Source organism: Rhizobium sp. BT03, assembly GCF_030053155.1.
GTDB lineage: Bacteria > Pseudomonadota > Alphaproteobacteria > Rhizobiales > Rhizobiaceae > Rhizobium.
In genome coordinates, this window is record NZ_CP125640.1 from 1127097 (window position 1) to 1576355 (window position 449259).

Consider the following 449259-nt stretch of genomic DNA (forward strand, 5'->3'; position numbering starts at 1 on the left):
GAACCGACGAACCATCTCGACATCGACAGCCGCCGGGCGCTGATCGAGGCGCTGAACGATTACGAAGGCGCCGTCATCCTGATCTCGCACGATCGTCACCTCATCGAAGCGACGGTCGACCGGCTGTGGCTGGTCAATGGCGGCACGGTGACGACCTTCGAAGGCGATATGGACGAATACCGCGACCTGATCGTTACCTCAGGTAAAAAAAAAGAAGAAAAGCCGCAGCTGAGTGAGGATGCAACCTCGAAGGCCGACCAGCGCAAACTCAATGCCGAACGTCGCGCCTCGCTGACGCCCCTCAAGAAAAAGATCAACGAAATCGAATCCTTGACGGCGAAGCTGGAGAAACAGATTCAGGCGCTTGACGCGGAACTTGCAAATCCCGCCCTTTACGAAAAGACGCCCGCCAAGGCGGCCGAGAAGGCCAAGCAGCGCGGCGAGGCCGCGGCCAAGCTGGCTGCCGCCGAGGAAGACTGGCTGATGCTTTCGGCCGAATACGAAGAAGCCATGGCGGGATAGCCACATCCTTAGAGCATGATGTCGCCCGAAAACCGCTGACACTTTTCGGCATCATGCTCCGTGGATAGCGTGGCGAAGTGCCGCGCATCGGCACAATTCCAGGCGCCATCAACCAATCGTTAACTATAATTCGAAAGGTTGTCTCAACATTCGTTACCGATTTGTTGAGCCCTTTCGATGTATCGCTTTTTCATTCTGTCCTGCATGGCCCTCACGGCCACGCTGTCTGCCTGCAGCACCACCAAACAGGCCCCTGATACATCGATCAAGACCTCCTCGGTGATTGCGCCCGAGGCGCGGAAACTTGGCTATGGCGGCGACGATGCGGCGCCGCGCATGACCGGCTGGCACCATCTGGCCGGACGGACGCTTGAGGTCTCCTCGCTCGCCGATCTCAAGCTGCAGGACAAGGAAGTGATCCTGAGCTTCGACGACGGCCCGATCCCCGGCCGGACCGACAAGGTGCTGGCAATCCTCGACCAGTTCGGCGTCAAGGGCGCCTTCATGATGGTCGGCGAAATGGCCGAGATGCATCCGGCGCTGGCCCGCAAGGTCGCCGAGGACGGCAACACGATCGGCAGCCACACCTATGACCACGCCGACCTGAGTTCGCTTGATTTCGACGCGGCGATGGCCGAGGTGGTCAAGGGCGAATTGGCGGTGACCAAGGCGACGGGAACCGACGTCTCCTTCTTCCGCTTCCCCTATCTCGCCGAGAGCCGCAGACTGCGCACCGCGATCGCCATGCGCGATATGGTGGTCATGGATGTCGACATCGACAGCAAGGACTATTTCGCCATTACGCCGGCCTCCGTGACGCGCCGGACGATGGACCTGCTGCACAAGCGCGGCCGCGGCATCATCCTGATGCACGACATCCACAAGCGCACGGCAACGATGCTGCCGACCCTGCTCTCGGAACTCGAAGCCGAAGGCTACAAGGTGGTGGCGCTGAAGTTCAAGAAGACGCAGGCGCCGAGCAACCTCGTCGCCTCGGCCGATTTGGTGACGACCCGGTAAGCCGGGTTGCCAAGTCCGGGCGTGCTGCCTAGATCTGTTCGACGTCAACGAACCGGCAGGTCAGCTATGAACCTTCATCTCGAAACGGACGATGATCCGCGCACCCGCCAGTTCATCGACGGATATAACCGGGTTTCCGACGCGGCACTCAGAACGCCTGAATTCGCCAGGGATCGCGATGCGATCAGGGCGCTGATCGAGCGGCAGGACCGACTGATCGTGCCGATGCGCCGCGGTGCGTGGCTTTTCGATTTCCGGCAGAGCAAGGACAATCCTCTCGGCGTCTGGCTCCGTCTGCCCAATAACCAGGAGCCGCGGCCGGACGCCGATTGGGAGCCGGTCTTCGATCTCGATGCCTTCTGCGTCAGTGAAGGCAAGCGCTGGAACTGGCGCGGCGCCGTCACCTGCCCGTGGGAGCCGACGCGGGTGCTGCTCACGCTTTCGGACGGCGGCTCCGATCTTCTCCGGCTGCTCGAATTCGACGCCGAGAGCAAGCAGATCGTGACGGGCGGCTTCGATACGCCGGCCGCTCGATCGCATGCCAGCTGGCTGAGCCGCGACGAGATCTGCTATTTCGGCTCCATCGACCGATTTTCGGCGACCCGTTCCGGGTGGCCGCGCGTCGGCCGGCGATTGAAGCGCGGCCAGCGGCCGGAAGAGGCCGCGATCATGTTCGAAGCCGCCGACGAGGACGTCTATGCCTCCAAACTCGTCATCGACCCCGCCCAGTCGGGCGCTTCGGCGTATGCGGGCTTGATCGACATTTTTGTCGCCGCCCATGAGATCGGCGTGGCCAGCGCTTTCCTGGTCGCCGACGACGGCACGCAGCGGCGCATCGATCTGCCCGAGGAGGCCGACTTTCAGTTCAATCGCGATCATTGCCTCTGGCGGGCAAAGACCGACGAGCGTGTTCCCACCGGCAGTCTGGTGCTGCAGCGCTTCGATCCCGGCTCGGAGACAGCTCCGCTCGGGCCGGAGCGGATCCTGTTTCAGCCTGGCGAGGGCCAGTCGATCTCGCAGCTGATGCTGATGCGCGAGTGGTGCGTCTTCATCATTTCCGATCGGCTGCGTCCGCGTCTCATGGTGCTTGATCTGACGAAGCCCGATGCCGAACAGCGCGAGATCGCGCTGCCGGCGGACATGCAGACGGCTCATTTCAGACCGCTCTATGCGGATCTGCATCTTGGCGACGATACGATCTGCATCATCGGCCAGGGCTTCCTGCAGCCTCCGGCCTGTTACCGGCTCGACCTGTCGGATCGCAGCAAGGAGGCCGAGCCGATTTTCGTCGCCGCAGCGCCCAGCTATTTCGATGCGACCGATATGTCATCCGAACTGCTGGAGGCGGTTTCCGAGGACGGAACCAGGGTTGCCTACCGGCTGGTCCTGCCGAAGCAATGGACCAAGGGCGCGCTGCCGGTGCTGCTTTACGGCTATGGCGGCTTCGATGTTTCGCTGTCGCCGAACTATTCCGGCGTGACGGGCCGCTGGCTGGAACAAGGTGGGGCCTATGTGCAGGCCTATATCCGCGGCGGCGGCGAATTCGGGCCCGACTGGTATCGCAGCGCCAAGCGGCAGGGGCGAGACAAGGCCTTTGCCGATTTCGTCGCCATCGCCCGCGATCTCGTCGCCCGCGGCTACACCGTGCCGTCGCGGATCGCCTGCCAGGGCGGCAGCAATGGCGGCCTGCTGACCGGCGTGATGCTGACACGCTATGCGGACGATTTCGGCGCCGTCTGGTGCCAGGTGCCGGTGCTCGACATGACACGCTTCCACCTGTTCAGCGCCGGGCAGGCCTGGATGGACGAATATGGCGATCCGGAGATATCAGCGGACCGGGATTTCATGCTCGGCTACTCGCCGCTTCACAATGTCAGGCCGGCGACCGAGATCAGCTATCCGCCGATCTATATCGAAAGCTCGGCCAATGACGACCGCGTGCATCCCTCGCATGCGCGCCGCTTCGCCGCGCGGCTGGAGGAAGCGGGACATCGGCCGCTCTTCCATGAGTTCGGCTCGGGCGGGCATGGCGGCGACGGTAATTCCGAAGAGCGCGCCGCCCGCGCGGCCATGGGATACAGCTTCCTTCGCCAAACTATCATGAGGTAAGACGGTCATCATGCGGTAGGATAGAAGAGAATGAAGGGGAGAGCTTGTCGGCGCTCTCCTTTCTGCTAAAAGAAGCGCAATAAATCATACTTTTCACAGGCTCGAGCGAAACCATGTCTCCTATCAACCTCGCCATCGTCGGCGTCGGCAAGATCGTCCGCGACCAGCACCTTCCTTCCATCGCCAAGAACGCCGATTTCAAGCTCGTCGCCACGGCAAGCCGCCATGGCACGGTCGAAGGCATCAACAGCTATACGACGATCGAGGCGATGCTCGACGCCGAGCCGTCGATCGATGCGGTGTCTCTCTGCATGCCGCCGCAGTATCGCTACGAGGCGGCCTATAAGGCGCTGGTCGCCGGCAAGCACGTCTTCCTGGAAAAGCCGCCGGGTGCCACGCTCAGCGAAGTCGCCGATCTCGAGGCGCTTGCGAGCAAGCAGGGCGCGTCGCTGTTTGCCAGCTGGCATTCGCGCTATGCACCGGCCGTCGAGGCCGCCAAAGCGTTTCTGGCTTCGACGACCATCAAAAGTGTGCATGTGATCTGGAAGGAGGATGTCCGCCACTGGCATCCGAACCAGGACTGGATCTGGCAGGCCGGCGGCCTCGGTGTTTTCGATCCCGGCGTCAACGCGCTGTCGATCGTCACCCATATCCTGCCGCGGCCGATCTTCATCACCGAGGCCGTGCTCGAATTTCCCGAGAACCGCGATGCGCCGATCGCGTCCGACATTCGCTTCCGCGATGCCGACGGACTGCCGGTTCATGCCGAATTCGACTGGCGCCAGACCGGCAAGCAGAGCTGGGATATCGTCGCGGAGACGGCAGCCGGCCAGATGGTTCTCGCCGAAGGCGGCGCCAAGCTTTCGATCGACGGCACGCTGACCTTCGCCGAGCCGGAGCAGGAATATCCCTCGCTCTACCGCCGCTTCGCCGAAATCATCAAAGCCGGCACGTCGGATGTGGATCTCGCGCCGCTGCGCCACGTCGCCGACGCCTTCATGCTCGGCAAGCGCAAGTTCGTCGAGGCGTTCCATGACTGAGCGGCCTTACTGAAACGCTAAGCGCGTCGCATCGAAACTTGATCGATGCGACGCGCTTTGGCTTGTCGTTTTTATGCATGCAGTTATCGGCGTGGCGTGGGAAGCGACGTCAGGCCTTCTTCTCCCACCGCCCTTCCGGCGTCTGCTGCCAATAGGTGAGGTTATGCCCCTCGCCTTTCAGCTTCTTCCATTGCGCCCGTGCGGCTTCCAGTTGCGGCTGGTCGTGACCGTCGAACATGAAGACGACGCGCTCATAGGCATCGACCGGTGGCGGCTCGGCGCCGTCGATGATGAAGCGCACGGTCGCCGCATTGGCATTGCCTGAGGTCACCGTCAAAAGCACCGGCTGGCTTTCGGCGAAATCGCCCTCGTCGGTGCCGTGCGGCAGAAAACTCTCCTCGCGAAACGTCCAGAGATGCGCGTCGAGAGCATCGCGCCGCGCCGGCTCACGCGTCTGGACGGCGACGCGCCAGCCGCGCTCGACGCTTTTGTCGATCAGCGGCGGAAGCGCGTCCTCCAGCCTGGTTTCGGTCAGATGATAAAAGAGAACGTCCGTCATCAGGCTTCATAATGGGCGCGAACGAGTTCGTCGAGCAGCCGCACGCCGAAACCGGAACCCCAGGACTGGTTGATCTCGTCCTGCGGCGAGCCCATCGCCGTGCCGGCGATGTCGAGATGCGCCCAGGGCGTGTCCTGTACGAAGCGCTTGATGAAATGCGCCGCGGTGATCGAGCCGGCCTGCCGGCCGCCGGTGTTCTTCATGTCGGCGAACTTGCTGTCGATCAGCTTGTCGTAATCCTTGCCGAGCGGCATGCGCCAGAGCTTCTCGTTTGTGGAAAGGCCGGCTGCCGTCAGCTGGGCGGACAGCTGGTCGTCATTGGAGAACAGGCCGGCATGTCCACTGCCGAGCGCCACGACGATGGCGCCGGTCAGCGTGGCGAGATTGATCATGAACTGCGGCTTGAAACGATCGTTGCAGTACCAGAGAGCATCGCAGAGCACGAGGCGGCCTTCGGCATCGGTATTGATCACCTCGATCGTCTGGCCGGACATCGAGGTGACGATATCTCCGGGACGCTGGGCGTTGCCATCAGGCATGTTCTCGACCAGGCCGATGACGCCGACGGCGTTGACGGCGGCCTTGCGGGCGGCGAGCACATGCATGAGGCCGGTGACGGCTGCCGCCCCCCCCATATCGCCCTTCATGTCCTCCATGCCGGCGGCCGGCTTGATCGAAATGCCGCCGGTATCGAAGACGACGCCCTTGCCGATGAAGGCGATAGGACGATCCTTGGCTTTGCCGCCTTTCCACTGCATGATCGCGAGACGCGGCGGGCGCACGGAGCCCTGGGCAACGCCGAGAAGGGCGCCCATGCCGAGACGGCGCATCTCCTTCTCGGTCAGGATTTCCACTTCGACGCCGAGCTTTTCCAGCTCTTTCGCCTTGGCTGCGAACTCGACCGGGCCAAGCACGTTCGGCGGCTCGTTGACGAGGTCGCGGGCAAGATTGACGCCGCCGGCAATCGCTTCGGAATCGGAAAACGCCTTCTTGGCGCCTGTCGGATCGGCAGTGACGATCGTCACCTTGACGGATTTCCCCGCCTTTTCCTCGTCGTCGCTCTTCTTCGTCTTGTAGCTATCGAAGCTGTAGGCGCGCAGCAGCATGCCGAGCGCGAAATCGGCGGCTGCCCGCGCGCTCGTCTGAAGGCCAGGCACGTCGATGAAGACGGCGGACTTGTCGGTATTCTTGATTCTCGCCGCCGCAGTCCCGCCGGCCTTCAGCCAATCATGGGCGGTGAGGTCGGCGGCCTTGCCAAGCCCGATGACGACGATGCGGTCGACGGGTGCGCCTTCCGGGGCGACGATATCGAGCGCGCTCATGGATTTCGCGGAGAATCGGGCGATCCTGGCAGCCTTGGCGATCACGCCTGCCGGATCGACTGTTTCGGCGCCGGCAGCGCTGTCGGCTTCCCCGGTCTTCAACAGGATCGCCAGGCCGCCTGTGAGCTTTGCCGACTTTGAAAATGAGATTTCGAACTTTGCTGACATGTCTTCTCCGCAGGGATTCTTTGAAATCCGTTCGTGGCGGATAATTTCGCGTTTGGCGGGTCTGTCAATGGCTGGCGACAATTGTTATGGTCGCCCGCGGCCATCACGGCCCTCATGTTTTCGTCAGTTTCGTAGATATTCGCGTTGACAGTTTTCTCGAAAAATCGCCCGCGGGGTCCGGTAATCCGCCTGCCCAAAACGACTTTCGGTGCATTCCTGCTGCTGTTCTGGATGTGGTGGGCATTGCTGATCGTCTTTCGCGCCTTCCCCGGGATAGACATCTATTTTTCCCAGCTTTTTTTCCTGAAGGCGGATTGCGACGCGGCCGCCGCCGCCGGGAGCATCTGCGGCGGTTTCCCCTATCGCGACTCGGGAAACTTCGACCTGCTGCGCACCATCTTCTTCCGCCTGCCCTATGTCGTCGCTATCGTGATGGTGTGGAAATTCATCGAATGCTACCAGCAGCATGGCGCAACCTTCAACGCCGAACGGGCGCGCAAGCTGAAAGTGGCGCTCGGAACGCTGCTGATCGGGCCGGTGCTGCTCGTCAATGTCGTGCTGAAGGAACATTGGGGCCGGCCGCGGCCGATACAGACGGACATTTTCGGCGGCGCGCTGCATTTCGTCGAGGCCGGTTCGATGGCCGGAAAATGCGTTTCGAACTGCTCGTTCATCTCCGGCGAGGCGGCGAGCGCCGGCTGGCTTTTCTGCCTGCTGCTTTTCGTGCCGAAATCCCTGCGTTATGCAGTGGCGGCACCCCTGGCGGCGATCTCGATCCTGACGCCTGCGATGCGGTTATCCTTCGGCGCGCACTACCTTTCCGACGTCGTTCTCGGATGGCTTTCGTCGCTTGTCGTCTTCGCCGCGTTGCTGGCGTTACCTGAGTCGCAACAGCAGCAAAAAAATTCTGAAAATTGAATGAATTTTTGACACCAGCTTGTCGCAATACGGCGACAAAGAGCGTAGAGGGTTTCTCCTGCAAAGCCATTTGGGCGTGCAGGTGCTTTCAAGGGCAGGCATGAAACTACTCGAGACATACATATTGCGGCGCGTCGGCCAGATGTTTCTCGTGGCGCTCCTGCCCGTTCTGGCGATCATTTGGACGACTCAGGTTCTGCAGCGCATCAACCTGGTTACCGACAGCGGCCAGTCGATCGGCTCGTTCGCCAAGCTCGCGACGATGATCCTGCCGTCGATCATTCCTGTTGTCCTGCCCTTCGCCCTCGTCATCGCGATCACCCAGACGCTGACGACGATGAACAACGATTCCGAGCTGACCGTCATCGACGCGGCCGGCGCGCGGCGCAGCGTGCTGATCCGCCCGATCCTGCTGCTTGCCGCCGTCGTCAGCGTCTTTTCCTTCTTCGTCGACAACGTCGTCGAGCCGCGCGCAAAGACCGTCGTGCGCCAGATGATCGCCGAGACCTATGCCGACCTGCTGTCTTCGGTGATCGAAGAAAAGACCTTCCGCAAGCTCGATGAAGGTCTTTACGTGCAGATCTCGAAGCGAATGGCCGGCCGCATGCTGAAGGGTCTTTTCGTGGCCGACGAGCGCGATCCGGCCTACGAGCTGATCTATTATGCGAAGGAAGGCGCCGTCGACGATACGGGCACGACGCTGATCATGCATCAGGGCGAGGTGCACCGCAAAACGCCCGACGGCAATGTCTCGGTCATCAATTTCGATTCCTATTCCTTCGACCTCTCCGATATGACCGAGAATCGCGGTCAGGCGACGCTGCGCGCCAGCGACCGCGACCTGTGGTTCCTGCTCAATCCGGATCCGGCCGACAAGGATTATACGATCCGGCCGCAGAGCTATCGCGCCGAACTCCATCGGCGGCTGACGGACTGGGTCCTGCCGGTCGTCTTCGCGCTGTTTTCGCTGGCGATCGCCGGCGATGCACGCTCGCACCGCGAAGCGCGGCTGCATCCGATGGTGAGCGCGCTCGCCTATGCCTTCGCGCTCAGATGGGCGGCGTTTTACGCGGCCAATCAGATCGATACCGATCCTGAATATATCGTCGTTCTTTATGCCATACCGATCGTCAGCAGCATCGTCTCGATCGTCTTCCTCGGCCTGCACAAACGACTGGCCGTACCGTCGTTCATCCGCGACCGGATGTCGTCTTTCTGGAGAAGGACGCAGGAAAGGCTGCTTGCCGCGACCGGCAGGACCGGCGGAGATGCCGCCCAATGATATTCGGGACATTGTCGCGTTATTTCTTTCGCCGCTACCTGGTGACGATGGGCTGGTTCCTGATCGGCGTCTCGGCGATTTCCTTCCTTCTCGATTTCAGCGAGACGGCGGGCCGCATGTCCGGCCTGCCCGGCTACACGATCGGCGGCGGCATTCTGATGACCGCCGTGCGCCTGCCGCTCATCCTGCAGCAGACGGTGCCGTTCATCGCGCTGTTCGTCGGCATGACGGTGCTGATCGGGCTCAACCGCAAATATGAGCTCGTCGTCACGCGCGCCGCCGGCATTTCGGTCTGGCAGTTCATGTTCCCCTTCATCGCCGGCTCGCTGATACTTGGCCTGCTGACGATGACGGCGCTCAACCCGCTTGCCGCCTGGGGGCAGCGCCAGGCGCTGCTCGTCGAATCCGATTGGCGCGGCGAGAACGCGGTTCTGCGCAAGGCGCCGCAGATTCCGTGGCTGCGTCAGATCAGCGGCCGGGACGATGTCATCATCGGCGCCCAGACGGTTCAGGAGAACGGAACCAAGCTGATCGACGCCGTGCTGATCCATTTCGATTCAAGCGGTCAGGTCATTCTGAGACAGGACGCCGCGACGGCAAAATTGGAAGATGGTTACTGGCAACTTAACAATGTTGTCGAGCGCAAGCCTGGCGAAATCCCGATGCGTAAAGCTTCGGTTCAACTTCGCACCAATCTGAAACAGGACTTCGTCCAGGAGCGGCTGACAGCGCCGGAAACAATTGGTTTCTTTGACCTTTCCAACCGCATTGCCGCGGCCAAATCCTTCGGCATCTCGACCAAGGCGCTGGAGACGCAATTCAACTCCCTGTTGTCCCAGCCGCTGCTGCTGGTGGCCATGACTTTCATTGCTGCAACAGTGTCCCTAAAATTTAGCCGGTTCAACCAATCCCGCTCGGTGATTCTGGGTGGCATCCTTTCGGGCTTCATGCTTTATGTCATCACCGTGCTTGTAAAGGCATTCGGAAGCAGTGGAGTCGTGCCTCCCTTCGTGGCGACGTGGATACCGGTGATCGTCGCGCTGGCCTTGGGCGCGACTATTCTGCTTCATCAGGAGGACGGCTAGTGGCGGCAGGCGACCGCAAGTATTTTAGTAAACAGTTGGTTGCCCTGCTCGTCGGCGCGACTCTATGTTCCTATTTCGGCAGTGTCCCGGTCTCCTACGGCCAGGACAATACGTCCGCTCAAGATATCGGGAAGAAGATTCCGGAAGGGGCCAAGCTTCTGCTCTCGGCCAATGAACTCGTCTACAACCGTGACGCCGATCTGGTGTCGGCGGTCGGCGGCGTGCAGATCAATTATGGCGGCTACAAGATGGTCGCGCAGAAGGTCGAGTACAATCAGAAGACCGGCCGGATGATGGCGCTCGGCAATGTCGAGCTGGTCAGCCCGGACGGCAACCGCATCTATGCCGACAACCTTGACGTGACCGACAATTTCGCCGACGGGTTCCTGAACTCGCTGCGCATCGAAACCTCCGACAATACGCGTATCGTCGCCGAAAGCGGCCAGCGTGTCGGCGGCACGATGATGATTCTCAACAAGGGTGTGTACACCGCCTGCCTTCCCTGCGCCGAAGATCCGAAGCGCGCGCCTTTCTGGCAGGTCAAGGCCAAGCGCGTGATCCAGAACGGCGTGACCCACACGATCCGTCTGGAAAGTGCGCGCTTCGAGCTGCTCGGCTATCCGATCGCCTTCCTGCCGTTCATCGAGGTCCCCGACAATACGGTGAAGCGCAAGTCGGGCTTTCTCTTCCCGACGATGAGCCTGTCGCAGAATCTCGGCTTCGGTCTTTCGATTCCTTATTATTACGTGATCTCGCCGAGCATGGACGCGACGGTCACCACCACCGGCTACACCGCCCAGGGCTTCCTCGTCGAAGGCGAATTCCGCCAGCGCTTCGAAAACGGCACGCATATTCTGCGCGTCGCCGGCATAGACCAGGCAAAGCCGGACAATTTCAGCTCCGGCACCAGCGATGCCGAAGCCAGCCGGCGTGGCATGGTCGCCTCGAAGGCAGAATTCCGCATCAATCCGCGCTGGACGTTCGGCTGGGACGTCATGGTCCAGAGCGACAACAATTTCTCGAAAACCTATAAGCTGAAGGACTTCACCGGCACGGATCGCACGAACCAAATCTACCTGACGGGACTTGGGAAACGCAATTATTTCGACATGCGGGCATTCTATTTCGACGTCCAGGATGCCGATCGGACGAACACGGCCGAAAAGCAGCAGGCGATCGTCTATCCGTCGCTCGACTACCATTATGTGGCGCCGCAGCCGCTTGCCGGCGGCGAATTGTCGGCGGATGTCAACCTGACGAATATTTCGCGCACTCATGACGACTTCTATACCGTCGACGGCTTCGACCGCTTCCGCGGCCTGAAGGGACAGACCTCGCGCCTGACGGCCGAACTGCAGTGGAAGCGCACCTATGTCACGCCGACCGGCCTGGTGATCACGCCGCTTCTGGCCGCGCGCGGCGACGCCTTCGCGCTCAACATGGACGACCCCACAGGGTACTCCGGCAACTATCTCGACGACAATTCCGCCACCCGCTCGATGTTCACCGCCGGGCTGGAGCTGCGCTATCCGATCCTGATGACGACGGAGAACAGCACCCATATTCTCGAACCGATCGCGCAGATCTATGCCCGCCCGGACGAGCAGCTCGCCGGCCGGCTGCCGAACGAGGATGCCCAGAGCTTCGTCTTCGACGCCACCTCGCTGTTCGATCGCGATAAATTCTCAGGCTACGACCGCGTCGAAGGCGGCACCCGCGCCAATGTGGGCGTCCAGTATACCGGAACCTTCGACAGCGGCTACAAACTGCACGGCATCTTCGGCCAATCCTATCAGATTGCCGGCCAGAACTCCTTTGCCACCGATGATCTCGTCAATGTCGGCGCGGATTCGGGCCTGGAGACCGACCGTTCCGATTATGTCGGCCTCGGCGGCGTCGAAACACCGTACGGCGTTTCCGTCGCGGCCTCCTACCGCCTCGACGAGAAGGATTTCGAGTTCCGCCGCGGCGACCTGACGACGGCCTACCAGAACGACACCTTCCAGACGCAGGTGACCTACACCCATCTCAGCGCCCAGCCGGCCTATGGCTTTGCCGAGGACAATGACGAGATCCAGACCAGCAGCAAAGTCAAGTTCAAGGATTACTGGTCGATCTTCGGCGGCATCGCCTGGGATCTGAACAATGATGTGCTCAGCCGCCGGACGCTCGGTCTCTCCTATGAGGACGAATGCACGATCTTCACGATCGCCTATACCGATACCCGGGACTCCGACGACGAGTCGGCCAGCGACTGGACGATCGGCGCAAGGCTGACCTTCCGGACACTCGGCGACATCAAGATCGGTACAAACACCCTTGAATGACGGGCGGCCGGCGCAAACATGGCCTGAAGCCATTCTTTCGCCGTATGCCTGTGCAGGACATTGCCGCCAGTCGATATCTGAGGCATAGGGGTTTCGCCGCGTGTCTCGCACTGTGGTAAAAAACGCCGCGAACAACGTCTCGCGGCGCTATCGGGAGGTCAGCAGATGATTGACGCGAAAAAAGCCATAACCAAGTTCCTCGCCGGGGCGGCGCTTGCCTTGCTGACGGGTGTTGCCGCTCCAGCGCTGGCCGCAAGCGAAGTCAAGGCCGTGGTGAACGGCACCGCCATCACCAGCGGCGACGTCGCCAAGCGCCAGGCTTTCCTGCGCCTGCAGCATACCAAGGCCGATGCCAAGGCTGCCGAGGAGCAATTGATCGACGAGGCGCTCAAGCGGCAGGAAGTCTCCCGTGTCCATATGTCGGTCTCGCAGCAGGACGTCGATGCGTCTTTCGCGCGCTTTTCGGCCGGCAACAAGCTTACCGTCGCGCAGATGTCGCAGATTCTCGATCGCGCCGGCGTCGGCGTCGACCATTTCAAGGGTTTCATCGCCGTGCAGATGAGCTGGCCGCGTGTCGTCAACGCGCGCTACGGTTCGACCTCGCGGCTGTCGAACTATGACCTCGTCTCGCGCATGATGCAGAACAACAAGCAGAAGCCGGTGACGACCGAATATATGCTGCAGCAGATCATCTTCGTCATTCCGCAAGCCAAGCGCAACGCGATCACCGGCAAGCGTAAGGGCGAGGCCGAGGCGTCGCGCTCGAAATTTCCGGGCTGCGACCAGGCAAAAGTCTTTGCCGCGACGATGCGCGACGTTTCCGTGCGCGATCTCGGCCGCATGCTCGCCCCGGAAATCCCGCCGGATTGGAAGCCGCTGGTCGAGCAGGCCAAAGGCAATACGACGGGGACCCGCGTCACCGACAAGGGCGTCGAATATCTGGCGATCTGCAGCCAGCGCCAGGTTTCCGACGACCAGGCGGCCGAGATGGTCTTCCGCCAGGAAGATCTCGGCAAGGCCAAGGCCGACAAGGATGCCAGCCCGGAAAACGCAAACAGCAAAAAGTATCTGGATGAACTGCGCAAGAAGGCGCAGATCGCCTATCGTTGACCTGCGATGACGATACCGTTTTCGCGACCGCTTGCGCTGAGCCAGGGCGACCCCGCCGGCATCGGGCCGGATATTACGCTGATGGCCTGGCTGCGGCGGCGTGAACTCGGGCTGCCGCCTTTCTTCCTGATCGGCGATCCCGATGTCTTGGCGTTGCGGGCCCGCCAGCTCAACCTTTCCGTTTCGATCCGCGAGATTGATAATGCCAGCGAGGCTGCCGGTATGTTTGCCGATGCGCTGCCGGTCATGACGGTGCCGGCCGGTATCGAAGTGGTGGCCGGCGAGCCGCATGCGGCAACGGCGAAGGGCACGATCGCGGCGATCGAGAGGGCTGTGTCGCTTGTCATCAGCGGCGAGGCGCTCGCGGTCGTTACCAACCCGATCGCCAAATCCGTGCTCTACGAGGCCGGTTTCCGGTTTCCCGGCCATACCGAATTTCTCGCCGATCTCGCCGCCAGGGCGTCCGGCAGGCCGGTGACGCCTGTCATGATGCTGTCGGGGCCGAAGCTCCGTGCCATTCCCGTCACCATCCACATTCCGGTCCGCGAGGTGCCGCAGGCGCTGACCGGCGACCTGATCGTGGAAACCTGCCGGATCGCCCATGAAGACTTGAGGCGGCGCTTCGGCATCGAGGCGCCGCGGCTCGCCGTTGCCGGCCTCAACCCGCATGCGGGCGAAGACGGGACGATCGGCAGAGAAGACGAGGATGTCATCCGCCCGGCGATCGAGCACCTGCGCGACGAGGGCATCGATGCGATCGGGCCCCTGCCCGCCGACACGATGTTCCATGACGAGGCGCGGGCGCGATACGATGTCGCCGTCTGCATGTATCACGATCAGGCACTGATCCCGGCCAAGGCGCTCGGTTTCGACGACAGCGTCAACGTCACGCTCGGGCTTCCTTTCGTGCGCACCTCGCCCGATCACGGCACCGCTTTCGGCATCGCCGGCAAGGGACTGGCGCGCGAGCAGAGCCTGATTGCGGCGCTGAAGCTCGCCGCCCAGCTCGGCCGCACAGCGGAAAGCCGTCGCTGATGGCAGCACTCGATGGCCTGCCGCCGCTTCGCGACGTCATCCAGCGTCACGGCCTCGATGCGCGCAAGGCGCTCGGGCAGAACTTCCTGCTCGACCTCAACCTGACGCAGAAAATCGCCCGCACGGCGGGCGCGCTCGAAGAGGCGACCGTCTTCGAGGTCGGCCCCGGCCCGGGCGGATTGACGCGGGCAATCCTGGCGCTCGGCGCCAAAAAGGTTATCGCCGTCGAGCGGGATACACGCTGCCTGCCGGCGCTCGCCGAGATCGCCGATCATTATCCCGGCCGGCTGGAGGTGATCGAAGGCGATGCGCTGAAGACCGATTTCGAGGCCTTGGCGCCTGATGGACCGGTCAAGATCATTGCCAACCTGCCCTACAATGTCGGCACGCAGCTTCTGGTCAACTGGCTGCTGCCGAAGGCCTGGCCGCCATTCTGGCAGTCGCTGACGCTGATGTTTCAGAAGGAAGTCGGCGAGCGTATCGTCGCCGGCGAAGACGACGACCATTACGGCCGCCTCGGCGTGCTCTGCGGCTGGCGGACGCAGGCGCGCATGGCCTTCGACGTGCCGCCGCAAGCCTTCACGCCGCCGCCGAAGGTAACCTCGACGGTCGTGCATCTGACGCCGCGCGAAAACCCCATCCCCTGCGCCGTCGGCAATCTGGAAAAAGTAACGCAGGCGGCCTTCGGCCAGCGCCGCAAGATGCTACGTCAAAGCCTCAAACCGCTCGGCGGCGAGCGCCTGCTCGTCAAGGCCGGGATCGATCCGGCACGGCGGGCAGAAACCTTGTCGGTCGAGGAATTCTGCCTGCTTGCGAATTCGCTCTAAAGCGCATCGCGATCAGCTTCGCTCCTTGCGCTTTAGGTCTTCTCGCATGTCGTTGCGGCAAAAGCGCGTCGCGCTTTGCCTGGCAAAAGCGCTGCACACTATTGCGCGACATGCTCTAAAGCGACGGCGTCTCTTCCAGCAGCTCGCGGACGAAATCGAACATGCCATGGCGGCGGTCGCGGCGCAGGCGTTCGGCCTTGACGATCGACTGGACGGCGTCGAAGGCGGCGTTGAGGTCGTCGTTGACGATGACGTAGTCATATTCGCGCCAGTGGGCGATCTCGGCACGGCTGTTGGCGAGGCGCGTCTGGATGACCTCCTCGGAATCCTCGGCGCGGCGGTGCAGCCGCGACTGCAGCTCGGTCATGGTCGGCGGCAGCACGAAGATCGAGACGACGTCGGCCGACATCTTCTCCTGCAATTGCTGGGCGCCCTGCCAGTCGATGTCGAAGAGCATGTCGCGGCCCTCGGCCATGGCCTGCTCGACCGGCTCGCGCGGCGTGCCGTAGAAATTGCCATGCACCTCGGCCCATTCGAGCAGCGCGTCGCTGTCGCGCATCCGCTCGAACTCGCGCACACTCTTGAAGTGGTAATGCACATCCTCGATTTCGCTCGGGCGGCGCTGGCGCGTGGTGACGCTGACGGAGAGCCCGATTTGCCTGTCCTTCTCCAGCAGCGTGCGCGCGATGGTGGATTTGCCGGCGCCCGACGGCGACGAGATAACAAGCATCAGACCGCGGCGGGCGATCTGGACGGGCGAGGATTTCGCCGGATTCATATCCTACTCCAAATTCTGGACCTGCTCGCGGAACTGGTCGATCACGACTTTCAGCTCGATGCCGGCGGCGGTAACTGCCGAGGCATTCGACTTCGAACAGATGGTATTCGATTCGCGGTTAAATTCCTGTGCAAGGAAGTCCAGCCGGCGCCCGGCAGGGCCATCTTTCACCAGGAGATCGCGGGCTGCGGCGATATGCGCCTTCAGGCGATCGATTTCCTCGCGCAGATCCGCCTTGGTCGCCAGCAGTGCGGCTTCGGCATGCAGCCTGTCGCGGTCAAGCGCGGCCAGGCCGTCCATCAGCAAGGCGACCTGCGCGGCAAGCCGCGCGGCGATCTCCTGCGGCGAGCGTGAGGGATCGGCCGCGATCGTCCGCGCCAGGCCTTCGATCGTCGAGACATGGTCGAGAAGAATGCGGGTCAGGGCCGCCCCTTCCTGTTCGCGCATGGCTCGGAGATCGGCAAGTGCTGCCAACAGGCCGGCGGTGATATCGGCGTCACGGGCGGCAAGCGCCTCCTCGCCGTCCTCGCTTTCGCGGAATTCCACGATGCCGCGCACCAGAAGCAGCGTATCGAGCTTCAGCGGCGACGGATCGATGATACCGTCCAATTGCTCGCGCATGGCAAGCACGGCGGCAAGTGCTTGCCTGTTCAGCACTGCCTCGAAGCGGTTCTCGTCGGCGGTGACGGAGAGCGATGCCTGCAGGTTGCCGCGGCTGAAGCTTTCGCCGGCGAGGCGACGGACGTCCGCCTCCATGCGTTCGAGGCCGGGCGGCAGGCGCAGGCGCAGGTCGAGGCCCTTGCCGTTGACCGAGCGCAGTTCCCATGCCCAGCGCCAGCGGCCGCTCGTTCCCTCGCGCCGCGCAAAACCGGTCATGGACTGCAAAGCCATACGAGCCTCCAGAAGCTATCAGTTGATCTTCTTTTTCTTCGGCGGCGTGACGGCAGCGCCGTCATCGGCCGGCTGCTCCTCAGGCTGGCCGTCGACTGCGATATTCGGGTCCGAGCCCTTGTCGGCTTCGAGCTTGCGCCAGCGCTTGACGTTGGCATTGTGCTCCTCGAGCGTCGCCGCGAAAACATGGCCACCGGTGCCGTCGGCGACGAAGTAGAGGTCCTGGGTCTTCCAGGGATTGGCGACGGCCTCAAGCGCATCCTTACCCGGATTGGCGATCGGCGTCGGCGGCAGCCCCTTGATGACATAGGTGTTGTATGGCGTGTCGCGCTTCAGGTCCGACTGGTAGATCGGCCGGTCGGCCGGTTTGCCGTCGCCGCCGAAGAGGCCGTAGATGATCGTCGGATCGGACTGCAGGCGCATGCCTTTGCCCAGCCGGTTCAGGAAAACCGAGGCGACATGGGCGCGTTCGTCGGCAACGCCGGTTTCCTTTTCGACGATCGAGGCGAGCGTGACGAACTCTTCCTTGGATCGCAGCGGCAGCGAGGAGTCGCGCTTGTCCCAAATCTGATCGACGATTTTCTGCTGTGCCGCCGCCATCTGCTGGATGATTTCCGAGCGCTTGGTGCCGCGCGAGAACTTGTAGGTATCCGGGCGCAGGCTGCCCTCTTCAGGCAGCGCGGCCGGCAGGTCGCCTTCCAGTACCTGATCCTCCAGCATGCGGTTGAACATCTGGCGGACCGTCAGGCCCTCGGGGAAGGAAACGGAATAGAGAATGGATTTGCCCGATTTCAGAAGCTCCATGATATCGCTCATCGAGGCCCTGGCCTTGATCTCATACTCACCGGCCTTCAGGCTCTCGCCGGCAGACAGATGCGTCGCCGTGAGATAGCGGAAGATCCGGGCATCGCTGATGATCGCATTGCGCTCGAGGTTCGTGGCGATTTCGGCGAGACCCGCGCCATTGCGGATGATGAAATTGGTGTTGGTCTGCAGCGGACCGGGATTCCGATAGGTCGAGGTGGCGTAGTAGAAGCCGATGACGGCGACGACACAGACCAGCACCGCCATCGTCATGATGAAATTCAGGAAAAGAACGACCTGGCCGCGGGCTTTCTTGGACCGTTTCGGCGGCTCCGGAACGCGCTCCGGACGCAGGGCTTCGCTCGGCGACTTCGGGATGATCGGTCCCTTCTGCGCTTGCCGGCCGTTCTCGCCCTGCGGGGTATCGTTGCTCTGGTTCGTCGTATCGCTCACCGGCAATCCTCTAAAACTTGACCCTCACTTCGCTATTTCGCGAAGCAATGCGGCAAAAGCAGGTTCTGCCGCCGTTCAACGGCGCCGCTGCCGGTCGTTATGCGCCCGCAGGCGCTGCTGCGCAATGCAGAGGAGCGGCCGTCGCGGCGCAAGGGACACTTATTGCGCCGCGCTGGCTGTTATTGCGCGTAGCGGCGCAGGACGAGCGACGCATTCGTGCCGCCGAATCCGAACGAGTTGGACAGCGCCACATTGATTTCCCGCTCGCGCGCCTTGTGCGGGACAAGATCGATCGCCGTCTCGCGTTCGGGATTGTCGAGATTGAGCGTCGGCGGCGCGATATTGTCGCGGATGGCAAGCGTGGTGAAGATCGCCTCGATCGCGCCGGCGGCACCGAGAAGGTGCCCCGTCGCCGACTTGGTCGAGGACATCGAGATCTTCGACGCCGCATTGCCGACCAGCCGCTCGACGGCGCCGAGTTCGATCGTGTCGGCCATGGTCGAAGTGCCGTGGGCGTTGATGTAATCGATATCGGCCGGCGTCAGGCCGGCTCGCTTCAGCGCCATCGCCATGCAGCGGCCGGCGCCCTCACCGTCTTCGGACGGCGCGGTGATGTGATAGGCATCGCCCGACAGGCCGTAGCCGACGATTTCGGCATAGATCCTGGCGCCGCGCGCCTTGGCGTGTTCCAGTTCCTCGAGCACGACGATGCCGGCACCCTCGCCCATGACGAAGCCGTCACGGTCGCGGTCATAGGGGCGCGAGGCCTTCTGCGGGTCGTCGTTGTGCTGGGTCGACAGTGCCTTGCAGGCAGCAAAGCCGGCGAGCGAAATGCGGCTGACGGGAGATTCCGTGCCGCCGGCGACCATGACGTCGGCGTCACCCAGCGCGATCAGCCGTGCGGCATCGCCGATCGCATGCGCGCCCGTCGAGCAGGCGGTGACGACCGAATGATTGGGTCCGCGCAGCTTGTGGCGGATCGAGACCTGGCCGGAGACGAGGTTGATCAGGCGGCCGGGAATGAAGAAGGGGGAGATGCGGCGCGGGCCTTTGTCGCGCAGGGTGTAGCCCGCCTCGACGATGCCTTCGATGCCGCCGATGCCGGAGCCGATCAGCACGCCGGTGGCGATCTGGTCCTCATCGGTCTCGGGATGCCAGCCGGCATCGGCAAGCGCCATCTCGGCGGCGGCCATGCCGTAGATGATGAAGGGATCGACCTTGCGCTGCTCTTTCGGCTCCATCCACTGATCGACATTGAAGGTGCCGTCGGTGCCGTCGCCGATGGGAATACGGCAGGCGATCTTGGCGGGAAGGTCGTCGACCTCGAATTCGGTGACGAGGCGGGCGCCGTTCTGACCGGCCAGCAGCCGCGACCACGTCACCTCTGTTCCGCATCCCAAGGGTGATACCATGCCGGTACCTGTTATGACGACACGTCTCATCGCGTGCTTCCCCCCGTCTTATGTTCTATGGAGAAATATGCCGAAAAGAAAAGGGCGGACTCCAGGCCCGCCCTTTCTCAAACTTACAGGATCAGGCCTGGGCCTTCTCGATAAACTTCACGGCATCGCCGACCGTCAGGATCGAGTCGGCAGCGTCGTCGGGAATTTCAACGCCGAATTCTTCTTCGAAAGCCATGACAAGTTCGACCGTGTCGAGCGAGTCGGCGCCCAGATCGTCGATAAAGCTGGCGCTCTCGACGACCTTGTCGGCATCGACGCCAAGATGATCAATAACAATTTTCTTTACGCGTTCTGCGATATCGCTCATGTCGGTTTCCTCGACTTTATGTCCTGATCGGAATGCCGTTGCGGCACCCTACCCTGTTTCAGCCTGCGATGTTTTCAGACATCCTCGGCAAACTCGTTTACCCGGCTTCAGAGATGTCCCAGGCTTGCAAAAAGCGCGCCGGTCCGTCTGCTTTCTCGGGACGACTGTTGACAGTCATGGCCCGCTTAACATGCTTTAGGTCTGCCGCAAAGCGAGAAAATCAACGGTTCGTGATTGCTCAACATGCTATTGGCGGAAATACTCGCATGCCGGCGGTTTGTCGTTTCAGATCATCGCCATGCCGCCGTTTACGTGCAGCGTCTGACCCGTCATATAGGCGGCCTCGGAGGATGCAAGATAAGCGACCGCCGAAGCGACCTCCCCGCCCGTGCCCATGCGCTTCATCGGGATCGCCCCCATGATCGCTTCCTTCTGCTTGTCGTTCAGCTTGCCGGTCATGGCGCTTTCGATGAAGCCGGGCGCGACGCAGTTGACCGTCACGTTGCGGGTGGCGATTTCCTGCGCCAGCGACTTGGTGAAGCCGATCATGCCGGCCTTGGAGGCGCAGTAGTTGGCCTGGCCCGGATTGCCGGTGACGCCGACGACGGAGGTGATGTTGATGATGCGGCCATAACGGCGGCGCATCATCGGATGCGTCAATTCGCGCGTCAGGCGGAAAGTCGACGTCAGGTTCACTTCGAGAACGGCGTCCCAATCTTCGTCGCTCATGCGCACGAAGAGGCCATCCTTGGTGATGCCGGCATTGTTGACGAGGATATCGACGCCTTCGAGTTCGGCTTCGGCCTTCTGGCCGAGCGCCTTGACTTCATCGCGGTCGGAGAGGTTTGCCGGAAAGATCTTGACGCGCTCGCCGAGGTCGGCCGCCAGCGCTTCCAGCTTCTCGACGCGGGTGCCATGCAGGCCGACGATGGCGCCCTGCTTATGCAGAAGGCGGGCGATTTCCTCGCCGATACCGCCCGATGCGCCGGTGACGAGAGCCTTGCGGCCGGAAAGATCGAACATGGAAACGTTCCTTATATCTCTGGAAATACCAATCAGGCCATGAGGGCGGCAACAGTCGCGTCGATATCCGCCGGACCGTTGACGGAGATGCCGCTGACTGTCTTGTCGATGCGCCGCGCAAGGCCGGTCAGCACCTTGCCGGAACCGAGTTCATAAAGCGTCGTGACGCCGTTGCCGGCGAACCATTCCACCGTCTCGCGCCAGCGGACCTGACCTGTCACCTGCTCGACGAGCAAGCTGGCGATCTCATCGGCACCCGTCACCGGGGCGGCGCGGACATTGGCGATGAGAGGCACGACCGGATCGGACTTGGCGACCGTCGCCAGCGCCGCGCGCATGGCCTCGGCGGCGGGAGCCATCAGCTTGGAATGGAAGGGAGCGGAGACCGGCAGCAGGATGGCGCGCTTGGCGCCCTTGTCGGTCGCAAGGCCGGCAGCCTTTTCGACGGCCGCCTTCTCGCCCGAGATGACGATCTGGCCGCCGCCATTGTCGTTGGCGATCTGGCAGGCGCCGGTCGCCGCAGCCTCTTCGCAGACGGCGACGACGTCGGCATGTTCGAGCCCGATGATCGCCGCCATGGCGCCGACGCCGACGGGGACGGCCGCCTGCATGGCATTGCCGCGGATGCGTAACAGCCGAGCCGTGTCAGCGAGCGAAAAGGTGCCCGCCGCGCAAAGGGCCGAATATTCGCCGAGCGAGTGACCGGCGACATAGGCAACCTTGGACTTCAGATCCAGCCCCTTGGCCTCAAGAATGCGGATGACGGCGATCGAGACGGCCATCAGCGCCGGCTGGGCGTTCGCCGTCAGGGTCAACGTATCCTCGGGACCGTTGAACATGACGTCCGAAAGCTTTTCACCGAGCGCCTCATCGACCTCGTCGAAAACGGCGCGGGCTTCGGCGAAATTCTCGGCCAAGTCCTTGCCCATGCCGACGGCCTGACTGCCCTGACCGGGAAAAGTGAAAGCAATGGTCATTCTCGTGTCCCTGGCTCATGCCCCTGATTGCGCGCGCCCCGCGAGGCGTTTTGCCTCCAATTGACATTCTTTCCGGCAGAGTCAAGTGGCGGCTCTTTCTCCGCAAAGCCTTTCGCACCGGCGCAAAAGCCAGGTCTTTGCTCTTGCGCTCGGCCAAATCCGGCCTAGATTTGCCCGGTCCTCCCCAAGGCTTCAGCTCTCTCCCAAGGTTTTCTCATGAAGTATAATTCACTCGGCCGCACCGACATTTCCGTTTCAGAAATCTGCCTTGGCACCATGACCTGGGGTTCGCAGAACAGCGAAACCGACGCCCATGCACAGATGGATTACGCCGTCGAAAAGGGCGTCAATTTCTTCGATACCGCCGAACTCTACCCGACCACCCCGGTTTCGCCTGAAACACAGGGCTGGACCGAAGACTATATCGGCAGCTGGTTCGAAAAATCAGGCAAACGCGGGGATATCGTGCTCGCCACCAAGGTCGCCGGCCGCGGCCGCGACTATATACGCGGCGGCGAAGGCGCCGACGCAAAGAATATCCGGCTGGCGCTCGAGGCCAGCCTGGCGCGGCTGAAGACGGACTATGTCGACCTCTACCAGATCCACTGGCCGAACCGCGGCCATTTCCATTTCCGTCAGAACTGGAGCTACGATCCCTTTACCCAGGATCGCGACAAGGCCGTCGCCAATATGCTCGACATCCTGGAAACGCTCGGGGCACTGGTGAAGGAAGGCAAGATCCGGGCGATCGGCCTTTCCAACGAAACCACCTGGGGCATCCAGAAATACCTGACGCTGTCAGAACAGAAGAGCCTGCCGCGGGTCGCCAGCGTCCAGAACGAATACAACCTGCTCTACCGCCATTTCGATCTCGATCTCGCCGAGCTTTCCCATCATGAGGATGTCGGGCTGCTCGCCTATTCGCCGCTCGCCGGCGGCATCCTGACCGGCAAATATGTCGGTGGCGCCAGGCCGAAGGGCTCGCGCGGCTCGATCAACCACGATATCGGCGGCCGCCTGCAGCCGCTGCAGGAACCGGCGACCAAGGCCTATCTGGAGATCGCCGCCAGATACGGTCTCGACCCGGCGGCCATGGCGCTCGCCTTCTGCCTGTCGAGACCCTTCATGGCCTCGGCCATCATCGGCGCAACCTCGATGGAGCAGTTGAAAGTCGACATCGGCGCGGCCGACCTGACGCTTTCGGCCGAGGCACTGGCGGAGATCGCCAAGGTGCATCGGCAGTATCCACTGCCGCTGTAAAAATCACTCCACTCTCCTTGACCGTGCAATGCCGGATGTTACGCTTCGGCTCGGCAAGAGGGGATGGAATGTCGATTATTGGTAAGGGGATAGGAGCCGTCGTTCTAGCGATAGCCGGCTCCGCTTTAGCGGTGGATCCGACGGGAACTACGTCCGGCGTTGCGACCAAAGCATTGGGAATCGCTGCCGGGCTTGCCGGTGATATCGCCGGCAACGAAGCTCACGCTGCCTACACCGCTTTTGGTGACCGTTACGCGGCCGCACTCTTCAGGCGCCATCCAGAGATTGACCGCAATCACCATATTATAATGGCGCTGCGACTTTCGCACCTCGACGCGACCGAAACGATCCTTGCACGTTTCGACGAAGCAGGCCGCAACGATTTCAACGATATGCGGCAGGTCGAAGCTGAGCGCGTCTCAGCGTTGCTATGGTCCTATCTGAAGGAAGCGCGGAAGTTCAACAGCGACGGTGCGGCATCCGCGGAAGAAAAAAACATTCTCAGCATCCTGCCCACAGCCTATGAAACCGCTCTCGCCGCTCGAAGCGGTGCTGCGCCTGATGCGGCCACTGTCCGCAAAGAACTGGAAGATAACGTGCTCAGGGAATTGTCCGTCGAGATCGGCGACACCTTACCCGCCCTATTAATGGCCGCTTTCCACGGTGGTACGAACGGAAATGACGGCTGGCACGATCTTTTCGTCCGGGCGGCCTCGGGAAGATTAAAGGACAACGAGGCATTCAAGGCGATATGGAATGCGGAGCAACTGGCGCGGATCGGCGCCATTCTGGATTCTGTCGATAAGAAGATAGGCCGGGTCCTCGACGGACAAACTACAGCAGAAAGAGAGGCCGAACGACGCCACAATGAGCAGATGGAGATGCAGGCGCGGATTCTCGATTTCGTGTCAGAGGAAAAGGGCATCCCTGTAAAAGAATTGGAACCTGTTCTCGCGCGGTTGATTGGTCATTCCGATGTACCCCGGGACAAGATCGCCCGGGTGCTCGCCGATGCAGTGGATGACCTTCTTGCCCGCTCCCGGACACTGGCGATCATTCACAATGATCATCCCGAAATCGATCGCGCCATTAACGCCGCACGCAAGAAGCTGGAAACCCTGGATATCGAAGGTGCACTCGCAACCGTGCGCGAAGCGCAGAGGAAGCAAGCCTTGCAACGGCGCGATCAGGACAAGGAAGATGCGAGACTTTTCCTCGAAGAAGCAGATATACTTATGCCTCTTTACGATCACGGCGGCGTAGTTGCAGCTTTACAACAAGCGCTGATGCTCGATCCCGACCTAATATGGCGATGGGATCAACTTGGCGACGAACTGCGAAAAACGGGCCAGCGTTTGAACGCGGTTGCTGCATTTGAAGCGGCCTTGGAGGCTGCGTTTAAGGTAGGAGACGAACGTGCAATTGGTGTTTTGTACGAGAGGATCGGCGACATGTGCCGGGCGGAAGGCGATGCCAAAGGGGCTCTTCAAGCCTACCGAAACGGTCTCAATATCGCAAAGGCACTTGCCGAGCGCGATCCCAGCAACGCAGAATGGCAGCGAGATCTCTCCATTTGTTATGACAATATTGGCAACATCCGCCGGGCCGAGGGCGACGCCAAGGGCGCTCTTCAAGCCTATCGGAACGCTCTCGATATCGCAAAGGCACTTGCCGAACGCGACCCCGGCAATGCCCAATGGCAGCGAGATCTTTCTGTCAGCTATGACAAGATCGGCGACATCCGTCGGACCGAAGCCGACGCCAAGGGCGCTCTGCAAGCCTATCAGGACAGCCTCAACATTCGAAAAACACTTGCCGAACGCGATCCCGGCAATGCCCAATGGCAGCGGGATCTTTCCTTCAGCTACAACAAGATCGGCAACATCCGTCAGGCCGACGGTAACGCCCAGGGCGCTCTGCAAGCCTATCAGGACAGCCTCGACATTCGAAAAACACTTGCCGAACACGATCCCGGCAACGCCGAATGGCAGCGCGATCTTTCCATCAGCTATGACAATATCGGCGGCATGCGTCGGGCCGAAGGCGACGCAAAGGGCACTCTTCAGGCCTATCAGGACAGCATCGATATCGCAAAGGCGCTTGCCGAACGCGATCCCGGTAATGCCGAATGGCAGCACGATCTTTCCATCAGCTATGACAGGATCGGCGACATGCGTCGGGCCGAAGGCGACGCCAAGGGCGCTCTTCAGGCCTATCAGGACAGCATCGACATTCGAAAAACGCTTATCGAGCGCGATCCCGACAATGTCGAATGGCAGCGCGGTATGATCACGAGCTTGGTGAAGTTAGCTGAATGCGAACCGGAGAATGCATCGACGCACTATGCAATGGCATTGAAAATAGCGCTGACTCTGAGCATCTCGGGCAAGCTTGCACCGACCGAGGCCTGGATTCCGGATGATTTGGCTCAACGATTAGAGGCAACCCACACAAGCAGCTAGGCATCTCTTGCGAATTTCCCTTCCAACTCTTGCCTTTCCCCGAAAAATCCGTATAAGCCGCGCTGTTCGTTAACCCGGTCTTCTGGCTGGTGGCTGAACGGAGGGCCGGTTTCCTCGGAAATCGTTCGGAACGGAAGCGTTCCAGCCTCCCGTGTCTCCGCTCTCGACCGTCTCGAAAAACGCTTTCTTGCCTGGGTCCGCCCAATCAGGAGCAGTCGTTGAGGCTTAGCCGCCGAATATCGGGTTGAACCAAACGCAAGAAAGGCAAAGCTGTCATGGCTCTTTATGAACATGTATTCCTTGCCCGGCAGGATATTTCCGCTCAGCAGGTCGATGCCCTCGTAGAACAGTACAAGGGTGTGATCGAAGCTAACGGCGGTAAAGTCGGGCGTATCGAGAACTGGGGCCTCAAGTCCCTCACCTACCGCATCAAGAAGAACCGCAAGGCGCACTACGCCCTGATGGACATCGATGCACCGGCTGCTGCCGTCCAGGAAATGGAACGTCAGATGCGCATCAGCGAAGACGTTCTTCGCTACATGACGATCGCCGTCGAGAAGCATGAAGAAGGTCCGTCTGCCATGATGCAGAAGCGCGACCGCGACGACCGTCCGCGTGAAGGCGGCCGTGGCCCGCGTGAAGGCGGCTTCGGCGATCGTGACCGTGGCCCCCGTCCGCCGCGTGAAGGTGGCTTCGGCGACCGCGAAGACCGTCCGCGCCGTCCGCGCGAAGACCGTGCATAAGGGAGATCCAAGATATGTCTGAAACTTCCTCCGCTCCGGTCCGCCGCCCGTTCCATCGCCGCCGCAAGACCTGCCCGTTCTCCGGCGCCAACGCGCCGCGGATCGACTACAAGGACGTACGTCTGCTGCAGCGCTACATTTCCGAGCGCGGCAAGATCGTTCCGTCGCGCATCACGGCCGTTTCCCAGAAGAAGCAGCGCGAACTCGCCCAGGCGATCAAGCGCGCCCGTTTCCTCGGCCTGCTGCCCTACGTCGTAGCCTGATAGAATATGCGACCCCCGGATTGCAGATCCGGGGGTTGCCTCCCTTCCGCGATGGGCGTGGATCGGAACTCTAAAAACCCATGTTGAGACGTTTCTGAATTCGATTCAGCAACATCCTCTAACTGCTTGATGAAGCAGGACAGCGACCTTGAACCGACCTGACCTTAAAACGCTGCTGATCGGCGCACTCGCCGGATTGACCGCCTTCCTGCTGATGCTGGGCGCGAGCATGCAGCCGTCGTTTTTCAGCGCGCTGCTCTATACGGCCTCGGCGCTTCCGATTCTGATCGTCGGGCTCGGATGGGGCAATGCCGCGGCAATCGCCGCCGTCGTCACGGCAGCAGCGCTCGGCGCGGCCATCATATCCCCCTCTTTCGCGCTGATCATGACGCTGGTGACGCTCTTGCCGGCCGGCTGGCTCAGCCATCTCGCCAATCTCGCGCGGCCCGCTTCCGAACTCGGCGGCCCGGACCATCTGCTTGCCTGGTATCCGCTCTCCGATATCCTGCTGCATCTCTGCGGCCTGGTGACGCTCGCCGTCATCGTCATCGGCGTGATGATCGGCTATGGGCCTGCGATCACCGATCAGATCGTCGACCTGCTGATCGCCTCGGTCAAGGAACAGCAGCCGGAATTCATGCCCGATCCGGCGGCGACCGCGCAGACCAAATCGCTGATCGTGCTGATGCTGCCGGCCGTGCAGGGCGGTATGTGGGTCTCCATGCTGTTTGCCGCCTATTATATCGCCGTGCGCATCGTCGCAGCGTCCGGCCGCGGCCTTCGCCCGCGCGAGGACATCCCCTCGTCGCTGCGCATGAACCGCAACTCGATCTTCATCTTCCTCGCCGGGCTTGCCGCCTGCTTCTTCGGCGGCGTGCCGGCGCTGATCGGCGCGACGGTGATCGGCACCTTCGGCGCCGGCTTCATGCTGTCCGGTTTCGCCTCGCTGCATTTCCGCACGCGCGGCAAGGACTGGCGCCTGCCGGCCCTCATCCTCAGCTACCTGGCCTCGATGCTCATGCTGCTGCCAGCTTTCCTCATCCTCGTCCTCGGTCTCAGCGATACCCGCAAGGCGATCGCGCTGACCCCGACGAAAGATGCTGATGCCCCCAAACAATCCGACACGAAAATCTGAGACACAGAAAGGTAAAAAAATGGAAGTCATCCTTCTCGAACGCATCTCCAAGCTCGGCCAGATGGGCGAAACCGTAAAGGTTCGCGACGGCTTTGCCCGTAACTACCTGCTGCCGCTCGGCAAGGCGCTGCGCGCCAACGCCGCCAACAAGACCCGCTTCGAAGCCGAGCGTGCGACGCTCGAAGCCCGCAACCTCGAGCGCAAGTCGGAAGCCCAGAAGGTCGCCGACGTTCTCGACGGCAAGTCGTTCATCGTCGTGCGCTCCGCCGGCGAAACCGGCCAGCTCTACGGCTCGGTCGCTGCCCGTGACGTCGTCGAAATTCTCGCCGCCGAAGGCTTCAACATCGGCCGCAACCAGGTTCACCTCAACACGCCGATCAAGGCGATCGGCCTGCACAAGGTCGAGCTGCAGCTGCATGCCGAAGTCGAAATCCACGTCGAGCTGAACGTTGCCCGTTCCGCCGAAGAGGCAGAGCGCCAGGCCAAGGGTGAAGAACTCACCTCGGTCGACGCCATCTACGGTGTCGACGAAGACGCCCTGCGTCCTGAGGATTTCTTCGATCCGGAAGCCGACGGCGTCGACGAAGACGAAGCATAATATCGCCGGAGCGATCCGCGTGAGGGAAGCCCGGCCATCGCGCCGGGCTTTTTCGTTGGGGATGGTCGGGATGTTTTTGCTGCGTGCCCTATGGCATCGCGCTAAAATAGCATTCTCCGAAACGGATGGGCTGAGTCGGCGCCATGCCGTGTCGTCCGGGTGACACTGCCAGTATTTCTCCTGTGTGTCGCCCGGGACTGTGGAGAAGTCGAACAACGTGCACAGCGTTCAGGATTTCAGCGAAGCGGGCGCCTGCTCCTTTCGCAGCCTCTTGATTTTCGCGTCCGGAATTGCAAATCCGGAGCTGGAAAAAGACAGAACGGATGATGATGAACGACGCCGCTCGAAAGATTGCAGCTGTTGCTCCCTCTGAGCAGCATTATCGCGAAGCACCCAACAATATCGAAGCCGAGCAGGCGCTTCTGGGTGCCATCCTGATGAACAACGACGCCTATTACCGGGTGTCGGACTTCCTGAAGCCGATCCATCTCTATGAACCGCTGCACCGGAAGATCTTCGAGGTTGCCGGCGACATCATCCGCATGGGCAAGATCGCCAATCCGGTGACGATCAAGACCTTCCTGAAGGCCGACGAGAAGGTCGGCGACATGACGGTTTCGCAATATCTGGCGAGCCTCGTCAGCAATGCCGTCACCGTCATCAATGCCGAGGACTACGGCCGGGCGATCTACGACCTGGCGCTGCGCCGGGCGCTGATCACCATCGGCGAGGATGTCGTCAACATCGCCTATGACGCGCCGCTCGACATGCCGCCGCAGTCGCAGATCGAGGATACCGAACGCCGCCTCTTCGAACTGGCGGAAAACGGCCGCTACGACGGCGGCTTCCAGGCCTTCAACGATGCGGTTGCGCTGGCAATCGACATGGCGGCCGTCGCCAAGGAACGCGATGGCGGTCTTTCCGGCATTTCCACCGGCATCCATTCGCTGGATTCCAAGATGGGCGGCCTGCAGCGTTCGGACTTGATCGTCCTTGCCGGACGCCCCGGCATGGGCAAGACCTCGCTCGCGACCAATATCGCCTACAATATCGCCGCCGCCTACGAAGGCGAAGTCCAGCCGGACGGCAGCATGAAGGCGAAGAATGGCGGCGTCGTCGGCTTCTATTCGCTCGAAATGTCGTCGGAACAGCTTGCCACCCGTATCATCTCCGAGCAGACGGAAGTCTCCTCCTCGAAGATCCGCCGCGGCGACATCAACGATGCCGATTTCGAAAAGCTCGTCGCCTGCTCGATGATGATGCAGAAGGTGCCGCTCTATATCGACCAGACCGGCGGCATCTCGATCGCCCAGCTTTCGGCGCGCGCGCGCCGTCTCAAGCGTCAGCGCGGCCTCGACGTGCTGGTGGTCGACTACATCCAGCTGATGACCGGCTCGGGAAAATCAAGCGACAACCGCGTGCAGGAAATCACCCAGATCACCACCGGCCTGAAGGCACTGGGCAAGGAGCTCAACGTTCCGATCATCGCCCTGTCGCAGCTCTCGCGTCAGGTCGAAAGCCGCGACGACAAGCGGCCGCAGCTTTCCGACCTTCGCGAATCTGGCTCGATCGAGCAGGACGCCGACGTCGTACTCTTCGTGTTCCGCGAGGAATATTACGTCAAGAACCAGGAGCCGCGGGATATCAACGATCCGAAATATCCGGAATGGGAAGCGTTGTTCGACAAGGTGAAGGGCACGGCCGATGTCATCATCGCCAAGCAGCGTCACGGGCCGACAGGCACGGTGAAGCTCGCCTTCCAGTCGGAATTCACCCGTTTTGCCGATCTCGCCGATCCTTCCTTCATACATTACGAGGAACATTGACGCGGTTTCCCGCGTCAATGTTCGTTTAAAGCCCGGTGGCCCGCAACAGGGCAACCGTTGCGACGCCGATCACGACGCTCACGAGCATCGGCAGACGGCGCGCGGCGATTGCCGTTACCGCGCAGGCGAGCGTCTCCGCCCAACCCGCCGCAAAGGCGGTCGGGGCGATGACCGCCATCAGCACGGCCGGCGGAATGGCCTCGATCGCCGTTCTCCGCCGCTCATTCATCTCGACATGACGGAGCAACAGGAGGCCGCTGACGCGGGTGAACACCGTTGCGACGGCCATGGCGAGGATGGCGATCATGATGTTGAGATCGAGCGTCATGCCGCCTGCTCCCGCGCCCTGCCCTGCCAGAGGGCAGTTGCCAGCCCGGCCAGAGCGCCGGCGGCGATATACCAGACCCCCGGCACGAAGTGGTGGACCGCAACGGATGCGGCGGCACTTGCCGCAAGGACGGCGCCGGTTTCCGGCCCCTTCCAGAAACCCATGACGAGCACGATGAAGACCGCCGGAAAAGCGAAGTCGAGGCCGATGACCGCTGGATTGCCGAGGAAGGCGCCGAGCAGTGCGCCCGCCAGCGAAGAGCCGACCCAGGTAAGGTAAAAGGGCGTGACGATGCCGGCATACCAGGCCGGTGTCAGCCGCGTGGCTCCAGCCCGGAATTCCGCCATGGCCCACAGCTCGTCTGCGAGGAAGAGCATGGCGATATACCGTTTGACGCCGGAGAAGGACTGCATCTTCGTGCCGATCGACGCGCTCATCAGCACGTGGCGGATATTGACCAGCAGGGCTGCAAAGCCGACGCCGATCCAGCTTGCCGGATGGGTCCAGATGTCCATGGCCACGAATTGCGAACCGCCCGCAAAGACAAGCGCGCTCATCAGCGTCGTTTCCAATGGGGAAAGCCCCTTGGTGGCCGCGACCGCGCCGAACACCAGGCCGATCGGCAACACGGCGACAACGAGCGGAAAAATGGCGCGCATTCCGTCAAGAAATTCGCCGGATGGCCGGCTGTGCTGCAACATGGCAACCTCCCGATTAAGATCGCGGAGGATTAGCCCAGCCCGTCATGGCCGTATTGAACGAAAGTGATCAGCCCGTGCGGAACTGGCCGGGCGTTACGCCCGTGCGTGCCTTGAAGTGCCGGGTGAAATGCGCCTGATCGGCAAAACCGCATTCGAGCGCAATATCGGCCGGCATGCCCCCCTGCCGCAGCAGCCGACGGGCCACCTGCACACGCCGATCCGTCAGAAAAGCGTGCGGGGTGATGTGATATTCCTTGCGGAAGGCGCGGATGAGATGAGCGCGGCTCAAGCCCGCCACTCCGGCCAGTTCATCGAGGCCGACATCGCTGTCGAAGTTCTCGATGAGGTATTCGCGGGCACGCGCCACCGCGCTTCGTTCCTGCGTATCGACAGGAACGATGATTGCGCTGCCGTGACGCGCAAAGATCGCTGCCAGCACCGAAAACATTCCCTCATCGGATTCCAGCGCACCTGCCCCGCTCTCAAGCGTTCGATGGGCGGCGTGAAAGGCATTGGCGAGCTGTGGATCGCGTGGAAGCCCACCGGAGAACGAGGGCGTCGCATGGAAGGCTTTGCCGGTGACATCCTCCAGAATATCGACGAACAGTTTCATGTCGGGATAGATCATCCGGTAGCGGTAGCCCTCGCCGCCCGGGGCGCCGTCATGGATGACACCGGGATCGATGAGATAAAGGTCGCCCGGGCCGGTTTCCTCCCGCCTGCCGCTGAGAGTGGCGATCTGGCTGCCGCTTTCTATCGCGCCGATGCTGAACGTGTCATGGGCATGCGGCGCATATTCGTGCGTCAGGAAGGTGGCGGTCAAACACTCCATGCCGCGGAAGCGGCTATCCCGCCAGAAGCGGGCCGATTCCACGTTCGCAAGCGGCATGGCCTCCGCCGCCTCTTTTTGCGATACGTTCTGCATCCACCAAGATTATCGTGGAAGCCTGCACGCGTCTTGAACAAAAGTGATCATACGACAGGCAAAGGGTGGTATTTGACCGCCTGTGCTTTCCCTTGGCCATAATGCTCTCTAGACTGGCCCAGGCGATTTTCTCCCATTAGTTCACGGCGATTCATGACAGATTTTCCCATCCCCTTTGAAGATGACGATCTTTTCGCTTCCGCCGGCCTGCGGCTGACCGTCGATCTGACTGCGCTGACGGAGAACTGGCGGGATATGGCGCGCCGCTCCGGTGGCGCGCGCGCCGCAGCCGTCGTCAAGGCGGATGCCTATGGCATGGGCATCGAGGATGCCGGCGAAGCGCTCTATATGGCAGGCGCCCGGGATTTCTTCGTTGCCACAGTCGATGAGGGCGTCACGCTTCGCCTTTATGCGCCCGAGGCGCGCATCTTTGTGCTCTCAGGCATATGGCCGGGCACCGAGCGGCGCTTCTTCGAAAACGATCTGGTGCCGGTGATTTCCTCCGACGAGCAGCTCGCCTTCTGGATGGCGGTGCTTGCCGATTACGGCGATTACCCCTGCGCGCTGCATGTCGATACCGGCTTCAACCGGCTCGGACTGCACATGGACGATGCGATTGCGCTGGCCGACGACGTTTCGCGGCCGGCGAGCTTTGCACCGGTGCTTGTGATGAGCCATCTCGCCTGCGGCGACGAGCCCAGTCATGCGATGAACCGGCAGCAGCTCGAATCATTCCACAGGGTTAGCGCCGCTTATGAAGGCATCGATTCAAGCCTTGCCGCCTCGGCCGGCATTTTCCTCGGCGAGGATTATCACTTCGACCTGACCCGTCCCGGCATCGCGCTTTATGGCGGCGAAGCGGTCTGCGGCCTGGCCAATCCGATGCGGCCTGTGGCAACCGCGGAAGCGCGCATCATCCAGGTGCGCAGCGTCGAGGCCGGCGAGACCGTCAGCTATGGGCGGGCGCTGCAGCTTCGCCGCAAAAGCCGGCTGGCGATCGCTTCGGCCGGCTATGCCGACGGTTACATGCGCGGCCTGTCGAGCGGCGGCGTGCCGCTGCGCCAGGCCGTGCCGCAGGGCGGGCAAGGCTTTATTGCCGGGCACAAGGTGCCGGTCGCCGGCCGGATCACCATGGATCTGACGATCTTCGATATCACCGACCTTCCCGACAACGCCGTGCGCGCCGGCGATTATGTCGAGCTGTTCGGAAAGAACATGCCCCTGGACGAGGTGGCGCGGGCGGCGGGCACGATCGGATACGAGATCCTGACCAGCATGGGGCTGCGCCACGAACGGCGCTATGTCGCCGACGAGGAGTAGCTTCCCCGTCAGCGGCTGCTGAGCGCAAGGCGGAAGCCGAGCGCCAGGAAAAGCGCGCCGAGGCCACGATCAAGCCATAGCCCGATTTTTTGATTATGCCTGAGCGCATCGGCAAGGCGCCCTCCGAGAAGGACGAGCGGCGGCTCGATGAAGGCGGCAACGACGATGATGAGCCCGCCATGGAGCATGAGCTGGGCCCATGCCGGCCCCGCTCCATCGACGACGAATTGCGGCAGGAAGGCCAGGAAGAAAATCGCCACCTTCGGATTGAGCAGCGACACCAGAATTCCCTGCCGGTAGATTTTCGACGCCGGCAACCTTTCACCGGCAGCCTTTATCAAGCCATTGCCGCCGCCGGCGCGCAGAGCTTGGATTCCCAGCCAGACAAGATAGGCGGCGCCGATCCATTTGACCGCGGAGAAGGCGACTGAGGAAGCGGCGAGCACGGCGGAAAGACCGAGCGCCGCCATCAGGACATGCAGGCAGGCGCCGGACCAGACGCCGAACAGCGCGGAAAAACCGGCACGCTTTCCGCCTCTCATCGTGTGACCGAGGATGAAGGCGATATCGGGCCCGGGCGAGAGGTTGAGCAGAACCGCCGCCGAGAGAAATGCAAACCAGTGCGCAAGCGAATAATCGAACATCTTCCACCGTTCATGATGAACAGAGGCGAAGGATAGGCACGAGAGGCGCTGATGGGAAAATCATTAGTTTTGATCCGTCGCGATAGCCATTATCTCAGGCACGACAATGATTCGATGAAGCACGCGTCTGCTTCACTCGGGACCCGGACTGAAAGAGTATTCGATGGCGAAGGCCAGGACACAATTCATCTGCCAGAACTGCGGCACGGTTCATAACCGCTGGGCCGGTAAATGCGAGAACTGCGGCGAGTGGAACACCATCGTCGAAGAAGACCCGATGGGCGGGATCGGCTCCGGTCCCGGCAAGACGCCGAAGAAGGGCCGGCCGGTGGCGCTGACGGCGCTGTCTGGTGAGATCGAGGAGGCGCCGCGCATCCATACCGCCATGTCGGAGCTCGACCGGGCGCTCGGCGGCGGCTTCGTGCGCGGCTCGGCGGTGCTGATCGGCGGCGATCCCGGTATCGGCAAATCGACGCTGCTGATGCAGGCGGCCGCCGCCCTCGCGCGGCGCGGCCACAAGATCATCTATGTCTCCGGCGAAGAGGCCGTCGCCCAGGTCCGGCTGCGGGCGCAGCGGCTTGCGGCCGCCGATACCGATGTGATGCTGGCGGCGGAAACCAATGTCGAGGATATTCTGGCGACACTGGCCGAGGGCAAGCGGCCGGACCTCGTCATCATCGATTCCATCCAGACGCTGTGGAGCGAACTTGCCGAATCCGCGCCGGGAACGGTGACCCAGGTGCGCACCGGCGTTCAGGCGATGATCCGTTTCGCCAAGCAGACGGGGGCCGCCATGGTGCTGGTCGGCCACGTGACCAAGGACGGGCAGATCGCCGGCCCGCGCGTCGTCGAGCATATGGTCGACGCCGTGCTCTATTTCGAGGGCGATCGCGGCCATCACTACCGCATCCTGCGCACGGTCAAGAACCGCTTCGGCCCGACAGATGAGATCGGCGTCTTCGAAATGTCGGACAGAGGACTGCGCGAGGTCGCCAACCCCTCCGAACTCTTCCTCGGCGAGCGCAACGAGAAATCGCCGGGCGCCGCGGTCTTTGCCGGCATGGAAGGCACGCGCCCCGTGCTCGTCGAAGTCCAGGCGCTGGTGGCGCCGACCTCGCTCGGCACGCCCAGGCGCGCCGTGGTCGGCTGGGATTCGGCCCGGCTGTCGATGATCCTGGCGGTGCTCGAAGCCCATTGCGGCGTCAGGCTCGGCCAGCACGACGTCTATCTCAACGTCGCCGGCGGTTACCGCATCAGCGAACCGGCAGCCGATCTCGCCGTCGCCTCGGCGCTCGTTTCCTCGCTTGCCGGTATTGCCCTTCCCGCCGATTGCGTCTATTTCGGCGAAGTCAGCCTGTCGGGCGCCATCCGGCCGGTTGCGCACACCGCCCAGCGCCTCAAGGAAGCCGAGAAGCTGGGCTTTTCCGCAGCATTGCTTCCCTCCGCCTCCGCCGAACTGCCGAAGGGTTCCGGCGGACGCTGGAGCGAGGTCGAAAGCCTGCCGGATCTGGTCGCGCGCATCGCCGGGTCGAAGGGGGCGCTGCGTGTGGAAGACGAGGTTTGATCCTTTCATTGCCAAGATTGGTAATGATATAGGAGGCACACGATAAGGCACGACACGGCCGCCAAGCGGCAGTCCTGGAGTTGAATTTACATGCCCATTACGATTTTCGACGGTATTGTCATCGGCGTCGTGCTCTTCTCCGCCGTGCTGGCGATGGTCCGCGGCTTCTCGCGCGAGATTCTCTCGATCGCAAGCTGGGGCGGATCAGCGGCGGCTGCCTATTACCTCTATCCGTACCTGATGCCCTATGCGAAGAAATACACAGATGACGACCGCATCGCGATCGCCGGCTCGGCAGCGGTCGTCTTCCTGATCGCGCTCATCATCATCTCCTTCATCACCATGAAGATCGCAGATTTCATCATCGACAGCCGCGTCGGCGCGCTCGACCGCACGCTCGGTTTCCTATTCGGGGCGGCGCGCGGCATGCTGCTCATGGTCGTCGCCGTCGCCTTTTGGAACTGGCTGGTCGATGTCGACCACCGCCCGGCCTGGGTCAACGAAGCGAAATCGAAACCCTTTTTGGATTCAATGGTCGTGAAGATGAGGTCGGTTCTGCCGGAGCAATTTGCCCAGATGATACAGGCAAGCTTCCGTGATAAGATGCAGTCGCCGGCACAGGGCGGCGAAGGCGCCACGCCGCCGAGCACCGATCAGGCTCCGGCGGAAGACGCGCCTGCAGGCGGCACACAGCAGCCGGCGAATTGACACAGTGTTCAAGAGCTTGACCCGCCTTTCGGCAATTGCCATTTGAGCGGGATGTGAAATGAGGGGTCCGGCCGGGCATTCCAGCTCCGTCGGGCTTCAATTATTTCTGGAAATGCCGATCCATTCTTGTGAGAGCAGAGGCCCGCAGAAATGAACCAGTCCCATTCCTTGCCCACCGACGATCCGCTCGACGGAGATACGCTGCATGAAGAATGCGGGGTTTTCGGAATTCTGGGACATCCCGATGCCGCCACCCTGACGGCTCTCGGCCTGCATGCCCTGCAGCATCGCGGGCAGGAAGCGGCCGGCATCGTCTCCTTCGACGGCAAACGCTTCTATCAGGAGCGCCATATGGGCCTCGTCGGCGACCACTATACCAACCCGATGACGCTCGCCCGCCTGCCCGGCAGCATGTCGATCGGCCATACGCGCTACTCGACGACCGGCGAAGTGGCGATGCGCAACGTGCAGCCGCTCTTTGCCGAACTCGAGGAAGGCGGCATCGCCATTGCTCATAACGGCAACTTCACCAACGGCCTGACGTTGCGCCGCCAGATCATCGCGACCGGCGCCATCTGTCAGTCGACCTCCGATACCGAGGTGGTCCTCCACCTCATCGCCCGCTCCCGCCATGCCTCCACATCCGACCGCTTCATCGATGCGATCCGCCAGATGGAGGGCGGCTATTCGATGCTCGCGATGACGCGCACCAAGCTGATTGCCGCGCGCGACCCGACCGGCATCCGCCCGCTCGTGATGGGCGAACTCGACGGCAAGCCGATCTTCTGCTCGGAAACCTGCGCGCTCGACATCATCGGCGCCAAGTTCATCCGCGATGTCGAAAACGGCGAAGTCGTCATCTGCGAAATCCAGCCCGACGGCTCGATCAGCATCGATGCCCGCAAGCCCGGCAAGCCGCAGCCGGAGCGCCTCTGCCTGTTCGAATATGTCTATTTCGCCCGGCCGGACTCGGTCGTCGGCGGCCGCAACGTCTACACGACGCGCAAGAACATGGGCATGAACCTCGCCAAGGAATCGCCCGTCGAGGCCGACGTGGTCGTGCCGGTACCGGATGGCGGCACGCCGGCGGCGCTCGGCTACGCGCAGGAAAGCGGCATTCCGTTCGAATACGGCATCATCCGCAACCACTATGTCGGCCGCACCTTCATCGAGCCGACCCAGCAGATCCGAGCCTTCGGCGTCAAGCTGAAGCATTCGGCCAACCGGGCGATGATCGAAGGCAAGCGTGTGGTGCTGGTCGATGATTCCATCGTGCGCGGCACGACCTCTCTCAAGATCGTGCAGATGATCCGTGAGGCCGGCGCGCGCGAAGTCCATCTGCGCGTCGCCAGCCCGATGATCTTCTTCCCCGACTTCTACGGCATCGACACGCCCGATGCCGAAAAGCTCTTGGCCAACCAGTATGCCGATGTCGAAGCCATGGCCAAATATATTGGCGCGGATTCGCTTGCCTTCCTGTCGATCAACGGGCTTTACCGCGCCGTTGGCGGCGAGGACCGCAATCCGGCCCGCCCGCAATTCACCGACCATTACTTCACCGGTGACTATCCGACCCGCCTGCTCGACAAGAACGGCGAGTCGATGGGCAACAAGCTTTCGATGCTTGCCAGCAACGGCTGAGCCGCCGCGGCTTCCACCTTCCTTCCGAGGGGCTGTTGCGCCCCTCGCCTTCGCAAGCAAATCCGGAACCGGGGCAGATGAACATCAATCTTGAGGGCAAGATCGCGCTCGTTACCGGCGCATCGCGCGGCATCGGCTATTTCACGGCGCTGGAACTCGCCAAAGCCGGCGCCCATGTCATCGCCTGCGCCCGCACGGTCGGCGGGCTCGAGGATCTGGACGACGCGATCACGGCCGTCGGCGGCACGGCGACGCTGGTGCCCTTCGACCTTGCCGACATGAACGCGATCGACGCGCTCGGCGGCTCGATCTTCGAACGCTGGGGGAAACTCGACATCCTCGTCGCCAATGCCGGCGTGCTCGGCGTCATTTCGCCGATCGGCCACATCGAGGCGAAGGTCTTCGAAAAGGTGATGACCATCAACGTCACCGCGACATGGCGGCTGATCCGCTCGGTCGACCCGCTGCTCGCCCGCTCGGATGCCGGCCGCGCCGTCATCCTGTCATCGGGCGCGGCCCACAAATGCCGGCCCTTCTGGGGCGCCTATTCCGCGTCCAAGGCTGCTGTCGAGGCGCTGGCCCGGACCTGGGCCGGCGAGAGCCAATCGACACCGCTGCGCATCACCAGCGTCGATCCGGGCGCGACCCGCACCGCAATGCGGGCGCAGGCCGTGCCGGGCGAAGATCCGCAGACGCTGCCGCATCCTTCCGAGGTCGCCAAGGCGATCCTGCCGCTCGTCGGTCCCGGCGTGACCGAGACGGGCAAGCTGTTCATCGTGCGGGACAATAAGCTCGTCGATTACCGGCTGCCGGAGTAAGCCAGAAGATCACTTGGCTGCAACGGCGGGGAACAGATGTGCGAAGCCTGTCTCCGACGGGCAAAACGCATTGAGGTCCACCGCCCCCTGAATGCCGTCGACAGCGCCGTTGTCGGCAAATTGCCAGATCGACCAGCGACCGCAGCCTTCCTGCGCCGGCTCCTGGAATACGCTCCGCAGCCAGAGGTAATGGTCGGGGAAGCGGGCTTCATTGCCTTTCAGATATTGATCGTAGAATTCCCGGGTGACGTAAAAGATCGGCTTTTCCGGAAAGGCGCCCTTGAGCTCGGTGAAGAAGGCGTTCACCTCGGTCGCCATTTCCTCGACCGTCGGGACCTTGCTGCAATTGCCGAAGAACTCCAGATCGACAGTGATGGGCAGAGTTCCCGGCTGCTGGGGCACGGTCGCCAGGACATTCTGCGCCTGATCCCTGCCCGGGCGGCAGAAGGTGAAGAAATGATAAGCGCCCCTGACCACTCCGGCATCGCCGGCGCGCTGCCAGTTGTCGGCGAACCTGGAATCCTTATGGTCACCGCCTTCGGTTGCCTTGATGATCGCGAAGCGGACGTTCGGCTGCGAAGCCACCGTCTTCCAATCGATATCACCCTGGTGATGGCTGACATCGATGCCCTGGATCGGATAGCGGCTTAAGGATGGATTGTTGAAGCGAAACATGCCGAAATCGTACGCCAGATATGCAGCCAATGCGACTGCCAGAATTGCAGTCGCCGCAATCGTCCCCCGAACCAAGCTTCTCACGCATTTCCCCCTGTTTTCAATCGCTTCCCAACTCCCTATAAACGATTTGTGCCGCGAAAATGGCGGACGAGCCGTGCCGCCGGATCGTTCGTCGCCCCTCTTGACCAAACGTCATTCCCACGCCATAAAACGCGGCATGAAAACGGTTATCTGCATTATCTGCGGAAAGATTATTCGCTAGCGCAAGCGCTGGCCCGGCCGTTTTCGTCTCCCAAATAGTCAAGATGCGAAACGCCCCGGCCCGCCGGTTGCGATATTTTTTCTGATTGTGCTTATGGGAGAGTGGAATGGGCGGCATGCCGGAACTGAAGCTTTACAACACGCTGACGCGGGAGAAATCGGTCTTTGCGCCGATCGATCCCAACAATGTCCGCATGTATGTCTGCGGCCCGACCGTCTATGACTTCGCTCATATCGGCAATGCCCGGCCGGTCATCGTCTTCGACGTGCTGTTCCGGCTGTTGCGTCATGTCTATGGCGAAGATCACGTCACTTATGCCCGCAACATCACCGACGTCGACGACAAGATCAATGCGCGGGCGCTGAGAGATCATCCGGGCCTGCCGCTCAACGACGCGATCCGCGCCGTCACCGAAAAGACCGAGACGCAGTTTCACGCCGATGTCGCCGAGCTCGGCTGCCTGGAGCCGACCGTCGAGCCGCGGGCGACCGACAATATCGTTGAGATGACCGAGATCATCGAGAAGCTGATCGGCAACGGCCATGCCTATGTCGCAGCCGGCGAAGTGCTGTTCGACACCAAATCCATGGCGGATTACGGCCAGCTTTCGAAGCGGCCGCTCGATGAGCAGCAGGCCGGCGCCCGCGTCGCCGTCGATGCACACAAGAAGAACCCCGGCGATTTCGTGCTGTGGAAACTGTCGAGCCACAACGAACCCGGCTGGGAGAGCCCCTGGGGCCGCGGCCGGCCGGGCTGGCATATCGAATGCTCGGCGATGAGCCGGCGTTATCTCGGCGATATCTTCGACATTCATGGCGGCGGGCTGGACCTGATCTTCCCGCATCATGAAAACGAGATCGCCCAGTCGCGCTGCGCCCACGGCACCGAGGTGATGGCGAATGTCTGGATGCATAACGGCTTCGTGCAGGTCGAAGGCCGCAAGATGTCGAAATCCGAAGGCAATTTCGTCACCATCCACGAGTTGCTGCACACGGAAATCTTCGGCGGCCGCAAATGGCCGGGCCAGGTGCTGCGCCTTGCCATGCTGATGACGCATTACCGCGAGCCGATCGATTTCTCAATCAAGCGACTGGAAGAGGCCGAACGTCTGCTCGCCAAATGGCCGGCGGCCGAAGCCGGCGATTCGGCGCCCGATGAAACCGTGCTGAACGCGCTTTCCGACGACCTCAATACGGTCGCGGCGGTGCAGGCATTGCATGCGCTGGCGCAGGCTGCCCATGCGGATCCCACAGCCCGTGCTGTCTTTGCCGCAACGGCCGACCTTCTGGGCCTGTTGCCGAAAAAGATGGAGATCGACGAAGCCGTCGCATCGGCGGTCGATGCGCTGGTCGCAATGCGTCTCGAGATGCTGAAGGCAAAGAACTTCACTGAGGCCGACAAGATCCGCGACGAGCTGACGGCGAAGGGCATCCAGTTGAAGGACGGCAAGGATCCGGTGACGGGGGATCGCGTGACGACGTGGGAGGCCAAGAGATGACGACCTATACCGGCGGCTGCCAGTGCGGAGCGATCCGTTTCCGCGTCAGCGGCGATCTCAAGGATTCGTCGATCTGTCATTGCCGCATGTGCCAGAAGGCGTTCGGGGCCTATTATGCGCCGCTGGTCTCGGTGCGCGGCGCCGATTTCACGTGGACGCGCGGAGAGCGGAAAAAGTTCCGCTCTTCCAATTTCGTCGAGCGCGGCTTCTGCGGCGATTGCGGCACGCCGCTCTCCTACGAGGCGCCTGACGGGGTTGCGATTGCCGCAGGCGCCTTCGACGATCCCGCGGCGCTTCCGCCGGTGGTGCAATTCGGCATCGAGGGCAAGATCGGCTTCGTCGATCACCTGCACGAATTGCCGGGGCACCGGACGGAGGAGGATGCGCAATCCGCCCCCTTCGTGCTCGAACTCGTCTCCTACCAGCATCCCGATCATGAGACACAGGCATGGCCAGCCAAGGAGCCGAGATGACAGCGCAGACGAACACAAGCGGCGGGTGCCAGTGCGGGGCGGTGCATTATCGCGCCGAAGGCGAACTCGGTTATCCCCATCTTTGCCATTGCCGCATGTGCCAGAAGGCGGCCGGCAATTATTTCATGCCGCTTGGCGGCGCGATGCACAGCAATTTCACCCTGACGCGCGGCGCGCCGAAATGGTTCCAGTCCTCGGATCTGGTGCGACGCGGTTTCTGCGGCGATTGCGGCACGCCACTGTTCTATGACATTCCGGGGACGGATTTCATCAACATCACGCTCGGCTCGCTTGACGATCCCGACGCGGTCAAGCCGGTGATGCAATCGAACACCGGCCGCAGGATGTCCTGGTTTCACGCGCTCCCCAGCCTGCCGGTGGAACCGGAGCCGGAAACGCCCGACCGCGAGGACGCGATTGCGGCAAGCAACCATCAGCATCCCGACCACGACACGAAAAACTGGCCCCCTGGAGAAAGCTCATGACGGACAGGATAAGAACAGGTGGCTGCCAGTGCGGCGCCGTGCGCTTCCGCATCTCGGGCAAGTTGGGGCGACCCTCGATCTGCCATTGCCGCATGTGCCAGAAGCAGTTCGGCGGCTTCTTCTCCGCGCTGGTCACCGCACCTGAAGACGGGATGGAATGGACGCGCGGCGCGCCGAGCTACTTCCAGTCCTCGGTCAATATCGACCGCGGCTTCTGCAGCAATTGCGGCACGCCGATGACCTATCGCCATCCTGGTGGGCTGGAGCTTGCAATCGGCGCTTTCGACGACCGCAGCGATCTCGCACCGCTGATCCAGGTGAATTACGAGGCCCGCCTGCCCTGGGTCGAGGAGATCTTCGAGGCGCCGGTGCTGAAGGATCAGGATTTCTATGCACGACAGGAAGCGATCATCTCCTTCCAGCATCCCGACCACGATACGTCAGTCTGGCCAGCGAAAGGCGTGAAAATATGACCGAATTCCTGCGCACGCTCTATCCCGAAATCGAAGCCTATGCCTCCGGCCATCTCGATGTCGGCGACGGCCATGTGATCTACTGGGAACGGTCGGGAACGCCTGGCGCCAAGCCCGCCGTCTTTCTGCATGGCGGCCCCGGCGGCGGCTTCTCGCCCGCTCATCGCCGGCTTTTCGATCCGGCCCTCTACGACGTCATGCTGTTCGACCAGCGCGGCTGCGGCAGGTCGACGCCGCATGCGGAACTCAATGCCAATACGACCTGGCACCTCGTCGCCGATATCGAGCGTCTGCGCGAGATGGCCGGTGTCGAGAGCTGGCAGGTGTTCGGCGGCTCCTGGGGCTCGACGCTGGCGCTCGCCTATGCCGAGGCGCATCCGGAGCGCGTCTCCGAACTCATCCTGCGCGGCATCTATACGCTGACCAAGGCCGAGCTCGACTGGTACTACCAGTTCGGCGTCTCGGAAATGTTCCCGGACAAATGGGAGCGTTTCATCGCTCCCATTCCGCCGGAGGAGCGGCACGAGATGATGCATGCCTATCATCGCCGCCTGACGCATGAGGATCGGTCCGTACGCCTTGCAGCCGCACAGGCCTGGAGCATCTGGGAAGGCGAAACGATCACGCTGATGCCCGAACCTTCGACGAGCGGCAAGTTCGAGGAACCGGAATTCGCCTATGCATTCGCGCGCATCGAGAACCATTTCTTCGTCAATGCCGGCTGGATGGACGAGGGACAGCTGATCCGCGATGCCGGCAGGCTGAAGGATATTCCCGGCGTTATCGTGCATGGCCGCTACGACATGCCCTGCCCGGCCAAATATGCCTGGCTGCTGCACAAGGCCTGGCCGAAGGCGGAATTCCACCTGATCGAGGGTGCCGGCCATGCCTATTCGGAGCCCGGCATTCTCGACCAGCTGATCCGGGCGACGGACAAATTTGCCGGGAAACCCGACTGACTGTCCTGGCTAAGGCCGCCCCTCACCCTAGCCCTCTCCCCGCGCGCGGGGAGAGGGAACGTGCTCTGCGATACGGCGCGGCATCTCCCTTCTCCCCGTCAGAACGGCGAGAAAGTGGCGGCAGCCGGATGAGGGGCAGCATCCGCATTCCAACAACACCCGCCTGCCGGGAGGAAACGACATGAAAGAACGCATCTACCTCTTCGACACGACGCTCCGGGACGGGCAGCAGACGCCCGGCATCGATTTCTCGGTCGAGGATAAGATTGCGATCGCCGCGCTGCTGGACGAGTTCGGCATCGATTACGTCGAGGGCGGATATCCCGGCGCCAATCCGACCGATACGGCCTTTTTCAGCGAGAAGCGAACCAGCCAGGCCCGCTTCGTCGCCTTCGGCATGACGAAGCGGGCGGGCGTTTCGGTTTCCAACGATCCCGGCATTGCCGGGCTGCTGCAGGCGAAATCCGACGCCATCTGTTTCGTCGCCAAGAGCTGGGATTATCATGTCGCCGTAGCACTCGGCTGCACCAACGAGGAAAACCTCGAAAGCATCGCCGAAAGCGTCAAGGCGGCGGTCGGCGTCGGCAAGGAGGCGATCGTCGATTGCGAGCATTTCTTCGATGGCTTCAAGGCCAATCCGGCCTATGCGCTTGCCTGCGCCAAGACCGCCTATGAAAGCGGCGCCCGCTGGGTCGCGCTCTGCGACACCAATGGCGGCACGCAGCCGCCGGAGGTCCGCGCCATCGTCGAGGCGGTGATCGCCTCAGGCGTTCCTGGCCGCTGTCTCGGCATCCATGCCCATAACGACACCGGCCAGGCGGTCGCCAATTCGCTGGCTGCCGTCGAAGCCGGCGTTCGGCAGATCCAGGGCACGCTGAACGGCATCGGCGAGCGCTGCGGCAATGCCAATCTGGTGACGCTGATCCCGACCTTGGCGCTGAAGAGCGCCTATAACACACGGTTCGAAACGGCGATCGACGAGGAGCGGCTGCTCAACCTCACCCGGCTCTCGCATGCCTTCGACGAGCTGCTCAACCGTTCGCCCGATCACCAGATGCCCTATGTCGGCGCTTCCGCCTTCGCCACCAAGGCCGGCATCCATGCATCGGCGCTGCTCAAGGATCCGCGGACCTATGAACATGTGCCGCCTGAGAGCGTCGGCAATTTCCGCAAGGTCATGGTCTCGGACCAGGGCGGCAAGGCGAATTTCATCAATGCGCTGAAGCGCCGCGGCATTACCGTCGCCAAGGACGATCCGAAGCTCGATCTGCTGATCTCGATCGTCAAGGAGCGTGAATCCATCGGTTATGCCTATGAGGGCGCGGATGCGAGCTTCGAGCTGCTCGCGCATCGCACGCTCGGCACGATCCCTGAGTTCTTCACCATCGAAGGCTTCCGGGTGATGATCGAGCGCCGCTTCGACAGTCTTGGCCGCGTGAAGATCGTCTCGGAAGCGGTGGTCAAGATCACCATCGACGGCCAGACGCTGATGTCGGTTGCCGATGCCGAGGGCCCGGTCAACGCGCTCGATCTGGCGCTGCGCAAGGATTTCGGCAAATACCAGCACGAGATCGACGATCTGGTGCTCGCCGATTTCAAGGTGCGTATCCTCAATGGCGGCACGGCGGCGATCACCCGGGTGCTGATCGAATCCACCGACAGCGACGGCGTGCGCTGGTGGACGGTCGGCGTTTCGGAGAACATCATCGACGCCTCGTTCCAGGCGCTGATGGATTCCGTCATCTACAAGCTGATGAAGAACCGGCAACTGGCCGGCAAGATCGCGGCGGAATAATCTGTTCCGCCGGTTCGGCTAACCGCGGGCAAACGCCGCCAGCGTCTCGCCCGTCATCCGATAGCGGATCCATTCCTTCTTCGGCTCCGCGCCAATCGCCTCGTAGACACGGATCGAGGGTTCGTTCCAGTCGAGCACGCTCCATTCGAAGCGGCCGCAACCCTTCTCCAGCGCGATCTGCGCCAGGCGCCGCAAAAGCGCCTTGCCGGCGCCCGAACCGCGCGCGTCCGGTGTTACGTAGAGATCTTCCAGATAAAGGCCGTTCTTCGCTTGCCAGGTCGAATAGCTGAAGAAATAAACCGCCATGCCGATGGCTTGACCCTCGCGTTCGCAGATCAGCGCATGCGTGACTGAACCGTCGCCGAAGATCGCCGCACGCGTGCTCTCCTCGGTCGCTTCGACCTCGTGGATCGCCTTTTCATAATCGGCCAATTCGCGGACAAATCGCAGGATCGTTGCCGCGTCTGAAGGCGTTGCCGGGCGTACGGTAAGGGTCATGTGAGAGGCTCCTGATCTGGCGCTTGGCGTTCCAGATGAAAGAACCTGCCGGACCTGTCAACTGAATGCGCAGATCATCAGCGGGTTTGCGAGCTTGTTCCCTCGATTGGTCCGCCTGTCGCCTGCCCGCGGCAGTCTGGAACAGGATACGGATTTTTGGAGGCCGATACCAGCCTTTGCCGCTATCATGCGTTCATTCTTCCCCATCCGCTTCAAATCCTCTCAGCGTTCATTCAACGAAATGAATTGGCCTATTCACGGCGCTTAAGCTAGGCCGGATCAGAAGAAGAACAAAGATGGAAACACCCCGATGTCGACCGATGCATCCGTTCCGCTGGCCAAGAACGAAGACAGTCCGCGCGGCTTCGCCTTCGCGCTGACAGCCTATCTGCTCTGGGGCTTCCTGCCGATCTATATGAAGGCGGTGGCGCATATCTCGCCGGCCGAGGTGATCGCCCACCGCATCGTCTGGTCGCTGCCGCTGGCCGGCATGGTGCTGATCGTGCTCGGACGTACAGCGGATATCGCGACGGCGTTGCGCTCGCCGCGCATGCTGGCGATGGGGGCGCTGACGGCGTCGCTGATCACCGTCAACTGGGGCACCTATGTCTGGGCGATCGGCGCCGGCCATTCGCTCGACGCTGCACTCGGCTATTTCATCAATCCGCTGTTCAGCATCTTCCTCGGCGCGGTGCTCCTCAAGGAGAAGCTGCAGCCGCTGCAGATCGCGGCGATCGCGCTGGCCGCACTTGCCGTCGCCATTCTCGCCTTCGACAGCGGCGGCATTCCGTGGGTGGCGCTGACGCTGGCAATCAGCTGGGGTTTTTATGCCTTGCTCCGCAAGACGCTGCCGCTCGGGCCGAATCAGGGCTTCTTCCTCGAAGTGCTGATCCTCAGCGGGCCTGCCCTCCTCTATATCCTCTACCTCGAATTCGGCAGCGGCCTGGGCCACTTCTACCGCACCGGCCTTGCCGACACGACCCTGCTGCTCGGCTGCGGCGTCATCACCGCCGTGCCGCTGATGATCTATGCCAATGGCGCCAAGCTCCTGAAGCTCTCGACGATCGGCATCATGCAGTATATCGCGCCGACGATGATCTTCCTGATCGCGGTCTTTATCTTTCACGAGCCGCTCGGCACGGCACGCATGATCGCCTTCCCGCTGATCTGGGCGGGGCTGTTCCTCTATAGCTGGTCGATGCTGAAGGGAAGCCGCGGGCGCTGAACGGCGGGCGCCGGAGACGCCCGCTGCTCGCCTACATTTTCGAGATCACTTCATCCTCGCCGTTACGATCGGCGGCGAGCTGAGCTGCCTGGGCCATGATTGCCGGAATGATGCCGGAGATCTCGTCGACGACGAGCGGCTGCACCCGGTGGGCGGTGTGCAGGAAGCCCTCTTCGGTCATGTGGCGCATCAGTTCCATCATCGGATCCCAGAAACCGTTGACGTTGGCAAAGACCATCGGCTTTTCGTGGCGGCCGAGCTGCGCCCAGGTCATGATCTCGACGATCTCCTCCAGCGTGCCGATGCCGCCGGGCAGCGCGACGAAAGCATCGGAACGCTCGAACATCGTATGTTTGCGCGCATGCATGTCAGGGGTTACAATAAGCTCGTTGAGCTGACCGAGCGAGTGGCGAGTCGCTTCCATATCGATCAGGAATTCGGGGATGATGCCCGTGACCTGACCGCCGCCTGAAAGCGTGCCGCTTGCAACCGCGCCCATGATGCCTTTGGTACCCCCGCCATAGACGAGGCGCAGGCCGTATTCGGCGATCTCTCGTCCGAGAGCACGCCCGGCCGCCATGTGGGAGGGATCGCGTCCCGGCCTTGAGCCGCAGTAAACGCAGATGGATCGAATCGATACGGATTGGTCGGTCATAGGGGCAAACAACTATTCCATTTCAATGCAGTCAAGAAAATTGACTGAAAAGCAGCGTCGCGAGCTTGCCGAATTGCTTTGAATGCTTGTGAAAAGCAACGGGAATCGCTAGCAATTTCGGTTACTACGGCAAATTGCCGCCTGGGGAGACATAATGATGAAGAACCGTGCCGGCTTGCTGGCCCTTGCAGTGCTCGTAATCGCAATCCTACTGATGGTGTTTGTCGTCATGCCGCGCATCGGCGGCGATGCAGCCAAGGTCGGCGACGCTATCAACCAGGCGAGCACGGAGCTCAAGGACACGGTTAACGAGTCGGCAAAGACATCGCGCCCCGCTGTGGCGGACGCGGCTTCCGTCGCCGACAAGGTGGGCCGCCTTTCGGCCGAGGCAGGCGTGTCGCTTACCGAACTTAAGGCGCTGTTTGCTGACGGCAAGGGCCCTGCCGACGATGTTTTCACCGCCGCCAAGACCAAGGCCGTCAATGCGCTGACCGCGCTTGCCGGTTTCGCCATTCCCGAGGGCCTCGATCCGGCGACCCAGGCACTTGCCACGAAAGCCAAGGACGGCGGCACGAAGGCGCTCGCCATCGTCCAGTCGCTGCCGGAGAACATTACCGATGCGCTTGCCGCGATCGCCAAGGCCGAGGCTGCGCTGACCGGTGCGCCTGAGACTGGGGCGACCACGGCGGCGGCGAATGCCGGCCCGAAGCTTCCCGCCTTCGACGTCCTGCGCGTCGAGCCCGACGGCTCGACGGTGATTGCCGGCTCCGCCGAACCGAACGGCAAGCTCGAAGTGCTTGACGGCGAAAAGGTCGTGACGACAGCCAATGTCGATGCCAGCGGCGATTTCGCCGCCGTTCTCGACGATCCGCTTGCCGCCGGCGACCACCAGCTCGTGCTGAAGTTCACCGGCAAGGACGGCAAGAGCACGCTTTCCGAAGAAGTCGCAACGATCTCCGTGCCGAAGGACGGCAACGGCGCCGATCTGCTCGCCATGGTCTCCAAACCCGGCGCGGCGAGCCGCATCATCACCGCGCCGAAGGACGGCACCGAAGTCGCCGATGCCTCCAACCCGATGGTGTCGCCTGGCGACAAGCCGGGCGAAGGTTCGGCTGCGCCTGCCGCTAGAACCACGCCAACCGGCGAACTGGCGCTGCAGACGCCTAATGTCACCGACCCCGCCTCCGGCGCGGCGACTGCGCCGGCCATTCCGGGCACCGCCGCACCCGACAAGTCGAATGCGCCCGATGTGATGGTCAACGCCGTCGAGATCGAGGGCAACAAGATTTTCATTGCCGGCACGGCGCGCCCCAACGCCAAGGTCCTCGGCTATGCCGACGACAGCCTTGTCGGCCAGGACACGGCCGGCTCCGACGGCCATTTCGTCATCGACGGCGTGGCGGCGCTCTCGGTCGGCGACCATAAGATCCGCGTCGATGTCGTCGATCCCGCCGGCAAGGTGATCGTGCGCGCGGCGGTGAATTTCAATCGCCCGGCCGGCGACCAGGTCAGGGTCGCCGCGCAATCCGTCCCCGCCGACGCCAACGGCGCCTCCTCGATGGTGCCGCTCGACGAAGGCGAGCTCGGCAAGCGCAAGGCCGAGGCCGGCAAGGCCTTCGGCCTGCTGAAGGGGCTGTTTGCCGACGGCAAGCTGCCCGGCGCCGAACAGCTTGCGGCGGCGCGCTCGGCAACCGAATTCGCCTTGCGCTCGGTTGCAGAATTCCGTCCGGGAGCCGAAGCGCCCGAAACCTTCAAGCAAGCCTCCGGCGCCGCCTCGCAGACTGCGACCAGCGCGTTGAAGGTTCTGCAGGGCCTGCCGAAGGATGCAAAATCCGTCGGCGCAGGCCTCGACGGACTGGGGGCGATCATCGCCGAACTTTCCGCATCCCCCGCGCCGGCTGCACCTGGTGCAAACGACGCGGCTGGCAACCAGCCGAAGACGATCGAACAGGCGCCGCTGACGGCAAACAACGCAGCCGTCATCATCCGCCGCGGCGACACGCTGTGGCAGATTTCGCGCCGCACCTATGGTCTCGGCGTTCGGTACACGACGATCTACATCGCCAACGAGGACAAGATCATCGATCCGGATCGCATCCGCCCCGGCCAGATCTTCGGCCTGCCGAAGGATGCGCTGCCGAATGCCGAGGAACTGCACCGCAAACGCCTGTCCAACCGGCACCTCTAAGCGCCAAACAACATGATAAGGCCGGGCGGGCTAACCGCCCGGCCTGTCTTTTCACGAACCCGGTATTTGTTGTATTCGTCCGCCCGGCATCCTATCTGGCGGTGGCGGGGGAGAGCGCTTTCGGCACATCCCGGGTTCGCGCTCTTGCCGGCATCGAAGCGCGGCAATCGCCGCAAGCCCATTCGGGCTGGAGACAAGCATGGCAAACGGCAAGACAGTCTCGGAATCCAACCTGCTGCGCACGCTTTTCAACCTCTGGCCCTATATGTGGCCGGCCGGACGGCCCGACCTCAAGATGCGCGTCGTCTGGGCCTCGGTCTTCCTGCTGATTTCCAAATTCGTGCTGCTGCTCGTCCCCTATTTCTTCAAGTGGTCGACCGATGCGCTGAACGGCAGGATGGATCTGGCCGGCTCGGTGCCGCCGCTGCTTGCCGGCGCCATCGCCCTTGTCATCGCCTACAACATCACCCGCCTGATCCAGCTTGGCCTCAACCAGTTGCGCGACGCGCTGTTTGCCAGCGTCGGGCAGCATGCGGTGCGCCAGCTCGCCTACAGGACCTTCGTGCATATGCATGAACTGTCGCTGCGCTTCCATCTGGAGCGCAAGACCGGCGGCCTGTCGCGCATCATCGAGCGCGGCACCAAGGGCATCGAGACGATCGTGCGCTTCACGATCCTCAATTCGGTCCCGACCGTCATCGAATTCCTGCTGACGGCGGCGATCTTCTGGTGGGGCTACGGCTTCTCCTATCTCGCCGTCACCGCCTTTACGGTCTGGGCCTATATCTGGTTCACCATCCGCGCCTCCGACTGGCGCATCGCCATCCGCCGGTCGATGAACGACAGCGACACCGACGCCAACACCAAGGCGATCGATTCCCTCCTCAATTTCGAGACCGTCAAATATTTCGGCAACGAAGAGATGGAGGCGAAGCGCTTCGACAAATCAATGGAGCGCTACGAGAAGGCGGCGACCGATGTCTGGACCTCGCTCGGCTGGCTGAACTTCGGCCAGGGCGTCATCTTCGGCATCGGCACGACGATCATGCTGGTGTTGTCAGCGCTGGCGGTGCAGCGCGGCGAGCAGACGGTCGGCGATTTCGTTTTCGTCAATTCGATGCTGCTGCAGCTTTCCGCGCCGCTCAACTTCATCGGCTTCGTCTACCGCGAAATCCGCCAGGGCCTGACCGACATCGAGCAGATGTTCGACCTGCTGGAGGTCCAGGCCGAGGTCAAGGACGCGCCCGATGCGGCCGAGCTTCGGATCGGCCAGGGCGCGATCGCCTTCAGGGACGTGCACTTTTCCTACGACCCCGCCCGTCCGATCCTGAAGGGCATTTCCTTCGAGGTGCCGGCCGGCAAGACGGTTGCCGTCGTCGGTCCTTCGGGAGCCGGCAAGTCGACGCTGTCGCGGCTGCTCTATCGTTTCTACGATATCCAGAGCGGCGCGATCACCGTCGACGGCCAGGACATCCGCACGGTGACGCAGAAGAGCCTGCGCTCGGTGATAGGCATGGTGCCGCAGGATACCGTGCTCTTCAACGACACGGTCGCCTATAACATCCGTTACGGCCGCACGTCGGCCAGCGACGGCGACGTCTTTGCAGCGGCCGAGGTGGCGCAGATCGCGCATTTCATCGAGGCGCTGCCCGAGGGGTTCGAGACCAAGGTCGGCGAACGCGGGCTGAAGCTTTCCGGCGGCGAGAAGCAGCGGGTGGCGATCGCCCGCACCATCCTCAAGGCGCCGCCGATCCTGATCCTCGACGAGGCGACGTCGGCGCTCGACACGACGACGGAGCGGGAAATCCAGACGGCGCTCGACGTGGTGTCGAAGAACCGGACGACGCTGGTCATCGCCCACCGGCTGTCGACTGTCATCGGCGCCGACGAAATCATCGTGTTGAAAAGCGGCGAGATCGCCGAGCGCGGGACGCATGCCGCCCTGCTCGAGCGGAACGGTCTTTACGCCTCGATGTGGAACCGCCAGCGCGAGGCGACACAGGCGGAAGAACATCTGAAGCAGGTGCGCGAAAGCGACGACCTGGGCGTGATCACGCGGCTTGCCCCGGCAAGCTGAGCCGGGAGCGGTACCGGCCAAGCTTTTGTTGTTCAGAACCCCGGCGTCGGAACCAGGGCCGGGGCCGCAGCATTGCCCCGGAGACGGTTTTTCGCTAACCAGCAAAAAACGACAACGCAAGGAGACCGGCAGCATGAGCCTGTTCAACACGGTTCGCAACACGATCGTCCCCGTGCATAAGGAGGGTTATCCCTTCGTTGCCGCCTTCTTCGTCGCGTCGCTGATCCTGGGCTGGATCTTCAAGCCGCTCTTCTGGATCGGCATGATCTTCACGCTGTGGTGCGCGTATTTCTTCCGCGATCCCGAGCGCGTGACCCCGCAGGACGACGATCTGGTGATCTCTCCGGCCGACGGCAAGGTCTCGGCGATCCAGATGGTGACCCCGCCGGCCGAGCTCGACCTCGGCTCCGAGCCGATGCTGCGCATCTCGGTGTTCATGAACGTCTTCAATTGCCATGTGAACCGGGCGCCGATGCGCGGGCGCATCGTCAGCATCAATTACCGCTCCGGCAGCTTCGTCAATGCCGAGCTCGACAAGGCGAGCGAGGACAATGAACGCAACGGGCTGGTGATCGAAACCCGGCACGGCCAGATCGGCGTCGTGCAGATCGCCGGCCTCGTGGCGCGGCGCATCCTCTGCTGGGCGAACCCCAACGAGCCGGTGGATGCCGGCGAGCGCTTCGGGCTGATCCGTTTCGGCTCGCGGCTCGACGTGTTCCTGCCGGCCGGTGCTGCGCCACGCGTCTCGCTCGGCCAGGTGGCGATTGCCGGGGAAACTGTGATCGCCGAATTCGCCTCCGCCAAGGGTCCCGTCATCAGCCGCCGCAGCTAAAAATAGGAACGCGATATGGAAACGCCCTTTCCGCCTTTCGAGCCCAACGGTCCGGATGATTCCGCCCGCGGCCCCCGTCTGCGCGAGATCCCGCTCCGTCTCGTCTTTCCGAACCTCATCACCATTCTGGCGATCTGCGCCGGGCTGACCGGCATCCGGCTGGCTTTCGAGAACCGTTACGAACTCGCCGTCTCCATGGTGCTGGTCGCTGCCTTCCTCGACGGCATCGACGGGCGCGTGGCCCGGCTGATGAAGGCAACCTCGAAGTTCGGCGCGCAAATGGATTCGCTTGCCGATATCGTCAATTTCGGCGTCGCCCCTGCCCTCGTCGTCTATGTCTTCGCGCTCGACCAGGCGCGCTCGCTCGGCTGGATCGCCGCGCTGATCTATGCGATCGCCGCCGGGCTGCGGCTTGCCCGCTTCAACGTCATGGCCGAACGCGAGAACAAGGCGAGCTGGCAATCGGAATATTTCGTCGGCGTGCCGGCGCCCGCCGGCGCCATGCTGGTGCTACTGCCGGTCTATCTCGGCTTCCTCGGCCTGGCGACGGACCGCACCTTCGCCTATCTCTCGTCGATCTATACCGTCGTCATCGCCTTCCTGCTGATCAGCCGGCTGCCGGTCTGGTCGGGCAAATCGGAAGGCAACCGGCTGCGGCGTGATCTCGTGCTGCCGATGATGCTCGGCGTCGTGCTCTATGTGGCTCTGCTGATGAGCTACACCTGGGAGGTGATGGTCTTTACCGTTGCCGCCTATCTGATATCGCTTCCCTTCGGCGCGCGGAAATGGCGGCGGAAATACGGGACGCTGACGATCGAGGAACCCGGCATCGGCGACGACGATATCGGCCGCCACATCTGACGCGAGCGCATTTCCTGATCTATTCGCGTGATCGGCATGCGTCTCTCTTCAGCTCCCGCATTCCCGGGAAAACTGCCGCGTGTTTTTTCCCCGGAAAAACGGCTGCGCACTTTTATTGGAACTGCTCCCTTCAGTAAGTATTAACCAACGTAGGCTTCAGTTAAGCCTCGCGAATTATGGTGCGCGTTTACAAATCCTGATAAGCTGCGTCCCCGTTTTGTCGCTATTTGTGACCAAACATCAAAACTACAAAATACCCTGGGAAGAACCACGTAGGAGAGTATCGTGACTTCGAAGAAGAGCAACAGCGGCGAACAACAGACGGCCAAGCCCGACCTCGCCGCCAACTATCGCCCCGTCGGCCTCAAGGCTGTTGCCGCGGCATCGCTGATGGCGAAACACAAGCCGACCAGCGTCAAGAAATCCGCTTGAGCGCCCGCTCGACTAACGAAAAGCGGCAGATAGTGTTCAGAAGAAACTAAGCTGACCGTCGTCAGGCCTCTGCTTCTCGGGGGCCTTAAGCGGCTTTTCGACGACGACCGGGTGCTGCAGGTCGGGCCCCATGTTGACGACCTTGTTGACTTTGTCCGAGACCGGGACGGCCTCGAAAAAATCGTCCTGAACTGGCCGCATCAGGTCGACCACCTCGCGCGGTTCTTGGGTCTTGCAATCCAGCCAGCGCGAAAAATCTTCAGGCTTGATAATCACGGGCATGCGATCGTGGATCGCCGACATGCCCGAATTGGCCGGTGTCGTCAGGATCGCGCCGGTATCGACCTCGGAACCATCCGCCGAGGACCATGTCTCCATCAGCCCGGCAAAAGCGACGACCCCACCCTGACGTGGCCTGATCCAATAGGCCTGCGGCCGCTCTCCGCTTTCTTTCGACGTGCGATGCCACTCATAAAAGCCGGAGGCCGGGATGAGTATGCGGCGATGACGCATGGCCGCTCGGAAGGAGGCCTTGCCGATCGCGGTCTCGGAGCGGGCATTGATCAACAGCGGGAAGTCCCTCGGATCCTTGACCCAGGCCGGCGTGAGACCCCAGCGCACGAGCACGGCGCGGCGGTCGGCCAGGTTGCTGCCCTGCTCCCGGCCCTCGCCTGCGATCACAACGAGGATCGGCTGCGTCGGCGCAATGTTATAGCGCGCCGGAAACTCATCGAGATTGAGACCGGAGAAAAATTCGCGCAGGTCGGCGCTGGAGCTTGTCAGGGCGAAACGTCCACACATCGGCTTGTCTTTGCACCCGGCTTGAGTCCGGTCAAGGCGCGTCAGCCTCTCGGCCCAAAGAGGATAATGCTCGTTCCGGCAAGGCAGACCAGCGCCCCGCCAATATCATAGCGATCAGGCACGCGGCTTTCCACCAGCCACAGCCAGAGCAGTGAAGCCAGAATGTAGATGCCGCCATAGGCCGCGAAAGTGCGGCCGGCGGCCTCGCTCGGCACCAGTGTCAGAAGCCAGGCAAAAAGTGCCAGCGAGACCATTCCCGGCGCCAGCCACCAGACGCTCTTTTCAAGCTTTAGCCACGCCCAAAAGGCGAAGCAGCCGGCGATCTCGAAGACGGCGGCAAAGGTGTAGATGATGTAGGTCACGCAAGCTCCTTTCGCGCCTTCGCATTTCTTCTGCAGCATTCATCGGGTAGGATGGGCCATCGCAGCAAGAGCCATCTCATGATCTCCACCGCCAAAGCCGCCTCCTCCGCCATTCTCGAACGGGATGGACGATTCCTTCTGGTGTTGCGGCGCAATCCGCCTTCCGCCGACATGTATGCCTTTCCAGGCGGCCGGGCGGAGCCTGATGAAACGCCGGAGCAAACGGCGCTGCGGGAATTCCGCGAGGAAACTGGCATTTCGGTGCGTAATCCACAGCTGTTTTCGACCTATGATCTGAAGACCCATGCGGCCGATGGCAGCCTCAGCAGCCACTTCTTCTTGTCGGTCTTCCGCGTCGAGGCGGATCGGGAGCTGGTGGCTGAGGCCGCCGACGATGCGGCGGCGCTCGGCTGGTATACGGTTGAGGAAATCCGGCGGCTGCCGGTGCCGCAGAGTGTGCTCGAATGCGCAGAACGGCTAGAACAGGATGATTTCAGGCCGACCGGCCTGTAATCTGAATCTTATTCTGAATTAAAATTAGAGCATGACGTCAAAAGAAACCGCTGACACTTTCGGCAGCATGCTCTGGCTTGCGGCGAATAGGAGTGGAAACTCTCAAGGTCCGCCTTGTTGCCGTCATGCTCAACGTATCAACTGGGAGCATGATTCCCGTTCGACGCGTTTTCCTGTCCCTGCTCGTGCTCGCCGGCCCCACCATGGCGCAGGGTAAGAACGCGCCGCCTCCACGGGAGGAGGAGATTACGCCGCCGCCTGCGGTGACGGTGCCCTATGACGACAAACTGGCACGGCTCGCCGAGGTGTTGGGTTCGGTGCATTATTTGAGAACGCTCTGCAAGGCGGCTGATGGTGACGGGTGGCGAAACGGCATGCAGCAGCTGCTCGATTCGGAGACCGGCAACGAGCCGCAGCGTAGGGAAAAACTGACCGCAGCCTTCAATCGCGGCTACCGCGCCTTCGCCTCCGTCTATACGGATTGCACCGCAGCGGCCATCGTGGCAGAAGAGCGCTACCGTAACGAAGGTGCAACACTCGCCACAGAAATTACCTCGCGTTTTGGAAATTGACGTTTAATTAACCTGTTTTCGCATGTTGACGTGTCGTTTTGGGAAAAGGCTGTTAGTGTTGTTAACGGTGCAGTAAGACATGAGAAGTTCTGAGGAAAAGACAATGGAAGCAAGCCTCAACGAGATCGACGACATGATCGTCCACGAAAAGATGCAGGCGGCTCTGGAGTACCAGAACGAGGCTTGGGCCGACGGCATGGCCGACGGAATCGAGCCTGAGATCATCGCTGATGCCGCCATTGCGCACGCACTGAGAGAGACGATCAGACTGCATGGGGAAAGCAGCGCCGAAGCCCTGCTGGATTCGCTGCGCGAACGCATGCTTGCCGGCGAATTCTCCGCGAACCGCACCCTGCAATAATTATTATCAGAGAGTTTGATGCGCGCCGGTAAAGAGAAAGTTTCGCGGATTCCGCTCGCGCCGGTGCTGTTTGCGTTCAGCCTCGCCGCCGGCAATATCTTCCTCGCGCCGGCAGCCTACGCGCTTTCCGAATTGCACAAGATCCCCGGCCAGGCGGCCAACGACGCGCCGGCCGCGCCCGGAAGCGCTCAGGGACAGAGCCAGCCGCAGGGCGGGACCGCTCCCAGCGTTCCGATGGCCGATCCGCTGGTCAACAGCCAGAACAATCAGGGTGTCGACAAGACGCCGGGCGCTCAGGATGCTTCCAAGCCCGCCGAAGTGATCTACGACATCAGCAAGGTGCCCGAGCCGGTTCGCAAGATGCGCGAGCAGATCGTCGAGGCGGCCGCCTCCGGCGATCTCGAACGGCTGCGGCCGCTGATGGGGACCGGCACCGAGCAGACGCAGGTGACTGTCGGCGAGCCCACGGAAGATCCGATCGGTACGCTGAAGGATCTTTCGGGCGATCCCGATGGAGACGAGATCCTCGCCATCATGCTCGACATCGTCTCGACCGGCTTCGTGCATGTCGGCCAGGGTACGGCAGACGAGATGTATGTCTGGCCCTATTTCGCCGAAAAGGACCTGAAGTCGCTGACGCCGCCGGAGCGCGTCGAGCTGCTGCGCATCGTCACGGCCGGCGATCTTTCCGACATGCAGGAATTCGGCGGATATAACTTCTACCGCCTCGGCATTACGCCTCAGGGCAAATGGAAATTCTTCACGGCGGGCGACTGACGCCCATCTCGCTTTCGCGTCTCGCCTTTCGCATGGGGCGCGCTTGCGATCCACCTCGTGAAGACATACCTCTGAGCGATGACCAACGCGACAGGTTCCGCCATGCCAGCCGTATTCCTGAAAGACCGCGCACTGCTCTCGATCAGCGGCGCGGAAGCCCAATCCTTCCTGCAGAACCTGATCACCACCGATATCATCTCGCTTGCGCCAGACGAGGCGCGGCCCGGGGCCCTGCTGACGCCGCAGGGCAAGATCCTGTTCGACTTCATGATCTGGCAGGACGGCGACGGCTATACGATCGAAACCGATGCCGGCCAGCGCGATGGCCTGCTGAAGCGGTTGACGATGTACAAGCTGCGCGCCGCCGTGACGCTCGCGGCCCGCGCCGAAGAGGGTGTCACCGTTTGCTGGGGCGAAGGTGCGGAGGATGTTTTGGACAGCCAAAGCGTCCGGGACAGCCCAAGCGTCCGGGACAGCCAAGGCGTCCGGGACAGCCGCTTCGCTAAGGCCGGCATTACGTTGACCCGCAGGGCCGGACGGCACGGCGATGGCGCTGAGGCGCTCTACGACGCGTTGCGTATCAGCCACGGCGTCGTCACGTCAGGCTCGGACTTCGCCCTGCAGGATGCCTTTCCGCATGACGTGCTGATGGATTTCAACGGCGGCCTCTCCTTCAGGAAAGGCTGCTATGTCGGCCAGGAGGTCGTTTCGCGCATGCAGCACCGCGGCACGGCGCGCCGGCGCGTCGTCACGGTGTCCGCGGCAACGGCTCTGCCGGAAACCGGAACGGAGATCACCGTCGCCGGCAAGCCTGTCGGGACACTCGGTTCGGTCGAAGGCGACCACGGACTGGCGATCGTGCGCATCGACCGCGCCGGCGCCGCAATGGCCGCTGGCACGCCGCTGCTCGCCGGCGAAACACCCGTTTCCCTCGTCCTGCCGGAATGGTCCGGCCTCGTCTTTCCCACGAGCACCGACGAGGCCAGCGCGTGACGACGAAAGCGCCGCGTGCCTGGCAACGCATGCTGTCCGGCCGCCGGCTCGACCTGCTCGACCCCTCGCCGCTCGATGTCGAACTGATCGACATCGCCCATGGGCTGGCGCGTGTCGCCCGCTGGAACGGCCAGACATCGGGCGATCATGCTTTTTCGGTGGCGCAGCACAGCCTCGTCGTCGAAGACATTTTCCGCCGCTTCAACGATGCCTCCCCGCGGGACTGCATGATGGCGCTGCTGCATGATGCGCCCGAATATGTCATCGGCGATATGATCTCGCCGTTCAAATCGGTGGTCGGCGGCGGCTACAAGACGGTGGAAAAACGGCTGGAGGCCGCCGTGCACCTGCGCTTCGGCCTGCCGCCGCATCCCTCGCGCGACCTCAAGGACCGAATCAAGAAGGCCGATACGATCGCCGCCTATTTCGAGGCGACGGTGCTGGCCGGCTTCACACCCGCCGAGGCGCAGAAATTCTTCGGCCAGCCGCGCGGCATCAGCAGGGAGATGCTGATGATCGAGCCGCTGCCGGCGATCGAAGCGCAGCGGCTGTTCTGCGAGCGCTTCGCGGCGATCGAGGCCGAGCTGGAGATGGTGTCGTGAGCTTCATCGTCGTCTCGCCGCTGTCGCGCATCGGGGAGATGGCCGTGCGCCACAAGGCGCGCGACATGATCAGCCTGATCGCCAAGGAGCAGGCCTTCCACCGGCCGGGCGTGATCGCGGCCGACCGTCATCTGACGCTTGCGATGAACGACATCACCTTCAAGGGCACCGGCGGCCTGGTGGCGCCCGACGAAACGCATGTGCAGCGGATTATCGACTTTGCCGCATCGTGGCGGCAGGAGACGCCGCTGCTCATCCATTGCTGGATGGGCGTGTCGCGATCGCCGGCGGCGGCCCTGATCGCCGCACTGTTGCTTGCACCGGATCAGAGCGACGAACAGCTTGCCGGCCGGCTGCGGGCGGCCTCACCTTTCGCGACGCCGAACGCCCGGCTGATCGAGATCGGCGACGCGCTGCTTAACCGCGGCGGGCGGCTGGTTGCGGCAGTGCGGACGATCGGACGTGGTGCCGATGCCGACGGCAACGCGCCCTTCGTGCTTGCGATCGGCAAGCCCGCCTGCGGTTGACGCTGCTGCCATCTGCTCCATCTAGCCCCCGACCACCTACAATCGACAGGGCCAGATCATGCAGCAACAGGCAGCCGACGTCCTTCTCGCCACGCAAACGGCGCTCAGCCAGGCGAGCGCGCTGGCGGTGCAGTATTCCTTCTCCGTCCTCGGGGCCGTGATCCTGCTCGTTCTCGGCTGGGCGCTCGCCGGCTTTACCAGCCGCTGGGCCTATGAAGGCCTGTCGCGCGTCCATGGCATCGACGAGACGCTGGCGCGATTCTTCACCAATGTGCTGCGCTACGCGCTGCTCATTCTGGTGTTCATCACCGTGCTCGGCCAGTTCGGCGTCCAGACCGCCTCGATCATCGCGGCCCTCGGCGCAGCCGGCCTGGCGATCGGGCTGGCGCTGCAGGGAACGCTGCAGAATATCGCCGCCGGCATCATGCTGCTGATCCTCAGGCCGTTCCGGGTCGGGGAATACATCGAAACCAGCAGCGTGACCGGCACGGTGCGCGAAATCGGATTGTTTGCGACCGAACTGAGGACCGCCGACGGGCTCTACCGGCTGGCGCCGAATTCGACGCTCTGGAACACGCCAATTACCAATTTCAGCCGCGAGGCGACGCGGCGCAACGAGTTGAAGATCAAGGTGGAGGATGACATCGATCAGGCGATGGAGACATTGATGGGCCTTGCCAAAACCGATTCCCGGGTGCTGAAGTCACCGGAACCAAGCGTCTTCATCGACAGCCTCGGCGACGGCCCGATCTTCGTGACGCTGCGCTATTGGGCAAAGACGGGTGACTGGTGGACCGTCAGCCGCGACATGGCAAAACGCGTCAAGCTCGCCTTCGACGAGAACAATCCGACCGAGGCGCCGGCATCGAACGCCGTGCCGGCAAAGGCGTCCAACGGCAGGGCGGCGGCCGAAAAGCCGGCACTGAGGCGGCAATGAGACATTGATCCGGGAACTTATGCGGCAGACTATTGAATGACGCCGCAGGACAGTCTTTCCCCGGCATCACCCGAGGGCTGGCTGCGATAATCATCCGAATTGGCGTGCACCATCAATGCGCGGCCGCGAATGCCGTCGGTCTTGCCATCAAGCGTGACCATGCTGTCGAAGACCTGGGCTCTCAGCACACCGTCCTGCCCGACATATTGATTGGGCATATCGCCGGCGTGCGGACCCTTGGCGGCAAGGAGGCCGTGCTCGGCCTTCTCGGGGTTGAAGTGGCCGCCGGCCGACTCGTGATGGGTCGCGGCGTCGCATCGGCCGGTCTCGTGAACATGGAAGGCCACCCATTTGTTCGCCGGCAATCCCGATATCTCGACCTCGATCAGGACACCGCCGCTGGCGGCCGCCGTCAGCTGCGCGCGGCCGTCCTCCTTTCCGTCCTTGCCGACGAAATTGGCGACCGCTGTCTGCTTGTCCTGAGCGCCCGCCGGCAATGCAACGGCAAGCAGGCTCAGGGCGGCGATGGTGCACATGGCTTTCATGGAGATCTCCTTCCGTCCGGTTGTCCTTCTGAACGTATCAACCCGGAAGGTGTTCCTGATTTAGAGCGCCGCGCGTCCGACAGGACGGGCCAAGGACTCTCCATCACTTGGCAGTGGGCACACAGGACGGAAAAAGCCGGCCAACGGCCGGCTTGCGGATGTCCCGATTCGGGAGCGGCTCAGGCGGCGGTGTTGAAGTCGAACTGGCCGTAAGTGTTGCGGTAGAGATCGTCCGGCTGATCGCCTGAGGTCGGCGCCGTCTGCTGCAACGGATAAGGGACGGCGATACTGGCTGCCATGCCGCTGTCGCGCGAGTCCATCATCAGCGCAATCAGGCTGCCGGAAAATTTCGGCTGCGTCTCGCTGGTATTGTCCTCTTCCAGGAGCTCCTTGATGATGCCGGGCTTCTCATCCGCGGCGCGTTCGCCGCGGCTGAGTACACCATCGCCATTGGCATCAAGCCGCGAAAGTGTCGCCAGATATGCATATGACGTGTCGGAAACGGATGTGGTGCTGGTCATACAAACCTCCATTCACCGCCTATTGCCGGTGGTGTTTGTACGCAATACGAACGTGGAAAATCACTGATTGACTCGCTGGTTAAACTGATTTGCGCAGTGCGTCAATAAGTTGTTAACTTCTCATTAACGATGATTGACAAGAGTTAACGGAACGTCCCGAGGCTGAGCATCCGCCTGCGCCAGAAGAAGGGGCCTCACCGTATTTCAGCGATTTTTCACATATAAAACAAACGTCTAACGACGCGACTCCGCTGCTGCACTGCAACCGAATATTAATCCCGCCCGTCCAGAATGAGCGTCACGAGATACCACCTGGGCGTTTAGTTTATGAAAAATCAATTTTATTGTCCCCTCCGGAAGAATTTTCGATGCGATGAGGTACGTCCATCAACTGGCGGCGACCGTGGCCGCCGCAGCCGCCCCGCAAGAGCTCCTACATGAAGGCTGAAGCGCTTTTCTGGCAGCAATGCAGCCAGGCCGTTACGGCCGATGGATCGGTCGATGCGCAGCGTCTGATGGAGCTTGTGATCGCGACCTATCGCGTCCATGAAAGCGACTATGACGAGATCGAGAGAAGTGCCGAAACGCTGCTGCGGGAAAACCATGCGCTGAGAGGCAATATGTCCGCCCTCAGTCAGGCATTCGACGGACAGCAGAGGCTCTTCGAAATCATCCTCAACAACCTGCCGCTCGGTCTCAGCGTCTTCGACGCAGATCAGCGGCTGACGCTTTCCAACCTTCGCTTCCGTCAGCTTTTCGGCCTGACGCAGGACGATGTCATTCCCGGCGCGACAATCGACGACCTCATCGACAAAATGCGCGGTGCGGAGGGTGCCAGGGCCAGCCGGCGGGCCGGGCGACAATCCTCAGAAGCGGCAAACAGCAGCAGTATCCGCCGGCGCGAATGGCTGATGGATGACGGCCGCATCATCCAGAGCATGGTGACCATCCTTGCCGACGGCAGCAACATCGCCATTCATGCCGACATTACCGAGGATCGAGAGGCGGCCGAGCGCATCACCTATCTCGCCCACCACGACCCGTTGACCGGTCTTCCGAACCGCATCCATTTCCGCGAGCAGGTCGATGCGGCGCTCGCAGAGCGCAAGCCGGACGAGCAGATCGCTCTCGTTCACCTCAACCTCGACCGGTTCAAATCGATCAACAACATGATGGGCGTATCCGCCGGCGACAAGATGCTGCAGCAGGTCGCCGAGCGCATCCGGGCCTCGGCCGGTTCGGAAAACACCCTGGCGCGCCTGGGTTCGGATGAATTCGCCATACTGCAGACCGGCAAGCAGCAGCCGTGGAATGTGACGGCACTGGCCGAGCAGATCCGCCGTGAGCTTTCCGATCTCTTCCTGCACGGCGAAAAACAGGTGGAACTCAGCGTCTCGATGGGGATCGCAGTCGCCCCGGGAGATGGCGAAGAAACCGACATCCTGCTGAAACATGCCGGCGTGGCGCTGTCCCACGCCAAGGCGGACGGGCGCAGCCGCGAACGTTTCTTCGCCGGCGAGATGGAAGCGCAGATGCAGCTCCGCCACGCGCTGGAGGCAGACCTCAGAGCAGCCGTCGAGAAGGAAGAATTCGAGCTGCATTACCAGCCGCTCTATGACCTCTCGCAGCGGCGCATCTGCGGCTTCGAGGCGCTGATCCGCTGGAACCATCCGATCCGCGGCCGTGTTGCGCCGATGGATTTCATCCCGCTCGCCGAAGAGGTCGGCCTCATCGTCGATATCGGCCGCTGGGTCTTGCGCCGGGCCTGCAACGATGCAGCAGAATGGCCTGAAGACATCAAGGTCGCCGTCAACGTTTCGGCGATGCAGTTCAGCAGCAGCGACCTGACAAGGGATGTCGGCGAGGCTCTGGTCGCCGCCTCATTATCGCCGTCGCGGCTCGAGCTCGAAATCACCGAGAGCGTGCTGATGGAAAATCTCGGCGAAGTGCTGCCGATCCTGCATGCGCTGAAGGAGTGCGGTATCCGCATTTCGATGGACGATTTCGGCACCGGCTATTCCTCGCTGAGCTATCTCTCGAGCTTCCCCTTCGACAAGATCAAGATCGACAAATCCTTTGTCAACGACATCGCCGACAACAAGGAGGCGCATGCGATCATGCACGCGATCATCCTGCTCGGCGATGCACTCGGCATGCGCGTCACCGTCGAAGGCGTCGAGACGGCCGAGCAGCTGGCGCTGCTCGAATGCGAGGAATGCGACGAGATCCAGGGCTATCACATCAGCCGGCCGAGACCCGCGCTTGACGTGCCCCATCTTCTTTCCCTGCCGAGAAACGGCCGCGCGACGCCTCTGCCGAGCCACTGAGCCAGCTTCAATTGCGACTCGCACGGCAAGCGGCTACATAATCGGCAACGGTCCCCGAGCCTTCGTTGTCGCGTGCTTCGACCGAGATCCCGAATCCGCTTCCGCTCCGATGCTCTATCGACGGAAGACAATCCTCCTCATAAACAGGTGGCGCAATGGTCGAGGCCGAAGCCTTCTCTCCTCATGAAACGCTCGCGGCGGCGCTGATCGCACACGCGGCCGATGGCGACGACGGCTCGCACGACCTTTCCCATATCCTGCGCGTCTTCCGGAACGCCATGCGCATCCATGCCGGAGAAGGCGGTGACGGGCGGGTTCTTGCCGCTTCGGTGCTGCTGCACGACTGCGTTGCCGTCGAGAAGAATTCGCCGCTGCGGGCACAGGCATCGGCTTTGGCGGCGCAGAAGGCTTCGGCGATCTTGACAGAACTCGGCTGGAATCAGGCGGATATCGACGCTGCGGCTCACGCCATCACCGCGCATAGTTTCTCGGCCGGGGTGGCGCCGCAGACACTGGAGGCAAAGATCCTGCAGGATGCCGATCGGCTGGATGCGATCGGCATGGTCGGCGCCGCACGCTGCTTCTATATTGCCGGGCGGCTGGGATCCGGGCTCTACGATCCGTTCGACCCGGCGGCGGCGGAGCGCCCGCTCGACGACAAGCGTTATGCGATAGACCATTTCCGGACGAAGCTGTTCAAACTGGCGGACGGGTTCCAGACCGAGACCGGCCGCAGGCTGGCGGCCGATCGCGACAAAAGCCTGCGCGACTTCCTCCAGGCATTCATGGACGAGATCTAGAGCGGCTCGCATCTTTCAGATTCGCTCCTCGCGCTTTAGCTTCTTGTTTTTGCGCATGTCGTTGCGGCAAAAGCGCTTCGCGCTTTGCCTGGGAAAACCGCTGCACACTTTTGCGCGGCATGCTTTAGGAGAACCGTATGCATATCAGCGACCTCTTCATCTACCCTCTCAAGAGCGCCCGCGGCATCGCACTGCCTTCGGCCGACATCGACGCCTATGGGCTTCCCGGCGACCGGCGGGCGATGATCACCGACGAGCACGGGCACTTCATCACCCAGCGCGAATTGCCGGACCTCGCACGCATCGAAGTCCAGCCGGAACCCGGCGCTTTTCGGCTGCTGATGCAGGGAAAGCAGGACATATCGGTGCCGCCGCCTCGGCCTGAAAGCCGCATGGATGTGAGCGTGTGGAAATCGACCGTCAGTGCCGCCGTCGCCGATCCCGACAGCAACCGGTTGCTTTCCGAGTGGCTCGGCCGCGAGGTGCGGCTGGTCTTCTTCGACGGCCAGGCAAGGCGGACGGCGAATGCCGAATGGGCCGGTGAAGGTACGCCGGTCACCTTTACCGACGGCTATCAGATCCTGGTGACGACAACCGGCTCGCTGAAAGCGTTGAACGCCGACCTCGCCGCCCATGGCGAAGGCAGCGTTGGCATGGAACGTTTCCGTCCGAACATCGTCATCGATATCGACGAGGCCTGGCCGGAGGACCGCTGGGCGGCGATCGAGATTGCCGGCATCCGCTTCGATCTCGTCAAACCCTGCTCGCGCTGCATCATGACGACGCAGGACCAGTTGACCGGTTCGCGCGAGGGGCCGAACCCGATGCCATCAATGGGCCGCATCCGCATGTCGGCCGACCGGCGTGTGCCCGGCCCGCTCTTCGGCTGGAACGTCACCCCGCGCGGCAGCGGCAGGATCACGATCGGTGACACCGTGCGCGTCGTCGAGGAAAGGCCTGAGGGCTGGGCGTTGAAGGTTCGTGCACGGCGGTAGGTCGAATTGCGGAAGGCTTTCTTCCGCACGCGCTGAACGTTCTCCCCATTCCTGTGCTCGTCACAGGAATGGGGAAGCGTGGGGGATTGTCACCGCCTCTCACTGATGCCCGAGTGCGGCGTCGATCCCCGCCATGATATCCGCCGGCAGCGGTCCCTTTTCCAGCGCCCCGACATTTTCCTCCACCTGGGCGAACGTGCGGAAGCCTGGAATAGGCAGTGTGCGCGGCGATTTTGCCCAGAGCCAGGCGAGCGCCCCTTGCGTCAGCGTGCGGCCACCCGAGGTCAGGAGATCGCGGACGGCGTCGAGCCTTGCGGCGAATTCCGGGGCCATGCGCCCGTCCTTGAAGTAGACCATCCAGTCGAGGGCCGCGCCGCGTACATCCTTGGCGCCCACTGCCTTGTCGGCGGTAAACTTGCCGGTCAGGAGCCCCATGGCCAACGGACCACGATTAATTGAGATCAGCCCCTGCCTTTCGATCACCGCGATCATCTCCGGCACCGGCTCAAAGACGTTCATCGTATGCTGCACCGAGACATAGCCCTGGCGGCCGGCATGGCGGGCGGCGCGATCGGGAGAATCGGTGCTCCAGCCGAATGCGTCGATCTTGCCTTCGGCGCGCAGCGCCTCCAGCACGTCGAAGACGGCATCGGATTGTTCCAACGGAAAATCATTGATGTGGAATTGCAGGAGATCGAGGCGGTCGCGCCTGAGGCTGCGCAGCGAGGTCTCGACCGAACGGCGGATGAAGGCCTCATCGGCGAAGGCGCCAGTTGCCTGCTTGGTTTGCGGGTCGGTGGCGAAGCCGAACTTGGTGGCGACGACAATATCGTCGCGATTGCCGATCGCCCGGCCGAGCACTTCTTCGGAATGGCCGGCGCCGTAATTCGAGGCTGTATCGAAGAAGCAGATGCCGAGTTCGATGGCGCGGCGGATCGCTTCGACGGATTCATCGTCGTCGACCTCGCCCCAGCCGAGCGGCGTGTCACCGGCAAAGAAGGGGCCGCCGATCGCCCAGCATCCCATGCCGAGACGCGGAATTTCGCGGCCGTTCCAGAGCGTGATCGTCGTCGGTGTTGCGGTCTTGGTCAGCATGGGATCCTCCTTGGCTGGCAGTCCTCCAGACATAGGAAGGGCTCCCATGCGGGTAAACCGCCAAATCCGGAGGATGTTTTGCACCGGTAAAAAACCGAAGTCAGGCGGAAATATCATTCGGACCGGAAAGCGTCCGCAAGGCTGGATTGAGCGCCTTGAGCGCCGCCTGAACGAAGCCGTCGCGGGCTGCTGCGGCTTCGATGCCGCGTGGTTCATAGACGTGGCGATGCAAAAAGAACCCGGTCAGACGGAACGCGGCCGTGAGACTATCGAAGTCGGCCGCACGATTGCCTTCGATACCGAGAAACGGTGGCAGGAGCAGCATCTTGTCCGCCCAGGGCGCACCGGCGCTGCGGCTGACGGCGCGGCCGGATTTGGGCGAGACATAGACGAGATCGGAACGGGCGCCGGTCGCGGCGCATTCGGCGAGATCGAGGCCGAAGCCGAGATCGTTCAGCACCGCCAGTTCGAAACGCACGAAGAGCTCGCCGGCATCGGCCGGGTTGTGCAGGTGATCGAGGATGACCTCCAGCGCTTCGAAGAGATGCGGATGCGGATCACGCTCCGGCAGCAGCCGCAGCAGCGCGCCCATCGCCTGAACGCCGTAGACGGCGGTCGCCGTTTCCATCAGGCGGGCGGCGCGCAACGTCACCGGTTCGACGCGGAATTCGCCGAGATGTTCGTCCAACCTGGCGCGCCAGATAACCTCCACGGCATTGCCGGCCTGCAGCACCGGCTGCATGGCGCGCGACCGGCCGGAGCGCACCAGGCCAAGATGGCGGCCGCGATCGCGCGTCATCACCTCGGCGATGACACTCGTCTCGCCGTGGCGCTTGACGCCCAGGATGATCGCCTGATCCTGCCACTGCATCGAAAGAAGTCCTTGCGGCTGACGAATCCATCCTAGAGCCTTTCCCGGTTAGATTGAAGCATTCTGTTGGCTCAAACGGAGTCGGATGGTCGACCGGCCGGCGCGTCGTAGCCCGGCTTTACGGCCAAGCCGGCCGGTCGATCAGCCGGCCCGTTTCAGCCAACCCGAAGGGCCGGGCATCTTTCCGCCAGGATCAGAGGCGATCGGCTCGGCCGTACCAAGAGGTATGCCCGTCGCCAATCGCCTCTGCCCTGACGAAAACCTGCTCCGGCAGAATGCTTCAATCTAACCAGGAAAGGCTCTAGAACATGATGCCGAAAATGGAAAAGGCCTAGCTGCTGTCCTGGACCGCGTCAGGCGACGGCGGGGAATAACCTCAGCAGGAATTGACGCATCGCCGTTTCGTCGAAAGGCTTCACCAGAAGCGGAATGTGCTGCAAGTCCGGCGGGAAATCGCCGGTATCGGAATAACCGCTGACAAAGCCGAAGGGAATGCCGAGATCGAGAAGATGACGAGCAAATCCGAAGCTCATGCCCTCGCCGAGATTGACGTCGAGAAGCGCGAAATCATAGGTCTCCGCAGTGATGGCAGCCCTCGCCTGCTCCACACTGCCGACGATATCGATATTCTCGACGCCGGCCAGGCGCAAAATGTCCTCCGCCTCCATCGCGATAATCAGGCTGTCTTCAAGAACCAGAACACGGATTGCGCTCATGATTGCCCGCCCTCCGTCGGGCGGCAGTCGCAGCGCCCCGGCTGTTTCGCCAACATCAATGCCCTCCGGTGCCCCGCATGGCACGCTGTCGGTGAATTCCGCCACCATTTCTGAATGAACCATTTTTCTGCCCGGTCGATAAGAATCAAATCGGAGGAAAGACGACGACCGAGCTTATTTTCCCTGATGCTAATGCGCATTTAAAAAAGACATAAGGCCGGGACTAGATGAAGGGACGTTTGCTTTCTCCGAGCCCTTCCCAGCCAGCAATCGCCATCAGTTCCTCGCCGTTCAGAACCTCGCAGCCGCGCTCCTGCCAGCGGATCAACCCACGTTCACCGAGCTTTTTCAAGGTCTTGTTGGTGTGGACGATGGAAAGGCCGAGCGTATCGGCAATGTGTTGCTGGGTGATGGGGATGAATTGGCGGCCATTGAAGAGATTAAGCTTCCGGCCGCGCTCAAACAGGAAAGCGATCAGATAGGCTGCTCTTTCCAACGCCGTGCGACGGCCGATGCTGAGCAGGTGTTCATCCAAGATTCGCTCCTCGCGCGCCGCGATCCAGGTGATGTCGAAGGCAAGCGAGGGGTGTTTGTTATAGAGCGTCATCAGCCTGTCGCGCTCGAAGACGCAGAGAGAAACCGGTGAAAGCGCTTCGACGGAATGCTGCATCTCGCCGGCGATCGTTCCCTGCAGGCCGACCAGATCGCCCGGCATGATATAATTCAGTATCTGGCGGCGCCCATCCTCCAGCATCTTGTAGCGAAAGCCCCAACCGGCAAGCACGGTGAAAAGATGGGCGCTGTGCGCACCCTCGACGAGGATGGTGGAGCCGGCATCGACGGCAAGTTCACCTCTCTTGAAATTGGAAACGAATTCCAGTTCGTCGCGGCTGAATTCCCGGAAATGCGGCAGGGGCCGCAAAGGACATTGCTGGCAAGGAGTCTTGAAGGAATTGATCGATCTCGACGTCACCATGCCCGCCCCTGCCGTCGCAAAACAGGCACGCCGTCTTTGGCGCGCCGTTCATGAAGGAATGCACAAGTTACCGAATTGTTCCGTGAGCGATGCGGTTTTTTTATTTGAAAACAAGGGGCTGGTAGCCGAATAAGCAAATTCTTGCCACCCCTTATTTCGGGAAATCGAGACCCATTTCGCGGAACCGTTCGGGATCATCACCCCAATTCTCGCGAACCTTGACGAACAGGAAGAGATGGACCGGCTGCTCGAGGATCTCCGACAACTCCTTGCGGGAAGCCGTCGAGATCGCCTTAATAGTTTCACCACCCTTGCCGAGCGCGATCTTCTTCTGGCTGTCGCGCTCAAGATAGATCACCTGCTCGATACGCACCGAGCCATCCTTGCGCTCTTCCCACTTCTCCGTTTCGACATGCGAGGCGTAGGGAAGCTCCTGGTGCAGCCGCAGGAACAGCTTCTCGCGGGTGATCTCGGCGGCGAGCTGGCGCATCGGCAGATCTGAAATCTGGTCTTCGGGATAATACCACGGCCCCTCCGGCAGCGTTGCAGCCAGATAATCCATAACATCGTCGCAGCCGGAGCCGTTTTCGGCCGATATCATGAAGGTGCGATCGAAGGCGATCTTTTCATTGGCAGCGGCCGCGAGGGCCAGCAGATCCTCGCGGTTGACGCGGTCGATCTTGTTGAGCAGCAGGATCTTCGGCTGCCGGACTTCCTTGAGGCCTTCGAGGATGGCTTCGGCATCGCCGCGCAGGCCGCGCTCGCTGTCGATCAGCAGCACGATCAGATCGGCATCCCTCGCGCCACCCCAGGCCGAGGTCACCATGGCGCGGTCGAGCCGGCGGCGTGGCTTGAAGATACCGGGTGTATCCATGAAGACGATCTGAGCGTTGTCGTGGATCGCGATGCCGCGGACGATGGCGCGCGTCGTCTGCACCTTATGGCTGACGATCGAGACCTTGGCGCCGACGAGGCGGTTCACCAGCGTCGACTTGCCGGCATTGGTCGGCCCGATCAGCGCGACGAAGCCCGAATGCGTCGGACCATTGGTTTCTTGAGCAGCTTCGGCCGCGATATCTTCTTCTTGTGTCATTGTCCCGTCAGTTTCCGGCAGACGATTGCTGCCAAATGCCTTCGCGCTCAAGCATCTTGGTCGCCGCAACCTGTTCGGCGGCGCGCTTCGACCGCTCTACGCCGGTTTCCGGCTTTATGCCAGCAACTTCCACCGTCACCTTGAAGCGCGGATCATGATCCGGTCCGCTGCGTTCATCAACCCGGTAGTTGGGCGTGACGCCGAATTTCGCGTGCGACCATTCCTGCAGCTCGGTCTTGGCGTCGCGCTTGGCCCCATCGGCCCGGACTGCCCTGCCCTGCCAGTAGCGCAGGATGAAGCGGCGAGCCACTTCGAGGCCGCCGTCGAGATAGATCGCGGCGATCAGGCTTTCGACCACGTCGGCGCGCACGTTCATCATCCGCTTGCCGGTCAGTTTCTTCACGTCGGCGCCGGTGCGGATATAGAGGTGAAGATTGAGTTCGTCGGCGACCGCAGCACAGGTTTCGGCGCTGACCAGCTGGTTGAGGCGAACCGAGAGTTCGCCCTCCCCCGCCGTGCCGAAGGTGCGGAACAGAAGCTCGGCGATACAGAGCCCGAGCACCCTGTCGCCGAGGAATTCCAGCCGTTCGTAATTGCCGCCCTTCTCAGTGCGGGCGCTAGCATGGGTCAGCGCCCGATCCAGGCGTTCCTTTTCGGCGAAATCGTGACCGATCAGGCCTTCAAGCTTTGCGCGGTCGGCCGCAGAAAGCGTCGGCGCCTTGCTCATTCAACAACCTTGAAGAGGCGGTCCCAGCGCATGTTCGTCGGCCACTTCCAGATTTCGCGGAAAGAGGTGTCGTTGCCGAGCGAGAAGAAGATGACGCTGGCGCGGCCGACAAGATTTTCGGCCGGCACGAAGCCGACGTCGAAGCGACTGTCGAGCGAGTTGTCGCGGTTGTCGCCCATCATGAAATAATGGCCTTCCGGCACGATGAATTCACGGGTGTTATCGCCGCGCGACACCGGAGACTGGTCGAGCGTGTCGTAGGTCTTGCCGTTGTCGAGCGTTTCGCGGAACACAGGAACATCCGCGCCCGGATCGAGCTTGTAATCCGAGGTGAAGGTACCGTCCGCCACCTTCGGAACCGGCTTGCCGTTGACGTAGAGCACGCCGTCGGTGACCTGGATACGGTCGCCCGGCAGGCCGATGCAGCGCTTGATGTAATCAATGTCGGGGTTCGGCGGGAAGCGGAAGACGACGATATCGCCGCGCTTCGGATCGGCGCCGAACAGGCGGCCGCTGAAGATATCGGGCGAGAAGGGCAGCGAATATTTCGAATAGCCGTAGGCGAACTTATTGACGAAGATGTAATCGCCGACAAGCAGCGTCGGCATCATCGAACCGGAGGGAATGGTAAAGGGCTGGAACAGCACCGTTCGGATCACCATCGCCAAAATCAGCGCCTGGATGATGACTTTGATATTTTCCCAGAGGGCGTTCGGCTTGGCTTGGACTTTTTCGGACACGCAGTCTCATTCCTTCAAGACGCCGCGACGGCGCAATTCTTTCTGTCGTTCTCTCTAGCGGCTTCGGTCGATTGCGGCAATGGCGACAACGTCAAAAGCGACGAGAGGTCGCGATCGACAGCCCCCGAGGCCGCGATCAGAGGCTCTCGGGCAAAGCCTCGATAATCACGAAGGCCTGCGCCAAGGGATAATCATCGGTTATTGTCAAATGAATGGCGGGCCTGTGGCCGGCGGGCAGCATCGATTCGAGGATCAGGGCGGCAGCACCCGACAAAACCATGGTCGGCTTGCCGCTCGGCAGGTTGACGACGCCCATGTCCTTCCAGAAGACACCCTGGGCTATGCCGGTGCCGAGCGCCTTGGAACAGGCCTCCTTGGCGGCGAAACGCTTGGCATAGGAGGCGCCGCGATTTGCCCGGCGGTCGGAACGGGCGCGCTCGATTTCGGTGAAGCAGCGATGGGTAAAGCGCTCGCCGAAGCGCTCGATGGATTTCTCGACGCGGCGAATGTCGATCAGATCGCTGCCAATGCCGATGATCATGCCGGAACCTTCCGTCGCTTAGGATTTCTTGACCGGGTTCATACGCTCGGCATGTCGCCAGCCGGGCCGGCCAGACGCAAACGCGCCCGCTCCAGCAGCCGTGTGTGGCGGCGCGTCTGAAAACCCTTCACGGTGTAGAATGTCAGGGCGTAGAGCGCAACGGAGGTGACGATCGCCGGCGGAATGGCGCCGACGAGCATCGGCTCCAGCACAGGTTTCCACAGTTCCGTGAAGTTCAGCTTGTGAAAGAGGGCGGCGAGATCAACCGTCTGACCGGCCAGATGATCCTCACGGCTCAACAAGAGATGCCCGATCTCCCAGGTGATGCCCCAGATGAAGGGATAGGTCAGCGGATTGCCGAATGCCGCGCAACCGAGTGCGGCGGCCACCATACTGCCGGAGAGGAAATAGGTGATGACGAAGGCCATGACGAAATGCACGCCGATGAAGGGCGTCCACGAGACGAAGACACCCGCAGCGACGCCGGCCGCAACCGCGTGCGGCGAAGCGCTCAGGCGCAGGATGCGCATTGTCAGGTAACGGAGCGGGCGAAGGAAACCTTTGCGGGGCCATAGAAGCTCTCGCATCTTTTCCTTGAATCCCGCAGGCTTGCGACGGCGAAACAACATGGCCGGTATTTAGTGCAGCGCACATGACCATGACAAGAGCGGCAAATGATACCGCCGAAAAAACAGCTCACCCCTCAGCAGAGAGGAACTTCTTCATGCCGAGGGGCGTCCGTTATGCATAACGTCCCTCACTCGTCTCAAGTATAAATTCAGTATCAGCGCGTGCGAAACAGACCGCGGTCGACCTGGCGCTGACGAAACTCGAGATCGATACGATCGAACGAGCCGTTGAGATATGCCATTTCACGTTCCTGCGTGGTCGGAGCGCGGAGGGCGCGAGCGATTTTCCTGATAGGATCAAACATTGTTTTGTCTCATCTTCTGTTTGCGTTTCGATGACCAGAAGATAGGCCCGGCACCGGCTAATTACTACAGCCGCAACATGGAGACAGCCATGCGACTGACGCATAGCATGCCTTTCTGACGAACTATTTCGATCATGAGACGATCATAAAATGTGCAATTTTGCGCTGAACCGTCTGAGGGCTTAACAAAATCTTACTCGTAGAGCCGCCGGACCGTGGCGATGCAATCCAGTTCCTTCATCTGGGCGAGCAGTTGATTGAGCTGACGCAGGTCCCAGACCTCGACCTCGAGCATCATTTCGGTGAAATCCGCCGCGACCCGCACCGTGTTCAGCAAACGGATATTGACGTCGAGGCCTGCGACGGTCTGGGCGACCTTGGCAAGCGTGCCGGGTTCATTCAACCCGTTTACCAGGATGCGCGCCATGAAACGCGACTTGTTGGCTTCGTCGAGATCCCAGCGGACGTCGATCCAGCGGTCGGGCTGATCGTCGAAGCGCTGCAGGCTCGGCGACTGGATCGGGTAGATGGTGATGCCCTTGCCCTGGTCCATGATGCCGACGATGCGATCGCCGGGCACCGCACCGGTTGACGCGAACTTGACGTCGACATTGCCGGACAGGCCGCGGATCGGCCCGATATCGGCGTCGGTGTCGACTTCCGAAGGACCGCCATCGACCCCGGCCTTGGTCTTGCCGGGGATTTTGAAGATCATGCCGGCCGCACTGCGGACGTTGAACCAGCCGTCGTCGCCGGAGGGCCTGACGGTGACGCGCTCATCCTGGTGGTCGGGATAGACGGCGCGCAGGACGTCGAGCGAAGACATCTCGCCGCGGCCGACGGCAGCGATCGCGTCCTCGACTTCCTTCTGGCCGAGGCGGTGCAGCGCCGGCTTCATCGCCTCGCGGGAGAAAATCTTGCCGGCTCTGTCGAAGGTGCGCTCGAGAATGCGGTGGCCGAGACCGGCATATTGCTTGCGGATCGCCATGCGGGTGGCGCGACGGATGGCGGCGCGCGCCTTGCCGGTGACGACGATCTCCTCCCAGGCGGCGGGCGGGACCTGCACGCCCGAGCGGATGATCTCGACCTCGTCGCCATTGGCAAGACGCGTCACCAGCGGCATGATGCGGCCGTTGATCTTGGCGCCCACGGTGGTGTCGCCGATATTGGTGTGCACCGCATAGGCGAAATCGATCGGGGTGGCGCCGCGGGGCAGAGCAATCAGCTTGCCCTTCGGCGTGAAACAGAAGACCTGGTCCTGGAATAGCTCGAGCTTGGTGTGCTCGAGGAATTCCTCCGGGCTGTCGCCTTCGGCCAGCGCTTCGATCGTATGGCGCAGCCAGGAATAGGCATTGGATTCGCGCGAGAGGATGTCGCCGTCGGCATTGGTGGCGCCGTCCTTGTAGAGCGTGTGGGCGGCAATGCCGAATTCGGCGATTTCGTGCATGCGCTTGGTGCGGATCTGCAGCTCGATGCGCTGACTGGAGGGGCCGACGATCGTGGTGTGCAGCGAGCGGTAGTCGTTCTGCTTCGGCGTCGAGATATAATCCTTGAAGCGGCCGGGCACGACGCGCCAGCGAGTGTGGACGATGCCGAGTGCCCGGTAGCAGGACGGAATGTCCTCGACGATCAAACGGAAGCCATAGACATCGGAAAGCTGCTCGAAGGAAAGCGACTTCGACTGCATCTTGCGGAAGACCGAATAGGGCTTCTTCTGCCGGCCCTTGACATAGGCGCTGGTCAGGCCGCTTGCGACCAGCAGGTCACGCAGTTCGGCCTCGATCTTCTTGACGATGCCCTCATTGCGCTTGGAAAGCTCTTCCAGCCTTTTGGTGACGGTGTCATAGGCTTCCGGGTTCATATGCATGAAGGAGAGCTCTTCGAGCTCCTCGCGCATATCCTGCATGCCCATGCGGCCGGCGAGCGGCGCATAGATTTCCATCGTCTCCTCGGAGATGCGGGCCCGTTTGTCGGCCGACATATGATCGAGGGTGCGCATATTGTGCAGGCGATCGGCAAGCTTGACCAGCAGCACGCGCACATCGTCGGAAATGGCGAGCAGCAGCTTGCGCAGGTTTTCCGCCTGCTTGGCCTTCTTGGTGACGAGATCAAGCTTCTTGATCTTGGTCAGGCCCTCGACCAGGCGGCCGATATCCTCGCCGAAGAGTTCGTCGATCTCGGCGCGCGTCGCCGTCGTATCCTCGATCGTATCGTGCAGAAGTGCCACCGCGATCGTCGATTCATCGAGATGCATGTCGGTGAGGATGGCGGCGACTTCGAGCGGATGGGAAATATAGGGATCGCCGCTCGCGCGCTTTTGCTGGCCATGCTTCTGCATGGCATAGACATAGGCTTTGTTCAGCAGTGCTTCATTGGCATCGGGCTTGTATTGCTGAACCCGCTCCACGAGCTCGTACTGCCGCATCATTCCAAAGCCACTCCGGTAAAAATAAAAGCGCGCCAATCAACGATTGGCGCACACATGGGCAATAATATGCCTAAGCAATAAAGGCGCAAGATTGACGATTGGTAATCATCGCTCTTTCGCATCGCATGAAACTTTTTCCGGCTCACGGCGACCGCGGGATCGCCTGCAACCGGGATCAGTCCGCGTGCTTAGTAGTCGTCGCTCTTTTCCGGCGGCACCAGGCCTTCGATGCCGGCAAGCAGCTCTTCTTCCGACATCTGGTCGAAAGTGATCGTCTCAGGCAGATCGTCCTGCTCTTCGCTGTCGGCTGCGGCGACACCGCCGGCGGCGATCATGCTGGCCGGATCGGGCTCGGGCTCGTCGACTTCGACATGCTTCTGCAGAGAATGGATCAGATCTTCCTTGAGGTCATCGGGCGAAAGCGTCTCGTCGGCGATTTCGCGCAGGGCGACGACCGGGTTCTTGTCGTTGTCGCGATCGATGGTGATCGAGGCGCCCTGGGAAATCAGCCGGGCGCGGTGGCTGGCGAGCAGAACCAGCTCGAAGCGGTTCTCCACCTTGTCGATGCAATCTTCAACTGTGACACGGGCCATTGCCTGTCCTTTACGGTCGTCATTTCGGGATTAGCACGCCCGATACAATTAAAACCGGGCAAATACAAGTTTTTCATTCCGGCTGCCCTCGTCTTTATAAGCGGCTGAACTAAATTTCCATGGAGAATGTCACAATTCCACCTATGGTTGCTTGGAATATGCCGAATCGTGCCCTAAATCTTTCATATATGAATAATTGTTAAAGTATGGATCAGAGCAAAATCAAAGCACAAATTATTGATTTTATTGGATTTTGGTCCTGCGGATTTCGATTGCTCTCATTGGATTGGTAAGCGATGTTTGACCCACGCGAAAAAATTGCACTCTTCATTGACGGCGCCAACCTCTACGCTGCATCCAAGAGCCTCGGTTTCGACATAGATTACCGCAAGCTCTTGAAAGCATTCCAGAAACGTGGCTACCTCCTGCGCGCCTACTATTACACCGCGCTGATCGAGGATCAGGAATATTCGTCGATCCGGCCACTGATCGACTGGCTCGACTATAATGGCTACAAGGTCGTCACCAAGCCCGCCAAGGAATTCACCGATTCCATGGGACGCCGAAAGATCAAGGGCAACATGGACATCGAGCTTGCGATCGACGCCATGGAACAGTCCGAAACGGTCGATCATCTCGTCATTTTCTCGGGCGACGGCGACTTCACCAATCTGGTCGAGGCGCTGCAGCGCAGAGGCCGCAAGGTCTCGGTGATCTCGACGATGGCGACGCAGCCGCCGATGATCGCCGACGACCTGCGCCGCCAGGCCGACCACTTCATCGATCTCTTGTCCTTGAAGGCCGAAATCGGCCGCGACCCTGCGGAGCGGGCGCCGCGCCAAGTCGAAGTCGTCGCCCCGGCCAGCGATTTCCAAGAATGATCCGGAAACGGCAATCACCGCCCAAGCGGCGTGGTCAGCCGTTATCCTTCAGTAGGCGGCTCCTCTGCCGGTTCCAATCGCGTTCCTTCTCGGACTCGCGCTTGTCATGCAGTTTCTTGCCCTTGGCGAGCGCCAGCTCCATCTTCGCCCGACCGCGGTCGTTGAAATAGATCTTCAGCGGGATCAGCGTCATGCCCTCGCGGTTGACGGCAGAGCGCAGGCGATGGATTTCACGGCCCGACAAAAGCAGCTTGCGGCGCCGGCGCGGTTCGTGATTGAAGCGGTTCGCCTGCAGATATTCCGGCAGATAGGAGTTGATCAGCCAGATCTCGCCGTCCTCGTCCGATGCGTAGGACTCGGCGATATTGGCCTTTCCCTCACGCAGCGACTTGACCTCCGTGCCCATCAGCACGAGGCCGGCCTCGTAGGTATCGATGATTTCGTAGTTGAAGCGGGCCTTGCGGTTTTCGGCCACGACCTTGTTCACCACGCGCTGGCTGCCTTTGGGGGCCATGACGATATTCCCTTCGAGGCGCGCGAAAAGCCGCGCCCTCATTGCTTGCCCTCTATGTAAGGGAGCGACCCGGCCTTGTGAAGACGGCCGGTCTCCTCAGTTCAGCAGCCCGGCATGGCGCAGGGCGGCGTCGATCGCCGCTTCCGTTGCCGGCTCCAGCGTCGACAGCAGCGGCGAGCGGACGTTGCGGCTCATGCGGCCAAGCTTGAAGAGCCCGTATTTGGCGCCGCAAAGCCCGGGCTCCATAAAGATCGCCTTGTGCAGCGGCATCAGCCGATCCTGATATTCCAGCGCGCTGGCATAGTCACCTTTCAGGGTCGCCGCCTGGAAATCGGCGCAGAGGCGCGGAGCGACATTGGCCGTGACAGAAATACAGCCGACGCCGCCATGAGCATTGAAGCCGAGCGCCGTCGCGTCCTCGCCGGACAATTGGCGAAAATCCTTGCCGCAGGTGATGCGCTGTTCGGAGACGCGCTCGATCTTGCCCGTCGCATCCTTGACGCCGACGATATTGCCGTGCGCCTTGGCAAGCGCACCCATCGTTTCCGGCGTCATGTCGACCACCGAGCGGCCCGGGATATTGTAGATATAGATCGGCAGATCGACGGCCTCGGCAATCGCCGAAAAATGCGCGATCAAGCCCTTTTGCGTCGGCTTGTTGTAATAAGGCGTGACGACCAGAACGGCATCGGCGCCGACCTTTTCGGCATGCTGAGCAAGCTCGATCGCCTCACCTGTATTGTTCGAGCCGGCGCCGGCCATGACGGGAACGCGTTTTGCGGCGACCTCGATGCACAGTTCCACGACCCGTTTGTGCTCGGCATGCGACAGCGTTGGGGATTCGCCCGTCGTGCCGACGGGAACGAGACCGCTGCTGCCCTCCTTGATCTGCCAGTCGACATGCGCGGCGAAGCTGTCTTCGTCGATCAGTCCGGCGTCGGTGAAGGGGGTGACGAGGGCGGGAATGGACCCATTGAACATGCAAAGCTCCTCACGACCAAATCTTGCTTCGGCCGCATTCCATGAATATTTTGCGCACCATAGAGCGCCGAAATCATCGCGACAAGCGCGTAGAGTTCGGTTTAGGGCAAATTCCGATAGCAGATGTGAATGAATTTTACCTGGTACGGTAAGGTTTCGTTAAGATGCCTCTAGCCAAATGGCAGGGCGTGTTTTCGTTGCGAGATCCCGGATGAAGAAAGCTGTCCTGATTCTGTCCGCCTTCGGCTTTATTGCCGCTGCGTGGAGCAGCGTAGCGTCGCCGCTTCCCGGCGAGAGCACGGCTATGCCCGCTGTGAAGCCGCTCGGCTTCATTCCCGAGACAGCCATGCCGGAATCGATCACGACAGGGGCCATTCCGCGCAATCCGGCAATCGCGCCCGTCAACGGCGACCTGAAGGCCGGCCTTGACGCGCTTTCCGACAAGGACCCACGGCTGGCGCTGTCGATCCGCGACAATATGGGCGACGGCACGCTCGACCGCCATATCCTCACCTGGGCGATCGCCGTTTCCGGATTGAAGGGGGTTCCCTCCTATGAAATCGCCAGTGCTTCGCAGGAGCTCAAGAGCTGGCCGGGCCTGTCGCGGCTGCGCGCCTATTCCGAACGCGCGCTCTATGACGAAAACCCCGCCCCGTCAGCCGTGCTTGCCGCCTTCGGCGATACCGCGCCTGAGACGATGCAGGGCGCCGTCATCCTCGGCCGTGCATTGGTTGCAACGGGCAAGCAGGCACAGGCGGCGAAATATATCCGCAAGGTCTGGCGTGGGGAAGCTCTCGACAAGGCGACCGAGGACAAGATCCTCATCGAATTCTCAGCCCTGCTGACGCCGGCCGACCATAAGGCACGGATGGACTATCTGATGTATCGCGGCCGGGTGGCGCAGGCCAAGCGCTTCGGCGACATGGGCCAGGCGCAGTCGCTCTACAAGGCCTGGGCCGCCGTCGACGCCAAAGCCGGCAATGCCGGCGCCCTGCTCGACGCCGTCGATTCGAGATGGCGCGGCGATGCCGGCCTGCTGTTTGCGCGGATCGAATATCTGCGCAAACAGGACAAATATGCCGAGGCGGCGGCGCTCTTGGAGCAGATGCCGCCCGAGCGCAGCGAACTCGTCAATTCCGGCGAGTGGTGGAACGAGCAACGCATCGTCAGCCGCGGTCTCGTCGACCAGGGACAGTTCAAGCCTGCCTATCGCATCGTCGCAAACTACGCCGCAACCAGCCCGACCGATATCGTCGAGGCTGAATTCCATGCCGGATGGTATGCGCTGCGCGGCCTGCAGGATCCGGCAACAGCGGAAAAACACTTCCGCAAGATCCTCCAGACATCAAACGGACCAATCTCGGTTTCACGCGCCTGGTATTGGCTGGGACGAGCAGCGGAGGCCGGTGGTCCTGGCAAATCCAGCGAATTCTATGCGAAGGCTGCGACTTTTCCCGGCACCTTCTACGGCCAGCTCGCAGCGGAACGGCTGGGACGAAAGACGCTGAACGTTACCTATCCCTCGCCGAGCACGGTCGACCGGCAACGCTTCCAGGCGCGCGAAGCGGTGCAGGCGATCGCCCGGCTGGAGGCCGCCGGCCATGGATGGCGAGCCGACAGTCTCTATCTCGCGCTCGCCGATCAACTTCAGAGCCCCGGCGAACTGGCTGTGCTTGCGGCACAGGCCGAGCAATCCGGCGATCATCATCTGTCGCTGCAGATCGGCAAGATCGCCTATGGACGCGGCATCGATGTCGCAGCGCTCGCCTTTCCGGTCGGCGTCATCCCGGCGAACGCCAATATTTCAGGCTCCGGCAAGGCGCTTGCCTATGCCATCGCCCGGCAGGAAAGCGCCTTCAACCCGGCCGCCGTTTCGGCGGCGAACGCACGCGGTCTGCTGCAGCTTCTGCCGGGGACGGCCCAAGCGGTGGCCAAGCGCCACAACATCACCTATTCGAAGGATAAGCTGACGGCCGACGCCGGCTATAACGCGACGCTCGGCGCGCATTATCTCGGCGAGCAGATCGACGCCTTCGGCGGCTCCTACATCCTCACCTTCATCGCCTATAACGCCGGGCCAAAGCGGGTGCCGGAATGGATCGGCCGCTACGGCGATCCGCGCGGCAGATCGATCGACGAGATCGTCGACTGGATCGAGCGTATCCCCTTCCCCGAAACCCGCAACTACGTGCAGCGGGTGATGGAAAATTACGAGGTCTACAAGGCCCGCCTCGGCCAGCCGACCGATATCGAGCGCGACCTGATCGGCGGACGCAGCGCCTCCTGAAGCCGTTTGGCGCGGCCCGAAAACCAGGCTACATCTTCGGGATCAACAACTCTCGAGGGATGCGATGGCGGATACTTACGCAAGCGGTTTCCAGGAGCGATTTTACACGTCTTCCGACGGGCTGAAGCTTTATGCCCGCGACTATCGGCCGAACGACACGGCAAGCGCAGCACGGCTGCCGGTCATCTGCCTGCCCGGCCTGACCCGCAATACGCGGGATTTTCATCCGCTTGCGCTACTTCTCTCCCGGGACACGACAGCACCGCGGCGGGTCATCGCACTCGATACGCGCGGGCGGGGAAACTCGGCATGGGATGAAAACAAGGCAAACTACAATCTGGCCGTCGAGGCCGGTGACGTCGTCACCGCTTGCGCGGCCCTCGGCGTCGAGCGGGCAATCTTCATCGGTACGTCCCGAGGCGGGCTGATCCTGCATCTGATCGCGGCGACACGGCCGGATCTTCTCGAGGCCGTCATCCTCAATGATATCGGGCCTGTGGTCGAGGCCGAGGGGCTGGCGCGGATCCGCGATTATCTCAACGGCGGCAGAAGGCCTGAGGACTGGAACGCGGCGGCCGATATCGTGAAGGAAAATCATGGCGCGTCGTTTACCGCGCTGGACGAGGAAGACTGGCGCGAGATGGCGCTTGCCCTTTATCGCGATGTCGGCGGAAGACCGGTCGCCGATTTCGATCCGGCGATCGCGGAGGCGCTGAAATCGGTCGATCTCAGCCGGCCGCTGCCCGATCTCTGGGAGCAGTTCGAAAGCCTGAGACCATTTCCGCTGATGCTGATTCGCGGTGAAAATACGTCTCTGCTCTCAATGGAGACGGCCGACGAAATGGCCCGCCGGCATCCAAGCTTGATCCTGCAGACTGCCGAAGGACAAGGGCACGCGCCCCTTCTGCATCACGGCGATATCCCCACAGCCGTTCGAGCTTTTCTCGCCTCCTGCCGATAAAACGCGCCGCGTTAAAATTGATTCATACGACGCGCTTTCGCGTGTTGCTTTTATGCATGGCGTTATCTCGGGGCTGCGGCACACTTCCGGGCAACATGCATTTGCCTCATCGGAAGCCGGACAGCCGGCAAAGGTGCGATCCGCCCGATGCAAAAAGCCCGGCTCAGAGAGCCGGGCTTTCCCGATTGACCGAAGTCAGATCAGATTAGAACGAACGCTGCAGGCGGAAGTAGCCCGAGGTCGAGTCGTCGCCATCTTCCGGATCGAGGTACTGAACCGAAGCCTTGGCGTAGAAGTTGTCGACGATCTGGTAATCAACCGTCAGGCCAACCTTCCAAGCATTGCCGTCGTTGAAGTCGCCAGCGGTGACACCGTAGTTGTCGTAGTACTGGACACCAGGGGTGATCTTGAGCTTGTCGGTTGCCTTGATAGCGTATTCGGCAGCGATAGCCCATTCAGCCGCGTTGTAGTAGGCGTTCGGGTCGGTCGCGTAGACAGCTGCGAGGCCGAGCGTGCCGGGGCCGATGTCGACCGTACCCATTGCACGGATTGCACCTTCTTCATTGTCGACGTCATAGCCAGCAGTGATCTGGTAGCTGAAGGCACCAGCCTTGCCGCCAAGACCGACGGCAACGCCGACGTTGTTGGGGGTTTCGCCATTGTAGAAGGGGCCGTCTTCCAGCTCATCGACGCTGATGCCAGCGTAGAAGGCGTCGGTTTCGTACTGATAACGGATGGAGTTATGCAGCGTGACCGGGGAGCCGATATCGTCGGTTTCGCCGGAGAGGCCGTCGTCCCACCAGCTGTAGAACAGACCAGCGCGGAAGCCGGCGATGTCGAGGTAAGCGGAGTCGAGCTTGGCTTGCTGATCGGTGGCGTTGTCAGCATTGAACTGCATGACGATGACGCCGGTCAGCGGACCATACTCGGTGTCGCTCTTGGCGGTGAACTGAACCTGACCGCGCGTGACGGCATCCCAGTCGGAGTCGTTAGCACGAGTCAGCGAATTGCCAACCCGATCGCCAACGTTAACCTGGAAACGGATGTAGCCGTTGATCTTGAGGCAGGTTTCGGTGCCCGGGATGTAGAAGTAGCCGGTGCCGTAAGCGTCGCAGACGCGGACGTATTCAACCGGTTCCGGCTCGGCAGCAACGATAGCGTCAGCAGCCTGAGCACCGGAAACTACTGCGAGAGCAGCAGCGGAGCCGAGAAGAAGGCTCTTGATGTTCATAAATGACCTCCAATTCAAAGTTTCGATCGGGTTTGGGATCTTTCGCTGAGCAGCGTTCCCTGCCCCATTCCCGTGTTGCAAGAAGTGGACGATCAGTCGCCCTGGCTTCCGACGCTGAAAATACAAGACGGAAGCCGTCACGCAATCACCAACTTACTCGGATGGGGGATTTGAGGGGCCCTTCCCGACTTCCTGTTGCTCAAAGGACACAAGTCGGGCAGCCGGCCTCGATTTCCTTTATGCTTTGTTAAGAAAACCCTGATTTTGCGGCAGCTTAGGTCAGCCCCACAAAGTGTTGGACATGCGTTTTCCAACACATTTGAGACACTTTTCTGACAAAATCCGGCTCTTGCGGGCGTGGTGTGATTGCTGGAAGCGTAACCGGACGTTCACCGATCGGCTTTTCGCCGCTCTGACGGGGCGTGGAAGCGAGAGATGATTCCCACAACCGATTCTCTCGCCGCGCGGCCGTAAGACATAGCCGACTAAGCGCAACTGATTCCCCGTCAGGAAAGATCGATAGACGTTCAGGAAATCGGGATGGCGGAGAAGATGGGATTCGAACCCACGATACGCTTTTGACGTATACTCCCTTAGCAGGGGAGCGCCTTCGACCACTCGGCCACCTCTCCGGTGCGGCCTAACTATGGTGACCGGTCTGTGAATGCAAGGGTTTTTTCAGGTTTCACCAGAAGAAATGCGGTGGGCGGCATTTCGGCCGGTTGCGCAAACAGACCGCATTTCCCGGCGTGATCGGTGAAATTTGATCGCGCTTCGTTCTCTTCGACGACGAAGCAGAGCTTTGCCGCCCGGCGTCCGAGAGGATTGGCGAGCCTGGCACGGCGTTCCCTTAGGTGATTCCCTGCGCGGGCTCCCCCGGCTCAGCCGAGGAGGCGCTTGAGATCGGCTGAGGGGTCGGCGAGAATCGATCTGTCGGGGTTGATCCCGGATTCCAGCAGCTTTTTGCCGGTTACATAGGCTTTGGCGTCGTTGATGGCATCGACGGCAATCAGCAGGCCTTCCCTGAAATACCAGACAGAATGGGCGCCTTCGCGGGCGCCGGGGCGCAGCAGCGTTTCGTCATAACCGAGATTGAAGCCGGCGATCTGCAGCTTGACATCATACTGGTCGGACCAGAACCACGGCTTCGGATCATAGGGCTCGCTGCCGCCGGCGATGACGGCTGCCGCCGCTTCGGCCTGGTCGACGGCGTTCTGCACCGATTCGAGCCTGATGCGGCCACCCTGCCAGGGAAGGGCCGCGCAATCGCCTGCGGCAAAGATCGCCGGATCGGAGGTTCGGGCGAATTCGTCGACGACAATGCCGTTGGCGACTTCGAGGCCGGCTTCCTTGGCGAGCTGGTCATTCGGAACGACGCCAATGCCGACGACGGCAAAGTCGATGTCGATGACCGATCCGTCGGAAAGCGCGGCGCCGGTGACGCGGCCATCCTTGCCGACCAGATGCTTGAGCCCGGTTTTCTCGCGGATCACCACGTCGTGGGACTCATGGATCCCGCGCATGATGTCGGCGGTCTCCTTCGCCGCGACGCGCTGCAGGATGCGGTCGGCCATCTCGATGACGGTGACCTCAAGGCCGCGGTAACGGGCGACGGCTGCCGCCTCGAGGCCGATATAACCGCCGCCGATGATGAGGACGCGGCGACCAGGGCGCATTTCGTCAGCGAGCAGATCGGCATCGCGCTTGTCGCGGGCGACATAAACGCCGTCGAGATCGCCGCCGATTGCGGCCGGCAGCCGGCGCGGCGTCGAGCCGGTGGCGAGCGCCAACGTGCCATAGTCGAGAACGGAGCCGTCCTGCAGCAGAACCTGCTTGCTGTCCGGATTGATCTCCTCGGCCCAAGTGGAAAGGCGAAGGTCGACATCATTGTCGCCATACCAGTGCTGGTCGCGAAACAGCAGGCGGTCGAAGCTCATTTCGCCGAGCAGGTATTTCTTCGAAAGCGGCGGGCGCTGATAAGGGGCCACGTCTTCGGCGCCGATAAGGGTGATCGGGCGCGTATCCTTCAACGCCCGCAGCTTGGCCGCCAATGCGAAACCAGCCTGCCCCGCGCCGATGATCACCAGTCTATCCGTCACGATCTCACTCCTGAAACGAGGCCCGACACTCATGCCAAGGCCTATCCCCTGCCCTATGCGCCGTCAACGGAAAGCAGCTTTTACCTTCAGCCGATCTCGATCCAGCGACGCTCGTGGAAGGACTGTGCCATGGCATGCACCGACTTCTCTATCCTGAGACCGTCTTTAAATGTCACGATCGACGACGGCTCGCCCGATATTGCCCGGATCAGCTCGCGGCATTCGATGATCTTCAGATCGTTGAAGCCGAGACCATGGCCAGGCGCCGGGATGAAGCGATCATAAGGCCGATGGGCGGGTGCCGCCAGTATCTTGCGGAAACCTTGTTCGGAGCCGCGACCCTCGGCCTGATAAAGTTCGAATTCGTTCATCCGCTCCTGGTCGTAAACGATCGAGCCGTTCGAACCGTAAATCTGCAGGGCGATGCGGCCCTTGCGGCCCCAGGCGGCGCGATTGGCCATCAACACGGCGGAGATACCACCGCCAAGCCGCATCAGCACGTTGGCGGCATCGTGATTTTCGACGGCACGACGGCCACCTTGGCCCAGCGGGCGGTCGGCATAGGGTTTCACCATATCCGTTATGACGGCCTCGGCATGGCCGAAGAGATACCAGAGCAGCGACAGCGGGTGCACGGCGAAATCGTCGAGCGCGCCGTAGCCGGCGGAAAGCTCGCTCTTCCAATAGAAGAAGACATCGGGATCGGCCATGAAATCCTCGTCCATCTCGACGCGAATATGGTTGACCGTGCCGATGGCGCCTTCGCCGACAAGCGTCTTGATATGCCGTATGACGGGATTCTGGATATAGTTATAGCCAAGGGCGGCAACCTTGCCTGATCGTTCCGCCGTTTCCAGCATGCGCTCGGCATCGGCATAGGCCGGCGCCATCGGCTTTTCGCACCAGACGTGTTTGCCGGCTTCAAGCGCTGCAACCGCCATCTCGGCATGGAACTGGTTGGGTGTGGTGACTGAGACGACGTCGACCTCGGGATCGGCGATCAGCGCCCGCCAGTCGGCCGTCGCCTTCTCGAAGCCGAATTCGCCGGCCCGCGCCTCGGCCAGCCCGGCATTGGCTTCGGCAAGATGGACGAGACGCGGACGCTCGACGTCGCCGAATACCGTCTTCACCGCATTCCAGGCCAGCGCATGGCACTTGCCCATATAGCCGGTGCCGATCAAACCGATGCCGAGTGGCTTCATTTCCGTCTCCTCCAGAGCTGCGCGCGGATTTTTGGAATATTTGGATCATTTTGACAAGAGACCCACCCAGGGTCATCGGCATCATTTTTTGCAAGGATTGTCTAAATCCCTTGAATTACAGGCGATTAAAAACAATTAGGCGCGCAGTTTGAAATCGTCTATGCTGCGCAATATGGAATATTTGTTTCATCTCGTGAGCCGCAAGCATGGATAACGACCCCCAGAGGCAGGCGCGTGTGCCGCGCGATTTCGAAAGCCTGCGCAGCACCATCATCGAGCGCAAGGCGAGCATGCCGAAGCGGCTGGCGCAGGTCGCCGCCTTCGCGCTCGGCAATCCCGACGAGATCGCCTTCGGCACGACGGCGAGCATCGCGGCCGCCTCCGAGGTCCAGCCTTCGACGCTGGTGCGCCTGGCACATCATCTGGGCTACGAAGGTTTTTCCGACCTGCAGAGCATCTTCCGCGAAAGATTGCGCGACCGGACGCTGAGCTATGAAGAGCGGCTCGTCACGCTGGAGCAGGCGAGCGGCGACGACGAGGACGCCAATCTGCTCTCGGGCTTCATCGCCGCGGCAAGTCAGTCGGTCAACCGGCTGGCGGCGACGGTGCAGAGCGATACGTTCACCAAAGCCGTGGATATCCTTGCCGCCGCCGAGACGATCTATCTGATCGCCAAGCGGCGCTCCTACCCGCTGACGGCGCATATGACCTATGCTTTTTCCAAGCTCAACATCCGCCACCAGATCGTCGCCTCGCCGAACGGCGTCGACCCTGAAATGGTGCAGTTCGCAACACCGAAGGATGCGGCGATCGCCGCTAGCTTCTCGCCCTATGCGGCCGACAGCCTCAACCAGAGCCAGGAGCTCGCCGATCGCGGCGTCCCCGTCATCGCCATCACCGATTCGGCCTTCTCGCCGCTTGCCGCCTGCGCCACGCACTGGTTCGAAGTGGCCGAGGCCGATTTCGCCGGCTTCCGCTCGCTGTCGGCCTCGATGGCGCTCACCATGGCGCTGCCGGTCGCCATCGCCGAGCGGCGGCGCAAGCGTCAGCATTCAAAAGCTGGGAAAGCAAAAATGGAATAAACATTCCGAATTGACAAAATATCGGAACCGATGTTTCATTATTCACAAATTCGCAGGCACTGGAAGCCGCGCAAAAATCTAGCGGGAGGACATCATGGTACAATCGAATCCGGGTTCACGGCCGGAGCCGGCGCTTGATGTAATCACCATCGGCCGCTCCTCGGTCGATCTTTACGGCCAGCAGATCGGTTCGCGGCTGGAGGATATCGGCTCCTTCGCCAAATCCGTCGGCGGCTGCCCGGCCAATATCGCCATCGGCACGGCGCGGCTCGGCCTCAAATCCGGTCTCATCACCCGCGTCGGCGACGAGCAGATGGGGCGTTTCATCCGCGAGCAGTCGGCGCGCGAAGGGGTGGCGACGGATGGCATCGTCACCGACAAGGAGCGTCTGACGGCGCTGGTACTGCTCGCGGTCGAAGCCGAGGGCGTGTCGCCGATGATCTTCTATCGCTCCGACTGCGCCGACATGGCGCTCGACGAAGGCGATATCGACGAGAATTTCATCAGATCGTCGCGCGCCGTCCTGGTGTCCGGCACGCATTTCTCCCGGCCGAACACCGAGGCCGCGCAGCGCAAGGCGATCCGGATCGCCAAGGCGAACGGCCGCAAGGTGATCTTCGACATCGACTACCGGCCGAACCTCTGGGGCCTTGCCGGCCACGCGGAAGGTTTCGAGCGCTACGTGAAATCCGACCGGGTCTCCTCGAAGATGAAGGAGACGCTGCCGGATTGCGATCTCATCGTCGGCACCGAAGAGGAAATCCTGATCGCTTCCGGCGCCGACGACGTGCTCGGCGCGCTGAAGGAGATTCGCCGCCTGTCGCCGGCGACGATCGTGCTCAAGCGCGGCGCCATGGGCTGCATCGTCTATGACGGCCCGATCGCCGACGACCTCGAAGCCGGCATCGTCGGCGAAGGTTTCCCGATCGAAGTCTTCAACGTGCTCGGCGCCGGCGATGCCTTCATGTCCGGTTTCCTGCGCGGCTTCCTGCGGGAAGAGCCGCTGAAGACCTGCGCCACCTGGGCCAATGCCTGCGGCGCCTTCGCCGTTTCCCGTCTGCTCTGCTCGCCGGAATATCCGACCTGGGCGGAACTCGATTTCTTCCTGAAGACAGGCAGCCAGCATCGGGCGCTGCGCAAGGACGAGGCGATCAACCATATCCACTGGGCATCGACCCGGCGCGGCGAAATTCCGCTGTTGATGGCGCTGGCGATCGACCATCGCTCGCAGCTCGTCAGCGTCGCCGACGAGCTCGGCGTCGGCCATGACAAGATCGTCGCCTTCAAGCGGCTGGCGGTCTCGGCGGCGGCGCGGGTTTCGGAAGGCCGCGACGGTTACGGCATGCTGATCGACGAACGTTTCGGCCGCGACGCCTTCTTCGATGCGGCGACGAAGAATTTTTCCTGGATCGGCCGGCCGGTGGAACTGCCGGGCTCGAAGCCGCTGCGCTTCGAATTCAGCCAGGATATCGGCTCCCAGCTTGTGGAATGGCCGCTCAGCCATTGCATCAAGTGCCTGTGCTTCTATCATCCCGATGATCCGGCCGAATTGAAGAGCGAGCAGCAGGAGAAACTGCGCACGCTGTTCGAGGCGGCCCGCAAGGTCGGGCGAGAGCTGCTGGTGGAGATCATCGCCGGCAAGAACGGGCCGCTTACCGACGATACGATCGCGATTGCGCTGGAAGAGCTCTATGCGCTCGGCATCAAGCCGGACTGGTGGAAGCTGGAGCCGCAGGCATCGAGCGAAGCCTGGAAGAAGATCGATGCGGTGATCGCCAAAAATGATCCCCTGTGCCGTGGCATCGTGCTGCTCGGGCTCGAGGCGCCCGCCGACGAGCTGATTTCCTGCTTCGAAGCGACGCTGGCCGCCCCTTCCGTGAAGGGCTTTGCCGTTGGCCGGACGATCTTTGCTGATGCAGCGCGCGCCTGGCTTTCGGGCAGCATGAACGACGAGGAAGCGATCGCCGACATGGCCGGCCGCTTCCGGCAGCTGACAGAGGCGTGGCTGAAGACGCGTGGGCAGCATTAAGAACAAGACCCCTCCCCAACCCCTCCCCACAAGGGGGAGGGACTTAACTTGAGGCATTACCTCACCCCGTTAGCAAGCGTCCTGCGGATGAAACCTCGCGGTGTGAATGGAAAGAGCCGAACGGGTTAGCCCCTCCCCCTTGTGGGGAGGGGTTGGGGAGGGGAAAACAGACAGAGAGCTAAAGGTTCGGGAGGCCCCGATGGGCAAGACGATACGGTTGACGATGGCGCAGGCCGTCGCGCATTTCCTCAAGAAGCAGATGACGATCGTTGACGGCAGGAAGGTGCCGATCTTCGGCGGCGTCTGGGCGATCTTCGGCCACGGCAACGTCGCCGGCATCGGCGAGGCGCTTTATCAGGTACGTGGCGAACTGACGACCTATCGCGCCCACAACGAACAGGGCATGGCGCATGCCGCCATCGCCTATGCCAAGGCGAATTTTCGCACGCGTTTCATGGCCTGCACCACCTCGATCGGTCCCGGCGCGCTGAACATGGTGACCGCCGCCGGCGTCGCGCATGTCAACCGGATTCCCGTTCTCTTCCTGCCCGGCGACGTCTTTGCCAACCGCGCGCCCGATCCGGTGCTGCAGCAGATCGAGGATTTCGGCGACGGCACGGTTTCGGCCAATGACGCCTTCCGCCCGGTTTCGCGCTATTTCGACCGCATCACCCGGCCCGAACAGATCATTTCGGCGCTGAAGCGCGCCATGCAGGTACTGACCGATCCGCTCGATTGCGGCCCGGTGACCTTGTCGCTCTGCCAGGACGTTCAGGCTGAGGCCTATGACTATCCGGAAAGCCTGTTCGAGGAAAAGGTCTGGGCGACCCGCCGGCCGCAGCCGGATGCGGATGAACTCGCCAATGCCATCGCGCTGATCAAGGCATCTAAAAAGCCGGTGATCGTTGCCGGCGGCGGTGTGCTCTATTCGCAGGCGACGAAGGAACTGACCGCATTTGCCGAGGCCCACGGCCTTCCGGTCGTCGTCACCCAGGCCGGCAAGTCGTCGATCAACGAGACCCATCCGCTGGCGCTCGGCTCGGTTGGCGTCACCGGCACATCGGCAGCGAACGCGATCGCTGAAGAGACGGATCTCGTCATCGCCGTCGGCACGCGCTGCCAGGATTTCACCACCGGCTCCTGGGCGCTGTTCAAGAACGACAGCCTCAAAATGATCGGGCTCAACATCGCCGCCTATGACGCGGTGAAGCATGACAGCCATCCTGTTGTGGCCGATGCCCGCGAAGGGCTGAGGGCGCTTACGGCAGGCCTTTCCGGCTGGAAGGCACCGGCAGCACTGGCCGAGAAGGCCGCAGCCGAGAAGAAGGTCTGGATGGAAGCCGCCGCCAAGGCTATGGCGACGACCAATGCCGCCCTGCCCTCCGATGCCCAGGTGATCGGCGCGGTGGCGCGCACCATCGGTGGCGAGAATACGACGGTGCTTTGCGCCGCCGGCGGCCTGCCCGGCGAATTGCACAAGCTCTGGCCAGCGACGGCGCCGGGCAGCTATCACATGGAATATGGTTTTTCCTGCATGGGCTACGAGATCGCCGGCGGGCTCGGCGCCAAGATGGCGCATCCCCAACGCGAGGTCGTCGTCATGGTCGGCGACGGCTCCTACATGATGATGAATTCCGAGATCGCCACCTCGGTCATGCTCGGCCTCAAGCTCAACATCGTCGTGCTCGACAATCGCGGCTATGGCTGCATCAACCGATTGCAGATGGGAACCGGTGGTGCCAACTTCAACAATCTGCTCAAGGACTCCTATCACGAGGTGATGCCGGAAATCGATTTCCGCGCGCATGCCGAAAGCATGGGGGCCATCGCAGTCAAGGTCTCGTCCATTGCTGAGCTGGAGCAGGCAATCGCCGATTCGAAGAAGAACGACCGCACCTCGGTCTTCCTCATCGACACCGACCCGCTTATTACCACCGAGGCCGGCGGCCACTGGTGGGATGTCGCGGTGCCCGAAGTCAGCCCGCGCGAAGAAGTCAACAAGGCGCGCAAGGGCTATATCGAAGCGCGCGCCGCCCAGCGCATCGGCTGATTCGATTGCTGTCATTTTTCGGAGGAGCGGAACTGCTCCTCCGCACTGTTTTTAAGGAGAATGTTGATGAAGGCCAAACTCGGCATGTCGCCCATCGCGTGGTGGAACGACGACCTTCCCGAACTCAGCGACGACGTATCCCTGGAGGAATGCCTGCGGCAATCGCGCGGCGCCGGCTTCACCGGCATGGAGCAAGGCCGCCGCTTCCCCAGCAACCCGGAAGAAATGCTGCCCATTCTGCGTGCTGCCGACGTGACGCTGTGCGGCGGCTGGTTCTCCGGCACGCTCGTCAATGAGGAGCTCGCCGCCAACAAGGACCGCATCGCCCCGATGATCGAGCTGTTCAAGGCTGTCAATGCGCCCTGCATCGTCTACGGCGAGGTCGGCCGTTCCATCCAGGGCGACCGCTCCAAGCCGCTCGCGACCAAGCCGCGCCTTGCCGATGACGAGATGAAGGCCTATGGGCGGCGCGTCACTGAGTTCGGCGAATGGTGCGCCGAACAGGGCATGCCGCTCTCCTATCACCATCACATGGCTGCCGTGGTCGAAACCGAGCCGGAACTCGACGCCTTCATGCGTAATTCGGGCGCAGGCATTCCGCTGCTGCTCGATGCCGGCCATCTCGCCTTTGCCGGCGGCGACGTGCTGCGCGCCATCGACAATCATCATACCCGCATCAACCATGTCCACGTCAAGGACATCCGCAAGCCTGTCGTCGATGGGCTCGACCGCAGCCGGCAGTCCTTCCTCGATGCGGTGGCGCTTGGCGCCTTCACGGTGCCGGGCGACGGCTCGCTCGATTTCGCCGCCATCGTCCAGCGGCTCGCCGATCATGGCTATGAAGGTTGGTTCGTCGTCGAGGCCGAGCAGGATCCACGCACGGCGCCGCCGCAGAAGATGGCCGAGATCGGCCATGCGGAATTGATGCGGGTGATGACGGCTGCGGGTTATACGGTGGAAACCGAAGGTTTCCCGAAGGGATAACGAGGCGAAAGTCATCTCTCCGCCAGAGGGCTAAATAGTAGCATCGGGGCAAGAAGCCCCCTCATCCGCCCTTCGGGCACCCGTACCGGGGTCGAGCCACGTGTCTCGACCCGTCCTTCGGACCCCCTCGGGGAGAAGGTGGCGGCAGCCGGATGAGGGGGCTACGCCCACCAACGCATGAGGAGAAACACCAATGCCAAACCTCAAGGTCAAACCATCCGGCACGCATGGCCGCGTCACGCATGTCACGCCTGATAGCGCCGGCTGGACCTATGTCGGCTTCGATCTGCATCGGCTGAAGCCGGGTGAGACCGTGTCGGGGGAAACCGGCGATCGGGAGGTCTGCCTCGTCTGGGTCACCGGCAAGGGCAAGGCCTCGGCCGGGACGAAGGATTTCGGCACGCTCGGCGGCCGCATGACCCCGTTCGAAGGTGCGCCGCATGCGCTCTATATTCCGATGGAATCGACCTGGTCGGTCACGGCGGAGACCGATCTGGAACTCGCCGTCTGCTCGGCCCCCGGCGGCGGCACTTATCAGGCGAAGGAGATTCCGCCCGGCACGCATCCGCAAGTGACGCGCGGCAAGGGCACGAATGTGCGCTACGTCAACAACATCATGCCTGAGGACGACAGCTCGGCGCATTCGCTGCTGGTCGTCGAGGTGATCACGCCGGGCGGCCATACCTCTTCCTATCCGCCGCACAAGCACGACCAGGACGACCTGCCGAACGAGAGCTTCCTGGAAGAGACCTACTACCATCGCCTCAATCCGCCGCAGGGTTTTGGTTTCCAGCGCGTCTATACCGACGATCGCTCGCTCGACGAAGCGATGGCGATCGAGGACGGCGACGTGACGCTGGTACCGAAGGGCTACCATCCTTGCGCGGCAACGCACGGCTACGATCTCTACTACCTCAACGTCATGGCCGGGCCGAAGCGTATCTGGAAATTCCACAATGCCGTCGAGCACGAATGGCTGCTGAAAGCATAAGCGCGACTGCGAATCGCTAAATAATCTGACAGCGCCAAGCCACTGCTGATGGTTCACTGCCTCCATCCAACAAGGATGGAGGATCATCATGCATCGCTCGAATATCACCATAGCAGGCAGCAACCGCCGTTCTTCGCATCATAGGCCCGGCCTGTTGCCTGCCGCGATCACCGCAGTCCGCTGGCTGGCACGCAAGATCGGCGAACGGCGCAACCGCAATGCGCTGATGGAGCTTTCCGACGATCAGCTGAAGGATATCGGCCTCTCCCGGGGGCAGACGGACAGCGATGTTCACGTCTATAGTCGCTACTGAACACAGGCAGCAGTTGTGATAGGGTGCCGCGGACCGCCTCGTCCGCGGCCTGTCCACCGGGAAATTGAAATGTCGCAGGTTTCAACGGCATTGCTCCTGAAAACGAAGACCATCGCCATTCGCGACATCATCTGCGATGGCGAGTGCCGCCACCGAAGCGATGAGGAATGCACTCACAAGACGAGCCTCGTCTATCCCTATCGCGGCGTCTTCATGCGGCATGTCGGCCGCAACGATACGGTGGCCGAAGCCAATCAGATGCTGTTCTTCAATGCCGGTCAGGGCTATCGGATCAGCCATCCGATCGAGGGTGGCGACGCCTGCATCGATCTGGCGATCGACGAATCCCTGCTCGAAGAGCTCGCGCCGAAGGACCAGCTGCAGCAAGGCCCGGCCTTTTCATTCCGCCGCCAGCGCCGGCGGGTCGATCCGCGCGCGCAGGCGCTGGTCGCTCTTCTGCGTCACGGTCTCAAGCGCAACGTCGCCGAGACGCTGGAGGCGGAAACCTTGGCGCTGACGCTGGTGCGCCGTTCGCTCGGCGAGCGCACATCGCATGCGGCCGGCGCCAGCGCCGGCCGGCAGAAACTCGTCGATCGGGCAAAGCTGGTGCTTTCCTCCGATCTCGCACGGCGCTGGACACTTTCGGAAATCGCCTCCGAAGTGGGCGTCTCGCCTGTTTATCTCACCCAGGTCTTCCAGCAGGTCGAGGCGACGCCGCTTTACCGCTATCATCTGCGGCTGAGGCTTGCCCGCGCGCTCGATCTGCTCGGCCAATACGAAGATCTGACCGCGCTCGGCCTCGATCTCGGTTTTTCCAGCCACAGCCATTTCAGCGCCTCCTTCAAGCAATCCTTCGGGCAAAGCCCGGCCGAATTCCAACGCGCGGCGCAATTGCGGCGCAGGTGAATCCAGCCATCGATCGCTAAAGATTTCGACAGCGGCGATGCGGCCTTCGATGATCTTATCAGCCTGTCCCGATCCGGGGACGATCAACCGGAGGATCATCCTATGAAGAAGACGACATGCGCTGCCTGCGACTGCGAACTCGGCGCGGAGACCATCACCGTCAAGCTCGGCGGCAAGACCGTCGAAGTCTGCTGCCAGGAATGCGCCGAAGCGCTGAACGAGGCGGAAGCCGCGACATCGGCAGCTTCAACGGGCAAAGAATAGACGTAATCTGGCAAAAGCCGCGCTCCGCCAAAGGCTGATACCCAACGTTCGGGGATCAGTTCAAGGAAGCGCGGCCTTTCCATCTCAAGCGGGCAGAAGCCCGTAACGCCAGCCTCGGCGCTTTGCGTTTTGCGACAACACCAGGAAGGCCAGGATGCACATGCCTGCTTCGGCAAAGACCGGCACCATCCAAATCCCCCGCTCTCCAAAGACGAAAGGCAGCAAGAAGGTCAGCGGCAGGGTGAAGAGATAAGGCCGCGACAGGCCGAAGATCGCCGCGCGCGGCGCGTCGCCGATCGACTGGAAATAGGACGACAGGATCAGCATCTGCCCGAAGAGGAAATAGGCGGCGATCGTCCAGGGCAGAATTCGCCAGACCTCGGCGACAATGGCGGGATCAGCGACGAAGACGGCGCCAAGGCGGCCGGCCGAAAGTTCGACGGTGATTTCCACCAGGGTGCAGTAGACGAGCGCCGCAAGCATGGCGATCCGCAGGCTGCGGCCGACGCGAAGACCGAGGCCGGCGCCGTGATTGTTGCCGGCGATCGTCTGCAGGGCGATGCTGAGGCCAAGCAGCGGCAGATAGGCGAAGGTCATGATCCGGGTGATAATGCCGTAGGCGGCGACCGTCGCGACACGATCACGGGTGCTCCAGAGCGAGATGTTGACGAGAATGGCCGCCGATGCCAGCGATATGCCGATGAAGCCGAGGCTCATCGGCGCGCCGAAGGCGACGATGCCGCGCCATTCGGCAGGTGCGAATCCTCGATAAGGCCTGAGTGCAGCCGGCCGGCGGAAGCGATAGGTCAGCACGGCGGTCAGACAGACGAATTGCGAGGCGATGGAGCCAGCCGCCGACCCGAGCACGCCCCAATGCATCACCGCCATGAACAGCCAGTTGGCGAGGATGTTGAGCAGCGAGGCCGACAGCGTCACCAGCGTCATGAACCCGATCCTGCCTTCGCAGCGCAGGCCATCGAGATGCAGCGACAGGAAGAAGCTCACCGGCGCAAAGGCGATCATCGCGCCCATGAACAGCATGGCGCCATCGGCGACTGCAGTTGTGCCGGCACCGGCGTTGATGATCTGACGGCCGAGGGTCCAGAAGACGATGTTGAGGATGAGAGTGACGGCCAGCGCCAGTGTATGGGCACCTGTGAATACCCTGGTCGCGCCCTGGCGATCGCCGGCCCCGAGCCGGCGGGCAAGGATGCTCGCCATGCCGTTCGTGACCAGCGCTTGCAAAGCGATCAGCAGCATCAACCCCGGGAAAATCAGGCTGACGGCAGAGAGCGCGTCGGGGCCGACATAGGCGCCGAGGAAATAGGCGTCGACGACGGTGAACAGGCCGTTGACGGTGGTGATCGCGGCGATCGGCGCCGCCGTTTTGATGAAGACGGCCGGCAGCCAGCCGGTTAGGAAGGCATTGCCTTCGGAAAGATCGGTCATGGGGAAATCCGTGTGATAGCGGGCAACCCAATCCGCTTGAAATCATGCGGATCCGAGCAGCCTGAAAAAGGATGAGAGCAATCTAGAGATCGAGCACCAGATGCGGGACGCCGTTCGAGGTCTTCCTCGGCGAGACGCCATCGGCATCGATCTGCGCATTCACGCGCCGGCGAAAGGCTGAAAAGCTCTCGAAGGTGACGACATCCACCGGCTCGTCGAAATGGATGGTGATCCTGTGGAGATCGCCGCCCGGCAGGGCCGACAGCGCCAGAATCTTGCCGGTGAACGGCTGGTTGAGATAGCGGCCGCGAATATGCGCGCCGACGAAGAGCGGTGTTTTCGGGCTGGCATTGGGCTTTGCCGCTAGTGCCGCGAGCGTGTTCCAATCGCGTGCGCCGTGCTGGCGGGCAATCATTTCGAGCGCCGCACCGTGGGTCAGCGTAGTGCCGTGTTCATTCATCGCCTGGCGCAAGCGCTTGGCCTGGGCCTTCAATTCATCAATGGCGGGATAGGTGGTCGTCATGGAGTGAGCCTTCGCAAGGCATGCTCTTCGACTGTCGATGGGAGCTCGCATTGCCGCCAGTCAGCATGCACAAGGGCCGTGACCATGATCGCGAGGACTTCACCATGGATTTTCATCCGCGAGCGGCCGGTGCCTCGAACCGGCCTTTGTATGCGCGAAGACCGCCAGCATGTCAAGAATGGCGCAGATACCCTTAGGAATGAGCAAATATGGGGCAAATCTGCATGAAATCGGTGCGATTTTCCCGCAAATATTCAATCTTAGCGATGTTCTTCAGCAACCGTCAGCATTCTTCAGCTAATATCCTGTGGTAGAACAAGCGGAGGCTAAAAGGGCCTTTCAGATGCACCTCGACACAGAACACCCCAAGCCGGAACGTGCTTACAGGGAATTTAACCTCGACAGGCCCGGCAACATCATCTTCGTCGGCCATCATCTTAGCACCGGAACGCAGGTGCGTTGCCTGATCCGCACGATCACGCTCGCCGGCGCACTGCTCGAAGTCAGCCCGAACCTGGAAATGCCGAGCCATTTCTTCCTCGAAATCCTCGGCATCCATGACGAGATCGGCGCGACCATGGTCAAGCGCGAAGGCGAATGGGTGACGGTCAGCTTCAACATGCTGCTCAATCCGGAATTCCTGCACCATGTGCTGCGGCTGAGCTTCGAAAGCTGAGGGCTTTTGCGATCCGCGCATCATCGCGGCGCGGTCTCCTCGTCTCGCCTCTTCTCGAGGCCAGATACGCCATGATCGGAATGATCCAGAGAAGTCCGCGCCATTCCGGGCCATCGAGCGGATCGGCCATGGGATCGCGGCGCAGGCGGCGATTGCGGGATTCGACTTCCTCAAAGAGAACAACCCAGTTGAGAAGCATTGCTTCATCCTCCATCTATTGGCTGGAGCACATGAGCTAAGCCTTCACACCGCTCCGATGTAGAGGCGCTGGGGAAAGGGGGTTTTCATCCATGAAAGATGCGAGCTGGGACGACCTGCAGCTTTTCTTCCATGTCGCGACCGGCGGCGGGCTCTCGGCTGCGGCCGCGCGCACCGGGCTCAGCGCGCCGACGATCGGCCGGCGCATGCTGGCGCTTGAACGGGTGACGGGCCGATCGTTGTTCAGCCGCGGCCCCACCGGTTATCTGCTTGCCAGAGATGGCCAGGAATTGCTCGACCGCGTGCGGCTGATGCAGGATGCGGCGCTGGCAATCTCCGACTGGCGCGGCGAGGTGCTGACGCTGCCGATCGTCTCGACGGCCGCCGACAGCTGGACCTTGCGCTTCATCGCCGATCATCTCGCCAGCGTCTGGAGGCCGAAGGACAGCTTCCGCATGTGCTACAAGACCTGCGATAGCGGCGTCGATTTCACCTATCGCGAGGCGCATATCGCCGTCGGCCACAGCCGGCCGGACAGCGGCAACGTCGCGATCCGCCGCGCGGTCAAGGTGGCGCATGCGGCTTACCAGGCAGCGGATTACGACGAGGCCAACTGCAACTGGATCTCGCTCGGCACCGATACCGCCGTCACGCCGGCGGACAAATGGACATTCGAACAGCCGGATTACTGGATCACCAGCTGGACGAACACGCCGCATATGCTCTTTCATCTGATCCGCGGGGGCGCCGGTCGCGGGGTGCTCCCCTGTTTCATCGGCGATCAGGACCGCAAGCTCGTCCGCGCCGGGCCTCTCATCGACGAGCTGACCTACGACATGTGGATCGTTGCGCATGACGACGAGCGGCAACGGCCTGAGGTGAGGCTCGTCATCGACCGCCTGGCGGCGCTGTTTGCCGATCATGAAGAGCTGTTTGCCGGGAGGAGGCCGTCGATGTGACGCGAAAACGCGGGCCGTAATATCCGCGTTTTTTCTGCTATCAATTTGTTTTTACCTATCTTTTAGATCGGCGAGACCTGCCCATCATCCGCCTGCCGGCACCTTGTCCCCGCGCGCGGGGCGAAGGGGATAGCCGCGACCTCTCCGTCCCTCGCTAAGCTCTCGCAGGGCACGTCCCCTCTCCCCGTTTTACGGGGAGAGGGTTAGGGTGAGGGGCAGCCATTGGTACACCGTGGGAACCGCCCATTTGCCATGACCGCCTCAGGCGGCGAGATGCCGCTCGATCTCTTCGACCGGCATATTGGTATAGTCCTTCGCCACCTCAGCGGTGATCGCGGCCTGCGTATCGGCGCGGAGCGCCGGCCGCAATGTGCCGAGCGCTTTCGGCGGTGCAACGACGACAATGCGGCGGGCACTCTTTTCCTGCACCAGCGCGTCGAGCTTTTCCGCCACCTGTTTGAGAAATTCGGCTTCGGCCTGATCCTGCCAGCTGGTTTCCTCGACAGCGCAGCGGCTGACGCCGTCTGCAGCATGGGTCCGGCCGGGTTTATCGGCGCCAATCTCGCGATCCGGCGCGTTCGGCTGCGTCAGGGTTTCCAGCACCTTCAGGTTCATCAACTGGGCATCGCCTGCATTCTGCATGATCAGAGCCTTGGCTCCATCGCAGACCACGACCCATGATTCCCAAGGGATTTTGACGTTGGTCATTTTCAACTCCTCGCGTCGTCGTTCGAAGCGCGCCGGCTTCATCGATCAAGGCAGAACGCCCGGCAATTGAAAGAGTTCGGGAAAAATCGCGCCGAAATCGGACGGCGGCGATTGGGCGGCTCTTCCGCGTCGAAGAGGCGGGTTTACGGGATTGAAGATGAAAACAGGGCCGATCGCCTATGCCGGCCGCGTCCCGATAAGGAACATCGAGGCGTCCCGCTTGGGAACAAAGTTTGAACTCGTTAAAATTGTAATTTTATATTTGACGAATGCGCAAAACATTCATGTGACCTTGGTTGGGATCAAGCCACGCTTGCTCAAGATCAAGATCAGGTTGCTCGAGATCAACCCCAAATGCGTCCTGACTGACGGAGAATGTGAATGTCTATGCTCCGCGCCACCCACCTTGCCACGGTCAAGTCCGCCGTCTATGACCTGCGCTGGGAAGAATTCAGCGTCAAGCGGCCAGCCCGCATCGTCGCCGTCCGGCCCTGCCTTACCGGCGTCTCGATGCGAAGCGCCGAGATCATCGATATTTCCCAGGGTGGCGCGACGTTCATCGTGTCGACCACGGCCGGCCTGCCGAAACATTATTATCTCAACATTCTGGGCCTCGCCTACCGGATCGGCTGTGCCGAGGTCTACCGGCACAAGGAACGCATCGGGGTGCGGTTCATCAATATCATGGATCCCGAGGTTCTGCGCCGCGTCGTGCGCACCGATTTCCTTGTCGGCAACATGGAAGCAATCGCCGCCCGGCGGGCGCCGATCTTCCGTGCGTGAATAGCCCGACAACCAATTGGTTGCAGAAATAATCTTGCTTGCGTCGGTGGTGCCCGGGCCTATTGTTGCGCCGATCGTCAACATATCCGGGAAACCGCCTTCGCATGTCCGCCTTTTCGCGCTTCACGCCTCTTGCCGGCGCTCTGCCCTCCACAGTTCCTTTCGTCGGTCCCGAAGCGATCGAGCGTCAGCGCGGGTTTGCTGTTTCGGCGCGCATCGGCGCCAATGAGAACGGCTTCGGCCCCGCCCCTTCGGTATTTGCAGCGATGCGCGAGGAGGCCGGCAATATCTGGAAATACAATGACCCGGAGAATTTCGCGCTCCGGCAAGCGCTTGCCGCCCATCTCGGCACGTCCCCCGCCAATATCGCCATCGGCAGCGGCATCGACGAATTGCTCGGCCAGATCGTCCGGCTGGTGATCGAGCCCGGCGCGCCCGTCGTTACTTCGCTCGGCGCCTATCCGACCTTCAATTTCCATGTCGCCGGCTTCGGCGGACGGCTGGTGACCGTTCCCTATGCCAATGACCGCGAGGATCTCGACGGATTGCTCGATGCCGTAAAGCGCGAGAATGCGCCGCTCGTCTATTTCGCCAATCCCGACAATCCGATGGGAAGCTGGTGGGATGCCGACAGGATCGTCGCTTTCGCCCGGGCGCTGCCGGAGACGACGATGATGGTGCTCGACGAGGCCTATAGCGAGACCGGGCCGGCAGGGGCGCTGCCGTCGATCGCCTCGCTGATCGAGCTGCCGAACATCGTTCGCACCCGCACCTTCTCCAAGGCCTACGGACTGGCCGGCTCGCGCACCGGTTACGTGATTTCGACGGCCGGGACGGCTGAAGCTTTCGACAAGATCCGCAATCATTTCGGCATGAACCGGCTGGCGACCGCGGCAGCGCTCGCCGCCCTCAAGGACCAGACCTATCTCGCCGAGGTGGTCGGGAAAATCCAGGCGGCGCGGGAGCGGATCGGCGGCATCGCCCGGGCCAACGGGTTTGAGCCCCTGCCCTCGGCGACGAATTTCGTCGCGATCGATACCGGCCGCGACGGCATCTATGCGCGGGCGATCGTCGACGGGCTGATGGAACGCGGCGTCTTCATCCGCATGCCGGGCGTGGCCCCACTCAATCGCTGCATTCGCGTCAGCGTCGGGCCGGAGGCGGATATGGCGCTTCTCGAAGAGGCGCTGCCGCAGGTGCTGAAACAGATCGGCTGACGGAGCATGATGCCGAAAACTGTCGGCGGTTTCTCATGACATCATGCTCTCATTGTTTCGTGTAAAACAGCAAGAACCGCGCCCGGTGGAGGTATCCGGCCGCGGTTCCCTTCTCCTGGCGTCGGGCCTGTCTCAAGCGCCCGCCAGTCCCTCTTTCCGAGGTTGTTATTGCTGCTTTTGTCGATCGATCGGAGACGGTCTCAGTGGACCGTCATCCACTCGCGGGCGGCGCGCAGCGCTGCCACGATCTGCATCTTGTCCATGGCGGCGGCCACATCCGCACGAAGCTCGGCGGCGCGGTCGTTGCCCTTGATTGCGGCGATGTTCAGCCATTTGTGGGCCGCGACGAGATCGACTTCGCAGCCGCGGCCGGTCGCATACATCAGACCCATTTCACAGAAGACATCGGCGCTGTTGTCGCCACCCATGGTGGCCGTTTCAGCATTGTGCATTTCAAAGCGTGCCATCGGTTTTATCCCTGTTAGCCTGTTTATGACTTACCCTGTTTTACCTCCGGGCCTTGCCGTCTATCGCGGCTTGCGGCCCTTGCGGTCCGGCGGGTTTGCCCCGCTCGTTTGATGGCTTCACTATGCCGGACGGCCTTCAAAAAACGCCTAAAATGCATGATTAATTCTAGACAAACAAAGTGCAAATGCTTGGTAAATTTGGGTTTTTGTTAAACATCAGATGCCTTGCGACTTAAGGATTTTCGCTCGAATTTTACGAAAGATTCAGATCTGAAAATAAAGGGATCGTTCATCATGAAATCAGCAGCCGATATTTTGAAAGGCCGCCGCAGGAGTATTTCTCAGCATGTTTTCCGCCGCTAAAGCTTGTTGTTTTTATGCATGTCGTCATCCCGGAACCGCTGCACACTTCCGGGCGGCATGCATTGGCATGGAAAATGACCACGCATATTTACCTTTACGTTCGCGTCAGTTAATTTCGCGCCCGATCAGGGACATCATGGAGGAAAAGATGATCCGCAGCTTCGTTCTCGCCAGCGCCATCGCAATGATCGCAGGCATCGCCCATGCCGAGGAGCCGATCGTCGGCAGCTGGAAGACGGCCGCCGGCGAGACGGCGGTGATCGCGTCGTGCGGCGGCAGCTATTGCGTGACGCTGAAGACCGGCAAATATGCCGGCCGGAAGATCGGCACGCTTGCGGGAACCGGCGGCAGCTATGCCGGCGAGATCACCGACCCGGCCGCCGACAAGACCTATAGCGGCTCGGGCAAGATCTCCGGCAATTCTCTGAGAATGCAGGGCTGCGTGATGAAGATCCTCTGCAAGTCACAGACCTGGACGCGGCTCTGAAAAACGGCGGAGAGATCAGCGCATCTTTCCAAATGTAGCGTGAATACATATCTGCATCTTCGGAAGAGAATGGCGATCACGGCGATATGTGTTAGATTGTACACAGCTCAACACAGGAGTTTTCGAAATGGCCGTCAGCACGACCATGACGATTCGGGTTCGCCCTGATGTAAAAGAAAAGCTCGACCGGATCGCGGCCGACACACAACGAAGCAAGTCATTCCTCGCCGGCGAGGCCGTAGCAGCCTATGTGGAGCGCGAGCTTGAAATCATCGAAGGTATCAAGCTTGGCAGAACCGATGCAGAAGCCGGGCGTGTCGTACCGCATGAACAGGCCGTCGCCGAAATGCGTGAGGTTATCGAGGATGCCAAGCGCAGGAAGGCTGCGCGCGGATGAGGCCAGTTTTCTGGTCGGAAGCAGCACACCGAGATAACCTGGAAATTCTGCGTTACGTCGCGGCAGACAACCCTCACGCTGCCGAAAGGATCGTAAACGCCATAGAGGATGCCGGCAAGAAACTGGGCGAGTTTGCAACCGGCCGGCAAGGGCGAGTAACCGGCACTTATGAAAAGCCCCTCGCCCGGCTTCCTTACATAATTTCCTATGAGCTGCAGTCGATCGCTGGACGTGAAAGTGTCGTCATCTTGCGTGTGATCCATGCTGCGCGGGATTGGCCAACCGGAGAACCAGCTTAGAAGCAGGATGCACCAAACACGTCGATACCGGCATGCTCCGATATCCTCGGCCGCCGCCCCAAGCCTCCCTGGCAAGCTGAACGCTGGATGAACCGGTATCTCAGCACTCGTTCAGCCGCGCCATGGCAAAACTCTTGTCACGATAGAGTTGCGTATCGGGGGAACGGCGATGGACATGTATATTCTGGCAAAAAGGTTCAGCATCATCACGCTGTTTGCGGCGATCTTCGCGATCACCTTTTCGGCGGTGGTGGTGCACAATGGCGGCGGTGGCACACAGTCGCATTTCGGAGCAAGCTATACCTGCCTGGAGCGAAACGGTACTTTCTGCGCGCCATCGGTGCAGTGACGGTATCCGACACCGAAGAGGATAAAATAATCGGATTCCGCCGGCGCGCGTCGTTTGCTTGTCAAAAACAACTCTCTATAATGCGTCATGAACAAACGAATCTCCCCCTTGTCGCCGTTCGACATCTCCTCGCCACCCCCTTTTCAGCCCCAGAGCTTTGATGATCCCGCCGCGGCGGTGGAAGCGCTGACCGCGCTTTACGAGCGCAATACGGCGTTCCTGATCAAGAGCTTCACCGAGCTTGCGCAGGGCGCTCCGATCTCCTCGCGCTACCGTGCTTTCTATCCGCAGGTCAGCATCGAGACGACAAGCTTCGGCCACGTCGACTCGCGCCTTTCCTACGGCCACGTCACGGCACCGGGCATCTACACGACGACGGTCACGCGGCCGAAGCTCTTCAAGCATTACTTGAAGGAGCAGCTGGCGCTGCTGGTGAAGAGCCACAATGTTCCGGTCATCGTCTCGGAATCGACGACGCCGATCCCCTTGCACTTCGCCTTCGGCGAGGGTGCGCATGTGGAAGCATCGACCAACGCCTTCATCGACATTCCGATGCGCGATATTTTCGACACGCCCGATCTCAACACCACCGACGACGAGATCGCCAATGGCGAATATATCCCGCCGCCGGGAGAGCCCTCGCCGCTTGCGCCGTTCACCGCGCAGCGCATCGACTATTCGCTCGCGCGGCTGTCGCATTATACGGCGACGCATGCCGAGCATTTCCAGAATTTCGTGCTGTTTACGAACTACCAGTTCTATATCGACGAATTCTGCGGCTGGGCGCGCAAGCTGATGGCGGAGGGCGGCGACGGCTATACCGCCTTCGTCGAGCCCGGCAATATCGTCACCCTGCCCGGTTCGAGCGTGCCGGAAACGGATGCGGCACTGACCCGCCTGCCGCAGATGCCGGCCTACCATCTGAAGAAGAAGGGCCATGCCGGGATCACCATGATCAATATCGGCGTCGGCCCCTCCAACGCCAAGACGATCACCGACCACGTCGCGGTGCTGCGCCCGCATGCCTGGCTGATGCTCGGCCACTGCGCCGGCCTTCGCAACAGCCAGCGGCTCGGCGATTATGTGCTCGCCCATGCCTATATGCGCGAGGACCATGTTCTCGACGACGACCTGCCGGTCTGGGTGCCTATCCCGGCGCTGGCCGAAGTGCAGGTAGCGCTTGAGGCGGCCGTTGCCGAAATCACCGGCTACGAGGGTTTCGAGCTGAAGCGCATCATGCGCACCGGCACCGTCGGCACGATCGATAACCGCAACTGGGAACTGCGTGACCAGCGCGGGCCGGTGAAGCGGCTGTCGCAGGCGCGCGCCATCGCGCTCGACATGGAATCGGCAACGATCGCCGCCAACGGCTTCCGCTTCCGCGTGCCTTACGGCACGCTGCTCTGCGTCTCCGACAAGCCGCTGCACGGCGAATTGAAGCTGCCGGGCATGGCGACGGCCTTCTATCGCACGCAGGTCAACCAGCATCTGCAGATCGGCATCCGCGCCGTGCAGAAGCTTGCCGCCATGCCGAAGGAAGCGCTGCATTCGCGCAAACTGCGCAGCTTCTTCGAAACGGCCTTCCAGTAGGCCGTTTCCTCATCGGCCTGCGACGACGGGCGCCGCGTGCTGGTCAACCACCTGAGGCCTGCCGGCGGCAGCGTTCAGCCCTGCTATCAACAGGGTGAAGCCGACGATGGCGAAAGCGGTGCGTGAGAGAATCTTCAGCCCATCGCTTTCGTCGAACGCCGGACGGCGCTTCTCATGGCGGCGAGCCCAGATCTGGCTTGCGAGCGCGATTTCAAGAATAGTCATTGCCGTTCTCCTCGACAGGTTTCGATGAAGCCTTGTCGAGTGCTGCCTTGCGATTTCGACACCGGACCGGCACAAATTATTTTTCCGGCCGCTGTCGAAATGCGCGGCGATCGTTCGTCCAGGCATATGGAACACGGCAAAGGAGGCTGCCTGCGATGAAATATCTCTGCCAGGTCTGGTTCGATAGCGGCGTGCTGGACGCCATGACGCAAGAGGAGAAGGCCGAGCTCGACATGAATTCCCTGAACTACGACAGGGATCTCGCCGAAAGCGGGCATATGATCGTCGCTCAGGCGCTGCAGCCGCCGAGATCGGCGGTGACCGTCCGGGTGCGAGGCGGCGAGATGTCGGTGACGGACGGCCCCTTCGCCGAGACCAAGGAGGCGCTTGGCGGCTTCATCCTGATCGAGGCCAAGGATCTCAACGACGCGATCCGGGTTGCGGCTGGAATTCCGCTGGCGAAACTCGGCGCGATCGAAGTTCGCCCCATCCATGAATTCGGCTGAGGAGGTCACGCAATGAAGTTTCTGGGTCAGGTCTGGTTCGATACCGAAAAGAGCAGCAAAGTCACGCAGGAGGAATGGGACGCGGTCACGCAGGAGTGCATCGTCAGCGACGACCACTGGCGCGACAGCGGTCATATGCTGAGCGCGCTGGCGCTTTATGAACCGGAGCGAGCCGTAACGCTCCGCGTTCGCAACGGCGCTGTCGCCGCGACAGAGGGGCCCTTCGCCGAAATCAAGGAGCATCTCGGCGGGTTCGTGGTGATCGAGGCCAAGGACATGGAAGAAGCGAAAGCGATCATTTCCACCTTCCCGATCCTCAAATATGCGTCGATCGAAATCAGGCCCGCCTATTCGATCAAGGATGGGAGATAGCCATGCGCTTCGTCTGCCTCATCTATAATCCCGCCGATATGGATGGCACGCTCAGTCAGGCCGAGGGCGACGAGCTCGTGAGGGCGCATTTCCAGTATGACGAGGAGCTTCAGCGCAAAGGCATCATGATCCATTCCGATGCATTGGAAGGTCCCGACAGCGCCTCGGTCCTGAGAGTGCGCCATGGCATTCTGTCTTCGACCGACGGCCCTTACGTCGAGACCAAGGAACATCTGGCTGGCATCTACATCATCGAGGCAGCCGATCTCGAAGAGGCGCGCAAGGTCGTCGCGGGCATTCCAAGCGTCCGCGTCGGATCGGTCGAACTGCGTCCGGTGAGGCTCCTCACCCTGCCAGAGTGAGGATCGCCCGTTGGAAAGCGTGATCGAGGAAATCTACCGATCGCAATCGCGCCGGGTTCTGGCGACGCTGATCCGTCTGCTCGGCGATTTCGACCGGGCCGAGGAAGCGCTGCAGGACGCCTTTGCCGCGGCGGCGCGGACCTGGCCGGCTGACGGCATTCCCGGCAACCCTTTCGCTTGGCTCGTTTCGACGGGACGCTTCAAGGCAATCGATACAATCCGCCGCCGGGCGCGCTTCGATGCCTCGCAGCAGCACATCGAGGACAGTCTCTACACGGTCGACGAAACGGAGATCGGCGACATGGAAGCGATCGAGGACGATATGCTGCGGCTGGTCTTCACCTGTTGCCATCCCGTTATTCCCGCCGATGCACAGATGGCGTTGGCGCTTCGGGAAATCTGCGGACTGACCACCGAAGAGATCGCCCATGCCTTCCTCGTGCCGGCACCGACGGTCGCCCAGCGGATCGTGCGTGCCAAAGGCCGGATCCGGGCGGAAAAAATCCCCTACGAGGTGCCCGACCGCGAGGCGCTGCCGCAGCGGCTCGACCGGGTGCTGCATGTCATCTATCTCGTCTTCAACGAAGGCTATTCCGCCTCTTCGGGAGACGCGGTCGTTCGCGCCGATTTGACCGCGGAGGCGATCCGGCTGGCACGGCTGCTTCTGGCGCTGCTGCCGCATCCCGATGTTTCAGGCCTGCTGGCACTGATGCTGCTGCAGGATTCCCGCCGCGGCGCCCGCAGCGGTCAGGCGGGAGCGCTGGTGCTGCTTGCCGATCAGGACCGCGCACTCTGGGACCGCGCCAAGATCTCGGAAGGCCTGGCACTGCTTGCCGAGGCGATGCGGACGGGAGAAATCGGCACCTATACGGTGCAGGCGGCGATCGCCGCCGAACATGCGAAGGTGTCGACCGCCGAGCAAACCGACTGGAAGCGGATTGCCTTCTATTACGACCTGCTTCTGGCGGCCCAACCCTCGCCGATCGTCGAGCTCAACCGCGCCGTGGCGATCGCGATGGCGGAAGGGCCGGCGAAGGGGCTGGAACTGATCGATACCATTCTCGGACGCGGAGAGCTCACGGCCTATCACCTCGCCCATTCGGCCCGCGCCGATTTGCTGCGCCGTCTCGGCCGGAGGCAGGAGGCGATCGCGGACTATGAGACGGCGCTGCCGCTCTGCCGGCAGGAGCCGGAGCGGGCATTCTTAAGAAAACGGATTTCAGAGCTTGCTGCGACGCCCGAGCGGCAGTGAGATCGCCGTGCCCGTCAGCGCCGAGACGATGATCAGCAGATGGGCATTGACGCTCGCCTGGGCGAGCGCGGCCAGCGCCATCCGCTCGCTCGAAGCCCCGAGAGCAATGGCGCCGGCGGTGATGCCGGCCGGATAGGTGCCGACGCCGCCCGGCGCATGGACCGGCAGCACGGAGGAGAGTTCGCCGCCGAGCGCACCGCCGAAGCTCGCCGCCATCGGCAGCACGCCCATCAGGCCGAGCGCCCAGGCCAGCACCATCACCTTCACCAGCCAGTTGACGATGGTCATCGCCCAGGCGCGGGCAAAGGCGATGGCATGGAGCGGCAAGCCGTTTTCGATCTCGGCGACGAATTTCTGCGCCTTTTCCGGCAGCAGTCTGGCGGCGAGGCGCAGCAACGGCTTGCGGGCGGCGAAAGCTGCGACCGGCAACAGCAAAAAGCCTGTCCAGAGCAACCAGGCAACAATCGGATTGGCGGCGGCGACGGCAAAACCGATGCCGGCGGCGGCAACAAGCGCGTGCAGGTCGAGCAGCCGCATGACCAGGAGTGCCGAGGTTCCACGGGTCAGCGGAATGCCGAACTCGGTGCGCATCAGCAGCGGAAAGCTCGTTTCGCCGGCGCGGAAGGGCAGCATGATGTTCAACAGGTTGTGGATCTGCGTGACACGGAAGAGGACAGCGAACCGGCCGGCCGTCTCCTTCGGAAAATAATCATAGATGCGCCAGGTGCGCAGGAAATAAGTGCTCGTCAACAGCACCAGCGCGCCGATCACCGGGCCGGCGCCGACATCGGCCCACTGCCGGATAATGACAGGCCAACCCCAGAACCACTGTATGAAGAGCGCATAGGCTGCGACAATTACGACCGTCAGCGCCGTCATGCGGTTGCGCATAAACCAGGACTGCTGGCTTTCAACGATCGAACTCTTCATGTAGTAGGCATTCCTTACTTGGCGTCGGCACAGGCCTCGTTTCCGTCGCCAGGCGTTTTAGGAGAAATGAGGGTTGCGCACAACGGCGGAGTTGACGGCGATGGCGGCGAGATCGCTTTAAGGCCATCGAACCGCGCGGCGGACCGATAGATCACGGCGCCTCGCCGGCCTGACTTGGAGATCGATGTTGGAGCGCATTACCAGAAGCATTTCGAGCGCGAGCCTTTTTCTGGCAGTCTATTTCCTACTGAACATCGTGCTCCGGATCGCGCTGCCGCATACGCTCGATCTCGATGAGGCGGAGCAATCCTTCTATTCGCAATACCTGCTTGCCGGCTACGGCCCGCAGCCGCCCTTCTACAACTGGATCCAATACGCCATCGTCTCGGTGACCGGGATCACGATGTGGGCGCTCTCGGTTCCGAAGAACATCATTCTCTTCGGCTGCTATCTGTTCTACGGGCTGGCTGCCCGCGAGGTATTGAAGAGCCGTCTGCTCGCCCCCATCGCGATGCTGAGCCTGATTACCTTGCCGCAGGTGGGGCTGATGGCGCAGCGCGAGCTGACCCATACCGTTGCCCTGCTGTTTGCAACCTCGCTCTTCCTCTTCGGCTTTTTCCGCACACTTCGCCAGCCGACAGTCGGGAGCTATCTCGTCATCGGCATCGCCACCGGCATCGGCCTGATCTCCAAATATAATTTCGCCATCCTGCCATTTGCCGCCTTCATCGCCGTCCTGCCCGACTGGAAGTGGCGCAGCCGCCTGTTCGACTGGCGTCTGCTGCCGGCGATCGCGATCGCCATTCTGATCGTTTTGCCGCACGCGCTCTGGCTGCCCGACAATCTCGCCAGCGCTTCGGGCCCGACGCTGGAGCGGATGACTGCCGAGCACGAGGCCGCCGCCGGCCTCCCCCGTATCGGACAGGGACTGTTGTCTCTCGCCATCGCCGTACTCGGCTTCGTCGCATTGCCGATCGTTATTATCGCGGCAGCCTTCCGACGGGATTTCTTCCGTGCACTTGCCTCGACCAGCCCGATGATCCGGGTAATCGAGCGGATGATGATCGTCAGCCTGATCGCCTTCGCCGGTGTCGTCGTCTTCGCCGGCGCGAGCGATATCCACGAACGCTGGCTCGATCCCTGCCTGCTCGTCCTGCTGATCTATCTGTTCCTGAAGCTGGAGGCCGCAGGCTTCGATCTTTCCGCCGGCCTTGCGCGCTTCCGGCTCGCGGTGCCGGTCTTCATGGTCGTCATCCTGGCGATCCTTCTGCTGCGGATCGTTGCCATTCAGTATATCGGCACCTATACGCGAACGAACGTTCCCTTCTCCGGCTACGCGGCCGAACTGACCGCGACCCGCAAGCCGGTTCTCATCGTGGCGGGAACCAAGTTCGTGGCCGGCAACATGAAGCTGGAATTCCCCGACGTTCCCGTCGTGATCCCATTCTTCCCCGGTTCCGGGGTTCCCGAATATGCGACTGCCAAGGGGCCGGTGCTCGTTATCTGGCGTGGCGAAACCGCCGACGACCCGACAATTTCCCCGAGCTTCGCGAATGATCTCGTGAGATCTGGCATCCACCTTCAAGAGTTGAACACGCTGACGTTGCCCTATCTCTTCAGCAACGGCAAAAAGAGCTTCTCCATCGGTTATTCCTGGGTGGAGGGAGGCGCAAAATAGCGTTCACGCAGCTCAACCGATTGCGGGGAAACCGGCATTGCCCGCTGGCAACCGGTGGACAGTTCATATACTAGCCTTCCGCAAACGCGGCGGCAGCAGTAAAGATTGCCAGGCCGTCCGGCCTTTTGGAGATGAAAGTTGCAGACAACCGTAGAGCCCATGCGCGGTGCGAATGATCCGGTACAATCGCTCGAGCTGTCGCTGGTCGTGCCGATTTTCAACGAAGAGGAAAGCGTCGGCCCGCTCGTCGAGCGTGTCGTGGCTGCGATGGCCGCCTATCCCCATCGCTGGGAGCTGATCCTCGTCGACGACGGCAGCACGGATGCGACGCTCGTCAACGCCCGCAAGTTCATCGGACGCGAGGGGCTGACGCTCAGGATCGTCGAGCTGCAGCGCAACTTCGGCCAGACCGCCGCCATGCAGGCCGGTATCGACACCGCCCAGGGCCGGCTGATCGCGACGATGGACGGCGACCTGCAGAACGATCCGAAAGACATTCCTTCGATGGTCGCCGAACTGGAACGGCGCGAACTCGACCTCCTGGTCGGCTGGCGCAAGAACCGCAAGGACGGTCTGTTCCTGCGCAAGATCCCTTCCTGGTGCGCCAACTACCTGATCGGCCGCATCACCGGCGTCAAGCTGCACGATTACGGCTGCAGCCTGAAGATCTACCGTGCCTCGATCATCAAGCAGGTGAAGCTGATGGGCGAGATGCACCGCTTCATCCCGGCCTGGGTGGCCGGTGTCGTCCCGAGCTCGCGCATCGGCGAGATGGCCGTCACCCACCATGCCCGCGAGCACGGCGTTTCGAAATACGGTATCTCGCGCACCTTCCGCGTCATCCTCGACCTGCTGTCGGTGATGTTCTTCATGCGCTACAAGGCACGGCCCGGGCATTTCTTCGGCTCGCTGGGTCTCGGCCTCGGCGCGGTCGCCATGCTGATCCTTCTCTATCTCGGCTTCGACAAGTTCATCATGGGCAACGATATCGGCACCCGCCCGATGCTGATGGTCGGCGTCGTGCTGCTGCTGTCGTCGGTGCAGATGATCACCACCGGCATCCTGGCGGAGATGATCGCGCGCACCTATTACCGCGACGACGCCTCGCCGAATTATATCGTGCGGCAGATCTTCGACGATCGAAGCCAAGCCTAAGCCGGCAGCACGATGCTGGAGCGCGCGACGAGGACGATCAAAACCGCGGGCCTGCTGCTTGCGGCCTATTTCGTGCTCAACATCGTGCTGCGCATCGCGCTTCCGCATTCGCTGGAGCTCGACGAGGCGGAGCAATCTTTCTTCTCGCAATATCTGCTGGCGGGCTACGGCCCGCAGCCGCCCTTCTACAACTGGATGCAATATGCCGTCGTTTCAGTGACCGGCATATCGATCGGCGCGCTGATCGTTCCCAAGAACATTCTGCTGTTCCTCTCCTATCTCTTTTATGGCCTTGCCGGGCGGCGCGTCCTGAAGGACGAAGCACTTGCCGCCGTCGCCATGCTGTCGCTGATCACCCTGCCCCAGGTCTCCTATATGGCCCAGCAGGATCTGACCCACACAACGGCACTGCTCTTTGCCAGTTCGCTGTTTCTCTACGGCTTTTTCCGCACGCTCGATCGACCGGATATCGGCAGCTATCTGCTGCTCGGGCTGGCAACCGGCATCGGGCTGATCTCGAAATATAATTTCGCGCTGATGCCGGCCGCTGCCTTGATCGCCATCCTGCCGGATGCCGAATGGCGGCGCAGGGCGTTCGACTGGCGCATGCTGGCGGCGATCACCGTCGCGCTCGTCATCATCCTGCCGCACGCAATCTGGCTGCGGGACAATCTCGCATTCGCCTCCTCCGATACTCTGGTGAAGATGGCGGCCGGCAACGAACCGGCCGGCATCGCGCGGGCCGGCAAAGGCCTCATCGCCTTTGTCGTCGCCATCATCGCCTTTGCGGCGCTGCCGGTCGCCATCTTTGCCGCCACCTTCCGCCGGGATTTTGTCCTGATGCTTTCGGCCGGCAACCGCTGGACCGCGATGATGGAGCGGATGATGCTCGCAAGCCTTGCCGGCATCGTTCTCATCGTGCTCTTCACCGGCTCCACCACCGTGCGGGAGCGCTGGCTCGACCCGTTCCTGCTGGTGCTGCCGATCTATTTCCTGGCGAAGATGCAGGCTGCCGGCAGCGACCTTTCCGCCGGGCTGCGTCGCCTCCGCCCGGTGCTGCCGGTGCTGATGGCCTGCGTGCTGATCGCACTCGGCCTGCGTGTCGTCGGCGCCGGGACGATCGGCGTCTACGCCAGGCCGAACGTGCCGATGGCGGGGCTTTCCCGCGAGATGACGCGACAAGGGAAGCCGGCGCTGGTGATCGCCTCCGATACCTATGTCGGCGGAAACATGCGGCTGCAATTTCCCGATGTTCCCGTGGTGATCCCGGATTTTCCGGCACCGGGCATTCCGGCCTTTACCGAAGCGAAGGGACCGGTGCTGGTCGTCTGGCGCGGCAAGAAGACGGCGACGGCCGCGGATGCGGTCATGCCGGAGCGGTTTTCGTCGGCACTGGCAACGGCGGGCATTGCGCCGCAGGAGATCGGCTCGCTGTCGCTTCCCTATTATTTCGGCCGCCAGGGTGACAATTTCGCGCTCGGCTACGCCTGGGTTCGGCCGGGGACCAGATAGATGACCGAAACCGACAGCCGCGACATTCGCTGGATTTTCGTCCTGCTGGCTGCCTATTTCGTGCTTCAGATCGGCGTGCGGCTGGCGACCTCGCATTCGCTCGACCTCGATGAGGCAGAACAGGCCTTCCGCTCGCAATGGCTTGCCGCCGGCTACGGCCCGCAGCCGCCCTTCTACAACTGGCTGCAATATACCGTCTTCCAATTTACCGGCGTCTCGCTTGCCGCGCTTTCTCTCGTGAAGAACCTTCTGCTGTTCATGTCCTACCTGCTCTACGGCCTGACCGCGCGTCTTCTCCTGCGCGACAAGGCGCTGGTGGCGATATCAACACTCGGGCTGCTGACGATCCCGCAGATGGCTTTCGAGATGCAGCGCGACCTCACCCATACGGTCGCCGTGTTCTTCTCGGCCAGCATCTTCTTCTACGGCTTCATCCGCAGCCTGAAGCAGCCGAGCCCTGCCTCCTATCTGGTCGCCGGCATCGGCATCGGTTTCGGCCTGCTTGCCAAATATAATTTCGCGATCCTGCCGGCGGCAGCGCTGATTGCCGCGCTGGCGGATGCGCGCCTGCGGGAGCGGATCTTCGACCGGCGGCTGCTGCTGACGGCTGTCGTGGCGCTCGTCATCGTCCTGCCGCATCTTTTCTGGCTGAAAGACAATCTCGATTTCGCCACCGCCCGCACGCTGGAGAAGATGACCGCGAGCGGCGATGCCAGCTATCCCATGCAGGTGGCCATGGGTGTCGGCTCGCTTGCTCTCGCCACCATCAGCTTTGCCGGATTGACGGTGGCGGTCTTCGCCATCGTCTTCGGCAAGGGCCTTCGTCCGGCGCTCACCTCAGGCTCGCAATGGACGCGGCTCATCGAGCGGATGATGCTCGTCTTCCTCGCCGGCATTCTGTTTCTGATCGTCTTCGGCGGCGCGGCCGGCATCAAGGACCGCTGGCTGGTGCCGATGCTCTTCATCCTGCCGCTCTATTTCTGCCTGAAGATCGAGGCCGCCGATGTCGCGACAGGCAAAGCGTTCCGGCGTTTCATGGTCGCCGTCGCCATCATCATGATCGGCGTGCCGGCCGCCCTCTATGGCAGTGTCGCCGCCGCACGCTTCACCGGCCATTACGAACGATTGAACAGGCCCTATGCCACGATGCTGGAAAGCTTGCGCAAACAGGCCGAGCCGGCGGCAATCCTTGCCGGAGACAGCCTGCTTGCCGGCAATCTCAGGCAGGATATTCCCGGCGTGCCTGTCCTCTCCGTCGATTATCCCGGCTTCCACCCCAATATCGCCGACCGGCGACCGCTTCTCCTCGCGTGGCTGATCCCGCCGAAGGGCGGAAGCGAAGCGTTGCCGCCCGATATGGCTGAATGGCTGCAGGCCAATCTCGGCGCATCCGCACCTGAGGCATTGGTGATCGACGTGCCCTATTTCTATCAGCGCGGCGACGACCGCTACCGATTCGGCTATGCCTGGGTCAATCGGCCGAATTGAGCAAAATCAGGATTTCAGCTCCTTCCAAGCCAAATCCAGCGCCAGCCTGGTGATCCTTGCCATCTCGTCCACCTCCGCATGGCTGATGACGAGCGGTGGCGAGGCGAGCATCCGGTCGCCGGTGGCGCGCAGGACGAGGCCGTTCGCCAGCGCATGGTTGCGCACCAGCGCCCCGACCTGGTCGGGCTTCTCATAACGGCTGCGCGTGCTCTTGTCTGCGGCAAGCTGCAGGGCGCCCATCAAGCCGATGCTGACGGCCTCGCCGACCAGATCGTGGTCAGCAAGGGCCGCCCAGGCCTTGCCGAAATAGGGGCCGATATCGTCGCGCACGCGTTCAACCAGTTTCTCCTCCTCGATGATGCGCAGATTTTCGAGGGCGGCGGCGGCGCAGACCGGGTGGCCGGAATAGGTGAAGCCGTGATTGAACTCGCCGACCTCGTTGATCAGCACGTCGGCGATGCGGTCGCTGACGAGGACGCCGCCGATCGGCAGGTAGCCGGAGGACAGCCCCTTGGCGATCGGCGCCAGATCGGGCTCGACGCCGAAATGCTGATGGCCGAACCAGGCGCCCAGCCGGCCGAAACCGCAGATCACCTCATCGGTCACCAGCAGGATATTGCGCGCCTTGCAGATGCGATCGATTTCCGGCCAGTAGCTCTCCGGCGGAATGATGACGCCGGCAGCGCCCTGCACCGGCTCGGCGACGAAGGCGGCGACATTCTCCTCGCCCAACTCGTCGATCTTCGCTTCGAGCTCGCGGGCGACCTTGAGGCCGAATTCATCGGGTGAGAGATCTCCGCCCTCCCCGTACCAGTAGGGCTGGCCGATATGGACGATTCCAGGGATCGGCAGGTCGCCCTGCTCATGCATGTATTTCATGCCGCCGAGGCTGGCGCCGGCGACGGTCGAGCCGTGATAACCGTTCTTTCGCGCGATCACGATCTTCTTCGACGGTTTGCCGACGGCGCTCCAGTAAACGCGGGCCATGCGGAACCAGGTGTCGTTCGCTTCCGAGCCGGAGCCGGTGAAGAAGATATGATTGAACCGCTCGCCGGCATGGGCGGTGACCTTCTGGGCCAGCAGCGTCGCCGGCGCCGAACTCGTGCCGAAGAAGGTGTTGTAATAGGGCAGCTCGTTCATCTGCCTTGCGACGGCCTCGGTGATCTCCCGGCGGCCATAACCGATATTGACGCACCAGAGGCCGGCGAAGCCGTCGAGATATTTCCTACCGTGATTGTCGAAGATATGGACGCCCGCGCCGCGTTGGATGATGCGCGTGCCATCGGCATTCAGCTTCTTCATGTCGGCAAAGGGATGCAGGTGATGCGCGGCGTCGATCGCGGCAAGGTTCGAGGGTGGGGAAGTATCGGGCATAAGGTGAGGACCCTCGCGGATTGAAAGGCTGCTATCGATGGGATAGGAGCTTGGCCTTGTCCCGGAGGATTTTCAAGGTCATGGCGAGCGACAGGATGGACGGCAAGGCCGAGGGCGGCGACCCGCGTTTCGAAATCCTGATCGTCGGCATGAACGGCGAGCTGCGCGGCAAGCAGCTTCCTTCCGGCGCCGAAGGCAAGATCTGGGCCGGCGACATTCGCCTGCCGACATCGACGCAGTCGCTCGACATCTGGGGCGACGACAATGACGACATTACCGGCCTGTCGCTGACGATCGGCGATCCGGACGGCAAGGTCGTCCCCGACCGGCGCAGCCTGGCGCCGATGCCCTGGGCGCCCGAGGGCTCGATGCAGGTGCTTGCCACCATGCATGAATTCGACGGTAGCCCGAGCTTCATGGATCCGCGCGCCATCCTCGCTTCGGTGGTCGAGCGCTATGCGGCGCGCGGCCTGACGCCTGTGGTCGCCACCGAGCTGGAATTCTACGTGATGTCGGGGGACTGGCGCGAGACCGGGCGGCCTTCCCCGCCCGAAAGCCTTACCTATCGCGGCGAACCGAACGGTTTTCAGCTCTATGACATGAGCGCCGTCGATGCGCTCGACGGCTATCTCGGGACGCTGAGGGCCTATGCGAAGGCGCAGGGACTGCCGGCGGATGCGACGACGGCGGAGTTCGGCCCGGGCCAGTTCGAGGTCAATCTGCTGCACCGCCCCGATGCGCTGGCTGCCGCCGACGATTGCCTCTACCTCAAGCGCATCGCCGAGCAGGCGGCGCGCCGCCACGGGCTGAAATCGACGTGCATGGCCAAGCCCTATTCCGATCATGCCGGCTCCGGCCTGCATGTGCATGCGAGCATCATCGACGGCGAAGGCCGCAACATTCTCGATGCCAAGGGCGGTGAGCCGAAACTGCTGAAATCGGTCGCGGCCGGCCTGCTTGCGACGATGCGCGAGGCGCAGCTTGTCTTTGCCCCCTTCGCCAATTCCTACCGCCGCTTCCAGCCGGGCTCGTTCGCACCGGTCGATCTGACCTGGGGCAGCGGCCATCGCGGCACGGCGATCCGCATACCCGACAAGGACGGGCCGGCCGCCCGCATCGAGCACCGCGTCGCCGGCGCCGATGCCAACCCCTATCTGCTGCTTGCGGCGATCCTCGGCGGCATGCTCCGCGGTCTCGACGGCGAACTCGACCCCGGCGAAGAAACGACGCCCTCATTTACGCCTGCGAATACGGTGCGGCTGACGCATGATTTCCTGAGTGCGGTCGAGACCTTCCGCACCTCGCCCTTCATCGCCGATATCTTCGGCCCACGCTATCAGGCGCTTTATGGCGATACCAAGCGCAAGGAAGCGCTTGCGCATCTGCGCGCGGTTTCGGATTTCGACTATCGCACTTATCTGCCGCGGCTCTGAAGCTTACGCCGCAGCCGACTCACACAGCCGGCTCGCGGCGTTCGGCCGCATCGACCTGGGCGGCAAGGCCCTGCTTGACGAGAACCTTCAATTCGCCCGGATGCAGCCGGATCGAGACGTCGCGCTGGAGCGGCAGCAGCTCGCCGTCCATCACGCAATTGGCCTTGGAGCGCAGTTTCGGGAAATGCAGGTGCACTTCGGCCGGATGCATCACCATGACGTCGGCATTTTCGCGGACCTTGCCGCGCAGCATGTCGATGGCGAGGCGGGCGACGCCGATGGGTTTCAGCGGATTTGCCGTATAGAAGCCGAGTTCGCCGCTTCTCAGATTGTCGGCGTAAAGCAGCGCGTTCTCGCCGAAGGGATTGTTGGAGACGGAGATCGCCGAAACCCGGCGGCGCTCGCGCATGCCGGCCGCCTCGAATTCGACCTCGAATTCCGGCGGGTTGAAGATGACGCCCAAGGCTGCCTTTGTGCTCGCCCGGATCTTGCCGAGCCGCGATCGATAGCTGTAGGCGTTGCGGTAGCGCACCATGCGGGCATGCAAGCCGGCGGAAAACTGGTGGATGAACGGCCGGCCGTTGGCGCTGGCGATATCGACATTGTCGATCTCGCCTGATGCAAGCACATCGAGCGCCTGCCAGATATCGAGCGGCACGCGCAACGAGCGGGCAAAGAGGTTCATTGTGCCGGCGGGTACGACGCCAAGGGCAATCCCGTTTTTCCAGGCGATCGACGCCGCCGCCGAAATCGTGCCGTCGCCGCCGCCGGCGACGATACCGTCGATATCGTCGCGCTTGGCCGCCCGCTCCATGGCGGGAATGATCTCTTTTCCGGAGAAGACGATAGCGTCGAAATCGTGCCCCGCGTCGCGGAACGCCTCCTCCGCCCTCTTTTCGTAGGCCAGCATGTCGGTGGTCCTGAAGGTGCCGCCGTCGCGATTGAAAAAGCCTACAAGCTTCATGAGGGCTCCCGTCCCTGGCGCGGAAATGGTCCTGCCTTTGCCCTGAGATGGTTGCGGCATTGGCGATTTCAAGCGCATTCGCCTTTTCGCAAGGATATCGGAAATGCAAATATTGCAACGGACATATGCACATAGCAGGACGCTGCACTGCGAAAAATGCACTCGACGCCTGCGGGTATATCACGGATAGATCAGATATCGGAGAGATCGTCTCCACCTCCCGCCATAGACCACGATCGCCTCGCGGCCGCGCTTGCGCCAGAGGCCGTTGCCAAGCAAAAACCGTCCCGAGGAGCTCTCATGAGTGAGATCGCCATCAATGATTCCATCGATAGCCGGGATGAAGGGCTGCCGTCGGCAACGACAGTGGCGCTGGTCCAGCTGGCGCTCGCCTGCGGTGGCTTCGGCATCGGCACCGGTGAATTTGCGATCATGGGGCTCTTGCCGAATGTCGCCGACACCTTCTCGGTGACGACGCCGCAGGCCGGCTATGTCATCAGCGCCTATGCGCTCGGCGTCGTCGTCGGGGCGCCCGTCATTGCCGTGCTCGCCGCCAAGATGGCGCGCCGCACGCTGCTCCTGACGCTGATGCTGGTCTTTGCCGTCGGCAATATATCAAGCGCCATGGCGCCGACTTTCGAATCCTTCACATTCCTGCGCTTCGTGACCGGACTGCCGCACGGCGCCTATTTCGGTGTCGCCGCCCTGGTCGCCGCCTCGATGGTGCCGATACATCGCCGCGCCCGTGCCGTCGGCCGCGTCATGCTCGGCCTCACCGTCGCGACTCTTCTCGGCACGCCGCTGACGACGTTTTTTGGCCAATCGCTCGACTGGCAGGTGGCGTTCTGGTCGGTCGGCATCGTCGGCCTGCTGACGGTGGCGCTGATCTGGTTCTACGTTCCCAAGGACAGGGTTTCCGAAGAGGCCAGCTTCCTGCGCGAACTCGGCGCCTTCCGCCGGCCGCAGGTGTGGCTGACGCTCGGCATCGCCGCCGTCGGCTACGGCGGCATGTTCGCGATGTTCAGCTATATCGCCTCGACGACCACGCAGGTGGCGATGCTGCCGGAAACGGCCGTTCCGATCATGCTGGTGCTGTTCGGCGTCGGCATGAATGCCGGCAACTTCATCGGTTCCTGGCTCGCCGACAAATCGCTGCTCGGCACGATCGGCGGCTCGCTCGTCTATAATATCGCCGTGCTGACCACCTTCTCGCTGACCGCCGCCAATCCCTATATGCTCGGCCTCTCGGTCTTCCTGGTCGGCTGCGGTTTCGCCGCCGGCCCAGCGCTGCAGACCCGGCTGATGGATGTCGCCGCCGATGCGCAGACGCTTGCGGCCGCTTCCAACCATTCCGCCTTCAACATCGCCAATGCGATCGGCGCCTGGCTCGGCGGTCTCGTCATCGCCTGGGGCTACGGTTTTGCGGCGACCGGTTATGTCGGCGCGGCGCTGTCTTTCCTCGGCCTCTTCGTCTTCGCAGCCTCCGTGCGGCTTGAGCGCCGCAGCCGGAGCACGCAGGCCGCGTAAAGCATCCCCGCCCGCAATGCGCGGGGGTGCGACATTCTGGCGTTAAGCATTGACCCCGCTTGACTTTTTTTTCGTTCGGGACCACCTAGCACTCACGTGGACGGCACTCGTCTTCCACGGATTTCAACGGAGCCATCTTAACGATGCCAAGCGACAGTAGCAGTCGATTGCCTTTGCCGTACGCGGCCCTCGTGCGCTGACCGACTCCTGTCGGCTCGCCCGTTCGGGACGCTACGGCGGATCGACGGAAAGGCGAGCCTCACATGAATATCAATCGCTTCCCTCTTCGGGCAGGCCATGCCGCCCGTGCCTTCATCAACAACAGCCGCGGCGCAACGATCGCCGAACGCGTCGATGCGTTGAACGCGCTCACCGTCCAGGATGCCGGCCGCGTGCTATCAGGCATGCCGCTCGACTACGCCGTCAACATCCTCGACCGGCCGGAGCTTCGCAACGCCGCGCAGATCCTGGCGCTGATCAGTGCCGAGGATGCCGCACGGCTGCTGCATGGCATGTCCAACGACCGTGTCGCCGACGTGCTGCTCGAACTCGACGGGGAGACCCGCGGCCGGCTGTTCGCCAGCCTCGACGAGCCGGTGCGCATCGCGATCCAGCACCTGATGGGCTATCCGCCGCGCACGGCCGGCGGCATCATGACGACGGAATTCGTCAGCGTGCCCGACAGCTGGACCGTCGCCCAGACGCTCGACCATGTGCGCCAGGTCGAACGCTCGCGCGAGACCGTCTACGCCATCTATGTGCTCGACGAGGTGAGCCATGCGCTGATGCATGTGGTGACGCTGCGCCGCCTCATCACCGGCGAGCCGGATGCTTCCATCCTCTCGGTGGCGCAGAAGGGCACGCCGGTTTCGGCGGATCCGCTGATGAAGCAGGAGGATGTCGCCCGGCTGATCCGCAAGCACGACCTGCTCGCTTTGCCGGTCACCGACGACCATGGGCAGGTGCTCGGCATCGTCACCGTCGACGACGTGATCGACACGATGATCTCAGACACGACGGAAGCCGCCCAGAGGTTCGGCGGCATGGAGGCGCTCGGCCAGCCCTATATGAAGATCGGCTTTGCCGGCATGATCCGCAAGCGCGCCGGCTGGCTCGCCGCACTCTTCCTCGGCGAAATGCTGACGGCAAGCGCCATGCAGCATTTCGAAGGCGAGCTTGAGAAGGCCGTGGTGCTGACGCTGTTCATCCCGCTGATCATGAGCTCGGGCGGCAATTCCGGTTCGCAGGCAACTTCGCTGATCATCCGGGCCCTGGCGCTCGGCGAGCTGAAGCTTTCGGACTGGTGGAAGGTGCTCCTGCGCGAACTGCCGACCGGCATCGTGCTCGGCGCGATCCTCGGGCTCGTCGGCTTCATCCGCATCGTCTTCTGGCAGTCGGCCGGCCTCTACGACTACGGCCCGCACTGGCAGATGGTCGCCGTCACGGTGTTTGCCGCCCTGATCGGGATCGTCACCTTCGGCTCGATCTGCGGCTCGATGCTGCCCTTCCTGCTGCAGAAGCTCCGGCTCGACCCGGCCAGCGCCTCAGCCCCCTTCGTCGCCACGCTGGTCGACGTCACCGGGCTCGTCATCTACTTCTCGGTGGCGCTGCTCATCCTCAGCGGGACGCTGCTGTAGGGCAAAAAGCTGCCCCTCAGCCTAACCCTCTCCCCGTAAGAACGGGGAGAGGGAACGTGCCTTGCCAGAGGGATGCGAGGGACGGAGAGGTCGCGGCATATCCCCTTGTTCCCGTTTTACGGGGAGAAGGTGCCGGCAGGCGGATGAGGGGCGGGCTCCGGGCACCGGACCGAGAAATCATCTTCCCTCGGGCAGCTTCAGCGGCCCATGCGTCTTGATGCTGCGGATGGCGAAATTCGAGCGGATGTCGCTGACATTCGGCAGGGTCAACAGCGTCTCCGTCAGAAGCCGCTCATAGGCGGCGAGGTCCTCCACCACCACTTCGGCGAGGAAGTCGGCGGTGCCCGAAATCAGGAAGCAGGAAACGATCTCCGGGATGGCGAGCAGCGCCTTCTGCTGCGCCTCGGAATTCTCGCGGCTGTGATGGACGACCTTGAATTCGACGAAGACGGTCAGGCCGAGACCGACTTCCTTGCGGTCGATATCGGCCGTATAGCCGCGGATGACGCCGGAGCGTTCGAGATTGCGGATGCGGCGCAGGCAGGGCGACGGCGAGAGGTTCACCTTCTCGGCGATTTCGACATTGGTGGCCCGCGCATCCTCCTGCAGGCACTTCAGGATGGCAATATCGAATTTATCGAGATTTGGCATTTTCGCGATTCCCGTCGGCACCAATTGGCAGAAGATTGCGCATATCATGTTTTTTGAGCCAGAGATAGCAAGGACATGCCCTGCCCTCCTGATCTAATCTTTTCCTCGACCGGAAGGCTCCGGATGAAGGAAGGGACAGGACGATGAGCACCATTGCATTTACGAACGACAAGTCGCCATCGCAGGCACTGGGTTATGCCGGCGGCACTGTGACCGTGCTGATCTGGGCGACATGGTTTCTCGTCACCCGCCATAGTGCGGCAACGCCGCTCGGCTCGATCGATATCGGGCTGATCCGCTTCGGCATTCCGGCGCTGGTGCTTGCGCCGGTCTGGCTGAAGACCGGATTGCTGCCGAAGGCCGTGCCGCTGCATCTGCTGGCGATCATGGTGTCCGGCTCGGGCGCCGTCTTCTTCCTGCTGACCACGCTGGCAATCCATTCGACGCCGGCCGCCTCCTCAGGCATTCTGCTCGGCGGCTCGATGCCGCTCGCTGCGGCGCTGATCGGCATTGCGCTGTTTGGCGAAAGACCTGATACCACCCGCATCGCCGGGCTCGTCGCGATCGTCGCCGGCGTGCTGATCCTGCTCACCCACAGCCTTGCGGACGCCTCGCTGCCATGGACGAGCTTCCTGCTGCTGCCGGCCGGCGCCGTTCTGTGGGCGAGCTATACGCATGCCTTCCGCCGCTCGGGCCTGACGGCCGTGCAGGCGAGCGCGCTGATCGCCGTCTGGTCCTTCCTGATCATGGGCGCGCTTGCCCTCATCTTCGGCATCTCGCTGCCGCAGGCGCCTCTGCCGGAAATCGGCCTGCAGGTGCTGAGCCAGGGCGTTCTTTCCGGTCTCGTCGCCATGCTCGCCTACGGCACCGCCGTCAGAACGCTCGGCGGAACACAGGCAGCCGCCTTCACGGCACTGACACCGGTGCTGGCAACGCTCGGCGGCGGCTTGCTGCTTGGCGAGGCGGTCGGCCTGACGGAAATCAGCGCCGCCGTGATCACCGGCATCGGCGTGGCACTTTCCACGGGGATCGCCGCCCGGCGCCGCTGACCGCCAGCCCAGGCCGACAAAAGTCGAAAGCCGCCGTAGCCATCGCTGCGGCGGCTTTTTCAATGAACGTGATTTTACCGGCTCAAGCCTGGATGACGACGACCCTGGCGCCGACTTCGACGCGGCTATAGAGATCGATCACGTCGTGGTTCATCATGCGGATGCAGCCGCTCGACATGGCAAGTCCGATCGATTGCGGCTGGTTGGTGCCATGAATGCGGAAATGCGTGTCGCCGCCGCCGCGATAGAGATACATCGCCCGTGCGCCAAGCGGGTTGTTCGGGCCGCCCGGCATACCGCCGGCGAGCTTGCGATAACGCTCTTCGCGGCGCTGCATGTTTTCGGTGGGCGTCCAGCTCGGCCACTCGGCCTTGCGGCCGATATAGGCGTTGCCGGCAAAGGCCAGCCCCTCGCGGCCGACGCCGACGCCGTAGCGCACTGCCCTGCCGTCACCGAGGACATAGTAGGCGCGCCGTGCCGGGGTATCGACGACGATCGTGCCCGCTGCATGGGTGGTTTCATAGGCCACTTCCTGACGGCGAAGCTCCGGCTTGATCTTGTCGATCGGCACCTGCTTCAAGGGGAATTTTTCATCCGGAAGTGCGGCATAATTCGTCTGGCTGTTCAGGCCGGTCGAAGAGCAGCCGGCGACAAACAGCGGCAGAGCGATCAGGAAGCTCCGTCGGGAGATCGTCATGAATGTGTCCTTAGTGCGTCAACATGATGTCGCAAGCTAAGGAATTTATGGTTAACGAACGGCTAACGGCGGCCCGCTGCAAGCGATCACGAAGGCGTCAGCACGCAAAAATTGTCGGCGGCGGAGATAATCCGATCTCACATGTTCGGATAGACCGGCCCCTCACCGCCCTGCGGCGGCACCCAGTTGATGTTCTGGTTCGGGTCCTTGATGTCGCAGGTCTTGCAGTGCACGCAGTTCTGGGCGTTGATGACGAAGGTGTCCTGACCGTCCTTCTCCACCCATTCGTAGACCCCGGCCGGACAGTAGCGCGTCGACGGGCCGGCATAGATGTCGTGCTCCGAACGCTTCTGCAGGCCCATGTCCTTGACCTGCAGATGCACCGGCTGGTCCTCCTCGTGATTGGTGTTCGACAGGAACACCGAGGACAGGCGGTCGAAGGTCAAAACGCCATCCGGCTTCGGATAAGCGATCGGCTTGTGCTGCGAGGCCGGCTCCAGCGACTGCGCATCGGTCTTGCCGTGACCCAGCGTGCCGAAGAAGGAGAAGCCGAACAGGGTGTTGGTCCACATGTCGAGACCGCCGAGCGCCACGCCGAGCGCCGTGCCGAACTTCGACCAGAGCGGCTTGACGTTCCTGACCCGCTTGAGATCCTTGCCGATGTCGCCATGGCGCCATTCATTCTCGATCTCGACCACCTCGTCATGGCTGCGGCCGGCCTCGATGGCGGCGGCGATCTTCTCGGCCGCCAGCATGCCCGACAGCACCGCATTGTGGCTGCCCTTGATACGGGGAACGTTGACGAGACCGGCCGAACAGCCGATCAGCGCCCCGCCGGGGAAGGAAAGCTTCGGCACCGACTGGTAGCCGCCCTCGGTGATGGCCCGGGCGCCATAGGACAGCCGCTTGCCGCCCTCGAAGGTGCCTCGAATGGCAGGATGCGTCTTGAAGCGCTGGAACTCCTCGAAGGGATAGAGATAGGGGTTCTTGTAATTCAGGTGGACGACGAAGCCGACCGCCACCAGATTGTCTTCGAGATGATAGAGGAAGGAACCGCCGCCGGTCTTCATCCCCAGCGGCCAGCCGAAGGAGTGCTGCACCAGGCCCGGCTTGTGGTTCTCCGGCTTGACCTGCCAGAGCTCCTTGATGCCGATGCCGAACTTTTGGGGTTCGCGGTCCTTCTGCAGATCGAACTTGGCGATCAGCTGCTTGGCGAGCGAGCCGCGCACGCCTTCGCCGATCAGCACATATTTGCCGAGCAGTTCCATGCCGCGGGTATAGTTCGGGCCGGGCTCGCCATTCCTCTCGATGCCCATGTCGCCGGTGGCGACGCCGATGACCGCACCCGCATCATCATAGAGCACTTCGGTTGCGGCAAAGCCTGGATAGATCTCGACGCCGAGCTCTTCGGCCTTGCCGGCCAGCCAGCGACAGACAAGCCCAAGCGATACGATGTAGTTGCCGTGATTGTTCATCAGCGGCGGCATCAAAAAATTCGGCAGGCGGATGGAGCCGGCCGGGCCGAGCACCAGGAAGTGATCTGCCGTCACCTCGGTCTTGAAGGGATGATCGCCATCCTCGCGCCAACCGGGCAGCAGCCGGTCGATGCCGATCGGATCGACGACGGCGCCGGAGAGAATATGGGCGCCGACCTCAGCCCCCTTCTCCAGCACGACGACCGACAGTTCCGGATTGACCTGCTTCAGCCGGATCGCCGCTGAAAGACCCGCCGGACCACCGCCGACGATCACAACGTCGAATTCCATGCTCTCGCGTTCAGGCAACTCAGTCGTCTCGGTCATTCACTCGTCTCCGCTTGGCGGCGCGCAGCCGTCATCCCTCTCAGGCACTTTCTTGTCAAAACGAGAAAGCATTGTCGAGCCGGGATACGACAGCCAATCTTCAATTCGCACAATGATATGCCGTGTACGCCAGAATTATATAACGCTTACGTCAACGTCAATCAGCAAACGCCGCCGAAACGGTCCCGCTCTCTTTCCTTTTCCGCTGCGTACGCCTTATACATCGCTCGAAGATATCGAGCATGATGCCGAAAAGTGTGCGCGGTTTTCGGCATCATGCTCTAACTCTATAATGTAGAACAGGATTCAGATTTTAGGCCGACTCGGCCTAAAATCCTCCTGTTCAGGAGGACAATCATGGATCTCGGCATCGAAGGCAAACGGGCGCTCGTCCTCGCCTCCTCACGTGGCCTCGGCCTCGGCATCGCCACGGCGCTGGCGCGCGAAGGCGCCAACGTGCTGCTTTGCGGGCGCAGCGGCGAGCAGCTGGAGGCCAATTGCAAGGTGATCAACAGCGAGGGCAAAGGCCGGGCCGACTGGATCTGGGCAGACCTCGGAGATGAACGCTTCGTCGAGACGGTGACGACGGCGGTGAAGGAGAAGTTCGGCGGGCTCGATATCCTCGTCAACAATACCGGCGGGCCGACGCCCGGCACGACCGAGGAGATGACGGGTGAAAAGCTCGAGACCTATTTCCTCTCCATGGTCGCCCGCGTCATCACGCTGACCAATGCCCTGCTGCCCGGCATGAAGGCGCAGGGCTGGGGCCGCATTCTGACGGTCGCCTCCTCAGGCGTGATCGAACCGATCGCCAATCTGGCGCTGTCGAATACGCTGCGCCCGGCACTGGCCGGCTGGAGCAAGACGCTTGCCTCCGAAGTGGCGGGCTTCGGCGTCACCACCAATCTGCTCCTGCCGGGCAGCATCCTGACGGCGCGGCTCGACGATCTCGACGGGGCGGCGGCAAAGCGGACGGGCAAGAGCCTCGAAGAGATCCGCACGGATAAGGAAGCGCGCATCCCGGTCGGCCGCTACGGCCGAGTGGAGGAATTTGCCGCGACGGCCGCCTTCCTGTGCAGCCAGCCGGCCAGCTACATCACCGGCTCGCTGATCCGCTGCGATGGCGGCGCGGCGCGATCCGTCTGACCTCTGTTTCAGCCGGCATGGGCCGCAACAGCGGCCCAACTTGCCGCGCTTTGGACCATCGATCCGACATGGGCCGGATCGTCGGCAAGCTCAGCCAGCTCGGACAAACGATGGAAGCCGGTCAGGATCGCGATGCGCCGCCGATCGAGCCTGCGTCCGGTCAGCATTTCATAGGCCGATATGATGCGGGCGGTCAGATCGGGCGAGATGAAGTTCGAATAGATGAACTCCTGATGCAACGGCCCGAAGCCCGAATCGGCGAAATCGTAAATGCCGTTGAGCCTGCCTTGCGCATGATTAAAGGCCATGTTCCAGCCATGACCGTCGAAGAAGCCGTAGATATTGCCGTGGGGATCGGGCGGCAAGGTTTCGAAATCTGAAATAACAGCCTCGGCAAAGCGCCTGATCTCGGGCGGCAGCAGCGGCAAAGCCTTTGCCCGCACCATCTCCGGCGATTGCCAGGGCTGGATCGGCCCAGCGCCGGCCGCGCGCATCCGATCGGCATCGAGCACATGCAGCTCCGCGTAAAAGCGCGCCAGATCGTCGGCAAGGTGCTGACGATCGCCTTCGCCAAGCGCACCGTAATCTTCGGCAATGAGATGTTCGCCGTCGATCTTGGCATGGCTGGAGAAGATCGGCGGTCCGTCGTGAATGCGCATGTCGGGAACCGCCATCGACAGCGCCGGCCTGATGATGTCGAGCAAGGCGGCTTCCTTCACAAGCGCTCTTTCCGCGCCTGAATGGCGGGGAAATTTGAAGATCAGCGTGTCATCGACGTCGACGGCAAGCGAATCCCAGCCCTTCGCCGCCAGCTTGAAGACAGAGGCCGTGAGTTCAGGAAACACGCTTATGATGAGAGAGCGAAATTCGCTGGCGTTCAACTCGGTCATGACGACCTGCTTTCTCGGGTTTTTCCCGTGTTTTTCGCCGGGGCAACGAACTACACGCAGACCGACATCGTCCGCCGTCAAAGGGCACCAGGCTACACTGGGCCTATATTAGTACAGTTTGAATATTACGGAATATTCATTACAAAAATTTAAGCCGTTATAACCACTTAGTGATGGCGACCGGGAAATTATGTCTTTTTTGCGCCGCAATAGAAGCGGCTCAATCAGAGCATAAAATCGCAAACCCCTTCAACACTCCGGTCTCGCCCATGAAGAAATTTTGGATCACTGTCAGCGTTATCGCAGTTGCCGCCGTCGGCGTCTGGCAATTCGGGAATCTGATCCCTTATGCCTCCCGCATTCCCTACCTCTCGCAGTTCATCAAACAGCCGGTTGGCGGCAATGGCGGACAGCCGGCAGAGGGCGATCAGGCGCAGGCCGATCAAGCGCAGAACGGTGGCCAACATCAGAGCGGCGGGCGCAGGCGCGGCGGCGGCCCGACCGTCGTCAAAACAGTCGCGGCGGTGAAAACGACGCTGCCGACGGATGTGACGGCGACCGGCTGGGCCGATGCCGATGACAACACGACCATTGCCGCACAGGAACAGGGCCTGATCGTCAGCATCCATGCGCAGGATGGGGCGACCGTCAAAGCCGGCGACCTGATCGCCAAGCTGGACGACCGGACGGCCAAGGCGGCGGTCGACAAAGACAATGCGATGATCGTGCGCGACACGGCCACCCTTTCGGAATCCGAAACCGCATTGACGCGCGCCCAGGATCTTTTCGATCAGAAGGCCGGCACCCAGCAGAGCCTCGACCAGGCGGTCGCTGCCCGCGATACCGCCGCCGCCACGGTTGACGCCGACAAGGCGACGCTCGCCTCCGATCAGATCATCCTCGAAAACACCGATATCCGCGCCCCCTTCGACGGCCGGCTCGGCGATATCGCCATCAGCAAGGGCGCTTTCCTCAGCGCCGGCGCGGCCATCGTCACCATCGCCAAATACGATCCGATCTATGTAAAATTCCATCTGCAGGAGCGCTACCTGCGCACCCTGAAGAGCGCGCTCGCAGCCGGCCCGGTCGAGGTCAGCACGGTTCCCGCTTCCACCAAGGGGCAGGTCCGCAAGGGCGAGATCAGCTTCTACGACAACACGGTCGACACCGCCTCGGGCACGATCCTCGCCAAGGCGAAATTCGAGAATGCCTCCGGGGCGCTCTGGCCCGGCCAGTCGGTCAACATCGTCGTGCATTTCAACAATAGCGAACAGCAGGTGGTGGTGCCGACGGTTGCCGTCAGCCCCGGTCCGGACGGTTTCTTCGCCTTCGTCGCCAAGGACGGCAAATCGCGTCTGACGCCGGTCACCGTTGCCCGCGCCAATGGCGGCTTCACCGCCATCGAATCGGGTCTGTCGGAAGGCGACCATGTCGTCGTCGAGGGTCAGGGCCAGCTCAGCGACCAGCAGGCGATCAACGAGCAGTTCGATGAAAAGGCGCTTGACGTCGCCTCCGCCGAAGAGCCTCGGCAACAGCAGCAGTCCGAGACGATCGCGGTGGGAGCTCAGCAATGATCCCCAATTTCTGTATCCAGCGCCCCGTCGCCACGACGCTGCTTGCCATCGGCGTCATTCTGGCCGGTCTTGCCGGTTACCGGCTCGTGCCGGTCGCGGCACTGCCGCAGGTCGATTTTCCGACAATCAACGTTTCGGCGCAGCTGAGTGGCGCCTCGCCGCAGACGATGGCGACCTCGGTCGCCACACCGCTGATCAAGCAGTTCGAGACCATTCCCGGCATCAGCGAAATCAGCGCCTCGAGTTCGCTCGGCAGCAGCAGCATCGTGCTGCAGTTCGACCTCAACCGCGATATCGACGCCGCTGCGGCCGACGTGCAGGCGGCGATCTCGCATGCGACAAGGCAGCTGCCCGACAATCTGACGACGCCGCCGAGCTACCGCAAGACCAACCCGGCCGATGCGCCGGTCATGCTGCTCTCGGTACAGAGCAACACCATGCCGCGCAGCAAGCTCGACGAGATCGCCGAAGATATCATCTCGCCGTCGCTGTCCACGCTGCCCGGCGTTGCCCAGGTGAGCGTCTATGGCGCGCAGACCTATGCCGTGCGCGTCGAGGTCGATCCCAACAAGCTTTTGACCCGCGGCATCGGCATCGATACCGTCAACAAGGCGCTGGCTGCGGCCAACAGCCAGCAGCCGGTGGGAACGCTGCAGAACAATTCGCAGAGCATGACCATCACGGCGAACACGCAGCGCACCAATGCCGAACAGTTCCGCTCGCTTGTGATCGCCAATCCCAACGGCGCGCCGATCCATCTCGGCGATATCGCCGATGTGCAGGACAGTGTCGAGAACCAGTATACCGGCAGCTGGTATGACGGCCAGCGCGGCATCATCCTCGCCATCCAGCGTCAGCCGGATGCCAACACGGTCGATGTCGTCGATGCGATCAACGCCAAGCTGCCGCAGCTTCACGCCGAAATCCCGCCCTCGGTCAACACCGTCGTCATGAACGACGCGGCAAAACCGATCCGCGCCGCCATCGCCGACGTGAAGTTCACGCTGTTCCTGACGATCGGCCTCGTCGTTCTCGTCATCTACCTCTTTACCGGCCATGCCACGGCAACGATCATTCCGGGACTTGCCGTTCCGCTGTCGCTGATTTCGACCTTCGGCATGATGTATGTGCTCGGCTACAGCATCGACAACATCTCGCTATTGGGGCTGACGCTCGCGGTGGGGCTGGTGGTCGACGACGCGATCGTCATGCTCGAAAATATCCTGCGCCATGTCGAAGAAGGCATGCCGGTGCGGGAGGCGGCGATCAAGGGTGCCGGCGAAGTCAGCTACACCATCATTTCCATGTCGGTTTCGCTGATCGCGGTCTTCATCCCGATCCTGCTGATGGGCGGCGTCGTCGGCCGCGTATTCAACGAATTCGGCATGGTGGTCGCCATCGCCATCATCTCGTCGGCGATCGTCTCGCTGACCGTGACGCCGATGCTCGGCTCGCGTCTCTCCAATAACCACAGCCGGCCGCCGCTTCTCATCCGCATCTTCGATGCGGGTTTCGAGCGGACGCTCAACGGTTATGACAGGGCGGTCGGCTGGTGCCTTCGCCATCGCCTGACGATCCTCGGGGTTTTCCTCGGCTCGGTGGCGCTGACGATCTATTTCTTCATGACGCTGCCGACGAGTTTCTTCCCGCAGGAGGATATCGGCCGCCTGACGATCAGCACGCAGGCGCGCCAGGATATTTCCTATACCGCCATGGAAGCGCTGCAGCAGCAGGCGGCAGCCGCCGTCAAGGCAAACCCGGCAGTCAACCACGTGATGTCGACGATCGGCGGCAACCCGAACAAACCGCAGAATAACGGCTCGATGTTCGTCGAGCTCAAGGACAAGAAGGAGCGTCCGCCGCTCGACCAGACGCTGCGCGAGCTGCGCACGGCGATCAACAAGATCCCCGGATTGCAGGCCTTCGTGACGCCGAACCAGAGCCTGCGCTTCGGCGGCCGCCAGACCGCTAGCCAGTACCAGCTGGTGGTGCAGGCGCTCAGCGCCGACCAGACCAACCTCTGGGCCGGCAAGATCCAGGCGGCGATGCGTGGCGACCGCGGCCTGTTCACGGATGTGACCTCGGACGCCCAGAACAACGCCCTGCAGGCCAATATCGTCATCGACACCGAGCGGGCGGCCGCCTACGGCATCGACAACGACACGCTGCGCACGACGCTGCAGGAATCCTTCAGCGGCTATGCGGCCGCCGAAATCCAGTCGACCGGCGACAGCTATGACGTCATCGTCGAATATGACACCAGCAAACCCTGGGACGACCAGAAACTGTCGGAAATCCGGGTCGCCTCCGCCAATGGCAGCCTGGTGCCGCTGTCGAACTTCGCGCATGTGCAACGCACCACCGGCCCGGTGACCATCAACCAGACGGGCCAGCTCGTCTCGACCACGGTTTCCTTCAACCTGCCGGAAGGCGTCTCGCTCAGCGACGCGACAGCGGCGGTCGAGCAGATCAAGAAGGATATCAGCGTGCCGGCCGACGTCTTCACCTCCTATGGCGGCACGGCTGAAATCTTCCAGCAGTCGCAGGGCAATACGCCCTATCTGATCCTGGCGGCGGTGCTGACCATCTATGTCGTGCTCGGCGTGCTCTACGAGAGCTTCATCCATCCGCTCACCATCCTCTCCGGCCTGCCGGCCGCGGCCTTCGGCGCGCTGCTGGCGTTGAAGATCATGGGCTTCGATCTGTCGATCATCGCCCTGATCGGCCTGCTGATGCTGATCGGCATCGTCAAGAAGAACGCGATCATGATGATCGACGTGGCGGTGGAGACCATGCGCACAACAGGCGAAAAGGCCACAGTGGCAATCCACGAGGCCTGCGTGCGGCGCTTCCGGCCGATCATGATGACGACCTTCTGCGCCCTGCTCGGCGCCCTGCCGATCGCGCTCGGCACCGGCGCAAGCTCGGAGCTGCGCCAGCCGCTCGGCATCGCCGTCGTCGGCGGCCTGATCGTCTCGCAGATGCTGACACTGTTCATCACCCCGGTCATCTTCGTCGAGATGGACCGCTTCGGAAACTTCCTCGGCCGCCTGATGGGCGGAAAGAAGGTGGAGGAGCCGGTGGTGCACGAGGCAAGGGCAATGGCAGCCGAATGATGATGGCCCTCTGAGTTCGACATCGCCAATCCTTGCGGCGCACTTCTTCATTCCAACCGGAAGAAGAAGTGCGCCTGCAGTCATATCAACCTTCAATTCCCTTGAATGTGTCACGCCCCTGTGGCATCACCCGCCCTCCTGAATCCGGGGCGTGCTTACGCCCCTTCGCGGAGCCATGCTCCGCCTCCAATAACAATCGGCATGAAAGAGGTGCGGGCATGGCTCAGGCGCTGGGTTTGGACTTCGGCACGACCAATACGGTTCTCGCCATGGCCGATGGCGGGGCGACGCGCTCGATGGCGTTTACGAACACGGCAGGCACGGCCGACAGCATGCGCACGGCGCTTTCCTTCATGAAGGACGCGCAGCTCGGCGCTTCGGCGCTGAAGGTGGAGGCGGGCCATGCGGCGATCCGGCAGTTCATCGACAATCCCGGCGACTGCCGTTTCCTGCAATCGATCAAGACCTTTGCCGCAAGCGCGCTTTTCCAGGGCACGATCATCTTCGGCAAGCGGCAGAGCTTCGAAGACCTGATGGAAATCTTCATCCGGCGCCTTCGCCATTACGCGGGCGAGAGCTGGCCCGATGATACCAGCCGCATCATCACCGGCCGCCCGGTGCATTTCGCCGGCGCCAGTCCAGACCCGGTGCTGGCGGTGCAGCGCTACAACGAGGCGCTGACGCGCTTCGGTTTTCCGGAAATTCACTATGTCTACGAGCCGGTTGCCGCCGCCTTCTACTTCGCGCAGAATCTGAAGTCCGATGCGACCGTGCTCGTCGCCGACTTCGGCGGCGGTACGACGGACTATTCGCTGATCCGCTTCGAGACCAGGGCCGGCAAACTGACGGCAACGCCGATCGGCCATTCGGGCGTCGGTGTGGCCGGCGACCATTTCGATGCGCGCATGATCGACAACATCGTCGCGCCGCAGATCGGCAAGGGCAGCCATTTCAAGAGCTTCGACAAGATCCTCGAGGTGCCGTCCAACTACTATGCGAGCTTCAGCCGCTGGAATCAGCTATCGATCTTCAAGACCTCACGGGAATTCGAGGATCTGAAGAAGCTAGTGCGCACGGCGCTGGAACCGGAAAAGCTGGAAATCTTCGTCGACCTGATCGACCATGACGAGGGCTATCCGCTCTACCAGGCGGTCTCGGCAACGAAGATGGCGCTTTCCTCCGCCGAGGAGGCTCCGTTCGATTTCGCCCCGCTCGGCCGCGCCGGCCATCGCACGATCAAGCGCAGCGATTTCGAAAGCTGGATCGTCGATGACCTCGCCCGTATCGAAGGCGCGCTCGACGACGTGCTGGAAAAGACCAACACCGATGCATCCGGCATCGACAAGGTGTTCCTGACCGGCGGCACCTCCTTCGTGCCGGCGGTGCGGCGCATTTTCACCGAACGCTTCGACAGCGACAAGATCGAGAGCGGCGGCGAATTGTTGTCGATCGCCCACGGCTTGGCGCTGATCGGCGAGCGCGACGACATCGCGCAATGGACTGTGCGATAGCACTGGCAAAGGTGAGCAATCCGTCGCCTGCCCTTTCCATGCCACAGTCTCTCCGCTAAACCTGTCCGTATGATCTCCGCCAGCGACCTTTCCCCCGCCGAGCTTGCAGCACTTCTGCATTTCCATGCGGATGCCGGCGTGGAATGGCTGCTGGAGGAAGAGGCGATCGACCGCTTCGCCGAGTTCGAAGCGATGAAGGCGGCCCGGCGCCCGTCAACGCAGGCGCAGCCGCAACCTGCCGCCGGGGAACGTGCGGGGTCCGGCGAAGGCCGGGCATCGCCGCGCCCGAATACAGCGGCACGCCCTGCCCCGGCCGAACGCGCCGCTTCCGGCCCGCAACCGGCGATCCCGGACGGCGAGGCGGTGCAGCAGGCGCGTTTCGTCGCCGAATCCGCGCGGTCGCTGGCAGAGCTCAAGACCGCGATCGAGGCCTTCAACGGCTGCAATCTCAAGCACAGCGCCCGCTCGACCATCTTTGCCAGCGGCGATGCCGAAAGCGGTATCATGGTGATCGGCTCGGCGCCGGGCGCCGAAGACGATCGCGAAGGCGTGCCCTTCTCGGGAAAATCCGGCCAGCTGTTCGACAAGATGCTGGCGGCGATCGGGCTGACGCGCTCGAGCGTTCTGCTGACGCAGGTCATCCCTTGGCGGCCGCCCGGCAATCGTGCGCCCTCGGCCGCCGAAATGGACATTTGCCGGCCCTTCATCGAAAGGCAGATCGCGTTGGCCGAACCCAAGGCGATCCTGCTGCTCGGCAATTTTTCGGCCCGCTTCTTCTTCGGCGAAAACGACACGATTCACGGCCTGCGCGGCCGCTGGAAGGAGATTGCCGCTGCGGACTGTGTCATTCCTGCCATAGCCAGCCTGCATCCGCAGGATCTTTTGACCGCGCCCGTCAACAAACGGCTGGCCTGGAACGACCTGCTCGCCTTCCAGGCGAAACTTAAGTCCCTCTCTTTGCTTAGAAATTAGCCAAAGTTGAATAATTTATGAATCAGCCTATGCGCCCTGCGCATAGCTGCATCCCGCCGTGACGCATTGCGGAATCGATGCTGCACCGCAATATGAGATGGTGTCTTGGGAGGAACCACAGGAACCAAGGCCATGAACAAGCATTTTCGTCCTATCCATAGCGGGTTTGAAACCCTTCGCCTCGCCGGCGACCAAGTTCGTTCCACCCACGGCTACAGCCGTTTCGGCTTTGCCGCCAACGAACAGATGACCGCCCGCGGCACCGGCATCAACGGCCGTACGGCGCGCCCCGACGCGATTTTCTCGGACTTCCAGCAATATTGAGCGGCAGGCGTTTCGCCTGCCTTTAAGAGTGACAAGATGACGATCCTGATATCGCTTCTGCGCAACATCGAGACCTTCGAGCATATCCGCGTCGCGGTCTCAGCCGCGCGGGAATATGAGCGCGAGCTTTCGGTAAAGCCGGCCGATCCCGGCAATGGCGGCTCAAGCGCTGCCGCAATCGTTCTCTGATCAGATGGCCATTTCCTCGAACTGGGCTTTCGCACATTCGAAGGCTTCGTCGACATAGGCGAACTTGACCGCCTGCCAGGCGCAATATTGCTCGACGAAATCCCGCGATATCCAAAGATGCGCCTTACGTGGTTCGTCGTACCAGCCAACGCTGCCGCGTTGCGCCGCCTTTGCCAAGAGCCGCTGCAGATGGGTGCGCGACATCATGAAATCGGCCGCGAGCGCACGGGTTTCGACCCGGCCGACGGAAAACCTCTCCGGTTCGCTGCTTTCTATATCCATGCGGGCGATGAAGTTGTCGACGACGAGGCCGCCGGCTTCCGTCCAGAGAAACATCGCCACCTGTTCCGGCGGTTCGCGCCAGGCGGCATCTTCAAGGCAATGGCGGGCAATGCGCGGCTGAACGAGCCGCATCATGGATGGGTTTGCCTGAAAAAACGCCGCCCTTTGACCGCCGTCCAGCAGATCAAGCGCGCCGAGATTGGAATGAATCCAGGCAAACATCGCCTGATGGCTGACGTCGGCCGGCTCGAAATGACGCGGCCGCCGCCGCTCGTCGCCGGGTGTATGAACGATGAAACGGTAGGTATAGAGCTCTTCGATGAAGGCGAGCACGGTGTTGCGGCTCGCCACCTTATGCGCGGTGATGCGCCCGGTCAGCCGGACGGCGGTGAAACCCGAGGTCGGGTCGCGCGGATCATATTCCAGATTGAGGGCATAGGCAGTCTGGGTCAGAAGCCAGCGCTGATGCGAGGCAAGCAATCGCGCCAGGCGCGGACCAGCATCGAACACGCCGCGCATCTGCCCAGCTAAAAAGCGGATGCTCAGCAGAAAGGAGCAGTTCGCCGCCAATTGCTCCGCCGTGAATGCCATTACGCTTTTCTCCACCTCCCTCGCCGGCCGGCGATCGGAGCAACGACACCGAGCGCTCTTCCGGCATCAGCGGCCATTCAGACATGCACAGCTTCGAATAAATGATACTCTCTCATCTTCAACAAACATATTCCTTGAGATAGCGGTATCCCAAGAATTCACCATTCTTTTCGCTCTTTGCGAGCAATTTTCCAGCCGCGGCAATCCTCGCATTAAAGCCTTTCATATCAGCAGCTTGCCGGGATCAGGCCGGCGGCGTCGTGGCTTTGCGCGCCTCCCGCTGCTCGATGCCCAGCTGATGCTCGCGATAGATGATGAAGATGCCGGCGCCGACGACGATGACGGTGCCGATCAGCATGGTCACGCTCGGCACGTCGCCGAAGACGAAATAGGCGACGATGCCGCCGAGCAGGATCGAGGTATATTCGAACGGCGCGATGGTGGAGACATCGGCATGGCGGTAGCTTTCCGTCAGCAGGATCTGCGCGACGCCGCCGCAAAAGCCGGCGGCGATCAGATAGAGCGCTGCCGGCCATGCGAGGACGAGCCAGCCGAACGGCAGGGAGGCCAGCGAGAAGACCGAAGCGGTGAGCGAGAAATAGAGCACGATCGTCGCCGTCTTCTCCTCTTCGACGAGGCGGCGCACCTGGATCATCGCCATGCCGCCGAGAACGGCCGAGAACAGCACTGTGAGCGCGCCGACGGCCTGCTCGGCCTCCATGCCGCCATTGCGGAACAGCGTAAGTTTCGGCCAGGAGACGATGGCGACGCCGACCATGCCGACCAGGACGGCGCTCCAGCGATAGATGCGCACGGTCTCGCCGAGAAAAACCGCGGCGAAGATAACGGCGACGAGCGGCAGCGCATAGCCGAGCGCAATCGCCTCCGGCAGCGGCAGATGCAGCAGGCCGTAGAAACCGAACGCCATCGACAGAATGCCGATCGTGCCGCGCTTCAGGTGGCCGACCGGATTGGCGGTGTAGAAGGCGGCGCGCAGCTGCCCGATATAGGCGAGATAGGCCATGATCGGAAAGAGCGCGAAGAAGGACCTGCAGAAAGTGACCTGACCCGGCGGGATGTCCGAACCGGCCAGCTTGATGAAGGTCTGCATGGCCAGGAAGACCACGACCGACGAGACCTTCAGCGCAATGCCTCTCATCGGGTTTTTGAGAACCGCGTGCATGATCCTGGCTCTTGATACCGACTTAACGGGACGGGAAGACGCGTTCGACTCGGGAACGCAGAGGATGACGTCTTCCATCGTAGCGAAGAAAATCCGGATTGGCGAAAAATTCGCAGGCAGCACGGCAGAATCGCAAAATCACCGTCGACCGCTGGCCGGACGGAGCGGCATGCACGCCCACGCATCGAATTTTTCCGCTCTTCAGCCATTTCGCCCCAAAATGTTCACCTCTGACCGGCCGGTGTTAACCAATTGAAAACCATAGGCACGCATCGTTTTTGCTGATCTCGAAATTTTTCGCCCTGCAAACGATTGCCCGCCCCTTCCAGGATCATTTGATGAAGCCGCTTAGCGCCGAAACCATTGCCCAGTCGCAGAATGCGACACCGCGCTCGATGCGCGTCGTCACCGACGGCATCAGCACCGACCTCGAGCGCTTCAGCGCCGACAACACCAATATCGTCAAGCAGATCAAGCTGCTCGCCATCAATGCGCTAATCGAAGCGGCAAGAGCCGGCGAGACCGGAAAGGGCTTTGCCGTCGTTGCCAACGAGGTGCAGCGGCTGGCGCAGATCGCAACCGACATCACCGGCAGGTTCGAGAGCAACGTGCTCGGCCGCATCGGCCTCAGCCGCGCCATGGCGGATTGCCTGGTCGAGGAGATGGAGGGCGTTCGCCTCACCGACCTGGCGCAGACGCTGGTGCAGCTCATCGTCCGCAATCTTTTCGAGCGCACCGCCGATGTGCGCTGGTGGGCGACGGATCCGGCACTCTGGCAGGCGCTTGAGAATCCGGATCGGGAAATCGTCGCCTTTGCGGCGGAGCGTCTCGGCGCCATCAACCGCTTCTACACCGTCTATCTCGATCTCGTCATGACCGATCTTTCCGGCAAGGTGATCGCATCCGCCAATCCCAAGTTCCAGCGCAAGCTCACCGGGTCAAGCCTTGCCGGCGATCCGTGGTTCCGCGCGGCGTCGGCCTGCTCCTCCGGCGACGCCTATATCGTCGACGAGGTCAAGGCGAGCCCGCTCCACGACAACAGGCATGCGCTCGTCTATGCCACAGGCATTCGCGAAGGCGGCAAGCTCGACGGACGGCTCATCGGCACGCTCGGCGTCTATTTCGACTGGCAGAACCAGGGCCAGGCGATCGTCGAAAAAGAGGCGAATCTGCCGCCGCAGCTGGCGGAAAAAACCACGGTCATGCTGCTCGACGGCAAGAGCCGGGTGATCGCCACCACCAATCCCGCCCTGCTGTTTTCGCATTTCGCCCTCGCCAACCCCTCCGGCCGGGCCAAGGGCAGCTACTACGACAATAACGGCTCGATCGTCGCCTTCGCACGCACCCTCGGCTACGAGGATTACGACGGGCTCGGCTGGTACGGCGTCGTCGTCCAGCGGACGGAAAATGACGCGACGATCAAGGCAGCGCTCAATTTGAAATAGCGCCATCCCGCCAGCAGCGGCGTTCATCCGCTCCAACCAGGATATTTTGCCCGCGAACTTGGTGTTCGCGGGCAATTTGCTTTAACTTTAGTTCAGACTTTAATGTAATCATGCCCGGCAAATTTATGGCAGAGTGCGCCCGCCTCTGTATTCCGCGGTTGTCAAATAACGGTCTTCAGGAAACACCATGCGAACAGATACCGGCCAGATCATTCATCTGGCAGATTACCGTCCCACCGACTTCGTGCTGGAACGCGTGGACCTGACGTTCGAACTCGATCCGACGGAGACAAAGGTCGAGGCACGCCTGATCTTTCATCGCCGCCCGGGCGCCGATCCGGCGGCGCCGATCGTGCTTGACGGCGACGAGTTGACGCTGTCGGGGCTGCTCTTCGACCAGGTGGAGCTCGACCCTTCGCGGTATGACGCTACAGCGGAAAGCCTGACGGTGCGCGACCTGCCGGAAAGCGCTCCCTTCGAGCTGACGATCACCACGCTCATCAATCCCGAGGCCAACACCCAGCTGATGGGCCTTTACCGCACCGGCGGCATCTACTGCACGCAATGCGAGGCGGAAGGTTTCCGCCGCATCACCTATTTCCCCGATCGTCCGGACGTGCTTGCACCGTTCACGGTCAATATCATCGCGGACAAGGACGCCAACCCGCTGCTCCTGTCGAACGGCAACTTCCTCGGCGGCGCCGGCTACGGCCCCGGCAAGCATTTCGCCGCCTGGTTCGACCCGCATCCGAAGCCGAGCTATCTCTTCGCGCTCGTTGCCGGCGATCTCGGCGTCGTCGAAGACACGTTCACCACCATGTCCGGCCGCGAGGTGGTGCTGAAGATCTATGTTGAGCACGGCAAGGAGCCGCGCGCAGCCTATGCCATGGATGCGCTGAAGCGCTCGATGGCATGGGACGAGGAGCGGTTCGGGCGCGAATACGATCTCGATATCTTCATGATCGTCGCCGTCTCCGACTTCAACATGGGCGCGATGGAGAACAAGGGCCTCAACGTCTTCAACGACAGATACGTCCTTGCCGATCCTGAGCTCGCCACCGACGCCGACTACGCCAATATCGAGGCGGTCATCGCGCATGAATATTTCCACAATTGGACCGGCAACCGCATCACCTGCCGCGACTGGTTCCAGCTCTGCCTCAAGGAAGGCCTGACGGTCTATCGCGATCAGGAATTCTCCTCCGATCAGCGCTCGCGCCCGGTCAAGCGCATCGCCGATGTGCGCCACCTGAAATCCGAGCAGTTTCCTGAGGATGGCGGCCCTCTCGCCCATCCGGTGCGGCCGACGACCTATCGCGAGATCAATAATTTCTACACGAGGACCGTCTACGAGAAAGGCAGCGAAGTGACGCGGATGATCGCGACGCTGCTCGGCAAGGACGACTTCAAGAAGGGCATGGACCTCTATTTCGAGCGCCATGACGGCCAGGCCGTGACGATCGAGGATTTCGTCAAATGCTTCGAGGATGCGAGCGGCCGCGACCTCACGCAATTCTCGCTTTGGTACCATCAGGCCGGCACGCCGCTCGTCACCGCGTCGGGCAGCTATGATGCGGCGGCGGCCACCTTCACCCTGTCGCTCGAACAGATGACGCCTGCTACACCCGGCCAGTCGAGCAAGGAACCGATGCATATCCCGCTCAGCCTGGCGCTCTTCGGCGAAAACGGCGGCAAGATCGCGCCGAGCTCGGTCGAGGGCGCCGAATATGCCGGCGAGGTGCTGCACCTGACCGGCCGCACGCAGACGGCGGTGTTTCATGGCGTCGGCTCGCGCCCGGTCGTTTCGATCAACCGCAGTTTCTCGGCGCCGATCAACCTGCATTTCGATCAGAGCCCGGCCGATCTCGCCCACCTCGCCCGCCATGAGACCGATCACTTCGCCCGCTGGCAGGCACTGACCGATCTGGCGCTGCCGAACCTGCTGAAAGCAGCGCGCGACGCCCGCGAGGGCAAGCCTGTTGTCTGCGAGGCGACCTTCGTCGAGACGCTGATTGCGGCAGCAGCCGACGACAGCCTCGAGCCCGCCTTCCGCGCCCAGGCGCTGGCGCTGCCGAGCGAATCCGACATCGCCCGCGAACTCGGCGGCAACAACGATCCCGATGCCATCCATGCCGGCCGGCAGGCGATCCTGAAGCAGATCGCCGATGCCGGAAAGGATGTTTTTGCCGGCCTCTACGCCGCAGCGACGACATCGGGCGATTTCAGCCCGGACGCGAAAAGCGCCGGCCTCAGGGCGCTGCGCAATACGGCGCTGACCTATCTCTCATATGCCGAACAGACGCCGGCCCGCGCCAGGGCGGCCTTCGATGCGGCCAACAACATGACCGATCTCAGCCATGCGCTGACGATCCTCGCCCATCGTTTCCCCGACAGCGCGGAGACGGCCGAGGCGCTCGCCGCCTTCCGCGAGCGCTTTGCGGAGAATGCGCTCGTCATCGACAAATGGTTTGCGATCCAGGCCGGGATTCCCGGCGCGAAAACCCTGGATCGGGTCCGCGCCCTGATGAACGATCCGCTGTTCAAGCGGACCAATCCGAACCGGATGCGGTCGCTGGTCGGCACCTTCGCCTTTGCCAATCCGACCGGCTTCGGCCGCGCCGACGGCGAAGGCTATCGTTTCCTCGCCGGTCAGATTCTCGATATCGACGAGCGCAACCCGCAGCTTGCCGCCCGCATTCTGACGTCGATGCGCTCCTGGCGCTCGCTGGAACCGGGGCGGGCCGATCACGCCCGCGCGGCGCTGAACGAGATCGAGCAGGCCGCCGCTCTTTCGACCGACGTGCGCGATATCGTCGAGCGCACGCTTAAAGGGTAATTTGCTTCGACCGGCCGCCGTGAAAAATTCGGCGGCCGGTTGCCGAGCAGATCGAATCGCCCGAAAAGCGCGAGATTATAAATAGTTAACGGATTTTTACCTTTGCCTCTGGACAAGGCGAATCACCCATGATTCTCTAGGTCAGGTTCGAGCGAGCGGCGCGCGAATCACACGAGGGACAAGGCGAAGAGATGATGGACGTGCGGTGGGCAACCGTGGCCGGAGGACGGCTGCGTGTCGATTTTGACGGGTTGAAAGCCTGGCGAGACAGCCTTTCCGGTCATGCGACATCGGAACCGCTTCTGCGTCATCTGCCGAAAGCCGAGCTGCTCTTGAAGCGCGCCATTCCAGCGCTGATCGTCGCCTTCCTCTTCGTCGTCGCCGCCTCCCATTTCTTCGGCATGGTCAGCGAATACTCCCGCCTGGAAGCCTCCGCCCGCCATGCCACCGCGCTTTCGGCCGCGACCGCCTCCGCGGTGTTTGCCGATGCCTCCGACATTTTCGACAGCGGCGATATCGCAGAAGCGCAGGCCCGGCTCGCCAGGTTCCTGCCGCAGGACCGGCTCGACAGCGGCGCCTTCGTGCTGCTCGTCCAGGCGAGCGGCAAGGTCTTTGCCGCGACGACCGCCGGGCTTTCGCATGTCGGCAGCAATGTCGGCGATTTCTTTCCCGAGGTCTCGGCGATCCGGCGTTTCGGCGATCGCGCCGGCGTCATCGAAACGACGATCGGCGGCGTGCCGCACTACGCCGAGATCACGCTGATGGGCAATGCCGGCGGCTATATCGTCGCCGCCACCTCGCTCGAAGAGATCAGCCGGCTGTGGCGCGAGCAGCTCGCCCTCAATGTTACGCTGTTTGCCGGCATCTCCTCCATCCTGCTCGTCATCCTCTATGCCTATTACACGCAGGTGAAGCGCGCCCGCGATGCCGACGACATCTTCCTGGAATCGAACCTGCGCGTCGAGACGGCGCTGTCGCGCGGCCGCTGCGGCCTCTGGGACTTCGATTTCGAGAACCGCGAATTCTTCTGGTCGCGCTCGATGTACGACATGCTCGGCCTGCCGGGTTCCGACAAGACGATGGGCTTCGGCGAAGCCGCGCGGCTGATGCATCCCGATGACGGCGGGCTCTACGAGATCGCCCGCGCCATCGCCAAGGGCCATTCCGGCCAGGTCGATCAGATCTTCCGTATGCGCCATGCCGGCGGCCACTATGTCTGGATGCGCGCCCGTGCCCAGGTGATCCGCAGCAATTCCGGCCGTGTGCACCTGATCGGCATCGCCATGGACGTGACCGAACAGCATCGGCTCGCCCAGCGTTACGCCGAAGCCGACCAGCGCCTTGCCGACGCCATCGAATGCACCTCCGAGGCCTTCGTGCTCTGGGACAAGAACGATCGGCTGGTCATGTGCAACACCCATTTCCAGCAGGCTTACGGCCTGCCGGACAGCGTGCTGGTGCCCGGCACCGAGCGCTCGATCGTCAATGCCGCCGCTGCCCGCCCCGTCATCGAGCGGCGGATCGCCGATGCCGACGGCCCCGGCTATTCGCGCACGACCGAGGTGCAGCTTGCCGACGAGCGCTGGCTGCAGATCAACGAGCGGCGCACCCGCGACGGCGGCAGGGTCTCGGTCGGAACCGACATCACGCTGATGAAACGCCATCAGGAGCGGTTGCGCGAATCCGAACGCCGGCTGATGGCGACGATCGGCGATCTCTCCGCCTCGCGCCAGACGCTGGAGATTCAGAAATCCGAACTTTCGACGGCGAACGCCAATTACCAGGCGGAAAAGGAACGCGCCGAGGCCGCCAACAAGGCGAAATCGGAATTCCTCGCCAACATGTCGCATGAGCTGCGCACGCCGCTCAACGCCATCCTCGGCTTCTCCGAAATCCTGCAGAACCAGATGTTCGGGCCGCTCGGCTCGCTGAAATACGACGAATATGCCCGCGATATCCATGACAGCGGCAAACATCTGCTCAACGTCATCAACGACATTCTCGACATGTCGAAGATCGAGGCCGGCCATCTCCGGCTGCATTGCGAGCGTATCGATCTGGTGCCGCTGATCGAGGAAAGCCTGCGCTTCACCGCCATTCCGGCGGCCGAGAAGAATATCGTCATCGATCAGCGCATCTCATCCGGCCTGACGCTGACGGCCGACCGCCGGGCGATGAAACAGGTGCTGCTCAACCTGCTCTCCAATGCGGTGAAGTTCACCGACAATGGCGGCCGCATCGCGGTGCGCACACGCCGCATCGACGGCGCCGTCCTCGTCACCATCGCCGACACTGGCATCGGCATTCCCCGCTCGGCGCTGTCGAAGATCGGCCAGCCCTTCGAGCAGGTGCAGAGCCAGTATGCCAAGAGCAAGGGCGGCTCCGGCCTCGGGCTCGCCATCTCCCGATCGCTGACCGCGCTGCATGGCGGCCGCATGAAGATCCGCTCCCGCGAAGCTGTCGGCACGGTGATCTCGCTGCGCATTCCGGATGATGTTTAAAATACGTCGCCGTTCATCCTGCCTCAGGCCGTTACGACCTTCAGGAAGATCTTCCTGACCGCCTTCGAAAGCCGCTTCAGCTCGCCTTCCAGCGTCCTGATGTCGGGGCAGTCGCCGGCGCGGCAGACAAGTTCGACGAGACCGGCCGGCGCGTCCTCAGGATCGAACAGGCCGTCGATCGAGAGGCGGATCAGCTGCGACAGGCCGGTATAAAGGGCGAAAGCCTCAAGGCATATGTCGAGATCGGCCGGCGCCATCAGCCGGTCGCCCAGCGCCTTCAGGGCCTCGCCGGTGCTCATGCCGTTCACGGCAATGCCGACGCCCCTGGTCGGTGCGATCAGCGCCAGGTACTGGGCGATGAACTCGAGATCGATGACACCGCCGGGGATCAGCTTCAGGTCCCATGGGCCGGAGGGCGGCTTTTCCGTGTCGATCAGTTCGCGCATCTCGGCGACGTCATGCGCCACCTTGGCAATGTCGCGATCCGACGTCAGCACCTCGCGGATGATATGTTCCGCCTCGGCGATCAGGCTGTCATCGCCCGAGATCAGCCGGGCGCGGCTGAGCGCCATATGCTCCCAGGTCCATGCCTCCTCGCGCTGATATTTGCCGAAGGCATTGATGCGGGTGGCGACCGGTCCCTTGTTGCCGGAGGGACGCAGCCGCATGTCGACCTCATAAAGCACACCTTCGGCGGTCGGCGCCGAAAAGGCGGCGATCAGCCTCTGGGTGATCCGGGTGAAATAACGCGTCGCGTCGAGCGGTTTTGCCCCGTCGGATTCGGAGGCTGAATCGTCATAATCATAGAGCAGGATCAGGTCGATGTCGGACCCGGCCGTCAGCTCGAAGCTGCCGAGCTTGCCCATGCCTGCGATTGCGATACGGCCGCCGGGATAGTCGCCATGGGCTGCCCGCATCTCGCTCACCACGGCATCGAGTGCGGCTGATATGATCAGGTCGGCGAGATGAGTGAAGGCGCGGGCGGCCATCTGGCCGTTGATCGCGCCGGTGAGCAGGCGGATGCCGATCAGGAAACGCTGCTCGGCGGCAAAGATGCGCAACCGGTCGAGCACTTCCTCATAGTGGCGCGCCTGGACAAGCGAGCCCTTCAGCCGCTCGCCGAGATAATCGCGGGTCGGCAGTTCGGCCATCAGGCCGGGATCGAGCATGCCGTCGAAGACATGCGGCTTGGCGGCGATCACTTCGGCAAGGCGGGGTGCCGAGGACATGATGTTGACGATCAGCGACAGGAGCGCCGGGTTGCTGCCGAGCAGCGAGAACAGCTGGATGCCGGAGGGAAGGCCGGAGATGAAGCTGTCGAAGCGCAGCAGCGCCTCGTCGGCGCGCTTGCTTTCTCCGAAAACCCGCAAAAGCTCCGGCGCCAGCTCCGTCAGCCTTTCGCGCGCTTCCACCGATTGCGTGGCGCGATAGCGGCCATAGTGCCAGGTGCGGATGATGCGGGAAATGTCGGACGGCCTGGTGAAGCCGAGCCTCTTCAGCGTCTCCAGCGTATCGGGATCGTCGCCCTGGCCGGTGAAGACGAGGTTGCCGGTGTCGGTGGAAAGCTTGCTTTCCTGCTCGAACAGATGGGCATAACGCCGCTCGACCGTCTTCAGCACACCGACCAGCCGCTCGGCGAAGCTCGGCGTATCGGTAAAGCCCATCATGAAGGCGATGCGCTTCAGGTCGCCATCGGTCTCCGGCAGCAGGTGGGTCTGCTCGTCGCGCACCATCTGGATGCGATGCTCGACATTGCGCAGGAACCAGTAGGCCTCCGTCAGTTCGTCCCGCGTCTCGGCATCGATCCATTTCGCCTTGGTGAGTTCACCGAGCGTTTCCTCCGTCGCCCGGCCGCGCAAGGCCGGCATGCGGCCGCCGGCGATCAGTTGCTGGGTCTGGACGAAGAATTCGATCTCGCGGATGCCACCGCGGCCAAGCTTGACGTTGTGGCCTTTGACGGCGATGGCGCCGTGGCCCTTATGCGCGTGGATCTGCCGCTTGATCGAATGGATATCGGCGATCGCCGCATAATCGAGATATTTGCGGAAGACGAAAGGGGAAAGCCCGCGCAGGAACTCGCTTCCCGCCGCAAGGTCGCCGGCGACGGCGCGCGCCTTGATGAAGGCTGCCCGCTCCCAGTTCTGGCCCCTGCCCTCATAATAGATCATCGCCGCCTCGACCGGTATCGCCAGTGGCGTCGAGCCGGGATCGGGGCGCAATCTCAAATCGGTGCGGAAGACGTAGCCGTCGGCCGTGCGCTCCTGCAGGATGCGCACCAGCCGCCGCATCATCCGAGGGAACACCTCGATTGCGTCATCGGGGTCAGGCACGATGCCGGCCTCCTCACCGAAGAAGACGACCAGATCGATATCGGAGGAGTAGTTGAGCTCGCGGGCGCCGAGTTTGCCCATGCCGAGTACGATCAGTCCGGAGCCGTCGCTCGGGGCGGCCGGATCGCGCAGCCTGAGCTTTCCGCCCTCATGGGCCGCCAGCAGCAGATGGTCGATCGCGGCGGCGACCGACGCCTCGGCAAGCTCGCTCAGCCAGGCCGTCGTCGCCCGCCCGTCGAAGATGCGCGAGAGATCGGCGAGCGCGACCAGGAAGGCGACCTTGCGCTTGATGATGCGCAGCCGGGTCATCACAGCCGATTCCGCCGGTGCGGCTCCCTCGCCCTCCGGCCGCCAGCAGACGCGCGCTTCGGCGACTAGCGCCTCGATCTGCGGCTCCAGCGGCTGCGTGATGGCGCCGGCGAGGATGGCGGAATCGAGATTGGCGATTTCGCGGAGATAGGGCGACAGCGTCAGCGCAGCGGCAATGAAATCGCGCAGCGGGCCTTCCGTCTTGACCATAGCAGCCACCGACGGCTCGCTTTTGCCGGCCTCCTGAAGATCTGCCATTGCCAGCTTCAGCTCCGTCTGGCTCAGCGGACGCAGCAGCCCTTCGGCCACATCCTTCAGGCCATGCGTCGATTTCGTCAGCATGCGCTCTCCCTGGCTAAGCGGAAGAAAACGGCCACAGGGAATCGCGAACCGTCTGCTTCGATCGGCATTAAACTAGGGTCTTGGCGGCAAACCGCCAATACGCGATTCAGCCGATGGTCAATCGGGAGAAGAGTTCACGCCGGCTTGGCCGGGAAGATCATGCTGACGGTCAGGCCTCGCTGTCCGGGTTTGTCCGGATCGGTATCGGAGAGCTCCAGCCGGCCGTTGTGCAATTCCATGACGGCTTCCACCAGCGAAAGACCGAGCCCCGTCCCGGGCTTCGAACGGCTTTCATCGAGGCGGACGAAACGCTTCACCACGTCGTCGCGCCGCTCGGCCGGAACGCCCGGCCCATGGTCGGCCACCGAAAGGCAGATGCCGTCCGGGTGGCGGGCAAGTTTCAGCGACACCGTGCCTGCCCCTTCGGTATCGGAGGAATATTTGATGGCATTGTCGAGCAGATTGAAGATCGCCTGACCGATCAGCTCTCGATTGCCCTGCACCTCGACATCGGGCTCGATGCTGGAGCTGAGGCCAAGCCCGGCCTCCTCCGCCGCCGGCTCGTAAAGCTCGGCGCTGTCGGAGACGATCGCCGAAAGCTCCACAGGCGACATTTCGGCGGCGACCGATCCGGCCTCGACGCGGGAGATCATCAGCAGCGCGTTGAAGGTGCGGATCAGCTGATCCGATTCGGAAATGATGCCTTCGAGCGCGGCGCGCCGCGTCTCGCCATCGTTCATATCGAGCGCATCGGCCGCCTTGTTGCGCAGCCGCGTCAGCGGCGTCTTGAGATCATGGGCGATATTGTCGGAGACCTGCCGCAGGCCCTCGTTTAGCTTCTCGATGCGCTCCAGCATAGTGTTCAAAGACATCGACAGCCGGTCGAACTCATCGCCGGATCCGCCGACCGGCAGCCGCTGCGACAGGTCGCCGGCCATGATCTTCTTGCTGGCATCCGACATGCGGTCGATGCGTTTCAGCGCATTGCGGCCAATCGCGAACCAGATGATGATGGCGCCGAGCCCCATGATCGCCAAGGCCACCATCAGCGCCTGGCGCACCAGCAGGCGGAAACGTTCGGGGTCGCCGAGGTCGCGGCCGATCAGGATCCTCAGGCCGTTGTCGAGCACGAAGATATTGGCGATCGCCTTGTGGCGACGCTCGACGCCGCTATCGGTATAACGCTGATAGATGAAGGGGGCGGAGGTCCAGCCGATCTCCTCGAAGACACCCGGCTGCACCGAGGCGACGTTGCCGGCGAGGATATCGCCCGAAGGACCGGCGATGACATAAAGGTTGGCGCCCGGCTGGCGGGCGCGCCGCTCCATCGTGCGCAAGAGAAGGTTCATGCCGCCGGTGTCATAGGCGCGCTGCACCTGCTCCACCTCCTGCCTGACGGCATCGCGGATCTGGCCGGTCAGCAGCCGTTCCGACATCGCCGTCACATAGAAGACGAGCGTTGCGGCGCAGATGGCGAAAAGCAGGATGTAGAGTGCCGAAAGGCGGACTGCGGTGGACTTGAAGAGAACCCTGAAGCGGCTCATCCCTCGTCCTTGATCATATACCCCGCGCCCCGGATGGTTTTCAGGAGCGGCTGGCTGAAGTCCTTCTCGATCTTCGAGCGCAGGCGCGAGACATGGACGTCGATGACGTTTGTCTGCGGGTCGAAGTGGTAGTCCCAGACGTTTTCGAGCAGCATGGTGCGGGTCACCACCTGGCCGGCATTCTTCATCAGATATTCGAGCAGGCGGAATTCGCGCGGCTGCAGCGGGATTTCCTTGCCGCCGCGGCGCACCTCGTGAGAGAGCCGGTCGAGTTCGAGGTCGCCGACGCGGTAGACGACATCCTGCTCCGGCGTGCCCTTGCGGCGGCCGAGCACCTCGACGCGCGCCAGCAATTCGCTGAAGGCATAGGGCTTCGGCAGGTAATCGTCGCCGCCGGCACGAAGACCGGTCACCCGGTCATCGACCTGGCCGAGCGCCGAGAGAATGAGGACCGGCGTGTGGATCGCCTTGCGGCGCAGCTCGCTGATGACGGAGAGCCCGTCGCGGCGTGGCAGCATGCGGTCGATGACGATGACGTCGTAAGTATTTTCCGAGCCCATGAACAGGCCGGCCTCGCCGTCGCTGGCGTGATCGGCGACGATGCCCGCCTCGCGAAAGGCTTTCGTGAGGTAGACGGCGGCTTCGAGATCATCTTCGATGATGAGAATCTTCATGCGGCCGACATTACCCACCGGCTGCGTTTCGGCAAGGCTCAAAGCATCTTCCTGCTGGACGGCACCCATCGCGATCATCCTTCAAAGGTCAGAAGAATCAAGCCGCGCGGACTGTCGTCCGCACGGCTCCGGTTTTCCTGAAATCAGCCCTGGCCGTTGATCGGAAGTGCGACGAAGCGGCTTCCTTCACCGGACTGAATCTGGAACAGCGCGCGGGTGCGGCCGTCCTTCTTCGCCTGGTTCAGCACCTTGACGACATCGGCGGGGCTGGAGACCTCCTGGTTGTTGACCGAGGTGATCTTCTCGCCTTCCTTGATGCCCTTGTCGGCGGCATCGGAGTCCGGGTCGATGCCGGTGATCGCCAGGCCCTTACCGTCATCGGAAGGACCGACCGTCAGGCCGAGATCGGCAAGAGCCTTCTCGGACGCCGGTGCCTCCGGCTGCTGCGGCTGGTTGTTGTCATCGGCGGACGCATCCTTCTGGTCGGCCGGCAGCGTGCCTAGCTCGACAGTCAGGGGCTGTGCCTTGCCGGCGCGCCAGACCGAAAGCTCGACCTTGCTGCCCGGCTGCATCGCACCGATGCGGCGGCTGAGGTCACGCGCATCCTTGATTGTTTCGCCGTTCAGCGCGGTGACGACGTCGCCGGCCTTCATGCCGGCCTTGTCGCCGGGAGAGCCTGCCTGCGGGGCGACGACGAGGGCGCCGCTCGGCTCGGAAAGGCCGATCGATTCGGCGATGTCCTTGGTCACCGGCTGGATCTGGACACCCAGCCAGCCGCGCGAAACCTGGCCGTCCTTCATCAGATCGGCGACGACATCCCTGGCGGTCGAGGCGGGAATGGCGAAGGCGATGCCGACGCTGCCGCCCGACGGCGAGAAGATCGCGGTATTGATGCCGACGACTTCGCCGCTGAGGTTGAAGGTCGGGCCGCCGGAGTTGCCGCGGTTCACGGCGGCATCCACCTGCAGGTAATCATCATAGGGGCCGGAGCCGATATCGCGGCCGCGGGCCGAGACGATGCCGGCTGTGACCGTGCCGCCGAGACCGAAGGGATTGCCGACGGCGACGACCCAGTCGCCGACGCGGACATTGTTGTCGTCGGCCCAGTTGACGTAGGTGAACTTCTTGCCCTTGCCGTCGACCTTCAGCACGGCGAGGTCGGTGCGCGGATCCCTGCCGATCAGCTTGGCATCGAGCTCGGTGCCGTCATTCATGACGGCGACGAAGGCCTGGCCATCGGAAACGACGTGATTGTTGGTGACGATGTAGCCATCCTCGGAGATGAAGAAGCCGGAGCCTTGAGCGACCGGACGCAGACGGCCCTTGCCGGGGCCATTCGGGCCACCCGGTCCGTTCTGGCCGAAGCGCCGCTGATGGCCCTGCTGGCCGCCCGGATCCTGCTCGCCGAACTGCTTGAAGAAGCGCTTCAGCGGATGATCGTCGGGAAGGTCGTCAAAGCCGCGGCCGTTGAAATCGAAGGAGAAGCCGTCATTGTTGTCGGAGACGGGATTGACCCGGTTTTCGACCCGGACGGAAACGACGGCCGGCGAAACGGCATCGACGACATTGGCGAAGCTCGGGACGGCAGGTGCCTGAACCTTGACGGCTTCGGCGTAAGACCGGGTGATTTCGAGCGGAACGCCGGTTGCAAGCACAGCGGCTGCAATACCGGCGACGGTAGAAGCCTTGAGCACAGTGGCGAGGGACGGACGTCCGTTGAAATTCTTGAGCATTGGAGCACCTTCTCTTGTTCTTAAATCTTCAGACCGGCGGCGCCGGATCAGTCGATGAATGCAGATATAGGACGCCGCACCTTACTGCGAACTGTCCGGCCAATGAAAAGTTCGTAATGTTTGAGTTGTTCTGCTTGCCCGTGTTCGGGCCAACGCGACGAACGATTGCCGTATTGTGTGTTACTTATCCAGAAGCTCGCTGAGCTTCGCCTGTTCGTCCGCCGTCAATTTGCTTCCCGTCGGCCTGCCAACCCTCTTGCGCGCAAAGACCAGCAGCGACAGCCCGCCGGCCAGCACCAGCAGCACCGGAGCGCCCCAGAGCAGCACCGTCTTCATACCGACACGCGGCTTCAGCAGCACGAACTCGCCGTAGCGCGAGACGATATAGTTCAGCACTTCATCGTCGCTGTCGCCGTCTTTGATGCGCTCGCGCACAAGCAGGCGCAGATCCTTGGCGAGGTCGGCGTTGGAATCGTCGATCGACTGGTTCTGGCAGACCATGCAGCGCAGTTCCGCCGAAAGGGCGCGAGCGCGGGTCTCCAGCGCCGGGTCGGAGAGAACCTCGTCGGGATTGACGGCGAAGGCGGAGAAGGGCGTGAAGAGGATGAACAGGATGATGAGGAAACGGGAGAGAAAATACGACATCTGCGAGATGCGCCGAACCTCTCCTCCCCTCATTCCTGTCCTCGGGCTTGACCCGAGGATCGTCACAGGAATCCAGCCACGGCGCGTCTGCGCCGTGAATGAATCTATACCGCCACTCAAAGAGTCTTCCGCGCCCAAGGACTTGGGCGCGCTGGATTCCTGCGACGATCCTCGGGTCAAGCCCGAGGACAGGAATGAGGGAGGCCGTGGGGGCATCATTCCGCCGGCTCCATCGTGGGCGCTGCCGGCTTTGCCACCTTCGCCTTCCTCCGCGGCGCGCCGACGCGCAGGCGGCGGTCGCTGAGCGAAACCAGACCACCGAAGGCCATGACCAGCGCGCCGCCCCAGATGCAGAGGATGAACGGCTTCCACCAGATGCGCACGACGATGCCGCCGTCCTTGGTGGCGTCGCCGAGCGAGACGTAAAGCTGGCTGAGCCCGAAGGTCAGGATGCCTGCTTCCGTCGTCGGCATCTGGCGGGCGGTGTAGAGGCGCTTGGCCGACCAGGTATCGGCAACCGCGACACCGGCGCGGCGGATGGTGAAGTGGCCGCGCTCCTCGGTATAGTTCGGCCCGGTCGCCGGCTGCATGCCGTCGAAATGCAGGCTGTAGCCGCCGGCATCGGCGGTCTCGCCGGGCTTCATCTCGATGACATGCTCGGTCTGGAACGTCGTCACAGCGACGATGCCGAGCACGCTGATGCCGAGTCCGGCATGGGCAAGGGCGGTGCCGAAGGCCGAACGCGGCAGGCCGGTCAGACGGCGCCAGGCGACAGCGCCCGCCACCTTGCCGATGCCGGCGCGATACCAGAGATCGGCGATGGCCCCGAGCACCAGGAACAGCCCGGCCGCCAGCCCGAGCACTGATAGCACCGGCCCGCCATGCTGGAGATAGAAGAAGATCACCGCGGCAGCGAAGGCGAGGCCGGCCACCACATAGAGCCGCTGCAAAACGCCGAGCAGATCGCCGCGCTTCCAGGCCAGCAGTGGCCCGAACGGCACGATGACGATCAGCGGCGCCATCAAGAGGCCGAAGGTCAGGTTGAAGAAGGGCGGCCCGACGGAAATCTTGTCGCTGGTGATCGTTTCCAGCAGCAGCGGGTAGAGCGTGCCGGTCAAGACCGTGCCGCAGGCGACCGTCAGGATCAGATTGTTGAGAACGAGCGCGCCCTCGCGCGAAATCGGCGCAAACAGCCCGCCGGCCGAAAGCTTCGGCGCGCGGAAGGCAAAGAGCGACAGCGCGCCGCCGATGAAGATCAGCAGGATGCAGAGAATGAAGACGCCGCGGGAGGGATCGCTGGCAAAGGCATGCACCGAGGTCAGCACGCCGGAGCGTACCAGGAAAGTGCCCATCAGCGACAGCGAGAAGGTCAGGATGGCCAGCAGCACCGTCCAGATCTTCAGCGCCTCGCGCTTTTCCATGACGAGGGCGGAATGCAGCAATGCGGTGCCGGCAAGCCAGGGCATGAAGGAGGCGTTTTCCACCGGATCCCAGAACCACCAGCCGCCCCAACCAAGCTCGTAATAGGCCCAGTAGGAGCCCATGGCGATGCCGAGCGTCAGGAAGGTCCAGGCGGCGAGCGTCCAGGGCCGCACCCAGCGGGCCCAGGCGGCGTCGATGCGGCCTTCCAGGAGTGCCGCGACCGCAAAGGAGAAGCAGACGGAAAAGCCGACATAACCGAGATAGAGCAGCGGCGGGTGGATCGCCAGACCGATATCCTGCAGGACCGGATTGAGATCGCGGCCCTCGGCCGGCGCCGGGTCCAGCCGCAGGAAGGGATTGGAGGTGAGCAGGATGAACAGGGTGAAGGCGACCGAGATCCAGGCCTGGACGGCCAGCACATTGGCCTTCAGCGTCTCCGGCAGATTGCGCCCGAAGACGGCGACCAGGGCACTGAACAGCACCAGGATCAGCAGCCAGAGCATCATCGATCCCTCGTGATTGCCCCAGACGCCGGAATATTTGTAGATCAGCGGCACCAGCGAATGCGAATTCTCCCAGACGTTCTCGACGGAGAAATCCGAGACGACATGGGCATAGGTCAAGACACCGAAGGAGAAGGCGACCAGCGCGAACATCGCCAGCGAACCTGATGTCGCCACATCCATCATCGCCCGGTCATGGCGGCGGGCGCCGATGACGGGCACGATCGAAAGAATGAGCGCCGTTGCCAGCGCCAGCACCAGCGCGTAGTGGCCGATCTCGATGATCATGGCGTCGCCTTCGCCTCCTGGCCCTGACTTTCCTGGCCTTGTCCGTCTTTCCACAGCCCCTGCTGCTTCAGCCTGTCGGCCACGTCCTTCGGCATATAGGTCTCGTCATGCTTGGCGAGCACGGTATCGGCGGTAAAGATGTTGGTCCCCGGCGCAAACATGCCTTCGGTGACGACCCCCTGCCCTTCGCGGAAGAGATCGGGGAGGATGCCGGTATATTTAACCTTCACCGCATTGGCGCTGCCGTCGGTGACGGAAAATTCCACTGTCGAGCCGGCGCCGCGCACGACGCTGCCTTCGCCGACCAGGCCGCCGAGCCGGATTCGGGTTTCCGGCGCCACCGGCGTCTTTGCCAGATCGGCCGGCATATAGAAATAGGCGACCGACTGGCTGAAGGCGAACATCACCAGCAGCACGGCGGCGGCAATGAAGCCCATGCCGCCCGCGATCACCGTAAGGCGCTTCTGCTTGCGCGTCATTGCGTCGCTTCCTCCGTTGATATGCCGAGTTCCCTGGCCAGCGCCAGCAATTGCCTGCCCTGTTCGCCGGGTGGCGGGAAGGCCGCAAGCCCACGCTTCAGGGCGCCTGCGGCACGATCCTTGTCGTTCAATACGGCGTAAGAGCGGACGAGCCGCACCCAGCCTTCGAAATTGTTCGGATCGGCGCTGAGCTTGGCGTCGAGGCTCTCGACCATGCCGCGGATCATCTGCTGCCGGTCGCCGGCGCTCATGTTTTCGGCCGCCGCCACATCTTCCGATGTCGGTCCGCCAGGCGCGGCCGGCTGGGCAGCCTCGCCGCCATTTCTGGCGATATGCTCATTGACCAGCGGCAGCCAGGGCGCATCGGCCGGCGATTGTTTTGCCAGCGCCTCGAAGGCCTGGCGGGCCTCGTCGGGCCGCCCCGCCTGCTCCATGCTCAGCGCGATATAAAAGCGAGCGCGCGGATTGTCGGGTTCCAGCGTCAGCGACTGTTCCAGCACCTGCCGCGTCTCCTCCGTCACCACGCCGTCGGAGACCGCCATCAGCGTTTCGGCAAGGCCGTCGAGCCGAGCCGGGCTTGGGCCGAGCAGCCGGATGGCATTGCGGTAGGCCAGTTGCGCGTCGTTCACCCGCATGGTGCGCAGATAGATCGGCGCCAGCACGTCCCAGCCCTTGCCGTCATCGGGCTTCTCAACCAAGTGCCGTTCCGCCTTGGCGATCAGCACCGCCATGTCGTTGCCGGGATTTTCCAGCCGCGCTTCCAGCGGCTGCGAGGGCAGGTCCGGCCTGCCCGTCGTCAAATAAAGACAGAGTCCGAGAAGCGGCAACGCCAGGAGCACAAAGGCTTCGGTGAAACGGTGATGCCGTGCAAGTTTCGGCGGCTCTTCCGGCCCGCCGGCGGAAACGGCGATCAGCCGACGGCCGATTTCGGCCCTGGCATAATCGGCTTCCTCAGGCGTGATCAGCCCGCCGTTGAGATCGCGGTCGAGTTCGCGCAACTGGTCGCGATAGACCGCCGCCTCACCCGCACGGATATTCTCCGCCGCCTTCGCACCGCGCAGAAGGGGGTAGAGCAGGACGGCAGCGACGACTGCCGTCAGAACGGCAACGAGAATCCAGAACAGCATATCGGCCCAAATACGTGAAGCGGGCCGCCATTCCAACTGCCAAAGCCGGAATGACGAAGATTTGAGGCTATAAGCCGCAATTCACCTGATTTAGCCGAGCGGCGACCAGCTGCCATCCTCGTTGCGGCAGGCGGCACCCCGCACCACGGTGTCCTTGCCGTCAACGGTCAGTGTATGGGTATATTGCCGGCAGTTTTGCGAACCGACCTGATAGGGTGCGGCGGCGACCACCTTGCCGGTGACGTCCTTGCCGGTCCACAGCATCGGCTGGCCGACGGCAGCACCCTCCAGCGCCCGATATTCGGCCTCGAGTGCCCGCTGCCTGTCGCTATCACCAAGCGTCACGCCGCTGCGGCCGACAAGGCCGCCCTGCAGCGCGGTGAGGAAGGCGGCCGAGGCCGAGGGCTTGCTCGAAAAAATGCCGCGTGAAGCGGCACCCTTCGTCGTCGTGCAGCCGGTGAGCGCGACGGCGACGAGGAGAGCGGAAGCGATCATGCCTTGCGAGCGTAAAATCATTGCGTCGAACCACGATCAGGGGTCAATTTCAGCCGATCGAAGTGCAGCGTCCCCGTGTCAGCATTAAGGCAAAGCATGCTATACATTTGCCAGTATCTTTGTGACATCAAGCAGTTGCTCATGCAACATCCTTTGTGATGCCGGGCAGGATAAGCTTCGCTTTGAGCCCGCCCCATTCGCCGCGGGAAAGCTCCAGCCGCCCTTGATACTCACTCGATATCTCGGTGACGATCGACAGGCCAAGCCCGGTTCCGGGCTTGCTCTCGTCGAGCCTGCGGCCGCGCTTCAGCGCCTCGCGGATCTGATCGGGCTCCAGGCCCGGCCCGTCATCCTCGACGGCGAGCTCCACCCAGTGGCGGCGCGCGCTCGCCTCCGCTCCCCTGACGTCGTCGCCGGCCTCGACGGCGGAAAGCCGGACCTTGCTCTTGGCAAAACGGGCCGCATTCTCCAGGAGGTTGCCGACGGTCTCCTCAAGATCCTGCTGCTCCATGGCGACGGCCAGATGCGGTGGCGAGATGACGAGATCGAATTCGGTATCGACGTTCAGCCGGCGCATGACGCGCACCAGCCGCTCCAGCGCCGGCTCGGCATCGGTGCGGGCGAGCACGGATTCGCGCTGCGCGGCGATGCGGGCCCGGTTGAGATAGGACTGCACCTGGCCCTGCATCGATTCCGCCTGGCTGCGCACCAGTTCGCCATGGGATTTTTCGAGCACGCGCGCCTCATTGAGGAGAACGGCGATCGGCGTCTTCAGCGAATGGGCGAGATTGCCGACCTGCATGCGAGCCCGCTCGACGATGCGGCGGTTGCTGTCGATCAGCGCGTTGACCTCATTGGCAAGCGGCAGAATCTCGCGCGGGAAGTCGCCCTTCAGCTGCTCGCTCTCGCCGGCGCGGATGCGCTCCAAGGCGGCACGCGCCTTGTCGAGTGGCTTCAGGCCATAGAGAATCGCCAGCGCATTGACGATCAGGCTGCCGACGCCGAAGCCGGCAAGCGCCAGATAGAGGCTGTGGGAAAAGGTGCGCACGTCGTCCTCGACGACATCGACATTGCCGGTGACGCGGACGCGCGCCGCGCGCCCGTCCGTGTCGAGCACAACTTCGGTTTCGGCCACCTGCACGCGGTTCCCGGAGGCATCCGTCACCTGGTAGTAGCGTTCGTAATTCTTGTCGAAGGGCGCCTCGACGACCGAGGGCACCGGAATGAGCGCCGAGCCGAGCGAGGGCGACACCAGCGGCGCTGTCGTATAGGTGCCGAGTGGCTCCACCACCCAATACCAACCGGTCTTCGGCTGGGCAAAACGCAGGTCGCCGAGCTGCGGGCTGCCGCTGAGCGCGCCCTGATCGCCTATCGTCACCGAGTTGATGACGTTATAGAGCTGCGCCCGCAAGAGATCCTGGAAACCGCGCTCGGCGCTCTTGCGGTAAAGCGTGGAGATCAACAGGCCGATCACGACAAGCGCCACCGTCGACCAGACCGTGGTCAGCAGCAAGACACGTGCGGTGAGCGACTTAATTCGCATGTTTCGGCGCTTGAATGCGGTAACCGAGACCGCGCACCGTTTCGATCAGATCGACGCCCATCTTCTTGCGCAAACGGCCGACAAAGACCTCGATCGTGTTGGAATCGCGGTCGAAATCCTGGTCGTACATGTGCTCGACCAGTTCGGTGCGCGAGACGACCTCGCCCATGTGGTGCATGAGATAGGCAAGCAGGCGGTATTCGTGCGAGGTTAGCTTCAGCGTCGTACCGTTGACCGTCGCCTTCGAGGATTTTGTATCGAGCCGCACCGGGCCGCAGATGATCTCGGAAGAGGAATGCCCGGCCGCACGCCGGATCAGCGCCCGAATGCGCGCCAGCACTTCCTCGACATGGAAGGGTTTGGTGACGTAGTCGTCGGCGCCTGCGTCGATGCCGGCGACCTTGTCGCTCCAGCGGTCGCGCGCCGTCAGAATCAGCACCGGCACGCCGCGGCCGGCGCCGCGCCATTTTTCAAGAACGGAGACCCCGTCCAGCTCCGGCAGGCCGATATCGAGAATGATGGCATCATAGGGTTCGGTATCGCCGAGGAAATGGCCTTCCTCGCCGTCGAACGCCTGGTCGACGACATAACCCGCCTCCTTCAGCGTGTCGGCCAGCTGCCGGTTCAGATTGACGTCGTCTTCGACTACCAGAATACGCATCGGTCCGCCTTCGTCCGCTTCAAATCGATCTGTCCTGAATAGACCGATTCCGCCTACATCGGAACCTTTACCGTCACCTTGCGTGGACGCTGTCCGTTGCCCGATACCAGAACGGTGATGATGCAGGTATCGCCCACCGGCTGCACGGAGAGAAGCTGGCCGCCCGTCTGCTCGACGACCTGGGCTGCCGCGGCGCTGCAATCGCCTGCTACTCTATGAACGAGGGTGCCCGCGCCATCCGGTGAAGGCGCCGATACCACCAATCCGGCGGCCAATGCTGCGACGCTCAGAGGAAAGGCCATGTGCTATGCTTTCAAGGTAATGCCAACGTGGCCCGAATATGTACTCACGCGACCTGAATGGCAAATGAATGCGCTGTAATGCAGGGCATTTAGAACCATTCTCGACTGCTGGCGGCAGCGGCTGAAACCCGCCGCCGCGCCCGGCTTCGGCAGCCTACTTCGCGTGGGAAAAGTCTGCAGCGCTAGGCACGCACGGAGTGCCGAGCGTGGACGAATAGCTGGGTGCCGCGGACCGCCGGGATTGCGATCGCAGCTTTTGCCGACCGGTCGAAGCTGTTATGTCCTTGCCGTTTCCGCATTCAGGTCATTTCAGCACCAATGCCAAATTCTTTCCGCTTCCGCTCGGCGCAGACGGTCACCGTGCTTGCCATCACCCAGGTGATCGGCTGGGGCACGACGTTCGATATGCTCGGGGTGATGGGCCGCATCGTGGCGCCCGCTCTCGGTCTGCCGAACGAGGTGGTGTTTGCCGGCCTGACGATCATGATGATGATCAGCGCTTTCGTTGGTCCCGCGACCGGACGCTGGCTCGCCCGCTATGGCGCCGCCCGGGTGCTTTCGGCCTCATCGCTCATCTTTGCGCTCGGCTTGCTTCTGCTTTCAGCCGCAAACGGCATCATGCTTTATGCCGCCGCCTGGGTCGTCATCGGCATCGGCGGCGCCTGCGGCCTTTCGGCACCGGCCTATACGGCCGTCGTCGAGCGCGAAGGGGCGAACGGCAAACGCGTCATTGCCATCCTCATGCTGTTCACCGGGCTGTCGAGCACCGTCTTCTGGCCGATCCTCAGCCTGCTGAACGAAACCGTGGGATGGCGCATCACCTTCCTCCTCTGTGCCGGCCTGCAATTCTTCGTCTGCCTGCCGCTGCATCTTTTCGCCCTGCCGAAACCGATCGTAACGCATATCGAAAGCGGCGCGGCAGACATTGGCCCGGTTGCGCTGTCGAAGGCGGGACGGCGCAAAGCCTTCCTGCTGATTGCGGCGGCGACGACGATCTCGACCTTCATTACCTTCGGCATCTCGCCATCGCTGCTCGAAATCTTCCGCCAGTCCGGCGCTTCGCCGGCCTTCGCGCTGCAGCTCGGCGCGGCACGCGGCGTGCTCGGCATCTCGGCGCGTTTCCTCGACATGCTGCTCGGCCGGCGCGGCAACCCCATGCTGAGCGCGGTCATGGGCATCGGCTTGATGATGGTCAGTTTCCCGATCATGCTGGTCGCCGGTTCGTCGACACCGCTGCTCGTCACCTTCGTTCTGCTCTACGGCTTCGGCGCCGGCGTCATGACCGTCGCCCGCGCGCTTCTGCCGCTTGCCTTGTTTTCACCTGCCGAATACGGCCTGCAATCGGCCCGGCTGTCGCTGCCGCAAAACCTCGCCAACGCCATCGCTCCAGTCATCTTCACCGCCATCCTCGACCGCGCCGGCGCCGGGCCGGCCCTCATCGCCTGCGCCGTTCTCGCGGCCTTGTCGCTGACCTTCGTGCTGATATTGATGGCGATGGTGCGCGGCGCCCACGCATCGCAACCGCGGCCGGCCATCTCGTGACCAACTCAGCCATTCTTAATATGTTTTGATTATCATCGGCATCAGGACGAGAGCAGCTTTCCGTCCGCGCACCGCGACTGCTGCGGCCACCTGACCATGGGCGCGCATCCGCTTTTGACGAATCTTTTGAATCGCTTGCAACGGCCTTTTCGAAAGTTGAGTCCGGCGGCTCAGAAGTTGAGCAAGCTTTGAAGCGATTTCACTTCGGAAAACCCGTCATCAATTTGAAATTTCAATGGAATGCGGCGGCAGCCGAATGTTTGCGGAATTCAGAGCGGCCGCGTCACCGCCGTGCGGCTGTCGTAATCGGCGGCGATGCGCTTTTCCCGGAGCGGCCGCACGCGATCGATCGAGAGCTGATAATCCGGATGGGCCTTGTAGGCGGCAAGGGCCGCCTCGTCGTCGAATTCGCCATAGACCACGAGATCGATCTCGGTGCCTAGCTGATCGGTCTTCACATTGGTGCCGATCTCCAGCAGCCGCGCATGCGGGATGGCAGTCAGGATAGAAAGCCCTGCCCTCACTTCCTCCAGATGTTCCTCCTGCACGGTGAAGAAGACGATATGGCGGATCACGCGGAAGCTCCTGTCAGACTTTAGAGGTTGGCCGGGCGATAACACGCGAGCCCCAGGCCTTCAACCGCGCGATCATCCCATGCGCAGCATTGGGACGCATCGCCGCATGGAAGGTCACGGCATAAGCCGCAAGCTTTTCCGCCCGGTCGGTGCCGTTGACGATACGCCGCGCGTTCACCCAGTCCTCGGTCGCCTCGTTCAGGTGATCGGCAAGCTTGTGGCCGGTAAAGCTGCCTTGCAGCATGCCGTCGATCAGGATCGTCACCGCCGCATCCATCTCCATCGCCCGGTCGGGATCGGCAACGAGGTCGATGCCGGTCAGCGTACTCATCGCCTCGTAGTTCCGCTTATGGGTGAGCTGCACCAGGCCGCGCCCGAGCCAGCAGCGGCCATCTTCATCCGGCCGCCAGTAGGGCGTCTTCACCCAGGAAAGCCGGCCGGCGGCAAAGGCCGTTTCCAGGATCTCGACGGCGCGGGCATCGCTTTGCGCCAGGGTCTCGCGAACCGGCTGCATCGTATAGGCGGTCTCGTGATAGGCGGTTGCGAGGATATAGGCGAGCCACCGCCGGTCGGCATGGGAAAACCGCTCTTCCCAGGCGTCGAGAATCGCCGTGATGCCCACCACCTGAGGATGTGTCATCTCTCCCTTGAAGAGTTCGCTCCGCACCGCATCGAAAAAGAAACTTCGGTCCATGTGGACAACCATTCCGCGCTTCCCAGAAATATGATGGTTAAAACCGCCTTAATCGATTAAAATCCATTTAATCGTTTAAAGTCTTTAAGCCACTGATTTACACACCTTTTATCTTGTGCAATGCATCTTCTTGCCCTGAAGCCTTGCCGCGAAAAGAGGAGACTTCCGATGCAGACGCCCGCCACTCCGCAAACCACCATTCCCCAGCACCTCGTAGACCAGATGGAAAACGAATGGCGCCAGATTCGCCTTGAACGGGAAAATCCGCGCCCGGCCCAGCAGCCTCAACAGCAACGCTGAGAGATACAGGCAAAGCGGCGCGGATGTAAGGCCAGCCCTCATCGCGTCGCAGCCTCAAACCGCTTCGCCAGCGTTTCCAGCGAGCGGATAAAGATCATTTCGTCTCCCAGCGCCCGCGCCAACACCAGCGCGCCTTGAATGCCGGCGACGCCCTCCTCCGCGAGCGCTTGCGCCTCTTCGTCAGAATAGCCTGCCCGGCTCAACGCCGAACGCAAGGCGCCGATCCAGCGGATGAAATAGTCGCCGATCGCCGCCGAAAACCGTTCCCTCGTGTCGGCAAGGGCGAAGGCGCCGACGAGGCAGATGCGGCGGCCGGATCTGAAATAATCATTCACATTGACCCACATCGCCGCGATCGCCTGACGGGCGTCATCCTGTCTCAGCGGCCGATAGATCGCCTGCTCGAACCAGGCGTCGATTTCGGCAAGCACGGCGTTAGCCATCTCCTCCTTGCCGCCGGGAAAGAAGTGGTAAAGGCTCCCCTTGCCGAGGCCGGTGCGTTCGGTGATGCGGCTGAGAGACGTCCCCTCATAGCCGAGTTCGCGGAAGATTTCCGCCAGCAGCGGCACGATGTCGGCGCGTTCGTAGACGGTCTTCACCGGCGGAGTTTCCTTGGCCTCGCTTGCGTCAAAGGCCAAGCTCGGTCAGGCCGGGATGATCGTCCGGCCGCCGGCCGAGTGGCCAGTGGTACTTGCGCTCCGATTCTCGGATCGGCAGGTCGTTGATGCAGGCGAAGCGGCGCTGCATCAGGCCGGCGGCATCGAATTCCCAGTTCTCGTTGCCATAGGAGCGGAACCAGTTGCCGCTGTCATCGTGCCATTCATAGGCGAAGCGCACGGCGATGCGATCATCGGTGAAGGCCCAGATCTCCTTGATCAGCCGGTAATCCAGCTCCCTGGCCCATTTGCGGGTGAGGAAGGCGACGATCTCGGCACGGCCGTTGACGAACTCAGCGCGGTTCCGCCAGCGGCTGTCCGGCGTATAGACGTGCGAGACGCGCTCGGGATCGCGGCTGTTCCAGCCGTCCTCGGCAAGACGGACTTTCCGGGTGGCGGTCTCAAGGGTGAAGGGTGGGATGAGGCTGGACATTGGCGCTCCTGTACTGAACGGCAATCATTGTACCGATCGGTACAATGATTGCAAGATGGCCGAGGCGGCGTTCTGCCTTGGAAGTCGAGAGGCAGCCAAGCGGCCCCCTCAGCCGCGGGAACGGCGCAGCAGATCGGTGTTCTCCTTGCTCCATCGCAGCGGCAGGGCATCCGGGCGAAGCACGATCTCTGCGGGCGTGAAACGCCACAGCCTCTCCGCGTTTTGAAAGGCGGTGATGTCGGGCGAATCCAGCAATACCTCGACCGTTCCTGCCATCTGCAGCATGTCGCCGGTTTCGAAATCGATGAAGACCAGCCCGGCCTTCGGGTTGACCAGGAAATTGCCGAGAGTGTTGAAGAACCGATTGCCGGAAAAATCGGGAATGGTGAGGACGCCGTCGGCACCGAGATGCACGAAGCCGGCATATCCGCCGCGGTGCGACACGTCCACCTGCCGCTCGCCATGGTCGCGGTCGACATAGGAGGCGACGAAGAAGGTATCGGCGTCCTCGATCATCCCACGCATGCGATCGTCGAGTTGAGCGGAATGCAGCGGCGCCGCCGTTGTCGGTCTGTCGGGATCGCGGACAAAGACGGAAGAGCGCGGCTGGATATATTGCGGGCAATTGCCGAAGCTCTGGCCGACGCGCAGGCGGAAAGCTTCGGCATCCGTTCTGCGGATGACGCCGTTCAGCCGGTTGCGCCGCCGGGTCTCGAGCTGGATGCCGAGCATGGCGATCGCGTCGCCATCCTCCATGCCGGCATCGGCGGGATCCGCCGGGTCGCGCGGCAAATCGACATCGAGGACCTCCGGATCGGGCGAGGACATGAAGCCCGGTCGCCCAGCCCGCACCGTCGCCCAGACATCGCCGTTGGCATCGACGGCGCCGAGCACGAGGAAAGGCAGCATCGGAAAGAAAGCGCGGTGCTGCTCCGGCATTGCCTTGCGGACGAAATTGCGCCCGGGCCCATCCATGCGTTCGACAACGCCGACGCTGCGCTGCATGACGAGTTCACCCCGATGCCAGGGTGACGTCGCGTCCTGTCTTATCTGCTCCGGCATGACGGCCTCCTTATGAGTACCATTTGGAAGACCGGGACGGTGATCCGTCCCGGCGCAGTCTCAGGCGGCAAGGCCGATCTTCGTCTTGCGAAAGCCGACGAAACCCGGCAGCGCCTCGATGCGCGCAAGCCAGGCGCGGACGTTTGGATAGGCCGAGATGTCGACATTGCCCTCCGGCGCATTGGCGATGTAGCTGTAGAGCGCAACGTCGGCGATCACCGGATCGTCGCCGAGCAGGAAGCTGCGGCCGGAAAGCTCCGCCTCGATCAGCGCGAGAACGCGGTGCGCCCGGGCGATCACTTCGTCGGCGCGGAAATCGGCGCCGAAAACCGTGACCAGGCGGGCAGCGCACGGCCCATACGCAATCTCGCCCGCAGCGACCGACAGCCATTTCTGCACCCGCGCTGCGGCCAAGGCCCCTTCCGGCAGCCAATCGGTACGGCCATATTTGCGCGCGAGATAGACGAGGATGGCAGCGGAATCGGCAATGACCGTGCCGTCGTCGTCGAGCACGGGCACCTGGCCGAAGGGATTGAGCTTCAGAAACTCCGGCGCCTTGTGGGCGCCCGCCGCCAAGTCGACCTCGACCAGTTCATAGGGCACGCCGAGCAGCGATAGAAACAGGTGAGCCCGGTGGGCATGGCCGGAAAGCGGGTGATGGTAGAGTTTCATGATGGTTTCCTTTGGTCTTCCCGAACGACGGGCTTGATGATGGCCTCTTGACCATCTGCGGGTAATTTATTGCCTTCCATCTGATTGCAGTAGAATGCTAATATGGAAGGTATATTCCCAATTTTCGGAAGGATAGAATGGACCGCCTCGATGCCATGACCGTGCTTCTTGCCGTTGTCGAACAGGGCAGCCTGTCGGCCGCCTCCCGGCATTTGCGCTCGCCGCTGGCAACCGTCAGCCGCAGGGTTTCCGAACTGGAAGCCCATCTGAACGCCCGGTTGCTGCAGAGAAGCAACCGGAAGATCACGCTGACCGAGGCCGGCCGCTCCTATGTGGAGGCGGCCCGGGAAATTCTCGATCGGGTGGAAGAAGCGGAACGGGCGGCGGCCGGCGAATACAGTGTGCCGAAGGGCGAGTTGACGATGACCGCGCCGATCGTCTTCGGGCGGCTGCATGTGCTGCCCGTCGTGGTGGATTTCCTCAAAGCCTATCCCGATATCAATCTGCGGCTGATGCTTGGCGACCGGCTGTCGAACCTCGTCGAGGATCATATCGATGTGGCGCTCCGGATCGGCAATCTGCCGGACAGCAACCTGATCGCCGTCAGGCTCGGCGCGATCCGCCGGACCGCCTATGCCAGCCCGGATTATCTGACGCGGCATGTCACGCCTCGGCATCCGGGCGATCTTTCAGCGCATGCCTGCATCACCTTCGAGAGCATGGCCTCGACGCTGAGCTGGACATTCACTGAGGGAAAACGCGATCTCACCGTGCCGATCCGTTCACGGCTTGCCGTCAACACCGCCGAGGCGGCGGTCGATGCCGCGGTCGCCGGCCTCGGCATCACCCGGGTCCTGTCCTACCAGGCCGCCCGCGCCGAGATGGCCGGGCTGCTCACGCCGCTGCTTGTCGATTTCGAACCGCCGCCGGTACCGGTGCATCTCGTCTATCCCGCGCAGGGATTGGTGCCCCTGAAATTGCGGGCGTTCATCGATTTCGCGACGCCACGCCTGCGCGCGACGCTCAACAGATCTCAGGCCAGTCTGCCCTCTTCCGCCTTGTAGAAATACTGGCTGGCGACCAGCCAGCCCTTCAGCGGCCTGAGCGGCGGAATGCAGGTGGCGAGCATGAAGGGGCCGGTGACCAGAAGCTGCACCCAGATCGGCGCGGTAAACGCCACCTCCAGCCAGACGCCGAGCAGCACGCTCGGTATGCAGGCAAAGCAGATGACGAAAAAAGCCGGACCGTCGGCCGGATCAGCAAAGGAATAATCGAGGCCGCAGGCCTCGCATTCCGGCTGCAAGGTCAGGAAACCCTTGAACATATGGCCCTGGCCGCAGCGCGGGCAGCGCCCCCTGATGCCGGTCTGCAGCGGAGGAAGCGGGGGATATTCGGTCTCCATGATGATCACACCTTATTCTGCGCGGGCATCAAACCAATCAATGCCCAACATTGAATGCATTCAATATAAATACATTGCCGGGACATTGCCAGTCAACTCGTCAGAATGCCGCAGATGTCGGCAGGGCGGCCGACCGCAGATCGTGCAGGACATTATTTGAAGGAGACGCAAGGACCGACAGCTTGGCTGAAAGGCTCAGCTGCGGCGTTACCGGGTCAGAAGAACGAGGCGGCCATTTCCGGCGGCCCCTCAAGCGCATGGGCCATGAATTCCAGCGCGCCCTGCAGTTTCTCCCGGGTGATTGGTCCGCCGAGGCAGACCCGCACGGCCTCGGGTGCGGCACCCTCGACCGTGAAGGCATCACTTGCCACGACGCCGATGCCGGCGGAGCGCATGTGGCTGCCGAAGGTAGAGCGGGTCCAGCCGTTGGCGAGCGGCAGCCAGAGGTTGAAACTGATCGGATCGGCGCGGCAGCTGCCTTCAGGCAGGATGGCGGCGACCATCTGCTGGCGGGCGGCGGCCTCGGTGCGGATGAAGCGCAGGATCGCATCGGCCGTGCCGTCCTCGATCCAACGGGTGGCAAGCGCCAGGGTCAGCGGCGAGGCCATGACATTGTTGGCGCGCATGGCGCTGACGAAGGGCCAGACGGCCTTGCTATCCGGCGCCACGACATAGGCAAGGCGCAAACCGGCGCCGATGCATTTCGCCAGGCCGCCGATATGCCAGGTGAGATCGGGGGCTATTGCCGCGAGCGGCGCCGGCCCCTGCTGCGGAATGAAGCCGTAGGCATCGTCTTCGACGATCGGCACGTGGTATTTGCGGGCAACGGCTGCGATTTCCTCGCGGCGCCTGGCCGGGATGGTCAGCGTCGTCGGGTTCTGCAATGTCGGATTAAGATAGAGCGCCTTCGGCTTCAGCCGTTCGCAGGCTTTAGCAAAGGCGTCCGGCAGGACGCCGTCCTCATCCATCGCCAGGCCGGTCAGATTGAGCCGCAGCTGGGCAGCGATCGAGCGCATGCCGGGATAGGTGATGATTTCCGAAAGCACGGTTTCGCCCGGTTTCGCCAGCAGGCCGAAGATCGCCAGCAGGCCCGGATGGGCGCCCGGCGTGACGAAGATCCGCTCCTGCGAGGGCTTGAGCCCGCGGCGGCTGAGCCAGGCGGCGGCGGCCTCCTTATCGATATCGGAACCGCCGAAGCCCTGATAGCGCAGAAGCGGAATGAGGTTTGCGGCCACTGCCGCCATGCCCTCGCGCATGCGGGCAATCAGATCAGGATCATCCGGTTCCGGCGGCATGTTCATCGAGAAATCGACGACGGATGCGCGGCGCGGATCGGGCGCGGCGCCGGGCGCGCAGCCCTGGCGCTCCCTGTCAGCGCCACCGGTGACGAAGGTGCCGCGGCCGACATGCGAATCGACAAGCCCGCGTTTCTGCGCCTCGACATAACCTCTCGCCACCGTGGTGAAATCGACATTCAGCCGCTTGGCGAGTTCGCGCTGCGGCGGCAGCCGGTCGCCGGCCACCAGATGGCCGCTGCGCAGATCCATTTCGATCACATCGGCGATCGCCATATAACGGGGGCTGCTGCTGCGCCCGAGATCGGGATGCCAGTCTTTCATGTCGCAAATCCGTGCAGCCTGAGTCTTGATGGGATTGACTGTATATTGTTGCACGATGACGCTGTCACGAAAAATGTCGTGTGCACGACTTTGGTGCGGGCAGTAAATGGCGTGGTGCAGCTCTTTCCAAGCGATTTCATTGCGCATCGAATGCATTGCGCATCGGGTTCCAGCGGTTTGGAAATTCCATCGGCCATAGCCTTGCCGCCGCCCACCCATCTTCTTACCTATTCAAGACAGGGTGCGCCGGATTTTCCGCCTCTCGCGCCGGCGCCTATCGGGATGAAAGCATGAATATCGATCCGATTTTGCGGTCAGTCGTGGCCGTTCGTTCTTCCATTCCGGAAGATGCCTTCACGGCGGAGACGCTGGGCACTGTCCGGGAGGGCAGCGGCGTGGTCATTCGCGACAATGGGCTGGTGCTGACCATCGGTTATCTCATCACCGAGGCCGAAGAGGTCTGGCTGACCACCCATGACGGCCGCGTCGTTCCGGCGCATGCGCTTGCCTATGATCAGGAAACCGGTTTCGGCCTGGTGCAGGCGCTCGGGGTTCTCAATGCGCCGGCCGTGGCTCTCGGCGACGCGGCAAGCGCCAAGCCCGGCGATGCCGTCGTGCTTGCCGACGGCATCGGCGAATTCGTCGAGGCGAACATCGTCGCCCGGCAGGAATTTGCCGGCTATTGGGAATATCTGCTTGATGAAGCGATCTTCACGGCGCCGGCCCATCCCTCATGGGGCGGTGCGGCGCTGATCGGTTCGGACGGCAAGCTTCTCGGCATCGGTTCGCTTCGCCTGCAAATGAGCCAGGGCGACGAGGTCGCCGATATCAATATGGTCGTGCCGATCGACCTTTTACCACCGATCCTCGACGATCTGCTGAACCGCGGAAGCGTCAACAAGCCGCCGCGGCCCTGGCTCGGCGCTTTCTCCGCCGAGAGCAATGGCGGCGTGGTGGTGATGAGCGTTGCCGAAGGCGGCCCGGCCGCGAAGGCGGGCCTGCGGCAGGGCGATATCATCTCGGAGATCCGCGACGAAGAGGTCGATGGCCTGGCCGATTTCTACCGCAAGGTCTGGAGCAGCGGCCCGGCCGGCGCCGAGATTCCGATGCGGATCCTGAGAAACGGCCGGGAGGCCTGGCTGCGCATCAAATCCGCCGACCGCAACAGCTTTCTCAAGAAGCCGCAATTGCAGTAAGTCGCGCCGCTTGCACGATTCTACCGTCGGAGATCTCCGGCGATCCAGCCGATCGCGGCCTTCACCCGTCGCGGCACGAATTGCCGCGACGGGTGCACGGCATGGATCGGCAGGCTGTACTTTTCCCAATCGATCAGCACCTCGGTCAGCCGCCCGGCGGCGATGTCTTCCTCTACCAGGACCAGCGGCGCATAGACGATGCCGGCGTCCTCAACCGCGGCAACGCGCATGGCTTCGCCATTGTCGATACCGATATTGCTGTCAATCTTTGCCGCCAGCACCCGTCCATCCTGATCTTCGAAGTGCCATTGATCGCGCGGGACGAGGTTGAGGCTGAGGATGCAGCGGTGCTGTTGCAACTGCTCGGGATGGGTCGGCACGCCGTTCTTGCCGAGATAACCGGGAGAGGCGCAGCAGACGAAGCGATAGGTGCCGATCCTTCTTGCGATCAAGGACGATGGCCGCAGATGCGCCACCCGAACGGCAAGGTCATAGCCCTCAGCGATCAGATCGACGTTCCGGTCCGTCAGATTGAGCTCCAGACTGACCGCGGGATGCTGATTGGCAAAGCGGGCAATGGACGATGCCAGCCGCTTGACGCCGAGCGTCGTCGGGCCACTGATACGGAGGTGGCCGGATATTTCGTGGTTGGCGGGGCCGGCAATATCGTTCAACTGCTCCAGTTCATCGATGACCCTGCTGGCTCTCTCCAGAAATTTGAGGCCGATCTCGGTGAGCCTCTGGGTTCGCGTGGTACGCTCGATCAGCTTGACACCATAGTCTGTTTCCAAAGCCTGAATGCGCCGACCGACCATGGCGGGCGACAGGTTGAGCCTGGCGGCAGCTTTGGCGAAACTACCTGATGTCGCGACGGCGACAAAAGTCTTCAAATTGGTGAGATCGGTCATTCGATACTTTTATGCAATTATATACCGCCATTCAATGCCATTCATGATGGGATCGCGGTCGGCTATATCGAACTCATTCAACTCGATGAAGGAACCGACCACATGAAAACCGCTATTATCGGAACTGGAAACATGGGCGCCGGCTTGGCGCGTCGCCTGGCAGGCAAGCGCGATCTCATCCTCGCGTCGCGGAATGAGGCCGCGGCAAAGTCGCTTGCAGAGGAGATCGGCGCTGCCAGCGCACCGATCGCCGCCGCCGTGGCAAACGCCGATATTCTGGTGCTGGCGCTGCCTTATGCATCGGCGCTCGAATTTGCCGAAACGGCGGCATTGCACGGCAAAATCGTCGTCGACATCACCAATCCGCTGAAGCCCGATTTCTCCGGCCTGCTGTTTGGTCACGACACGTCGGCAGCCGAGGAAATCCAGCACAGAGCCAAAGGCGCCAAGGTCGTGAAGGCCTTCAATACCATCTTTGCCGAGCTGTTTGCGGCTTCCCCAAAGCACAGCTCCACCATACCGGTCTTCCTGGCCGGGGACGACGATGCTGTCGAAACCGCCGCAGCGCTGGTGACGGACGCCGGCTTTGCTGTCGAGAAAACCGGCTCGCTCGATGCCGCTCGCCTGCTCGAACCCTTGGGGATGCTGAATATCCGCCTTGGTTACGGCCTGGGTCGCGGTACCGGGATCGCCCCGAAATGGGTCGCCATCGACGGCTGAGATCACGGCTGGTCTCCGCCCATGCGGGGCCAGTCATTCCTGCTTCCTGATTGAACGGCTGACCGAGTCGCTGAAAGCGATCGCCTAAATCAATGAACTGCCAAACCATATCGGCTAGACCTGTTCCTGACTTGAGACGGCGGTTGAAAGATCGTGGCGTCGTTCGAAGCCTGGGCAAACCTCTGTCGTCTGATTGGCTTCGCCATCGACAAACAGCGCGGCCTCGCCGCGGAAGATCGCGCCCTCTCCAGGCTGCGCCGGCGGCCTCTTTAGATCGTCAATGCACTGAGATAAGCGGATCGCCATCTGCCGCCTCCCGCGACGCGCGAGGACGCGTGCTGTCGTTGGCGACCTTCCTGTGCCCGTCGGCTGCGGCCTCGCGGATTTTCTGGAAGCGGTTGTCGCCAGCGTCTTCTGCGGCTGGCTGCGGGTCGCTCTTTTTTTCGAAACGGATCATCGATCATTCCTGCGTCAACAGAGGGAGCGCCCCGCACAGGTGGCGGAGCGCTCTCGAAAACAGTGTCAGGCGGCAAGCGTGGTGGCGCAGGCTTGAACACTCCGGCTGTCGGGTGAGGTCTGCCCAGGCATGGTGGCCCAGCCGCCGGCCTCAACGAACTGACGCTGCTTGTAGCCGTCGGCAATCGCCTTGAACTCGGTAAGCTTGGCGGCCGCATCCGGCGCTGCTTTGAACCGCTCGACGCAAATGGCCGACGCTAGATCTCCGCGTGCAACGTCGCCGGCGGCGGCTGCCGCTTTGCTTGACGTGCCGCCTGTTACCCAACCGCCCCAGCTGAAGCCGATAATCATCGTGGCGATCGCCGTGACGACGCAGGCCCAGACGAGAAGCGTCTTGGATGGCTGGTAACTGTCGAAACGCTGGGTGATCGATGTTTTACTGCTGCTCTGCACGGACATTGGAATTCTCCCTGTCTGTTGTTCAAGTTGCGCCGTCCGGCGACGCCGGACCGGTTCAGGCTGTTCTCAGTATCCCATATCGCCCATGCCGCCATTTCCGGCTGCAGGGGCGGAGTCTCTTGCGGGAATGTCGGCGATCATCACCTCGGCGGTGATCAGCAGCGCCGCAATCGAACCGGCGTCCTGCAGAGCAGTGCGCACGACCTTGGCAGGATCGACGATGCCGGCCTCGATCATATCGACATAGGTCTCCGTTTGGGCGTCGAAGCCCTGATTGTCATTATTACTGCCCGCGAGTTTGCCGACGACGATTGAGCCCTCGAACCCGGCATTGTCGGCGATCTGTCGGATCGGGGCTTCGAGCGCCCTGAGCACGATCGAGATGCCCGCCGTCACGTCGGCGTTCTCCCCGGTCAGGCCCGTGAGGGCCGACTTGGCGCGCAACAATGCCACGCCACCGCCGGGCACGATGCCCTCTTCGACCGCCGCACGGGTGGCGTTCAGCGCATCGTCGATGCGGTCCTTCTTTTCCTTGACCTCCGTCTCGGTCGCGCCGCCGACGCGGATGACCGCGACGCCGCCGGCGAGTTTCGCCAAGCGCTCCTGCAGCTTTTCCCTGTCATAATCGGAAGTGGTCTCCTCGATCTGCGCCTTGATCTGCTGGATACGCGCCTGGATGGCCGCTTTCTCGCCGGAGCCGTCGATGATCGTTGTGCTGTCTTTCTCGATCAGCACGCGCTTGGCGTGGCCGAGCATATCGAGCGTGACGTTGTCGAGCTTGATGCCGAGATCCTCGGAAATCATCTGGCCCGCCGTGAGCACGGCAATGTCTTCCAGCATTGCCTTACGGCGATCACCGAAACCCGGCGCCTTGACGGCTGCGACCTTCAGGCCGCCGCGCAGCTTGTTGACGACAAGCGTCGCCAGCGCTTCACCCTCGACGTCCTCCGAGATGAGGAGCAGCGGTTTGCCGGTCTGTACAACCGCTTCCAGGATCGGCAACATCGCCTGCAGGCTGCCGAGTTTCTTCTCGTGAATGAGGATATAGGGATCCTCCAGTTCCACGCGCATCTTCTCGGCATTGGTGACGAAATATGGCGAGAGATAGCCGCGGTCGAACTGCATACCCTCGACGACATCGAGTTCGGTCTCGGCGGTTCGTGCCTCTTCGACCGTTATGACGCCCTCATTGCCGACCTTGTCCATCGCCTTGGCGATCATCTCGCCGATGGCGGCGTCGCCATTGGCGGCAATGGTGCCGACCTGGGCGATCTCGCCTGACGACTTGACCTTCATCGCCCGCGCCTTGATTTCCTTGACGACGGCGATAACGCCGAGATCGATGCCGCGCCTCAGATCCATCGGGTTCATCCCGGCAGCGACGAGCTTTGCGCCTTCGCGGAAAATGGAGGCGGCGAGAACAGTTGCCGTCGTCGTGCCGTCGCCGGCAAGATCATTGGTCTTCGAAGCCACCTCGCGCACCATTTGCGCGCCCATGTTCTCGAACTTGTCGGCGAGCTCGATCTCCTTGGCGACGCTAACGCCGTCTTTGGTGATGCGCGGTGCGCCATAGGCCTTGTCGATGACGACGTTGCGGCCCTTCGGGCCAAGCGTCACCTTGACGGCGTTGTTGAGCAATTCGACGCCGCGCAGCAGGCGGTCGCGCGCGTCGGTGGAGAACCTGATTTCCTTGGCAGACATGATATTTCTTCCCAGTTCGGTCTTGAGATGCTGGTCACAAATTCGACGCTCAGGCGGCTTTGTCGGCAGCCGCTTGGGTCTTTTCGACGATGCCCATGATGTCGGTCTCCTTCATGATCAGAAGGGTTTCGCCATCGATCGTGACCTCTGTCCCCGACCATTTTCCAAACAGGATGAGATCACCGACCTTGACATCAAGCGGGACCAGATTGCCGCTTTTGTCGCGGAGACCCGGGCCGACTGCGACCACTTCGCCTTGCTGGGGCTTCTCCTTGGCGGTGTCTGGAATGATGATCCCGCCCTTGGATTTGACATCGCCTTCCGCACGTCGAATGACGACGCGGTCGTGAAGTGAACGGAATTTCATAGAGGTCTTTCTGCTGCCGGCGCGTAGGGCGGCTGCAACTCATAAATACCACTCGTGGCACTCGATTGATAGGAGTGCCAAGAAATATTATTCACGCAGGAATTTTTTTGAGATATCCAGGAAATCAATCCGACCGAATATTTTGTAATAATCGGGAAGTGAATAGAATTTTTTGCGCCATCGCGTCCGATTTTATTTGAATGAACAAAGAGTTAATTTGGCGTTTTTCATAGATAAATCAGATTTCATCTTGATTTAAACGCAATCGAGGCGCAATGATAGGTCTCGTCGATTTAGCCGACCTGGCTTCGCGGTGTCAGAGACCTACGACCCGCCATCACCACTGAATTCTCGACAGCGATCCATAACGTCGTTCCGGCGTTGAGTTCGCCTGTTCCGATCCGGAATGAGCTTGGCGCTGACCGCGGATGTACCGGCAGCCTCGAGTTCGTCGGGTTCGGATCTCAATGATACAGGAAACATATCGGTGTATCCTGCGGAGGCCTGAGCCGTGACAAGTCGCACCACACAAACCGTCGTCCGCTTTTCATCCCCATTCCGCCTGCCCGGTTTCGACAGAGCGCAGCCAGCCGGAGAATACCGCGTCGATTATGACGAGGAATTGATCGATGGCGTCTCCAGGCTTGCCTGGCGACGGGTCGGCGCCTTCATCCACCTGCCGGCGATAGCCGCCCAGAGTTCGACGCAGCAAATGATGCCTATCCACTTGTCAGATCTCGAAACCGTGCTCGAAAAGGACCAAAAACCGTCATGACCGCTACGCGCATCCCGCAACGCAATGGACGCTCCATCCGGCGCAAGGCAGCAACACATATCTTCACGGTGGGGCAGACCGTCCGGGTGAAGGACGGGTTCTTCGTCGTTCCCTCCAAGCTCCCCGAAACATACCGTGTTACCGCCACGCTGCCTCTCAGAGGAAATGTGCTGCAATACCGCATCCGCAGTGACGATGAACGTCATGAGCGGGTCGTGACGGAAGATAGCCTGGAATCGGTAAACCTATCGCCCGCCGGCAGCGGCGCAACACTGATCGAGAGGACGTTTGGCCAAGGCCGCGGCCCGAATGACGAAAGGTTGACATCGTGAACAGCCATGGAGACGAAGCCGAACGAAGACGGAATGCCTTTGCCGTCCACACATGGGAAGCGCCCGGCCGCTACTCCATGGAGACCAAACACGACGGCCGGATCGAATCCGCCCGTTCGTGGACCGTCTATCGTGTTTCTGCAAGCGTTCCCGTGCACGCCGGCCATACGGAAGCCGGGGAAGACATGATGTCCTTCAATTTCCTCAACATAGGATATCGGAAGGAATGGCTCAGGCTGTCGGGCACCGCTCGGAGTGCTCGGAAGAGCCCGCCGGTCCAACCATGGCGCTAGCTTTTCTGAACCTAAGCCGTAGCTTCGATCCGGCGAGAAATGCTGTGCGCTTCGTGGGCCATGACGGCATGTTCCAGGTGTTGTTCTTCATCGAGGTTGGCGCGCTGGCGAAATCCGACGCCGCATTGCAAGGAACCGAGCCTTCGGTAACGAGGTGGCTATCCTCCTTCGACGCCCTGCGCAACTCCATTCAGGAGGTGGCGCACAAAGCCTACTCCTACCGCCGCCGCGCCTTTTATACTCTAACTGCGGCGGATTTCCGCTAGACGGATCCGGACGCGCGAGAACGCTCCATGTTGATCCGTTACGGCTATGAAATGACGCTGACCTGCCCGCAGCCGACCGCATTGGTATGTCTGTTGTCGGTGCATGAGGATCGTGCGGCCGACATCAGAGTTCCGGAAACGGTATTCACCACGCCCAATGTTCCCACTTCGACCTATCGCGACCTCTTCGGCAACCGCTGCCTTCGGCTGGTTGCCCCGACGGGCGACCTGACCATATGGGGCGATGCGACGATCGAAGACGACGGCAAACCGGACAGGTCGCTGCCAGGCGCCAGGGAACTCCCAGTTTCGGAGTTGCCAGACGATTGCCTCGTCTACCTGATGGGCAGCCGCTATTGCGAAACGGATCGTCTCAGTCAGATTGCGTGGGATATGTTCGGCACCGTCGCACCCGGCTGGAGCCGCGTTCAGGCGATCTGCGACTTCGTTCACGGCCATATCCAATTCGACTACATGCAGGCGCGATCGACGCGGACAGCCTTCGAGGCGTTCCACGAACGCGTCGGCGTCTGTCGCGACTTTGCGCATCTGGCGGTGGCGTTGTGCCGTTGCCTCAACATTCCTGCCCGATATATCAATGGTCATCTCGGCGACATCGGCATTCCCGTCGTTGATCCAATGGACTTCAGCGCCTGGATCGAGGTCTTCCTTGACGGTGCATGGCATGCATTCGATCCGCGCAACAACACACCGCGGATCGGTCGCATCGTCGTCGCCCGCGGGCGCGACGCTGCCGACATACCGCTCATCAATTCCTTCGGACCGCATGTGCTGAAGGCGTTTCGAGTCTGGACCTATGAGATGACGGACCTGCAGCAGATGCAAAGCGTCTCCGAGGGCGCTGTTTAGAACGGATGCGGCAGCAGCCTCACCGCCCCCGAGCCGGACTCTGCCCTCCCCAAAACCACGTGACAGCGGCTGGGCAGAATCACCGGCCATGAATGAGCAGGTAAGCTGCGATGACGATGCAAGCCCATTCGTTGACTCGGGACGGCGGTTGAAAGATGTTGGCATCGTGCCATCTTGGGGATGAGCAATCCTTCGGGGATTGGCGAAAAAGGGAGGGAGTTTTGCGGCCCATGTTCGATCATGTCTCCATCGGCGTCAAAGACCTCGAAAGAGCCCGCCATTTCTATGATGCGGCGCTGGCGCCGCTCGGATATGAGCGCCTGTCCAATTCCGACACCATGATCGGCTATGGCCCGGAACGGGTCGGGCTCTGGGTGATGCAGGTCGAGCAGCCGGTTCTTGCCGATCTGCGATCCGGGCTGCATTTCTGCTTCGTCGCGCCTGATGAAGCCGCCGTCGATGCCTTTCACGCGGCAGCCGTCGCCTCCGGCGGCACTGATAATGGCGAACCCGGCATTCGGCCGGATTACGGGCAGTTCTATTATGCAGCCTTCATCATCGACCCGGACGGCTATCGCCTCGAAGCCTATTTCCACAAAGGCGAGCTGTAACAGGCTCTAACTTTTTTACGCCGCAGCTCTCGATATCGAGACGCGGCAGCCGGAGGCTGCGAGCGCCTCGCCGGCGACGTCGAGGAACAGGCGGCGGAACCAGCGCGCCCGGCCGTCGGCCTGGTCGACCCGGCGATAGAGCATGGTCACCGGATCGGCCGGCAGCGGAAGCGGCGGCGCCGAGATCGTCAGCCCGTGCAACTGCGCCATGCAGCGGCCGATCGATTCCGGCACGACTGAGATGGCGGGCATCGCCCGCAGCGCCGTCGGCAGCGCGGAAAAGCGCGGCACCGTCGCCACCACACGCCTGATATGGCCGGTGCGGCTCAGCGCGGTGTCGATGCCGGTCGAGGCATTACCTTCGAACGAGACGGTGAGATGGGCGACAGCGGCGAAATCCTCGAGGCTCAGCGGCGCCTTCAGCTTGAGTTGAACCTCGTCGTAAATGCAGATCGAGGCCTGGTTGAACAGCGGCGCGCGGATGTGCCAGGAGGCCGGTTCGTCATGCACGGAAACACTGAAGTCGAAGACGCCCTCGTCCAGCCGGCGGGCGGCATCGCGCTTTTCCGAAGCGATGCCGATCAGCCGGGCGCCGGGCGAAAACTGGAGCAGGCGGGCGGCAAGCGGGCCGAAGAAGGCGGATTCGAGATTATCGCACATGCCGATGCGGAACTCGCCCTGCCAGCTCGCCGGATCGAATTCCGCCTGCGGGCGGATGGCGCGCTCGATGCCCGACAGCGCATCCTCGATCGCCGGGGCAATCGAAAGGGCGCGCGGCGTCGGCTGCAGGCCGCGGCCGACGCGCACGAACAATTCGTCATCCAGCGCCTCGCGCAGGCGTCGCAAAGCGGCCGACAGGCCCGGCTGGCCGAGCAGCAGCCGTTCGGCGGCGCGGCTGACATTGCGCTCCTGCATCAGCACCGAGAAGGCCAGCAGCAGGTTCAGGTCGATTTTGCGAAGCGTGGCATCATTCATCATCGTGAGTAATACCTGGCATGGCTACTATCAATTTGCAATAGGACAGGAAGCTGTACATTTTCTCGTTCCCTGCCGTCCGCGCACCCTCCCTCGACGAGGCGGCAGCAAAGAAGGAACGATTTCGATGACACTTTCCAAATCGAAAAGCGGAGCGGGGCTGGCGTTGCTGCTGCTCTGTGCCGCCAACTTTCTCGACGCCATGGACGTCTCGACCATCGGGGTCGCGCTTCCCGCCATCCAGGCCGAACTCGGCATGGAGGCGACATCGCTGCAATGGGCCGTCAGCGCCTATGTGCTCGGCTATGGCGGCTTTCTGCTGCTCGGCGGCCGGGTCGCCGACGTCTTCGGCCACCGGCGCGTCTTCCTCTGGTCGCTGGCGATCTTTGCCGCCGCCAGCATCGCCGGCGGCTTCGTCGATAGCGGCCCGACGCTGATCGCCGCCCGCCTGATCAAGGGCATTGCCGCCGCCTTCACGGCGCCTGCCGCCCTTGCGCTGCTGCTCTCGGTCTTCGGCGAGGGAAGCGCGCGGGCGAAAGCACTCGGCGTCTTCGCCTCCACCGGCGCCACCGGCTTCGTGCTCGGCATGGTGCTCGGCGGTGCCGCGACGATCTTCAGCTGGCGGGCGACGCTGGTGATGGGCGCCCCCGTCGCCATCCTGACGCTCCTTCTTGCGCCGCTGGCGCTGCCGGCCGATCCCAAAAGGGCCGGGCCGCGCCCAAGCTTCGATTGGGCCGGCGCCCTGACGATCACCCCCGGGCTGCTGCTCTTCGTCTTCGGCATCACCAATGCCGCGGCGGCCGGCTGGCAGGCTTTTGCGACCTGGGGCTCGCTCTCGGCGTCGCTGGCGCTGATCCTGCTCTTTCTTCTGGTCGAGGCACGCCATGCCGATCCGATGGTGCCGCTCGGCATGTTCCGCCGGGCGAAACTCCGGCACGCCAATGCGATCGCCGCCCTCTTCCAGGGCGCCTATGTCGGCTTCCAGTTCCTGGCGACGCTCTATTATCAGAACGTCATCGGCTGGTCGGCCTTCACCACCGGCTTCTGCTTTGCGCTTGGCGGCGTCTTCGTGATGTTCCTGGCGCCGCGTTTTGCCAGCCTCGCACAGAATCGCGGCGCCACCGGCCTGATGGCGGCGGGCGTCGGCCTGCAGGCCTTCAGCTATATCTTCTGGGTGACCGCGCTCGGGCACGTCCACCCGATCCTGCTCGTGCTGTTCTCGCAGATCCCGCTCGGCCTCGGTTACGCCATGACCTACCCTTCGGTGCAGGTCGCAGCCCTTTCCGATGTGGAGGATGACAAGTCGGGGCTTGCCTCCGGACTGTTGTTCGCCGCCTTTCAGATCGGCGGCGGCATCGTGCTTGCGGCCACCTCCGCGGTGTTCGGCGCCGCACCGCATTTCGGCTGGGACCCCTATGTCGCCGGCATCGCCTTCGTGGCGCTGCTTGCGATCGCGATTACCCTGCTTGCAGCCGCCGGCCCGCGGACATCGGCCGCCCGCACGTCAGCCTATCAGGCGGCGGAATGACGCTTGCGGCCCGCGCCCGAACCGGCGCGGGCCTTTTATAAGATAAAACGAATATTAGCGACAGAATCCCATTGCCTTGCCCCGGCGAAAGGAGCATGGTCTCGCCTTCGGCAGCCATTGTACGGGCGCTGCCGACTGATGGTTTTCATACCCTCGCCCCGACGAAAGGAGGATCTATGTCTTCCACCTCCGAAAAGCCGCATCTGACATCGGCCGATCTCGACATGCTCCAGGGCGTGCTCGACGACGCCGGCTACGACGCCAGAATCCTGATCGATGACCAACGCGTGTTCAACGTCGCGGCCGTGTTGCTGATCAGGCTGTTCCAGGAGGGCGTCACCTCGCCGGCCATGCTCTCAAAGGCTCTCGAATACCATTTCGGCAAGCCGAAGGAACCGCCAAAACCGATCACCCCCATCTTCAACCGATATGCGATACAGGGATTGCCGCGCGAAAGACGGGCCGCTGGCTGATGCGCTGCGCATCTTTCAGATTCGCCAAAGGAGCCAATCACTTTGAAGCTGCGGAAAACCCTGTGTCTCTGTATCGGCGTCGCAGTGGCGGGTTATCTTGGATGGGTGCAGTTCGGCGCTTATCAGCAACGGCAGCATGCCAAGGATCTTGCTGCGATTGACAGGGAGCGCCGGGTGGCGCTCCTCGAAGCGGACGGCTGCCAGGCAAGGGTGGACCTGCTTCTCACGATGACCGACCGTCTGCTCAAGGCCGGAGGGATGCGGGTCCCGTTCGACATCGGGCGGGATATAGATCTTTGCCTGGCGCGCGGCATCATGTCGGCATCCGGGCGAGCGGAAATGGAAAGAACCAAACTGATCCGCCTGTTTCCCATCAATGATTAAGCCCCTCTGAAAATATGGCTTTGTTGCGGCAACGGCCTTAATGGCACCGCAATTTCATTGTAAGAGAAGGGCTCGCTGATTTGGCCGATGCGGCATCTGCGGTGACCGGAATCCGGCCCGCCATTTTCCCGATCGCGAACACATGGTGACGTCCCGCCTCAACGTCGGGTTTGGCTTTTGGTGACCTCTGAGGTCATCCGCCTCCAGACTTCGATGCGGTTTCAGCAGGCATCATTTCATTCAATTCCTGCGGCCCGGCGTTGTCGGGTCGTCCTCACGACGATCCCGCGATCTCCGGTCGCGGTCGACAAGCGGGCGAACACCGCGCAGGCTACGGCTTTTCAGTTTTCGATCAAACGGGAGATTTATTCATGGCAAAAGGACAGGTTAGAAGCAATCGTGAGGTCCGGAAGCCGAAGAAGGACAAGCAGGCGGCGAAGGTGGAAAGCACGTTCGCCAACCAGATGAAGACGGCGACCACGACCGCCCCGCATGGCAGTGCTCCAAAGAAATAAAAGATCTTATCGAGCCCCCGCCTCTTCGCAGAGATAGCGCAATTCACGATCGATTTGCGCATAAGAATCATGTGTCAACTGAAGTGATTGCGCGTCCGGTCGGCCGCGCTACGCTCCTGCGTGACATTATCACCCATTGACATGTTTCCACAAAAACAGGAAGTGCTGCAGCCATGGTCTCTCTTCACACAATGTACCGTTTCGACTATCCGCTCTTTCTCATTCGCTCGGCTGTAGTGATCGCACTCGGCCTTTCGAGTATCGCGGCCTTTCATGGCGCTATTCTGTGATCGAATCCGCGCGCCGCAACGAGATTAAGGAAATCCAAGTGGTCCCTTTGGGCGAACCCGCCGCAAACTCGGAGTCTTCCGGGGGGCACAACGCGCTTTTCGCTGAGAAGCGCTGGTTGAAGATTCTTGCCGGATACCGTCAGCCGAGAGCCGGCCGAAGCGCTTTTGAGCTTGCCGTCACGGTCGTCCCGTTCGCTCTGTTCTGGGCTGCCGCATGGGCCGCGGTTCATTACAGCTTCTGGCCTGGCCTCATCCTCGTCGTTCCCGCCGCCGCTTTCCTGTTACGGCTGTTCATGATCCAACACGATTGCGGCCATGGCTCGTTTTTCGCACGCCGCGGCGTCGACGACTGGGTTGGGCGAACGATCGGCATCCTGACGCTGACGCCATACGACTATTGGCGCCGGGCACACGCGGAGCACCACGCCTCGGCAGGGAACCTGGACGAACGCGGCGTCGGCGACATCGAGACGCTGACGATCGCCGAATATAATGCGCTGTCGCGCTGGGGCCGGCTCGGCTACCGGCTCTACCGGCACCCGGCCGTGATGTTCGGGATCGGGCCGGCATGGCTGTTCATCATCAAGCAGCGCCTGCCTTTCGGCATGATGCGCTCCGGCGCCCTGCCCTGGATCTCCACCATGGCGACCAACCTTGCCATTGCGCTGGCCGCCGCTCTGCTAATCTGGGCGGTCGGGATCATCCCCTTCCTGCTGGTGCATCTGCCGATCGTGCTGCTTGCGGGTGCCGCCGGCGTCTGGCTGTTCTACGTCCAGCACCAGTTCGAGGAGACACATTGGTCGAAGGAGCCGGACTGGCAGTTCCAGCATGCAGCCCTTCACGGCGCTTCGCATTACGACCTGCCGCCGGTGCTGCGCTGGATCACCGGCAATATCGGCATCCACCACGTGCATCACCTGTCGAGCCGGGTGCCCTATTACCGGCTGCCGGAGGTGCTGCGGGACCATCCCGAGCTTGCCGATATCGGCCGCATCACACTCATGGACAGCCTGCGCTGCGTCAAACTGGTGCTGTGGGACGAGCAGACAAAGCGGCTGGTGTCGTTTCGCGAGGCGGCGGCCCGGTAACAGGCAGCCTCAGCGGTAGCCCGTCACATCTGCCGGTTTGCCGGGCTCCTGCACCTCCACCATGTAGCGCCAGCAATCCGGCCGCGAGCCGTCGATGTCGTCGAAGCCATAGAGCCTAGCCAGTCCGCCGCTCGACAGCGACTGACCGTTCCAGCGGGCGCGGTCGGGATCGGCGGCAATCGCCGCCACGGCGCGGCCGACGAAGCGCGGCGTTTCGGAAATGGCGAAATGCGGCTGCACCTTGGTCGCCTCGCGCCAGTTCTTCTCACTGACACCATAAGCATCCAGCATCATTTCGGAGCGCAGCCAGCCGGGCGTGATCGAAACGGCAGTGGCGCCGTGTTTTGCCAGATCCTGCGCATGCGCCCAGGCCATGCGGGTGACACCCGTCTTGACGAGGTCGTAGAAGGGCGACAGCCGGTAATGCGTGGCATTGTAGTTGGCCGTACCATCGGTCACCTCGATCAGCAGCCCACCCGGCCGCTCGATCATCAGCGGCAGCGCGTAATGGGCGGTGATCAGATGCGTGTCGATGCCGAGCCGCAGCAGGCGCAGGCCTTTATTCAGCGAATGCTCCCAGACAGCCTTGTCCCATTCGAACAGTTTTTCGCCGCCCCAGATGTCGTTGACGAGAATATCGAGCCGGCCCGCCTCCGCCCGGATGCGGGCGACCAGCGCCTCGACCTCAGCCTCGACGAGATGATCTACCCGCACGGCGATCCCCTTCCCGCCCGCAGCCGTTACCAGCTCGGCCGTCTCCTCGATCGTCTCCGGCCTGGCATATTCGGATTGCTGTGTGCGCGTCGTGCGCCCGGTCACATAGACGGTGGCGCCGGCAGCGCCGAGTTCCACCGCAATGCCGCGGCCGGCGCCGCGCGTGGCGCCCGCCACCAAAGCCACCTTCTCCCGCAAGTCCGCTGTCATCTCTCCATCCTCCACGCTAAAACTGGAAAACACCCTTGTATATAAACGAACGTTCGTTCATAAATAAGGCAGATGCAAGAGGAATTACATGCCGCGCCGCCGCACGCTTTCCGATGAACAGCTTCTCGCCATGGTGCTTGCGCTGATCCATGCCGAAGGGCCGGATGCGGCGACCTTTGCGGCGGTGGCCAAAGCCAGCGGTCTTTCCGGCTCGACGCTGGTGCAGCGCTTTACCACGAAGGCAGCGATGCTGCGCGCAGCCCTGCTTTATGCCTGGGACAGGCTGGACGCGGAAACGGCAAGGCTTGCCGGCAGCGTTGAAAAAACGCCGGACGGCGCCGTGGCGCTGCTCGTCGGCCTGTCGCAGGATTACGGCGACAATGCCGCCGCCTATGGCGAGGGACTGCTGGTGCTGCGCGAAGACTTCCGCGATCCGGTGCTGCGCGCCCGCGGGGCAGCCTGGGGCGAAGCGCTGACGGCGGCAATCGCGCGCTGTTTCGGATCGGCGCGCGCGCCGGAGACCATCGCCCGGCTGATGCTGTCGCAATGGCAGGGCTCGCTCACCTGGTGGGGCTTTGGCGCAGAAGGGCCGGTGGCGGCCTACGTGGAAGCGGAGTTGCGGCGTTTCCTCGCCGCGGTCCCCGTCCATTCGGCTTAAGAAGCCGTGAAGATCATCGCCTTGATAAAATAGAGCAAGGCGGCGGTCGCGACGATCGTCGCCGATGTCAGCAGCAGCCCGATCAAGGTGACGAGACCATCCCGCTCCATCAGGGCGACGGCGAGCACGACCAGCGAGAACACCGGCAGAATATTGCCGAAGGGGATCGGCAGCGCGATCACCACGGCGAGCAGGAAGACAGGAATGCCAAGAAGCGCCTGCACTGTCGGGCCGGTGAGGGCCTGCATCCGGCCCACGCGCACGAGCTTTTCCACCCGGGCGATCATCGGGACCGCGTGACCGACGATAAGATCAAGCGCCGCGGGCGAAACCCGGCGATCCTTGACGATGGCGGGCAACCAGACCTTCCGGCCACCCGCGACGATCTGGAGGGCGACCAGCGCGAGTGCGGTGCCGAAAACCATTCCGAACGGCCCGGGGATTGGGGTCAGCGCCGGGATTGCCAGGAACAGAATGGTGAAGGCGATGCTGGTCTGGCCCATCGCCTCCAGAGCCTCGCCGATGGAGAGGCCGCCTTTCACCCGGGCGATTTCCAGCATCTCCCGAAGCCGCGCAGTGGCCACACCGCGCGGCGCTCGTCTATTTCCGTCTTGATCGGTCACACGGTCCATTCTCAGCTGGCTGCCGTCACGCACCCTCGCCGTCTCCCTTCAGGGCACTGGCGAGGGCTGCGCATTGCGGGTCGCTGCCGTCGAGAAGTTCTGCCGGCGCAGTATGGCCGATCGCTATGCTGACGACTGTGGCCGTCGCCCAGCCGTAATCGCCGGTGGCGCGCTCGATGAGCCGCGGTCCCTGGGATGTCAGGCAGGCCTGGGACTGGCGGACGATCTCCACGGGAAGCCGGGCGCGCTCAGCCTGTTCCTGTATCTCCGCCTGCAGCGGACCGACGACGAGGATGGCAAAAATCCAGCCGATGAAATCCGAAATCATATCTGTTTCCTTCCTTTGTTAACGTATTCCCTCGCAGAGCCCGCTCAGGCGGGCTGCTGGGGATCGCGCGTTTTGAGGAGGCTCCAGACCACGCCGGCGGCGATGATCGCGAAAGTGATGCTCAGCGAGAGCGCGGCCGGGAATTTTTCCAAGCCCAGCAGATCGGCGAGGAAGATCTTCGAGCCGATGAAGATCAGCACGATGGCAAGCGCGGGCTTCAGATAGCGGAAGCGATGAATCATCGCCGCCAGCGCGAAATAGAGGGCACGAAGGCCGAGGATCGCGAAGATGTTCGAGGTATAGACGAGGAACGGATCGGTGGTGATCGCGAAGATCGCGGGGACCGAATCCACGGCGAAGATGACGTCGGCCACTTCGACCATCACGAGCGCCATGAAGAGCGGCGTGATGAACCAGGTCATCGCTCCCGTCCTGGGGTTTGCCTTTCTGACGAAGAACCGTTCGCCGTGATGTTCCTCGGTGACGTTGAAACGGCTGCGCATGAAGCGGACGAGGACGTTCTTCGAGACATCGGGCTCGGCCTCCTTGACGAACAGCATCTTGATGCCGGTGACGATCAGGAACGCGGCGAAGATATAAAGAAGCCAGGCGAATTCGGCGACCAGCGTGGCGCCGACGCCGATCATGATGGCGCGCAGCAGGATGACGCCGAGAATGCCCCAGAAGAGCACCCGGTGCTGGTAGATGCGCGGCACGGCGAAGAAGGAGAAGATCAGGGCGATGACGAAGACGTTGTCGAGGGCCAGCGTCTTTTCGACGACGAAGCCCGTCAGATAGGCAAGGCCGGCCTCGGAGCCGAGATACCACCATACCCAACCGCCGAAGGCGAGACCGAGCGCGATATAGAGGGCGGAAAGTCTGACGCTTTCGCTGACGCCGATTTCCTTGTTCTGCTTATGAAGAATACCGAGGTCGAACGACAGAATGGCGATGACGAGGGCGAAAAAGCTCGACCACATCCAGAGCGGCGTTCCCAGCCACTCGACGAACAAAAAAGAGCGATTCAAGGATAGTCCCCTGTCGGCACTGGTTGTCGGAGAAGAGGTCCGACATCGCAAGAGTGCCGAAGCTCTCGCCAGAGGGGCCCGGACCAGCGGGTTGAGCCGCAAGTGGGGTCTCACTTCTCAACAATCAAGCAGCGGCCGGCGCCAATTTTATATTTTGCGCCGAAGATAAGGCGGCCGTGCAAATGGGGGCGCCCGCCGCCTCAGGCTTCTTCCTCGTCCTTTTCTTCGCCGACGGTCAGCGGCCAGTCGACGACGTAATCCTCGAGATCGTCGATATCGATTTCGTTTTCGTTGATCGTGCGGCCGCGCGCGGAAATGCCGGCGGCATGAACGGTCTCGGGATCATCGGAGACGAGCGGGTGCCACCAGTAGAGATCGCGGCCCTCATTGACCAGCCGGTAGCCGCAGGTGGGCGGCAGCCAGGCGATATCGGGCACGTTCTCCTTGGTCAGCTGCACGCAATCCGGCACGAAATCCCAGCGGTTCTCGTAGCTGGAGCAGCGACAGCTTTCGCCGTCGAGCAGTTTGCAGCGGACCGAGGTGAAATAGATATCGCCGCTATCCCATTCCTCGATCTTGTTGAGGCAACAGAGACCGCAGCCGTCGCAGAGGCTTTCCCACTCGGCGACGGACATTTCGGCCAGCGTCTTGCTCTTCCAGAAGGGCAGATCGTTCATCGTTCGTTTCTTGCAACAGCGGCCCGCAAATTCGCGTGACCCTCATGCATCTCTCTTGTTATCAGCCGCAAAATCAATCAATTCTTCAGTATGCTCCTGGTACCGGAGAACTGTCTCCCGGTATCGGCGAGCTTTGCGGCCATATGCGGGCCTCGCGCTTTCGTCGCCTTCCGGCGGCAGGATATGACCGAAGTGCGATCAAGCGGGAATACAGGACGTGCAGGACCCGGACAACCCAGAAAGCGGCTCGGCAAACGAGCCGGGAAAAGCGGCGAATGGCACGGCGGGCAAACGTCCGGCGAAGAGCCGTCATATTCTGCTGCGCATCGATTCGTGGATCGATTCGACCGTCTGGAACGCCGGCTTCCGCGCCGCTGAAATCTGGGAAGACATCACCATCTTCTTCCGCCGCTTCCGCGTGCGCGGCTGGAAGCGCATGGTCTTCGAATTGGCCGGCGAAGGGCTGACGCTCGGAGCGGCCGGCTCGGTGCTGATGCTGGTGCTTGCCCAGCCGGCCTTCGAGGCGACCAAGGAGGACTGGCGCAACCGCGGCGATTTCGCCGTCACCTTCACCGACCGCTACGGCAACGTCATCGGCCATCGCGGCGTCATCCACCAGAACTCCGTGCCGATCGACGAGCTGCCGGATTCGCTGATCAAATCGGTGCTCGCCACCGAAGACCGGCGCTTCTTCGACCATTTCGGCATCGACGTGATCGGCCTGTTCCGCGCCATGGTCACCAACGCCCAGGCCGGCGAAGTCGTGCAGGGCGGCTCGACGCTGACCCAGCAGCTCGCCAAGAACCTGTTCCTGTCCAACGAGCGCTCCATCGACCGCAAGGTCACCGAGGCGTTTCTGGCGCTATGGCTCGAGGCCAACCTTTCCAAGAAGGAAATCCTCTCCACCTATCTCGACCGCGCCTATATGGGCGGCGGCACGTTTGGCGCAGCCGCGGCGGCGCAGTTCTATTTCGGCAAGAACATCACCGACGTGAACCTGGCAGAATCCGCCATGCTCGCCGGCCTGTTCAAGGCGCCGGCGAAATATGCGCCACATGTCAACCTGCCGGCGGCGCGTGCGCGCGCCAACGAGGTGCTGACCAATCTCGTGCAGAGCGGGCTGATGACCGAGGGACAAGTGATCGCCGCCCGGCGCAATCCGGCAACCGTCGTCGATCGCAACGAGGTGGAATCGCCCGACTTCTTCCTCGATTGGGCTTTCGACGAGGTGCAGCGGCTGTCGCCGCGTTTCCACCAGCATTCGCTTATCGTGCGCACGACGATCGACATGGGCATCCAGCAGGCGGCCGAGGAATCGGTCGAAACATCTCTGCGCGAATATGGCGAGGCCTATCACGCCAAGCAGGGCGCCATGGTGATGATCGAGAACGGCGGCGCTGTGCGCGCCATGGTCGGCGGCCGCGATTACGGCGAGAGCCAGTTCAACCGCGCCACCAGGGCGCTGCGCCAGCCGGGCTCTTCCTTCAAGGTCTATACCTATGCCTTGGCGATGGAGAGCGGGATGACGCCGCAGACGACGATCGTCGACGCGCCGATCTCCTGGGGCAACTGGAGCCCGCACAATTACGCCAACCGTTATGTCGGCCGCATCACGCTCGAGACCGCCATCGCCCAGTCGATCAACACCGTGCCGGTGCGACTTGCCAAGGAGAAGCTCGGCATCCAGCCGATCCGGGCGATGGCGAAAAACCTCGGTGTCGAAACGCCGATCCGCGACGACGTCACCATCCCGATCGGCACCTCCGAGGTGACCGTGCTCGACCAGGCGACGGCCTATGCCACCTTCCCGGCCGGCGGCTACCAATCGCGCCGTCACGGCATCACCCAGATCCTCGATTACGAAGGCGATGTGCTCTACGATTTCGACCGCGACGAGCCGGCGCCAAAACGTGTGCTGTCCGAACAGGCCGACGCCTATATGAACCAAATGCTGTCGCGCGTGCCCTATGTCGGCACGGCGCGCAAGGCGGCACTCGACAACGGCGTCGTGACAGCGGGCAAGACCGGCACGACCCAGGCCTATCGCGACGCCTGGTTCGTCGGTTTCACCGGCAACTACACCTGCGCCGTCTGGTTCGGCAATGACGACTATACCTCGACCAACGAGATGACCGGCGGCTCGCTGCCGGCGATGACCTTCAAGCGTGCCATGGACTACGCCCATCAGGGTGTGACGCTGCGCGCCATCCCCGGCATCGAAAATCCCCTGCCCTCGGAAAAGGATCTCGCCAAGACCGTCGCCGCCAAGCCGCAGGACGGATTGCCGCAGCTCATCCGGCCGCGCATGCTCTCGGTGCAATCGACGAATATCCTCAAAGCCCTCGGCGCAAAGCTGAAAAATGCTGCCCCGCTGGCGCCGGCGAAGGTGGCGAGTGCGGAATAGATCCTGAGCGAATGCGTCGAACGATGCCGGGAGATCGGCGAGAGTGAGTGGCCCCTCATCCGGCTTGCCCCCTTCTCCCCGCACGCGGGGAGAAGGGGGCAAGCCGTGACCTCTCGGTCTCTCGCTAACGTCTCGTGGGGCACGTCCCCTCTCCCGTCAGAACGGGGAGAGGGTTAGGGTGAGGGGCAGACATCGGCGTTAACCGGACAGATCAACGTCCATGTCGTCGCACGGCATTCCACCCCGCCAGAATCAGTGGTAACCCTTCATCTGATATGGTTTCCAAGGTCTTGACGTGTTTCGATTCCCCCTCTTCATCCTGATCACGCTGATCGTCGCCTTCGGCGGCGGGATCATGATTTCGCTGTATGCGCTGGATGCGACGCAGGGTTTCGGGGCGATCAAGCTCGGCGCCTGGGAGGCCTTTCCGGCGCTGCAGACGGTCGATGCCGATCCTTACGCCAAGTCGCACCGGGCGCGCGCCGGCAAGCTGCTTTACGGCAGCGCCGAGGGGCTGACCTTCACGGCAAGCGTCGACGATGACGGCACGCGGCTGAATGCCGGCTGCCGCTACCGCATCAGCGGGCAAACGCCGCCTGCCCGGCTCTGGACCCTCTTTACCGCGGATAATGGCGGCAACCCGGCGGCGGTAAAGGCTGGGCATCCCGCAGCGCTCAATTCCTGGACGGTGCTGCGCCAACCGGACAGCAGCTTCTCGATTGAAATCTCGGCCGCGGCGCAGCCGGGCAACTGGCTGGCCTTGCCGGAGGCCGGCACCTTCCGGCTGGTGCTGACGCTGTTCGACACGCCAACTGCCGGCAGCTCCGGAGTGATCGACCTCGCCATGCCGAAGCTCACCAAGACCGGATGCGGCAATGCTTAGGATCTTCTTCGCCATCCTGACCGGGCTTTTCGGCGCAGCGCTGCTGCACCTCGTCATCATCCTGTCGCTGCCACATTTCACCGGCAAGGATGCGGCGACCCGCGTCGAGGCGGAGGGCGACCTCAACAATTTCACCCTGCTCGGCGGCGAGTATGACGAGGCGGGCCTTGCCAATGGCGACCCCTTCGTGCGCACCGCCGTCTGCTCCTTCGACGTCGAGGATGCGCCGGTGCATTTCACCGCCAGGGGCAATGTGCCCTTCTGGTCGATCGCGATCTATGACAGCGCCTCCAACGAGGTCTTCAGCATGAACGACAGAACCTCGGTCGGCGGCGCGCTCGACGTCGTGGCGGGCGGGCCGATCCAGCTGACCGACCTGCGCAAGAACCTGCCGCAGGAATTGCAGCAGGCGATCCTGGTGGAGATGGCGCGGCCGGACGGCTATGCCGTGCTGCGGACGCTGGCGCCGCAGGCAAGTTTCGATGACGCGGCGCGAAACTTCCTGACGGAATCCGGCTGCGAGCAATTCAGCGCCCGCTGAAGTTGAACGGACGTTACTTCTTGTTGACGCGCGGCGCAGGCGCCGGGCCATGTCTAGGGCTCTCTGCCAGCCGCTCGTAGCGGACGCCGGTGAACCACAGGATCTTGGCTTCGCGGGGCTCTTTGTCCGGACGGCGCGGCGCCCGCGGCTGCCGATCCGCCAATGCGACTACTATTGCCATTCTCGTCTCCATGCACTGCCCGAGACGGATGAACTTACGATGGATTTCACCCTGCCCGCCAATGTGCGAGCCGGCGCGTCCTGCGGTGGCGGAGTGACCGGACCGAGGGCATTCGCGCCTTTCCCACGGCACCTGATTGAAATACCGTGACCAGGAGTTTCAACGATCCAAACACTCAAATCGCGTCGTTCCCATCCGAATTGAGACAGATGACAGTTAACAGTTTACTAATATTCGGCAAAAGCCAAACACAGTTCACGTCACTTCCTCTGTAACGCGCAAAGAGTTGATTTGGTTTCACGCCGCCCGCGCAAAGCCACGACTGAACATCGATGTATAAATTTAGAAACAATTCATAGGGTTGGCATGAATGCTGCAAGCCTACTCACGGGCAAAGCGGCGATGTTGCAAAAATGCTTCATGAAAATATTTAATTGCGACCACCTCGGATGCGCGTATGGTTGCTCCAGTCGATCACAGATTTCCGGCCCCGGTCGATCGCGGATCTTCACGCTTTTGCCGGAATGCGGAGGCTAGCGATGTCTTTGCTGGTGAATTCATCTTTCTCGCCTGACGATCTCGACGTGCTGCGCGGTGCGCTCGATGCCTGGTGCGCGGAACGGCGCGTCGACATCAAAAGCGTCGAGGCGCAGTATGCGGCATCCGCAGCACTCGACCTCTATCAGGCCGGTCACGACAGTCGCGAAAAGCTGCTGGACGCGCTGCGCGATCGCAAGGCTGCCTGACCCTTTCCCCATCGCGCCAGCAATGTGCAATCGTTGCAGGGGTCTCTTCAAACCAGACTTTTCATCTTGCCGGCCAATCACATGGCGACACGCTCAACGTGTATATTTCTGTTACATTTTAATAAAATCTTCAGCATGCGTTAACCCTGTCGGTGTAGGATTTGTTCATAACCCATGTGGCCCGGCATGCGTTCCGCCAGCGCATATCGGCCCGTGGTTCCCCTTGGTTCGGCGTTTTCGGGGTGTTCTTGTGCGTGACCGGTTTCGAGACCTAGAGGGCCCATTGGCCGTCAGGAAAAAGGACGTGGTATTGATGGCGACCGTCAGCAGTTTCGAGAACCTGTCTCATCCGACACGGTCCGAGCTGCGCCAATTTGCCGAGCTTTTCATGCCGCTTTTCCAGGCTTCCTCCGACGAGGCCAAGCGCCAGGCGGTCGCGGCACTCTCCCAATGCGAAAACATGCCGGCGGCCGTGGCGCTGTTCATCGGCAACCAGCCGATCGAGATCGCCGCGCCTTTTCTTGCCGCCTCCAAGGCAATCGCCGACGATACGCTGATCACCATCGCGCGCATGCAGGGTGCAGCGCATGTCAAGGCGATCGTCAGCCGGAATTCTCTCTCCCCGAAGGTCATCGATGCGCTGGTGGCGCTGCGCCAGAGCCAGCCGCGCTCGACAGCCGCATCGGCGCCGATCACGGAATCACCGACGGTACCGCTTTCGCCGGCGCCGGCGCCTGCAGAAACCAACGAGGCGGATGCGCTGCAGGAACAGCGCGTTGCCAATGAAGAGGCGCTGCGCGAGCGTATTCTCAGTCTTGCCGGTCATCTCGGCCGGGCCGACGAGGACAGGCTCGGCCTGCGCACGCTCACCGACATTCAGGAGGCGCTGCTGGTGCGCTTCGCCCGCTCGCGCGAGGCGATGCATTTCGCAACCGCGCTTGCCGATGCGCTGTCGGCCAGCCGCTGGCTTGCCGAGCGCATCATGCTCGATCTTTCCGGCCAGCAGCTGGCGACGACGCTGACGAGCCTCGGCATGGGCTTTCTCGACGCCGTCTTCGTGCTGGAAAGGCTCTACCCGCATCTTGCCGAACAGCAGCACAATGTCACGCGCGGCTGGATGGTGCTCGATGCGCTCGACCCGGAAGAATGCCACGAACGGGTAGAAGCCTGGCGCCGCGCCGATCGCTACACCTACAAGCCCGAGGCGGCCAATGCGCCCGCGCTACAGGAAACACCGAACCACCGCTTCGTCAATCAGGCGCCGGCGCAGCGCGACATGCGCATCCTGGGGCGCCGGTCCCGCTGAGATCAGGAGCGCCGTCGGCCCTCAGCCATCCCGCGCAAGCGGGATCATGTCTCCCAGTTCCTCCGCCTCGAGCTCGACGATCCAGAGATCGGGGTCGAAGCGGCGTTCACGCTCCAGCATGGCGCGCACCGTCTCCGGCTCGCTGCGCAACAGGCGGATTTCGAACAGACGGCCGCCCGCCTCACCCTCGCCGAAGGCGGTCTGCGGCGCTGGCGCATAAAGGGTTTCCAGGCCGTCGCGAAAATGCTGGCGGATGAAGATCGCGCCCGCCTCCTCCGCCCCCTTCTTCTCGACGGCGGCAAAGTCGCCGCTGGCAAAAACGCGGCGCAGCAGGGAGGAAACGAAGATGTCGGCGCGTAATCTCATCGGCGCGGTATAGACCGGCGCGCCGGCATCGGCAATCCGCAGTTAAATGATGACGATGCGTCAGACCTTGACCGCCAGCCGCAATCCGCCCCAATGGCGGCCCATCACGGTGATCGGCGCGGAAATATCCTTCATCATCACGAAATTGCCGCCGCCCATGTCGCGCCGATAGGTCTGGACGAGGAAAGGCGCGGTGCTGCGGCCGGCGGCAAGGCCGACACGATCGGCGAAGATGCGGCGATTGCGACAATTGGCAGTGTTCCAGACAGCGTCGCCCGGCCGCTGCGGCTGCGAGAATTTCCGGTTATGGGTTGGCAAGTAGCCGTTTTCGTCAACCGCCGCGCAGAAGGCGACGCGCTCGTCGAGGGCAACGACGGGTTCCAGGATCGAAGGCAGCAGCCGGTCGGTGAGCTCGGTGAAGGCGGCCATCATCTGCGCCGGGTCGGTACCCGGTATCGGCCGGTAGCGTCGGTCGAAGAGGGCGTCGAGGCCGATCTGACCCTCGGCGATGGCCCGTTCGAATGCGCCAGAAATCTGCCTTGCCACCGACTGCGCCTCCTCGATCCAGCGGCTGTCGGCGGTCTTCACACCGGCGCTCGCCGTCAGCTGGACCAGGGTTTCGGAAAGACCGACGACGCTGTCGACCCGTTTTGCCGCCTGCTGCAGCCTGATATTCGAACCGGCGACCTCGCCCGACATCTCGCTGAGCTTTTCGACGAAACCAGCGCATTGCTGGTCGACGGCCTCGGTGGTGTTGGCCATGACGGTTGAACTGTCGAGGATGCGGGTGATGACATGTTCCATGCTTTCGAAGGCGCCGCGCATCGCCTCCGACTTGTCGCGGACACCGGCGGCACTCTCACGCGCATCGCCGCCGACCACCGACAGCCGGTCGATCTTCACCCGCAATTCGTCCAGCGTGTCCTGGATCGAGCCGGTCGCCTTCGAGGTCTGCAGCGAAAGCGCCCGGACCTCGGCGGCGACGACGGCAAAACCCTTGCCCGCATCGCCGGCGCGCGCTGCCTCGATTGCGGCATTCAGCGCCAGAAGGTTGGTCTGGCGGGCAATGGTGCTGATCTCGTCGGCGATCTTGTCGACGTCGGCCAGCGACTTCGAAAAGCCGGCGATTTCGGCACCGATGACGTTGGAAGACTGAACCATGTGGCCGATCTCGGCGACGGAGCCGGACAGGCGGTCGGCCGATTCCTTCAGCATCTGGCGCGCTTCAGCCGCGGTGCGGTCGGTCTCCCGCAGCGACAGGGCGACCGAACGGTTGGTTTCGGCAATCGAAAGCGCGGTGCCGGTGACATGATCGAAGGCGGAGGCATGGCGGGCCGACATCGCCGCCATGTCCTGAATGGCGCCGGCAATATCGACGAGATCGATGCCGAGTGTCGAAGCCTCCTCGGCAAGGCGCTGCAGGATGTGGCGCAAGGCGGTGCGATCCGGGCCTTCCGCTTCGACAGCCGGTTCTCCGGCCAGATCGTCTATCGCCTTCAGCGCATGCATGACCGACGTTCCCCCGCCTCAATCGGCAAAGCTTCGATCAACATGGTTAATAAGTTGCAAACGGCGCCACCGCCTTAGACTTAGGTTGTAGTCAAAGAGGCTTGGGCTGCATGCTGCGCGATATGTCTCAGATCGCGCCGATTTCCTTGAGCTTTTTCAGCACCGCCTGGGTCGGCTCGCCGTTTTCGGGCAGGTTGTAGTGCTTCTGGAAATGGCGGATGGCCGCGCGGGTCTGCTCGCCGGCGACGCCGTCGACGCCGACATTGGCATAGGCCATGTTGGAAAGGCCCTTCTGAATCTTCAGCACCAGGTCGACATTGGTGATTTCGCTCGAGGGAACCTGCTTTGCGGCCGAAGGGGCGGTTTTGACCGACTTTTCGGCGCTGCGGATCGCCTCGGCCACCGGGTCTTCCGCCGCCGCCTTCGAGCTCACATCCTCGGGCGGCTTTTCCATGGGCACGGTCGAAGGGCCCGATGCATCCGTCTGCAGCGCCGCCAGCACCTCCGGCGTCGGATCGCCGGTCTGGGCCATGCCGACCGTTTCCTCGAAGAAGAGGATGGCCGCACTGGTGCGTGGGCCGATGATGCCGTCAGGTATGCCGTTATAAAGGCCGCGGCGCACCAATTGCTGCTGGATGTCCATGACGAGCTGGCTCGGCTGCTGACCGGGCGCGGCAGGCGCCGGCGTCGCGTTGGTGGTGGTCGCGGCATCCTCCGGCCGCTCGATGCGGAAGGTGGTGACGTCGCCCTGCTGCTCCTCGGCCGGGCGGCGGGCGCCGAGCACATTGGGAGACTGCGGATCGCGGGTGCGAAAAATCGGGTGCGGATGCAGGCCGGGCTGATACCAGAGCGCGTTGGCGGCGACGAAGGAGAAGATGACGACGAAGGTGATGGTGCCGCCGGCAACCGACGGATTGCGGCCGATGACGCCGCCGAGCACCGATGCGCCCTGCAAACTCAGGCCGCCGAGCGCCGCTGCACCCGACATCAGGAGGCCCGGCTGCTGCCGTCCCCTTTTTCCCTTAGGCGATTTTCGCTTGCGCGCGGCCATCGAAACGCCCCTCCCCCAATTCTGCACCTGCATTGACCGCGCCCTTCAGCCGCGGCGGGAACTCGACAGTCGCACCATGACCGGCGTCTTCGGCGCACACGGCGCCCGAGCCGTCCACCGCGATCTCGATGGTGATGATCGTGCCTTCGCCGGGCTGGCTGGCGATGGCGAAATGCCCGCCATGCAGCGCCACCAGCCCCTTGACCAGGGAAAGACCAAGGCCGGTGCCTTCGAAGCGGCGGGTATAATCGTTCTGGATCTGGACGAAGGGCTGGCCGAGCAGGGCCAGCTTGTCGGCCGCAATACCGATGCCGGTATCGCTGACCGTCAGCTTGAGGATGCCGTCGCGCGCCGCCGCATCGACCGAGACGACACCGCCGGCTTCGGTGAACTTGATGGCATTGCCGACGAGATTGATGAGGATCTGCTGGATGGCGCGCTGATCGGCGACGATCTCGCCGAGGCCGCGCTGGATCCGACTCGTCAGCGTCAGGCCCTTGGTCTTGGCCTGCAATGCCAGCATCGATTCGCAGGACTTGACCGAGCTTGATATATCGAAGGCTTCGAGGATCAGCTCGTAACGGCCGGCTTCGATCTTGCTCATGTCGAGCATGGTGTTGACGACGGACAAGAGATGCGCGCCGGTTTCGCGCACGAGGCCGACATATTCGCGCTGGCGGTCGTTTTCGAACTTGCCGAAATATTCACCGATCAGGATATCGGAAAAACCGAGAATGGCGTTCAGCGGCGTGCGCAGCTCGTGGCTGACGGCGGCGAGGAAGCGCGACTTGGCGTCGTTTGCCGATTCGGCATCGGCGACGCGGTTCTGGGCTTCGGCCCGCAGCTGCTGTTCGACGGAGACATCGCGCAGCTGGGCAATGACGGCGGCAAGCTCGCCGTCGGCGTCGCGCCGGGCCGTCATGTCCATTCTGAGATAAGCGAACTGGCGCTGATCGCGCGCGACCGAGGGGCGGTCGATGCGCAGATCGACACATTCGGTATCCTCGCCCCGGCGCAGGCTATCGAGCGCCTGCAGGAAAAGGATGCGGTCGGAGACATGCACCTGCTCCAGGAAACCCCTGCCCTTGGGATCGCGCATCCAGGCGAGAAAATCGCGACGGTCGCGGCCGCCGATCGTGGCCACACTGCCATGCGGGTCGAGGAAGAAGACCAGGCCGGGGGTGGCGGCAAGGAAGAAGTCCTCGGCCGACTGCGTGGCGATCCCGGCCGACGACCCCTGACGGGCAAGCGCAATGCTGCCGACGGCGGAAAAGAGGAAGGCGGCGCAGACCATGGCGACCCCCGCCGGCAAGGCGACGGCCGGGCCGGTGACCGCCGAAAGGCCGATGGGCGCAGCAATAAGAGCAGCCGACGAGAACAGCACGAGGCGGCGCAGGATCGCGAGCTCACGCTGGCGCACGGCTTCGCCGCCGCCCGTCCGGGAGAGCCAGCTTGTCGCCGCCCGGTCTACGAGAGCCGTCACCCAGCCGCCAATGTTACTCAATACTCGCACGCAATACCCGCCCAAAAAGGCTGTCTGTCGATCCGGACAATAGGCCCCGGCGGCTTAAAGAAAGGATAAGGCAAAAGCGCTGTTCACCGCCGGAAAGGGCCGAAAATCCCGTTTTGAAGCATCCGGAAGGCTCTTTGCCTTTTGTGGTTAATAGCGGGTAAGCGACGGATATTCCTCATATTTCAGCATTGCGTTAACTCATGTGGCAAGGCGAGCCGGCAAAAGCCCTGCAATTGCAAGCAGGTGCTGCCCTGATGCTTAACGGCGATCGCTCGCATTCGACTAAAATGCCCGTCAAATACCGGTCGCTAAAATTTGAACTAAATTTGCCGCAAATGCGCGTGAGTTTCGAAAAGCGGCATTCGCAACTTGGCGGTAGGGTGAAAACACACCGGACAACCGGCCTGATTCGGCGACAAGAACCGGACGGGAAAACAGGATGGGCAACGACAATGTGGTTTCTGATCAAAGGATCCTTCTGGTTTGGCCTTGTGCTCGTGCTTCTTTCCGTCTTCAGCACGGAGAGTTCCGACAAGCTCGCCGGCGGCCCGCAATTGCAGCTTTCCGACGCGTTTACGGCGGTAAGCGGCGCCTATGACTATCTCACCGGCATGTGCTCGGAAAAACCCGAGGTCTGCGCCAAGGGCGCCGAAACCGTCACCGCACTCGGCTACCGGGCCCGCGAAGGCGCCCGCGTCGCCTATGAACTGCTCGACAGCCAGTTCAAGGACGAGGCTCCGGTGACTGCAAGGCATGCCGAACCGCAGACGCCGGTGGCTCTCGCCATGCCTTCGCTGGCAGCGCCCGCCATCCAGGAAAAGATGCGCGAAGCAAAGGCCGCGCTGAACCAGCCGATGCCTTACCGCCCGCCGGTCGAGGATGACGCCTCCGCTGAGGCTGTTGTCACCGGCGCAATCCCGCTGCCGACGCCGAAGCCGGCAATCTGAATTTTCGACCTTGCATCGGTGCTCCGCATGACGCGGAAATGCCCCATGCCTGACGTGCCTGCCCTGTTTAATTCAGCATGTTGCTGCGCCGTGAGGATGCCCATCCCTCACGGCGTTTCTTTTCATATATGCCATCAGCAAGCGTGCCGCGGTTTAGAGATCACGACACGCATGAAAACAAAGAATTGAAGCGAGTCGCATGAATCCTGTTCGACGCGGCGCGCTTTAACGGTTCAAATCCGCCGGTCTTTCACCTATATGCAGTTTAGAGCTTTTCCTCGCGCATTCCGGACGCAAAACCGCTGTGCACTTTTGCTGGAAGTGCTTTAATAGTGAAAGGCTTTCTCATGGCATCCCTCGACCAGATCATCGACGACTTCGCTTTCCTGGACGATTGGGAAGACCGCTACCGCTATGTCATCGAACTCGGCAAGGCGCTGCCTGAACTCGCCGAGGAGAAGCGCACCACCGAAAACAAGGTGATGGGCTGCGCCAGCCAGGTCTGGCTGGTGACGCATACCACAGGCGATCCCGACAATCCGGTGATGAGCTTCGAGGGTGATTCCGACGCCCATATCGTGCGCGGCCTCGTCGCCATCGTGCTTGCCACCTATTCCGGCAAGGTGGCGTCCGAGATTGCCGGGCTCGATGCCTTCGAGATCTTCTCGAAGATCGGCCTGGTGGAGAACCTCTCATCGCAGCGTTCGAACGGACTGCGATCGATGGTCAACAGGATTCGCGAAGAAGCAAAGCTTCGCGCCGCGGCCTGAACGCACAGTTCCGGGCGACATGTCTTGGTGTTTGAGGGGCTTTGAGAGATCCGGAGCGCAGCGATTCGGCAAGCGCTTCCGTCATCGAATCAGTATATTAACACTTGCTCATAGTATAGGAATACATTCTACGCCTGCCGGTAAAGCATAGAGCAGAGGCCCTACCGCAAGCGCAGACAGAAAAGCCGGGCACGAGACCCGGCTTTTGTCGTTGGTGGCTTTCGAAAAAGCTCAGCCGCGGCCGCGCTTGCGGCGCTGACCCAGGCCCATTTCCTTTGCCAGGCGCGAACGCGCTTCGGCATAGGCGGGCGCTACCATCGGGTAGTCGGTCGGAAGGTCCCACTTCTCGCGGTATTCTTCCGGCGAGAGGCTGTGATGCGTCATCAGGTGACGCTTGAGGGACTTGAAGTTGCCGCCGCATTCCAGACACGTGATCTGCTCGTCCTGTACGGACTTGCGGACAGAGACTGCAGGCTTCTGTTTTTCGACGATGGCCGCAGCAGGCTGCGGTACGGACGTGTTGCTGAGTGCCGAATGCACGTCGGAAATCAGATTTGCCAGGTCGCTGACCGGGACAACATGGTTGCTGACATAAGCCGCGACGATGTCGGCTGTCAGTTCCACAAGCAGCTCCGGCGCATTGCCGGTCGCCATTTCCGTCATATTTTTTCTCCTGTTAGCATGCTCAAACGGCCTTTGACTGTTACGCCAAAGACCCGCCTCGTAGAAGCGAACAGCAAAAGCACGGGAAGCGACCTTCTGTTTCGAAAAACGCGAAATCCACCCCTAGATTCCGAAGAGCGAGACCTGTTCTTATACTGCCTGACTGCAAACCACTACGTCATGCCCCAGGCGATGGCCTCAGTTTAGACATGAAAAATCAAAACTGAGGGACTTGGAAGCAGTACGATTGTAATTCACAATCAGAACTCTACTTGCATTTTCAAATACCATCGTTTGGTCGAAAGGCCAATTATTATTTGTCGTTTTTCTTGAGAAAAAATGACAGATGAAGAATTAAGGCGCTTACGGGCAAGCTTTACTCACAGCTTCCTGTGCATAAGTTTTGCATAAATCTGGTAAAGCGGCGAAACAGCACGGGGCTCAGCGCTCGCGCATATCGTCGCGGACCGAGACGGCACCGAGCGCATATCCCGAAAGGTGGGCGGCTCTGGCCAGCAGATGGGCAGAGACCGGCGCCGTCAGCAACAGGAAGACAAAGCCGGCAATGGCGCGGGCGAGAATCGCCAGGTCCTGCGAATAGAGGCCGGCGGCAAGAAGCAGCAGGCCGGAACCGACCGTCCCCACCTTCGAGGCCGCGTGCATGCGCGTATAGAGATCGGGCAGCCTCAGCAGGCCGATCGCCGCCGAAAGAGCAAAGAGCGCACCTGATATCAGCAGCAGGGCGGCGACGGCAGCCAGGATATAATCCATCATCGCTTGGCCCCTCCCGCATGACGTCTTTTGGCGCCGGCCTTCGGCGGAGATGCGGAGGCCGGCGATTTGCTGTTGCCGCGCGACAGCACGAATCGGGCGAAGGCGACAGTCGCCAGGAAGCCGACGAGGCCGAGCGAGATGGCGATATCGATATAGAGCGAAAAGCCGGTCTTGACGGCGATAACGGCGATTAAGCCGATGGCGATGCCGGTCAGCATATCGAGGGCGAGGATACGATCCGGCAGTGTCGGGCCGGAAACGACGCGCCAGACCGTGAGAATCAGCGCCAGGGCGAGAATGACGAGAGCGGCCGAGGATGCGGCCGCGACGATGGCGGCAGGGGTAATCACCGGAAAGCCTCCATGATCTTGCGTTCGAAACCATTGGCGATATCGCGCTTGGCTGTCTCGGGATCGGAGCAATCGAGCGCGTGGACATAAAGCGTGCGGCGATCCGTGGAGACATCGACCGAAAGCGTGCCGGGTGTCAGGGTGATGAGGTTTGCGAGCAAAGTGATCTCGAAATCGCTCGTCACCGTCAGCGGGAAGGCGAAGATGCCGGGCTTCAGCTTCATATCGGGCGAGAGGACGGTGAGCGTGACCTTCCAGGCCGACAGCGACAGTTCCTTCAGGAACAAAGTGGCGAGCGACAGCACCAGGCCGGCGCGGCGCAGATAGCCCTTGCCGCCGAAGGGTTCGCGGATGACGGTGAGCGAAAGGGCGCCAAGCAGAAAACCGAAGACGAGATTGTGCAGCGAGGCGCTGCCGGTGACCGCGACCCAGGCGATGGCGAGCAGCAGATTGAAGAGGAAGGCGATCACCTGATGCCTCCGGGGAAGACCGAATGGAGATAGGCCTGCGGATCGGCAAGGCCGGCGGCGGCCGATTGCGACAGCGCCAGCAGCCATTCCGGCAGGATGCCGAAGCCGACGACCAGCGCCGTCAGCGCGGCAAGCGGCAGGCCGGTGCGCCAGAGGGCCGCCGACGGCATCGCGGCTGTCGGCGCCGGCCGCCAATAGGCGAGCAGAAAGAGCCGGCCGAAGGCGATCGTCGTCAGAAAACCGCCGACGAGGATGACCGCCGCCAGCCACCAGGCGCCGCTATCGAGCGAGGCCTTGACCAGAATGACTTTCGGCCAGAAGCCGGAAAAAGGCGGCAGGCCGCAGGCGGCAAGGAAGAGCATGAGGGAGAGCGCAGTGAAGGCGCCGCTTTGCCGATAGAGGCCGCCGAGGCCCGACAATAAGAAGCCGCCGCCGCGCCGGGCGATCTCGCCGGCGGCGAGATATAGCGCCGTCATCAGCACCATGGAATGAACGGCATAGAAGACTGCGCCGCTGATGCCGCCGCCGGGGCCGCCGATTGCAACGCCGGCCAGCATATTGCCGATGCCCGATATGACGACATAGCCGAACAGCCTGCGGATATCGTTTTCGGCAAGTGCGCCGAGCGCGCCGACGAGGATGGTCGCGCCGGCGGCAAGCGCGATCAGCAGGCTCAATTCCTGGCGCTCCACCGGCAGCAGCATGACCACCACCCGGATCAGCGCGTAAATGCCGACCTTGGTGAGCAGGCCGGCAAACAGCGCCGAGACCACGATGCGCGGCGTATGGTAGGCGGCGGGCAGCCAGAAATTGACCGGGAAGGCTGCCGCCTTCATGGCGAAGGCGAGCAGGAAGAGGCTTGCCAAGGTCATCAGCGGCGCCGTGGCCCGCAGATCCCTCGCCCTTGCCGCGATGTCGGCCATGTTGAGCGTGCCGAAGGCGGCATAGAGGATGCCGACGCCGATCAGGAACAGCGTCGTGGCGATGAGATTCAGCACCGCATATTTGAGTGCGCCGTCGATCTGCTGACGTTCGGAGCCGAGGATGATCAGCCCGAAGGAGGAGATCAGCAGCACCTCGAACCAGACATAGAGATTGAAGACATCGCCTGTGAGAAAGGCGCCCGTCGCGCCGGCCATCAGCAGCATGAGCAGCGGAAAGAAACCGTATCGCCGGCCACTTTCGCCGATATCGGCCAGCGCATAAATGCCGGCGGCGAGCGCAACAAGGGCTGAAGTGAAGGCCATCAGCGCCCCGAAGAGGTCGACGGTGAAGGCGATGCCGAAGGGCGGCAGCCAGCGACCCATGACCATGGTGAGCGGCCCTTCGGCGGCGACCTTGGCAAGCAGCGCCGCATCGATCAGCGCCAGCATCACAAGGCCTGCGATGGCGAACCAGGCCTGCAGGCGGAGATGAGCGCGCAGCATCAACAGGACGGCGCCGAGCATGATGCAGTGAGCGACCGGCAGGATGGCCAGCCAATGGCCGATCGGCACCGGGGCGGTGATCAGGGCGGCGGAGAGATCGATGGTAGTTGGGGCGGCCATCAGGTGCGGCCTTCGGGAACGCGGGCGGCGTGCCGTGGGATACCCCCCTCTGCCCTGCCGGGCATCTCCCCCACAAGGGGGGAGATCGGCAAGACGCGCCGGCTTTCCGACATATCAATTGCTCCCCAAGCCGCTTCACCCGTCTCAGCCATCTGACCAGGGCGAGACTTCGCCTTCAGCCGATCTCCCCCCTTGTGGGGGAGATGCCCGGCAGGGCAGAGGGGGGTAGCCACCAGCGCCGGCATCAGCATCAATACCCCAATGGCGGCAGCGGCCGGTCGTCGGGTTCGGCGGCACGCATTTTGCTGGTGTCGTCGGTGCCGAGGTCCTGATAGGCGCGGTAGGTCAGCACCAGCAGGAAGGCGAGGAAAGAGAAGGAGATGACGATCGCCGTCAGGATGAGGGCCTGCGGCAGCGGGTTGGCGGTGCCGGCGGGCAAAGCGTCGAGACCGGCCGGGATGATCGGCGGCACCTCGCGCGTCAGCCGGCCTGATGTAAAGAGCAGCAGGTTGACGGCATTGCCGAGGATGGCGATGCCGAGCATGATGCGAATGGTGAATTTCGACAGCATCAGATAGATGGCGGCGGCGAAGAACAGGCCGACGAGGATCGCCAGAAGCGGCTCCATCACTCCACCTCCTTTTCTTCCAATGCCACTTCCTTTTCTTCCAACGTCAGGGCGATCGAGGCAATGGCGCCGAGCACGACGAGATAGACGCCGAGATCGAAGAGCATGACGCTCGACAGCGGCACTTCGAGACCGAAGAGGTTCGGATAGACCCAGAGGCCGGTCATGAAGGGAACGGCAAAGAGGATGGAGAGAAGACCTGATAGCGTCGACAGCAGCAGGCCGAAGCCGGCGATCGACAGCGGATGGAAAAACAGCGCGCGGCGAACGGCGGCAACGCCGAGGGCGATGCCGTAGATTGCCAGTCCCGAGGCGGCGATCAGCCCGCCGATGAAGCCGCCGCCCGGCTCGTTATGGCCGCGCAGCAGCACGAAAACGGAAAAAAGCAGCATCAGCGCGGTGAGGAGCGGGGCGACGGTGCGGAAGATCAGGGTATTCATCAGCCCTCTGTCTCCACTGCGGGATCATTGGCCGCAAGCCGGCGCTCGCTGCCGGCGCGGATGCGGATCAGGGCCAGGATGGCAAGGCCGGTGACCGCGACGACGGCAATTTCGCCGAGCGTGTCGGTGCCGCGAAAATCGACGATGATGACGTTGACGACGTTGGCGCCGTGGGCAATCGACTTGGAATAGGCGTTGAAGAACACCGTCAGCGCATCATTGAACGGCGCTTGCGTCGCCCGGATCAGCAGAAGCGTGAAGCCGAGGCCGCAGGCAAGCGCAAGCGCGCCGTCGAACAGCCTGCGGCCGAGCGGGCGCCCATCGGCGGGCGAAAGCCGGAGCCGGGTCATCACAAGGGCGAGGATAACCACTGACAGGGTTTCGACCATGAACTGGGTGAAGGCGAGATCCGGGGCGCCGAACAGCAGGAAGATGATGGCGACGGCAAAACCCTGGATGCCGAGCGAGACGATCGCCGTCAGCCGGTCGCGGGCGACGAGCACGGCGGCAAGGCCGACGGCGGCGATCGACAGGACCGCCCATTCATGGAGCCTGACATCGGACGGCCAGGCGGGAAGATGCGGCAGCTCGCCATAGACGATCGCGGGAATGATGAGGATGGCGGCGACCGAGAGGAAGGTGCAGGAGATATAGATCTGCAGCCGCCCCGGCTGGAGGACACGCATGAGGTGGCCGGCGAAACGCACAAGGCCCGAGATGGCAAGGTCGAAACCGTGATCCGGCCCGCGCCCGGCCGCGCGCAGGAAGACCGCCATCGCCGCGCGGACGCGGGCGAACTGCCAATAGACGCCGATGCCGAGCAGCACCGTCAAGGCGGAAAGCGCCAAGGGCACGCCTGGATGCAGCGCCAGCGAAATGTCGATTTCAGCAGGGGTCTGGCGGATGGCGGCTGAGATCGGCGACGACAGGACCGTGTGGGTGAAGGTCGAAAAGATTGCGGCAAGCAGGCCGAGGGCGGCGAGGACGGCCGGGCCGAGCCAGAGCAGCACAGGGGCTTCATGCGGATGTTTCTCCGTCTCCACCGGCCGGCCGAGAAAGGGCTTCAGCGCCACCGCGAAAGCGACGGCGAACATCAGCGCATTGCCGAAGACGGTAATGGCGGTGAAGGTAAGCGCACGAATATCGCCGCCGGTGAGCGCCGTATAGATCTCCTCCTTGGCGAGGAAGCCGAAGAAGGGCGGCAGGCCGGCCATAGAGAAAGCCGCCGCAAGGGCGACGACCCATGTCAGCGGCATCACCCGCCCCAGGCCGCCGAGGCGGGTGATGTCGCGCGTGCTGGTTTCGTGATCGATGATGCCTGCGACCATGAAGAGCGCACCCTTGAAGAGGCAATGCGCCACCAGATAGAGGGAGGCCGCCGCCACCGCATGTTCCGAGCCGAAGCCGATCAGCATGACGAACAGGCCGAGCGAGGAGACGGTGGTATAGGCGAGCTTGAGCTTCAGGTCGGTCTGGCGAATGGCAAGAGCGGCGCCGACCACCAGCGTCAGCCCGCCGAAGAAGGGCAGCAGGATTTCCCAGGCGGATGTTGCCCCCATGACCGGATTGAGCCGCATCAGCAGATAGACGCCGGCCTTCACCATGGTGGCCGAATGCAGGTAGGCCGACACCGGCGTCGGCGCCTCCATGGCGTTCGGCAGCCAGAAATGAAAGGGGAACTGCGCCGACTTGGTGAAGGCGCCGGCAAGAACCAGAATAAGGGCAGCGAGATAGAACGGGCTTTCGCGCACGACATCGCCAAATCCCATAAGCTGCGACAGCTGCGTGACGCCCGAGACGCTCCAGAGGATGAGCAGGCCGGCCAGCAGGCAGAGCCCTCCCCCGCCGGTCACGACAAGCGCCTGCAGGGCGGCGCGGCGAGCCGCCTCACGCTCATGGTCGAAGCCGATCAGCAGGAAGGAGGTGATCGACGTCAGTTCCCAGAAGACGAAGAGCATCAGGAAACTGTCGGAAACGACGACGCCGAGCATGGCGCCCATGAAGAGGAAGATGAAGGAGAAGAAGCGGCCCTGATCCTTGTGTCCCTTGAGATAGCCGCCGGCAAAAAGCACGATCAGCGTGCCGATGCCGGTGATCAGCAGCGCGAAAGCCAGCGACAGGCCGTCGAGGAACCAGGAGAAGGAGAGATTGTAGCTCGGGACCCAGGCATAACCGCCGGTGACGACCTTGCCGCCGGCGACAACAGGCACGAAGCGCAGGAAATGCAGGAAGGCGAGCAAGGGGGCGATCGCCAGGAGCCAGGCACCGTTGGCGCCGAAGATGCGGATCATGAAGGGAGCGGCGAGAGCGCCGGCAAGCGGCAGACACAGGGCCAGAAATGTCAGAGCCGTGACATCGGCCATGTCTCCTCCCCAACCACAACAAACGAAGCGCCAGCGAAAACCGGCCTGTCTTCTGACTTAGGCGAAACGGGAGGGCGTCTCAAGCGATTTCGGCGGCAAGAGATGTTCGGCGCGATCAGGCGGCCGATCGGGAAAGACGCGTGAGCAGCCGGACGACGCCGCCGTGCAGGATAAAGACCAGAAGCGTCAGCGGCCACAGCAGGCAGGCGAAAAGCCCGGCCACACGATGGAACGTCAAGCCGTCATGATTGGCCCAGCCTTCCAACAGCGTGACCGCCATGGCGGCTGCGGCTACGAGGCCGTAGAGCAGGACGATTGCTGCTTCAAACACCAGTGATTCCCCAATACACGTAACATTAACCCTAACAGAAAACCCCTCACGGATGTAAGAGCAAGCGTCCTCCCCAAAAAGCGGTACATGGCGAATGGGGCAGGACGGTGCCCAAGTCTTGATGAAGTGTCGACGGCGCACCACATTTTCTGGCAAAATGGAACCGCCCCTCGGCGAAAGGAGCATGGCATGTCCGAAACTGCAACCACCGCCAAGATCCACAAGACCGATGCGGAATGGAAAGAGCAGCTCACCCCCGAGCAATACCGCATCACCCGCCAGCACGGCACCGAGCGCGCCTTCACCGGCCCCTATTGGGATTCCTTCGAGACAGGGCTTTACCGCTGCGTCGGCTGCAACGCCCCGCTCTTCCGCTCCGACACGAAGTTCGATGCCGGCTGCGGCTGGCCGAGCTATTTCGAAGCCGTCTCGCCGGATGCGGTGACCGAGCATCGCGACACGGCCTTCGGCATGGTGCGCACCGAAATCCGCTGCGGCAGCTGCGAAGCCCATCTCGGCCACGTCTTCCCCGACGGCCCGCCGCCAACCGGCCTGCGCTACTGCATCAACGGCCATTCCATGGTGTTCGAGGCGGGGGAATAGGCGTTCGGCGTAGGAGGCGGCTCATCCCGATGCGTTGGCCGCTGATGGACGGGCAATGGGCAGGAGAAGGCCGATGGCGCGAGATATTCTCAGTACCGACCGGCTGACGCTGCGGGAGATCACGACTGCCGATCTACCGCTTCTCCACCGCATTTTCGGCGATGCAGAATGCATGCGTTATTATCCGGGCATCAAGAGCGTCGACGAAACCGCAAGCTGGTTTCAGCGCCTCGCCTTCGACAGTTATGCCAATCATGGTTTCGGCCTCTGGGCGGTGACGGACCGGCAGAGCGGGACGCTGCTCGGCGATTGCGGAATCACGCTGCAGGAAACATCCGCGGGGCTGGAACCCGAAATCGGCTACCATTTGCTGCGCGATCAATGGGGCAAGGGATATGCCGGCGAGGCTGCCGCTGCCTGCCGGGACCACGCGCTCGATTCTCTTGGCCTGTCGCGAATCGTCTCCATCGTCAGGCCCGACAATACGCGCTCTCAACGCGTCGCGGAGCGAGTGCATCGGCGGCGGGAAACATTCTTCAAAGCCGCTGGCTCAGATGGAGGCAAGGTGGAGTTCCGCCTTTATATAACGGACAAAGCATAGGGCAATTCAAACGAGGAGGTCGGCGAGACCAGCCCCTCATCCGGCTGCCGCCACCTTCTCCCCGCACGCGGGGCGAAGGGGATATGCCGTGACCCTCTCCGTCCCCCCGCAGCTCTCGCGGGGCACGTCCCCTCGCCCCGTTTTTACGGGAGAGGGTTAGGGTGAGGGGCAGCTTTCGGCGCTAAACCGCGTCTGCAGCGCGACGATCCGGCTGGCGAACCCCGCCCGACTACTCATGCTCGGCAGGGCATGGCCAGGTCGTCGGCGCCGACAGGCCGGCGGGGAGCTTGGTCGAGGTGTCGCCGCAAGCGAGGTCGATCTGGGCCTGCTCGAGGCCGGCGGCTGCCGACAGGTCGAGGCCTTCGATGCGGGTCAGGAACATGAAGGCGCGCTCGAACATCACCGGGCCTTCGAAAACAGCGTTGGAGAGATCGGCGCGGGAGAGATTGGCGAAAGAGAATTTCGCCCCCGTCAACACCGCCTTGTCGAAATCGGCGCGGCCGAGTTCGGCCTTTTCGAAGCTGGCGCCGGCGAGCCGGGCGCTGGCGAAATTGGCGCGCTGCAGCTCGGCGCCGGCAAAGGACGCCCCTTCGGCGGCAATGCTGGCGAAGCTGGCGCGATAGGCCTCGATCTTGGCGAAGTTGGCGCCTTCGGCGTGGGCGCCCTCGAGCGAGGCGCGCACCAAAGTCGCCTTTTCGAGATTGGCGGATTTGACGTTGGCGCCGGCGAGATCGGTCAGGGAAAAATCGGTGCCGAAGAGGTTGGCGCCTTCGAGATCACTGCCCTGCAGCATCAGGTTCTTCTTGGTGCATTCCTGCCAGTCGAGCTTCGGCGAGGCCAGGCTGCCGCAATCGGCGGCCCGGGCGGCGGCCGGCGGAAATGCCAGAAGGACGAGGGCAAGGAGACCGAGCGACGATCCGTGCATTGCCATTGAACTGTTCACCTCCATACCATTCTGAAGCCAGCCGCGAAGCAGGCTGCCTCCACTTTCTTACACAGCCCAGACTACAATAAAAAGATGGCGAGCGCCGTTCACAATGGCTTGCCGAGGGGGCTTGGGGTGCCGGATCAGGCCGGAGGCAGGCGAAGCTCCATGCAGGTGAGGTCCAGCCAGCGGCCGAACTTGGTGCCGACCTCGGAAAATCTGCCGGCGATGCGGAAACCGAGCTTTTCATGCAGCCGGATCGAGGCCGCGTTCTCCGCCTCGATGCCGGCGATCATCACATGGATATTGCCGGCCGCCGCACGGAGGATCAACTCCCGCATCAGCCGCTCGCCGATGCCGGCGCCGCGGCAATCCTTGTCGACATAGACGGAATGCTCGACCGTGTGACGATAGCCGTCGAATGCCCGCCAGTCGCCATAGGAGGCGTAGCCTGCGACCTTGCCCGACAGCTCGGCGACGACGACGGGAAAGCCGCGCGACTTGCGCGCCTTCATCCATTCCCGCCGGTTTTCGAGATCGACCAGCGTGTCGTTCCAGATCGCCGTCGTGTGCTCGACGGCGTGATTGTAGATATCGCGGATGGCGGAAAGATCGGCTTCGGTAGCGTCGCGGAGGAGGACGGCGTCTGTCATGATGGCCCGGTTCGGATTGATTGCCGGGATGGCATACGCCCCGCACCCGAAGATGTAAACGGCGGATGCGGCAGGCCGGCGGTTTCGGGAACAGCCCTCGTCAGACGCCCGGCGCCGACAGACTGAAGCAGGTGAAGACCGCCGAATAATGCACGGCCGCGGCGGTGACGACGAAAGCGTGCCAGATGGCGTTCTGGAAACGCAGCTTCTCCCAGACATGGAAGATGACGCCGAGCGAATAGATGACCCCGCCGATGACGATCAGCAGCATCGAGGCGGTGGGAATGCGCGCGGCCACAGGTCCGGCCACCAATATGCCGCTCCAACCCATGGCGAGATAGAGCAGGATGGCAAGACGGTCGTAACGGCCCGGAAAGACGCATTTCAGCACGATGCCGGCGGCGGCGAACAGCCAGATCGCCACCAGCATGAACAGGAGCAGCGGATCGTCGGCGCCGCGTTCGAGGAAGGGCGTATAGGTGGCGGCGATCAACAGGAAGATCGCCGAATGATCGAAGCGGCGCAGGTACCATTTGGTGCGCGAGACCGGCCAGGCATTGTAGGAAAAGGAAATGCCAAGCGTTAGCACCAGCCCGACGCCATAGATCCAGGCGGCGGCGAGCGCGCCATTGGAACTCCAGAGCGTGGCATAGAAGATCAGCACGGTGGCCCCGATCAGCGCCAGCACGAGACCGACGCCATGGACGATACCGTCGGCGATCAGTTCGTATTTGTCGTAAGCCCAGCGAATGCCGTTGAACTCGGCCATGCACGCCAATCCGTTTCAGACCCCGATAGCAATCGTCGCATCGAACGAACGGGCGCGCAACCGCGGCAAAGCGCACGCGCGGTAAATCTTCGTGACAGGCTGTTTGGCGGCGAGACGGCTCGCACAAATCAAACCTTTTGCCGGTCGACCAGCACCGAGCATTTGGCGTGGCGCACGACCCGGTCGGCGGTGGCGCCGATGAAGTAGTTGGAAAAATCCGGAACATGCGAAGCGACGATGATGAGGTCGGCACCGTGACTTTCTGCGGTCGAGATGATTGCTTTGGCCGGCGGGCCGTTGCGGATCTCGACGGTTGCCGCAATACCGGTTGAGGCAATCAGCGCGTTCAGCTTGTCGCGGCTGTCCTGCATGGCGTCCTCGACCATATTGGCCGGCAGTTCGATCGCAACATAGGTCGGCACATCCTCGATGACGTTGAGCGCGACGATTTCGCCGCCGTCGTCGAGCAAGGACGCGGCCTTGCGAAGGATCTTCTCTCCCTTTTCGATGCCGCCGAGCGCGACCGCGACGATGATCTTCCTGTACATGGCTCCCTCCATGGCTGAGATGTATAAGTATCCCCTAAAGAAGATATGGGCACTTTGACCGCGATCAAGTGGGCGCAAGTCATCGTCAACGCCTGCTCAACAGTTCTTCCTCAAAAACGGGACTTCTGTGAACAATCGCAATCGGCCATATAGGCATCAAGTACGGCAGGCCAGAGGAGACAGTGGCGAATGAACCGGCGAAACTTCCTCGGCCTTGCTGCGGGCGGCACATTTGCCGCCACCGCCGGCGCACCCTCCATTCTACAGGCCAGATCAGGGACAGGAGAACAATCCATGACGACCGAAACTTCCTATGCGCTGACGCGGCCGGCCTATATCGACCAATCGCATCTCGTCGTGAAAGACCTCGATCTCGTTTCCGGCTTCTATCAATCGATGCTCGGCCTGAAGGTCATCGAGAAGACGGCGAGCGGGCAAGTGCTGGGTGTCGGCGGTCTGCCGCTGCTGACGCTGACGACCGCCAGAGATGCCGCCATCGCGCCGCGCAATGCCGCCGGCCTTTTCCACACCGCCTTCCTGATGCCGGACCGGGGCGAACTCGCACGCTGGCTGCGCCACGCGGCGCACAACAATGTCGTGCTCGACGGCGCCTCGGACCATCTCGTCAGCGAGGCGATCTATCTGTCCGACCCGGAGGGCAACGGCATCGAAATCTATGCCGACCGGCCACATGAACAATGGAAGTTCCAGCAGGACGGCATGGTGGAGATGGCGACGCTGCGCCTCGACCTGCAGGCGCTCTATGACAGCGCACCCGACGAGCGCTGGGGCGGCATGGCTGATGGAACGGCGATCGGCCACCTGCATCTGCAGGTCGGTGATATTCCACAAGCTGACGCCTTTTACCGCGACGTGCTCGGCCTCAAGCTGATGGCGAGCCGTCCCGGCGCAAGTTTCTTTGCGACCGGCGGCTACCATCATCATATCGCCGCCAATATCTGGAACAGCCGGGGGGCCACTGCACGCGCCGACAATATGACCGGGCTTTCGGACTACAAGCTCCGGTTCAACGACAAGGCGACGCTGGATGCGGCGATCTCCAAGCTCGATACGCTGGAGATCAGGAGCGAGACGCGCGATGGCGGCACCTTCCTCAGGGACCCCTGGGGGATCGGCCTGACGCTTTCGGCGTAATTTCCGTGCCATGACAGTCGTTCACGCGGGATAATGCCATCCGCGTGAAGACACGCGGCAAGCGCCCTGGCGGCCCCCACGGAACCGGAACCGCGTCGGCGCGTTTCCGTGACGAAGCAATGGGGCTTCGGGGAACCTCACCGCATGGGCATCGCCAATGGCATCCGCAAACAGGCCAAGAAGATCGCGATTGGCGAACGCCGTACCAGCGCCTGGGCGCAGACGCTGAGGGAGGCAGCCGAAGAGCTGCCGCCGGCACCGCTGCACCGGCTGGAGAAGGACGGGCTGGATATCAGCATGGCCTGGGCGATCATCGGCATCTTCGCCATTCTGGGGCTTGCCGCCGTCTACCTGATGTCGCTGATCCTGATCCCGATCACACTTGCCGTCGTCGTCGGCATGATCCTCGGCATGGCGGCGGAAAAACTCAGCCGGATGGGCGTGCCGCGGCTTGCCAACGCCGTCATGCTGTCGAGCAGCGTGGCTCTGGTGATCTTCCTGCTGATCAACTCACTCGCCGGCCCGCTGATGACGCTTGCCAATGAGGGGCCGGCTTTTGCCGAGCGAACCATCAACCGCGTCATGCCCTATCTCGAGCGCATCGAATGGCTGCATATCACGCCTGCGACCTTCGAAAGCGGGCCGATGTCGATCGGTGCGCTGCTCGAAAACACCGGCAACGTGCTGCATGTGGTGACGACAAGCCTGACGCCGGCGCTGGTGCAGGGGCTGATCTTCTTTGCGGCGCTGCTGCTCTTCCTCGCCAGCCGGGTCAACCTGCGCAAGACGATCATCATGACCTTCCGCACCCGCACGCAGCGCCTGGCGGCCATCCGCGTCATCAATGCCGTCGAGCAGGTGCTCGGCTTTTATTTCGCCACAGCCTCGCTGATCTATGTCGGCCTCGGTGTCGTCATGACCGTCATCGCCTATGCCGGCGGGCTGGCGGCGCCCGTGCTGTGGGGTTTCTTCGCCTTCCTGTCGAGCTTCATTCCCTATCTCGGCATCACGCTGATGACGCTTGGCGTCGCGGTCGCCGGCATTCTCACGCATGATGACCTCGTCATCGGCCTGATGCCGGCCGCGGCCTTCTTCACCGTGCATCTGGTCATGGAAAACCTGATCTTCCCGGCGGTGATGGGACGGCGGCTGGAAATCAATCCCTTTATCGTCTTCCTCGCCATCCTGTTCTGGACCTGGATGTGGGGCGCCGTCGGCGCCATGCTGGCCCTGCCGCTGTCGCTGATCGTCATCACGATCATCGAGGAATTGCTGATCGAGGAAAAGCCGCAGCCGCAATTGCCGAAATGATCAACCGGGGAGACGTTCGTGGCATCCGATCTCGATCTTAACGAATCCGATCACGACCAGATGGTCAGCGGCCGCTCTCTCTGGGGGGAAAGCGGCGTTCGGCCGAAATGGCAGCCGATCGAGCGGAGTTTTTCCGCCGACGTCGCTGTGATCGGCGGCGGCATCACCGGTGCACTGGTCGGCGAACATCTGACGGCGCGCGGTTTTTCCGTCGTTATCATCGACCGGGAGCAACCCGGTTTCGGCAGTACCGCGGCGAGCACGGCGATGCTGCAATGGGAAATCGACAGCACGCTCACCGAGCTTGAAGACTATTACGGCTTCGAGCGCGCCGCCGGCATCTACCGCCGCAGCGGCGCGGCGGTCGCCGGCCTTTCCAAGCTGATCGCCGCACACGGGATTGCCTGCGGCTTCCGGCCGCGCAACACGCTCTATCTCGCCGCCAACCAGGAAGGCGCGCGCGATCTGCTGGAGGAGCGCCAGCTGCGCCGCCGGGCCGGTCTGCCTGGCGTCTACCTCGAACATCCCGACCTCTTCACCCAATTCGAGTTGGATCGGGACGGCGCGATCTATTCGCCGGGTTCGGCGGAGGCCGATCCGCTGCTTCTGACCTGGGCATTGCTCGAAATCTCCGTCCGCCGCGGCGCGCGGCTGGTCAACGCTTCCGTCACGGCTCTGCACAGCGAAGGCGATCACGTCACGGCGGAGACGGATGCAGGCCATGTCATCGAGGCGCGGCATGCCGTGCTTGCGACCGGCTATTCCATGCCGGGCATCGACATGCCGAAGCTGCATCGCACCAGTTCGAGCTGGGCGCTCGCCACCGTACCCCAGGACCCGGCAAATTTCTGGCGTGAGAGGGCGCTGATCTGGGAGGACAGCCACCCCTACCTCTACATGCGCACGACCGAGGACAACCGCATCGTCGCCGGCGGCGAGGATGACGGCACGGCCGATCCCGGGGCCCGCGACCGCAAGCTGCCGGCAAAGATCATGGCAATTCGCGAGAAGATGAAGCGGCTATGGCCGAAAGCCGACACGCGGGTGGAACACGCCTGGTGCGGAACCTTCGGCGAAACCGCCGACGGCCTGCCGCTGATCGGCCCCGTGCCCGGCATGCCGCATGTGCTGGCCGCCTACGGCTACGGCGGCAACGGCATCACCTTCTCCTATCTCGCCGCCCAGATGATCGGCGCGATGCTGGCCGGCATGCATCGCGACTGGTTCGAGGATTTCGCGCTGGATCGGGATGGGCCGGGGCTGAGGCGTTTTGGGGAGGATAGGTTGGGGAGTGGGGATGAGTTGCGATAGAGGCCTTGTATTGGCTGTTGTGCCGTGGCAACCCTTACAGAATTTACTCCGTCGTCCGATCGTCGCCCATATCCTCGACGTCCTCCAGACGAACGAATTCCGTGCCCTTCGCTTTCAAATCGACCAGCGCCTTGGCCACCCCCTCGCCCGCCGCATGGGTCGGCTGGTTGATGTGGGAGATGACGACATCGCCGTCCTTGGCCGAGGCGATGCGCTTTTCGGTGATCACGGCGCCGAGCAGCGAGCCGCCGTCGCCGTTCACCGAATAACCGGCAATGCGATAGCCCATGGCGCGGATCTCGCCGATGGCGGAAAGATCGTATTTGGCGGTCGAGCCGCGGAACCAGTGGGGTGCCGGAATGCCGGCCGCGGTCATTGCCGCGGCACCACCTTCGACTTCCTGCTTCACCGCCTGCGGCGAGCCAGCCGAGGCGATACCATAGATCAGCGTCGGCGTGTCGACGGCCGGGATATGGTTCTCCCCGTGATTTTCCAGTTCGAACAGATCGGGGTTCTGCAGGAAGACGGCAAGGGCGGCGGGGTTATGCTTCAGCCAGCGGGCGGTGACGAAGATCGTCGCCGGGATGCGTTCGCGCACCAGGGTCGACAGGATGCGCTCGTCCGCCTGGCCCATGCAGGCATCGAAGGTGAGCGCAATGCGGGCATGGCCTGGCATGTTGGAGCGGGCGATATGCAGATGCGGCTCGACGAGCTTCACCGCCGGGCTCTTCATGACCGGAGCGGCGACGGCCGGCAGCGGCGGCGTTTCGGCCGCGCATAGCGTGGACAGGCCCGCCAGAAGAAACGCCGAAGCAAGCAAGATGCGGTTCATGAATGGACTTCTACGATTTCGATCGGTCAAGTTTAGCGACTGCATTCGTCCAAAACCATGTGGCCGGTCAGCGCAGTCAATGGGACAGCCGATCAATCGTAGAGATAATATTTGTCCCACTTCTCGCGCGGCACCTTGTCGCCGATCTGGTAATTGAGCTCGCGCACGTTGATATGCTGCGGGCCGGTGATGCAATTGTAGGAGAGATGGTACCAGTCGCCCTTGCTGCGGAAGACCGCGCCCGGCGCCTGCAGCGAATTGTCGCCGGGGATCGGGTCCTTGAAGGTATAGGCGATTACCTTGTCCGGCTTGAAGCCGGTGCTGTCCTGGTTAATGCGGCTCATCGCCTCGGTGTCGCAGCTCTGCTCCAGACGGGTCGAGGGATCGAGTTTTTCCAGCTGCTTCTTGATGGCCGGATCGACGGCAAAGGCGGGGGCGGCAAGGCCGATGAGGGATACGAACAGGAGCAGACGTTTCGGCATTGCTGAGAAAATCCCTTGCTGTTGTCCATTCTTCACCCTGCCCCGGGCAGCTTGCCGGGGGCTTGGCACGTGTAATTTTCGCTCTGCGATAGCGGACATTCTTAAATATTGTGGTGACATCAAGGCAGGGCGAGCCGAGCCGCCTCCTTGCCTGTGGAAGGTCGCCCGCACTCTTGGCGCAGCCTTGCCGCTTGATCCGGCGGCGGCGCGCCTCTATCTCTTGCCAACCCGATATCCCGATCCGGAGCCATTCCTTGTCCGTTTTCAAGAGCCTGCCGACACCGCCCGCCGCCCCGAAGAAGCCCGTCTCCGATACGCGCCACGGCATTACCCGCACGGACGATTATGCCTGGCTGCGCGCCGACAACTGGCAGGCGATGTTCAAGGATCCCTCGATCCTCGATCCCGAGATCCGCCGGCATCTCGAAGCCGAAAACGCCTATATGAACGCGGCGATGGAAGACACCAAGCCGCTGCAGAAGGTGCTGTTTTCCGAAATGCGCGGCCGCATCAAGGAAGACGACAGCTCGGTGCCGATGAAGGACGGCGCCTATGCCTACGGCACCTTTTACGTCACCGGCGGCGAACAGCCGCGCTATTTCCGCATCGCCCGCGACGGCGACGTCGCCGACGAGACGATTCGCACGGTGCTGCTCGACGGCGACAAGGAAGCATCGGGCAAGGCCTATTTCCGTCTCGCCGGCCTCGACCATACGAGCGACCACAGCCGCGGCATCTGGGGCTATGACGACAAGGGCTCGGAGTTCTTCACGCTGAAGGTGCGAGACCTCTCGAGCGGGCAGGATCTCGACGACGTGATCGAGAATACCGGCGGCGGCGGCGTCTGGGCGCCCGACGGCAAGAGCTTCTTCTATTCGGCGCTCGACGAGAACCACCGGCCTTCGAAGGTGTTCCACCATATCCTCGGCCAGCCGCAATCGGCAGACCGGCTGGTCTATGAGGAAGCCGATGCCGGTTTCTTCATGGGCGTCGGCGGCTCGCTGCTCGACGATGTCATCTATATCGACATTCACGACCATGAAACCAGCGAATATCGGCTGCTGTCGACCAAGGACCTCACCGCCGAGCCGAAGCTGGTGGCGGCGCGCGAGGAAGGCATCGAATATTCGCTGACCGAGGGCGGCAACATCTTCTACATTCTCACCAATGACGGCGGCGCCAAGGATTTCAAGATCATGGAAGCGCCGGTGGACAATCCGGGCAAGGAAAACTGGCGCGAAGTCGTTGCCCATAAGCCCGGCACATTGATCATCAGCCACATGGCCTATGCCCGCCATCTCCTGTGGCTGGAGCGCAAGGACGGGTTGCCGCAGATCATGATCCGCGATCGGGCGAGCGGCGAGGAACATGCGATCGCCTTCGCCGAGGAAGCCTATTCGCTGGGGCTTTCGGGTGCCGCCGAATACGACACGGATGTCATCCGCTTCTCCTACTCCTCGATGACGACACCGTCGCAGCTCTACGACTACAACATGGTGACGCGCGAGCGCACGCTCTTGAAGACGCAGGAGGTGCCGTCGGGCCATAATCCCGACGACTATGTCACCCGCCGCGTCTTCGCCCCGGCATGGGACGGCGAAAAGGTGCCGGTCACCCTGCTCTATCGCAAGGACACGCCGCTCGACGGCACCGCCCCCTGTCTGCTCTACGGCTACGGCGCCTACGGCATCACCATTCCGGCCGGCTTCAACACCAATTGCCTGTCGCTCGCCGACCGCGGCTTCGTCTATGCCATCGCCCATATCCGCGGCGGCAAGGACAAGGGCTTTGCCTGGTACGAAGACGGCAAGATGGAGAAGAAGACGAATACGTTCAAGGACTTCGTCGCCGCGGCCGACTATCTGAATCAACAGAAGTTCACCTCCTACGCGAAGATCATCGCCGAGGGCGGCTCGGCCGGCGGCATGCTGATGGGCGCGGTCGCCAATATGGCGCCGGAGAAATTTTCCGGCATCATCGCCGCCGTTCCCTTCGTCGACGTGCTCAACACCATGCTCGACGACACGCTGCCGCTCACCCCGCCGGAATGGCCGGAATGGGGCAACCCGATCGACAGCCGCGAAGAATACGAGCAGATCGCCGCCTATTCGCCCTACGACAATGTCGGCGCCAAATCCTACCCGCCGATCCTGGCGCTCGGCGGCCTGACCGACCCGCGCGTCACCTATTGGGAGCCAGCCAAGTGGGTGGCAAAGCTGCGTGAGGAGACGACCGGTGAAGCGCCGATCCTGCTCAAGACGAATATGGACGCCGGCCACGGCGGCGCATCGGGCCGCTTCCAGCGGCTGGAAGAGATTGCCTTCGAGTATGCGTTTGCGATCAAGGTGGCTGGGAAGATGTGAAGGGTTAATAGAGGGGAATAGCGTAAGGCGTGCCGTGGTCGCCCCCTCTGCCCTGCCGGGCCCGGGGCGAGCCACGGGCCCGGCAGGGCAGAGGGGGGCCGGCACGGCACGGCAGTTGAGGGAGAAGGAAATGCCAATTTACATCGCCCTGCTCCGCGCCGTGAACGTCGGCGGCACCGGGTCGCTCCCGATGGCCGAGCTCAAGACGATCTGCGAAGATCTCGGCTTCACGGATGTGAAAACCTACATCCAGAGCGGCAATGTGCTGTTCCGCTCGGATGCATCCGAAACGGCGGTGGAGGAAAAGCTCGACGCGGCGCTCGGCAAGACGATGAGCAAGCGCCCGGGCGTTATGGTGCGCAGCCGCAAGGAACTCGACGCCATTGCTGCCGACGCGCCCTTCCCCGATGCCAAGCCGAACTTCCTGCTCGTCTATTTCCTGCCGGAAAAGCCGCCCGGCGATGCGCTTGATACAATGGTGGCGCCCGATGGCGAGGGGGCGAAGCTCGCGGGCCGCGAAATCTATGTGCATTATCCCAAGGGGTCCGGCCGCTCGAAGCTGAAGCTGCCGGCGCTGAAGCCGGGGACCTCTCGCAATCTCAACACCGTGCGCAAACTCGCGGAGATGGCGGCGGCGATGGAGGACGACAACTAAGACATGGCGCGGCGGGAATAGGCGACATGCGCCAACCAAAGACCAAAAGCGCGGCACACGAATCCGAAAGATTCGCGTGCCGCGCTTTTAGGCCCTCGGTATTTCCGCAACCGGCAGAAAGAGCATCTTCACGAAGGTGCGGAGCATCAGCACCTGTTCGGCCAGCGTGTTCGGCTCCTTCAGCGTCTTCGACAGGACGATGCCGCCTTCCAGGACGGAAGACACCATGTCGGCGAGCTGGTCGACATCGACGGGTTCGCGCGGCGGATAGACGGCCATAATGTCGCGCAGCATGCGGCCGAAACGGCGCCGCCAGGCAAGCACCGCATTGCGGTTGGTTTCCTGTATCTCCCGGTCAAACAGCCGCTCGTAATAGCAGACGGTCGCGACGAGGCAGCCGGGATGGCCATTCGGCAGGTCGGAAAGCAGTTCGGACAGCAGCTTCAGGCCGAGCAGGAAGGATTGCAGCGGATCGTCTACGAGCTCACGCGCGCGGCTGAAGATTTCGTCGTAGATGCGCTCGTCATTTTCGATGTATCGGTTGAGCAGCGCCTTGGCGAGCTCGTTCTTGTCCCTGAAATGATAGAAGAAGCCGCTCTTGGTGATGCCGGTCTCGGCAATCAGTTCCTCGATGGAAGTGCCGCCGAAACCTTTTTGCAGGACGGCCGCCTCGGCTACGTCGAGGATGCGGGTCCTGGTTTCCTCACCCTTTCGCATATTCCCTCCTGTACCGGCGGTACAGTTTTCAGCGCCCTACGCTCAGGTCCGCCTCCGCCTCCGGAAGCACGGGTTGAAGCAAGCGATTGATATCAATCGGCAAAAACCAAAACCACCGGCAGTATACCGCAAGTCTCCTAGTTTGGCAGCCGATTACGCGCCAGAACATTACTCATGGACGGCAGCCATTTCGGGTGCTGCGAGGGAGAGGCTTCAACAATGGCAAAGTACAGAAATGGCTTGCCGCAGCTCAATGGCGGCACCTTCATTACCGATGGCGGCATGGAAACGACGATGATCTTCCAGGAAGGTATCGAGCTTCCGCATTTCGCCGCCTTCATATTGCTGGCTTCCGAAGACGGGCGCCAGCGCTTGCGGAATTACTATCGCCGTTATCTCGATATCGCACGGCGGCACGGCACCGGCTTCGTGCTCGACACCGCGACATGGCGGGCCAATCCGGACTGGAGGCAGAAGCTCGGCTATACCAGCGAAGCCCTGAAGGCGGCAAACGAGGAAGCCGTCGACCTGCTCGTGGGCTTGCGTAGCGCCTATGAGCGGCCCGAGCAGCCGATCGTCATCAGCGGCGCGATCGGGCCGCGCGGCGACGGCTACAAGGCGGGCATCATGGATGCCGCCGAAGCGGAAGATTACCACGCCTTCCAAATCGGGACTTTCGCCGGCACGGAGGCGGACATCGTGACCGCCTTCACTCTCACCAATATCGATGAGGCGATCGGCGTGGCGCGGGCGGCAAAATCGCTCGGCATACCCTCGGCCATCTCCTTCACTCTGGAGACGGACGGCAGGCTGGTGACGGGCAGAAGCATTCAGGACGCCATCGAGACGACGGATGCGGCGACCGGCGGGGCACCGGCCTATTACATGATCAACTGCGCCCACCCGACGCATTTCGAAGCCGCGCTCGATCTTCGAAGCACCTGGTTGAAGCGCATTTCCGGGATCCGCGCCAATGCTTCGACCATGAGCCACGAGCAGCTGGACAATAGCGAAACGCTGGATGCCGGCGATCCCGCGGATCTCGGCCGCCGCTACCGCAAGCTCATCGACCGCATGCCCGGGCTGTGCGTGCTTGGCGGTTGCTGCGGCACCGACCACCGCCATGTCGCAGCGATCTGCGAGGCATGCCTGCCGCAGACGGCGTGACACGGGAAGGAAGGACAGGACGATGACGATCCAGGGACGGCGGGAGCCGGTCGGCTTCTGAGGAGAGGAAGGTGGCGTCAGCTTCCGGCGGCCCCTGTCGTCCGTTTCGCCTTGTAGCCGCTGATCTCCTCGCCGGCGGTCTTGGAGAAGCGCAGGTTCCAGATGGTGGCGGTGATCGAGATGAGCGTGACGACGATGAAGGCTATGGAGAAATCGCCAAGCGACGGCGTTTCGACATTGTTGAAAGCCATCGAGCCGTGCAGCGCCAAGGCGCCGATGCAGATGCCGAGCGACAGCATGAGCTGCTGGAAGGTGGTGTAGAAGCTGGTGGCCGAGCTCATCCGTTCTTTGTCGATCTCGTCATAGGCGATGGTGTTATAGGCGGTGAACTGGAAGGACAGGAAGAAGGCGCTGAGCACCAGGACGATGAAGATCAGCGGCATCGGCCAGTCCGGCCGGAAGGCGGCGCAGAGACCATAACCGACGGTGCCGAAGATGCCGTTGAGGACGAGGCTGCGGCGGAAGCCCAGCCGGCTGAAGACGAACTTCGCCATCGGCTTCATGGCGAGCGCGCCAAGTGCCGTGGCGATGACGATCTGGCCGGCCGCAGCCGCCGACAGGCCGAAGCCGATCTGGAAAAGCAGCGGCAGCAGGAAGGGCTGCGCGCCCTGGGTGATACGCGTCAGCGAACCTGCTATGACCGAGGTGCCGAAGCTCGGCACCTTCATTAGCGAGAAATCCATGATCGGCGACGGATGCCGACGGGCATGCCTGAGATAGCCGATGCCGAAGATGAGGCCGAGGGCGATCAGGAAGATCGAGAAGGCGCCCTCGCCTTCGTGGCTCGACATTTCGAAGCCGAAAAGCAGCGAGCCGAGCGAAATGCCGGAGAGGACGAAACCGATCGTATCGAACGGACCGCTCGCCTTGCCCTTGACCTCATCGATATAGATCGAGACGAAGATCATGCCGATGATGCCGATCGGCACGTTGATGTAGAAGATCCAGCGCCAGTCGAGATAGGTGACGAAGAAGCCGCCGAGCGGCGGGCCGACGATCGGGCCGATCAGCGCCGGCACCAGCAGCCAGGACATGGCGCTGACCATATCCTTGCGGGCGACGCTGCGCATCAGCACCAGGCGGCCGACCGGCATCATCATCGCGCCGCCCAGGCCCTGCAGCAGCCGCGCCAGCACCAGGAAGGACAGGGTCGGCGCCAACGCACAGAGAATGGAGCCGATCACGAAGACGGCGATCGCCGCGCGGAAGACGGTGCGGGAACCGAAACTGTCGGCCATCCGGCCGCTCGCCGGAATGAAGATCGCCAGGCTGAGGAGATAGGAGGTGAGCGCAATCGACATGGCCGGCGCGCTGACGGCGAAATCGCGCGCCATGGTCGGCAGCGCGGTCGCGAGCACCGTCGCGTCGATGTTTTCCATCAGCATCGCGCTTGCGACGATCATCGCGATCACCCGGAAATTGGGCGCGGCGCGCCGAACGATCGGCGCCTGGTAAATCTGATCCGACATCGTCCGGGATCACTCACGGTGGCGCGGCGGAGCACACGAGGCTGCAGGGCCGCGGGGGATGACATGGCGTAATGCCAAGGGGAGATGATTTGGTATACGCCTGCGATCATGGCGGCGCTATGTCCTTTATGGCAAAGCAGCTTTGACGAGAGGGAAAAGCCAATCACGATTGCTTGCATCGGCCTCATGCTTCGTGAAGAGCTTGCGCCGCAGGCCGCCCGGCCCTACCTATCAATCATGACCTCCGCTCTTGAGAAAAACCGGCCCAGCGCGGCCTTTGCCTTCGACAACAGCTATGCCGGCCTGCCGCAGCGCTTCTTCGCGGCGCAGATGCCGACTGAAGTGGCGGAGCCCTGGCTGATCAAGCTCAACGAGCCGCTGGCCGCCGAACTCGGGCTCGATGTCGAGGCGCTGCGGCGCGACGGCGCGGCGATCTTTTCCGGCAACCTCGTGCCCGAAGGCGCGCAACCGCTGGCGATGGCCTATGCCGGCCATCAGTTCGGCGGCTTCTCGCCGCAGCTCGGCGACGGGCGGGCAATCCTGCTCGGCGAGGTGATCGACCGCAGCGGCAGGCGCTTCGATATCCAGCTGAAGGGCGCCGGGCCGACCCCGTTTTCCCGCCGCGGCGACGGGCGGGCGGCAATCGGGCCGGTGCTGCGCGAATATATCGTCAGCGAGGCGATGTTTGCCCTCGGCATTCCCGCCACGCGGGCGCTGGCGGCGGTGACGACGGGCGAGCCGGTCTATCGCGAAGAAGTGCTGCCGGGTGCAGTCTTCACCCGGGTCGCGGCAAGCCATATCCGGGTCGGCACCTTCCAGTATTTTGCGGCGCGGGGCGATACCGAAGGCGTGCGGGCGCTCGCCGATTATGTGATCGACCGGCACTATCCAGCGCTGAAAGACGCTGACAATCCCTACCTTTCGCTGTTCGAGGCAGTCTCCGAGCGCCAGGCGGCGCTGATTGCCCGCTGGCTGCATGTCGGCTTCATCCATGGGGTGATGAACACCGACAATATGACCGTTTCCGGCGAGACGATCGATTTCGGCCCCTGCGCCTTCATGGATGCCTATGATCCGGCGACCGTCTTCTCCTCGATCGACCAGCATGGCCGTTATGCCTATGCCAACCAGCCCGGCATCGGCCAATGGAACCTCGCAAGGCTCGGCGAAACGCTGCTGCCGCTGATCGACGAAGAGCCGGACGGCGCGGTCGACAAGGCGAATGGCGTGATCCGCGCCTATGGCGAACGCTTCCAGGCGCGTTGGCTGGCCGGCATGCTGGGAAAGATCGGCCTTGCCGGCAAAGAAGACGGCGATCTCGAACTGGTGCAGGCGCTGCTGACGCTGATGCAGGCGCAGGGCGCCGATTTCACCCTGACCTTCCGTCGGTTGTCGGATCTTGCAGGCGATGCTGCCGCAGAACCCGCCTTTGCGGCAAGCTTCCGGGAACCGGAAGCCTGCGAGCCCTGGCTTGCGCAATGGCGCGAGAGACTGTCGCGCGATCCGCAGACGGCGACTGAGCGCGCCGCCGCCATGCGCCGCGTCAATCCGGCCTTCATTCCGCGCAATCACCGCATCGAACAGGCGATCGAGGCGGCGGTCGAGAACGGCGATTTCTCGCTGTTCGAAGCGCTGCTGACCGTGCTTGCAAAACCCTATGAGGACCAGCCCGGCTTTGCCGCCTATAGGGAGCCGCCGAAGCCGAGCGAACGGGTGCTCGCGACCTTCTGCGGCACGTGAGCGAGCTGAATACAACCGTACCGTGACACAGCCTGCGGCAAATGCGGCCGTTGAAAGGCATCTCCCTCGCGCTATCTGGCTGAGCGGCGGCGATTTTCCGCCGTCCCTTCACCCGGCTAAATCAAGCGGGAGACAGCCTTATGGCGATCGTCGTCACCTCCATCCTCTTCATCATCATCGGGCTTACGCTCGGCGGCGGCGGGCTCTGGCTCGTCACGCTCGGCGGCAGCGTCTTTTATCTGTTCGCCGGGCTGATGTTCCTGATCACCGCCGGATTGCTTCTGATGCGCAAGGCGGTGGCGCTCTGGGTCTATGCGGTGCTCGTCGTCGCGGCACTCGCCTGGGCGGTGTGGGAGGTCGGCTTCGACTGGTGGCAGCTTGGGCCCCGCGGCGGCATGATTATCCTGCTCGGGCTCTGGCTGCTGACGCCCTGGATCCGCCGGCCGCTCGGCTTTCGCAGCCCGACCGGCATCACCTACGGCGCCAATCCCTGGCCGCTCGCCGTGCCGGTTCTTCTCGCCATCCTCGTCGCCCTCTATTCGATGACCACGGATCCGCACGATCTTGCCGGCGATCTGCCGAAGGATGCCGTTGCCGCCAACCCCGCTTTCGGCGGCAATGTGCCGGATGGCGAATGGCATCAATATGGCCGCACGCCCTTCGGCCAGCGTTATTCGCCGCTCGACCAGATCACCGCTCAGAATGTCTCCACCCTCAAGGAAGCCTGGCGATACCAGACCGGCGACGTCAAGCGGCCGGAGGATATCAGCGAGACCACCTATCAGGTGACGCCGCTCAAGGTGAAGGACACGCTCTATCTCTGCACCCCGCACAATTGGGCGATCGCCCTCGACGCCAAGACCGGCAAGGAGAAATGGAAATACGACGCCAACTCCGGCATGAACCCGGACCGGCAGCACCAGACCTGCCGCGGCGTCACCTATTATGCCGATCCCGATATCGCCGCCGGCCAGCCCTGCGCCGAGCGCGTCTACCTGCCGACCTCGGATGCCCGGCTGATCGCGCTCGATGCGGCGGACGGCAAGGTCTGCACCGGCTTTGCCGATCAGGGCGTGCTGCATCTGGAAGCCGGCATGCGCTACAATCCGGCCGGTTATTATTATTCCACCTCGCCGCCGGTCGCGGTGGCGGGCAAGATCATCGTCGGCGGGGCGGTGAACGACAATTATTCCACCGAGGAGCAATCCGGCGTCATCCGCGCCTTCGACATCAGGACCGGCGCGCTGATCTGGAACTGGGATTCCGGCGATCCCGATGTGACGACGCCGCTTGCCGCCGGCCAGACCTATACGACCAATTCGCCGAACAGCTGGTCGGTCTTCAGCGTCGATGAGGGCCTCGGCATGGTCTACATCCCGCTCGGCAACCAGGTGCCCGACCAGCTCGGCATCGGCCGCAGCGACAATGTCGAGAAATTCTCCTCCTCGATCGTCGCCCTCGACATCGCCACCGGCCAGCTGCGCTGGGTGCGCCAGACCGTGCATCACGATCTCTGGGACATGGACGTGCCGGCCCAGCCGGCGCTGATCGACCTGACGAAGCCGGATGGCACGGTGGTTCCCGCCCTCGTCGGTCCGACCAAACAGGGCGACCTCTATGTGCTCGACCGGCGCAGCGGCGAGCCGATCATCCCGGTCAAGGAGATCCCGGCACCCGGCGGCGCGATTTCGGGCGATCATACCTCGCCGACGCAGCCGATCTCCGACCTCACCTTCTCGCCCGAGCCGCTCAAGGAAAAGGACATGTGGGGCGTGTCGCTGTTCGACCAGCTCGCCTGCCGCATCGATTTCCACCGCTACCGCTATGAGGGCCGCTATACGCCGCCATCGCTTGAAGGCACGATCGTCTATCCCGGCAATTTCGGCACCTTCAACTGGGGCAGCGTCGCGGTCGATCCCGAGCGGCAGATCATGTTCGGCATGCCGACCTATCTCGCCTTCACCTCGCGCCTGGTGCCGGCCGCCGACATTCCGCCGCGCGGCCAGGACGAGAAGGGCAGCGAACAGGGGCTGAACCGCAATGACGGCGCGCCCTATGGCGTCTTCATGGGGCCGTTCCTCGGGCTCTTGAAAATTCCCTGCCAGGCGCCGCCATGGGGCTATGTCGCCGGCGTCGATCTGCGCACCGGCAAGATCGCCTATATGCACAAGAACGGCACCGTGCACGACATGACGCCGCTGCCCCTGCCCTTCAAGGTCGGCGTGCCCGGCATCGGCGGACCGATGCTGACCAAGGGCGGCGTCGCCTTCCTCGGCGCCGCGGTCGACAACTATCTGCGCGCCTACGACGTGACGAACGGGCAAGAACTCTGGCAGGCCCGACTTCCCGCCGGCGGCCAGGCGACGCCGATGACCTACACGACAAGCGACAACAAACAATATGTCGTCATGGTCGCCGGCGGCCACGGCTCCGTGGGGACGAAACCGGGCGACTATGTGATTGCTTATACGCTGCCGTGATGGGGAGGCGGTCGCCTTTGTCAGTGCGAACGCCAACGCAGTGCTTGCGGCCTGGGTCCTCGGGTCAAGCCCGAGGACGACGAAGGGGTGGGGAGCCTATGTGGCATGGACCGTAAGTACTTGGTGTCTTGTAGGAATCGCGGCTATTATTTTACGCTATCCCACGCAAAACCGCCCGCGCATTTTACTGGAATTCCTCCAGACATCTCGCCTCTTGCCGGCCGCTCCCCCCATTCTCCGTCATACTCGGGCTTGACCCGAGTATCCATGCCGCACGCGCCTCGCTCGATTTGTTTGGCAGCGGTCGCGTTTAGTGCGAACGCCAACGAGTGCTTGCGGCCGTGGGTCCTCGGGTCAAGCCCGAGGACGACGGAGGGTGGGGGAACCTATGTGGCAAGAGGCGGGACCGCCTGGGGCAATTGCTGATCCGCACGCACCGGACAGCCGTCGTACCCCCCAACTCAAACCATCTCGACAATCATCCGCCCAACCTCGGCAAAGACCGGGTTGAGCTCCTTCACCGGCGCGGTCGCCTCGGCGATGTAGACGGCGGCGACGATCGGGCTGCGGTCGGGGGGCCAGATGACGGCGATGTCGCCGAGGGAGCCGTTCTGGCCGGTGCCGGTCTTGTCGCCGACTTTCCACTCCGCCGGCAGGCCGGCCCGCAGCCGCTCGCCGCCGGTCGTGCTTGCCACCAGCCAGGCGATCAGCCGGTCCGAGGAGGCTTCCGTGAGGATCGAGCCGAGCGTCAGGTTGCCGAGCGTGTCGAGCATCGCATCCGGTGTGGTCGTGTCGCGCGGGTCGTCCTTCCGGCCTTCGTTCAGCGTCGGCTCGGTGCGATCGAGACGGGTCGTGCCGTCGCCGATCGAGCGCAGCCAGTCGGTCAGCCCCGCCGGACCGCCAAAACTTTCGAGCAGCAGGTTGCCGGCGGTATTGTCGCTGACGGTCACTGCCGCCTCGCAGAGTTCTGTGATGGTCATGCCGTCGGCGCCGGCGTGTTTTTCGCTGAGCGGCGAATAGTCGACGAGCTTGTCCCTGCCGTAGGTCACCCGCCGGTCGAGGCTCTCCTCACCCTTGTCGGCGCGGGCAAGCGCGAAGCCGGCAGCCAGCGCCTTGAAGGTGCTGCACATCGGAAAGGCCTCGCTGCCGCGATAGCCGAAGGAGATGCTCGTCTGGGTATCGAGCACCGAGACGCCGAGGCGACCGCCGGTGCGTTTTTCCAGCGCCACAAGGCGCTTCTCGATATCGTCGTCGCCCTCCCCGGCCTTCTCCTCGGCACGGACGGGAAGCGTGAGCGCAGGCAGGCCCAAGGTAGACAGACAAAGCGCCGAGCCTATCAGCATGCGGCGGGTAAGATTGAGATGCATGATTCCTCCGGAGGTGAGGAGGATAGGGCTAAAGAGCGATTACGGCGGCATCTCGTCCCCGCGGCAACTCTGTTGTCCGCCGAGCGGCCTGTCGCGCCGCGGCGATTACGCGGCGCGCGTGACCTCGACCGTCACATGCGACAATTCCGTCAGCGCCGACAGCCGGCCCTTGTAGAAGGCCGGTTCGCGTGGGCTCGGGGTGACGACGGCGACGATGGCGGCGTGGTGGCCGGGGCCGACCTGCCAGACATGCAGATCGGTGATCCGGTCGTCGTCGGTCTCGATCGCCTCGCGGATCTCGGCGGGCAGCGTCTCGCCCTGGGGCACGACGTCGAGTAGCACGCCGCCCGAGGATTTCATCAGGCTCCAGGACCAGTTGGCGATAACCAGGCCGCCGACGATGCCCATGATCGGATCGAGCCAGAGCCAGCCATAGAGGCTGCCGAGCGTCAGCGCCGCGATGGCGAGAACGGAGGTCATGGCATCGGCGATGACATGCAGATAGGCGGCGCGGATATTGTTGTCGCCGGGCTTTGCATGATGGTCTTGGGGGTGATGGTCTTGGGAGTGATGATCATGGGCGTGGGCACCATGACCGTGATGGGCATGGTCGCCGTGATGGTGCGCGTGGTGACCATGCGCGTGGTGGCCGTGGTGATGTGCGTGGCCGCCGCCAAGCAGCCAGGCGCTGGCGAGATTGACGGCAAGGCCGATCACCGCGACGGCGATCGCCTGGGCAAAGCCGATCGGCACCGGATTTGACAGGCGCAGCCAGCTTTCCCAGGCCATCAGCAAGGCGATCAGGGCAAGAATGATGGCGCTGGCGAAACCGGCGAGATCGCCGAGCTTGCCGGTGCCGAAGGTGAAACGCGGGTTGCGCGCCTGCCTCCGGGCGAAGAGATAGGCAAGCGCCGAAATCAACAGCGCGCTGGCATGGGTCGACATGTGCCAGCCATCGGCGACCAGCGCCATCGAGCCGTAGGCGGTCCCGGCGGCGATTTCCGCCACCATCATCACCGCCGTGAGAGCGATCACCAGCCAGATGCGCCGCTCGTTCACCGCATGATCGGCGCCGAGGAAGATATGATCATGCTCCAGGGCGTTCGTTCCAGCCTTCTCGATCCCGGTACTCATTACAGGCTCCTTCGTCACGGCACTCAGCGGATATAGGTTCTCAGCACTTCCGATATTTCCTCGACCGCCTCTGCTCTCGCGGCATCGTCATCGGCATTCAGCACATGTTCGCGCAGATGATCGTCCAGCACCTCGCCGGTCAGCCCGGTCAGGGCGCCGCGGACGGAGGCGAGCAGCTGCAGGATTTCGCCGCACGGGCGCTCGGCATCGAGCGCCCTTTCGACGGCTTCCATCTGGCCCTTCAACCGGCTGACGCGGGCGATGAGTTTCTTTTTCTGCAGGGTGGTGTGGGACATGGGCTCCTATGTAGCATAGGGGGGTATACTATCAAGGGGGAAAATCGGCCATTGACAAAGACCGCGTTTCCGACGATTGATGCGGCATGATCAAAAACGCGCACCAGAGCCGCTCGTATTTTTGGCTGTACCTGTAAAGGGCGGCTGGACAGATCATATTGTCAACAAGCCGCCGTCAGGCGGCTTTGTTGTATCGGCAGCGTCCTGACGGCAGACTATCAAAGGACGCGAAGACCATGACCGAAATCGAAGACAGCGAAATTTCATTGATGCGCCCGTCGGTGGTGACGATCCGTACCGCCAAGCCGCGCGACCTGCCCGAACTCAACGAGATGATCGCCCTGCTGGCCGCCCATCACGGCGATTCGGCCGGGACGACGCCCGAACAATTGGAGCGCGATCTGTTCGGCCCCCTGCCCTGGATCCATGCGCTGGTCGCCGAAACCGGCGAAGGGCTGATCGGCTACGCCATTCTCGTGCCGCTCTACAGGGCACAGGAGGGCAAGCGCGGCATGGACCTGCACCATCTCTTCGTGCGCGACGGCCATCGCGGCCACGGCACCGGCCAGCTGCTCGTCGACCGCGCCCGCGAAACCGCGCGCAATGCCGGCTGCGGCTACCTCTCCGTCAGCGCCGCCACCGGAAACGTGCTGGCGCATCGCTTCTACGAACAGCTGGATTTCACCCCGCGGCCGGTCACCGGCATGCGGTATATGCAGTCGATCGCGTGAGGCAGATCTGTCCTACCGTCCCGGTACCGCCTTCAAATAGGCGGCGATCGCCTCGCGATCGGCGGCCGGCAGATGGGCGATGTTCTGCTGCACATCGACCATCGAGCCGCCGACGCTGTCGAAATCGGGGGTGAAGCCGGTTTCGAGGTAGCTGGCGATATCGGTCTCGCTCCAGCCGCCGATGCTTTTCGACGCCGGGGTGATATCGGGTATGCTGCCCTTGCCTTCCGGATTGGGCGCGCCGGCGAGCCACTGACCGGCCTCAAAGCCGCCGAGCGCATCGCGCGGCGTGTGACATTCGCCGCAATGACCGGGGCCTTCGACGAGATACTGCCCGCGCTTGATCTTGTCGTCACTCTTGGAAAGAGCGACGCGCGGCTGGTCGTTGAAATAGAGGAATTTCCAGCCGCCGAGCGCCAGCCGGATGTTATAGGGGAACGGCAGCTCGTGCGGGGGCGCGACGTTGGCGCTCTTCGGCAGGGTCTTCAGGAATGCGAAGAGATCGTTGACGTCCTTGTCGCTCATGCGGGAATAGGAACTATAGGGAAAAGACGGGTAGAGATGCTGTCCATCAGGCCCGACGCCGCGCTTCATCGCGTTACCGAACTCGGCGAGCGTCCAGGCGCCGATGCCGGCCTTTTCATCGGGCGAGATGTTCGGCACGTGGAAGGTGCCGAAAGGGCTCTTCAGCGCTAGGCCGCCCGACAGCGTCAGCTTGGCATCGCCTTCGGAACCGGGGGCGGAATGACAGCTGACACAGCCGCCGGCCCAGAACACCATCTGGCCGTTTGCCGGATCCGGCGCGCCGAGACCGGCCCAATGGCTTTCCGGCAGCGGATCGGGTGCGGTGACGAGATAGAAGGCACCACCGCCCAGCATGGCGACGCCGATCAGACAGAGCAGTAACCGGATGAACCTGCGGATCATACTCCGCCTCCCCTTTGCCGAGATTTCCTCGGGCGGATAATAAGTCGACCCGCGCCAGCGGCAAGGCCGGCGCGGATCGCGTATCAAGATCCGGATGAAGATGGCCTATCGCTCACTCCTTGATGCGATAGGCCTTGTGACAGCCGCCGCAGCTGGCGCCGAGCGTGTTGACCGTGGCGCCGACAGCCGCGGCATCGGCCGGAAGCTGGGCGAGCGCGGTTTCGGCATCGCCGGAGAGCTTGGCGGCGCGCGCCTTGAAGTCGTCCATGTTTTCCCAGATCTTCGGGCTCGCTTCCGCATCGCCCGTTTCCGTGCCCGGCTTGAACTGATCGGGGAACACCTTGGCCGTTGCGGCAATCGTCGTCAGCGCCGTCTTCACCGCTTCGGCATCATAGGGCTTGGTGCCCTTGGCGATGGCTCCCAAGGCGCCGGCCGCGCCGCCGATCTGCTTCATCAGGGCAATGCGCGAATCATGCGTACCATCGGCGGCGGTCACCGAACCGAAGGCTATGCCGGCCATCGCTGCGGCGGCAGCTACTGCTTTCCAATTCATATTTCCTCTCCAATTTTCTGAAGGCCAAGGCGGCCGACGGCCAATCTGCACCGGGAGCATGACAAAATCCATGCCCTCCGGGCAGTCACGTTTTGCCGGATCATCATAAAAACAATGTGATAGACCTTGGCAATTCAGGCGCTTTTCCACCCCTGCCAGAGGCTGAAGGCGGAAACCGCAACCAGCAGCAGCCCGGCGCAGCGACCGACGAAGGCCGTGGCATCGGGATTGGCGACGAGAAGATCGCGGCTGCGGCCGGCGGTCATCGCCAGCGTGCCGTAAATGGCGAACTGGGTGGCCACCGTCATGGCGCCCATGATCAGGCCCTGCCTCCAGACCGGGCCAAATTCCGGCCTCAGGAACTGCGGATAGACGGCGAACATGAAGATATAGGCCTTCGGATTGACGAGGCAGGTGACCGCACCCTGGCGGAAGGCGCGCCAACCGGAGCGCGCCGTTCCGGGCCCGACCGCCTCGACGGTGATCGAACTGCGCATCAGCGAAATGCCGATCCAGATCATATAGGCGACGCCGGCAAAGAGCAGCACGTTGAAAAGCTGCGGCAGCATGGTGACGAGCAGACCGACACCGGCCGCCCCATAGGCCGAATGCACGGCGCCGCCCGCCATGATGCCGCCTGTCGCCGCCAGCCCACGCCTGACGCCGCCGGTCAGCGCATTGGCGAGCACGAAGAGCATATCCATGCCCGGCACGATGATGATGCCGAAAAGAAGGGTGAAGAAAAGCCAGAGGTTTTCGTGGTAGTTCATGTCAGTTACCGCCTTGTCGGTCCATGGGCCGTTTTGAAAGACCCTGATTGATTTCAATCCGATAGGCGGCTCTATACGCAAACCCAACTGACAGTGTATTGTCAGGAGCGTGAGGGATGGGAGAGGCAAAATGCGCAAGGCCTCACGGCTGTTCGAGATCATTCAGATCCTGCGGCTGGCCAGAAAACCGATGACGGCGGCTGCGATGGCCGAGACGCTCGAAGTGACGGTGCGCTCGATCTATCGCGATATCGCCGCGCTACAGGCGATGCGGGTGCCGATCGAGGGCGGGCGCGGCATCGGCTATATCATGCGGCCGGGTTTCGACCTGCCGCCGCTGATGTTCTCGATCGAGGAGATGGAGGCGATCGTGCTGTCGCTGGCGCTGCTCGAACGCACCGCCGACGAAGAGCTGAAGCAGGCGGCGCGCCGGGTCAACCGGAAGATATCAGGCGCCGTGCCGGCGCCGCTGCGCCAGGCGATGGACAGCAAGGCACTCTATGCCTGGGGCTCGATCGCACAGCCGGCAGGCCTCGACCTTGCGATCGTGCGCCGGGCGATCCGCGACGAATGCAAGCTGATGCTCGGCTACCGCGACGAACTCGGCCGCGCGAGCGAGCGAACGATCCAGCCGATCGCGCTGATCTACTATTCGCAGACCGCCAATATCGTCGCCTGGTGCGAACTGCGCCAGGCGATCCGTAATTTCCGCAGCGATCGTGTGGAGCATTGCGCGGCGCGTGACGAGTTCTTCAAGGGTGATGGCGACAGGCTGCGGGAATTGTGGACGAGCGGGTGGACGGAGAAGGCTGTGCCGGGGTGACAGGTGGGCGTTTATGCGAACAGGTTGGCAGCGTTTGAGGCACGAGCGGGAGATCAGCGCCATGCGGCCCCCGGGGAAGCGCTTCGTACCTGGCACATCTTCGACGTCGCCAAAGGACCGCCGACATCTGCCCCCTCCTCCGTCATCCTCGGGCTTGACCTGGCTTGACCCGAGTATCCACGCCGACCTCCATCAGCAGCGGGCATGGATCCTCGGCTCAAGGCTGCTCAAGGCCGAGGATGACGGAGGGTGGGGTTGCGTTCCGCCAAACTCACCGTCGGCGGGTTGGGCGCTTCTTCGGGGAGGCCCCCGCAATCTCAGTCAATTTCTGTCATAGAGTCGGCAAAGGCCGAGCATGACATAAGCAGCATCTGGCTGACCTTTATCGACAGTCCATCCCAGCCTAATAAACCAGCGTCCGGCTCTCCTCGCGGCCGAAGCCGCGGATTTCGATTCGGTCGGGATGGACCTCGACGATGGCGAAGGCGTTTTCAGCCTCGGTGTCGACCACGCCCTTGAAATTGACGAAGTGGCAGGCGCCGACCTTGCCGTAATTTCCGGCGTGGTTATGGCCGTTCAAATAGGCGACGACGTTGTCGTGCGCGGCGAGCAGCGCGACAATGTGGTCGCAGTCCCACATATCGTGCTCGCCGGCGGGATAGACCGGATAGTGGTTCATGACGATCACCTTCTCGCCGGCCGCAGCAGCGCTTGCGATCTCATCGCCGAGCCAGGCGAACTGCTCGTCGCTCAGCGCGCCGTTCCAGCGATGGGCATTCCGGGCACCCCTCGCCTGCAGTTCCGCCAGCATCTGTGCCGCCAGGGCGCGGTGCGGATGTCCTTCGGGCGGCGCGAAGGTGCTGACCTCGTTGCCGTCGAGCACGATGAAGCGCCAGCCGTGGCGGCGGAAGCTGTAATAGGGCGACGGCATGCCGAGGCGCGCGGCGACTTCGGAGAGATGCCCCGCGGAGACCGAGAAATCGTGATTGCCGAGCAGGAAGAGCGCCTCGTGCCGGAGCTTCCCATAGACCGGCAGGATATCGTCGAAGCTCTTGAAGCTGCGGTCGATGACATCGCCGAGCGTCATGACGAAGCTCAATTCCTCGCCGTTGAAGACCTCAATCGCCTCGGCGAGTTTGGCGAGGCTGTTAGCGTAGTAGCGGTCCATGGCCGCATGCGGCGGGATTGCCGCATATTGCGGGTCGGCGATGATGCCGAAGCGGAAGCGGGAAGAAGGGGCTGAAGACATGGGGCCTGATTAGGAGTGACCGGTGACAGGAATGTGACGGTGTCCTAAACCATGATCGAACGGCGTCAACTGCCGAGATCCCCGAGCTTTGATTGCAGATCCGACCTGTTCATTTTACCTGGAGCGCATTGATCAAAACGGCAAGAACGTCGTGTAGATCTGGCGCGACATAGGCGCATAGGTTTTGGGTATCCGGCGTTGGCTGAACGAGGTCGGGCACCATTATGGTCATCAGACCGGCACGAGATGCCGAAAGCACACCGTTGCGAGAATCCTCGAGTGCAACAGAACGGCTGGGGTTCACCCCTAACCGGCTTGCGGCTTTCAGGTATGGCTCCGGATGAGGTTTGCCCGCGCTATAGTCTCCGCGGGCGATGATGTGCGCAAAGCGATCCTTCAGATTCACCGCCAGCAGATGGCTAAGCACCGTGTCATGGTCCGAGGAGGTGACGATGGCCCACGGAAGTTGAATTTCTTCCAGCCAGTCCAATATTTCAATGACCCCTGGCTTGAGGCGCAGCTCTGTTGCAACCATCGTCCGGAACCGATCCGAGGCTTGATTCCACACGTCCTCGATGGGAAACTCTCCGCCAAGATGCAGGCCCAAAAGCGCTCTGGCCGACATGCCGGGTAATCCAATCGTTTCCAGATAGACGGACACCGGGATATCAAACCCGTTTTCCTCAGCGGCCTTGATAACGGCGTCCCGATACAAAGCCTCGGTATCGAAAATTAAGCCGTCCATGTCGAACAGGACCGCTTCGGGCTTGAAGGGAAGCTGCTTCATCATCGATCTTTGGGCGCTCAAAATTTCAAGATTTCGCGACTGGCGCATAAAACGAAACACCCGGCGTTTGTGGCGCCGGGTGCTGAACTTAAAGAGGCTGAGACATCGCCGCCCATGGCGGCTGGTCCGGGCCCGCTTACTTCGTGGCTTCTTCGTAGCGCTCCAGGACGTAATCCCAGTTGATCAGGCTATCGACGAAGGCCTCGAGGTATTTCGGGCGGGCGTTGCGATAGTCGATGTAATAGGAGTGTTCCCAGACGTCGACGCCGAGGATCGGGGTGGCGCCGTGGACGAGCGGGTTTTCGCCGTTCGGGGTCTTGGAGATTTCGAGCTTGCCGTTCTTGACGGAAACCCAGGCCCAGCCAGAGCCGAACTGGGTGGCGCCGGCATTGGCGAAATCGGCCTTGAACTTGTCGTAGCCGCCGAGATCGGAGGCGAAGGCTGCTTCCAGCTTGCCCGGCAGCTTGTTGCCGCCGCCGCCCTTCTTCATCCACTTCCAGAAATGGATGTGGTTGTAGTGCTGCGCGGCATTGTTGAAGAGGCCAGCATTGGTGCCGAAGGACTTCTTCACGACGTCTTCGAGCGACAGATCCGAAAGGCCGGCTTCGGCGGCGAGCTTGTTGCCGTTGTCGACATAGGCCTTGTGGTGCTTATCGTGGTGAAACTCCAGCGTTTCCTTCGACATGAAGGGAGCAAGTGCTTCGTAATCATAGGGAAGTTCAGGCAATTCGAAAGCCATGTCAGATCTCCTCTTGGCAATAGATTGCGTCATCGGCAGGTGAGGCGGAACATAGGAGGGGAAGGGAGGAGAGGCAACCGGCGAAATGTCAAAAAACGATCCGTCGGAGGAAAATTTGCCTCAGTTACCGGGCTGGAATCGGGCGGGAAAATCACCCGGGATGCCCGCCCCGAAAACCGCTTCCCGGCGACACACCGCAACGGAGATCAATATGAACAGGAATATAATCCCGCTTCTGACCACTGCCGCGCTTATTAGTCTCGCGGGCGCAGCACATGCCTCTTCGGACGACGCCTGGAAACAGCTGGCAGCCGACGTCGAGGCCAAGTGCAAGAAGGCCGCTGTCGCGATCGACAAACCTGCCGCCAGCGTCGATCCCTTCGGCACCAGCCATTTCGGACTGGCTTTGGTGACGGGAAAGCCGAAGGGCGCCAACGGCCTGGTCGCGCAGATCTGCGTGTACGACAAGCAGACGAAAACCGTCGAGATCGGCAGCGAGCTCGACGCCAAAAAGCTTGGCCTCGCACCGGCAAGATAGGCTGCGTCGGCACTCTCCGCTTTGCGAGTATGTGCCTTCAGTCACATTTCCAACGGAACCGGACGCCACCCTCAGGAGTTGAGGACGGGGTTCAGGAGGGTGCGGGATGACAGAGCTTCGCGGCAGGGCGGAAGATCAGCAGAAAATCTATCGGCGCTGGGCGCCGGTCTATGACCGCGTCTATCGCGGCATTCTGCGTGACGGCCATCGCAAGCTGGCCGCACTCGCCGCTGCGGCCGGCACCGATATTCTGGAAGTCGGCGTCGGCACCGGCCTGACGCTCGGCCACTATCCCAGCCGCTGCCGGGTGACCGGCATCGACATCTCCGAACACATGATCGCGCGGGCGCGCGAAAAGGTGCGCCGCGACAAGCTGCAGCATATCAAGGCGCTTGAGGTGATGGATGCGCATGCGCTGAGCTTTGCCGACCGGTCTTTCGATGCGGTTTGCCTGCCCTTCGTCATCACGCTCATCCCCGAGCCCGAGCGGGCGCTCGATGAATGCGCCCGGGTGCTGCGGCCGGGCGGCGAGATCATCCTCGCCAGCAAGCTTGGCGACGGCGCCGGCCTGCAGGGCGCAATCGAGGCGGCGGTGGCGCCGCTCGTGCGTCACATCGGCTGGTCCTCCGCCTTCCGCATCCACCGCATCATTGCCTGGGCCGAGCGTCGCGGCGATTTTTCCGCTGCCGAGATTCTGCCGGTCTTTCCGAACGGCTTCTTCAAGATCGTCCGGCTGAAGCAGCGCGGACTTTCCGCCTGACATCAGAATTTTTCCCGCATCGCGGATTCTGATGCTACCGTTCGTCTGAGGGGACCGTATGACATCGGACATCTTCTTTTTCATCGTGGTGGGCTTCTGTGCGCAGATCGTCGATGGCGCACTCGGCATGGCCTTCGGCGTGCTGTCGACGACGAGCCTTCTCGCCTTCGGCGTGCCGGCGGCCAATGCCAGCGCCATGACGCATGTGACGGAGATGTTCACGACCGCCGCATCGGGGATCTCGCATGCCTATCATCGCAATGTCGACTGGCGGCTGGTGGCGCGGCTCGCACCGGCCGGCATGATCGGCGGGGCGATCGGCGCCTATCTGCTGGCCAATATCGACGGCAAGGTGATCGCGCCCTTCGTGTCGGCCTATCTGATCGCCATCGGCTTGTTGATTCTCTACAAGGCCTTTCGGCCGCCAGGCAAGCGCGAGGTGCGTGACTGGGCCGTGCCGCCCGTCGGCTTTTGCGGCGGCATTCTCGATGCGATCGGCGGCGGCGGATGGGGACCTGTCGTCACCAGCACGCTGGTCGGGCGCGGCCACGATCTGAAACGGGTGATCGGCTCGACCAATTTCACCGAATTCGCGGTGACGCTGACGATTTCGCTGACCTTCATCCTGACGCTCGGCTGGTCGGAGCTCAATTCGGCGATCGGCCTGATCATCGGCGGCGTCATCGCCGCCCCTTTCGGCGCCATCCTGGTCAAGCGGCTGCCGGTGCGGGCGCTGATGGTGGCTGTCTCGATGGTCATCATCGCGACATCGGCGATACGGCTCTTCTAAGCAGCACCGCCCGGACTACAGATTGCGGCCGAAATAAACCTCTACGGAGGCGATCTTCTCATCCCGGAAGCGCAGGCTCTCCATGTTGGCGAAACTGCCGCCCTCCAATTTTTCGGCGCGGTAACGCACGGCTGCCTCGTCGCCATCGACTGCCAGGAATTCGATATGGATGGCGCGGAAGACCGGCTCCTTCGGCCAGCAGCGCTCGAAATAGGCCGCCCGGTCGATATGGTCGTCACGCGGACTGGAGAAGGTGAAATCCTCCGTCAGCATGGCGCCGACTTTATCCTTGCGGTCAGCCAGATAGGCGGCGTAGAGATCGCGGACGGTCTGCTGCCTCGTGCGCATATCGTTCATGTCGTTCATAGCAATATCCTCCGATTAACCGATTGCATCACGCAATCAGTTTAGCCCATTTACCTCAAATGATCCAGTTTCGGCGCAATTGCGCCTCGTGATCGACGCCGAGGCAAGGAATGACCGATACGCAATTGGACGCGGCGAGCGTCAAGGCAGGCTCGATCCACTGGAAGCGCAACCTCGCCGTCTCGCTGATCGGCTCCTTCACCACCATCGTGGCGATGACGCTGCTGCTGCCTTTCCTGCCGCTCTATGTCGAGGAGCTCGGGGTGGCCGACCATGCGGCGATCGTGCAATGGTCGGGCATCGCCTATGGCGCCACCTTCCTGGCCGCCGCCCTCGTGGCGCCGCTCTGGGGGCGGCTCGGCGACATTTACGGCCGCAAGCTGATGCTGGTGCGCGCCAGCCTCGGCATGACGCTGGCGATCTCGCTGATGGGCATGGCTGGCAATGTCTGGCAGCTGGTGGCGCTGCGCCTCTTCGTCGGGCTTGCCGGCGGTTATTCCTCCGGCTCGATGGTGCTGGTGGCGACGCAGACGCCGAAGGAGCGCTCGGCCTGGGCGCTCGGCGTGCTTTCTTGCGGCATCATGGCCGGCAATCTTGTCGGGCCGCTGGTCGGCGGGGTGCTGCCGCCTGTTATCGGCATCCGCGGCACGTTTCTCGCTGCCGGGGCGATGATCTTCCTCGCCTTTCTCGCCACCGCCCTGCTGATCAAGGAGGAGAAGTCGCCAGCCCGCAAACAGGCGGCCAAGGCAAGCGGCGGCTGGAAATCCATTCCCGATAAACGGCCCGTCGTCGCCATGCTGGCGACGGGCATGCTGTTGATGTTCGCCAATATGTCGATCGAGCCGATCATCACCGTCTATGTCGCGCAGATCGTGCCGGTCGCAACGCAAGTGACGAAGATCTCGGGGCTCGTCATGTCGGCCGCCGCGCTCGGCAGCATTCTTTCCGCCTCATGGCTCGGCAGGCTCGCCGACAGGATCGGCCACTGGCCGGTCATATCCGGCGCGCTCGCCCTCGCCGGGCTGCTTTTGATCCCGCAGGCCTTTGTCACCAGTTCCTGGCAGCTGATCATCCTGCGCTTCCTGATGGGGGCCGCCCTCGGCGGGCTCCTGCCCTGCATTACCGCCGTCATCCGCCACAGCGTGCCGGACAGCGCGGCCGGCGGCATTCTCGGCCTGTCCGTCTCCTCGCAATATATCGGCCAGGTGGCCGGCCCTATTCTCGGCGGCTTCGTCGGCGGCCATATCGGCATGCGGGCGGTTTTCCTCGGCACCTCGGTGCTGCTTCTTACCGGCGCCGCCTATGCCTGGATGGTGCGGCCCAGGACGACTGAGGCCGGATCGGGATCAACTGCGCGCGCTGCCGCAGATCAGCTCGACGCCTGAGCGGGCGATCGCCTCCAGCGTCTCGCGGCTGTCGCCGGCGCGGGCGCGCACGGCGAGCGAATGCATGACGGCGGAAGCGAGCCTTGCCAGCGTCTGCGGATCGGCGCTCTCGGGAAGCTCGCCGCGTTCGACGGCGAGGCGCATGCGCTTTTCGATCTCGCCGTCGAAATCGCTGAGGCTGCGGCCGAGCACCTCGCGGACCCGCTCGCGCTCGACCGCCTCGACGGTCGCCGTGCCGATCAGCAGACAGCCGCGGGCAGCGGTTGCACCATGCAGATAGACCGCCAATGCGCCGGCATAGACGCGGGCGAGATTGTCACGCAGTGGCAGCGACGGATCGAGCGCTTCGGCGAGCGCATCCATGCCGTCCTGCCGATAACCTTCCAGCGTATCGAGATAGAGATCCTCCTTGTCGCCGAAGGCGCCGTAGAGGCTCGGGCGGTTGAGGTTGGTCGCAGCACTCAGATTATCGAGCGAGGCGGCGGCAAAGCCCCGGTCCCAGAAGACGTCCCGCGCCTTGCCAAGTGCGGCCTTGGCGTCGAAGCCCCTCGGGCGGCCGCGCTTCTTCTCATCCTTCATATTCTGTACCGTTTCGCATTAAATTCTTGACGAAGCCCATTTTATGCGAAACAGTACAGATGTTCAATGATATCGAACAGGCGGCGTCGACTGCCTGCATGAGAGAGGAAATTGCCATGAAACTCTATATGAACGCCGCGGCCTGCTCGCTTTCACCGCATATCGTCTGCCGGGAGCTGGGGCTCGATATCGAGCTCGTCGAGGTCAACAGGGAAAACCACCGGACGAGCGACGGCAAGGACTATCTCGCCATCAACGGCAACGGCTATGTGCCGGCGCTGATGCTCGACGACGGCAAGGTGCTGACCGAGGGACCGGCGATCGCGCAGTTCCTCGCCGACAGCGTGCCGCAAGGTGCGGCGATGCTGCCCGAGGTCGGCAATATCAGCCGCAACGAGGTGCAATCCTATCTGAATTTCATCTCCGCCGAACTGCACAAGCCGATGGTGCTGCTGTTCGAGCCGGCTTATGCCAGCGTGCATGCGCAGATCCGCGCCCAGGTCGCAAAGCGGCTTGCCTGGCTGAGCGGCCGTTTTGCCGGACCCTATCTGACCGGCGAGGCCTTCACCGTGGCGGACGCCTATCTCTTCGTCTGCCTGAACTGGACGCCCTGGACCCAGATCAATCTCAAGCAATGGCCGGCGCTGCACGCTTTCATGGCCCGTGTGGCGGCCCGCCCGAAGGTGCGCGAAGCGCTGCGGGCCGAAGATCTCCAGGCCTTCGACGTCGACGGCGTCTATTTCGCGCCGAATGTCTATCTCGCCTCGTCGGACTGGACGGGTTCGCCGGTACAGCCCTGAGCGCGCCCCTCAGAGCGCGTTGACGGCCACCGGCAGAGCGCGCTTATGGGCGGTCGCCCGATAGGCGGCGAGGATGCGGCGGCGGGCGATCTCGCCGACCGGCCTGCCTTCGAGGAAATCGTCGATCTCGTCATAACTGACGCCATAGGCCTCCTCGTCAGGGCGCAGCGGCCGCTGGTCTTCGAGATCGGCGGTCGGGACCTTGAAGATCAGCTCATCAGGCGCACCGAGCCGCTTTGCCAGCAGGCGCACGCGGCGCTTGTTGAGGCCGGCGAGCGGCAGGATATCGGCGGCGCCATCGCCGAATTTGGTGAAGAAGCCCATGACCGCCTCGGCGGCATGATCGGTGCCGATGACGAGGCCGCCGAGCGCGCCGGCAAGGGCGAACTGGGCGATCATGCGCTGGCGCGCCTTGATGTTGCCGAGGATGAAATCCTGCCGGCCGGCATCGGCAAAGGCAAGGCCGCCATCTTGAGCGGCGGCCAGCATCGCATCCGCCGCCGCCTTGATGTTGACCACCATCGAGCGGTCGGGACCGATCGTTGCAAGCGCCCTATCCGCATCGGCCTCGTCCGCCTGGACACCATAGGGAAGGCGTACGGCGATAAATTCGGCCGCATGGCCGCTGTCACGCAGCTCGCGCACGGCCTTCTGAGCCAGCAAAGCCGCCGTCAGCGAATCGACGCCGCCGCTGATGCCGAGGACGTAGCCGCGCATGCCCGAGCCGACGAGATAATCCTTGAGGAAAGCAGTTCGCCGTTCGATCTCCCGCTCGGGATCGATCTCGGCGGCGACACCCAGTTCGCGAATGATCTCGCCTTGTTCGTCGAACAGCACAGTCATAAGCTCCTCCTCCCGGCTTACGGAATTCCGGCGCCACTATGGCGAAAAGATGGGGGAAGACGAAGCCGTTTCGGGCAGACCTGCCATGCATTTTATGCAAGTGGGGGTTTGGTATCTCGGCGGGTGCAGCACCCCTCTGCCCTGCCGGGCCCGGGCGAGCCGCGGGCCCGGCAGGGCAGAGGGGGTGGGCGCTTACACCTACCGCATGATCGTAAACAGCTCCGCCGGATCGGCAAACCCCTTCAGCCCATGCGGCCCGACCGACACCACATCCCCTGCCCCGGCTTTCTCGCGGAACGGCGCAGACATCAGCAAGACCGCGCCCAATTCACTGCAGGCGGTCTGGATGCGGCTGACCAGATTGACGTCGCGGCCGATCAGGGTGAAGTCGAGACGCCGGCCGGAGCCGATATTGCCGTAGCTGACCTCGCCGTAGTGCAGGGCGATGCCGGCCTTCACGCCGATGCCGTCGTACTGGAAGCGGTCGATCTCATCGAGGATGGCGCGGGCCGATGCCAGGGCTGCGCCGCAGGCATGGGCCGCAGCGTAGCCGGGAAAGAAGGCAAGCACGGCGTCGCCCATGAATTTCAGCACTTCGCCGCCTTCCCGGGTAATGGCCGGGACGACCCGGTCGAAATAGGCGTTGAGCAGCCCAAGCACGGTGCTGCCGGGGAGTTTATTCGACAGCTCGGTGAAGCCGCGCAGATCGCAGAGCAGCAGGGCGGCCTCCATCGATTCGATTTCGCCCTGGCGGATGCGGCCGGCCAGAATCCGGCTTGCGGTCAGCGGGCCGACATAGGTATCGAGCAGGCTGAGCTCGACCTGACGAAGAATACGCAGCTCGCTGGTGTTGCGCAGCGCCGGCAGAATGCGCTCGATCACCTGACGTTCGGAGGCTGTGAAGCCGACCGGCCGCCTCGTGGCGAAGACGGCGGCGCCGACCGGCCCGTCGATGTTGCAGAGCGGCGCGATGACAAGCTGCATCAGCCCGCGATCGGCGAAGACGTCGATATGCTGCCAGCGGCCGTGCACGCTTTCGCCAGGGCCGACGACCAGCGGTTCCCGGGTTTCCATGACCTTGCGCAGCGGCGTGTTTGCTATCGCGGCCCGCGCGCCATGTTCGCGGTCGTGGATCTCGACCGGTTCGCCCGGCGCCCAGGCAATGGTGCGGCCGACGAGCTCGGGATGCAGCGTCATCAGATGCAGGGTCAGCCGATCGACCGGCAGACCGAGCGCCTGAAGCCGGCGGCCGAGGCCGGAGACGAGGCCTGCTTCGTCGAGCGCATGGCATTCGTCGCCGGAGAGCCATTCGATGATGGCAAGCAGCGCGCGGGTGCCGACGGCATCGGTCTGCCGTTCGGCGGTTGGAGCATAGATCGCGGTTGTCATGGCTTCTTCTCCTTGAGCCAGGCGGCGCTAGTGGGCGCCGCCGCCCGCGAGTTGACCGGGTTTCTTCAGAAGCAGGATCGCAAGCAGAGCGACGACGAGGGCGACGCCGAGCAGGAAGAACGCGTCGCTGAAGGCCATGATATTGGCCTGCCGGCGTATTTTGAGAGCGATGGCGACGACGGCCTTGTGGCCGGCGAGCGCCTGATCGCTGACGCCGTGGTTCATGAAATAGGCCGTCAGCTTCGCGACACGATCGCGGGTGGCCTCCTCGAAGACGGAGACCGAATTGGTCAGGATGTTCGAGTGGAACTGTTCGCGCTTCGACAGGAAAGTCTGCAGTGAGGCAATGCCGACCGCGCCGCCGAGATTGCGCATCATGTTGAAGAGTGATGACGCCGAGCCGGCATTTTCCGGCTCGATGCCTGATGTGGCGATCGCCGAAAGGGGCGTGAAGACGAGCGCCTGGCCAATGGCCCGCACGATATTCGGCCAGAACAGCTGGTCGCTGGCATAATCGCCGGTCATATGCACGTTCATGAAGTTCGAGACGGCAAACAGGGCAAAGCCGACGACGATGAGCAGGCGGACGTCGAAACGCTTCATCAGGCGCGGCACCAGCGGGATCAGCAGTAGCTGCGGGATGCCTGTCCATGCGAGCACCATGCCGATCTGCTCGGAATTATAGCCCTGGATACGGGCGAGATAGATCGGCAGCACGAAGACCGAACCATAAAGCGCGATGCCGAGCAGGAAATTGGCGACGATGCCGAAGCCGAAATTGCGGCGCAGCAGCAGACGCAGGTTCAGCAGCGGCTGGGCCGTCTTCAGCTCGATGACCAAGAACAGCGTCAGCGAGACGGCTGATATAACCGACAGGCGCAGGATGAAGTCGGAGCCGAACCAGTCTTCCTTGTTGCCCTCTTCCAGCACGGTCTGCAGGGCGGCCAGACCGATCGCCATGGTGACGATACCGGGCCAGTCGCCCTTGGAAAGCAGCTTCAGGTTCATCGGCGCCCGGTCGAGCGAGGCAAAGAGCAGGCCGATCATCAGCACGCCGGGCACCAGATTGACATAGAAAATATATTCCCAGCCCCAGTTCTCGGTGAGATATCCGCCGATGGTCGGGCCGATGGCCGGTGCGAAGGTGGCCGAAAGGGCAAAAAGCGCCAGGCCGATCGGCTGCTTCGCCTTGGGCAGCAGGGTGATGATGATGGTGAAGGCCATCGGGATCAGCACCCCGCCGGAAAAACCCTGAATAGCGCGCAGGACGATCATCTGCTGCAGATTGGCCGCAAAGGCGCAGGCGACGGAGAAGATCAGGAAGAGGATGGCGTTGACGAGCAGGTAATTGCGCAGCGAGAAGACCCGGGTCAGCCAGCCGCTCAAGGGGATGACGACGATCTCGGCGATCAGATAGGAGGTCGAGATCCAGCCGCCGTCATCCGTGCCGGCGCCGATAGCGCCCTGGATATCGGCAAGCGAGGCGTTGACGATCTGGATGTTGAGGACCGCCATGAAGGCGCCGAGCGTCGAGCCGACGACGGCCATCCACATGCGGACCGGGCTGATGGCGGCGGATTGGGCGGGCGCCGCCGCGGCGGGGCGCGTGAGCGAATTGCTGTTTGCGGCGATCTGAAGGGTGGCCATGGCTGATCTCTTTCCGGTTCTCACGGAAAACCTTCTCATGACGGGGGTTCGGGTGATCATTCCGGAATGATCGTGATCATTTGGGAATGATGGTGATCATTCGGGAAAAGGCGGAAGAATTATCCGGCGTGGCGGGATAATCCCTCCTCGGCCGCAGAGGTCTGCGCAGCCTTGGTATCGATTTCGGGTTCGACCGACATGCCGGAGCGCAACAGGCCGCTCAGCGCCTCGTCGTCGATGACGATCTTGACCGGGATGCGCTGGACGATCTTGGTGAAGTTGCCGGTGGCGTTGTCAGGCGGCAGCAGCGAGAATTCCAGGCCGCTCGCCGGCGAAACACTGTCGACATGGCCTCTGATCGCCATGTCGGGAAAGCTGTCGACCTTGATCTCGACCGGCTGGCCGGGGCGGACATGGGTCAGTTGCGTCTCCTTGAAATTGGCGACGACATAGACGGCATGCAGCGGCACGACGGCCATCAGCTGCGTGCCCGAGGTGACATATTGGCCGACGCGGATCGAACGGGCGCCGACCGTGCCGTCAACGGCGGCGACGATATCAGTATAGGACAGGTTGAGTTCGGCCTGATGCGCGGCTGCGGCCGCCCGGTCGCGCTCGGCAGCAGCCTGCTGACGCTGGCTGTTGAGCACCGGCACCTTGTTCTCGGCCGCAACGAGAGCCGCCCGGTCGCGCTCGACGGCGGCGGCAGCCTGGTCGCGGGCCGACTGGCTCTGTTCGGCGCGCGATTGCGTGCCGGCGCCGCTGCTGATCAGCCGGGCCGAGCGGGCGGCATCGGAAACGGCAAAATCCAGCGACGCCTGCGATGCATCGATCGTCGCCTTGGCCTGGCCGATGACCGACTGCTGCAGGGCGATCTGGGCGTCGATATTGGCGATCGCAGCATCGGCCGCCTTCACGGCGGCCCTCGCCTGCGACAGCGCGGCCTGGAAGTCGCGGTCGTCGATGCGGGCGAGAACCTGGCCTGATTTGACCGGGTCGTTGTCGTTGACCAGCACCTGCCTGATATAGCCGGCGACCTTCGGGGCAACGGTGGTGTAATCGGCCTTCACATAGGCATCGTCAGTGGATTCGATGAAGCGGCCGACCGTCCAATAGCGGTAGCCGAAATCGCCTGATAGGGCGACGCCGGCAAGCAGTGCCGCGGCGATGACCACGCGCTTGACGATCCTGCGGCCGGTCCTCGCCGGCGCTTGCGCAACCGGGGCTTCGGCGAGCGGCACAGGAGGCGCCTCGGCGGCCGGCGCCCTGGCGGCTTCTTCAGCCACGATCAACTCGGCCTCTTTGGCGCTTTCGAAAACATCCTTGCGCGGTAACTCAACCATCATGTTTCTCCTTCAATGCCGGCCCCGTTGAGAGGCCTGTTCGATTGAAGGGACAATGCACCCTGCCGTTCATTGTGATAATCTGCTTAAATCGGGAAGGATCATCAACTCTCAGCGGATAATCCGAGGGCAATATGGATCGGCTGACAAGCCTCACAGTCTTTGGCCGCGTGGTGGAATGCGGCGGTTTTTCCGCCGCCGCGCGCCGGCTCAACATGTCGGTCACCATGGTCGGCAATCACGTGCAATCGCTGGAGGATCGGCTCGGCGTCAGGCTCCTCAACCGCACGACGCGCAAGGTCAGCCTGACGGAAACCGGCAAATATTACTACGAACGCTCCTCGCAGATCCTTGCAGAACTCGACGAGGCCGACCGGACGGCGGGCGCACTCAGCACCACGCCGCGCGGCACGCTGAAGGTCTATACCAGCAGCGCCATCGTGCGCTTCCTGCTGCCCGTCGTCAGCGAATATATGGAGCTTTATCCGTCGATCGCGCTCGATTTCAGCATCGGCGAGCGGATGGTCGACATGATCGAGGACGGCTACGATCTGGTGATCCGCACCGTGCCGCCACCGGATTCATCGCTCGTCGCGCGCAAGCTGACGCCCTGGCGTCATGTGCTCGTCTGCTCGCCGGTCTATTTCGAAAGCCATCCGATGCCGCAAAAACCGGCCGAGGTCGCCGATCACAATTGCCTGCAATATGCCTATTACCCCTATGGCGAGGAATGGCGCTTCGAGGATGGCGAAGGCCGGCAGGAAAGTGTCAAGATCGGCGGTAACGCCGTCTCCAACAGCGCCGAGATGCTGCGTTTCCTGACGCTGAACGGAAAAGGCATCTTCCTGGCGCCGAGCTTCGTGGTCTTCGACGACATCGCCGAAGGACGGCTGGTGAAGATCATGCCGGACTACCGCCCGGTCGAATTCAGCATCAACGCCGTCTATCCCAACCGTAGCCATCTGGCGACCAAGGTAAGGCTGTTCATCGACTTGCTTGCGGAGAGATTTGCGGAGCATCGGAAGTGGATGACGTGAGGGGCAATTCAACACAGCAGAGCTCGGCAGCAATGCCGATCGGACATCAAAATGCCTCGACTTCGCTGGACATCATTCGACGTTAAAAAACAACGAGGTGACTGTGTCGGTTGAGCACATAGACATTTGGAATGTTCGGCGAATGGTCATCGCCGCTTTTCTTGGCACCGCATATGCCGCCTACGATCGCGCCTTGGATTTTTGGCCGCTTGGTTTTGCCGATGGGCTACGAGGTGTCTTTGATCTGTTGGGAGGTCTGCTGCTCGCTCTTTTGATCGTGGGCATACTGCTCGTTTGGTTTGTCAGCGCCATTGCTGCCCAATATAGTCGTCGTTTCCGTGGGATGGCGAGTAGCTTCATCGCCATCATCATTGTTCCGGTTTGCTTTGGAACGATCGTCACCGTGCCACTCTTCGATCCTTGGCTGTGGTACGCCATTTTCAATAAATCGAGTTTCGAAGCCGCTGCCACGAGCGGTTCTTCACAGAACAGTCCAAAGTTTGCCATCATCGATGCGCGCGACGTTTCGACGGGAATCGCCGGCGTGGGTCTCAATCATTTCGTCGCTCTCATTTACAGCGAAGGCGATCCACACAAACATGTTTATAGCGACAGCGATGAAGATAAACTGGCATCCAATTCGGTGCTGACGCACCTCTACGGCAATTTCTACAGGCGAGATGAGTACCGGTGACGCCCCATCGGTTTGAAGTTGTCATTGGTGGCTTTGCAGATGGCTCCAAGGGGAACGACCGCGCCAGCCCTGCGCTTGCGCTCCGAGCGTTCGCCACTGCAAATTCACTGGATCGATTGCTCCCGCTGCGCGGGACCATTCCTCACTCTTCGCTCTCGCTTCTGCCGTGGGCCCAGTTCATGTAGAGCTCCAGCGCCTTGCGGGTGACCGGGCCTTCCGGGAGGTTGCGGTCGTCGAGGCGGGTGACGCCGACGACTTTGGAGTAGTTGCCGGTGGTGAAGATTTCGTCGGCGGCGAGGAAATCCTCGACGGAGAGGGTTGCTTCGACGACGTCGAAACCGGCCTTGCGCAACAGGCCGATGACGCGGGCGCGGGTGATGCCGGCGAGGAAGGTGCGGTTGGCGGCCGGAGTCATCACCACGCCGTCGCGCACCAGGAAGACATTCGATGAGGCGGTCTCGACGACGTTGCCGTTGAGATCGCGCACCAAGGCATTGTCGAAGCCGCGGCTGCGGGCCTCGGCGATCATGCGGCCGCTGTTCGGATAGAGCGAGCCGGTCTTCGCCTCGGTCATCGCCGTCTCAGGCGACGGCCGACGATAGGGCGAGACGGTGAGGCTGGTGCCGCCATGGCCGCCCATCGGCGCCTCGAACAGGCAGAGCGCAAAGCGGGTCGATTCAGCATCGACGGAAACGATGCTGCCGGGCGAACCATGTTCGCCCCAATACATCGGCTTGATGTAGATTGCCGTCGCGCCATCGAATTTCGCAACGCCTTCCCAAGCGAGTGCCGCGATCTCCTCGGCCGATTTCACTGGCTTCAACCCCATGGCAAGCGCCGAGCGATTGATGCGCTGGCAATGCAGGTCGAGATCCGGGGCGATGCCGTCGAACCAGCGGGCGCCGTCGAAAACCGTGGAGCCGAGCCACATCGCATGCGAGGTCGGCCCGATCAGCGGCGGATTGCCGGGGAGCCACTCCCCGTCGACATGAGTCCAGGTGGTTGAACGCGGTGATGTATCGACGGCCATGCTGCCCTCCCCTGTAAAGCTCGGAAGCAAAAACCGCCGCAGCGAGCGGGGTCAAGGACAAATCCGGATGGGAAATGCGGAAGCAAGAAAATGCCGGAGGACGGGTCCGGCCCGCAATATTCGTGCGCGACGCCCACGCCTTCAGCGATGGGTGCATCAGCAAAAATGATGGAATGGGATGTTGGAACGGCGGCCTGCCGCGTGCGATCATAAGGAAAAATCGCGGGACAGCAGCAAAGGAAGACGCCGATGAAAGCCATGTATTACGAAGCCTTCGAACAGGCGCCCGAGATCCGCACCCTGCCCGATCCGACGCCTTCCGAGGACGGTGTCGTCATATCGGTCGGCGCCAGCGGGCTTTGCCGCAGCGACTGGCACGGCTGGATGGGACATGATCCCGATATCCGCCTGCCGCATGTGCCGGGACACGAGCTTGCCGGGCAGGTCGTCGCCACCGGCCGCGGCGTGGTGCGTTTCAAGGTCGGCGACCGGGTGACCGTGCCCTTCGTCTCCGGCTGCGGCCATTGCGGGGAGTGCCATTCCGGCAACCAGCAGGTTTGCCCGAACCAGTTTCAGCCGGGCTTCACCCATTGGGGTTCTTTCGCCGAATATGTGGCGATCGATTATGCCGACACCAATCTGGTGCACCTCCCCGACACGATCGACGATGCGACGGCAGCAAGCCTCGGCTGCCGCTTCGCCACCTCGTTCCGCGCGGTTGCCGATCAGGCGCGCACCGGGCCAGGCGAATGGATTGCCGTGCATGGCTGCGGCGGGGTCGGCCTGTCGGCGATCATGATCGCCACGGCGCTCGGCGCCAACGCGATCGGCATCGACATATCGGAGGAGAAACTCGCCTTCGCCAGGGAATGCGGCGCGGTGGCGACGGTCAATGCCTCAAGGGTTGCCGACGTGGCCGAGGCGGTGCGCGAGATCACCAAGGGCGGCGCGCATGTCTCGATCGACGCGCTCGGCCACCCCGCCACCTGCTTCAACTCGATCAAGAATCTGCGCCGCCGCGGCCGGCATGTGCAGGTGGGGCTGATGCTCGGCGAATACGCGACGCCGCAGATCCCGATGGCCCAAGTGATCAGCAACGAACTGGAGATCTACGGCAGCCACGGCATGCAGGCCTGGCGTTACGACGCCATGCTGTCGATGCTGGCAGCCGGCAAGATCGCCCCGCAGAAGCTGATCGGCCGCCGCGTCAGCCTCGAGGAGGCCGTGCCGGCGCTGATGGCACTCGACAAGGCGGAGGCCACGGGGATCAGCGTGATTACGCGGTTTTCGTGAGGGAGTTCTGCCCTCTCGCCTGTGACAAGCGTGAGAGGGAACCAAGGCGCTGCCACGATTCCGCTTCTCCCCAGCGGGGGTCCGAAGGACGGGTCGAGCCACAGGTCTCGACCCGTCCTTCGGACCCCCGCTGGGGAGAAGACGGAGCCAAGCTGTAACGTAGCCAATCCCTCTCGGGCTTCCCGCTTTGGCACGAACGCATGGTAAGGGCAGGCGGAGCGAACAACCAGCCCTTGCCACCGCCTGGCAGGTCTTGCGAAAACGTCCCGCCGCACCGATATCGGGGCCATTGGTTTCCCGACGTGCATATTGCGATGGTTGCCAAAGACGGCGCAAAGGCCTAACGGCTGCGTCCGCAAGAAAAAGCCAACAAGAAGAAGAAAGAGACATGATGTCCAACTCATTTGTGAAAACGCATGCCAGCGACGACGCGAAGCGCTTCTTCGTCCTCGGCGACCGGGTCGAGCGACGGGTTCGTATCCGCGGAAACTGGCTCAGCATTTTCGACGTCACCGTACCATCAGGCAGCCGGACGCCGAAACATTCGCATGCGAGCCCCGAGGTGTTCCGCATCCTTCAGGGGCGGCTAACGATCTGGCGGCTGACCGACAACGGCCCTGAAGAGATCGAGGCCCATGCCGGCGACATCGTCAGCATCCCGCCTTTCGTGGTGCACGGCTATTCCAATCGCGGGACCGCCCCGGCAATCTTTTCCGCGATCGTCGATCGCGACATGGCCGAATTCATCGAAGCGGAAGGCGCGACGGAGCCTCCGAAGGCCAGCCCTTCGGCGGAGACCATCGCCCGCATGACGGCGGCCGCCAATGCCTACGGGATTACCATCCTGGCGGCTTGATGCGCAGATACATGATGCCGGACCGTTTCGAGCGGTTCGGTATCATGCAGAAATGCGAAAAACTCCCCTGAGATTGCCAGCCGAAATGTGGGCCCGCCGTCCTTTTCGAAACTGTCACATCAATGCGGTAGAATGAATTTTGCCCGGTGCCTCTTGCGCCGGCACCGTTTCACCGCCAAAATTGCGACATGCCCGACAGCGACCCGTCCAGTACAAGCTCTGCCCGTTCCAGCCGGGATTTCCCGACCGAGGAAGGTGGCGACCGCTGTAGACGGCGCGATGACCTCCGCCTCGCCTTGGGTATATCCCGAAGGGAGCAGCCTTCTTCCAGATCATTGCGAATGACGGGCCGCCAGAAGCGTGTCGCGATCCTTCATGTCTTTATCGCAAAACCGCAGCACAGTTTTGCGAGACATGCTCCAGATGTTACCGCGATGATGGAACGACGATGGGCGATGCTGATATAGCGCCTCTTCGAACGCCGCGCCGCGTTGCCTCGTCGACGTGGCATTGAAACCTCAACGAATAGGGTCCCTGTGTTTCTGGAAATTGGAATTGTGGCGTTTCTCACCATCCTCAATGGTGTGCTCGCCATGTCTGAGTTGGCTGTCGTGTCTTCTCGGACAGCCCGCCTGAAGGTTCTCTCCGACAATGGCAGCAAGGGGGCGGCGCAAGCCATCAAACTTGCCGAAAACCCCGGCCGCTTTCTCTCCACGGTTCAGATCGGCATCACGCTGGTCGGTGTTCTCTCGGGCGCTTTCTCAGGGGCCACGCTCGGGGGCCGCCTGGCGGGCTGGCTGGTGACGCAGGGGATGTCGTCGACGGCCGCGGACGCGGTCGGCGTCGGTTCGGTCGTCGTCGCCATCACCTATCTTTCCCTGATCGTCGGCGAACTTGTTCCCAAGCAGATCGCGCTGCGGGAACCCGAAGCCGTTGCGGCGAAGGTCGCGCCGGCGATGGCGGTGCTTTCCAAAATTGCGCTGCCGCTCGTCTGGCTGCTGAACGCCTCCGGAAATCTTGTGCTGAAGCTGCTGGGCCAAACAGGCAAAGTCGGCGACAACGTCTCCGACGAAGAGATCAAAACCGTTCTCGCCGAAGCGCAGTCGGCCGGCGTGATCGAAAGCGAAGAGTCGGCGATGATATCAGGCGTGATGCGGCTGGCGGACCGCACCGCCCGGGCGCTGATGACGCCCCGGCGCGACGTCGAAATTATCGATATCGACGACAGCCTCGATGAAATCCGCGCGCAGCTGCACCGGACGAAACGGTCCCGGCTGCCCGTTCGCAAGGGCAGTTCGGACGAGGTGATCGGCATCCTGCCGGTCAAGGACTTTTACGACTCGATGTCCGAACACGGCAGTGCCGATATCAAGGCTCTGACGCAGGACGTGCCTGTCGTTTCAGACCTTGCCACCGCCATCAACGTGATTGAAGCCATCCGGAGATCGCCGGTCCACATGGTGCTGGTTTTTGACGAGTACGGCCATTTCGAAGGGATCGTTTCCTCAGGCGACATTCTGGAAGCGATCATGGGCGCTCTCCAGGAGGGGCCGGTCGACGAGCAGGCCATCGCGCGCCGCGACGACGGTTCCTACCTGGTGTCCGGCTGGACGCCGATCGACGAATTTGCCGAGTTCCTGAACCTCAAGCTCGATGACGATCTCGAATATCAGACTGTGGCCGGCCTGGTGCTGGAAGAGCTGAAACATCTGCCGGAGTTGGGCGAGAGTTTCACCAGAGATGGATGGCGCTTCGAAGTCATCGATCTCGACGGCAGGCGTGTGGACAAGATACTTGTGTCTGCGGAGTGACGGTTGCGTCGCCTGCTTCGCCTGAGATCATCGAGCCCCCACGGCCGCAAATCGACAAGATCCGTATCCGCCACAGGGAAGATGTGGCCTGACCTCAGGAGGTACCGCCATGGCATGGTCCGCCAGCCAATATGTGAAATTCGAGGACGAACGCACGCGACCGGCACGCGACCTTCTGGCGCAGGTGCCGCTGCAGAGCATCCGCCGCGCCGTCGATCTCGGTTGCGGGCCGGGCAATTCGACCGAGCTCATCATCGAGCGTTATGGTGCGCAAGGCGTCTCGGGCCTCGACAGCGATCTCAACATGCTGGAGGCAGCCCGCAAGCGGCTTCCGGGCACCGCCTTTGTCGAGGCTGATCTCGGCAGCTGGCAGCCGACCGAGCCCGCCGATCTGCTCTTTGCCAATGCCGTCTTCCAATGGCTGCCCGATCATCTCGACATTTTCGACCGGCTGATGGACGGGCTTTCCCCGGGCGGCGTGCTGGCGGTGCAGATGCCCGACAATCTCGGCGAACCCACGCATCTCCTGATGGAGGAAGCGGCGAATAGCGGCCCCTGGAAGAGCGCCTTCGAGGGAAAGAGCGTGCGCCGCAAGGGCTTGCCTGCGCCGTCCGCCTATTATTCCAGGCTGATCGCCAAGGCCGCGCGCGTCGATATCTGGCACACCATCTACAATCACCCGATGGCGGATGCGGCAGCGATCGTCGAATGGGTGAAGGGAACCGGGCTGATGCCCTATCTCACCCGGGCCGGCGAGGAATATCGCGAGGCCTTTCTGGCGGATTATCTCGCGCGGGTGGAAAAGGCTTATCCGAAGATGTCGGACGGGCGGGTGCTGCTGCGGTTTCCCAGGATTTTCATGGTGGCGGTGAAGGGGTAAGCGGCTGCCTCCGACATGCTCGGCTTGTGCAATGGCTGCCCCTCACCCTAACCCTCTCCCCGTTTTGACGGGGAGAGGGGACGTGCCAAACGCAGCATCGAGATTTGGGCAAGCGGGTGCAACATGTCCCCTTCGCCCCGCAAGCGGGGAGAAGGTGCCGGCAGGCGGATGAGGGGCAGGCCCCGCATGCTGTCAAATGCCTGTTATCCCTCGCTCTCATATGTTGCGGCGAAACCGGCGCGCATTATAGTCGGCCGGAAAAGTATCGGAGATGACACATATGGACGCTACCCCTACCCCGCCGGTCACCCTCGTCATCTTCGGCGCCACCGGCGACCTGACGCGCCGGCTGCTGGTGCCGGCGATCATCAACCTGACGCGCGGCCGTCTTGTCGGTGAAGATCTCCACATTCTCGGCATCGGCATCGAGCCGGGCGACGACGAATTTTTGCGCGGACGGCTCGACGAATTCCTAAAGCATCTAAGCGGCGCGGAACAGACGCAAAAGGACGAAGCCTGGGAGAGCCTGCGCCGGCGCATTTCCTATATGGCGGGGGATTTCACCAAGGACGATATTTTCCTCGAGATCGGCAGGCGGCTGGGGCCGGATGCCAATGCCGCCTTCTATCTCGCGGTGCCGCCGTCCTTCTTCGGCTCGATCGTCGAGAAACTCGCCGCGCATGGGCTGACCGATGAAAAGGACGGCACATTCCGCCGCGTCGCCATCGAAAAACCGTTCGGCACCGATCTCGCCTCGGCGCGGGCACTCAACACGCAGATTCTCGCCCAGATCGGCGAAAGCCAAGTCTACCGGCTCGATCATTTCCTCGGCAAGGAGACGGTGCAGAACCTGATGACGGCGCGTTTTGCCAATATGATCATCGAGTCGCTGTGGAACAGCCGCTATATCGACCATGTGCAGATCACTGCCGCCGAGATCGTCGATGTCGGCAGCCGCGGCAAATTCTACGATGCGACAGGCGCGCTACGCGACATGGTGCCGAACCATCTCTTCCAGCTGCTGGCGATGATTGCCATGGAGCCGCCGAACAGTTTCGACGCCGAGGCGATCCGCAACGAGAAGAGCAAGGTGCTGAAGGCGCTGCGTATCTATACGCCCGAGGAGGCGAAGACGCATGGCGTGCGCGGCGCCTATGGCGCAGGCCCGCTCAACGGTGCCGAGCTTCCGGCCTATCGCGACAGCAAGGACGTTTCGCCCGACAGCCGGACGGAAACCTATGTGGCGCTGAAGCTCTACGCCGATACCTGGCGCTGGGCGGGCGTGCCCTTCTACCTGAGGACCGGCAAGGCGCTGACGGCGCGCGACACCGAGATCGTCATCACCTTCCAGCCGGTGCCCTTCGCGCAGTTCCGCGAGACCGAGGTCAACCGCCGCCTGCCGCCGAACCGGCTGGTGATCCAGGTGCAGCCGGACGAGGGCATGAGCATGGAAATCTCGATCAAGTCGCCGGGGCTTTCGGTCGATACCACGCCGGTTTCACTCGATTTCCGCTATGCCGACAAATTCGATATCGGCAAGACCACCGGTTATGAATCGCTGCTCTACGATCTCTTCATCGGCGACCAGACGCTGTTCCAGCGCGCCGACGGCATCGAGGCCGGCTGGGCGGCGGTGCAGCCCTTCCTGGATGTCTGGGCGAAGGACCCGAGCACGCCCGACGCTTACACCCCGGGCAGCATGGGACCAGCCTGCGCCGATCGCCTCATCGAGCGCGACGGGCGGCAATGGCATGAACTTGGCGTCCTGCTGCATCGCAACGGCAAGGACGGCAAATAGAACGCTCCAGTATTATCGATCGCGGCAGGCCGCGCTGACGGAGGCGCCGCTATTGCCGCCTTCGGGGGCAAGCGCGCCACGGGCCTTGCGCGGCGGGCAGCGCGCCCAATCGACCCGTCCGCTCGGGGCGCCGTTGTCGACGCTGCCGGTTTCGATCGAGTCGAGGGGAATGACCAGCCCGCTTTGGGTTTCGACGCCTGGTGCTGTGCCAAGCGGCGGCGTGCCGTCGATCCGGCCGCTGGCATCCATGCCCATATTCGACTGGGCAAGAACCGGGGCGGAGAGGCTGAGGAGAGCGATCGTCGCTGCTGCAATAAACCTGCGCATGATGCTATTCCTTCTGATTTCAGCGATGCGATGATAACAGCAATCCGGCATTGCTTGTTCCCTATGGCGGGGGAACCGGCGATCAAAGTTTGGCGAGCAGAAAATCAGCTTCGCGAAAACGCCTTCTCGGGCTCAATCGCGCCAGCGTGACAGCACCTTTTCCAGCCCTGTCGGATAGAGATCGATGTCGGCATCGCGCACCATGTCACGGCCGAACCAGCGTGCCGTCGTCCCCGTCTCGTCGAGTTCGGAATAGCGGATTTCATCGCGCTCATAGAGCGATGCATCGGCCAGTTCGATATCGGCGGCAAAGATATATTCATGACCGGTTGCGCCATGATGTTCGAAGATGTTTTCGAGGAGATGCCAGGGGCCGACGATGCGGATCGCCGTCTCGAGCTCCTCCCGGAATTCGCGCTGCAGGGCCTCTTCGCGCGTCTCGCCGAATTCGATCGAGCCGCCGAGCGGGCGAATGCCCTTGATGCGGCCGCCGTCATCCTCCACTTCCGCGGCGAGCAGCCGGTCTTGCCTCCATACAAGGCATCACCTTCACCCTGATCTGCTGCGGTGGGCGCCAGACAGTCATGCGGCTCTCCTTCTATTCGCCGGAAATCCCTACTTAACCGACAAAGGTTGCAAGGCAAGGGCGACCGGGAATTATCACGCGCGTATTCTTAGGCTAAGATTGATATCTATTGTCACAACGGAACGACTACCCCATACTGATGATAACGAAAGGAAAGCCATGCCCAACGTTGCGCTTGGAAGCCACTACGAGGAGTTTGTCAGGAAGCAGCTGGAATCCGGCCGCTACAACAACGCCAGCGAGGTCGTCCGTGCAGGCCTACGGCTGTTGGAGGATCATGAGGCGGCCCGCGAGCGCTGGCTCAATGAGGAGATCCCGGCGCGCTACGACGAGCTGATGAACAAGCCGAGCCTTGGCATCCCGGCCGAGACGGTGCGCTCTCGCTTTGAAACCAAAAGTCGGAATGATGCGGCGAAAGCCAAGTAGGGATGCCCTATCGCATTATTTACCATCCCAAGGCAGAAGCAGAACTAGACAAGCTCTATGACAATATCGCCGTTGAGGCCGGAACTTCTATCGCTGGCGACTTCGTTGACGCGGTGATCACCTTCATCGAAGCTCTGGCGACGTTTCCGGAACGGGGCACGGTGCGGGAAGGCCGGATCCCCGGCTTGCGGATTATCGGCTATCGGCGCAGTGTCAGTGTAGCGTTCTCGGTTAGTGGCGATAACGTCATCATACTGGGTGTGTTTGCGCGGGGACGTAATATTACCGACGAGATTCTGGAAGAGCGACAACGGTGAACCTCCGCGGCAAGGCCGCGAAGGCTTATTTTGGCGGTTGTCGCTCAGACGAACTGGCTGAGCCCCGGAACCGAAGCGACGACTTCGTCGACGACCTCTTCGCCGGCATATTGCTTGGCGATGGCGATGGTTTCCCTGGCGAGCGAGGTGATCTCGCCCATGCCGAGGCCTTCGCCCATCAGCTGCTCGCCGAGGCCCATGATGCCGCCGCCGCCGAGCGAGCTCATCAGCCCGCCGAGCAGACCGCCGCCGCCGGCGCTCTCGCCGTTGAACTGGGCGACGAGATCGGCGCCGCCGGGGATCGCTTCGATCATCCGTGCAACCGGGCCGTCGGCCGCCTCGCGCTGCAGGAAGCCGAGCATCATGCCGAGCGCCTTTTCGGCCAAATCAGGCGCAATACCCACACGATCGGCAATCTGGGTCACAATTTCATTCATCGTCAGCCTCCTGTTATTTTGACGTTAACGTCAACGTTAATCGAGATTCCAGTGCAACTCAAGTCCATGCCGCCCGATGGGCACTGCGTGGGGTTTTGCTTTCGATGCAAACAGTTGTCGGCATCCGCATGCCTGCTTATAACAGGGAAACGATGGTTCGATGAAGGCGTTGAAAGCCAAGCCTTCTCGACAAATGGCGGCAAAGCCCGAAGGGAGCATTGGGGATGATCGAGGATGGCAAGATTTTCATCGGCGCAAGCCGCAATCCCGATGACAGCATCAACAAGCCGGAATATCTCGACCTGAAATTCGGCAACCGCCACGGCCTCGTCACCGGCGCCACCGGCACCGGCAAGACGGTGACGCTGCAGGTGCTGGCCGAAGGTTTTTCGCGGGCCGGCGTTCCGGTGTTTGCGGCCGATATCAAGGGCGATCTTTCCGGCATCGCCGCCAGGGGCGAGGCCAAGGATTTTCTCACCAAGCGGGCCGAGCAGATCGGTTTCACCGACTATGAATTCGACCAGTTCCCGGTGATTTTCTGGGACCTGTTCGGCGAAAAGGGCCATCGGGTGCGCACCACCGTTGCCGAGATCGGGCCGCTGCTGCTTGCCCGGCTGATGGACGCTTCCGAACCGCAGGAAGGCGTCATCAACATCGCCTTCAAACTCGCCGACCAGGCCGGGCTGCCGCTGCTCGACCTCAAGGATTTCACCTCGCTGCTCAACTATATGGGCGAGAATGCCACCGAGCTTTCCAACCAGTACGGGCTGATCTCCAAGGCCTCGGTCGGCTCGATCCAGCGGGCGCTGCTCGTTCTCGAACAGCAGGGTGCGGAGCATTTCTTCGGCGAACCGGCGCTGAAGATCTCCGACATCATGCGCACCAGCAACAATGGCTACGGCCAGATCTCCGTGCTTGCCGCCGACAAGCTGATGATGAACCCGCGCCTTTACGCCACCTTCCTGCTCTGGCTGCTGTCGGAGCTGTTCGAGGAATTGCCTGAAGTGGGCGACCCTGACAAGCCGAAGCTGGTCTTCTTCTTCGACGAAGCCCATCTGCTCTTCAACGATGCGCCGAAGGTGCTGGTCGAACGCGTCGAGCAGGTGGTGCGGCTGATCCGCTCCAAGGGTGTCGGCGTCTATTTCGTGACGCAGAACCCACTCGACGTACCGGAAACGGTACTCGCTCAGCTCGGCAACCGGGCGCAGCACGCGCTTCGCGCCTATTCGCCGCGCGAGCAGAAGGCGGTGAAGACGGCGGCCGAGACCTTCCGCCCCAACCCGGCCTTCGATTGTGCCACCGTCATCACCAATCTCGGCACCGGTGAGGCGCTGGTCTCGACGCTGGAGGTCAAGGGCGCGCCCTCGATCGTCGAGCGCACGCTGATCCGCCCGCCCTCCGGCCGCGTCGGCCCGGTGACGGATGCCGAGCGCCAGCAGATCATGGACAGGAGCCCGGTTCTCGGCGTCTATGACGAGGACATCGACCGCGAATCCGCCTTCGAGCTGCTGGCGGCGCGCGCCAAGAAGGCGGCCGATGCCGAAGCCGCCAAGCGGGCGCAGGAGGAAGCGGCCGAGCAGCCGGGCAGCACCTCCGGCTGGAACCTGCCGGGCTTCGGCGGCAGCAATGACGACAACCAGCAGAGCCGCGGCCAGTCGCGCGGCAGGACCTCCGGCTACCAGCGCGAAACGGTGGTGGAAGCAGCGATGAAAAGCGTGGCGCGCACGGTGGCCACCCAGGTCGGCCGGGCGCTGGTGCGCGGGATATTGGGGAGCTTGAAGCGGTAGTTATTTCGCAGGCGGCGCGCTGTAAGCCCCTCATCCGCCTGCCGGCACCTTCTCCCCGCAAACGGGGCGAAGGAGGCTTGCCGCGACCTCTCCGTTTCTCACCAGCGTCTCGCAGGGCACGTCCCCTCGCCCCGTTTGCGGGGGTCCGAAGGATGGGTCGAGACGAGTGGCTCGACCCCGGCAGGGTTAGGGTGGCGGGTGGCTTTCTGGAAGAAAGCGTGATCGTTCCCGCCTTGAACCACAAGCCTCGCTTCCCTAAATTATCCGCCATCGACCATTTCAACAGGATGTGTGCCGCAATGGATTTCAACCCGATCGCAATGCCAGTTCGCCTTGCCAACGGGGAAATCCACATCCATGCCTGCATCCATCACTCTCTCGCAAATTTCATGGGCCACGCCTGACGGGCGGCCGCTTTTTTCCGATCTCGACCTGAGTTTCGGGGCAGAGCGTATCGGCCTGGTCGGGCGCAACGGCGTCGGCAAGACGACGCTGCTGAAGCTTATCTCCGGCGGCATCCGGCCGCAGTCGGGGACGCTGTCCGTCAGCGGCAGCCTTGGCATCCTGCGCCAGAGCGTGCAGGTGGCACCCCATGAAACCGTCGCCGATCTGTTCGGCGCGACCGATGCGCTCGCCGTCCTCCATCGGGCCGAAACCGGCACGGCAACGGCCGACGAACTTTTATCCGCGGACTGGACGCTGGAGGCGCGCATGGCCGCTGCACTTGGCCGCACGAGGCTCGACGCCGAGCCGCAGACGCCGCTTGCCGCGCTCTCCGGCGGGCAGCGGACCCGGGCCGGGCTTGCCGCGCTGGTTTTCACCGAACCGGATTTTCTGCTGCTCGACGAACCGACGAACAATCTCGACCGCGACGGCCGCGAGGCGGTGATCGGGCTGATATCGGGTTGGCGGGCCGGCGCGATCATCGTCAGCCATGACCGGGAATTGCTCGAAAGCATGGATGCGATCGTCGAACTGACCTCGCTCGGCGCCACCCGCTATGGCGGCAACTGGAGCCATTACCGCGAGCGCAAGGCGCTGGAGCTTGCCGCAGCCCAACACGATCTCGCCGATGCCGAAAAGCGCATTTCCGAGGTGGCGCGCAAGACGCAGGCGACGGTGGAACGTCAGGCACGGCGGGACAGCGCCGGGCGGAAAATGGCGGCCAAGGGCGGCATCCCGCGCATCCTGCTCGGCGGCATGAAGGAGCGGAGCGAAACCACCGGCGGCGACAATGCCCGGTTGGCCGAACGACGGCGCACCCAGGCGCTGGAGGAGGCAAAAGCGGCACGCGAAAAGATCGAGATCCTCCAGCCCCTGTCGGTCAACCTGCCGTCGACCGGGCTTTCGGCCAGCAAGATCGTGCTGAAAATGGAGGCCGTAACAGCGGGCTATCGGCCGGGAGATGCCGTCATCCGAGATCTCTCCTTCGCCGTGACGGGGCCGGAACGGATCGCCCTCACCGGCCGCAACGGTTCGGGCAAGACGACGCTGCTGGCGCTTGTAACCGGCGCGTTGAAACCCTGGGCCGGCACGATCGCCGTGATGACCGGCTTTGCAATACTCGACCAGAAGGTCAGCCTCCTCGATCCGTCGGCCTCGATCCGCGATAATTTTCGCCGGATCAATCCGCTTTCCGATGAAAACACCTGCCGCGCCGCGCTTGCCCGCTTCATGTTCCGGGCCGATGCTGCGCTGCAGACCGTCTCGACGTTGAGCGGCGGACAATTGCTGCGCGCCGGCCTTGCCTGCACCCTCGGCTCCGCGCCGCCGCCGCTGCTCATTCTCGACGAGCCGACCAACCATCTCGACATAGACTCGATATCGGCAGTCGAGGCGGGTCTCAGCGCCTATGACGGAGCGCTCATCGTCGTCAGCCACGACGAGACGTTTCTCGAAAATATCGGCATCAGGCGGCGGCTGGAATTGCCGGGCGATGCGGGTGGGTGATTTCAGGAGAGCAGCAGCGCCCTCCACCACCGGCACCTACCATTCCCTAACTGCCTATAAGAGCGCGGCCTCCCCCAACCGAAGCCCGAGAGGGCGTGGCCTCGAAGCACGCCGCAACATTGCTTCCTGCATCCCTCTGACGCCGCCTCCCTCGCCTCATTTTTCCGGCAACGGTATTTCCATCCTGCAACCCTTTCGAGAAAGGCCCCGGTGTATTTGCCTTTCGGCCTGCCATTAAGTCTTCGCTCAATCTCGATTGCTCCACTAGCCCGTTTCGTCGTGAAAAGGCTTGAGGTCGCTAGTTCGAAAGCGATGCCATACTTGCAAGATATAACGCATTCAACCTATTGATAACCACCGCGGCAGCTTGGAGGAGAAGGGCATGACTATGGAAGAGGCGATCGGGCATCGTGCAGCCCAAAAGTGGAGCCTCTGGAGAAGCGCCAATATTGGCATTAGCGTTAGCGCTGCCATCTTGTTGCTTCAGGTCGCGAACGGTCGAGGCTTTGAACTAGCAAACTACGCCCACACTCGGAGTGCGGAAACGATTAGCGCTTTAGGTGGGCAGGTTCTCGCCGCACCACTATTATTTGTGGTGATTGCAGCCATACGAAACGTTTTCAGAAGGGGTCAAGCTAAGTCGAACGCAAGTGCCATCCGGGGGCAATCACGTTTGCGGCGCTCTTTGTCACAATTTTCGTCGGCCTTCTTGCCTACGGAGAGTTTGTGTTCTCTCGCGACGAAGCAATCGGTGGCGAAGCTCGAAAATCATTCATAGCCGACACCCAGTTTGCTTGCGTTCGAAAGCAGGCCTCACTCAACCAAGCTATTACCCAGCAGCAAATCCAAACCTATTGCACCTGTTTCACCGAGAAGATGGCCGACATCACGACGTACAAACAATTGGGCACTGAACTGGCTGCCAAAGACCTCGCGGACCTGCAGCAAAAGGTTGGAGAAATAGGCAACCTTTGCCGCCAATGACTTCTGAACGGCGCATCGACTCGATATCAGCGGTCGAGGCCGGGCTGCGTGCTTATGACGAGGCGCTCATCGTCGTCAGCCATGACGAGACGTTTCTCGAGAGCATCGGGATAGAGGGGCGGCTGGAATTGGCTGGCGGTGTGCGGCGGGTTGATTGATGGATGCTCCTTGCATCCATCAACCACCAACGCACCTGCCTCGCCCTTCGAGGCCCCTGCCGGGCACCTCAGGACGAGGCTCTCGTGGGCTCCGCGGTTCCCTTGCCTCATTTTGCCGGCAATGGTATTTCACTCCTGCAACCCTTTCGAGAAAGGAGGATCACGCTATGCAAACTTACTTCCGGCATCATCGCCAGCGTGGTCCCGTCGACGCCCTGCAAATGCGTTTGCAGGGCTGACCAGAGACCGTTCCCGACATCTCTTCCTGGTCTGCCCTTCGTGGCCAATGCGGCGCCGTAACCCATGGTTGGCTCCCGCATTCCTGTAACTTCCCGGGCCCGATAGGCGCAATTCCGTGATGGCTGAACGCCCCGGATCGCCTCCCCGGTCAAGACCAGAGAACGATCATGACCCTCATCAATATCCGCAATCTCGGCGTGACGCTGAGCAATCCGCTGTTTTCGAAACTCAATCTCGTCGTCAATTCAGGCGACCGCATCGGCCTCGTCGCGGCCAACGGACGGGGGAAATCGACTCTGCTTGCCTGCATCACCGGCGCGTTGGAGCCGAGCGAAGGCGAGATCACCAAGGCCCGCGGGCTGACCGTCGGCCATGTCGCGCAGAACGTGCCGGCCGCCCTCTTCGACACGCCGTTTTACGATGCTGTGCTGCAGGCGCTGCCGGCCGATCAGGCCGAAAGCGAAAGCTGGCGGGTCGATGTGGTGCTGGACTCGCTCGAGGTGCCGGAGGTGATGCGTTCCCGGCCGCTGCAGCAGTTGAGCGGCGGATGGCAGCGGCTTGCCATGCTGGCCCGCACGTGGGTGAGCGAACCCGACGTGCTGTTGCTCGACGAGCCGACCAACCATCTCGACCTCGAAAAAATCGCGCAGCTGGAGGGCTGGCTCAATGCGCTGCCGCGCGACGTGCCGGTCATCCTCTCCAGCCATGACCGCGCCTTCCTCGATGCGACGACCAACCGGACGCTGTTCCTGCGGCCGGAGCAATCGCCGGTCTTCGCCCTGCCCTATAGCAGGGCGCGCGCCGCCCTCGACGAGGTCGACGCCTCCGATGCCCGGCGTTACGAGCGCGACATGAAGACAGCCGAGCAATTGCGCAAGCAGGCGGCCAAGCTCAACAATATCGGCGTCAATTCCGGCAGCGACCTGCTCGTCGTCAAGACGAAGCAATTGAAGCAGCGGGCGGAGAAGCTGGAGGATGCGGCAAAACCCGCGCATCTCGAACGCTCGGCCGGCGCCATCCGGCTTTCCAACCGCGGCACCCATGCCAAGGTGCTGGTGACGCTGGAGGATGCGGCGGTGACGACGCCGGATGGCACGCTGCTGTTCAAGACCGGCCGGCAGTTCATCTGCCAGGGCGACCGGATCGTGCTGCTCGGCCTTAACGGCGCGGGCAAATCGCGGCTGGTCTTGATGCTGAAGCAGGCGATCGAAAGACCGGAGACAGCTCGGGATGGTATCAAGGCGACGCCGTCCGTTGTTCTCGGCTATGGCGATCAGGCGCTTGCCGATCTTGCCGATACCGACACGCCGATCGGCACGATCATCCGCCGCTTCGATGTCGGCGATCAGCGGGCACGCGCCCTGCTGGCCGGTGCCGGCATGACGATCGACATGCAGGCAAAGCCGATCGGCCAGCTTTCCGGCGGCCAGAAGGCGCGGCTCGGCATGCTGGTGCTCAGGCTGACCGAGCCGAATTTCTATCTGCTCGACGAGCCGACCAACCATCTCGACATCGAGGGACAGGAAGCGCTGGAGAGCGAGTTGATGGCGCATGAGGCGAGCTGCCTGCTGGTCTCGCACGACCGCAGCTTCGTGCGGGCGGTGGGAAACCGGTTCTGGCTGATCGAGAAGAAGAAGCTGGTGGAGGTGGAGAGCCCGGAAGGGTTCTTCACTTCGGTGGGATCAGAGGGGTGAGGGGTTATAGGGGGCGTGCCGTGACGCCCCTCCTCCGCCATCGGGCTCGCAACAAATCTCAACGTTAAAAGACACTCCGCAATATCGGCATGGCGCATGTTCCTGAGAGCCGGGCGGTGTCGCGACCGCCCTTTTTCGCTCCCAATGAACACGAGGCATTTTCATGCATATCAGATTTATCGCCTGCGCCGCTCTGGCGCTTGCGGCCGCCGTTCCGGCCGTTGCCGCCGACCTCACCTACGAAACGCCGGCTCCCGCCGCCGGGCAGGTATCTTCGGCTTATGATTGGTCGGGCTTCTATCTCGGCGGCCAGGGCGGATATTCCTGGAGCCAGACGAAGATCCTCGGCTCGGATCAGAATAGCGACGGCGGCACGGCAGGCCTCTATGCCGGCTATAATTTCCAATCCGGAAATATCGTCTACGGCATCGAGAACGACTTCAATTACAACTTCGAGAAAAAGGGCGATGCGAACCTCGAATGGGATGCATCCGGCCGCGCGCGGGTCGGTTACGCCCTGGATCGAACCCTGTTCTTCGCAACGGCGGGTGTGGCGGCCGGCGGCGGCAAGGTCGACATTCCCGCCGCCGGGAAGAAGGATGGCATCCTGATCGGCTGGACGGCCGGCGGCGGCATCGAACACGCCGTCACCAACCATATTCTGGTGCGCGGCGAGTATCGCCATTCCGATTTCGGCAACAAGGACTTCGGCTCGGCCATCGGCGATGTCGGCGCCACGCAGGACAAGGTTCTCTTCGGGACGAGCTATAAGTTCTGAGGGCCGCGCTGCGCCTGCCCCTCACCCTAGCCCTCTCCCCGTAAAAAACGGGGAGAGGGGACGTGCCCTGCGAGGCGTGAGTGAGGGACGGAGAGGTTGCAACATATTCCCTTCTCCCCGCGCGCGGGGAGAAGGTGCCGGCAGGCGGATGAGGGGCTACGGTTGACGTCAACAGCCTACCGCTTCGGCGCCACCAGGCAGAAGAAGGCGCCTTGCGGGTCCGTCGCCTGGATGATCCAGCTGCCGCCGGGGACTTCCATCGGGCCGTTGACGACCTTGCCGCCGCCTGAGGTGAGGCGTTCGATTGCGGCATCAAGCGCCGGCACGATGAAATAATAGCACCAGAAGGGCATCGGCATATTGTCCGGCTTGGTCATCATGCCGCCGATCTGCCGGCCATTGCGGGCGAAGAGGTAGTAGACGCCCATCGGACCCATGTCCATTTCGCTGTCCTTCGTCCAGCCGAACAGCTTGGAATAGAAGGCGACGGCGTCCTTGCCGTTGCCGGCGTAGAGTTCGTGCCAGCCGATATTGCCTGGCGCATCGGGGGCCAGTTCCGGCCAGGTTTTGTCCATCGGCGCCGGCGTCATGATGCAGAGCACTGCGCCATGCGGATCGGCGACGACGGCGAAGCGGCCGATGCCCGGGATGTCGTCCGGCGGACGGCGGACCGATCCGCCATTGGCGGCGAAATCCTTCGCCGACTGGTCGACGTCGTCGACATCGACATAACCCGTCCAGTTCGGCGGGATGCCCTGGCCTTCGAGTTCGGCCGGAAACTCCATCAGGCCGGCAACGCCGATGCCGTTCGCCTCGAAGATCGTATAGGTCGGCATGCCCTCCACTTTCATCTCGGAGGTGGTCCAGCCGACCACCGAGCTGTAGAATTTCGCGGCAGCCGATGTGTCGGGGGTCATCAATTCGCACCAGATGAACTTTCCATGCGTCTCAGACATCGTACTCTCCCTTTAGAGGCGCCCCTTTTTCCGAGGCTCGAGCGCCGTGATTGTCAGATCTTGCGGGCGTAATGCGCTTCCATGAACTGTTTCCAGGCGCCATCCGGCTGCCTGGCGCTGGAGATGAAGGTGCGGTGATCGGCGTCGACAAAGGCGATCTGCTCGCGATAATCGGCAAGACCTTCGCCGTTGAAGTCTGGCCCTGTCGTATAGAGGTCCAAGACGTTGCCGGAGGCGTCGAGCTCGCCCTCATAGACCCACATAAAGTCCATCATGCTGCCGATCCAGCTGCCGACATATTTGCCCTTGGCGGCGTTGTAGCCGAGCGTCAGGATGCTGGTGGCCTGCTTGCCATCCGGCATGCTGCCGGTGCCCTCGGCGACGAACCAGATGCCGTGCAGCGAGCGAACGGTCTCCGTCCAGGGCTCGCCGCCGGACATTTCGGGCGCGGTGACGGTCCAGTCGCCGACCAGTCTTTCAAGAAAGGAATGTTCCTTCAGCACTTCCGCGGTCTTCATCATCCTTCTCCCTTGCGTGATATTGGCCAATGGCTTTGTCGGCGCAATTCCGGGAAGCCGTTTCGCGACTTTCCCGGCAGAACCGCTGCGTAGGTCTGCTGGAATTTGCGCTGGCGAGTTAGGCATGATGCCGGTCGAAAACCGCCCGGGCTTTTCGCCATCATGCTCCGGCTCAGTGACAGCAGGATGGCGCCTTGGGGGCCTCCTCGTATTCGTCATGACGGCGCACGAAATTCATCGTGCTGTCCTCATTGCGGCCCTTCGGGGCGCGGTCGAGGATCATCAGGGTGCCGATCAGTTCCTCCGGCCCGCGGGCATAACTCGAATAGGTATGGAAGACCTCGCCCTTGTCGTTGCGGTAGAAGGCGCTCAGCCCCGGCAGTTCGTCATGGGCCTCGGCCGGCTCGATAGCAGTGAAATTGTAGAGGACCTTGTCTTTGGCAAGGTCCTCTGGGCTGAAAGAGACGTGATAATCGAAATTGAAATCGCTGCCGAAGGACGAGACCCAGGGGAATTTCCAGCCCATGCGGCTTTTGTAGGCGGTGATCTTGTCGAGCGGCGCACGTGAGACGGCGACCCAGGTGACGTCGTGATGGTTGAGATGAGGCAGCGCACCGTCCACATGATCGCACAGGAAGGAGCAGCCGGGGCAGCCGGCATCCCAATCCGGTCCGAGCATGAAATGGTAGATCAGCAGCTGGCTGCGGCCATCGAAAAGATCGGCGAGCGACTTCCTGCCCTCGGGCGTGTCGAAGATGTAATCCTTGTCGACCCTCACCCAGGGCAGCGCCAGGCGGGCGGCATTGACGCTGTCGCGCAGCCGCGTCGCCTCTTTTTCCTTCAAGAGCAGGGCACGGCGGGCCTCAAGCCATTGCTCACGGGACACAACCTCGTTCTGCATGGGATGCGCCCTCCTCCGGCGCCACCGGCGAGCCGGCACATCTCCTTCTCCTTGACTAAATACATTGATATCAATAGAAATGAAGCATGTCAAATTCGGTTGAAATTCCTTTCTCTACAACGCTGCTGGTGCGCGATACCTGCCTCTGCCTGCATGCGCAGCGGGCGGCCCGGGCGCTCGCCCGGCTGTTCGACGACGCACTGCGGCCGGCCGGGCTGACCAATGGGCAGTTTTCGCTGATGATGTCGCTGAACCGGCCGGAACCGCCGCCGATGGGACCGGTCGCCGCGCTGCTTGCCATGGACCAGACGACGCTGACGGCGGCGCTGAAGCCGCTGCAGCGCAAAGGCTGGGTGATGGTGGTGGAAAATCCGGAGGACCGGCGCCGCCGGTTGCTTGTTCTCACGCCCGAAGGCAAGGCGGTGCTCGCAAGGGCGCTGCCGATCTGGAAAGAGACGCATGCGATGCTTGACGGCAGGTTGCCGGATGGCGGTTCGGCGCGGCTACGGCAGGAGTTGCTCGCGGTGTCCTGGATGGCGGTTGAGACGCCGAAATCGGCTGGGTCGCTGCGCCGGCCGCGTCACAACGGACGGGCGATGGGCGAGTAGGGCTGGCCTGCCCCTCATCCGCCTGCCGGCACCTTCGCCACGCTCGCGGGGCGAAGGGGGCAAGCCGCGACCTCTCCGTTCCCCACCAACCTCTCGCAGGGCACGTCCCCTCTCCCCGTTTTTACGGGGAGAGGGTTAGGGTGAGGGGCTGCCATCGCGGATCGACGGCAATCCATACGCCGAGCACTGCGCTCATGTCAGCAGCAAGAAGGCGGCGGCATCCGCCCGAAGCAGGAAGCCGTCGCCCGCATTTTTTACTGGAAGCGCTTTATCAGGCGACCGTGACCGGAACTTCGGTCGAGGTGCGCATGGCGTGGCTATAGGGGCAGACGATGTGGGCTGCGGCGGCGAGCTTTTCGGCGGTTTCGCGGTCGAGGCCGGGGATGTCGACCGTCAGGGCCACTTCGATGCCGAAGCCGGTGCCGTCTTCGCGCGGGCCGATGCCGACCTTGGCGGAGACCGTCGTTTCCTCGGGAATCTTGACCTTCTGCTGGCCTGCGACAAATTTCAGGGCACCGAGGAAGCAGGCGGAGTAGCCGGCGGCGAAGAGCTGCTCGGGATTGGTGCCGGTTGCGCCGTCGCCGCCGAGTTCCTTCGGAACGGTCAGCGTCACGTCCAGAACGCCGTTTTCAGAAACGGCGCGGCCGGCGCGGCCGCCGGTGGCAGAGGCTTTGGTCGTATAGAGAATAGGCATGACGATCTCCTTTGGTTGGCCCTTCGATCGGGTTGATTTTAATTATCGCACAATTAAATTGTACGCAAGTGAATTTTGCAAATTGCATTTCGGCATGTAAAAGAAGACAATCGCAGGCTCAGGGATGTTGGATATGAAAGCGCAAACGGTAAAGACGATGGAGATACCGCAGGAGGAGAAACGGCTGGAAAAGCAGTTGTGCTTCGCGGTCTACGCGACGGCGCATGCCTTCACCCGCGCCTACAAGCCGATCCTCGACAGGGTGGGTCTCACCTATCCGCAATATCTGGTGATGCTGGTGCTGTGGGAACGCGGCGAACTGCCGGTAAAGACGATCGGCGAGCAGCTCGATCTCGATTCCGGCACGCTGTCGCCGCTGTTGAAACGGCTGGAGCAGAGCGGGCTGATCAAGCGCCTGCGTGACCTGCGCGACGAACGCCAGGTGATCGTGTCGCTGACCCCGAAAGGTGAGGCGATGAAAGGGGAGATCGATACGATCATGACGGCGATCGGCCAAGCCGCCGGCTGCACGCTCGAGGAACTGGCAGCGATGCGTGACATGCTGCATCGGCTGCGGGGCAATCTCGGCCGGGCCGCCACGAGCGGCGGCTGACCGCATCCGCCGGGCCAGTCCAAAAACGGGTGTAGGCCTGAGGATCAGGCCCGCTTCACAGCCGCCTTGGCCGGCGACCGGCGTTTCTTGGCAGGCGCCGCTTCAGGTGCTGCCTCGGCCTCCTGCTGCAGACGCAGGGCCTTCAGCTTTTCCGTCTTCTTGTCTCGGGCCGACGCCTCGGCCGCGATGATGGCGCGCGCCGTGTGATCGGTCGCTTCCGCCTTGTCGCGAGACGAAAGCTTGGCGGGATTGAAGAATTCTCCCTTGGTGGCGGTCATGTGCCCCTTTCTCAGGTGATGACGGAGGCTTTAGCCATGGCTAAGAGCCGTGATCCGCGGCCGGGCCGGCTGGCCGCGATGCCGCGGTTGGGCCGCGATGCCGGGATTAGCGGGCGCGGAGAACCTTTTTCGGCGCCGGCAGCAGGCCTTCGCGCTGCAGCTTCTTGCGGGCAAGCTTGCGCTGGCGGCGAATGGCTTCGGCCTTTTCGCGGGCGCGCTTCTCGGACGGCTTTTCGAAAGCGCTGCGCGCCTTCATTTCCCGGAACAGGCCTTCCCGCTGCATCTTCTTCTTGAGCACGCGGAGCGCCTGATCGACGTTGTTATCCCTGACGAGAACCTGCAAAACGATATCCTTCCTGTCGGCGGCCGGGCCGCGCTGTGATGGTAAAAACGGCGGGACTACTTGCCCGTCCGAATGCTCGAAAACTTCAGCCAAGGCTCGGCGCCATCAGACTTGGCCACTGCCTCGGGGGAAGCCCTGGAGGGCGATTCCCCGGTATCGATGTCGGCCTCGGTGATGCGGCGCTCGAAATTCTCCGCGTCGAACCGGACGCGATATTGCACATGCCCGTGGTCGTTGGGCAGAATGCTGGCGATCCGGCACCGCTTATCGGCTTTCGCCGTACGAGTGAGGCCCGATTTCAGCACGATCATATCGCCGATTTGATAGTTTAGTCTGCCCATTTCAGCGTCCCTTGAACTCTTCGGCTGCTCGCCGGTCAATCAGAATAACCGCGGTCAATTCGGACATGCCAGCGATCAAAGCAAAAAGGCCGGGTTGGCACCCGACCTCTTCCAGCCACTCAGCCATTTCTCCGCCAGTCGGTCAGCTCGCTGCCAGTACATCCGTGGTCAGCGCGCCGCCAGCATCTGGACAGCATAGGCGAATGACAAATCATGCGGCCTGAAGGTTGTCGGCTGCATTCTTGCCCGACTTCTTGTCGCGGACGAGATCATAGCGGATCTTCTGGCCTTCAACGAGTTCGCGCATGCCGGCGCGTTCGACCGCTGAAATGTGGACAAAAACATCCGTAGAACCATCATCGGGCTGAATGAAGCCAAAACCCTTGGTGCCATTGAACCATTTGACGACGCCTGAATTCATAACGATCTCCTTTTCAACCGTTGTGTTCGCCTGCGGAAGAATGTCCGACAAGCCGTATCGATGTTGAGAGGATATCTGACGGAGCGCTTCAGCGCGTGGACAAAGGTCGCAAGCAATTCGATACGCACCATGTAGGTTATTTAGCGAATTAAGCAATGGTTTTTTGAAAATAAACCTTTTCCGGCGCCGGAAAGCGGAGGCTTTTAGCCCGCCTGGATCAGGCAAGATCGGGCGACCGGACCGCGGCCGCCCGGATTGATATCACTGCCAGACGACGATCGGCGCCTTGGTCGGAACGCGGTCGTAGAGATCGATGATATCCTGGTTCATCAGCCTGACGCAGCCCGAGGAGACGGCCTTGCCGATCGAGCGCCAGTCGGGATTGCCGTGCAGGCGGTAGAGCGTATCTTCGCCGTTCGAGAAGATATAGAGCGCGCGGGCACCGAGCGGGTTCTTCAGGCCCGGCTCCATGCCGCCGTTGTCGATCGAATATTTGACGAGTTCCGGCTGGCGGGCGACCATCTCGTTCGGCGGCTTCCAGCGCGGCCATTTCTGACGCCACTGAATGACGCCCGAACCCTGCCAGGCGAAACCCTCGCGGCCGATGCCGACGCCGTAGCGCATCGCCATGCCGTCGCCCTGGACGAGATAGAGGAAACGCGACGGCGTATCGACGACGATCGTGCCGGGCGGCTGACCGGTGGGATCGAGGACGCGCTGGCGATAATAGCGCGGGTCGATCTGCTCGTAGGGAACGGCCGGGATGAGAAAGCCGCCGTCTTCGACGGGGCCATACATGACGGCAAGCTCGGCCCCGCTCGGCACACTCGACGCTCCGGGGGACTGGAACAGGCGCATCGGCGAACGGTACGTGATCATCGTATCGCCCGATGTGACCGTATTGGCCGAAGAGGCGCAGCCGGTGAGCGCGGAGGCTGCGGTCAATGCCGAAAAGGAAAGAAAGCTGCGGCGGGAAAGATGTCTATCGAAGCTCATGACGCGGGACTGATTTCCTCTGATGCGGGAGCCGGACGAGACCGCGCGTGAGCGGCGATTCGTCCGATGCCGAGAACAACATCAGAAGATCTATCGGCTTGCGCCAAATAAACCATAGCTTCACGCAGACGTGTCCGGCCTTGAGCGGACGATATCAGCAGCGCTGTTGCAGCGCTACATCACAACGATCTCCGCCTTGGCGGGAAGGCGGTCATAGAGATCGACGACGTCCTGGTTCAGCATGCGCACGCAGCCCGACGAGGTGGCCTTGCCGATCGACTGCCAGTCCGGCGTGCCGTGGATGCGATAGAGCGTATCCTGCCCGTCCTTGAAGATATACATGGCGCGGGCGCCGAGCGGGTTCTGGAGCCCCGGATTCATACCGCCGTTTTCGGCCGAAAAAGCGCGGACATCGGGCTGGCGCGAGACCATTTCGACCGGCGGCGTCCAGCGCGGCCATTTCTGCTTCCACTGGATGACGCCGCGGCCGGACCAGGCGTAACCCTCGCGGCCGAGGCCGACGCCGTAGCGCATCGCCTTGCCGTTAGCCTCGACGAAATAGAGGAAATGCGCCTTGGTATCGACGATGACCGTGCCGGGGCGCTCGGTCGTCTGGTAATCGACTTCCTGGCGCAGGAACTGCGGCTGCACCCGGCTGACCGGGATCGCCGGCAGGGTGAAATCCTCGTCGCGCAGCGCGCCATACATCGCCATGTGCACGGGATTGCTGACCGGCAGGCCGTAGGTCTGATGGAACTGGGTCTTGTAGAGCTCGCGCGTCTGCGGCACCGGCTGGTCGGGTATCGGCCGCACCCGGCGCGGATCGACGCCCGGCGGCTGATAGAAGACCGGCGAGGTTTCCTGGACGAAGCGGGCGGGCGAATCGGCGGCGACGTCGGGAATGAGGATGTTGCAGCCGCTCAGCGACACGGCTGCGATGACGAGCCCGGCAATCGGGAAAACCCGGTGCAGAAAATTCATGGAACCACCCTTATCAACGATCGGCGAGACAGCGATATCTGGCGCGACGATGGCATCCGCGGCTGGCGCGAGGCTGGCGTTGGGGTGAGAAATCAGGAAACGAGCAGGACGCCGTTTCTATAAGCGGCGACACCTCAAGGCCAGCCCCACTGCCCAGCCAGGCTTCCAACGGTGGAAAACGCGGCAAACAGGAGCATCAACGGAAAAATCCGCTTTGCATACCAGCCGTGTTCGGCCGGAGTCATTTTCATCAAGTCGCGACGACTCGCGATGGCCGGAAGCATTAGCCAGAGCACAACGAAAAGGGTCGCGGCTGCTGCGCCGAAGAATATGTTGCCAATCATGATTAGAGATTACAACTTCCGCGAAATTCATCAATGCGGCAATGGACTTTAAGACGCCAGCCGAAACTCAGGCCGCCACTCCGTGAAAGAATCGAATGCTCTGTTCGATCTCGGCCGGCAGCGCCGAGGTATGATTGCCGGCGACGGTTTCGGTCTCGATATGGATGCCGGCGGCGCGGGCGCGGCGGGCGAGCAGATCGGCCCGGTCGTTGAAATGGGCCTCTTCCGTGCCGTGGACGACCCGAACCGGGCACTTGAAGCTGTGGGCGTAGCAGAGCGCCGAGCGCACCTCGAACTCATGCGTATTGCTGTCGTCGAAGCGGATATCCTGGGGATAGCGGTTGAAGAAGCGGAAGGCATTGGGATTGCCCGAGATCGGCGCGGCGGCGCGGAATTTATGCGTGCTCATCGCCGTCAGCATGGTCAGCGTGCCGCCGATGCTGTGGCCGGCGATGAACAGGCGCCCGGGATCGACGCCCGGCAGATGCGCCATGCGCTCGGCGGCGGCGAGAACGTCGTCGACCTCATCGTAGAAGCCGGAGAAATTGCCCATCTGGCCGTTTTCCCCGCGCAGCGACGGCATCATCACGACATAGCCGGCATCCATATAGGGCTTCATCAGTTGCCAGTGGCCGATGCCCATGGCATTGCCGCCGTGCAGAAAGAGCACGGCCGGCTTGGCGGCGCGCTCGCGCTTGTACTTCGAGACCCAGGCGGCGAGTTCCAGCTCGCCGTAGCCGGAGCGGTAGAAGATCTTGTCGGCGTCGGCAGGCGCCGTCAGCGGCTCGTATTTGTCTGGCGCCGGCCCCTTCTGCAACAGCTTCGTGCGGAAATGGCTGCGGACCTTGGCGTAATCATGCTTGGCAAGGCGCGGTTCATCAGGGACATCGAAAGCGGCCGCCATTTGCGGCAGGACGAGTGCGCCGGCAAGGCCCGCCAGCACGGCACGGCGTTGGCGGAAAAAGGAATTTCGTTCATGCGAGCTCATAACGCAGCACCCAAATCATTTTCCCGGCACACAAGATTTGCACCGGAAGATCGTTGCCGCCAATACACATCCTGTTGAAATTTCGGGACTGCGTCATTGTTGCGCAGGAGGGATCGGAGATTATTCCGGCTTGGCATCGATCATGGCGATCAGCGTGCGCAGCCGGTCGGCCTCGTAAGGCGGTTTATCCGGACGAAGGCGGGCGATGCGGGGAAAGCGCATGGCGACACCCGATTTGTGCCGCGTCGAGCGATTAATGCCTTCGAAGGCAACCTCGACGACAAAGCCGAAATCCTTGTCGGCGCGCACGGCGCGCACCGGCCCGAAGCGCTCGGTGGTGTTGTTGCGCACGAATTTGTCGAGCACTTCGAGCTCGGCATCAGTGAAGCCGAAATAGGCCTTGCCGACCGGCACCAGCTGCTCGCCATCCTCATCGTCGGCCCAGACGCCGAAGGTGAAATCGGAATAGTAGCTGGAGCGTTTGCCGTGGCCGCGCTGGGCATACATCAGCACCGCATCGACATTATAGGGATTGCGCTTCCACTTGAACCAGGGACCCTTCATCCGGCCGGCCTGGTAGATACTGTCGCGGCGTTTGATCATCACCCCTTCGATGACCGGATCGGGCGGGGCGGCACGCAGACGGTCGAGCTCGTCCCAGGAGGAGAAAGGCACGAGTGGCGAGAGGTCGAACCGGTCGTGGGGGGCGCGATCGATGATCTCGGTCAGACGGTCGCGGCGGTCGGCATAGCTCCGGCCGCGAACATCCTCGTCATCGTCGAAGAGCAGGTCATAAGTGCGGATGAAGGCCGGGTAATCGGCCAGCATCTTTGCCGTCACCGTCTTGCGGTTCAGGCGCTGCTGCAGGTCGGAGAAGGTGCGGGTCGGGCTGTTGGAGCGGGCGGTGCCGCCGACCAGCAGCTCGCCGTCGACGACGCCGGAAAAACTGATGGCGTCGAGAATATCGGGAAAGGCGCCTGAAATATCGTCGCCAGAGCGCGAATAGATCTTGCGCCGGTCGCCGGAACGGGAGAGCTGGACACGGATGCCGTCCCATTTCCATTCGGCGGCGTAATCGGCCGGATCGAGGCCGGTGAGATCCCCCTCCTCCACCGCATTGGCGAGCATGACCGAATGGAAGATCGCCGGTGTCGCCAGCACCGGCTTTTCGCCGCCCGCCGCCAGCCATTCGAACAGCGTCTCATAAGGCGGCTGCAGGCCGTGCCAGAGCGTTTCGATCTCGGTGACGTCCTTGCCGCCGAGATCGGCCAGCGCCTGTTTGGCCAGACGGGCGGAAACACCGATGCGCATGGCGCCGGTCGCCAGCTTGATGAAGGCGAACCGGCCTGAGGAATCCAGCCGGTCGAGCAGGTCGCGGACGAAGCTGCGCACTTCGGTGCGGCCGAGCGCATTCATGCCGGAAACGACCTCGCCGAGGCGCGGCTGGGAAAGTGCGGAGCGGTCAATATCGCGCTCATTGTCCCAGACGAGCGAGATGGTTTCGGCGAGATCGCCGACATAGTCGTAGGAATAGCGGAACAACACCTCATCCATGCGCTCCAGCACCAGTTCGCGCAGCATGGCGGGCTTGACATTGCGCACCTCCAGCGTGCCGGCAATGGCGGCAAGGCCGTAACCGCGGTCGGGATCGGGCGTATCGCGGAAATAGTCGGTGAGCAGCTTCAGCTTGCCGTTGCGGCTGGGGGTCAGGACGAGGCGGTCGAGCAGGTCGGCGAAGGCTTTCATGTCGGCCGCCTCATTCCGGGGAAAGACCCCTCCCCAACCCCTCCCCACAGGTGGGAGGGGCTAACTCGTGGCACCGGCCTTCCCTCTTTCGACGTCAGCGTACTCGGCGGTGATTTTGTCGCGAGACGATGCGGCAGGTTAAGCCCCTCCCCCTTGTGGGGAGGGGTTGGGGAGGGGTTTTCACGCAGCACGCAGCTCATCTCAATCCGCCTCATCCTCATAACCCACCAGATGCAGCGGTTTGGCCTTGATGCCCTGCAGCTGGCACCAGCGCACCAGGGCCTCCTCGCGGCCGTGGGTCACCCAGACTTCGGCCGGGTGCAGCCCTCGGATGGTTTCGGTCAGTTCCGGCCAGTCGCAATGATCGGAGATGACGAGCGGCAGTTCGACGCCGTGCTGTTTGGCGCGCTGGCGCACCATCATCCAGCCGGAGGCGAAGGCCGGCAGCGGTTCGTTGAAGCGCCGCGCCCAGCGGTCGGCGAAGGCCGAGGACGGGCCGATGACGACCGCACCCTTGAACGCGGATTTGTCGCGGCTCTCGATCGTCGCCGGCAGCAGCTCGCCAAGTTCGATGCCCTCGCCGACATAATAGTCGCAGAGCCTTTCCATGGCCCCGTGAATATAGATCGGCTCGCTGTAACCGGCATCGCGCAGCAGCCTGATGACGCGCTGGGCCTTTCCCAGCGCATAGGCGCCGACGAGATGGGTGCGCTCGGGAAATTGGCGGAGCGAGGCCAGCAGCTTGCCGGTCTCATCCATCGGATCGGGATGATGGAAGACCGGCAGGCCGAAGGTTGCCTCTGTGATGAAGACATCGCAGGGAACCGGCACATAGGCGGCGCAGGTCGGGTCGGGGCGGCGCTTGTAATCGCCGGAGACGACGATGCGGGTGCCGTTCTTCTCGATGGCGATCTGGGCCGAACCGAGCACATGGCCGGCTGGATGAAAGCTGACCTTGACGCCGTTGACCACGAGTTCCTCGCCGAAGGCGGCAGCCTGCTCGCTGGCACAAAAGCCCTCGCCGTAACGCAGGCGCATGATATCGAGCGTCTGGCGGGTGGCGAGAACGTTCACATGGCCCGGCCGGGCGTGATCGGAATGGCCGTGGGTGACGAGCGCCCGCTCCACCGGCCGCACAGGATCGACATAGAATCCGCCTTCGGGGCAATAAAGTCCTTCCGGGGCGGGATAGAGCAGCGCATCAGGTCTCATGCAGCAAGAGATAGCGGCAAATGGGCGCGAGGCCAGAGGGAGCGATTCAAGATGGGAGCCCGTCGAGGAAGGATAGCACTGCGACGTTGAACTCGGCCGGCCGCTGCAGCGGCGCAAAATGGCTGACGCCCTTGAGAGTGATCATCTGCGCGTCCGGAATGCTGCGGGCGAGATATTCGGCATGTTCCGGTTTGATGAACTCGTCATGTTCGCCGAGCACGATCGCAACCGGCACGCCGATGCGGCCCAGGTCTTCGGCCCGATAATTCGGCTCCGTCCGCATCACCAGGCTCACCGCCTCGACGAAGCCATTGAAATCGTCCGGCGTGGCGGACAAGGCCGCATAATCCTTGGCGTGACGGCTGAAGCATCGGTCGATGACCGGGGTCGCAACGAATTCCAGCGTGCCGCTCGGATCCATGTTGCAGGCGAAGAAGAAGACGCCCGCGACACGCGACGGCGCCGTCGCAGCGAGGATCAGCGCGATGCAGGCGCCGTCGCTCCAGCCGACAAAGGCCGCTTTCTCAAGAGCGAGTTCGTCCATGACCGCAAGCACGTCTGATGCCATCAGCTCATAACTATAGGGACGGGCATCGCGGCTGCTGCGGCCATGGCCGCGGCTGTCGATCAGCACGACGCGACGGCCGCTTTGGAGCAGCGCCGGGACCTGATAGCCCCAGTTGCCGCTGTGGCCGAGGCCGCCATGCAGCAGGATGACGGCAGGCCCGGCGCCGTAGCTCGCATACCAGATGCGGGCGCCGGCACGTCCGACATGGCCCTCGACAGATGCCGGCGGCAAGGGCGCGGCGCCATGGGCTTCGAAACGGATGAGTTCGTCGTCCTGCTGTTCCATTGTTATGCCAATCCTCTCCTGAGATAACCGCGCATAGAAAAGCCGGAAAACAGCCCAAGAACAACCAGAATCGCTTTCTAGCTGTTGTCTTCTTCGATGCAATCAGAGGGAGCAATATGGGCAGGAAGCTTTTCTATGGCGCGGCGGCGATCGCGTTCGCCGCGGCCGGCATCTATCTCAACAATACCAGCCTGCTTGCCGCGCATCGGCCGGGAAAGCCGGTGCTGCTCGCCCATCGCGGCATCGCCCAGCGGTTCGACGAGACCGATCTCAAGAACGACACCTGCACGGCGAGCCGCATGCTGCCGCCGAAACATGATTATCTCGAAAATACCATCGGCTCGATGCAGGCGGGTTTTGCCGCCGGCGCCGATATCGTCGAGATTGATGTACACCCGACGACGGACGGGCAATTCGCCGTCTTCCACGACTGGACGCTCGACTGCCGTACCGACGGCCACGGCGTCACGCGCGAGCATTCGATGGCGGAGATGCGGAAGCTCGACATCGGCTACGGCTATACCGCCGATGGCGGCAAGACCTTTCCCTTTCGCGGCCGCGGCATCGGCATGATGCCGACGCTGGCGCAAGTGCTTTCGACCTTTCCGGATCGGCGCTTCCTGATCAACGTCAAGAGCAACGACCCCTCCGAGGGCGAAAAGCTCGCCGCCTTGCTCAATGGGCTTTCGGCCGCGCGGCGGGCTGACATCATCGTCTATGGCGGCGACGAGCCGATCGATGTCCTGCGCCGGCTGGTGCCCGATATCAAGACCGCCTCGCGCAAAAGCCTGAAGAGCTGCCTTTTCGGCTACATCGGCTATGGCTGGACCGGCGTGCTGCCGGATGCCTGCAAACACGCGATGATGCTGGTGCCGATCAATATCGCGCCATGGCTCTGGGGCTGGCCGGATCGTTTCCTCAACCGGATGCAGGATGCCGGAACTGAGGTCTTCGTGCTCGGCCCCTATCGCGGCAGCGATTTTTCCACCGGCATCGACGACCCGGCGCTACTGGCGCGGCTGCCGCCAAATTTTGCAGCGGGCATTTGGACGAACGAGATCGAGGCGATCGGCAAGCTGGAAAAATAAACGTCAGAGGTCGCGCGCCCGCAGCAATGGGGGGATTTCCTCCGGGGAGACGGGCTTGGAGAAACGGTAGCCCTGCGCCTCCTCGCAGCGCGCGTGACGCAGGAAATCCATCTGGGCGTCGGTTTCCACACCTTCGGCGAGAACCGAAAGCTTCAGTGTCTGCGCCAGCGAAATCACCGCCGAGGCGATGGCGACGGCGGTTTTGTCGCCCGGCAGAGCCTCGACCAGTGAACGGTCCATCTTCAGCCGGTCGAAGGGGAAGGTCTTCAGCGCCGCGAGACTGGAATAGCCGGAGCCGAAATCGTCGATCGACAGGCGCACACCGAGCGCCCGCAGCGATTCCATCATGGCGAGCGCCCGCTCGACATCCTGCATCACCACGCTTTCGGTGACTTCCAGCTCCAGCCAGCGCGACTGCAGGCGATGACGCTCCAGCGCCTCGGCGACATGACTTGCGAAATCCGGATCGGCGAACTGCTTGGCCGAGACGTTGACGGCGATGGTCAGCGGCGCCAAGCCCATATCCTGCCAGTGGCGCGCCTGGCGGCAGGCCTCGTTCAGCACCCAGAGACCGAGGGGAACGATCAGGCCGGTCTCTTCGGCGAGCGGGATGAAATTGACCGGCGGCACCCTGCCCTTGGCCGGATGGTTCCAGCGCACCAGCGCCTCGATGCCGGTGATGCGGCCGGTGGCGACATCGACCTGCGGCTGATATTGCAGGAACAGCTGGTCGCCGGTGATCGCCTGGTGCAGCTCCTCCTGCTCGCCGAGCGGCATGCCCACAGGCGCGCCGCCGCCATCGTGATGCTGCAAGGTGTTGCGGCCGAGTTCCTTGGCGCGGTACATGGCGCGGTCGGCATTGGCGAGAAGCTCTTCCGAGGTTGCGCCATCGAAGGGGAAGGCGGCGACACCGATGCTCGAAGTGACGGTGATCTCGCCGCCGTCGCCGGGGATCGGCCGGTTGATCGCCTTCTGCAGCTCACGCAGGCGGCGTGTGATGCCGGCGTCGTGGCTCGACTGGTGAACGAGCACCACGAGGAATTCGTCGCCGCCGAGACGCACCACCATATCCGAAGCCCGGACGCTGTTGGCCATGCGGGCGGCGGTTTCCTTCAGCACCTCGTCGCCGGCGGCGTGGCCGCGGCCGTCGTTGATGTCCTTGAAATTATCGAGATCGATATAGGCGACTGTGACCTTGCGGGTGTTGCGCCGGGCCTGATCGAGGATATTGGCCAGCCGCTCCTTGAGGAAAGCGCGGTTCGGCAGGCCGGTGAGATCGTCGTGATGGGCCATGAAATGGATGCGGTCGTCGACACGCTTGCGCTCGATCGCAATGCCGGCGATGTGCGTGGCGAGCGCCACCAGCTGCGTCTCTTGCTCCGTCGGACGGCGGACTTCCCTGGAATAGAGGGCGAAGGTACCGAGCACATTGTTCTGCGAGGTGGCGATCGGCGTCGACCAGCAGGAGCGGAAGCCGAAGGGCGCGACCAGTGCGCGAAAATCCTCCCAGAGCGGGTCGCTCATCACGTCCTCGACGATCACGGTCTGGCCGCGCCAGGCGGCGGTGCCGCAGGAGCCGACCTTGGGACCGATGGTGACGCCGTCGATCAGGCGGCTGTAGCCGCCGGGCAGATTGGGGGCGGCGCCGTGATAGAGCCTGGTGCCCTCGCCGTTCAGCAGCAGCACCGACCCGTCGATGCCGGTCAGCTGCGCCTCGATCATCAGCACCAGCGCCTCGAGGATCATCGGCAGCGGCTCGTTGCGGGCGATCATTTCGAGCAGGTTCGCCTGCTCGCGATGGAGATCCTCCTGGCGCTTGCGTTCGGTGATATCACGGGAAACGCCGATCAGGCCGACGACCTCGCCGCGGTCGTTGCGCAGCGGTATCTTCGAGGTCAGCCGGCATATCGGCCTTTTGCCGCCGGGCAGGACGTAGCTTTCCTCCATGTCGATGCGGGCTTGCCCCGTCGCCATGATCTGCTGCTCGATATCGAAATGGCGCCGCGCCGTCTCGAAATCGAACAGGTCGAAATCGCGCTTGCCGGTAATCAGATCGGCGCTCTCCAGGCCGAGGCTGCTGGCGGTGACGGCGTTGGCGAAGACGAAGCGGCTGTCGCGATCCTTGACATAGAGGAAATCCGGAAGCTCGTGGACGATCGCCTTCAGGCGCAGGTTCTCGATGCCGTCGGAGAGGTGATGGGCGGTCGAGGCCATCATCGCCTCCGTCGCGGCGACAATGCGCCGCGTTTCGGCCGACAGAGCATCGGTCGATTCCCATCGCCTGGCACTCGGTTCCTGCATGCCGCCATTCTCCCCGTCGGGCCGAAGGCCCACATCCCGCATTATCGCCCCGCAAATTTCCCTCCAAAGTAGTCCTCATTCCCTTCGGCTTGCTTAAATGAAAGGGTGAACAAGAGGACAAAATCGGCGGCGATATCCTGCCCTTATCAGGGGCCACAACCGCAATTTCGCCCGCCCGTCCCAAAAGGAGACAGGCCCGTCTGGCATGTTTCCTGCTATAGGCGCCGTATGACTGGAGAATCCGGAATGCCTTCACGCCGCGACATGCTGTTCTTTCTCGCCGCCGCGGCGGTTGCGGGAGGTACGGCGCCGCGCGCATCGGCCGCGACGCTTGCGGCGGCCGGACAGCCCGATCTGCGCGGCGCGATCGACGCGGCGGAATATCGCGCCATTCCCGAAAGCGGCGACCGCAAGACCCGCAACCTGCAGCAGATGATCGAACAGGCGGCGGCCGAGAACGTGCCGGTCTTCCTGCCGCCCGGCACCTATCGGATTTCCAACCTCAACCTGCCCGACAATACGCGCCTCACCGGCGTACCGGGCGCCTCGCGGCTCGTCTATACCGGCGAAGGCCACCTGTTGGCGGCGGCAAATGTGCGGCGCATCGAACTTTCCAACCTCGTCATCGACGGCGGCAACCGCTGGCTCGGCGACTATGCCGGCGGTCTCGTCCAATTTACCGGCGTCGACGAGGTGCTGATCGACAATTGCGAGATCGGCAGCAGCCGCAAACACGGGCTGCAGCTGGAACGCTGCGGCGGGCGGATCGAGCGCAGCCGTATTTCGGGCGCGGCCCAGGCGGGGCTCTATGCGGTCGATTCCGCCAATCTTTCGATCACCGGAAATACGATCGCCGATTGCGGCAATGGCGGCATCCTGGTGCACCGCTGGAACAAGGCGGAGGATGGCACGGTTGTATCCGGCAACCGCATCTCCAACATCCGCGCCAATGACGGCGGCACCGGCCAGAACGGCAACGGCATCAACATCTTCCGCGCCGACGGCGTGATGGTGACGAATAACCACATTTCCGACTGCGCCTTTACGGCGATCCGCGCCAATTCGGCCTCGGATATCCAGATCAGCAGCAACCAGTGCCGGCGATCCGGCGAGACTGCGATCTATGTCGAATTCGCCTTCGAGGGTGCGGTCGTTTCCGCCAATATGATCGACGGGGCGGCGAACGGCATCTCGATTGCCAATTTCGATGAGGGCGGCAGGCTGGCGAGCGTCACCGGCAATGTCGTGCGCAACCTGACGCTGAAGGGCCCCTATCAGCACGAAGTCGGCTTCGGCATCGGCATTGCGGCAGAGGCCGATACGCTGATCTCAGGCAATGTGATCGAGGGCGCGCCGCGCTGGGGCCTGCAGATCGGCTGGGGTCCTTATCTGCGCAATGTCGTCGTCAGCGGCAATGTGGTGCGCAAGACGCCGGTGGGGTGCGCCGTCTCGGTCGCCGATGGCGCCGGCACCGCCATCATCACCGACAACGTCTTTCAGGAAACCACGGAAGGCGCGGTCCTCGGCTTCCAATGGGAGAAGAAAGTGTCCGCCGAGATGGCCGGCGGCGGCGCGTCCTACAAGCAGCTGACGGTCGAGCGAAACCGCGTTTCGTGACGAGAGCTTTGCTTCCCCGACTCATGGAAGTCCTTTATCTCTTTGTTTTCACATAATGCCCGTGAAAGCCGCTGCCCGGTTCGCGCAATGAAGGCATTTAGGAGTCGCGTTGAACAAGCGATATGCAGACTAAATTTTACCCTGAGAGGGTAATCTAGTCATGGAGAAGCGGAAAGCCCATTACAGCCTTGTTGCGGTCATCGCCATCGTCAGGGAGCGAAAGGCGGCGGCCTTCACCAAAAGCGCCATCGATGGCGGGAGATCAATGGGACTGACCACTTCGGAGATGATCGACGTCGTCTCCGCGCTGAGGAGTAGCCACCTTTATAAGTGATGACAACGTATAGCGACAATACGATCTGGCAGGATGTCTATCACGCCGATACGCCGGCCGGGAAGGCTTATGTCAAAGTCACGCTGAGGGAAGACGGTGCACCCGTCATCCAGTTCACGGAGTTGTAACAATGGCCAGGATTTGTGTTTGCTGTGACGCAAAGTCCGAAATGACACCATTCTTCAACGAAACTCACCACGTTACGTTTCGCAATCTGAAAGCTGATGTCGAAGGTTTATCCGGTTTTCGCTGCGGCGCATGCGGCGAGATCGAGTATGACCAGATCAGTGCCGAGCGTTATGCCCGGGCTAGTGATGCGCTCATCCTGCAGGATCGGCGAGCCGTCGGCGAGGATCTGCGTCGAATTCGCAAGAAACTGCGCCTCAATCAGACTGAAGCCTCTGCACTGACCGGTGGGGGGCACAATGCCTTCTCTCGCTATGAGACGGGAAAAGTCAGTCCGTCACCTGCCGTCGTCAATCTTTTCCGTCTGCTCGAGCGGCATCCCGACGACATAGAGGAATTGCGACGCGCGTAACTTGCTGGATCGATCTTCGCTGACGCGATGCTGGGAAGTGCCGAGGAACATCAAAAGCATTCATCGTCCCATCAGCGCGACGGACTTTTCCAGAGTCAATCACCCATCTACGGTCTCGCGGACAATATCCAGGGGAGATCATCATGCTGACAATCTACGGGGTTTATCGATCGAGGGCGTCACGCGTCTACTGGATTGCGGAGGAGCTGGGGCTCGAATTCCGCTCGGTGCCGGTGCTGCAGGCCAGGCGGCTGGCGGAGCCCCTATCCGAGGGAGCGCCGCTCAACACGCACTCGCCCGATTTCGCCGCCGTCAACCCGATGGCGCAGATCCCCAGCATCAGGGACGGCGAACTCGTCATGCACGAGTCGCTGGCGATCAATCTCTACCTCGCGCGCAAACATGGCGGGCCGCTTGCCGGACAAACCGTCGAAGAAGACGGATTGCTGACGATGTGGACCATCTGGGCCGCCTCGCAGGTCGAGCCGCATTCGGTCAGGATCGTGCTGACCTATGATAACGGCCTCGAAAACAGCGAAGAGGGCAAGCAGACGATCGCCGCCGCTTGCCAGGCGCTGCGCCGGCCGCTGGCCGCTCTCGAAGGCCAGCTTGCCGGCCGGCAGTGGATCGTCGGCGACCGCTTCACCGTCGCCGACCTCAACATTGCCGAAGTGCTGCGCTACGCCCAGAGCGAGGAGGCGCTGTTCGATGCGCATCCCAACGTCAAGGCCTGGATCGGACGCTGCCAGTCGCGCGCCGCCTACAAGAAAATGCAGGAGACGCGCGGCAAAGAGCCGATCGAGGTCTGAGAGCAACTCCAGCAAAAGTGCGCAGTGTGTTTACGTCCGGAATTGCGCAGAACAGAAGATAGAAGCCTTTCCGTGACTCGGAGAAGGACCGAAAGGCTCTATATTGCCACGCGTCTTTTCAGACGCGCAGGGACGCCGTCACATTTTGAATTGCTGTAAAGATTTGGCTACCGCCTATTCTTGATCGTCTTGCATTCTCTGTTAAGTAGCTTATTGGAAATACAAAACTCAAGATGGAACTAAAATGCAGAACCAGACCGAGATCAGCAAATTTGCAGCATCCAGCCCCAAGAGCGGAGCGCCTTCAAACTATGCTATTTTGCTCTTCGGTATGTTAATGTTCCCCATTATCTTCCTCGTGTTTTTTGAGGCACGGAAACGCAGAACAACTGCCCAAGAATGGGAGAAATCACATTATGAACTCCAATATCGGAGCTCCAAGGTTTTCTTGCTTGGCATATTAGCGACGATCCTTGCGGCATTCGCAATCTTTTTGACTGGTGGCAATCAACGCCAAGCTGAACATACAATGATGCTGATCGGGCTGGCTGCAAAACTTAATTACCTTTTGGTCGGTTGGGTCGCGGTGCGCAGTATTCGCGGTCTGTTTCTGGCAGGAGGCCAGCGAGCAATCGGGAACCCCAAAAGCTACTGGATGTGGCCGTCTGCTGCAGTGCCAGCACCAATTTAGATAGGCGCTTTGTCAACCTGGCCGAGATCTGAGTTATCGGAACAGCGCGAGCGTGCCGGCCATTTCCTCGCGGATCCAGGCCTTGAAATCCTTGACCTTCTTCGGCTCGCGCGTGCCTTCGGCGGTGACGAAATAATGGCCGAAGCCGGTGCGCGCGCGAATGCCGAAGGGCGCGACCAGCCGGCCTTCGGCAAGCGCGAAGGCGGCAAGGGTCTGCCAGGCGAGCATGACGCCCTGCCCGGCAATCGCCGCATCGAGGCAAAGCGAGGCATCGTTGAAAACGTGGCGCGTCACAGGTGTCGCGCCTGACAGGCCCGCCTCGCGCATCCAGACCTCCCAGGAGAACATGGCGCGGCCATCGATGATGGCAGGCAGCGTCAGGATGTCGGCAGGCTCTTTCAATTTCGCCGCCATCTCGGGCGAGCAGACCGGAAAGACCTCCTGCTGCAACAGCAGTTCGGCCTTCACGTCAGCCCATTTGCCGGTGCCGACGCGGATGCCGATATCGACGTCGCAGAGTGCGGGATTGACGAGATTGGTCGTCGCATCAAGCCGCAGCTTGATCTCGGGGTGGCGCTCGGCGAAACGGTCGAGCCGGCAGACGAGCCAGCGGGCGGCAAAAACCGGCGCCACCGAGATGGTCAGGATCGTATCGTCCTTGCGCCCTGCGATCGACACGGCGGCCGAAAGGCGGGCAAAACCCTCATCGAGCGCCAGAAGCACCGGCCGGCTTGCTTCGGTCGGGATCATTCCGCGGGCGGTGCGTTCGAAGATCACAAGGCCAAGCTGCGCCTCGGCCTTGATCACCTGCTGACTGACGGCGCCGACCGAGACACCAAGTTCGTCGGCGGCGGCCTGCAGCGAGCCGAGGCGACCGACGGCGTCGAGCGCCCTCAGGCCGTTGAGATGGACGGAATTCAGGTTCTTCATATAGTTTTTCTATAGCAGAGCCGCCGTAATCTCAATTGAAAATCCGGCTGTCCGCGCCGACATTGGAAGCATAGGCAATCCCGCTCGAAGACTGATCGTCCGGGGGCCGGGATAACGCATCAGACGCCGGCGGCCGTGCGGTCACCATCCCGCACCGCCGGAGAACGCGAGGCATGCCATGTCGCTCATAAAGTTTTTCTTGAAGCCCATGCTTGATATGAACAGCGTAGAATGTGCGGACGCCGTCTGGAAGAACGATCCGCTGCGGCATCCCGAGGTCGAGCGCATGTCGCTGCGCGAAATCGCCGATCTGCCGCTTGGAACGGAGATCGGCTCCGACGCGAAGGCCAGACCGCCGCTGGCGAAATGCGCATAAAACTGCCAGCTCCGCCTCATTCACATTCCTTTTTATTGGCATATAATTCATATTCCTGCGGCCCCGAATTTCGGACAGCCAGTGGCAGAGGTTGCCTGGCGGGCTATGGAAACGCCGGGCGATGTCGCTTAGATGGGATGACGCAGTCAGAATAGAGCGAAAGCGGTTCGGCGAATGGCAAGGAACAGTCTGGTCCCTCAGATCAGCAGAAACATCATCGATTACCTCAGGGCCAACCGCATGCAGCAGGGCCAGCATCTGCCGCTTCAGATATTGGCCGATACATTCCGGGTATCGAGGGCTCCCGTTATGAGCGCGCTCCAAAGCCTGGAGGGACAGGGGATCGTGCGCGCGGAGCCGAACCGCGGTTATTTTCTCGCTGTTGACGCGGAGAGCATCGATTCCGGCACGGCGGAGGAGAGGAAGGACGCGGCCGGCGACGAGGATATCTATTTCAGGATGGCCGAGGACCGTCTCTCCGGCAAGCTCGATGAGCGGGTCAGCGAAGCGGAGCTGATGCGTTTCTACGATGTTCCGAGAAGCCGGCTGCTGAAGGTGCTGCACCGCATTGCCGACGAAGGCTGGATCGAGCGCCTGCCGGGAAACGGCTGGGCCTTCCGGGAAACGCTGACATCGAGAAAAGGCTATGAGGACGGCTACGCCTTCCGTGCGGTGATCGAACAGCAGGCCATGCTGCTGCCGAGCTTCGAGCCCGATCCGGAGGGCTTCAAGCGCGCGCGGGAAATCCAGACGGAACTTGCCAATGGCGGCTATGAAAGCTGGTCGCGCGCCGAGATCTTCAAGGCGAACAACGAATTTCACGAGATGCTGGTGGCCTGCTCCCGCAACGAGTTTTTCCTCGACTCGATCAAGCGCATCAACAGGCTTCGCCGCCTGATCGAATACCACATCACGATCGACAGAAGCCGTCTGCCGCGGCAGGCGGCCGAGCATCTTCAGATCCTGGATCTGATCGAGGATGGGCGACGCAACGAGGCGGCCGCCTTTCTCTACACCCACATCATGGGCGCCGGCAGGATCAAGTCGCCAAAGGTCTGATCATCGCAATTCCTTGACGAGGATGCAGACCGGGCTGCCGACGGAAAGCGTGGCCCTCTTCGCAACCAGGCTGCCCGAGGCAGCGTCAATGTCGAATGCCGTGATCGTATCGGAATCCTCATTGGCAGCGAGCAGCACCCCGTCTTCGAGCAAGGTGAAAAACCGCGGCGTTCTTCCGGCCGTCGGCCAGCTTCCGATGCGTTTCAACGCGCCGGCATCGTCGATGGCGAAGGCGGCAATCGTGTCGCTGCCGCGGTTCGAGGCATAGACGAAGCGGCCGTCCGGGCTGACGGCGATTTCCGCCGCGCGGCTGTTGCCGGTGAAGCTTTCGTCGAGCGCCGAGACGATCTGGAACGGTGTCAGCCTCCCCGAGCGGGCATCGAAGCGATAGGCGGCGACGGTCGAATCCAGCTCGTTGACGACATAGGCGAGATCGCCGGCCGGATGAAAGGCCACATGCCGCGGCCCGGCGCCTTCGCGCGCGGGACAGGTGCTCACCGCCTTCAGCGCGCCCGCATCGATTTCATAGACGAGGATCTGATCGATGCCCTTGTCCGGCACGACGATCCACCGGCCGCTCGGATCGAACTCGACCTGATGCGGCTTGGGAAAGGGCTGCTCGGCGCGGTGCGGCCCGACCTCGCCGACGATCCCGGCGAGATCGCAGAGCGCACCGATCGTTCCGTCTTCGTTTCGAGGCATTAGCGCAAGCGACGAGGTGACGTGATTTGCAACGACCAGAAAGCGGTTCGCCGGATCGAAGGAGAGATGGACGGGATTGCGCCCGCCCGTCGACTGTTCATTGAGCAAAACCAGCTCTCCCGATGCCCGGTCGACGGCAAAGGCGCTGACCCGGTCGGCGTCTCCATGAACGGTGTAGAGGAAGCAGCCGCTCCTGTCGAAAGCGAGGAAGGACGGATTCTCCATCTCGAGGAGCTGAACATGCGTCCATTCGGCAACCGGCCCGAGACGATAGACGTTCAGACCGTTGCCGCGCGCATTGCGCGTGCGGGTCGTTCGCGCGCCGACATAGGCGACCAATCCGGAACGAAGTTTCATCTGCTCTCCTCCATGTCAGATCCATTACCGCGGCGACGTGTAATTGGCAATTGCATTTTATAATCATATTATGTAAAAAGACCCTGGCCGATGGGAGGCTTTGCGAAATCGATCAGGGAGGTACCAGTCATGCTGGCCGAGACAAATTCTATTGAGAAGACGACGATGCGGAAGGTCTTCTGGCGGATCGTCCCCTACACGTTCCTGCTTTACGTCATCTCGTATCTCGACCGGGCGAACCTCGGTTACGCCGCTCTGCAGATGAACAAGGATCTGGCGCTTTCCGCCGAGGCCTTCGGCTTTGCCGGCGGCATCTTCTTCATCGGCTACTTCCTGTTCGAAGTGCCGAGCAACGTCGCCCTGCAGAAATACGGCTCGCGGATCTGGATCTCACGCATCCTTCTGACCTGGGGTGCGGTGGCCGTGCTGACCGGCTTTGCCCAGACTGCGATGCAGCTCTATGTGCTGCGCTTCCTTCTCGGCGTCGCGGAAGCGGGATTCTTTCCAGGCATCATCATCTATCTGACTTACTGGTTCCGCTCGAAGGAACAGGCGACGACGGTTGCCTTCTTCACCGCCGCCATTCCGGTGTCCTATCTGCTCGGCGCGCCGCTCAGCACCTGGATCATGGACAATGTCAGCGGCTTCGGCCTGACGGGCTGGCGTTGGATGCTGATCATCGAAGGCGTGCCGGCGATCGCCGCCGGCGTGTTCAATTATTTCTACATGACCGACCGGCCGGAAAAGGCGAAGTGGCTGACGACGGAGCAGCGCGACTGGCTGGTCGCAGAGCTTGCCGCCGACCACGCCAAGCGCCCGCATGTGGAGCATCTTGGCCTGTGGCAGGCGATCTCCAATCCGAAGGTCTTGTTCCTGTCGGCCATCTATTTCATCTACCAGGTCGGCAATCTCGGCATCGGCCTGTGGATGCCGCAGATCATCCAGAGTTTCGGCCAATCCCTCACCCACTTCCAGATCGGCCTCGTCGCGATGATCCCCTATGCGATCGCGACGGTGGCGATGATCGTCTGGTCGAAGCGTTCGGACAGAACAGGCGAGCGGCAGAAACACAGCGCAGTTCCGCTGCTGATCGGCGGGCTGGCTCTCGCCGCCACCGGCCTGACGCATAATCCTTACGTCGCCGTGGCACTGATCTCGGTGGCGCTTGCAGGCATCTACGCCTTCAAATCGCCGTTCTGGTCGCTGCCGGGCCTCTTCCTCACACGCTCGACGGCGGCAGTGTCGATCGCCGCGATCAATTCCATCGGCAATCTGGGCGGCTTCGTCGGCCCCTATGCCATGGGCGCGGCGAAGACATGGACGGGAAGCGCGCTCGGAGGGCTGCTCTTCCTCGCGGTGCTGCTCGTGATCTCGTTCCTGATGACGTGGTTCATGCGGCTGCCGAACGCAGAAGCCGACACCAGCCCGACGGGGCAGTTCCACGCCGGCCAGTTCACGACGCGCAAGGTTTGAGGCGGATAAACAGCATGTCTTCGAAGCTCGAAATCAACGGCGTCCGCTACGACTTCATCGATCTGCCGGCAGAGGTCGGAGCCGATCTCGCACGTATGCCCTATATCCACCGGATCCTGCTGGAGAATGTTCTGAGGACCGGCGGCGAGGATGCGGAGCGGTCGAAGGCGGCCATCGTCGACTGGCTTGCATCAGGACAAAGCGAGGTGGAGATTCCGTTCCTGCCGAACCGCGTCCTCATGCACGACACGACCTGCGGCCCGGCCCTGGTCGATATCGCCGGCTTGCGGTCCGCCCTTGCGGAGGCGGGCGGCGATCCGGCGCTTCTGAACCCTGTCGTGCCGGTCGACGTCTCCACCGATCATTCCGTTGCGGTCGATGCGTTCGCAACCTCGGCGGCGATGGAACGCAACATGACGCGGGAATACCAGCGCAATGGCGAGCGCTACAGCTTCATGAAATGGGCGACCAACACGCTTGCCGGCTTCCGGGTCCACCCACCCGGAACCGGCATCATGCACACGCTCAACCTGGAGCGGCTCGCCACCACCGCGACCGCGCTGCAAAGCGACGGCCGCCTCTGGGCCGTGCCGGACACGCTGATCGGCACGGACAGCCATACGCCGATGATCAACGGCATCGGCGTGCTGGCCTGGGGCGTGGGCGGGCTCGAAGCCGAGAGCGTGTTTTTCGGCATGCCGGTGACGCTGCGGGTTCCCGAAGTCGTCGGCGTCCGGCTGACGGGAGCGCTGCAGGACGGCGTGCTGGCGACGGATCTGGCGCTGGTCGTGACGCATCTGCTGCGGCAGGTCGACCTGCAGGATAAATTCGTGGAATTTTGCGGGCCGGGGGTCTCAAACTTGACGGCCGGCGACCGCGCGGTCGTTGCCAACATGACGCCGGAATTCGGCGCCAACAGCGGCTATTTCCCGATCGACCGGGCGTCCATCGACTATCTCCAGCGCACCGGACGCAGCCGCGAGCATGCGCAATTCGTCGAAAGCTATGCCAAGCGCGTGGGCATCTGGTTCGATCCTGCCGCCCATCCGCGCTACACCTCGGTGATCGAACTCGATCTTTCCACCGTCGAGCCGAGCCTGGCCGGACCGCGCCGTCCGCAGGATCGCATTGCGGTCAGCGGCACGAAGGCGGCGATCGGCGGCATGAAGAAGGCCGGCGGGGCGGCGCGCGCGGAAAACGAGCCGAACGACGGCGCCGTCGCCATCGCGGCGATCACCAGTTGCACGAACACCTCCGAGCCGCGGCTGCTCGTCGCCGCCGGGCTTCTCGCCCGCAAGGCGGCAGCCCTCGGGCTTCGGCCGCCGCATTGGGTCAAGACGTCGCTGGCACCCGGTTCGCCGACGGCGGAACGATACCTTCGCCGCGCCGGCCTGCTCGGCGACCTCGAAGCCGTCGGCTTCGGCATCGTCGGCTACGGCTGCACCACCTGCATCGGCAATTCGGGGCCGCTGACCGAACCGGTCGTTTCCGCCATGGCGGAGCGCGGGATCCTTCCCGTCGCGGTCCTGTCGGGAAACCGCAACTTTCCCGGCCGGGTGCACCCGCAGCTGGAGGCGGGCTTCCTCGCCTCGCCGCCGATGGTCGTCGCCTTCGCGCTGGCCGGCACGGTCGAGATCGACATCATGACGGACGCCATCGGCACCTCGAAACTTGGTGTGCCGGTCACGCTCTCGGATCTCTGGCCGGCCGCGGCCGAGATCGACGAATTGCTCGCGGCTGCCTCGAAGGTCGAGGATTTCGCGCCCGCCTATGACGCCGCCGAGGCGAGCCGCGCCTGGAAAGAGCTCGCCGCTCCGACGACGACGCTTTTCCCATGGGACGAAAGCTCGACCTATATCCGCAGGCCGCCCTTTGCCGGCTTCGGCCAGGGATCGCAGCTCGGCACCTATGAGGCCCACCCCCTCCTCGTGCTCGGCGACGACATCACCACCGACCACATCTCGCCGGCAGGCGCGATCCCCGCCGCCGGCGATGCCGGCCGCTATCTGATCGAGCGCGGCGAAAACCCGACCGACCTCAACGTCTTCTCGTCGCGGCGCGGCAACTGGGAGGCGATGATCCGCGGCCTCTTCACCAACAAGACGGTCCGCAACCGCATCGCCGCCGACATCCCGCCCGGTTCCGCCATCCATGTCCCGACGGGCAGGATCCTGCCGCTTTGGGACGCCGCGCAGGCCTATAAGGCCGAAGGCAAGTCGGTCGTCGTCATCGCCGGCGAGCGCTACGGCATGGGTTCGTCCCGCGATTGGGCGGCCAAGGGCGTGGCACTGCTCGGCGTACGCGCGGTGCTCGCTTCAAGCTTCGAGCGCATCCATCGCTGGAACCTGATCGGCATGGGCGTCCTGCCCGTGAGGCTGCCCGCCCACGTCACGCCCGAGCGGCTGGCGCTGCGCGCCGGCGATCTCGTCATCGTTCATGCCGAGGAGACGACCATCCGACCGCGCAGCCCGGTCGCGGTCGAGGTGCGGCGCGCCGATGGAAGCCTCTCCATGTTCACCGCAACGGCGGCGATCGAGACCAATGCGGAAGTCGAAATTCTGCGCGCCGGCGGCGTTCTGCCGCTGATCCTGCGGCGGCTCCTCCTGAGATCGCAGCATTCGGCGCGGCCGACCGCTTGATGAAACAAAGCCTGCGGCATCAGGCTCGATGCGGCAGGCTTTAAAGAACGGATGTCTGCCAGCAGATCACCAGACCGTCTTCGGGATCGATGCGTTCGCCGGTGCGGATAAATCCGTTGCGCTCGAGGACACGCTGCGAGGCGATGTTTTCCACACCGGTATCGGCCGAAACGAGCGCCACGCGCGGGTCCTTCCGCGCCCATTCGAGCAATTCTCCGATCGCGCGGGTGACGTATCCACGCCGCTCGCGGCTCGGCGCCACGCCATAGCCGATATGGATTGCGCCGTTCTCTGGCGCACGGATGATGGAGCACAGTCCAACGATTTCGTCCTCCTCGACCATCATCCAGGCGGACGGCGCAAACGCCGCGCCGACCTCGGCTGCAATCCTCGCCAGCATCTCCAGAACCTCAGGCGGGGCGATGGCGCTATCGGGAACCAGCCGCAGATTTTGCGGGGCGAAGCCTTTCAGCAAGGTGGCGAAATCATCGGCGGTCAGTTCGACGATCATGTTTTTCTCGCGGTTCGGGACGTGCGTCGGCTTTGGCAGGCGAGCGTGTTTGCGGGCGGTCGTAGAAAAACCGCACTTGGCACTTGCATTCGCGCGACGTCACGTCAACCCGGCGTCGCGAACCTACCCATTTGAGCAAAGAGATTTTCAATGTCAGCAATTCGAAAGAGCCTATTCGCACTCATCGCAATTTTAACGGTCGCGGTTGTCGTCGGTGCCGGCTGGCTCTGGCAGGTCGCGGGTGCTTACGGTTTCAACACTGTCTTGCGGCGCGGCGGGACCTATTGGACCACTATGAAACCTGACGACGAGCGCCTTTCCACCTCCATGCGATTGGCGTTGAGCCCCGTGATCCCGGCGGTTCAGCCGGGGCCGCTGACCTGGCAAGAGCCGGAGACGGGCTTCGAGGTGGCGGAACTGCCGGTTCTTGCCGATGGCCGCGAAGTCGATCGCATTTTTCTCAGCAGAATTGACCCGGCCCGCTTTCGATTCGTCACCCGCAATGCCTCTGCCGGCGATACCGGCATCGACGAATGGGAAAAGGCTTTGCCGAACGCCGTGCTCATCGTGAACGGCAGCTATTTCGACAAACATGGCCTGCCCGATACACCTTTCATCAGCGAAGGCGTTGCGATGGGCCCCCAGCAATATGACGCGAGGGCTGGCGCCTTCACTGCCGATCAAGACACTGCCGATATCCACGACCTGACGCATCAAGATTGGCAGACAGCCTTTACCGGCGCGTCGAACGCCATGGTCTCCTATCCGCTCCTGATCGGCGATGACGGGCAGACGCATGTGAATGTGAAAAGCCGCTGGCTCGCCAACCGTACGTTTGTCGCCAAAGACGATTTGGGGCGTGTCGTCATCGGGACGACAAAGGAAGCATTCTTTTCCCTCGACCGGCTGGCAGAGTTTCTCAAGACCTCGCCGCTCAATCTCAAGGTCGCGCTCAATCTTGACGGCGGTCCCGTCGCCTGCCGGAGCGTTCGGCTGAATGGCTATCGGCAAAAATTCTACGCAAGATGGGAGTCTCAGGCGGACGGCAACAACATAAGCCTTCTCCGCTGGCCGATTTCCGAGGCCAACTGGGCCATGCCGATGGTGCTGACGGTCGAGCGGAAGTGAATGGGCCTCATGACATCCGCGGAAACGAAGCCGCGCGGCTTGCCGCGCTGCACATTATCGCAAGCATCGATGTCGGAATCCCGTTTCGCCGGCCGTCTTCAAGCCATGGCATAAATCCCTGGATCGGGCATCGATCCAGGGATAAAATCACATGGAGGAAGCGATGACGATTACCATTACCGCCTTTGAACGCTCGCCCGATCGCGGCCGGGGCCTGGCGCGCGACATGCGCGTTCGCTGGGCGCTCGAGGAAGTGGGTGAGCCTTACGAGGTTCGGCTCGTTTCGTTCAAGGCGATGAAGGAACCCGCGCATCTCACGCTTCATCCTTTCGGGCAGATTCCGACCTATGAAGACGGCGATCTCGCTCTGTTCGAGTCCGGCGCGATCGTGTTCCATATCGCCGAACGCCATGCGGGTCTGCTGCCGGCGGATGCGAATGCCCGGGCGCGCGCGATCGCGTGGATGTTTGCCGCGCTCGACACGGTGGAGCCGCCGATCTTCGAGCGCAGCCTCGCCACGATCCTCGAGCGCGACGAGCCCTGGTACGAGCAGCGCCTGCGGCGCCTCGAAGACAGCATCCGCAAACGGCTGGGCGGCCTTTCCGTTCGCCTCGGCGACGCCGACTGGCTCGATGGTGCGTTCAGCGCCGGCGACTTGCTGATGGTGACGGTGCTGCGCAGGGCGCAAGGATCGGGTCTCTTGGAGGAATATCCGAACCTTGCCGCCTATGTCGCCCGCGGGGAAGCGCGGCCGGCCTACAAACGGGCCTTCGCCGCCCAGCTGGCGGTATTCACCGCCGCATCGGGTGGCTGACAAAGGTCGGGCTTCCGTCCGCAGTTTCATATTTCGGATCAATATGAAGGGAAGGCAATGGCCGGCGACGTCGATGCAATATTTGAGCGCCTCAAGCGGCTGGCTGCGGAAGCAGGCCTGCCCGATGTCGAGGAAAGCACCTCCTATGGCAACCCGGCGCTGAAGGTCGCCGGAAGGAGCTTCGTCGCGGTGAAGGACGCCGAGACGATCGTGATCTCGATAGGTCTGGACGACAAGGATCATCTGCTCGAAATGGCGCCCGATATCTATTTCCAGACTGCGCATTATATCGGCTGGCCGCATCTGCCGGTGCGTGCCTCCGTGATCGGCGACGAGGAATTACGGTTACGGCTCATCGGCGCCTGGCTGTTCCGGGCGCCGAGAAAGCTTGCTGCCGGTTTCGGATATCAGCCCCGATCATAGGCCAGCGCCCGCTGGACAGCGGGGCGCTGCAGCATGCGGGCGTGGTGGTCGCTGACTTTTGCGAAGCGGGCGGGATCGACGCCGTCAGACGGCAGCCAGCCGGTCATGACGAAGAGATAGGGATCGGCGAGCGAATAGGTCTCACCCATCACCCACGGGCCCTCGAACATCGTCTCTTCGATCAGGGTGAAACAATCTGCCATGTTTTGCGGCACCTTCGCCTTCATCGCCTCGATCGCCGCCGGATCGTCGGACCAGCGGGAGCCGCGCGGGCGATGGGCATGGTTCACATGCACGGTCGAGCAGAGATAGCTGCTGAAGGACTGCAGCCGTGCCATTTCGAAGACATCACCGATCGGCGCCAGTTTGGCAGCCGGCGCGCTTTCCGCGATAAAGCCGAGGATCGCCGGCGTTTCCGTCAGCACGCCGCGCTCGGTGACAAGTGCGGGCACTCGGCCCTTCGGGTTGATCTTCAGATAATCCGGCGAGCGCTGTTCGCCATTGGCGAAGCTGAGCTTCCTCGTTTCGAAGGCCAGGCCCGATTCTTCAAGGGCAATAAGGCTTGCGAGCGCGCAGGTTCCCGGCGCGTAGTACAATGTCAGCATGGTTCTCGTCTCCCTTTCGGCCGCTGGTATAGCGCAGGGATGGGTGCGCCGGAACTGGGGAGATGGCGTTTTGTCTCTGCGTGGCGGGGACGAGGAGCAATGATCGGCGTGTCGTGCGGCCGCCCCTCATCCGGCTGCCGCCACCTTCTCCCCGTTCTGACGGGGAGAAGGGGATATGCCGCAACCTCTCCGTCTCTCGCAACCCTCTCGCTAGGCACGTCCCCTCTCCCCGTCAAAACGGGGAGAGGGTTACGGTGAGGGGCATCTTGCTGGCACTCACCCGCTTAACCGCAGCCCGGCACATCCTCCAGCCGGTGCCAGACCGGGATGCCGCGTTCCCTGGCGATGCGCACATCATTGTCCGCCCCCTTGGAATCGCCGGCCAAGCGCAGCACGCCCTCGCAGAGCTGCAGCAGCCGGCCGGCGACCGGATGGAAGATCTCTTCGTAAAGCGCATCGCCAACCGATCTGCCGCCGGCGGCGTGCCAGATCGGCAGAGCCACCCATTCGCCGATCATCGGCACGTGGCCGGCCGCAAACAGCGCGTGCGAGGGCTGTTCCAGCCGCTTCAGGTTGGCGGCCATCTTTTCCGGGTCGTCGCCCGTTCCCGACCTGTAAGGCCCGGCAATCAATATCAACATCATCCACTCCATCGCGTGAGCACTCCCGGCGTCATGCACGGGATCTCGCGAAAATGCACGATATTTCTTGAATGTCGAGTCTATTCGTGCAATATCGGGTCTCTACGTTTAATTTCGTGCAGAGAACCTATGCTGACGTCCCAACGAAAAACCCTCATCCTCGACATATTGCGCCGTGACGGCCAGGTGATCGCCAAGCGCGTCGCCGAGGATTTTTCGCTTTCGGAGGACACGATCCGGCGCGACTTGAGAGAATTGGCGGCGGAGGGGCTGTTGAAACGGGTGCATGGCGGGGCGATGCCGCTGTCTCCCGATCTGCCCGATTTCACCCAGCGCCGCAGCGTCTCGTCCGAGATCAAGGCGCGGCTCGGGGCGGCGGCGGCGGCGATGGTCAGGCCGGGGCAGATGATCTTTCTCGACGGCGGCACGACGACGGCGGAAATCGCCCGGCATCTGCCACGCGACATGCCGCTGACGGTGGCGACCCACAGCCCGACGATCGCCGCCGAGCTGGAGCGCCATCCGACGGCCGAGGTGATCCTGACCGGCGGGCGGCTCTACAAACATTCGATGGTGGCGACGGGTGCCGCGGCGATGGCGGCGATCTCGCAGCTGCGTCCCGACCTGTTCTTCCTCGGCGTCACCGCGGCCCATCCCGTGCACGGGCTTTCCACCGGCGATTTCGAGGAAGCGGCGATCAAGCGGCATATCGCCCGCTGTTCGGCCGAAACCCGTGTGCTGCTGACGGAGGAGAAGTTCGACCTCGTCTCGCCCTGCCCGGTGCTTGCAATTTCCGAGGCGGCGGGACTGATCGTGCCGGCAGAAATGCCTGCAGAACGGCTGAAACCCTATCGTGATCTCAATGTCGCGATCGCCGCAGCATAGTCACTCAGTCAGGGCCGAGGTGACCCTGATATCGCCGACATGGATGCCATTCCAATTGCGCATCGAGGTTGCGGCAAAGGCCGTCAGGGCGGCATACACCTCGCTCTCCGTCTCGAAGAAACGGGCAAGTGTCGCCGCCACCATGGCTTCGGCGGCGCGGGTCGTGCCGTCCTCGCATTTCAGCGCGATGGCGATGCCCTTTTCCGGGATCGCGGCGCAGAAGACACCCTCGGCGCCTGTCTTGACGAAGATGCGGTCGGGGGCGATCTGCATCAGTTTCGTGCAGGCGCGGCCGGAGCCGGCGACATAGAAGGGCTCGGCCATGCAGGCCTCGATCAGCCGGCGGGATGCCTTGGCGCGCAAGGGCTCCAGGCCGGTGCCGGTCGCCATTTTGGCAAAACCGTGGGCAAGGCTCCGGAGCGGCACGGCATAGGTCGGGATCGAGCAGCCGTCGGTGCCGCAGCTCTCGGCGCCAAGCACGGCGCCGGTCAGGCTTTCCATCGCCGCGCGGATTTCGACCTGCAGCGGGTGCCCATAGCCGACATAACCCTTCGGATCGATATCCTGATGGCAGCAGGCGCAGATGAAGCCGGCGTGTTTTCCCGAGCAATTGTTGTGCAGCGCGGTCGGCGCCTCCAGCGCGCGGGCCTGCTGGATCAGGACCTTCTGGCTCATCGACCAATGAGCGCCGCATTCCAGCGCCTCGGCATTCCGACCGGCGCGCGCCAGCATCGAAGCAGCGAGCGCCACATGCTCGTCCTCGCCATTATGCGAGGCGCAGGCGAGCGCCAGCTCCTTGTCGCCGAAACCATAGGCGTCGGCCGCACCGCTTTCGATAAGCGGCAGCGCCTGCATCGCCTTGCAGGCAGAACGCGGGAAAACGGCGGCGTCGATATCGCCGAGCGAGAAAACGAGCTTGCCGTCGCCGTCGACGACCGCCACCGCGCCACGATGGCGGCTTTCGACGAGCAGGCCACGGGTAACTTCAACGGTGACGGGATTGGTCATGGGCTCTCATCCTGATGCTGCGGGATGCATAACGCGTCCGGCGGCTAAAGCCAACGGGGCTTTGCTGCTAGATGGCGGCGCGGATAGCTGGTGATGAGGCGGTCAACGGGATGTTTGGCAGAAACGTCACCCCACACTCCGTCCTCCCAGGCCTTGAGCCGAGGACCCATGCCTGTTGCCGGTAGAGGCCAGCATGGATCCTCGGGTCAAGCCCGAGGAGGACGGAGGGCGGGGTGGACTTCTGGAGCAAGTACCGCGACGGACGGTGGAATGGGAGATTAGTTTCGTCCCCGCCGCGCTCAGACCGGCCTTGAAGTTGGATGCCTTGAGACGATATCCTGCAACCCAGCATTTGAAGGAATTGTTTTGCAATCAGGCCCATCCATTTCAGAGTTCATATTGTGGCTATTTTTCACGGTCGTCTCTCTCAGCCTGGCGTGCTGGTTGGCGCGCCGACCCAAAAGGACAAGCGTTGGAATCATCCTTGGAGCACTTCTGGGGTTGACCTTGATGTCCATCGCCTCAGCTCTGGTCGGTTTCCTGGGAAACGTTCTTCCCTTCGGGCAAATCGACTTCTGGCTCTCCAGTTTGACAGCGCAGATCTGAAGCAAACATTCATCACAGGAATTGACCGAAGCGATCGAAAACTATCGTTTCTCTGATGCGTCCGATGCAGTTAAAAGTGGTGCGTCAGGAACCGCCCATGTCATCCACCTTCTCCTTGATCCTGCGCGACAATAGGATCCGCATTCCTGCGGTGACGCTCGTCGCGCTCGCCTTTACCTATGCCTCGACCGCGCCCTATCAGTCGATCATCGGGATCAACGAACTGGGCTTGAGCAACGGCGCCTATTCGGCGCTGATCTTCTTCTCGGCAATCGTCAACGTCACCACCAGCCTGACGCTCGGCATCTGGTCCGACAGGCTGAAAGAGCGGCGGCCGCTGGTGCTGGGGCTTTCTGTCGCCGGCATGCTCGGCTTCGGGTCGATCGCGATCTTTCACAGCCCCGCCATCTTCATCGTCTCGACGCTGTTGCTGGTGCCGATGAGCAACTCCACCTATTCGCTGCTGTTTGCCAGCCTGCGCGCCCGGACCAACCAGATGGATCGCGGCCAGGCGGCGGGGATCACGGCAACAGTGCGGGCGCTGTTTTCAGGCTCCTGGGCGCTGGCGCCGGGGATGATCGGTCTTTATCTCGTCAATTCGCCGTCGATGACGCCGGCCTACGGGATCGCCGCGCTGGCAAGCTGCACCTGTTTCTGTCTGTATTTCTTCTTCGCGCCCGGAAACGGCACAGCTGGCCCGGCCCCCGATCACGTCGGCTTCCTGGCGTCGCTGAAGCGGATCTTCATGCCCTATGTGCTGGTGCGCGTCATCGTCATGGCGATGCTGTTCGGGCTGCAGCGGCTGAATGCCATGCTCCTGCCGCTGATCATCACCCATGCGGCTGACGGAAGTGTCGTCGATGTCGGCTTCATCGCCGGGCTGACCGCCTTTCTCGAAATGCCGTTCATGGTGATGTGGGGTATGGCGCAGCGACGGTTCCGCACCGCGCATGTGCTCGCCTTCGGCGCGCTGATCTACTGCTGCTATCTGCTGCTGCTCGGCTTTGCCGCCGCACCCTGGCACATCTATGCGCTGCTCCTCCTCAACGCCTGCGGGGCGGCGGCAATCCTCAGCGTGCCGATCACCTATCTGCAGGACCTGATCGCAGACCGGCCGGGGCTCGGAACCTCGCTGATCTCGCTCAACACCTTCATCGGCACCGGCATCGCCGCCGGGCTTTTCGCCTTCGGCACGGCGATCAGCGACTATTCCGGCACCGCCTTCGTCGGCGCGGCCGCGGGTCTGGCGGCGATCGGAGCACTGCTCTATCTCGAAAGCGCCAGGCGCCAGGCGGCGCTTTCAATCGCTCCGCCTCAACGCGGCGTGATGCGATAGGCGCAGCGGCGGGCGCCCAAGAGGATGTGTTCGCTGCGCTCGACGTCGGCGCCGAGGGCGGTGCGGAAGGTTTCGAGTTCGGAGCGGCAGAAGCCGGCGCAGGCGGTGGCAGCCGCGCAGATCGGGCAGTGATTTTCGACCAGCATGAAGGAGCCGTCAGCCTGCTGCCAGTGATCGGCCATATAGCCCTCGCGGGTGCGGATGGCGGCAAGGCCTGCGATACGCGCGGCAAGGTCGCCGGCATTTTCCAGTTCGAGCCGATAGCGCTGCAGCGTCTCGGCCTCGCGGGCGGAGATGACGGTATCGAGGGCTGCGGATCCAAGCTGTTCGGTGAGCGTGACGAGAAGGTTTGCCGTTAATTCGGCATGGCCGTCCGGGAATTGGCGGTTGCCCACGGCGGTCAGGTGCCAGAGCTGACGCGGCCGGCCCCTGCCCGTGGCGCCGACGGTGACCGGCTCCACCAGCCCCTGCTCCGCCAGCTTGGCGAGCTGCTGGCGAGCGGCCTCGCCCGAAATACCGAGCGCATCGCCGATCGCGGCGCCGAGCTGCGGGCCGTCGGTCTTTATCAGGATCAGGATGCGGTTGGCGGGCGACTGGCGCATATTTTTCCAAGAGATATCTTGTTTTAATCCGGACGGCATGTAATTTTCCAATTTATAACTTGGGAAATAATCCTTCGCCAGCAAAAACATCGAGATCGTCCCCATGTCGGATATCGACCAGACCGCAACCATTCCCAGCGCGAACTCACTCCTCCGCCTCTTCCTGCCCGAGCATCTGCCGGCCACATTGATCCTTGCCGGCGGCGTGACGCTCTATGCGGTGGAGACCTACATCATGGCGACGATCGCGCCTTCGATCGTGCGTGATATCGGCGGGCTCGCGCTGTTTTCCTGGGTCACCAGCCTGTTCGTCGCCGCCGCCGTGCTCGGCTCGATCTTCGTCGCCATGCGGCCGCGGGGGATCGGGCTTCGCGCCGTCTATGTGATCGCGGCGCTGGTCTTCGGCGTCGGCAGTCTGATTGCCGCAGCCGCACCGTCGATGCCGGTGGTGCTGGTCGGACGCGCGGTGCAGGGGCTCGGCACCGGGGCGCTGGCAGCGCTTGGTTATGCCTTCATCCGTTTCGTCTATCCCGAGCCGCTATGGACGAAGGCGACGACGCTCTATGCGGCGATCTGGGGTGTGTCGACCGTCATCGGGCCGACGCTTGGCGGCTTCTTTTCCGCCGGCAGCAACTGGCGCTACGCCTTCATCGTGCTGGTGCCGCTCGGCCTGACGATGGCAGTGCTGGCGCCGCGGCTGCTGCCCGAAGTCGAAGACGATCGCGAACAGACGAAAACGCCCATTGCCCAGATCGGGCTGCTGCTCGGCGCCGTGCTGATGGTCAGCAGCGCCGGCACGATCGAGACGACGGCCGCGAAAATCGCTTTGATCGCGGCCTCGGTCGCCGCGGTCGGCGGCATGCTCATCATCGAGGGCCGAAGCCCGAACCGGCTGCTGCCCGCCGGCGCGGTCAGCCTTTCCCGGCCGATTGCACGGGTGTACCTGATAATGCTTGCGATGACCGTCGTGCTCGTCAGCGACGTCTTCATTCCCTATTTCCTGCAGGTGCTGCATGGGGTGACGCCGCTTGTCTCGGGTTACCTAGTGGCGCTCGTCGCCCTCGGCTGGACCTTTTCGGCCTTCCTCAGCGGCTCGCTGACCGGCCGCCGCGCGCAGGCGGCGATCGTTGCAGGTGCGCTCATCGAGGCGGCGGCGACCCTTTCGCTGGCGGTCTTTCTCGCAGGCGACAATCCGCAGGCGCATACGCTCTTCATCGTGCCGGCGGCTACGGCCATGTTCATGATGGGTTTCGGCGTCGGGCTCGGCTGGGCGCATCTCGTCGCCATGGTCCTGACGCTCGTCGCCGACAACGAGCAGGACAAGGCGTCTTCGGCGATCCCGACGATGAGTTCGCTCGGCGGCGCTTTCGGCGCGGCCTTCGCCGGCGTCATCGCCAATGGCGCCGGCCTCGTCGATCCGGGCGGCATATCGGGCGCACTTTCGGCAGCCCACTGGCTCTATTTGCTGATGGCGCTGCCCGGCATTCTTGCCGTCGGCGTGTCACTAACGCTTAGAACAGGATGATTTTAGGCGGGTTGGCCTAAAATCTGAATCCTGTTCTAAATTAAAGAGTTAGAGCATGATGTCGACCGAAAACCGCCCACACTTTTCGGCATCATGCTCTAACCCAGACGCAGCACGATCTTGCCGATGTGGCTGCCATCCTCCATCAGCCGGTGCGCCGCAACGACGTCCTCGAAGGCAAAGACCTTGTGGATGACGGGGGCGATGGTGCCGGCTTCGAGCAGCGGCCAGACCTCGGAGAGCAGATCGTCGCGGATGGCGCGTTTTTCCTCCGCCGTGCGCGGGCGCATGGTGGAGCCGGTGACCGTCAGGCGCTTGACCATGATCGGCGACAGATTGACCTTTTCGGCAACGGCGCCGCCGAGGAAGGCGATGATCGACAGGCAGCCGTCTTTTCCAAGCGAGGCGAGGTTGCGCTCGAAATAGGCCGCACCGATCATGTCGAGGATGATATCGACACCCTGGCCGGTCTCGGCCTTGATCACCTCGGCGAAATCCTCGCTGCGGTAATTGATCGCCCGCTTGGCGCCAAGCCTTTCGCAGGCCTCGCATTTCTCGCTCGAGCCTGCCGTCGCATAGACCTCGGCGCCGAAGGCGCGGGCGAGCTGGATCGCCGTCGTGCCGATGCCGCTGGTGCCGCCATGGATCAGCACCGTCTCGCCTTCGGTCAGCCCGGCCATCTGGAAGAGATTGGCCCAGACGGTGAAGAAGGTTTCCGGCAGGGCCGCGGCCTTGACCGCATCATACCCCTTGGGAAAGGGCAGGATCTGGCCTGATGGCAGCAGGCAATATTCGGCATAGGCGCCGCCATTGGCCAGGCCGCAGACCCTGTCGCCGAGGCCGTAGCCGCTGACGCCAGGGCCAATCGCAACGATTTCGCCGGACAGTTCCAGGCCGAGGATCGGGCTCGCATCCCTGGGCGCGGGATAGCTGCCCTGGCGCTGGGCGACATCGGGACGGTTGACGCCGATCGCCTCGGCGCGCACCAGAACCTGCCCCTCACCCGGCAACGGCAGCGGGCGTCTGCCGATCTTCATCACCTCTGGTGCGCCGAAGGACTTGAGATCGACGAAACGCATTTCCTGCGGCAGTGACATGGCGCGACCCTCCCTGATCGGAACCAGGAAATAAGTCAGCCCCGCGGGCTTGGAAAGGCTTGATGTGGCAAGGGCGTCAATTCGCCTCGCCCAGCAAGTGAAAGACGAGGCCCTCGTCGCTCTCCTTGGCGGCCGACTTGATGACGGCGATCTCGGCACTGACCCGGTTGATATCGTCGATAACCAGGCCTTCCGGCAGTTCGATGACGCCGATCGAGCAGCGCATCAGCGGAAACAGGGTTTCGGCGCCGCTGCGATCATGGCCGAGAATGCGGCCGGCGGCGCGATGTTCGTCGGAATAGAGATCGAGCACGTCGTCGTGGAAATCGCTGATCAACCGATCGAGAATCTCGGTCAGCTCCTCCTTCGTCCAGCCGACGACGCCGATGAAGAAATCGTCGCCGCCGACATGGCCGAGGAAATGGCGCTCGGCGAAGAAATAGCGGCGCATCAGCGCCGCAAACAGCGAGATCGCGTGATCGCCGAGATGGAAGCCGTAGGCATCGTTGAACGGCTTGAAATTGTCGAAATCGCAATAGCAGAAGTGGCGGACCTCATCGCCGTCGCGGCCGGACTGGCGCATGAAATCGCGGATGGCGCGATTGCCCGGCAGGCCGGTCAGCGGGTTCTGGTCCTGGGCGGTTTTCAGCTGCTTCTCGTTGATCACCTTGATCAGCGAGGCGGCGGAGACGACGCCGGCATAACGCATATTGTCGGTGAGGATCAGGCAGTTGCTGCCTTCCATATTGGCAAAGATCGCCATCAGCTGCTCGGCGTCGCTGTCGAGGCCGACGATCGGCGCCATCTCGACGAAATGCGAGATGCTGCGCTCATACATCTTGTTCTTCAGCAGATCGCGGCCGAAGGGCTGATAGATATATTCCTTGAGATGCTGCTCGTGAATGATGCCGCGCGGCTCGCTATTGGCGTTGAGCACGGGAAAGAAGGCCTGGCGCGGGTTGCGGCGGAAAAGCTCGAAGACGCTGTCGATGCTGTCGTTCTCGTAAACCGTCGGCAGGAGTTCGATCTGCTTGCGGATGAGGATCTCGTCGAGCGACTGGCTGCCGCGCTTGGTCTTTCCGACTTCCTGCAGATGCGGGAAGGACGGCGCCAGTTCCGACATGTGCGTCGTCGGCCGGGAGATGAACCAGCCCTGGACGAGGTCGACGCCATATTCGCGGCAGGCGATGAATTCGGCCTCGGTCTCGATGCCTTCGGCAATGACGCGGGTGCCGAGCACATGGGCGATATTGACGATGCTCTTCAGCAAGTGGCGCTTGCGCGGGCTGCGGTCGATCTCGGCGACGAAATGGCGATCGATCTTCAGATAATCGACGGCATGATCGCAAAGCAGCTTCATTTCGCCGTGACCGACGCCGAAATCGTCGATCGCCAGCTTGAAACCGGCCTTGCGCAGCTTCGAAACAAGGGCCGCAAATTCCGGCACGCTGGTATTGTCGAAGCGTTCGGAGAATTCGAAACAGATGGAGGACGGCGGAATATTGGCCTTCCGCAGGTGCTGCAGCAGGTTCTCGACCAGGCGTTCGCCATGCGGGATCAGCCGGACATCGAGATTGAGGAACAGCGTCGAGGTGGAGAAATTCGACAGCGTGGCGAATTTGGCGAGCGCGCGGCTGGCAAGCATCTGCTCGAGCTGCAGCAGCTGACCGGCCTGATGGGCCTCGTCGAGAATGTCGACCGGCGTGTCGTAGCCGATGCGCTCCTGGCCGCGCATCAGGGATTCGTAACCGAACACCGTGCCGGTGCCGGCCTCGACGATCGGCTGGAAAGCGTTCTCGACCACGAGCTTGGCAAGCGTGACGATCTGATCGCTGGCGTAGCGGCGCAGGACGCCGGGCTCGACGGTGGCTGCCAGGGAAGTCCCGCTCTTCATGTGGCTGATCTCCACTGCGACGTGTTCTTTTTCATCCGGAACATGCCGCGGAAGGATCAATGAACCCTTTCGCCAATATGAAAGTTTTGTGAAAGACGCGGGCCATCGCCACGCGTTCCGCGTTTATCCGAATTCCAGAATACAATCAGGCGCTTATTCAAGCCGTACGACGGCGCTGTGCCTCATGATCGGCGAACATGTCGGCAACGCATCTGCCGCCGGATGGAGTGCCCTCGTCGTCGAGGACATCGTCGCGGAATTCGTTGAGCTTGCGGGCGCTATCCCAGAGGCGGAGCGCCTCACGGACGACCTCGCTGCTCGAGGCATAACCGCCATTATCGACGGCGGCGCGGATGCCCGCTGCCTGTTGCGGAGAGATGGAAACGGTGACCATCGGCATGAACTTCCTCCCTTTTTTATTCAGGCAGAACCCTGCCTTTGGGGGACGCATGACCATTTGCGGCGATCGTACACAGGACCACCCGCTTTTGGGGAGCGGTCCATACACCTTAAGTCTAATCCCCTGTCATGTCCTTGTCAAAATAGGCGTATCGAAAAGGCTTCAACTGCGGATGCCGAGGCCGAAGGCGATCATGGTCGAGCCCTGGATGATGAGATCGACGGCCAGGAACAGACCGAGGACCCAGAAGCTGTTGACCGGCCAACCGAGCGCGATGACGAAGCCGGCCAGCGCCGTCATGACGCCGCTGGCCGCGATCCAGCGCCAGCCCTTTAGCGGCCGCATCCGCATCCCGACCCAGAGACGGAAAATGCCGGCCACCAGCAGTGCAATGGCCAGAAAAAACGTCAAGGCCGCCGAGGTGAAGATGGGATTGATGAAGGCGCAAATGCCTGCAAGCACGTAAAGCACGCCGCTCAGAGCCCAGAAGAGCACCTGATCCCAACGGCGCACCTGAAAAGCGTGGACGAGATAGATGACGCCGCCTGCCAGCATGAGCATGCCGACATAAAAGACCGAAGCGACGGTCGCCATCAACAGGTTGCTGAGAGCGATGAGGCCACAGATAAGAAGCAGCACGCCGAGGCCGAGGAACCAGACCCATTTCGACCGAAGCGGGGATCCGGGCATTTCGTTGAAGACGCTGGTCATGGCACACCTCCTGATCAACTTCGAATATGTTGCGCCCGCTTCTCCGGAAAAGATCTGCGCGAAATCAATTCGGCCAATATTTTTGTTGATTGATCAGTCAATCAAAAATATTCTTATCGAAAATGCGTGAGGAGTTGGCGTTTTGCCGAAAGTCGGAATGGAGCCAGTGCGCCGCAAGGCGCTTGTCGATGCGGCGCTGCGAGTGATCGGCGATCACGGCTCGCTGGCTGTCACCATGTCCGATATTGCCCGCCAGGCCGGCGTCTCCCCTGCTCTCGCGCATCATTATTTTGGCAGCAAGGAGCAGTTGCTGATCGAGACGATCCGCTCGCTTCTCAGGCAACTGCGCCGCGATACAGTCGCCGCGCTGAAGGCCGCCCGGACGTCGCGCGAACGGCTTTCGGCCGTCATCCGCGTCAGCTTCCACGCCGACCAGTTCGCGCCGGAGACGATTGCCGCCTGGCTTGCCTTTTACGCCGAAGCGCAGCGTTCGGAGGAGACGCGGCGCTTCCTGGTGATCTATGCCCGCCGGCTGCGCTCCAACCTGCTTGCCGATCTCAAGGCGCTGCTGCCGGCCGACGCCGCAGAACGCATCGCCGAGGGCGCTGCGGCGATGATCGACGGGCTGTACATCAGGCAAAGTCTGAAATCGGCGCCGATCGGTATCGAAGCCTCGATCGCGCTGACGGAGGATTATCTGAACGCGCTTCTGGCCGCTACCTCCCCTTCCAGGCGAGATGGGACAACCACATCGAACACCCAAGGACAAATGACATGAAAGCCCAGCCGAAAGCCTCGCACTTCATCGACGGCGAATATGTCGAGGATAGCGACGGCACCGTTATCGAGAGCCTTTATCCGGCGACCGGCGAAGTGATCGCCCGCCTGCATGCGGCAACGCCTGCGATCGTCGAGAAGGCGATCGCCGCGGCCAAGCGCGCCCAGCCGGAATGGGCGGCGATGAGCCCGATGGCGCGCGGCCGCATCCTCAAACGTGCCGCCGACATCATGCGAGAACGGAACCGGGCGCTGTCGGAACTGGAAACGCTCGATACCGGCAAGCCGATCCAGGAGACGATCGTCGCCGACCCGACCTCGGGCGCCGACGCCTTCGAATTCTTCGGCGGTGTCGCACCGGCCGGCCTCAACGGGTCGCATATCCCGCTCGGCCAGGATTTCGCCTATACCAAGCGGGTGCCGCTCGGCGTCTGCGTCGGCATCGGCGCCTGGAACTATCCGCAGCAGATCGCCTGCTGGAAAGGTGCGCCGGCGCTGATCTCAGGCAACGCCATGGTGTTCAAGCCCTCGGAAAACACCCCGCTCGGCGCCCTGAAGATCGCCGAGATCCTGCACGAGGCGGGTCTGCCGAAGGGGCTCTTCAACGTCATCCAGGGCGACCGCGACACCGGCCCGCTGCTGGTCAACCATCCCGATGTCGCCAAGGTGTCGCTGACCGGATCGGTGCCGACAGGGCGCCGGGTGGCGGCGGCGGCGGCCGGCAGCCTCAAGCATGTGACGATGGAGCTCGGCGGCAAGTCGCCGCTCATCGTCTTCGACGACGCCGATCTCGATTCGGCGGTCGGCGGGGCGATGCTCGGCAATTTCTATTCCACCGGCCAGGTCTGCTCGAACGGCACCCGCGTCTTCGTGCAGAAGGCTGTTAAGACCGAATTCCTGAAGCGGCTGAAGGCGCGCACCGAGGCGATGCTGATCGGCGACCCGATGGATGAGGCGACGCAGATCGGCCCGATGGTTTCCTGGGCGCAGCGCGAGAAAGTGGTCGCCTATATCGAGAAGGGCAAGGCCGAGGGCGCAACGCTCGTTGCCGGTGGCGGCATTCCCAACAATGTCTCCGGCGAAGGCTATTATGTGCAGCCGACCGTGTTTGCCGATGTCACCGACGACATGACCATCGCCCGCGAGGAGATCTTCGGGCCTGTGATGTCGGTGCTCGATTTCGACGATGAGGACGAAGTCATCGCCCGCGCCAATGCCAGCGAATTCGGCCTGTCGGGCGGCGTCTTCACCGCCGACCTCACCCGCGCCCACCGCGTCGTCGATCGGCTGGAGGCCGGCACGCTCTGGATCAACACCTACAACCTCGCACCGGTGGAAATCCCCTTCGGCGGCTCGAAACAATCCGGCTTCGGCCGGGAGAATTCGCTGGCCGCACTGGAGCATTATTCCGAGCTGAAGACGGTTTACGTCGGCATGGGGCCGGTGCAGGCGCCTTATTGAACGGCGCAAGACGCTGCCCCTCACCCTAACCCTCTCCCCGCTCGCGGGGAGAGGGGACGTGGCAAACGGGGCGGTCAAGAATGCCGAAACGGTGCGGCATATCCCTTCTCCCCGCGAGCGGGGAGAAGGTGGCGGCAGCCGGATGAGGGGCAGGCTCGGCGAACAAACAGCCGGCCGAAGGGCAATTCGAGAAAGACAAGACCATGCAAGCAGATTTCGTCATCATCGGCTCGGGCTCGGCAGGGTCCGCCCTCGCTTATCGCCTCTCCGAAGACGGCAAGAATTCCGTCCTGGTCATCGAGGCGGGCGGCAGCGATTTCGGGCCGTTCATCCAGATGCCGGCGGCACTTGCCTGGCCGATGAGCATGAAGCGCTATAATTGGGGTTATCTCTCCGAACCAGAGCCCAACCTCAACAACCGGCGCATCACCGCGCCGCGCGGCAAGGTGATCGGCGGCTCCTCCTCGATCAACGGCATGGTCTATGTGCGCGGCCATGCGGAGGATTTCAACCGTTGGGAGGAGCTCGGCGCCGGCGGCTGGGCCTACGCCGACGTTCTCCCCTATTTCAAGCGGATGGAGCATTCGCATGGCGGCGAGGAGGGCTGGCGCGGCACCGAGGGGCCGCTGCACGTCCAGCGCGGCGGCTTCACCAATCCGCTGTTTCGCGCCTTCGTCGAGGCCGGCAAACAGGCGGGCTTCGAGACGACCGAGGATTATAACGGCAGCAAGCAGGAAGGCTTCGGGTTGATGGAGCAGACCATCTTTTCCGGCCGCCGCTGGTCTGCCGCCAACGCCTATCTGAAACCGGCGCTGAAGCGGAAGAATGTCGAGATCGTCTACGGCTTCGCGCGCAAGGTGGTGATCGAGAACGGCCGGGCGGCCGGTGTCGAGATCGAGCGCGGCGGCAGGATCGAGGTGGTCAAGGCAAATCGCGAGGTGATCGTCTCGGCCTCCTCCTTCAATTCGCCGAAGCTGCTGATGCTGTCGGGCATCGGCCCGGCCGAGCACCTGAAGGAGATGGGCATCGAGGTGAAGGCCGACCGGCCGGGTGTCGGCGCCAACCTGCAGGACCATATGGAATTCTATTTTCAGCAGGTCAGCACCAAGCCGGTGTCGCTCTATTCCTGGCTGCCGTGGTTCTGGCAGGGGGTGGCAGGCGCACAATGGCTGCTTTCCAAGGGCGGGCTCGGCGCCTCCAACCAGTTCGAGGCCTGCGCCTTCCTGCGCTCCGCGCCCGGGCTGAAGCAGCCCGACATCCAGTATCATTTCCTACCGGTGGCAATCAGCTATGACGGCAAGGCGGCGGCCAAAAGCCACGGCTTCCAGGTGCATGTCGGCTACAACCTGTCGAAATCGCGCGGCAGCGTGACGCTGCGTTCGGCCGATCCCAAGGCCGACCCGGTGCTGCGCTTCAACTATATGAGCCATGCCGAGGACTGGGAGAAATTCCGCCACTGCGTGCGCCTCACCCGCGAACTCTTCGGGCAAGCGGCCTTCGACCACTATCGCGGGGCGGAGATCCAGCCCGGAGAGGGCGTGCAGAGCGACGAAGAGATCGACGCCTTCCTGCGCGAGCACCTGGAAAGCGCCTATCACCCCTGCGGCACCTGCAAGATGGGCGCCAAGGACGATCCGATGGCGGTGGTCGATCCCCAGACCCGGGTGATCGGCGTCGACGGCTTGCGTGTCGCCGACAGCTCGATCTTCCCGCACGTCACCTACGGCAACCTCAACGGCCCGTCGATCATGACCGGCGAAAAGGCCGCCGACCACATCCTCGGCAAACAGCCGCTCGCCCGCTCGAACCAGGAACCGTGGGTCAACCCAAGGGCGGCGGTCAGCGATCGGTGATGCTTGAGAGAGCTCTCGTCGCTTGTCGCGGGGATGTTCTGGAATTCAGCACTGTATGTCTATCGTCAAAGCGACAGAAATACCGATGCCGGAATGAGAAACCGCTCGCTCAGCGCGCGCGCCTGTCGAACGTTGATTTGTCGTTTCCTGCTCAAAATCTCAGACACGACGGATTGAGCGCCGACCTCCGGCAATTCGGACTGGCCAAGGCCCCGCTCCGCCATGATATAACGCAGCGCATCGGCTCCGGTCACGGGAGGCATTGGGCGGTTCTGCTCATCATAGGCCTCGACAAGGTCTCCCATGCGCGATGCAAGCAACGCCAAGGGATGATCCTCATCGTCGCCCACTTCCGCCAGAATCTTGTCAAGTAGCTCGACGAGATGATCATACTCGGCCTCATTGGCCGGCATGGCAAGAAGAGGGGCCATATGCGTCCAGTGCTCGCTTACCAGTTTTACAAGTGCGCTCGTCGGCCTAAGCTTCCATGCGCCTCTACCTCATTGCTATAAACTCATTTCGCATTCGATGATATCGTCAAAGAAACCCGATCCACCGCCCGGCCAATACGGCAGCGATCCAGGTTGCCGCCGACAGAATGGCGGCGAGGCGTAGGCCGGGCCGGACGATTCCTGTTGAAACCAGCGTTTTCCAGCCTCGCCCGAGATGCACCGCCAGGAGGTTGAGAAGGCCGAGCCCGATCAGGCAAAGCTTGGCAAGGAAAGCGGGATTGGCGGCATATTCGACGGCCCGGACGCTGAAGAGGCAGAAGCCGGTGAGAACGGCCGCGGCCAGGCCGATGCCGGCGGAGCGGGAGAGGAACGGCGCGACGATCTCCACCGGCACCTTGCGAAAGAAGCCGGCAAGCCTCAGATCGAGCGGCAGAATGGCGCCGACGAGCAGGCCGATCGCCAGGATATGGCCTGTATTGACGAACATGTAGAATGTTGCGGAGCGCCGGAGCGCGACCGCGGGTGCGGTGGCCGACAGCCATTCGAGAATGTCGATCACAGTTCGGCTCGCCCCAGGTCAGTTCGTCCGGATGCGATCCGGATAGATATCGTAGCGCTTCTCGCCGATGGTGATGCGCACGGCCTTCATCCGCTTCTCCTGCCGATCCTGCGAACGGTTTCCGAGCGCCGTCACTTGGTCGCCTGGTTTGGCGACACCCTCGACGAAGCCGGAGCGTTCCGTCTGGCGCGGATTGCCGAGTTCGACATGCCAGACGCCGTCATCGGCGGTCGCGACATCGAGCGTCGGATGCGGTCCGCCCCATGCTATTTTCTCGATGGTGCCGCGCAGCTCGATCTGGTCGGCCTCGGCCCAGGACCAGCCGTGGTGGGCGGCAGCGCTCGTCGCCAGGGCAGCCGACAGACCGACGGCAGCCAGCACATGCTTTGTCGAAAGTGCAAACATGGTTGTTCTCCCTACCCCAATGGACAGGCAGGTGGAGCATCGCGGCGGCGAGAAAAGGCATTTCACCAAATCTTGAAGAAAGAGATGGCCCCTTCCCCGCAAACCGGTTTAGGAAGAGGCCCTGTCCAACATCCGCTTCGGCATGCCAGTGTTGTATCGCAAATCCAGACTTTTTCGCAGATCCCGTGTCCTCTGGGGCTCCCTTGCGCTGTGGCGCCCGCGGCTGATCTTCTGGTGCGGCGCTTTTGCGATCGGCATCATCAGCGTCGGCTTTGCCAGGCTGGCCGACCTCGCCCAGCGCGCCTTTGCCGGCCTGACCGCGTCCGGCGAATGGAGTTTTCTGCTGCCGCTTGCCGTCACGCCGCTCGGTTTCATGCTGTCGGCCTATCTCGCCGCACGGTTTTTCCCGAATGCGCAGGGCAGCGGCATTCCGCAGGCGATCGCCGCGCGGCATCTGCGCGATCCCGAAGACCGCACCCGCCTGCTGTCGCTGCGGCTCGTCTTCGGCAAGATCGTGCTGACGGTGCTCGGCCTCCTCAGCGGCGCATCGATCGGCCGTGAAGGGCCGACCGTGCAGGTCGGCGGATCGATCATGCTGGCCGTCGCCCGTTTCGGCGGCATGGCGCAGGCCCGCGGGCTGATTCTTGCCGGTTCGGCCGCCGGCATCGCCGCCGCCTTCAACACGCCGCTCGCCGGCATCGTCTTCGCCATCGAGGAGATGAGCCGGACCTATGAGTCACGGGCCAACGGCCTGGTTCTGACGGCCGTCATCCTGTCAGGCCTCGCCGCGCTCGGGCTTGCCGGCAGCTACAATTATTTCGGCTCGACATCCGTTGCGCCGGCATCGCTGCGCGACTGGGAACTGGTGCTCGTCTGCGGCATTGGCGGCGGCGCCCTTGGCGCTGCTTTCAGCGGCCTTGCGCTGCATGCCGGCCAGCGTATCCGCCGTTTCGCACAGCCGCAGCCGCTGCGGCGGATGGTCTTGTTGGCGACCGTCTGCGGCCTCGCCGTCGCCGTCATCGGCATCCTGTCCGATGGTGCGACCTTCGGAACCGGTTACGACCAGGCGAAAGGCGCGGTCGAGGGCAATGCCCTGCCCTTGCTCTTCTTCCTCGAAAAGCTTGTCGCAGGCTTCCTGTCGATGATTTCGGGCATTCCGGGCGGCATCTTCGCGCCCTCGCTTGCCGTCGGCGCCGGCTTCGGCAGCACGGTCGGCCAGCTGATGGGCAGCGGCATCGCCCTTGCGGCAATTCTCGGCATGGCCGGATATTTTGCCGGCGTCGTGCAGGCGCCGATGACGGCTTTCGTCATTATTCTGGAAATGACCGGCGATCACCAGGCCGTCATCCCGATCATGGCCGTATCGATGATCGGCTACATCACCTCGCGCCTGCTGTCGCGCGAGCCGCTTTATCACGGACTGTCGCGCGTCTTCATCGCCGCGGCGATCAGAGCCCGGCGCGCCAGGGAAACGGGTGAAAGCTGATCAGGCGAGCAGCCGGGTGACCTCGGCGCCGTGCCTCGGGCCGACGGCATCGGCGATGGTGGTGGAGAACAGCACCTTGCGGGTGGCGTCGGCCACCTTGGCGAAGACGTGGCGGATCTGGCAGTTCTGTTCGCCGTCGCAATCGTCGCACTTTCGGTAGGCGGTGATCGACAGGCAGGGCAGCGGGGCGATCGGGCCGTCGATGATGCGCAGGATTTCGCCGAAGGTGATGGTGTGGGCGGGCTTCAGCAGCAGATAGCCGCCCTGTTTGCCGCGGCGGCTGACGACGATGCCGTGATGTTTCAGGTCGAGCAGGATCTGTTCGAGGAACTTTTTCGGGATCTTCTGCTGGGCGGCGATGTCGGAAATCATCACCGGTTCGTCGGCATCGGCATCCGCCAGAACCGTCAGCGCCCGCAGCGCATATTTCGCCTTTTGCGTAATCATCTCAGACCATCGACACACAGGCGGCGCGAATCTCCGCGCCGCTACGGAAGTACTTTCGCCTCTATGGCACAACCAGCATGAACGGAATTTGAACGCGCCGGAGAAAGCCTTGAGGAGCAAGCGTTTTCGGCCTTGTTTTTCCCTCTCGGCCAAGCTGTCACAATCTACGCCTAAACCGCCCTCTGCGCACCTTTTTCGGCATCACTTCAGATTTCGGATTGACAGGCCGCGTGTAACTCTACTATTTTTATAGACATACCAGCTGTTCGCGGGGATTTTTATCCTCGGGCGGCTGTTTTTTTGCATTGCGGCAGCTTCGGAGAGATATTTGCTCCTCCGGCCGCAGCTTTCGAAATCCCTTTTTCTGTCCGATCCAGGATTGAACTGCGATACTCCCGTCAACAAAGGACAGGATTCTCATGACTGTTATCAATAGGATTGCGGAAGAAGGGCCGATTGCGGAAGCCAAGGCGCTGAACGACAAGCTGGCAGGTCTCGATTTGGCCGGGCGTCTGTCGCTGGTCTCCGGCCTTGGCGGCCGCGTGGTGTTCACCACCTCGCTCGGCATCGAGGACCAGGTGATATCAGCCGAGATCGGCACGCATCGCCTGCCGATCGACGTCGCGACGCTGCAGACCGGCCGGCTGTTTGCCGAGACGCTGTCGCTGATCGAAGAGACGGAAAGCCAGTACGACATCCATATCCAACGCTACGAGCCCGAGAAGGCCGATATCGACGCCTATGCGGCGCAATACGGCCTCAACGGTTTCTACGAAAGCGTCGAAGCCCGGCATGCCTGTTGTGGCGTGCGCAAGCTGAAGCCGCTTGCGCGCGCACTCGAAGGCGCCACCATCTGGATCACCGGCCTGCGCCGCGGCCAATCGGCCAACCGGGCCGAAACGCCCTTCGCCGAATATGACGCCGAACGCCACCTTTTGAAGGTCAATCCGCTCGCCGATTGGGACCTGGAGGCAATCAAGGCCTTCGTGTCCGACAACGGCGTGCCGGTCAATCCGCTGCATGCCCGCGGCTATCCCTCGATCGGCTGCGAGCCCTGCACCCGGGCGATCAAGCCCGGTGAGCCGGAACGCGCCGGCCGCTGGTGGTGGGAGCAGGACGAGACGCGCGAATGCGGCCTGCATGTCGCCGAAGAGGCCGCCGTCATCGCCGCACAATAATCCACTTCACGGCTTACCGGATCAGGGCGCGGCGATCGCCGCAGGCCCCCGGTGAACCAACACCCGAGAATTTGCCTTGCGGGCAGCCGTAAGGATCGACAGTCTGGAGTAAGACATGCCCGATAGCCGTCCGGATACGGAACTCAGCAATCCCCAGAGCGCCAAGGCGCCGCTCGACCCGCATCTGAAGGCGCTGGAAAACGAATCCATCCATATCTTCCGCGAGGTCGCGGCCGAATTCGAGCGTCCCGTCATGCTCTATTCGATCGGCAAGGATTCCTCGGTGCTGCTGCACCTGGCGCGCAAGGCCTTCTATCCCGGCCGCGTGCCCTTCCCGCTCCTGCATGTGAACACCGGCTGGAAGTTCCGCGAGATGATCGCCTTCCGCGACGAGACCGCGAAGAAGTACGATCTCGACCTGATCGAGCACATCAATCCGCGCGGCGCGGCCGAAAACATCACGCCCTTCACCCATGGTTCGGCGGCTTTCACCGACATCATGAAGACCGAGGGCCTGCGCCAGGCACTCGATGCCGGCCAGTTCGACGCCGCTTTCGGCGGCGCGCGGCGCGATGAGGAGGCCAGCCGCGCCAAGGAGCGCATCTATTCCTTCCGTACCCCCGACCACCGCTGGGACCCGCGCAACCAGCGGCCGGAACTCTGGAACGTCTATAACGGCATGATCCGCAAGGGCGAGAGCGTGCGCGCCTTCCCGCTGTCGAACTGGACCGAGGTCGATATCTGGCGCTACATCCAGGCCGAGGACATTCCGCTGGTGCCGCTCTATTACGCCAGGAAGCGGCCTTTCGTGGAGCGCGACGGCATGATGATCCTGGCCGAGGATCCGCGCCTGGAACTTTTGCCCGGCGAAGTGCGCCAGGAAGGCATGATCCGCTTCCGCACCCTCGGCGACTTCCCGCTGACCGGCGCCATCCGCTCACAGGCGACCACGCTGGAAGAGGTGATTGCCGAACTCGAAATCGCAACGGTGTCCGAACGCCAGGGCCGCGCCATCGACCGCGACCAGTCCGGCTCCATGGAAAAGAAGAAGCGTGAAGGATATTTCTGAGATGACCGTAGTCCAAACCGCCGTCTCGGCCGCCACCGCCGTCAGCCTGCCCGCTGCCGAGCCGCAGAAGGCCCAGCGCGACTCGCGCCCGCTGCGCCTGATTACCTGCGGCAGCGTCGATGACGGCAAGTCGACCCTGATCGGCCGCCTGCTCTGGGACACCAAGGCTGTCAAGGAAGACCAGGCCGCCACGCTGCAGCGCGATTCCACCGGCAAGCAGAACGATCTCGGCCTGCCCGACTTCGCATTGTTGCTCGACGGCCTGCAGGCCGAGCGCGAACAGGGCATCACCATCGATGTCGCCTATCGCTATTTCTCGACCGACAAGCGCTCCTTCATCGTCGCCGACACGCCCGGCCACGAGCAATATACCCGCAATATGGCGACGGGTGCCTCGACCGCCGATCTCGCCATCCTGCTGGTCGATGCGCGCTTCGGCATTCTCGAGCAGACGCGCCGTCACGCGACGATCGCTTCGCTGCTCGGGATCAAGCAGTTCGTGCTCGCCGTCAACAAGATCGACCTGACGGGCTATGACCGCGCCGGCTTCGACAAGATCAGCCATGAATTCCGGGAATTTGCCCTGTCGCTCGGCGTCAAGCAGATCACCGCCATTCCGATGTCGGCGCTGAAGGGCGAAAACGTCGTCTATTCCGGCCAGGCCGCCATGCCCTGGTACAGCGGCCCGACGCTGGTGGAGACGCTGGAGCTTGCCACCGTGCGCTCGTCGCAGACGGTCGGCTTCCGCCTTTCGGTGCAGCGCGTGTCGCGCCCGGGCGAAAGCTTCCGCGGCTATCAGGGCACGGTTGCCGGCGGCTCGGTCAAGCCGGGCGACAGCGTCATGATCCTGCCGTCGGGCATGGTCGCCAATGTCTCCAAGATCGTCACCTTCGATCTGGTGCGCAATGCCGCCGTCGCCGGCGACGCGATCACGCTGGTGCTCGACCGCCAGGTCGATGTGGCGCGCGGCGACATGATCGTCTCGATCGACGCCCAGCCGCAGGTCGGCCTCGCCTTCGACGCGCAGATCGTCGCCCTCCAGCCCGAGGGCATCGAACCCGGCAAACGCTACTGGCTGAAGAGCGGTTCGCGCCGCCAGCGCGTCCAGGTGCAGCCGCTCAGCCAGCTGGAGCTGAAAACCGGCACCTGGAACGCCGCCCAGCGGCTCTACATGAACGCGATCGGCAAGGTGCGCCTCGTTTTCGACGAAGCGGCAATCTTCGATCCCTATGAGCAGAACCGCCAGTCCGGCTCCTTCATCCTGATCGATCCGGAGACCAACAATACGGTCGCCGGCGGCATGGTGACGGGCAAGCGCAGCGAACTCGGCGGCCTTCACACCGGCGACGCCCGCGTCATCCTCTCGCTGCCGGCCGACCTTGCCGAACAGATCATGGCCAGCGAACTCTTCGCCAGCCGCAGCCATGAGGCCGAAGTGCGGCGCATGACGGCGGCCGAAGCGGCCGACCTCTGGTCGAGCGCTGCAAGCGACATCTGACAAGAGATAAGGGGCCGGCAAGACTGGCCCCTCACCGACACCGAATCCGCTGGCTGCAGGGCTGGCGGATTTTTTGTCGAGCGGCGCTGTCGCAAATTCAATGATGAAATTGATCGGACCTTCGGACGTTGCCGGCTTCGCCGGGGAATTTGCCTTTTGGTGCATCTGAGCCCCATGGTGAAGCAATATCGGCCGGCGGGTTCGGGCTCATGCCTGTCGATACGCCGAAAATGTTAGGGCGACGCCACCCCTCGGATGCGACAATAATCTTGTGAAAAACTCGATATTAGGGCACAATTTTTGAACGCATCGGAAGTGCGGCGCAATCTCAGACCCGGCCGTTTGGCGCCGGGTGAGGGTTCGCGCCGGAGGGTCGGCGTCGATGGATCAGGGGTTCTTTCTTCTGTTCGCTACGGTGTCCGTGATCACCGCCTTGACGCTGGTCATGGCGCGCAATCCGGTTCACAGCGCATTGGCGTTGATGGCGTGCTTCCTGCAGATATCGGCAATCTTCGTCCTGCTCGAGGCGCCGCTGCTCGCGGTCATCCAGATCTTCGTCTATGTCGGCGCGATCATGGTCCTGTTCGTCTTCGTGATCATGATGATCGATGTGCGCGAAGCGGTCTTGCAACGGTTCCTGCCGGGCGGCAACATGCCGGCTCTGGTGTTGCTCGTCCTGCTTGGGATCGAGATGGTTGCGCTGGTGCTCTGGAGCGGCCGCTTTTCGCTCACGGAGCCCGTCACCGTCAGCGGTGGCGATCAGGTCAGGCAGCTCAGCACGACATTGTTCGCCGACTATCTCCTGCCGTTTGAAGCTGCGTCCGTCATCCTGCTGGCCGCGCTCGTCGGGGCCATCGTGCTGGCGCAGAAGGAGCGGGGATGATGGTTCCGCTCTGGTGGTATATTTTGCTCGGAGTGGCGCTGTTCGTGATCGGAGCGGCGGGCGTGCTGCTCCGGCGCAACATTCTGGTGGTGCTGATGTCGCTGGAGCTGTTGCTCAACTCGGTCAACATCAATTTCATCGCTTTCGGACGTTACTACGCCGATTTCCGCGGGCAGATTTTCGCGATCTTCGTCATCGCAATCACCGCGGCGGAGGTTGCCGTCGCCCTCGGCATCCTGGTCGCCCTCGTGAGGAACAAATCCACCCTCAAGGTCGACGACGTGACCATGATGAAAGGATAGTGGCTTGGACCCGGTGATATCGATCCGGCCGCTGCTTGCCGTCGCCGTCGCCGGCCTGGCGGCCCTTGCCGTTCTCCTCCTGAACAACCGTGAGAAACTCCGCGGTATCGTCTCGCCGCTGGCGGCAATCGGCATGTTCGCAATTGTCGTCTCGATGGCATCAACGGTGCTGGCGGGCGGGACGGTCGAATGCCGCCTGTTTGCGGTTCTGCCGGGGATCGACTTCGCTTTCCGGGTCGATGCGCTCGGCATGGTGTTTGCCACCGTCTCGTCGCTGCTGTGGATCGTCGCGGCGATCTATTCCATCGGCTATATGCGGCGCTTGAACGAGCATGCGCAGACCCGGTTCTTCGCCTGCTTTGCCGCCAGTCTCGCGGCGGCGGTCGGAGGCGCCTTCGCCGCCAATCTGTTCACGCTGGTGATCTTCTACGAGATGCTCACCCTCGTGACCTATCCGCTCGTTTACCACCACGAAGACGAAGAGGGATGGACCGGCAGCCGCAAGTACCTCGTCTATTTGATGGGGGCGTCAAAAAGCGTGCTTCTCGCCGCGCTGGCGCTGACCTACCACATTGCGGGATCGCTCGACTTTGTGCCGGGCGGCCTGCTGGCAGGGAGCGATGCTTCGGCGGCGCTGCTGACAGTCGTCTATTTCTGCTATCTCTTCGGCTTCGCCAAGGCTGCGGTCATGCCGATGCACGCATGGCTGCCTGCCGCGATGGTGGCGCCGACGCCGGTCAGTGCGCTCCTGCATGCCGTGGCCGTGGTCAAGATGGGCGTGTTCTGCGTGCTGCGGCTGGTGTTCCATGTCTTCGGCACGGGGCTGGTGGACGGGCTCGGACTCGGCATCGCCACGGCCTATCTGGTCTCGTTCACGATCCTGATGGCGTCGGTCTACGCCCTGACGCGGGACGACCTGAAGGCGCGGCTCGCCTATTCGACGGTCAGCCAGCTCTCCTACATCGTGCTGGGCGCGGTGCTGCTCTCGCCGGTCGCGATGGTCGGCGGGATCATCCACATCGCGGCGCATGCATTCTCGAAGATCACCCTGTTTTTCTGCGCCGGTTCGATCTATTGCGCGTCCGGCAAGCGCAACATCAGCGACATGGCCGGTATCGGCCGCAGGCTGCCCTGGACGATGGGGGCGTTCTTCGTCGGCTCGCTCAGCATGATCGGCGTGCCGCCGACGGCGGGGTTCGTGAGCAAGTGGTATCTGGCGCGAGGCGCGGTGGAGGCCGGCGAAATCGCGTTCCTGATCGTGCTCCTGACGAGTTCGGTCCTCAACGCCGCCTATTTCCTGCCGGTCAGCTATGTCGCCTTTTTCGGGACGGAGGCGCAGGCGAGCCCGGCGACGGTCCGCGAAATTCCGATGATGACGATCCCGCTGGTTGCGACCGCCATCCTGTCGGTGGCGATGGGCATCTTCCCCGACTATTTCGTCGCCTTGGCGGAAGGAGTTGTCAGGTGATAAAGCGCGTGGTCGATTTCTTTGGCGACGGAAACTATGCGACCGAACGGCGTCGGCTGTTCTATCTGGTGCTCGTCCTGATCGTCATCGCCGACGTCCTGGTGCCGCGCGAACACGCCGAATACCTGTGGGACCGCCTGCCGGTCTGGTCGGCCGTCTACGGCTTCTTGTCCTGCGTGCTGCTGATCTTCGTTTCCAAGTTCCTCGGTCATCGGACTGGGCTCATGCGGCGCGAGGACTATTATGACTGACTTCGTCCACCCCGCCCTGCTGTTCATTCTCGGCGCCCTGCCGATCCCCTTTCTGAACGGGTCGATCCGCAAGGCCTATCTGCTGCTGATCCCGATACTTGCGATCCTCACCGTGCTGACGATGCAGCCGGGCAGCTACGGCGCGGCATCGTTCATCGGGCAGGAAATCCTCATCGCGAAGGTCGACAAGCTGAGCATCGTCTTCGCAACGGTTTTCACCATCATGGCGCTGATCGGAACGGTCTACGCCCTGCACCTGACGCGCCCCGGCCAGCATGTCGCTGCGTTCGTCTATGTCGGCAGCGCGCTTGGCGTGGTTTTCGCCGGCGACTACCTGACCTTGTACCTGTTCTGGGAAGGCATGGCGTTTGCCTCTGCCTATCTGGTGTTCGCCCAGGGCGGCCGGCAGGCGGTTGCCGCCGGTTTCCGCTATCTCATGGTCCACGTCACCGGCGGCGTCGTTCTGCTCGGTGGCGTCATTCTCCACGGGCTCGCCACGGGTTCGCTGCTCCTCGGGCCGATCGAGGGCGGGATGGACGTCGGCGCCTACCTGATCCTTGCCGGGTTCATGCTCAACGCCGCGGTGCCACCGCTGAACGCCTGGCTGACCGATGCTTACCCGGAGGCGACCGTCACCGGGGCGGTGTTCATGAGCGCCTTTACCACCAAGACCGCCGTCTATGTCCTGGCGCGGACGTTTCCGGGGACCGAGCTTCTGGTTTGGCTCGGCACCGCAATGGCGCTTTACGGCGTCATCTACGCGGTGCTGGAGAACGACTGCCGGCGGCTGCTCGCCTATCATATCGTCAGCCAGGTGGGTTACATGGTGGCGGGTATCGGCATCGGCACCGAGATGGCCGTGAACGGCGCCTCCAGCCACGCCTTCGCGCATATCCTCTACAAGGCACTGCTGTTCATGGGCGCAGGAGCGGTGATCCACGTCACCGGCCGCCGCAAGCTCACCGAGCTTGGCGGGCTCTACAGGACCATGCCGATAACGGTGGCGCTCTATATGGTCGGCGCCCTGGCAATCTCGGCGTTTCCGTTCTTCTCGGGCTTCGTCACCAAATCGATGGTGATTGCCGCCGCCGGACAGGATCATCGGGCCCTGGTGGTGCTGGCGCTGACGATGGCGTCGTCGGGGACGTTCCTGCACACGGGCCTGAAGCTTCCGTATTACATGTTTTTCGGCGTGGACAGGAAACTGGAGGCGCGGGAGCCGCCGCGCAACATGCTGGTTGCGATGGGCATGGCGGCGGTGCTCTGCATTGCGATCGGGGTATTCCCGCAGCCGCTTTACGCGCTTCTCCCTTATCCGGTCGACTTCCAACCCTATACGGGCGTCCATCTCACCGAGAGCCTCGGCTTGCTGATGTTCACCGCACTGGGATTCGTGATCTTCCTCAGGGCGCTCGACCCGGAGAACACGATCAGCATCGACACCGACTGGTTCTACCGCAAGGGCGCGCGGCTGTTCATGTGGTTCGCCGAAAAACCGCTGGCGCGCTATGAGAAGGCGGTCAGCAACGTGTCCGAAACAGCCGCGCTGCCCTTCCTGCATGGGACGGCACGGGCGGGACTGTGGATCGATCTCGCCGGCGTGGACGCCGTCGTCAACGGCGTCGCCCGCTCGATCCTGCGCGGCGGCGGGCGGCTCCGGCGGCTGCAGACCGGCGTCGTGACCCATTATGCGCTGGCGATGATCGCTGGCGTGATCGCAGCCGCCGTAGTCTTCGCCGTGGTATGGCGGTAGGGGGCGCGATGGGATTGCCGCTGCTGAGCCTCATCATTTTCACGCCCGTCGCCGGGGCAGCGGTTCTGCTGTTTCTGCGCGGCGACGATGCTGTGCGCTGGACGGCGCTTGCTATCACCATCCTCGACCTTGCCCTCTGCATCGCCATGCTGGCCGGATTCGACACCACGACCCACGCGATGCAGTTCACGGAGAAGCGCCCCTGGGTGCCCGCGCTCGGGATCACCTATGCGCTTGGTATCGACGGGATAAGCGCGCTCTTCGTGTTCCTGACCGCGTTGCTGGGTTCGATCTGCGTGCTCGCCTCGTGGGTTGCGATCGACCGCAAGGTGAAGGCGTTCATGGTCAGTCTGCTCTCCATGCAGGCGCTGATGCTGGGGGTGTTCTGCGCACTCGACCTGTTCCTGTTCTACGTTTTCTGGGAAGCGATGCTGATCCCGATGTATCTGATCATCGGCGTCTGGGGCGGCGAAGGCCGGGTCTATGCGGCGTTCAAGTTCTTCCTCTACACCCTGGCGGGCAGCGTCCTGTTCCTGGTCGGTGTCATCGTGCTCTATTTCAACGGCGGCGAGACCTTCGACATCCTCGCCCTCACTGCGCAGGATTTGCCGTTCCGGGTCCAATCCTGGCTGTTCTTCGCCTTCCTGATCGCCTTCGCGGTCAAGGTGCCGATGGTCCCGGTCCATACCTGGCTGCCGGACGCCCATGTGCAGGCGCCGACCGCAGGCAGCATCATCCTCGCGGGCGTACTCTTGAAGATGGGCGCCTATGGGTTCCTGCGGTTCTCGCTGCCGATGCTGCCGGAGGCGTCGGTATATTATTCGACACTGATGCTTTCGCTTTCAGCGCTTGCGATCGTCTATGGCGGGTTGCTGGCGCTGGCACAGGACGATCTGAAGAAACTGGTGGCCTATTCCAGCATCAGCCACATGGGCTTCGTGACCATGGGGATTTTTGCGCTGAACCTCCGCGGGCTCCAGGGAGGCATCCTGCAAATGTTCAATCATGGCGTGACGACAGGCGCCCTGTTCCTGTTCGTCGGCTTGATTTACGAGCGGACCCATACCCGCAGCATCGCTGATTATGGCGGGCTGATGAAGGCAGCACCCGTCTATACCGCGTTTCTTGCGCTGTTCACCCTGTCGTCGATGGCGCTGCCGGGAACGAATTCGTTCGTCGGCGAATTGCTGGTCCTGTCGGGCGGGTTTGCGGCCAACCTCGCCGTCGGCGCGGCCGCCGTTTTGGGCGCGCTGCTGGGCGCGGCCTATCTGCTCGGCATGTATGGGAAAGTCGCGCTTGGCCCGGCCAGCGTCGGCGTCCGCTTCAAGATATACGACGTGAACGCCCGCGAGCTGGCAGCGACCTTGCCGCTGGCCGTCTTCGTGCTGTGGGTCGGGCTCTATCCGAAGCCCTTTCTCGATATCATCGGCGCTTCGGTGGAACATCTGCTGGTGCAGGTGCACGCCAAGGGGAGCGGCCAATGACCGCCGCCGCACTTTTCCAGTCGGCTCTCGCCAGCCTGCCCGAGATCGTGGTGATCACCGGAGCCTGCATCCTGCTGATCCTGGGACAGTTTTTGCGCAAGGGGCAGACGTATTTCCTTGTCTGGGCTTCCGTCGCGGTCGTGCTGATTGCCGCCGTGGCGACACTCATGCTGGCGGGAGAGGTGCGGCCGGCCTATACGGGCATGTTCATCGCCGACCGCTTCGCGGTCTTCTTCAAGTGCGTGTTCTACATAGCCACCATTCTGACATTCCTGCTTTCGCGGAAATATGCCGAAATCGAAGGGATCGGGAGCAGCGAATACTATGTGCTGCTGCTTTTTTCCCTTTCGGGAATGATGATCATGGTCTCGGCGACCGATCTCCTGTCGATCTACGTGGGCCTCGAGCTGATGGTGCTTTGCACCTACGTGCTGACCGGTTTTCTCAGGCGCGATCGGCGATCGAACGAAGCGGCGCTGAAATACGTCATCCTTGGGGCGGTCTCGACCGGCATTTTCCTCTACGGCGTTTCGCTGGTCTACGGGCTCACCGGCACGACGCAATTGGACGGTATGGCTGCGGCCGTGACCGGCGATCCGCGCGATCCCGGCTTGCTGCTGGCGGTGGTCTTCATCGTCGCGGGGCTGGTCTTCAAGGTCGGCGCGGTGCCGTTCCACATGTGGGTGCCTGATGTCTATGAAGGCGCGCCGACGACGATCACCGCCTTCATGTCGGTGGGGCCCAAGGCGGCGGGGTTCGCGGTGATCCTGCGGGTGTTCCTCAACCCTCTGGTCGCAACCTCCAACGTCTGGATCATCGTCGCGGTCATTGCCGTGGTGACGATGGCGCTAGGGAGTTTCGTTGCGCTGGTGCAGGATAATTTCAAGCGCCTGCTGGCCTATTCCAGCATCGCCCATGCCGGGTTCGCTCTTTTCGGCGTGGTGGCCGGGGGCGCAGACGGGATCGCCAGCGTGATGATCTATCTGCTGATCTACTCGCTGATGAATCTCGGCATTTTCGGCATCGTCATCCTGATGCGGAACGGCGATTTTTCCGGCGAGGTTATCGAAGACTATGCGGGTCTCGCCAAGTTGCATCCGGGGCTGGCACTTCTGATGCTGCTCTATCTGTTCTCGCTGGCCGGCATTCCGCCAACCGCCGGATTCTTCGCCAAGTTCTACGTGCTGGTCGCGCTCGTCGATCGAGGATTCGTCATGCTGGCGGTGATCGCAGTGCTGCTGAGTGCGGTTGCCGCCTACTTTTATATCCGCATCGTCATGGTGATCTACATGCGCGAGCCGGAAAGGACGTTCGACCCGGCGCTGACGCCCCTGGTGCGCGCGACGCTCGCCTTCACTGCTGCCGGCACCATCGGCATCGGCCTGTTTCCCGCGTGGTTTCTAAGACTTGCCCAGCATTCCGTGTTGGCGGCCGACCGATTGAATTTGCAATGATCTGTCCGACGGAATAAACTCGAAGTTCAAGAAAGGATTGCCCAAGTTGCTTCCCGGGGCGACCGCAATACAGTCCTGAACAGGACGGTCGCGGCCTGAGGAAAGTTCTCAGTGGGTAACCGGTGCAGTGCGATATGGCTGCAATGGAATTCTTGCCGGTTCTTTTTATGATCGTCGGAGTCGTTCTGGTGACGGGGGCGACGCTTTTTGTCTCCTCGCTGCTGCGTCCGTCCAATCCCTATCCCGAAAAGAACATGCCCTATGAGTGCGGCATGGACGCCACAGGCGAGGCCGCCGCGGGGCGCTTCAGAGTGCCGTTCTTTATCCTTGCGATCCTGCTGGTCGTCTTCGATGTCGAGACGATGTTCCTCTTTCCCTGGGCCGTCGTCCTGAAAGAGATCGGGCTGGTCGGCTTTGTCGAGATGTTCATCTTCATCGTGCTGCTTCTCGTGGGCTTCGCCTACGCCTGGCTGAAGGGAGCGCTGGAATGGGAGGCGTAAACAACGCGATTCGCGACAGCGTGCTGTTCACCACGGCCGAGAGCGTTATCAACTGGAGCCGAAGCTCGGCGCTGTGGCCCGAAACTTTCGGAATTGCCTGCTGCGCCATCGAAATGATCTCGGCCGGCTGCGCCCGCTATGATCTCGACCGGTTCGGCGTGGTGTTCCGGCCATCGCCCCGCCAGTCCGATGTGATGATCATCGCCGGCACAATAACGCGGAAGTTCGCGCCCGTGGTGCGCCGCCTCTATGACCAGATGCCGGAGCCCCGCTGGGTCATCGCCATGGGCACCTGCGCTATCTCGGGCGGGGTCTACAATACCTATGCGGTGGTGCAGGGAGCGGAAACCTTCGTGCCGGTGGACGTGCATGTGCCCGGCTGCCCGCCGCGGCCCGAGGCGCTGATGCACGGCTTCCTCCTGCTTCAAGAAAAGATCAAGAGGTCCCGGGCGCTGGCCGGGACGCCTCTGGATCGGGTTGCAGCGTCATGAGTGCGGAGCCGTCTCTCTATCGCGCTCTGATCATGGAGCGTTTCGGGGAAGCAATCGAGGACCTCGGCGCCGCGCACGGCATTCACGCCTTTGCTGTTCCGCCTCAGAAGATCGTCGCGTTCTGCCGGTTTCTGAAGGAGCATCCGGCGCTGCAGTTCAATTTCCTCTCGGATATCTGCGGCGTAGATCATTACCCCGAAACGCCGCGCTACGAGGCGGTCTACCACCTCTATTCGCTGCCGAACAAATGGCGGCTCCGTATCAAGTGCCGGCTTGGCGATCCCCCGCAGGTTCCCTCGGTCACGGGAGTCTGGCGCACCGCGAACTGGCATGAGCGCGAGGCCTGGGACATGTATGGCATCCGGTTCGACGGGCATCCCGATCTGCGCCGGATCTACATGTGGGAAGGATTCGAGGGCTTTCCCCAGCGCAAGGATTTCCCGCTGCGGGGCTACAAGGATCAGTTGAATCCCTTCGGTGCCGAAGGTCCGCCGCCTACACGGCCCGATCTTGCCACCAGAGATATCCCGGGAGGCCGTTCAACGCTGGAAAGTTGAGATGACCGAAGTCACCGAACTCGGCAGGCCAGACGGCGAAGCGCTCAATACCAAGGAAGTGCTTCTCAACCTGGGCCCACAGCACCCCAGTACGCATGGGGTTCTGCGGCTCGTTCTCGAGCTGGACGGCGAGTATGTCAAGCGCGTGGACCCGCATATCGGCTACCTGCACCGCGGCACCGAAAAGCTGGCGGAGAGCTTCACCTATACCCAGATTTTCCCGCTGACGGACCGGCTCGACTATCTCTGTCCGCCGTCGAACAACCTGGCCTTCGCGCTGGCGGTGGAGAAACTCCTCGGCATAGAAGCGCCGATCCGCGCGCAATATATCCGCGTGCTGATGGCCGAGCTGGCGCGGATCTCCGGCCATGTCCTGATCACCGGCGCGCTGCCGATGGACCTCGGCGCCATGACCGCCCTGCTCTACGCCATGCGGGAGCGCGAAATGATCATGGACCTGCTGGAGATGATCAGCGGGGCGAGGATGCACACGTCCTTCTGCCGGGTCGGCGGTGTGCGCGAGGATCTGCCCGACGGGTTCCTCCCCAAGATCCGGGAGTTCTGCGACATCTTCCCCAACCGGATCCGCGACTACGAGCGATTGCTCGAAAACAACCGGGTGTTCCTGAAGCGCACACAGGGGATCGGCGTGATCTCCGCCGAAGACGCCATCGATCTCGGACTGAGCGGCCCGAACCTGCGCGCCTCGGGCGTCGACTGGGACATTCGCCGCGACGAGCCCTATGAGATTTACGACCGGCTCGACTTCAACGTCATCACCCGCAACGAGGGCGACTGCTATGCGCGCTGGCAATGCCGCGTCGAGGAGATGCGCGAGAGCATCCGGATCATCGAGCAATGCCTCGACCAGATGCCCGAAGGGCCGTTCCAGATCGACATGCCGACGATCGCCTTTCCGCTGGACAAGCATCGGGTGCATTGCTCGATGGAGGCGCTGATCCAGCATTTCGACCTCTCAGCCTATGGCTTCGACGTGCCGAAGGGCGAGGTCTATTCGGCTATCGAGGCGCCAAAGGGCGAGCTCGGCTTCTACATCATCAGCGACGGGTCGCCAAAACCGTTCCGCATGAAGGTGCGGGCACCCTCGTTCGTCAACCTTCAGGGGCTGTTCGGGGTCACCAATGCCCGCTATCTGGCGGATATGATCGCCGTGCTCGGCAGCCTCGACCCGGTGATGGCCGAGGTGGACAAGTAGCAGGAGATTTGGACGCGATGACCATGCGCGAAAAGATCGAAGAGGCCGTAGCGCGCTATCCCGACCAGCGCTCGGCGATCATGCCGGCACTTCTGATCGCGCAGAGGGAGCATGGGTATCTGCCCGGTCCGGTGCTGGAAGAGGTCGCCGACATCCTCCGGGTCGAACGGATCTGGGTTTACGAGCTGGCGACCTTCTACACGCTCTTCCATACCGAGCCGATCGGTACATTCCACCTGCAGCTCTGTGACAATGTTTCCTGCATGCTGTGCGGAGCCGAGACCCTGCTGCAGCATCTGGAAACGACGCTGGGGATCAGCAAGGGCGAGACCACGCCGGACAGGCTGTTCACGCTTTCGACCGTGGAGTGCCTCGGTGCCTGCGAGATGGCTCCGGTGATGCAGGTCGGCGACGATTACCACGGCGCCCTTGATATCGCGCGTATCGACGCGCTTGTGGTCGGGTTGCGGACTGAGGCGGGGCAAGCGACCGGTGTCGATCTCGCCGCCGCACCGCCCGGAGAGTAGCGCCATGTTCGAGCCGGTTCTTCTCAAGAATATCGACGTGCCGGGCGGTCATTTGCTGTCGGCCTACGAAGCCGGCGGAGGCTACCGGGCGCTGGCCAAGGTGCTGCGCGAATACACGCCCGACGAGGTCGTCGAGCTTGTCAAACGGTCCAATCTGCGCGGTCGAGGCGGCGCCGGATTCCTGACGGGCATGAAATGGAGTTTCGTGCCGAAGCAGTCGGGCAAGCCGAAATATCTCTGCTGCAACGCCGATGAGGGCGAGCCGGGCACCTTCAAGGACCGTATCCTCATGGAGCGCGATCCGCACCAGCTCATCGAGGGGCTGGCGGTAAGCGCTTACGCGATCGGAGCCAAAACCGCCTATGTTTACATCCGCGGAGAATATGTGACAGCGATCCGTCGCCTTGAGCAGGCGATCGCCGAGGCTCACGCCAAGAATTATCTGGGATCGCGCATTCTAGGCTCGGATTTCAATTTCACCGTCCACATCCACTGCGGCGCCGGCGCCTATATCTGTGGCGAGGAGACCGCGATGCTCGAGTCGCTCGAGGGCAAGCGGGCGCAGCCGCGATTGAAGCCGCCCTTTCCGGCCGTGGCCGGGCTCTACGCCAGCCCCACGGTGATCAACAATGTCGAGACGCTCGCCTGCGTGCCGCATATCGTTGTGCGGGGGCCGGACTGGTTTCGCGACATCGGCCCGGAGAAGAGCCCCGGCCCGAAGCTCTACTGCGTCAGCGGGCAGGTGCGCAAACCCGGCCTCTACGAGCTGCCGATGGGCATACCGCTGCACGAACTGGTCGATCACGCCGGCGGCCCCCCACCGGGGCGCAAGATCAAAGCGGTGATCCCCGGCGGTGTATCGGCACCGGTCATACCGGAGCATGGGCTGGACGTGGGTATGGATTTCGACTCGCTGGCTGCCGCCGGCTCGATGCTCGGTTCGGCGGGCGTTATCGTGATCGACAACTCCACCTGCATGGTCAAGGTCGCCACCCGGATCATCGAGTTCTTCCACCATGAGTCCTGCGGCAAGTGCACGCCCTGCCGGGAAGGATTGAACTGGGTCGTGAAGGTCTTGCGCCGGATCGAGGCCGGGGAAGGTGCTGCCGGCGATCTGGAGCAGCTGGACATGCTCTGCAAAGGCATTTTCGGCAATACGTTTTGTGCTTTGGGCGATGGCGCCGCGATGGGATTGCGGGCAGCCCTCAAGCATTTCCGCGAAGAGTTCGTCGCCCATATCGAGGAACGAAGGTGCCCGTTTCACTGAAGGATTGCCTGGCACGGACTGCGAGGACCTATGGTTAGCGTTACGATCGATGGGCAAATGCTGGAAGTCGAGCCCGGTTCGACGGTGCTGCAGGCTGCCCAGCGTTTGAGTATCGATATCCCGACCTTCTGCTATATGAAGCGCCTGCCGGCGCTGGCCTCCTGCCGCATGTGCCTGGTCGAGATCGAGGGGCTGCGCCGGTTGCAGCCGTCCTGCGCCACCACGGTCACCGACGGTATGGTGGTGCGGACGAACACGCCTCAGATCGAGGAAACGCGCTCTTCCATGCTCGACATGCTGCTCGCCAACCACCCCCTCGACTGCCCGATCTGCGACAAGGGCGGCGAATGCGAGCTTCAGGACATGGTGATGGCCTACGGCCCCCGCAAAAGCGAGTTCCACGACCCCAAGCGTGTCTTCCACTCGCAGGACATCCGTCTCAGCCCCGTCATCATCATGAACGTCAACCGCTGCATCCAATGCCAGCGCTGTGTGCGGATGTGCGAGGAGGTGGTCGGCGCGGTGGCGCTGGGCACCGTCGAAAAAGGCATGGATACCGCCGTCACCGGCTTCGAGGGCAGTCTCGCAAGTTGCGACCAGTGCGGCAACTGCGTCGAGGTCTGCCCGGTCGGCGCGCTGATGAGCTTCCCCTACCGCTACAAGGCACGCCCCTGGGATCTCACCGAGACCGACACGGTCTGCCCGCATTGCGGCACCGGTTGCCAGCTGACGGTGGGCACGCGCAAGGGTGAGTTCATGCGGGTGCGCTCGAAGTGGGACGAGGGTGTGAACCGCGAAACGCTCTGCGTACGGGGCCGCTTCGGTCTCGATTTCGTCACCAGCCAGGACCGGATCAAGCGGCCGATGATCCGCCGTGACGGCGCCCTGGTGCCGGTTTCCTGGGACGAAGCGGGCGACTATCTGCGTCGGCGGCTATCGGCCGTCGAGGGCAAGGCAGCCGGCGGGCTGGCCTCGCCGCGACTGCCCAACGAGGTGCTCTATCAGTTCCAGAAGCTGTTGCGGACGGTGTTCCGGACCAACAACATCGACTGCTCTTCTCGCTGGTCCGCACCCTTCGATGCGCTCGGCCCCCTGCTCGGAGGGTTCTACAGCCGCGCACCGCTGGGTGAGGTGATCGGCAACGACTGCATACTCATCGTCGGCGGAAACGTGACCGAGGAGAACCCGGTCACCGAATACCTGTTGCGGGATGCCGCGCGGCGGCGGCAGGCCGGATTGCTCATGCTCTCGGCGCGGCCATCCCGTCTGGATGCCGATGCCCGGGTGGTGGTTCGCGCATTGCCGGGCGCAGAAGCGGCGAGTATTGCGGCGGTGGTCGCCGCACTCGTGACAGCGGCGGGTCAGGCCTTGCCTGGCAACGCTCTTGCGACCATCGAAGCGACAATGGAGAGGTCGGCGGCGGATGCCGGCAGTGATGGGCCGGGTCGTCTGGCGAGCGCGCTCAAGCAAGCCGGCAGCGTCACCGTGCTTGTCAGCGTCGATCTCCTGAGATCACCCGACGCGCCCGTGACGCTGCAGCAGATCAACAACCTGCTCCAGCTTCTCCGCCTGCTCGGCAAAGGCCCGGCGATGCAGTTCCTCTTCGACCGTGCCAACCAGATGGGCGCCTGGGACATGGGGGTTCTGCCAGCGGCTCTACCGGGGCTGCGGCCGGTCGCCGATGATGCCGCGCGCGCAACTTTTGCGCGGAACTGGGGCGCCGAAATCCCGTCCGAACCGGGCGCGGGTCTCGATGCCATGCTGGAACTCTGCGTCGGCGGGCGGATGGGTGCGCTCTACATTGCCGGAACCGACCCCCTGATCAGCACTCCCGACCGGGCGTTCGTACAGCGGGCGCTTGGCGCCGCCGATCTCCTGATCGTCCAGGACGCCTTTCTTACGGACACGGCCGGGCTGGCCGAGGTCGTCCTGCCCGCGGGGGGTTACGGCGAAGAGCCCGGCACGTTCACCAACAACGAGGGCCGGATCCAGAAGGTGCGCAAATTCCGTGAGCTCGTTTTCGAGGCGCGAGGCAATCTGGCGATCTTCGACTTCGTCGCAGCGCTGCGCAACCATGTGCTGCAGCCTTCGACGCAAGGCGAAATCTTCGATGAGATTGCCCGCCTGGTTCCGCTCTATCAGGGATTGACTGAGGACGGGCTTGGCGCCGACGGCGCATTCACCAAGGCCGTGCCAACACCACCGACCGGCGTGTTCCTTGCACCGCCGCCCGTCCCGCCAGCCGCCGACCGGCTCATGCTGATCACCGGCGACTGCCTGTTCCACAACGGATATCTTTCCGAACGGTCGGACATCTTGAACACGGTCGCCAACGATCCCTATGTCGCGATGAGCGCTCGGGATGCCGCACAGCTTGGCCTTTCGGATGGCGATCAGGTCATTGTGCGCTCCGCCCAGGGCGAGTTGACGGCGCAGCTCAAGGTCGACGGGCGGTTTCCCAAGGGCCTCGTCTTCGTTCCGGAAAACTATCGAGCCTTGCGTCTCAACAGCCTGATGCGGCGGGGCGAATACCCATGCCCGGTGGAGGTCCGGAAGGTGCATGCCACTCTTGAGGCCGACCGCACGGACCGGATCTGGCGTGGGGTCTGAAGACGCCCCGGCAAGCTGCCCTGCCCCAGCGTTTTCACATCGACGTCAGTGATACCTGGTCCCGCAGATGTAATCCTGCAGATCCTGCTCTGTGCGCTGCGCTTCCTCGAGCCTGTGTTTAACCACGTCGCCGATACTGACCACGCCGGCAACGTCGCCTCCGTCCATGACCAGCACATGACGCGTCCGTCGATTGGTCATGATCCCCATCGCGACGGGTAGCAAATCCCGGGTCGAACAGGTCGCCACACTGCGGTTCATGACATCAGCGGCCCGCATCATCGCTGCCTCGGCCCCGTATTCCGCCACCGCATTGCAGCAATCCCGTTCCGACAGCGTTCCCAGGTATTCGTCGTTCGACTGGCTGACAACGACGAAGCCGATATTGTTGCTGCGAAACAACCTCAGAACTTCCACCATCGTCTGATCGGGAGCGACCGTGATGACACCGACACCTTTGTTTTTCATTATATCGCCGACAAACATCTAAACCTCCTGTCCGAGCGCTTCTGTCTGACAGCTGGCGCGCGCTCACGTTCTGCGGATATTCCGCCACCAGTTGTAGCCCTGCATCTCTTTCGTTTCGACGAGCACGTCCTTCTTCGTATTCAGGCGCGCGGCAACGACGCCGCCGCCGGTCGCCGCCTTCCCGGGCTTGGCGAGCAGATCGTCTCGTCCGATCACCAGGTCACTCGAGGAAAAACTCGAAAATTCGTACTGCTGGCCAAGCGCGATCGCATCCGCCGGGCAAGCGTCCTCGCACAGGCCGCAGAACAGGCAGCGGGCCGTGTCGATCTCGAACTTGGCCGGGTGCCGGTTGCCCTTCTCGTCCTCGTAGGGGACGACTTCAATGCAGTCGCAGGGACAGATCCGCGCGCAGAGTTCGCAGGCCACGCATTTGATCTCACCCTCGTCATCACGCGTCAGGAAGTGATGCCCGCGATAACGGGAATAGGGCAGCCACTTTTCCTTGTCCGGATACTGCATGGTGACCGGCTTGGAGAACATGTAGCCGAAGGTCAGAGCCAAGCCGTTCGCCAGATCGGCGAAGAACGCCCAGCCAATCCATGCTCCAACTTTGTCCTGCGCGCGCGACATCGCCGCCTCGCTACGGAGCCGCCATGGCCCCTAAAAGTACACCTGTTATAATTATGTTCGCCATCGACAGAGGAAGCAAGACTTTCCATCCGATCGCCATCAGTTGGTCGTAGCGGTAGCGGGGGAAAGTGAAGCGGAACCAGATAAACACATAGACAAAGAACGCGACCTTGAGCAGGAACCACAGGAGCGGTGGCAAGGGAATCAGAAATCCGTTCCAACCGCCGAAGAACAGGATCACCACCAGGACCGACACAAGCAGTACGATGGCATATTCGCTGACCATGAAGAAAGCGAAGCGGATACCGCTGTATTCGGTATGGAAGCCGGCCCCCAGATCGCCTTCCGCTTCCGCCAGGTCGAAGGGAATGCGCTGCGCTTCGGCCAGTCCGGCGACGAAGAACACGAAGAAGCCGACCGGCTGGTAGACGACGTTCCAGACATCGGCTTGCGCCCGCACGATATCGAGCAAGCTCATGGATTGCGCCAGCATGATCACGCCGATGACCGCGAACCCCATCGGGATCTCATAGCTGATCATCTGCGCGCAGGTCCTCAGGCTGCCGAGGACCGCGTATTTGCTGTTGGCGGCCCAGCCGCCGAAGATGACGCCGTAGACTTCGATCCCGATCACCGCGAAGACGAAAAGGAGCGCCACATTCATGTTCGACGCATAGAGGGTGGTCTCGGCGCCCAGCACCGAGACGGTTTCGCCGAAAGGGATTGCGACGAACACCACAAAGGGCGGGGCAAGCGCCAGGATTGGCGCCAGTTTGAACAGGAAGCGGTCGGCCTCGGCCGGGATGTGGTCCTCTTTGGTCAGGAGTTTGATCCCGTCCGCCACCGGCTGCAGCAGCCCATGCCACCCCACGCGCATCGGCCCCATCCGCTGCTGGATATGCCCGGCGATCTTGCGCTCCAGCCAGGTGAGCGGCAAGGGCAACAGCAGCAGGATCGCGATCAGCACCGCGACCTTGAAGACGATCAGACCAAGAGTAACGATAAGCTCCATGATCCGCGGCTACTTCACCGGTGAAACGTGCGACCGAACGTCGGCTCTGGCTATGCAGTGAGCAGAGCATTTTTCTGCACGTATTAGCACCACATGATACAACGGCGGCACACCTTGCACAATGCCGGCATCGGCGCGCGCATGGGCGAAGGAAACCATAGCGTCGCCTTGACCTGGGTGGGCACAGGATGCCCGCATGCGGCTCTCGTGCTGACCGCGGCGGGCGACTGGTCGACTTTAACAGACCAGCACGGAAAATTGAGCCGGGGAACCTTACGGCCGCTAAAAAAATCAGCATTTTGCAGAAAAGGGGCTTTTTTGATTTACGATTCGCTGTTTACCGCTTGCCCGCGGGCTCATGTGAGCTCATTCTTAAATTGGATCCTGGCGGTGCGGTAAGACGAGAGGTCAGGCCTGCAACGCTCAATCTCGACCTCGCAGTGCTTGACGTGGCGCCTTTGCTCGACTGATCCCGAGCGAGGAGGTTGTCCATGTCCGCGCGCTATGTCGACCATCCGCTACAACCGGGCGACCGGGTCCCGAACGTTGAGTTCGATGCGATCTCGCGCGAGGGGAAGATCGCACTTGATGATTTTCGTGGCCGCAGCCCTTTGTTGATCGGTTTGTTTCGAGGCCTGCATTGTCCGTTCTGCCGGCGCCATGTCGCGGCCATGGCCTATCTCAACCCGATGCTGCGTGAGAAAGGCGTCCAATCCCTGGCTGTCGTGAACACCCCGGTCGAACGCGCGCGGCTCTATTTCCGTTACCATCCGATACCCGATCTTCTTGCTGCTTCCGACCCGGCACGGGCTTCGCATCAAGCCTTCGGCTTACGCGAGATCGGGATCGACGCGGTCATGGCGATACGGATCGATCTTCCGGGCGAGTTGCCCGAGCCTATGAGCGTGATGGCAATGGACGAATTTCTCAACGACAAGGAAGGATATCAAATTACGGAAGCCGATGAGCAGATGATGACTGCCGACCATGGGCAGCTTGTCGGTCAGTTCCTGATAGACCGGGAAGGCATCGTGCGCTGGAGCTTCACTGAAGTTCTGGAGCCTGGGCTCCAGACATTCAAGGCACCGAACTCTCAGGAATTGATGTCGGTCGCTTCGGAAGTCGCACTTTAACAACGAAAAATTCGCTCGACGGCCACCGCCCGGTGGGTTCCGGAAGGGTTGCGGCCTTTTGCGGTGGAACACTCCGCATCACCCGGCTATATAAAGGTCATGCTGCGTTGGCCTTTCTAGCGGTAACCGATGCCCAATTCTCCCGAATCCTCAGGTGAAAGCGTTAGCAGCTCGAGCTCGGGCCGCGAGAAGACGCCAGATTCGGCAGCGCAAGCGGCCGCCTCGGATTCGCCGGGCACCACCCAGGGCGAAGAGCCGCAGCCGCCCCACGGATCCTTCGACCAGACCAGACGGGCCGCCCGGACGCTCTTACGTGCGATAGGCCAGGATTTGCAGGCAAGTTCTGCTTTGGCAAAGATCAAGACAACCGCATTGTCTTGGAGGATGAAGCTCAGACAGGCGCCGCGGCTTGGGATCACGTCAGCTCCGCACAAATGGCTGACGGCTGCCTGGGTCAAAGCCGGCCGCAGTATTCGCGATCGGCGTTCAAAACCGCGTGGAAATCGCCGGAGCGCATCGCTCATTGCCGGCTGGCGGAAATTCGCTCTCGGGTCGATCCTTCTTGTCTGCCTCCTCGTCGCAAGCGTGCTGGTATGGGCACTCAAAGACGTGCCCTGGAGCGAAATCCGGGATGGAACGCTCAAGCCGGTCGTCGTGCTGGAAACCGCCGACGGCGCGCCCTTGGTCAGACAGGGACCTTATCAGGGGCCTTATGCTCGATACGACCAGTTTCCGCCTCATCTGATCGATGCCGTCCTTTCGATTGAGGATCGCCGGTTCATGGATCATTTCGGCATCGATCCCAGGGGCATCGGGAGAGCGCTTCTACGGAATCTGGAGGCCGGCTCGGTGGTGGAAGGCGGCAGCACGATCACCCAGCAACTCATCAAGCTGCAATATCTCGACAGCGACCGAACGATAAAACGAAAGATTCAGGAGGTCGTCATCGCCTTCTGGCTGGAGTGGAAGCTCGGCAAGGCGGAAATCCTGACGCGCTATCTCAACAGCGTCTATCTTGGCGCCGGCGCTACCGGCATGCCTGCCGCCGCGCGCATCTACTTCAACAAGGATATCGGCGCCCTCAACCTGCCGGAGTCGGCGATGCTGGCGGGATTGCTGCGAGCGCCGAGCCAATGGAACCCCATCGACAATTTCGAAGGCGCCCGGCAACGCACCATGGTCGTTCTCGACGCGATGGCGGCCAATGGCAAGATCACCGCGCCACAGATGGCGGAGGCCAAGACGAGCTTTGCCAGGCTGCACCCGACCACGCCGACGCCGCGTTCCGGAAGCTGGTTTGCCGACTGGATTTCACCGCAAGCGAGCGAAATCGCCGGCGCCTCGCCGGGCTCGACGACAGTGCGCACCACGCTGGTGCCGCCGTTGCAGCAGATCGCCGAAAGGGTGGTGAAAAGAGCGCTCGACGGTGAAGGAAAGACGGTCGGAGCATCGCAGGCGGCGTTGGTCGCGATGACGCCGGACGGCGCGGTCGTGGCGATGGTTGGCGGGCGCGACTATAAGGCCAGCCAGTTCAACCGCGCTGTCACCGCGATGCGCCAGCCGGGTTCCACCTTCAAGCTCTTCGTCTATTACGCAGCCTTGAAGGCTGGGCTCACTCTGTCCGATCAGGTTCTGGACGCGCCAATAGAGATTGACGGCTGGTCGCCGGATAATTCCGGTGGCAACTATCGCGGTTGGGTAACGCTTGCCGAGGCGTTCGCGCGATCGCTCAATGCCGCGTCCGTGACGCTTGCCCAAGAGGTCGGTCTCGACAATGTGATCGCCGCAGCACGCGAACTCGGCATCGATGCGCCCCTGGCCGATACGCCGTCCTTGGCGCTCGGCACATCCGAAGTCAATCTGCTCAACCTCACCAGCGCCTATGCGTCCGTCAAATTCGGCAAGGCCCCTGTCAAGCCCTGGGGCATCATCGACTTTCAAGCGGCAGGGCAGCCCAAGACGTTTCGCGTCGGTTCACAATCAAAGCCGAATGTGGATCTTTCGCCCTACCAGTCCGATCTCCTCGGCCTTCTGCAGCTGGTGGTCGAGCGCGGTACCGGACGCGGCGCGGATCCCGGCACGTTTGCGGCCGGCAAGACCGGCACGAGCCAGAACAATCGCGATGCCTGGTTCGTCGGCTTCACGGAAACGCTCGTCGTCGGTGTCTGGGTTGGCAATGATGACGACGCGCCGATGCAGGGGGTAACGGGCGGCAGCCTGCCGGCGCATATCTGGCGGGACTTCATGCGCGAGGCGACGAGCGAACCGACGCTGAACGGCGTGCGATCGACAGAAGCCGTCGTCGACGGCCAAGGCGCACCGCAGTCCTGCAACATCACCGCCTGCTCGCGCAGCTACCGCTCTTTTCGCCCATCCGATTGTACCTATCAGCCCTACTCCGGCGGCCGACGGCTTTGCGAAAAGTGATGTGGTTCGGCGGAGATCGCGCCGGCTAACAATGGATGGAACCGCTCCTCACCCGCCCTCGTCCTTCGAGGCTCCGGCCTCAGGCCTCCGCACCTTCAGGATGAGGGCTGATCGTGGTGCTGGTGCTCGCTCAATGCGCATGTGGTTGCTAAGCGAGGCAAGCCGCGACATCTCTCCGACCTCATCCTGAGGTGCCCCGCAGGGGCCTCGAAGGACGAGGTCGGCCACCGGCATCTCTCCCGGATATGGAGACGGGTGCTACTCGCGCAATTACCGCGTCGAACCCCGTGGAATAATGGTAAAGCCCAAGTCGGCCTTGTCTTCGCGCGGGGGCTCGTCGCGGACCGCGCGTAGCAGCATGTCGGCGACGCGGTAGCCGATATCGTAGCGCGGTATGTGCACCGACGTCAGCGACGGCTCGATGAAGGGCGAGAATTCCAGATCGTTGAAGCCGCAGATACCGAGATCCTCAGGCACGCGGATGCCGCGGGCTTTGCATTCGATGAGGACGCCAAGCGCCATTTCGTCGCTCTGGGCAAAGACGGCATCGACATCGGGCACCCGCTGCAACAAGCGGGAAAACAGTTCCCTGCCGAGGCCGGTGCGGCTTGCCGCCTCCCCGCCGAGGATGAGATCGGGATCGAAACGCCCGGCTTCCCGCATCACGGTCTCATAGCCTTCGATGCGGCGGCGCGAGCGGACATCGGCGCCGCGGCCGATGAAAGCGATCCTGTTATAGCCCCGCGACAGAAGGAAACGGGTGGGTTCGGCGCCTGCCGTAAAATGATCGAGGCCGACGACCAGCGTTTGCGGCTCCTGGCTGAGATCGGTGATATGGGCGATGGGACAGGCGGCGCGCTCGATCAGCGGCAGAAGATCGCGATAGGATTCGGCGCCGGCGATGATGACGCCGGCCGGCTTCTGCGTCAGGAAGGATTTCAAGAGGCCGGCCTCGCCCTCGCCATGGTTCAGCGTATTGGAGTATTGCACGGTGAGTTCGGTGTGGCGGAAGCGATCCTCGATGCCGACCATCAGGCCGGTGAAGCCGTATTGGTGCAAGGCGGGCGTGAGGACGCCGACGATGCCGTTGTGGCGGCCGGCCAAAGCGCGGGCGGCAAGATTGGGGATATAACCCATCTCGTCGACCGTGCGCAGGATCACCTCGCGCAGATCCTCCGAGACGATCTCAGGATTGCGAAGCGCACGCGAGATGGTGATCGGGCTGACGCCCACCTTCTTCGCCACATCGCTCAACGTCACATGCGCGCCGCGCTTGCCGTTGCGCCCCTGCTCCACTGCCCTGCTCATCGCCCCTCATATGCTACCCCGAGACTCAGCGGCCCCGATTCGCGATTTTCACTTTCTGAAGAATAAATAATTTAGAGTCTACTAACATTTTATGGCCGCAACAGATTTCGGGAATAGAACCTCCGGAAACAGCGGCGTGATCGTCCGTCGGCAAAATTACGGCCGCATGCCGCGACCGGATCACCGCATGCGGGAATAAGTCCGTTTATCTTCGATGGAAATCGCTGCGGAGAAGGCGCGGCGCGGCAACACCCCGGCCCGATTTTTTCGGCGCGCGGCAGATGGCCGAAAAATCTTGGGCGCCAAGATTAAATTCCCGTCATATCTTACAAATCGGCAATATAAACATGATCAATATTTAATTTGTAAATCCGCCAGCCGCGATCATATGAATCCCGAGCGCGAATTCTTGCATTCGCCCGGTCGCCCCAACGACTGCGCTGCGATGAGAGGCATTGGCGCCAAACGCCATCCGACGCCAGGTCCCACGACATGAACCACAACGCCATGGAACCCCGACGCCATCCACAGCCAACGCTCTCGCAAGGGACCATCTCCATGTCACACATCCTCCGCAAACATCGCACTGCTGCCCTTTTCGGCGCTGCCATCATCGCCGGCGCGGCATGCCTGCCCTTCGCCATCAACGCGTCGAACGCCATTGCCGCGCCTGCCGATGCCGGCGGCATTCTTGCCGCGAGCGGCTCCTTCGCCTCCATCGTCGATGCCGACAAGCCTGCCGTCGTCACCATCACCACCACTGTGAAGGCGACCGATGTCAGCGCCGGCCAGCAGGATTCGCCGATGGACGAGCAGTTCCGCCAGTTCTTCGAGGATCAGGGCATCCCGCTGCCGCGCCAGGCCCCGAAAAACCGGCCTTCGCAACAGGCGATGGCGCTCGGCTCCGGCTTCATCATCAGCCCGGACGGCGTCATTGTCACCAACAACCATGTCATCGACAATGCCGTCGACATCAAGGTGACGCTGGATGACGGCACGGAACTGCCGGCCAAGCTGATCGGCACCGACCCGAAATCCGATGTCGCCGTGTTGAAGATAGAGGCAGGCAAGCCGCTGCAGACCATCGCCTGGGGTGATTCCGACCGGCTGAAGCTCGGCGACCAGATCCTGGCGATCGGCAACCCCTTCGGCATCGGCACCACGGTGACGGCAGGCATCGTCTCGGCCCGCGGCCGCGACCTGCACAGCGGGCCCTATGACGATTTCATCCAGATCGACGCGCCGATCAACCACGGCAATTCAGGCGGGCCGCTGGTCGACCGCAGCGGCAATGTCGTCGGCATCAACACCGCGATCTATTCGCCGAACGGCGGCAGCGTCGGCGTCGGCTTCGCCATTCCGTCCGACGAGGCCAAGGCGATCGTCGCCAAGCTGCAGAAGGATGGGTCGATCGATCACGGCTATCTCGGCGTGCAGATCCAGCCGGTGACCAAGGATGTCGCCGATGCCGTCGGCCTCGACAAGACAGGCGGGGCGCTGGTTGCCGCCGTCACCCCCGATACGCCGGCGGCCCATGCCGGGGTGAAGCCCGGCGATATCATCACATCGGTCGGCGGCGAGACCGTCAAGACGCCGAAGGACCTGTCGCGGCTGGTGGCCGACCTTTCGCCGGGCGCCAAAAAATCTCTCGGCATCTGGCGCGACGGCAAGGTGATCGATCTCAACGTCACCGTCGGCACCAATGGGGAAGGACAGAAGCAGGCCGCCGCCGAAAGCCCCGATAGCCAGGGCCAGCCCTCCGGCCAGCCGAGCCTCGGCATCGGCCTTGCCGAGCTGACGCCCGACCTGCGCCAGCAGCTCGACCTGCCGCGCGCCGTCAGCGGCGCGGTGGTCGCCAGCGTCGACCCGGACAAATCGGCCGCTGTCGCCGGCATCCAGTCGGGCGATGTCATCGTCTCGGTCAACGACAGGCCGGTCCACAACACCCGCGACGTCAAGGCGGCGATCGCCGAGGCCGGCAAGGCCGGCCGCAAATCGGTGTTGCTGCTGATCGAACGCGACGGCAATAAAACCTTCGTCGCCGTGCCCTTTGCCGCGGCCTGAAGACGTCGTGCATGTCGAAATTTGCGTTTGCAAGGAGAAGCCCGTGAAGGCGGGCTTCTCCTTGCGGTGTGCGGTCCCGATACAGATGCCGGCGCTTTGCACGTCCCATCGCTGCCGCAACGCGCGGCGAATATCGGCGTTTCCCGGAAAAATTGAAAAAACGCCGCCTTTTGCGTCTCGGAAAGCGACACACAAACAAGAGGTTGCGCCAGTGCCTGAGACACTCGTTGAGGATAGATCAACCCTCGGTGGACGAATTAACCCTACTGGCTTACCTTAATATCGCATCACCCTTGAATACGCCGAGCCCTATGCCATCGTATTTTCACGATCACTAATTTGGTTCCGGGAAAGCTCGCAGGAACCGTGGCCTGCCTCCTTGAAGAGACCGGCTGCCATGCAGAAGGGCCGAGCTCGATCAGATGGAGGGTATGCCATGAACAACGTCTTGCAGTTTCGTCCCAAATGCCCGCATGTCGAAAGCTTGGCAGACTGCCGGGAAGCACTCGAACCTCTCGTCATGAAAATCCTCGGCGAGGCCATCGGCAAGGGCTATCCGCCGGCCGAAGCCGCCATGGTGGTCGCCGATATCGCCGACGACTACATCCTCATGCTGTCGCGCCAGCTGACGCATTGATCGGATCTGTAGCCTCGCGCCCGGGCCTGTGCGGGCCGGCACAGGCCAAAGAATCGCTTCCGCCATCCCGGATGGGTCAGTGGACCGCGCAGCGACTGCAGGGGTAGCAGTTGGTACAGGAGACGAGACCTGCTACGCGGTCCGTTTCGCCCCAACGTCGCTATTTGCCGGAAGTTCCGCCACTATCGGCGCTGCAGATCGGCCCTTACTCTCGCAGTGTCGGCCGGTTGGACAAGCGAAAATTGCTTCGGTCCGCTTCAATCGTTAGACTGGTATGCTTCGAGGGCGGCGAAAATCAAGCGCGCATCACCACCCCAACAAAAAACCCCGGCAAAGCGGGGCTTTCAGCTGGTTTTCGTGGAATAAACCATCACGATCGGCCTCTCCTGATCTGCGGGGTCAGCCTCAGAGAGCCGAAAACAGGATCATCTCCCCTCGCCTTTCCCGGTTCGCTCAATCTTTGAATCATCGCCGTAACGGAGCGTGAAACAAGTCTAGCGCCACCGCGGCTGCCGCGGCGGCGCATTGGCCTGGATTTCATGCAGCGGCGCCCGGCACCCGAGCAGTTTCTTCAGCTTCTTCTCCTCGGCCGGGCTGATCCCGAACTTGCGGCAATGTTCCGCGACATCATGCTCCCGCGGGCCCGGAATGCGAACTTGGCGATTGTTCATGCTTTTCATGACTGCTTCCTCCTGAGAGGAAAACCAGCACGGCGCGGATTTGTTCGTTAGAAAAGTCTAAATTTAAGTTTTACTTACGCCTCTATCAGCAAGAAGCATCGAAGTAACTTAAGCGACTGCTCAACTGATCTTCAACCAATGCCTCAACGCCGCCACCGCACCATCGCTGGCATAGGCGATCATCCCGCCGATCGTCAGCCCGGCAAAGGCAATCAGTCCCGATATGCCGTAGCCGATTGATTTCATCCTTTTCCACTCATCAAGCGCCGGCCCCACCGCCTCCTGGTTCTTCTCGACGGTCTCCTTGAGGCTCCTGATCTCCACGCGGATCTGGGCGTCGGTGCCGCCGCTGATCGCCACCCTGGTATCGAGATTTGCGATCTGTCTTGCCTGTTCGTCGAGCCGGGTGTGGATCACGGCGCGGCTGTCATGGGCATTGGCCTTTTCGTCGCTGACCTCGTTGCGCAGCAGCGCGACGTTTTCCTCGATGCCTGTCAGCCTTCCCTCGACGCGCCCGAGAGCGCGGAGAATATCGTCATTGGATGTCATGGATAGAACTTCGCCTTGTGCGATTGAGGCAGACGGCTGACGAAACGCAGGACGCCGTAGAGAGCCGGGTGAACGAAATCGGCGGCCGTATAGGCGTGACCGAGCAGGGCGGCGTTATCCTGCACGTTGGTCGCTAGCACTTCGGCGACGCGGTAGTTCGCCGTGCCGTCTCCCAAATCCGTTCGGTCTACCAGCGTCCGGCTGGTCCAGAGCCCAGGCTGATATTCGAACATGATGCGCGCGCCGAGCTTTGTCGTGTTTGGCAGGCGCATCGTGTCCCATGTCGTCACGCCATCTTGGTTGCCGGGATGGCCGATGACGTTGCCGAGCGGCGTTAATTCGGCCGCCGATCCCTTCGTCGGATCACTGTCCGACATGAAGGCCGGCACGATATCAATCGTCTTGGCGAACCGCGACGACGCGATGAGTGACGCGTTCATGCTGGCAAGCGTCCCCGTGACCGGGTTCCACAGCGCCGACGTCGCGCTGTAGCCGGCGACCGTGCGGCCGCTATCCGACGATCCCGCCATGGTCGGCAGAATGGTCATGCCCACCATATGCGCGCCGGGATACCGGGCGATGATCCGATCATCGAGCCCGAACTTGCGCGACTGCCAGAGCGAAAGCGTCGTGTTGTTGTCGTTGCGGCCGCCCTGGTCGAGGCAGAAAGTCCAAATGTCTTTGCCGCCGTTGAACGTCGTCTTGATGGCGTCGATCATTGCCCATCGCTTGGTAGCGTTGGTGGCAAGCTCGAATTCGTTATGCTCGCCAGGCACGCCCATGACGAGCGGGACAGTGCTCCCCCATACCTGGTCGCGCTGGTCGAGCCATCGCCGTATCATGCCCATGTTGCCGCGCTCGTCGGCCGACGCGGCGATCTCCTGCCTCTCGATCAGGCTGTCACCGACGACGAGTGGAACCGGCCGGCCGTCCCATCCTTTCGCCAGGACAAGCGCGGGCCCGTAAGCCTGGATCTGCGAATTCGTCGCGTTGCCGATCGTGTTGTAAAGGCTGTCAGGATCGAGCGCCGCCGTGGACGCCCCGTTGGCGGCCGCCAGCGCCTGTACAGACGCCAAGTCGGCGGCACCCCAATACTTTTCGCCGCGATGGCGCTGGATGCGATAGGAGCCGCAGCGCTGCGCACCCTCTGCGCCGTGATAGACCGTCCGGACGCCAAAGATCGACCATGCCGGCAGAGCAGTTGGCAGTATGACCTGCCCGTAAACAATGCCGGTTGCGGCGGTGACCGTCGCCGGCACCAGACCGCCAAACAAGATCGGGTATTCCGTGCCGTTTGGCATCACGAAGAACGCCTCGTCGATCACGGTATCGGCGTTCGGCGATTGCGTTTCCTGCGGCGCATTGCCGCCTTCGGTCAGCGCGAAGCCGACGAACGGGATAAGGAAGTCGTTCGTCGGATAGTCGGGCGAGCCGAAGAACAGCTTGGTGCATTGGTAATTCAGCCCGGCCGGGAACGTCCATGGCGTGGCGGTCGCGCCGGTCGGCCAGCGCGTGCGCGTCGCCGCCGGCATGTAGCGATCAGGATCCGGCACCCAAGGCGGTGGCGCCAGAACAGCTCCACCCCTCGGATTTGTCAGGGCAAGCGAAACGGCATTCATCATCGGCGGGCTCCATATCGGGTGGTGAGGTCGTCATAGAATTGGACGGTGCGCGCCTGGCGGGCGTTGGCACGATCGAGGGCTTGGCGCTCTCGGGCGAGGATCGAAATCAACGGCTGGCCTTCCACGACCGCGGCGTGAGGCTCTTGCCTGCGCAGATCCTCGGGAAGCGTCGGAAGCAGCACACCGGCCGCCGCCTGCCCCTTCGTCACCGCCGCCTTGTTCAGCCGCTCAGTGGCGGAGCAGCCACTGACGATCAGCAGCAGTGACAGCGCAAGCGCGGTTCTTCTCGGATAGCTGGAGCTCATATGATCGGATCTCGTTTTCCAGGGTGTCTTTGGCGGCCTGTTCTGAAGCCTGGGCGGCCTCTAGGCGCTTGCGGTGCTCTTCGGTGGCTTGGGCGGCTGCGTTGCGCTGGCGTTCCATCTCTGTGGCTTTGGCGTCGGCCGCGGTCTTCTCGGAAAGCAGCACATAGCCGGCGCGGGCTTCGCGGGCCGTTGAGGGATAGCCGATCGTCACGGCGTAGAGATGGTAGAGGGCCAGTCCTGCGAGGATGCCGGCGCCGAGTTTGATGCCGTCGAGGATGCCTAACATCACAGACCCTCAAGGCAGAACTGACGTTCCTTCTGCCGGCGACGGGTCAGGCCGGGGAAGACAATTCCCGCGGCGCGGTTCCACTTCAGCAGAGCTTCGCAGCCTTCGGCCGTCTTGCCCTGGTTGATCAGTTTGACGGCACTCGATCCACAGGCGGCCTTGATGCCAACATTGTACCCGAATGAGGTCAGGGCGACGAAGCGAGCATCCGGCAGCGGGACCGTGACACAATGCTCGATGCCGGCGGCGTACTTCTGCAGCTCGAGCGCAAGCAGCGCTTTGCACTGCTCTACCGTCTTGCGGTCGCCCGGCTTCACGCCGTTCGTTGAGCCGTAGCAGATCGTCCAAGGCTGCCCCTGCGTCGCCGGATCGGGATAGGCATTCTGACGAAGCCCCTCGAAGCTGCCGACCAATGCCACGGCCATTGCAGCCGCGGCGCTACCCTTCTGAAGGCGGTTTGCCATTCAAATCCCCTGAGACTTTCTGTTGAACGAAGATGCGGGCGATGATCGCCGCGACGGCCAAGAGGCCGGTGATCGCCGACATGGCGAGCTGGATGTAAATGTTCTTCGCAACCCATGTGGCAGCGACGAAGGTGTATATTGGCTCGATGATGATGCAGAGCAGCGCCAGGACCATTAAACGGATGGACCATGCGTGCTTGACCACCGCGCGCCAGTTATGGACGAGCATGGAAGGCTCCGGGATGTGTGAGGATGTGGAAAACGCCCGGCTCCTGGGTGGAGACGAGTGCGAATGGAGATGACAACGATGTGGGTTGGTGTCCCGTCCAACGTTAAAGGACACTAGATTAGCTCAGAGCGGCCAAGCCATCGGAGCTGAACTCCTTCTCTGTATCCAACTCTCCAGTTTCGTTAAAACACCTTATCTCGGTGTCAACGAAACTGGCAGCAGGCTATGGTAGGTCACCTTGGATCGCACACCTAACGCGTGCCAGCAATAATTCCCATGAAGATCAATAGAATAGCAAAAAGCCGCGTCGCTGTTACCGGCTCGCCAAAGAAGACCATGCCTCCAACAGTCACAGAAGCAAACATCACCCCGATGAAGATCGGATAGGCCAATGACAATTCATAGCGTTCCAGCACGGCGAACCACGCGAACGACGCGATAAATGTCATCGCATAGGCTGAAAGAACCAATGGATCACTCAGATAGCGAATGATCCTTGTCAGGGCAGTGGCAGGGCCGACCTGATCGGCCAGCATTCCGATGCGCCACTTTGTTATAAACTGACTGTACAGCGTAAGAATGACGGTCGGCAGAATCGCCAGAAGCAGCTTCATGGCGTTGCGCTACGGTTGTGATGACTACAGCGGACAGGCTGCCGCGCGCTAAAGACGTCGTCGATCATGGAATCGCATGTCCGTAGCGATACATGTCAAGCATCTCAGGCGGTATACCCCAGTCTTTGGCGCCGATCTGATCGTGCAGACGTTCCACCGCGTCGCGCATGTTTGCCTCGACCTGTTCCGGCATACGGCTCGTCGCGGGCGAAAATCCGTGCTGGTAGGCCGCGCTCATCTGGTGGCGGACTGCCTTCGCGACAGCCTGATCCCGCGTCATGGTCCGCAATGGCTTGCGACTGGGCGCAAAAAACTCATAACCCTCGTCCACAGCTTCGCCGTGCAGCATCTTGGCCATCACCTCGCAAATCAGTGGAGCGAGATGGAACCCGTCTCGCTTTGTTCCTGTGGCAGCGAAAAGATTGCCGATCGACGTCTGTCCGAGCAGCGGGTAGGTGTCCTGGCTATTGGGGCGCGCGCCAACGTTCACACGGATCAGGTCGGCCCGGTAATAGTTGCTGTTAATCTGTTTTATGGCCCCGTTGAGCAGGCCTTCGATGCTCGTCAGCCGGCCATGCGCGTGGAGCTGTGGCGCAATGAAGTTGCTGGCTCCGACGAGCACATGATCGTTCGGCTCGTTTGGCCCCTGAAAATAGGGCGCAGCATACAGGCCACAAGCCAGACCGCGGTTAGGGGTGCGGATGACATGGGAGAGTGCATCATCTTGGCTGCGGATTTCTATCGATGTGCCGATGCCATAAAAGATGCGCTGCATCAGGTCCGGCAACCCGCTGCGATCCAGAACGTCCCACGCCGTTGCCCCGGTGGCCAGAACAAACTGGTCGCCTTCGACCTGTTGGCCCGACATCAGAGTGACATGAGTAATTGCCCCATTCGCATGGTCGAAACGGTCGACACCTTCGTCGATAAAGCGCACACGCTCCGCTCGGCGCAGCGCACCCTCCATCTTCTCCAGCATGAGACGCGGATTGAACCAGCCCTCGTTGTGAATGAAGACAGCGCGGCTGGCGCGGTAACGCTGGTGCGGCTTGTAGTGGGGAATGTCTTTCGGCGAAATAACGTCGTGCTGCTCGTTGAAATCGACCAGCGCAGCGAGGATAGCGTCGAAATTGAGGTCGTCGAGATCGTCGGCAGCGTTGTTGTTGACAACGTAAGTTCCGGATTTGAAACATCCACCACCCGCGCATCCCTGACAGGCGGAGCAACCACGGGGAAGTGCGTCGCCTGCTGCATCGATAAGCGCCTGCTCGAAGGCTGGCCAGAGGCGCGTCGCCCGATGACTCATCTCAAATCGAAAGAGATCGACATCGGTATCGAGGCCACCATGCTCAATTTCCGCGAAGGAATTGAGCATCGCCGCCGCGGCAAGCGTCGCGGATCCTGGGCGTTGCGGCGGGCCGACCACAACGATCTCATCCGAAGCGCTTGCGCGCCGCAGCAAGCCGAACGCAATCGACAACCCCACAACGCCGTTTCCCAGCACCACCCGTTTCATGTCAACTCCAAGCAACCGTAAGATACGATTCAGATCTTCTTCAAATAACAAAGCCCGGGATAGGTCGGGCAGCGATGGAGACTGTGGCCGTACTTGCCGATAATGTTTTCCGCATAAACGCGTCCTTCAGCCGGAATGACATTTCTGGTCAACTGCCAGAAAGCGGCAATGCCGCCCGGCACCATCCTCTGCCAAACAGCCTCGAAAGCTTCGAGCGACGGCTGATAAGAATTTACATCGAAAAAGGCGAGCGCCACAAATTCATGGGGATTTTCAGAGAAATGTTGCGGGATAGTCTCGCGGCAGTTCCCTTTAATCACCTTGTGCTTGCCGAAATTGTGTCCCATGGCGTTGGATTGCTCATGCAGTTTCAGCAATTCATCGAGATAGCCGGCATATTCCTCGCCTCCGACGCCATAGGTGCCGTCGCGATGCAGTTCTGACGGAGCATCCTTGTCGGAGAAGCCGACATAGCCCTCGAACGTGTCGAAACAGGCAATCCGACGATTGAGATGCAGAGGTTCGTAAATGGCCCGTAGGTTCTCGCACAGCACGGCTGTCTGGCCGCGCCATGTGCCAATATCCAGGATGGAGCCGGGAATATCGACGATCTGTACATAAATATCCCGGATCGCCAGAATACGCGCCAGCAATGAACCACGTAGGAAAAGACCGGGCGAACGCTCTTTTTCCTCTGGCGTTGCAGGATAGGTCTTCTGCAATTCGAATATCTTGTGTCTTGCGTCGATGCTGGTGGAAGGTGAATAGCTTATAGAGGTGGATTCGTGCGACATGATCTATCTCTGATTTTTGGGTAAGCAGCGGGTATTTCTATTTCCAAAATCTGTCCTTGATAATATAGAGCGGACGATTTTGAACTTCCTTGAAAATCTTCCCAACGTAAAAGCCGACAACGCCCAAGCAAATCAGCTGGACACCAACCGCAAACAGGCCGATCGCGGCAAGAGACGTGAAGCCGGGTTCGATATTGGTCAAAAACAAGCGCATCACCACAAGCGCCACGCCCATCATTGTACCAAATGCACTAAGGAGCAGCCCCAGCGACATCACGATCATCAGTGGGCGCTCGGAAAAATACAGCAGTCCATCAAGCCCCAGCCGCAGCCGTGACCAGAAATTATAGGACGACCTGCCCTTTAGTCGCGGCCGGTGGGCGATGCGCGTATAACGCGGCGAGAATCCCATCCACTGGTCAAGACCTTGAGGAAACCTCGTTTTTTCTGTCAGGCCATTGTAAGCATTGGCGTATCGGCGGCTCAGCACACGCAGGGGAGACGTGTTCTGCGGCGACTCGAGACCGGTCATGATTCGAAAAAAGCTATAATAGAGCCGAGCGGTCATGCGATTGATTAGCGGGCTTTCCCGTTGCTCGTACTGTCCGATCACGATGTCCGCCTTCGTCGCCGTCATATGTTCAAGCAATGTCGGAATTTGGTCCGGATGGTCCTGCATATCGACGTTCATTCGGATGACTACATCACCCGTGGCCTCACGGAAACCGCAAGCGATGGCAATGTGCTGCCCAAAATTCCTTGACAGGTCGATGATCCGGACGAAATCGAACTTGGCCTGCAGCGCAAGCAGCAGCTCAAGGCTATTGTCCGGGCTGCCATCATTGACAAAAATCAGCTCCAGGACCGCCTCAAGATCCTCGCGCCCTGTATATGCACGCATGACTCGCTGGATTTCTACGCACAGGTCATCGGCCAAATTGCCATCGCGATAGATGGGCACCACGATGGAGTAATTCACGGCTTGCGCCCCATATATGCGCGGCCAATCTGCTCCGCTGCAAAGCCATGTCGCCAAGCGTCTCCAGCCTTGCAAAGGAAAGTCAAACGAGTCAACATCCTGCTGCTCCCTGTTGCTGTCCGGGCATGGCCGTAAGTGCACCCCCATGCCCGTTCAGAATAGGATCAATGATGCTGACTTGCCCGTCAAAAGCGCCGTGAAGCTGCGTGTATTCCGGATAGGGGCCGTAACTCATCCACTCCACCGTAACCCCCGCATCCCGAAACATGGTTTCGTCCAAATACACTTTCGCAGATGGACCCGACAGATAATGTGTTGCTCCAGCCGCAAGACAGGTCTCGAGGACCCGCGCACTTCGTGTCCCGCGCGGAGAGTAGATTCTGTCGCGGGTGATCACAACTTCCAACTTCAACATTTCGACGACATGCCTGAGGAACAACTCATTGACCTCAGTCAACAGCTGCAGTTTCTCGGCCTGCTTGTACAGCGATTCGATAAGAGGCAGAAAATCTCTGGCGACCGGTGCCGTCTTATAGGCCTGACGGATCTGGGAAAAATGTGCCTGAGCCCAATCTCCCTTGATTTCAACATCCTCAATGGGTTGCCCGAGCCTGTCGCTGGTCATCACAGGAATGGTCATCCAGCGCGTGCCCGTTGCGGTCTTGATCTTGTTTCGATTGTGCCAATGGCCCTTGCTGTAGGCGACCTGATCATAAATGATGTATTCATCGCAGCGGCTAATCAGGTCGAAGAAGCCACGCCAGGGAACATAAGATGACTGTATGATCGCGACGCGTTTCATGGCCGCGTACCTGCAGACTTTCTTGCCACCACGAAACGCGATCCCCCGGCCGGCAGGCGCACTCCGAGGCGGATGAGCTGTCGTTCGCAATCCAGCAATATCTCGAACGACCTGTCCACGAACCACGGCAGTTGCAACTCCCGCGCCGGATCATGATCCTTGGAGCGACTGCGTGTGGAGCGCTGGAGCGCGAAAACCGGCAATAGGCTCGTTACAAATGATGTCGAGAAAATCACCTCAAGACCGGCGACAGCACACTTCTGCTCCAACTCGCCGCGCCGGTAGCGGCGTTTGTGGAAAGCCAGATCATCGTTGCGGCTCCAAAGGCCGGGGTGTTGCGGAACAGCCAGCAGCACTCCGCCGCCCCCCTGCAGGGCCTGGGCCATTTGCTGCAAGACCAGCCCATCCTCTTCGATATGCTCAAGCACGTCGAACGCACAAAGCAAATCGAACTCCTCACGAAAAGGGATGTCGCGCGCATCCATCTGAAAGAGTTGCCCCGCCCCTTTCAATCGCTCGTGCGCGTAAGGCAAGCCGTTTAGATAGATCTCACTGCCGCATAGGACCGCATGCGGAAGAGCCTGGCGCAAAGCCGTGAGGACGAAGCCCGTGCCGCATCCCACTTCCAGCGCCCGTTGGCTGCTGGCAAAATATCGCCGCACAAGATCTGTGATCAGGCGGTTTCTGGCTCGAAACCAGAAGCTGCCATGCTGCAACGCCTGAAGCTGTTCATGTGAATTGCTCGCCATGCCGTCATTTTCACGGGCAAGTGTGGGCGCAAATGACAGAAAACCATCTTCCAGAGGCACTAGCGTGTCACATTTGGGGCATCGCCAGATGTCCGCCTCGTACACGGCATCACACGCCAAGCAACGTTTCATTGCGCAAGTTCCAGAACCCGACTGGCGACGCGGGCGATAACTGCCTGGGTCAGGCCGCCATGCAGAGGCAGCCGAAGCAGAGTATCGGCCGTCTCATTGGTGACCGCCATTGACGACCCCGTTACTCCGTATCGTTCACCGGCTGGCGACGAATGCAGAGGAACATAATGCGTAACGCCCCCTATGCCTTCCGCCACCAATTGTCGGCGCGTCTCTTCGCGATGTTCGAGATTCGTAAAGCGCACATGATAGATATGTCCGTTATGTGCAGCGTCGTCCGGGATTTCAGGAAGGCGCAACCCGTTATTGCCGGCCGCTTTGAATATTGCGTCATAGGCATGCCACAGCGAAAGCCGATGCCGTGTCAGTTCTTCGGCATACTCAAGCTGGGCCAGAAGCACAGCAGCCACCAAATCGGATGGCAGGAAGGAGGACCCCATATCCTGCCAGTCGTATTTGGCCACTTCGCCGCGAATGAACTGGGAGCGATTGGTGCCCTTCTCCCGGATGATTTGCGCTCGCTCGACGAGACCGGGATCATTGACAATCAGGGCCCCACCTTCGCCAGAGACAACATTCTTGGTCTGATGAAAGCTCAAAGTGGCCAACTGGCCGAATGTTCCGAGGGCCCGACCTTTCCAGGAAGCTAGGTAAGCCTGGGCCGCATCCTCCACCACAGCCAGTCCATGGCGCCAGGCGATAGCCAAAATAGGCTCCATCTCGCACCCCACTCCGGCGTAGTGAACGACGAAGATTGCCTTGGTTCTCGGCGTAATGGCAGCCTCAATCAGCGTTTCGTCGATATTGAGCGTATCGCCACGAATATCGACGAATACCGGCACAGCTCCGCGCAGCACTACTGCATTGGCCGTCGACACGAAGGTGAACGACGGCATGATAACCTCATCCCCCGGCTCGAGGCGGAGAAGCATTGCGGCCATTTCCAAGGCAGCGGTACACGAGTGGCACAGAAGCGTACTGGCGCCGTAGACCGAGTCCAAATGCGCATGACATCGCTTTGTGAAGTTTGCATCGCCGCCCCACTGGCCCGAGAGAAGGCATTCGTTGAGATAGAGCGCCTCCTTCCCGATCAAGTGAGGCAATGCAAAAGAGACACGATTCATTCACCAACATCCGAAGCAGCGTATTGCGTCAAAGGCTCGATAGCAAAAAAGCCCCCGCGTTGCGCCTCTAATTAAATTATAATCCACATAAGACAAGCGATATTCCGCCAGGACCGCGGACATGGGTCACAACGTTCGGTAGGATACATTTTTCTATTAATAGAACCGCTAGGTTCGCAAATTTATATTGAAGAACCATTCGGTTTGCAAATAGTGGCTTAACCGAAGCCATTTATTAACCGCGCAAGGTCCGGCAATCAAATCACGCGCGCTGCTATGCATTTATCCGCCGATCCCATTTATTGGATCAACCGTCATCTTCGATGGCTCATTCGACTTTGGTGTTGGCTGGAAACACAAACAAAGACCGAGCCCACAAACGCAATGCCGACATTTTGTGCAAGAATGGATGTCCCTTTTTGTACAAGGAAAGCCATGAGATGCCCGACATTAAAAGACTTTTAAAAAGATCTGAATTGCAGATATTTCTCGTTTACACGGGTGCGCACCTTCCCATCTTTCTATTATCGGAAGCACGATATTGGGACGACTGGAGCCTTTCTGGTGCGAGCAAAGAAATGCTCGTTTCTGTTTTTACTCAGGCCGGCTTTCCCCTTCTCGGATATTACCATTATGCTGTTCAATTGATCGGCTGGTGGTTTTACGCTTTTTCAACCTTTGCGCTCGGTTACCTCATAATTCATGTATTCTATCTTATCCTGAAGGCTTTCGATTTCTCAAAATCTGACGCAACGGCGCTGTCGCTTCTTGCAGCAGCTTTACCTGTTAACTTTGCCAGAATTGCCGCAATAAACAATCCAGGGCTGCTTTTTCTACTGCTATTTGTTTTCGCGTTATATATTTTTGTAATTTCTGTGATTAATAAAAACCTATATACAGAGTACCTTTCTTACGTCTTGTTTATTTTTTCATTTCAATTCAATGCTCTTATACCTCCGTTTCTACTGGTTTTTTTCATCGCTTCGTTCCTGTTTTATAAGAAGACTGACACCTCAGCAGGTATAATTCATTACGGAAACTATCTAAAAAAAATCACACATCTTATAAAGAGAACGGGGGCAATTATGCTCCTGCCCTTCCTATACGCCTTAATACAACATTTTTTATTCAAGAAAACCGGCATGTTTGCCGCCAGCTATAATGTCATCAACATCAATTTCGGCGGAATACTATCGGAAGTCAAAGTCGTAATTATATATTTATTCCCATACGAAGGTATATATATTGGACCATCGGTCACACTAACGATCCTTTTGGCCGCCTTTCTTATTTCCTACTTGATTAGACCAAATTCTACGGGCAGCGGCACGGAGGCCGAATGCAACGGAAAAGGTTTGGTAGGTATTGGGGTCGTGCTATTGGGTCTGGGAGCCTCGGCCTATGTCTTGGTCGGGAAGGAGCCCTCCTATGCGCCTTGGATGGCGACCCGCTTTCAAGTGCTGCTTCCGTTTGGCGCCGCCTTTTCTACCCTGGGTCTTTTAAAGATCATCTGCGCCGTTTTTCCGGCTGAGAACCCCAATATACGTCATCGGGTGAATGTGGCCTCATTTGGTGGCCTGATAGCAGTGTTCATTGTGAATTGGTGGTTTGTTTATGCCACTTTTTATGTCGACCACCTGCGCCAGGAGGCTTTTGCCGATACGATCAGGAACACCCCCTCTCTGCAAAGCCGTAATTACGTGATCCTTGACAGATCTGGCCTGAACGCATTCGATACAATGCCCGGAATCGGAGAATATGCCGGGCTGCATGAAGCCGCGACCGGGAAACACGATGCATTGATTTTGGATTATGACTCCATGACAGCATATGGCGGTTGGTCTGGATTTGTTGACAATTTTAAACGGTTCTTGGGAGCCTGGTCGAAAGTCGAAGACGCGGCGTTAGATGTCCCAGGATGCCTCTACATCGTTAATCGCGAACGCAACGTGCAAAGCACGTGGGCCTATGCAGTGAGTGCTTTTATTGTCAAGATAAGACATCCTGAAAACTACACGGCAAGGCACCTCTTGAGTTTTGATGGTCCTTATTGCCAGTCGCACCGGCAAATGTGACGTGCTCGCCGCGTCTAGGTTCTCTGCTCGATAGAAAAGAAAACCTGTCGCGTTATCAGCCTCAGGGATTCGTCTTTCAAAGCACGAACTCTTATACGCTTCTACCGCTTGGGAAATGGAAGCCATCCGTCCAGATCCACATGCTGCCGGCCGCACCCGCTACCAGCCGGATCTGCTTGCTGGTGTTCGTCCAGATCTCCGCTGAGCCTATGGCGTAATTGCTTGCAACTTGAACGGCACCGACGTTGCCGCCATCATTCACGATGCCCGCGACGAGTACGCCTTGCGCTGGATCCGAAAGCAATGCCGAATTGGTGGCCGACGAAGAGGTGAATTGGAACCGCAGCTTCGCTTTAACTTTCACCCCGTTGGGGACGGTTAAAGTTAATAAGGCAGATGCCGTTGAGACAGCTAAGCTATTCGCATCCTTCACCGGCGTAACGAAAGTATATTCGTCACGCGGGTACATCACGAATTGCCGGACGAGCGAGTTGGCATCGGTCAGCACCACGCCGATGCATTTGACGATGCTATAGCCGGTGAGCAGCGTTGTGGCGATGCCGCCGATCGTCGCCGAGGTCGAGAGAACAATGTCGAAAGACAGGTCTGCGTCCTTGCGCAAGGCATATGCAAAGTAGGTCGCATTCGCCGCAACGGCGCCGGCGTCGAGGCCGCCGGCGCCGGTGCCAGCCGCAAATGTTCCCGTCACTCGCTTCGTCAATGACGTTGCGCTGGAAACGAAGCTCGATCCCGTCCTGGCAGATCCTGCAGCAAAATCGATATGCGTATTCGGGCTGGCGCCGTTGTTGGAAAGGGTGAGCCCGACAATGAAATCGCCGACCGCCGAACTGTCGGCTTTGCTCTGGATCCTGGCGAAGAGCTTGTTGGTGAAGAAAGCGGCGCCGGAACAGATGATTTCGACGCTGTAACCGTCCTTGAGAATAAGCGTGGCTGCGCCGTCGATCGTCTCCGAACCGTTCGGGTCGATCGTCACATCCCCGCCATCGGCGATGACGCAATAGTGCCAGTTTGCACCGAGCGTTGCCGCCGCGGTCAAAGTGAGCGTGGCGGCCGCGGTAAAGCGATGGACGGCGTTATCGTCGGATGCGAGCGCGGTGTAATCGCCTGACTTCACCGCATAGACCAGATCCTGATCGAATGCGACCTCAACGCCGTTCTGGGCAAAGCCGAGCAGGCCGCCGCCTTTCAGATAGAGGCCGGTCTGCGGGGTCGAGGCGAAGCCGACGCCCGGCGCGGACACGGTTCCGCCTGCGGCCTTGAGCGGTGCGATCATCGGCGCCGAACCGTCGCGCGGCAGCGAATTGGTGATTTCGTTGCCGAGGTCGGTGGTCAGCGCGTTCCACGGCGCCGGGTCGATGACCTGGCCGACGGAAGGTGTCGTGCCGGCGGGTTTGGAATAGACGCCGGTGGATGGATTTCTGGGCATTTACCTTGCTCCGAAATGAAAAGGCCCCGCGATTGCGAGACCCTATGTTCTGTAGTACCGGTTGCAAAATTTCGGGGATATTGAGATGCGTTCCAAGCTTGTCGTTGTTGCTGCCTTTCGCTCGTGCTGACCTCTTGCCAGGACAGACCGATCGACGAGCTGTCTTACTCGGAGTTGAAGTCTCTCTCGCTCGAATTGCACAAGCGCTGCTGGGCTCGGGGCGTCAAGAGCGACACGCCTGAAATGAAGATGTGTCTACAGCAGGAGTTCACGCGTGAATCGTCGATCAGGAGCAACAATCTGCAGGCCAGACAAGCGATGGGGGAAGCGCTTATAGCAGGCGTGCAGGGTTACAATCAGGGACTGCAGCAGCAGCCGAGCTATCGGCCGATGAACTGCACCTCGACGCCGACAAGCACCTGGGTCGGCGGCCCAGTCCGTCAGGTCAGGACGTCCTGCTATTAGTGTGCCGCCGGCGCCGCCCCATTGAGTTTATTTACGCTTCTCGGTTGGCGGGAGCGGATAAGCCATTCCGCCACCCTGGAAAAGCGCATTGATCAGTAAACTGCGTTGCTGGTCGATGATGTTTTCGCGTCCCAGGCGCATGAGTGCCTCCATTAGCGCGTCACGCTGCTCACCGCGAAGTACACTCAGCGGAGCCACTTCGTCGGCTACGCGAGCTGCGTGGGCGCCTGCATTCTGCTCAAAGAGGGATCGCACAAGACGGCGAGCCGTCGTTAGGCCGAGATCGGTCCAGCTCTTATCCGTGGGCACTTCGGGAGGCTTGGATACCTCGCCGAGATACTTCTCGAACCCAGCCTCCCTTGCCATGTCGGCTGCGCTGGTTACACCATTTTTCGTCTTGGAAAAAAGAGCTTCACGATCGATGGCATTGAGTGACGCATCGGCATTTTCAGGCCCGAACATCATTCCCAGTTTTTCGCGGTTCCAGTCGCCATTGCCGCGAATAAACTTGCGCAGCGCGTTCATATCACTGGCTTCGGTTCCAACCGCCCGATAGATGTCGCCGAGGGTTCCCTGCCGCATGCGCGCCGACTCCGCAGAGGCCCCAATCAACGTACCCTGCGGTTCGGCACCCGCCACCAATTTCTCCTGAAGCTCTACGGGGTGCATGGCGCGCGGCCCATCGGCGAGAACGGACTGCCCCTGCAGTAAGCCCTCCCTTTGTCGGCCCAATTCGTCAAATTGCGCGTCGAGCCCCTTCACGCCGGAGGAAAATCGAGCATCGATCATCCCGCGAACGCCCTTGAGGGTCTCGATGACTTCAGTATCTTTGGCAACTTCCAGAAGCCGATCGATTGCGCGGCGTGTTTCGTACGCTATGGCGGGGTCGGAAGAGACGGTGTCTTTCCCAAAGTCATTGAGCATGCTCCTGATATTAAGCAGGTCGCTCTGTTCGCCACCGCGCCGATATGGAATCAATCTATCGAGTCGCTCCGCAACTGGCTTAAAGTCGCGAGGTGGTTGGCCCATAACCATCGGACGGTACTGACCTTGCACCTGCGCCTGGCTGGCTTCTAGTTCCCTGTCGATCGTGGACGGAACCGGATCCGGCCCAAGATTTGTCTCGAGGTCCGACTTCAGACGGCTGCCCGCCGTAGAGCCACGTTCATTCAGCGGTCCCACGACTTTGCTCCGCGTGGATTCCCGGGCGACACCGGCCTTGGCCGCGCCGAGCCATTCTGGCAAGACATCTGCCGGCATCGCCTCCGACCCGAACTTGTCGAATTGGTCACGAGCCGCAGCGAGCTTATCCGAACCAGAAACTTTCGCGAGCCAATTGCGAGAATCCCTCGCCAGGTCTGCAAGCATGTCGCGCGGCGGCTTTGAAGCTAATTCCTCTCCGAGGAGTGCGCGCGTGAGAGCCTTAGCGCCCCGCGCGGTCGCTTTGACACCGGCTCCGATAACTTCCCCCGCAAAGGGGCCACCCAATCCAAATAGCCCCCCCTCTAGTGCACCCCATCGAGTTTTCTCAGGATCGCCGTCACTTCTGACGGCGGCGTCTGCGGCACCAATACCGCTGCCGGTTAAGCCCGATACCAACGAGCGCATCAACATGCTGCCCCCACCAGCGCCGAATAATTCAGGCGCAGCAAGTACTGCTGGTACAGTGCCAACCACGCCGCCCGTTATCTGCGCAGTCTTGTCGATTCTAGGGTTAGCCTTCTTTTCTGCTTCATCTCCTTCGTGAAGCCGTTTGAGTAGGTCATCGTAGTTTTGACCAGTGAGACCAGCAGCAATCGCTGCTGGGAGCTGGTTTAGCCCTTCGCGGATAATTGGCCCAGCGATTGGAATTCCCTCAAAAAGACCACCAGCGGCGGTGTGAATCATTGACCCAACGTCGTCGGCTTGCTCTGGAAGACCGCGCGAAAGCTCATCCACGATCCTATCCTGCTCTTCCGGAGTCAGATTCAAAAAGCTCTCGTCGACGGGGACAATATGGCCGTTAACCTTGATCGTCGCCATTATCGTTCAATGCTCCATGTGGATCGGTTGGACCTCGTATTTGGGATCGGCGTCGCGCCCGCCCTCGAAGTGGTGCGCATCTCACGGTCGGAGACCGGAATCTTGTTGCCGTCAAACAGCGACGACAGGAAGCCGGACGACTTTGCCGGCGAGGCGGAAGGCATTGACGTCGGCACGGCGTTACCCCCGGCCGTATCAGCCTGCTGCTCCTCATCCTGCTGCCTAATTGCCAGTCCGCCCATCAAGGCCTGCGCCAGCTGCGCCACCCCTTGCCAGGGGGATTGCACCGGGCTTGCATCCATGCCCTGCTGCAACATGGCGTAGGCCAGTTGCTTGCGCTTGTCGTCGATGTCGCCCTGGGTCCGGCCGGTATTGCCGGCGAAGATCGTTGGGATCATGCCACTGCCCTTTCGTAGAAGACGCGGTCGAAGCCGTCGGCGTGTTCGAACACGGCGTCCGGATGGGTCTTACGCACATCGTCGGACATCAGGCCGATCTGGGTCGGGCCGCCGTCCTTGTAACGGAAGGCGTAGACCGGCAGCCCATTATCCAGAGTGCCGACGCGCCGAATGTCTTCCTTCAGCCGGCGGTCGGATTTCGCCCAGCCGCCAAGGAGTGTTCCGCCGAGGCCGAAGAGGCCGCCCATCGCGGCGTTCGACTGGGCGACCTGGCGGTCGTAGAGGCCCATTTTCTGGTTGAAATTATCGTTGATCAGGCCGGCCTGGTCGACGTTCGGCAGTTGCGTCGTCGGGGTGTTGACGTAGCTCGGCTGGTGGACCTGCGATCCCGACATCAGCGCCGAAATCTCGTTCAGTGGCTGGTTCCGCTCGGTCAGGATCGAATTCTGGGCATTCGAATACATATCGCCGAGATACTGGTCGGAGGCGGCCTGCTTGCGCGTGGAAAAATCGCGCATGGCGTTGTCGTAAGCCGCCGAGCCCATCGAGATGCCCTTGTCGGCCAGGCTCTGGTCGAGGCTCGCCTGATCGCGATCCCACTGGTTGTTGAAGCCGGACTGCCAGTGATCGTTGACATATTTGTCGACATTGCCGGCGCTCAGATCGACGTTGGTGCCGAGGATGCCTGAGATCTTGCCGGTCTGGTCGTTGGCGAGCCTGGCGAGGCCGAGCTGGGTCTGCTGCGTCTGGTCGTAGATCGCCTGGTTTTCAGGCGAATAGGTCTGATAGGCGGAATAGACCGGCAGCTCATATGTCTTGCCGGTCTGGTCCTTCATGATGCTTTTGCCGGTCTGCTTGTATTCCAGCGAACCATCCGGCGTGTACTGGTTGGTGTGGCTCAAGCCGGCATTGGCAATCGCCGTATCGACGTTGGTGGCCGTCTGTGCCGCCGCGGTCTGTGTCGGATCAGGCGCCTTCGGGGCCTTCGGCGTGGAGACCATAGGGGAAATCCTCCTTCATGATTGCGTAAAGCAGGCCGTCGCACTCGCCGAAATAGGCTTGCTGGCGGCCTTCCAGCCGGGCGCCGAGCCTTGCGAGCATCGTCTGGGCGTCAAGATTGTCGGCCCGGGTCCTGGCGGTTGCGCGCCGGCAGCCGAGCTGGTGCACGACGTAGTGAAAGACCGATCGCATCAGCGTCCGCGTCAGCCGGTCGGCGGCAAGCGAGACCTCGACGTCATGCGCGGTCCAGACATTGAAGACGAAGCCGGCGATGATCCGGCCGCGGTCGACATGGGCAAGCGTGGTGTAAGGCGGGTCGAAGCTGACGCCGATCCGGCCGCCGACCCAGGCCGCGATTTCCTCGCGCGGTTCGGAGACGATCAAATCGGCGTGCCCTTTTCATAAAGCACCGAGCCGCCGACGACGGCGGCTTCCGAGACCGAGCCTGAGGAGCCGGAGATCAGCGCGCGGATCGTCGGCGCCAAGGCCGAGCCGGCGCCACCGGCGGAGGCGAATTTGCGCACCAGCGAAACGCCGGGGAATTTCGAGACGCCCCAGACCGCCGTTCCCCATTTCGCCGCCGCGTTGTTTTCGACCGAGGACAGCAGCGCTGTGGGAATCTTGGTCTGGTAATCCACCGAGATCCCGCCATACATCAGCGAGGAAACGCCGATCTGCGCCGTCACCCCGATCAGCTTCGAGAGCTTGGTCGAAAGCCCGTCGCCATAGCGGCTCCAGGCGCCGACCATCAGCGCGTCGATCGCCACGCCATTGTCGTTGGCGCCGACCTCGGCCTCGTAGACCGTGCCGTCGCCGGCGCCGAAGAACAGCCGGTCCTGCCAGCTCGCCCAGCAGGAGGCCGGCATGCCGACGAAGCGGCACCAGGCGCCGGTTTCGGTGTTCATCACATACTGATAGGGGCCGAAGGAGGACGGCAGGTTGACGATCGCCATCTGCCGCGCGGGGAAGCTCGAAAGCTGCCACTCCTCAGAGGTCGTGCCTGATGCCGCCACCGTCTCGCGCCAGGTCGGGCCGATCCTCGCGGTAATCGCCCCGAGGCTGGTGGCGCCGCGGTCGAGCTGCACCGCCTTGGTGATCGGCACGATGCCATCGGTCGTCATGATCGCCAGATCGGCGCCGACAGATAGCAGGCATCGGTCGCTGCCGAGCGGCCGGCCGAGCTTGAAGGTGCCGATCAGGCCCCAGTTCGAAACACTCGAGGGATCCGAGCCCTGGAAGACGATCACCTCGCCTTCCGAGGAGATCAGCACCAGGCACTGCTGCAGGCCTGTCGAAACCGGGATCGTCCAGACGTTGATCGCTACCAGCGTGCCGCCATATTTCATGTTGCCGCCGACCGGCAGCACCGTCGCAGCACCACTGACGGCGTCGGTTGCGAGGTACCAGACATTGGTCGAGTTCTTCTCGATGAACCACAGGCGTGAACGATAGGCGGTGACCGCGATCAGCAGCGACGAGTCCGATATGCCTGATATCATCGTCGAGGAAACGTAAGGGGTGGCGGCCGCGCCCTTTTCCAGCTGCGCATTGGTGACCGTTCCCGTCACGGTGACGACGAGCGTGCCGGCCGCCGGCGTGAAGGCAAGCGACACGCGGTTGTTGACGCCGGTGCCGTTCAGCGTACCTGAGAAGGCGCCGGAGAGCGTGACGGAGCCGGTGCCGAAGAAGCTCAGCGTATAGGGCGTGTTGCGGACGGCGACGTTCTGGGTGGCGAGCACGGCCGTGCCCACCAGAAAATTATTGGTCCAGGAGGTGCCGTTGAAGAGCAGCGGCGTGTCCAGGCCGTTGACCAGACGCAGGAATTCCTGGCCGGCCGGGTTGGTGTATTGCTGCACCGACCAGTGGGCGCTGGCCATGCCCGAGACGACGGGGGCACCGACAGCGCCACCCACCGTCACATCGAAGATCTTGTCGCCGGCAGCGGCAAACAGCCTGTTGCTGACGCCCGAATAGGGGATGACCGTCTGCACATCGCCGCCGAGGCCGGTGGAGAAGGCGAGAAAACCATAGCGGGCGCGGACGCGGTTGGCCTCGGGAAAGAAATTGTCGAGCTGAAACGCCGCATCCGCGGGCATATCCGCCATCTCGACATCGGTTCGCCAGCCGCCGATCGGCGCGATCCAGTCCTTGCTCGGCGAAACGCGGCCGGTGCGCCCATTCGGAGGGACAGGTCTGCGGGTCATGGATTTGCCACCGTGATCGTGCCGGGCCAATAATTCTCGGGCGCCCCGTTCCTCGCCGGCAACGAGAGATCGAGGGGGCTGGCGGCGCGGTCGGCGCCGATCGCCGCTTCCTTGGATCGCTCGAAACCGGCAAGCTCCTCGCCGTAATCGAGGCCCTTGGCCCGCTTCCAGCGCCAGATCAGCGAGAGTTCGAGGAGGTCTTCGGGAAGACGGGCGGTATCGGTGTCGTTGGCCCAGGTGCCAGCCGTCGCCGCACCGCCATTCACCGCCACCCAGAAGCCGGAGATATAGGCATATTCGATCATCTCGCCGGCAACGTTCGGGTAGATGTCGAGCTTGCCGCCGGCGATGCGCCAGATCTGCGGCACCGGGTTGGCGTTGAGGATCGTCTGGCGCTGCCAGCTCTGCGGCTCGACGGGGCCGTTGAGCTGCCAGAGGCGCGCGGCATTCCAGATCGTGGCATTGGCGGCGAAGCGGTTCCAGTCGGCGGGCGGCTCGGCCGGCTCCGGATTTGCACCGGTCGCTGCGAATTGCCGCCGCACCATCAGCGCCGACCAGTCATGCTCGCGCATCAGGTCGCGGCCGGCGCGGGTGGAAAGGATGCGCAGCTGCATGATCTGCGGATCCGCCGAGGACATGACGGCCGTCGGCGGATCGAGGTCGATTTCCGCGCAGACGTTCTGAATGATGGTCAAGAGCGACATGCGGGGTCTCCGGTTCAGAGCGGTTGCGTGGATGAATTTGCTTGACGGTTGTGCCGTGCAGCCTCCTCATCCGCCCTACGGGCACCGACCGGGGTTGAGCCACTGGTCTCAACCCGTCCTTCGGACCCCCGCTGGGGAGAAGAGGGAATCGACACGTCGCGGCATACCCCCTTCTCCCCAGCGGGGAGAAGGTGGCCCGAAGGGTCGGATGAGGGCGCCGCTTGCGTTAGGCCTTCTTCAGGCTGCTTGCCGACCGCGGGACTTGCTGCCGCTTTCGCTTTCGAGCGCCTCGAAGCGCGAGGCCATCTCCTTCATCTGCTCCTGCAGACGGGTCACCTCATCCTTCAGCCGCTCGTTTTCGGCGGCAAAGGCGGAGGCCGCGCTGGAGTTTTCGGCGGTGGCGAGATAGGCCCGGGCGGCGGCGGTCAGCTCGTTGGCGCCCATGCCGATCTTCTGCTTGGCGGTGTCGGAAAGGGCGGCGAGCTGTTCGACGGTATAGATATTGACCGCCTCCAGCTCCTTGATCTGACTGGGCTTGAGATAGGGCCATTGGGCCAGCGGCGTGCCGGTCAGCTGCTCACGGGCCGCGGCCCCTTCCTTGAACCGCTTATAGGCGTCGGCAAAGCGCTGTTTGTCGTTGTCGGTCACCTCGCGGTAGACCTCGGTGTGCTTGTCGCCTGCAATGAAGATGCGGACGAATTCCTTATCGGCAAAGATCGGCCGGCCTTCCTTCTCGGTCAGAAAGGTCTGTTCGACCGGTTCGAGGCTGAAGGAGGCATAAATTCCGGTGTTGTCGGGCATGTGCTGGTCTCGCTGTTGATGGCGGGGAGATGGAATGGGCGTGGGAAACGCCTGCTGTGATGTCGTGCAGATGTCGGCCCCTCACCCTAACCCTCTCCCCGTAAAAACGGGGAGAGGGGACGTGCCCTGCGAGAGGTCTGTGGGGACGGAAAGCTCGCGGCTTGCTCCCTTCTCCCCGCACGCGGGGAGAAGGTGCCGGCAGGCGGATGAGGGGCACGCCAAACGTAGAAAGGCCGACGGCTTTAGTTCACCTTCGACAGAAACGGCCGCATCAGCGTCGCCTCGAGCACACCCGTCGCGGTGACGGTAATGCCCGTGCCGTTGGCGGTGGCCGCAGCCGAGAGCGTGATGCTCTGCACGACGCCGTTCGGGCTGTAGGTGATGCCCGCAATCGTCGTGCCGCCTGCAATGCCGGTGCCGGAAACCGCCGCGCCGATGAACGGGCCGGAACCGGCGCTGAGCCCGGCAATACCCGTCAGCAGGTTGGAGCCGTTGACCGTCGTTGCCGTAAACGTCTGGTTGGCGGCGGCAAAGTTGACGTTGGCGATCGCCTTGGTGGTGGCGGTGGCCGAGGCAGGCGCACTTGCCTGGCCTGCGGTGGTGGTGGTTTCGGCAACGACGAGGGCCGCCGTTGCGGTCGCCACCTGCGACGGCGCCTGGCCGTTGCGCTGCAGCCAGATATAATAGGTGCCGGCGGCAAGGGTGATGGCGCCGACCGGGCCGCCGGTCAGCGTCGGCGGCTGGGCGGCCCCGGAAAAGACGCCGCAGCGCTGGCCGACGACGGCCGCCGCCGTGGTCAGCAGCGAAGCGACGTAATCCCGGGTCCACTGGAACCACTGACCGGGCTGAAGGGTCGTCTGCGAGGCCAGCACCAGCTGGCAATAGACCCATTCGGATTCACGATCGCCGCCGGCAATCGCGCCGAGGGCGAAGTTCGGACCCGGGATGCCGGATCCAGCGACGATCGGGCCTTCGACGACGAACGGGTTCGTGCCAAGACGATCGGTCTGGGAAGTTGCGATAGTCATGGAGGTGATCCTTTCTTCGACTTAGGCGAACAGCACGCCCTGCAGGAAGGCGTTGTTCATGGTGAGGTTGCCGGCGAAGCCCATGAGCTGGACGAAGGCATCCTGGTTGGTGTTCATGCGCTCGTCGCCGATCGGAGCCATGTCGCGGTCACGGTGCGGGCGATAGAACAGGTACTTGGTGTTCAGGAAGAACATCTGGTTGAGCGGCGCACCGCCGCCGAAGCCGCCATCGAAGATCACGTCGGCGCCCATGTACTGGAGCGACTGGAAGCCGGCCATGCCCTTATCCGCCGAGGTTATGCGCTGGATCGCCTGCAGCGATTCCCAGTAGAGGCGGAAGAAGTTGTTGTCGGCAACGACGAGATCGGGCGCGTCGGAGCCGCGCACGCAGGACATATAGAGCCGGTTCATATAGCTCTGGATGTTGGCGTTGGTGGCGGCCGCACCACCATCGGCCGAGGCCGATAATTTCTGGTTGCGCCAGAAACCCCAGGTGGCGCGCGAGATGCCGCCGACGGTGCCGGAGGTCGGCGAAGTCGAGATCAAGAGCTGCAGGCCGCCGATCTGCCGCCCGCCATCGGCCGTGCCATCGGAATAGCAGTCGAGCGCGATGTTGTTCTTCAGGGTCGTTTCGGCGTTTTCGATGCGCTGCTCAAGCAGATCGAGGACCGCATCCTCGCCGGAGTTCTGCAGCTGTTCGAGGCCGGACATGGAGACGGCGACCGCCGCCTGTTTGAGGTCATATTCGGCGGCGGTGATGACGTCGGAGGGCTGGACATTGAGGATGTCATAACCGGAATAGCGCTTGAAGGTACTATTCTCTTGATACTGCAGCTCCTGGACGATGGTGCGGCCGCCGGAGATCGGCTTCTTGCGGCCGCGGCTGTTGAGACGGGTGAGAAGACCGTTGTTCTTCGTCACGTCGTCGGCGACCGTGCCGCTGCGGTTGCGCAGCGTCGTGGTGACGATTTCAGAGAGGTTGGGGGAGATGGGCATCGATCGTTCCTTTAATCAGACTTGGCCTTTGATCAGACTTGGCCGCGCGAAAAACGCATGGCGTCGCGCAGCGAGTCGCGGATGGAGGTGGGCTGGCCCCTTGCCGCATCGCGGGTCGGGCCCGGCGCGGAAGAACCAGAGATGGATCGCGAGGCGCGGCGGGCTTGATCTGCCGCTGCGGCCCTCTGGGCTTGGAGTTGCGGGACGGAGGCCTGAGCAGTCTGGCTGATCAACTGCCGGCGAATATCCGGGCGCATCCAGCATGCGGCGTCGTAGGCGTCCTGGAGCGAAAATGCCCGCCCTGCGTTGACGAGGGCGATCATGTCGTCGAGCACATCTTCGGCGTGCGCGTTTGCTGGGTCGGAAAGGAAGGCATCGACTTGAGTTTCAGTGTCCCTTTTCCTGAGAACATGTTCGACCGTCGCCTCGACATTGAAAGATCGAGGCTGCGGTTGTGATATGGCCTGCTGCGAATTCCGCTGCAGGATTTCTCCCGTCTGACCGTTGACCAGAGCGTGAAGATTGACCCCCGCCATCCTGGCGACGTGAACGACGGTGTTGACGGGATCATGGATGAGCGCCTTCTCCCAGTCGATCGCCCGGCGCATGACATCGGCATGGGTCATGCCGGCCTGGCGGATGATCGGGGTGAATTCCTCGAGCCCCTTGTAATCCTGCAGGACGCGGAAGCCGTTATCGACCTCCTGTTCCCGCTTGGCGATCGCCGCCTGCACTTCGTGCGGCAGGCTTGTGAACTGCGCCTTGGCTTCCGCCGACCAGCCGGGCGGAACCCGGCTGGCGCTCACTGCCGGCTGTTCACCAGCCTGGCCTCGCGACTGCGGTTGAAGCGCCGGTTGCTGGGGGGCCTGCGCCCCTGCCCTCGCAGCAGGAGCTTGCTCCTGCTCCTTGGCCAGAAAGCGGCCGTTTTCGCCGTCGCGCGGCTGGCCTGATATATCGCCGGGTCCATTGGCCTCGACGGTGTCGATCGCCGCTTTCAAACTGTCGCGGATGCTGACCGGCCTATCGCTCAATGGCTTGTCGTCGAACGCGCCAAAATCTTCGCTGCCGTTGCCGGCCTCGTTCAGGTCTTCCATATCCATGGGGAAATTTCCTATGTCGGGGATTGATGCCCGGTTCAGGCGTTGTACTCGGTATAAACCCGCCGAAGTTCGTTGCGGATCGCGTTACGATCCGTCTTCGGCTGCTCGATCGGTTGCGGCTTTTCATTGCCGATCTCGACCACCCCGGCTGCCCGGTAGGCCGAGCGCAGCCTGGCTTTCGAGGTGTAATGCCTCCCGTCATGCATCGACTGGATGTCGATGCTGTCGCTGACGAAATGCGGCGCCGGCAGATCCGACTGCGCCCGGTTTTGCGCCGGCAGGCAGGTCTGCGGCCATTGGTCGAGCGGATGCCAGCCGCCGCAGACGCGGCAATAGCGTTCTCTCATGCTGTTGCTCCCGTTCACTGATAGGCCGGCTGCGCCAGGATCTGCTGGCCCTGGATCTGCTGCCCCCGAATCTGCTGTAATGCCTGCGCCGCCATCTCGCCGCGCGCCTGCTCGACGGTGGCGCGATGCTCGATCTCGGCCTCTGCCACACTGAGCTCGGCTTTGCGCTGTTCGGCGCCGGCCTTCACCTCGGCGGTTTTCAGCTTGAGCATCTCGCCGGGAGATGGCTGCGGCTCTGGTTTCGGCGCGCTTGCGGCCTGGGAAAGCTGGGCTCCCACCTGCTCCAGCGTGCTTTCGAGCTGGCGCCCGGCCCGGAAGCCGCGGGCGGCAAAGAGCAGCGTCTCGACCATCACAGGCACCAGCATCGGCGACTGCTGCGCCATGGCGCCGGCCTGCTGCATGAAGCCGCCGACCATCTGGACGAATTCCATGCGGCGCTGCTTTTCGGCATCCTCGTCGGGCTCGATGGTCGAATCCGTCTCGATCTCGATCTGGAAGCCGCGAATGCTGTCATTGCGGAGCAGCTGCACCACCTCGTCGATCGTCGGCTGCCCCATCATCTGCTGCAGCTGAGGCGGCATTTCGGGCGGCGCCATTCCTGGGGACGACTGGGCCGGCTGGCCGGTCTGCTGCGCCCGCATCGCCGCCTGCTGCGCCGCCATCTGCATCTGCTGCATTTGCATTTGCACCTGCTGCTTCTGAGCCATCGTGGGCAGCCGGATGCCGCTCACCAGCATCAGCGTTTCCGGCTGGAACTGGTCGCAGATGATTTCGCCGGCGAGGCGGATGATGTCGCGGGCAAAACGCGCCAGCTCGGCCTGGCGGTCGCGAATGCGGATCGAGCCCCACTGGCTCTTGATGCGCTGCGCCGTCGCCGTTTCGGAGGCCTGTGTATCGCCGCGCACGATGTCGGAGATGCCGGTGATCTGGTAGACGTCCTCGATCAGCTGCTTGCGGGCGGACATGCAGGCGACGATGACCTTCTGCACCTCGTCGATCGGCAGCGTCACGATCGCCTTCGAGCCGCCCTTGTCGGTAAAGGCCGCCCATTCCGGGATCGGCACCATCACCATGTCGTTTTCAGGCCGCATCGCCTTTTCGATCGCCGGCGAGATTGCCCCGTCGCCGGAGGGATAGAACACTTTCAGGCGCAGCTGATCGGTCAGCTTGTTGATGCGCTTGGTCAAGAGATCGATTTCGTCGCATTGCTGCTGGTAATAGACATAGTCGGGAACCGGGATCAGCGAGCTCGTAGACATCGTGCCATAGGCCGGGCGCGGGCAAGGCCAGAAATGCGTCAAATCGAGCGGCGGCTCGGAGACCTCAAGCGCCACCGGCGAACCGTCGGCGATCCAGACGGTATAATTCTCGCTCTTGCACCAGATTTCCCAGACATGGGTCTTGCCTTCATTCTCCAGGCGCTCGGCCTGGCTGGCGCCCTTATTGCCGGCAGCACCTTCCGCCGCCCGCGATGCCATGGCCTCCGTGCCGAAGCGTTTCTCCATCTCCCCGTCGGTCATCGGCACGCGCCGCGCCACCCAGGTCACATCCTTCCAGCGCCGCGCCGGCGAATGCAGGAAATCCGACCAGTGGACATAATCGATGCAGACACGCTCGTCGGCGATCACCTCAGGCTGAGGACCGCCCATGGCGCCGATCTCGCCGACGATGCCGCCGGGCAAGCCTGCGCCAGGAGCTTGGGCTGCCGCCGGGTCCGAGGGCTGGACACCCATATCGAGCGGCTCGAAATCGGCTTCGTAACGCAGCCACACCGTGCCGCGGGCGCAGAGCAGAAAGTCGTCGCGAACCGCCCGCATGATCGAATCGATATCGGCCGCATCGCCGGTATAGGCAAGATTGCGCTCGACCAGTTCCGAGGCGATGCGCGCCACCGGCTGGGCATCCTTGAAGCGGCGCTCGACCACCGGCTGCGGCACGCGGGCATAAACGGCCGGCTGCATCACCGAGGTATTGGCCCAGAGCATCGGAAAGCGGCGCTTGGCGGCGCTCGTCTGATCCGACTGCTGGTCGAGATAGATCTTCTCGATCTTGATGCAGCGGTCATGCCAGGACTTGAAATAGCGCTGGGCGCGCTCGAGCTCCTGCTGCCAATGGGCGCCGACCTTGGCAGTATCCCAGCGCTGCCCGCTCTGCGAAGCCGTTATCTCGTCTTCCATCAAACACGCTCGCTCTGTCTAGGGGTGGCATCGGCAAATTCGTTGAATGTCATCGTCTGAAACGTCGGCAGCGGCTTACGCTCTGGCTTCAGCGGTTCGGGCGCCAATCCGGTGAAGATGATCGCCAGGCCGCCGAAAGCATCAGCGCCGTGCGAGGCCCAGTTGTGCAGCGGCTCGTCGCGGAAGACGCCGAGATCCTCGTCCCAGTCCTTGCGATAGTTCCGCAGGCACTTGATCCCCTCGGCGCAGCCGGCCTGGTCGAACTCGACCTTGGCCAGGATGCGCCTTGTGCCGTTGATGCGGTCATGCACATAGGCGCGCTCGACCTTGCGCACCGTGCCGAGACCGCGCGCCTTGACCTCTTTCAGCATGACTTCGATGCGGGTCATGCCGCCGCGCGTCCATTCCCTGACCTTGATGTCGTGCGGCATATTGTGGACGCCGTAGATATAACCATTGTCGCGCGCGCGCCGCTCCAGCTCACCGAGCATGCCGTCCATGCCGGTGCCGGTATGCTCGAAATAGCCGATCATCCTCACCCGGCCCGGCAGCACCTGGAACAGCCAGACGCTGTTGGCATCGTCCATGCCGATGTCGGAGATGGTGTGGACGGGATAGCCCTCCACATGCGGAAAAACCCCGACGCGCTCCTCGGCGTCCGCTACCGCCATCTGATCGGCATAATAGGCGCCTTCGACGCTCGCTTCGAAAGCCTCGGCCGACGTCGAGGGATATTCGCGCTTCATATCGCCGAGCTGGGTTTCGGCCTTCTTGACGTACCAGGCCTTCTGCCCCTCCGTCAGGGCGATGCCCTGCTCGCCGAGCTGGCGGAAGTATTTGGCGAAAGCGTCGCTGATGATGACGCCCTGAGGCGCGATCGCATATTGCGGCTCCTTCCACCAAGGGAAGAAATGGAACTTGAAGTCGAGTTCGGTCAGCTTCGCCGCCTGGCGCTGCTTCACCTGGGCATCGTCGCAGAGCGCGTAAAAATGCCCTTCCTGGCCCTCCGCCGTGCTTTCGATGAACACCAGCTGGCCGGCCTGTACCGTATTCAAAGCGCCGGTGCGCACCTCCCGCGCCTTGTCGGGGTATTTGGCGCAGAGTTTGCCATATTCGGAGATGTGCAGATATTGCAGCGTTCCCGAGCGCAGCGAGGTGCCGACGCGGATGCTCGAATTGTTGCCGAGCAGCAGTTCGGCCTGGTTGCCCCTGACGACGGGCACGGCGTTGCGGATACCCTCCGGCAGGTTGTCATAGGGATATTTGATCTTGTCCCGGAAGATCGTCTGCACGTCGCCGAGCGTATGGGCGATGGTGCCGGCCCTAATATCCCGGTTGAAGACGCAGGCATCGAGCATGAAGATCTGGATGAAGGTCGTCAGTCCGAGCTGGCGGGCCTTCAAAAGCACGTTGAGATAATGCATCTCCTCGAAGAAGGTCATCTGCATCAGGTTCATCTCGAACCTGACGCGCCGGCCGGATTTGTCGGTGATCCAGTAGAGATTGTTCAGCCGCCAGCGCCAGTCGGAAAACTGATCAACCGCCGTTTGGAAGTCCGCGGGTTTTGCCATTGATATCTTCCAGCAATTGCGAGACTTCGCCGGTGACGCCCTGTTCGGGCTCGGCCTTGGCGCCGTATTTCTTCGGCCGCAGCTTCTCTGCGACCCATTGGCGGGTGGCGATGCGCAGCTGCGAGCGCCGGATCGCTTCGCCATTTTCCTGCCAGCCGGTGGTCTCGCCGGCCGCGTTCTTCTTCTCGATCCAGTCATTGCTGCGGTCGTCGGCAATCTCGACCAGCTCGTCGACGAAGCCGTCGGCGAGGATCTCGCGCGCCAGCGCATAGCGCGCCCGAAACGCCGCCTTGCCGTCGTCGGCAAGCCAGGAGAGCACCGTCGATTTCGCCGGCATATCCTCATCCCGGCAGATCGATCGCAGGCTTTCCCGGTCGGCAATACGATCGCAGATCTTCTCGGCCAGCGCCTGGGTGAACTTGGTCGGTCTGCCCATGGGTCTGTTTCTGAAAGCTCAGAATAGCGCGATGATGTTGGACGCCGTCGTCCCGGTCAGCGCTACGATCGCCGCATGCACCGGCAGGATCGTTCCGGCCGGCACGTTCCTGAAAATGACAGGATCCATATCCCGCCGCGGCGCAATCGCCACATCGCCCGCCGTGCCGATATAAAGCGCCCGCGCCCCGACGATCGCACTATCATTCGGGGTCACTACGGCGGCCCGCGAGGCCGGAGCAATCGAAGGGTCCATGGCAGTTCTCCTTGTGAAGGGGTGGGCGTGCTGACACTGCCGCAGGGGCACGCTTAGCTGTTTGGCGAAAACCTCCCTCCACCCTCCGTCATCCCAGGCCTCGAGCCTGGGATCCATGCCCACGTCTGGCGGAGGCCAACGTGGATCCTCGGGTCAAGCCCGAGGAGGACGGAGCAAGGGGTGAGCGCTGTGCCAAACCCGCGGTGACGTTCGATGACGCTGGCCGGGGAGCCTCGGCGAATGCATGCGATCGAAGAGCAACACCGACTTGATCGTCGATCATTGCCTTCGGATTCAATATTCGCAGCTTGGATTTACGGTAGTGATAAATGATCCGCCGGGGGGGTGATCAAGGGCTGATGTGGGTTTTGTTAATTTGGAGCGCACGCCAGAACGTCACCCACTGCTGCGGTGGTGGAGTTGGCGAAAACGCCACACCACCCTCCGTCCTCCTCGGCCTTGATGCCCGAGGATCCATCCCCGCTGCTGATGGAGGTCAACGTGGATCCTCGGGTCAAGCCCGAGGAAGACGGAGCAAGGGGTGAGCGCTGCGGCAAACCCGCGGTGGCGTTCGATGAACGCTGGCCGGCAAACCTTGGCGAATGATGCATGCGATCGAAGACGATGCCGCTCTTGACCGCCGACATCAGCTCCGGATTCAAATCTCGCAGCTTGGATTTACGGTAGGTTTAACTGATCCGCCAGGGGGTGATCAAGCGCTGACGTGGGTTAGCTTTGAAATCAAACTTGCCCGACCAATCGGCGGCAGAATGCCATCCGGCAAGTTTGGCAAATCGCGTTCCCCCACCCTCCGTCATCCTCGGCCTTGAGCCGAGGATCCATCCCCGCCGCTCGAGGGACGCATTCGGCGGCAAGAACGACACCGATTTGATCGTCATTCGCTTAGGATTCAAATCTCGCAGCTTGGATTTGCGGTAGTCATAACTGACTTGCCGGGCGGTGATCAAGGACTGACGTGGCTTAGTTTTGAAATCAAATCTGCCCGACCAGCTGGCGGCAGAATGCCATCCGCTAGCCAGCAAGTGTGGCGAACGCGCTCCCCCACCCTCCGTCCTCCTCGGCCTTGATGCCCGAGGATCCATGCCCACTGCTGATGGAGGCCAATATGGATCTTCGGGGGAGGACGGAGCAGGAGGTGAGCTGCCGGCAGAACGCCTCCCACTTTGCCAGCCCTCAACTCCGGCGTACAAATAGCATTCTGTCGGTCAAACGATGGAGGCGTCAGTGAAGCCCGCGAGACTTATTATTTGCCTTGCCGCCCTTCTCGGCATCACGCTTGCCGAAAACCCAGCCAATGCCGACGAATTGGTGCGGTTCGAAAGCGCTCCTGTCAAGCTCAGCGCCTTTCGAATTCGCAAGGCTGCGGAACAGGGAGAAATTCTCTCCCAACCGCCGGGCACGCCCTTGCTCGGATATTTGTCCCGCCCTGGCGGTAACGGTCCCTTCCCGGCGGTCGTCGTCATGCATGGATGCGAGGGCATGCGTCCGAGCGTCAAGGACCTTTGGCCGAAACGGCTGGTCTCCTGGGGTTACGTCGTGCTTGTTGTCGACAGCTTCACCACCCGCAATATCAAAGACACATGCCGAAGCTCCCTTCCCGATCGCGTCTTCGACGCCTATGGCGCTTTGAATTTCCTAGCGAAATCGAGCTTTGTCGATATCAGGCGCGTCGCCCTGATCGGCTTTTCGACGGGCGGCACCGCGACGCTGGAGGCCACGAAAATCGAAGGGAACGAACAGCTGATGGAGCACAAATTCAAGGCGGCGGTCGCCTATTATCCGGCCTGTGGGGCAAGTCAGGGCAATGCGACGGTGCCGACCCTGATCTTAAGCGGCGACCGAGACAATTGGAGCCCGGTTGAACCATGCCGGAAGAGGCTTGCCCGCCTTGGTGACGATGCCCCGCCAATCGAACTCAATCTCTACAAGGGTGTTTATCACAATTTCGATGCCCCGGAATTCACGGCGGGAAAAAGGGTGCTAGGTCATATCGAAAAATACAATCCGGACGCCGCGGCAAAGTCCATCCGCAGCGTTTACACGTTTCTTCGGACGTCCCTCTTGAAATAAATCTGCTTCGGCACGACGCTGCCATCCGCCAACAGCGAGTTTGGCACCAACACATCCCCAACCTCCGTCATTCCAGGCCTTGAGCCTGGAATCAACGCCCGCCAGCGGAGGCACTACCGCGAGAGCATCGCCTTCAGTCGCCGTTGCAAGGCAGGATGTTCGGCAGAGATGCGAACCTGGCTAAGCGCGTAACGCATGGCGGGCGTGAACGGCAGCCAATGCTGCAGATGATTCAGCAGTTCATCCGACATCATGTCTTCAAGCGGGCCGGTGCCCAATTGACCGAGCGCCTCTTCGTGATCGGGCAATTTGGCTTGCTCGACAATGGCGAGAACCCGCTTCAACACCATCTCTTTCGGATCGTGAAGCAGGATCGTCGACCAATACCATGCGCCGGGATCCGCCAGATAGGCCTGGATATAGGCTTCAGCGGCAATCGATGGCTTTCCAAGGGCAACCATGTCAGGCAGCCAGGCAGGATCTGACGCGATGGCGCTGCGTGTGAAAACATGGGTTGGGGAAGTATCGGAGCTGCGGTGTCTCTTGTTCACTTCCGGGGCGATCCGCGTTGATGGCAACAGGTGATTTATCGCGCCGCAGAATCCTCATCAAGTCCGACCGCAATCATCACGCGCGTCAGCGGCGAGTGTGGCACCAACACACCCCCAACCTCCGTCATTCCAGGCCTTGAGCCTGGAATCCATGCCCGCCGCTGATGGGTGGCCGGCGTGGATCCTCGGGTCAAGCCCGAGGAGGACGGAGCGCGGGGTGAAAGCTGCGGCAAATCAGCGATATATGAGCTGACGCGCGCCGGCTGCCTGCCGGCCGCGCGTCCCTTAGAGCAAACCTAAATGCCGCCCGGCCGCGACGTGGTCGAATTGCTCGCCGACGACAAAAAATCGTCTTCTGGTGTCGGCAGCCTCCCCTCGGGCGTCAGGTCGTCGACCGCTTTGGGGAGATCGCGACTCAGCCGCCCGAGAATCTCTTCTCGCGACAGGCCGGTGTTCCGTGCAATCTCGTTCAGAACATCGGGGCCGAGGGCTTCGGCGAGCTGGCCGTCATTGATATCGGCATTCTGCCCGGGTTTTACCCATGAGTCGATCTTGTCGCCATGGCCGTTCTGCTGAAAGGTTTTCAGGAGATCGCCGAGGCCGCCGCTGACGATGCCGCCTGAGGTCAGCCCGCCGAGAAGTCCGCCCAAACCACCGGAGCCGCCGAGTCCCCCGAGGATGCCGCCAAGCCCGCCCGGCTGCTGACCTCCGGGGCCTGATTGCTGCGGGTTCTGAATGCCGCGCAGGAGCTCCCCGATCTTGTCTCTGTTCTGGTAGCCGGCAACGGCAAGAACGGCGAGAAGCGCCTTCAATTGACCGCTCATCATGATGAATCCTCCCATGGTTCAAAGACTGCAGCCGACCCATGCAGAGCGCTGCATGGGCAGCAATGTCCGGCGCGCCCAAAGGTTCCGCCGGCATCGGCACGACGGCCACCTTCTCCCTGTCACCAGGCTTTGCCGACTACCCCGCCGCTCACACCGCGGGTCAGATTTCCGGGCAGCCGCGCCGGTTGGCAAAGATCATCCGCTCCGGCCCACGGCGCGTCATCCCCTGGACGACGACGCTGCGCGGCGACATGCGGACGATCTGCGCCCGGCGAAGTCCTTCGCTGCGGGCGATATCGAGCGCATCGTCCGGATCGCAGCCGCGCGGACCGCGGCGGTCGTATCGGTCATAACGATCACGGTCGCGATCGCGATCGTAAACACCGACGCCACCGGGGCCGACCCGCAATTCCAGATCCTGCGCAGCCGCGATCGTCGGCGAGATCGTCAAGCCGGTCATGGCGGCGAGGCCGACCAGAATGAATTGAAGAGATTTCCGCATGAGTTTCTCCCAGGGTTTTGCGCTGTATCGCAAACCCAACCTCGCCATGCGGATTTTGTTCCTGAAGACAGAGGGCCTGGGCCTTTAGTCGGAATGTTCGGCGGGGCTTACCCCATGCGGGAGCTTCTGATTGCCATGGGGAGTGTAAAGCTCTCTCCAGCGAGGAGCGCGCGCGCGCCATAAAGGCGCGCGCAACCAGCCAGCCTTAGCGGAAACCGCCGCTGGCATTCAGCCGTTCGCCGGTCAGCCAACGGGCATCGTCGGAAGCGAGGAAGACCGCGACGCCGGCAATATCGTCCGGCTGGCCGACGCGGGCAAGCGGCGTCTGGGCGACGATGGTCTGCTCGAAATCCGAGCCGATGACGCCGGCCGTGTGCGTGCCCTCGGTCTCGACCACTCCCGGCAGGATGGCGTTGACACGGATCTTGCGCGGGCCGAGTTCCTTGGCAAGCACGCTGTTGATGCCATCCACGGCGCCCTTGGTGCCGGTGTAAACGGCAGAGGCCGGCGGCGCCACGCTGGTGACCACTGATGAGATGTTGATGACGCTGCCGCCCTCGCCGAGATGTTTGACCGCGGCCTGCGTGGTCAGGAGAACGCCGAGAACATTCACGTCGAACAGGCGGCGATACTGTTCCTCGGTCACCTCTTCGAGCGGCGCGAATTCATAGACGCCTGAGTTGTTGACCAGCACGTCGAGCTTGCCGAATTCCTTGACGGCGGCATCGACCAGTCCCTGCGCCTGCTCCGCCTTCGAGACGTCGCCCTGCACCGCGATCGCCTTGCCGCCGGCCGCGCTGATCGCGTCAACCACGGCGTCTGCTCCGGCCTTGCTCGAAGCGTAATTCACCACCACTTGCGCACCTTCGGCCGCAAGCGCCTTGGCAATTGCGGCGCCAATGCCTTTGGAGGCCCCGGTGACCACAGCGACCTTTCCCGTAAGCTTAGCCATATCCCATTCCTTCTGATCCGGACTGCCGCCGAAACTGGCGGCCTTGTTCCGTAGTTCAGAAATTCGGAACTGTTGATCTTAATGTCAAGGGTCGCTATATAAAATTCATGAGACCGCTCTTTCACCCCGCATTAGAGGACATCCGGCCCGAGGCGATCCTCTATGCGCTGTCCGATCCGGAGCGCGCCGCGATTTTCGCCTGGCTTTCCGGTGCCGGCTGCGGCGGGACCTGTTCGGCACTTGGCCAGCTCGGCGAGCGCGTCATCCCGAAGTCGTCGCTGTCGAACCATTTCAAGGTGCTGCGAGAATCCGGCCTGATCCTCAGCGAACGCCAGGGGATCGAGATGCGCAATCAAACCCGCTGCGCCGAGCTGGACGAGCGCTTCCCCGGCCTGATAAAGGCCATCCTGACGGCTTACGGACAGATCCCCGGCCAGCCGAAGGCGGATTGAACCGTCGGCAGGCCGTTTGCGAAACCGCGTGCCCTGCCCGCGATGATCGAGCAAATTCACTCGTCGGCATGACGCTCGATCGCCTCGGCCAGATCGATCCAGTGCGGACGACTATTCCACCAATGAACATGATCCGGCGCGGGAAAGGACGGATCGGCAAATGTGCCGCCCGCGATGACGACCGAGCCGGGGAAGTATGATCCGGATTTCGAAAATCCACCGCCGCCGCAGATCCGGCAAAACGCTTTCATCACATCAGCTGTGCTTTCGCCCTGCGGATACCATACGGAATAGTCTCCGGAAACGATCCGGACATCCTCCTCGCGGAACCACACATTGTGTGAAAGCGCGCTGCCGGATGCACGCTGACAACGTCTGCAGGCGCAGATGTGATTGTGCAAAGGATCGCCATCGACCTCCAGGGACAGGGCGCCGCAGCTACACTTGGCATGAAAGATCGGCATGTGATTGTTCCGTGTTGACAGACGGTTGTTGATCTTACGGTCCTGCAATCGACAAGGTCCATCGGAAATTTCAAGCCTTTCGACGCGAGATTGTCCGTCCGGCACCCCCGCAGCCGTTCACAATTTCATGCTGCCCGCGGGCCAGTCCGCGGGCTCGCGAGCAGCCGTCCCACCGCTACTCCAGAACAACGACGGCTTCGACCTCGAAGAGCATCGGATCGATTGCCAGCTTGGGGACGGGAATCAAAGTCTGCGCCGGCAGCGCTGCGCCGAACATCTCCTTGACGTTCTCCGTCAGCACTGGAAGCTTGGACATATCGTGATCGACCACGAAGACCGTCAGCTTGGCGACCTGATCGGGCCTGGCGCCAAGCGCATCGAGGGCGCTGCGCAGATTGGCGTAGGCCTGCTTCACCTGGACGGCGAAGTCGGGCGACAGAGCGCCGGTGCTGTCCTGGCCGCCCTGCCCGGAGATATAGGCCAGCCGGCCTTCCCCCGGCACGATCACCGCCGTGCTGTAGCCATTCGGCGAGGGATCGTAGAGGTTTTTCGGATTGACGATGGTCAGCTTGAGATTGGTCTCACCGGCTGTCGTTTTGGCGGGAATTCCAATGGTCATGATGATGAGCCCTCCGATGATCAGATGCGTGATTGCGCGTGACATGATTTTCTCTTGAGCGTTGAGGACTGCGGGCAACCTCCCCCGCGGCCTGTAGGATGGAACGTCGATTTGTCGCCGATAAATTAACTCGTACAACGTACGATCAATTTGCATCGTACAGCGTACGAGTCAATCCGTCAGCATCGACATTCATCGGTTTGTCGGATTAAATCGACAATCTGATCAGCAGGGAAAACGGATGGCAGCCAAACGCAGCGGCGCCGGGAATAAGCGGCCTCAACGGAAAGCTCCATCGCCCTCGTCCGGGCCGGAGCCGCGCAGCGAACAGCCCCTGTCGCTGGAACGGATCGTGGCGACCGCCATCGAACTGCTGGATGCCGATGGGCTCGACGGCTTGAAGATGCGCCGGCTGGCCGATCGCCTCGGCGCCGGCGCGATGAGCCTCTATTGGCACGTCGGCAACAAGGAGGAGGTCTTCGACCTGGCGCTCGATTCGGTGCTGGCATATCGCGGACCGGCGCCAATCGATGAGTCGGAAGACTGGCGCGGCAAAGTCGTTCATCTGCTCAAGGACTGGCGCGCCGCCATGCTGCGCCATCCCTGGTCGGCATCGCTCTTGCCGCGCCGGGCGCTCGGCCCGAACATCCTTGCGCGCCTGGAACGGCTGAGCAGCACCTTGTCGAAAGCCGGCGTGGCCGACGCCGATTTGAACGTCGCGATCTGGTCGCTCTGGAATTATGTGATCGGCGCGACCACCACCCGGGCAAGCTTCGACCTCTCGGACGACGACAGAGCCGCCGCGCAGCAGCGCCTCACAAGTCTCAGCCAACACTACCCCACCATCGAACGCTCCCGGCTGCTGCTCGACAACGACTGGGACGGCGCCTTCAGCAAAGGCCTCGACTTCCTGCTCGATGGCCTCGTTCCCAAACAATGAATTTGTCGTCCGCCGCTGGTGGAGACGGCGTGGATCCTCGGGTCAAGCCCGAGGAGGACGGAGGGTGGGGTGAGCGCCGTGGCAAACGCAGCGATCGCCCAGCTTGTGCAAGCCTTCAAAAAGCAGTTAGCTGGCATCGTTGGGTAGCGCATGCCGGGCAGGCATTGCGCTACCTGCTGAGACAGGTCCGCATTTCGGGGGAAATCGCGTGCGCTGGTCCAAACCGCTCAGACTGCATCTCGGCGTCCTGGTCGTCGCGTCGCTGCTGTGCACGTCGGCGCCGATCATCTGGATGGCGTTCAGCCGCGGAAGCGATGCTGCGGTCAGTGCCGGCGCGCAGCAGATGCGGGCGATGAGTTTGCGGCTGATCGAGGGATACCGCAATACGCTGCAGGGCGTCACCGAGGCGGTGGCGCTGGCATCCACCCTGCCGCAGCTGGTTTCCCTGCCGCCTCAGGATATCAAGGAAAAACAGCAGTTCTTTCAGGAGGTTCTGCGAAACGTCCCCAACGCCACCAGCGTTTACGCCGGCTACCCCGACGGCTCCTACCTGCAGGTGATCAATACCGCCCGGCGCGACGTTCGCCAGACGCTTGCCGCACCCGATGGCACGGCTTTCGCGACCAGAATGATCGCACGGAGGCAGGGGGCCGACATCATCTCGACGCTGCGTTTTCTCAACAGCGATGCTGAGGTGATCGGGGAGCGGAATGTCGAGGATACATCCTTCGATCCGCGGCAACGCCCATGGTATCGATCGGTCGTTCAAGACGGCGTGCCGGTTTCCGTCGGCCCCTATGTCACCGGCACCCTCAATGTTCCGACGCTGACGATCGCAGCCCCGATGCGGGACGATGGAAAAGTAGTGCTCGGCATCAACATTCACCTGCTGACCGTCAGCCGGCTGCTCGACGCCGGGGAGATTTCGCCACGGGCGCGGGCCTATATCATCGATGCCAATGGCAATCTCGTCGCCCATTCCGACCCTGATATCATGAGCAGGATCATCGGCTTGTGGTCGAGAACATCAGGCGCCTTTGGCGCGACGGCAAACCGTTTCGACCCGAGCCTCGAAACCGTGACGCGACTGAGGCAGGATCCGGCCTTTGCCGGCGGCGGCCTGGCGCGGGTCGATTTCGATGGCGAAACCCATCTGGTGCAGATCGCCCCGGTCAGCGTCTCCGGCCTGTTCACGGGAAGCGTGGCCGCCATCATCGTGCCGCTGGCGGATCTGGTGGCCGAGGCCAATCGGCTGCTCCGGCGCAATCTGTTCATTGCCGCCGCTTTCCTGCTCGCCGGTGTCGCCGCCTCGGTGATGCTGTCGCGCATGGTCAGCCGCTCGCTCTACCGGCTGGCCGACGAGGCGCGCAGGATCGGCGATCTGGAGGTCGGCGAGAAACCGATATCCCACTCCTGGATCAGCGAGATCAACACGCTGGCCAGCGCGCTTTCGGCCAGCCGTCATGCCATCGGTCAGTTTGCCCTTTATGTCCCGCGCGAAGTGGTCCGGCAGATCGTTGATCCCGAGACGACGATCGTCGGAGCGAAGCGACAGGAGGTGACCGTGCTGTTCACCGACATCAAAGACTTCACGACCATCTCCGAACAACACTCGCCCGAGGAGGTGGTCGACACGCTTTCTGCCTATTTCGAACTGCTGAACACCATCGCCGAGCGCAATGGCGGCACGGTCGTGCAATATCTCGGCGATTCCATTTTCGTCATGTGGAACGCCCCGGTCGACGATAGCAGACATGCCGAACACGGCTGTCGATGCGCGCTGGCCATGAAAGCGGCGGTCGACGGCTTGAATGACGCCAATCGCAGGAATGGCCGCCCCGAACTGTTGACGCGATTCGGATTGCACACCGGCCCGGCCGTCGTCGGCAGCTTCGGCGCGATTTCGCGTCAGCAGTACACGGCCATGGGCGATACGATCAATGTCGCGTCGCGGCTCGAAGGCATGAACAAGGATCTCAACACATCGATCCTGGTCAGCGCCGCCACCCGCGACGCCGTCGCCGACCGCTTCACCTTCCGCCCCTTCGGCCTTGCCCCGGTCAAGGGACGCGCCGAGAAGGTCGACATATGGGAGCTTGTCGGGGAAATCAACGACTGAAGGTTTTGCGCATCAGGCATTTGCGGCGATGCTGTTTCAGGATAGACTGATCGTCGTTGACCCTGTGCCGCGTGGCCCCCTCATCCGACCCTGCGGGCCACCTTCTCCCCGCTGGGGAGAAGAGGGGAGAATGCCGCTTCGTCCGGGACTCCATTGAATGGAGTGCTCGGAAGATGCGGGTTCGTTGGGCAGTGTCGACGCGCCTTGCTCCCTCTTCTCCCCAGCGGGGAGAAGGTGGCCCGAAGGGTCGGATGAGGGGGCCGCACGGCACGCCTTTCAGGCAACAGGGCACGAACGCCCCCTTCTTTTATCTCCCCCAACACCGCTAACCTTTGGAGTCCGAGACAATGATCTCAGCCGGATACTGCCGACTCATGGCCCGCTACAACAGCTGGCAAAACACCTCTCTGGTCACCGCCGCCGACGGGCTGACGCATGCCGATCGCTGGAAGGATCGGGGCGCGTTCTTCCAATCGATCGCCGCGACGCTCAACCATCTTTACTGGGCCGACGCCCTGATCCTGGAACGATTGAAGGGCAACCGGCGCCCGGAGGAAACCATCAAGCACTCGCTGACAAGCCCATCGGACTGGGACGAGTTCAAGACGCGGCGTCTGCAACGCAACGCGGAAATCGAAGCGTGGGCGGTAGGATTGCGCGACGCGGATCTCGACGGCATGCTTGTCTGGTATCCCGGGGACGGTGCAACGCGGGTCGAGAAGCCGACGGCGCAATGTGCTGTCGAACTTTTCAACCACCAGACCCACCACCGCGGCCAGGTCCACGCGATGCTGACGGCAGCGGGTGCAAAACCGGAGCCGACCGACCTTTCGCGCCTGGCATGACGTGAAGATGATAGGCGAGACGAACCTGGCGAAACGCGCCAGCGCGTAAACCTGCACGTTCCAGATTGTGTCGTTTTCGCATCACTTTCTGTCAGGTTGCAAATTCCCGGTTGGCAAGCGTCATCGCCTTCGCTACAAGAGGCTTACCGCGTCAGATCGAACATAAGGGAGGCGTTGCATGCGATCAGCAGAAACCAAAGTCCTCCCGTGTGGAATGTCCCGACAGTAGGTCATTTCCATTCGCGGCCCGCCTCAAGCGCGCCCGACATGCGGTTCTCACCTCCTTCATAGCCCGATGATCTGACGGGATCATTTCGTCTCCTGCTTGGGCTGTGCCATTTAACTCTTAATTTTGAGGACCGGTTGCCGATATGCGGCCGGGTTGGTTCAAATGACTCGCAAGAAGCTCGATTTCCGCGCCGATGCCTATCGCAACGTGCTCGGCTTTATCTTTCATCATTGGACCCACCGGCCTGGTTTGGTGGGGCTGATCATCGTGCTGGTGATTTCAAGCACGCTCGCCGAAGTCATGGTGCCGGTCTTTTCAGGCCAGATCGTCGATGCCATCGCCGGCGGCAATCCGGCCGACAGCGCGCTTAGCGCCTTCGTCATCGTCGTCGCCTTGGGCTTCAGCAGCGTGGCGCTGCGCTATTTCATCTTCAACGGCATCATCCGGCTGACGCTGCGCACCATGGCGGATGTCACCAATGGCGGTTTTCACAAGGTGCAGCGTTTCTCCACCGACTGGCACGCCAACAGCTTTGCCGGCTCGACCGTGCGCAAGATCACGCGCGGCATGTGGGCGCTGGATTCGCTGAACGACCTGCTGCTGGTCGCTCTCCTGCCGTCGATCGTCATGCTGGTCGGCGCCAGCATCGTGCTCGGCAGCTATTGGCCGGTCATGGGCCTGATCGTCAGCCTGGGATCGCTGATCTATATCGGCGTCACCGTGGCGCTTTCCATGGGCTTCGTGTCGCCGGCGGCAAGGCTTGCCAATGCCTGGGATACCAAGCTCGGCGGGGCGCTCGCCGATGCGATCAGCTGCAACTCGGTGGTCAAGGCGTTCGGCGCCGAAAGCCGCGAGGAGACCCGGCTCGGCCGCGTGCTCGGCACCTGGGACAGCCGCACGCGGCGGACATGGAAGCGCGGCACGTTGAGCGGCACGATCCAGGGCTTCATGATGGTCTCGATGCAGGCCGGCATTCTGGGAACGGGCCTCGTCATGTGGCAGCAGGGGCTGGCGACGCCCGGAGACGTCACCTTCGTGCTGGCGATGTTCTTCGTCCTGCAGGGCTATCTGCGCAATGTCGGCCAGGACATCCGCAACCTGCAGCGTGCCGTCAACGACATGGAAGAGCTGGTGCTGCTCGACAAGATGCCGCTCGGCATCGAGGACAGGCCGGACGCCACACCCATCAATATCGGCAGCGGCGAGATCGTCTTCGACCGCATCACCTTCCAATACGGCGCGCATCCCACCCCGCTTTATGAGGATTTTTCGGTCACCATCAAGCCGGGCGAACGTGTCGGCCTGGTCGGGCATTCGGGTTCGGGCAAGACGACCTTCGTCAAGCTCATACAGCGCCTCTACGACGTCAATGCGGGCGCGATCCGCATCGACGGGCAGGATATCGCCAAAGTGAGGCAATCGAGCCTGCGCAGCCAGATCGCCATCGTCCAGCAGGAGCCGATCCTGTTTCACCGCACCCTGGCCGAGAACATCGCCTATGCCAGGCCGAATGCCTCGCGGCGCGAAATCGAGCAGGCGGCGAAACAGGCGAGCGCCCACGACTTCATCCTGAGCCTTCCCAAGGGCTATGAGACGATGGTGGGAGAACGCGGCGTCAAACTCTCGGGCGGCGAGCGGCAGCGCGTCGCCATCGCCCGCGCCTTCCTGGCCGATGCACCGATCCTGATCCTCGACGAGGCGACCTCCAGCCTCGACAGCGAGAGCGAAGTGCAGATCCAGCAGGCGATGGAACGCCTGATGGACGGCCGCACCACACTGGTCGTCGCCCACCGCCTGTCCACGGTGCGGGCGCTCGACCGGCTGCTGGTCTTCGACAAGGGCGAAATCGTCGAAGAAGGCGACCACCAGGCGCTGATCCGCCGCCCCGACGGCATCTACCGCCGGCTGTTCGAGCGGCAGGCGCTGGAGCTGACCAAGGGCCTGGTGGCCTGAACCGAAACGCCAGGGCTATGCTCTGGCGTTTCCTTTTTACGGCTCAACGCACAATGGCTGCTTTGTTCGGCAATGCTCATGTTTTCGCTTAGTGGTCGAGATCGCGGCGGTCCCGGCGCGAGCCCGGCTCGTGCAGATTGCGCCATTTGCGGATGACGGCCCGCACTCACGCCGAAACACATCCGAAACACTTCTCAATGAATTGCGCTCGGGGTTTCTAGAGCATGTCGCGCAAAAGTGTGCCGCGGTTTTGCGGCAACGACATGCGTAAAAACAAAGAGCTAAAGCGCGTCGCATGAATCAAATTTGGCGCGACGCGCTTTAGCCGTTATTCCGACGGTTTGGAGAAGCCGCGGTAGAAGCGTGTCGGCTGCAGCAGCGAACTGGCGATGTTGGCGACGATCGGCCCATCGGCCTCGCTCTTCGCCCTCGCTTCCTGCCACTCGCTATCGGCGATGAACTCGGCCCATTTCTCCTCGCGCTCCGAAAGCGACTGCCATTCGAGCAGGTAGGTCAGATCGTTGCTGGAAGAACCGATCATCGTCGTCCAGAAGCCGAGTGAGCGGATGCCGAGCCGTTCCCAAATCGCCAGCGTCGCGGTCTCGAAACGCTGCTGCAGTGCCGGCAATCTCCCCGGCAGACATGTATAGATGCGCAATTCGTGGATCATCGGATGCTCTTCATGTTGGATCAGGCAAGATCGTCCATATCGTTCAGCGCCGGAAAAAGCGAGGGCCGTTGCCGGCGCAATCAAGCCTTGCCAAAATAGAAAGTCCGGAGCCCCGTCGCTTCGGATAGGTTCTGGGCTTCACGCTCTGAAACCGCTAGGGTCGAACGATCAGGACGAACGTTTCAAACCCGTTTGGAAAAGCAAAATGGTTCGACCGGTCCGTGCGATCGTCATTGCAGTGCTCCTGTTCGTCGTCGCCGCTGCCGCTGCCTGGTCGTCGCTCGCGCTTTGGTACCGCTTGCCGTTGCCCGAACTCGGCAGGCAAGCCAGCGCCATCTTGTTCGGGCTTTTTGGCGCCTCCGTCATCGTGGCGCTCTTTGGCAGGAGACGCCTTCGTGCGGTCCTCGCGTTTGCGGCCGCGTTCGTCATCGTCCTCTTCTGGTGGAGCACGATCGAGCCGCAGGCAAATGGCGCGTGGGCTCCGGACGTTGCTCGTCAGGTCACCGGCGAATTCGACGGTGATCTGTTGACGCTGACGAATGTCCGCGAGTTCCAGTGGCGCAGTGCCACCGATTTCACGGAACAATGGACGACTCGCAGTTACGACCTGAACAAGCTGAAGAGCGTCGACATGTTCATGTCATACTGGTCAGGTCCGACCATCGCGCATGTGATAATGAGCTTCGGCTTCGACGACGGCCGTTATCTGGCGTGGTCTATCGAAGTGCGCCGCCTTTCCGGCGGCTCGTTCTCACCGCTGGCGGACCTCTTCAAAAGCAGTCCTCTGGTCATCATCGCGGCAGACGAAAGAGATGTGATCGGCCTCCGCTCCAATTTTCGCGGTGAGGACGTCCAGATCTACCGCTTGAGGGCGACGCCGGCGGCTGCGAGGCTTCTTCTGCGCGAGTACGTCTCCGACGCAAACGCGCTTGCAGCACGGCCCGCCTTCTACAATTCGCTGACGACCAACTGCACGACGACCATCGTCAAGATGATGCGCGTGGCAGGCGACGCCGTGCCGATGGACTGGCGTCTCATCGTCAACGGATACCTGCCGGAATACGCCTATGACCGGCGCGCGCTGGACATCTCGATTCCCTTGTCGCAGCTGCGGTCGGCCGCACACATCGCTGCAAGAGCGCACGAGGACGGTCTTTCGCCGAATTTTTCGCAGGCCATTCGCGTCGGCGTTCCGTCGCCGCAGGGCGCGTTGTGACGTCTTCTATCCCAACGATATCGAGATGGGCTCTCCTCGCCCGATGCTCTTCATCAGCGGTGACCAGACCCATTCGAGGGATTTCAGTAAGGGCACCGACCCAATCATACAGGAACATAGGTCAATCGCACCGCATCCCCGCCGATCAGATCGCTGGCGACAAGGCGGAGCGGAGGCCTCGGGCCGGTGAAGAACGGTTTGCCGTGGCCGAGCACGACGGGGTGGAAGTAGAGTCGATACTCGTCGATCAGGCCAAGGTCGGCCAGACTTCCCGCAAGCTCCGGCCCGCCGACTTGAATCTCCCCGGCAAGCTCGGCCTTCAGGCCGCGGATCACCGTCTCGATGTCGTCGCTGACAAGCGTGGCATTGGGGCCGACCGAGGTCAGCGAGCGCGACACGACCCATTTCGGCTGGCGCCGCCAGGCAAGCGCGAAATCGTGCAGCTCCGGGGTCCACTCGGCATTGTCTTCGTCCCAATAGCGCATCACCTTGTACAGGCGGCGGCCATAGAGGCTCCCCGTCTGGCCGCGCGCCTGCTCGATCCAGTGGCGAAAGAGGATGGGGTCGGGCGCAAATTTCTGGTGATCGACATAGCCATCCAGGGAGATGTTCATTCCGAAGACGAGCTTCGCCATGCGCTGTTCCTCCATCCGGGACATCAGGATAGCTTAACCACCATCGATAGCGAAGGGTCCCCTCAAAGTTTGAGTTGACCGCTTTCGTTGGCGAGGCGACAGTTGCACAAGCAGCAAGGCAGGAGGCAAAACGATGGACGAGGCAGACCGCTGGCGCAGCATGGCCAGCGCACCGAAAGACGGCAGTCGTATCCTGGTCACCATCCGCCCGTCCGAACAGGGGCCAGCGGAAGTTGACCTCGCCTATTGGTCGCATGGCGATCAGTTTGGCGCAGAAGGCTGGCGCGCCTCGGATTCCTCGCCCGGGCAGATCATCGAATATGCCGAGCCGGAATTGAAGTGCTGGATGCCGATGCCCTCGGCCAATCTCGCCCGCCTCTCGATGCCCTCACCCTGGGAAGGCGACGACGCCCAGCAGCTCGATGGGTCGGGGATTTGACCATCGCGCCGAATAATACGTGTTGATGAAAGCGGATCCTCGAACGCTCAGGTTTTTGAGGTACGCTCCTTGCGATCAACTTTGACGTCTCTGCGACATAACGCTGCCGAACCAGGCAGCATCGATCGGCTGGAAGGCGTGGTAGCGTGTTTTCTATTGGCAACGTGTATCGTTCTCATGGGAAGAGGGCCGCATGCATCTCCATCAACCACGCCTCAAGATCGATCGAGCTGCCGTCAAGATCGATGAGGCGAAACATGCGCTTGGCTCGACCGGTATTCATCGCTTTGTCGCGAGGACCGACGCAGGCACCGGTGAAAGCTTCATCCGTCTCAGGTTGTTCGACGTTAACGACATTGTGCATGTGATCGTCGGCGAAGCGGTCTATCAACTGCGATCCGCATTGGATGTCGCAACGGTGGCCTTGGCTCGTGAGAATGGCGTTGCCGACGTCAGGCGTGTGGCCTTTCCGTTTGCAAAAGCGCAGTCGGAGTTCGTCACCAAGGGTATTCAAGCAAAAATGAACGGCCTTCCGCAACCGGTGAAGGATGTGGTTGCATCCTTTGCTCCCTATCGCGGAGGAAACGAGTTGCTGCATGGGCTTAGCGATCTCTGCAACACCGACAAACACAACAATCTCATCGGTTCGATCGCTGAGATCGGAAACTCAATAGCCCTTCATCCGTCCGCCAATTTCATTGAGGATATGTCTATTGGAGTTTTTGCGGGTCGGTTCGCGTCTGCGATGATCGACAACGGGAATCGAGCTTCCGACGGCCTAGAATTTAAACTAAAGCCAGATGATGACGATGCTGAGCAAATCGCCGCCATGATGACCAGAAAGATGCCACTTAGAGTTGTACTTCTATTTTCGGGAACAGACAACCTGGATGGCTGCGAAGTGTTCCAAACGTTATCGGACATGGTTCGTCTCGTTGGATCAATCATTCAAAAGCTTGAAGAGGCTTCTTGAAATCGATGCAGAATTGATCAGCCGCGCTGTTTAAGGCGAGTACGCCGGACGCCGCGCACGCCGCCCCGCCCACCTTACAAATCCGTAAGTTGTCGCTCAGCCGTAGGCTCCGCTAGATTGCCCCAGCCATACCGGGAATGATCGGGCTGATGCGGATCCTGCTTATCGAGGACGATCGGAAGACGTCCGATTATATCGCCAAGGGCCTTTCCGAGGCAGGCCATGTCTGCGACGTCTTCGGTGACGGCCGCGATGGGCTGTTTCAGGCGCAGCGCGAAGCCTATGACGTCATTGTCGTCGATCGCATGCTGCCGGGGCTGGATGGGCTGGCGATTATCCGCTCGCTGCGGGCCGCCAAGGTCGGCACATCGGCGCTGTTCCTGACCTCGATCGGCGGCGTCGACGACCGGGTCGAGGGGCTGGAGGCGGGCGGCGACGATTATCTCACCAAGCCCTTCGCCTTCTCCGAGCTTCTGGCCCGCGTCAACGCGCTCGGCCGCCGGCCGCCGGTGCAGGAGCAGAAGACGGTGCTGAAGGTTGCCGATCTCGAGCTCGATCTGATCCGCCGCGAGGCCCGCCGCGCCGGCCAGGCGATCGAGCTGCAGCCGCGCGAATTCACTCTGCTCGAAGTGCTGATGCGCGGCGAAGGCCGGGTGATCACCAAGACGATGCTTTTGGAGCGGGTCTGGGATTTCCACTTCGATCCGAAGACCAGCGTCGTCGAGACCCATATCAGCCGCTTGCGGGCGAAGGTCGACAGGCCGTTCCAGGCCCAGCTTCTGCACACGATCCGCAACACCGGCTACAGCCTGCATGCGCCGCGTTAGCGCATGTCGCCCGGAAGCGTGCAACGGTTCCGGGATAACGACATGCATAAAAACAAGGGACGAAAGCGCGTCGCATGAATCAAGTTTGATGCGACGCGCTGGAGAAGATGATGATCTTTCCCGACCGCACACGCTTTTCGGCATCCTTCTCCAGCCTGCGCCGCAGCACGCCGTTCCGGCTTGCCGTCACCTTCGGCGTGCTCTTCGTCGTCACCTTCTTTCTGAGCGGCGCGGTCATCTATCACATGCTGGACCGCGGCCTTTCCCGCGATCTCGAACAGTCGCTGACCGAGATGAATTCGCTTATCGTCTCGACCTACGAGCCCGGCGACACCCAGGATCTCGTCAATACGCTGAACAATTATGCGAGCTTCCAGTCGACCTCGGACGGGCTTTATTCGCTGACCGATCATGCGGGCAAAAAACTCGCCGGCAATTTCGCCGCGCCGCCCATCCCGAATGGCGTCTATACCGTCAGCTCGCGCGATGTCGGGCTGAAGGGTCACGAACGCTACCGGATGCAGGTGTCGACGATCGGTCCCTACAGCCTGGTGGTCGGCGAAAACTTCAACGATGTCGACGAAATGCTGCGGATCGTGCTGGTGAGTTTCGAATGGGCGGCGGCGATCGTCGTGGCGACGGCGATCGGCGGCGGCGTCTTTCTCGCCCTTCGCGCCCAGGCGCGGCTGGACAGGGTGGCCCTCACCATGAACGACGTCTCCCACGGCGCGCTCGACGCCCGCATTCCGATCAGCGGCAATGGCGACGATCTCGATACGGTGGCGATCCAGATCAACGCGGCGCTAGTGCGGCTGCAGACCTTGGTCGAGAGCATGCGGCAGGTCAGCACCGATATCGCCCATGATCTGAAAACCCCGCTCAACCGGCTGCGCCTGACGCTCGATGCCGCGGTGGCGGGCAATGACCGGCAGGCGGATGTCTCAGCCCTTCTCGACGAGGCGAGAAACGAGAGCGACCGGATCAACGCCACCTTCGAGGCGCTGCTGCGCATCTCCCAGATCGAGGCCGGCGCCCGCAAGGAGCGTTTCCAGGCGACCGATCTCGACACCGTGCTTGCGGTGATTTCGGAAGTCTATGTGGATGTCGCCGAAGATGCGCGGAAATCGCTGACGATCGCGGCGCGCACGCCCGCCATCATCCGCGGCGACCGCGATCTGCTGACCCAGCTGATCGCCAACCTGGTGGAAAATGCGATCAACCACTGCCCGGCCGGAACCGTGATCACGGTTTCGCTCCGCCGAGAGGCCGACCGCGCCGTGGTTTCGGTCGCCGATACCGGCCCCGGCATTCCCGCCGGCGAAAGGGAGAAGGTCTTCCGGCGGCTCTACCGGTTGGACAAAAGCCGCACGACATCAGGAAGCGGGCTCGGGCTCAGCCTCGTCAAGGCGATCGCCGAGCTGCATGCGGCCGAGATCACCATGGCGAACAATCACCCCGGCCTCATCGTCTCGATCGCCTTTCCGCTACTCCCGGGCGAGCGAGCCTGAGCGCTCGTCCCGGGTGAGCGGTCCTGACCGCTCATCCCGGCGGCGCGATCCTGACCCCCAATCCTCGACGCCGCGAGGCGGCGGAAGCGGGCGGCAAAGCGGCGGATTTCGGCCGCCGCGCGATAGGGCAGAACGCTCCACGGCCGGCGGCGGCCGAGCCGGTAGGCCGAAAGCCCCGCCTGGATCTGCGAGCAGGCATCCGCCCTTTGGCTGACCGGCAGCGGATCGACGAAACAGGCGCTCAAGCCCTCGTCGAATTCCAGATCGAAGGCGAGATCATAGGGCAGCCGCATCGGCAGCAGTGCGCCGACAATCCAGCCCGCCGCCTTGCGGTTGATCAGATAGGCGCCGGAGCCCTTCTCGCGGGTCAGCGCAATGGCAAGCGAGCGCGACGCCGTCAGCGGCGCCACGTGATGCTTGCGCCCGGTATTGACGGTGGAAAGACGCAGGATGTCCCAGCGCGTCGGGTGCCGCAGGGCGGCCTCGATCACCTCGGCAAGATCGTCGTCGAAATCGAGGTCGTCTTCCAGAATGAGCGCGAATTCGGCATTGCCGGAAAGGAAGCGCCTGGCGCATTCGACATGGCTGAAAAAACAGCCGATCTCGAAAGGGTTCGGCCGCCGGCCGTGCCGGCTCAGATAGGCGGCTTCGTCAAAATCCGGATGCGGCAGGCCGAGCGCCGCCCCATCCACCGCCGCCACCCGCTCGAAGGCAAGGCCGATGCCCATCAGCAGGCGCTCCATCCGAAACCGCCGCAATGGCGCCCGGTCGAGATTGATCAGGTAGGTATCGACCCGCAGGCTGACCGGATGGACCGCCGGCATCAGGGCGGCGGGTGTGGCGCGCATATTCATGAGATCTGGCCTTCGACTTGGCAACGACTGCACCAAGCCTGCACCGGAAAACTCACGGGCACTTCGCCGGGGTTATACATTTTCGTAAGGGTGCGGGTGTCTGCGCTCGATCCGGATCACCGACCCTCAATCGGATTTGCAGCCCTTGGAAATCCCTCCGATTCAAGACAAAATCATCCCGCTTTAGCTTTTGGGGAGAGTTTGATGGAAAACCACGAGCCGTTTTTACGCGAGGCAATTGCACTCTCGAAATCTGCGATGGACCAAGGCGACGAACCCTTCGGCTCGCTGCTAGTGAAGGACGGCGAGGTCATCCTGCGCGCCGAAAACAGCGTCTTCACCGGCCACGATATGACCAACCACGCCGAGATGAACCTGGTGAAATCTGCGGCGCAGCACTACGACACCGGTTTTCTCGCCGACTGCACGCTCTATACCAGCACCGAGCCATGCGCGATGTGCTCCGGGGCGATCTACTGGTCGGGCATCGGGCGGATGGTTTTTGCGTGCTCCGAAACCCGGCTTGGCGAGATCGCCGGGATTGGGTTGAACGTACCGAGCCGGGCAGTGCTGCAAACCGGCGCACGCATCGTCACCGTGGTCGGCCCGACGAGCCTGGAAGACGAAGCCGCCGCAGTGCATCAGGAATTCTGGCCGAAACATCTGGGCAAGGCTTAGCCTCGGTCGGGATTTGGCGCCCCCTAATCTCCGTCCTCCCAGGCCTCGAGCCCTGGGATCCATTCCCGCTGCCGAGAGGGTCGTTTGGGAAAGAAATGCTTTCCTCGAACTGGGAGATTGCCGCGCGCCCCTCATCCGGCTGCCGCCACCTTCTCCCCGTAAACGGGGCGAAGGGGATATGCCGCAACCTCTCCGTCCCTCACCAGCGTCTCGCAGGGCACGTCCCCTCTCCCCGTTTTACGGGGAGAGGGTTAGGGTGAGGGGCAGCCATGGCTCTGCGGCGGCTTGCATCTACCAGCGATTCTCGCAAAAATGGTACGGCTGCCCCTTAATCAAACACGCATGACCGAACGCAATCGTCCGACACCGGAAAGGCAAACCATGGCCGAGAATGACTATGACGCCTTCGCGGCGGCGTATGACGCGGATAATGAGGCCAATGCCTGGAATGCCTATTACGAGCGGCCGGCCATTCTTGCCTTGGTCGGCGAGGTCGCCGGACTTTCGGTGCTCGATGCGGGCTGCGGCGGCGGGGCGCATGCGGCAGCCCTCGTCGAGCGCGGGGCCATGGTGACCGGGATCGATGCCAGTGCCGGCATGCTGCAGATCGCGCAACGCCGCTTGGAAGGGCGCGCACGCCTGCTGCAGGCGGATCTCGGCGAAGCATTGCCCTTCGAGGATCAGGCGTTCGAGCTGATCCTCGCCTCACTCGTCCTGCACTATCTGCCGGACTGGTCGGGACCGCTCCGGGAATTCAACCGGCTGCTGCCTCAAGGCGGCCGCCTGGTTTTCTCCACCCACCACCCCTTCATGGATCACCCGTCGAGCGGCCACGACAATTATTTCGAGACCTACAGTTTCGACGAGACCTGGCAGCGCGCCGGCCAGGCGATCGCCATGCGCTTCTGGCACCGGCCGCTGCATGCCATGTTCGACGCCCTCAAGGCGGCCGGATTTCAGATCGATATCGTCAGCGAACCCCAGCCCGATCCTCGCGCGGCTACGCTTTTTCCGCAGGCCTATCGGAGCTTGACGACGACGCCGCGGTTTCTGTTCTTTTCGGCAGTGAAAGGATGACGATAATTTTTCCATCGTCCCGGGAACAAGAAGCTTTGCCGATCGTAAGTATGATGGGCCGTGCGCTTCGATACTCTGTGCGGCCCGCTCCTGACCGGCCATCGAACCTGCGATGCCGCAACCCCTCCGTTCCTACTTTCCTCTCGCAGAGCACGTCCCCTCGCCCCGTTTACGTGGGTCGGAAGGACGGGTCGAGACCGTTGGCTCGACGGATAAGGGGCAGTCGCCAACCGAGCAGCGGGCCTTGTGCAGGGATCCATGCCCGCAGCTGATGGAGGCCAGCGCGGATCCTCGGGTCAAGCCCGAGGAGGACGGAGGATGGGTCAACACAGTGGCAAACGCGGCGATGGTGGATGGAGGAATGAGCCAATTTCACTACGGTCATACAAAGGCAGTCATCCATCTTTATGCCGGCCTCGCGCGGTGCACCGGCCCGGTCACTTCTCCTCCGCCCAATGGCGTTGCCAGAGGTCGAGCCTCGGCTTCAGCGGATCGGCTCCGACCGTCACGCCGTGATTGGTGAAGTCGATCAGCCTGTCGACGGCCTGATTGTGGCGGGGCAATTTTGGCCGTGAGCCTCCATTGGGGTCGCCGCTGGCTGCAAACTCGATCCAGTAGGCACTCGCCAATGTGGCCATGGCCCAGTCGGCAGGCGTGACCTTGTCTTTCACCAGCGCGTTTGGAATGTCGAACATATAGGGGATTTCGGAGCCGTGCAGGGCGCCCTTCCATGTCGGATCATTGCGTAGGGCCTCGGCGACATAGGAGAAACGATACCACCAGGTCGGCTGACCGGTGCGGGCAATATGGTCGGCGAGGTGGCGGGATGGCTCGACAAGCGTTTTGTCGGCCAGAATCTGCTGCTCCAACTCATCGAGGGTCTGTTGGCCGGTAGGATCGTAGAGGCTGCGGGCTTCGGCGGCATGGTTGCCGAAGAGCGCGAAGAGATCGTCTTTCGTCGTGGCCTGACCGAGAGCGAGATCTCGATTATTGGCCCCTACGATGACGGGGACCGGCGCTTGGCGGCCGGCCGCAAAAGCCGCTTCCGGCGTTTCCAGCAAAAACCGACCGTCGATCATCGGGCCTGAGACGCCGATCGCGGGCTTGCCAGTCGCCATTCCGGCCAGCACGTCCTGTGATGATGCACCGTCGGTGAGTTTTTCCGCAGGCAGCGCCCGAAGGGCGGTGAGCGCGCCGGCATCGCTGCCATTGATACCCAGAGAGGCCGCATAGTCCAAGGCGGAATTTTCCGCTTCTTTCAACGGGGACAAGGGCATGCTCTGCGCACGCGCGGTCGGTAGGCCCGGTGATTGCAGAATGGCGCCCCGGAAAAGCCCCCGTGACAACGGCGATACCATATGCGCCATCACCGAACCGCCGCCGGCCGACTCTCCGAATATGGTCACTTTCTTCGGATCACCGCCGAAGGCTTCGATATTTTGCCGGACCCATTTCAAGGCGGCCAGCTGATCCATGTAACCATAGTTGCCGACCGGCTCGTTAGGGGATTCCTTTGCAAGCGCAGGATGGGCAAAATAACCCAGTCGTCCCATGCGGTAGTTCATACTGACGAACACGACTTTCCGGGCGGCCAGCTGGCTGCCCGGATATTGAGGGGTGTTTCCATGGACAAGAGCGCCGCCGTATATCCAAACCATCACAGGCAGCGGCGTCCGCGGATGCTTGACGGGTGTCCAGACATTGAGGGTCAAACAATCCTCGGATTTCGGCAGATCCTCGGTCTGCATGCAAGACGGACCGAAATTGCGGGCATCCCTGGTGCCGCTCCATTTCTCCATCGGCCTCGGATTGCGCCATCTGAGATTACCAACCGGCGGCGCCGCATAGGGTATGCCCTTGAAGCTGACGACCGTGCCCGACCTCTCACCCTTCAGCATTCCGCTGTCGATCGTAACGGTGTCGTCGGCCACCGCTGATCGTGGCGCCAGCGTCATCGGATAGGATGCGACTGCCAAGAAGAGCAGAAACTTGCGACTGCCGTCCACAAACACTGCACTCTCCACCGCCAAATTGAGACAGTTTGAGTGCAAAATACTCCCAAATAGAAGCAACGAAAAGAGTTCGTCCGACGTTGCCAAAGTCCGCGATCGGCGCATTCTGGCCATCGCGTTCCACGGGTTCGCCCCGGCCTCACAACGGCCGGCGGCATCGCCCTGCTCACAATCGTCCCGCCCCAACCGATAATTTTCCGCCGGCTCGGGAACAAGAAGCGCCTGAGATCGTAAGTATTGTGGGCCGTGCGGAGGTGCGTAACAACACAGCCATGCACTTCGATACTCTGTGCGGCCCGCTCCTGACTTGTTTTCCAACGTTTCTCAACGCTTTAGGCGCAAGCAGTAGAAAACTGCGGCCCTTGGAGATCGCCGCCTGCCACTCATCCGCCTGCCGGCACCTTCTCCCCGCCTGCGGGGCGAAGGGACATAGCCGCAACCTCTCCGTTCCCACTTACCTCTCGCAGGGCACGTCCCCTCGCCCCGTTTTACGGGGAGAGGGCTAGGGTGAGGGGCGGTCGCCAACCGAGCAGCCGGTGGCTCTAGCCTGGGATCCATGCCCGCAACTAAGGCCGGCGTGGATCCTCGGGTCAAGCCCGAGGAGGACGGAGGGTGGGGTGAGCTCTGTGGCAAACGCAGCGATAGCGGAGAAAGGGGCCAGTTTCGCTATGGTCATGCCAAAAAGGCGGCCATCCGTATTCATGCCGCCAAATCGACGGCTGGACATGCGCCTGACCACGCCCCCATCACCCACCCCTCGCCCCGCGCAGCGCGATCAACCCGCGCCGCAGCCAGAGCAATTGCTGCGGCGGCATCTGGCGCAGGTGTTCGTAGTCCATCACCGTGACGTTATAGACGGTGCTGCGCACCTGCGGGCCGTCCTGGCAGCGCAGCAGGATGGCCTGCAGCGCCATCATGCGGTTGCTGGCCTTGCGGGCCCGGTCGGCGAGGCTTTCGGTGACTTCGCCTTCGTGGCCCTTGACGGAAAAGAGCGATTGCGCCCTGGGGCTCGGGGCCGGGATGCCGGTGGTTTTGTGGTAGCGGGCCATGGCCTCGGCATAGTCGTCGCCGGCCTGGCGCTGCTCTGCGGAAATCAGGCCGTCGAGGAACATGCGCCCCAGCGTATAACCGGCAAACGGGCTCTTGACCGTCTCGTCGTCGACCGTTCGGCCGAAGCCGTGGATGCGCCTGCGGGCTGCTATCGCGACGCTGATATTGTCCTTCTCGGTCTCGAAAGGCTTGATCTTGCCGCAGGGAAAACGCTCGACATTTTCCTTGCGCGGCCGGCCGGCGCCCTTGTTGGCCCGCTGTGTCTTTACCTTGGCTGCTTTGCCACCCATGCTGATTGTCCTTCTATCGAATGATGCCGTTGCGCAGCGCGGCGGCGACCAGTGCGGTGTCCTTGAAGACGCCGAGTCTCGCCTTGGCGTTGGCGATGTGTGTGTTCACGGTGATGGGGGAGATGGCGAGAATAGTGCCGATCTCGGCGGCGGTCTTTCCGGCCGCCATCCAGCCGATGATTTCGGTTTCGCGCGGGGTGACGCTGCTCTTGATGGGCGGGCTCATGACGCCGGCCCATCGATGCAGGGCACGCGCGGCATCGTCACATGGGCCCCCGACAAGGTCACCCGCGTGACGCGGTCGGGGTGGCGGATCGGCGTCGGCGCCTCGCGGGTCTCGGGCGGCGACTGCCGGGTGTCCTGCCTGGCGGGGAACCTGTCGCGGTTGCGGTGCGTCATGTTGATGACGGTGTTCTTCTTCGAGCCGAACAGGTTGGCGATCTCTCTTGCCGAGAGCCCCTGCTGCCAGAGCTTCTGCGCCTTGACGATCTTGTCTTCCGTCCAGAACAGGCTTCTCACCTCAATGCCTCCTCGTGTCGTGTGGCTCGTGCAATGATCGGGTTGTCGGGAAACATCTTCGCCAGCTCCCGCCTGGCGCTGCGGCTGCCATTGGCCGCGTCGCGCAAGAGCTGCATCTTGTAGGCCGCGACCTTCGGCTGCGGCGGCTCGGGCGCCGGCGCGACGCGCGGGCGGCTTTGCGCCGTAATCGCCGCCTGCTGCCGGCGGCATTGCTCGGCGAAACTGGCCGAGCTCGGTGCGAAGGCGCGGTTATGATTCCTGACCTTGCCTGAAATGAACAGTTTGGCCGCCTGCCAGACGGCCTCCAGCGGGATGCCGTCGATGGCCAGCAGATAGGCGCGGATCTGCATGTCGGGATCAGTGCCTGATGATGCCGGGAAACCCGAAAGCATCCCCGCTATGATCTTCACCGGAGAGGAAATCTCTTGCGGCATCGACTGTCGTCCTTCTCGTGCTGCTGTTGATCGACCCGGCTTCCCTCGCCTTCTCCTTGAGGTACCAGTCGCATTTGATCGCCTGCCAGCCGCGGAAGATCTGCATCTCGGCAGCGCCGGCCGGATCGCCGGTCAGCAGATATTCCCTGGCCTGGATGCGGGCGGCGTAAGCCGTCAGCGGCTTCCTCAGCGTGCGCCTGCGATGCTCGATGACCGCCGCCGCCAGCTCCTCCCCCAGCACCGGGCTGAGGATGTCCATGATGTCCTTGCTCATTGTGTCCTTCGCCATGCCGTTTTCCTTTCTCCCGCCGCTCAAACCCGCCGCCGCTGTCCGCCGGCAAAATTCACCCGCGTGCCCGGTCTAATCCGATGCGGAAAGCGGCGGATCTCCGCGCCGGCATGATCCTGCTGGACGGTATCGCCCTTCTCGGCGCTTCGAAGCCGGTGGATCTCGCTTTCCACCGAAGGCACCGACATGCCGAGAATGGCTGCGATTTCGATGTAGTCCCTGCCGGTGCGGAAGAGCTCGAGCGCGTTCATGCCGGGATGATCCTTCTTGTCCATTTCAAGCGCAGCGGGCCGTTGCGGCCGAAGCGGGCGCTGCCAGTTGCTTCATGTGAGTTCATCGGCGGCGACGGCCGCCCGGGGAACAGCTGCCGGCGTCGCCGAGGGAGGGCGACGACGCCGGCCACCGAGAGCCGTCAGGGAGGCGTGAGGCTGTCGGGATCGGTGAGCGCAGACGCGCCGGGTCGATCGGCTATCTGCCGCATCTCCTTCGGGCTGGTCTGCCGGCCGCAATTTTCGCAATGGCGCTCGATCACCTCGGCGATCGACAGCGCCTTGCCGCAGTTCGGGCAGCCGGTGTAGCGGGCGTTTTCGCGCTGGAATGGACCGACTGTCGCCTGGATGGAGGCGTTGATGTTTTGGCTGTTTTTCATGCGTATAGGGTACATTTAATACCCCGCACGTCAAGCAGAAAAAAGCATGACATATACCCTAGAATGGGGTATTTTTTATATCATGTTGAAAGATCAGGAACAATTTGAGCGCGAAGAACGCGCAAAGCGGCTGGTCATGGCCCGGAAAAACGCGGGCTTTGCCGGGCCGAAAGCGATCGTCGACCGGTTCGGCTGGAATGCGAATGTCTACAAGGCGCATGAGTCCGGCCGCAACGGCTTCGGAATTGCCGATGCGAAGAAATACGCCCGCGCCTTCAAGGTCAATCTCAACTGGCTGCAGTTCGGCACCGGCAACGCGCTCGATCCGGATGAGCTGCCGGTCTCTGTCGCCGACGTGCCGAAGATCTCCTGGGTCAGCGCCGGCCAGCTGAGCGAGCAGGCGCCGATCACCGACTTTTCGGAATTCCCGACCGTCGCCGCCCTCGATCTGCCTGATGGCGAATGGATCGCGCTCGAGGTCGAAGGCAATTCGATGAACAAGATCTCGCCGCCGGGCTCGATCATCTTCGTCAACCTTCGCGACAAGCGCCTGGCGCCGAACGCGCTTTATGTCGTCGCCGACGAGACGGGGGCCGCCACCTACAAGCGCTATCGCCCGAACGACAACCCGCCCTTTCAGCCCGCTTCTTATGAGGACGTGCCGCCGCCGGATTTCCAGGGCGCCGTCACCATCGTCGGCCGCGTGCGTCGGTCGATCATCGAGATGTAGGGATCCAAGCTTGTCGCGGATAGGCCATATTTATCAAGGAAACCAAGATGATCCGCCCTTCCTCTCGCGCCGGCAGAATCTGGTTCTACATCGTCACATCAGCGGTGCTTCTCCTGGCCTTCAGCGCCGCGCGCGCGATGTACGGCCTGTAGGATCCCACTCCGATTTCCCCGATCCGGCAACCAGGATCGTGCGAGACACCCTCTTTAATCAAAAACCGCAACAGCTCCGGACGTCGTGCACGCACCGCCCGCGTTACCGCCGGGATGGAACGGCCGCAAGGAATATCGTTCGGCAGCCCTCTCCCATGAATCCAACTCGGCGACCCAAGGCCCGGGCTCGGCCACCCTCGCCGGCGATTTCGATCTCGTTGCGCCCTGCCGTTTTTCTCGCAGCATCAGACTCCAAGAGAACCTTGTTTTCTATCTCTCTGTCTTCGCTCCTGAAGGCTGGTGAGGGAGGGTTCCGGCCAAAGCTTCCCCCTACCCCATGAGCAAAGCCCATGAAGCCGGGAGAGCATTGGCCAAGGTCCTGAAGGCCGGAGCCGGGATGGGACACGTGCCAGAGGGGCCATTCGCTTCGCCCTCGTCCTGATTTTCTGACAGCGCACTTAAGGACTTTCGCTTCCCGCGCCGCTGGGCTTCGTCAGCTCGGGAGTTGCACCCGGTCGCCCAATCACTGGCGGCAGGCATACGCCTATGATTCATACCCCGTCAATCTGTGAGGTATTTTTTATACCTGCATCCATTGACGCGATAAGGTATTATATATACCTTTATCGCAGATCGATGAGAGGCGCGTGAGGGGACAGGGTGATGCAGCACATCCGCAATATCGAGACCGTGGAAAGCAGGCGCGACGCCCGCTGGAATGGCGCGCTGAGGATCGGCGACTGCAGCGCCTATATGGCGATCGAGGCCCAGCGCATGGGCGCCCTAGGCTTTGCCTTCCTCCGCCGCCCCGAACATTTAATCCGCGGCCCCTCCTGGCTGCGGGGTGCCGCGGCCTCCGTCGAGGAGCATTACCGCTATGCCCGTGAGATTATGGGCACGACCGATCACGATCAGCTTTACGCCTGAGGGGAGCGGAAATGTCTGCCGATTGCATCGTCAAGGCCTTTTCCGGCTGCGCCTGCCCGCTCGGTGAATGCGCGCAAAAGCCCCTCACCCCGGCGCCGGTCACCTTCATCTCCTGGCGCAAGCAGGCCATCACCTGCCTCGCCTTCGGCTTCCTCGCCGCGATCGTCACCGCCGCCTGGATGGAGACGCGGTTCAAGAGCGAGGACCTCGCCAATCAGGAGCACGTATCTTGGAAGTAAGCCCAAGCTTAGCCCAGCACCGCCGATCAGGAACTATATTTGATATCGCTCGCCTTGGCCGCGGTAATGAAGGCGCGGCGCACCTGCTCGGGCTCGGCGGCATCGTTGAAGACGTCAAGCACAAGCCGCTCGGCAACCTTGGCCGCCGGCGTCTGGTCGGGCCAGTCATTCAGCAAAGCGTTGCCGGCCTGAACGACATTATAGACCGTCCTGACCTTGCCATTGATGGTGATCTTCACCGGTTTGAAGCTTCGTCGCTTGCTCATGGCGCAGTATCTCACACCGAACGCGACTCAACGAATCACTTTGGGACTCGTTCCGGTTGATTCGAAAATCGGCGCATAAAGCCAATTCGGGCAGCGCCGATGTACCGCGTTGCGGTGCAATCACGCGTCGTTATAACTTTTCCGCAGGAAAGTTATAACTATGGAGAAGGCCGGGCTTTCCGCCGATGGAAATCGGAGTTATAATCTTTTTTCAGGAAAGTTATAACGCGAGAGAATCCATGCCCGTCCGCGAGATCGACCTGATGTATCAGACCATGCTGGCCGAGCTCGGTCAGCGTTCGCTGGATGGAAGCTTCGTCGCCGAGTTTCCGCTGGAGGGGCGCTTCGTCTCCGTCCCGGTGAAGGGCAAGGAATACTGGTATTTCGACCTTCCCGGCCAAGACGGCGTCAAACGCTCCTATGTCGGGCCGAAAAGCGACGAGGAGGTCACGAAAAGGGTCGGCGAATTCGGCGCGATCAAGGACGATCTCAGAAACCGGCGGCGCATGGTGGCCACTCTGACCAGAGAAGGCGGCATGAACGCGCCGCCGAGGTTTACCGGCGATGTCATCGAGGCGTTAGCCAATGCAGGACTGTTCCGCCTGCGCGCGGTTCTCGTCGGCACCGTGGCATTCCACACCTATTCCGGCGTGCTCGGCGTTCGACTGCCGATCGCGCTGATGCAGACGGGCGACGCCGACTTCGCCCAGTTTCATTCGATCTCGACGGCGGTCGGCGACAGCATTCCGCCCATTCGAGAGGTTCTCGAAAAGCTGGATCCGACCTTCCGGGAGGTGCCGCATCTCAACCATCCCACACGCTCGACCCAGTTCGTGAATTCGAGGAACTACAAGGTCGAGTTCCTGACACCGAATACCGGCAGCGACGACAACCAGAACAAGCCCGCCGACATGCCGGCGCTTGGGGGAATTTCCGCAGAGCCTCTTCGGTTTCTCGATTACCTCATCTACAACCCGATCAGGACCGTTCTCCTTCACAAGAGCGGCGTTACGGTCAACGTTCCCGCTCCGGAGCGCTACGCCGTCCACAAGCTGATCGTCGCCTCGCGCAGACAGAACGACGACAACGGCGCGCTCAAACGCGAAAAGGACGTGCAGCAGGCATCCCACCTCTTCGAAGCGATGGGCGCCACCCGCCGCCATTCCGATCTTGCGCTCGCCTATTGCGAGGCGTGGGAACGCGGCCAGTCGTGGCGTGAGGCCATAGCACGCGGACTGTCATTGATGCGACCAGCTCGCCGTGAACAGCTGATGTCCACCCTTGCCGAAGGCATGGCGGAAGTCGGCGAAGACCCCGTGCGTTACGGCGTTTAGGCAAACCGTGACGGATCCGAAGTCGGGGAACATCCTGGGGGATTTTTGCTGATATGAAAAACCCCGCCGGAGCGGGGTTTCTAGCTGGTCGGAGTGGAGTGATTCGAACACTCGACCCCCACGTCCCGAACGTGGTGCGCTACCAGACTGCGCTACACTCCGTGACCAGCGGCGCTTCTATAGAACAGCCTATCTGGTTGCACAAGCACCAAATTCCAAAAATCCGGCGGAATTTTTGACGGGTTGATGATAGAGCCGGCGATGCGCTGCTGCTGCAAAAAGACACACCCGAAGCAAATCGTCTTGAAGTGCCACAGGGGCAATTTTCTTTTGCCGGGTTCCGCGCTAAAGGGCTCGACGGGACAGGCGAAACCGCGCGTAGCGAGCGGATTCGCAGCCACTGCGCTTGAGATCAGGGACGACACGATGAAACTCCGCACCATCACCGCGGCCGGGCTTGCAATTGGGCTTGCCGGATGCACCACCATTCCTTCCGCCGGCAATCCGATCGAGGCCCGCTGGGTCGGCAAATCGGCCGGCATCTTCTTTGCCGCCTACGGGCCGCCGATCAGCGACAGCGAGCAAGGCGCCACCACCGTCTATACCTGGCGCGGCGGCTACAAGACCGTGCGCATTCCGGCAAAATATGCCGAAGGCGCCGACGGCAAGCGCGGCAAGCAGATTTCCGCCGCCCGCACCGCCTATCTGCGCTGCCAGGCCGAAATCACCACCAGCTCGGATTACACGATCCGCGACATCCGCACCGTCGCCGACATTCCCGGTGTCAACGGCCCGTCCTATTGCGCAGAATTCCTGGCGCCGGAAGAGAAGTAACGGGCAACCTGAAGACACGAAAACAGGCGGCCGATGTGCCGCCTGTTTTGTTTTGGGCTCCACAAGTGCAGCCTCAAAGCACTCCGCACGAAGGGCCCCGGGTACATCACGGAACGAATGATGATGTTAGGTTGTGCCGTGCGGCCCCTCCGCCGGGCCGTAGAGGCCGAGCTGGTCGAGAAGCGCGCGCTGCCGATCGGCATTCTCGACGAGCAGGCTCGTGTAACGCTCGACGATCCGCTGGCGGTGATCCTGGTCGGAAACGACCGAAAGCGCGCCGGTGATGGCGGCGATCTTTTCCGAGGTCTGACGCAGCTCTTCCAGAAGCTCTGCCTTGCCGCCAGCTTCAGCCACGACCTGCTTCGTCACCTTGCCGATGCCAGCCGGGGTGCGGCTGCCGCCGGAGACGTAACCTTCCGGCAGATCGCCCTTGAGATTGACGACGGACTTGAAGCGGATGACGTCGAAGATCTGGTCGACCGCCTGCCTGGCGCCGGTCACCCGCGAGGGGTGGTCGGTGTCGGCGGCGGCGTGCGGCAGGAGCTCGAGCTTGCCCTTATGGCGCGCTTCGAGCGGCAGGTAGGGCAGCATCGGGCCACTCAGCGTGCCGGTCGCGGCATCCCTGAAGAGATCGGCGTCGATTGCCGCATGGGCGATCTTGCCGGAGGCAAGTGCGGCATCGAGCGCATAGGGATCGACGACTTCGCCGCGGTCGTAATTGACCAGCACCGCGCCGTCCTTCATGGCGCCGAGCACCTTGCCATCGACGGTGCCGGCATTGGAATAGGTGCCGGTCGCGGCATCCAGCCGGCCGAGGCCGATATGGACGGAGAGCACGTCGGCGCCGCTTGCCGCTTCCACAGGGCTTGCGGCATAGTCGAAGCCTTCGGCCTCGATCCAGCGCTTGTGATGCTCGCGGGCATAGATCGCCACCTTCATGCCGAAGGCCTTGGCGAGCTTGGCGACTTCGCGGCCGATATTGCCGTAGCCGAGAACGGCAAGCTTGCGGCCCTCGAGCTTTGCCGTCGGGAAATCCTTGAGCTGGCGGCCGGTATCGAAATCGCCGCCGGCGACCATCCGGTGAAGCCGGTCGACCGGCAGGTCGGGCACGACCTTCAGGATCGCCTTGAGAGCCATCTGGGCGGTCGCCCGGCTGTTGATGCCGGGCGTGTTCATCAGGGGCGCATTGCCGCCCTCGCCATTGCCGCCGCCCCAGGAAGCCGAGCCCATATTGCCGGTGCCGGCGCCGATGCGCACGCCGCCGAGCGAAAAGACGGAGGCCTTCGGGATGAAGGTCGCCGCCGCGATCAGCGCGTCATACTGGCCCTTGTCGGTCTGCGGCAGGATCTCCGCCTCGGTGCTGAGGTTCGGCTGATAGAAGAAATGGATGCGGCCCTTTTCGAGGCCGGCGCGATCATTGAGCGGGCCGAGATGGAAGGCCCCGCCCTTCTCCTCGATATAGGCCTTGACCTCGCTGTAATCGGGCTCGCCGCCGGCGCCGAAACGCAGGCCAACGAGATCGGCGATCAGCACCGTATAGGCGCGGTTCGGATCGTCCTTGCGCACGGCGCCGTTGGCCTTGGCAGGGGCCTCGAAGGTCACGCCGTTCTTCGCCAGCTCCTCCTCGAGCACGACGATCTTGGCGCGGAGATAGGCATATTGCAGGTTTTCCAGGAGGGCGACGACATCGTCGGGTTCGCGGATGCCGCCGACCCAGGCGCGGTAATCGCCGGGGGTGCCGGGGAAGGCGTTGACGTAGCGGGCGGCATCGAGGCCGGGCTCGTATTCGCCGTTCGGATGGGTGATGCCCTCATAACCGAGCAGCTGCTTGGAACGGGCGATGATGCGGGCGTGGATGCCGGCATCGGTGATGCCGTCGTCCTCGACCTTCAACAGCGTCACCGCGGCGCCGCGGCGCTCGGCGTCGGTGACGGTCAGCGACAGCAGCGGGTGCGACTTGACCCATTCGTCGATCACCGCGCGGTTGGCGGCGGAGCGGCGGTTGAGCTCGACGATCGAGCCGACCCGGGCTTCCGACTGCAGCAGGCCGAAGGTGGTCTCGGCAAAGGCGAGCGCGCTATAGGTGTTGATGACGCCGCCGAGCATGCGGTCTTCGGCCGGATCGAAGAACGGGCCGGCATCGACGGAGCGCTTGGCCGAAAACGGCTGCCGCGGATCGATCGGCGGGGCGATCTTCAGCTGGCGCGGGATCGCCCAGGCGGGATCCTGCTGGTTCTTTTCGATCAGCGCCAGCGCATGCGGCGTGAAGGAGGCGACGAAATAGCCTGAAATCCCGCCGATCGCCTTCTGGAACGGCATGAACAGGCAGCATTTCGCCATCACGGCGCTGACGAGCTCGGGCTCCCACGGCATGGCGCCGAGCATCGAGGTGGCGTCGAACACCGCATGGCGGTTGGCCGGGTCGCCGTCGAGCCAATTCAGCAATTCGTGGATTTCGGCGCTGGTATAGGCATTGGCGCCCGTCGTCTCGTGGCCGACGCCGACGAAGATCGAAACGCCGAGGCTGGACAGTTCGGCCGCCGTCGGGATCACGCCCTCGGAGGCGGCGAAATGGATGCGGCTTTCGCAGCCCTTTTCGGCGAAACGCTGCATCTCGATCAGCTGCGTCGCCCAGGACTGGCGGAAGAAGCCGGCGGCCCTGGACGGATCGCTCTCCGGCCGCGGCGTGTCGACATAGACGCGCTGGGCGGCGTCGTTGGCATTCATCAGGTGCTGGATGCAGACGGTGAAACCGCTATGGCCGCCGCCGAGGCCCACCGCCATGCGGTTGGTCTTGGGAAAGCCGAAATAACGATGGATCGCCCGCATCATGTCGGTCAGGATCCTATCGGCCGGATAGCCACGATGCATGCTGCGGGAAATCTCGGCCGTGGTGAAGCCGCCGATATCGTTGCCCTGATCGTCGAACTTGCGATAGGTCTTCTCGATCCAGGCGTCGAAGGCGATGCGCCGCAGGCGGCTATCCACTTCATCGGTCGTCGCATCGGTGATCGGCCCGACGCCGAAGAACGGGTTGGACGGCAGCTTCGGCGCACCCGACGCAGTCTGTCGAAGGGCGCTCAATCGCTGTTCCTGCATCTGCGCGATATCGGTCATGGCCTGCCTGTCTGTTCCCGGAGCTGAAGTTCCCTTCATGGTGAAGCGACTGCCCCGGCGAGACAACCTCATATGCGCCGAACGACAGGCGAAACGCGTCATTGGGGGTGCGGCGTTCATAATATCCCCGCGAAGCCCACCCCCATCCACCCATCTCGACCCCAGGGGCCGCTGCCGCCGGTCTTTCGATCTCCAGGCGGCACGCACAACGATCAGCCCTCATCCTGAGGTGCCTCGCAGGGGCCTCGAAGGAAGAGGGCGGGTGGCTGCGGTGGCCAGCCCCGTCCTTCGAGGCTCCGCCCTGCGGGCTACGCGCCTCAGGATGAGGCTGGAGAGAGGGCATGCCGTGCCGCGCGAACCGTGCGGGCGCGCGTTTACCATCTCTTCCCTTCGATACTTCGCCCCGTTGATGATGCCCCTAAAAATTGCAATGCTTCAATGTGGCAGGGAAGCGCTCGAGAAGGTTGGTTTGGCCGAGGCAGAAGAAAGACGAACGATTGGGCGGCGCTTGATTTCACTGGTCAAGATCGTGTGGACATTTTCGATCGTCATGACGGCAACGGCCCTGGGGGCCCATTACGGCTGGGAGAGCCACGGAATTGCTGGAGCGCTGGCGCTTGGCTTCGTTGGCCTCGTGGCGGGAGGCTTTCTGAGTTCACCTTCCATTCTGTTGGAGGTCCTCGTCGGTCTCACTTGAAACACGGCAGAGAATTGATCGACGGCGCCACAAAACCTCACACCGGCAACCATCCCCCACACAAAAACAGGCTTGCCCTACTCAACCATCCGGCGTATGTCTTGCCCGTCGCGAAAAGCGACTGCCTCCCTTGATCCGCTCAGTGGCGGAGTAAACAGGTGGACGAATGGGTCGTCCAGGCGGTCGAGTACACGCCAGCCATGCGCATCAGCCATGGTTTGGCCAGCACCCCCTAGAAACCAATCGCCTGACAAAGATCAGGCCTTATCGTGAGCCATCGGCGTCCCGATGCAATTCCGTGATTTGGAAAAATCAGGGAGGCGCTGACGGTCCTGCGGGCTTGCGTCGACCCGGAACGCACCCATGACCAGATCCCTTATCGTCATCTTTACCGCCATTGTCCTCGATGCCGTCGGCATCGGGCTGATTTTCCCGATCCTGCCGTCGCTGCTGCGCGATATCACCCATGCCGAAAACGTCGCACCGTATATCGGCACGATGACGGCGCTCTATGCGGTGATGCAGTTCATCTTCGCGCCGGTGCTCGGGGCGCTGAGCGATCGGCTCGGCCGCCGGCCCGTGCTGCTGATTTCGCTCGCCGGCGCCGCCGTCAACTACCTGTTCCTCGCCTTTGCGCCCAATCTCGCATTGCTGTTCGTCGGCCGGGCGATCGCCGGGCTGACCAGCGCCAATATCTCGGTCGCCACCGCCTATATCACCGACATTTCGCCGGAGGAGAAACGCGCCCGCCGCTTCGGCCTGTTCAACGCCATGTTCGGCCTCGGCTTCATCATCGGCCCGGTCGCCGGCGGCGTGCTCGGCGATCATTGGCTGCGGCTGCCGTTTATCGCAGCCGCCGTGCTCAATGGCGCCAACCTGCTGCTTGCCTTCTTCATCCTGCCGGAATCGCGCCCGGGCAGCCGCGAGGCGATCGATCTGGCGGCGCTCAATCCGCTGAAACCGCTGCGGTCGGTGCTGGAGGTCAAAAGCCTGCTGCCGGTCGTCACCCTGTTCTTCATCTTCAGCGCCACCGGCGAGGCCTACGGCACCTGCTGGGCGCTGTGGGGCAGCGAGGCCTTTCACTGGAACGGGCTGTCGATCGGCCTTTCGCTGGGCGCCTTCGGCATCTGCCAGACATTTGCCCAGGCCTTGCTGCCGGGGCCGGCGGTCCGGCTGCTCGGCGAACGCGCCGCGATCCTCGTGGGTGTTGCCGCCGTCTCACTCGCTCTCACCGTCATGGCCTTCGCCGGCCAGGGCTGGATGATCTTCGCGATCATGCCGGTCTTTGCGCTTGGCGGCATCGGCGTGCCGGCGCTGCAGTCGCTGGCGACCCGGCAGGTCGATGAAAATAGCCAGGGCCAGTTCCAGGGCGTGCTGGCCTCAGCCGTCAGCCTCGCCTCGATCGTCGCGCCGCTCGGCTTTTCCAGCCTCTATTTCCTCTTCCAAGAGGAATGGCCGGGCGCCATCTGGCTATCGGTCGTCGCCGTCTACGCGCTCGCCGTGCCGCTGGTGCTGGGGTTGCGGCTGGAGACGACGGAGCGGGCGCGGTGAGTTAGCCGGTCGTGGTGCGCTTCTGTTGGCGCGTGGTGGCGGGGGCTCCCTCCTCTGTCCTGCCGGGCAGGCCAGTGCGCCCAAGTCCTTGGGCGCGGGAGATCCTGCTTCACTGCATGAGAGTCGTTCACCGCGCCGACGCGCGGTGGCTGGATTCCTGTGACGAGCACAGGAATGAGGGAGGTTGAGGGGACGCTCCCGCCAGAGGCCGGCAACGGCAGCGTGTGTCTGTTGGCTGCGTAGCAGAGGGGGTGCCGCAGAACGCGACGCCCCCGAAGCCACGCCGCGCCTACGCCGCCTCCCCCTTCTCGGCCACGCTCTCCGCCAGCTTGCGCGCCGCGACGAAATCGACCTTGCCGGAGCCCAGCACCGGCACCTTGCCGATGGTGACCTCGGCCGGGACCATCATGTCCATCGCGCCCTTCGACTTGGCGAAGGCGAGGAATTCGGCGCGGGTGGCTGTCGGCGCGTCGGTCAGGAGCACCAGACGCTCGCCCTTCTTGGGGTCGGGCAGCGAGGAGACGACCGAGAGTGAGCCCGGCCACAGTTCGGCGGCGAGCGTTTCGACGGCGGCGAGCGAGATCATTTCGCCGCCGATCTTGGCGAAGCGCTTGGCGCGGCCGCGGATCTTGACGAAGCCGTCCTCGTCGATGGTGACGATGTCGCCGGTATCGTGCCAGCCATCGGCGAGCGGCTCGAGCACGCCGGGCTTTTCGGCGCGGAGGTAACCGGCCATGACATTGGCGCCGCGCACATGCAGCCGGCCGCCCTCCTCGATGCCGGGCACCGGTTCGAGCTTCCATTCCATACCAGGCAGGATTTTGCCGACCGTGCCCGACTTGTTGTACATCGGCGTGTTGATTGAGATGACCGGCGCGGTCTCGGTGACGCCATAACCTTCCAGGATGCGCAGGCCGAATTTTTCCATATAGGTCTGGCGGGTGGCCGCCTTCACCGGCTCGGCGCCGGAGAAGATATAGCGGATCGAGCGGAAGTCGTAGGGATGCGCCGTCCTGCTGTAACCATTGAGGAAGGTATCGGTGCCGAAGATGATCGTGGCGTTGGAGACATAGATCAGTTCCGGCACGATGCGGTAATGCAGCGGCGACGGATAGAAATAGACCGGCACGCCTGAGATCAGCGGCAGCACGGTGCCGGCCGTCAGCCCGAAGGAATGGAACACCGGCAGGATGTTGAACACCTTGTCGCCGCTGTGGAAATCGATGCGGGCGGCGGCCTGGGCGGCATTCGACAGGATATTGCGGTGGCTCAGCACCACGCCCTTCGGCGTGCCCTCCGAACCTGAGGTGAAGAGGATGACGGCCGGATCGTCCGGCTGGCGCTTCACCAACGGCCGGCCCTTGCGCAGCAGACCGCGGATCTTGTCGACGAAGCTGACTTCGGCTCTGAGATCATCGAGCCAGACGATCGTTACCTGCTTTTGCAGCTCCTCGATCACCGGGCCGAGCTTGGCCTGGGCAACGAAGGCGCGCGAGGTCAACACGTGCTTGATCTCGGCGGCCTTGCAGGCGGAGAGGATATTGGCCGCACCCGCCGTAAAATTCAGCATGGCCGGCACCTTGCCCGCGCTCATGACGCCGAGAATGGTGGCGGCGGCGCCATTGGCATTCGGCAGCATGACGCCGATGTTTGCTTCCGGGAAGCGCGCCCGGAACTTGGCGCCGAGCACGGCCGCACCGGTCAAGAGCTTGCCATAGGTGAGGCTGCCGGTGACCGGATCCTCGACGGCGAGTTTTTTCATGCCGAATTCCTGGGCCGCCTGAATGACGCGGCCGAGCACGGTGGACGAGGTATCGGCGGTCTCGAACAGCAGGTTCGACATCACCTGATAAAGGGCAGCGCCTGCCGCCGTGCGGCGCTTGCGGCCCTTCAGCTCCGGCGCTACTTCGAGCTTCACCGGCTCGAGAATGGTGACCTTGACCTTGGGAAACAGCCGGCGGCGGATCTTGCCATTATCGAGATAGGAGAGATAGCTCTTCTCCAGCCCGTCGATCTTGACCGGCACCACCATCGAACCGGTCTTGTCGGCGACCATGGCCGCCCCGTCATAGACCTTCATCAGCGTTCCCGTCACCGTCAGGCGGCCCTCGGGGAAGATGCCGATCGGGCTGCCGTCCTGCACCACCTTGATCAGCGAGCGCGTCGCCATCGGCTTTGTGGGGTCAAGCGGCAGGAACTTGCACATTTTCAGGAAGGGCCGCACCCACCAGGCCTGGGCGATCTTGTAATCGACGGCGAAGGTCGGCTCTTCCTCGGTGATGGCGAGCGCCAGGGCGCCGTCGAGCAGGCTGACATGGTTGAGCGCAATGATCGGCGCCCGGCCGGCCTTCTTGATATTCTCCAGCCCCTCGACCTCGAGGCGCATGAAGGCGCGGAACAGGATCGAGATGAAATCGCGGAAGGGATTGGTCGGCAGCGTCTTCAGCATCAGCCAGGCGACGGCGAAATTGAGGATGCCGAGGCCGATCAGAATCTGCGGAATGGAGGCGCCGAGCGCCTGGATGACGGCGACGAGGCCGAGGCCGACGGTGATGAACAGCGCCGACAGCACGTTGGCGGCACCGATGACGCGGGCGCGGCGATCCTCATGCGCCCAGGTCTGCAGCGCGGCGAAGGTGGGAACGGCGATGAAGGCGCCCGCGATCGCCATGCCGGCGAGATCGATGGCGACGCGGATGGTGTTTTGACCGGCGAAGAAATCGAGGATCGTCGTCGCGTGGGTCGTGGATTGCAGGCCCCAGAGGTTCCAGGCGAGATCGAGGCTGAAGAGCCCGAGCAGCGCCGTGCCGACAGGGGCCGGCAGCAGCACGATGCGGCCCGACGACATCCAGGCGGCAATGCCGGAGCCCACGGCGACGGCGATGGCAAAGACGGTGAGATAGGCGGGCACGACAAGCTCGGAGCCGCCGAGCAGCTCGGTCACCATGGTCGGCAGGATCGACAGAACGAAGGCGCCGACCAGCCAGAACCAGCAATTCATCAGAGCCGAACGCCACAGCCGTTTATCGGCGCGGATTTCCATGACCAGCGTGTAGCTGGAGCGGATGACATTGCGGTCGATCTCCAGATCCGGCGCCTTGGAGCCGGTGGGCGGGATCATCCGGCTGGCGAGCCAGCAGAGCACCGAAAGCCCCATCATCATCGTGCCGAAGATCAGCACATTGTCGCCGCTTGAGAAGGCCAAGGCGGCGATGATCGTGCCGGCGAGGATGGCGATGAAGGTGCCGCCCTCGATCCAGGCATTGGCCTTCGGAAGGTCGCGGCGATCGAGATGATCGGGCAGGATGCCGTATTTGATCGGCCCGAACAGCGCCGAGACGACGCCGAAGCCGAAGAGCGCTGCCATCAGCACGAAGATGGAGGAAAAGCCGAGGCCGACGACTGCAAGGGCGGCGATGGCGATCTCGCAGCGTTTCAAGAGTTCGGCGATCTTCGCCTTGTCGTGCTTGTCGGCGAGTTCGCCGCCGAGCGCCGAGAGCAGCAGGAAGGGGACGATGAGGATGACGCCGGCCAGCGTCACCAGGGCAGCCCCCTCGCTCGCCGACATCTTGAACAGAATGAGGAACACCAGGGTGTTCTTCAGAAAATTGTCGTTGAAGGCCGTGAGGAACTGGGTCCAGAACAGCGGCGCGAATTTCCTTGATGTCATCAGATTGTGTTGCACGGGCTCGTTCCTCTTTCGGCAGGTCGAGAAGGCCACAGAGTTGTTACCCATTGGTTGAATGCGGCAACAACTCTGCGCTGTGGTTAAGGAAGATCAATCTTCATCGCTACGATTGAATTTGACGAGCAGTTTTTCCGTGCGGGCATCCTCGACCTTGCGGATCAGCTTCTCGGATTCGGCATTGTCGCGCAGCGTCTTGGTGATGTTCACCGTGGTCTGCACCAGCATCAGGATACCCATGGCGAGATAGCCTTTGCCCCAGAGATCGAGCGGCATCATGTAGAGGCCGAGCGCCAGCATGAAGGCGGCCGAGCCGAAGGAGATGTAGGAGAAGCTGACCCAGCTGGCGGAATGTTTCTGGAAACTGTCGTTCATATCAGTGGTCCCTATGGTTCGATGGATGGATGGTTGGATGGATGCAATTTCAAGCAGCAGGCGTGATGCGGCTCTTCAGCCGCGCCAGCACATCATCGGCGGATGAGCGCAGCGGCGCCCCGCAGCCGGCATTGGCAAGCTTTTCGATGATGCCGGCCGGGCGGATGGCGCCTTCCATGTCCTTCAGGGCGGCCGCGGTCAGCTCGTTCTGGCTCTGGCGCAGGCGAAGCCGGGCCAGGGTCTCCTCGGCATCGTCGAGCGTCGCAAGGCCTGGACCGGCCACGACGACATCGAGCTTCTGCGCCTCCTGCGTGGCGCGGGCCAGCCGCTCGCCGCGCTGCAGTTCCTGCAGCCGCGCCTCGGAAGCACGGACGATCGCCTTCAGCTTGTCGATTGAGGTGGTGAACTGGGCTTGCGCCTTCTCGGATGCATCGCGCTCGGCCTCGAGATAGGCGATCGCCTCGGCCGCCTCGCGGGCCAGGGCCTCATTGCCCTTCGCCAGTGCAGCGGAGGCGCGGTTTTCCAGATCGGCGATGCGGGCGACGATTGCTGCGTGCTGCACCCTCTCCTGCTCGTTCTGGGCGATGGCGACGGCGACGCTGCGGCGGGCCGACTGGATCGATTGGGCGGCATCGCGGATCTGCTGGGCAAGCAGCGGCACGGCGTGGCGATCGGCAAAAGCCTGTTCGGCATCATGCGCCCTGCCCCGCAACAAAATGGAAATCAGTTTGAACATTTCCTTCCTCCGGTTTATGAACGTTGTTCACGAGAGGTGTTATGCCAGAATCATGAACGACGTTCAAGATAAATTTTGAACGTCGTTCAAAAAATCGAAGTGGAATGGTTAATGGCCGGTAGGCGAGAAGAAAAACGCGAAGACCTGAAGGCGCGGCTGATCGAGGCGGCGCGCGAGCGGATCGCCCGCGACGGGCTGACGAACCTTAGAGCCCGCGACATCACCCAGGATGCCGGCTGCGCGCTCGGCGGCCTCTACACGGTCTTTTCAGACCTCGCCGAGCTCGTCATCCACGTCAACTCCGCCACACTGAAGGCGCTGGAGGCGAGGCTCACCCTGCCCGAGGCCAAAGACCGGCCGCCGACCGACCGGCTGCGCAACCTGGCGCAGGGATATCTCAGCTTCGCCGTCGAGCACCGGAACCTCTGGAAGGCGCTGTTCGACCACTTCCCCCCCGACACCAGCCCGACGCCGCAATGGCATCTTGACGAGCACCTCTTCCTGATGGACGTGATCGCCGAACCGTTGGCCGAACTGCAGCCCGACATGCCCCCCGAAGACCGGGCGATCCGCGCCCGCACGCTGTTCGGCGCTGTGCATGGGGTGGTCAGCATCAGCCTGGAAGGCCGCTTCGTCGGCCTGCCGCTGGAGCGGCTGGCACGGGAGGTGGATGAGCTGGTGCAGACGATTGCGGCGGGGGCGGAGCGGCGGAGGGAAGCGGGCGTGTGAGTGCAGCTGTTGGTCGGCGAGAGGCGGGCGTGTGAGCGTCTGGCGGGTGGGTTTGGCAGCAACGCCCCCCACCCTCCGTCGTCCTCGAGCTTGACCCGAGGACCCATGCCGGCTGCTGATGGAACTCCGCCCAAAACTGCCCCTCACCCTAACCCTCTCCCCGTAAACGGGGCGAGGGGACGTGCCCCGCGAGACGTCGGCGGGGGGACAGAGAGGCCGCGGCATATCCGCAAGCGGGGAGAAGGTGGCGGCAGCCGGATGAGGGGCTGGCCCGCCCAGAAGCAACTCGACGACGCTTGTCTATCAAAAAAGGCCGATCTTGAAAGACAAACTATTTTGGGTGTGGCTCGTGAGAGTCAACGTGGCTTGAGATCCAGAATTCGAGATTTTTGAGAGTCAACGAGATCCCGCCGCCTGCCAATCCCCCTCCCCATCTCCGTCGTCCTCGGGCTTGACCGGAGGACCCACACCCAAGCACTCTGCCCCACCACGTCGCACGCGAAAGGAAACCCCATGAGCCGCATCTTCATCACCGGTTCCACCGATGGCCTCGGGCTCGCCGCCGCCCGCACCCTCATCAGCCAAGGCCACGACGTCGTCCTCCACGCCCGCTCCCGCGAGCGCGCCGCCGCCATCGCAGAGACATCAGCCGCCGCCCTCGGCCTCGTCATCGGCGATCTCGCCAGCGCCGCCGAGACGCGTTCCATCGCCGAACAGGTCAACGCCATCGGCCGCATGGACGCCGTCATCCACAATGCCGGCATCTACCTCGAACGCAGCCGCGGCGAAACGCCTGAAGGTCACGCCAAGACGCTGGCGGTCAACGTGCTCGCCCCCTATCTCCTCACCGCCTGGATCACCCGCCCCGATCGCCTGATCTATCTTTCGAGCGGCATGCACCGCAGCGGCGGCAGCAGCCTCGACGATATCGACTGGAAGCGGCGGCCATGGAACGCCAGCCAGGCTTATTCCGAAAGCAAACTCTACATCGCCACCCTTTCCGCCGCCCTCGCTCGCCACTGGCCGGATGTCTTCAGCAACGCCGTCGACCCCGGCTGGGTGCCGACCAAGATGGGCGGCGCCGGCGCGCCTGACGATCTGGAGATGGGGCATCTCACGCAGACGTGGCTGGCGACGAGTGATGATGGCGCGGCGAAGGTGAGCGGCGGGTATTGGTATCATCGGCAGCGGCGCGAGGCGGCGGCGGAGGTGGGTGATGTGGGGTTTCAGGAGGCGCTGGTGGAGAGGCTTGGGGAGTTGACGGGGGTGCGGTTGTTTGGGGAGCGAGCGTGACGAGCAAGGAATAATGCGCTTGCCGATAGCAGAATGTTGCGACTTCGCCCACTACCCTCAAAGCACTCTTTGATCTATTCAACTGGAAGGTGATTCAGCATACAGGTGAGACGATTGTCTTTACGCAAGGAAGCAACGGCCAGGATCAAAATCAATCGGTTCCTAGAGGCGGCCGGCTGGCGCTTCTTCGATGACAACAACGGACCCGCGAACGTCGTTCTTGAGCCGAACGTCAAGCTGAAGCCTGAGCACATCGAAAGCCTCGGCGCGGACTTTGAAAAAAGCACCAAAGGGTTCATCGATTTCCTGTTGCTGGACAAGGACGGCAAGCCGCTGATCGTCCTTGAAGCGAAATCGGAAGATAAAGATCCCCGGATCGGCAAGGAGCAGGCGCGCAAGTATGCCCGCTCTCAGAATGCACGCTTCGTCATCTTGAGTAACGGAAACATCCATTACCTTTGGGACCTTGAGCAGGGCAATCCGACGGTCATCACTGCCTTCCCAGGCCCCGATGAAATCAAGAACCACTACGCGTTCGAGCCGAACGCTGAGCGTCTCTTTGCAGAAAAAGTTGAGCGCGACTTTATCGTTCTGACCCAGATGCCTGGTTATGCAAGCGAGGGGGCCTGGAAGAACGAGGCAGAGCGCGACGCATTCGTCGAGAAGCAAAAGCTGCGCTTCCTCCGCCCCTACCAGGAACGGGCGATCCAGGAAATTCAGAAGAGCGCCAAGAAGGGCGCGACACGGTTTCTGTTCGAGATGGCGACAGGGACGGGGAAAACTCTGACGTCCGCTGCGGTCATCAAGCTTTTCCTCAAGACGCGAAACGCGAAACGCGTTCTTTTTCTCGTCGATCGACTGGAGCTGGAAACCCAGGCGGACAAAGCTTTCAAAGCCTATCTGAAGAACGATTTCACTTCGATAATCTATAAAGAGCAGCGCGATGACTGGCGAAAGGCGGATATCGTTGTCACGACTGTGCAGAGCCTGCTGTTCAACGACAAATACCGCCGCCTGTTTTCGCCGACGGATTTCGATCTCGTCATCTCGGACGAAGCGCATCGCTCGATCGGCGGAAACGCCCGCGCGGTGTTCGAATACTTCATCGGCTACAAGCTCGGCCTGACAGCCACGCCAAAGGACTATCTGAAGCAGTCCAAGAAGGCGAAACCCACCGAACGTGATCCGCGAGAAGCCGAACGTCGCATGATGCTCGACACCTACCGCACGTTTGGCTGCGAGTCGGGCGATCCGACTTTCCGCTATTCTCTCCTGGACGGCGTGCGGGAAGGGTTTCTGATCAATCCCTACGTCATCGACGCCCGAACGGGTGTCACAACCAAGCTGTTGTCAGACGAAGGCTTCACAATCGAAACGACGGCAGAAGACGGCACTGAGATCAAGGAAGCCTTCGGCGGCCGCGATTTCGAGAAACGCTTCTTCGCCGAAGCGACCAACCAGGCCTTCTGTCGAGCGCTTCTGGAAAATGGCATGCGAGATCCGATCTCCGGCGAGTTCGGCAAGACGATTGCCTTCGCTGTCAGCCAGAACCATGCCCTCAAAATCACGGAAACCCTGAACGAACTGGCCGATCAGTTGTGGCCGGGGCGATACCAGTCTGATTTCGCGATGCAGGTGACAAGCGACGTGCCGGCCTCGCAGCAGATGACCATCAACTTCGCAAACAACAATCTCGGCGGGCGCAGCGGATTTGTCGAAAATTACCGCACCAGCAAGGCCCGAATTTGCGTCACAGTCGGCATGATGACGACAGGCTATGACTGCCCCGACATTCTGAACCTTGCCCTCATGCGGCCAATCTTCTCGCCATCGGATTTCGTCCAGATGAAGGGGCGCGGAACACGAAAGCACAATTTTGCGGAAGAGCTCTTCGATCCCGCCACGAAGGCAGCGCTTGGGGATGTCCAAAAGGCTTCCTACCGCCTGTTCGACTTCTTCGCCAACTGCGAGTTCTTCGAAGAAGAGTTCGACTACGACCAGGCGTTGGCTTTGCCAAAGCCTGCCGCCATGCCGCTATCCAATGGTGGCGACGATGGTTCGACGATCGTCACGAAACCTGCCATCTACGAGTTTTTGGAACCCGATCAGGTCGTCTACCAGGTTGAAGAGCAGATCGGCTTGGAGGGTATGCGGATCGACCGTGAGCTGTTCCAGAAATTCGAGGAAACTGCACGGTCTGATCCCAAACTTGCCGAACTGGTCGAACAGCGGGACTGGGATGCGGCCACACGCCACGTCGTCGAAGAGCTATTCGACAAGCCGAGCGAGTTTTTCAGTCTGGAGAAGCTGCGCCGCGCCGCAGGCGTCGATCGCCGTATATCGGTGCGGGAACTGGTGGAAAAAGCCTTCGGCTTCATTTCGAAGCTCAAGAACAAGGATGAATTGATCGACGACGAATTTCAGAAATTCCTGATCGATCAGAAACCTGAGGAAGCCGACCGTATCCGCGAAATACGCTACTTCTTTGAAGCCTATATCCGCGACGCCAAGGTTCGGGCGCTGATTGACGCTGGCCATCTCGCGGACCTCAACGTAAACCCGTCCTTCTCAATGCGCGATCTTAAGGAAGTGCCCGCTCCGTGGCGCAAGCGCATCCCGGAATACATCAAGGACTACGTGTCCCTGAACCCTTTTATGTGATGAAAGCCCGAAATGCTCGATACAGATACCAAGCGCCGCATCGACACTTGCCGTGACATTCTCGTGGGCAAGGTGCCGGATCCGAAAAGCCAAGTGGAGCAGATCACCATCGCGCTGATCTACAAGTTCATGGATGACATGGATCTTGAGGCCGAGGAATTGGGCGGTGAGCGTCGGTTCTTCACCAAGGACTACGAGCGTTATCGCTGGGCGAAACTGGTGGCCCCCGGCGTGTCTGGGCAGGACATGCTCAACACCTATTCGGAAGCGCTGACAAACATGGTGCAGAACGAGGGGCTGCCCAAGCTCTTTCGTGACATTTTCCGCAACGCCTATCTGCCCTATCGCGATCCGGAAACGCTGCGAGCATTCCTCCGTGAGATAAACAGCTTCACCTACGACCACAGCGAGAAGCTCGGGGATGCTTTCGAGTACCTGTTGTCCGTTTTGGGCAGCCAGGGGGACGCAGGCCAGTTCCGCACACCCCGCCACATCATCGATTTCATGGTCGAGATCATCAACCCGCAGAAAAACGATGTCATCATGGACCCGGCCTGCGGCACGGCGGGCTTTCTGATTTCGGCCTACAAGCACATTCTGAAGCAGAACTCGACCGACGTGGTGAACGGCAATGGCGCCAGCACTGAGGGTGACGCCGCCGAGCAGGCGTTGGAAAGCCCGATGCGTTATCCCGGCGACCTGTTGCAACCCGATGATCGCGTTCGCCTCGCCCGCAACATCCGGGGCTATGACATCTCGCCCGACATGGTGCGCCTATCGTTGGTGAACCTTTACCTGCATGGCTTCGTAGATCCGAAGGTCGAGGAATACGATACGCTAACGAGTGAAGACAAATGGACCGAAACGGCCGATGTCATCCTTGCCAATCCGCCCTTCATGTCGCCAAAGGGCGGGATCAAGCCGCACACACGATTTCAGGTACAATCCAAGCGGAGCGAAGTGCTGTTTGTCGATTTCATCGCCGAACATCTTACGCCAAACGGTCGTGCCGCCATCGTCGTGCCCGAGGGGATCATCTTTCAAAGCCAAAGCGCCTATGTCGCCCTGCGCAAGATGCTGGTGGAAAACCACCTTGCCGCCGTCATCTCGCTGCCCGCTGGCGTGTTCAATCCTTATTCGGGTGTGAAGACCTCGATCCTGATTCTTGATCGCGCGGTGGCCAAGGCGAGCCAGCACGTCGCTTTCTTCAAGATCGAGAATGACGGCTTCGCCCTTGGCGCACAGCGCAAGGCGGTGAAGGGGTCGCAACTGGCACAGGTGAAGGCCGAGCTTGGAGCTTGGTTGCTAGCGGCGCGGACTGGTGGCGGTGAAGGGCTGGAAAGCAGCCTTGGCAGCGCAGTGGAGCGGGCACGGCTGGCTGAGGGCGGGGATTACAACCTTAGCGCCGAACGCTTTCGAACTGCCGAGGCAGGTCAGCTTTCGGGATGGCCGACAGCAAAGCTCGGCGAGCTTTGTGAATTCCGCACCGGTGGCACACCTACTTCAACCATCCCAGAATATTACACGGACGGCCAAGTGCCTTGGCTAGTATCCGGCGACATTCACAAGCGCGAAATCCATGACTGCGAAAAGCGCATCACCCAAGCAGGTGTTGACAACTCTAACGCTCGCCGCCTTCGGCGCAACTCGGTTCTTATCGCACTCAACGGGCAAGGAAAAACACGGGCGACCGTTGCGCTTCTGCGAATGGACGGCGCGACGTGCAACCAGTCTCTTGTCGCAATGTATCCCCTCGTCGAAGATCGCCTGATCCCTGAGTTCCTTTTCTGGACACTCCGTTCGAAGTATCAGGAAATCCGGGACATCACCGGGGACAATCAGCGAAGCGGTCTGAATATTCCCATTCTCAAAGACATCGAAATCCCCCTCCCGCCGCTTGAGGTGCAGCGCGAGATTGTGGCCGAGGTCGAGGGCTATCAGCGCGTCATCGACGGTGCCCGCGCCGTCCTAGATAACTACCGCCCCCACATAACTGTTGATCCTAAGTGGCCAACGCCAACGTTTGCAGACGCCCCCCTAGAAATCATCGATGGTGATCGGGGTGCAAATTACCCTTCAAAGGAAGATTTTACTCCAACGGGGCACTGCCTCTTCTTGAGCACCGCAAACGTTCGATCAGATGGTTTCTTGTTCGAACGTCTCGAGTTTATTTCCGAAGAGAAAGATGCGGCGCTTCGGAAGGGAAAACTGGCTCGGGGGGATGTAGTCCTTACAACAAGGGGAACAATTGGAAACACTGGGCTCTTTGACAATTCCGTGCCCTATGATCACGTTCGCATCAATTCTGGAATGCTTATTTTCCGTCCAGAAAAGGAAAAGCTGGAAAGTGGTTATCTCCTGGCTTTCTTCCAATCCGAGAACTTTGTGGCGCAGCGGGAAGTGGTGGCGTCCGGTTCTGCCCAGCCTCAACTTCCAATACGAAGCCTAAACACCATAAGGCTTCCGCTCCCGCCAATTGAGGTTCAAAGGGCTATCGTCGCGGACATTGAAGCAGAGCAAGCACTCGTCGAGTGTAACCGTGACTTGATCGCGCGCTTCGAGAAAAAGATCGAAGCCGCCATCGCCCGTGTCTGGGGCGAGGCCAAGCGTGAGGCCGCCGCATGATCGAAGAGGCCACCCGGCTGGAAACCTATCTGCCGCTTTCATATCGCACGACGAAGGAGCGCGACTATATCCGTTTCCTCTGGGAGGCTTTCGACACCAATGTCGAGCATGGCAAGTACCAGTTTGCCTTTCTCGCTTACCACATGCTGGTGATGAGCTTCGTCTACTTCAACATTTGGCAGATCAGGCTGATCCGCCCTGGTCCCTTTGAGACGGCTATGGTCGGGTTTAACAAGGACGTTGAAAAGGACCTGATGAATGCGACTTCGCCCTTCGTGTTCAGCGCGGTCAACGAGCGGTCGGTGCTGCGATTCCTGAAACTGATCCAGTGCGACAACGCCAAGATCGGCACCTATGCCAAGCTGGTGGACGAACGCAATGACACCGCCCACGCCAACGGCAATATCTTCTTCAACTCGGAAGATGAACTCGCCCGCAAGGTTCGCGATGTGCTTCGTACCGTCGAGGAGATCCAGCGTCACAGCGCACCGGCTATTGGGGAAGGCTACAAAGCCTTCCTGCTCGCCTCGCAAGACCCCGAGGAGCGGGAGTACACAGACGACGCCCAGCAGATTGAAGAGGTCTTGGTGAAGGAGTTCTACATGTCAGCCAGTGACATAGCTTTTTGCCGCGACTACGACATAGGGAGGCTGGCTGATGAACCCGGTTTCGCCGCGATCCAGACGCTACACCAGAAGCTCGGCGAGCTGTACCCGTCAGAAGAGGAGGTAGAGGCCGCATGAGCTCGCTCTACTCCATCGTTGACGGCAAATTGAAGCCAGCGACGCGCCGGGCCTTGATGAAGGAAAGTCTGATCGAGGAATGGGTTGCGGGCGATCCGTCGCTGCTCGGCCTGGACGCCATGGTCATCGGCCGGCAGGTGCCGACGGACCACGGCAAATTCATCGACCTGCTGGCGCTGGACGCCTCGGGGGCTCTGATCATCATCGAACTGAAGAAGGACCGCACGCCGCGCGAAATCGTGGCGCAGGTGCTTGATTACGCGTCCTGGGTTCGAACTTTGACGACGCCTCAGATTTACGAACGAGCCGAACGATATCTCCAGACCCGCCTGGTGACCGCATTCCGTGAAAAGTTCGGCGAAGCCATCCCCGAACAGCTCAATGGCAGCCACTCCATGCTGATCGTGGCCAGCGAACTCGATCCGGCGTCCCGGCGAATTGTCGAGTATCTGTCAGAAGAGCATGGCGTTGCCATCAACACTGTGTTTTTCAACGTCTTCGAGGCCAACGGCCAGGAATGGCTGACGACGGATTTCCTGCTCGATCAGGAAGAGGTGGAAGAACGTTCCGAACGAAAGGTCCGCCCGCCGTGGTCCGGCTATTATTTCGTCAATGCCGGCCTCGGTGAACACCGCTCATGGACCGATATGAAGCGCTACGGCTTCGTGAGCGCCGGCGGCGGCGAATTCTACACCAAACGCCTGGAGCAACTCGCCGTTGGCGACGAGATATTCGTGTACGACAAGGGCAAGGGCTATATCGGCTACGGGACGGTCACCAGCGAAGCCCAGCTTGCCTCTGACTTTATGACTCCAGACGGGCTACTCTTCGAGCAACCGCTTGCCGAACCTCGAATGAAGCGGATCGGCGAACCCGTTGACCGGGCGGAATATGTCGTTGGCGTAGAATGGCGCAAGACGGTAGAGCCGTCCCAAGCCAAATGGTTCAAGGGCGCCTTCGCAAACCAGAACATCGTCTGCAAGCTGCGCGACCAAGCGACCGTCGATTTTCTCATCGCGGAATTCAAAGACATTGATGGTTACGATCGGCTTTAGAGGCTGCATATGGATATCTCAGAACCCGCCGCATCCGCCGACGCCCTGGAAGCGGAAACAGAGCACTCAGCCTTCGGTGATTGGCTTCGCGCTCAAATTGATAAGAAAGGTCTCTCCATCGCCGTATTGGCGGAGAAGACCGGGATCACCTACACCGGGATATGGAATATCGTTAAAGGGAATACGGTTTCGCCCCGCAAGGAAACGCGTGATAAGTTGGCGGCCGCAATCAACGAACTTATCCCGCCCGCGATTGAAGCTGAAATTGCCAGTCAAGCAATGCCGCTGCCGGGATTTGAATGGGTAGACTTTACACCTACCGACCTGGAGACCGTTCCACAGGCAAGTGGTGTGTACGTATTCTACGACATCACAGACCGTCCAGTATACGTGGGCAAGTCGAGCAAAAATGTCCGGCTTCGAGTGAAAGATCACCAGACAAGGTTCTGGTTTAAATCGCCGCTGGTAGTGCGAGGCTCATTTCTGGCCATTCCTGATCCCAAGCTTTGTCTGGAAATTGAAACCATCTTGATAAAGTTTTTGGGCAAGCATGCCCTGCTGAATTCCAAAGGAGTCGTGCGCGACGAGTAAGCGCATGCCTTCGCGCATCCCAAGTACGCCGAGGGCTAGATGGAGGGTGCACCTCTTATCGCGAGGGTGAATGGACTGGCTGGGGCGCCTGGATTCGAACCAGGGGATGGCGGTACCAAAAACCGCTGCCTTACCGCTTGGCTACGCCCCACCAGAGCTTTCGGCGCTAAGCGCCGGCTCAAATCGACGCCTGATTAGCAAAGCTCTCCGTCTGTCACAATGACTAAGTTGCGCATGCCGCAGATTTATGCGCTGCAGAGTGCCAAGGGCCGTGCTAGGAATGGGCGACGTCATCGGCCGCGAGATCATCGCCCACATGCAAAGCCCCGCATTCGACCTTGCTTTCGAGCCGGCCTATGGGCGGGCCGTGCCGGTGGTTTCAGGGGTCGAGCGGGTCACGGCGGAGAATCCCGGGCCTTTCACCTTTTACGGCACCAACAGCTATATCGTCGGCGCCTCCTCGGTCGCGGTCATCGATCCCGGGCCGGAGGACGAGGCGCATTTTCAGGCGCTGATGGCGGCGCTCGCCGGCCGCGCGGTGACGCATATCTTCGTCAGCCACACGCATCGCGACCACTCTCCGCTGGCCGGCCGGCTGCAGGCGGCAACGGGGGCGGTGACGGTGGGCCAGGGGCGGCATCGGCCGGCGCGGCCGCTGAGGGATGGCGAGATCAATCCCTTTGCCGAAAGCTCGGATATATCCTTCGTGCCCGACATAACGATCGGTGACGGCGAGAGCCTATCGGGCGATGGCTGGGCGCTGAGCGCAGTGCTGACGCCGGGGCACACGGCCAATCATGCCGCCTTCGCGCTCGAGGGCCGCGACATCCTGTTCTCGGGCGATCACGTCATGGCCTGGTCGACCTCGATCGTCGCGCCGCCGGATGGCTCGATGGCCGATTACATGGCCTCGCTCGCGCGGCTGATGGCGCGCGGCGACGGCCTGCTGCTGCCCGGCCATGGCGGGCCGGTCACCGAGCCCGCCGCCTTCCTGCAGAGCCTGAAGGCGCATCGGCTCAGGCGCGAGCGGGCGATCCTCGCGCGCATCCGGGCGGGCGACCGCGCGATAACAGAGATGGTGAAGGCGATCTATCGCGATACCGATCCGAAACTGCATGGGGCGGCAGCACTTTCCGTGCTCGCCCATATCGAGGATCTCGTGGAGCGCGGGGAGATCGCGGCGGATGGGCCGCCTTCTCTTGCCGCCACCTACCGGCTGTTGTAAGCGTGAGATGGGGAGATTACCATGACGCGCGCCGCTTACAGCTATCGCGATGATGCCGATGTGCCTGATTTTGCCGATGACCAGCCGCTGATCGTCTTCGATGGCGAATGCGTCTTCTGCTCCGGCTGGGTGAAATTCGCGCTGAAGCACGATAGGCAGCGGCGATACCGCTTCCTCGCCGCCCAGTCGCCGCTCGGGCAAGCGCTCTACCGGCATTATGGGCTGAATGAACGCGATTATGAAACCAATATCCTCATCGAGCATGGCCGCGCCTTCTTCAAGTCTGATGGCTCGATCCGCATGGTGGCCGGCCTCGGCTTTCCCTATTCGCTGGTCAAGCTCTTCCGGCTGCTGCCGCGCCGCCTTGCCGATGCGCTCTATGAATTCATCGCCCGCAACCGGCTGAAGATCGCCGGCCGGCAGAGCTGCATGGTGCCGACGCCGGAGCAGCGCAGCCGGTTCATCACATGAGCGGCGAGCGGCTCTCGCTGCTGATCATCGGCGGTTACGGCACGTTCGGCGGCCGGCTTGCCCGGCTGCTTGGCGATGAACCCAGGCTCCGGCTGTTGATCGCCGGGCGCTCGCTCGAAAAGGCGGATGATTTCGTGGCGGAGCTGCGCTCGCCGAAAGGTTGGGCCGGGCGCCTCGGCGGCAACGATCTCGGCGCGTGGCTGCAGGCCGTCGCCTTCGATCGTGACGGCGATCTCATCGAGCAGCTGACGCGGCTGCGGCCGGATCTCGTCATCGATGCCTCGGGGCCGTTCCAGAGTTTCGGGGAAGACCCCTACAAGGTGGTGCGCGCCTGCATCGGGCTCGACATCGATTATGCCGACCTCGCCGACAGCACCGGCTTCGTCGCCGCCATCGGCGGGCTCGATGCCGAGGCGAGAGCGAAGGGCGTGTTTGCGCTTTCCGGCCTCAGCAGCCTGCCGGCGCTGTCCTTCGCCGCGCTCGATGTGATGGCGCCGCGGTTTTCCCGGATCGATGCGGTGGCCGCCGGCATTGCCCCGTCGGCGCATGTGAAGATCGGGCTTAATGTCGTGAGAGCAATCGCCAGTTATGCCGGCAAGCCGGTCTCGGTGCTGCGCCAGGGCCAGCCGGCGCTGGCGCCGGGGCTGATCGAGGCGATGCGGGTGACAGTGGCCCCACCCGGCGTGACGCCGCTCAAGAGCCGGACTTTCCTGCTGGTCGATGCGCCGGATCTGGCGCTGCTGCCGGGCCGCTTTGCCGGCCTGCAATCGAGCTTCACCGGGGTCGGCACGGAGCCGCAGCTGCTGCAGCGGCTGCTTGGGCTTGCGGCGGGTCTCACGCGGCGGAAGCTGCTGCCGTCGCTCACGCCGTTGGCGCGGCTCATGCAGCGGGCGAGCCACGGCCTGGCGATCGGTGAGCATCGCGGCGGCATGTTCGTGCGCCTGAGCGGCCTCGATACCGCCGGCAAACCGCTTGCCTGCGGCTGGCATCTGATTGCCGAGGGTGATGACGGGCCGTTCATCCCGGTCACCGGCGTGGCGGCGCTGGTGCGCCGGCAGCTCGGCGGCGTCCGGCCGGAAAGTGGCGCGCGGCCGGCGACGGGGGAATTGCAGCTGGAAGATTTCGAGGCGGAATTCCGGCGATTCTCGATCACGACGGGAATTCGGGCGGAAAGCGAGGGTGCCGGCCTGCCGCTTTACATCAGGGTTCTCGGCAGCGCCTTCGAGCGGCTGCCGCCGGCGATATCAGCCATGCATGCGGGCGGGCATTCGGGTGGCCCTGGGGGCGGCACACGCGTCGCCTCCGGCCGGGCACGGATCGAGCGCGGCAGCGGGTGGCTGGCGAGGATCGTCGCCCGGCTGATCGGCTTTCCCCCGGCGGGCGAGGATGTGCCGGTCACGGTGCGCTTTACCGCCGATGGCGAGAAGGAGATCTGGACGCGGGATTTCGGAGGCAAGAGCTTCCGCAGCCAGCAGCTCGAGGGCAAGGGCCGCGACCGGCATCTGCTCGCCGAGGTGTTCGGGCCGGTCCGGGTGCTGGTGGCGCTGGTGCCTGAAGGAAACAAGCTGCGGCTGGTGGTGCGGGGGTGGCGATTTTCAGGCATTCCGCTGCCGCTGTTTCTGGCGCCGGGTGGGGAGACGTTCGAGGAGGAGCGTGAGGGGCGGTTTCATTTTCACGTCGAGATCGGCGGGCGGCTGACCGGGTTGGTGGTGAGATATACGGGGTGGTTGGTGGTGGAGTGAGCCCTCCCCAGCCTCACGGCGCGCCTCTCTCCAGCCTCATCCTGAGGTGCGTCCGCAGGGCGGAGCCTCGAAGGACGGGGCTGGCCACCTTGCCGATGCCGTGGCATCCAAGCCACCCGCCCTCGTCCTTCGAGGCCCCTGCGGGGCACCTCAGGATGAGGCTGATCGTTGTGCCTGCCGCACCCTCTCCCGGCCCTTCGCTTTGGGCTCAGGGCGTTCGCAACGGCAATCGATTCGCCGGATCGATTCCTGGCGCTTTGCGCCACCGTTGCTCACCCACCCGCAAGTCCCAGCAACTCAGCATCGAGCGCCTTCAGATAATCGCCGGCGATCGCGGCGCTGAAGCCGAGGTCGTGTTGGCCGTAGCGGGAGGCGACGCGGATGTCGACGAAGGTGGTTTCGGCCTCTTCGCGCAGCCGGATGAGGATATCGAAACGCAGGCCGAGGATCAGCGTGCGGTTGGTCGCCTGCAGCGTCACGCCATTGGCGCCGCGGATCAGCTTGGCGACATCGTCGTCATAGGGGCGCGGCGTCGGCACGGGGATGATGCCGGGCGCATCGGCGACGGCCTCGTCGCCGGGGGCGGGTTTTGCCGGTCCGTCTTCCGGGTCGCGGTCCGGCTCGCTGGTGCCGCTGCTCCTGACGATCGTAAAGCCGCTCTGCTTGGCGACCTTGCGCACCGCTTCCAACACGCGGTCGAGCGCGCCCTCATAGCGCCGGCCGGTCAGCTCGGGATAGGCAGTCATCTGCTTTTCGCGATCCTCCGGCGTCACCGGATTGCGCTTCAGCCAGATCTGATCGGCTTTCGGGGTCATCAGCCAGTCAGGGGCGGCGACCGGATCGGTGGAGACGTCGTAGATATCGGGCAACGTCAGGTAACGCTCGGCGGCGAAGGCGCCGATGCCGAGCGGAAAAGCGGCGTAGATCAGCGCGGCAAGGGCGGCGAGCCCGCCTTCGGCGCCCGAGACCCAGAGGCTGCGCAGGCCGACGGCGGCCAGCAGCGCGGCCAGCAGCCCGCAGCCGGCGGCGGCGATCAAAAGCAGCACGAGATAGGGGGTGGCCAGCCCGCCGAAACGATGGGCGATCAGCACCGCCAGCGCCAGCACCAGCGAAAACGCCCCGAGCAGCCGCGCAAAGCGGGCGGCGCCAGAAACGGGACGGTCGTAGCGGATGGCCATCAAACTTACCGGTTGCTCGTCAGCGCCGCGCCTTCAACAACGCAAATCGCCATAACCCTGTTTAGAGCATGATGGCGAAAAGTGTGAAGCGGTTTTCGGACGACATCATGCTCTATTTCTTTGATTTTAGATCCGGATTCAGATTTTAGGCCAGCCCGGCCTAAAATCATCCGGATCTGGGCAAGATTGGCTGAATTGAAACTGTCGTCTCGGAATATCAGCTGGAATTCTCCTGACATGATCGTGGCGATGGCCGGCCCATTTCATGAGCCCTTGCTGATATGGCAAAAAGGGGCCATTCTGCCGCGGTTTCATCTCCGCATTCAAAGGCAAGGAGAGACGGGATGATTTCACCCGAGATAGCAGCAAGGCCGCAGGCGTCTGCGCTTGGCGGGATCGACCACAGCGAGCCGATGCTGCCGCTGGAGCTGGTCGAGCTCGAACTTTCGCTCGAAGGTTATGCCGGCGGCGATGCCGGCTTCTGCGAGGCGGTGCGCCAGGCGGCGAAGCGGTCGGGCGGCGAATTGCTGTTCGACCTGCCGGCCGGCGGCCTTGTCGCCGATTGCCGGCGCATCGCGGTGCTGCGCATTCCCGACGAGGGCAACGAGATGCGCGTCGTGCTGGCGCTGCTCGATTATGCCGGCACGGAGATCCGCATGCAGGCGCCCGATGAGGAAACCGCGCATCTGGTGCGCTTCGCCGACGCCTTCGTCGAGCTGCTGGAGCGGATTTAAGTTCGACCGTGAGTTCTAGCGCCGCTCGGCCGCCGCCTCCGCCAGGCTGCGAAAGGGAAACTTGCGGCCGCATTCGCATTTGATCATGAAGCTTTCCTGGTGATTGGCAGGCCGCTGCACGCCAAAACCGCGCGGCAGCTGATCGACCTTGAAATCCGGGTGCTTGCGCTTGGGATCATCGATCTCCGAGGCCTCGGCAAAGCCGGCATTGCCGCATTGCGGGCAGCTCAGTTTCTTCGAAAATCGATCGCGGATGGCCATGCTGGTTTCCAGTGTTTGCAAGTGTCCTCATACAGAGGAATGCCGACTCGTGAAAGTGGAACCATATGCCAGGGATGCCGTTCCTTTTTTTGAAAAGGAGGCGATCATGCCGAACCGAGATCCGATTCCGACACCGACAACCGACACCCCACGCGGCCCGACGCCGACGCCGGGCATTCCCGACCCCATCCAGCAAAAACCGCCGCTGACGCCGGCGCAGGACCCCGGGGATACGAAGAACCCGCAGGATCCGCCGCTCGACCCGGCACTGCTGCCAATCGGCGATCCGGCCGGGGCGGCGTGATTTTGGCTTTGCCGTGTGGCTGCCCCCTCTCCCCGTTTTGACGGGGAGAGGGGACGTGCCCGCAAGACGTTGGCGAGAGACGGAGAGGTCGCGGCATATCCCCTTCGCCCCGTTTACGGGGGTCCGAAGGACGGGTCGAGACCCGTGGCTCGACCCCGGTCGGTGCCGGCAGGCGGATGAGGGGCGAGCCTCGCCCATCTCCTCGCTTGACGCCCGCACCCGAATGGCATTTCCTCAGGGAAAAGCAAGGAATAGCCCGATGCGCATCCCTCTCCTCATCACCATAACCACCCTCGCCGCCGTCCTGTCCGCCTGCCAGACGATGACGCCGGAGGAGCGGCGGGCGGCGGATGAAGGGCGGTGTTTAAGCTATGGTTTCCGCCGCGGCACCGATGGTTTCGCCACCTGCCTGCAGCGCATCGATCTCGACCGGCGGGCCGAATCGCGGGCGCAGAGTGCGGAGATGATGCAGAGCATGGCCTGGGATCTGAACGGGCCCTATATCTACCGCGATCGCTGGCACCATCATCATTGAGGCCCGGCGCCCGAAGGGCTGCCGCGAGCTGACTACTTCCCCCGGAGGTCTTTCAGATCGGCTGATATGACCGCCTGCGCCGCCGCCAATCTGGCGATCGGCACGCGGAACGGCGAGCAGGAGACATAATCCAGCCCGATCGTTTCGCAGAAGCGGATCGAGGCCGGGTCGCCGCCATGTTCGCCGCAGATGCCGAGCTTCATGTCGTTGCGGGTGCGCCTTCCGCGTTCGGCGGCGATGCTGATCAGTTCGCCGACCCCGTCGAAATCGAGCGAGATGAAGGGATCGTGCTCGATGATGCCCTTGCGCTGATAGGTGGGGATGAAGGCCGAGGCGTCGTCGCGCGAGATGCCGAAGGTGGTCTGTGTCAGGTCGTTGGTGCCGAAGGAGAAGAATTCGGCGGCTTCGGCGATCACATGGGCGCGAAGGGCCGCGCGCGGCAGCTCGATCATCGTGCCGACGAGATAATCGATCTTCATGCCGGCCTCGTTCATGACATTGCCGGCGACCTCGTCGATGCGCGCCTTGACGTAATCGAGCTCGGAGCGCAGGCCGACCAGCGGCACCATGATCTCAGGCACGACGGCCGCCCCAGTCTCCTTGGCTGCGGCAACCGCCGCCTCGAAGATGGCGCGGGCCTGCATCTCGACGATCTCAGGATAGGAGATCGCCAGCCGACAGCCGCGATGGCCGAGCATCGGATTGAACTCGTGCAGCGCATCGACGCGCTGGCGCAAGGCCTGCGCCTCCATGCCCATGGCGAAGGCGACTTCGGCCACCTCGTCATCGGTCTTCGGCAGGAATTCATGCAGCGGCGGATCGAGCAGGCGGATCGTCACCGGCAGGCCGTGCATGACGGTGAAGAGGCCGGTGAAATCCAAGCGCTGCATCGGCAAAAGCTTGTCGAGCGCCAGCCGCCTGCCCTTCTCGTTTTCGGCCAGGATCATCTCGCGCATCACATGGATGCGCTCGCCCTCGAAAAACATATGCTCGGTGCGGCAAAGGCCGATGCCCTCGGCGCCGAAGGAGCGGGCGGCGCGCGCATCGGCCGGCGTATCGGCATTGGTGCGCACCGTCATGCGGCGGGCGCGATCGGCCCAGCCCATGATGCGGCCGAAATCGCCCGAAAGCTCCGGCTGGATCATCGGCACCTCGCCCTTCAGCACCTGGCCGGCGGAGCCGTCGATGGTGATAATATCGCCCTTCTTCAGGGTGACGCCGATGCCGAGCAGCCGCTCGTTGCGTTGGTCGATGCGCATGGTGCCGGCGCCGACGACGCAGGGGATGCCCATGCCGCGGGCAACGACCGCCGCATGGCTGGTCATGCCGCCGCGCGTCGTCAGGATACCTTCGGCGGCATGCATGCCGTGAATATCCTCCGGGCTGGTCTCGACCCTGAGAAGAATGACCTTGCGGCCTTCGGATTCCGCCTCGACGGCCTCTTCGGCGGTGAAGACGATGGCGCCGGTCGCCGCCCCCGGCGAAGCCGGCAGCCCGGTGCCGATCACCTGGCGGGTGACGCGCGGATCGATCGTCGGGTGCAGCAGCTGATCGAGGCTGGAGGGTTCGATGCGCAGCACCGCCTGTTCCTCGGTAATCACTTTCTCATCGACCATATCGACGGCGATCTTCATCGCCGCCCGGGTCGAGCGCTTGCCGGCGCGGGTCTGCAGCATCCACAGCTTGCCGCGCTCGATGGTGAATTCGATATCCTGCATGTCGCGGTAGTGGATCTCGAGCTCGCTGCAGATGCGGCAAAGCTCGCGAAACGCCTCCGGCATCAGCTTTTCCATCGAGGGTTTTTCCGAGCCGGAGGAAATCCGCCCCTCCTCGGTGATGCTCTGCGGCGTGCGGATGCCGGCAACGACATCCTCGCCTTGCGCATTGACGAGGAATTCGCCGTAAAGCGCCTTTTCGCCAGTCGAGGGATTGCGGGTGAAGGCGACGCCGGTGGCCGAGGCATTGCCGAGATTGCCGAAGACCATCGCCTGGATGTTGACCGCCGTGCCCCAGGCTCCCGGAATATTGTGCAGCTGGCGATAGGTGACGGCGCGCGCGCTCATCCAGCTGGAGAAGACCGCGCCGACCGCGCCCCAGAGCTGAACCTCGGGATCCTGCGGGAATTCCTGCTCCAGCTCCTCCTCGATCAGCCTTTTATAGAGGAAAACGATGTGCTGCCATTCGGTGGCGCTGAGCTCGGTATCGGTTTCATGGCCGAGCTTGGCCTTCTCGTCTTCCAATATCTCCTCGAAGGCATCGTTGCCGAGGCCCATGACGACATCGGCATACATCTGGATGAAGCGGCGGTAGCTGTCCCAGGCAAAACGCGCGTCGCCGGCATCGTGGCCGAGCGCCTGCACCGTCTCGTCGTTGAGGCCGAGATTGAGCACGGTGTCCATCATCCCCGGCATGGAAACACGGGAGCCGGAGCGCACCGAGAGCAGCAGCGGCTGGCTGCCGGCGCCGAAGCGGCGGCCGGTGATCGCCTCTATGCCTGCAATGCCGGCACGCACCTCGGCCTTCACACAGTCCTCGATATGGCGGCCGTTCTTGTAATAGGTGTTGCAGGCATCGCCGATGATCGTCAGCCCCGGCGGAACGGGCAGTCCCAGCGCGCACATCTCCGCCAGATTGGCGCCCTTGCCGCCCAGAATCTCGTGATCGCGCGCCCGGCCCTCAGCCTGCCCGTCGCCGAACGTATAGACCCACTTGGTCATCTTCCCCCCAACACCAAACCGGGATTAGCTTAATCCGTTGGTGTTGAAATGAAAATCGACAAATGCGGCGGAATGTTGCGTTGCACAATAAATCTTCGGCCGGGCAGCGATCGAAACGATTGAAACATCGCCCCGCACGAAGACGGCATAAAAAAAGCTTTGCGGGACTGCAACATGTCCCGCAAAGCCTTGTTTCCGTCCGGCCAGGAAAACCGGACGGGGGGTCCCTCAACCCAGGGCACTTTCCTCAAGTAATGGAATGCCCTATCGCTTGGTCTTCACGCAATTCCTGCGAAAGCCGCTTTGCGCGCTTCCTGGAACTGCCCCCGATTTTCCGGCTCTTGCCCTCTGCCCGGAAAACCGCCTGCAAATCCGACAATACGCACATATGACCGCCCACGTTTCCGCAGAGGCATCAGGTTGCGTTGAAACAACTTCTAATGCAAGTCATCGCAAAGAGCATCACCCAAATGGGGTAAAGGCCGCAAAGAAGCCGACCTTTTTTGGTGCTTACGACAATTCCGACGAAAGTGCGGGCCTTTTCAGCAGGTTTCGGCCGTCGGCCTGACCATTTTGGCCCATCACCCGCAGTTCCGCCAGGCGCAAATTATCACGCCTTATGGCGAGGTGTTACGCAATATGACCGCGCGCCTCCCGCCAACCGCTCTCATGCGTGGTTCCGCCCCCTGCTGCGATGGAGACAAAGGTGGATCCTCGGGTCGAGCCCGAGGAGGACGGAGGGTGGGTGACCTCTGCAGCAGAACAGCAAGGGATCGCCGGATAGGAATGGGGTGGCGCCTCCCGCCTGTCCGCGCCCTGGCTGTTCGCGCCTCCTGCCGGCACGACCTCACGCAACCCTCAGGCAATCTCGCGCAGGCGTTCGGCCGTCTGCAGGTCGACGGAGACCAGGGTGGAGACGCCCTGTTCGGCCATGGTGACGCCGAAGAGGCGGTTCATGCGGGCCATGGTGATCGGGTTGTGGGTGATGATGACGAAGCGGGTTTCGGTGGAGGCCGCCATTTCGTCCATCAGGTTGCAGTAGCGCTCGACATTGTGGTCGTCGAGCGGCGCGTCGACTTCGTCGAGCACGCAGATCGGCGCCGGATTGGTGAGGAAGACGGCGAAGATCAGCGCCATCGCCGTCAGCGCCTGCTCGCCGCCGGAGAGCAGCGTCATGGTCTGCGGCTTCTTGCCGGGCGGGCGCGCCAGGATTTCGAGGCCGGCTTCCAGCGGATCGTCGGATTCGATCAGCTGCAGCTCGGCGGTGCCGCCGCCGAAGAGATGGGTGAACAGCCGCTGGAACTGGGCGTTGACGACGTCGAAAGCGGCGATCAGCCGCTCGCGACCCTCGCGGTTCAGGCTCTGGATGGCGCCGCGCAGCTTGCGGATCGCATCGATGACGTCGTCGCGCTCCTTGATCAGCGCTTCGAGCTTCTCGCTCAGCTCCTTCTGTTCCTCGTCGGCGCGCAGGTTGACGGCGCCGAGCCGCTCGCGCTCGATCCGCAGGCGCTCGAGCTCGCGCTCGACCTCGCGCGGATCGGGAAGCGCCTGCATGGCCGGGCGCCCGGTCAGCTGCAGCGCCTCGTGCGGGGCGACGTTCAAAACTTCGCGGATGCGGCTTTCGCTTTCCTGGCGCTTCTCGCGGGCGGAGACCAGGCGCTCCTCGGCGCGGCCGCGGCGTTCGCGGCATTCGGCAAGTTCCGACAGTGCGGTGGCCGCCTGGTGGTCGGCCTCGCGCTGGATGCGTTCGGCCTCGGCCAGCAGATCGCCGGCATTGCGGCGCGCCTCTTCCGCCTTCTGCAATTCGCTGAGCAGAGCCCGGCGCTTGTCGTCGAATTCATCCGGCGCCATTTCGAGTTCGGCCGCCTCTTCGCGCGCCTCTTCCTCGCGCTCGCGCAGCGTTGCGACCTGATCCTCGCCGCTTAGCGCCCGCTGCCGCCAGGTCTCGCGCTCCTGGCCGATCGCCATGATGCGGCGTTGGCGGGCCTCGTTTTCCCTCGCCAGGCTTTCATGGCGGGCACGGCTTTCGGCGAGCGCGCCGCGATCGGTCGCCACCTCCGCCTGCTGGAAGCGCAGCCGCTCGTCGATCGCGGTCAGATCGGGCGCGTCCTCCAGCTCGATGCGGGCATTCTCTTCCTGGATGCCGATCTCTTCCAGCTGTGCGCCGAGCTGGCTGGCCGCCTCGCTGACGACATCGCGGCGGCGGATCAGGTCGCCGGAGGCGCGCTCGGCCGCAACGAGCGCTTCGCGCGCTTCAGTGAGATGACGGGCCGAAAGACGGCTCATGTCGCGGGCCTCGGCAAGCCGGCGCTCCTCGCCGCGGATCGCATCAGTGGCGGCCGCCTGCCGCTCCTCGGCTTCGGCAAGCACGTCGCGGGCAAGGGCAGCCTCGCCTTCGAGTTCGGTGAGCCGGTTCTTCTGGGCAAGGCGAAGGGCTGCGGCGCTCGGCGCGTCGGCGCCCGTCACATGGCCGTCCCAGCGATAGACGGCGCCCGCTTTCGTCACCAGCCGCTGGCCGGGCTGCAGCGCCGCCATCAGGCGCTCTGCGTCGCCATCGGCGACCAGGCCGATCTGGCGCAGACGACGCGTCAGCGCTGCCGGTGCGTTGATATGGGCAAGCAGCGGTGTGGCGCCTGCGGGAAGCGCTGGATCGCCGGCGCCATCGCCATTCTCCGACCAATGGGCCGGCGCCTCGGCATCGAGCGGTGATTCCAGATCGTCGCCGAGGGCGGCACCGAGTGCAGTTTCGAAGCCGCGATCGACCTTCAGCTCCTCGGCAACGGGAGAGAATTTCCCGGCCGCAGCGCCGGCGGCGAGCATGCGCGAGATGGTGCGGGCCTCGGTTTCCAGCGCATTCAGGCTCGAGCGAGCCTGATCGACCGGGGCGCGCGACAGCGCCTCGGTCTGGCGGGCAGCGGCCAGCGCCTGTTCGACCAGCTGAACGGCGGCTTCCGCGTCGGCGACGGCGATCTCACCGGCCTCGACGATGGCGCGTTTTTCATCCGGGTTTGGCAGGCCGGCGATCTTTTCGCCGATGGCGGCAAGCTCCTGGTTCGCCTCGTTCATCTGCCGTTCGAGGCGCATGCGGCGGTCGGCGAGATCGCGGATGGCGCGCTCCAGCTGGTTACGGCCGGCAGCGGCTTCGGCGCGCTCGGCCGTCAGCTGGGTAAAAATGCGCTCGCTGTCGGCAAGTTTCGCCGCCGCTTCCTCGAAGGCCTCGCGGGTCTCCTCGGCATAACGGCCGGAATCGGCGAGCACTTCTGATATCTCGGCCTCTTCGGCATCGAGCCTTGCCAGGATGACGGCATTGTCGGCGACCAGCCGCTCCTCGCGGCGGATATCCTCGCCAAGCTGGGCGAGGCGGCGAGTCAGCTCGTCGCGGCGGCGCAGGATGCGGCCGGCATCCTCCTCCAGCTGGCTGCGGGCGATCTGCAGCCGCTGCAGGGCGGCGGCCGCACGCGCCTCGCCCTCGCGCAGTTCCGGCAGCTTCAGGCTGGCGATGCCCTGGTTCTTCGCCGCCTCCATCTGCATCTGCGCCTTTTCGGCAACGACTGATGTCGCCTGGTTCAGCGCGCTGTCGGCCTCGGCTTCCGCCTCCTTGGCCTGCACCCAGCGGATATGCAGCAGCATCGCCTCTCGCGCGCGGATATCGGCCGACAGCGTCTTGAAGCGGTTGGCCTGACGGGCCTGGCGCTTCAGGCTCTCGATCTGGCTTTCGAGCTGCGAGGTGACGTCGTCGAGACGTTCGAGATTGGTTTCGGCGGCGCGCAGCCGCAGTTCGGCCTCGTGGCGACGGGAATGCAGGCCGGAAATGCCGGCCGCCTCTTCGAGCAGCTGGCGGCGGGCCTGCGGCTTGGCCTGGATCAGCTCGCCGATACGGCCCTGCCCGACCATCGAGGGCGAACGGGCGCCGGTGGAGGCGTCGGCAAACAGCAGCTGCACATCCTTGGCGCGGCTTTCCTTGCCGTTGATGCGATAGAGCGAACCCTGTTCACGCTCGATGCGGCGGGTGACCTGAATCTCGTCGGCATCGTTGAATGCGGCGGGCGCGGTGCGCGTCGCATTGTCGAGATAGAGCGCTACCTCGGCGGTGTTGCGGGCCGGGCGATTGCCGGATCCGGAGAAGATCACGTCGTCCATGCCGGAGGCGCGCATGTTCTTGTAGGAATTCTCGCCCATCACCCAGCGCAGCGCCTCGACGAGGTTCGACTTGCCGCAGCCGTTCGGGCCGACGACGCCGGTCAGCCCCCGCTCGATGATGAATTCCGTCGGCTCGACGAAGGATTTGAAGCCGACCAGGCGCAGCTTGTTGAACTTCATGCGTAGACATCCACGGCAGGAAGCCCCCTCAGCCGCAAGCTGCGCTGAAAACGAAAAACGAGCGCACGGCTTTCGCCGTCGCCCGTCGTTTCGAAACGATCCGGTTCAGATGAGGCTGTCGATGAGCGCCGACAAGGTTTCAACCGGCATGTCTCCAGAGTAGCGCTTGCCATTGATGAGGAACGTCGGCGTGGCGTTGACGCCGAAATCCTTGGAACCTCTTTCCCGCGTGGCGTTCACTTCATCCAGAAGCTTCTGGTTCGTCAAGCATTTCGTGAAGCTATCCTCAGTAAATCCGGCGAGCTTCGACATCTGCAGCAGTGCGGCGCGGCCGTCATCGGCGGCGGCCCAGACCTGCTGCTGCTTGAACAGCATCGAGACCATCGGGAAATACTGTTCCGGCGTGCTCAGCTGCTCGGGATTGGAAGCGCTGCAGCGGGCGAGCATGAAGGCGGCGGCGGCGCGCGGATCGAAGGGGAATTCGCGGATGATGAACTGCACCTTGCCGGCGTCGACATATTTCTGCTTGATCGCGTCGAAGGTGGTGTTGTGGAAATGGGCGCAATGCGGGCAGGTCATCGACATATATTCGACGATCTTGACCGGGGCGTCGGCCTTGCCCAGCGCCATCTCCGGCAGCGCGCCGGGCTTCAGCACCTCGGCCATATCGACATCGCCGTCGGATTGCGGCATTTCGGTCGCCGATGTCGCCGCCGTCTGGATGGTATCGACATTGGTGCCGTCGGCCATGGTCTTGCCTGAGGACGAAGCATCGGCAGCGTCCTTGCTGTCGTTGCAGGCGGCAAGCGCTGCGGCAGCTGCGGCGATGGCGATCCCACCCAGGAGGCGGCGTTTCGTCAGTTGCATTTCGGACATCTGCATGGGTTCCCCATAGGTATGAGAGTGACGGCGTGACTGTGCGATATAACGGCTGACGGCCACTCACAAGCCACGCTTGGCCAACTTCCTTCAAAGAATTGTGACCGCGATGGGACAGCCGGATAAAATTGCGACCGGTCGACTTGCGGATTTCACCGGTAGACGTCGCGGCGGTTTCCGATACGCACGACGAGGATACGAACGGCTCCGTCATCGATGCTTGCGATCACTCGATAGTCGCCAACGCGATATTTCCAGAAATCCCCGAGTTCAGACCCTTTAAGCGCCTCTCCAATGGATCGTGGGTCGTCCAGCCTTGCGACGCGATCGTTGAGAAATCGGAGTATTCGGCGAGCCGCCTCATGTCCGAGTTTCTCAAGCTCGCGCTCGGCTGCTCTTTGAAACTCAATTCTCCACGCCATAACGCGTCATCAGCTCGGCCAGCGAAACGGTATCACCCTCACCTCGCCGAAGTTCTTCAAGACGCTTTTCGGCGAGATAGACATCCTCGAGGTCATCGAGATGTTCGAGAATGGCCTGACGGGCATAGAAGCTCTTGCTGCGGCCCGTGCGCTTGGAAAGCTCGTCGAGCCGGGCTTCGATTTCAGGCGGCAACCGCAAAGCCAACATGTTCTTTCTCCTGTCTGCTATACAAATATAGCACTTGAAGCATTCGGTCACCAGTAGCCTCGCGGATATGCATGCGTGTTTCCGGGACGCTCTGAGTGAGCAGAGTGCTTGTGCATGGATGCTCGGGTCAAGCCCGAGCACGACGGAGGGCGGGGTCGCTTCTGCGAACCCAGCGACGGTGCAGAGATAGGCGCTATTGGCGCGCCTCCAGCATGAGGCGCTCCCTAATCTCCGTCATCCCAGGCCTTGAGCCTGGGATCCATGGCCCCACTGATGGTTGCCGCATGGATCGGGAGAATCAGGGAATTCTTTGGTGGACGATGGCGAGCCGAAGAAGGTGTTGATGCGCTGAAAAGGTCCGGCGCGTCTGTTGCCGCGCCGGACCTCGAAGTCTACCGGATCACTTGCATTCGGGGTCGTCGCCGAAGCCCTTGCAGAAGAACTCGGCGGCATTGTCCTTGGTAATCATCTTCGACGCGATCTCGATTTCCATCGAGCCGTCGTCTTTCTTCGTCAGGGTTCCGAGCTTCTCCAGCGCGGCCGTGTCGTTGGTGGCAAGCGCGTGGGCAGCAATGACGCCTTCCGGCGCGACCGTGGAATAGGTGAAGGTCGCGGTCAGGTCGCCCTTGGCAACGGCCCGGATGGCGGCATTCTCGCCGTCGATGCCGATGATGAGGATGCCTTCCTTGTCGCGGCCGGCCGCCTGGATCGCCCGCAGCGCACCGAACGCCATGTTGTCGTTATGGGCGTAGACCGCCTGGATCTGCCCGGCCGGGAAACGCTGGAGCGTGTCTTCCATGAACTTCAGCGCCTTTTCCTGGTCCCAATCGGCGTGGGTTTCGGCGATCACCTTGATATCGGTGCCGGCGATGGCTTCGGCAAAACCTTCATGGCGCTCGACCGCGGGAGCGACGGCCGGGTCGCCCTTGATCTCGACGACATTGCCCTTGCCTTTCAGCGCTTCGGCTATGTACTTGCCGGCAAGCGTGCCGATGGGTTTGTTGTGCGGGCCGACATGCAGGGTGACCGGAATATCGAGGCTGCGCTCAAGCGTGATCACCGGAATGCCGGCGGCCAGCACCTGCTTGACGGTCGGAGCGATGGCGGCGCCATCCTGAGCCGAGATCATCAGAACCTTCATGCCTTGCACCATCAGGCTTTCGACATCCGAAATCTGCTTTGCGGACTTGCCTTCCGCGTTGGTGACGATCAGATCGACATCCTTGAAGTGCTCCGCGGCATAGGCCTGGTTGCGTTTGGTCATCGTGTTGCGATGGGCCGAGTTCGAACTCGCCTGCGAGAAGCCGATGACGATCTTGTCGGCGCTGAAGGCAGGGGCGGCCGTCAGGACGGTGGCGAGCCCGGCGGAGATGATGAGCATGCGTCTGGTGATGTTAAGCATTTCAAGTCCTCCCTTTGGTGAACACGCTACCTGCGTGCTTTTCTTCCGGCTTCGAGCAGCACGGCAAGAACGATGATCGCGCCCTTCACCACCTGTTGTGAGAATGGTGAAACGCCTGCGAGATTGAGAATGTTTGCGATGATGGCCAGCACCATGGCGCCCCCCATCGTGCCGAGAACCGTGCCTTCGCCGCCGAACAGCGACGTGCCGCCGATCACCGCGATCGTAATGGCTTCCAGTTCGAGGCCGAGGCCGGAATTCGGGTCGCCGACGGAAAGGCGGGACAGGAAAATCAGGCCGGAAAGCGCTGCCAGCACACCGCAGATGATGTAGACGCTGAAGATGACGAGCGGCACATTGATGCCGGACAGCCTCGCTGCCTCCTCATTGCTGCCGACCGCATAGATGGCGCGGCCGAACGGGGTGAAGCTGAGCACGACGGCGGCGACGATACAGACGATCGCAAAGACGTAGATCGGTGTCGGCACGCCCAGCATGTAGCCCCCGCCGAGCACGAAGAAGCTGTCGGCGAGCTTGCCCGGATTGACGGTGCCCCCGTCGGCGATCATCAGCGCGAAACCGCGCACCATGACCATGCAGCCGAGCGTCATGATGAAGGCTGGAATGCGGAAAAAGGCAATGCCGAAGCCGTTGACGCAGCCGACAAGGGCGCCGATGGCGATGCAGATCAGCACCATCAGGGGGATGGGCATGCCCTGCTCCATCAACACCGCGCCGGTGACGCCGACCAGCGCGACGATCGAGCCGACCGACAGATCGATCCCTTTGGTCAGGATCACGAATGTCATGCCGATGCCGAGAATCCCATAGAGGGCGACTTGTCTGAGGACATTCAGGATATTGATAGGATTGAGAAAATGAGGAGAGATCAGCGAGGCGGCTATGATCAGTGCGATCAGTGCGCCGGCAAGTCCCGTTCCCCGCGGAAGTTTTTTCTTCATGATAGACCCCTCATCAATGTAGCGCCGCGAAGTGCATGACTTGTTCTTCGGTTGCCGTGCGCGCGTCGAGTTCGGCCGTTACCTCGCCCTCTCTCAAGACATAGAGCCGGTCGCACAGACCAAGGATTTCCGGTAGTTCGGAAGAAGCCATGACGATCGCCAGTCCGCGGGATTCCGCGAGTTCGACCAGCAGGTCGTAGATCTCGCGCTTGGCCCCGACATCGACCCCGCGTGTCGGCTCGTCGGCGAGCAGGATCTCGCATCCTGCGCTGACATGCCTCGCCAGCACGCATTTCTGCTGATTGCCGCCCGAAAGGTTCTGCGTCGCTGCTGCTGCGTTCGGCGTCCTGATCCGCAACCGCTCGATCAGACCGCTCACTATTTTGCGTTCCCGGCGAAGGGACAGGAGCCCGAAACGGACGATCTGCGCGAGGCTGGCCGACATGATGTTGAAGCCGACGCTCTGGATCAGAAAGAGGCCCTCTGTCTTGCGGTCTTCCGGCACGAGACCGAGCCCCTTGGTGATGCCGGCGCGCGGCGAACCGATGCTTGCCATCGCGCCGTTGATGCTGACCTCGCCGGCGCCACGCGGGTCAGCGCCGTAGATGGAGCGCAGCAGCTCGGTGCGGCCGGCGCCCGCCAGGCCGAAGAGACCGACGATCTCGCCCTTGCGCACATGGATGCTGACGTTCTTGAGCAGCGCCGGCGTCGAAATATTCTTGGCGGACAGGGCTTCCCCGCCAATCCGAGGTACACGCTTGGGAAAGACGTCGCCGACGTCCCGGCCCACCATGCTGCGAATGAGATCATCCGTCGTCAGGCCATTGGAGGGTCCGTTGTGAATGACCGTGCCGTCGCGCAGAACGGTGACGGTATCGCTCAGTTCGAAAACTTCGCGCAGGCGATGCGAGATATAGACGAAGGCAACACCGCTCTCGCGCGCCAGCTGCCGGACGACTCGGAACAGCTGATCGATCTCTGCCTGCGCCAACACCGCCGACGGTTCGTCGAGCACGATGATCTTCGCGTTGCGCGCCAGCGCCTTGGCAATCTCCACCATTTGCCGCTTGGCGACGGAAAGCGTGCCGATGCGAGCGGTCGGATCGACGTCGAAACCAAGCCGGTCAATAACCTCCGTGGTCCGGCGCTTTGCCTCGCCCCAGTCGATCAGGGCGCCCTTGCGTGGCAACCGCCCCATCAGAACGTTTTCGGCGACGGTCAGGTGCGGCGCCTGGGCCAGTTCCTGGTAAATGACCGCGACGCCGCGCGCGATCATCCCGGCCGGCGTCGGATCGAGGACCTCTTCGCCAAACAGCTCGATGCGCCCCTCGTCGGCCGAATAGGCGCCGGAGAGGATCTTCATCAGTGTCGATTTTCCGGCGCCGTTCTCTCCCACCAATGCCCTGATTTCCCCGGGCTGCAGAGAAAACGACACGCCCTTCAGAGCGCGCACACCAGGAAAGGATTTGGTGATCCCAGCAAGAGCCAGTGCCGACGTCATCTCAATGCCCTCCGCAGCCGCAGGAGCGGCGAATTACCAGTTTTGCCGGCAGGCGGACCTGTCGCACGCTTTCCGTCGTCGATTTGATCCGCCGGGACAGCATCTCCGCAGCCTGCATGCCGATCATCTCGCTCGGCTGCGCCATGACGGTCAGCCGCGGCTCGAAGCAGTCTGCCCAATCGAAATCGTCAAAGCCGATCAGCGCGAGATCCTCCGAGACGCGCAATCCAAGATCCCGCACCGCGTGCATGACGCCGATCGTGGCCAGATTGTTGCCCGAGGCGATCGCCGTCGGCCGGTCCGCCCGGCTCAGAATGTCGAATGCAGATTGTCGGGCATCCGCACTGTTGGCATTGCCTTCGCTCATCAGGCTGCGATCGATTTCGAGCCCGTGCTTGCGCATGGCGCCGACATAGCCACGCACGCGTTCGATGGTGGAACGCAGCCCGGGCTCGCCGGCGATGAGGCCGATGCGGCGGTGACCGTGGCCGACAAGGTGGTCGATCAGCGTTTCCATCGCCGCCTCATTGTCCAGGCAGACCCCGTCCGCATCCTCAACCGTCAGACGGTCGACGAGCACGAAGGGCATGCGAGAGGATTTGAGATAGTCGATGGCGCGGTTTTCCGGATCGCAGGACGGCGCCAGAATCACCCCGTCCACCCGTCGCTGGACGAGTTCGCGAACCACCCGCAGTTCGGTCTCCGGATCGTTCTGCGTGTCGCAAAGAAACACGAGCTGCCCGATGGCCGCGCAGGCTCGCTCGATAGAGGAGACGATATCGTTGAAATAGTAGTTGGTGCTGATCGAGATCGCGATACCCACGGCGTCGGTCGAGGATCGCACCAATGAGCGGGCCACCGCGTTCGGCACGAATCCGAGTCTCTCGATCGCCTCCCTGACGAGGGCGGCCGTCGCTTCGTTCACATGCCGGGTGCCGTTGACGACGTGCGAAACGGTAGAGACCGACACGCCCGCGGCGCGTGCGACGTCAGTGATTGTCGCCATGATTGCAGACCTCCCCAATACGCCCGACGCGCAGCTTCAGACTGCTGCCGCGTCAACGCCCAGAACAAAATCGAAAGATTGAACCGACCTCGAACAGGCCTCCCCAGCCTCGGCGGTCACCGACCTATCTCATCCTCCAATGAAATGGTGGAAACCGATATATGGCCATCGAAACGTTTGCGCAAGCGTTTTCTTCGTCGTTTTATGTGCTATACGGGTCCAGAGGGAGGACCGAACATGGCACTGAAAAACATTCCCGGGATTCTTTGCCCGGATCTTTTGTGGATATTGAGCGCGATGGGCCATGGCGACGAGATCGCCATCGTCGACAAGAATTTCTCGGCCTGCCGCGTGTCGAAAAAGACCGTCAGCGGCAAACTCGTGTCGATGAACGCGGCCAGCGCCACAGATGCCATAGAGGCGATCCTGGCGGTCATGCCGCTCGATCACTTCGTCGAACAGCCGCTCCTGCACATGGAGGATCCGGATCAGCCCGGCATCATGCTATCCGCTCACGCAGACGTGGAATTGCTCTGCTCAACGGCGGAAAAACGCAGCATCACGAGCAGGCCGATCGAGCGCTTCGCCTACTATCCGATGGCCGAATCCTGCTTTGCGGTGGTTCAGACAGGGGAAATACGGCCCTATGGCAATTTCATCTTGAAGAAGGGCGTCGTTTAGCGGCGGTGATGTTTTGCAGCGTGCCGTCTTCTCCGACGAGCAAGGGATTACCGCCCCCGCTTGCCCATCACCGCGGTCCCCAACCGCTGGATCGCCTGGCGCAGCTTGTCGCCCTCTATGCCTTCCATCATGCCTTCCAGCTTGCGGGCGGCTTCGCCTTTCAGCGGCGGCGGCGTGCGGGAGCGGCGGGCGGCTTGGGAGACCGGCTTCTGGACGATGCGGATCTGGTGGACGGCGGAAAAGCCGAAGAAGCTGTTGATGCGCTGGATGAGTTCGCCCTGGGCATGGGTGAGGAAAAGCGCGCGCGCGCCTTCGCAGGCGATCGTCAGCACGCCGGGGCGAAAGCTGCCGTCATCGCCGCCGCCGCGCGCCCAGGCGATCTTTTCCGGCCGGGTGCAATCGGCGAAATCCTCGCCGGCGATTTCGCTCCAGGAGCCGAGCAGCGCCGTATTGATGCCGGCGCGGCGCGCCAGGACGGGATCGATCAGCCCGTTCGCCAGCTCGGAAATCTGCTTTGCACCTTTGCGTGGAGAACTCATCGAAACCCTTGGACACCTCTGCCAATCGCACAGGCAATTCGCATCACCGGCTTGATCGCGCGGCATTGCTTCGCCAAGTATAGGCACTTCCCCCGATCCCGGCAAATCATGACGATCACCACACCCGACACGCCCTCCGCAAAGCCCCTGCTCGACTGGTACGACCGCCACCACCGCGACCTGCCCTGGCGCGTTTCGCCGGGCATGGCGGCGCGTGGCGTCAAGCCCGATCCCTATCACATCTGGCTGTCGGAGGTGATGCTGCAGCAGACGACGGTGCAGGCGGTCAAACCCTATTTCGCCAAGTTTCTGCAGCGCTGGCCCGAGGTGACCGATCTTGCCGCTGCCGAAAACGACGCTGTCATGGCGGCCTGGGCCGGGCTCGGCTATTACGCGCGGGCCCGCAACCTGAAGAAATGCGCCGAGGCGGTGGCGAAAGAGCATGGCGGCGTCTTTCCCGACACCGAAGAAGGCCTCAGATCCCTGCCCGGCATCGGCGACTATACGGCCGCCGCCGTCGCAGCCATCGCCTTTGACCGGCAAGCGGCTGTGATGGACGGCAATGTCGAGCGGGTGATCTCCAGGCTCTATGCGATCACGACGCCGCTGCCGGCTGCCAAACCGCTGATGAAGGAGAAGGTGGCGCTGCTGACGCCGGCGGCCCGGCCCGGCGATTTCGCCCAGGCGATGATGGATCTGGGTGCGACGATCTGCACGCCGAAGCGGCCGGCCTGTTCGCTCTGTCCGTTCCGCGGATCGTGTGAGGCGCTGAAGCTTTCCGATCCCGAGCTCTTTCCGGTCAAGGCGGCGAAGAAGGAGAAGCCGGTGCGCTACGGCGCGGCCTTCATCGCGGTGACCGGTGATGGCGAGATCCTGCTGCGGCGGCGCGCAGAAAGCGGCCTGCTCGGCGGCATGACCGAAGTGCCGACGACGGCGTGGACGGCGCGTATCGACGGCGAGACCTCGGCTGCGGCGGCACCCTTCGAGGCGGCCTGGCAGTCCGCTGGCACCGTCATCCATGTCTTCACCCATTTCGAGCTCCGGCTTTCGATCTGGCGCGCGGCGATCGCCGCGAAAATCGGCGCTGACGGATGGTGGGAGCCGGTTACAAATCTTGAAGCCCAGGCCTTGCCGACCGTCATGAAAAAAGCGATCGCAGCGGCTATTCCTCTCGCGTTCAAAACATCCAAGGGATGACCATGACCACCGGCATAAAACATATCGTTTTCGACATCGGCAAAGTCCTTATTCATTACGATCCGCATCTTCCCTTCAGCCGCCTCATCCCGGATGAGGCCGAGCGCAACTGGTTTTTCGCCAATATCTGCACCCATGACTGGAACATCGAGCAGGACCGCGGCCGCACATGGGCGGAGGCCGAAGCGCTGCTGATCGAACAGCACCCGGCGCGTGAGGAACAGATCCGCGCCTTCCGCAAATATTGGCATGAGATGGTGCCGCACGCCTATGAGGATAGCGTCGCGATCATGGAAGGTCTGATCGCCGAGGGCCGCGACGTGACGATGCTGACCAACTTCGCCTCCGACACCTTCCGCGAGGCGCAGGCGCGCTTCCCCTTCCTCACCCTACCGCGCGGCGTCACAGTTTCCGGCGATGTCGGACTGATCAAGCCGGATATCGCCATCTACGAGACGCACACGAAAAGTTTCGGCCTTGATCCCAAGGCGACGATCTTCATCGACGACGCGCCGGTCAATGTCGAAGGCGCCAAGGCCTATGGCTGGAATGCGGTGCTGTTTTCGGGCGCGGATAAGCTGCGCAGCGATCTTGCCGGTTACGGATTGAAGGTCTGAGACCCATGGCATTCGACCCCGCAGAAGAAATCGAACGTTTTCACGCCGCCATCAACGCCCTCGATTTTCCCGCGATCGAGAGCTATTTCGCCCAGAATGCCACCTATGTCTCGAACGGCGTCGGCAGTCTTGCCGGACGGACTGAGATCATGGCTGCCTTCCGGCGTTACTTCGACGACTATCCCGACCAGACGGCGGAAAATTCACTGGTGGAAACGTTGACGCCGCTCTCCGGCCGCGCGGTCTGGTCGCTTCGCGCCACCCACAGCCAGACCGGCAAGCCGCTGGTCCGCGAAGGCGAGGAGACGATCAGCTTCAACGAAGAAGGCCGCATCACGCGGGTCGAGGTCACCGATTACAAGAATTTCTGAAGCAGCACCTCAGAAATAGAGGACGCCCGGGATTCGACCCCGGGCGTCTTGGTCTTCTTCCGCAACTGGAGGAAACCGGAAGAAGGTATTTCGATCCGCCGAAGGTGGTGCTCACTCCACCTTTGCCAGATCACTGCGGATGACGGACCTGAGATCGTCGATCGGGCGCAGGGACTGCCCGTCTTCGAAATGCCAGAAGGTCCATCCGTTGCATGCATCGAGACCCTGCACCTTGGCGCCGAGACGATGAATAGAGCCGGCCTCGCCGCCGGAAGCGACGGTGCCGTCGGCGCGCACGATGGCGCTGTAGCGGCGCCTGGCGTCGGTCAGCACCTGGCCGGGCTTGATCAGGCCGCTTTCGACAAGCACGTTGAAGGCGACACGGACTTCGGCCTTCTTGCCGGTCATAACAGTCAGTTCCGCCTTGCCGAGCGGCTCGACGGCGGCGATGCGGGCCGAGGCCGCATCGATATAATCCTGTTCGCGCTCGATGCCGACGAAGTGGCGGCCGAGGCGCTTGGCGACGGCACCCGTCGTTCCCGACCCGAAGAACGGATCGAGGACGATATCGCCAGGCTTGGTCGAGGCCATGATGACGCGGGCCAGCAGCGCTTCCGGCTTCTGGGTCGGATGGACCTTCTTGCCGTCCTCGCCCTTCAGCCGCTCATTGCCGTTGCAGATCGGGAACAGCCAGTCCGAGCGCATCTGCACGTCGTCATTGGCCGCCTTCATCGCATCGTAATTGAAGGTATAGCCCTTGGCCTTGGCATTCGGGCTTGCCCAGATCATCGTCTCATGGGCGTTCTGGAAACGGCGGCCCTTGAAATTCGGCATCGGATTGGTCTTGCGCCAGATGATGTCGTTCAAGATCCAGAAGTTCAGATCCTGCAGCGTGGCGCCGACGCGGAAGATATTGTGGTAGGAGCCGATCACCCAGATCGAGCCCGTCGGTTTCAGCACCCGCCGGCAGGCGAGCAGCCAGGCGCGGGTGAAGGCGTCATAGGCTTCGAAGGAGGCGAACTGATCCCATTCGTCGTCGACGGCATCGACCAGCGACTGGTCGGGACGATGCAGCGTTCCGCCGAGCTGGAGATTATACGGCGGATCGGCAAAGATGATATCGACGGAGTGGTTGGGCAAAGCTTCAAGGGCGCTGACGCAATCACCCTTGATGATCGTGTCAACCCAGGAGCCCGGCCTGGAACCCTGCCGGGAATCCGACTTGACGGAAGCCTTGAGGTCGGCAAGCGGAAAAACTGATGCCATTCTGATACTCACTCATACGCTCTACGCTTAACTGTCCGTTATGGTTACGCAACTTAGTTACCAAAGCCTGAAGCACTGGCCGATTTCGGGAATTAATTCCGCCGGCCGGCTGCCGCCGGCGATCAGGCGGCGTCGTGAACCCTACGGCTGTCATCCGGCGCCTCGTCGCGTTCGAACATGCCGTAATCGCGGACGACACTGGCGATGCGCAGGCGATAATCGGCGAAGATGCCGCCGCGTCCGGCCTGCTGGGCGGCCCGGTGCGCTTCGAGATTGCGCCATTCCTTGACGGCCGCCTCGTCGCGGAAGAAGGACAGCGACAAAAGCTTGCCGCGGTTCGTCAGGCTTTCGAACCGCTCGATCGAGATGAAGCCGTCGATCTTTTCGAGCTCAGTTCGCAGCTCGCCGGCGAGATCGAGATATTTGTGGCGTTCGCCCATATAGGGCACGACTTCGAAGATGACGGCGATCATGGCAGCACCAGCTTGGCGTGAGGGGCGGAGACATTTTTGAGGAAGATGCGATCCTCCTTGAGGATGAAGCCTTCGCGTCTGGCAAATTCGTAGTTCTCGCGGCCGAGCGGGTCGGCTGCCAGCCTGGCGCGATAGGCTTCGTAGGCGGCGAGGCTTTCGATATTGTAGACGCCGTAAGCCGTCGTTGCCGATCCCTCGTGCGGGCCGTAGTAGCCGATCAGGTCGGCGCCGTTCTTCGGAATCGCCTGGCCCCAGTTGCGGGCATATTCGGCAAACGCCTCCTTCTTGAAGGGGTCGATCTGATAGCGGATGAAGCAGGTGATCATGTCGTTTCTCCTTTGGCTGCCCACCCGTTTTCGCACATTGCCTGACGGCGATGCTTCGGTTACGATCGAAGTATGAAGGAAGGTCCTGACATTGCCCAGA

General features: G+C 62.3%; 456 protein-coding genes, 3 tRNA genes and 1 pseudogene (2 of these 460 running past the window's edge). 232 read left to right on the top strand and 228 right to left on the bottom strand.

Features of this window, described 5'->3' with window-relative positions:
- From QMO80_RS05575 to QMO80_RS05590, 4 genes are all read left to right on the top strand, one after another.
- Positions 1 to 522: the 3' portion of an ABC-F family ATP-binding cassette domain-containing protein gene (locus QMO80_RS05575; protein ID WP_283200118.1), read on the top strand. Its footprint begins 1362 nt before the window's first position; the window shows 522 of its 1884 coding nt (coding positions 1363-1884); its start codon lies off the left edge, out of view; its stop codon occupies positions 520 to 522.
- 177 nt (positions 523 to 699) lie between these two features.
- The gene (locus QMO80_RS05580) at positions 700 to 1542 is read left to right on the top strand and encodes a polysaccharide deacetylase family protein (protein ID WP_283199192.1); all 843 of its coding nucleotides are present in this window, start codon (positions 700 to 702) and stop codon (positions 1540 to 1542) included.
- A 66-nt stretch (positions 1543 to 1608) separates the two neighbouring features.
- Positions 1609 to 3651 (top strand): prolyl oligopeptidase family serine peptidase, encoded by a 2043-nt coding sequence (locus tag QMO80_RS05585; protein WP_283199193.1) that lies wholly within the window; start codon positions 1609 to 1611, stop codon positions 3649 to 3651.
- A gap of 113 nt (positions 3652 to 3764) precedes the next feature.
- Positions 3765 to 4691, top strand: coding sequence for a Gfo/Idh/MocA family protein (locus QMO80_RS05590; protein WP_283199194.1), 927 nt, complete (start codon positions 3765 to 3767; stop codon positions 4689 to 4691).
- A gap of 109 nt (positions 4692 to 4800) precedes the next feature.
- Here QMO80_RS05590 and QMO80_RS05595 read toward each other — a convergent pair whose 3' ends face one another.
- Both QMO80_RS05595 and QMO80_RS05600 read right to left on the bottom strand, forming a co-directional pair.
- Positions 4801 to 5250 carry a DNA polymerase III subunit chi gene (locus tag QMO80_RS05595; protein WP_283199195.1) on the bottom strand — a complete coding sequence of 150 codons (450 nt, stop codon included), beginning with the start codon at positions 5248 to 5250 and terminating at the stop codon, positions 4801 to 4803.
- Positions 5250 to 6740, bottom strand: a complete 1491-nt coding sequence (locus QMO80_RS05600; protein WP_283199196.1) for a leucyl aminopeptidase — start codon at positions 6738 to 6740, stop codon at positions 5250 to 5252. The genes QMO80_RS05595 and QMO80_RS05600 overlap by 1 nt, the downstream gene beginning before the upstream one ends.
- 144 nt (positions 6741 to 6884) lie before the next feature.
- Between QMO80_RS05600 and QMO80_RS05605 the strand changes: the two genes are divergently transcribed.
- The 7 genes from QMO80_RS05605 to rsmA all read left to right on the top strand — a co-directional run bounded on the left by QMO80_RS05605 (position 6885) and on the right by rsmA (position 15324).
- Positions 6885 to 7658 carry a phosphatase PAP2 family protein gene (locus QMO80_RS05605; protein WP_283199197.1) on the top strand — a complete coding sequence of 258 codons (774 nt, stop codon included), beginning with the start codon at positions 6885 to 6887 and terminating at the stop codon, positions 7656 to 7658.
- Positions 7659 to 7758: 100 nt separating this feature from the next.
- Complete coding sequence (gene lptF, locus QMO80_RS05610) at positions 7759 to 8940, top strand: LPS export ABC transporter permease LptF (protein WP_283199198.1); 1182 nt, start codon at positions 7759 to 7761, stop codon at positions 8938 to 8940.
- Entirely contained in the window at positions 8937 to 10025 is a 1089-nt protein-coding gene (gene lptG / locus QMO80_RS05615) for an LPS export ABC transporter permease LptG (RefSeq protein ID WP_283199199.1), read from the top strand. Before lptF ends, lptG begins: the two co-directional genes overlap by 4 nt.
- Entirely contained in the window at positions 10025 to 12352 is a 2328-nt protein-coding gene (locus tag QMO80_RS05620; RefSeq protein WP_283199200.1) for an LPS-assembly protein LptD, read from the top strand. Before lptG ends, QMO80_RS05620 begins: the two co-directional genes overlap by 1 nt.
- A gap of 165 nt (positions 12353 to 12517) precedes the next feature.
- Positions 12518 to 13462 carry a peptidylprolyl isomerase gene (locus QMO80_RS05625; protein WP_283199201.1) on the top strand — a complete coding sequence of 315 codons (945 nt, stop codon included), beginning with the start codon at positions 12518 to 12520 and terminating at the stop codon, positions 13460 to 13462.
- 6 nt (positions 13463 to 13468) lie between these two features.
- The gene (pdxA, locus tag QMO80_RS05630; RefSeq protein ID WP_283199202.1) at positions 13469 to 14497 is read left to right on the top strand and encodes a 4-hydroxythreonine-4-phosphate dehydrogenase PdxA; all 1029 of its coding nucleotides are present in this window, start codon (positions 13469 to 13471) and stop codon (positions 14495 to 14497) included.
- Complete coding sequence (gene rsmA, locus QMO80_RS05635; RefSeq protein ID WP_283199203.1) at positions 14497 to 15324, top strand: 16S rRNA (adenine(1518)-N(6)/adenine(1519)-N(6))-dimethyltransferase RsmA; 828 nt, start codon at positions 14497 to 14499, stop codon at positions 15322 to 15324. Before pdxA ends, rsmA begins: the two co-directional genes overlap by 1 nt.
- Before the next feature lie 115 nt (positions 15325 to 15439).
- Here the strand turns inward: rsmA and gmk are convergent, their stop codons facing one another.
- From gmk to fabD, 7 genes are all read right to left on the bottom strand, one after another.
- Positions 15440 to 16102, bottom strand: a complete 663-nt coding sequence (gene gmk / locus QMO80_RS05640; RefSeq protein ID WP_003587504.1) for a guanylate kinase — start codon at positions 16100 to 16102, stop codon at positions 15440 to 15442.
- 3 nt (positions 16103 to 16105) lie between these two features.
- The gene (locus QMO80_RS05645; RefSeq protein ID WP_283199204.1) at positions 16106 to 16993 is read right to left on the bottom strand and encodes a YicC/YloC family endoribonuclease; all 888 of its coding nucleotides are present in this window, start codon (positions 16991 to 16993) and stop codon (positions 16106 to 16108) included.
- A gap of 18 nt (positions 16994 to 17011) precedes the next feature.
- Positions 17012 to 18250, bottom strand: a complete 1239-nt coding sequence (mltG, locus tag QMO80_RS05650; RefSeq protein ID WP_283199205.1) for an endolytic transglycosylase MltG — start codon at positions 18248 to 18250, stop codon at positions 17012 to 17014.
- A 179-nt stretch (positions 18251 to 18429) separates the two neighbouring features.
- A complete protein-coding gene (gene fabF, locus QMO80_RS05655; protein ID WP_283199206.1) occupies positions 18430 to 19692 on the bottom strand; it encodes a beta-ketoacyl-ACP synthase II in 1263 nt (420 codons plus the stop codon).
- Positions 19693 to 19783: 91 nt separating this feature from the next.
- Positions 19784 to 20020, bottom strand: a complete 237-nt coding sequence (locus tag QMO80_RS05660; RefSeq protein WP_003547058.1) for an acyl carrier protein — start codon at positions 20018 to 20020, stop codon at positions 19784 to 19786.
- A 285-nt stretch (positions 20021 to 20305) separates the two neighbouring features.
- Positions 20306 to 21043 carry a 3-oxoacyl-[acyl-carrier-protein] reductase gene (fabG, locus tag QMO80_RS05665; RefSeq protein ID WP_003578339.1) on the bottom strand — a complete coding sequence of 246 codons (738 nt, stop codon included), beginning with the start codon at positions 21041 to 21043 and terminating at the stop codon, positions 20306 to 20308.
- A 32-nt stretch (positions 21044 to 21075) separates the two neighbouring features.
- Positions 21076 to 22020: an ACP S-malonyltransferase gene (gene fabD / locus QMO80_RS05670; protein ID WP_283199207.1), complete on the bottom strand. Its 945-nt coding sequence runs from the start codon at positions 22018 to 22020 to the stop codon at positions 21076 to 21078.
- A gap of 216 nt (positions 22021 to 22236) precedes the next feature.
- Between fabD and QMO80_RS05675 the strand changes: the two genes are divergently transcribed.
- The 7 genes from QMO80_RS05675 to QMO80_RS05705 all read left to right on the top strand — a co-directional run bounded on the left by QMO80_RS05675 (position 22237) and on the right by QMO80_RS05705 (position 30307).
- Complete coding sequence (locus tag QMO80_RS05675; protein WP_283199208.1) at positions 22237 to 23280, top strand: aldo/keto reductase; 1044 nt, start codon at positions 22237 to 22239, stop codon at positions 23278 to 23280.
- A gap of 68 nt (positions 23281 to 23348) precedes the next feature.
- Positions 23349 to 25742 (top strand): tetratricopeptide repeat protein, encoded by a 2394-nt coding sequence (locus QMO80_RS05680; protein ID WP_283199209.1) that lies wholly within the window; start codon positions 23349 to 23351, stop codon positions 25740 to 25742.
- 275 nt (positions 25743 to 26017) lie between these two features.
- On the top strand, positions 26018 to 26485 hold the full coding sequence (gene rpsF, locus QMO80_RS05685) for a 30S ribosomal protein S6 (protein WP_085736761.1): 468 nt from the start codon (positions 26018 to 26020) through the stop codon (positions 26483 to 26485).
- Between the two features lie 14 nt (positions 26486 to 26499).
- Positions 26500 to 26748 carry a 30S ribosomal protein S18 gene (rpsR, locus tag QMO80_RS05690; protein WP_003547038.1) on the top strand — a complete coding sequence of 83 codons (249 nt, stop codon included), beginning with the start codon at positions 26500 to 26502 and terminating at the stop codon, positions 26746 to 26748.
- Positions 26749 to 26896: 148 nt separating this feature from the next.
- The gene (locus QMO80_RS05695; RefSeq protein WP_283199210.1) at positions 26897 to 27883 is read left to right on the top strand and encodes a DUF2232 domain-containing protein; all 987 of its coding nucleotides are present in this window, start codon (positions 26897 to 26899) and stop codon (positions 27881 to 27883) included.
- Between the two features lie 19 nt (positions 27884 to 27902).
- Complete coding sequence (rplI, locus tag QMO80_RS05700) at positions 27903 to 28481, top strand: 50S ribosomal protein L9 (RefSeq protein ID WP_049733920.1); 579 nt, start codon at positions 27903 to 27905, stop codon at positions 28479 to 28481.
- A 329-nt stretch (positions 28482 to 28810) separates the two neighbouring features.
- The gene (locus tag QMO80_RS05705; protein WP_283200119.1) at positions 28811 to 30307 is read left to right on the top strand and encodes a replicative DNA helicase; all 1497 of its coding nucleotides are present in this window, start codon (positions 28811 to 28813) and stop codon (positions 30305 to 30307) included.
- A gap of 25 nt (positions 30308 to 30332) precedes the next feature.
- On the opposite strand, the gene QMO80_RS05710 is transcribed toward QMO80_RS05705, so the two are convergent.
- From QMO80_RS05710 to QMO80_RS05720, 3 genes are all read right to left on the bottom strand, one after another.
- On the bottom strand, positions 30333 to 30635 hold the full coding sequence (locus QMO80_RS05710; RefSeq protein WP_283199211.1) for an AzlD family protein: 303 nt from the start codon (positions 30633 to 30635) through the stop codon (positions 30333 to 30335).
- Positions 30632 to 31336 carry an AzlC family ABC transporter permease gene (locus tag QMO80_RS05715; protein ID WP_283199212.1) on the bottom strand — a complete coding sequence of 235 codons (705 nt, stop codon included), beginning with the start codon at positions 31334 to 31336 and terminating at the stop codon, positions 30632 to 30634. Before QMO80_RS05715 ends, QMO80_RS05710 begins: the two co-directional genes overlap by 4 nt.
- Positions 31337 to 31403: 67 nt before the next feature.
- Positions 31404 to 32225, bottom strand: a complete 822-nt coding sequence (locus QMO80_RS05720) for an AraC family transcriptional regulator (protein ID WP_283199213.1) — start codon at positions 32223 to 32225, stop codon at positions 31404 to 31406.
- Between the two features lie 189 nt (positions 32226 to 32414).
- Between QMO80_RS05720 and alr the strand changes: the two genes are divergently transcribed.
- Positions 32415 to 33581 (top strand): alanine racemase, encoded by a 1167-nt coding sequence (alr, locus tag QMO80_RS05725; RefSeq protein WP_283199214.1) that lies wholly within the window; start codon positions 32415 to 32417, stop codon positions 33579 to 33581.
- Positions 33582 to 33589: 8 nt separating this feature from the next.
- Here the strand turns inward: alr and QMO80_RS05730 are convergent, their stop codons facing one another.
- Positions 33590 to 34225 carry a LysE family translocator gene (locus tag QMO80_RS05730; protein WP_283199215.1) on the bottom strand — a complete coding sequence of 212 codons (636 nt, stop codon included), beginning with the start codon at positions 34223 to 34225 and terminating at the stop codon, positions 33590 to 33592.
- 163 nt (positions 34226 to 34388) lie between these two features.
- On the opposite strand from QMO80_RS05730, the gene radA reads away from it, so the two are divergent.
- The 4 genes from radA to QMO80_RS05750 all read left to right on the top strand — a co-directional run bounded on the left by radA (position 34389) and on the right by QMO80_RS05750 (position 38956).
- Positions 34389 to 35789 (top strand): DNA repair protein RadA, encoded by a 1401-nt coding sequence (radA, locus tag QMO80_RS05735; protein ID WP_283199216.1) that lies wholly within the window; start codon positions 34389 to 34391, stop codon positions 35787 to 35789.
- A 90-nt stretch (positions 35790 to 35879) separates the two neighbouring features.
- Positions 35880 to 36497 carry a CvpA family protein gene (locus tag QMO80_RS05740; protein WP_283199217.1) on the top strand — a complete coding sequence of 206 codons (618 nt, stop codon included), beginning with the start codon at positions 35880 to 35882 and terminating at the stop codon, positions 36495 to 36497.
- A gap of 150 nt (positions 36498 to 36647) precedes the next feature.
- Positions 36648 to 38138, top strand: a complete 1491-nt coding sequence (gene purF, locus QMO80_RS05745; RefSeq protein ID WP_064837933.1) for an amidophosphoribosyltransferase — start codon at positions 36648 to 36650, stop codon at positions 38136 to 38138.
- 77 nt (positions 38139 to 38215) lie between these two features.
- Positions 38216 to 38956 (top strand): SDR family NAD(P)-dependent oxidoreductase, encoded by a 741-nt coding sequence (locus QMO80_RS05750; protein WP_283199218.1) that lies wholly within the window; start codon positions 38216 to 38218, stop codon positions 38954 to 38956.
- 9 nt (positions 38957 to 38965) lie between these two features.
- Here the strand turns inward: QMO80_RS05750 and QMO80_RS05755 are convergent, their stop codons facing one another.
- Positions 38966 to 39715 carry a GH25 family lysozyme gene (locus QMO80_RS05755; protein WP_283199219.1) on the bottom strand — a complete coding sequence of 250 codons (750 nt, stop codon included), beginning with the start codon at positions 39713 to 39715 and terminating at the stop codon, positions 38966 to 38968.
- A 287-nt stretch (positions 39716 to 40002) separates the two neighbouring features.
- Here QMO80_RS05755 and cysS point away from each other — a divergent pair, with 287 nt between their 5' ends.
- The 6 genes from cysS to cimA all read left to right on the top strand — a co-directional run bounded on the left by cysS (position 40003) and on the right by cimA (position 45579).
- Positions 40003 to 41394 carry a cysteine--tRNA ligase gene (gene cysS, locus QMO80_RS05760; RefSeq protein ID WP_283199220.1) on the top strand — a complete coding sequence of 464 codons (1392 nt, stop codon included), beginning with the start codon at positions 40003 to 40005 and terminating at the stop codon, positions 41392 to 41394.
- Entirely contained in the window at positions 41391 to 41867 is a 477-nt protein-coding gene (locus QMO80_RS05765; RefSeq protein ID WP_283199221.1) for a GFA family protein, read from the top strand. The genes cysS and QMO80_RS05765 overlap by 4 nt, the downstream gene beginning before the upstream one ends.
- Positions 41864 to 42352 (top strand): GFA family protein, encoded by a 489-nt coding sequence (locus QMO80_RS05770; RefSeq protein WP_283199222.1) that lies wholly within the window; start codon positions 41864 to 41866, stop codon positions 42350 to 42352. The genes QMO80_RS05765 and QMO80_RS05770 overlap by 4 nt, the downstream gene beginning before the upstream one ends.
- Positions 42349 to 42825 (top strand): GFA family protein, encoded by a 477-nt coding sequence (locus tag QMO80_RS05775; RefSeq protein WP_283199223.1) that lies wholly within the window; start codon positions 42349 to 42351, stop codon positions 42823 to 42825. Before QMO80_RS05770 ends, QMO80_RS05775 begins: the two co-directional genes overlap by 4 nt.
- The gene (gene pip / locus QMO80_RS05780; RefSeq protein ID WP_283199224.1) at positions 42822 to 43784 is read left to right on the top strand and encodes a prolyl aminopeptidase; all 963 of its coding nucleotides are present in this window, start codon (positions 42822 to 42824) and stop codon (positions 43782 to 43784) included. Before QMO80_RS05775 ends, pip begins: the two co-directional genes overlap by 4 nt.
- Before the next feature lie 181 nt (positions 43785 to 43965).
- Positions 43966 to 45579, top strand: a complete 1614-nt coding sequence (gene cimA, locus QMO80_RS05785; RefSeq protein ID WP_283199225.1) for a citramalate synthase — start codon at positions 43966 to 43968, stop codon at positions 45577 to 45579.
- 18 nt (positions 45580 to 45597) lie between these two features.
- On the opposite strand, the gene QMO80_RS05790 is transcribed toward cimA, so the two are convergent.
- A complete protein-coding gene (locus QMO80_RS05790) occupies positions 45598 to 46077 on the bottom strand; it encodes a GNAT family N-acetyltransferase (protein WP_283199226.1) in 480 nt (159 codons plus the stop codon).
- A gap of 310 nt (positions 46078 to 46387) precedes the next feature.
- Here QMO80_RS05790 and rarD point away from each other — a divergent pair, with 310 nt between their 5' ends.
- Entirely contained in the window at positions 46388 to 47302 is a 915-nt protein-coding gene (rarD, locus tag QMO80_RS05795) for an EamA family transporter RarD (RefSeq protein WP_283199227.1), read from the top strand.
- A gap of 31 nt (positions 47303 to 47333) precedes the next feature.
- Here rarD and QMO80_RS05800 read toward each other — a convergent pair whose 3' ends face one another.
- Positions 47334 to 47957, bottom strand: coding sequence for a TIGR00730 family Rossman fold protein (locus QMO80_RS05800; RefSeq protein ID WP_283199228.1), 624 nt, complete (start codon positions 47955 to 47957; stop codon positions 47334 to 47336).
- A gap of 154 nt (positions 47958 to 48111) precedes the next feature.
- Here QMO80_RS05800 and QMO80_RS05805 point away from each other — a divergent pair, with 154 nt between their 5' ends.
- From QMO80_RS05805 to QMO80_RS05825, 5 genes are all read left to right on the top strand, one after another.
- The gene (locus QMO80_RS05805; RefSeq protein WP_283199229.1) at positions 48112 to 50145 is read left to right on the top strand and encodes an Ig-like domain-containing protein; all 2034 of its coding nucleotides are present in this window, start codon (positions 48112 to 48114) and stop codon (positions 50143 to 50145) included.
- Positions 50146 to 50344: 199 nt separating this feature from the next.
- Positions 50345 to 52222, top strand: coding sequence for an ABC transporter ATP-binding protein/permease (locus tag QMO80_RS05810; protein ID WP_283199230.1), 1878 nt, complete (start codon positions 50345 to 50347; stop codon positions 52220 to 52222).
- Between the two features lie 28 nt (positions 52223 to 52250).
- On the top strand, positions 52251 to 53054 hold the full coding sequence (locus QMO80_RS05815) for a phosphatidylserine decarboxylase (RefSeq protein ID WP_283199231.1): 804 nt from the start codon (positions 52251 to 52253) through the stop codon (positions 53052 to 53054).
- A 15-nt stretch (positions 53055 to 53069) separates the two neighbouring features.
- On the top strand, positions 53070 to 53915 hold the full coding sequence (gene pssA, locus QMO80_RS05820; RefSeq protein WP_283199232.1) for a CDP-diacylglycerol--serine O-phosphatidyltransferase: 846 nt from the start codon (positions 53070 to 53072) through the stop codon (positions 53913 to 53915).
- A 285-nt stretch (positions 53916 to 54200) separates the two neighbouring features.
- Positions 54201 to 54347: a hypothetical protein gene (locus QMO80_RS05825; protein WP_172601156.1), complete on the top strand. Its 147-nt coding sequence runs from the start codon at positions 54201 to 54203 to the stop codon at positions 54345 to 54347.
- 36 nt (positions 54348 to 54383) lie between these two features.
- Here QMO80_RS05825 and QMO80_RS05830 read toward each other — a convergent pair whose 3' ends face one another.
- Together QMO80_RS05830 and QMO80_RS05835 are read right to left on the bottom strand one after the other, a co-directional pair.
- Positions 54384 to 55148 carry an SOS response-associated peptidase gene (locus QMO80_RS05830; RefSeq protein ID WP_283199233.1) on the bottom strand — a complete coding sequence of 255 codons (765 nt, stop codon included), beginning with the start codon at positions 55146 to 55148 and terminating at the stop codon, positions 54384 to 54386.
- Positions 55149 to 55189: 41 nt separating this feature from the next.
- A complete protein-coding gene (locus QMO80_RS05835; RefSeq protein ID WP_283199234.1) occupies positions 55190 to 55510 on the bottom strand; it encodes a YnfA family protein in 321 nt (106 codons plus the stop codon).
- 78 nt (positions 55511 to 55588) lie between these two features.
- On the opposite strand from QMO80_RS05835, the gene QMO80_RS05840 reads away from it, so the two are divergent.
- The 8 genes from QMO80_RS05840 (at position 55589) to QMO80_RS05875 (ending at position 60792) form a co-directional block, all read left to right on the top strand.
- Positions 55589 to 56023 carry an NUDIX hydrolase gene (locus QMO80_RS05840; protein ID WP_283199235.1) on the top strand — a complete coding sequence of 145 codons (435 nt, stop codon included), beginning with the start codon at positions 55589 to 55591 and terminating at the stop codon, positions 56021 to 56023.
- Positions 56024 to 56148: 125 nt separating this feature from the next.
- Positions 56149 to 56595, top strand: coding sequence for a TIGR02301 family protein (locus QMO80_RS05845; RefSeq protein ID WP_283200120.1), 447 nt, complete (start codon positions 56149 to 56151; stop codon positions 56593 to 56595).
- A 103-nt stretch (positions 56596 to 56698) separates the two neighbouring features.
- On the top strand, positions 56699 to 56956 hold the full coding sequence (locus QMO80_RS05850) for a hypothetical protein (protein ID WP_003578293.1): 258 nt from the start codon (positions 56699 to 56701) through the stop codon (positions 56954 to 56956).
- A gap of 18 nt (positions 56957 to 56974) precedes the next feature.
- Entirely contained in the window at positions 56975 to 57733 is a 759-nt protein-coding gene (locus QMO80_RS05855) for a hypothetical protein (RefSeq protein WP_049733892.1), read from the top strand.
- Positions 57734 to 57835: 102 nt separating this feature from the next.
- Positions 57836 to 58726, top strand: a complete 891-nt coding sequence (locus QMO80_RS05860) for a folate-binding protein YgfZ (RefSeq protein ID WP_283199236.1) — start codon at positions 57836 to 57838, stop codon at positions 58724 to 58726.
- 29 nt (positions 58727 to 58755) lie between these two features.
- On the top strand, positions 58756 to 59328 hold the full coding sequence (locus QMO80_RS05865; protein ID WP_283200121.1) for an HD family hydrolase: 573 nt from the start codon (positions 58756 to 58758) through the stop codon (positions 59326 to 59328).
- Complete coding sequence (locus QMO80_RS05870) at positions 59325 to 59855, top strand: tyrosine phosphatase family protein (protein WP_283199237.1); 531 nt, start codon at positions 59325 to 59327, stop codon at positions 59853 to 59855. Before QMO80_RS05865 ends, QMO80_RS05870 begins: the two co-directional genes overlap by 4 nt.
- A 58-nt stretch (positions 59856 to 59913) precedes the next feature.
- Positions 59914 to 60792, top strand: coding sequence for a mechanosensitive ion channel family protein (locus QMO80_RS05875; RefSeq protein ID WP_283199238.1), 879 nt, complete (start codon positions 59914 to 59916; stop codon positions 60790 to 60792).
- A 29-nt stretch (positions 60793 to 60821) separates the two neighbouring features.
- On the opposite strand, the gene QMO80_RS05880 is transcribed toward QMO80_RS05875, so the two are convergent.
- Positions 60822 to 61337 (bottom strand): superoxide dismutase family protein, encoded by a 516-nt coding sequence (locus tag QMO80_RS05880; RefSeq protein ID WP_283199239.1) that lies wholly within the window; start codon positions 61335 to 61337, stop codon positions 60822 to 60824.
- Positions 61338 to 61516: 179 nt separating this feature from the next.
- A complete protein-coding gene (locus QMO80_RS05885; protein ID WP_283199240.1) occupies positions 61517 to 61858 on the bottom strand; it encodes a hypothetical protein in 342 nt (113 codons plus the stop codon).
- Positions 61859 to 62295: 437 nt separating this feature from the next.
- On the opposite strand from QMO80_RS05885, the gene QMO80_RS05890 reads away from it, so the two are divergent.
- From QMO80_RS05890 to QMO80_RS05900, 3 genes are all read left to right on the top strand, one after another.
- Positions 62296 to 64185: a bifunctional diguanylate cyclase/phosphodiesterase gene (locus tag QMO80_RS05890; RefSeq protein WP_283199241.1), complete on the top strand. Its 1890-nt coding sequence runs from the start codon at positions 62296 to 62298 to the stop codon at positions 64183 to 64185.
- A 155-nt stretch (positions 64186 to 64340) separates the two neighbouring features.
- Positions 64341 to 64985 (top strand): HD domain-containing protein, encoded by a 645-nt coding sequence (locus tag QMO80_RS05895; protein ID WP_283199242.1) that lies wholly within the window; start codon positions 64341 to 64343, stop codon positions 64983 to 64985.
- A 137-nt stretch (positions 64986 to 65122) separates the two neighbouring features.
- Positions 65123 to 65980 carry an MOSC domain-containing protein gene (locus QMO80_RS05900; RefSeq protein ID WP_283199243.1) on the top strand — a complete coding sequence of 286 codons (858 nt, stop codon included), beginning with the start codon at positions 65123 to 65125 and terminating at the stop codon, positions 65978 to 65980.
- 99 nt (positions 65981 to 66079) lie between these two features.
- Here the strand turns inward: QMO80_RS05900 and QMO80_RS05905 are convergent, their stop codons facing one another.
- From QMO80_RS05905 to QMO80_RS05920, 4 genes are all read right to left on the bottom strand, one after another.
- The gene (locus tag QMO80_RS05905; RefSeq protein WP_283199244.1) at positions 66080 to 67075 is read right to left on the bottom strand and encodes an aldo/keto reductase; all 996 of its coding nucleotides are present in this window, start codon (positions 67073 to 67075) and stop codon (positions 66080 to 66082) included.
- A 100-nt stretch (positions 67076 to 67175) separates the two neighbouring features.
- Positions 67176 to 67946 (bottom strand): DNA repair protein RecO, encoded by a 771-nt coding sequence (gene recO / locus QMO80_RS05910; RefSeq protein WP_097626859.1) that lies wholly within the window; start codon positions 67944 to 67946, stop codon positions 67176 to 67178.
- Positions 67947 to 68299: 353 nt separating this feature from the next.
- A complete protein-coding gene (locus QMO80_RS05915) occupies positions 68300 to 68785 on the bottom strand; it encodes a response regulator (RefSeq protein WP_097626857.1) in 486 nt (161 codons plus the stop codon).
- Positions 68786 to 68885: 100 nt separating this feature from the next.
- Positions 68886 to 69638, bottom strand: a complete 753-nt coding sequence (locus tag QMO80_RS05920) for a Crp/Fnr family transcriptional regulator (RefSeq protein WP_283199245.1) — start codon at positions 69636 to 69638, stop codon at positions 68886 to 68888.
- On the opposite strand from QMO80_RS05920, the gene QMO80_RS05925 reads away from it, so the two are divergent.
- Entirely contained in the window at positions 69616 to 69771 is a 156-nt protein-coding gene (locus QMO80_RS05925) for a hypothetical protein (protein ID WP_283200262.1), read from the top strand. The genes QMO80_RS05920 and QMO80_RS05925 overlap by 23 nt on opposite strands.
- Positions 69772 to 69789: 18 nt before the next feature.
- Here QMO80_RS05925 and era read toward each other — a convergent pair whose 3' ends face one another.
- The 8 genes from era to rpoZ form a co-directional block, all read right to left on the bottom strand.
- Positions 69790 to 70731, bottom strand: coding sequence for a GTPase Era (era, locus tag QMO80_RS05930; protein ID WP_283199246.1), 942 nt, complete (start codon positions 70729 to 70731; stop codon positions 69790 to 69792).
- 7 nt (positions 70732 to 70738) lie between these two features.
- Positions 70739 to 71458 (bottom strand): ribonuclease III, encoded by a 720-nt coding sequence (rnc, locus tag QMO80_RS05935; RefSeq protein ID WP_283199247.1) that lies wholly within the window; start codon positions 71456 to 71458, stop codon positions 70739 to 70741.
- Positions 71455 to 72198, bottom strand: a complete 744-nt coding sequence (gene lepB / locus QMO80_RS05940) for a signal peptidase I (RefSeq protein WP_283199248.1) — start codon at positions 72196 to 72198, stop codon at positions 71455 to 71457. Before lepB ends, rnc begins: the two co-directional genes overlap by 4 nt.
- Positions 72199 to 72334: 136 nt before the next feature.
- Complete coding sequence (gene acpS, locus QMO80_RS05945; protein ID WP_071090098.1) at positions 72335 to 72739, bottom strand: holo-ACP synthase; 405 nt, start codon at positions 72737 to 72739, stop codon at positions 72335 to 72337.
- A 38-nt stretch (positions 72740 to 72777) separates the two neighbouring features.
- Positions 72778 to 73368, bottom strand: a complete 591-nt coding sequence (locus QMO80_RS05950) for a DUF2062 domain-containing protein (RefSeq protein ID WP_283199249.1) — start codon at positions 73366 to 73368, stop codon at positions 72778 to 72780.
- A gap of 155 nt (positions 73369 to 73523) precedes the next feature.
- Positions 73524 to 73673 (bottom strand): DUF3563 family protein, encoded by a 150-nt coding sequence (locus QMO80_RS05955; RefSeq protein WP_003587595.1) that lies wholly within the window; start codon positions 73671 to 73673, stop codon positions 73524 to 73526.
- Between the two features lie 193 nt (positions 73674 to 73866).
- Positions 73867 to 76101, bottom strand: a complete 2235-nt coding sequence (locus QMO80_RS05960; protein ID WP_283199250.1) for a bifunctional (p)ppGpp synthetase/guanosine-3',5'-bis(diphosphate) 3'-pyrophosphohydrolase — start codon at positions 76099 to 76101, stop codon at positions 73867 to 73869.
- 188 nt (positions 76102 to 76289) lie between these two features.
- Entirely contained in the window at positions 76290 to 76694 is a 405-nt protein-coding gene (gene rpoZ / locus QMO80_RS05965) for a DNA-directed RNA polymerase subunit omega (protein ID WP_003574261.1), read from the bottom strand.
- A gap of 296 nt (positions 76695 to 76990) precedes the next feature.
- Between rpoZ and QMO80_RS05970 the strand changes: the two genes are divergently transcribed.
- A complete protein-coding gene (locus tag QMO80_RS05970) occupies positions 76991 to 77575 on the top strand; it encodes an NYN domain-containing protein (protein WP_049733874.1) in 585 nt (194 codons plus the stop codon).
- Between the two features lie 34 nt (positions 77576 to 77609).
- On the opposite strand, the gene smpB is transcribed toward QMO80_RS05970, so the two are convergent.
- Complete coding sequence (gene smpB / locus QMO80_RS05975; protein ID WP_283199251.1) at positions 77610 to 78089, bottom strand: SsrA-binding protein SmpB; 480 nt, start codon at positions 78087 to 78089, stop codon at positions 77610 to 77612.
- 96 nt (positions 78090 to 78185) lie between these two features.
- Positions 78186 to 79070 carry a 4-hydroxy-tetrahydrodipicolinate synthase gene (gene dapA / locus QMO80_RS05980; RefSeq protein ID WP_283199252.1) on the bottom strand — a complete coding sequence of 295 codons (885 nt, stop codon included), beginning with the start codon at positions 79068 to 79070 and terminating at the stop codon, positions 78186 to 78188.
- A gap of 211 nt (positions 79071 to 79281) precedes the next feature.
- Here dapA and QMO80_RS05985 point away from each other — a divergent pair, with 211 nt between their 5' ends.
- On the top strand, positions 79282 to 81357 hold the full coding sequence (locus tag QMO80_RS05985) for a lytic transglycosylase domain-containing protein (RefSeq protein ID WP_283199253.1): 2076 nt from the start codon (positions 79282 to 79284) through the stop codon (positions 81355 to 81357).
- 64 nt (positions 81358 to 81421) lie between these two features.
- The gene (locus tag QMO80_RS05990; RefSeq protein WP_283199254.1) at positions 81422 to 82318 is read left to right on the top strand and encodes an alpha/beta fold hydrolase; all 897 of its coding nucleotides are present in this window, start codon (positions 81422 to 81424) and stop codon (positions 82316 to 82318) included.
- 205 nt (positions 82319 to 82523) lie between these two features.
- Here QMO80_RS05990 and QMO80_RS05995 read toward each other — a convergent pair whose 3' ends face one another.
- From QMO80_RS05995 to QMO80_RS06010, 4 genes are all read right to left on the bottom strand, one after another.
- Entirely contained in the window at positions 82524 to 83549 is a 1026-nt protein-coding gene (locus QMO80_RS05995) for a porin (RefSeq protein ID WP_283199255.1), read from the bottom strand.
- A 541-nt stretch (positions 83550 to 84090) separates the two neighbouring features.
- Positions 84091 to 84181, bottom strand: a tRNA-Ser gene (locus QMO80_RS06000).
- A 249-nt stretch (positions 84182 to 84430) separates the two neighbouring features.
- Positions 84431 to 85648, bottom strand: a complete 1218-nt coding sequence (locus tag QMO80_RS06005; protein WP_283199256.1) for an NAD(P)/FAD-dependent oxidoreductase — start codon at positions 85646 to 85648, stop codon at positions 84431 to 84433.
- Positions 85649 to 85734: 86 nt separating this feature from the next.
- Positions 85735 to 86850 (bottom strand): Gfo/Idh/MocA family protein, encoded by a 1116-nt coding sequence (locus tag QMO80_RS06010; protein ID WP_283199257.1) that lies wholly within the window; start codon positions 86848 to 86850, stop codon positions 85735 to 85737.
- 206 nt (positions 86851 to 87056) lie between these two features.
- Here QMO80_RS06010 and QMO80_RS06015 point away from each other — a divergent pair, with 206 nt between their 5' ends.
- The 8 genes from QMO80_RS06015 (at position 87057) to QMO80_RS06050 (ending at position 95469) form a co-directional block, all read left to right on the top strand.
- Positions 87057 to 87932 carry a MurR/RpiR family transcriptional regulator gene (locus QMO80_RS06015; protein WP_116272846.1) on the top strand — a complete coding sequence of 292 codons (876 nt, stop codon included), beginning with the start codon at positions 87057 to 87059 and terminating at the stop codon, positions 87930 to 87932.
- A gap of 94 nt (positions 87933 to 88026) precedes the next feature.
- The gene (gene iolC / locus QMO80_RS06020) at positions 88027 to 89961 is read left to right on the top strand and encodes a 5-dehydro-2-deoxygluconokinase (protein WP_283199258.1); all 1935 of its coding nucleotides are present in this window, start codon (positions 88027 to 88029) and stop codon (positions 89959 to 89961) included.
- Positions 89962 to 90160: 199 nt separating this feature from the next.
- A complete protein-coding gene (iolD, locus tag QMO80_RS06025; RefSeq protein WP_283199259.1) occupies positions 90161 to 92011 on the top strand; it encodes a 3D-(3,5/4)-trihydroxycyclohexane-1,2-dione acylhydrolase (decyclizing) in 1851 nt (616 codons plus the stop codon).
- Positions 92012 to 92077: 66 nt separating this feature from the next.
- Positions 92078 to 92995: a myo-inosose-2 dehydratase gene (iolE, locus tag QMO80_RS06030; RefSeq protein ID WP_283199260.1), complete on the top strand. Its 918-nt coding sequence runs from the start codon at positions 92078 to 92080 to the stop codon at positions 92993 to 92995.
- A gap of 193 nt (positions 92996 to 93188) precedes the next feature.
- On the top strand, positions 93189 to 93986 hold the full coding sequence (gene iolB / locus QMO80_RS06035) for a 5-deoxy-glucuronate isomerase (RefSeq protein ID WP_283199261.1): 798 nt from the start codon (positions 93189 to 93191) through the stop codon (positions 93984 to 93986).
- A gap of 88 nt (positions 93987 to 94074) precedes the next feature.
- Positions 94075 to 94299, top strand: a complete 225-nt coding sequence (locus QMO80_RS06040; protein WP_283199262.1) for a DUF1127 domain-containing protein — start codon at positions 94075 to 94077, stop codon at positions 94297 to 94299.
- Positions 94300 to 94368: 69 nt separating this feature from the next.
- Positions 94369 to 95205, top strand: a complete 837-nt coding sequence (locus QMO80_RS06045) for a helix-turn-helix transcriptional regulator (protein WP_283199263.1) — start codon at positions 94369 to 94371, stop codon at positions 95203 to 95205.
- A gap of 102 nt (positions 95206 to 95307) precedes the next feature.
- Positions 95308 to 95469 carry a hypothetical protein gene (locus tag QMO80_RS06050; RefSeq protein ID WP_172601154.1) on the top strand — a complete coding sequence of 54 codons (162 nt, stop codon included), beginning with the start codon at positions 95308 to 95310 and terminating at the stop codon, positions 95467 to 95469.
- 84 nt (positions 95470 to 95553) lie between these two features.
- On the opposite strand, the gene QMO80_RS06055 is transcribed toward QMO80_RS06050, so the two are convergent.
- Both QMO80_RS06055 and QMO80_RS06060 read right to left on the bottom strand, forming a co-directional pair.
- The gene (locus QMO80_RS06055; protein ID WP_283199264.1) at positions 95554 to 96918 is read right to left on the bottom strand and encodes an MATE family efflux transporter; all 1365 of its coding nucleotides are present in this window, start codon (positions 96916 to 96918) and stop codon (positions 95554 to 95556) included.
- An 82-nt stretch (positions 96919 to 97000) separates the two neighbouring features.
- On the bottom strand, positions 97001 to 97441 hold the full coding sequence (locus tag QMO80_RS06060) for a glyoxalase superfamily protein (RefSeq protein WP_283199265.1): 441 nt from the start codon (positions 97439 to 97441) through the stop codon (positions 97001 to 97003).
- A gap of 343 nt (positions 97442 to 97784) precedes the next feature.
- Here QMO80_RS06060 and QMO80_RS06065 point away from each other — a divergent pair, with 343 nt between their 5' ends.
- Positions 97785 to 98117 carry a hypothetical protein gene (locus QMO80_RS06065; RefSeq protein WP_283199266.1) on the top strand — a complete coding sequence of 111 codons (333 nt, stop codon included), beginning with the start codon at positions 97785 to 97787 and terminating at the stop codon, positions 98115 to 98117.
- Here the strand turns inward: QMO80_RS06065 and QMO80_RS06070 are convergent.
- On the bottom strand, positions 98068 to 98316 hold the full coding sequence (locus tag QMO80_RS06070) for a hypothetical protein (protein WP_283199267.1): 249 nt from the start codon (positions 98314 to 98316) through the stop codon (positions 98068 to 98070). The two genes, QMO80_RS06065 and QMO80_RS06070, sit on opposite strands and share 50 nt — an antisense overlap.
- A 91-nt stretch (positions 98317 to 98407) precedes the next feature.
- Between QMO80_RS06070 and QMO80_RS06075 the strand changes: the two genes are divergently transcribed.
- Entirely contained in the window at positions 98408 to 99274 is an 867-nt protein-coding gene (locus QMO80_RS06075; protein WP_283199268.1) for a LysR family transcriptional regulator, read from the top strand.
- Between the two features lie 261 nt (positions 99275 to 99535).
- Here QMO80_RS06075 and QMO80_RS06080 read toward each other — a convergent pair whose 3' ends face one another.
- Entirely contained in the window at positions 99536 to 99982 is a 447-nt protein-coding gene (locus QMO80_RS06080; protein WP_283199269.1) for a host attachment family protein, read from the bottom strand.
- A 381-nt stretch (positions 99983 to 100363) separates the two neighbouring features.
- Here QMO80_RS06080 and QMO80_RS06085 point away from each other — a divergent pair, with 381 nt between their 5' ends.
- The gene (locus QMO80_RS06085) at positions 100364 to 100765 is read left to right on the top strand and encodes a pilus protein PilZ (protein ID WP_003569234.1); all 402 of its coding nucleotides are present in this window, start codon (positions 100364 to 100366) and stop codon (positions 100763 to 100765) included.
- 104 nt (positions 100766 to 100869) lie between these two features.
- Positions 100870 to 101982, top strand: a complete 1113-nt coding sequence (locus QMO80_RS06090; RefSeq protein ID WP_283199270.1) for a pyridoxal phosphate-dependent aminotransferase — start codon at positions 100870 to 100872, stop codon at positions 101980 to 101982.
- Positions 101983 to 102182: 200 nt separating this feature from the next.
- Here QMO80_RS06090 and QMO80_RS06095 read toward each other — a convergent pair whose 3' ends face one another.
- Entirely contained in the window at positions 102183 to 102449 is a 267-nt protein-coding gene (locus tag QMO80_RS06095) for a sel1 repeat family protein (RefSeq protein WP_003569238.1), read from the bottom strand.
- Positions 102450 to 102960: 511 nt separating this feature from the next.
- Between QMO80_RS06095 and QMO80_RS06100 the strand changes: the two genes are divergently transcribed.
- The 5 genes from QMO80_RS06100 (at position 102961) to QMO80_RS06120 (ending at position 105934) form a co-directional block, all read left to right on the top strand.
- A complete protein-coding gene (locus QMO80_RS06100) occupies positions 102961 to 103299 on the top strand; it encodes a DUF2147 domain-containing protein (protein ID WP_283199271.1) in 339 nt (112 codons plus the stop codon).
- Between the two features lie 127 nt (positions 103300 to 103426).
- Entirely contained in the window at positions 103427 to 103696 is a 270-nt protein-coding gene (locus QMO80_RS06105) for a CopG family ribbon-helix-helix protein (RefSeq protein WP_283199272.1), read from the top strand.
- The gene (locus QMO80_RS06110; RefSeq protein WP_283199273.1) at positions 103693 to 103995 is read left to right on the top strand and encodes a type II toxin-antitoxin system RelE/ParE family toxin; all 303 of its coding nucleotides are present in this window, start codon (positions 103693 to 103695) and stop codon (positions 103993 to 103995) included. The genes QMO80_RS06105 and QMO80_RS06110 overlap by 4 nt, the downstream gene beginning before the upstream one ends.
- A 169-nt stretch (positions 103996 to 104164) precedes the next feature.
- Positions 104165 to 104344 (top strand): hypothetical protein, encoded by a 180-nt coding sequence (locus QMO80_RS06115; protein WP_283199274.1) that lies wholly within the window; start codon positions 104165 to 104167, stop codon positions 104342 to 104344.
- A gap of 87 nt (positions 104345 to 104431) precedes the next feature.
- Positions 104432 to 105934, top strand: coding sequence for an AMP nucleosidase (locus tag QMO80_RS06120; protein ID WP_283199275.1), 1503 nt, complete (start codon positions 104432 to 104434; stop codon positions 105932 to 105934).
- A 9-nt stretch (positions 105935 to 105943) separates the two neighbouring features.
- On the opposite strand, the gene QMO80_RS06125 is transcribed toward QMO80_RS06120, so the two are convergent.
- Positions 105944 to 106159, bottom strand: a complete 216-nt coding sequence (locus QMO80_RS06125; protein WP_283199276.1) for a hypothetical protein — start codon at positions 106157 to 106159, stop codon at positions 105944 to 105946.
- A gap of 155 nt (positions 106160 to 106314) precedes the next feature.
- On the opposite strand from QMO80_RS06125, the gene QMO80_RS06130 reads away from it, so the two are divergent.
- Genes QMO80_RS06130 through QMO80_RS06145 form a run of 4 tightly spaced genes read left to right on the top strand, consistent with a single transcriptional unit; the run spans position 106315 to position 108651 of the window.
- Positions 106315 to 106665, top strand: coding sequence for a YciI family protein (locus QMO80_RS06130; RefSeq protein WP_283199277.1), 351 nt, complete (start codon positions 106315 to 106317; stop codon positions 106663 to 106665).
- A gap of 12 nt (positions 106666 to 106677) precedes the next feature.
- A complete protein-coding gene (locus QMO80_RS06135) occupies positions 106678 to 107037 on the top strand; it encodes a YciI family protein (protein ID WP_283199278.1) in 360 nt (119 codons plus the stop codon).
- 2 nt (positions 107038 to 107039) lie between these two features.
- The gene (locus QMO80_RS06140; protein ID WP_283199279.1) at positions 107040 to 107399 is read left to right on the top strand and encodes a YciI family protein; all 360 of its coding nucleotides are present in this window, start codon (positions 107040 to 107042) and stop codon (positions 107397 to 107399) included.
- Between the two features lie 10 nt (positions 107400 to 107409).
- Positions 107410 to 108651, top strand: coding sequence for an RNA polymerase sigma factor (locus QMO80_RS06145; protein ID WP_283199280.1), 1242 nt, complete (start codon positions 107410 to 107412; stop codon positions 108649 to 108651).
- Here QMO80_RS06145 and QMO80_RS06150 read toward each other — a convergent pair.
- Positions 108619 to 109581: a lysylphosphatidylglycerol synthase domain-containing protein gene (locus QMO80_RS06150; protein WP_283199281.1), complete on the bottom strand. Its 963-nt coding sequence runs from the start codon at positions 109579 to 109581 to the stop codon at positions 108619 to 108621. The genes QMO80_RS06145 and QMO80_RS06150 overlap by 33 nt on opposite strands.
- Positions 109582 to 109765: 184 nt before the next feature.
- Here QMO80_RS06150 and QMO80_RS06155 point away from each other — a divergent pair, with 184 nt between their 5' ends.
- The 4 genes from QMO80_RS06155 (at position 109766) to QMO80_RS06170 (ending at position 115414) form a co-directional block, all read left to right on the top strand.
- Positions 109766 to 111259: a glycosyltransferase family 39 protein gene (locus tag QMO80_RS06155; protein WP_283199282.1), complete on the top strand. Its 1494-nt coding sequence runs from the start codon at positions 109766 to 109768 to the stop codon at positions 111257 to 111259.
- A 138-nt stretch (positions 111260 to 111397) separates the two neighbouring features.
- Positions 111398 to 112414: a glycosyltransferase family 2 protein gene (locus QMO80_RS06160; protein ID WP_283199283.1), complete on the top strand. Its 1017-nt coding sequence runs from the start codon at positions 111398 to 111400 to the stop codon at positions 112412 to 112414.
- A gap of 12 nt (positions 112415 to 112426) precedes the next feature.
- Positions 112427 to 113926, top strand: a complete 1500-nt coding sequence (locus QMO80_RS06165) for a glycosyltransferase family 39 protein (RefSeq protein WP_283199284.1) — start codon at positions 112427 to 112429, stop codon at positions 113924 to 113926.
- Positions 113927 to 115414, top strand: a complete 1488-nt coding sequence (locus QMO80_RS06170) for a glycosyltransferase family 39 protein (protein ID WP_283199285.1) — start codon at positions 113927 to 113929, stop codon at positions 115412 to 115414.
- 6 nt (positions 115415 to 115420) lie between these two features.
- Here the strand turns inward: QMO80_RS06170 and QMO80_RS06175 are convergent, their stop codons facing one another.
- Positions 115421 to 116788, bottom strand: a complete 1368-nt coding sequence (locus tag QMO80_RS06175) for an aspartate aminotransferase family protein (protein WP_283199286.1) — start codon at positions 116786 to 116788, stop codon at positions 115421 to 115423.
- A gap of 80 nt (positions 116789 to 116868) precedes the next feature.
- Here QMO80_RS06175 and QMO80_RS06180 point away from each other — a divergent pair, with 80 nt between their 5' ends.
- On the top strand, positions 116869 to 118221 hold the full coding sequence (locus tag QMO80_RS06180; RefSeq protein WP_283200122.1) for a glutamine synthetase family protein: 1353 nt from the start codon (positions 116869 to 116871) through the stop codon (positions 118219 to 118221).
- Positions 118222 to 118240: 19 nt separating this feature from the next.
- Here QMO80_RS06180 and QMO80_RS06185 read toward each other — a convergent pair whose 3' ends face one another.
- Complete coding sequence (locus tag QMO80_RS06185) at positions 118241 to 119185, bottom strand: diacylglycerol kinase family protein (RefSeq protein ID WP_283199287.1); 945 nt, start codon at positions 119183 to 119185, stop codon at positions 118241 to 118243.
- Positions 119186 to 119485: 300 nt separating this feature from the next.
- Here QMO80_RS06185 and QMO80_RS06190 point away from each other — a divergent pair, with 300 nt between their 5' ends.
- Together QMO80_RS06190 and mgtE are read left to right on the top strand one after the other, a co-directional pair.
- Positions 119486 to 120712 (top strand): MFS transporter, encoded by a 1227-nt coding sequence (locus QMO80_RS06190; RefSeq protein WP_283199288.1) that lies wholly within the window; start codon positions 119486 to 119488, stop codon positions 120710 to 120712.
- 263 nt (positions 120713 to 120975) lie between these two features.
- On the top strand, positions 120976 to 122349 hold the full coding sequence (mgtE, locus tag QMO80_RS06195) for a magnesium transporter (protein WP_283199289.1): 1374 nt from the start codon (positions 120976 to 120978) through the stop codon (positions 122347 to 122349).
- A gap of 177 nt (positions 122350 to 122526) precedes the next feature.
- On the opposite strand, the gene QMO80_RS06200 is transcribed toward mgtE, so the two are convergent.
- Positions 122527 to 123048 (bottom strand): Lrp/AsnC family transcriptional regulator, encoded by a 522-nt coding sequence (locus QMO80_RS06200; protein ID WP_283199290.1) that lies wholly within the window; start codon positions 123046 to 123048, stop codon positions 122527 to 122529.
- Between the two features lie 95 nt (positions 123049 to 123143).
- Between QMO80_RS06200 and QMO80_RS06205 the strand changes: the two genes are divergently transcribed.
- On the top strand, positions 123144 to 124049 hold the full coding sequence (locus QMO80_RS06205; protein WP_283199291.1) for a DMT family transporter: 906 nt from the start codon (positions 123144 to 123146) through the stop codon (positions 124047 to 124049).
- Between the two features lie 82 nt (positions 124050 to 124131).
- On the opposite strand, the gene QMO80_RS06210 is transcribed toward QMO80_RS06205, so the two are convergent.
- On the bottom strand, positions 124132 to 124746 hold the full coding sequence (locus tag QMO80_RS06210; protein WP_283199292.1) for a L,D-transpeptidase: 615 nt from the start codon (positions 124744 to 124746) through the stop codon (positions 124132 to 124134).
- 137 nt (positions 124747 to 124883) lie between these two features.
- On the bottom strand, positions 124884 to 126548 hold the full coding sequence (locus QMO80_RS06215) for an electron transfer flavoprotein-ubiquinone oxidoreductase (RefSeq protein ID WP_283199293.1): 1665 nt from the start codon (positions 126546 to 126548) through the stop codon (positions 124884 to 124886).
- Between the two features lie 357 nt (positions 126549 to 126905).
- On the opposite strand from QMO80_RS06215, the gene QMO80_RS06220 reads away from it, so the two are divergent.
- Complete coding sequence (locus QMO80_RS06220; protein ID WP_283199294.1) at positions 126906 to 127694, top strand: SDR family oxidoreductase; 789 nt, start codon at positions 126906 to 126908, stop codon at positions 127692 to 127694.
- A gap of 8 nt (positions 127695 to 127702) precedes the next feature.
- On the opposite strand, the gene QMO80_RS06225 is transcribed toward QMO80_RS06220, so the two are convergent.
- Positions 127703 to 128584: a phosphotransferase family protein gene (locus QMO80_RS06225; protein ID WP_283199295.1), complete on the bottom strand. Its 882-nt coding sequence runs from the start codon at positions 128582 to 128584 to the stop codon at positions 127703 to 127705.
- Between the two features lie 269 nt (positions 128585 to 128853).
- Between QMO80_RS06225 and QMO80_RS06230 the strand changes: the two genes are divergently transcribed.
- The 6 genes from QMO80_RS06230 (at position 128854) to QMO80_RS06255 (ending at position 136270) form a co-directional block, all read left to right on the top strand.
- Positions 128854 to 130158 (top strand): efflux RND transporter periplasmic adaptor subunit, encoded by a 1305-nt coding sequence (locus QMO80_RS06230; protein ID WP_283199296.1) that lies wholly within the window; start codon positions 128854 to 128856, stop codon positions 130156 to 130158.
- On the top strand, positions 130155 to 133274 hold the full coding sequence (locus QMO80_RS06235; RefSeq protein WP_283199297.1) for an efflux RND transporter permease subunit: 3120 nt from the start codon (positions 130155 to 130157) through the stop codon (positions 133272 to 133274). The genes QMO80_RS06230 and QMO80_RS06235 overlap by 4 nt, the downstream gene beginning before the upstream one ends.
- Before the next feature lie 218 nt (positions 133275 to 133492).
- Positions 133493 to 134785, top strand: a complete 1293-nt coding sequence (locus QMO80_RS06240; protein WP_283199298.1) for an Hsp70 family protein — start codon at positions 133493 to 133495, stop codon at positions 134783 to 134785.
- 69 nt (positions 134786 to 134854) lie between these two features.
- Positions 134855 to 135757, top strand: coding sequence for a uracil-DNA glycosylase family protein (locus tag QMO80_RS06245; protein WP_283199299.1), 903 nt, complete (start codon positions 134855 to 134857; stop codon positions 135755 to 135757).
- A gap of 132 nt (positions 135758 to 135889) precedes the next feature.
- A complete protein-coding gene (locus QMO80_RS06250) occupies positions 135890 to 136081 on the top strand; it encodes a hypothetical protein (protein ID WP_003569328.1) in 192 nt (63 codons plus the stop codon).
- Between the two features lie 36 nt (positions 136082 to 136117).
- On the top strand, positions 136118 to 136270 hold the full coding sequence (locus QMO80_RS06255) for a hypothetical protein (RefSeq protein WP_283199300.1): 153 nt from the start codon (positions 136118 to 136120) through the stop codon (positions 136268 to 136270).
- Here the strand turns inward: QMO80_RS06255 and QMO80_RS06260 are convergent, their stop codons facing one another.
- Both QMO80_RS06260 and QMO80_RS06265 read right to left on the bottom strand, forming a co-directional pair.
- The gene (locus QMO80_RS06260; protein ID WP_283199301.1) at positions 136271 to 137143 is read right to left on the bottom strand and encodes a hypothetical protein; all 873 of its coding nucleotides are present in this window, start codon (positions 137141 to 137143) and stop codon (positions 136271 to 136273) included.
- 244 nt (positions 137144 to 137387) lie between these two features.
- Entirely contained in the window at positions 137388 to 138326 is a 939-nt protein-coding gene (locus tag QMO80_RS06265) for a DMT family transporter (RefSeq protein WP_283199302.1), read from the bottom strand.
- Here QMO80_RS06265 and QMO80_RS06270 point away from each other — a divergent pair.
- The 4 genes from QMO80_RS06270 (at position 138325) to QMO80_RS06285 (ending at position 145108) form a co-directional block, all read left to right on the top strand.
- Entirely contained in the window at positions 138325 to 138582 is a 258-nt protein-coding gene (locus QMO80_RS06270) for a hypothetical protein (protein WP_283199303.1), read from the top strand. The two genes, QMO80_RS06265 and QMO80_RS06270, sit on opposite strands and share 2 nt — an antisense overlap.
- Positions 138583 to 138664: 82 nt before the next feature.
- On the top strand, positions 138665 to 139771 hold the full coding sequence (locus QMO80_RS06275; protein ID WP_283199304.1) for a methyl-accepting chemotaxis protein: 1107 nt from the start codon (positions 138665 to 138667) through the stop codon (positions 139769 to 139771).
- Between the two features lie 187 nt (positions 139772 to 139958).
- Positions 139959 to 142607: an aminopeptidase N gene (gene pepN, locus QMO80_RS06280; protein WP_283199305.1), complete on the top strand. Its 2649-nt coding sequence runs from the start codon at positions 139959 to 139961 to the stop codon at positions 142605 to 142607.
- A 191-nt stretch (positions 142608 to 142798) separates the two neighbouring features.
- Positions 142799 to 145108 (top strand): PAS domain-containing sensor histidine kinase, encoded by a 2310-nt coding sequence (locus tag QMO80_RS06285; protein ID WP_283199306.1) that lies wholly within the window; start codon positions 142799 to 142801, stop codon positions 145106 to 145108.
- A gap of 23 nt (positions 145109 to 145131) precedes the next feature.
- On the opposite strand, the gene QMO80_RS06290 is transcribed toward QMO80_RS06285, so the two are convergent.
- The 12 genes from QMO80_RS06290 to QMO80_RS06345 all read right to left on the bottom strand — a co-directional run bounded on the left by QMO80_RS06290 (position 145132) and on the right by QMO80_RS06345 (position 159505).
- Positions 145132 to 148089: a bifunctional [glutamine synthetase] adenylyltransferase/[glutamine synthetase]-adenylyl-L-tyrosine phosphorylase gene (locus QMO80_RS06290; protein WP_283199307.1), complete on the bottom strand. Its 2958-nt coding sequence runs from the start codon at positions 148087 to 148089 to the stop codon at positions 145132 to 145134.
- Between the two features lie 134 nt (positions 148090 to 148223).
- Positions 148224 to 149633, bottom strand: a complete 1410-nt coding sequence (locus QMO80_RS06295) for a HAMP domain-containing sensor histidine kinase (protein ID WP_283199308.1) — start codon at positions 149631 to 149633, stop codon at positions 148224 to 148226.
- The gene (locus QMO80_RS06300; RefSeq protein WP_283199309.1) at positions 149630 to 150376 is read right to left on the bottom strand and encodes a response regulator transcription factor; all 747 of its coding nucleotides are present in this window, start codon (positions 150374 to 150376) and stop codon (positions 149630 to 149632) included. The genes QMO80_RS06295 and QMO80_RS06300 overlap by 4 nt, the downstream gene beginning before the upstream one ends.
- Positions 150377 to 150450: 74 nt before the next feature.
- On the bottom strand, positions 150451 to 152040 hold the full coding sequence (locus QMO80_RS06305) for a Do family serine endopeptidase (RefSeq protein ID WP_283199310.1): 1590 nt from the start codon (positions 152038 to 152040) through the stop codon (positions 150451 to 150453).
- Positions 152041 to 152220: 180 nt separating this feature from the next.
- A complete protein-coding gene (locus QMO80_RS06310; RefSeq protein WP_283199311.1) occupies positions 152221 to 152685 on the bottom strand; it encodes a cytochrome c-type biogenesis protein in 465 nt (154 codons plus the stop codon).
- Between the two features lie 215 nt (positions 152686 to 152900).
- Entirely contained in the window at positions 152901 to 154898 is a 1998-nt protein-coding gene (locus QMO80_RS06315) for a heme lyase CcmF/NrfE family subunit (RefSeq protein WP_283199312.1), read from the bottom strand.
- A complete protein-coding gene (gene ccmE, locus QMO80_RS06320) occupies positions 154895 to 155377 on the bottom strand; it encodes a cytochrome c maturation protein CcmE (RefSeq protein WP_283199313.1) in 483 nt (160 codons plus the stop codon). The genes QMO80_RS06315 and ccmE overlap by 4 nt, the downstream gene beginning before the upstream one ends.
- Positions 155374 to 156504 (bottom strand): c-type cytochrome biogenesis protein CcmI, encoded by a 1131-nt coding sequence (ccmI, locus tag QMO80_RS06325; protein ID WP_283199314.1) that lies wholly within the window; start codon positions 156502 to 156504, stop codon positions 155374 to 155376. The genes ccmE and ccmI overlap by 4 nt, the downstream gene beginning before the upstream one ends.
- Before the next feature lie 90 nt (positions 156505 to 156594).
- Positions 156595 to 157020, bottom strand: a complete 426-nt coding sequence (locus QMO80_RS06330; RefSeq protein WP_283199315.1) for a hypothetical protein — start codon at positions 157018 to 157020, stop codon at positions 156595 to 156597.
- A gap of 118 nt (positions 157021 to 157138) precedes the next feature.
- Positions 157139 to 158542 carry a HAMP domain-containing sensor histidine kinase gene (locus QMO80_RS06335; protein WP_283199316.1) on the bottom strand — a complete coding sequence of 468 codons (1404 nt, stop codon included), beginning with the start codon at positions 158540 to 158542 and terminating at the stop codon, positions 157139 to 157141.
- Positions 158532 to 159203 carry a response regulator transcription factor gene (locus tag QMO80_RS06340; RefSeq protein ID WP_049734404.1) on the bottom strand — a complete coding sequence of 224 codons (672 nt, stop codon included), beginning with the start codon at positions 159201 to 159203 and terminating at the stop codon, positions 158532 to 158534. Before QMO80_RS06340 ends, QMO80_RS06335 begins: the two co-directional genes overlap by 11 nt.
- Before the next feature lie 53 nt (positions 159204 to 159256).
- The gene (locus tag QMO80_RS06345; protein ID WP_283199317.1) at positions 159257 to 159505 is read right to left on the bottom strand and encodes a hypothetical protein; all 249 of its coding nucleotides are present in this window, start codon (positions 159503 to 159505) and stop codon (positions 159257 to 159259) included.
- A 318-nt stretch (positions 159506 to 159823) separates the two neighbouring features.
- Between QMO80_RS06345 and QMO80_RS06350 the strand changes: the two genes are divergently transcribed.
- Positions 159824 to 161047, top strand: a complete 1224-nt coding sequence (locus QMO80_RS06350; RefSeq protein WP_283199318.1) for an MFS transporter — start codon at positions 159824 to 159826, stop codon at positions 161045 to 161047.
- A 269-nt stretch (positions 161048 to 161316) separates the two neighbouring features.
- Here QMO80_RS06350 and QMO80_RS06355 read toward each other — a convergent pair whose 3' ends face one another.
- Entirely contained in the window at positions 161317 to 161622 is a 306-nt protein-coding gene (locus tag QMO80_RS06355; protein ID WP_283199319.1) for a Dabb family protein, read from the bottom strand.
- A gap of 13 nt (positions 161623 to 161635) precedes the next feature.
- Positions 161636 to 162328: a hypothetical protein gene (locus QMO80_RS06360; protein WP_283199320.1), complete on the bottom strand. Its 693-nt coding sequence runs from the start codon at positions 162326 to 162328 to the stop codon at positions 161636 to 161638.
- Positions 162329 to 162484: 156 nt separating this feature from the next.
- Between QMO80_RS06360 and QMO80_RS06365 the strand changes: the two genes are divergently transcribed.
- Entirely contained in the window at positions 162485 to 162616 is a 132-nt protein-coding gene (locus QMO80_RS06365; protein WP_003587702.1) for a hypothetical protein, read from the top strand.
- Between the two features lie 38 nt (positions 162617 to 162654).
- Here QMO80_RS06365 and QMO80_RS06370 read toward each other — a convergent pair whose 3' ends face one another.
- The 4 genes from QMO80_RS06370 to QMO80_RS06385 all read right to left on the bottom strand — a co-directional run bounded on the left by QMO80_RS06370 (position 162655) and on the right by QMO80_RS06385 (position 165439).
- Positions 162655 to 163215 (bottom strand): TetR/AcrR family transcriptional regulator, encoded by a 561-nt coding sequence (locus tag QMO80_RS06370; RefSeq protein ID WP_283199321.1) that lies wholly within the window; start codon positions 163213 to 163215, stop codon positions 162655 to 162657.
- 28 nt (positions 163216 to 163243) lie between these two features.
- Positions 163244 to 163705 carry a nuclear transport factor 2 family protein gene (locus QMO80_RS06375; protein WP_283199322.1) on the bottom strand — a complete coding sequence of 154 codons (462 nt, stop codon included), beginning with the start codon at positions 163703 to 163705 and terminating at the stop codon, positions 163244 to 163246.
- Positions 163706 to 163813: 108 nt separating this feature from the next.
- A complete protein-coding gene (locus QMO80_RS06380) occupies positions 163814 to 164767 on the bottom strand; it encodes a pyridoxamine 5'-phosphate oxidase family protein (RefSeq protein ID WP_283199323.1) in 954 nt (317 codons plus the stop codon).
- Positions 164768 to 164827: 60 nt separating this feature from the next.
- Positions 164828 to 165439 (bottom strand): glutathione S-transferase family protein, encoded by a 612-nt coding sequence (locus tag QMO80_RS06385; RefSeq protein ID WP_283199324.1) that lies wholly within the window; start codon positions 165437 to 165439, stop codon positions 164828 to 164830.
- A gap of 137 nt (positions 165440 to 165576) precedes the next feature.
- Here QMO80_RS06385 and QMO80_RS06390 point away from each other — a divergent pair, with 137 nt between their 5' ends.
- Positions 165577 to 166503: a LysR family transcriptional regulator gene (locus QMO80_RS06390; protein ID WP_283199325.1), complete on the top strand. Its 927-nt coding sequence runs from the start codon at positions 165577 to 165579 to the stop codon at positions 166501 to 166503.
- Here the strand turns inward: QMO80_RS06390 and QMO80_RS06395 are convergent.
- Together QMO80_RS06395 and QMO80_RS06400 are read right to left on the bottom strand one after the other, a co-directional pair.
- Positions 166473 to 166841 carry a DUF983 domain-containing protein gene (locus QMO80_RS06395; RefSeq protein ID WP_049734412.1) on the bottom strand — a complete coding sequence of 123 codons (369 nt, stop codon included), beginning with the start codon at positions 166839 to 166841 and terminating at the stop codon, positions 166473 to 166475. The two genes, QMO80_RS06390 and QMO80_RS06395, sit on opposite strands and share 31 nt — an antisense overlap.
- 215 nt (positions 166842 to 167056) lie before the next feature.
- Positions 167057 to 168460: a PLP-dependent aminotransferase family protein gene (locus QMO80_RS06400; protein ID WP_283199326.1), complete on the bottom strand. Its 1404-nt coding sequence runs from the start codon at positions 168458 to 168460 to the stop codon at positions 167057 to 167059.
- Positions 168461 to 168750: 290 nt separating this feature from the next.
- Between QMO80_RS06400 and QMO80_RS06405 the strand changes: the two genes are divergently transcribed.
- Entirely contained in the window at positions 168751 to 169656 is a 906-nt protein-coding gene (locus tag QMO80_RS06405; protein ID WP_283199327.1) for a S1C family serine protease, read from the top strand.
- A 20-nt stretch (positions 169657 to 169676) separates the two neighbouring features.
- Here the strand turns inward: QMO80_RS06405 and QMO80_RS06410 are convergent, their stop codons facing one another.
- Positions 169677 to 170564, bottom strand: coding sequence for a LysR family transcriptional regulator (locus QMO80_RS06410; RefSeq protein ID WP_283199328.1), 888 nt, complete (start codon positions 170562 to 170564; stop codon positions 169677 to 169679).
- A gap of 102 nt (positions 170565 to 170666) precedes the next feature.
- Here QMO80_RS06410 and QMO80_RS06415 point away from each other — a divergent pair, with 102 nt between their 5' ends.
- Positions 170667 to 171284, top strand: coding sequence for an NADPH-dependent F420 reductase (locus QMO80_RS06415; RefSeq protein ID WP_283199329.1), 618 nt, complete (start codon positions 170667 to 170669; stop codon positions 171282 to 171284).
- A gap of 114 nt (positions 171285 to 171398) precedes the next feature.
- Here QMO80_RS06415 and QMO80_RS06420 read toward each other — a convergent pair whose 3' ends face one another.
- From QMO80_RS06420 to groES, 5 genes are all read right to left on the bottom strand, one after another.
- Positions 171399 to 171590 (bottom strand): hypothetical protein, encoded by a 192-nt coding sequence (locus QMO80_RS06420; RefSeq protein ID WP_283199330.1) that lies wholly within the window; start codon positions 171588 to 171590, stop codon positions 171399 to 171401.
- Positions 171562 to 171741, bottom strand: coding sequence for a hypothetical protein (locus QMO80_RS06425; RefSeq protein WP_283199331.1), 180 nt, complete (start codon positions 171739 to 171741; stop codon positions 171562 to 171564). The genes QMO80_RS06420 and QMO80_RS06425 overlap by 29 nt, the downstream gene beginning before the upstream one ends.
- A 65-nt stretch (positions 171742 to 171806) precedes the next feature.
- A complete protein-coding gene (locus QMO80_RS06430; protein WP_283199332.1) occupies positions 171807 to 172199 on the bottom strand; it encodes a hypothetical protein in 393 nt (130 codons plus the stop codon).
- A gap of 66 nt (positions 172200 to 172265) precedes the next feature.
- Positions 172266 to 173900 (bottom strand): chaperonin GroEL, encoded by a 1635-nt coding sequence (gene groL / locus QMO80_RS06435; protein WP_283199333.1) that lies wholly within the window; start codon positions 173898 to 173900, stop codon positions 172266 to 172268.
- A 49-nt stretch (positions 173901 to 173949) separates the two neighbouring features.
- A complete protein-coding gene (gene groES, locus QMO80_RS06440) occupies positions 173950 to 174267 on the bottom strand; it encodes a co-chaperone GroES (RefSeq protein ID WP_064654061.1) in 318 nt (105 codons plus the stop codon).
- A gap of 511 nt (positions 174268 to 174778) precedes the next feature.
- Here groES and QMO80_RS06445 point away from each other — a divergent pair.
- The 6 genes from QMO80_RS06445 to QMO80_RS06465 all read left to right on the top strand — a co-directional run bounded on the left by QMO80_RS06445 (position 174779) and on the right by QMO80_RS06465 (position 177414).
- Positions 174779 to 175042, top strand: coding sequence for a hypothetical protein (locus QMO80_RS06445; protein WP_097627771.1), 264 nt, complete (start codon positions 174779 to 174781; stop codon positions 175040 to 175042).
- Positions 175039 to 175374, top strand: a complete 336-nt coding sequence (locus QMO80_RS06450) for a hypothetical protein (RefSeq protein ID WP_283199334.1) — start codon at positions 175039 to 175041, stop codon at positions 175372 to 175374. The genes QMO80_RS06445 and QMO80_RS06450 overlap by 4 nt, the downstream gene beginning before the upstream one ends.
- The gene (locus QMO80_RS33020) at positions 175371 to 175667 is read left to right on the top strand and encodes a hypothetical protein (protein ID WP_369685932.1); all 297 of its coding nucleotides are present in this window, start codon (positions 175371 to 175373) and stop codon (positions 175665 to 175667) included. The genes QMO80_RS06450 and QMO80_RS33020 overlap by 4 nt, the downstream gene beginning before the upstream one ends.
- Complete coding sequence (locus tag QMO80_RS06455) at positions 175658 to 175933, top strand: DUF1488 domain-containing protein (protein WP_283200123.1); 276 nt, start codon at positions 175658 to 175660, stop codon at positions 175931 to 175933. The genes QMO80_RS33020 and QMO80_RS06455 overlap by 10 nt, the downstream gene beginning before the upstream one ends.
- A 27-nt stretch (positions 175934 to 175960) precedes the next feature.
- On the top strand, positions 175961 to 176803 hold the full coding sequence (locus QMO80_RS06460) for a transglutaminase family protein (protein ID WP_283199335.1): 843 nt from the start codon (positions 175961 to 175963) through the stop codon (positions 176801 to 176803).
- A gap of 230 nt (positions 176804 to 177033) precedes the next feature.
- Positions 177034 to 177414 (top strand): VOC family protein, encoded by a 381-nt coding sequence (locus tag QMO80_RS06465; RefSeq protein WP_097627710.1) that lies wholly within the window; start codon positions 177034 to 177036, stop codon positions 177412 to 177414.
- Between the two features lie 15 nt (positions 177415 to 177429).
- On the opposite strand, the gene QMO80_RS06470 is transcribed toward QMO80_RS06465, so the two are convergent.
- Positions 177430 to 178392, bottom strand: a complete 963-nt coding sequence (locus QMO80_RS06470; RefSeq protein WP_283199336.1) for a LysR family transcriptional regulator — start codon at positions 178390 to 178392, stop codon at positions 177430 to 177432.
- A gap of 124 nt (positions 178393 to 178516) precedes the next feature.
- Between QMO80_RS06470 and QMO80_RS06475 the strand changes: the two genes are divergently transcribed.
- The 5 genes from QMO80_RS06475 (at position 178517) to QMO80_RS06495 (ending at position 182667) form a co-directional block, all read left to right on the top strand.
- Positions 178517 to 179917: an MFS transporter gene (locus QMO80_RS06475; RefSeq protein ID WP_283199337.1), complete on the top strand. Its 1401-nt coding sequence runs from the start codon at positions 178517 to 178519 to the stop codon at positions 179915 to 179917.
- Between the two features lie 95 nt (positions 179918 to 180012).
- Positions 180013 to 180390: a hypothetical protein gene (locus tag QMO80_RS06480; protein ID WP_283199338.1), complete on the top strand. Its 378-nt coding sequence runs from the start codon at positions 180013 to 180015 to the stop codon at positions 180388 to 180390.
- A 48-nt stretch (positions 180391 to 180438) separates the two neighbouring features.
- The gene (locus tag QMO80_RS06485; RefSeq protein ID WP_097627769.1) at positions 180439 to 180774 is read left to right on the top strand and encodes a hypothetical protein; all 336 of its coding nucleotides are present in this window, start codon (positions 180439 to 180441) and stop codon (positions 180772 to 180774) included.
- A gap of 371 nt (positions 180775 to 181145) precedes the next feature.
- Positions 181146 to 181289, top strand: coding sequence for a hypothetical protein (locus QMO80_RS06490; protein ID WP_003587729.1), 144 nt, complete (start codon positions 181146 to 181148; stop codon positions 181287 to 181289).
- A gap of 328 nt (positions 181290 to 181617) precedes the next feature.
- Entirely contained in the window at positions 181618 to 182667 is a 1050-nt protein-coding gene (locus QMO80_RS06495; RefSeq protein WP_283199339.1) for a fatty acid desaturase, read from the top strand.
- A gap of 9 nt (positions 182668 to 182676) precedes the next feature.
- On the opposite strand, the gene QMO80_RS06500 is transcribed toward QMO80_RS06495, so the two are convergent.
- Positions 182677 to 183591, bottom strand: coding sequence for an SDR family oxidoreductase (locus tag QMO80_RS06500; RefSeq protein ID WP_283199340.1), 915 nt, complete (start codon positions 183589 to 183591; stop codon positions 182677 to 182679).
- Between the two features lie 88 nt (positions 183592 to 183679).
- Between QMO80_RS06500 and QMO80_RS06505 the strand changes: the two genes are divergently transcribed.
- Positions 183680 to 184249 carry a TetR family transcriptional regulator gene (locus QMO80_RS06505; protein ID WP_283199341.1) on the top strand — a complete coding sequence of 190 codons (570 nt, stop codon included), beginning with the start codon at positions 183680 to 183682 and terminating at the stop codon, positions 184247 to 184249.
- Here the strand turns inward: QMO80_RS06505 and QMO80_RS06510 are convergent.
- From QMO80_RS06510 to QMO80_RS06525, 4 genes are all read right to left on the bottom strand, one after another.
- Entirely contained in the window at positions 184246 to 184872 is a 627-nt protein-coding gene (locus QMO80_RS06510) for an exopolysaccharide biosynthesis protein (RefSeq protein ID WP_369685933.1), read from the bottom strand. The genes QMO80_RS06505 and QMO80_RS06510 overlap by 4 nt on opposite strands.
- A 25-nt stretch (positions 184873 to 184897) precedes the next feature.
- On the bottom strand, positions 184898 to 185200 hold the full coding sequence (locus QMO80_RS06515) for a hypothetical protein (protein WP_283199342.1): 303 nt from the start codon (positions 185198 to 185200) through the stop codon (positions 184898 to 184900).
- Positions 185201 to 185244: 44 nt separating this feature from the next.
- The gene (locus tag QMO80_RS06520) at positions 185245 to 186228 is read right to left on the bottom strand and encodes a TerC family protein (protein WP_283199343.1); all 984 of its coding nucleotides are present in this window, start codon (positions 186226 to 186228) and stop codon (positions 185245 to 185247) included.
- Between the two features lie 200 nt (positions 186229 to 186428).
- Positions 186429 to 186905: a YcgN family cysteine cluster protein gene (locus tag QMO80_RS06525; RefSeq protein ID WP_283199344.1), complete on the bottom strand. Its 477-nt coding sequence runs from the start codon at positions 186903 to 186905 to the stop codon at positions 186429 to 186431.
- Positions 186906 to 187122: 217 nt separating this feature from the next.
- Between QMO80_RS06525 and QMO80_RS06530 the strand changes: the two genes are divergently transcribed.
- The 3 genes from QMO80_RS06530 to QMO80_RS06540 all read left to right on the top strand — a co-directional run bounded on the left by QMO80_RS06530 (position 187123) and on the right by QMO80_RS06540 (position 190733).
- Positions 187123 to 189309, top strand: a complete 2187-nt coding sequence (locus tag QMO80_RS06530; RefSeq protein ID WP_283199345.1) for a transglycosylase domain-containing protein — start codon at positions 187123 to 187125, stop codon at positions 189307 to 189309.
- 295 nt (positions 189310 to 189604) lie between these two features.
- Complete coding sequence (locus QMO80_RS06535) at positions 189605 to 190192, top strand: DUF1214 domain-containing protein (protein ID WP_283199346.1); 588 nt, start codon at positions 189605 to 189607, stop codon at positions 190190 to 190192.
- Positions 190185 to 190733, top strand: coding sequence for a DUF1254 domain-containing protein (locus QMO80_RS06540; RefSeq protein WP_283199347.1), 549 nt, complete (start codon positions 190185 to 190187; stop codon positions 190731 to 190733). Before QMO80_RS06535 ends, QMO80_RS06540 begins: the two co-directional genes overlap by 8 nt.
- A 13-nt stretch (positions 190734 to 190746) precedes the next feature.
- Here the strand turns inward: QMO80_RS06540 and QMO80_RS06545 are convergent, their stop codons facing one another.
- Positions 190747 to 190914, bottom strand: a complete 168-nt coding sequence (locus tag QMO80_RS06545; protein WP_003578079.1) for a hypothetical protein — start codon at positions 190912 to 190914, stop codon at positions 190747 to 190749.
- Between the two features lie 539 nt (positions 190915 to 191453).
- Here QMO80_RS06545 and QMO80_RS06550 point away from each other — a divergent pair.
- Together QMO80_RS06550 and QMO80_RS06555 are read left to right on the top strand one after the other, a co-directional pair.
- Entirely contained in the window at positions 191454 to 191660 is a 207-nt protein-coding gene (locus QMO80_RS06550; RefSeq protein WP_003578078.1) for a hypothetical protein, read from the top strand.
- A gap of 250 nt (positions 191661 to 191910) precedes the next feature.
- Entirely contained in the window at positions 191911 to 192966 is a 1056-nt protein-coding gene (locus tag QMO80_RS06555) for a DUF2336 domain-containing protein (protein ID WP_283199348.1), read from the top strand.
- A 21-nt stretch (positions 192967 to 192987) separates the two neighbouring features.
- Here the strand turns inward: QMO80_RS06555 and QMO80_RS06560 are convergent, their stop codons facing one another.
- The 4 genes from QMO80_RS06560 to QMO80_RS06575 form a co-directional block, all read right to left on the bottom strand.
- A complete protein-coding gene (locus QMO80_RS06560; protein WP_283199349.1) occupies positions 192988 to 193332 on the bottom strand; it encodes a DUF1491 family protein in 345 nt (114 codons plus the stop codon).
- Between the two features lie 60 nt (positions 193333 to 193392).
- The gene (locus QMO80_RS06565) at positions 193393 to 194841 is read right to left on the bottom strand and encodes a methyl-accepting chemotaxis protein (RefSeq protein ID WP_283199350.1); all 1449 of its coding nucleotides are present in this window, start codon (positions 194839 to 194841) and stop codon (positions 193393 to 193395) included.
- 127 nt (positions 194842 to 194968) lie between these two features.
- Positions 194969 to 195892, bottom strand: a complete 924-nt coding sequence (locus tag QMO80_RS06570; protein ID WP_283199351.1) for a peptidoglycan-binding domain-containing protein — start codon at positions 195890 to 195892, stop codon at positions 194969 to 194971.
- The gene (locus tag QMO80_RS06575) at positions 195864 to 197405 is read right to left on the bottom strand and encodes a HAMP domain-containing sensor histidine kinase (protein WP_283199352.1); all 1542 of its coding nucleotides are present in this window, start codon (positions 197403 to 197405) and stop codon (positions 195864 to 195866) included. Before QMO80_RS06575 ends, QMO80_RS06570 begins: the two co-directional genes overlap by 29 nt.
- Before the next feature lie 452 nt (positions 197406 to 197857).
- Between QMO80_RS06575 and QMO80_RS06580 the strand changes: the two genes are divergently transcribed.
- A complete protein-coding gene (locus QMO80_RS06580; protein WP_283199353.1) occupies positions 197858 to 198352 on the top strand; it encodes a DUF5330 domain-containing protein in 495 nt (164 codons plus the stop codon).
- A 347-nt stretch (positions 198353 to 198699) separates the two neighbouring features.
- The gene (locus QMO80_RS06585; RefSeq protein ID WP_283199354.1) at positions 198700 to 199122 is read left to right on the top strand and encodes a SufE family protein; all 423 of its coding nucleotides are present in this window, start codon (positions 198700 to 198702) and stop codon (positions 199120 to 199122) included.
- Positions 199123 to 199353: 231 nt separating this feature from the next.
- Here QMO80_RS06585 and QMO80_RS06590 read toward each other — a convergent pair whose 3' ends face one another.
- The 9 genes from QMO80_RS06590 to QMO80_RS06630 all read right to left on the bottom strand — a co-directional run bounded on the left by QMO80_RS06590 (position 199354) and on the right by QMO80_RS06630 (position 206688).
- Positions 199354 to 199785 carry a MucR family transcriptional regulator gene (locus QMO80_RS06590; RefSeq protein WP_003569414.1) on the bottom strand — a complete coding sequence of 144 codons (432 nt, stop codon included), beginning with the start codon at positions 199783 to 199785 and terminating at the stop codon, positions 199354 to 199356.
- A gap of 441 nt (positions 199786 to 200226) precedes the next feature.
- Positions 200227 to 200559, bottom strand: a complete 333-nt coding sequence (mnhG, locus tag QMO80_RS06595) for a monovalent cation/H(+) antiporter subunit G (RefSeq protein ID WP_283199355.1) — start codon at positions 200557 to 200559, stop codon at positions 200227 to 200229.
- Positions 200556 to 200909, bottom strand: coding sequence for a cation:proton antiporter (locus QMO80_RS06600; RefSeq protein WP_283199356.1), 354 nt, complete (start codon positions 200907 to 200909; stop codon positions 200556 to 200558). Before QMO80_RS06600 ends, mnhG begins: the two co-directional genes overlap by 4 nt.
- Positions 200906 to 201379, bottom strand: a complete 474-nt coding sequence (locus QMO80_RS06605) for a Na+/H+ antiporter subunit E (RefSeq protein WP_283199357.1) — start codon at positions 201377 to 201379, stop codon at positions 200906 to 200908. The genes QMO80_RS06600 and QMO80_RS06605 overlap by 4 nt, the downstream gene beginning before the upstream one ends.
- Positions 201376 to 202926, bottom strand: a complete 1551-nt coding sequence (locus QMO80_RS06610) for a Na+/H+ antiporter subunit D (protein WP_283199358.1) — start codon at positions 202924 to 202926, stop codon at positions 201376 to 201378. Before QMO80_RS06610 ends, QMO80_RS06605 begins: the two co-directional genes overlap by 4 nt.
- A 250-nt stretch (positions 202927 to 203176) precedes the next feature.
- Positions 203177 to 203554 (bottom strand): Na+/H+ antiporter subunit C, encoded by a 378-nt coding sequence (locus QMO80_RS06615; protein ID WP_283200125.1) that lies wholly within the window; start codon positions 203552 to 203554, stop codon positions 203177 to 203179.
- Positions 203554 to 203994 (bottom strand): Na(+)/H(+) antiporter subunit B, encoded by a 441-nt coding sequence (locus QMO80_RS06620; protein ID WP_283199359.1) that lies wholly within the window; start codon positions 203992 to 203994, stop codon positions 203554 to 203556. The genes QMO80_RS06615 and QMO80_RS06620 overlap by 1 nt, the downstream gene beginning before the upstream one ends.
- Positions 203994 to 206357, bottom strand: a complete 2364-nt coding sequence (locus tag QMO80_RS06625; protein WP_283199360.1) for a putative monovalent cation/H+ antiporter subunit A — start codon at positions 206355 to 206357, stop codon at positions 203994 to 203996. Before QMO80_RS06625 ends, QMO80_RS06620 begins: the two co-directional genes overlap by 1 nt.
- Before the next feature lie 115 nt (positions 206358 to 206472).
- On the bottom strand, positions 206473 to 206688 hold the full coding sequence (locus tag QMO80_RS06630) for a hypothetical protein (RefSeq protein ID WP_283199361.1): 216 nt from the start codon (positions 206686 to 206688) through the stop codon (positions 206473 to 206475).
- A gap of 189 nt (positions 206689 to 206877) precedes the next feature.
- Here QMO80_RS06630 and msrB point away from each other — a divergent pair, with 189 nt between their 5' ends.
- Together msrB and QMO80_RS06640 are read left to right on the top strand one after the other, a co-directional pair.
- Complete coding sequence (msrB, locus tag QMO80_RS06635; protein ID WP_049734445.1) at positions 206878 to 207291, top strand: peptide-methionine (R)-S-oxide reductase MsrB; 414 nt, start codon at positions 206878 to 206880, stop codon at positions 207289 to 207291.
- 73 nt (positions 207292 to 207364) lie between these two features.
- A complete protein-coding gene (locus QMO80_RS06640; RefSeq protein ID WP_283199362.1) occupies positions 207365 to 207892 on the top strand; it encodes a GNAT family N-acetyltransferase in 528 nt (175 codons plus the stop codon).
- Positions 207893 to 208121: 229 nt separating this feature from the next.
- Here QMO80_RS06640 and QMO80_RS06645 read toward each other — a convergent pair whose 3' ends face one another.
- The 4 genes from QMO80_RS06645 to QMO80_RS06660 all read right to left on the bottom strand — a co-directional run bounded on the left by QMO80_RS06645 (position 208122) and on the right by QMO80_RS06660 (position 210787).
- Complete coding sequence (locus QMO80_RS06645; RefSeq protein WP_283199363.1) at positions 208122 to 208823, bottom strand: pentapeptide repeat-containing protein; 702 nt, start codon at positions 208821 to 208823, stop codon at positions 208122 to 208124.
- A gap of 137 nt (positions 208824 to 208960) precedes the next feature.
- A complete protein-coding gene (locus QMO80_RS06650; RefSeq protein WP_283200126.1) occupies positions 208961 to 209500 on the bottom strand; it encodes a GNAT family N-acetyltransferase in 540 nt (179 codons plus the stop codon).
- 70 nt (positions 209501 to 209570) lie between these two features.
- Positions 209571 to 210239, bottom strand: a complete 669-nt coding sequence (locus QMO80_RS06655) for a hemolysin III family protein (RefSeq protein WP_283199364.1) — start codon at positions 210237 to 210239, stop codon at positions 209571 to 209573.
- Between the two features lie 128 nt (positions 210240 to 210367).
- Positions 210368 to 210787 (bottom strand): universal stress protein, encoded by a 420-nt coding sequence (locus tag QMO80_RS06660; RefSeq protein WP_283199365.1) that lies wholly within the window; start codon positions 210785 to 210787, stop codon positions 210368 to 210370.
- A 189-nt stretch (positions 210788 to 210976) separates the two neighbouring features.
- On the opposite strand from QMO80_RS06660, the gene QMO80_RS06665 reads away from it, so the two are divergent.
- The 3 genes from QMO80_RS06665 (at position 210977) to QMO80_RS06675 (ending at position 214564) form a co-directional block, all read left to right on the top strand.
- Complete coding sequence (locus QMO80_RS06665) at positions 210977 to 211942, top strand: VOC family protein (RefSeq protein WP_283199366.1); 966 nt, start codon at positions 210977 to 210979, stop codon at positions 211940 to 211942.
- A 144-nt stretch (positions 211943 to 212086) separates the two neighbouring features.
- Positions 212087 to 213253 (top strand): AI-2E family transporter, encoded by a 1167-nt coding sequence (locus QMO80_RS06670; RefSeq protein WP_283199367.1) that lies wholly within the window; start codon positions 212087 to 212089, stop codon positions 213251 to 213253.
- Positions 213254 to 213271: 18 nt separating this feature from the next.
- Entirely contained in the window at positions 213272 to 214564 is a 1293-nt protein-coding gene (locus tag QMO80_RS06675; RefSeq protein WP_283199368.1) for an FAD-binding oxidoreductase, read from the top strand.
- A gap of 43 nt (positions 214565 to 214607) precedes the next feature.
- Here QMO80_RS06675 and QMO80_RS06680 read toward each other — a convergent pair whose 3' ends face one another.
- Together QMO80_RS06680 and QMO80_RS06685 are read right to left on the bottom strand one after the other, a co-directional pair.
- Positions 214608 to 215396 (bottom strand): polysaccharide deacetylase family protein, encoded by a 789-nt coding sequence (locus QMO80_RS06680; protein ID WP_283199369.1) that lies wholly within the window; start codon positions 215394 to 215396, stop codon positions 214608 to 214610.
- Between the two features lie 92 nt (positions 215397 to 215488).
- Positions 215489 to 215878: a DUF930 domain-containing protein gene (locus tag QMO80_RS06685; RefSeq protein WP_049734453.1), complete on the bottom strand. Its 390-nt coding sequence runs from the start codon at positions 215876 to 215878 to the stop codon at positions 215489 to 215491.
- A gap of 254 nt (positions 215879 to 216132) precedes the next feature.
- On the opposite strand from QMO80_RS06685, the gene QMO80_RS06690 reads away from it, so the two are divergent.
- Together QMO80_RS06690 and QMO80_RS06695 are read left to right on the top strand one after the other, a co-directional pair.
- Complete coding sequence (locus tag QMO80_RS06690) at positions 216133 to 218241, top strand: S9 family peptidase (protein WP_283199370.1); 2109 nt, start codon at positions 216133 to 216135, stop codon at positions 218239 to 218241.
- 130 nt (positions 218242 to 218371) lie between these two features.
- Complete coding sequence (locus QMO80_RS06695; RefSeq protein ID WP_283199371.1) at positions 218372 to 218896, top strand: DUF1697 domain-containing protein; 525 nt, start codon at positions 218372 to 218374, stop codon at positions 218894 to 218896.
- Between the two features lie 87 nt (positions 218897 to 218983).
- On the opposite strand, the gene QMO80_RS06700 is transcribed toward QMO80_RS06695, so the two are convergent.
- Positions 218984 to 219613 (bottom strand): TetR/AcrR family transcriptional regulator, encoded by a 630-nt coding sequence (locus tag QMO80_RS06700; RefSeq protein ID WP_283199372.1) that lies wholly within the window; start codon positions 219611 to 219613, stop codon positions 218984 to 218986.
- A 219-nt stretch (positions 219614 to 219832) separates the two neighbouring features.
- On the opposite strand from QMO80_RS06700, the gene QMO80_RS06705 reads away from it, so the two are divergent.
- Positions 219833 to 220780 carry a homocysteine S-methyltransferase family protein gene (locus tag QMO80_RS06705; RefSeq protein ID WP_283199373.1) on the top strand — a complete coding sequence of 316 codons (948 nt, stop codon included), beginning with the start codon at positions 219833 to 219835 and terminating at the stop codon, positions 220778 to 220780.
- Between the two features lie 77 nt (positions 220781 to 220857).
- Here QMO80_RS06705 and QMO80_RS06710 read toward each other — a convergent pair whose 3' ends face one another.
- Positions 220858 to 222309, bottom strand: a complete 1452-nt coding sequence (locus QMO80_RS06710; RefSeq protein ID WP_283199374.1) for an MFS transporter — start codon at positions 222307 to 222309, stop codon at positions 220858 to 220860.
- Between the two features lie 237 nt (positions 222310 to 222546).
- Here QMO80_RS06710 and QMO80_RS06715 point away from each other — a divergent pair, with 237 nt between their 5' ends.
- Entirely contained in the window at positions 222547 to 224049 is a 1503-nt protein-coding gene (locus QMO80_RS06715; RefSeq protein WP_283200127.1) for a YdiU family protein, read from the top strand.
- Positions 224050 to 224189: 140 nt separating this feature from the next.
- A complete protein-coding gene (locus QMO80_RS06720; RefSeq protein ID WP_283199375.1) occupies positions 224190 to 226529 on the top strand; it encodes a glucose/quinate/shikimate family membrane-bound PQQ-dependent dehydrogenase in 2340 nt (779 codons plus the stop codon).
- Between the two features lie 461 nt (positions 226530 to 226990).
- On the opposite strand, the gene bla is transcribed toward QMO80_RS06720, so the two are convergent.
- From bla to dmeR, 3 genes are all read right to left on the bottom strand, one after another.
- A complete protein-coding gene (bla, locus tag QMO80_RS06725) occupies positions 226991 to 227896 on the bottom strand; it encodes a class A beta-lactamase (RefSeq protein WP_283199376.1) in 906 nt (301 codons plus the stop codon).
- A gap of 105 nt (positions 227897 to 228001) precedes the next feature.
- On the bottom strand, positions 228002 to 229030 hold the full coding sequence (gene dmeF / locus QMO80_RS06730; RefSeq protein WP_283199377.1) for a CDF family Co(II)/Ni(II) efflux transporter DmeF: 1029 nt from the start codon (positions 229028 to 229030) through the stop codon (positions 228002 to 228004).
- Positions 229031 to 229053: 23 nt separating this feature from the next.
- Positions 229054 to 229326: a Ni(II)/Co(II)-sensing transcriptional repressor DmeR gene (dmeR, locus tag QMO80_RS06735; protein ID WP_283199378.1), complete on the bottom strand. Its 273-nt coding sequence runs from the start codon at positions 229324 to 229326 to the stop codon at positions 229054 to 229056.
- Between the two features lie 236 nt (positions 229327 to 229562).
- On the opposite strand from dmeR, the gene QMO80_RS06740 reads away from it, so the two are divergent.
- On the top strand, positions 229563 to 230057 hold the full coding sequence (locus QMO80_RS06740; RefSeq protein ID WP_283199379.1) for a GNAT family N-acetyltransferase: 495 nt from the start codon (positions 229563 to 229565) through the stop codon (positions 230055 to 230057).
- A gap of 12 nt (positions 230058 to 230069) precedes the next feature.
- Here QMO80_RS06740 and QMO80_RS06745 read toward each other — a convergent pair whose 3' ends face one another.
- The 3 genes from QMO80_RS06745 to QMO80_RS06755 form a co-directional block, all read right to left on the bottom strand.
- Positions 230070 to 230984: a cytochrome c gene (locus tag QMO80_RS06745; protein ID WP_283199380.1), complete on the bottom strand. Its 915-nt coding sequence runs from the start codon at positions 230982 to 230984 to the stop codon at positions 230070 to 230072.
- Positions 230985 to 231096: 112 nt separating this feature from the next.
- On the bottom strand, positions 231097 to 231537 hold the full coding sequence (locus QMO80_RS06750) for a cytochrome c (RefSeq protein WP_283199381.1): 441 nt from the start codon (positions 231535 to 231537) through the stop codon (positions 231097 to 231099).
- Positions 231538 to 231671: 134 nt separating this feature from the next.
- Positions 231672 to 232307 carry a LysE family translocator gene (locus QMO80_RS06755; protein ID WP_283199382.1) on the bottom strand — a complete coding sequence of 212 codons (636 nt, stop codon included), beginning with the start codon at positions 232305 to 232307 and terminating at the stop codon, positions 231672 to 231674.
- A gap of 130 nt (positions 232308 to 232437) precedes the next feature.
- Between QMO80_RS06755 and QMO80_RS06760 the strand changes: the two genes are divergently transcribed.
- Positions 232438 to 233130, top strand: a complete 693-nt coding sequence (locus tag QMO80_RS06760) for a YafY family protein (RefSeq protein WP_283199383.1) — start codon at positions 232438 to 232440, stop codon at positions 233128 to 233130.
- Between the two features lie 403 nt (positions 233131 to 233533).
- On the opposite strand, the gene QMO80_RS06765 is transcribed toward QMO80_RS06760, so the two are convergent.
- The 3 genes from QMO80_RS06765 to QMO80_RS06775 all read right to left on the bottom strand — a co-directional run bounded on the left by QMO80_RS06765 (position 233534) and on the right by QMO80_RS06775 (position 235905).
- The gene (locus QMO80_RS06765; protein ID WP_283199384.1) at positions 233534 to 234379 is read right to left on the bottom strand and encodes a metallophosphoesterase; all 846 of its coding nucleotides are present in this window, start codon (positions 234377 to 234379) and stop codon (positions 233534 to 233536) included.
- Positions 234380 to 234488: 109 nt separating this feature from the next.
- Positions 234489 to 235169 carry an HAD family phosphatase gene (locus QMO80_RS06770; RefSeq protein ID WP_283199385.1) on the bottom strand — a complete coding sequence of 227 codons (681 nt, stop codon included), beginning with the start codon at positions 235167 to 235169 and terminating at the stop codon, positions 234489 to 234491.
- A gap of 133 nt (positions 235170 to 235302) precedes the next feature.
- Complete coding sequence (locus tag QMO80_RS06775) at positions 235303 to 235905, bottom strand: superoxide dismutase (RefSeq protein WP_003569477.1); 603 nt, start codon at positions 235903 to 235905, stop codon at positions 235303 to 235305.
- 211 nt (positions 235906 to 236116) lie between these two features.
- Between QMO80_RS06775 and QMO80_RS06780 the strand changes: the two genes are divergently transcribed.
- The 3 genes from QMO80_RS06780 (at position 236117) to QMO80_RS06790 (ending at position 237993) form a co-directional block, all read left to right on the top strand.
- Complete coding sequence (locus QMO80_RS06780) at positions 236117 to 236443, top strand: hypothetical protein (protein WP_283199386.1); 327 nt, start codon at positions 236117 to 236119, stop codon at positions 236441 to 236443.
- A 106-nt stretch (positions 236444 to 236549) separates the two neighbouring features.
- Positions 236550 to 237203, top strand: coding sequence for a class I SAM-dependent methyltransferase (locus tag QMO80_RS06785; protein ID WP_283199387.1), 654 nt, complete (start codon positions 236550 to 236552; stop codon positions 237201 to 237203).
- Positions 237204 to 237261: 58 nt separating this feature from the next.
- A complete protein-coding gene (locus QMO80_RS06790) occupies positions 237262 to 237993 on the top strand; it encodes a sulfite exporter TauE/SafE family protein (RefSeq protein ID WP_283199388.1) in 732 nt (243 codons plus the stop codon).
- A gap of 15 nt (positions 237994 to 238008) precedes the next feature.
- On the opposite strand, the gene QMO80_RS06795 is transcribed toward QMO80_RS06790, so the two are convergent.
- Positions 238009 to 238350: a nuclear transport factor 2 family protein gene (locus tag QMO80_RS06795; RefSeq protein WP_283200128.1), complete on the bottom strand. Its 342-nt coding sequence runs from the start codon at positions 238348 to 238350 to the stop codon at positions 238009 to 238011.
- A 119-nt stretch (positions 238351 to 238469) separates the two neighbouring features.
- On the opposite strand from QMO80_RS06795, the gene QMO80_RS06800 reads away from it, so the two are divergent.
- Positions 238470 to 239744 carry a multidrug efflux MFS transporter gene (locus QMO80_RS06800; protein WP_283199389.1) on the top strand — a complete coding sequence of 425 codons (1275 nt, stop codon included), beginning with the start codon at positions 238470 to 238472 and terminating at the stop codon, positions 239742 to 239744.
- On the opposite strand, the gene QMO80_RS06805 is transcribed toward QMO80_RS06800, so the two are convergent.
- Positions 239706 to 240323, bottom strand: a complete 618-nt coding sequence (locus tag QMO80_RS06805; protein ID WP_283199390.1) for a TetR/AcrR family transcriptional regulator — start codon at positions 240321 to 240323, stop codon at positions 239706 to 239708. The genes QMO80_RS06800 and QMO80_RS06805 overlap by 39 nt on opposite strands.
- A gap of 116 nt (positions 240324 to 240439) precedes the next feature.
- Between QMO80_RS06805 and gstA the strand changes: the two genes are divergently transcribed.
- Complete coding sequence (gstA, locus tag QMO80_RS06810) at positions 240440 to 241123, top strand: glutathione transferase GstA (RefSeq protein WP_283199391.1); 684 nt, start codon at positions 240440 to 240442, stop codon at positions 241121 to 241123.
- Between the two features lie 9 nt (positions 241124 to 241132).
- Here the strand turns inward: gstA and nadE are convergent, their stop codons facing one another.
- The 4 genes from nadE to QMO80_RS06830 form a co-directional block, all read right to left on the bottom strand.
- Positions 241133 to 241966 carry an ammonia-dependent NAD(+) synthetase gene (nadE, locus tag QMO80_RS06815; protein ID WP_283199392.1) on the bottom strand — a complete coding sequence of 278 codons (834 nt, stop codon included), beginning with the start codon at positions 241964 to 241966 and terminating at the stop codon, positions 241133 to 241135.
- 198 nt (positions 241967 to 242164) lie between these two features.
- Positions 242165 to 243355: an adenylate/guanylate cyclase domain-containing protein gene (locus tag QMO80_RS06820; protein ID WP_283199393.1), complete on the bottom strand. Its 1191-nt coding sequence runs from the start codon at positions 243353 to 243355 to the stop codon at positions 242165 to 242167.
- 27 nt (positions 243356 to 243382) lie between these two features.
- Complete coding sequence (locus QMO80_RS06825; RefSeq protein ID WP_283199394.1) at positions 243383 to 245002, bottom strand: MDR family MFS transporter; 1620 nt, start codon at positions 245000 to 245002, stop codon at positions 243383 to 243385.
- 119 nt (positions 245003 to 245121) lie between these two features.
- On the bottom strand, positions 245122 to 246345 hold the full coding sequence (locus QMO80_RS06830) for an HlyD family secretion protein (protein WP_283200129.1): 1224 nt from the start codon (positions 246343 to 246345) through the stop codon (positions 245122 to 245124).
- Between the two features lie 134 nt (positions 246346 to 246479).
- On the opposite strand from QMO80_RS06830, the gene QMO80_RS06835 reads away from it, so the two are divergent.
- Together QMO80_RS06835 and QMO80_RS06840 are read left to right on the top strand one after the other, a co-directional pair.
- The gene (locus QMO80_RS06835) at positions 246480 to 247382 is read left to right on the top strand and encodes a LysR family transcriptional regulator (RefSeq protein WP_283199395.1); all 903 of its coding nucleotides are present in this window, start codon (positions 246480 to 246482) and stop codon (positions 247380 to 247382) included.
- 142 nt (positions 247383 to 247524) lie between these two features.
- Positions 247525 to 248076, top strand: a complete 552-nt coding sequence (locus tag QMO80_RS06840; RefSeq protein ID WP_283199396.1) for a hypothetical protein — start codon at positions 247525 to 247527, stop codon at positions 248074 to 248076.
- 142 nt (positions 248077 to 248218) lie between these two features.
- Here QMO80_RS06840 and QMO80_RS06845 read toward each other — a convergent pair whose 3' ends face one another.
- On the bottom strand, positions 248219 to 249106 hold the full coding sequence (locus QMO80_RS06845; RefSeq protein ID WP_283199397.1) for a branched-chain amino acid aminotransferase: 888 nt from the start codon (positions 249104 to 249106) through the stop codon (positions 248219 to 248221).
- 249 nt (positions 249107 to 249355) lie between these two features.
- Here QMO80_RS06845 and QMO80_RS06850 point away from each other — a divergent pair, with 249 nt between their 5' ends.
- From QMO80_RS06850 to zwf, 5 genes are all read left to right on the top strand, one after another.
- Positions 249356 to 250399: a zinc-dependent alcohol dehydrogenase family protein gene (locus QMO80_RS06850; RefSeq protein ID WP_283199398.1), complete on the top strand. Its 1044-nt coding sequence runs from the start codon at positions 249356 to 249358 to the stop codon at positions 250397 to 250399.
- Positions 250400 to 250787: 388 nt separating this feature from the next.
- A complete protein-coding gene (locus QMO80_RS06855; protein ID WP_283199399.1) occupies positions 250788 to 251255 on the top strand; it encodes a cupin domain-containing protein in 468 nt (155 codons plus the stop codon).
- Between the two features lie 536 nt (positions 251256 to 251791).
- Entirely contained in the window at positions 251792 to 253066 is a 1275-nt protein-coding gene (locus QMO80_RS06860; RefSeq protein ID WP_283199400.1) for a hemolysin family protein, read from the top strand.
- A 109-nt stretch (positions 253067 to 253175) separates the two neighbouring features.
- The gene (tam, locus tag QMO80_RS06865) at positions 253176 to 253946 is read left to right on the top strand and encodes a trans-aconitate 2-methyltransferase (RefSeq protein ID WP_283199401.1); all 771 of its coding nucleotides are present in this window, start codon (positions 253176 to 253178) and stop codon (positions 253944 to 253946) included.
- A 280-nt stretch (positions 253947 to 254226) separates the two neighbouring features.
- Positions 254227 to 255744: a glucose-6-phosphate dehydrogenase gene (gene zwf / locus QMO80_RS06870; RefSeq protein ID WP_283199402.1), complete on the top strand. Its 1518-nt coding sequence runs from the start codon at positions 254227 to 254229 to the stop codon at positions 255742 to 255744.
- 12 nt (positions 255745 to 255756) lie between these two features.
- On the opposite strand, the gene QMO80_RS06875 is transcribed toward zwf, so the two are convergent.
- Both QMO80_RS06875 and QMO80_RS06880 read right to left on the bottom strand, forming a co-directional pair.
- Positions 255757 to 256071 (bottom strand): hypothetical protein, encoded by a 315-nt coding sequence (locus QMO80_RS06875; RefSeq protein ID WP_283199403.1) that lies wholly within the window; start codon positions 256069 to 256071, stop codon positions 255757 to 255759.
- A gap of 132 nt (positions 256072 to 256203) precedes the next feature.
- A pseudogene (locus QMO80_RS06880) lies at positions 256204 to 256657 on the bottom strand (NUDIX hydrolase).
- A 159-nt stretch (positions 256658 to 256816) separates the two neighbouring features.
- Here QMO80_RS06880 and QMO80_RS06885 point away from each other — a divergent pair.
- A complete protein-coding gene (locus tag QMO80_RS06885) occupies positions 256817 to 257083 on the top strand; it encodes a type II toxin-antitoxin system ParD family antitoxin (protein WP_283199404.1) in 267 nt (88 codons plus the stop codon).
- 2 nt (positions 257084 to 257085) lie between these two features.
- Entirely contained in the window at positions 257086 to 257400 is a 315-nt protein-coding gene (locus QMO80_RS06890) for a type II toxin-antitoxin system RelE/ParE family toxin (RefSeq protein WP_283199405.1), read from the top strand.
- A 44-nt stretch (positions 257401 to 257444) separates the two neighbouring features.
- On the opposite strand, the gene QMO80_RS06895 is transcribed toward QMO80_RS06890, so the two are convergent.
- Positions 257445 to 257837, bottom strand: coding sequence for a hypothetical protein (locus tag QMO80_RS06895; protein WP_283199406.1), 393 nt, complete (start codon positions 257835 to 257837; stop codon positions 257445 to 257447).
- A gap of 224 nt (positions 257838 to 258061) precedes the next feature.
- Here QMO80_RS06895 and QMO80_RS06900 point away from each other — a divergent pair, with 224 nt between their 5' ends.
- The 7 genes from QMO80_RS06900 to QMO80_RS06930 all read left to right on the top strand — a co-directional run bounded on the left by QMO80_RS06900 (position 258062) and on the right by QMO80_RS06930 (position 265428).
- Complete coding sequence (locus QMO80_RS06900) at positions 258062 to 259624, top strand: helicase HerA-like C-terminal domain-containing protein (protein ID WP_283199407.1); 1563 nt, start codon at positions 258062 to 258064, stop codon at positions 259622 to 259624.
- Positions 259625 to 259776: 152 nt separating this feature from the next.
- Positions 259777 to 260028: a hypothetical protein gene (locus tag QMO80_RS06905; protein ID WP_283199408.1), complete on the top strand. Its 252-nt coding sequence runs from the start codon at positions 259777 to 259779 to the stop codon at positions 260026 to 260028.
- Complete coding sequence (locus QMO80_RS06910; RefSeq protein WP_283199409.1) at positions 259982 to 261574, top strand: ABC-F family ATP-binding cassette domain-containing protein; 1593 nt, start codon at positions 259982 to 259984, stop codon at positions 261572 to 261574. The genes QMO80_RS06905 and QMO80_RS06910 overlap by 47 nt, the downstream gene beginning before the upstream one ends.
- Before the next feature lie 726 nt (positions 261575 to 262300).
- On the top strand, positions 262301 to 262558 hold the full coding sequence (locus tag QMO80_RS06915; protein WP_283199410.1) for a hypothetical protein: 258 nt from the start codon (positions 262301 to 262303) through the stop codon (positions 262556 to 262558).
- Positions 262555 to 262716 (top strand): hypothetical protein, encoded by a 162-nt coding sequence (locus QMO80_RS06920; RefSeq protein WP_283199411.1) that lies wholly within the window; start codon positions 262555 to 262557, stop codon positions 262714 to 262716. The genes QMO80_RS06915 and QMO80_RS06920 overlap by 4 nt, the downstream gene beginning before the upstream one ends.
- Before the next feature lie 407 nt (positions 262717 to 263123).
- Positions 263124 to 264650, top strand: coding sequence for an ABC-F family ATP-binding cassette domain-containing protein (locus tag QMO80_RS06925; protein ID WP_283199412.1), 1527 nt, complete (start codon positions 263124 to 263126; stop codon positions 264648 to 264650).
- A 163-nt stretch (positions 264651 to 264813) separates the two neighbouring features.
- The gene (locus QMO80_RS06930) at positions 264814 to 265428 is read left to right on the top strand and encodes an outer membrane protein (RefSeq protein WP_283199413.1); all 615 of its coding nucleotides are present in this window, start codon (positions 264814 to 264816) and stop codon (positions 265426 to 265428) included.
- Positions 265429 to 265604: 176 nt separating this feature from the next.
- Here the strand turns inward: QMO80_RS06930 and QMO80_RS06935 are convergent, their stop codons facing one another.
- The 3 genes from QMO80_RS06935 to QMO80_RS06945 all read right to left on the bottom strand — a co-directional run bounded on the left by QMO80_RS06935 (position 265605) and on the right by QMO80_RS06945 (position 267803).
- Positions 265605 to 266384 carry a VOC family protein gene (locus QMO80_RS06935; RefSeq protein WP_283199414.1) on the bottom strand — a complete coding sequence of 260 codons (780 nt, stop codon included), beginning with the start codon at positions 266382 to 266384 and terminating at the stop codon, positions 265605 to 265607.
- Between the two features lie 53 nt (positions 266385 to 266437).
- Positions 266438 to 266905, bottom strand: coding sequence for a DUF1579 domain-containing protein (locus QMO80_RS06940; protein WP_283199415.1), 468 nt, complete (start codon positions 266903 to 266905; stop codon positions 266438 to 266440).
- Between the two features lie 169 nt (positions 266906 to 267074).
- Positions 267075 to 267803, bottom strand: a complete 729-nt coding sequence (locus QMO80_RS06945; protein ID WP_283199416.1) for a thioredoxin family protein — start codon at positions 267801 to 267803, stop codon at positions 267075 to 267077.
- Between the two features lie 86 nt (positions 267804 to 267889).
- Here QMO80_RS06945 and QMO80_RS06950 point away from each other — a divergent pair, with 86 nt between their 5' ends.
- Positions 267890 to 268411: a MarR family winged helix-turn-helix transcriptional regulator gene (locus tag QMO80_RS06950; RefSeq protein ID WP_283199417.1), complete on the top strand. Its 522-nt coding sequence runs from the start codon at positions 267890 to 267892 to the stop codon at positions 268409 to 268411.
- Between the two features lie 271 nt (positions 268412 to 268682).
- Here the strand turns inward: QMO80_RS06950 and QMO80_RS06955 are convergent, their stop codons facing one another.
- Positions 268683 to 269105, bottom strand: a complete 423-nt coding sequence (locus QMO80_RS06955) for an organic hydroperoxide resistance protein (protein WP_064837534.1) — start codon at positions 269103 to 269105, stop codon at positions 268683 to 268685.
- Positions 269106 to 269229: 124 nt separating this feature from the next.
- On the opposite strand from QMO80_RS06955, the gene QMO80_RS06960 reads away from it, so the two are divergent.
- Positions 269230 to 269718, top strand: coding sequence for a MarR family winged helix-turn-helix transcriptional regulator (locus QMO80_RS06960; RefSeq protein ID WP_283199418.1), 489 nt, complete (start codon positions 269230 to 269232; stop codon positions 269716 to 269718).
- Positions 269719 to 269762: 44 nt separating this feature from the next.
- Here the strand turns inward: QMO80_RS06960 and QMO80_RS06965 are convergent, their stop codons facing one another.
- From QMO80_RS06965 to QMO80_RS07010, 10 genes are all read right to left on the bottom strand, one after another.
- A complete protein-coding gene (locus tag QMO80_RS06965) occupies positions 269763 to 269996 on the bottom strand; it encodes a hypothetical protein (protein WP_283199419.1) in 234 nt (77 codons plus the stop codon).
- Between the two features lie 106 nt (positions 269997 to 270102).
- The gene (gene rpsU, locus QMO80_RS06970; RefSeq protein WP_003569533.1) at positions 270103 to 270339 is read right to left on the bottom strand and encodes a 30S ribosomal protein S21; all 237 of its coding nucleotides are present in this window, start codon (positions 270337 to 270339) and stop codon (positions 270103 to 270105) included.
- 56 nt (positions 270340 to 270395) lie between these two features.
- Positions 270396 to 270680, bottom strand: coding sequence for a cold-shock protein (locus QMO80_RS06975; protein WP_097627564.1), 285 nt, complete (start codon positions 270678 to 270680; stop codon positions 270396 to 270398).
- 211 nt (positions 270681 to 270891) lie between these two features.
- Positions 270892 to 271101: a cold-shock protein gene (locus QMO80_RS06980; protein WP_283199420.1), complete on the bottom strand. Its 210-nt coding sequence runs from the start codon at positions 271099 to 271101 to the stop codon at positions 270892 to 270894.
- Between the two features lie 261 nt (positions 271102 to 271362).
- The gene (locus tag QMO80_RS06985) at positions 271363 to 272097 is read right to left on the bottom strand and encodes a L,D-transpeptidase (protein WP_283199421.1); all 735 of its coding nucleotides are present in this window, start codon (positions 272095 to 272097) and stop codon (positions 271363 to 271365) included.
- A 174-nt stretch (positions 272098 to 272271) separates the two neighbouring features.
- Positions 272272 to 273078 carry a L,D-transpeptidase gene (locus QMO80_RS06990; RefSeq protein ID WP_283199422.1) on the bottom strand — a complete coding sequence of 269 codons (807 nt, stop codon included), beginning with the start codon at positions 273076 to 273078 and terminating at the stop codon, positions 272272 to 272274.
- Between the two features lie 411 nt (positions 273079 to 273489).
- The gene (locus QMO80_RS06995) at positions 273490 to 274410 is read right to left on the bottom strand and encodes a S9 family peptidase (protein WP_283199423.1); all 921 of its coding nucleotides are present in this window, start codon (positions 274408 to 274410) and stop codon (positions 273490 to 273492) included.
- A 120-nt stretch (positions 274411 to 274530) separates the two neighbouring features.
- A complete protein-coding gene (locus QMO80_RS07000) occupies positions 274531 to 276156 on the bottom strand; it encodes a cisplatin damage response ATP-dependent DNA ligase (RefSeq protein ID WP_283199424.1) in 1626 nt (541 codons plus the stop codon).
- 201 nt (positions 276157 to 276357) lie between these two features.
- Complete coding sequence (locus QMO80_RS07005) at positions 276358 to 277368, bottom strand: ligase-associated DNA damage response exonuclease (protein WP_283199425.1); 1011 nt, start codon at positions 277366 to 277368, stop codon at positions 276358 to 276360.
- 46 nt (positions 277369 to 277414) lie between these two features.
- A complete protein-coding gene (locus QMO80_RS07010) occupies positions 277415 to 278221 on the bottom strand; it encodes an alpha/beta fold hydrolase (protein ID WP_283199426.1) in 807 nt (268 codons plus the stop codon).
- A gap of 116 nt (positions 278222 to 278337) precedes the next feature.
- On the opposite strand from QMO80_RS07010, the gene QMO80_RS07015 reads away from it, so the two are divergent.
- A complete protein-coding gene (locus tag QMO80_RS07015) occupies positions 278338 to 279309 on the top strand; it encodes a glycerophosphodiester phosphodiesterase family protein (RefSeq protein WP_283199427.1) in 972 nt (323 codons plus the stop codon).
- A gap of 3 nt (positions 279310 to 279312) precedes the next feature.
- Here QMO80_RS07015 and QMO80_RS07020 read toward each other — a convergent pair whose 3' ends face one another.
- Positions 279313 to 281610, bottom strand: coding sequence for an EAL domain-containing protein (locus QMO80_RS07020; RefSeq protein WP_283199428.1), 2298 nt, complete (start codon positions 281608 to 281610; stop codon positions 279313 to 279315).
- A 246-nt stretch (positions 281611 to 281856) separates the two neighbouring features.
- Between QMO80_RS07020 and QMO80_RS07025 the strand changes: the two genes are divergently transcribed.
- The 6 genes from QMO80_RS07025 (at position 281857) to QMO80_RS07050 (ending at position 285599) form a co-directional block, all read left to right on the top strand.
- Positions 281857 to 283227 (top strand): TIGR03808 family TAT-translocated repetitive protein, encoded by a 1371-nt coding sequence (locus QMO80_RS07025; RefSeq protein WP_283199429.1) that lies wholly within the window; start codon positions 281857 to 281859, stop codon positions 283225 to 283227.
- A gap of 160 nt (positions 283228 to 283387) precedes the next feature.
- Positions 283388 to 283561, top strand: coding sequence for a type II toxin-antitoxin system MqsR family toxin (locus QMO80_RS07030; protein ID WP_283199430.1), 174 nt, complete (start codon positions 283388 to 283390; stop codon positions 283559 to 283561).
- Positions 283561 to 283689: a type II toxin-antitoxin system MqsR family toxin gene (locus QMO80_RS07035; protein ID WP_283200130.1), complete on the top strand. Its 129-nt coding sequence runs from the start codon at positions 283561 to 283563 to the stop codon at positions 283687 to 283689. The genes QMO80_RS07030 and QMO80_RS07035 overlap by 1 nt, the downstream gene beginning before the upstream one ends.
- Before the next feature lie 41 nt (positions 283690 to 283730).
- Positions 283731 to 284099, top strand: a complete 369-nt coding sequence (locus QMO80_RS07040) for a type II toxin-antitoxin system MqsA family antitoxin (RefSeq protein ID WP_283199431.1) — start codon at positions 283731 to 283733, stop codon at positions 284097 to 284099.
- Between the two features lie 143 nt (positions 284100 to 284242).
- A complete protein-coding gene (locus QMO80_RS07045) occupies positions 284243 to 284908 on the top strand; it encodes a glutathione S-transferase family protein (RefSeq protein ID WP_283199432.1) in 666 nt (221 codons plus the stop codon).
- Positions 284909 to 285152: 244 nt separating this feature from the next.
- Positions 285153 to 285599, top strand: coding sequence for a hypothetical protein (locus QMO80_RS07050; RefSeq protein WP_283199433.1), 447 nt, complete (start codon positions 285153 to 285155; stop codon positions 285597 to 285599).
- 33 nt (positions 285600 to 285632) lie between these two features.
- Here the strand turns inward: QMO80_RS07050 and QMO80_RS07055 are convergent, their stop codons facing one another.
- A complete protein-coding gene (locus tag QMO80_RS07055; protein WP_283199434.1) occupies positions 285633 to 286529 on the bottom strand; it encodes a LysR substrate-binding domain-containing protein in 897 nt (298 codons plus the stop codon).
- Between the two features lie 178 nt (positions 286530 to 286707).
- On the opposite strand from QMO80_RS07055, the gene QMO80_RS07060 reads away from it, so the two are divergent.
- Together QMO80_RS07060 and QMO80_RS07065 are read left to right on the top strand one after the other, a co-directional pair.
- On the top strand, positions 286708 to 286905 hold the full coding sequence (locus QMO80_RS07060; protein ID WP_283199435.1) for a hypothetical protein: 198 nt from the start codon (positions 286708 to 286710) through the stop codon (positions 286903 to 286905).
- Between the two features lie 174 nt (positions 286906 to 287079).
- A complete protein-coding gene (locus QMO80_RS07065; protein WP_283199436.1) occupies positions 287080 to 287964 on the top strand; it encodes a GntR family transcriptional regulator in 885 nt (294 codons plus the stop codon).
- Here QMO80_RS07065 and QMO80_RS07070 read toward each other — a convergent pair whose 3' ends face one another.
- Positions 287965 to 289023, bottom strand: a complete 1059-nt coding sequence (locus QMO80_RS07070) for a lactonase family protein (protein WP_283199437.1) — start codon at positions 289021 to 289023, stop codon at positions 287965 to 287967.
- Positions 289024 to 289152: 129 nt separating this feature from the next.
- Here QMO80_RS07070 and QMO80_RS07075 point away from each other — a divergent pair, with 129 nt between their 5' ends.
- Entirely contained in the window at positions 289153 to 290496 is a 1344-nt protein-coding gene (locus QMO80_RS07075) for an MFS transporter (protein WP_283199438.1), read from the top strand.
- 14 nt (positions 290497 to 290510) lie between these two features.
- A complete protein-coding gene (gene acnA / locus QMO80_RS07080) occupies positions 290511 to 293135 on the top strand; it encodes an aconitate hydratase AcnA (RefSeq protein ID WP_283199439.1) in 2625 nt (874 codons plus the stop codon).
- 40 nt (positions 293136 to 293175) lie between these two features.
- On the opposite strand, the gene QMO80_RS07085 is transcribed toward acnA, so the two are convergent.
- Positions 293176 to 293646, bottom strand: a complete 471-nt coding sequence (locus QMO80_RS07085) for a GNAT family N-acetyltransferase (RefSeq protein WP_283199440.1) — start codon at positions 293644 to 293646, stop codon at positions 293176 to 293178.
- 150 nt (positions 293647 to 293796) lie between these two features.
- On the opposite strand from QMO80_RS07085, the gene QMO80_RS07090 reads away from it, so the two are divergent.
- From QMO80_RS07090 to QMO80_RS07100, 3 genes are all read left to right on the top strand, one after another.
- Positions 293797 to 294774: a phosphodiester glycosidase family protein gene (locus QMO80_RS07090; protein ID WP_283199441.1), complete on the top strand. Its 978-nt coding sequence runs from the start codon at positions 293797 to 293799 to the stop codon at positions 294772 to 294774.
- A 163-nt stretch (positions 294775 to 294937) separates the two neighbouring features.
- Complete coding sequence (locus QMO80_RS07095; protein WP_283199442.1) at positions 294938 to 295588, top strand: glutathione S-transferase family protein; 651 nt, start codon at positions 294938 to 294940, stop codon at positions 295586 to 295588.
- A 57-nt stretch (positions 295589 to 295645) separates the two neighbouring features.
- Entirely contained in the window at positions 295646 to 296011 is a 366-nt protein-coding gene (locus tag QMO80_RS07100) for an MmcQ/YjbR family DNA-binding protein (RefSeq protein WP_283199443.1), read from the top strand.
- Here QMO80_RS07100 and QMO80_RS07105 read toward each other — a convergent pair.
- Together QMO80_RS07105 and QMO80_RS07110 are read right to left on the bottom strand one after the other, a co-directional pair.
- Positions 295996 to 296616 (bottom strand): glutathione S-transferase family protein, encoded by a 621-nt coding sequence (locus tag QMO80_RS07105; protein ID WP_283199444.1) that lies wholly within the window; start codon positions 296614 to 296616, stop codon positions 295996 to 295998. The genes QMO80_RS07100 and QMO80_RS07105 overlap by 16 nt on opposite strands.
- 284 nt (positions 296617 to 296900) lie before the next feature.
- Positions 296901 to 297257 (bottom strand): DUF4406 domain-containing protein, encoded by a 357-nt coding sequence (locus QMO80_RS07110; RefSeq protein ID WP_071090013.1) that lies wholly within the window; start codon positions 297255 to 297257, stop codon positions 296901 to 296903.
- A gap of 129 nt (positions 297258 to 297386) precedes the next feature.
- On the opposite strand from QMO80_RS07110, the gene QMO80_RS07115 reads away from it, so the two are divergent.
- Positions 297387 to 298142 carry a DeoR/GlpR family DNA-binding transcription regulator gene (locus QMO80_RS07115; protein WP_283199445.1) on the top strand — a complete coding sequence of 252 codons (756 nt, stop codon included), beginning with the start codon at positions 297387 to 297389 and terminating at the stop codon, positions 298140 to 298142.
- Here QMO80_RS07115 and QMO80_RS07120 read toward each other — a convergent pair whose 3' ends face one another.
- The gene (locus tag QMO80_RS07120) at positions 298143 to 299150 is read right to left on the bottom strand and encodes an asparaginase (protein WP_283199446.1); all 1008 of its coding nucleotides are present in this window, start codon (positions 299148 to 299150) and stop codon (positions 298143 to 298145) included.
- A 703-nt stretch (positions 299151 to 299853) separates the two neighbouring features.
- Between QMO80_RS07120 and QMO80_RS07125 the strand changes: the two genes are divergently transcribed.
- The gene (locus QMO80_RS07125; protein WP_283199447.1) at positions 299854 to 301092 is read left to right on the top strand and encodes an MFS transporter; all 1239 of its coding nucleotides are present in this window, start codon (positions 299854 to 299856) and stop codon (positions 301090 to 301092) included.
- On the opposite strand, the gene QMO80_RS07130 is transcribed toward QMO80_RS07125, so the two are convergent.
- Positions 301071 to 301694: a metalloregulator ArsR/SmtB family transcription factor gene (locus QMO80_RS07130; RefSeq protein WP_283199448.1), complete on the bottom strand. Its 624-nt coding sequence runs from the start codon at positions 301692 to 301694 to the stop codon at positions 301071 to 301073. The two genes, QMO80_RS07125 and QMO80_RS07130, sit on opposite strands and share 22 nt — an antisense overlap.
- Before the next feature lie 103 nt (positions 301695 to 301797).
- Here QMO80_RS07130 and QMO80_RS07135 point away from each other — a divergent pair, with 103 nt between their 5' ends.
- Positions 301798 to 303219 (top strand): MFS transporter, encoded by a 1422-nt coding sequence (locus QMO80_RS07135; protein WP_283199449.1) that lies wholly within the window; start codon positions 301798 to 301800, stop codon positions 303217 to 303219.
- A 98-nt stretch (positions 303220 to 303317) separates the two neighbouring features.
- On the opposite strand, the gene QMO80_RS07140 is transcribed toward QMO80_RS07135, so the two are convergent.
- The 4 genes from QMO80_RS07140 to QMO80_RS07155 form a co-directional block, all read right to left on the bottom strand.
- Positions 303318 to 304316, bottom strand: coding sequence for an NAD(P)H-quinone oxidoreductase (locus QMO80_RS07140; protein ID WP_283199450.1), 999 nt, complete (start codon positions 304314 to 304316; stop codon positions 303318 to 303320).
- Positions 304317 to 304392: 76 nt separating this feature from the next.
- A complete protein-coding gene (locus tag QMO80_RS07145) occupies positions 304393 to 306210 on the bottom strand; it encodes a GGDEF domain-containing protein (RefSeq protein WP_283199451.1) in 1818 nt (605 codons plus the stop codon).
- Between the two features lie 157 nt (positions 306211 to 306367).
- Positions 306368 to 306610 (bottom strand): type II toxin-antitoxin system ParD family antitoxin, encoded by a 243-nt coding sequence (locus QMO80_RS07150; RefSeq protein WP_283199452.1) that lies wholly within the window; start codon positions 306608 to 306610, stop codon positions 306368 to 306370.
- A 162-nt stretch (positions 306611 to 306772) separates the two neighbouring features.
- Positions 306773 to 307321, bottom strand: a complete 549-nt coding sequence (locus tag QMO80_RS07155) for an HdeD family acid-resistance protein (RefSeq protein WP_283199453.1) — start codon at positions 307319 to 307321, stop codon at positions 306773 to 306775.
- 142 nt (positions 307322 to 307463) lie between these two features.
- Here QMO80_RS07155 and betI point away from each other — a divergent pair, with 142 nt between their 5' ends.
- The 3 genes from betI to betA all read left to right on the top strand — a co-directional run bounded on the left by betI (position 307464) and on the right by betA (position 311412).
- Positions 307464 to 308099 carry a transcriptional regulator BetI gene (betI, locus tag QMO80_RS07160; protein ID WP_283199454.1) on the top strand — a complete coding sequence of 212 codons (636 nt, stop codon included), beginning with the start codon at positions 307464 to 307466 and terminating at the stop codon, positions 308097 to 308099.
- Positions 308096 to 309559, top strand: a complete 1464-nt coding sequence (gene betB, locus QMO80_RS07165) for a betaine-aldehyde dehydrogenase (protein WP_283199455.1) — start codon at positions 308096 to 308098, stop codon at positions 309557 to 309559. The genes betI and betB overlap by 4 nt, the downstream gene beginning before the upstream one ends.
- A gap of 203 nt (positions 309560 to 309762) precedes the next feature.
- Positions 309763 to 311412: a choline dehydrogenase gene (gene betA / locus QMO80_RS07170; protein WP_283199456.1), complete on the top strand. Its 1650-nt coding sequence runs from the start codon at positions 309763 to 309765 to the stop codon at positions 311410 to 311412.
- Between the two features lie 65 nt (positions 311413 to 311477).
- On the opposite strand, the gene QMO80_RS07175 is transcribed toward betA, so the two are convergent.
- From QMO80_RS07175 to QMO80_RS07185, 3 genes are all read right to left on the bottom strand, one after another.
- Positions 311478 to 311825 carry a type II toxin-antitoxin system HigA family antitoxin gene (locus QMO80_RS07175; protein ID WP_283199457.1) on the bottom strand — a complete coding sequence of 116 codons (348 nt, stop codon included), beginning with the start codon at positions 311823 to 311825 and terminating at the stop codon, positions 311478 to 311480.
- 124 nt (positions 311826 to 311949) lie between these two features.
- Positions 311950 to 312423, bottom strand: a complete 474-nt coding sequence (locus QMO80_RS07180; RefSeq protein ID WP_283199458.1) for a DUF6644 family protein — start codon at positions 312421 to 312423, stop codon at positions 311950 to 311952.
- An 18-nt stretch (positions 312424 to 312441) separates the two neighbouring features.
- Entirely contained in the window at positions 312442 to 312828 is a 387-nt protein-coding gene (locus QMO80_RS07185) for a DUF6152 family protein (RefSeq protein ID WP_283199459.1), read from the bottom strand.
- Between the two features lie 142 nt (positions 312829 to 312970).
- On the opposite strand from QMO80_RS07185, the gene QMO80_RS07190 reads away from it, so the two are divergent.
- Positions 312971 to 314314 carry a chloride channel protein gene (locus QMO80_RS07190; protein ID WP_283199460.1) on the top strand — a complete coding sequence of 448 codons (1344 nt, stop codon included), beginning with the start codon at positions 312971 to 312973 and terminating at the stop codon, positions 314312 to 314314.
- Here QMO80_RS07190 and QMO80_RS07195 read toward each other — a convergent pair whose 3' ends face one another.
- Complete coding sequence (locus QMO80_RS07195; protein ID WP_116272703.1) at positions 314315 to 314761, bottom strand: Rrf2 family transcriptional regulator; 447 nt, start codon at positions 314759 to 314761, stop codon at positions 314315 to 314317.
- Between the two features lie 419 nt (positions 314762 to 315180).
- Here QMO80_RS07195 and QMO80_RS07200 point away from each other — a divergent pair, with 419 nt between their 5' ends.
- From QMO80_RS07200 to nuoG, 17 genes are all read left to right on the top strand, one after another.
- Positions 315181 to 315939 carry a phosphoadenylyl-sulfate reductase gene (locus tag QMO80_RS07200; protein WP_283199461.1) on the top strand — a complete coding sequence of 253 codons (759 nt, stop codon included), beginning with the start codon at positions 315181 to 315183 and terminating at the stop codon, positions 315937 to 315939.
- A gap of 115 nt (positions 315940 to 316054) precedes the next feature.
- A complete protein-coding gene (gene cysD / locus QMO80_RS07205; RefSeq protein WP_010034611.1) occupies positions 316055 to 317008 on the top strand; it encodes a sulfate adenylyltransferase subunit CysD in 954 nt (317 codons plus the stop codon).
- A 1-nt stretch (position 317009) separates the two neighbouring features.
- On the top strand, positions 317010 to 318506 hold the full coding sequence (cysN, locus tag QMO80_RS07210; protein WP_283199462.1) for a sulfate adenylyltransferase subunit CysN: 1497 nt from the start codon (positions 317010 to 317012) through the stop codon (positions 318504 to 318506).
- A gap of 382 nt (positions 318507 to 318888) precedes the next feature.
- Positions 318889 to 319389, top strand: a complete 501-nt coding sequence (locus tag QMO80_RS07215) for an NADH-quinone oxidoreductase subunit J (protein WP_283199463.1) — start codon at positions 318889 to 318891, stop codon at positions 319387 to 319389.
- The gene (gene nuoK / locus QMO80_RS07220) at positions 319389 to 319691 is read left to right on the top strand and encodes an NADH-quinone oxidoreductase subunit NuoK (RefSeq protein WP_017961910.1); all 303 of its coding nucleotides are present in this window, start codon (positions 319389 to 319391) and stop codon (positions 319689 to 319691) included. Before QMO80_RS07215 ends, nuoK begins: the two co-directional genes overlap by 1 nt.
- A 4-nt stretch (positions 319692 to 319695) precedes the next feature.
- The gene (locus QMO80_RS07225) at positions 319696 to 321159 is read left to right on the top strand and encodes a monovalent cation/H+ antiporter subunit D family protein (protein ID WP_283199464.1); all 1464 of its coding nucleotides are present in this window, start codon (positions 319696 to 319698) and stop codon (positions 321157 to 321159) included.
- Positions 321156 to 321410 carry a hypothetical protein gene (locus QMO80_RS07230; RefSeq protein ID WP_283199465.1) on the top strand — a complete coding sequence of 85 codons (255 nt, stop codon included), beginning with the start codon at positions 321156 to 321158 and terminating at the stop codon, positions 321408 to 321410. The genes QMO80_RS07225 and QMO80_RS07230 overlap by 4 nt, the downstream gene beginning before the upstream one ends.
- Complete coding sequence (locus QMO80_RS07235) at positions 321403 to 323163, top strand: Na(+)/H(+) antiporter subunit D (RefSeq protein WP_283199466.1); 1761 nt, start codon at positions 321403 to 321405, stop codon at positions 323161 to 323163. The genes QMO80_RS07230 and QMO80_RS07235 overlap by 8 nt, the downstream gene beginning before the upstream one ends.
- Before the next feature lie 8 nt (positions 323164 to 323171).
- Positions 323172 to 324647 (top strand): NADH-quinone oxidoreductase subunit M, encoded by a 1476-nt coding sequence (locus tag QMO80_RS07240; RefSeq protein ID WP_283199467.1) that lies wholly within the window; start codon positions 323172 to 323174, stop codon positions 324645 to 324647.
- Positions 324644 to 326101, top strand: a complete 1458-nt coding sequence (locus QMO80_RS07245) for an NADH-quinone oxidoreductase subunit N (RefSeq protein ID WP_283199468.1) — start codon at positions 324644 to 324646, stop codon at positions 326099 to 326101. Before QMO80_RS07240 ends, QMO80_RS07245 begins: the two co-directional genes overlap by 4 nt.
- Positions 326102 to 326235: 134 nt before the next feature.
- Complete coding sequence (locus QMO80_RS07250) at positions 326236 to 326601, top strand: NADH-quinone oxidoreductase subunit A (protein WP_283199469.1); 366 nt, start codon at positions 326236 to 326238, stop codon at positions 326599 to 326601.
- Complete coding sequence (locus tag QMO80_RS07255) at positions 326589 to 327092, top strand: NADH-quinone oxidoreductase subunit B family protein (protein WP_283199470.1); 504 nt, start codon at positions 326589 to 326591, stop codon at positions 327090 to 327092. The genes QMO80_RS07250 and QMO80_RS07255 overlap by 13 nt, the downstream gene beginning before the upstream one ends.
- Positions 327089 to 327649 (top strand): NADH-quinone oxidoreductase subunit C, encoded by a 561-nt coding sequence (locus QMO80_RS07260; protein ID WP_283199471.1) that lies wholly within the window; start codon positions 327089 to 327091, stop codon positions 327647 to 327649. Before QMO80_RS07255 ends, QMO80_RS07260 begins: the two co-directional genes overlap by 4 nt.
- Position 327650: 1 nt before the next feature.
- A complete protein-coding gene (gene nuoD, locus QMO80_RS07265) occupies positions 327651 to 328865 on the top strand; it encodes an NADH dehydrogenase (quinone) subunit D (protein WP_283199472.1) in 1215 nt (404 codons plus the stop codon).
- A gap of 17 nt (positions 328866 to 328882) precedes the next feature.
- Complete coding sequence (gene nuoE, locus QMO80_RS07270; protein WP_283199473.1) at positions 328883 to 329392, top strand: NADH-quinone oxidoreductase subunit NuoE; 510 nt, start codon at positions 328883 to 328885, stop codon at positions 329390 to 329392.
- Positions 329393 to 329396: 4 nt separating this feature from the next.
- On the top strand, positions 329397 to 330659 hold the full coding sequence (gene nuoF, locus QMO80_RS07275; RefSeq protein WP_283199474.1) for an NADH-quinone oxidoreductase subunit NuoF: 1263 nt from the start codon (positions 329397 to 329399) through the stop codon (positions 330657 to 330659).
- A gap of 30 nt (positions 330660 to 330689) precedes the next feature.
- Positions 330690 to 333269: an NADH-quinone oxidoreductase subunit NuoG gene (nuoG, locus tag QMO80_RS07280; protein WP_283199475.1), complete on the top strand. Its 2580-nt coding sequence runs from the start codon at positions 330690 to 330692 to the stop codon at positions 333267 to 333269.
- A gap of 45 nt (positions 333270 to 333314) precedes the next feature.
- On the opposite strand, the gene QMO80_RS07285 is transcribed toward nuoG, so the two are convergent.
- The 3 genes from QMO80_RS07285 to nuoH are packed head-to-tail and all read right to left on the bottom strand — an operon-like array spanning position 333315 to position 335379.
- A complete protein-coding gene (locus QMO80_RS07285) occupies positions 333315 to 333755 on the bottom strand; it encodes a CBS domain-containing protein (RefSeq protein ID WP_283199476.1) in 441 nt (146 codons plus the stop codon).
- Between the two features lie 45 nt (positions 333756 to 333800).
- Entirely contained in the window at positions 333801 to 334367 is a 567-nt protein-coding gene (locus tag QMO80_RS07290; RefSeq protein ID WP_283199477.1) for an NADH-quinone oxidoreductase subunit I, read from the bottom strand.
- Between the two features lie 10 nt (positions 334368 to 334377).
- Positions 334378 to 335379 (bottom strand): NADH-quinone oxidoreductase subunit NuoH, encoded by a 1002-nt coding sequence (gene nuoH, locus QMO80_RS07295; RefSeq protein WP_283199478.1) that lies wholly within the window; start codon positions 335377 to 335379, stop codon positions 334378 to 334380.
- A 491-nt stretch (positions 335380 to 335870) separates the two neighbouring features.
- Between nuoH and QMO80_RS07300 the strand changes: the two genes are divergently transcribed.
- Positions 335871 to 336512, top strand: coding sequence for a peroxiredoxin-like family protein (locus QMO80_RS07300; protein WP_283199479.1), 642 nt, complete (start codon positions 335871 to 335873; stop codon positions 336510 to 336512).
- Between the two features lie 129 nt (positions 336513 to 336641).
- Positions 336642 to 338939 carry a PBP1A family penicillin-binding protein gene (locus QMO80_RS07305; RefSeq protein ID WP_283199480.1) on the top strand — a complete coding sequence of 766 codons (2298 nt, stop codon included), beginning with the start codon at positions 336642 to 336644 and terminating at the stop codon, positions 338937 to 338939.
- A 270-nt stretch (positions 338940 to 339209) separates the two neighbouring features.
- Here the strand turns inward: QMO80_RS07305 and QMO80_RS07310 are convergent, their stop codons facing one another.
- Entirely contained in the window at positions 339210 to 340247 is a 1038-nt protein-coding gene (locus QMO80_RS07310) for a LacI family DNA-binding transcriptional regulator (protein ID WP_283199481.1), read from the bottom strand.
- Between the two features lie 558 nt (positions 340248 to 340805).
- On the opposite strand from QMO80_RS07310, the gene QMO80_RS07315 reads away from it, so the two are divergent.
- On the top strand, positions 340806 to 342311 hold the full coding sequence (locus QMO80_RS07315) for a DegQ family serine endoprotease (RefSeq protein WP_283199482.1): 1506 nt from the start codon (positions 340806 to 340808) through the stop codon (positions 342309 to 342311).
- 436 nt (positions 342312 to 342747) lie between these two features.
- Positions 342748 to 342948 (top strand): hypothetical protein, encoded by a 201-nt coding sequence (locus QMO80_RS07320; RefSeq protein WP_071087566.1) that lies wholly within the window; start codon positions 342748 to 342750, stop codon positions 342946 to 342948.
- 494 nt (positions 342949 to 343442) lie between these two features.
- Here QMO80_RS07320 and QMO80_RS07325 read toward each other — a convergent pair whose 3' ends face one another.
- Both QMO80_RS07325 and QMO80_RS07330 read right to left on the bottom strand, forming a co-directional pair.
- Positions 343443 to 343628, bottom strand: coding sequence for a hypothetical protein (locus QMO80_RS07325; protein ID WP_283199483.1), 186 nt, complete (start codon positions 343626 to 343628; stop codon positions 343443 to 343445).
- Positions 343629 to 343748: 120 nt separating this feature from the next.
- On the bottom strand, positions 343749 to 344177 hold the full coding sequence (locus QMO80_RS07330) for a DUF1515 domain-containing protein (protein WP_283199484.1): 429 nt from the start codon (positions 344175 to 344177) through the stop codon (positions 343749 to 343751).
- 221 nt (positions 344178 to 344398) lie between these two features.
- On the opposite strand from QMO80_RS07330, the gene QMO80_RS33025 reads away from it, so the two are divergent.
- Positions 344399 to 344515, top strand: a complete 117-nt coding sequence (locus QMO80_RS33025; protein WP_369685938.1) for an SWIM zinc finger family protein — start codon at positions 344399 to 344401, stop codon at positions 344513 to 344515.
- Positions 344516 to 345795: 1280 nt separating this feature from the next.
- On the opposite strand, the gene QMO80_RS07340 is transcribed toward QMO80_RS33025, so the two are convergent.
- From QMO80_RS07340 to rffA, 11 genes are all read right to left on the bottom strand, one after another.
- A complete protein-coding gene (locus QMO80_RS07340; protein WP_283199486.1) occupies positions 345796 to 346008 on the bottom strand; it encodes a hypothetical protein in 213 nt (70 codons plus the stop codon).
- Between the two features lie 19 nt (positions 346009 to 346027).
- Complete coding sequence (locus QMO80_RS07345) at positions 346028 to 346390, bottom strand: hypothetical protein (RefSeq protein WP_283199487.1); 363 nt, start codon at positions 346388 to 346390, stop codon at positions 346028 to 346030.
- Positions 346390 to 346854, bottom strand: coding sequence for a lysozyme (locus QMO80_RS07350; protein ID WP_283199488.1), 465 nt, complete (start codon positions 346852 to 346854; stop codon positions 346390 to 346392). The genes QMO80_RS07345 and QMO80_RS07350 overlap by 1 nt, the downstream gene beginning before the upstream one ends.
- A complete protein-coding gene (locus QMO80_RS07355; RefSeq protein WP_283199489.1) occupies positions 346829 to 347083 on the bottom strand; it encodes a hypothetical protein in 255 nt (84 codons plus the stop codon). The genes QMO80_RS07350 and QMO80_RS07355 overlap by 26 nt, the downstream gene beginning before the upstream one ends.
- A gap of 251 nt (positions 347084 to 347334) precedes the next feature.
- Positions 347335 to 347697 carry a hypothetical protein gene (locus QMO80_RS07360; RefSeq protein ID WP_283199490.1) on the bottom strand — a complete coding sequence of 121 codons (363 nt, stop codon included), beginning with the start codon at positions 347695 to 347697 and terminating at the stop codon, positions 347335 to 347337.
- Positions 347698 to 347761: 64 nt separating this feature from the next.
- Positions 347762 to 349213, bottom strand: a complete 1452-nt coding sequence (locus QMO80_RS07365) for an FAD-binding oxidoreductase (RefSeq protein WP_283199491.1) — start codon at positions 349211 to 349213, stop codon at positions 347762 to 347764.
- A gap of 29 nt (positions 349214 to 349242) precedes the next feature.
- On the bottom strand, positions 349243 to 350007 hold the full coding sequence (locus tag QMO80_RS07370) for a TylF/MycF/NovP-related O-methyltransferase (RefSeq protein ID WP_283199492.1): 765 nt from the start codon (positions 350005 to 350007) through the stop codon (positions 349243 to 349245).
- Positions 350008 to 350044: 37 nt separating this feature from the next.
- Positions 350045 to 350986: a glycosyltransferase family 2 protein gene (locus tag QMO80_RS07375; RefSeq protein WP_283199493.1), complete on the bottom strand. Its 942-nt coding sequence runs from the start codon at positions 350984 to 350986 to the stop codon at positions 350045 to 350047.
- Positions 350987 to 351077: 91 nt separating this feature from the next.
- The gene (locus QMO80_RS07380; protein ID WP_283199494.1) at positions 351078 to 351788 is read right to left on the bottom strand and encodes a WbqC family protein; all 711 of its coding nucleotides are present in this window, start codon (positions 351786 to 351788) and stop codon (positions 351078 to 351080) included.
- Positions 351785 to 352597, bottom strand: a complete 813-nt coding sequence (locus QMO80_RS07385; protein WP_283199495.1) for a bifunctional 2-polyprenyl-6-hydroxyphenol methylase/3-demethylubiquinol 3-O-methyltransferase UbiG — start codon at positions 352595 to 352597, stop codon at positions 351785 to 351787. The genes QMO80_RS07380 and QMO80_RS07385 overlap by 4 nt, the downstream gene beginning before the upstream one ends.
- Positions 352598 to 352665: 68 nt before the next feature.
- Positions 352666 to 353793 (bottom strand): dTDP-4-amino-4,6-dideoxygalactose transaminase, encoded by a 1128-nt coding sequence (gene rffA, locus QMO80_RS07390; protein WP_283199496.1) that lies wholly within the window; start codon positions 353791 to 353793, stop codon positions 352666 to 352668.
- Positions 353794 to 354233: 440 nt separating this feature from the next.
- Between rffA and QMO80_RS07395 the strand changes: the two genes are divergently transcribed.
- Entirely contained in the window at positions 354234 to 355868 is a 1635-nt protein-coding gene (locus QMO80_RS07395; RefSeq protein WP_283199497.1) for a hypothetical protein, read from the top strand.
- 91 nt (positions 355869 to 355959) lie between these two features.
- Here QMO80_RS07395 and QMO80_RS07400 read toward each other — a convergent pair whose 3' ends face one another.
- Positions 355960 to 357315, bottom strand: coding sequence for a hypothetical protein (locus QMO80_RS07400; protein WP_283199498.1), 1356 nt, complete (start codon positions 357313 to 357315; stop codon positions 355960 to 355962).
- Between the two features lie 243 nt (positions 357316 to 357558).
- On the opposite strand from QMO80_RS07400, the gene QMO80_RS07405 reads away from it, so the two are divergent.
- A complete protein-coding gene (locus QMO80_RS07405; RefSeq protein ID WP_283199499.1) occupies positions 357559 to 357780 on the top strand; it encodes a hypothetical protein in 222 nt (73 codons plus the stop codon).
- A gap of 27 nt (positions 357781 to 357807) precedes the next feature.
- Here the strand turns inward: QMO80_RS07405 and QMO80_RS07410 are convergent, their stop codons facing one another.
- From QMO80_RS07410 to QMO80_RS07480, 15 genes are all read right to left on the bottom strand, one after another.
- On the bottom strand, positions 357808 to 359802 hold the full coding sequence (locus QMO80_RS07410; protein WP_283199500.1) for a hypothetical protein: 1995 nt from the start codon (positions 359800 to 359802) through the stop codon (positions 357808 to 357810).
- Positions 359802 to 360200 carry a hypothetical protein gene (locus tag QMO80_RS07415; protein WP_283199501.1) on the bottom strand — a complete coding sequence of 133 codons (399 nt, stop codon included), beginning with the start codon at positions 360198 to 360200 and terminating at the stop codon, positions 359802 to 359804. Before QMO80_RS07415 ends, QMO80_RS07410 begins: the two co-directional genes overlap by 1 nt.
- Positions 360197 to 361201, bottom strand: coding sequence for a tail fiber domain-containing protein (locus QMO80_RS07420; RefSeq protein WP_283199502.1), 1005 nt, complete (start codon positions 361199 to 361201; stop codon positions 360197 to 360199). Before QMO80_RS07420 ends, QMO80_RS07415 begins: the two co-directional genes overlap by 4 nt.
- On the bottom strand, positions 361167 to 361583 hold the full coding sequence (locus QMO80_RS07425) for a GNAT family N-acetyltransferase (protein WP_283199503.1): 417 nt from the start codon (positions 361581 to 361583) through the stop codon (positions 361167 to 361169). The genes QMO80_RS07420 and QMO80_RS07425 overlap by 35 nt, the downstream gene beginning before the upstream one ends.
- Positions 361580 to 363403 carry a hypothetical protein gene (locus tag QMO80_RS07430; RefSeq protein ID WP_283199504.1) on the bottom strand — a complete coding sequence of 608 codons (1824 nt, stop codon included), beginning with the start codon at positions 363401 to 363403 and terminating at the stop codon, positions 361580 to 361582. The genes QMO80_RS07425 and QMO80_RS07430 overlap by 4 nt, the downstream gene beginning before the upstream one ends.
- Positions 363400 to 364107, bottom strand: coding sequence for a hypothetical protein (locus QMO80_RS07435; protein WP_283199505.1), 708 nt, complete (start codon positions 364105 to 364107; stop codon positions 363400 to 363402). The genes QMO80_RS07430 and QMO80_RS07435 overlap by 4 nt, the downstream gene beginning before the upstream one ends.
- Before the next feature lie 237 nt (positions 364108 to 364344).
- Entirely contained in the window at positions 364345 to 364908 is a 564-nt protein-coding gene (locus QMO80_RS07440; protein WP_283199506.1) for a hypothetical protein, read from the bottom strand.
- Positions 364909 to 365150: 242 nt separating this feature from the next.
- Positions 365151 to 365936 carry a hypothetical protein gene (locus QMO80_RS07445; RefSeq protein ID WP_283199507.1) on the bottom strand — a complete coding sequence of 262 codons (786 nt, stop codon included), beginning with the start codon at positions 365934 to 365936 and terminating at the stop codon, positions 365151 to 365153.
- A 21-nt stretch (positions 365937 to 365957) separates the two neighbouring features.
- Positions 365958 to 366932 (bottom strand): phage major capsid protein, encoded by a 975-nt coding sequence (locus tag QMO80_RS07450; RefSeq protein WP_283199508.1) that lies wholly within the window; start codon positions 366930 to 366932, stop codon positions 365958 to 365960.
- A 32-nt stretch (positions 366933 to 366964) separates the two neighbouring features.
- Entirely contained in the window at positions 366965 to 368032 is a 1068-nt protein-coding gene (locus QMO80_RS07455; protein WP_283199509.1) for a hypothetical protein, read from the bottom strand.
- Between the two features lie 35 nt (positions 368033 to 368067).
- The gene (locus QMO80_RS07460) at positions 368068 to 368379 is read right to left on the bottom strand and encodes a hypothetical protein (protein WP_283199510.1); all 312 of its coding nucleotides are present in this window, start codon (positions 368377 to 368379) and stop codon (positions 368068 to 368070) included.
- 14 nt (positions 368380 to 368393) lie between these two features.
- The gene (locus QMO80_RS07465) at positions 368394 to 370556 is read right to left on the bottom strand and encodes a hypothetical protein (RefSeq protein ID WP_283199511.1); all 2163 of its coding nucleotides are present in this window, start codon (positions 370554 to 370556) and stop codon (positions 368394 to 368396) included.
- Complete coding sequence (locus QMO80_RS07470; protein ID WP_283199512.1) at positions 370556 to 372127, bottom strand: terminase; 1572 nt, start codon at positions 372125 to 372127, stop codon at positions 370556 to 370558. The genes QMO80_RS07465 and QMO80_RS07470 overlap by 1 nt, the downstream gene beginning before the upstream one ends.
- Entirely contained in the window at positions 372093 to 372563 is a 471-nt protein-coding gene (locus tag QMO80_RS07475) for a terminase small subunit protein (protein WP_283199513.1), read from the bottom strand. The genes QMO80_RS07470 and QMO80_RS07475 overlap by 35 nt, the downstream gene beginning before the upstream one ends.
- An 18-nt stretch (positions 372564 to 372581) precedes the next feature.
- Positions 372582 to 372818, bottom strand: coding sequence for a hypothetical protein (locus QMO80_RS07480; protein WP_025393657.1), 237 nt, complete (start codon positions 372816 to 372818; stop codon positions 372582 to 372584).
- Between the two features lie 1245 nt (positions 372819 to 374063).
- Here QMO80_RS07480 and QMO80_RS07485 point away from each other — a divergent pair.
- On the top strand, positions 374064 to 374909 hold the full coding sequence (locus QMO80_RS07485; RefSeq protein WP_283199514.1) for a dienelactone hydrolase family protein: 846 nt from the start codon (positions 374064 to 374066) through the stop codon (positions 374907 to 374909).
- Positions 374910 to 375022: 113 nt separating this feature from the next.
- Here the strand turns inward: QMO80_RS07485 and QMO80_RS07490 are convergent, their stop codons facing one another.
- The 4 genes from QMO80_RS07490 to QMO80_RS07505 all read right to left on the bottom strand — a co-directional run bounded on the left by QMO80_RS07490 (position 375023) and on the right by QMO80_RS07505 (position 377741).
- Positions 375023 to 375472, bottom strand: a complete 450-nt coding sequence (locus QMO80_RS07490) for a hypothetical protein (RefSeq protein ID WP_283200131.1) — start codon at positions 375470 to 375472, stop codon at positions 375023 to 375025.
- Between the two features lie 284 nt (positions 375473 to 375756).
- Positions 375757 to 376287, bottom strand: a complete 531-nt coding sequence (locus QMO80_RS07495) for a YidB family protein (protein WP_283199515.1) — start codon at positions 376285 to 376287, stop codon at positions 375757 to 375759.
- A gap of 160 nt (positions 376288 to 376447) precedes the next feature.
- Positions 376448 to 376789: a hypothetical protein gene (locus tag QMO80_RS07500; protein ID WP_283199516.1), complete on the bottom strand. Its 342-nt coding sequence runs from the start codon at positions 376787 to 376789 to the stop codon at positions 376448 to 376450.
- A 205-nt stretch (positions 376790 to 376994) separates the two neighbouring features.
- Positions 376995 to 377741, bottom strand: coding sequence for a glucose 1-dehydrogenase (locus tag QMO80_RS07505; RefSeq protein WP_283199517.1), 747 nt, complete (start codon positions 377739 to 377741; stop codon positions 376995 to 376997).
- 107 nt (positions 377742 to 377848) lie between these two features.
- Between QMO80_RS07505 and QMO80_RS07510 the strand changes: the two genes are divergently transcribed.
- A complete protein-coding gene (locus tag QMO80_RS07510) occupies positions 377849 to 378193 on the top strand; it encodes a helix-turn-helix transcriptional regulator (RefSeq protein ID WP_116272672.1) in 345 nt (114 codons plus the stop codon).
- Between the two features lie 56 nt (positions 378194 to 378249).
- Here the strand turns inward: QMO80_RS07510 and QMO80_RS07515 are convergent, their stop codons facing one another.
- Together QMO80_RS07515 and QMO80_RS07520 are read right to left on the bottom strand one after the other, a co-directional pair.
- The gene (locus QMO80_RS07515) at positions 378250 to 378657 is read right to left on the bottom strand and encodes a GFA family protein (RefSeq protein WP_283199518.1); all 408 of its coding nucleotides are present in this window, start codon (positions 378655 to 378657) and stop codon (positions 378250 to 378252) included.
- Positions 378658 to 378832: 175 nt separating this feature from the next.
- On the bottom strand, positions 378833 to 379321 hold the full coding sequence (locus QMO80_RS07520) for a RidA family protein (protein WP_283199519.1): 489 nt from the start codon (positions 379319 to 379321) through the stop codon (positions 378833 to 378835).
- A 196-nt stretch (positions 379322 to 379517) separates the two neighbouring features.
- On the opposite strand from QMO80_RS07520, the gene QMO80_RS07525 reads away from it, so the two are divergent.
- The 4 genes from QMO80_RS07525 to QMO80_RS07540 all read left to right on the top strand — a co-directional run bounded on the left by QMO80_RS07525 (position 379518) and on the right by QMO80_RS07540 (position 385362).
- Positions 379518 to 380216 (top strand): TetR/AcrR family transcriptional regulator, encoded by a 699-nt coding sequence (locus QMO80_RS07525; RefSeq protein ID WP_283199520.1) that lies wholly within the window; start codon positions 379518 to 379520, stop codon positions 380214 to 380216.
- Between the two features lie 208 nt (positions 380217 to 380424).
- Positions 380425 to 382335, top strand: a complete 1911-nt coding sequence (locus QMO80_RS07530) for an adenylate/guanylate cyclase domain-containing protein (RefSeq protein ID WP_283199521.1) — start codon at positions 380425 to 380427, stop codon at positions 382333 to 382335.
- A 347-nt stretch (positions 382336 to 382682) separates the two neighbouring features.
- Positions 382683 to 383180 (top strand): DinB family protein, encoded by a 498-nt coding sequence (locus tag QMO80_RS07535; RefSeq protein WP_283199522.1) that lies wholly within the window; start codon positions 382683 to 382685, stop codon positions 383178 to 383180.
- Between the two features lie 391 nt (positions 383181 to 383571).
- Positions 383572 to 385362 carry an ABC transporter ATP-binding protein gene (locus tag QMO80_RS07540; protein WP_283199523.1) on the top strand — a complete coding sequence of 597 codons (1791 nt, stop codon included), beginning with the start codon at positions 383572 to 383574 and terminating at the stop codon, positions 385360 to 385362.
- A gap of 328 nt (positions 385363 to 385690) precedes the next feature.
- On the opposite strand, the gene QMO80_RS07545 is transcribed toward QMO80_RS07540, so the two are convergent.
- The gene (locus QMO80_RS07545; protein ID WP_283199524.1) at positions 385691 to 386032 is read right to left on the bottom strand and encodes an NIPSNAP family protein; all 342 of its coding nucleotides are present in this window, start codon (positions 386030 to 386032) and stop codon (positions 385691 to 385693) included.
- Between the two features lie 205 nt (positions 386033 to 386237).
- Between QMO80_RS07545 and QMO80_RS07550 the strand changes: the two genes are divergently transcribed.
- Positions 386238 to 387248 carry a DUF4105 domain-containing protein gene (locus QMO80_RS07550; protein ID WP_283200132.1) on the top strand — a complete coding sequence of 337 codons (1011 nt, stop codon included), beginning with the start codon at positions 386238 to 386240 and terminating at the stop codon, positions 387246 to 387248.
- Between the two features lie 104 nt (positions 387249 to 387352).
- On the opposite strand, the gene QMO80_RS07555 is transcribed toward QMO80_RS07550, so the two are convergent.
- On the bottom strand, positions 387353 to 387883 hold the full coding sequence (locus QMO80_RS07555; protein ID WP_283199525.1) for a dihydrofolate reductase family protein: 531 nt from the start codon (positions 387881 to 387883) through the stop codon (positions 387353 to 387355).
- A gap of 133 nt (positions 387884 to 388016) precedes the next feature.
- On the opposite strand from QMO80_RS07555, the gene QMO80_RS07560 reads away from it, so the two are divergent.
- The 4 genes from QMO80_RS07560 (at position 388017) to QMO80_RS07575 (ending at position 391630) form a co-directional block, all read left to right on the top strand.
- A complete protein-coding gene (locus tag QMO80_RS07560) occupies positions 388017 to 388322 on the top strand; it encodes a hypothetical protein (protein WP_003569638.1) in 306 nt (101 codons plus the stop codon).
- A gap of 193 nt (positions 388323 to 388515) precedes the next feature.
- On the top strand, positions 388516 to 389295 hold the full coding sequence (locus QMO80_RS07565; protein ID WP_283199526.1) for a hypothetical protein: 780 nt from the start codon (positions 388516 to 388518) through the stop codon (positions 389293 to 389295).
- Positions 389296 to 389444: 149 nt separating this feature from the next.
- The gene (locus tag QMO80_RS07570) at positions 389445 to 390122 is read left to right on the top strand and encodes a winged helix-turn-helix domain-containing protein (protein ID WP_283199527.1); all 678 of its coding nucleotides are present in this window, start codon (positions 389445 to 389447) and stop codon (positions 390120 to 390122) included.
- Positions 390123 to 390232: 110 nt separating this feature from the next.
- Positions 390233 to 391630: a sensor histidine kinase KdpD gene (locus QMO80_RS07575; RefSeq protein ID WP_283200133.1), complete on the top strand. Its 1398-nt coding sequence runs from the start codon at positions 390233 to 390235 to the stop codon at positions 391628 to 391630.
- Here QMO80_RS07575 and QMO80_RS07580 read toward each other — a convergent pair.
- Entirely contained in the window at positions 391573 to 392484 is a 912-nt protein-coding gene (locus QMO80_RS07580) for a glycosyltransferase family 25 protein (RefSeq protein WP_283199528.1), read from the bottom strand. The genes QMO80_RS07575 and QMO80_RS07580 overlap by 58 nt on opposite strands.
- 204 nt (positions 392485 to 392688) lie before the next feature.
- Between QMO80_RS07580 and QMO80_RS07585 the strand changes: the two genes are divergently transcribed.
- Together QMO80_RS07585 and QMO80_RS07590 are read left to right on the top strand one after the other, a co-directional pair.
- On the top strand, positions 392689 to 393162 hold the full coding sequence (locus QMO80_RS07585) for a nucleoside deaminase (protein ID WP_283199529.1): 474 nt from the start codon (positions 392689 to 392691) through the stop codon (positions 393160 to 393162).
- Positions 393163 to 393543: 381 nt separating this feature from the next.
- Complete coding sequence (locus QMO80_RS07590) at positions 393544 to 394239, top strand: class I SAM-dependent methyltransferase (RefSeq protein WP_283199530.1); 696 nt, start codon at positions 393544 to 393546, stop codon at positions 394237 to 394239.
- Between the two features lie 437 nt (positions 394240 to 394676).
- Here the strand turns inward: QMO80_RS07590 and QMO80_RS07595 are convergent, their stop codons facing one another.
- The 8 genes from QMO80_RS07595 to QMO80_RS07630 all read right to left on the bottom strand — a co-directional run bounded on the left by QMO80_RS07595 (position 394677) and on the right by QMO80_RS07630 (position 399482).
- Positions 394677 to 396251 carry a carboxylesterase/lipase family protein gene (locus QMO80_RS07595; RefSeq protein ID WP_283200134.1) on the bottom strand — a complete coding sequence of 525 codons (1575 nt, stop codon included), beginning with the start codon at positions 396249 to 396251 and terminating at the stop codon, positions 394677 to 394679.
- A 746-nt stretch (positions 396252 to 396997) separates the two neighbouring features.
- Positions 396998 to 397591 carry a hypothetical protein gene (locus QMO80_RS07600; protein ID WP_283199531.1) on the bottom strand — a complete coding sequence of 198 codons (594 nt, stop codon included), beginning with the start codon at positions 397589 to 397591 and terminating at the stop codon, positions 396998 to 397000.
- A 13-nt stretch (positions 397592 to 397604) separates the two neighbouring features.
- The gene (locus QMO80_RS07605; protein ID WP_283199532.1) at positions 397605 to 397817 is read right to left on the bottom strand and encodes a response regulator transcription factor; all 213 of its coding nucleotides are present in this window, start codon (positions 397815 to 397817) and stop codon (positions 397605 to 397607) included.
- Complete coding sequence (locus QMO80_RS07610; protein ID WP_283199533.1) at positions 397814 to 398110, bottom strand: GcrA family cell cycle regulator; 297 nt, start codon at positions 398108 to 398110, stop codon at positions 397814 to 397816. The genes QMO80_RS07605 and QMO80_RS07610 overlap by 4 nt, the downstream gene beginning before the upstream one ends.
- Positions 398107 to 398502, bottom strand: a complete 396-nt coding sequence (locus tag QMO80_RS07615; protein ID WP_283199534.1) for a hypothetical protein — start codon at positions 398500 to 398502, stop codon at positions 398107 to 398109. The genes QMO80_RS07610 and QMO80_RS07615 overlap by 4 nt, the downstream gene beginning before the upstream one ends.
- Positions 398468 to 398833: a hypothetical protein gene (locus QMO80_RS07620; RefSeq protein ID WP_064837306.1), complete on the bottom strand. Its 366-nt coding sequence runs from the start codon at positions 398831 to 398833 to the stop codon at positions 398468 to 398470. Before QMO80_RS07620 ends, QMO80_RS07615 begins: the two co-directional genes overlap by 35 nt.
- Before the next feature lie 23 nt (positions 398834 to 398856).
- Complete coding sequence (locus QMO80_RS07625; RefSeq protein WP_283199535.1) at positions 398857 to 399084, bottom strand: sigma-70 family RNA polymerase sigma factor; 228 nt, start codon at positions 399082 to 399084, stop codon at positions 398857 to 398859.
- A 161-nt stretch (positions 399085 to 399245) separates the two neighbouring features.
- On the bottom strand, positions 399246 to 399482 hold the full coding sequence (locus tag QMO80_RS07630; RefSeq protein ID WP_283200135.1) for a hypothetical protein: 237 nt from the start codon (positions 399480 to 399482) through the stop codon (positions 399246 to 399248).
- 82 nt (positions 399483 to 399564) lie between these two features.
- On the opposite strand from QMO80_RS07630, the gene QMO80_RS07635 reads away from it, so the two are divergent.
- The 3 genes from QMO80_RS07635 to QMO80_RS07645 all read left to right on the top strand — a co-directional run bounded on the left by QMO80_RS07635 (position 399565) and on the right by QMO80_RS07645 (position 401530).
- Positions 399565 to 400212: a S24 family peptidase gene (locus tag QMO80_RS07635; protein ID WP_116406959.1), complete on the top strand. Its 648-nt coding sequence runs from the start codon at positions 399565 to 399567 to the stop codon at positions 400210 to 400212.
- An 815-nt stretch (positions 400213 to 401027) separates the two neighbouring features.
- Positions 401028 to 401291, top strand: coding sequence for a hypothetical protein (locus tag QMO80_RS07640; protein ID WP_283199536.1), 264 nt, complete (start codon positions 401028 to 401030; stop codon positions 401289 to 401291).
- 11 nt (positions 401292 to 401302) lie between these two features.
- On the top strand, positions 401303 to 401530 hold the full coding sequence (locus QMO80_RS07645; RefSeq protein WP_283199537.1) for a hypothetical protein: 228 nt from the start codon (positions 401303 to 401305) through the stop codon (positions 401528 to 401530).
- Positions 401531 to 401556: 26 nt separating this feature from the next.
- On the opposite strand, the gene QMO80_RS07650 is transcribed toward QMO80_RS07645, so the two are convergent.
- On the bottom strand, positions 401557 to 401796 hold the full coding sequence (locus QMO80_RS07650; RefSeq protein ID WP_049735324.1) for a DUF982 domain-containing protein: 240 nt from the start codon (positions 401794 to 401796) through the stop codon (positions 401557 to 401559).
- A 239-nt stretch (positions 401797 to 402035) separates the two neighbouring features.
- Between QMO80_RS07650 and QMO80_RS07655 the strand changes: the two genes are divergently transcribed.
- Complete coding sequence (locus QMO80_RS07655; RefSeq protein WP_283199538.1) at positions 402036 to 403130, top strand: GSU2403 family nucleotidyltransferase fold protein; 1095 nt, start codon at positions 402036 to 402038, stop codon at positions 403128 to 403130.
- 85 nt (positions 403131 to 403215) lie between these two features.
- Here QMO80_RS07655 and QMO80_RS07660 read toward each other — a convergent pair.
- Positions 403216 to 403292: transfer RNA gene (locus tag QMO80_RS07660), tRNA-Pro, on the bottom strand.
- 264 nt (positions 403293 to 403556) lie between these two features.
- Here QMO80_RS07660 and QMO80_RS07665 point away from each other — a divergent pair.
- On the top strand, positions 403557 to 403964 hold the full coding sequence (locus QMO80_RS07665) for a hypothetical protein (protein ID WP_283199539.1): 408 nt from the start codon (positions 403557 to 403559) through the stop codon (positions 403962 to 403964).
- 126 nt (positions 403965 to 404090) lie between these two features.
- Here the strand turns inward: QMO80_RS07665 and QMO80_RS07670 are convergent, their stop codons facing one another.
- The gene (locus tag QMO80_RS07670; RefSeq protein WP_283199540.1) at positions 404091 to 407081 is read right to left on the bottom strand and encodes an NAD(P)-dependent oxidoreductase; all 2991 of its coding nucleotides are present in this window, start codon (positions 407079 to 407081) and stop codon (positions 404091 to 404093) included.
- Between the two features lie 346 nt (positions 407082 to 407427).
- Between QMO80_RS07670 and QMO80_RS07675 the strand changes: the two genes are divergently transcribed.
- Together QMO80_RS07675 and QMO80_RS07680 are read left to right on the top strand one after the other, a co-directional pair.
- Entirely contained in the window at positions 407428 to 407778 is a 351-nt protein-coding gene (locus tag QMO80_RS07675; RefSeq protein WP_283199541.1) for a hypothetical protein, read from the top strand.
- A 363-nt stretch (positions 407779 to 408141) separates the two neighbouring features.
- Positions 408142 to 409329, top strand: a complete 1188-nt coding sequence (locus tag QMO80_RS07680; RefSeq protein ID WP_283199542.1) for a TCR/Tet family MFS transporter — start codon at positions 408142 to 408144, stop codon at positions 409327 to 409329.
- Positions 409330 to 409618: 289 nt separating this feature from the next.
- On the opposite strand, the gene QMO80_RS07685 is transcribed toward QMO80_RS07680, so the two are convergent.
- The 3 genes from QMO80_RS07685 to QMO80_RS07695 form a co-directional block, all read right to left on the bottom strand.
- Positions 409619 to 413014: an acyl-[ACP]--phospholipid O-acyltransferase gene (locus tag QMO80_RS07685; protein ID WP_283199543.1), complete on the bottom strand. Its 3396-nt coding sequence runs from the start codon at positions 413012 to 413014 to the stop codon at positions 409619 to 409621.
- 93 nt (positions 413015 to 413107) lie between these two features.
- Entirely contained in the window at positions 413108 to 413389 is a 282-nt protein-coding gene (locus QMO80_RS07690; RefSeq protein WP_003569708.1) for a YiaA/YiaB family inner membrane protein, read from the bottom strand.
- Positions 413390 to 413438: 49 nt separating this feature from the next.
- On the bottom strand, positions 413439 to 414125 hold the full coding sequence (locus QMO80_RS07695) for a PspA/IM30 family protein (protein ID WP_283199544.1): 687 nt from the start codon (positions 414123 to 414125) through the stop codon (positions 413439 to 413441).
- Positions 414126 to 414236: 111 nt separating this feature from the next.
- Here QMO80_RS07695 and QMO80_RS07700 point away from each other — a divergent pair, with 111 nt between their 5' ends.
- The 7 genes from QMO80_RS07700 (at position 414237) to QMO80_RS07730 (ending at position 423822) form a co-directional block, all read left to right on the top strand.
- Complete coding sequence (locus tag QMO80_RS07700; RefSeq protein ID WP_283199545.1) at positions 414237 to 414854, top strand: TetR/AcrR family transcriptional regulator; 618 nt, start codon at positions 414237 to 414239, stop codon at positions 414852 to 414854.
- 513 nt (positions 414855 to 415367) lie between these two features.
- Entirely contained in the window at positions 415368 to 416147 is a 780-nt protein-coding gene (locus tag QMO80_RS07705) for an SDR family NAD(P)-dependent oxidoreductase (protein WP_283199546.1), read from the top strand.
- 105 nt (positions 416148 to 416252) lie between these two features.
- A complete protein-coding gene (locus tag QMO80_RS07710; protein WP_283199547.1) occupies positions 416253 to 418808 on the top strand; it encodes a DEAD/DEAH box helicase family protein in 2556 nt (851 codons plus the stop codon).
- A 12-nt stretch (positions 418809 to 418820) separates the two neighbouring features.
- Positions 418821 to 421433 carry an N-6 DNA methylase gene (locus QMO80_RS07715; protein ID WP_283199548.1) on the top strand — a complete coding sequence of 871 codons (2613 nt, stop codon included), beginning with the start codon at positions 418821 to 418823 and terminating at the stop codon, positions 421431 to 421433.
- Positions 421430 to 422176, top strand: coding sequence for a hypothetical protein (locus tag QMO80_RS07720; RefSeq protein WP_283199549.1), 747 nt, complete (start codon positions 421430 to 421432; stop codon positions 422174 to 422176). Before QMO80_RS07715 ends, QMO80_RS07720 begins: the two co-directional genes overlap by 4 nt.
- Entirely contained in the window at positions 422173 to 423231 is a 1059-nt protein-coding gene (locus QMO80_RS07725) for a hypothetical protein (protein ID WP_283199550.1), read from the top strand. The genes QMO80_RS07720 and QMO80_RS07725 overlap by 4 nt, the downstream gene beginning before the upstream one ends.
- A 9-nt stretch (positions 423232 to 423240) precedes the next feature.
- Complete coding sequence (locus QMO80_RS07730) at positions 423241 to 423822, top strand: hypothetical protein (RefSeq protein ID WP_283199551.1); 582 nt, start codon at positions 423241 to 423243, stop codon at positions 423820 to 423822.
- Positions 423823 to 423898: 76 nt separating this feature from the next.
- Here the strand turns inward: QMO80_RS07730 and QMO80_RS07735 are convergent.
- Positions 423899 to 423973, bottom strand: a tRNA-Gln gene (locus tag QMO80_RS07735).
- 165 nt (positions 423974 to 424138) lie between these two features.
- Here QMO80_RS07735 and QMO80_RS07740 point away from each other — a divergent pair.
- From QMO80_RS07740 to QMO80_RS07750, 3 genes are read left to right on the top strand one after another with little or no spacing between them, the layout of a single operon-like run.
- Entirely contained in the window at positions 424139 to 425047 is a 909-nt protein-coding gene (locus QMO80_RS07740; protein WP_283200136.1) for an MBL fold metallo-hydrolase, read from the top strand.
- Between the two features lie 21 nt (positions 425048 to 425068).
- Positions 425069 to 425518: a thiol-disulfide oxidoreductase DCC family protein gene (locus QMO80_RS07745; RefSeq protein ID WP_283199552.1), complete on the top strand. Its 450-nt coding sequence runs from the start codon at positions 425069 to 425071 to the stop codon at positions 425516 to 425518.
- Positions 425515 to 427260: an SDR family oxidoreductase gene (locus tag QMO80_RS07750; RefSeq protein ID WP_283199553.1), complete on the top strand. Its 1746-nt coding sequence runs from the start codon at positions 425515 to 425517 to the stop codon at positions 427258 to 427260. The genes QMO80_RS07745 and QMO80_RS07750 overlap by 4 nt, the downstream gene beginning before the upstream one ends.
- 272 nt (positions 427261 to 427532) lie before the next feature.
- Here QMO80_RS07750 and QMO80_RS07755 read toward each other — a convergent pair whose 3' ends face one another.
- Positions 427533 to 428438, bottom strand: a complete 906-nt coding sequence (locus tag QMO80_RS07755; protein WP_283199554.1) for a DUF1499 domain-containing protein — start codon at positions 428436 to 428438, stop codon at positions 427533 to 427535.
- Positions 428439 to 428782: 344 nt separating this feature from the next.
- Between QMO80_RS07755 and QMO80_RS07760 the strand changes: the two genes are divergently transcribed.
- The gene (locus tag QMO80_RS07760) at positions 428783 to 429172 is read left to right on the top strand and encodes a hypothetical protein (RefSeq protein WP_283199555.1); all 390 of its coding nucleotides are present in this window, start codon (positions 428783 to 428785) and stop codon (positions 429170 to 429172) included.
- A gap of 15 nt (positions 429173 to 429187) precedes the next feature.
- Here the strand turns inward: QMO80_RS07760 and QMO80_RS07765 are convergent, their stop codons facing one another.
- Positions 429188 to 429433 (bottom strand): hypothetical protein, encoded by a 246-nt coding sequence (locus QMO80_RS07765; protein WP_283199556.1) that lies wholly within the window; start codon positions 429431 to 429433, stop codon positions 429188 to 429190.
- A gap of 106 nt (positions 429434 to 429539) precedes the next feature.
- On the opposite strand from QMO80_RS07765, the gene QMO80_RS33030 reads away from it, so the two are divergent.
- Entirely contained in the window at positions 429540 to 429737 is a 198-nt protein-coding gene (locus QMO80_RS33030; protein ID WP_369685939.1) for a hypothetical protein, read from the top strand.
- 259 nt (positions 429738 to 429996) lie between these two features.
- On the top strand, positions 429997 to 430272 hold the full coding sequence (locus QMO80_RS07775) for a hypothetical protein (protein ID WP_283199558.1): 276 nt from the start codon (positions 429997 to 429999) through the stop codon (positions 430270 to 430272).
- Between the two features lie 32 nt (positions 430273 to 430304).
- On the opposite strand, the gene ppdK is transcribed toward QMO80_RS07775, so the two are convergent.
- From ppdK to QMO80_RS07820, 9 genes are all read right to left on the bottom strand, one after another.
- Complete coding sequence (gene ppdK / locus QMO80_RS07780; protein ID WP_283199559.1) at positions 430305 to 432989, bottom strand: pyruvate, phosphate dikinase; 2685 nt, start codon at positions 432987 to 432989, stop codon at positions 430305 to 430307.
- Between the two features lie 858 nt (positions 432990 to 433847).
- Positions 433848 to 437309 (bottom strand): chromosome segregation SMC family protein, encoded by a 3462-nt coding sequence (locus QMO80_RS07785; protein ID WP_283199560.1) that lies wholly within the window; start codon positions 437307 to 437309, stop codon positions 433848 to 433850.
- 105 nt (positions 437310 to 437414) lie between these two features.
- Positions 437415 to 438191, bottom strand: coding sequence for a DsbA family protein (locus QMO80_RS07790; RefSeq protein WP_183852393.1), 777 nt, complete (start codon positions 438189 to 438191; stop codon positions 437415 to 437417).
- Positions 438192 to 438340: 149 nt separating this feature from the next.
- Positions 438341 to 438610 carry a type II toxin-antitoxin system RelE/ParE family toxin gene (locus tag QMO80_RS07795; RefSeq protein ID WP_085736488.1) on the bottom strand — a complete coding sequence of 90 codons (270 nt, stop codon included), beginning with the start codon at positions 438608 to 438610 and terminating at the stop codon, positions 438341 to 438343.
- Positions 438594 to 438818, bottom strand: a complete 225-nt coding sequence (locus QMO80_RS07800; protein ID WP_283199561.1) for a DUF6290 family protein — start codon at positions 438816 to 438818, stop codon at positions 438594 to 438596. Before QMO80_RS07800 ends, QMO80_RS07795 begins: the two co-directional genes overlap by 17 nt.
- A gap of 400 nt (positions 438819 to 439218) precedes the next feature.
- On the bottom strand, positions 439219 to 440220 hold the full coding sequence (locus QMO80_RS07805; protein WP_283199562.1) for a substrate-binding domain-containing protein: 1002 nt from the start codon (positions 440218 to 440220) through the stop codon (positions 439219 to 439221).
- Positions 440221 to 440246: 26 nt separating this feature from the next.
- A complete protein-coding gene (locus QMO80_RS07810; RefSeq protein WP_283199563.1) occupies positions 440247 to 441182 on the bottom strand; it encodes an ABC transporter permease in 936 nt (311 codons plus the stop codon).
- Positions 441183 to 441195: 13 nt separating this feature from the next.
- Positions 441196 to 442683, bottom strand: coding sequence for a sugar ABC transporter ATP-binding protein (locus QMO80_RS07815; RefSeq protein WP_283199564.1), 1488 nt, complete (start codon positions 442681 to 442683; stop codon positions 441196 to 441198).
- A gap of 1 nt (position 442684) precedes the next feature.
- Positions 442685 to 443689 (bottom strand): LacI family DNA-binding transcriptional regulator, encoded by a 1005-nt coding sequence (locus QMO80_RS07820; protein WP_283199565.1) that lies wholly within the window; start codon positions 443687 to 443689, stop codon positions 442685 to 442687.
- A 237-nt stretch (positions 443690 to 443926) separates the two neighbouring features.
- Here QMO80_RS07820 and QMO80_RS07825 point away from each other — a divergent pair, with 237 nt between their 5' ends.
- Positions 443927 to 444370, top strand: a complete 444-nt coding sequence (locus QMO80_RS07825) for an RbsD/FucU family protein (RefSeq protein ID WP_283199566.1) — start codon at positions 443927 to 443929, stop codon at positions 444368 to 444370.
- A gap of 47 nt (positions 444371 to 444417) precedes the next feature.
- On the opposite strand, the gene QMO80_RS07830 is transcribed toward QMO80_RS07825, so the two are convergent.
- Entirely contained in the window at positions 444418 to 444909 is a 492-nt protein-coding gene (locus tag QMO80_RS07830; RefSeq protein WP_283199567.1) for a DUF721 domain-containing protein, read from the bottom strand.
- A gap of 108 nt (positions 444910 to 445017) precedes the next feature.
- On the opposite strand from QMO80_RS07830, the gene mutY reads away from it, so the two are divergent.
- From mutY to QMO80_RS07845, 3 genes are read left to right on the top strand one after another with little or no spacing between them, the layout of a single operon-like run.
- Complete coding sequence (gene mutY / locus QMO80_RS07835) at positions 445018 to 446106, top strand: A/G-specific adenine glycosylase (protein WP_283199568.1); 1089 nt, start codon at positions 445018 to 445020, stop codon at positions 446104 to 446106.
- Between the two features lie 2 nt (positions 446107 to 446108).
- A complete protein-coding gene (locus QMO80_RS07840; protein ID WP_283199569.1) occupies positions 446109 to 446723 on the top strand; it encodes an HAD family phosphatase in 615 nt (204 codons plus the stop codon).
- Positions 446724 to 446728: 5 nt separating this feature from the next.
- Positions 446729 to 447094: a nuclear transport factor 2 family protein gene (locus tag QMO80_RS07845; protein WP_283199570.1), complete on the top strand. Its 366-nt coding sequence runs from the start codon at positions 446729 to 446731 to the stop codon at positions 447092 to 447094.
- 111 nt (positions 447095 to 447205) lie between these two features.
- Here the strand turns inward: QMO80_RS07845 and QMO80_RS07850 are convergent, their stop codons facing one another.
- The 3 genes from QMO80_RS07850 to QMO80_RS07860 all read right to left on the bottom strand — a co-directional run bounded on the left by QMO80_RS07850 (position 447206) and on the right by QMO80_RS07860 (position 449159).
- Positions 447206 to 448360 carry a site-specific DNA-methyltransferase gene (locus QMO80_RS07850; protein WP_183605970.1) on the bottom strand — a complete coding sequence of 385 codons (1155 nt, stop codon included), beginning with the start codon at positions 448358 to 448360 and terminating at the stop codon, positions 447206 to 447208.
- 122 nt (positions 448361 to 448482) lie between these two features.
- Positions 448483 to 448833: an antibiotic biosynthesis monooxygenase gene (locus QMO80_RS07855; RefSeq protein WP_183605969.1), complete on the bottom strand. Its 351-nt coding sequence runs from the start codon at positions 448831 to 448833 to the stop codon at positions 448483 to 448485.
- Positions 448830 to 449159, bottom strand: coding sequence for an NIPSNAP family protein (locus tag QMO80_RS07860; protein ID WP_017993201.1), 330 nt, complete (start codon positions 449157 to 449159; stop codon positions 448830 to 448832). Before QMO80_RS07860 ends, QMO80_RS07855 begins: the two co-directional genes overlap by 4 nt.
- Positions 449160 to 449231: 72 nt before the next feature.
- On the opposite strand from QMO80_RS07860, the gene QMO80_RS07865 reads away from it, so the two are divergent.
- Positions 449232 to 449259: the start of a helix-turn-helix transcriptional regulator gene (locus tag QMO80_RS07865; RefSeq protein ID WP_283199571.1), read on the top strand. 659 nt of this gene lie beyond the right edge of the window; 28 of the gene's 687 nt are visible here — the first part of the coding sequence; it begins with the start codon at positions 449232 to 449234; the stop codon falls past the right edge of the window.

Bases quoted from the DNA above. Each gene is read 5' to 3' on its own strand.
- QMO80_RS05580 (WP_283199192.1), top strand. From the start codon at position 700: ATGTATCGCTTTTTCATTCTGTCCTGCATGGCCCTCACGGCCACGCTG.
- QMO80_RS05585 (WP_283199193.1), top strand. From the start codon at position 1,609: ATGAACCTTCATCTCGAAACGGACGATGATCCGCGCACCCGCCAGTTC.
- QMO80_RS05590 (WP_283199194.1), top strand. From the start codon at position 3,765: ATGTCTCCTATCAACCTCGCCATCGTCGGCGTCGGCAAGATCGTCCGC.
- QMO80_RS05595 (WP_283199195.1), bottom strand. From the start codon at position 5,250: ATGACGGACGTTCTCTTTTATCATCTGACCGAAACCAGGCTGGAGGAC.
- QMO80_RS05600 (WP_283199196.1), bottom strand. From the start codon at position 6,740: ATGTCAGCAAAGTTCGAAATCTCATTTTCAAAGTCGGCAAAGCTCACA.
- lptF (WP_283199198.1), top strand. From the start codon at position 7,759: ATGAAACTACTCGAGACATACATATTGCGGCGCGTCGGCCAGATGTTT.
- lptG (WP_283199199.1), top strand. From the start codon at position 8,937: ATGATATTCGGGACATTGTCGCGTTATTTCTTTCGCCGCTACCTGGTG.
- QMO80_RS05625 (WP_283199201.1), top strand. From the start codon at position 12,518: ATGATTGACGCGAAAAAAGCCATAACCAAGTTCCTCGCCGGGGCGGCG.
- pdxA (WP_283199202.1), top strand. From the start codon at position 13,469: ATGACGATACCGTTTTCGCGACCGCTTGCGCTGAGCCAGGGCGACCCC.
- rsmA (WP_283199203.1), top strand. From the start codon at position 14,497: ATGGCAGCACTCGATGGCCTGCCGCCGCTTCGCGACGTCATCCAGCGT.
- gmk (WP_003587504.1), bottom strand. From the start codon at position 16,102: ATGAATCCGGCGAAATCCTCGCCCGTCCAGATCGCCCGCCGCGGTCTG.
- QMO80_RS05645 (WP_283199204.1), bottom strand. From the start codon at position 16,993: ATGGCTTTGCAGTCCATGACCGGTTTTGCGCGGCGCGAGGGAACGAGC.
- fabF (WP_283199206.1), bottom strand. From the start codon at position 19,692: ATGAGACGTGTCGTCATAACAGGTACCGGCATGGTATCACCCTTGGGA.
- QMO80_RS05660 (WP_003547058.1), bottom strand. From the start codon at position 20,020: ATGAGCGATATCGCAGAACGCGTAAAGAAAATTGTTATTGATCATCTT.
- fabG (WP_003578339.1), bottom strand. From the start codon at position 21,043: ATGTTCGATCTTTCCGGCCGCAAGGCTCTCGTCACCGGCGCATCGGGC.
- fabD (WP_283199207.1), bottom strand. From the start codon at position 22,020: ATGACCATTGCTTTCACTTTTCCCGGTCAGGGCAGTCAGGCCGTCGGC.
- QMO80_RS05675 (WP_283199208.1), top strand. From the start codon at position 22,237: ATGAAGTATAATTCACTCGGCCGCACCGACATTTCCGTTTCAGAAATC.
- QMO80_RS05680 (WP_283199209.1), top strand. From the start codon at position 23,349: ATGTCGATTATTGGTAAGGGGATAGGAGCCGTCGTTCTAGCGATAGCC.
- rpsF (WP_085736761.1), top strand. From the start codon at position 26,018: ATGGCTCTTTATGAACATGTATTCCTTGCCCGGCAGGATATTTCCGCT.
- rpsR (WP_003547038.1), top strand. From the start codon at position 26,500: ATGTCTGAAACTTCCTCCGCTCCGGTCCGCCGCCCGTTCCATCGCCGC.
- rplI (WP_049733920.1), top strand. From the start codon at position 27,903: ATGGAAGTCATCCTTCTCGAACGCATCTCCAAGCTCGGCCAGATGGGC.
- QMO80_RS05705 (WP_283200119.1), top strand. From the start codon at position 28,811: ATGAACGACGCCGCTCGAAAGATTGCAGCTGTTGCTCCCTCTGAGCAG.
- QMO80_RS05710 (WP_283199211.1), bottom strand. From the start codon at position 30,635: ATGACGCTCGATCTCAACATCATGATCGCCATCCTCGCCATGGCCGTC.
- QMO80_RS05715 (WP_283199212.1), bottom strand. From the start codon at position 31,336: ATGTTGCAGCACAGCCGGCCATCCGGCGAATTTCTTGACGGAATGCGC.
- QMO80_RS05720 (WP_283199213.1), bottom strand. From the start codon at position 32,225: ATGCCGCTTGCGAACGTGGAATCGGCCCGCTTCTGGCGGGATAGCCGC.
- alr (WP_283199214.1), top strand. From the start codon at position 32,415: ATGACAGATTTTCCCATCCCCTTTGAAGATGACGATCTTTTCGCTTCC.
- QMO80_RS05730 (WP_283199215.1), bottom strand. From the start codon at position 34,225: ATGTTCGATTATTCGCTTGCGCACTGGTTTGCATTTCTCTCGGCGGCG.
- radA (WP_283199216.1), top strand. From the start codon at position 34,389: ATGGCGAAGGCCAGGACACAATTCATCTGCCAGAACTGCGGCACGGTT.
- QMO80_RS05740 (WP_283199217.1), top strand. From the start codon at position 35,880: ATGCCCATTACGATTTTCGACGGTATTGTCATCGGCGTCGTGCTCTTC.
- purF (WP_064837933.1), top strand. From the start codon at position 36,648: ATGAACCAGTCCCATTCCTTGCCCACCGACGATCCGCTCGACGGAGAT.
- QMO80_RS05750 (WP_283199218.1), top strand. From the start codon at position 38,216: ATGAACATCAATCTTGAGGGCAAGATCGCGCTCGTTACCGGCGCATCG.
- cysS (WP_283199220.1), top strand. From the start codon at position 40,003: ATGGGCGGCATGCCGGAACTGAAGCTTTACAACACGCTGACGCGGGAG.
- QMO80_RS05765 (WP_283199221.1), top strand. From the start codon at position 41,391: ATGACGACCTATACCGGCGGCTGCCAGTGCGGAGCGATCCGTTTCCGC.
- QMO80_RS05770 (WP_283199222.1), top strand. From the start codon at position 41,864: ATGACAGCGCAGACGAACACAAGCGGCGGGTGCCAGTGCGGGGCGGTG.
- QMO80_RS05775 (WP_283199223.1), top strand. From the start codon at position 42,349: ATGACGGACAGGATAAGAACAGGTGGCTGCCAGTGCGGCGCCGTGCGC.
- pip (WP_283199224.1), top strand. From the start codon at position 42,822: ATGACCGAATTCCTGCGCACGCTCTATCCCGAAATCGAAGCCTATGCC.
- cimA (WP_283199225.1), top strand. From the start codon at position 43,966: ATGAAAGAACGCATCTACCTCTTCGACACGACGCTCCGGGACGGGCAG.
- QMO80_RS05790 (WP_283199226.1), bottom strand. From the start codon at position 46,077: ATGACCCTTACCGTACGCCCGGCAACGCCTTCAGACGCGGCAACGATC.
- rarD (WP_283199227.1), top strand. From the start codon at position 46,388: ATGTCGACCGATGCATCCGTTCCGCTGGCCAAGAACGAAGACAGTCCG.
- QMO80_RS05800 (WP_283199228.1), bottom strand. From the start codon at position 47,957: ATGACCGACCAATCCGTATCGATTCGATCCATCTGCGTTTACTGCGGC.
- QMO80_RS05805 (WP_283199229.1), top strand. From the start codon at position 48,112: ATGATGAAGAACCGTGCCGGCTTGCTGGCCCTTGCAGTGCTCGTAATC.
- QMO80_RS05810 (WP_283199230.1), top strand. From the start codon at position 50,345: ATGGCAAACGGCAAGACAGTCTCGGAATCCAACCTGCTGCGCACGCTT.
- pssA (WP_283199232.1), top strand. From the start codon at position 53,070: ATGGAAACGCCCTTTCCGCCTTTCGAGCCCAACGGTCCGGATGATTCC.
- QMO80_RS05830 (WP_283199233.1), bottom strand. From the start codon at position 55,148: ATGTGTGGACGTTTCGCCCTGACAAGCTCCAGCGCCGACCTGCGCGAA.
- QMO80_RS05840 (WP_283199235.1), top strand. From the start codon at position 55,589: ATGATCTCCACCGCCAAAGCCGCCTCCTCCGCCATTCTCGAACGGGAT.
- QMO80_RS05845 (WP_283200120.1), top strand. From the start codon at position 56,149: ATGCTCAACGTATCAACTGGGAGCATGATTCCCGTTCGACGCGTTTTC.
- QMO80_RS05850 (WP_003578293.1), top strand. From the start codon at position 56,699: ATGGAAGCAAGCCTCAACGAGATCGACGACATGATCGTCCACGAAAAG.
- QMO80_RS05855 (WP_049733892.1), top strand. From the start codon at position 56,975: ATGCGCGCCGGTAAAGAGAAAGTTTCGCGGATTCCGCTCGCGCCGGTG.
- QMO80_RS05860 (WP_283199236.1), top strand. From the start codon at position 57,836: ATGCCAGCCGTATTCCTGAAAGACCGCGCACTGCTCTCGATCAGCGGC.
- QMO80_RS05865 (WP_283200121.1), top strand. From the start codon at position 58,756: ATGCTGTCCGGCCGCCGGCTCGACCTGCTCGACCCCTCGCCGCTCGAT.
- QMO80_RS05875 (WP_283199238.1), top strand. From the start codon at position 59,914: ATGCAGCAACAGGCAGCCGACGTCCTTCTCGCCACGCAAACGGCGCTC.
- QMO80_RS05880 (WP_283199239.1), bottom strand. From the start codon at position 61,337: ATGAAAGCCATGTGCACCATCGCCGCCCTGAGCCTGCTTGCCGTTGCA.
- QMO80_RS05885 (WP_283199240.1), bottom strand. From the start codon at position 61,858: ATGACCAGCACCACATCCGTTTCCGACACGTCATATGCATATCTGGCG.
- QMO80_RS05890 (WP_283199241.1), top strand. From the start codon at position 62,296: ATGAAGGCTGAAGCGCTTTTCTGGCAGCAATGCAGCCAGGCCGTTACG.
- QMO80_RS05895 (WP_283199242.1), top strand. From the start codon at position 64,341: ATGGTCGAGGCCGAAGCCTTCTCTCCTCATGAAACGCTCGCGGCGGCG.
- QMO80_RS05900 (WP_283199243.1), top strand. From the start codon at position 65,123: ATGCATATCAGCGACCTCTTCATCTACCCTCTCAAGAGCGCCCGCGGC.
- QMO80_RS05905 (WP_283199244.1), bottom strand. From the start codon at position 67,075: ATGCTGACCAAGACCGCAACACCGACGACGATCACGCTCTGGAACGGC.
- recO (WP_097626859.1), bottom strand. From the start codon at position 67,946: ATGCAGTGGCAGGATCAGGCGATCATCCTGGGCGTCAAGCGCCACGGC.
- QMO80_RS05915 (WP_097626857.1), bottom strand. From the start codon at position 68,785: ATGGTTCATTCAGAAATGGTGGCGGAATTCACCGACAGCGTGCCATGC.
- QMO80_RS05920 (WP_283199245.1), bottom strand. From the start codon at position 69,638: ATGGTGACGTCGAGATCGATCAATTCCTTCAAGACTCCTTGCCAGCAA.
- era (WP_283199246.1), bottom strand. From the start codon at position 70,731: ATGACACAAGAAGAAGATATCGCGGCCGAAGCTGCTCAAGAAACCAAT.
- rnc (WP_283199247.1), bottom strand. From the start codon at position 71,458: ATGAGCAAGGCGCCGACGCTTTCTGCGGCCGACCGCGCAAAGCTTGAA.
- acpS (WP_071090098.1), bottom strand. From the start codon at position 72,739: ATGATCATCGGCATTGGCAGCGATCTGATCGACATTCGCCGCGTCGAG.
- QMO80_RS05950 (WP_283199249.1), bottom strand. From the start codon at position 73,368: ATGTTGTTTCGCCGTCGCAAGCCTGCGGGATTCAAGGAAAAGATGCGA.
- QMO80_RS05955 (WP_003587595.1), bottom strand. From the start codon at position 73,673: ATGTTTGATCCTATCAGGAAAATCGCTCGCGCCCTCCGCGCTCCGACC.
- QMO80_RS05960 (WP_283199250.1), bottom strand. From the start codon at position 76,101: ATGATGCGGCAGTACGAGCTCGTGGAGCGGGTTCAGCAATACAAGCCC.
- rpoZ (WP_003574261.1), bottom strand. From the start codon at position 76,694: ATGGCCCGTGTCACAGTTGAAGATTGCATCGACAAGGTGGAGAACCGC.
- QMO80_RS05970 (WP_049733874.1), top strand. From the start codon at position 76,991: ATGTTTGACCCACGCGAAAAAATTGCACTCTTCATTGACGGCGCCAAC.
- smpB (WP_283199251.1), bottom strand. From the start codon at position 78,089: ATGGCCCCCAAAGGCAGCCAGCGCGTGGTGAACAAGGTCGTGGCCGAA.
- dapA (WP_283199252.1), bottom strand. From the start codon at position 79,070: ATGTTCAATGGGTCCATTCCCGCCCTCGTCACCCCCTTCACCGACGCC.
- QMO80_RS05985 (WP_283199253.1), top strand. From the start codon at position 79,282: ATGAAGAAAGCTGTCCTGATTCTGTCCGCCTTCGGCTTTATTGCCGCT.
- QMO80_RS05990 (WP_283199254.1), top strand. From the start codon at position 81,422: ATGGCGGATACTTACGCAAGCGGTTTCCAGGAGCGATTTTACACGTCT.
- QMO80_RS05995 (WP_283199255.1), bottom strand. From the start codon at position 83,549: ATGAACATCAAGAGCCTTCTTCTCGGCTCCGCTGCTGCTCTCGCAGTA.
- QMO80_RS06010 (WP_283199257.1), bottom strand. From the start codon at position 86,850: ATGAAGCCACTCGGCATCGGTTTGATCGGCACCGGCTATATGGGCAAG.
- QMO80_RS06015 (WP_116272846.1), top strand. From the start codon at position 87,057: ATGGATAACGACCCCCAGAGGCAGGCGCGTGTGCCGCGCGATTTCGAA.
- iolC (WP_283199258.1), top strand. From the start codon at position 88,027: ATGGTACAATCGAATCCGGGTTCACGGCCGGAGCCGGCGCTTGATGTA.
- iolD (WP_283199259.1), top strand. From the start codon at position 90,161: ATGGGCAAGACGATACGGTTGACGATGGCGCAGGCCGTCGCGCATTTC.
- iolE (WP_283199260.1), top strand. From the start codon at position 92,078: ATGAAGGCCAAACTCGGCATGTCGCCCATCGCGTGGTGGAACGACGAC.
- iolB (WP_283199261.1), top strand. From the start codon at position 93,189: ATGCCAAACCTCAAGGTCAAACCATCCGGCACGCATGGCCGCGTCACG.
- QMO80_RS06040 (WP_283199262.1), top strand. From the start codon at position 94,075: ATGCATCGCTCGAATATCACCATAGCAGGCAGCAACCGCCGTTCTTCG.
- QMO80_RS06045 (WP_283199263.1), top strand. From the start codon at position 94,369: ATGTCGCAGGTTTCAACGGCATTGCTCCTGAAAACGAAGACCATCGCC.
- QMO80_RS06050 (WP_172601154.1), top strand. From the start codon at position 95,308: ATGAAGAAGACGACATGCGCTGCCTGCGACTGCGAACTCGGCGCGGAG.
- QMO80_RS06055 (WP_283199264.1), bottom strand. From the start codon at position 96,918: ATGACCGATCTTTCCGAAGGCAATGCCTTCCTAACCGGCTGGCTGCCG.
- QMO80_RS06060 (WP_283199265.1), bottom strand. From the start codon at position 97,441: ATGACGACCACCTATCCCGCCATTGATGAATTGAAGGCCCAGGCCAAG.
- QMO80_RS06065 (WP_283199266.1), top strand. From the start codon at position 97,785: ATGCACCTCGACACAGAACACCCCAAGCCGGAACGTGCTTACAGGGAA.
- QMO80_RS06070 (WP_283199267.1), bottom strand. From the start codon at position 98,316: ATGCTTCTCAACTGGGTTGTTCTCTTTGAGGAAGTCGAATCCCGCAAT.
- QMO80_RS06075 (WP_283199268.1), top strand. From the start codon at position 98,408: ATGAAAGATGCGAGCTGGGACGACCTGCAGCTTTTCTTCCATGTCGCG.
- QMO80_RS06080 (WP_283199269.1), bottom strand. From the start codon at position 99,982: ATGACCAACGTCAAAATCCCTTGGGAATCATGGGTCGTGGTCTGCGAT.
- QMO80_RS06085 (WP_003569234.1), top strand. From the start codon at position 100,364: ATGTCTATGCTCCGCGCCACCCACCTTGCCACGGTCAAGTCCGCCGTC.
- QMO80_RS06090 (WP_283199270.1), top strand. From the start codon at position 100,870: ATGTCCGCCTTTTCGCGCTTCACGCCTCTTGCCGGCGCTCTGCCCTCC.
- QMO80_RS06095 (WP_003569238.1), bottom strand. From the start codon at position 102,449: ATGGCACGCTTTGAAATGCACAATGCTGAAACGGCCACCATGGGTGGC.
- QMO80_RS06100 (WP_283199271.1), top strand. From the start codon at position 102,961: ATGATCCGCAGCTTCGTTCTCGCCAGCGCCATCGCAATGATCGCAGGC.
- QMO80_RS06105 (WP_283199272.1), top strand. From the start codon at position 103,427: ATGGCCGTCAGCACGACCATGACGATTCGGGTTCGCCCTGATGTAAAA.
- QMO80_RS06110 (WP_283199273.1), top strand. From the start codon at position 103,693: ATGAGGCCAGTTTTCTGGTCGGAAGCAGCACACCGAGATAACCTGGAA.
- QMO80_RS06115 (WP_283199274.1), top strand. From the start codon at position 104,165: ATGGACATGTATATTCTGGCAAAAAGGTTCAGCATCATCACGCTGTTT.
- QMO80_RS06120 (WP_283199275.1), top strand. From the start codon at position 104,432: ATGAACAAACGAATCTCCCCCTTGTCGCCGTTCGACATCTCCTCGCCA.
- QMO80_RS06125 (WP_283199276.1), bottom strand. From the start codon at position 106,159: ATGACTATTCTTGAAATCGCGCTCGCAAGCCAGATCTGGGCTCGCCGC.
- QMO80_RS06130 (WP_283199277.1), top strand. From the start codon at position 106,315: ATGAAATATCTCTGCCAGGTCTGGTTCGATAGCGGCGTGCTGGACGCC.
- QMO80_RS06135 (WP_283199278.1), top strand. From the start codon at position 106,678: ATGAAGTTTCTGGGTCAGGTCTGGTTCGATACCGAAAAGAGCAGCAAA.
- QMO80_RS06140 (WP_283199279.1), top strand. From the start codon at position 107,040: ATGCGCTTCGTCTGCCTCATCTATAATCCCGCCGATATGGATGGCACG.
- QMO80_RS06150 (WP_283199281.1), bottom strand. From the start codon at position 109,581: ATGAAGAGTTCGATCGTTGAAAGCCAGCAGTCCTGGTTTATGCGCAAC.
- QMO80_RS06155 (WP_283199282.1), top strand. From the start codon at position 109,766: ATGTTGGAGCGCATTACCAGAAGCATTTCGAGCGCGAGCCTTTTTCTG.
- QMO80_RS06165 (WP_283199284.1), top strand. From the start codon at position 112,427: ATGCTGGAGCGCGCGACGAGGACGATCAAAACCGCGGGCCTGCTGCTT.
- QMO80_RS06170 (WP_283199285.1), top strand. From the start codon at position 113,927: ATGACCGAAACCGACAGCCGCGACATTCGCTGGATTTTCGTCCTGCTG.
- QMO80_RS06175 (WP_283199286.1), bottom strand. From the start codon at position 116,788: ATGCCCGATACTTCCCCACCCTCGAACCTTGCCGCGATCGACGCCGCG.
- QMO80_RS06180 (WP_283200122.1), top strand. From the start codon at position 116,869: ATGGCGAGCGACAGGATGGACGGCAAGGCCGAGGGCGGCGACCCGCGT.
- QMO80_RS06185 (WP_283199287.1), bottom strand. From the start codon at position 119,185: ATGAAGCTTGTAGGCTTTTTCAATCGCGACGGCGGCACCTTCAGGACC.
- QMO80_RS06190 (WP_283199288.1), top strand. From the start codon at position 119,486: ATGAGTGAGATCGCCATCAATGATTCCATCGATAGCCGGGATGAAGGG.
- mgtE (WP_283199289.1), top strand. From the start codon at position 120,976: ATGAATATCAATCGCTTCCCTCTTCGGGCAGGCCATGCCGCCCGTGCC.
- QMO80_RS06200 (WP_283199290.1), bottom strand. From the start codon at position 123,048: ATGATATGCGCAATCTTCTGCCAATTGGTGCCGACGGGAATCGCGAAA.
- QMO80_RS06205 (WP_283199291.1), top strand. From the start codon at position 123,144: ATGAGCACCATTGCATTTACGAACGACAAGTCGCCATCGCAGGCACTG.
- QMO80_RS06210 (WP_283199292.1), bottom strand. From the start codon at position 124,746: ATGACGATCTCCCGACGGAGCTTCCTGATCGCTCTGCCGCTGTTTGTC.
- QMO80_RS06215 (WP_283199293.1), bottom strand. From the start codon at position 126,548: ATGACCGAGACGACTGAGTTGCCTGAACGCGAGAGCATGGAATTCGAC.
- QMO80_RS06220 (WP_283199294.1), top strand. From the start codon at position 126,906: ATGGATCTCGGCATCGAAGGCAAACGGGCGCTCGTCCTCGCCTCCTCA.
- QMO80_RS06225 (WP_283199295.1), bottom strand. From the start codon at position 128,584: ATGACCGAGTTGAACGCCAGCGAATTTCGCTCTCTCATCATAAGCGTG.
- QMO80_RS06230 (WP_283199296.1), top strand. From the start codon at position 128,854: ATGAAGAAATTTTGGATCACTGTCAGCGTTATCGCAGTTGCCGCCGTC.
- QMO80_RS06235 (WP_283199297.1), top strand. From the start codon at position 130,155: ATGATCCCCAATTTCTGTATCCAGCGCCCCGTCGCCACGACGCTGCTT.
- QMO80_RS06240 (WP_283199298.1), top strand. From the start codon at position 133,493: ATGGCTCAGGCGCTGGGTTTGGACTTCGGCACGACCAATACGGTTCTC.
- QMO80_RS06245 (WP_283199299.1), top strand. From the start codon at position 134,855: ATGATCTCCGCCAGCGACCTTTCCCCCGCCGAGCTTGCAGCACTTCTG.
- QMO80_RS06250 (WP_003569328.1), top strand. From the start codon at position 135,890: ATGAACAAGCATTTTCGTCCTATCCATAGCGGGTTTGAAACCCTTCGC.
- QMO80_RS06255 (WP_283199300.1), top strand. From the start codon at position 136,118: ATGACGATCCTGATATCGCTTCTGCGCAACATCGAGACCTTCGAGCAT.
- QMO80_RS06260 (WP_283199301.1), bottom strand. From the start codon at position 137,143: ATGGCATTCACGGCGGAGCAATTGGCGGCGAACTGCTCCTTTCTGCTG.
- QMO80_RS06270 (WP_283199303.1), top strand. From the start codon at position 138,325: ATGATCCTGGCTCTTGATACCGACTTAACGGGACGGGAAGACGCGTTC.
- QMO80_RS06265 (WP_283199302.1), bottom strand. From the start codon at position 138,326: ATGCACGCGGTTCTCAAAAACCCGATGAGAGGCATTGCGCTGAAGGTC.
- QMO80_RS06275 (WP_283199304.1), top strand. From the start codon at position 138,665: ATGAAGCCGCTTAGCGCCGAAACCATTGCCCAGTCGCAGAATGCGACA.
- pepN (WP_283199305.1), top strand. From the start codon at position 139,959: ATGCGAACAGATACCGGCCAGATCATTCATCTGGCAGATTACCGTCCC.
- QMO80_RS06285 (WP_283199306.1), top strand. From the start codon at position 142,799: ATGATGGACGTGCGGTGGGCAACCGTGGCCGGAGGACGGCTGCGTGTC.
- QMO80_RS06290 (WP_283199307.1), bottom strand. From the start codon at position 148,089: ATGCTGACGAAATCGACGCATGGCCTGAAGGATGTGGCCGAAGGGCTG.
- QMO80_RS06295 (WP_283199308.1), bottom strand. From the start codon at position 149,633: ATGAGCCGCTTCAGGGTTCTCTTCAAGTCCACCGCAGTCCGCCTTTCG.
- QMO80_RS06300 (WP_283199309.1), bottom strand. From the start codon at position 150,376: ATGGGTGCCGTCCAGCAGGAAGATGCTTTGAGCCTTGCCGAAACGCAG.
- QMO80_RS06305 (WP_283199310.1), bottom strand. From the start codon at position 152,040: ATGCTCAAGAATTTCAACGGACGTCCGTCCCTCGCCACTGTGCTCAAG.
- QMO80_RS06310 (WP_283199311.1), bottom strand. From the start codon at position 152,685: ATGTCGTATTTTCTCTCCCGTTTCCTCATCATCCTGTTCATCCTCTTC.
- QMO80_RS06315 (WP_283199312.1), bottom strand. From the start codon at position 154,898: ATGATCATCGAGATCGGCCACTACGCGCTGGTGCTGGCGCTGGCAACG.
- ccmE (WP_283199313.1), bottom strand. From the start codon at position 155,377: ATGACGCGCAAGCAGAAGCGCCTTACGGTGATCGCGGGCGGCATGGGC.
- ccmI (WP_283199314.1), bottom strand. From the start codon at position 156,504: ATGCTGTTCTGGATTCTCGTTGCCGTTCTGACGGCAGTCGTCGCTGCC.
- QMO80_RS06330 (WP_283199315.1), bottom strand. From the start codon at position 157,020: ATGATTTTACGCTCGCAAGGCATGATCGCTTCCGCTCTCCTCGTCGCC.
- QMO80_RS06335 (WP_283199316.1), bottom strand. From the start codon at position 158,542: ATGCGAATTAAGTCGCTCACCGCACGTGTCTTGCTGCTGACCACGGTC.
- QMO80_RS06340 (WP_049734404.1), bottom strand. From the start codon at position 159,203: ATGCGTATTCTGGTAGTCGAAGACGACGTCAATCTGAACCGGCAGCTG.
- QMO80_RS06345 (WP_283199317.1), bottom strand. From the start codon at position 159,505: ATGGCCTTTCCTCTGAGCGTCGCAGCATTGGCCGCCGGATTGGTGGTA.
- QMO80_RS06350 (WP_283199318.1), top strand. From the start codon at position 159,824: ATGCCAAATTCTTTCCGCTTCCGCTCGGCGCAGACGGTCACCGTGCTT.
- QMO80_RS06360 (WP_283199320.1), bottom strand. From the start codon at position 162,328: ATGGTTGTCCACATGGACCGAAGTTTCTTTTTCGATGCGGTGCGGAGC.
- QMO80_RS06365 (WP_003587702.1), top strand. From the start codon at position 162,485: ATGCAGACGCCCGCCACTCCGCAAACCACCATTCCCCAGCACCTCGTA.
- QMO80_RS06375 (WP_283199322.1), bottom strand. From the start codon at position 163,705: ATGTCCAGCCTCATCCCACCCTTCACCCTTGAGACCGCCACCCGGAAA.
- QMO80_RS06380 (WP_283199323.1), bottom strand. From the start codon at position 164,767: ATGCCGGAGCAGATAAGACAGGACGCGACGTCACCCTGGCATCGGGGT.
- QMO80_RS06385 (WP_283199324.1), bottom strand. From the start codon at position 165,439: ATGAAACTCTACCATCACCCGCTTTCCGGCCATGCCCACCGGGCTCAC.
- QMO80_RS06390 (WP_283199325.1), top strand. From the start codon at position 165,577: ATGGACCGCCTCGATGCCATGACCGTGCTTCTTGCCGTTGTCGAACAG.
- QMO80_RS06395 (WP_049734412.1), bottom strand. From the start codon at position 166,841: ATGGAGACCGAATATCCCCCGCTTCCTCCGCTGCAGACCGGCATCAGG.
- QMO80_RS06400 (WP_283199326.1), bottom strand. From the start codon at position 168,460: ATGAAAGACTGGCATCCCGATCTCGGGCGCAGCAGCAGCCCCCGTTAT.
- QMO80_RS06405 (WP_283199327.1), top strand. From the start codon at position 168,751: ATGAATATCGATCCGATTTTGCGGTCAGTCGTGGCCGTTCGTTCTTCC.
- QMO80_RS06410 (WP_283199328.1), bottom strand. From the start codon at position 170,564: ATGACCGATCTCACCAATTTGAAGACTTTTGTCGCCGTCGCGACATCA.
- QMO80_RS06415 (WP_283199329.1), top strand. From the start codon at position 170,667: ATGAAAACCGCTATTATCGGAACTGGAAACATGGGCGCCGGCTTGGCG.
- QMO80_RS06420 (WP_283199330.1), bottom strand. From the start codon at position 171,590: ATGGCGATCCGCTTATCTCAGTGCATTGACGATCTAAAGAGGCCGCCG.
- QMO80_RS06425 (WP_283199331.1), bottom strand. From the start codon at position 171,741: ATGATCCGTTTCGAAAAAAAGAGCGACCCGCAGCCAGCCGCAGAAGAC.
- QMO80_RS06430 (WP_283199332.1), bottom strand. From the start codon at position 172,199: ATGTCCGTGCAGAGCAGCAGTAAAACATCGATCACCCAGCGTTTCGAC.
- groL (WP_283199333.1), bottom strand. From the start codon at position 173,900: ATGTCTGCCAAGGAAATCAGGTTCTCCACCGACGCGCGCGACCGCCTG.
- groES (WP_064654061.1), bottom strand. From the start codon at position 174,267: ATGAAATTCCGTTCACTTCACGACCGCGTCGTCATTCGACGTGCGGAA.
- QMO80_RS06450 (WP_283199334.1), top strand. From the start codon at position 175,039: ATGACCGCTACGCGCATCCCGCAACGCAATGGACGCTCCATCCGGCGC.
- QMO80_RS06455 (WP_283200123.1), top strand. From the start codon at position 175,658: ATGGCGCTAGCTTTTCTGAACCTAAGCCGTAGCTTCGATCCGGCGAGA.
- QMO80_RS06460 (WP_283199335.1), top strand. From the start codon at position 175,961: ATGTTGATCCGTTACGGCTATGAAATGACGCTGACCTGCCCGCAGCCG.
- QMO80_RS06465 (WP_097627710.1), top strand. From the start codon at position 177,034: ATGTTCGATCATGTCTCCATCGGCGTCAAAGACCTCGAAAGAGCCCGC.
- QMO80_RS06470 (WP_283199336.1), bottom strand. From the start codon at position 178,392: ATGATGAATGATGCCACGCTTCGCAAAATCGACCTGAACCTGCTGCTG.
- QMO80_RS06475 (WP_283199337.1), top strand. From the start codon at position 178,517: ATGACACTTTCCAAATCGAAAAGCGGAGCGGGGCTGGCGTTGCTGCTG.
- QMO80_RS06480 (WP_283199338.1), top strand. From the start codon at position 180,013: ATGGTCTCGCCTTCGGCAGCCATTGTACGGGCGCTGCCGACTGATGGT.
- QMO80_RS06490 (WP_003587729.1), top strand. From the start codon at position 181,146: ATGGCAAAAGGACAGGTTAGAAGCAATCGTGAGGTCCGGAAGCCGAAG.
- QMO80_RS06500 (WP_283199340.1), bottom strand. From the start codon at position 183,591: ATGACAGCGGACTTGCGGGAGAAGGTGGCTTTGGTGGCGGGCGCCACG.
- QMO80_RS06505 (WP_283199341.1), top strand. From the start codon at position 183,680: ATGCCGCGCCGCCGCACGCTTTCCGATGAACAGCTTCTCGCCATGGTG.
- QMO80_RS06515 (WP_283199342.1), bottom strand. From the start codon at position 185,200: ATGATTTCGGATTTCATCGGCTGGATTTTTGCCATCCTCGTCGTCGGT.
- QMO80_RS06525 (WP_283199344.1), bottom strand. From the start codon at position 186,905: ATGAACGATCTGCCCTTCTGGAAGAGCAAGACGCTGGCCGAAATGTCC.
- QMO80_RS06540 (WP_283199347.1), top strand. From the start codon at position 190,185: ATGCTTAGGATCTTCTTCGCCATCCTGACCGGGCTTTTCGGCGCAGCG.
- QMO80_RS06545 (WP_003578079.1), bottom strand. From the start codon at position 190,914: ATGGCAATAGTAGTCGCATTGGCGGATCGGCAGCCGCGGGCGCCGCGC.
- QMO80_RS06550 (WP_003578078.1), top strand. From the start codon at position 191,454: ATGTCTTTGCTGGTGAATTCATCTTTCTCGCCTGACGATCTCGACGTG.
- QMO80_RS06560 (WP_283199349.1), bottom strand. From the start codon at position 193,332: ATGAGATTACGCGCCGACATCTTCGTTTCCTCCCTGCTGCGCCGCGTT.
- QMO80_RS06565 (WP_283199350.1), bottom strand. From the start codon at position 194,841: ATGCATGCGCTGAAGGCGATAGACGATCTGGCCGGAGAACCGGCTGTC.
- QMO80_RS06570 (WP_283199351.1), bottom strand. From the start codon at position 195,892: ATGGCCGCGCGCAAGCGAAAATCGCCTAAGGGAAAAAGGGGACGGCAG.
- QMO80_RS06580 (WP_283199353.1), top strand. From the start codon at position 197,858: ATGTGGTTTCTGATCAAAGGATCCTTCTGGTTTGGCCTTGTGCTCGTG.
- QMO80_RS06585 (WP_283199354.1), top strand. From the start codon at position 198,700: ATGGCATCCCTCGACCAGATCATCGACGACTTCGCTTTCCTGGACGAT.
- QMO80_RS06590 (WP_003569414.1), bottom strand. From the start codon at position 199,785: ATGACGGAAATGGCGACCGGCAATGCGCCGGAGCTGCTTGTGGAACTG.
- mnhG (WP_283199355.1), bottom strand. From the start codon at position 200,559: ATGATGGATTATATCCTGGCTGCCGTCGCCGCCCTGCTGCTGATATCA.
- QMO80_RS06610 (WP_283199358.1), bottom strand. From the start codon at position 202,926: ATGGCCGCCCCAACTACCATCGATCTCTCCGCCGCCCTGATCACCGCC.
- QMO80_RS06615 (WP_283200125.1), bottom strand. From the start codon at position 203,554: ATGGAGCCGCTTCTGGCGATCCTCGTCGGCCTGTTCTTCGCCGCCGCC.
- QMO80_RS06620 (WP_283199359.1), bottom strand. From the start codon at position 203,994: ATGAATACCCTGATCTTCCGCACCGTCGCCCCGCTCCTCACCGCGCTG.
- QMO80_RS06625 (WP_283199360.1), bottom strand. From the start codon at position 206,357: ATGGCCGATGTCACGGCTCTGACATTTCTGGCCCTGTGTCTGCCGCTT.
- msrB (WP_049734445.1), top strand. From the start codon at position 206,878: ATGTCCGAAACTGCAACCACCGCCAAGATCCACAAGACCGATGCGGAA.
- QMO80_RS06640 (WP_283199362.1), top strand. From the start codon at position 207,365: ATGGCGCGAGATATTCTCAGTACCGACCGGCTGACGCTGCGGGAGATC.
- QMO80_RS06645 (WP_283199363.1), bottom strand. From the start codon at position 208,823: ATGGCAATGCACGGATCGTCGCTCGGTCTCCTTGCCCTCGTCCTTCTG.
- QMO80_RS06655 (WP_283199364.1), bottom strand. From the start codon at position 210,239: ATGGCCGAGTTCAACGGCATTCGCTGGGCTTACGACAAATACGAACTG.
- QMO80_RS06660 (WP_283199365.1), bottom strand. From the start codon at position 210,787: ATGTACAGGAAGATCATCGTCGCGGTCGCGCTCGGCGGCATCGAAAAG.
- QMO80_RS06665 (WP_283199366.1), top strand. From the start codon at position 210,977: ATGAACCGGCGAAACTTCCTCGGCCTTGCTGCGGGCGGCACATTTGCC.
- QMO80_RS06670 (WP_283199367.1), top strand. From the start codon at position 212,087: ATGGGCATCGCCAATGGCATCCGCAAACAGGCCAAGAAGATCGCGATT.
- QMO80_RS06680 (WP_283199369.1), bottom strand. From the start codon at position 215,396: ATGAACCGCATCTTGCTTGCTTCGGCGTTTCTTCTGGCGGGCCTGTCC.
- QMO80_RS06685 (WP_049734453.1), bottom strand. From the start codon at position 215,878: ATGCCGAAACGTCTGCTCCTGTTCGTATCCCTCATCGGCCTTGCCGCC.
- QMO80_RS06695 (WP_283199371.1), top strand. From the start codon at position 218,372: ATGCCAATTTACATCGCCCTGCTCCGCGCCGTGAACGTCGGCGGCACC.
- QMO80_RS06700 (WP_283199372.1), bottom strand. From the start codon at position 219,613: ATGCGAAAGGGTGAGGAAACCAGGACCCGCATCCTCGACGTAGCCGAG.
- QMO80_RS06705 (WP_283199373.1), top strand. From the start codon at position 219,833: ATGGCAAAGTACAGAAATGGCTTGCCGCAGCTCAATGGCGGCACCTTC.
- QMO80_RS06710 (WP_283199374.1), bottom strand. From the start codon at position 222,309: ATGTCGGATCAGATTTACCAGGCGCCGATCGTTCGGCGCGCCGCGCCC.
- QMO80_RS06715 (WP_283200127.1), top strand. From the start codon at position 222,547: ATGACCTCCGCTCTTGAGAAAAACCGGCCCAGCGCGGCCTTTGCCTTC.
- QMO80_RS06720 (WP_283199375.1), top strand. From the start codon at position 224,190: ATGGCGATCGTCGTCACCTCCATCCTCTTCATCATCATCGGGCTTACG.
- bla (WP_283199376.1), bottom strand. From the start codon at position 227,896: ATGCATCTCAATCTTACCCGCCGCATGCTGATAGGCTCGGCGCTTTGT.
- dmeF (WP_283199377.1), bottom strand. From the start codon at position 229,030: ATGAGTACCGGGATCGAGAAGGCTGGAACGAACGCCCTGGAGCATGAT.
- dmeR (WP_283199378.1), bottom strand. From the start codon at position 229,326: ATGTCCCACACCACCCTGCAGAAAAAGAAACTCATCGCCCGCGTCAGC.
- QMO80_RS06740 (WP_283199379.1), top strand. From the start codon at position 229,563: ATGACCGAAATCGAAGACAGCGAAATTTCATTGATGCGCCCGTCGGTG.
- QMO80_RS06745 (WP_283199380.1), bottom strand. From the start codon at position 230,984: ATGATCCGCAGGTTCATCCGGTTACTGCTCTGTCTGATCGGCGTCGCC.
- QMO80_RS06750 (WP_283199381.1), bottom strand. From the start codon at position 231,537: ATGAATTGGAAAGCAGTAGCTGCCGCCGCAGCGATGGCCGGCATAGCC.
- QMO80_RS06755 (WP_283199382.1), bottom strand. From the start codon at position 232,307: ATGAACTACCACGAAAACCTCTGGCTTTTCTTCACCCTTCTTTTCGGC.
- QMO80_RS06760 (WP_283199383.1), top strand. From the start codon at position 232,438: ATGCGCAAGGCCTCACGGCTGTTCGAGATCATTCAGATCCTGCGGCTG.
- QMO80_RS06765 (WP_283199384.1), bottom strand. From the start codon at position 234,379: ATGTCTTCAGCCCCTTCTTCCCGCTTCCGCTTCGGCATCATCGCCGAC.
- QMO80_RS06770 (WP_283199385.1), bottom strand. From the start codon at position 235,169: ATGATGAAGCAGCTTCCCTTCAAGCCCGAAGCGGTCCTGTTCGACATG.
- QMO80_RS06775 (WP_003569477.1), bottom strand. From the start codon at position 235,905: ATGGCTTTCGAATTGCCTGAACTTCCCTATGATTACGAAGCACTTGCT.
- QMO80_RS06780 (WP_283199386.1), top strand. From the start codon at position 236,117: ATGAACAGGAATATAATCCCGCTTCTGACCACTGCCGCGCTTATTAGT.
- QMO80_RS06785 (WP_283199387.1), top strand. From the start codon at position 236,550: ATGACAGAGCTTCGCGGCAGGGCGGAAGATCAGCAGAAAATCTATCGG.
- QMO80_RS06790 (WP_283199388.1), top strand. From the start codon at position 237,262: ATGACATCGGACATCTTCTTTTTCATCGTGGTGGGCTTCTGTGCGCAG.
- QMO80_RS06795 (WP_283200128.1), bottom strand. From the start codon at position 238,350: ATGAACGATATGCGCACGAGGCAGCAGACCGTCCGCGATCTCTACGCC.
- QMO80_RS06800 (WP_283199389.1), top strand. From the start codon at position 238,470: ATGACCGATACGCAATTGGACGCGGCGAGCGTCAAGGCAGGCTCGATC.
- QMO80_RS06805 (WP_283199390.1), bottom strand. From the start codon at position 240,323: ATGAAGGATGAGAAGAAGCGCGGCCGCCCGAGGGGCTTCGACGCCAAG.
- gstA (WP_283199391.1), top strand. From the start codon at position 240,440: ATGAAACTCTATATGAACGCCGCGGCCTGCTCGCTTTCACCGCATATC.
- nadE (WP_283199392.1), bottom strand. From the start codon at position 241,966: ATGACTGTGCTGTTCGACGAACAAGGCGAGATCATTCGCGAACTGGGT.
- QMO80_RS06820 (WP_283199393.1), bottom strand. From the start codon at position 243,355: ATGACAACCGCGATCTATGCTCCAACCGCCGAACGGCAGACCGATGCC.
- QMO80_RS06825 (WP_283199394.1), bottom strand. From the start codon at position 245,002: ATGGCCACCCTTCAGATCGCCGCAAACAGCAATTCGCTCACGCGCCCC.
- QMO80_RS06830 (WP_283200129.1), bottom strand. From the start codon at position 246,345: ATGGTTGAGTTACCGCGCAAGGATGTTTTCGAAAGCGCCAAAGAGGCC.
- QMO80_RS06835 (WP_283199395.1), top strand. From the start codon at position 246,480: ATGGATCGGCTGACAAGCCTCACAGTCTTTGGCCGCGTGGTGGAATGC.
- QMO80_RS06840 (WP_283199396.1), top strand. From the start codon at position 247,525: ATGGTCATCGCCGCTTTTCTTGGCACCGCATATGCCGCCTACGATCGC.
- QMO80_RS06845 (WP_283199397.1), bottom strand. From the start codon at position 249,106: ATGGCCGTCGATACATCACCGCGTTCAACCACCTGGACTCATGTCGAC.
- QMO80_RS06850 (WP_283199398.1), top strand. From the start codon at position 249,356: ATGAAAGCCATGTATTACGAAGCCTTCGAACAGGCGCCCGAGATCCGC.
- QMO80_RS06855 (WP_283199399.1), top strand. From the start codon at position 250,788: ATGATGTCCAACTCATTTGTGAAAACGCATGCCAGCGACGACGCGAAG.
- tam (WP_283199401.1), top strand. From the start codon at position 253,176: ATGGCATGGTCCGCCAGCCAATATGTGAAATTCGAGGACGAACGCACG.
- zwf (WP_283199402.1), top strand. From the start codon at position 254,227: ATGGACGCTACCCCTACCCCGCCGGTCACCCTCGTCATCTTCGGCGCC.
- QMO80_RS06875 (WP_283199403.1), bottom strand. From the start codon at position 256,071: ATGCGCAGGTTTATTGCAGCAGCGACGATCGCTCTCCTCAGCCTCTCC.
- QMO80_RS06885 (WP_283199404.1), top strand. From the start codon at position 256,817: ATGCCCAACGTTGCGCTTGGAAGCCACTACGAGGAGTTTGTCAGGAAG.
- QMO80_RS06890 (WP_283199405.1), top strand. From the start codon at position 257,086: ATGCCCTATCGCATTATTTACCATCCCAAGGCAGAAGCAGAACTAGAC.
- QMO80_RS06895 (WP_283199406.1), bottom strand. From the start codon at position 257,837: ATGAATGAAATTGTGACCCAGATTGCCGATCGTGTGGGTATTGCGCCT.
- QMO80_RS06900 (WP_283199407.1), top strand. From the start codon at position 258,062: ATGATCGAGGATGGCAAGATTTTCATCGGCGCAAGCCGCAATCCCGAT.
- QMO80_RS06905 (WP_283199408.1), top strand. From the start codon at position 259,777: ATGGGTCGAGACGAGTGGCTCGACCCCGGCAGGGTTAGGGTGGCGGGT.
- QMO80_RS06910 (WP_283199409.1), top strand. From the start codon at position 259,982: ATGCCTGCATCCATCACTCTCTCGCAAATTTCATGGGCCACGCCTGAC.
- QMO80_RS06920 (WP_283199411.1), top strand. From the start codon at position 262,555: ATGACTTCTGAACGGCGCATCGACTCGATATCAGCGGTCGAGGCCGGG.
- QMO80_RS06925 (WP_283199412.1), top strand. From the start codon at position 263,124: ATGACCCTCATCAATATCCGCAATCTCGGCGTGACGCTGAGCAATCCG.
- QMO80_RS06930 (WP_283199413.1), top strand. From the start codon at position 264,814: ATGCATATCAGATTTATCGCCTGCGCCGCTCTGGCGCTTGCGGCCGCC.
- QMO80_RS06935 (WP_283199414.1), bottom strand. From the start codon at position 266,384: ATGTCTGAGACGCATGGAAAGTTCATCTGGTGCGAATTGATGACCCCC.
- QMO80_RS06940 (WP_283199415.1), bottom strand. From the start codon at position 266,905: ATGATGAAGACCGCGGAAGTGCTGAAGGAACATTCCTTTCTTGAAAGA.
- QMO80_RS06945 (WP_283199416.1), bottom strand. From the start codon at position 267,803: ATGCAGAACGAGGTTGTGTCCCGTGAGCAATGGCTTGAGGCCCGCCGT.
- QMO80_RS06950 (WP_283199417.1), top strand. From the start codon at position 267,890: ATGTCAAATTCGGTTGAAATTCCTTTCTCTACAACGCTGCTGGTGCGC.
- QMO80_RS06955 (WP_064837534.1), bottom strand. From the start codon at position 269,105: ATGCCTATTCTCTATACGACCAAAGCCTCTGCCACCGGCGGCCGCGCC.
- QMO80_RS06960 (WP_283199418.1), top strand. From the start codon at position 269,230: ATGTTGGATATGAAAGCGCAAACGGTAAAGACGATGGAGATACCGCAG.
- QMO80_RS06965 (WP_283199419.1), bottom strand. From the start codon at position 269,996: ATGACCGCCACCAAGGGAGAATTCTTCAATCCCGCCAAGCTTTCGTCT.
- QMO80_RS06975 (WP_097627564.1), bottom strand. From the start codon at position 270,680: ATGGGCAGACTAAACTATCAAATCGGCGATATGATCGTGCTGAAATCG.
- QMO80_RS06980 (WP_283199420.1), bottom strand. From the start codon at position 271,101: ATGAATTCAGGCGTCGTCAAATGGTTCAATGGCACCAAGGGTTTTGGC.
- QMO80_RS06985 (WP_283199421.1), bottom strand. From the start codon at position 272,097: ATGAGCTTCGATAGACATCTTTCCCGCCGCAGCTTTCTTTCCTTTTCG.
- QMO80_RS06990 (WP_283199422.1), bottom strand. From the start codon at position 273,078: ATGAATTTTCTGCACCGGGTTTTCCCGATTGCCGGGCTCGTCATCGCA.
- QMO80_RS06995 (WP_283199423.1), bottom strand. From the start codon at position 274,410: ATGAGCTCGCATGAACGAAATTCCTTTTTCCGCCAACGCCGTGCCGTG.
- QMO80_RS07000 (WP_283199424.1), bottom strand. From the start codon at position 276,156: ATGAAAGCCTTCGCCGACCTGCTCGACCGCCTCGTCCTGACCCCCAGC.
- QMO80_RS07005 (WP_283199425.1), bottom strand. From the start codon at position 277,368: ATGAGACCTGATGCGCTGCTCTATCCCGCCCCGGAAGGACTTTATTGC.
- QMO80_RS07010 (WP_283199426.1), bottom strand. From the start codon at position 278,221: ATGGAACAGCAGGACGACGAACTCATCCGTTTCGAAGCCCATGGCGCC.
- QMO80_RS07015 (WP_283199427.1), top strand. From the start codon at position 278,338: ATGGGCAGGAAGCTTTTCTATGGCGCGGCGGCGATCGCGTTCGCCGCG.
- QMO80_RS07020 (WP_283199428.1), bottom strand. From the start codon at position 281,610: ATGCAGGAACCGAGTGCCAGGCGATGGGAATCGACCGATGCTCTGTCG.
- QMO80_RS07025 (WP_283199429.1), top strand. From the start codon at position 281,857: ATGCCTTCACGCCGCGACATGCTGTTCTTTCTCGCCGCCGCGGCGGTT.
- QMO80_RS07030 (WP_283199430.1), top strand. From the start codon at position 283,388: ATGGAGAAGCGGAAAGCCCATTACAGCCTTGTTGCGGTCATCGCCATC.
- QMO80_RS07035 (WP_283200130.1), top strand. From the start codon at position 283,561: ATGACAACGTATAGCGACAATACGATCTGGCAGGATGTCTATCACGCC.
- QMO80_RS07040 (WP_283199431.1), top strand. From the start codon at position 283,731: ATGACACCATTCTTCAACGAAACTCACCACGTTACGTTTCGCAATCTG.
- QMO80_RS07045 (WP_283199432.1), top strand. From the start codon at position 284,243: ATGCTGACAATCTACGGGGTTTATCGATCGAGGGCGTCACGCGTCTAC.
- QMO80_RS07050 (WP_283199433.1), top strand. From the start codon at position 285,153: ATGCAGAACCAGACCGAGATCAGCAAATTTGCAGCATCCAGCCCCAAG.
- QMO80_RS07055 (WP_283199434.1), bottom strand. From the start codon at position 286,529: ATGAAGAACCTGAATTCCGTCCATCTCAACGGCCTGAGGGCGCTCGAC.
- QMO80_RS07060 (WP_283199435.1), top strand. From the start codon at position 286,708: ATGTCGCTCATAAAGTTTTTCTTGAAGCCCATGCTTGATATGAACAGC.
- QMO80_RS07065 (WP_283199436.1), top strand. From the start codon at position 287,080: ATGGCAAGGAACAGTCTGGTCCCTCAGATCAGCAGAAACATCATCGAT.
- QMO80_RS07070 (WP_283199437.1), bottom strand. From the start codon at position 289,023: ATGAAACTTCGTTCCGGATTGGTCGCCTATGTCGGCGCGCGAACGACC.
- QMO80_RS07075 (WP_283199438.1), top strand. From the start codon at position 289,153: ATGCTGGCCGAGACAAATTCTATTGAGAAGACGACGATGCGGAAGGTC.
- acnA (WP_283199439.1), top strand. From the start codon at position 290,511: ATGTCTTCGAAGCTCGAAATCAACGGCGTCCGCTACGACTTCATCGAT.
- QMO80_RS07085 (WP_283199440.1), bottom strand. From the start codon at position 293,646: ATGATCGTCGAACTGACCGCCGATGATTTCGCCACCTTGCTGAAAGGC.
- QMO80_RS07090 (WP_283199441.1), top strand. From the start codon at position 293,797: ATGTCAGCAATTCGAAAGAGCCTATTCGCACTCATCGCAATTTTAACG.
- QMO80_RS07095 (WP_283199442.1), top strand. From the start codon at position 294,938: ATGACGATTACCATTACCGCCTTTGAACGCTCGCCCGATCGCGGCCGG.
- QMO80_RS07100 (WP_283199443.1), top strand. From the start codon at position 295,646: ATGGCCGGCGACGTCGATGCAATATTTGAGCGCCTCAAGCGGCTGGCT.
- QMO80_RS07105 (WP_283199444.1), bottom strand. From the start codon at position 296,616: ATGCTGACATTGTACTACGCGCCGGGAACCTGCGCGCTCGCAAGCCTT.
- QMO80_RS07110 (WP_071090013.1), bottom strand. From the start codon at position 297,257: ATGTTGATATTGATTGCCGGGCCTTACAGGTCGGGAACGGGCGACGAC.
- QMO80_RS07115 (WP_283199445.1), top strand. From the start codon at position 297,387: ATGCTGACGTCCCAACGAAAAACCCTCATCCTCGACATATTGCGCCGT.
- QMO80_RS07120 (WP_283199446.1), bottom strand. From the start codon at position 299,150: ATGACCAATCCCGTCACCGTTGAAGTTACCCGTGGCCTGCTCGTCGAA.
- QMO80_RS07125 (WP_283199447.1), top strand. From the start codon at position 299,854: ATGTCATCCACCTTCTCCTTGATCCTGCGCGACAATAGGATCCGCATT.
- QMO80_RS07130 (WP_283199448.1), bottom strand. From the start codon at position 301,694: ATGCGCCAGTCGCCCGCCAACCGCATCCTGATCCTGATAAAGACCGAC.
- QMO80_RS07135 (WP_283199449.1), top strand. From the start codon at position 301,798: ATGTCGGATATCGACCAGACCGCAACCATTCCCAGCGCGAACTCACTC.
- QMO80_RS07140 (WP_283199450.1), bottom strand. From the start codon at position 304,316: ATGTCACTGCCGCAGGAAATGCGTTTCGTCGATCTCAAGTCCTTCGGC.
- QMO80_RS07145 (WP_283199451.1), bottom strand. From the start codon at position 306,210: ATGAAGAGCGGGACTTCCCTGGCAGCCACCGTCGAGCCCGGCGTCCTG.
- QMO80_RS07150 (WP_283199452.1), bottom strand. From the start codon at position 306,610: ATGCCGATGGTCACCGTTTCCATCTCTCCGCAACAGGCAGCGGGCATC.
- QMO80_RS07155 (WP_283199453.1), bottom strand. From the start codon at position 307,321: ATGACCAGCGTCTTCAACGAAATGCCCGGATCCCCGCTTCGGTCGAAA.
- betB (WP_283199455.1), top strand. From the start codon at position 308,096: ATGAAAGCCCAGCCGAAAGCCTCGCACTTCATCGACGGCGAATATGTC.
- betA (WP_283199456.1), top strand. From the start codon at position 309,763: ATGCAAGCAGATTTCGTCATCATCGGCTCGGGCTCGGCAGGGTCCGCC.
- QMO80_RS07175 (WP_283199457.1), bottom strand. From the start codon at position 311,825: ATGCCGGCCAATGAGGCCGAGTATGATCATCTCGTCGAGCTACTTGAC.
- QMO80_RS07185 (WP_283199459.1), bottom strand. From the start codon at position 312,828: ATGTTTGCACTTTCGACAAAGCATGTGCTGGCTGCCGTCGGTCTGTCG.
- QMO80_RS07190 (WP_283199460.1), top strand. From the start codon at position 312,971: ATGCCAGTGTTGTATCGCAAATCCAGACTTTTTCGCAGATCCCGTGTC.
- QMO80_RS07195 (WP_116272703.1), bottom strand. From the start codon at position 314,761: ATGATTACGCAAAAGGCGAAATATGCGCTGCGGGCGCTGACGGTTCTG.
- QMO80_RS07200 (WP_283199461.1), top strand. From the start codon at position 315,181: ATGACTGTTATCAATAGGATTGCGGAAGAAGGGCCGATTGCGGAAGCC.
- cysD (WP_010034611.1), top strand. From the start codon at position 316,055: ATGCCCGATAGCCGTCCGGATACGGAACTCAGCAATCCCCAGAGCGCC.
- cysN (WP_283199462.1), top strand. From the start codon at position 317,010: ATGACCGTAGTCCAAACCGCCGTCTCGGCCGCCACCGCCGTCAGCCTG.
- QMO80_RS07215 (WP_283199463.1), top strand. From the start codon at position 318,889: ATGGATCAGGGGTTCTTTCTTCTGTTCGCTACGGTGTCCGTGATCACC.
- nuoK (WP_017961910.1), top strand. From the start codon at position 319,389: ATGGTTCCGCTCTGGTGGTATATTTTGCTCGGAGTGGCGCTGTTCGTG.
- QMO80_RS07235 (WP_283199466.1), top strand. From the start codon at position 321,403: ATGACTGACTTCGTCCACCCCGCCCTGCTGTTCATTCTCGGCGCCCTG.
- QMO80_RS07240 (WP_283199467.1), top strand. From the start codon at position 323,172: ATGGGATTGCCGCTGCTGAGCCTCATCATTTTCACGCCCGTCGCCGGG.
- QMO80_RS07245 (WP_283199468.1), top strand. From the start codon at position 324,644: ATGACCGCCGCCGCACTTTTCCAGTCGGCTCTCGCCAGCCTGCCCGAG.
- QMO80_RS07250 (WP_283199469.1), top strand. From the start codon at position 326,236: ATGGCTGCAATGGAATTCTTGCCGGTTCTTTTTATGATCGTCGGAGTC.
- QMO80_RS07255 (WP_283199470.1), top strand. From the start codon at position 326,589: ATGGGAGGCGTAAACAACGCGATTCGCGACAGCGTGCTGTTCACCACG.
- QMO80_RS07260 (WP_283199471.1), top strand. From the start codon at position 327,089: ATGAGTGCGGAGCCGTCTCTCTATCGCGCTCTGATCATGGAGCGTTTC.
- nuoD (WP_283199472.1), top strand. From the start codon at position 327,651: ATGACCGAAGTCACCGAACTCGGCAGGCCAGACGGCGAAGCGCTCAAT.
- nuoE (WP_283199473.1), top strand. From the start codon at position 328,883: ATGACCATGCGCGAAAAGATCGAAGAGGCCGTAGCGCGCTATCCCGAC.
- nuoF (WP_283199474.1), top strand. From the start codon at position 329,397: ATGTTCGAGCCGGTTCTTCTCAAGAATATCGACGTGCCGGGCGGTCAT.
- nuoG (WP_283199475.1), top strand. From the start codon at position 330,690: ATGGTTAGCGTTACGATCGATGGGCAAATGCTGGAAGTCGAGCCCGGT.
- QMO80_RS07285 (WP_283199476.1), bottom strand. From the start codon at position 333,755: ATGTTTGTCGGCGATATAATGAAAAACAAAGGTGTCGGTGTCATCACG.
- QMO80_RS07290 (WP_283199477.1), bottom strand. From the start codon at position 334,367: ATGTCGCGCGCGCAGGACAAAGTTGGAGCATGGATTGGCTGGGCGTTC.
- nuoH (WP_283199478.1), bottom strand. From the start codon at position 335,379: ATGGAGCTTATCGTTACTCTTGGTCTGATCGTCTTCAAGGTCGCGGTG.
- QMO80_RS07300 (WP_283199479.1), top strand. From the start codon at position 335,871: ATGTCCGCGCGCTATGTCGACCATCCGCTACAACCGGGCGACCGGGTC.
- QMO80_RS07305 (WP_283199480.1), top strand. From the start codon at position 336,642: ATGCCCAATTCTCCCGAATCCTCAGGTGAAAGCGTTAGCAGCTCGAGC.
- QMO80_RS07310 (WP_283199481.1), bottom strand. From the start codon at position 340,247: ATGAGCAGGGCAGTGGAGCAGGGGCGCAACGGCAAGCGCGGCGCGCAT.
- QMO80_RS07315 (WP_283199482.1), top strand. From the start codon at position 340,806: ATGTCACACATCCTCCGCAAACATCGCACTGCTGCCCTTTTCGGCGCT.
- QMO80_RS07320 (WP_071087566.1), top strand. From the start codon at position 342,748: ATGAACAACGTCTTGCAGTTTCGTCCCAAATGCCCGCATGTCGAAAGC.
- QMO80_RS07325 (WP_283199483.1), bottom strand. From the start codon at position 343,628: ATGAAAAGCATGAACAATCGCCAAGTTCGCATTCCGGGCCCGCGGGAG.
- QMO80_RS07330 (WP_283199484.1), bottom strand. From the start codon at position 344,177: ATGACATCCAATGACGATATTCTCCGCGCTCTCGGGCGCGTCGAGGGA.
- QMO80_RS07345 (WP_283199487.1), bottom strand. From the start codon at position 346,390: ATGTTAGGCATCCTCGACGGCATCAAACTCGGCGCCGGCATCCTCGCA.
- QMO80_RS07350 (WP_283199488.1), bottom strand. From the start codon at position 346,854: ATGGCAAACCGCCTTCAGAAGGGTAGCGCCGCGGCTGCAATGGCCGTG.
- QMO80_RS07355 (WP_283199489.1), bottom strand. From the start codon at position 347,083: ATGCTCGTCCATAACTGGCGCGCGGTGGTCAAGCACGCATGGTCCATC.
- QMO80_RS07360 (WP_283199490.1), bottom strand. From the start codon at position 347,697: ATGAAGCTGCTTCTGGCGATTCTGCCGACCGTCATTCTTACGCTGTAC.
- QMO80_RS07365 (WP_283199491.1), bottom strand. From the start codon at position 349,213: ATGAAACGGGTGGTGCTGGGAAACGGCGTTGTGGGGTTGTCGATTGCG.
- QMO80_RS07370 (WP_283199492.1), bottom strand. From the start codon at position 350,007: ATGTCGCACGAATCCACCTCTATAAGCTATTCACCTTCCACCAGCATC.
- QMO80_RS07380 (WP_283199494.1), bottom strand. From the start codon at position 351,788: ATGAAACGCGTCGCGATCATACAGTCATCTTATGTTCCCTGGCGTGGC.
- rffA (WP_283199496.1), bottom strand. From the start codon at position 353,793: ATGAATCGTGTCTCTTTTGCATTGCCTCACTTGATCGGGAAGGAGGCG.
- QMO80_RS07395 (WP_283199497.1), top strand. From the start codon at position 354,234: ATGCCCGACATTAAAAGACTTTTAAAAAGATCTGAATTGCAGATATTT.
- QMO80_RS07400 (WP_283199498.1), bottom strand. From the start codon at position 357,315: ATGCCCAGAAATCCATCCACCGGCGTCTATTCCAAACCCGCCGGCACG.
- QMO80_RS07405 (WP_283199499.1), top strand. From the start codon at position 357,559: ATGAAGATGTGTCTACAGCAGGAGTTCACGCGTGAATCGTCGATCAGG.
- QMO80_RS07410 (WP_283199500.1), bottom strand. From the start codon at position 359,802: ATGGCGACGATCAAGGTTAACGGCCATATTGTCCCCGTCGACGAGAGC.
- QMO80_RS07415 (WP_283199501.1), bottom strand. From the start codon at position 360,200: ATGATCCCAACGATCTTCGCCGGCAATACCGGCCGGACCCAGGGCGAC.
- QMO80_RS07420 (WP_283199502.1), bottom strand. From the start codon at position 361,201: ATGGTCTCCACGCCGAAGGCCCCGAAGGCGCCTGATCCGACACAGACC.
- QMO80_RS07430 (WP_283199504.1), bottom strand. From the start codon at position 363,403: ATGACCCGCAGACCTGTCCCTCCGAATGGGCGCACCGGCCGCGTTTCG.
- QMO80_RS07435 (WP_283199505.1), bottom strand. From the start codon at position 364,107: ATGTCGCTCTTGACCATCATTCAGAACGTCTGCGCGGAAATCGACCTC.
- QMO80_RS07440 (WP_283199506.1), bottom strand. From the start codon at position 364,908: ATGCCCGACAACACCGGAATTTATGCCTCCTTCAGCCTCGAACCGGTC.
- QMO80_RS07445 (WP_283199507.1), bottom strand. From the start codon at position 365,936: ATGACTATCGCAACTTCCCAGACCGATCGTCTTGGCACGAACCCGTTC.
- QMO80_RS07450 (WP_283199508.1), bottom strand. From the start codon at position 366,932: ATGCCCATCTCCCCCAACCTCTCTGAAATCGTCACCACGACGCTGCGC.
- QMO80_RS07455 (WP_283199509.1), bottom strand. From the start codon at position 368,032: ATGGATATGGAAGACCTGAACGAGGCCGGCAACGGCAGCGAAGATTTT.
- QMO80_RS07460 (WP_283199510.1), bottom strand. From the start codon at position 368,379: ATGAGAGAACGCTATTGCCGCGTCTGCGGCGGCTGGCATCCGCTCGAC.
- QMO80_RS07465 (WP_283199511.1), bottom strand. From the start codon at position 370,556: ATGGAAGACGAGATAACGGCTTCGCAGAGCGGGCAGCGCTGGGATACT.
- QMO80_RS07470 (WP_283199512.1), bottom strand. From the start codon at position 372,127: ATGGCAAAACCCGCGGACTTCCAAACGGCGGTTGATCAGTTTTCCGAC.
- QMO80_RS07475 (WP_283199513.1), bottom strand. From the start codon at position 372,563: ATGGGCAGACCGACCAAGTTCACCCAGGCGCTGGCCGAGAAGATCTGC.
- QMO80_RS07480 (WP_025393657.1), bottom strand. From the start codon at position 372,818: ATGGACCCTTCGATTGCTCCGGCCTCGCGGGCCGCCGTAGTGACCCCG.
- QMO80_RS07495 (WP_283199515.1), bottom strand. From the start codon at position 376,287: ATGATGAGCGGTCAATTGAAGGCGCTTCTCGCCGTTCTTGCCGTTGCC.
- QMO80_RS07500 (WP_283199516.1), bottom strand. From the start codon at position 376,789: ATGCGGAAATCTCTTCAATTCATTCTGGTCGGCCTCGCCGCCATGACC.
- QMO80_RS07505 (WP_283199517.1), bottom strand. From the start codon at position 377,741: ATGGCTAAGCTTACGGGAAAGGTCGCTGTGGTCACCGGGGCCTCCAAA.
- QMO80_RS07510 (WP_116272672.1), top strand. From the start codon at position 377,849: ATGAGACCGCTCTTTCACCCCGCATTAGAGGACATCCGGCCCGAGGCG.
- QMO80_RS07515 (WP_283199518.1), bottom strand. From the start codon at position 378,657: ATGCCGATCTTTCATGCCAAGTGTAGCTGCGGCGCCCTGTCCCTGGAG.
- QMO80_RS07520 (WP_283199519.1), bottom strand. From the start codon at position 379,321: ATGTCACGCGCAATCACGCATCTGATCATCGGAGGGCTCATCATCATG.
- QMO80_RS07525 (WP_283199520.1), top strand. From the start codon at position 379,518: ATGGCAGCCAAACGCAGCGGCGCCGGGAATAAGCGGCCTCAACGGAAA.
- QMO80_RS07535 (WP_283199522.1), top strand. From the start codon at position 382,683: ATGATCTCAGCCGGATACTGCCGACTCATGGCCCGCTACAACAGCTGG.
- QMO80_RS07540 (WP_283199523.1), top strand. From the start codon at position 383,572: ATGACTCGCAAGAAGCTCGATTTCCGCGCCGATGCCTATCGCAACGTG.
- QMO80_RS07545 (WP_283199524.1), bottom strand. From the start codon at position 386,032: ATGATCCACGAATTGCGCATCTATACATGTCTGCCGGGGAGATTGCCG.
- QMO80_RS07550 (WP_283200132.1), top strand. From the start codon at position 386,238: ATGGTTCGACCGGTCCGTGCGATCGTCATTGCAGTGCTCCTGTTCGTC.
- QMO80_RS07555 (WP_283199525.1), bottom strand. From the start codon at position 387,883: ATGGCGAAGCTCGTCTTCGGAATGAACATCTCCCTGGATGGCTATGTC.
- QMO80_RS07560 (WP_003569638.1), top strand. From the start codon at position 388,017: ATGGACGAGGCAGACCGCTGGCGCAGCATGGCCAGCGCACCGAAAGAC.
- QMO80_RS07565 (WP_283199526.1), top strand. From the start codon at position 388,516: ATGCATCTCCATCAACCACGCCTCAAGATCGATCGAGCTGCCGTCAAG.
- QMO80_RS07570 (WP_283199527.1), top strand. From the start codon at position 389,445: ATGCGGATCCTGCTTATCGAGGACGATCGGAAGACGTCCGATTATATC.
- QMO80_RS07575 (WP_283200133.1), top strand. From the start codon at position 390,233: ATGATCTTTCCCGACCGCACACGCTTTTCGGCATCCTTCTCCAGCCTG.
- QMO80_RS07580 (WP_283199528.1), bottom strand. From the start codon at position 392,484: ATGAATATGCGCGCCACACCCGCCGCCCTGATGCCGGCGGTCCATCCG.
- QMO80_RS07585 (WP_283199529.1), top strand. From the start codon at position 392,689: ATGGAAAACCACGAGCCGTTTTTACGCGAGGCAATTGCACTCTCGAAA.
- QMO80_RS07590 (WP_283199530.1), top strand. From the start codon at position 393,544: ATGGCCGAGAATGACTATGACGCCTTCGCGGCGGCGTATGACGCGGAT.
- QMO80_RS07600 (WP_283199531.1), bottom strand. From the start codon at position 397,591: ATGGGTGGCAAAGCAGCCAAGGTAAAGACACAGCGGGCCAACAAGGGC.
- QMO80_RS07605 (WP_283199532.1), bottom strand. From the start codon at position 397,817: ATGAGCCCGCCCATCAAGAGCAGCGTCACCCCGCGCGAAACCGAAATC.
- QMO80_RS07615 (WP_283199534.1), bottom strand. From the start codon at position 398,502: ATGCTTTCGGGTTTCCCGGCATCATCAGGCACTGATCCCGACATGCAG.
- QMO80_RS07620 (WP_064837306.1), bottom strand. From the start codon at position 398,833: ATGGCGAAGGACACAATGAGCAAGGACATCATGGACATCCTCAGCCCG.
- QMO80_RS07625 (WP_283199535.1), bottom strand. From the start codon at position 399,084: ATGAACGCGCTCGAGCTCTTCCGCACCGGCAGGGACTACATCGAAATC.
- QMO80_RS07630 (WP_283200135.1), bottom strand. From the start codon at position 399,482: ATGAAAAACAGCCAAAACATCAACGCCTCCATCCAGGCGACAGTCGGT.
- QMO80_RS07635 (WP_116406959.1), top strand. From the start codon at position 399,565: ATGTTGAAAGATCAGGAACAATTTGAGCGCGAAGAACGCGCAAAGCGG.
- QMO80_RS07640 (WP_283199536.1), top strand. From the start codon at position 401,028: ATGCAGCACATCCGCAATATCGAGACCGTGGAAAGCAGGCGCGACGCC.
- QMO80_RS07645 (WP_283199537.1), top strand. From the start codon at position 401,303: ATGTCTGCCGATTGCATCGTCAAGGCCTTTTCCGGCTGCGCCTGCCCG.
- QMO80_RS07650 (WP_049735324.1), bottom strand. From the start codon at position 401,796: ATGAGCAAGCGACGAAGCTTCAAACCGGTGAAGATCACCATCAATGGC.
- QMO80_RS07655 (WP_283199538.1), top strand. From the start codon at position 402,036: ATGCCCGTCCGCGAGATCGACCTGATGTATCAGACCATGCTGGCCGAG.
- QMO80_RS07665 (WP_283199539.1), top strand. From the start codon at position 403,557: ATGAAACTCCGCACCATCACCGCGGCCGGGCTTGCAATTGGGCTTGCC.
- QMO80_RS07670 (WP_283199540.1), bottom strand. From the start codon at position 407,081: ATGACCGATATCGCGCAGATGCAGGAACAGCGATTGAGCGCCCTTCGA.
- QMO80_RS07680 (WP_283199542.1), top strand. From the start codon at position 408,142: ATGACCAGATCCCTTATCGTCATCTTTACCGCCATTGTCCTCGATGCC.
- QMO80_RS07690 (WP_003569708.1), bottom strand. From the start codon at position 413,389: ATGAACGACAGTTTCCAGAAACATTCCGCCAGCTGGGTCAGCTTCTCC.
- QMO80_RS07695 (WP_283199544.1), bottom strand. From the start codon at position 414,125: ATGTTCAAACTGATTTCCATTTTGTTGCGGGGCAGGGCGCATGATGCC.
- QMO80_RS07700 (WP_283199545.1), top strand. From the start codon at position 414,237: ATGGCCGGTAGGCGAGAAGAAAAACGCGAAGACCTGAAGGCGCGGCTG.
- QMO80_RS07705 (WP_283199546.1), top strand. From the start codon at position 415,368: ATGAGCCGCATCTTCATCACCGGTTCCACCGATGGCCTCGGGCTCGCC.
- QMO80_RS07715 (WP_283199548.1), top strand. From the start codon at position 418,821: ATGCTCGATACAGATACCAAGCGCCGCATCGACACTTGCCGTGACATT.
- QMO80_RS07720 (WP_283199549.1), top strand. From the start codon at position 421,430: ATGATCGAAGAGGCCACCCGGCTGGAAACCTATCTGCCGCTTTCATAT.
- QMO80_RS07725 (WP_283199550.1), top strand. From the start codon at position 422,173: ATGAGCTCGCTCTACTCCATCGTTGACGGCAAATTGAAGCCAGCGACG.
- QMO80_RS07730 (WP_283199551.1), top strand. From the start codon at position 423,241: ATGGATATCTCAGAACCCGCCGCATCCGCCGACGCCCTGGAAGCGGAA.
- QMO80_RS07740 (WP_283200136.1), top strand. From the start codon at position 424,139: ATGCAAAGCCCCGCATTCGACCTTGCTTTCGAGCCGGCCTATGGGCGG.
- QMO80_RS07745 (WP_283199552.1), top strand. From the start codon at position 425,069: ATGACGCGCGCCGCTTACAGCTATCGCGATGATGCCGATGTGCCTGAT.
- QMO80_RS07750 (WP_283199553.1), top strand. From the start codon at position 425,515: ATGAGCGGCGAGCGGCTCTCGCTGCTGATCATCGGCGGTTACGGCACG.
- QMO80_RS07755 (WP_283199554.1), bottom strand. From the start codon at position 428,438: ATGGCCATCCGCTACGACCGTCCCGTTTCTGGCGCCGCCCGCTTTGCG.
- QMO80_RS07760 (WP_283199555.1), top strand. From the start codon at position 428,783: ATGATTTCACCCGAGATAGCAGCAAGGCCGCAGGCGTCTGCGCTTGGC.
- QMO80_RS07765 (WP_283199556.1), bottom strand. From the start codon at position 429,433: ATGGCCATCCGCGATCGATTTTCGAAGAAACTGAGCTGCCCGCAATGC.
- QMO80_RS33030 (WP_369685939.1), top strand. From the start codon at position 429,540: ATGCCGAACCGAGATCCGATTCCGACACCGACAACCGACACCCCACGC.
- QMO80_RS07775 (WP_283199558.1), top strand. From the start codon at position 429,997: ATGCGCATCCCTCTCCTCATCACCATAACCACCCTCGCCGCCGTCCTG.
- ppdK (WP_283199559.1), bottom strand. From the start codon at position 432,989: ATGACCAAGTGGGTCTATACGTTCGGCGACGGGCAGGCTGAGGGCCGG.
- QMO80_RS07785 (WP_283199560.1), bottom strand. From the start codon at position 437,309: ATGAAGTTCAACAAGCTGCGCCTGGTCGGCTTCAAATCCTTCGTCGAG.
- QMO80_RS07790 (WP_183852393.1), bottom strand. From the start codon at position 438,191: ATGCAGATGTCCGAAATGCAACTGACGAAACGCCGCCTCCTGGGTGGG.
- QMO80_RS07795 (WP_085736488.1), bottom strand. From the start codon at position 438,610: ATGGCGTGGAGAATTGAGTTTCAAAGAGCAGCCGAGCGCGAGCTTGAG.
- QMO80_RS07800 (WP_283199561.1), bottom strand. From the start codon at position 438,818: ATGTTGGCTTTGCGGTTGCCGCCTGAAATCGAAGCCCGGCTCGACGAG.
- QMO80_RS07805 (WP_283199562.1), bottom strand. From the start codon at position 440,220: ATGCTTAACATCACCAGACGCATGCTCATCATCTCCGCCGGGCTCGCC.
- QMO80_RS07810 (WP_283199563.1), bottom strand. From the start codon at position 441,182: ATGAAGAAAAAACTTCCGCGGGGAACGGGACTTGCCGGCGCACTGATC.
- QMO80_RS07815 (WP_283199564.1), bottom strand. From the start codon at position 442,683: ATGACGTCGGCACTGGCTCTTGCTGGGATCACCAAATCCTTTCCTGGT.
- QMO80_RS07820 (WP_283199565.1), bottom strand. From the start codon at position 443,689: ATGGCGACAATCACTGACGTCGCACGCGCCGCGGGCGTGTCGGTCTCT.
- QMO80_RS07825 (WP_283199566.1), top strand. From the start codon at position 443,927: ATGGCACTGAAAAACATTCCCGGGATTCTTTGCCCGGATCTTTTGTGG.
- QMO80_RS07830 (WP_283199567.1), bottom strand. From the start codon at position 444,909: ATGAGTTCTCCACGCAAAGGTGCAAAGCAGATTTCCGAGCTGGCGAAC.
- mutY (WP_283199568.1), top strand. From the start codon at position 445,018: ATGACGATCACCACACCCGACACGCCCTCCGCAAAGCCCCTGCTCGAC.
- QMO80_RS07840 (WP_283199569.1), top strand. From the start codon at position 446,109: ATGACCACCGGCATAAAACATATCGTTTTCGACATCGGCAAAGTCCTT.
- QMO80_RS07845 (WP_283199570.1), top strand. From the start codon at position 446,729: ATGGCATTCGACCCCGCAGAAGAAATCGAACGTTTTCACGCCGCCATC.
- QMO80_RS07850 (WP_183605970.1), bottom strand. From the start codon at position 448,360: ATGGCATCAGTTTTTCCGCTTGCCGACCTCAAGGCTTCCGTCAAGTCG.
- QMO80_RS07855 (WP_183605969.1), bottom strand. From the start codon at position 448,833: ATGATCGCCGTCATCTTCGAAGTCGTGCCCTATATGGGCGAACGCCAC.
- QMO80_RS07860 (WP_017993201.1), bottom strand. From the start codon at position 449,159: ATGATCACCTGCTTCATCCGCTATCAGATCGACCCCTTCAAGAAGGAG.